This is a genomic window from Haloterrigena salifodinae (assembly GCF_003977755.1).
Classification (GTDB): domain Archaea; phylum Halobacteriota; class Halobacteria; order Halobacteriales; family Natrialbaceae; genus Haloterrigena; species Haloterrigena salifodinae.
In genome coordinates this window covers 388,995-837,339 of the sequence record NZ_RQWN01000001.1, presented here as the reverse complement: position 1 = coordinate 837,339, position 448,345 = coordinate 388,995, and the positions used below count along the sequence as shown (strand labels likewise).

At 65.5% G+C, this 448,345-nt stretch carries 455 protein-coding genes, 8 tRNA genes and 7 pseudogenes; 240 read left to right on the top strand and 230 right to left on the bottom strand.

The annotated features are described in order from the left end of the window. Positions 1-39: 39 nt before the first annotated feature. From EH209_RS04255 to EH209_RS04225, 7 genes and pseudogenes are all read right to left on the bottom strand, one after another. Positions 40-357: a DUF3006 family protein gene (locus EH209_RS04255; protein ID WP_126661691.1), complete on the bottom strand. Its 318-nt coding sequence runs from the start codon at positions 355-357 to the stop codon at positions 40-42. Beyond that, entirely contained in the window at positions 354-1,460 is a 1,107-nt protein-coding gene (locus EH209_RS04250) for a ComEC/Rec2 family competence protein (RefSeq protein WP_126661690.1), read from the bottom strand. Before EH209_RS04250 ends, EH209_RS04255 begins: the two co-directional genes overlap by 4 nt. Before the next feature lie 221 nt (positions 1,461-1,681). Continuing rightward, positions 1,682-2,077, bottom strand: a complete 396-nt coding sequence (locus EH209_RS04245; RefSeq protein WP_012943870.1) for an OsmC family protein — start codon at positions 2,075-2,077, stop codon at positions 1,682-1,684. Between the two features lie 136 nt (positions 2,078-2,213). After that, positions 2,214-2,498 (bottom strand): annotated as a pseudogene (locus EH209_RS04240) (MEDS domain-containing protein); the annotation flags it as partial. 128 nt (positions 2,499-2,626) lie between these two features. Continuing rightward, positions 2,627-3,652, bottom strand: coding sequence for a cytochrome d ubiquinol oxidase subunit II (locus EH209_RS04235; protein WP_126661689.1), 1,026 nt, complete (start codon positions 3,650-3,652; stop codon positions 2,627-2,629). Beyond that, a complete protein-coding gene (locus EH209_RS04230) occupies positions 3,645-5,120 on the bottom strand; it encodes a cytochrome ubiquinol oxidase subunit I (protein ID WP_249038746.1) in 1,476 nt (491 codons plus the stop codon). The genes EH209_RS04235 and EH209_RS04230 overlap by 8 nt, the downstream gene beginning before the upstream one ends. A gap of 285 nt (positions 5,121-5,405) precedes the next feature. Then, on the bottom strand, positions 5,406-6,134 hold the full coding sequence (locus EH209_RS04225; RefSeq protein ID WP_126661688.1) for a metal-dependent hydrolase: 729 nt from the start codon (positions 6,132-6,134) through the stop codon (positions 5,406-5,408). A 158-nt stretch (positions 6,135-6,292) separates the two neighbouring features. Between EH209_RS04225 and EH209_RS04220 the strand changes: the two genes are divergently transcribed. From EH209_RS04220 to EH209_RS04200, 5 genes are all read left to right on the top strand, one after another. Beyond that, entirely contained in the window at positions 6,293-6,556 is a 264-nt protein-coding gene (locus EH209_RS04220; protein WP_126661687.1) for a hypothetical protein, read from the top strand. Between the two features lie 88 nt (positions 6,557-6,644). Further along, a complete protein-coding gene (locus EH209_RS04215; RefSeq protein WP_126661686.1) occupies positions 6,645-7,622 on the top strand; it encodes a quinone oxidoreductase family protein in 978 nt (325 codons plus the stop codon). Continuing rightward, a complete protein-coding gene (locus EH209_RS04210) occupies positions 7,619-8,806 on the top strand; it encodes a thiolase family protein (protein ID WP_126661685.1) in 1,188 nt (395 codons plus the stop codon). Before EH209_RS04215 ends, EH209_RS04210 begins: the two co-directional genes overlap by 4 nt. A 69-nt stretch (positions 8,807-8,875) precedes the next feature. Next, positions 8,876-11,065, top strand: a complete 2,190-nt coding sequence (locus tag EH209_RS04205; protein WP_126661684.1) for a DHH family phosphoesterase — start codon at positions 8,876-8,878, stop codon at positions 11,063-11,065. A 609-nt stretch (positions 11,066-11,674) separates the two neighbouring features. Next, positions 11,675-12,184 (top strand): SHOCT domain-containing protein, encoded by a 510-nt coding sequence (locus tag EH209_RS04200; protein WP_126661683.1) that lies wholly within the window; start codon positions 11,675-11,677, stop codon positions 12,182-12,184. 6 nt (positions 12,185-12,190) lie between these two features. Here the strand turns inward: EH209_RS04200 and mnhG are convergent, their stop codons facing one another. The 11 genes from mnhG to EH209_RS04145 all read right to left on the bottom strand — a co-directional run bounded on the left by mnhG (position 12,191) and on the right by EH209_RS04145 (position 23,690). Beyond that, the gene (gene mnhG, locus EH209_RS04195; RefSeq protein ID WP_126661682.1) at positions 12,191-12,565 is read right to left on the bottom strand and encodes a monovalent cation/H(+) antiporter subunit G; all 375 of its coding nucleotides are present in this window, start codon (positions 12,563-12,565) and stop codon (positions 12,191-12,193) included. Continuing rightward, positions 12,562-12,861, bottom strand: coding sequence for a monovalent cation/H+ antiporter complex subunit F (locus tag EH209_RS04190; RefSeq protein WP_126661681.1), 300 nt, complete (start codon positions 12,859-12,861; stop codon positions 12,562-12,564). The genes mnhG and EH209_RS04190 overlap by 4 nt, the downstream gene beginning before the upstream one ends. Further along, a complete protein-coding gene (locus EH209_RS04185; protein ID WP_126661680.1) occupies positions 12,854-13,459 on the bottom strand; it encodes a Na+/H+ antiporter subunit E in 606 nt (201 codons plus the stop codon). The genes EH209_RS04190 and EH209_RS04185 overlap by 8 nt, the downstream gene beginning before the upstream one ends. Continuing rightward, positions 13,459-15,057, bottom strand: coding sequence for a complex I subunit 5 family protein (locus tag EH209_RS04180; protein WP_204749382.1), 1,599 nt, complete (start codon positions 15,055-15,057; stop codon positions 13,459-13,461). The genes EH209_RS04185 and EH209_RS04180 overlap by 1 nt, the downstream gene beginning before the upstream one ends. 128 nt (positions 15,058-15,185) lie before the next feature. Further along, positions 15,186-15,539 carry a sodium:proton antiporter gene (locus EH209_RS04175; protein WP_126661678.1) on the bottom strand — a complete coding sequence of 118 codons (354 nt, stop codon included), beginning with the start codon at positions 15,537-15,539 and terminating at the stop codon, positions 15,186-15,188. Continuing rightward, entirely contained in the window at positions 15,536-16,000 is a 465-nt protein-coding gene (locus tag EH209_RS04170) for an MnhB domain-containing protein (protein ID WP_126661677.1), read from the bottom strand. Before EH209_RS04170 ends, EH209_RS04175 begins: the two co-directional genes overlap by 4 nt. Beyond that, entirely contained in the window at positions 15,997-18,357 is a 2,361-nt protein-coding gene (gene mbhE / locus EH209_RS04165) for a hydrogen gas-evolving membrane-bound hydrogenase subunit E (RefSeq protein ID WP_126661676.1), read from the bottom strand. Before mbhE ends, EH209_RS04170 begins: the two co-directional genes overlap by 4 nt. A gap of 179 nt (positions 18,358-18,536) precedes the next feature. After that, complete coding sequence (locus tag EH209_RS04160) at positions 18,537-18,869, bottom strand: hypothetical protein (RefSeq protein WP_126661675.1); 333 nt, start codon at positions 18,867-18,869, stop codon at positions 18,537-18,539. A 64-nt stretch (positions 18,870-18,933) separates the two neighbouring features. Next, positions 18,934-19,593, bottom strand: a complete 660-nt coding sequence (gene tenA, locus EH209_RS04155) for a thiaminase II (RefSeq protein ID WP_126661674.1) — start codon at positions 19,591-19,593, stop codon at positions 18,934-18,936. 415 nt (positions 19,594-20,008) lie between these two features. Continuing rightward, positions 20,009-21,670 carry a tRNA uridine(34) 5-carboxymethylaminomethyl modification radical SAM/GNAT enzyme Elp3 gene (locus EH209_RS04150; RefSeq protein WP_126661673.1) on the bottom strand — a complete coding sequence of 554 codons (1,662 nt, stop codon included), beginning with the start codon at positions 21,668-21,670 and terminating at the stop codon, positions 20,009-20,011. 142 nt (positions 21,671-21,812) lie between these two features. Further along, entirely contained in the window at positions 21,813-23,690 is a 1,878-nt protein-coding gene (locus tag EH209_RS04145) for a formate/nitrite transporter family protein (RefSeq protein ID WP_126661672.1), read from the bottom strand. Positions 23,691-23,881: 191 nt separating this feature from the next. Here EH209_RS04145 and EH209_RS04140 point away from each other — a divergent pair, with 191 nt between their 5' ends. The 4 genes from EH209_RS04140 (at position 23,882) to EH209_RS23885 (ending at position 27,676) form a co-directional block, all read left to right on the top strand. Next, positions 23,882-25,378 carry a phytoene desaturase family protein gene (locus EH209_RS04140; RefSeq protein ID WP_126661671.1) on the top strand — a complete coding sequence of 499 codons (1,497 nt, stop codon included), beginning with the start codon at positions 23,882-23,884 and terminating at the stop codon, positions 25,376-25,378. Between the two features lie 13 nt (positions 25,379-25,391). Beyond that, complete coding sequence (locus tag EH209_RS04135) at positions 25,392-26,264, top strand: prenyltransferase (protein ID WP_126661670.1); 873 nt, start codon at positions 25,392-25,394, stop codon at positions 26,262-26,264. Beyond that, positions 26,257-27,195 (top strand): bisanhydrobacterioruberin hydratase, encoded by a 939-nt coding sequence (cruF, locus tag EH209_RS04130; protein WP_211338318.1) that lies wholly within the window; start codon positions 26,257-26,259, stop codon positions 27,193-27,195. Before EH209_RS04135 ends, cruF begins: the two co-directional genes overlap by 8 nt. Before the next feature lie 319 nt (positions 27,196-27,514). Beyond that, positions 27,515-27,676, top strand: coding sequence for a hypothetical protein (locus tag EH209_RS23885; RefSeq protein ID WP_164721994.1), 162 nt, complete (start codon positions 27,515-27,517; stop codon positions 27,674-27,676). A gap of 32 nt (positions 27,677-27,708) precedes the next feature. Here EH209_RS23885 and EH209_RS23880 read toward each other — a convergent pair whose 3' ends face one another. The 4 genes from EH209_RS23880 to EH209_RS04115 form a co-directional block, all read right to left on the bottom strand. Further along, the gene (locus EH209_RS23880) at positions 27,709-27,861 is read right to left on the bottom strand and encodes a hypothetical protein (protein ID WP_164721993.1); all 153 of its coding nucleotides are present in this window, start codon (positions 27,859-27,861) and stop codon (positions 27,709-27,711) included. 82 nt (positions 27,862-27,943) lie between these two features. Continuing rightward, on the bottom strand, positions 27,944-28,894 hold the full coding sequence (locus EH209_RS04125; RefSeq protein WP_126661669.1) for a phytoene/squalene synthase family protein: 951 nt from the start codon (positions 28,892-28,894) through the stop codon (positions 27,944-27,946). Positions 28,895-29,048: 154 nt separating this feature from the next. After that, on the bottom strand, positions 29,049-30,767 hold the full coding sequence (locus EH209_RS04120; protein WP_126661668.1) for a bacterio-opsin activator domain-containing protein: 1,719 nt from the start codon (positions 30,765-30,767) through the stop codon (positions 29,049-29,051). 244 nt (positions 30,768-31,011) lie between these two features. Next, entirely contained in the window at positions 31,012-32,244 is a 1,233-nt protein-coding gene (locus EH209_RS04115; protein WP_126661667.1) for an ornithine cyclodeaminase, read from the bottom strand. 228 nt (positions 32,245-32,472) lie between these two features. Between EH209_RS04115 and EH209_RS04110 the strand changes: the two genes are divergently transcribed. From EH209_RS04110 to msrB, 3 genes are all read left to right on the top strand, one after another. Beyond that, positions 32,473-33,045, top strand: a complete 573-nt coding sequence (locus EH209_RS04110; protein ID WP_126661666.1) for an HTH domain-containing protein — start codon at positions 32,473-32,475, stop codon at positions 33,043-33,045. 216 nt (positions 33,046-33,261) lie between these two features. Then, a complete protein-coding gene (locus tag EH209_RS23875) occupies positions 33,262-33,423 on the top strand; it encodes a hypothetical protein (protein WP_164721992.1) in 162 nt (53 codons plus the stop codon). 69 nt (positions 33,424-33,492) lie between these two features. Further along, complete coding sequence (msrB, locus tag EH209_RS04105) at positions 33,493-33,921, top strand: peptide-methionine (R)-S-oxide reductase MsrB (protein ID WP_126661665.1); 429 nt, start codon at positions 33,493-33,495, stop codon at positions 33,919-33,921. 110 nt (positions 33,922-34,031) lie between these two features. Here msrB and EH209_RS04100 read toward each other — a convergent pair whose 3' ends face one another. Beyond that, positions 34,032-34,394, bottom strand: a complete 363-nt coding sequence (locus tag EH209_RS04100; protein ID WP_126661664.1) for a DUF7471 family protein — start codon at positions 34,392-34,394, stop codon at positions 34,032-34,034. 285 nt (positions 34,395-34,679) lie between these two features. Here EH209_RS04100 and EH209_RS04095 point away from each other — a divergent pair, with 285 nt between their 5' ends. Further along, positions 34,680-35,207, top strand: a complete 528-nt coding sequence (locus tag EH209_RS04095) for a winged helix-turn-helix transcriptional regulator (RefSeq protein ID WP_126661663.1) — start codon at positions 34,680-34,682, stop codon at positions 35,205-35,207. A 236-nt stretch (positions 35,208-35,443) separates the two neighbouring features. Continuing rightward, positions 35,444-36,373 carry a branched-chain amino acid transaminase gene (locus EH209_RS04090; RefSeq protein ID WP_008894414.1) on the top strand — a complete coding sequence of 310 codons (930 nt, stop codon included), beginning with the start codon at positions 35,444-35,446 and terminating at the stop codon, positions 36,371-36,373. Between the two features lie 84 nt (positions 36,374-36,457). Here the strand turns inward: EH209_RS04090 and EH209_RS04085 are convergent, their stop codons facing one another. Then, positions 36,458-37,255 (bottom strand): alpha/beta fold hydrolase, encoded by a 798-nt coding sequence (locus tag EH209_RS04085; RefSeq protein WP_126661662.1) that lies wholly within the window; start codon positions 37,253-37,255, stop codon positions 36,458-36,460. A 192-nt stretch (positions 37,256-37,447) separates the two neighbouring features. Here EH209_RS04085 and EH209_RS04080 point away from each other — a divergent pair, with 192 nt between their 5' ends. From EH209_RS04080 to EH209_RS04065, 4 genes are all read left to right on the top strand, one after another. Beyond that, positions 37,448-38,443 carry a hypothetical protein gene (locus tag EH209_RS04080; protein WP_249038745.1) on the top strand — a complete coding sequence of 332 codons (996 nt, stop codon included), beginning with the start codon at positions 37,448-37,450 and terminating at the stop codon, positions 38,441-38,443. 86 nt (positions 38,444-38,529) lie between these two features. Further along, positions 38,530-39,234: a phosphoglycerol geranylgeranyltransferase gene (locus tag EH209_RS04075; protein WP_126661660.1), complete on the top strand. Its 705-nt coding sequence runs from the start codon at positions 38,530-38,532 to the stop codon at positions 39,232-39,234. 373 nt (positions 39,235-39,607) lie between these two features. Then, positions 39,608-39,892 carry a HalOD1 output domain-containing protein gene (locus EH209_RS04070; RefSeq protein ID WP_324618167.1) on the top strand — a complete coding sequence of 95 codons (285 nt, stop codon included), beginning with the start codon at positions 39,608-39,610 and terminating at the stop codon, positions 39,890-39,892. Continuing rightward, positions 39,889-40,101 carry a hypothetical protein gene (locus EH209_RS04065; RefSeq protein ID WP_126661658.1) on the top strand — a complete coding sequence of 71 codons (213 nt, stop codon included), beginning with the start codon at positions 39,889-39,891 and terminating at the stop codon, positions 40,099-40,101. Before EH209_RS04070 ends, EH209_RS04065 begins: the two co-directional genes overlap by 4 nt. Before the next feature lie 84 nt (positions 40,102-40,185). Here EH209_RS04065 and EH209_RS04060 read toward each other — a convergent pair whose 3' ends face one another. Continuing rightward, the gene (locus EH209_RS04060) at positions 40,186-41,031 is read right to left on the bottom strand and encodes an SIR2 family NAD-dependent protein deacylase (RefSeq protein WP_126661657.1); all 846 of its coding nucleotides are present in this window, start codon (positions 41,029-41,031) and stop codon (positions 40,186-40,188) included. Between the two features lie 204 nt (positions 41,032-41,235). Here EH209_RS04060 and aspS point away from each other — a divergent pair, with 204 nt between their 5' ends. Continuing rightward, the gene (aspS, locus tag EH209_RS04055) at positions 41,236-42,540 is read left to right on the top strand and encodes an aspartate--tRNA(Asn) ligase (RefSeq protein WP_126661656.1); all 1,305 of its coding nucleotides are present in this window, start codon (positions 41,236-41,238) and stop codon (positions 42,538-42,540) included. A 613-nt stretch (positions 42,541-43,153) separates the two neighbouring features. Here the strand turns inward: aspS and EH209_RS04050 are convergent. Continuing rightward, the gene (locus EH209_RS04050; RefSeq protein WP_126661655.1) at positions 43,154-44,035 is read right to left on the bottom strand and encodes a lipase/acyltransferase domain-containing protein; all 882 of its coding nucleotides are present in this window, start codon (positions 44,033-44,035) and stop codon (positions 43,154-43,156) included. 306 nt (positions 44,036-44,341) lie between these two features. Here EH209_RS04050 and EH209_RS04045 point away from each other — a divergent pair, with 306 nt between their 5' ends. From EH209_RS04045 to EH209_RS04035, 3 genes are all read left to right on the top strand, one after another. Then, a complete protein-coding gene (locus EH209_RS04045) occupies positions 44,342-45,175 on the top strand; it encodes a pantoate kinase (protein ID WP_126661654.1) in 834 nt (277 codons plus the stop codon). A gap of 319 nt (positions 45,176-45,494) precedes the next feature. Continuing rightward, complete coding sequence (locus EH209_RS04040) at positions 45,495-48,404, top strand: DUF1508 domain-containing protein (protein ID WP_126661653.1); 2,910 nt, start codon at positions 45,495-45,497, stop codon at positions 48,402-48,404. Between the two features lie 185 nt (positions 48,405-48,589). Continuing rightward, complete coding sequence (locus EH209_RS04035; protein ID WP_126661652.1) at positions 48,590-49,369, top strand: 4-phosphopantoate--beta-alanine ligase; 780 nt, start codon at positions 48,590-48,592, stop codon at positions 49,367-49,369. A gap of 36 nt (positions 49,370-49,405) precedes the next feature. Here the strand turns inward: EH209_RS04035 and EH209_RS04030 are convergent, their stop codons facing one another. Beyond that, positions 49,406-50,062 (bottom strand): hypothetical protein, encoded by a 657-nt coding sequence (locus EH209_RS04030; protein WP_126661651.1) that lies wholly within the window; start codon positions 50,060-50,062, stop codon positions 49,406-49,408. 116 nt (positions 50,063-50,178) lie between these two features. Here EH209_RS04030 and EH209_RS04025 point away from each other — a divergent pair, with 116 nt between their 5' ends. After that, positions 50,179-50,466 (top strand): HalOD1 output domain-containing protein, encoded by a 288-nt coding sequence (locus EH209_RS04025; protein WP_126661650.1) that lies wholly within the window; start codon positions 50,179-50,181, stop codon positions 50,464-50,466. 193 nt (positions 50,467-50,659) lie between these two features. Continuing rightward, on the top strand, positions 50,660-51,655 hold the full coding sequence (locus EH209_RS04020) for a tyrosine--tRNA ligase (protein WP_126661649.1): 996 nt from the start codon (positions 50,660-50,662) through the stop codon (positions 51,653-51,655). 21 nt (positions 51,656-51,676) lie between these two features. On the opposite strand, the gene EH209_RS04015 is transcribed toward EH209_RS04020, so the two are convergent. Further along, on the bottom strand, positions 51,677-52,387 hold the full coding sequence (locus EH209_RS04015; protein WP_249038744.1) for a helix-turn-helix domain-containing protein: 711 nt from the start codon (positions 52,385-52,387) through the stop codon (positions 51,677-51,679). A 589-nt stretch (positions 52,388-52,976) separates the two neighbouring features. On the opposite strand from EH209_RS04015, the gene EH209_RS04010 reads away from it, so the two are divergent. Next, complete coding sequence (locus tag EH209_RS04010; protein ID WP_126661648.1) at positions 52,977-53,915, top strand: biotin--[acetyl-CoA-carboxylase] ligase; 939 nt, start codon at positions 52,977-52,979, stop codon at positions 53,913-53,915. Positions 53,916-53,925: 10 nt separating this feature from the next. Here EH209_RS04010 and EH209_RS04005 read toward each other — a convergent pair whose 3' ends face one another. Then, positions 53,926-54,405: a universal stress protein gene (locus tag EH209_RS04005; protein WP_126661647.1), complete on the bottom strand. Its 480-nt coding sequence runs from the start codon at positions 54,403-54,405 to the stop codon at positions 53,926-53,928. Between the two features lie 121 nt (positions 54,406-54,526). After that, positions 54,527-55,558 carry an amidohydrolase family protein gene (locus tag EH209_RS04000; RefSeq protein WP_126661646.1) on the bottom strand — a complete coding sequence of 344 codons (1,032 nt, stop codon included), beginning with the start codon at positions 55,556-55,558 and terminating at the stop codon, positions 54,527-54,529. 240 nt (positions 55,559-55,798) lie between these two features. Between EH209_RS04000 and katG the strand changes: the two genes are divergently transcribed. The 3 genes from katG to EH209_RS03985 all read left to right on the top strand — a co-directional run bounded on the left by katG (position 55,799) and on the right by EH209_RS03985 (position 58,928). Beyond that, on the top strand, positions 55,799-57,970 hold the full coding sequence (gene katG / locus EH209_RS03995; protein ID WP_126661645.1) for a catalase/peroxidase HPI: 2,172 nt from the start codon (positions 55,799-55,801) through the stop codon (positions 57,968-57,970). Positions 57,971-58,166: 196 nt separating this feature from the next. Next, on the top strand, positions 58,167-58,631 hold the full coding sequence (locus tag EH209_RS03990; protein ID WP_126661644.1) for an SRPBCC domain-containing protein: 465 nt from the start codon (positions 58,167-58,169) through the stop codon (positions 58,629-58,631). A gap of 117 nt (positions 58,632-58,748) precedes the next feature. Next, positions 58,749-58,928, top strand: a complete 180-nt coding sequence (locus EH209_RS03985) for a hypothetical protein (protein ID WP_126661643.1) — start codon at positions 58,749-58,751, stop codon at positions 58,926-58,928. Between the two features lie 56 nt (positions 58,929-58,984). Here the strand turns inward: EH209_RS03985 and EH209_RS03980 are convergent, their stop codons facing one another. Then, entirely contained in the window at positions 58,985-59,638 is a 654-nt protein-coding gene (locus tag EH209_RS03980; protein ID WP_126661642.1) for an HAD family hydrolase, read from the bottom strand. Between the two features lie 145 nt (positions 59,639-59,783). On the opposite strand from EH209_RS03980, the gene EH209_RS24380 reads away from it, so the two are divergent. Then, the gene (locus EH209_RS24380) at positions 59,784-59,948 is read left to right on the top strand and encodes a hypothetical protein (RefSeq protein WP_211338317.1); all 165 of its coding nucleotides are present in this window, start codon (positions 59,784-59,786) and stop codon (positions 59,946-59,948) included. 175 nt (positions 59,949-60,123) lie between these two features. Continuing rightward, the gene (locus EH209_RS03975) at positions 60,124-60,735 is read left to right on the top strand and encodes a DUF6735 family protein (RefSeq protein ID WP_126661641.1); all 612 of its coding nucleotides are present in this window, start codon (positions 60,124-60,126) and stop codon (positions 60,733-60,735) included. Here EH209_RS03975 and EH209_RS03970 read toward each other — a convergent pair. Beyond that, entirely contained in the window at positions 60,732-62,519 is a 1,788-nt protein-coding gene (locus EH209_RS03970; protein ID WP_126661640.1) for a MutS-related protein, read from the bottom strand. The genes EH209_RS03975 and EH209_RS03970 overlap by 4 nt on opposite strands. A gap of 105 nt (positions 62,520-62,624) precedes the next feature. Further along, the gene (locus tag EH209_RS03965; RefSeq protein ID WP_126661639.1) at positions 62,625-64,016 is read right to left on the bottom strand and encodes an SLC13 family permease; all 1,392 of its coding nucleotides are present in this window, start codon (positions 64,014-64,016) and stop codon (positions 62,625-62,627) included. 512 nt (positions 64,017-64,528) lie between these two features. Here EH209_RS03965 and purF point away from each other — a divergent pair. Continuing rightward, entirely contained in the window at positions 64,529-66,001 is a 1,473-nt protein-coding gene (purF, locus tag EH209_RS03960; RefSeq protein WP_126662517.1) for an amidophosphoribosyltransferase, read from the top strand. A gap of 208 nt (positions 66,002-66,209) precedes the next feature. Here the strand turns inward: purF and EH209_RS03955 are convergent, their stop codons facing one another. Both EH209_RS03955 and EH209_RS03950 read right to left on the bottom strand, forming a co-directional pair. Further along, the gene (locus EH209_RS03955; protein ID WP_126661638.1) at positions 66,210-66,773 is read right to left on the bottom strand and encodes a DUF420 domain-containing protein; all 564 of its coding nucleotides are present in this window, start codon (positions 66,771-66,773) and stop codon (positions 66,210-66,212) included. 258 nt (positions 66,774-67,031) lie between these two features. After that, positions 67,032-67,116, bottom strand: a tRNA-Leu gene (locus tag EH209_RS03950). 146 nt (positions 67,117-67,262) lie between these two features. On the opposite strand from EH209_RS03950, the gene EH209_RS03945 reads away from it, so the two are divergent. The 4 genes from EH209_RS03945 (at position 67,263) to EH209_RS03930 (ending at position 70,574) form a co-directional block, all read left to right on the top strand. After that, positions 67,263-67,793, top strand: a complete 531-nt coding sequence (locus tag EH209_RS03945; protein ID WP_126661637.1) for a helix-turn-helix domain-containing protein — start codon at positions 67,263-67,265, stop codon at positions 67,791-67,793. Between the two features lie 76 nt (positions 67,794-67,869). Next, on the top strand, positions 67,870-68,727 hold the full coding sequence (locus EH209_RS03940; RefSeq protein ID WP_126661636.1) for an alanyl-tRNA editing protein: 858 nt from the start codon (positions 67,870-67,872) through the stop codon (positions 68,725-68,727). 147 nt (positions 68,728-68,874) lie between these two features. Continuing rightward, positions 68,875-70,113 carry a mandelate racemase/muconate lactonizing enzyme family protein gene (locus tag EH209_RS03935; RefSeq protein WP_126661635.1) on the top strand — a complete coding sequence of 413 codons (1,239 nt, stop codon included), beginning with the start codon at positions 68,875-68,877 and terminating at the stop codon, positions 70,111-70,113. A 155-nt stretch (positions 70,114-70,268) separates the two neighbouring features. Next, complete coding sequence (locus EH209_RS03930; protein ID WP_249038743.1) at positions 70,269-70,574, top strand: hypothetical protein; 306 nt, start codon at positions 70,269-70,271, stop codon at positions 70,572-70,574. A gap of 144 nt (positions 70,575-70,718) precedes the next feature. On the opposite strand, the gene EH209_RS03925 is transcribed toward EH209_RS03930, so the two are convergent. Genes EH209_RS03925 through EH209_RS03915 form a run of 3 tightly spaced genes read right to left on the bottom strand, consistent with a single transcriptional unit; the run spans position 70,719 to position 73,857 of the window. Beyond that, a complete protein-coding gene (locus EH209_RS03925) occupies positions 70,719-71,612 on the bottom strand; it encodes a sugar ABC transporter permease (protein ID WP_126661634.1) in 894 nt (297 codons plus the stop codon). Positions 71,613-71,616: 4 nt separating this feature from the next. Then, a complete protein-coding gene (locus EH209_RS03920; protein WP_126661633.1) occupies positions 71,617-72,642 on the bottom strand; it encodes a carbohydrate ABC transporter permease in 1,026 nt (341 codons plus the stop codon). Positions 72,643-72,669: 27 nt separating this feature from the next. Next, a complete protein-coding gene (locus EH209_RS03915; protein WP_324618168.1) occupies positions 72,670-73,857 on the bottom strand; it encodes an extracellular solute-binding protein in 1,188 nt (395 codons plus the stop codon). Positions 73,858-74,149: 292 nt separating this feature from the next. Here EH209_RS03915 and EH209_RS03910 point away from each other — a divergent pair, with 292 nt between their 5' ends. Further along, positions 74,150-75,286 carry an ABC transporter ATP-binding protein gene (locus EH209_RS03910; RefSeq protein ID WP_126661631.1) on the top strand — a complete coding sequence of 379 codons (1,137 nt, stop codon included), beginning with the start codon at positions 74,150-74,152 and terminating at the stop codon, positions 75,284-75,286. Between the two features lie 66 nt (positions 75,287-75,352). On the opposite strand, the gene EH209_RS03905 is transcribed toward EH209_RS03910, so the two are convergent. Next, entirely contained in the window at positions 75,353-77,398 is a 2,046-nt protein-coding gene (locus EH209_RS03905; protein WP_126661630.1) for a glucan 1,4-alpha-glucosidase, read from the bottom strand. 194 nt (positions 77,399-77,592) lie between these two features. On the opposite strand from EH209_RS03905, the gene EH209_RS03900 reads away from it, so the two are divergent. From EH209_RS03900 to EH209_RS03890, 3 genes are all read left to right on the top strand, one after another. Beyond that, positions 77,593-78,651, top strand: a complete 1,059-nt coding sequence (locus EH209_RS03900) for a TrmB family transcriptional regulator (RefSeq protein WP_126661629.1) — start codon at positions 77,593-77,595, stop codon at positions 78,649-78,651. A 143-nt stretch (positions 78,652-78,794) separates the two neighbouring features. After that, positions 78,795-79,448, top strand: coding sequence for a bifunctional 4-hydroxy-2-oxoglutarate aldolase/2-dehydro-3-deoxy-phosphogluconate aldolase (locus EH209_RS03895; protein WP_126661628.1), 654 nt, complete (start codon positions 78,795-78,797; stop codon positions 79,446-79,448). A 76-nt stretch (positions 79,449-79,524) separates the two neighbouring features. Then, positions 79,525-80,709 (top strand): S1C family serine protease, encoded by a 1,185-nt coding sequence (locus tag EH209_RS03890; RefSeq protein WP_126661627.1) that lies wholly within the window; start codon positions 79,525-79,527, stop codon positions 80,707-80,709. A gap of 232 nt (positions 80,710-80,941) precedes the next feature. Here EH209_RS03890 and EH209_RS03885 read toward each other — a convergent pair whose 3' ends face one another. Then, on the bottom strand, positions 80,942-81,133 hold the full coding sequence (locus EH209_RS03885; protein ID WP_008894452.1) for a hypothetical protein: 192 nt from the start codon (positions 81,131-81,133) through the stop codon (positions 80,942-80,944). Between the two features lie 131 nt (positions 81,134-81,264). Here EH209_RS03885 and EH209_RS03880 point away from each other — a divergent pair, with 131 nt between their 5' ends. From EH209_RS03880 to EH209_RS03870, 3 genes are all read left to right on the top strand, one after another. Beyond that, positions 81,265-81,441, top strand: a complete 177-nt coding sequence (locus EH209_RS03880) for a protein translocase SEC61 complex subunit gamma (protein ID WP_008894453.1) — start codon at positions 81,265-81,267, stop codon at positions 81,439-81,441. Next, on the top strand, positions 81,441-81,878 hold the full coding sequence (locus EH209_RS03875) for a transcription elongation factor Spt5 (protein ID WP_126661626.1): 438 nt from the start codon (positions 81,441-81,443) through the stop codon (positions 81,876-81,878). The genes EH209_RS03880 and EH209_RS03875 overlap by 1 nt, the downstream gene beginning before the upstream one ends. A gap of 321 nt (positions 81,879-82,199) precedes the next feature. Beyond that, entirely contained in the window at positions 82,200-83,012 is an 813-nt protein-coding gene (locus EH209_RS03870; protein ID WP_126661625.1) for an alpha/beta hydrolase, read from the top strand. Positions 83,013-83,132: 120 nt separating this feature from the next. On the opposite strand, the gene EH209_RS03865 is transcribed toward EH209_RS03870, so the two are convergent. Further along, positions 83,133-83,420, bottom strand: a complete 288-nt coding sequence (locus EH209_RS03865) for a DUF7565 family protein (protein ID WP_126661624.1) — start codon at positions 83,418-83,420, stop codon at positions 83,133-83,135. Between the two features lie 121 nt (positions 83,421-83,541). On the opposite strand from EH209_RS03865, the gene EH209_RS03860 reads away from it, so the two are divergent. From EH209_RS03860 to EH209_RS03850, 3 genes are all read left to right on the top strand, one after another. Next, entirely contained in the window at positions 83,542-83,970 is a 429-nt protein-coding gene (locus EH209_RS03860) for a hypothetical protein (protein ID WP_126661623.1), read from the top strand. A gap of 25 nt (positions 83,971-83,995) precedes the next feature. After that, complete coding sequence (locus EH209_RS03855; protein WP_126661622.1) at positions 83,996-84,766, top strand: PHP-associated domain-containing protein; 771 nt, start codon at positions 83,996-83,998, stop codon at positions 84,764-84,766. Positions 84,767-84,862: 96 nt separating this feature from the next. Further along, positions 84,863-85,072, top strand: a complete 210-nt coding sequence (locus EH209_RS03850) for a dodecin family protein (RefSeq protein ID WP_126661621.1) — start codon at positions 84,863-84,865, stop codon at positions 85,070-85,072. 88 nt (positions 85,073-85,160) lie between these two features. On the opposite strand, the gene EH209_RS03845 is transcribed toward EH209_RS03850, so the two are convergent. The 3 genes from EH209_RS03845 to EH209_RS03835 are packed head-to-tail and all read right to left on the bottom strand — an operon-like array spanning position 85,161 to position 87,873. Then, entirely contained in the window at positions 85,161-85,637 is a 477-nt protein-coding gene (locus EH209_RS03845; protein WP_126661620.1) for a Mut7-C RNAse domain-containing protein, read from the bottom strand. Positions 85,638-85,680: 43 nt separating this feature from the next. Further along, the gene (gene polX, locus EH209_RS03840; protein ID WP_126661619.1) at positions 85,681-87,432 is read right to left on the bottom strand and encodes a DNA polymerase/3'-5' exonuclease PolX; all 1,752 of its coding nucleotides are present in this window, start codon (positions 87,430-87,432) and stop codon (positions 85,681-85,683) included. Then, the gene (locus tag EH209_RS03835; RefSeq protein ID WP_126661618.1) at positions 87,433-87,873 is read right to left on the bottom strand and encodes a DUF5788 family protein; all 441 of its coding nucleotides are present in this window, start codon (positions 87,871-87,873) and stop codon (positions 87,433-87,435) included. It abuts the gene before it with no gap. Positions 87,874-88,165: 292 nt separating this feature from the next. On the opposite strand from EH209_RS03835, the gene EH209_RS03830 reads away from it, so the two are divergent. Beyond that, entirely contained in the window at positions 88,166-89,086 is a 921-nt protein-coding gene (locus EH209_RS03830) for a rhomboid family intramembrane serine protease (protein ID WP_126661617.1), read from the top strand. Between the two features lie 71 nt (positions 89,087-89,157). Beyond that, a complete protein-coding gene (locus EH209_RS03825; protein ID WP_126661616.1) occupies positions 89,158-89,955 on the top strand; it encodes an endonuclease V in 798 nt (265 codons plus the stop codon). Positions 89,956-89,991: 36 nt separating this feature from the next. On the opposite strand, the gene EH209_RS03820 is transcribed toward EH209_RS03825, so the two are convergent. Beyond that, positions 89,992-90,888, bottom strand: coding sequence for a universal stress protein (locus EH209_RS03820; RefSeq protein WP_211338316.1), 897 nt, complete (start codon positions 90,886-90,888; stop codon positions 89,992-89,994). 155 nt (positions 90,889-91,043) lie between these two features. Between EH209_RS03820 and EH209_RS03815 the strand changes: the two genes are divergently transcribed. Beyond that, the gene (locus EH209_RS03815; protein ID WP_126661615.1) at positions 91,044-91,997 is read left to right on the top strand and encodes an SDR family oxidoreductase; all 954 of its coding nucleotides are present in this window, start codon (positions 91,044-91,046) and stop codon (positions 91,995-91,997) included. A 516-nt stretch (positions 91,998-92,513) separates the two neighbouring features. Here the strand turns inward: EH209_RS03815 and EH209_RS23870 are convergent. The 3 genes from EH209_RS23870 to EH209_RS03805 form a co-directional block, all read right to left on the bottom strand. Beyond that, positions 92,514-92,654 carry a hypothetical protein gene (locus tag EH209_RS23870; RefSeq protein WP_164721991.1) on the bottom strand — a complete coding sequence of 47 codons (141 nt, stop codon included), beginning with the start codon at positions 92,652-92,654 and terminating at the stop codon, positions 92,514-92,516. 338 nt (positions 92,655-92,992) lie between these two features. Then, positions 92,993-93,268, bottom strand: a complete 276-nt coding sequence (locus EH209_RS03810; protein WP_126661614.1) for a helix-turn-helix domain-containing protein — start codon at positions 93,266-93,268, stop codon at positions 92,993-92,995. 97 nt (positions 93,269-93,365) lie between these two features. Beyond that, positions 93,366-95,192 carry an SLC13 family permease gene (locus tag EH209_RS03805; RefSeq protein ID WP_126661613.1) on the bottom strand — a complete coding sequence of 609 codons (1,827 nt, stop codon included), beginning with the start codon at positions 95,190-95,192 and terminating at the stop codon, positions 93,366-93,368. A 297-nt stretch (positions 95,193-95,489) separates the two neighbouring features. Between EH209_RS03805 and EH209_RS03800 the strand changes: the two genes are divergently transcribed. From EH209_RS03800 to EH209_RS03790, 3 genes are all read left to right on the top strand, one after another. After that, on the top strand, positions 95,490-95,867 hold the full coding sequence (locus tag EH209_RS03800; RefSeq protein ID WP_126661612.1) for a tautomerase family protein: 378 nt from the start codon (positions 95,490-95,492) through the stop codon (positions 95,865-95,867). Positions 95,868-95,941: 74 nt separating this feature from the next. Further along, positions 95,942-97,138 carry an MFS transporter gene (locus tag EH209_RS03795; protein ID WP_126661611.1) on the top strand — a complete coding sequence of 399 codons (1,197 nt, stop codon included), beginning with the start codon at positions 95,942-95,944 and terminating at the stop codon, positions 97,136-97,138. 69 nt (positions 97,139-97,207) lie between these two features. After that, on the top strand, positions 97,208-97,690 hold the full coding sequence (locus tag EH209_RS03790; protein WP_126661610.1) for a universal stress protein: 483 nt from the start codon (positions 97,208-97,210) through the stop codon (positions 97,688-97,690). A gap of 509 nt (positions 97,691-98,199) precedes the next feature. On the opposite strand, the gene EH209_RS03785 is transcribed toward EH209_RS03790, so the two are convergent. From EH209_RS03785 to EH209_RS03770, 4 genes are all read right to left on the bottom strand, one after another. Further along, positions 98,200-99,444: an ArsA family ATPase gene (locus EH209_RS03785; protein WP_126661609.1), complete on the bottom strand. Its 1,245-nt coding sequence runs from the start codon at positions 99,442-99,444 to the stop codon at positions 98,200-98,202. Positions 99,445-99,561: 117 nt separating this feature from the next. Further along, positions 99,562-100,974: a hypothetical protein gene (locus EH209_RS03780; RefSeq protein WP_126661608.1), complete on the bottom strand. Its 1,413-nt coding sequence runs from the start codon at positions 100,972-100,974 to the stop codon at positions 99,562-99,564. Positions 100,975-101,071: 97 nt separating this feature from the next. Further along, positions 101,072-102,172: a pyridoxal phosphate-dependent aminotransferase gene (locus EH209_RS03775; RefSeq protein ID WP_126661607.1), complete on the bottom strand. Its 1,101-nt coding sequence runs from the start codon at positions 102,170-102,172 to the stop codon at positions 101,072-101,074. A 112-nt stretch (positions 102,173-102,284) separates the two neighbouring features. Then, positions 102,285-103,685, bottom strand: coding sequence for a S8 family peptidase (locus EH209_RS03770; protein ID WP_164721990.1), 1,401 nt, complete (start codon positions 103,683-103,685; stop codon positions 102,285-102,287). Between the two features lie 145 nt (positions 103,686-103,830). Between EH209_RS03770 and EH209_RS03765 the strand changes: the two genes are divergently transcribed. After that, a complete protein-coding gene (locus tag EH209_RS03765; RefSeq protein WP_126661605.1) occupies positions 103,831-104,349 on the top strand; it encodes a CinA family protein in 519 nt (172 codons plus the stop codon). Between the two features lie 138 nt (positions 104,350-104,487). Then, positions 104,488-104,973, top strand: a complete 486-nt coding sequence (locus tag EH209_RS03760; RefSeq protein WP_008894478.1) for a metal-dependent hydrolase — start codon at positions 104,488-104,490, stop codon at positions 104,971-104,973. Here EH209_RS03760 and EH209_RS03755 read toward each other — a convergent pair. Beyond that, positions 104,970-105,818 carry a hypothetical protein gene (locus tag EH209_RS03755; RefSeq protein ID WP_126661604.1) on the bottom strand — a complete coding sequence of 283 codons (849 nt, stop codon included), beginning with the start codon at positions 105,816-105,818 and terminating at the stop codon, positions 104,970-104,972. The genes EH209_RS03760 and EH209_RS03755 overlap by 4 nt on opposite strands. A gap of 78 nt (positions 105,819-105,896) precedes the next feature. Beyond that, positions 105,897-106,868, bottom strand: coding sequence for a DUF7139 domain-containing protein (locus EH209_RS03750; protein WP_126661603.1), 972 nt, complete (start codon positions 106,866-106,868; stop codon positions 105,897-105,899). 118 nt (positions 106,869-106,986) lie between these two features. Here EH209_RS03750 and EH209_RS03745 point away from each other — a divergent pair, with 118 nt between their 5' ends. From EH209_RS03745 to EH209_RS03730, 4 genes are all read left to right on the top strand, one after another. Then, the gene (locus tag EH209_RS03745; RefSeq protein ID WP_126661602.1) at positions 106,987-107,271 is read left to right on the top strand and encodes a DUF5789 family protein; all 285 of its coding nucleotides are present in this window, start codon (positions 106,987-106,989) and stop codon (positions 107,269-107,271) included. Positions 107,272-107,277: 6 nt separating this feature from the next. Continuing rightward, positions 107,278-107,976, top strand: coding sequence for a CPBP family glutamic-type intramembrane protease (locus EH209_RS03740; RefSeq protein WP_126661601.1), 699 nt, complete (start codon positions 107,278-107,280; stop codon positions 107,974-107,976). Between the two features lie 60 nt (positions 107,977-108,036). Next, the gene (locus EH209_RS03735) at positions 108,037-108,501 is read left to right on the top strand and encodes a DUF302 domain-containing protein (protein ID WP_126661600.1); all 465 of its coding nucleotides are present in this window, start codon (positions 108,037-108,039) and stop codon (positions 108,499-108,501) included. Between the two features lie 146 nt (positions 108,502-108,647). After that, positions 108,648-109,760, top strand: coding sequence for an AI-2E family transporter (locus EH209_RS03730; RefSeq protein WP_126661599.1), 1,113 nt, complete (start codon positions 108,648-108,650; stop codon positions 109,758-109,760). Between the two features lie 43 nt (positions 109,761-109,803). On the opposite strand, the gene arcD is transcribed toward EH209_RS03730, so the two are convergent. The 3 genes from arcD to nreA form a co-directional block, all read right to left on the bottom strand. Next, complete coding sequence (gene arcD / locus EH209_RS03725) at positions 109,804-111,240, bottom strand: arginine/ornithine antiporter ArcD (protein WP_126661598.1); 1,437 nt, start codon at positions 111,238-111,240, stop codon at positions 109,804-109,806. 331 nt (positions 111,241-111,571) lie between these two features. Then, entirely contained in the window at positions 111,572-111,781 is a 210-nt protein-coding gene (locus tag EH209_RS03720; protein ID WP_008894486.1) for a hypothetical protein, read from the bottom strand. 360 nt (positions 111,782-112,141) lie between these two features. Then, a complete protein-coding gene (gene nreA / locus EH209_RS03715) occupies positions 112,142-113,443 on the bottom strand; it encodes a DNA repair protein NreA (protein WP_126661597.1) in 1,302 nt (433 codons plus the stop codon). 284 nt (positions 113,444-113,727) lie between these two features. Between nreA and EH209_RS03710 the strand changes: the two genes are divergently transcribed. The 3 genes from EH209_RS03710 to EH209_RS03700 all read left to right on the top strand — a co-directional run bounded on the left by EH209_RS03710 (position 113,728) and on the right by EH209_RS03700 (position 115,630). Then, positions 113,728-113,907 carry an HVO_2753 family zinc finger protein gene (locus EH209_RS03710; RefSeq protein WP_008894488.1) on the top strand — a complete coding sequence of 60 codons (180 nt, stop codon included), beginning with the start codon at positions 113,728-113,730 and terminating at the stop codon, positions 113,905-113,907. Positions 113,908-113,914: 7 nt separating this feature from the next. Then, positions 113,915-114,181 (top strand): elongation factor 1-beta, encoded by a 267-nt coding sequence (locus EH209_RS03705; protein WP_008894489.1) that lies wholly within the window; start codon positions 113,915-113,917, stop codon positions 114,179-114,181. Positions 114,182-114,313: 132 nt separating this feature from the next. Next, entirely contained in the window at positions 114,314-115,630 is a 1,317-nt protein-coding gene (locus EH209_RS03700; protein ID WP_126661596.1) for an MFS transporter, read from the top strand. A 97-nt stretch (positions 115,631-115,727) separates the two neighbouring features. Here EH209_RS03700 and EH209_RS03695 read toward each other — a convergent pair whose 3' ends face one another. Both EH209_RS03695 and nucS read right to left on the bottom strand, forming a co-directional pair. Then, positions 115,728-116,210, bottom strand: a complete 483-nt coding sequence (locus tag EH209_RS03695) for a hypothetical protein (RefSeq protein ID WP_126661595.1) — start codon at positions 116,208-116,210, stop codon at positions 115,728-115,730. A 128-nt stretch (positions 116,211-116,338) separates the two neighbouring features. Further along, complete coding sequence (gene nucS, locus EH209_RS03690) at positions 116,339-117,094, bottom strand: endonuclease NucS (protein ID WP_126662515.1); 756 nt, start codon at positions 117,092-117,094, stop codon at positions 116,339-116,341. Between the two features lie 227 nt (positions 117,095-117,321). Between nucS and EH209_RS03685 the strand changes: the two genes are divergently transcribed. Then, a complete protein-coding gene (locus tag EH209_RS03685) occupies positions 117,322-117,948 on the top strand; it encodes a hypothetical protein (RefSeq protein WP_126661594.1) in 627 nt (208 codons plus the stop codon). Positions 117,949-118,042: 94 nt separating this feature from the next. Here the strand turns inward: EH209_RS03685 and EH209_RS03680 are convergent, their stop codons facing one another. Further along, entirely contained in the window at positions 118,043-118,528 is a 486-nt protein-coding gene (locus EH209_RS03680; RefSeq protein ID WP_126661593.1) for a hypothetical protein, read from the bottom strand. A gap of 330 nt (positions 118,529-118,858) precedes the next feature. Between EH209_RS03680 and EH209_RS03675 the strand changes: the two genes are divergently transcribed. Beyond that, a complete protein-coding gene (locus tag EH209_RS03675) occupies positions 118,859-120,793 on the top strand; it encodes a beta-CASP ribonuclease aCPSF1 (protein WP_126661592.1) in 1,935 nt (644 codons plus the stop codon). Positions 120,794-121,130: 337 nt separating this feature from the next. Here EH209_RS03675 and EH209_RS24545 read toward each other — a convergent pair. From EH209_RS24545 to EH209_RS03650, 7 genes and pseudogenes are all read right to left on the bottom strand, one after another. Beyond that, positions 121,131-121,277 (bottom strand): annotated as a pseudogene (locus tag EH209_RS24545) (ABC transporter permease); the annotation flags it as partial. A gap of 25 nt (positions 121,278-121,302) precedes the next feature. Beyond that, positions 121,303-122,115, bottom strand: coding sequence for an endonuclease III domain-containing protein (locus EH209_RS03670; protein ID WP_126661591.1), 813 nt, complete (start codon positions 122,113-122,115; stop codon positions 121,303-121,305). A gap of 79 nt (positions 122,116-122,194) precedes the next feature. Beyond that, positions 122,195-122,680: a hypothetical protein gene (locus EH209_RS03665; protein WP_126661590.1), complete on the bottom strand. Its 486-nt coding sequence runs from the start codon at positions 122,678-122,680 to the stop codon at positions 122,195-122,197. Between the two features lie 72 nt (positions 122,681-122,752). Beyond that, positions 122,753-123,166 (bottom strand): DUF371 domain-containing protein, encoded by a 414-nt coding sequence (locus EH209_RS03660; RefSeq protein WP_126661589.1) that lies wholly within the window; start codon positions 123,164-123,166, stop codon positions 122,753-122,755. A gap of 81 nt (positions 123,167-123,247) precedes the next feature. After that, the gene (locus EH209_RS03655) at positions 123,248-124,591 is read right to left on the bottom strand and encodes an alkaline phosphatase family protein (RefSeq protein ID WP_126661588.1); all 1,344 of its coding nucleotides are present in this window, start codon (positions 124,589-124,591) and stop codon (positions 123,248-123,250) included. Positions 124,592-124,768: 177 nt separating this feature from the next. After that, positions 124,769-124,900: a hypothetical protein gene (locus EH209_RS24920; protein ID WP_282957083.1), complete on the bottom strand. Its 132-nt coding sequence runs from the start codon at positions 124,898-124,900 to the stop codon at positions 124,769-124,771. Positions 124,901-125,056: 156 nt separating this feature from the next. Further along, complete coding sequence (locus tag EH209_RS03650) at positions 125,057-125,587, bottom strand: inorganic diphosphatase (RefSeq protein ID WP_126661587.1); 531 nt, start codon at positions 125,585-125,587, stop codon at positions 125,057-125,059. A 204-nt stretch (positions 125,588-125,791) separates the two neighbouring features. On the opposite strand from EH209_RS03650, the gene EH209_RS03645 reads away from it, so the two are divergent. Then, the gene (locus EH209_RS03645) at positions 125,792-126,151 is read left to right on the top strand and encodes a PadR family transcriptional regulator (RefSeq protein ID WP_008894507.1); all 360 of its coding nucleotides are present in this window, start codon (positions 125,792-125,794) and stop codon (positions 126,149-126,151) included. A gap of 39 nt (positions 126,152-126,190) precedes the next feature. Here EH209_RS03645 and EH209_RS03640 read toward each other — a convergent pair whose 3' ends face one another. Both EH209_RS03640 and rnhA read right to left on the bottom strand, forming a co-directional pair. Then, positions 126,191-126,829 (bottom strand): DUF7108 family protein, encoded by a 639-nt coding sequence (locus tag EH209_RS03640; protein WP_126661586.1) that lies wholly within the window; start codon positions 126,827-126,829, stop codon positions 126,191-126,193. 67 nt (positions 126,830-126,896) lie between these two features. Continuing rightward, on the bottom strand, positions 126,897-127,490 hold the full coding sequence (rnhA, locus tag EH209_RS03635) for a ribonuclease HI (RefSeq protein WP_126661585.1): 594 nt from the start codon (positions 127,488-127,490) through the stop codon (positions 126,897-126,899). A gap of 162 nt (positions 127,491-127,652) precedes the next feature. On the opposite strand from rnhA, the gene EH209_RS03630 reads away from it, so the two are divergent. Next, positions 127,653-128,615: a transcription initiation factor IIB gene (locus EH209_RS03630; protein ID WP_006108914.1), complete on the top strand. Its 963-nt coding sequence runs from the start codon at positions 127,653-127,655 to the stop codon at positions 128,613-128,615. 71 nt (positions 128,616-128,686) lie between these two features. Here EH209_RS03630 and EH209_RS24375 read toward each other — a convergent pair whose 3' ends face one another. The 4 genes from EH209_RS24375 to EH209_RS03610 form a co-directional block, all read right to left on the bottom strand. Then, the gene (locus tag EH209_RS24375) at positions 128,687-129,265 is read right to left on the bottom strand and encodes a DUF4399 domain-containing protein (RefSeq protein WP_211338314.1); all 579 of its coding nucleotides are present in this window, start codon (positions 129,263-129,265) and stop codon (positions 128,687-128,689) included. Positions 129,266-129,568: 303 nt separating this feature from the next. Next, positions 129,569-129,865 (bottom strand): hypothetical protein, encoded by a 297-nt coding sequence (locus EH209_RS03620; protein WP_126661584.1) that lies wholly within the window; start codon positions 129,863-129,865, stop codon positions 129,569-129,571. Positions 129,866-130,145: 280 nt separating this feature from the next. After that, a complete protein-coding gene (gene gfcR / locus EH209_RS03615; RefSeq protein ID WP_008894513.1) occupies positions 130,146-130,796 on the bottom strand; it encodes a transcriptional regulator GfcR in 651 nt (216 codons plus the stop codon). After that, the gene (locus EH209_RS03610) at positions 130,793-131,890 is read right to left on the bottom strand and encodes a glucose 1-dehydrogenase (RefSeq protein ID WP_126661583.1); all 1,098 of its coding nucleotides are present in this window, start codon (positions 131,888-131,890) and stop codon (positions 130,793-130,795) included. The genes gfcR and EH209_RS03610 overlap by 4 nt, the downstream gene beginning before the upstream one ends. Positions 131,891-132,015: 125 nt before the next feature. Here EH209_RS03610 and EH209_RS03605 point away from each other — a divergent pair, with 125 nt between their 5' ends. From EH209_RS03605 to EH209_RS03595, 3 genes are all read left to right on the top strand, one after another. Beyond that, positions 132,016-133,287, top strand: coding sequence for an HAD family hydrolase (locus EH209_RS03605; RefSeq protein ID WP_126661582.1), 1,272 nt, complete (start codon positions 132,016-132,018; stop codon positions 133,285-133,287). A 362-nt stretch (positions 133,288-133,649) separates the two neighbouring features. Beyond that, positions 133,650-134,327: a helix-turn-helix domain-containing protein gene (locus tag EH209_RS03600; RefSeq protein WP_126661581.1), complete on the top strand. Its 678-nt coding sequence runs from the start codon at positions 133,650-133,652 to the stop codon at positions 134,325-134,327. 140 nt (positions 134,328-134,467) lie between these two features. Next, on the top strand, positions 134,468-135,415 hold the full coding sequence (locus tag EH209_RS03595; protein WP_126661580.1) for a dihydrodipicolinate synthase family protein: 948 nt from the start codon (positions 134,468-134,470) through the stop codon (positions 135,413-135,415). On the opposite strand, the gene EH209_RS03590 is transcribed toward EH209_RS03595, so the two are convergent. After that, positions 135,371-136,522, bottom strand: a complete 1,152-nt coding sequence (locus EH209_RS03590; protein ID WP_126661579.1) for a twin-arginine translocation signal domain-containing protein — start codon at positions 136,520-136,522, stop codon at positions 135,371-135,373. The two genes, EH209_RS03595 and EH209_RS03590, sit on opposite strands and share 45 nt — an antisense overlap. 146 nt (positions 136,523-136,668) lie before the next feature. Here EH209_RS03590 and EH209_RS03585 point away from each other — a divergent pair, with 146 nt between their 5' ends. From EH209_RS03585 to EH209_RS03575, 3 genes are all read left to right on the top strand, one after another. Continuing rightward, positions 136,669-137,799 carry an acyl-CoA dehydrogenase family protein gene (locus EH209_RS03585; RefSeq protein WP_126661578.1) on the top strand — a complete coding sequence of 377 codons (1,131 nt, stop codon included), beginning with the start codon at positions 136,669-136,671 and terminating at the stop codon, positions 137,797-137,799. Positions 137,800-137,881: 82 nt separating this feature from the next. Then, positions 137,882-138,877, top strand: coding sequence for a restriction endonuclease (locus EH209_RS03580; protein ID WP_126661577.1), 996 nt, complete (start codon positions 137,882-137,884; stop codon positions 138,875-138,877). A 56-nt stretch (positions 138,878-138,933) separates the two neighbouring features. Then, positions 138,934-139,473: an HAD family hydrolase gene (locus EH209_RS03575; RefSeq protein WP_126661576.1), complete on the top strand. Its 540-nt coding sequence runs from the start codon at positions 138,934-138,936 to the stop codon at positions 139,471-139,473. Position 139,474: 1 nt separating this feature from the next. On the opposite strand, the gene EH209_RS03570 is transcribed toward EH209_RS03575, so the two are convergent. After that, positions 139,475-139,708: a DUF5822 domain-containing protein gene (locus tag EH209_RS03570; RefSeq protein ID WP_012943727.1), complete on the bottom strand. Its 234-nt coding sequence runs from the start codon at positions 139,706-139,708 to the stop codon at positions 139,475-139,477. A gap of 140 nt (positions 139,709-139,848) precedes the next feature. Between EH209_RS03570 and panB the strand changes: the two genes are divergently transcribed. Beyond that, positions 139,849-140,661, top strand: coding sequence for a 3-methyl-2-oxobutanoate hydroxymethyltransferase (gene panB / locus EH209_RS03565; protein WP_126661575.1), 813 nt, complete (start codon positions 139,849-139,851; stop codon positions 140,659-140,661). A gap of 116 nt (positions 140,662-140,777) precedes the next feature. Here the strand turns inward: panB and EH209_RS03560 are convergent, their stop codons facing one another. Further along, positions 140,778-141,569, bottom strand: a complete 792-nt coding sequence (locus EH209_RS03560; RefSeq protein ID WP_204747235.1) for an alpha/beta fold hydrolase — start codon at positions 141,567-141,569, stop codon at positions 140,778-140,780. Between the two features lie 221 nt (positions 141,570-141,790). Here EH209_RS03560 and EH209_RS03555 point away from each other — a divergent pair, with 221 nt between their 5' ends. From EH209_RS03555 to EH209_RS03545, 3 genes are all read left to right on the top strand, one after another. After that, a complete protein-coding gene (locus tag EH209_RS03555; protein ID WP_126661574.1) occupies positions 141,791-142,039 on the top strand; it encodes a DUF7127 family protein in 249 nt (82 codons plus the stop codon). Continuing rightward, positions 142,036-144,300 carry a CDC48 family AAA ATPase gene (locus EH209_RS03550; protein WP_126661573.1) on the top strand — a complete coding sequence of 755 codons (2,265 nt, stop codon included), beginning with the start codon at positions 142,036-142,038 and terminating at the stop codon, positions 144,298-144,300. The genes EH209_RS03555 and EH209_RS03550 overlap by 4 nt, the downstream gene beginning before the upstream one ends. 255 nt (positions 144,301-144,555) lie before the next feature. Continuing rightward, on the top strand, positions 144,556-146,214 hold the full coding sequence (locus EH209_RS03545; protein ID WP_126661572.1) for an outer membrane protein assembly factor BamB family protein: 1,659 nt from the start codon (positions 144,556-144,558) through the stop codon (positions 146,212-146,214). 197 nt (positions 146,215-146,411) lie between these two features. Here EH209_RS03545 and EH209_RS03540 read toward each other — a convergent pair whose 3' ends face one another. From EH209_RS03540 to EH209_RS03520, 5 genes are all read right to left on the bottom strand, one after another. After that, positions 146,412-147,695, bottom strand: coding sequence for an MFS transporter (locus EH209_RS03540; RefSeq protein WP_126661571.1), 1,284 nt, complete (start codon positions 147,693-147,695; stop codon positions 146,412-146,414). 141 nt (positions 147,696-147,836) lie between these two features. Beyond that, complete coding sequence (gene bcp, locus EH209_RS03535) at positions 147,837-148,316, bottom strand: thioredoxin-dependent thiol peroxidase (RefSeq protein WP_126661570.1); 480 nt, start codon at positions 148,314-148,316, stop codon at positions 147,837-147,839. A 503-nt stretch (positions 148,317-148,819) separates the two neighbouring features. Further along, entirely contained in the window at positions 148,820-149,854 is a 1,035-nt protein-coding gene (locus EH209_RS03530; protein WP_126661569.1) for a hypothetical protein, read from the bottom strand. Between the two features lie 10 nt (positions 149,855-149,864). After that, positions 149,865-151,040: a DNA primase small subunit PriS gene (gene priS / locus EH209_RS03525; protein ID WP_126661568.1), complete on the bottom strand. Its 1,176-nt coding sequence runs from the start codon at positions 151,038-151,040 to the stop codon at positions 149,865-149,867. A 263-nt stretch (positions 151,041-151,303) separates the two neighbouring features. Next, a complete protein-coding gene (locus EH209_RS03520) occupies positions 151,304-151,780 on the bottom strand; it encodes a GNAT family N-acetyltransferase (protein WP_126661567.1) in 477 nt (158 codons plus the stop codon). Between the two features lie 247 nt (positions 151,781-152,027). Between EH209_RS03520 and EH209_RS03515 the strand changes: the two genes are divergently transcribed. The 3 genes from EH209_RS03515 to EH209_RS03505 all read left to right on the top strand — a co-directional run bounded on the left by EH209_RS03515 (position 152,028) and on the right by EH209_RS03505 (position 155,306). After that, positions 152,028-152,510, top strand: a complete 483-nt coding sequence (locus EH209_RS03515) for an archease (RefSeq protein ID WP_126661566.1) — start codon at positions 152,028-152,030, stop codon at positions 152,508-152,510. A 186-nt stretch (positions 152,511-152,696) separates the two neighbouring features. Continuing rightward, complete coding sequence (locus EH209_RS03510) at positions 152,697-153,731, top strand: DoxX family protein (RefSeq protein ID WP_164721989.1); 1,035 nt, start codon at positions 152,697-152,699, stop codon at positions 153,729-153,731. A 114-nt stretch (positions 153,732-153,845) separates the two neighbouring features. Continuing rightward, entirely contained in the window at positions 153,846-155,306 is a 1,461-nt protein-coding gene (locus EH209_RS03505) for an RtcB family protein (protein WP_126661565.1), read from the top strand. Between the two features lie 36 nt (positions 155,307-155,342). Here the strand turns inward: EH209_RS03505 and EH209_RS03500 are convergent, their stop codons facing one another. From EH209_RS03500 to EH209_RS03490, 3 genes are all read right to left on the bottom strand, one after another. After that, the gene (locus EH209_RS03500) at positions 155,343-156,695 is read right to left on the bottom strand and encodes a Cdc6/Cdc18 family protein (RefSeq protein WP_126661564.1); all 1,353 of its coding nucleotides are present in this window, start codon (positions 156,693-156,695) and stop codon (positions 155,343-155,345) included. Between the two features lie 700 nt (positions 156,696-157,395). Beyond that, on the bottom strand, positions 157,396-157,608 hold the full coding sequence (locus tag EH209_RS03495; RefSeq protein ID WP_126661563.1) for a hypothetical protein: 213 nt from the start codon (positions 157,606-157,608) through the stop codon (positions 157,396-157,398). A 104-nt stretch (positions 157,609-157,712) separates the two neighbouring features. Next, complete coding sequence (locus EH209_RS03490; protein WP_126661562.1) at positions 157,713-158,375, bottom strand: helix-turn-helix domain-containing protein; 663 nt, start codon at positions 158,373-158,375, stop codon at positions 157,713-157,715. 147 nt (positions 158,376-158,522) lie between these two features. Here EH209_RS03490 and moaA point away from each other — a divergent pair, with 147 nt between their 5' ends. After that, a complete protein-coding gene (gene moaA, locus EH209_RS03485) occupies positions 158,523-159,518 on the top strand; it encodes a GTP 3',8-cyclase MoaA (RefSeq protein ID WP_126661561.1) in 996 nt (331 codons plus the stop codon). Positions 159,519-159,554: 36 nt separating this feature from the next. Here moaA and EH209_RS03480 read toward each other — a convergent pair whose 3' ends face one another. Next, positions 159,555-161,540 carry an AMP-dependent synthetase/ligase gene (locus EH209_RS03480; RefSeq protein WP_126661560.1) on the bottom strand — a complete coding sequence of 662 codons (1,986 nt, stop codon included), beginning with the start codon at positions 161,538-161,540 and terminating at the stop codon, positions 159,555-159,557. A 215-nt stretch (positions 161,541-161,755) separates the two neighbouring features. Between EH209_RS03480 and EH209_RS03475 the strand changes: the two genes are divergently transcribed. The 14 genes from EH209_RS03475 (at position 161,756) to EH209_RS24915 (ending at position 168,345) form a co-directional block, all read left to right on the top strand. Further along, a tRNA-Ser gene (locus EH209_RS03475) sits at positions 161,756-161,838 on the top strand. A 95-nt stretch (positions 161,839-161,933) separates the two neighbouring features. Continuing rightward, positions 161,934-162,458, top strand: a complete 525-nt coding sequence (locus EH209_RS03470; RefSeq protein WP_012943707.1) for a 30S ribosomal protein S13 — start codon at positions 161,934-161,936, stop codon at positions 162,456-162,458. Next, positions 162,458-162,979 carry a 30S ribosomal protein S4 gene (locus EH209_RS03465; protein WP_126661559.1) on the top strand — a complete coding sequence of 174 codons (522 nt, stop codon included), beginning with the start codon at positions 162,458-162,460 and terminating at the stop codon, positions 162,977-162,979. The genes EH209_RS03470 and EH209_RS03465 overlap by 1 nt, the downstream gene beginning before the upstream one ends. Before the next feature lie 3 nt (positions 162,980-162,982). Continuing rightward, positions 162,983-163,372 (top strand): 30S ribosomal protein S11, encoded by a 390-nt coding sequence (locus EH209_RS03460; RefSeq protein ID WP_006182145.1) that lies wholly within the window; start codon positions 162,983-162,985, stop codon positions 163,370-163,372. Positions 163,373-163,376: 4 nt separating this feature from the next. Continuing rightward, a complete protein-coding gene (locus EH209_RS03455; protein WP_126661558.1) occupies positions 163,377-164,126 on the top strand; it encodes a DNA-directed RNA polymerase subunit D in 750 nt (249 codons plus the stop codon). A 133-nt stretch (positions 164,127-164,259) separates the two neighbouring features. Next, positions 164,260-164,344, top strand: a tRNA-Leu gene (locus tag EH209_RS03450). Positions 164,345-164,499: 155 nt separating this feature from the next. After that, a complete protein-coding gene (locus EH209_RS03445; RefSeq protein WP_126661557.1) occupies positions 164,500-164,853 on the top strand; it encodes a 50S ribosomal protein L18e in 354 nt (117 codons plus the stop codon). Beyond that, complete coding sequence (locus EH209_RS03440) at positions 164,850-165,293, top strand: 50S ribosomal protein L13 (protein ID WP_126661556.1); 444 nt, start codon at positions 164,850-164,852, stop codon at positions 165,291-165,293. Before EH209_RS03445 ends, EH209_RS03440 begins: the two co-directional genes overlap by 4 nt. After that, positions 165,287-165,685, top strand: a complete 399-nt coding sequence (locus EH209_RS03435; protein ID WP_126661555.1) for a 30S ribosomal protein S9 — start codon at positions 165,287-165,289, stop codon at positions 165,683-165,685. Before EH209_RS03440 ends, EH209_RS03435 begins: the two co-directional genes overlap by 7 nt. Before the next feature lie 12 nt (positions 165,686-165,697). Beyond that, on the top strand, positions 165,698-165,892 hold the full coding sequence (locus tag EH209_RS03430) for a DNA-directed RNA polymerase subunit N (protein ID WP_008894548.1): 195 nt from the start codon (positions 165,698-165,700) through the stop codon (positions 165,890-165,892). Between the two features lie 2 nt (positions 165,893-165,894). Beyond that, positions 165,895-166,080, top strand: coding sequence for a DNA-directed RNA polymerase subunit K (locus EH209_RS03425; protein ID WP_126661554.1), 186 nt, complete (start codon positions 165,895-165,897; stop codon positions 166,078-166,080). Then, on the top strand, positions 166,077-167,282 hold the full coding sequence (gene eno, locus EH209_RS03420) for a phosphopyruvate hydratase (RefSeq protein ID WP_126661553.1): 1,206 nt from the start codon (positions 166,077-166,079) through the stop codon (positions 167,280-167,282). Before EH209_RS03425 ends, eno begins: the two co-directional genes overlap by 4 nt. Further along, on the top strand, positions 167,279-168,088 hold the full coding sequence (gene rpsB, locus EH209_RS03415) for a 30S ribosomal protein S2 (RefSeq protein WP_126661552.1): 810 nt from the start codon (positions 167,279-167,281) through the stop codon (positions 168,086-168,088). Before eno ends, rpsB begins: the two co-directional genes overlap by 4 nt. Positions 168,089-168,222: 134 nt before the next feature. Beyond that, on the top strand, positions 168,223-168,345 hold the full coding sequence (locus EH209_RS24915) for a hypothetical protein (RefSeq protein WP_267878301.1): 123 nt from the start codon (positions 168,223-168,225) through the stop codon (positions 168,343-168,345). A 59-nt stretch (positions 168,346-168,404) separates the two neighbouring features. Here the strand turns inward: EH209_RS24915 and EH209_RS03410 are convergent, their stop codons facing one another. Both EH209_RS03410 and EH209_RS03405 read right to left on the bottom strand, forming a co-directional pair. Then, a complete protein-coding gene (locus tag EH209_RS03410; protein WP_249038742.1) occupies positions 168,405-168,749 on the bottom strand; it encodes a glycosyltransferase in 345 nt (114 codons plus the stop codon). A gap of 214 nt (positions 168,750-168,963) precedes the next feature. Then, entirely contained in the window at positions 168,964-169,884 is a 921-nt protein-coding gene (locus tag EH209_RS03405; protein WP_126661551.1) for a thiamine-phosphate synthase family protein, read from the bottom strand. Positions 169,885-169,986: 102 nt separating this feature from the next. On the opposite strand from EH209_RS03405, the gene mvk reads away from it, so the two are divergent. From mvk to EH209_RS03375, 6 genes are all read left to right on the top strand, one after another. Next, a complete protein-coding gene (gene mvk / locus EH209_RS03400; protein ID WP_126661550.1) occupies positions 169,987-170,973 on the top strand; it encodes a mevalonate kinase in 987 nt (328 codons plus the stop codon). After that, on the top strand, positions 170,970-171,716 hold the full coding sequence (locus tag EH209_RS03395) for an isopentenyl phosphate kinase (RefSeq protein ID WP_126661549.1): 747 nt from the start codon (positions 170,970-170,972) through the stop codon (positions 171,714-171,716). The genes mvk and EH209_RS03395 overlap by 4 nt, the downstream gene beginning before the upstream one ends. A gap of 63 nt (positions 171,717-171,779) precedes the next feature. After that, positions 171,780-172,535 carry an SDR family NAD(P)-dependent oxidoreductase gene (locus EH209_RS03390; protein ID WP_126661548.1) on the top strand — a complete coding sequence of 252 codons (756 nt, stop codon included), beginning with the start codon at positions 171,780-171,782 and terminating at the stop codon, positions 172,533-172,535. A 277-nt stretch (positions 172,536-172,812) separates the two neighbouring features. Continuing rightward, entirely contained in the window at positions 172,813-174,165 is a 1,353-nt protein-coding gene (locus tag EH209_RS03385; protein WP_126661547.1) for a ribonuclease J, read from the top strand. A 1-nt stretch (position 174,166) separates the two neighbouring features. After that, positions 174,167-175,216, top strand: a complete 1,050-nt coding sequence (gene idsA3, locus EH209_RS03380; protein ID WP_126661546.1) for a geranylfarnesyl diphosphate synthase — start codon at positions 174,167-174,169, stop codon at positions 175,214-175,216. Between the two features lie 294 nt (positions 175,217-175,510). Continuing rightward, the gene (locus EH209_RS03375; RefSeq protein WP_126661545.1) at positions 175,511-177,235 is read left to right on the top strand and encodes a glutamate--tRNA ligase; all 1,725 of its coding nucleotides are present in this window, start codon (positions 175,511-175,513) and stop codon (positions 177,233-177,235) included. A gap of 54 nt (positions 177,236-177,289) precedes the next feature. Here EH209_RS03375 and EH209_RS03370 read toward each other — a convergent pair whose 3' ends face one another. Next, entirely contained in the window at positions 177,290-177,568 is a 279-nt protein-coding gene (locus EH209_RS03370) for an FmdB family zinc ribbon protein (protein WP_126661544.1), read from the bottom strand. A gap of 114 nt (positions 177,569-177,682) precedes the next feature. Beyond that, complete coding sequence (locus EH209_RS03365; protein ID WP_126661543.1) at positions 177,683-178,168, bottom strand: DUF456 domain-containing protein; 486 nt, start codon at positions 178,166-178,168, stop codon at positions 177,683-177,685. A 148-nt stretch (positions 178,169-178,316) separates the two neighbouring features. Here EH209_RS03365 and EH209_RS03360 point away from each other — a divergent pair, with 148 nt between their 5' ends. Both EH209_RS03360 and EH209_RS03355 read left to right on the top strand, forming a co-directional pair. Continuing rightward, positions 178,317-179,060 carry an SDR family NAD(P)-dependent oxidoreductase gene (locus EH209_RS03360; protein ID WP_126661542.1) on the top strand — a complete coding sequence of 248 codons (744 nt, stop codon included), beginning with the start codon at positions 178,317-178,319 and terminating at the stop codon, positions 179,058-179,060. 85 nt (positions 179,061-179,145) lie between these two features. Continuing rightward, positions 179,146-180,210 (top strand): pyridoxal-phosphate-dependent aminotransferase family protein, encoded by a 1,065-nt coding sequence (locus tag EH209_RS03355; protein WP_126661541.1) that lies wholly within the window; start codon positions 179,146-179,148, stop codon positions 180,208-180,210. A 109-nt stretch (positions 180,211-180,319) separates the two neighbouring features. Here the strand turns inward: EH209_RS03355 and tmcA are convergent, their stop codons facing one another. Further along, complete coding sequence (tmcA, locus tag EH209_RS03350) at positions 180,320-182,710, bottom strand: tRNA(Met) cytidine acetyltransferase TmcA (protein ID WP_126661540.1); 2,391 nt, start codon at positions 182,708-182,710, stop codon at positions 180,320-180,322. Positions 182,711-182,997: 287 nt separating this feature from the next. Between tmcA and EH209_RS03345 the strand changes: the two genes are divergently transcribed. Then, entirely contained in the window at positions 182,998-183,627 is a 630-nt protein-coding gene (locus EH209_RS03345) for a hypothetical protein (protein ID WP_126661539.1), read from the top strand. Positions 183,628-183,746: 119 nt separating this feature from the next. Here EH209_RS03345 and EH209_RS03340 read toward each other — a convergent pair whose 3' ends face one another. Further along, entirely contained in the window at positions 183,747-184,139 is a 393-nt protein-coding gene (locus EH209_RS03340) for a VOC family protein (RefSeq protein WP_126661538.1), read from the bottom strand. Between the two features lie 141 nt (positions 184,140-184,280). After that, on the bottom strand, positions 184,281-184,826 hold the full coding sequence (locus tag EH209_RS03335) for a molybdopterin-dependent oxidoreductase (RefSeq protein WP_126661537.1): 546 nt from the start codon (positions 184,824-184,826) through the stop codon (positions 184,281-184,283). 46 nt (positions 184,827-184,872) lie between these two features. On the opposite strand from EH209_RS03335, the gene EH209_RS03330 reads away from it, so the two are divergent. The 7 genes from EH209_RS03330 (at position 184,873) to sod (ending at position 188,334) form a co-directional block, all read left to right on the top strand. After that, positions 184,873-185,259 carry a putative zinc-binding protein gene (locus EH209_RS03330; RefSeq protein ID WP_126661536.1) on the top strand — a complete coding sequence of 129 codons (387 nt, stop codon included), beginning with the start codon at positions 184,873-184,875 and terminating at the stop codon, positions 185,257-185,259. A 241-nt stretch (positions 185,260-185,500) separates the two neighbouring features. Further along, complete coding sequence (gene rpl7ae, locus EH209_RS03325; protein WP_126661535.1) at positions 185,501-185,863, top strand: 50S ribosomal protein L7Ae; 363 nt, start codon at positions 185,501-185,503, stop codon at positions 185,861-185,863. An 11-nt stretch (positions 185,864-185,874) separates the two neighbouring features. Next, entirely contained in the window at positions 185,875-186,099 is a 225-nt protein-coding gene (locus EH209_RS03320; RefSeq protein WP_008894573.1) for a 30S ribosomal protein S28e, read from the top strand. Positions 186,100-186,102: 3 nt separating this feature from the next. Then, positions 186,103-186,468, top strand: coding sequence for a 50S ribosomal protein L24e (locus tag EH209_RS03315; protein WP_126661534.1), 366 nt, complete (start codon positions 186,103-186,105; stop codon positions 186,466-186,468). Beyond that, positions 186,468-186,932, top strand: coding sequence for a nucleoside-diphosphate kinase (ndk, locus tag EH209_RS03310; protein ID WP_008894575.1), 465 nt, complete (start codon positions 186,468-186,470; stop codon positions 186,930-186,932). The genes EH209_RS03315 and ndk overlap by 1 nt, the downstream gene beginning before the upstream one ends. A 219-nt stretch (positions 186,933-187,151) precedes the next feature. Beyond that, on the top strand, positions 187,152-187,562 hold the full coding sequence (locus tag EH209_RS03305) for a DUF7344 domain-containing protein (RefSeq protein WP_126661533.1): 411 nt from the start codon (positions 187,152-187,154) through the stop codon (positions 187,560-187,562). A 169-nt stretch (positions 187,563-187,731) separates the two neighbouring features. Next, positions 187,732-188,334 (top strand): superoxide dismutase, encoded by a 603-nt coding sequence (gene sod, locus EH209_RS03300; RefSeq protein ID WP_126661532.1) that lies wholly within the window; start codon positions 187,732-187,734, stop codon positions 188,332-188,334. Between the two features lie 117 nt (positions 188,335-188,451). Here sod and EH209_RS03295 read toward each other — a convergent pair whose 3' ends face one another. Further along, positions 188,452-189,138, bottom strand: a complete 687-nt coding sequence (locus EH209_RS03295) for an RNA ligase partner protein (RefSeq protein WP_126661531.1) — start codon at positions 189,136-189,138, stop codon at positions 188,452-188,454. A 132-nt stretch (positions 189,139-189,270) separates the two neighbouring features. On the opposite strand from EH209_RS03295, the gene EH209_RS03290 reads away from it, so the two are divergent. Further along, positions 189,271-190,401, top strand: coding sequence for an RNA ligase (locus EH209_RS03290; RefSeq protein ID WP_126661530.1), 1,131 nt, complete (start codon positions 189,271-189,273; stop codon positions 190,399-190,401). A 44-nt stretch (positions 190,402-190,445) separates the two neighbouring features. Here EH209_RS03290 and EH209_RS03285 read toward each other — a convergent pair whose 3' ends face one another. Beyond that, positions 190,446-192,194 carry a histidine kinase N-terminal 7TM domain-containing protein gene (locus tag EH209_RS03285; protein WP_126661529.1) on the bottom strand — a complete coding sequence of 583 codons (1,749 nt, stop codon included), beginning with the start codon at positions 192,192-192,194 and terminating at the stop codon, positions 190,446-190,448. A gap of 245 nt (positions 192,195-192,439) precedes the next feature. Here EH209_RS03285 and EH209_RS03280 point away from each other — a divergent pair, with 245 nt between their 5' ends. The 5 genes from EH209_RS03280 (at position 192,440) to EH209_RS03260 (ending at position 197,908) form a co-directional block, all read left to right on the top strand. Then, positions 192,440-192,706 (top strand): DUF5827 family protein, encoded by a 267-nt coding sequence (locus EH209_RS03280; RefSeq protein ID WP_126661528.1) that lies wholly within the window; start codon positions 192,440-192,442, stop codon positions 192,704-192,706. Beyond that, complete coding sequence (locus tag EH209_RS03275) at positions 192,703-193,539, top strand: ATPase (RefSeq protein WP_126661527.1); 837 nt, start codon at positions 192,703-192,705, stop codon at positions 193,537-193,539. Before EH209_RS03280 ends, EH209_RS03275 begins: the two co-directional genes overlap by 4 nt. 188 nt (positions 193,540-193,727) lie before the next feature. After that, positions 193,728-194,810, top strand: a complete 1,083-nt coding sequence (locus EH209_RS03270; protein WP_126661526.1) for a thiamine ABC transporter substrate-binding protein — start codon at positions 193,728-193,730, stop codon at positions 194,808-194,810. Between the two features lie 15 nt (positions 194,811-194,825). Further along, entirely contained in the window at positions 194,826-196,730 is a 1,905-nt protein-coding gene (locus EH209_RS03265; RefSeq protein WP_126661525.1) for an ABC transporter permease, read from the top strand. Continuing rightward, positions 196,727-197,908, top strand: a complete 1,182-nt coding sequence (locus tag EH209_RS03260; protein ID WP_126661524.1) for an ABC transporter ATP-binding protein — start codon at positions 196,727-196,729, stop codon at positions 197,906-197,908. Before EH209_RS03265 ends, EH209_RS03260 begins: the two co-directional genes overlap by 4 nt. Here EH209_RS03260 and EH209_RS03255 read toward each other — a convergent pair whose 3' ends face one another. Then, on the bottom strand, positions 197,909-198,487 hold the full coding sequence (locus EH209_RS03255; protein ID WP_126661523.1) for an MBL fold metallo-hydrolase: 579 nt from the start codon (positions 198,485-198,487) through the stop codon (positions 197,909-197,911). A gap of 211 nt (positions 198,488-198,698) precedes the next feature. Here EH209_RS03255 and EH209_RS03250 point away from each other — a divergent pair, with 211 nt between their 5' ends. The 3 genes from EH209_RS03250 (at position 198,699) to EH209_RS03240 (ending at position 201,764) form a co-directional block, all read left to right on the top strand. Continuing rightward, the gene (locus EH209_RS03250; protein ID WP_126661522.1) at positions 198,699-199,931 is read left to right on the top strand and encodes a helix-turn-helix transcriptional regulator; all 1,233 of its coding nucleotides are present in this window, start codon (positions 198,699-198,701) and stop codon (positions 199,929-199,931) included. 164 nt (positions 199,932-200,095) lie between these two features. Continuing rightward, a tRNA-Glu gene (locus tag EH209_RS03245) sits at positions 200,096-200,170 on the top strand. Positions 200,171-200,774: 604 nt separating this feature from the next. After that, complete coding sequence (locus EH209_RS03240; protein ID WP_126661521.1) at positions 200,775-201,764, top strand: LEA type 2 family protein; 990 nt, start codon at positions 200,775-200,777, stop codon at positions 201,762-201,764. A 96-nt stretch (positions 201,765-201,860) separates the two neighbouring features. On the opposite strand, the gene EH209_RS03235 is transcribed toward EH209_RS03240, so the two are convergent. The 3 genes from EH209_RS03235 to EH209_RS03225 form a co-directional block, all read right to left on the bottom strand. After that, positions 201,861-203,783 carry a cellulase family glycosylhydrolase gene (locus EH209_RS03235; protein WP_126661520.1) on the bottom strand — a complete coding sequence of 641 codons (1,923 nt, stop codon included), beginning with the start codon at positions 203,781-203,783 and terminating at the stop codon, positions 201,861-201,863. 105 nt (positions 203,784-203,888) lie between these two features. Beyond that, entirely contained in the window at positions 203,889-205,820 is a 1,932-nt protein-coding gene (locus EH209_RS03230) for a sensor histidine kinase (protein ID WP_126661519.1), read from the bottom strand. Positions 205,821-206,091: 271 nt separating this feature from the next. Further along, positions 206,092-207,168: a DUF1616 domain-containing protein gene (locus EH209_RS03225; protein WP_126661518.1), complete on the bottom strand. Its 1,077-nt coding sequence runs from the start codon at positions 207,166-207,168 to the stop codon at positions 206,092-206,094. 369 nt (positions 207,169-207,537) lie between these two features. Between EH209_RS03225 and EH209_RS03220 the strand changes: the two genes are divergently transcribed. Beyond that, positions 207,538-208,416 (top strand): bZIP transcription factor, encoded by an 879-nt coding sequence (locus EH209_RS03220; RefSeq protein WP_126661517.1) that lies wholly within the window; start codon positions 207,538-207,540, stop codon positions 208,414-208,416. Between the two features lie 281 nt (positions 208,417-208,697). Here the strand turns inward: EH209_RS03220 and EH209_RS03215 are convergent, their stop codons facing one another. Further along, complete coding sequence (locus tag EH209_RS03215) at positions 208,698-208,976, bottom strand: hypothetical protein (protein ID WP_126661516.1); 279 nt, start codon at positions 208,974-208,976, stop codon at positions 208,698-208,700. 156 nt (positions 208,977-209,132) lie between these two features. Beyond that, positions 209,133-209,756: a hypothetical protein gene (locus EH209_RS03210; RefSeq protein ID WP_126661515.1), complete on the bottom strand. Its 624-nt coding sequence runs from the start codon at positions 209,754-209,756 to the stop codon at positions 209,133-209,135. A 328-nt stretch (positions 209,757-210,084) separates the two neighbouring features. Here EH209_RS03210 and EH209_RS03205 point away from each other — a divergent pair, with 328 nt between their 5' ends. Continuing rightward, complete coding sequence (locus tag EH209_RS03205; RefSeq protein WP_126661514.1) at positions 210,085-211,545, top strand: oligosaccharide flippase family protein; 1,461 nt, start codon at positions 210,085-210,087, stop codon at positions 211,543-211,545. A gap of 21 nt (positions 211,546-211,566) precedes the next feature. Here EH209_RS03205 and EH209_RS03200 read toward each other — a convergent pair whose 3' ends face one another. Next, a complete protein-coding gene (locus EH209_RS03200) occupies positions 211,567-213,459 on the bottom strand; it encodes a hypothetical protein (protein WP_126661513.1) in 1,893 nt (630 codons plus the stop codon). Between the two features lie 586 nt (positions 213,460-214,045). Between EH209_RS03200 and EH209_RS03195 the strand changes: the two genes are divergently transcribed. Next, positions 214,046-215,278: a hypothetical protein gene (locus tag EH209_RS03195; protein WP_126661512.1), complete on the top strand. Its 1,233-nt coding sequence runs from the start codon at positions 214,046-214,048 to the stop codon at positions 215,276-215,278. A 265-nt stretch (positions 215,279-215,543) separates the two neighbouring features. On the opposite strand, the gene EH209_RS03190 is transcribed toward EH209_RS03195, so the two are convergent. Then, entirely contained in the window at positions 215,544-216,653 is a 1,110-nt protein-coding gene (locus tag EH209_RS03190; protein ID WP_249038741.1) for a GNAT family N-acetyltransferase, read from the bottom strand. 46 nt (positions 216,654-216,699) lie between these two features. After that, positions 216,700-217,758 (bottom strand): GNAT family N-acetyltransferase, encoded by a 1,059-nt coding sequence (locus tag EH209_RS03185; protein WP_126661511.1) that lies wholly within the window; start codon positions 217,756-217,758, stop codon positions 216,700-216,702. A gap of 441 nt (positions 217,759-218,199) precedes the next feature. Between EH209_RS03185 and EH209_RS03180 the strand changes: the two genes are divergently transcribed. Both EH209_RS03180 and EH209_RS03175 read left to right on the top strand, forming a co-directional pair. Continuing rightward, entirely contained in the window at positions 218,200-220,266 is a 2,067-nt protein-coding gene (locus tag EH209_RS03180; protein ID WP_249038740.1) for a hypothetical protein, read from the top strand. Positions 220,267-220,539: 273 nt separating this feature from the next. Beyond that, the gene (locus EH209_RS03175) at positions 220,540-221,463 is read left to right on the top strand and encodes a hypothetical protein (protein WP_126661509.1); all 924 of its coding nucleotides are present in this window, start codon (positions 220,540-220,542) and stop codon (positions 221,461-221,463) included. A gap of 61 nt (positions 221,464-221,524) precedes the next feature. Here the strand turns inward: EH209_RS03175 and EH209_RS03170 are convergent, their stop codons facing one another. Genes EH209_RS03170 through EH209_RS03160 form a run of 3 tightly spaced genes read right to left on the bottom strand, consistent with a single transcriptional unit; the run spans position 221,525 to position 224,597 of the window. Beyond that, on the bottom strand, positions 221,525-222,406 hold the full coding sequence (locus EH209_RS03170) for a polysaccharide deacetylase family protein (protein ID WP_126661508.1): 882 nt from the start codon (positions 222,404-222,406) through the stop codon (positions 221,525-221,527). Continuing rightward, positions 222,406-223,566, bottom strand: a complete 1,161-nt coding sequence (locus EH209_RS03165) for a DUF354 domain-containing protein (protein ID WP_126661507.1) — start codon at positions 223,564-223,566, stop codon at positions 222,406-222,408. Before EH209_RS03165 ends, EH209_RS03170 begins: the two co-directional genes overlap by 1 nt. 2 nt (positions 223,567-223,568) lie before the next feature. Further along, entirely contained in the window at positions 223,569-224,597 is a 1,029-nt protein-coding gene (locus EH209_RS03160; RefSeq protein ID WP_126661506.1) for a glycosyltransferase family 2 protein, read from the bottom strand. Positions 224,598-225,680: 1,083 nt separating this feature from the next. On the opposite strand from EH209_RS03160, the gene ppc reads away from it, so the two are divergent. After that, positions 225,681-228,374 (top strand): phosphoenolpyruvate carboxylase, encoded by a 2,694-nt coding sequence (gene ppc / locus EH209_RS03155; RefSeq protein WP_126661505.1) that lies wholly within the window; start codon positions 225,681-225,683, stop codon positions 228,372-228,374. 45 nt (positions 228,375-228,419) lie between these two features. On the opposite strand, the gene EH209_RS03150 is transcribed toward ppc, so the two are convergent. Together EH209_RS03150 and EH209_RS03145 are read right to left on the bottom strand one after the other, a co-directional pair. After that, positions 228,420-228,947, bottom strand: coding sequence for a DUF7097 family protein (locus EH209_RS03150; protein WP_126661504.1), 528 nt, complete (start codon positions 228,945-228,947; stop codon positions 228,420-228,422). 108 nt (positions 228,948-229,055) lie between these two features. Next, complete coding sequence (locus EH209_RS03145) at positions 229,056-229,664, bottom strand: hypothetical protein (protein ID WP_204747282.1); 609 nt, start codon at positions 229,662-229,664, stop codon at positions 229,056-229,058. 298 nt (positions 229,665-229,962) lie between these two features. On the opposite strand from EH209_RS03145, the gene EH209_RS03140 reads away from it, so the two are divergent. Together EH209_RS03140 and EH209_RS03135 are read left to right on the top strand one after the other, a co-directional pair. Next, positions 229,963-230,334 (top strand): DUF192 domain-containing protein, encoded by a 372-nt coding sequence (locus EH209_RS03140; RefSeq protein ID WP_126661503.1) that lies wholly within the window; start codon positions 229,963-229,965, stop codon positions 230,332-230,334. A gap of 209 nt (positions 230,335-230,543) precedes the next feature. Then, positions 230,544-232,070 carry a (R)-citramalate synthase gene (locus EH209_RS03135; protein WP_126661502.1) on the top strand — a complete coding sequence of 509 codons (1,527 nt, stop codon included), beginning with the start codon at positions 230,544-230,546 and terminating at the stop codon, positions 232,068-232,070. Positions 232,071-232,134: 64 nt separating this feature from the next. Here EH209_RS03135 and EH209_RS03130 read toward each other — a convergent pair whose 3' ends face one another. The 4 genes from EH209_RS03130 to EH209_RS03115 form a co-directional block, all read right to left on the bottom strand. Then, positions 232,135-232,332 carry a hypothetical protein gene (locus tag EH209_RS03130; RefSeq protein WP_126661501.1) on the bottom strand — a complete coding sequence of 66 codons (198 nt, stop codon included), beginning with the start codon at positions 232,330-232,332 and terminating at the stop codon, positions 232,135-232,137. Between the two features lie 60 nt (positions 232,333-232,392). Then, positions 232,393-233,991, bottom strand: coding sequence for a 4Fe-4S ferredoxin N-terminal domain-containing protein (locus tag EH209_RS03125; RefSeq protein WP_126661500.1), 1,599 nt, complete (start codon positions 233,989-233,991; stop codon positions 232,393-232,395). A gap of 531 nt (positions 233,992-234,522) precedes the next feature. Then, a tRNA-Ser gene (locus tag EH209_RS03120) sits at positions 234,523-234,607 on the bottom strand. A gap of 95 nt (positions 234,608-234,702) precedes the next feature. Next, positions 234,703-234,897: a DUF5800 family protein gene (locus EH209_RS03115; protein ID WP_008894610.1), complete on the bottom strand. Its 195-nt coding sequence runs from the start codon at positions 234,895-234,897 to the stop codon at positions 234,703-234,705. 125 nt (positions 234,898-235,022) lie between these two features. Between EH209_RS03115 and EH209_RS03110 the strand changes: the two genes are divergently transcribed. Continuing rightward, on the top strand, positions 235,023-235,883 hold the full coding sequence (locus tag EH209_RS03110; protein ID WP_126661499.1) for a polymer-forming cytoskeletal protein: 861 nt from the start codon (positions 235,023-235,025) through the stop codon (positions 235,881-235,883). Between the two features lie 35 nt (positions 235,884-235,918). Here EH209_RS03110 and phoU read toward each other — a convergent pair whose 3' ends face one another. Continuing rightward, positions 235,919-236,590 carry a phosphate signaling complex protein PhoU gene (gene phoU, locus EH209_RS03105; protein ID WP_126661498.1) on the bottom strand — a complete coding sequence of 224 codons (672 nt, stop codon included), beginning with the start codon at positions 236,588-236,590 and terminating at the stop codon, positions 235,919-235,921. A 406-nt stretch (positions 236,591-236,996) separates the two neighbouring features. Here phoU and EH209_RS03100 point away from each other — a divergent pair, with 406 nt between their 5' ends. Further along, positions 236,997-238,637, top strand: coding sequence for a GAF domain-containing sensor histidine kinase (locus tag EH209_RS03100; protein WP_211338313.1), 1,641 nt, complete (start codon positions 236,997-236,999; stop codon positions 238,635-238,637). Positions 238,638-238,784: 147 nt separating this feature from the next. On the opposite strand, the gene EH209_RS03095 is transcribed toward EH209_RS03100, so the two are convergent. The 6 genes from EH209_RS03095 to pstB (EH209_RS03070) form a co-directional block, all read right to left on the bottom strand. Then, on the bottom strand, positions 238,785-239,276 hold the full coding sequence (locus tag EH209_RS03095) for a metal-dependent hydrolase (protein WP_126661497.1): 492 nt from the start codon (positions 239,274-239,276) through the stop codon (positions 238,785-238,787). 194 nt (positions 239,277-239,470) lie between these two features. Continuing rightward, a complete protein-coding gene (pstB, locus tag EH209_RS03090) occupies positions 239,471-240,340 on the bottom strand; it encodes a phosphate ABC transporter ATP-binding protein PstB (protein ID WP_126661496.1) in 870 nt (289 codons plus the stop codon). 2 nt (positions 240,341-240,342) lie between these two features. Then, positions 240,343-241,233 (bottom strand): phosphate ABC transporter permease PstA, encoded by an 891-nt coding sequence (gene pstA, locus EH209_RS03085; protein ID WP_126661495.1) that lies wholly within the window; start codon positions 241,231-241,233, stop codon positions 240,343-240,345. Further along, positions 241,233-242,156: a phosphate ABC transporter permease subunit PstC gene (gene pstC / locus EH209_RS03080; RefSeq protein WP_008894618.1), complete on the bottom strand. Its 924-nt coding sequence runs from the start codon at positions 242,154-242,156 to the stop codon at positions 241,233-241,235. The genes pstA and pstC overlap by 1 nt, the downstream gene beginning before the upstream one ends. Further along, the gene (locus tag EH209_RS03075; RefSeq protein WP_126661494.1) at positions 242,153-243,127 is read right to left on the bottom strand and encodes a PstS family phosphate ABC transporter substrate-binding protein; all 975 of its coding nucleotides are present in this window, start codon (positions 243,125-243,127) and stop codon (positions 242,153-242,155) included. Before EH209_RS03075 ends, pstC begins: the two co-directional genes overlap by 4 nt. A 474-nt stretch (positions 243,128-243,601) precedes the next feature. Then, entirely contained in the window at positions 243,602-244,456 is an 855-nt protein-coding gene (gene pstB / locus EH209_RS03070; protein ID WP_126661493.1) for a phosphate ABC transporter ATP-binding protein PstB, read from the bottom strand. 509 nt (positions 244,457-244,965) lie between these two features. Between pstB (EH209_RS03070) and EH209_RS03065 the strand changes: the two genes are divergently transcribed. Further along, complete coding sequence (locus EH209_RS03065) at positions 244,966-245,961, top strand: phosphate uptake regulator PhoU (RefSeq protein ID WP_126661492.1); 996 nt, start codon at positions 244,966-244,968, stop codon at positions 245,959-245,961. Positions 245,962-246,090: 129 nt separating this feature from the next. Continuing rightward, complete coding sequence (locus tag EH209_RS03060) at positions 246,091-247,074, top strand: aldo/keto reductase (RefSeq protein WP_126661491.1); 984 nt, start codon at positions 246,091-246,093, stop codon at positions 247,072-247,074. Between the two features lie 111 nt (positions 247,075-247,185). Here EH209_RS03060 and EH209_RS03055 read toward each other — a convergent pair whose 3' ends face one another. Both EH209_RS03055 and EH209_RS03050 read right to left on the bottom strand, forming a co-directional pair. Next, positions 247,186-247,557, bottom strand: a complete 372-nt coding sequence (locus tag EH209_RS03055) for a 30S ribosomal protein S8e (protein ID WP_126661490.1) — start codon at positions 247,555-247,557, stop codon at positions 247,186-247,188. Between the two features lie 127 nt (positions 247,558-247,684). After that, positions 247,685-249,055, bottom strand: coding sequence for an outer membrane protein assembly factor BamB family protein (locus EH209_RS03050; RefSeq protein WP_126661489.1), 1,371 nt, complete (start codon positions 249,053-249,055; stop codon positions 247,685-247,687). Between the two features lie 138 nt (positions 249,056-249,193). On the opposite strand from EH209_RS03050, the gene EH209_RS23865 reads away from it, so the two are divergent. Both EH209_RS23865 and EH209_RS03045 read left to right on the top strand, forming a co-directional pair. Then, positions 249,194-249,346: a hypothetical protein gene (locus EH209_RS23865; protein WP_164721988.1), complete on the top strand. Its 153-nt coding sequence runs from the start codon at positions 249,194-249,196 to the stop codon at positions 249,344-249,346. A gap of 2 nt (positions 249,347-249,348) precedes the next feature. Then, a complete protein-coding gene (locus EH209_RS03045; RefSeq protein WP_126661488.1) occupies positions 249,349-250,854 on the top strand; it encodes a glycosyl hydrolase family 28-related protein in 1,506 nt (501 codons plus the stop codon). A gap of 146 nt (positions 250,855-251,000) precedes the next feature. Here the strand turns inward: EH209_RS03045 and EH209_RS03040 are convergent, their stop codons facing one another. Then, positions 251,001-253,256 carry an NADP-dependent malic enzyme gene (locus EH209_RS03040; RefSeq protein WP_126661487.1) on the bottom strand — a complete coding sequence of 752 codons (2,256 nt, stop codon included), beginning with the start codon at positions 253,254-253,256 and terminating at the stop codon, positions 251,001-251,003. A gap of 147 nt (positions 253,257-253,403) precedes the next feature. Between EH209_RS03040 and EH209_RS03035 the strand changes: the two genes are divergently transcribed. After that, entirely contained in the window at positions 253,404-253,892 is a 489-nt protein-coding gene (locus tag EH209_RS03035) for a phosphopantetheine adenylyltransferase (RefSeq protein ID WP_126661486.1), read from the top strand. A gap of 156 nt (positions 253,893-254,048) precedes the next feature. Here EH209_RS03035 and EH209_RS03030 read toward each other — a convergent pair whose 3' ends face one another. Continuing rightward, positions 254,049-254,357, bottom strand: coding sequence for a transcription initiation factor IIB family protein (locus EH209_RS03030; RefSeq protein ID WP_126661485.1), 309 nt, complete (start codon positions 254,355-254,357; stop codon positions 254,049-254,051). 256 nt (positions 254,358-254,613) lie between these two features. Between EH209_RS03030 and EH209_RS23860 the strand changes: the two genes are divergently transcribed. The 5 genes from EH209_RS23860 to EH209_RS03010 all read left to right on the top strand — a co-directional run bounded on the left by EH209_RS23860 (position 254,614) and on the right by EH209_RS03010 (position 257,318). Beyond that, positions 254,614-254,787, top strand: a complete 174-nt coding sequence (locus tag EH209_RS23860; RefSeq protein ID WP_008894629.1) for a hypothetical protein — start codon at positions 254,614-254,616, stop codon at positions 254,785-254,787. Positions 254,788-254,833: 46 nt separating this feature from the next. Beyond that, positions 254,834-254,918: transfer RNA gene (locus tag EH209_RS03025), tRNA-Leu, on the top strand. 228 nt (positions 254,919-255,146) lie between these two features. Beyond that, a complete protein-coding gene (locus tag EH209_RS03020; protein WP_126661484.1) occupies positions 255,147-255,383 on the top strand; it encodes a DUF7860 family protein in 237 nt (78 codons plus the stop codon). Positions 255,384-255,736: 353 nt separating this feature from the next. Next, complete coding sequence (dacZ, locus tag EH209_RS03015; protein ID WP_126661483.1) at positions 255,737-256,549, top strand: diadenylate cyclase DacZ; 813 nt, start codon at positions 255,737-255,739, stop codon at positions 256,547-256,549. A gap of 1 nt (position 256,550) precedes the next feature. Then, entirely contained in the window at positions 256,551-257,318 is a 768-nt protein-coding gene (locus tag EH209_RS03010; RefSeq protein ID WP_126661482.1) for a mechanosensitive ion channel family protein, read from the top strand. Positions 257,319-257,352: 34 nt separating this feature from the next. Here the strand turns inward: EH209_RS03010 and EH209_RS03005 are convergent, their stop codons facing one another. Next, entirely contained in the window at positions 257,353-258,186 is an 834-nt protein-coding gene (locus EH209_RS03005; RefSeq protein ID WP_126661481.1) for a nucleoside phosphorylase, read from the bottom strand. A gap of 58 nt (positions 258,187-258,244) precedes the next feature. Between EH209_RS03005 and EH209_RS03000 the strand changes: the two genes are divergently transcribed. After that, positions 258,245-258,757 carry a DUF488 domain-containing protein gene (locus EH209_RS03000; protein ID WP_126661480.1) on the top strand — a complete coding sequence of 171 codons (513 nt, stop codon included), beginning with the start codon at positions 258,245-258,247 and terminating at the stop codon, positions 258,755-258,757. Positions 258,758-259,254: 497 nt separating this feature from the next. Here the strand turns inward: EH209_RS03000 and cdd are convergent, their stop codons facing one another. The 3 genes from cdd to EH209_RS02985 form a co-directional block, all read right to left on the bottom strand. Continuing rightward, on the bottom strand, positions 259,255-259,653 hold the full coding sequence (gene cdd / locus EH209_RS02995) for a cytidine deaminase (RefSeq protein WP_126661479.1): 399 nt from the start codon (positions 259,651-259,653) through the stop codon (positions 259,255-259,257). 48 nt (positions 259,654-259,701) lie between these two features. Further along, the gene (locus EH209_RS02990) at positions 259,702-261,144 is read right to left on the bottom strand and encodes a phosphomannomutase (protein ID WP_126661478.1); all 1,443 of its coding nucleotides are present in this window, start codon (positions 261,142-261,144) and stop codon (positions 259,702-259,704) included. A 213-nt stretch (positions 261,145-261,357) separates the two neighbouring features. Beyond that, positions 261,358-261,993, bottom strand: coding sequence for a MaoC family dehydratase (locus tag EH209_RS02985; RefSeq protein WP_126661477.1), 636 nt, complete (start codon positions 261,991-261,993; stop codon positions 261,358-261,360). Between the two features lie 265 nt (positions 261,994-262,258). Here EH209_RS02985 and EH209_RS02980 point away from each other — a divergent pair, with 265 nt between their 5' ends. The 5 genes from EH209_RS02980 to EH209_RS02960 all read left to right on the top strand — a co-directional run bounded on the left by EH209_RS02980 (position 262,259) and on the right by EH209_RS02960 (position 266,131). Continuing rightward, entirely contained in the window at positions 262,259-262,579 is a 321-nt protein-coding gene (locus tag EH209_RS02980; RefSeq protein WP_008894639.1) for an AbrB/MazE/SpoVT family DNA-binding domain-containing protein, read from the top strand. Further along, positions 262,576-263,061: a hypothetical protein gene (locus EH209_RS02975; RefSeq protein ID WP_126661476.1), complete on the top strand. Its 486-nt coding sequence runs from the start codon at positions 262,576-262,578 to the stop codon at positions 263,059-263,061. Before EH209_RS02980 ends, EH209_RS02975 begins: the two co-directional genes overlap by 4 nt. 50 nt (positions 263,062-263,111) lie before the next feature. Beyond that, on the top strand, positions 263,112-263,657 hold the full coding sequence (locus EH209_RS02970; RefSeq protein WP_126661475.1) for a poly(R)-hydroxyalkanoic acid synthase subunit PhaE: 546 nt from the start codon (positions 263,112-263,114) through the stop codon (positions 263,655-263,657). Beyond that, the gene (gene phaC, locus EH209_RS02965; RefSeq protein WP_126661474.1) at positions 263,654-265,246 is read left to right on the top strand and encodes a class III poly(R)-hydroxyalkanoic acid synthase subunit PhaC; all 1,593 of its coding nucleotides are present in this window, start codon (positions 263,654-263,656) and stop codon (positions 265,244-265,246) included. Before EH209_RS02970 ends, phaC begins: the two co-directional genes overlap by 4 nt. A 141-nt stretch (positions 265,247-265,387) precedes the next feature. Beyond that, positions 265,388-266,131 (top strand): beta-ketoacyl-ACP reductase, encoded by a 744-nt coding sequence (locus EH209_RS02960; RefSeq protein ID WP_126661473.1) that lies wholly within the window; start codon positions 265,388-265,390, stop codon positions 266,129-266,131. A gap of 446 nt (positions 266,132-266,577) precedes the next feature. On the opposite strand, the gene EH209_RS02955 is transcribed toward EH209_RS02960, so the two are convergent. Genes EH209_RS02955 through EH209_RS02945 form a run of 3 tightly spaced genes read right to left on the bottom strand, consistent with a single transcriptional unit; the run spans position 266,578 to position 269,592 of the window. Beyond that, positions 266,578-267,615 (bottom strand): NAD(P)H-dependent flavin oxidoreductase, encoded by a 1,038-nt coding sequence (locus EH209_RS02955; RefSeq protein WP_126661472.1) that lies wholly within the window; start codon positions 267,613-267,615, stop codon positions 266,578-266,580. A 29-nt stretch (positions 267,616-267,644) separates the two neighbouring features. Then, positions 267,645-268,172 carry a cyclic pyranopterin monophosphate synthase MoaC gene (gene moaC / locus EH209_RS02950; RefSeq protein ID WP_126661471.1) on the bottom strand — a complete coding sequence of 176 codons (528 nt, stop codon included), beginning with the start codon at positions 268,170-268,172 and terminating at the stop codon, positions 267,645-267,647. After that, on the bottom strand, positions 268,165-269,592 hold the full coding sequence (locus tag EH209_RS02945) for an NAD(P)H-hydrate epimerase (RefSeq protein WP_126661470.1): 1,428 nt from the start codon (positions 269,590-269,592) through the stop codon (positions 268,165-268,167). The genes moaC and EH209_RS02945 overlap by 8 nt, the downstream gene beginning before the upstream one ends. 104 nt (positions 269,593-269,696) lie before the next feature. On the opposite strand from EH209_RS02945, the gene EH209_RS02940 reads away from it, so the two are divergent. Both EH209_RS02940 and EH209_RS02935 read left to right on the top strand, forming a co-directional pair. Next, entirely contained in the window at positions 269,697-270,194 is a 498-nt protein-coding gene (locus EH209_RS02940) for a hypothetical protein (protein ID WP_126661469.1), read from the top strand. 97 nt (positions 270,195-270,291) lie between these two features. After that, positions 270,292-270,573: a hypothetical protein gene (locus EH209_RS02935; protein WP_126662510.1), complete on the top strand. Its 282-nt coding sequence runs from the start codon at positions 270,292-270,294 to the stop codon at positions 270,571-270,573. Between the two features lie 76 nt (positions 270,574-270,649). Here the strand turns inward: EH209_RS02935 and EH209_RS02930 are convergent, their stop codons facing one another. Further along, a complete protein-coding gene (locus EH209_RS02930; protein WP_126661468.1) occupies positions 270,650-270,928 on the bottom strand; it encodes an acylphosphatase in 279 nt (92 codons plus the stop codon). Between the two features lie 301 nt (positions 270,929-271,229). On the opposite strand from EH209_RS02930, the gene EH209_RS02925 reads away from it, so the two are divergent. Then, complete coding sequence (locus tag EH209_RS02925) at positions 271,230-271,475, top strand: hypothetical protein (protein ID WP_126661467.1); 246 nt, start codon at positions 271,230-271,232, stop codon at positions 271,473-271,475. 88 nt (positions 271,476-271,563) lie between these two features. Here EH209_RS02925 and EH209_RS02920 read toward each other — a convergent pair whose 3' ends face one another. Together EH209_RS02920 and EH209_RS02915 are read right to left on the bottom strand one after the other, a co-directional pair. Then, on the bottom strand, positions 271,564-271,881 hold the full coding sequence (locus EH209_RS02920; protein WP_126661466.1) for a DUF3784 domain-containing protein: 318 nt from the start codon (positions 271,879-271,881) through the stop codon (positions 271,564-271,566). 48 nt (positions 271,882-271,929) lie between these two features. Beyond that, positions 271,930-272,859 carry a DNA-3-methyladenine glycosylase family protein gene (locus tag EH209_RS02915; RefSeq protein ID WP_126661465.1) on the bottom strand — a complete coding sequence of 310 codons (930 nt, stop codon included), beginning with the start codon at positions 272,857-272,859 and terminating at the stop codon, positions 271,930-271,932. 205 nt (positions 272,860-273,064) lie between these two features. On the opposite strand from EH209_RS02915, the gene EH209_RS02910 reads away from it, so the two are divergent. After that, positions 273,065-273,520: a DUF555 domain-containing protein gene (locus EH209_RS02910; RefSeq protein ID WP_126661464.1), complete on the top strand. Its 456-nt coding sequence runs from the start codon at positions 273,065-273,067 to the stop codon at positions 273,518-273,520. Between the two features lie 220 nt (positions 273,521-273,740). Here the strand turns inward: EH209_RS02910 and EH209_RS02905 are convergent, their stop codons facing one another. From EH209_RS02905 to EH209_RS02890, 4 genes are all read right to left on the bottom strand, one after another. Further along, positions 273,741-273,977, bottom strand: coding sequence for a UPF0058 family protein (locus EH209_RS02905; protein WP_049914513.1), 237 nt, complete (start codon positions 273,975-273,977; stop codon positions 273,741-273,743). Positions 273,978-274,274: 297 nt separating this feature from the next. Beyond that, the gene (locus tag EH209_RS02900; RefSeq protein ID WP_008894656.1) at positions 274,275-274,454 is read right to left on the bottom strand and encodes a DUF7836 family putative zinc-binding protein; all 180 of its coding nucleotides are present in this window, start codon (positions 274,452-274,454) and stop codon (positions 274,275-274,277) included. Positions 274,455-274,564: 110 nt separating this feature from the next. Further along, positions 274,565-275,536, bottom strand: coding sequence for a transcription initiation factor IIB (locus tag EH209_RS02895; protein WP_008894657.1), 972 nt, complete (start codon positions 275,534-275,536; stop codon positions 274,565-274,567). A 401-nt stretch (positions 275,537-275,937) separates the two neighbouring features. Beyond that, positions 275,938-276,222, bottom strand: coding sequence for a DUF357 domain-containing protein (locus EH209_RS02890; RefSeq protein WP_008894658.1), 285 nt, complete (start codon positions 276,220-276,222; stop codon positions 275,938-275,940). Between the two features lie 245 nt (positions 276,223-276,467). On the opposite strand from EH209_RS02890, the gene EH209_RS02885 reads away from it, so the two are divergent. From EH209_RS02885 to EH209_RS02875, 3 genes are all read left to right on the top strand, one after another. Next, positions 276,468-277,763, top strand: coding sequence for a DUF389 domain-containing protein (locus EH209_RS02885; RefSeq protein WP_126661463.1), 1,296 nt, complete (start codon positions 276,468-276,470; stop codon positions 277,761-277,763). 129 nt (positions 277,764-277,892) lie between these two features. Continuing rightward, on the top strand, positions 277,893-279,221 hold the full coding sequence (locus EH209_RS02880) for an FAD-dependent oxidoreductase (protein WP_126661462.1): 1,329 nt from the start codon (positions 277,893-277,895) through the stop codon (positions 279,219-279,221). Between the two features lie 272 nt (positions 279,222-279,493). After that, positions 279,494-279,742: a Sec-independent protein translocase subunit TatA/TatB gene (locus EH209_RS02875; RefSeq protein WP_126661461.1), complete on the top strand. Its 249-nt coding sequence runs from the start codon at positions 279,494-279,496 to the stop codon at positions 279,740-279,742. A 207-nt stretch (positions 279,743-279,949) separates the two neighbouring features. Here EH209_RS02875 and EH209_RS23855 read toward each other — a convergent pair whose 3' ends face one another. Further along, positions 279,950-280,126 (bottom strand): DUF7563 family protein, encoded by a 177-nt coding sequence (locus EH209_RS23855; RefSeq protein ID WP_164721987.1) that lies wholly within the window; start codon positions 280,124-280,126, stop codon positions 279,950-279,952. 645 nt (positions 280,127-280,771) lie between these two features. Here EH209_RS23855 and EH209_RS02870 point away from each other — a divergent pair. Then, positions 280,772-282,055, top strand: coding sequence for a Cdc6/Cdc18 family protein (locus EH209_RS02870; protein ID WP_126661460.1), 1,284 nt, complete (start codon positions 280,772-280,774; stop codon positions 282,053-282,055). 302 nt (positions 282,056-282,357) lie between these two features. After that, on the top strand, positions 282,358-282,561 hold the full coding sequence (locus tag EH209_RS02865) for a DUF7576 family protein (protein ID WP_126661459.1): 204 nt from the start codon (positions 282,358-282,360) through the stop codon (positions 282,559-282,561). Between the two features lie 145 nt (positions 282,562-282,706). Here the strand turns inward: EH209_RS02865 and EH209_RS02860 are convergent, their stop codons facing one another. The 4 genes from EH209_RS02860 to EH209_RS02845 form a co-directional block, all read right to left on the bottom strand. After that, positions 282,707-283,501 (bottom strand): VOC family protein, encoded by a 795-nt coding sequence (locus EH209_RS02860; RefSeq protein ID WP_126661458.1) that lies wholly within the window; start codon positions 283,499-283,501, stop codon positions 282,707-282,709. A 48-nt stretch (positions 283,502-283,549) separates the two neighbouring features. Next, a complete protein-coding gene (locus tag EH209_RS02855) occupies positions 283,550-285,220 on the bottom strand; it encodes a Na+/H+ antiporter NhaC family protein (protein WP_126661457.1) in 1,671 nt (556 codons plus the stop codon). A 126-nt stretch (positions 285,221-285,346) separates the two neighbouring features. Further along, positions 285,347-286,543, bottom strand: coding sequence for an MFS transporter (locus EH209_RS02850; protein ID WP_126661456.1), 1,197 nt, complete (start codon positions 286,541-286,543; stop codon positions 285,347-285,349). A 110-nt stretch (positions 286,544-286,653) separates the two neighbouring features. Further along, positions 286,654-287,763, bottom strand: a complete 1,110-nt coding sequence (locus EH209_RS02845; protein WP_126661455.1) for an OBG GTPase family GTP-binding protein — start codon at positions 287,761-287,763, stop codon at positions 286,654-286,656. A gap of 238 nt (positions 287,764-288,001) precedes the next feature. Between EH209_RS02845 and EH209_RS02840 the strand changes: the two genes are divergently transcribed. Then, on the top strand, positions 288,002-288,205 hold the full coding sequence (locus tag EH209_RS02840) for a VNG_1110C family protein (RefSeq protein ID WP_126661454.1): 204 nt from the start codon (positions 288,002-288,004) through the stop codon (positions 288,203-288,205). A 193-nt stretch (positions 288,206-288,398) separates the two neighbouring features. Beyond that, entirely contained in the window at positions 288,399-289,382 is a 984-nt protein-coding gene (locus tag EH209_RS02835) for an arsenic resistance protein (RefSeq protein ID WP_126661453.1), read from the top strand. Between the two features lie 37 nt (positions 289,383-289,419). Here EH209_RS02835 and EH209_RS02830 read toward each other — a convergent pair whose 3' ends face one another. After that, on the bottom strand, positions 289,420-289,848 hold the full coding sequence (locus tag EH209_RS02830; RefSeq protein ID WP_126661452.1) for a hypothetical protein: 429 nt from the start codon (positions 289,846-289,848) through the stop codon (positions 289,420-289,422). Continuing rightward, positions 289,845-291,056, bottom strand: a complete 1,212-nt coding sequence (locus EH209_RS02825; RefSeq protein ID WP_126661451.1) for an outer membrane protein assembly factor BamB family protein — start codon at positions 291,054-291,056, stop codon at positions 289,845-289,847. Before EH209_RS02825 ends, EH209_RS02830 begins: the two co-directional genes overlap by 4 nt. A gap of 91 nt (positions 291,057-291,147) precedes the next feature. On the opposite strand from EH209_RS02825, the gene EH209_RS25245 reads away from it, so the two are divergent. Further along, positions 291,148-291,531, top strand: a complete 384-nt coding sequence (locus EH209_RS25245) for a DUF7577 domain-containing protein (protein WP_449271907.1) — start codon at positions 291,148-291,150, stop codon at positions 291,529-291,531. Between the two features lie 9 nt (positions 291,532-291,540). Here the strand turns inward: EH209_RS25245 and EH209_RS02820 are convergent, their stop codons facing one another. Beyond that, a complete protein-coding gene (locus tag EH209_RS02820) occupies positions 291,541-292,833 on the bottom strand; it encodes a tRNA(Ile)(2)-agmatinylcytidine synthase (RefSeq protein ID WP_126661450.1) in 1,293 nt (430 codons plus the stop codon). A gap of 213 nt (positions 292,834-293,046) precedes the next feature. On the opposite strand from EH209_RS02820, the gene EH209_RS02815 reads away from it, so the two are divergent. Together EH209_RS02815 and EH209_RS02810 are read left to right on the top strand one after the other, a co-directional pair. Then, a complete protein-coding gene (locus EH209_RS02815) occupies positions 293,047-294,018 on the top strand; it encodes a transcriptional regulator (RefSeq protein ID WP_126661449.1) in 972 nt (323 codons plus the stop codon). A gap of 167 nt (positions 294,019-294,185) precedes the next feature. Then, the gene (locus EH209_RS02810) at positions 294,186-294,395 is read left to right on the top strand and encodes a hypothetical protein (protein WP_126661448.1); all 210 of its coding nucleotides are present in this window, start codon (positions 294,186-294,188) and stop codon (positions 294,393-294,395) included. Between the two features lie 54 nt (positions 294,396-294,449). Here EH209_RS02810 and EH209_RS02805 read toward each other — a convergent pair whose 3' ends face one another. Together EH209_RS02805 and EH209_RS02800 are read right to left on the bottom strand one after the other, a co-directional pair. Continuing rightward, positions 294,450-294,707 carry a glutaredoxin family protein gene (locus EH209_RS02805; protein WP_126661447.1) on the bottom strand — a complete coding sequence of 86 codons (258 nt, stop codon included), beginning with the start codon at positions 294,705-294,707 and terminating at the stop codon, positions 294,450-294,452. A 98-nt stretch (positions 294,708-294,805) separates the two neighbouring features. Continuing rightward, positions 294,806-296,242 (bottom strand): NCS2 family permease, encoded by a 1,437-nt coding sequence (locus EH209_RS02800; RefSeq protein WP_126661446.1) that lies wholly within the window; start codon positions 296,240-296,242, stop codon positions 294,806-294,808. A gap of 276 nt (positions 296,243-296,518) precedes the next feature. Between EH209_RS02800 and EH209_RS02795 the strand changes: the two genes are divergently transcribed. Both EH209_RS02795 and EH209_RS02790 read left to right on the top strand, forming a co-directional pair. Continuing rightward, complete coding sequence (locus tag EH209_RS02795) at positions 296,519-297,880, top strand: glycerate kinase type-2 family protein (RefSeq protein ID WP_126661445.1); 1,362 nt, start codon at positions 296,519-296,521, stop codon at positions 297,878-297,880. A gap of 65 nt (positions 297,881-297,945) precedes the next feature. Next, positions 297,946-298,608, top strand: coding sequence for a potassium channel family protein (locus EH209_RS02790; RefSeq protein WP_126661444.1), 663 nt, complete (start codon positions 297,946-297,948; stop codon positions 298,606-298,608). Positions 298,609-298,859: 251 nt separating this feature from the next. Here EH209_RS02790 and EH209_RS02785 read toward each other — a convergent pair whose 3' ends face one another. The 3 genes from EH209_RS02785 to EH209_RS02775 form a co-directional block, all read right to left on the bottom strand. Further along, positions 298,860-299,948 carry a DNA methyltransferase gene (locus tag EH209_RS02785; protein WP_126661443.1) on the bottom strand — a complete coding sequence of 363 codons (1,089 nt, stop codon included), beginning with the start codon at positions 299,946-299,948 and terminating at the stop codon, positions 298,860-298,862. A gap of 79 nt (positions 299,949-300,027) precedes the next feature. Next, entirely contained in the window at positions 300,028-300,300 is a 273-nt protein-coding gene (locus EH209_RS02780) for a DUF7513 family protein (RefSeq protein ID WP_126661442.1), read from the bottom strand. Further along, positions 300,297-301,868, bottom strand: coding sequence for a Na+/H+ antiporter NhaC family protein (locus tag EH209_RS02775; RefSeq protein WP_126661441.1), 1,572 nt, complete (start codon positions 301,866-301,868; stop codon positions 300,297-300,299). The genes EH209_RS02780 and EH209_RS02775 overlap by 4 nt, the downstream gene beginning before the upstream one ends. A 184-nt stretch (positions 301,869-302,052) precedes the next feature. Between EH209_RS02775 and EH209_RS02770 the strand changes: the two genes are divergently transcribed. Next, positions 302,053-303,060 carry a glutathione S-transferase family protein gene (locus EH209_RS02770; RefSeq protein ID WP_126661440.1) on the top strand — a complete coding sequence of 336 codons (1,008 nt, stop codon included), beginning with the start codon at positions 302,053-302,055 and terminating at the stop codon, positions 303,058-303,060. 81 nt (positions 303,061-303,141) lie between these two features. Here EH209_RS02770 and EH209_RS02765 read toward each other — a convergent pair whose 3' ends face one another. The 5 genes from EH209_RS02765 to EH209_RS02745 form a co-directional block, all read right to left on the bottom strand. Further along, positions 303,142-303,363, bottom strand: coding sequence for a DUF7535 family protein (locus EH209_RS02765; protein ID WP_126661439.1), 222 nt, complete (start codon positions 303,361-303,363; stop codon positions 303,142-303,144). A 107-nt stretch (positions 303,364-303,470) separates the two neighbouring features. Beyond that, positions 303,471-304,241, bottom strand: a complete 771-nt coding sequence (locus EH209_RS02760) for an NAD-dependent epimerase/dehydratase family protein (protein ID WP_126661438.1) — start codon at positions 304,239-304,241, stop codon at positions 303,471-303,473. A gap of 207 nt (positions 304,242-304,448) precedes the next feature. Next, positions 304,449-305,474: an alcohol dehydrogenase catalytic domain-containing protein gene (locus tag EH209_RS02755; RefSeq protein WP_126661437.1), complete on the bottom strand. Its 1,026-nt coding sequence runs from the start codon at positions 305,472-305,474 to the stop codon at positions 304,449-304,451. A gap of 321 nt (positions 305,475-305,795) precedes the next feature. Beyond that, the gene (locus EH209_RS02750; RefSeq protein ID WP_126661436.1) at positions 305,796-306,926 is read right to left on the bottom strand and encodes a GNAT family N-acetyltransferase; all 1,131 of its coding nucleotides are present in this window, start codon (positions 306,924-306,926) and stop codon (positions 305,796-305,798) included. Positions 306,927-307,324: 398 nt separating this feature from the next. Next, the gene (locus tag EH209_RS02745) at positions 307,325-308,557 is read right to left on the bottom strand and encodes an HD domain-containing protein (protein ID WP_126661435.1); all 1,233 of its coding nucleotides are present in this window, start codon (positions 308,555-308,557) and stop codon (positions 307,325-307,327) included. Between the two features lie 107 nt (positions 308,558-308,664). Between EH209_RS02745 and EH209_RS02740 the strand changes: the two genes are divergently transcribed. From EH209_RS02740 to EH209_RS02710, 7 genes are all read left to right on the top strand, one after another. Next, entirely contained in the window at positions 308,665-308,913 is a 249-nt protein-coding gene (locus EH209_RS02740; RefSeq protein ID WP_126661434.1) for a hypothetical protein, read from the top strand. Positions 308,914-309,128: 215 nt separating this feature from the next. Continuing rightward, a complete protein-coding gene (locus EH209_RS02735; RefSeq protein ID WP_126661433.1) occupies positions 309,129-309,368 on the top strand; it encodes a hypothetical protein in 240 nt (79 codons plus the stop codon). A 65-nt stretch (positions 309,369-309,433) separates the two neighbouring features. Beyond that, the gene (locus EH209_RS02730; protein WP_126661432.1) at positions 309,434-309,904 is read left to right on the top strand and encodes a hypothetical protein; all 471 of its coding nucleotides are present in this window, start codon (positions 309,434-309,436) and stop codon (positions 309,902-309,904) included. Between the two features lie 586 nt (positions 309,905-310,490). Further along, a complete protein-coding gene (gene nikB / locus EH209_RS02725; RefSeq protein WP_126661431.1) occupies positions 310,491-311,444 on the top strand; it encodes a nickel ABC transporter permease in 954 nt (317 codons plus the stop codon). After that, positions 311,441-312,370 carry a nickel transporter permease gene (nikC, locus tag EH209_RS02720; protein ID WP_126661430.1) on the top strand — a complete coding sequence of 310 codons (930 nt, stop codon included), beginning with the start codon at positions 311,441-311,443 and terminating at the stop codon, positions 312,368-312,370. Before nikB ends, nikC begins: the two co-directional genes overlap by 4 nt. 2 nt (positions 312,371-312,372) lie before the next feature. After that, complete coding sequence (locus tag EH209_RS02715) at positions 312,373-314,604, top strand: dipeptide ABC transporter ATP-binding protein (RefSeq protein WP_126661429.1); 2,232 nt, start codon at positions 312,373-312,375, stop codon at positions 314,602-314,604. A gap of 40 nt (positions 314,605-314,644) precedes the next feature. Continuing rightward, positions 314,645-316,201 carry an ABC transporter substrate-binding protein gene (locus EH209_RS02710; protein WP_126661428.1) on the top strand — a complete coding sequence of 519 codons (1,557 nt, stop codon included), beginning with the start codon at positions 314,645-314,647 and terminating at the stop codon, positions 316,199-316,201. Positions 316,202-316,257: 56 nt separating this feature from the next. Here the strand turns inward: EH209_RS02710 and EH209_RS02705 are convergent, their stop codons facing one another. From EH209_RS02705 to EH209_RS02680, 6 genes are all read right to left on the bottom strand, one after another. Then, positions 316,258-316,938: a class I SAM-dependent methyltransferase gene (locus tag EH209_RS02705; RefSeq protein WP_126661427.1), complete on the bottom strand. Its 681-nt coding sequence runs from the start codon at positions 316,936-316,938 to the stop codon at positions 316,258-316,260. Next, the gene (locus EH209_RS02700; protein ID WP_126661426.1) at positions 316,935-317,672 is read right to left on the bottom strand and encodes a creatininase family protein; all 738 of its coding nucleotides are present in this window, start codon (positions 317,670-317,672) and stop codon (positions 316,935-316,937) included. Before EH209_RS02700 ends, EH209_RS02705 begins: the two co-directional genes overlap by 4 nt. 111 nt (positions 317,673-317,783) lie before the next feature. Continuing rightward, positions 317,784-318,788, bottom strand: coding sequence for a zinc-binding dehydrogenase (locus tag EH209_RS02695; protein WP_126661425.1), 1,005 nt, complete (start codon positions 318,786-318,788; stop codon positions 317,784-317,786). Between the two features lie 87 nt (positions 318,789-318,875). Continuing rightward, positions 318,876-319,370 (bottom strand): SHOCT domain-containing protein, encoded by a 495-nt coding sequence (locus EH209_RS02690; protein ID WP_126661424.1) that lies wholly within the window; start codon positions 319,368-319,370, stop codon positions 318,876-318,878. A gap of 526 nt (positions 319,371-319,896) precedes the next feature. Then, positions 319,897-321,027, bottom strand: a complete 1,131-nt coding sequence (locus EH209_RS02685) for a Gfo/Idh/MocA family protein (RefSeq protein ID WP_126661423.1) — start codon at positions 321,025-321,027, stop codon at positions 319,897-319,899. 117 nt (positions 321,028-321,144) lie between these two features. Then, positions 321,145-323,709, bottom strand: a complete 2,565-nt coding sequence (locus tag EH209_RS02680; protein ID WP_126661422.1) for a glycoside hydrolase family 3 protein — start codon at positions 323,707-323,709, stop codon at positions 321,145-321,147. Positions 323,710-323,897: 188 nt separating this feature from the next. Here EH209_RS02680 and EH209_RS02675 point away from each other — a divergent pair, with 188 nt between their 5' ends. Continuing rightward, entirely contained in the window at positions 323,898-324,491 is a 594-nt protein-coding gene (locus tag EH209_RS02675) for a hypothetical protein (RefSeq protein ID WP_126661421.1), read from the top strand. Positions 324,492-324,980: 489 nt separating this feature from the next. Here the strand turns inward: EH209_RS02675 and EH209_RS02665 are convergent, their stop codons facing one another. The 12 genes from EH209_RS02665 to EH209_RS02610 form a co-directional block, all read right to left on the bottom strand. Then, positions 324,981-325,328: a winged helix-turn-helix domain-containing protein gene (locus tag EH209_RS02665; protein WP_126662509.1), complete on the bottom strand. Its 348-nt coding sequence runs from the start codon at positions 325,326-325,328 to the stop codon at positions 324,981-324,983. Positions 325,329-325,458: 130 nt separating this feature from the next. Beyond that, positions 325,459-325,854, bottom strand: coding sequence for a hypothetical protein (locus tag EH209_RS02660; protein ID WP_229380122.1), 396 nt, complete (start codon positions 325,852-325,854; stop codon positions 325,459-325,461). 370 nt (positions 325,855-326,224) lie between these two features. Further along, positions 326,225-326,842 carry a nitroreductase family protein gene (locus tag EH209_RS02655; RefSeq protein ID WP_008894705.1) on the bottom strand — a complete coding sequence of 206 codons (618 nt, stop codon included), beginning with the start codon at positions 326,840-326,842 and terminating at the stop codon, positions 326,225-326,227. A gap of 238 nt (positions 326,843-327,080) precedes the next feature. Beyond that, the gene (locus EH209_RS02650) at positions 327,081-328,157 is read right to left on the bottom strand and encodes a methionine synthase (protein ID WP_126661418.1); all 1,077 of its coding nucleotides are present in this window, start codon (positions 328,155-328,157) and stop codon (positions 327,081-327,083) included. After that, the gene (locus tag EH209_RS02645; protein WP_126661417.1) at positions 328,154-329,155 is read right to left on the bottom strand and encodes a 5-methyltetrahydropteroyltriglutamate--homocysteine methyltransferase; all 1,002 of its coding nucleotides are present in this window, start codon (positions 329,153-329,155) and stop codon (positions 328,154-328,156) included. The genes EH209_RS02650 and EH209_RS02645 overlap by 4 nt, the downstream gene beginning before the upstream one ends. 199 nt (positions 329,156-329,354) lie before the next feature. Beyond that, a complete protein-coding gene (locus tag EH209_RS02640) occupies positions 329,355-329,936 on the bottom strand; it encodes a HemK2/MTQ2 family protein methyltransferase (RefSeq protein ID WP_126661416.1) in 582 nt (193 codons plus the stop codon). After that, positions 329,937-331,139 (bottom strand): mechanosensitive ion channel family protein, encoded by a 1,203-nt coding sequence (locus EH209_RS02635; protein WP_126661415.1) that lies wholly within the window; start codon positions 331,137-331,139, stop codon positions 329,937-329,939. 96 nt (positions 331,140-331,235) lie between these two features. Continuing rightward, entirely contained in the window at positions 331,236-332,093 is an 858-nt protein-coding gene (locus EH209_RS02630; RefSeq protein WP_126661414.1) for a 16S ribosomal RNA methyltransferase A, read from the bottom strand. A 130-nt stretch (positions 332,094-332,223) separates the two neighbouring features. Beyond that, positions 332,224-332,667 (bottom strand): hypothetical protein, encoded by a 444-nt coding sequence (locus EH209_RS02625; protein WP_126661413.1) that lies wholly within the window; start codon positions 332,665-332,667, stop codon positions 332,224-332,226. A gap of 162 nt (positions 332,668-332,829) precedes the next feature. Further along, a complete protein-coding gene (locus EH209_RS02620; RefSeq protein WP_126661412.1) occupies positions 332,830-333,426 on the bottom strand; it encodes a DUF655 domain-containing protein in 597 nt (198 codons plus the stop codon). A gap of 46 nt (positions 333,427-333,472) precedes the next feature. Further along, positions 333,473-333,829 carry an RNA polymerase Rpb4 family protein gene (locus EH209_RS02615; protein WP_008894712.1) on the bottom strand — a complete coding sequence of 119 codons (357 nt, stop codon included), beginning with the start codon at positions 333,827-333,829 and terminating at the stop codon, positions 333,473-333,475. A 6-nt stretch (positions 333,830-333,835) separates the two neighbouring features. Next, complete coding sequence (locus EH209_RS02610) at positions 333,836-334,144, bottom strand: 50S ribosomal protein L21e (protein WP_126661411.1); 309 nt, start codon at positions 334,142-334,144, stop codon at positions 333,836-333,838. Positions 334,145-334,366: 222 nt separating this feature from the next. Between EH209_RS02610 and EH209_RS02605 the strand changes: the two genes are divergently transcribed. Together EH209_RS02605 and EH209_RS02600 are read left to right on the top strand one after the other, a co-directional pair. Then, positions 334,367-335,056, top strand: a complete 690-nt coding sequence (locus EH209_RS02605; protein ID WP_126661410.1) for a helix-turn-helix domain-containing protein — start codon at positions 334,367-334,369, stop codon at positions 335,054-335,056. A 60-nt stretch (positions 335,057-335,116) separates the two neighbouring features. After that, positions 335,117-336,322 carry a cystathionine gamma-synthase gene (locus EH209_RS02600; RefSeq protein ID WP_126661409.1) on the top strand — a complete coding sequence of 402 codons (1,206 nt, stop codon included), beginning with the start codon at positions 335,117-335,119 and terminating at the stop codon, positions 336,320-336,322. Positions 336,323-336,408: 86 nt separating this feature from the next. Here the strand turns inward: EH209_RS02600 and EH209_RS02595 are convergent, their stop codons facing one another. Next, positions 336,409-337,404, bottom strand: a complete 996-nt coding sequence (locus EH209_RS02595) for a terpene synthase family protein (protein WP_126661408.1) — start codon at positions 337,402-337,404, stop codon at positions 336,409-336,411. A gap of 140 nt (positions 337,405-337,544) precedes the next feature. Here EH209_RS02595 and EH209_RS02590 point away from each other — a divergent pair, with 140 nt between their 5' ends. The 3 genes from EH209_RS02590 (at position 337,545) to EH209_RS02580 (ending at position 339,442) form a co-directional block, all read left to right on the top strand. Continuing rightward, entirely contained in the window at positions 337,545-338,231 is a 687-nt protein-coding gene (locus EH209_RS02590) for an MBL fold metallo-hydrolase (protein ID WP_126661407.1), read from the top strand. A gap of 95 nt (positions 338,232-338,326) precedes the next feature. Then, positions 338,327-338,794, top strand: coding sequence for a DoxX family membrane protein (locus EH209_RS02585; protein WP_126661406.1), 468 nt, complete (start codon positions 338,327-338,329; stop codon positions 338,792-338,794). Positions 338,795-338,917: 123 nt separating this feature from the next. Then, a complete protein-coding gene (locus EH209_RS02580; protein WP_126661405.1) occupies positions 338,918-339,442 on the top strand; it encodes a GNAT family N-acetyltransferase in 525 nt (174 codons plus the stop codon). Between the two features lie 25 nt (positions 339,443-339,467). On the opposite strand, the gene mutS is transcribed toward EH209_RS02580, so the two are convergent. Beyond that, a complete protein-coding gene (gene mutS, locus EH209_RS02575; RefSeq protein ID WP_126661404.1) occupies positions 339,468-342,191 on the bottom strand; it encodes a DNA mismatch repair protein MutS in 2,724 nt (907 codons plus the stop codon). Positions 342,192-342,332: 141 nt separating this feature from the next. Between mutS and EH209_RS02570 the strand changes: the two genes are divergently transcribed. The 5 genes from EH209_RS02570 (at position 342,333) to EH209_RS02550 (ending at position 347,599) form a co-directional block, all read left to right on the top strand. Further along, a complete protein-coding gene (locus EH209_RS02570) occupies positions 342,333-343,781 on the top strand; it encodes a winged helix-turn-helix transcriptional regulator (protein WP_126661403.1) in 1,449 nt (482 codons plus the stop codon). A 512-nt stretch (positions 343,782-344,293) separates the two neighbouring features. Then, positions 344,294-345,025: a DUF4129 domain-containing protein gene (locus EH209_RS02565; RefSeq protein ID WP_249038738.1), complete on the top strand. Its 732-nt coding sequence runs from the start codon at positions 344,294-344,296 to the stop codon at positions 345,023-345,025. 32 nt (positions 345,026-345,057) lie between these two features. After that, positions 345,058-345,621, top strand: coding sequence for a DUF7269 family protein (locus EH209_RS02560; protein WP_126661402.1), 564 nt, complete (start codon positions 345,058-345,060; stop codon positions 345,619-345,621). Further along, positions 345,618-346,877 (top strand): DUF58 domain-containing protein, encoded by a 1,260-nt coding sequence (locus tag EH209_RS02555; protein ID WP_126661401.1) that lies wholly within the window; start codon positions 345,618-345,620, stop codon positions 346,875-346,877. The genes EH209_RS02560 and EH209_RS02555 overlap by 4 nt, the downstream gene beginning before the upstream one ends. Then, positions 346,874-347,599, top strand: coding sequence for a DUF7519 family protein (locus EH209_RS02550; protein WP_126661400.1), 726 nt, complete (start codon positions 346,874-346,876; stop codon positions 347,597-347,599). Before EH209_RS02555 ends, EH209_RS02550 begins: the two co-directional genes overlap by 4 nt. Positions 347,600-347,617: 18 nt before the next feature. Here EH209_RS02550 and EH209_RS02545 read toward each other — a convergent pair whose 3' ends face one another. The 4 genes from EH209_RS02545 to gvpA all read right to left on the bottom strand — a co-directional run bounded on the left by EH209_RS02545 (position 347,618) and on the right by gvpA (position 350,089). Further along, positions 347,618-347,956 carry a CHY zinc finger protein gene (locus EH209_RS02545; RefSeq protein WP_126661399.1) on the bottom strand — a complete coding sequence of 113 codons (339 nt, stop codon included), beginning with the start codon at positions 347,954-347,956 and terminating at the stop codon, positions 347,618-347,620. 125 nt (positions 347,957-348,081) lie between these two features. Continuing rightward, positions 348,082-348,645 (bottom strand): gas vesicle protein GvpO, halophile-type, encoded by a 564-nt coding sequence (gene gvpO / locus EH209_RS24910; RefSeq protein WP_126661398.1) that lies wholly within the window; start codon positions 348,643-348,645, stop codon positions 348,082-348,084. Positions 348,646-348,736: 91 nt separating this feature from the next. Beyond that, on the bottom strand, positions 348,737-349,792 hold the full coding sequence (gene gvpN / locus EH209_RS02535; protein ID WP_126661397.1) for a gas vesicle protein GvpN: 1,056 nt from the start codon (positions 349,790-349,792) through the stop codon (positions 348,737-348,739). Between the two features lie 6 nt (positions 349,793-349,798). Beyond that, positions 349,799-350,089: a gas vesicle protein GvpA gene (gene gvpA / locus EH209_RS02530; RefSeq protein ID WP_008894730.1), complete on the bottom strand. Its 291-nt coding sequence runs from the start codon at positions 350,087-350,089 to the stop codon at positions 349,799-349,801. 335 nt (positions 350,090-350,424) lie between these two features. Here gvpA and EH209_RS02525 point away from each other — a divergent pair, with 335 nt between their 5' ends. From EH209_RS02525 to gvpM, 9 genes and pseudogenes are all read left to right on the top strand, one after another. Next, positions 350,425-351,048, top strand: a complete 624-nt coding sequence (locus EH209_RS02525) for a GvpL/GvpF family gas vesicle protein (RefSeq protein ID WP_126661396.1) — start codon at positions 350,425-350,427, stop codon at positions 351,046-351,048. A 2-nt stretch (positions 351,049-351,050) separates the two neighbouring features. Then, the gene (gene gvpF / locus EH209_RS02520) at positions 351,051-351,305 is read left to right on the top strand and encodes a gas vesicle protein GvpF (protein WP_012943533.1); all 255 of its coding nucleotides are present in this window, start codon (positions 351,051-351,053) and stop codon (positions 351,303-351,305) included. Continuing rightward, complete coding sequence (locus tag EH209_RS02515) at positions 351,305-351,985, top strand: Hsp20/alpha crystallin family protein (RefSeq protein ID WP_126661395.1); 681 nt, start codon at positions 351,305-351,307, stop codon at positions 351,983-351,985. The genes gvpF and EH209_RS02515 overlap by 1 nt, the downstream gene beginning before the upstream one ends. Then, complete coding sequence (locus tag EH209_RS02510) at positions 351,978-352,964, top strand: hypothetical protein (protein ID WP_126661394.1); 987 nt, start codon at positions 351,978-351,980, stop codon at positions 352,962-352,964. Before EH209_RS02515 ends, EH209_RS02510 begins: the two co-directional genes overlap by 8 nt. After that, a complete protein-coding gene (locus EH209_RS23850; protein WP_164721986.1) occupies positions 352,957-353,121 on the top strand; it encodes a hypothetical protein in 165 nt (54 codons plus the stop codon). Before EH209_RS02510 ends, EH209_RS23850 begins: the two co-directional genes overlap by 8 nt. Continuing rightward, positions 353,111-353,710, top strand: coding sequence for a gas vesicle protein GvpJ (gene gvpJ, locus EH209_RS02505; RefSeq protein ID WP_126661393.1), 600 nt, complete (start codon positions 353,111-353,113; stop codon positions 353,708-353,710). Before EH209_RS23850 ends, gvpJ begins: the two co-directional genes overlap by 11 nt. After that, positions 353,707-354,051 carry a gas vesicle protein K gene (locus EH209_RS02500; protein ID WP_126661392.1) on the top strand — a complete coding sequence of 115 codons (345 nt, stop codon included), beginning with the start codon at positions 353,707-353,709 and terminating at the stop codon, positions 354,049-354,051. The genes gvpJ and EH209_RS02500 overlap by 4 nt, the downstream gene beginning before the upstream one ends. After that, entirely contained in the window at positions 354,048-354,998 is a 951-nt protein-coding gene (gene gvpL, locus EH209_RS02495; protein ID WP_211338312.1) for a gas vesicle protein GvpL, read from the top strand. Before EH209_RS02500 ends, gvpL begins: the two co-directional genes overlap by 4 nt. Beyond that, positions 354,995-355,312, top strand: a pseudogene (gvpM, locus tag EH209_RS25065) (gas vesicle protein GvpM); the annotation flags it as partial. The gene gvpL and the pseudogene gvpM, both read left to right, overlap by 4 nt. A 218-nt stretch (positions 355,313-355,530) precedes the next feature. On the opposite strand, the gene EH209_RS02485 reads toward gvpM, so the two are convergent. From EH209_RS02485 to EH209_RS02470, 4 genes are all read right to left on the bottom strand, one after another. Beyond that, positions 355,531-355,746, bottom strand: a complete 216-nt coding sequence (locus EH209_RS02485; protein WP_008894739.1) for a hypothetical protein — start codon at positions 355,744-355,746, stop codon at positions 355,531-355,533. 309 nt (positions 355,747-356,055) lie between these two features. Next, positions 356,056-357,072, bottom strand: coding sequence for a Gfo/Idh/MocA family protein (locus EH209_RS02480; protein ID WP_126661390.1), 1,017 nt, complete (start codon positions 357,070-357,072; stop codon positions 356,056-356,058). Positions 357,073-357,528: 456 nt separating this feature from the next. Continuing rightward, on the bottom strand, positions 357,529-358,590 hold the full coding sequence (locus EH209_RS02475) for a zinc-dependent alcohol dehydrogenase family protein (RefSeq protein ID WP_126661389.1): 1,062 nt from the start codon (positions 358,588-358,590) through the stop codon (positions 357,529-357,531). 78 nt (positions 358,591-358,668) lie between these two features. After that, on the bottom strand, positions 358,669-359,067 hold the full coding sequence (locus EH209_RS02470) for a hypothetical protein (protein WP_126661388.1): 399 nt from the start codon (positions 359,065-359,067) through the stop codon (positions 358,669-358,671). A gap of 221 nt (positions 359,068-359,288) precedes the next feature. Here EH209_RS02470 and EH209_RS24905 point away from each other — a divergent pair, with 221 nt between their 5' ends. The 5 genes from EH209_RS24905 to EH209_RS23845 all read left to right on the top strand — a co-directional run bounded on the left by EH209_RS24905 (position 359,289) and on the right by EH209_RS23845 (position 361,188). After that, positions 359,289-359,420, top strand: a complete 132-nt coding sequence (locus EH209_RS24905; protein ID WP_267878302.1) for a hypothetical protein — start codon at positions 359,289-359,291, stop codon at positions 359,418-359,420. Further along, positions 359,413-360,201, top strand: coding sequence for a DUF7124 domain-containing protein (locus tag EH209_RS02465; protein ID WP_126661387.1), 789 nt, complete (start codon positions 359,413-359,415; stop codon positions 360,199-360,201). Before EH209_RS24905 ends, EH209_RS02465 begins: the two co-directional genes overlap by 8 nt. Positions 360,202-360,330: 129 nt before the next feature. Beyond that, entirely contained in the window at positions 360,331-360,588 is a 258-nt protein-coding gene (locus EH209_RS02460) for a hypothetical protein (protein WP_126661386.1), read from the top strand. Position 360,589: 1 nt separating this feature from the next. After that, positions 360,590-360,946 (top strand): hypothetical protein, encoded by a 357-nt coding sequence (locus EH209_RS02455; RefSeq protein WP_126661385.1) that lies wholly within the window; start codon positions 360,590-360,592, stop codon positions 360,944-360,946. Positions 360,947-361,026: 80 nt separating this feature from the next. Continuing rightward, positions 361,027-361,188, top strand: a complete 162-nt coding sequence (locus EH209_RS23845) for a hypothetical protein (RefSeq protein ID WP_164721985.1) — start codon at positions 361,027-361,029, stop codon at positions 361,186-361,188. A gap of 25 nt (positions 361,189-361,213) precedes the next feature. Here EH209_RS23845 and EH209_RS02450 read toward each other — a convergent pair whose 3' ends face one another. Next, positions 361,214-361,408, bottom strand: coding sequence for a hypothetical protein (locus EH209_RS02450; RefSeq protein WP_249038737.1), 195 nt, complete (start codon positions 361,406-361,408; stop codon positions 361,214-361,216). 145 nt (positions 361,409-361,553) lie between these two features. Between EH209_RS02450 and EH209_RS02445 the strand changes: the two genes are divergently transcribed. Then, on the top strand, positions 361,554-361,898 hold the full coding sequence (locus EH209_RS02445) for a hypothetical protein (protein WP_126661383.1): 345 nt from the start codon (positions 361,554-361,556) through the stop codon (positions 361,896-361,898). A 41-nt stretch (positions 361,899-361,939) separates the two neighbouring features. Here EH209_RS02445 and EH209_RS02440 read toward each other — a convergent pair whose 3' ends face one another. Next, complete coding sequence (locus tag EH209_RS02440; RefSeq protein ID WP_126661382.1) at positions 361,940-362,572, bottom strand: TorD/DmsD family molecular chaperone; 633 nt, start codon at positions 362,570-362,572, stop codon at positions 361,940-361,942. A 32-nt stretch (positions 362,573-362,604) separates the two neighbouring features. Beyond that, on the bottom strand, positions 362,605-364,785 hold the full coding sequence (locus EH209_RS02435) for a hydrogenase iron-sulfur subunit (RefSeq protein WP_126661381.1): 2,181 nt from the start codon (positions 364,783-364,785) through the stop codon (positions 362,605-362,607). Positions 364,786-365,049: 264 nt separating this feature from the next. Here EH209_RS02435 and EH209_RS02430 point away from each other — a divergent pair, with 264 nt between their 5' ends. The 7 genes from EH209_RS02430 to EH209_RS02400 all read left to right on the top strand — a co-directional run bounded on the left by EH209_RS02430 (position 365,050) and on the right by EH209_RS02400 (position 373,012). Then, positions 365,050-368,379, top strand: a complete 3,330-nt coding sequence (locus tag EH209_RS02430; RefSeq protein WP_126661380.1) for a molybdopterin-dependent oxidoreductase — start codon at positions 365,050-365,052, stop codon at positions 368,377-368,379. Further along, positions 368,376-369,050 carry a 4Fe-4S dicluster domain-containing protein gene (locus EH209_RS02425; protein WP_126661379.1) on the top strand — a complete coding sequence of 225 codons (675 nt, stop codon included), beginning with the start codon at positions 368,376-368,378 and terminating at the stop codon, positions 369,048-369,050. The genes EH209_RS02430 and EH209_RS02425 overlap by 4 nt, the downstream gene beginning before the upstream one ends. 2 nt (positions 369,051-369,052) lie before the next feature. Continuing rightward, the gene (locus tag EH209_RS02420; protein WP_126662506.1) at positions 369,053-369,757 is read left to right on the top strand and encodes a hypothetical protein; all 705 of its coding nucleotides are present in this window, start codon (positions 369,053-369,055) and stop codon (positions 369,755-369,757) included. Then, complete coding sequence (locus EH209_RS02415) at positions 369,754-370,794, top strand: cytochrome b/b6 domain-containing protein (RefSeq protein WP_126661378.1); 1,041 nt, start codon at positions 369,754-369,756, stop codon at positions 370,792-370,794. The genes EH209_RS02420 and EH209_RS02415 overlap by 4 nt, the downstream gene beginning before the upstream one ends. 155 nt (positions 370,795-370,949) lie before the next feature. Further along, the gene (locus EH209_RS02410) at positions 370,950-371,129 is read left to right on the top strand and encodes a hypothetical protein (protein WP_126661377.1); all 180 of its coding nucleotides are present in this window, start codon (positions 370,950-370,952) and stop codon (positions 371,127-371,129) included. Between the two features lie 139 nt (positions 371,130-371,268). Then, positions 371,269-372,519 (top strand): acyl-CoA dehydrogenase family protein, encoded by a 1,251-nt coding sequence (locus tag EH209_RS02405; protein WP_126661376.1) that lies wholly within the window; start codon positions 371,269-371,271, stop codon positions 372,517-372,519. A gap of 229 nt (positions 372,520-372,748) precedes the next feature. Further along, positions 372,749-373,012 (top strand): hypothetical protein, encoded by a 264-nt coding sequence (locus EH209_RS02400; RefSeq protein WP_126661375.1) that lies wholly within the window; start codon positions 372,749-372,751, stop codon positions 373,010-373,012. Between the two features lie 164 nt (positions 373,013-373,176). Here EH209_RS02400 and EH209_RS02395 read toward each other — a convergent pair whose 3' ends face one another. Beyond that, complete coding sequence (locus EH209_RS02395) at positions 373,177-374,400, bottom strand: thiolase family protein (RefSeq protein WP_126661374.1); 1,224 nt, start codon at positions 374,398-374,400, stop codon at positions 373,177-373,179. A gap of 139 nt (positions 374,401-374,539) precedes the next feature. On the opposite strand from EH209_RS02395, the gene EH209_RS02390 reads away from it, so the two are divergent. From EH209_RS02390 to EH209_RS02370, 6 genes are all read left to right on the top strand, one after another. Next, on the top strand, positions 374,540-375,337 hold the full coding sequence (locus tag EH209_RS02390; protein WP_126661373.1) for an enoyl-CoA hydratase/isomerase family protein: 798 nt from the start codon (positions 374,540-374,542) through the stop codon (positions 375,335-375,337). A gap of 446 nt (positions 375,338-375,783) precedes the next feature. Beyond that, complete coding sequence (locus EH209_RS02385) at positions 375,784-376,839, top strand: FAS1-like dehydratase domain-containing protein (protein ID WP_126661372.1); 1,056 nt, start codon at positions 375,784-375,786, stop codon at positions 376,837-376,839. Positions 376,840-377,076: 237 nt separating this feature from the next. Beyond that, on the top strand, positions 377,077-378,015 hold the full coding sequence (locus tag EH209_RS02380; protein WP_126662505.1) for a D-2-hydroxyacid dehydrogenase: 939 nt from the start codon (positions 377,077-377,079) through the stop codon (positions 378,013-378,015). Positions 378,016-378,281: 266 nt separating this feature from the next. After that, entirely contained in the window at positions 378,282-378,425 is a 144-nt protein-coding gene (locus EH209_RS23840) for a hypothetical protein (RefSeq protein WP_164721984.1), read from the top strand. 94 nt (positions 378,426-378,519) lie between these two features. After that, positions 378,520-379,194, top strand: a complete 675-nt coding sequence (msrA, locus tag EH209_RS02375) for a peptide-methionine (S)-S-oxide reductase MsrA (RefSeq protein ID WP_126661371.1) — start codon at positions 378,520-378,522, stop codon at positions 379,192-379,194. Positions 379,195-379,312: 118 nt separating this feature from the next. Next, complete coding sequence (locus EH209_RS02370; RefSeq protein ID WP_126661370.1) at positions 379,313-379,720, top strand: hypothetical protein; 408 nt, start codon at positions 379,313-379,315, stop codon at positions 379,718-379,720. Positions 379,721-379,813: 93 nt separating this feature from the next. Here the strand turns inward: EH209_RS02370 and EH209_RS02365 are convergent. The 4 genes and pseudogenes from EH209_RS02365 to EH209_RS02355 all read right to left on the bottom strand — a co-directional run. Then, positions 379,814-380,293, bottom strand: a pseudogene (locus tag EH209_RS02365) (MaoC family dehydratase); the annotation flags it as partial. A gap of 42 nt (positions 380,294-380,335) precedes the next feature. Next, complete coding sequence (locus EH209_RS23835; protein ID WP_164721983.1) at positions 380,336-380,476, bottom strand: hypothetical protein; 141 nt, start codon at positions 380,474-380,476, stop codon at positions 380,336-380,338. Positions 380,477-380,805: 329 nt separating this feature from the next. Continuing rightward, a pseudogene (locus tag EH209_RS02360) lies at positions 380,806-380,973 on the bottom strand (DUF2270 domain-containing protein); the annotation flags it as partial. Between the two features lie 371 nt (positions 380,974-381,344). Further along, positions 381,345-382,010, bottom strand: a complete 666-nt coding sequence (locus EH209_RS02355) for a helix-turn-helix domain-containing protein (RefSeq protein WP_126661368.1) — start codon at positions 382,008-382,010, stop codon at positions 381,345-381,347. Positions 382,011-382,610: 600 nt separating this feature from the next. Here EH209_RS02355 and EH209_RS02350 point away from each other — a divergent pair. Further along, positions 382,611-383,036, top strand: coding sequence for an EamA family transporter (locus tag EH209_RS02350; protein WP_008894769.1), 426 nt, complete (start codon positions 382,611-382,613; stop codon positions 383,034-383,036). 130 nt (positions 383,037-383,166) lie between these two features. Here EH209_RS02350 and EH209_RS02345 read toward each other — a convergent pair whose 3' ends face one another. Beyond that, positions 383,167-383,616 carry a hypothetical protein gene (locus EH209_RS02345; protein WP_126661367.1) on the bottom strand — a complete coding sequence of 150 codons (450 nt, stop codon included), beginning with the start codon at positions 383,614-383,616 and terminating at the stop codon, positions 383,167-383,169. A gap of 138 nt (positions 383,617-383,754) precedes the next feature. On the opposite strand from EH209_RS02345, the gene EH209_RS02340 reads away from it, so the two are divergent. Continuing rightward, a complete protein-coding gene (locus EH209_RS02340) occupies positions 383,755-384,111 on the top strand; it encodes an SHOCT domain-containing protein (protein WP_126661366.1) in 357 nt (118 codons plus the stop codon). 101 nt (positions 384,112-384,212) lie between these two features. On the opposite strand, the gene EH209_RS02335 is transcribed toward EH209_RS02340, so the two are convergent. The 4 genes and pseudogenes from EH209_RS02335 to EH209_RS24520 form a co-directional block, all read right to left on the bottom strand. Then, positions 384,213-385,226 (bottom strand): Acg family FMN-binding oxidoreductase, encoded by a 1,014-nt coding sequence (locus tag EH209_RS02335; RefSeq protein WP_126661365.1) that lies wholly within the window; start codon positions 385,224-385,226, stop codon positions 384,213-384,215. A gap of 106 nt (positions 385,227-385,332) precedes the next feature. Then, on the bottom strand, positions 385,333-386,106 hold the full coding sequence (locus EH209_RS02330; protein ID WP_126661364.1) for a 2-oxo acid dehydrogenase subunit E2: 774 nt from the start codon (positions 386,104-386,106) through the stop codon (positions 385,333-385,335). Positions 386,107-386,348: 242 nt separating this feature from the next. Beyond that, positions 386,349-386,810, bottom strand: a complete 462-nt coding sequence (locus EH209_RS02325; protein WP_343132678.1) for a DUF6691 family protein — start codon at positions 386,808-386,810, stop codon at positions 386,349-386,351. Between the two features lies 1 nt (position 386,811). Then, positions 386,812-386,904 (bottom strand): annotated as a pseudogene (locus EH209_RS24520) (YeeE/YedE family protein); the annotation flags it as partial. Between EH209_RS24520 and EH209_RS02320 the strand changes: the two are divergent. Together EH209_RS02320 and EH209_RS02315 are read left to right on the top strand one after the other, a co-directional pair. Further along, positions 386,888-387,049, top strand: a pseudogene (locus EH209_RS02320) (sulfurtransferase TusA family protein); the annotation flags it as partial. The pseudogenes EH209_RS24520 and EH209_RS02320 overlap by 17 nt on opposite strands. Continuing rightward, positions 387,049-387,645, top strand: a complete 597-nt coding sequence (locus tag EH209_RS02315; protein ID WP_126661362.1) for a DsrE/DsrF/DrsH-like family protein — start codon at positions 387,049-387,051, stop codon at positions 387,643-387,645. The pseudogene EH209_RS02320 and the gene EH209_RS02315, both read left to right, overlap by 1 nt. Positions 387,646-388,050: 405 nt before the next feature. On the opposite strand, the gene EH209_RS02310 is transcribed toward EH209_RS02315, so the two are convergent. The 3 genes from EH209_RS02310 to EH209_RS02300 form a co-directional block, all read right to left on the bottom strand. After that, positions 388,051-388,125: transfer RNA gene (locus EH209_RS02310), tRNA-Val, on the bottom strand. A 40-nt stretch (positions 388,126-388,165) separates the two neighbouring features. After that, positions 388,166-388,459, bottom strand: coding sequence for a DUF7553 family protein (locus tag EH209_RS02305; protein ID WP_394343684.1), 294 nt, complete (start codon positions 388,457-388,459; stop codon positions 388,166-388,168). An 88-nt stretch (positions 388,460-388,547) separates the two neighbouring features. After that, positions 388,548-389,081, bottom strand: a complete 534-nt coding sequence (locus EH209_RS02300; RefSeq protein ID WP_126661361.1) for a cob(I)yrinic acid a,c-diamide adenosyltransferase — start codon at positions 389,079-389,081, stop codon at positions 388,548-388,550. 147 nt (positions 389,082-389,228) lie between these two features. Here EH209_RS02300 and EH209_RS23830 point away from each other — a divergent pair, with 147 nt between their 5' ends. After that, complete coding sequence (locus tag EH209_RS23830) at positions 389,229-389,402, top strand: DUF7838 family putative zinc beta-ribbon protein (protein WP_164721982.1); 174 nt, start codon at positions 389,229-389,231, stop codon at positions 389,400-389,402. A gap of 130 nt (positions 389,403-389,532) precedes the next feature. Here the strand turns inward: EH209_RS23830 and gcvPB are convergent, their stop codons facing one another. Further along, positions 389,533-391,056: an aminomethyl-transferring glycine dehydrogenase subunit GcvPB gene (gene gcvPB / locus EH209_RS02295; RefSeq protein WP_126661360.1), complete on the bottom strand. Its 1,524-nt coding sequence runs from the start codon at positions 391,054-391,056 to the stop codon at positions 389,533-389,535. After that, on the bottom strand, positions 391,053-392,390 hold the full coding sequence (gene gcvPA / locus EH209_RS02290) for an aminomethyl-transferring glycine dehydrogenase subunit GcvPA (protein WP_126661359.1): 1,338 nt from the start codon (positions 392,388-392,390) through the stop codon (positions 391,053-391,055). The genes gcvPB and gcvPA overlap by 4 nt, the downstream gene beginning before the upstream one ends. A 216-nt stretch (positions 392,391-392,606) precedes the next feature. On the opposite strand from gcvPA, the gene EH209_RS02285 reads away from it, so the two are divergent. After that, complete coding sequence (locus tag EH209_RS02285) at positions 392,607-393,389, top strand: DUF2270 domain-containing protein (protein WP_126661358.1); 783 nt, start codon at positions 392,607-392,609, stop codon at positions 393,387-393,389. An 8-nt stretch (positions 393,390-393,397) separates the two neighbouring features. Here EH209_RS02285 and EH209_RS02280 read toward each other — a convergent pair whose 3' ends face one another. The 3 genes from EH209_RS02280 to EH209_RS02270 form a co-directional block, all read right to left on the bottom strand. Beyond that, on the bottom strand, positions 393,398-394,552 hold the full coding sequence (locus EH209_RS02280) for an AI-2E family transporter (protein WP_249038735.1): 1,155 nt from the start codon (positions 394,550-394,552) through the stop codon (positions 393,398-393,400). A 924-nt stretch (positions 394,553-395,476) separates the two neighbouring features. Then, positions 395,477-396,814, bottom strand: a complete 1,338-nt coding sequence (gene hmgB, locus EH209_RS02275; RefSeq protein ID WP_126661357.1) for a hydroxymethylglutaryl-CoA synthase — start codon at positions 396,812-396,814, stop codon at positions 395,477-395,479. A 68-nt stretch (positions 396,815-396,882) separates the two neighbouring features. Beyond that, positions 396,883-398,391, bottom strand: coding sequence for a hypothetical protein (locus EH209_RS02270; RefSeq protein ID WP_126661356.1), 1,509 nt, complete (start codon positions 398,389-398,391; stop codon positions 396,883-396,885). A 131-nt stretch (positions 398,392-398,522) separates the two neighbouring features. On the opposite strand from EH209_RS02270, the gene EH209_RS02265 reads away from it, so the two are divergent. Next, positions 398,523-399,320 (top strand): hypothetical protein, encoded by a 798-nt coding sequence (locus EH209_RS02265; protein ID WP_126661355.1) that lies wholly within the window; start codon positions 398,523-398,525, stop codon positions 399,318-399,320. Positions 399,321-399,342: 22 nt separating this feature from the next. Here the strand turns inward: EH209_RS02265 and EH209_RS02260 are convergent, their stop codons facing one another. The 7 genes from EH209_RS02260 to EH209_RS02230 all read right to left on the bottom strand — a co-directional run bounded on the left by EH209_RS02260 (position 399,343) and on the right by EH209_RS02230 (position 404,317). Beyond that, the gene (locus EH209_RS02260) at positions 399,343-399,648 is read right to left on the bottom strand and encodes a zinc ribbon domain-containing protein (protein WP_126661354.1); all 306 of its coding nucleotides are present in this window, start codon (positions 399,646-399,648) and stop codon (positions 399,343-399,345) included. 164 nt (positions 399,649-399,812) lie between these two features. Then, positions 399,813-400,394 carry a DUF7110 family protein gene (locus EH209_RS02255; RefSeq protein WP_126661353.1) on the bottom strand — a complete coding sequence of 194 codons (582 nt, stop codon included), beginning with the start codon at positions 400,392-400,394 and terminating at the stop codon, positions 399,813-399,815. A 120-nt stretch (positions 400,395-400,514) separates the two neighbouring features. Next, a complete protein-coding gene (locus EH209_RS02250; protein WP_126661352.1) occupies positions 400,515-400,859 on the bottom strand; it encodes a glutaredoxin family protein in 345 nt (114 codons plus the stop codon). 70 nt (positions 400,860-400,929) lie between these two features. Beyond that, a complete protein-coding gene (locus EH209_RS02245; RefSeq protein ID WP_126661351.1) occupies positions 400,930-402,255 on the bottom strand; it encodes a PQQ-dependent sugar dehydrogenase in 1,326 nt (441 codons plus the stop codon). A gap of 80 nt (positions 402,256-402,335) precedes the next feature. Further along, entirely contained in the window at positions 402,336-402,794 is a 459-nt protein-coding gene (locus EH209_RS02240; RefSeq protein ID WP_126661350.1) for a response regulator, read from the bottom strand. A 93-nt stretch (positions 402,795-402,887) separates the two neighbouring features. Beyond that, on the bottom strand, positions 402,888-403,685 hold the full coding sequence (locus EH209_RS02235) for a succinylglutamate desuccinylase/aspartoacylase domain-containing protein (protein ID WP_126661349.1): 798 nt from the start codon (positions 403,683-403,685) through the stop codon (positions 402,888-402,890). A gap of 140 nt (positions 403,686-403,825) precedes the next feature. After that, a complete protein-coding gene (locus EH209_RS02230) occupies positions 403,826-404,317 on the bottom strand; it encodes a DUF309 domain-containing protein (RefSeq protein WP_008894798.1) in 492 nt (163 codons plus the stop codon). A gap of 105 nt (positions 404,318-404,422) precedes the next feature. On the opposite strand from EH209_RS02230, the gene EH209_RS24900 reads away from it, so the two are divergent. From EH209_RS24900 to EH209_RS02220, 3 genes are all read left to right on the top strand, one after another. Further along, positions 404,423-404,551: a hypothetical protein gene (locus EH209_RS24900; protein WP_256402143.1), complete on the top strand. Its 129-nt coding sequence runs from the start codon at positions 404,423-404,425 to the stop codon at positions 404,549-404,551. A 121-nt stretch (positions 404,552-404,672) separates the two neighbouring features. Beyond that, entirely contained in the window at positions 404,673-404,990 is a 318-nt protein-coding gene (locus tag EH209_RS02225) for a hypothetical protein (RefSeq protein WP_008894800.1), read from the top strand. A gap of 135 nt (positions 404,991-405,125) precedes the next feature. Beyond that, positions 405,126-405,344, top strand: coding sequence for a hypothetical protein (locus tag EH209_RS02220; protein ID WP_126661348.1), 219 nt, complete (start codon positions 405,126-405,128; stop codon positions 405,342-405,344). 68 nt (positions 405,345-405,412) lie between these two features. On the opposite strand, the gene lrp is transcribed toward EH209_RS02220, so the two are convergent. Further along, on the bottom strand, positions 405,413-405,877 hold the full coding sequence (gene lrp, locus EH209_RS02215; protein ID WP_126661347.1) for an HTH-type transcriptional regulator Lrp: 465 nt from the start codon (positions 405,875-405,877) through the stop codon (positions 405,413-405,415). A 318-nt stretch (positions 405,878-406,195) separates the two neighbouring features. Here lrp and EH209_RS02210 point away from each other — a divergent pair, with 318 nt between their 5' ends. From EH209_RS02210 to EH209_RS02185, 6 genes are all read left to right on the top strand, one after another. Continuing rightward, positions 406,196-407,149, top strand: coding sequence for a substrate-binding domain-containing protein (locus EH209_RS02210; protein WP_126661346.1), 954 nt, complete (start codon positions 406,196-406,198; stop codon positions 407,147-407,149). Beyond that, positions 407,149-407,865 (top strand): ABC transporter permease, encoded by a 717-nt coding sequence (locus tag EH209_RS02205; RefSeq protein ID WP_126661345.1) that lies wholly within the window; start codon positions 407,149-407,151, stop codon positions 407,863-407,865. Before EH209_RS02210 ends, EH209_RS02205 begins: the two co-directional genes overlap by 1 nt. Continuing rightward, positions 407,862-408,629, top strand: coding sequence for an amino acid ABC transporter ATP-binding protein (locus EH209_RS02200; protein WP_126661344.1), 768 nt, complete (start codon positions 407,862-407,864; stop codon positions 408,627-408,629). Before EH209_RS02205 ends, EH209_RS02200 begins: the two co-directional genes overlap by 4 nt. Positions 408,630-408,678: 49 nt before the next feature. Further along, entirely contained in the window at positions 408,679-409,392 is a 714-nt protein-coding gene (locus EH209_RS02195) for a TOBE domain-containing protein (protein WP_126661343.1), read from the top strand. 91 nt (positions 409,393-409,483) lie between these two features. Further along, on the top strand, positions 409,484-411,865 hold the full coding sequence (locus tag EH209_RS02190; protein ID WP_126661342.1) for an ATP-binding protein: 2,382 nt from the start codon (positions 409,484-409,486) through the stop codon (positions 411,863-411,865). A gap of 90 nt (positions 411,866-411,955) precedes the next feature. After that, a complete protein-coding gene (locus EH209_RS02185) occupies positions 411,956-412,270 on the top strand; it encodes a zinc ribbon domain-containing protein (RefSeq protein WP_126661341.1) in 315 nt (104 codons plus the stop codon). A gap of 90 nt (positions 412,271-412,360) precedes the next feature. On the opposite strand, the gene EH209_RS02180 is transcribed toward EH209_RS02185, so the two are convergent. Continuing rightward, positions 412,361-412,801 (bottom strand): hypothetical protein, encoded by a 441-nt coding sequence (locus tag EH209_RS02180; RefSeq protein ID WP_126661340.1) that lies wholly within the window; start codon positions 412,799-412,801, stop codon positions 412,361-412,363. Positions 412,802-413,173: 372 nt separating this feature from the next. Here EH209_RS02180 and EH209_RS02175 point away from each other — a divergent pair, with 372 nt between their 5' ends. Further along, positions 413,174-413,599 (top strand): DUF7344 domain-containing protein, encoded by a 426-nt coding sequence (locus EH209_RS02175; protein ID WP_229380126.1) that lies wholly within the window; start codon positions 413,174-413,176, stop codon positions 413,597-413,599. Beyond that, positions 413,586-413,837, top strand: a complete 252-nt coding sequence (locus EH209_RS02170; RefSeq protein ID WP_126661339.1) for a HalOD1 output domain-containing protein — start codon at positions 413,586-413,588, stop codon at positions 413,835-413,837. Before EH209_RS02175 ends, EH209_RS02170 begins: the two co-directional genes overlap by 14 nt. A gap of 302 nt (positions 413,838-414,139) precedes the next feature. On the opposite strand, the gene EH209_RS02165 is transcribed toward EH209_RS02170, so the two are convergent. Further along, positions 414,140-414,214, bottom strand: a tRNA-Glu gene (locus tag EH209_RS02165). Positions 414,215-414,502: 288 nt separating this feature from the next. Here EH209_RS02165 and EH209_RS02160 point away from each other — a divergent pair. The 3 genes from EH209_RS02160 to EH209_RS02150 all read left to right on the top strand — a co-directional run bounded on the left by EH209_RS02160 (position 414,503) and on the right by EH209_RS02150 (position 417,062). Continuing rightward, complete coding sequence (locus EH209_RS02160) at positions 414,503-415,240, top strand: fumarylacetoacetate hydrolase family protein (RefSeq protein ID WP_126661338.1); 738 nt, start codon at positions 414,503-414,505, stop codon at positions 415,238-415,240. A 51-nt stretch (positions 415,241-415,291) separates the two neighbouring features. Beyond that, the gene (locus EH209_RS02155; RefSeq protein WP_126661337.1) at positions 415,292-416,005 is read left to right on the top strand and encodes an MBL fold metallo-hydrolase; all 714 of its coding nucleotides are present in this window, start codon (positions 415,292-415,294) and stop codon (positions 416,003-416,005) included. A 184-nt stretch (positions 416,006-416,189) separates the two neighbouring features. After that, complete coding sequence (locus EH209_RS02150; RefSeq protein WP_249038734.1) at positions 416,190-417,062, top strand: zinc ribbon domain-containing protein; 873 nt, start codon at positions 416,190-416,192, stop codon at positions 417,060-417,062. A gap of 192 nt (positions 417,063-417,254) precedes the next feature. Here the strand turns inward: EH209_RS02150 and EH209_RS02145 are convergent, their stop codons facing one another. From EH209_RS02145 to EH209_RS02135, 3 genes are all read right to left on the bottom strand, one after another. Further along, entirely contained in the window at positions 417,255-417,881 is a 627-nt protein-coding gene (locus tag EH209_RS02145; protein ID WP_126661335.1) for a DedA family protein, read from the bottom strand. A 160-nt stretch (positions 417,882-418,041) separates the two neighbouring features. Further along, the gene (locus EH209_RS02140; protein ID WP_126661334.1) at positions 418,042-419,133 is read right to left on the bottom strand and encodes a DNA topoisomerase IV subunit A; all 1,092 of its coding nucleotides are present in this window, start codon (positions 419,131-419,133) and stop codon (positions 418,042-418,044) included. Then, the gene (locus EH209_RS02135; RefSeq protein ID WP_126661333.1) at positions 419,130-421,610 is read right to left on the bottom strand and encodes a DNA topoisomerase VI subunit B; all 2,481 of its coding nucleotides are present in this window, start codon (positions 421,608-421,610) and stop codon (positions 419,130-419,132) included. Before EH209_RS02135 ends, EH209_RS02140 begins: the two co-directional genes overlap by 4 nt. 246 nt (positions 421,611-421,856) lie before the next feature. On the opposite strand from EH209_RS02135, the gene EH209_RS02130 reads away from it, so the two are divergent. Next, entirely contained in the window at positions 421,857-422,339 is a 483-nt protein-coding gene (locus EH209_RS02130; RefSeq protein WP_126661332.1) for an Lrp/AsnC family transcriptional regulator, read from the top strand. Further along, on the top strand, positions 422,332-422,643 hold the full coding sequence (locus EH209_RS02125; RefSeq protein ID WP_126661331.1) for a HalOD1 output domain-containing protein: 312 nt from the start codon (positions 422,332-422,334) through the stop codon (positions 422,641-422,643). Before EH209_RS02130 ends, EH209_RS02125 begins: the two co-directional genes overlap by 8 nt. Positions 422,644-422,674: 31 nt before the next feature. Here EH209_RS02125 and EH209_RS02120 read toward each other — a convergent pair whose 3' ends face one another. Then, a complete protein-coding gene (locus tag EH209_RS02120) occupies positions 422,675-423,679 on the bottom strand; it encodes a two pore domain potassium channel family protein (protein WP_126661330.1) in 1,005 nt (334 codons plus the stop codon). A gap of 195 nt (positions 423,680-423,874) precedes the next feature. Between EH209_RS02120 and EH209_RS02115 the strand changes: the two genes are divergently transcribed. Further along, positions 423,875-426,343 (top strand): PAS domain-containing sensor histidine kinase, encoded by a 2,469-nt coding sequence (locus EH209_RS02115; protein ID WP_126661329.1) that lies wholly within the window; start codon positions 423,875-423,877, stop codon positions 426,341-426,343. Positions 426,344-426,693: 350 nt separating this feature from the next. Here the strand turns inward: EH209_RS02115 and EH209_RS02110 are convergent, their stop codons facing one another. The 5 genes from EH209_RS02110 to EH209_RS02090 form a co-directional block, all read right to left on the bottom strand. Next, entirely contained in the window at positions 426,694-427,938 is a 1,245-nt protein-coding gene (locus EH209_RS02110) for a hypothetical protein (protein WP_126661328.1), read from the bottom strand. A gap of 359 nt (positions 427,939-428,297) precedes the next feature. After that, entirely contained in the window at positions 428,298-428,420 is a 123-nt protein-coding gene (locus EH209_RS24895) for a hypothetical protein (protein ID WP_282957081.1), read from the bottom strand. A gap of 173 nt (positions 428,421-428,593) precedes the next feature. Then, complete coding sequence (locus EH209_RS02100; protein WP_126661327.1) at positions 428,594-429,025, bottom strand: universal stress protein; 432 nt, start codon at positions 429,023-429,025, stop codon at positions 428,594-428,596. An 81-nt stretch (positions 429,026-429,106) separates the two neighbouring features. Continuing rightward, a complete protein-coding gene (locus EH209_RS02095) occupies positions 429,107-429,886 on the bottom strand; it encodes a sulfite exporter TauE/SafE family protein (RefSeq protein ID WP_126661326.1) in 780 nt (259 codons plus the stop codon). Positions 429,887-430,099: 213 nt separating this feature from the next. Next, positions 430,100-431,362: a divalent metal cation transporter gene (locus EH209_RS02090; protein ID WP_126661325.1), complete on the bottom strand. Its 1,263-nt coding sequence runs from the start codon at positions 431,360-431,362 to the stop codon at positions 430,100-430,102. A gap of 569 nt (positions 431,363-431,931) precedes the next feature. Between EH209_RS02090 and EH209_RS02085 the strand changes: the two genes are divergently transcribed. The 6 genes from EH209_RS02085 to gyrA all read left to right on the top strand — a co-directional run bounded on the left by EH209_RS02085 (position 431,932) and on the right by gyrA (position 440,289). After that, positions 431,932-433,062, top strand: a complete 1,131-nt coding sequence (locus tag EH209_RS02085; protein ID WP_126661324.1) for an ABC transporter ATP-binding protein — start codon at positions 431,932-431,934, stop codon at positions 433,060-433,062. Then, complete coding sequence (locus EH209_RS02080) at positions 433,059-433,859, top strand: ABC transporter permease (RefSeq protein WP_126661323.1); 801 nt, start codon at positions 433,059-433,061, stop codon at positions 433,857-433,859. The genes EH209_RS02085 and EH209_RS02080 overlap by 4 nt, the downstream gene beginning before the upstream one ends. A gap of 214 nt (positions 433,860-434,073) precedes the next feature. Then, the gene (gene psmA, locus EH209_RS02075; protein WP_126661322.1) at positions 434,074-434,823 is read left to right on the top strand and encodes an archaeal proteasome endopeptidase complex subunit alpha; all 750 of its coding nucleotides are present in this window, start codon (positions 434,074-434,076) and stop codon (positions 434,821-434,823) included. After that, positions 434,816-435,529: an archaeal proteasome endopeptidase complex subunit beta gene (psmB, locus tag EH209_RS02070; RefSeq protein WP_126661321.1), complete on the top strand. Its 714-nt coding sequence runs from the start codon at positions 434,816-434,818 to the stop codon at positions 435,527-435,529. Before psmA ends, psmB begins: the two co-directional genes overlap by 8 nt. A gap of 119 nt (positions 435,530-435,648) precedes the next feature. Continuing rightward, positions 435,649-437,583, top strand: coding sequence for a DNA topoisomerase (ATP-hydrolyzing) subunit B (gene gyrB / locus EH209_RS02065; protein ID WP_126661320.1), 1,935 nt, complete (start codon positions 435,649-435,651; stop codon positions 437,581-437,583). Positions 437,584-437,796: 213 nt separating this feature from the next. Further along, positions 437,797-440,289, top strand: coding sequence for a DNA gyrase subunit A (gyrA, locus tag EH209_RS02060; protein WP_126661319.1), 2,493 nt, complete (start codon positions 437,797-437,799; stop codon positions 440,287-440,289). A gap of 201 nt (positions 440,290-440,490) precedes the next feature. Here the strand turns inward: gyrA and EH209_RS02055 are convergent, their stop codons facing one another. From EH209_RS02055 to EH209_RS02050, 3 genes are all read right to left on the bottom strand, one after another. Next, positions 440,491-441,024 (bottom strand): Rrf2 family transcriptional regulator, encoded by a 534-nt coding sequence (locus tag EH209_RS02055; protein ID WP_008894829.1) that lies wholly within the window; start codon positions 441,022-441,024, stop codon positions 440,491-440,493. Positions 441,025-441,167: 143 nt separating this feature from the next. Next, on the bottom strand, positions 441,168-441,323 hold the full coding sequence (locus EH209_RS23825; protein ID WP_164721981.1) for a hypothetical protein: 156 nt from the start codon (positions 441,321-441,323) through the stop codon (positions 441,168-441,170). Positions 441,324-441,350: 27 nt separating this feature from the next. After that, positions 441,351-442,031 carry a metal-dependent transcriptional regulator gene (locus tag EH209_RS02050; RefSeq protein ID WP_126661318.1) on the bottom strand — a complete coding sequence of 227 codons (681 nt, stop codon included), beginning with the start codon at positions 442,029-442,031 and terminating at the stop codon, positions 441,351-441,353. Between the two features lie 85 nt (positions 442,032-442,116). Between EH209_RS02050 and rocF the strand changes: the two genes are divergently transcribed. Beyond that, entirely contained in the window at positions 442,117-443,037 is a 921-nt protein-coding gene (gene rocF / locus EH209_RS02045; RefSeq protein ID WP_126661317.1) for an arginase, read from the top strand. Between the two features lie 112 nt (positions 443,038-443,149). Continuing rightward, entirely contained in the window at positions 443,150-444,319 is a 1,170-nt protein-coding gene (locus EH209_RS02040; protein WP_126661316.1) for an NAD(P)/FAD-dependent oxidoreductase, read from the top strand. A 121-nt stretch (positions 444,320-444,440) separates the two neighbouring features. Here EH209_RS02040 and EH209_RS02035 read toward each other — a convergent pair whose 3' ends face one another. Beyond that, positions 444,441-445,067 (bottom strand): acyltransferase, encoded by a 627-nt coding sequence (locus EH209_RS02035; protein WP_249038733.1) that lies wholly within the window; start codon positions 445,065-445,067, stop codon positions 444,441-444,443. Between the two features lie 239 nt (positions 445,068-445,306). Here EH209_RS02035 and EH209_RS02030 point away from each other — a divergent pair, with 239 nt between their 5' ends. After that, a complete protein-coding gene (locus EH209_RS02030) occupies positions 445,307-445,639 on the top strand; it encodes a DUF7344 domain-containing protein (RefSeq protein WP_126661315.1) in 333 nt (110 codons plus the stop codon). A gap of 12 nt (positions 445,640-445,651) precedes the next feature. On the opposite strand, the gene EH209_RS02025 is transcribed toward EH209_RS02030, so the two are convergent. After that, positions 445,652-446,491, bottom strand: a complete 840-nt coding sequence (locus EH209_RS02025) for an Nmad3 family putative nucleotide modification protein (RefSeq protein ID WP_126661314.1) — start codon at positions 446,489-446,491, stop codon at positions 445,652-445,654. Positions 446,492-446,651: 160 nt separating this feature from the next. On the opposite strand from EH209_RS02025, the gene EH209_RS02020 reads away from it, so the two are divergent. Further along, positions 446,652-446,885 carry a hypothetical protein gene (locus EH209_RS02020; protein ID WP_126661313.1) on the top strand — a complete coding sequence of 78 codons (234 nt, stop codon included), beginning with the start codon at positions 446,652-446,654 and terminating at the stop codon, positions 446,883-446,885. Positions 446,886-446,990: 105 nt separating this feature from the next. Here EH209_RS02020 and EH209_RS02015 read toward each other — a convergent pair whose 3' ends face one another. Together EH209_RS02015 and EH209_RS02010 are read right to left on the bottom strand one after the other, a co-directional pair. After that, positions 446,991-447,248 carry a hypothetical protein gene (locus EH209_RS02015; protein ID WP_126661312.1) on the bottom strand — a complete coding sequence of 86 codons (258 nt, stop codon included), beginning with the start codon at positions 447,246-447,248 and terminating at the stop codon, positions 446,991-446,993. Continuing rightward, positions 447,248-447,709, bottom strand: coding sequence for a hypothetical protein (locus EH209_RS02010; RefSeq protein ID WP_126661311.1), 462 nt, complete (start codon positions 447,707-447,709; stop codon positions 447,248-447,250). The genes EH209_RS02015 and EH209_RS02010 overlap by 1 nt, the downstream gene beginning before the upstream one ends. Between the last annotated feature and the right edge of the window lie 636 nt (positions 447,710-448,345).

The window sequence follows — 448,345 nt, the reverse complement described above, 5'->3', positions numbered from 1 at the left end:
CATCTCTCCACCGTGACTCCCCGTGAGCCACGCGTTCGGCTACTCGTCGGAGAGTCGCTCAGAGAGGCGATCGAACCGATCCTGAGCCTCTTCCCGTCGATCCCGCTCGAGCGACGGGCGATAGCTCATCGTCTCGAGGTCATCGTCGTTTGTCTCGGGACCATCATCGTCCGCCTCGAGACTGTCGTCGTCCGCGAGTTCGACGTCGAAGACGGCGCCCTCGTGACGACCGTTCTCGGGCAGCCGATCTACATCGAGGACGCGCTCGTCGACCACCGTCCCGTCGTCCTCGAGCAGGAGTACGGCCGTCTCGCCGTCGACGATCCGATCGAGGACCGCGGTGTAGCGCTCGGTCATCGGGCTGGGATACGCGGTGCGGCACCATCAACCACCGGTGCGAGCGGCCGCTCGAGTGTCGCTTGCGGCTGGATCGACGGCCCTGCGTGCGACGGTGATTGTTCGGACGGCGGTTGGGTGGGCGACGGCTCCGACAGCGATTCCGACGCCGACTGGGCCTGCTCCTTTCGCTCGAGCAGCGCCGCCGGATCAGTCGGGCCCTCGGTCTCGGGCGTCACCGCGACCTCCTCGCCGTCGGTCTCGAGGACGATGTCACCGTGAACGCCAGTCCAGTAGGTCTCGACGCCGCGATCGGCGAAGGCTTCGAGCACCTCGTCGTGGGGGTGACCGTACTGGGAGTCGAGCGCGCTCGAGATCACCGCGATTTCGGGGTCGACGGCATCGAGGAACGGCGCACTCGAGGAGGTCGAAGAACCGTGGTGACCGGCCTGATAGGCGTCGGCCGCGAGGGCGTCGCCGCGTTCGTCGACCAATCGCTGCTCGGCTCCGCGCTCGACATCGCCCGTCGTCAGATACGAGAATTCCCCGTACTCGACGCTGAGAACGGTGCTGTAGGCGTCGATACTCCCCCCGTCGTCATCGGGCGGATTCAGTACGGTCGCGTCGACCGACTCGTCCTCGAGGGGTAATCGATCGCCCGCGACGACCTCGAAGAGTCTGACGTCGTGCTCCTCGATCGCGTCGAGGTAGCCTTCGTACGTGGCGCTCGTGGACGTAACGCCGGGGTCGTAGACCGCGCCGACGCCCTCGCCTTGCTCCTCGAAGTGCTCGATAACGGCCGCGTGACCACCGATGTGGTCGGCGTGGCCGTGGGTCGTGACGAGGTGATCGATCCGCTCGATGCCCTCGCCCTCGAGGTAGTCGATGACACCCTGCCCGTCAGCCTGCCAGATCCCCGTATCAATTAACACCGTCTCGCCGTCGGGCGTGACCAGCAGCGTCGAGTCGCCCTGTCCCACGTCGATGTGGTGGATCTCGAGGTCGCCATCGACGTCCCCGCCGGCGTCCTCGGCGCCGTCGCTCGGGACGAAGCCGACCAGACAGCCCGACAGGAGTACCAGTCCGACGACTGAGACGACCGCGAGACCGCGGTGGCGTCGCATACCTGTTTCGACGACGCCGCGGCGTATGGTGGTTCGGATCGTTCAGTTGCTGCTACTGTCAGGTCCGGAAATATGGACTGTATAGAACGTGACACTGGTTCCCTTCTCGAGCGGTCGGGGCGACCGTTCGAGCGATCGAACGAGTCACTCCCGCGGAACTGAGACCGCGGCGGTCGGCTATTCGACGCGAGCCGTGCGCGGACCGTCCGTCGAGAACCGCGCTAGACCGCGTTCCCCTCGAAACTCGTCTCCGCGTGGAGGCTGTCCTTCAGCGCGTCGTGGACCTTGCAGAGTTCGAAGGCGCGCTCGATGACCTCCTCGCCCGTGTCCTCGTCGACGTCGGCCTCGACGCGGACGTCGAATTGGACGGACTCGAGTTTGTCGTCGTCGTTCAGTTCGCCCGTGATGTCGATCTCGATCGTCCCGAGGTCGCCCGCGTCGCGCTGTTGCCCGCCGACGCGCAGCGCCGGGACGTAACAGGAGCCGTACGCGGCCAGCAGCGCCTCGAGCGTGTCCGGTGCGTCCTCCCCGTTGGCGTCGATAGTCGTTTCGAACTCTCGGATTTCGTTCGTGGCACTGTAACCCTCCTCGGAGACGGTGGTAACCTGCTTCGCCATAGCACTCGGGTCGTCCACGGGCGGCGGTGTAAACGTTACTGGTGCAGTGGACGGCCCCGCGTCGCGACGTGACGGAGCTACTCCGCAGGCGCCGCTTTCCGGAGCGTCACGGAGAGCGTCGACCCCTCGCCGGGCTCGGCGTCTCTCCCGAGTACTTGATCGCGTTGCTCAGGAGGTTCTGGAGCAGTTGTCGCAGTTGGTTGCCGTCGCCCTGCACGCGCGGAAGGTGTTCCACCGAGAGTTCGGCGCCGGTCTCGTCGAGTCGGACCTGCAGATTCTCGCGGACGTCCTCGACGACCTCGTCGAGTTCGACCGGTTCGAGCGGCTCGCCGCGCGTCTCGACCCGCGAATACGCGAGCAGTCCCTCGATCATCCGGCGCATCCGTTCGGCGCCGTCGACGGCGAACGAGAGAAACTCGCGGATCTCGCTCGTCGCACTGCATCCCTCCTCGGAGAGCAAGTGCATCTGTTCACTCGTGCCAGTCCAGACGTCCACATCCGATGCCGTAACCGGTGTCCGAGAGGAGGTCGATTCGGTCGAGTGACCGGTTACCCGTGCTGGTACTGGCCGCTGTCGCTCGCCGGATCGTCGAACAGCGAGTACAGAACGACGAAGTACGTGCCGATGAGCGGGAGGAAGATGACCGCGAATCCGGTCGTGAGGTTGAGGGAGAGCGGCGCGGCGACCGCGTCGGCGATCGTCGTTCCGGTCGCGGGATCGACCGCGGGATACAGCAGGACGCCGATGAATGCGGCGAACGCGACTGCAAGCCCGGCCGTCGCGACCGCGAACCACCGGTAGCGGTTTCCGGTTGCAGCCGCGACGGCGATGCCGGCACACGCGATCGTACCGATACAGAGTCCGCCCATCGGGACCGACTGGATTTCCGACCGGAGCGCGGGATACCGAATAACTGACGCGACGAGCGTCACCGTGCCCAGCGCGACGTACCCCGCCGTCGCCGCACGTCCGCGGCGAACGAGCCGATCGCGAATCGGGGACTCGAGTTTCACGCAGAGAAACGCCGCGCCGAGGGCCGTCACGAGTGCGACGGTAGCGGCGCCGGCGAGTAGCGGGACGACAGCAATTACGGACGGTTCGCCGAGCGCCCAACTCGCGGCGAATGCACCGAGGAGAAACGGCGCGGCGGCGCTCCCGACGACGAAGCAGCGGTCCCAGAACCGAACCCATCGCTCGTCGTCGCGCTCCCCCCGGAATTTCGAACCCAGTCCGCGGAGGCCGAGTGCCAGCAGGAGCGCAAAGACTGCGAGATAGTACCGCCCCAGGATCGCGGCGTACGCCGCCGGGAAGCCGGCGAAGAGCACGGTCCCGAACAGGACGAGCCAGACTTCGTTGGCCTTCCACAGCGGCCCGAACGCGGCGAGGAATTGCCGCCGTTCGGTCTCGTCGGCTTCGGCGAACAGGACGCCGACGCCGAAGTCGAAGCCGTCGAGCAGGAGGTACACGCCGAACGTCGCGACGACGAGTCCGAACCACAGCTCCGGTAACGACTCGACGAGGTACGCTGACGTCGCCGCTAGCACCGGTTCGGTCGCCGAAAGCGACTCAGTCATCGGCGGTCACCTCGCGTGGTCGCCCGTCGGTAGTACCGTCGGTGTCGTCGCGGTCTCCGACACCGCAGCGATCGCGTTCCTCGTCGACGAACCCCTTGCAGACGAGCAGGAACGCGGCGAGCAAGCCGAGGTACCCGACGACGAACCCGAGCAGCGTCAGCGTCGCTTCGGTCGACGTCAGCGACGGCGAGACGCCCTCGGCCGTCCTCAACACGCCCTGTACGAGCCAGGGTTGTCGCCCGATCTCGGTGACGTACCAGCCGGTGAGCAGCGCCACGAATCCGAGCGGCGCCGACGCCGTCAGTACCTGCAGGTAGCGATCGGCCTCGGCGAGGTCGCCCCGCCAGTACCGGTAGGTTCCCCACGCGCCGAGGGCGATGAACCAGAACCCGAGACCGACCATCAGACGGAACGACCAGAACACGATCGCGACCGGCGGCGACTCGAACTCGAAGTCGTCGAGTCCGGTCACCTCGGCGGTCGGATCACCACCGCTGGCGAGGAACGAGGCCGCGTGCGGGATGCTGATGGTATAAAGGTTCTCCGCCCGTGGATCCGTGATCGCCTCGGGGTCGGTCGGGATCGCGACGAGGTGAAGATCGGCCTGCCCGGTCTCGTAGTGGGCTTCCATCGCGGCGAACTTGTGAGGTTGCGTGTCGGCCACGTGGCGGCCGTATGCGTCCCCGTGGACGGCCTGAAACGCCGACGTCACGAGCAGGACGACGACGGCCAGTCGGAGGGCCGTTCGCCAGGCGTCGCTCTCGCGGTTCGTCCGGACGAAGTACGCGGCGACGCCCGCGACGAGCAGCGTGACGGCGATGATCGAGGCATTTTGCATGTGGACGTACATCCACGGAAATCGCGGGTTGAAAAACGCCGCTACGGGATCGGTGAGTCGCGCGACCGACGTGCCGCCCTCGGTTACGATTTCGTACCCTCGCGGCGTCTGCATCCAGGAATTGACGACGAGCACCCAAAATGCCGACAGCCACGCACCGACCCCGACCAGCACCGACGACAGGACGTAGAACCGGTCGGAGACGCGCTCGCGACCGAACAGCAAGACGCCGAGGGAAACCGCCTCGAGGAAGAACGCCATCTTCACCTCGAACGAGAGGGGCCCACCGAGTAGCTCGCCGACGGTCGTCGAGAACGAGCCGAAGTTCGTCCCGAACATGAACCCCATCGGGATGCCGGTAACGGTGCCCATGACGAAACCGACGCCGAAGACCTTCGTCCAAAACTCCCGGAGGCGCGCGTACCGTCGGTCGCCCGTTCGAACCTCTTGGACGGTAACGTAGACGAGAAATGGTGCAAGTCCGATTGAGAGCGACGCGAAGAGAATGTGGACCGTGATCGTCCAACCGAACTGGATTCGACTAGCCAACTCCGGACTCAAAAACGCTATCGTGGCTACGAGATCGGCGGCAGAGTCCCCGATCGCTGATACCGGTATCCGGACAGACATCACGATCATACGTCGGGTCTTTATAATGACGTGCCTTCCGCCGAGACCTGCTTTCGAAGACTGAACCTCGTGACTTATGCCGATCACGCCCCTATCCCAACGAATAGACGACGGACGAACTCGACGCAGCGCTAGCAGAACGACGGTCACGGTCCTCGAGACCGCGAGAGACGACAGTTGCACTCGACGACGCGACCCGGAGAAGATCGTAGCGACCGAGACGGGACTCCGACAGCAGCGGTTACGCGGCGGGGACTGGTTCGACTTCCTCGCCCGCCGCGATGGCTATCCGTCGAGTTCGTAGGACTCGTCGCCCTCGAGGACGACGACGTCGGCGTCGCTGCCGGTGCCCGCGACCTCGCTCTCGAAGTCGGCGGGATCCTGCTCGATCGGCGGGAAGGTGTCGTAGTGCTGCGGGAAGGCGACGTCGACGTCGAGCCAGTCGACAGCGATGGCAGCCTGCTGGGGCCCCATCGTGAAGTGATCGCCCATCGGGACCGCGGCGGCATCGGGCTCGAGATACGGGCCGATGACGTCTTTCATCTCGCTCATCAGGCTGGTGTCGCCGGCGTGATAGAACGTCGTCGACTCCTCGTCCGCGATCTGCGTCGGCTTCGTGTCCGAGACGACGAAGCCGGCGGGCATGCCGCCGCTCTTGTCGTTTTCAGTCATGATCCCGTTGGTGTGGTCGGCACGGACCATGCTGACGTACGCGTCGCCACAGTCGACGGTGCCGCCGAGGTTCATCCCCATCCCGCCGACGGCGTCCGCGAAGCCGAACTCGTCCTCGCAGTAGGAGACCAGTTCCGGCGTCGCGACGAGCGTCGCGTCCGAGAACTCGCCGGCGTGGGCGATGTGGTCGGCGTGGCCGTGCGTCAGCAACACGTAATCGGGCTCGTCGACGTCGGCCGGCTCGAGGTCCGTCTTCGGATTGTCGAAGAACGGATCGATCAGCAGCTCCGTCTCCCCTACGGTGACGTGCCACGTCGAGTGGCCGTGCCAGGTGACTTGCATTGCGTGCGACCGATTGGGTCGAATACAACTTAAAAGTGGTCGAGCCGGTTGGTTTCGGACCGCTAATCGGCCCGTCGAGCCGCTCGGACGAGACGCCGCGACGGCCCGGCCGCCCGCCAATGCCGTGCGGTTTTTTAGCCGGGGCCCGTACGGCGAGTATGCTCTCACTGACGCTCGAGGACTTCATGGTAGAGCTGAACGACGGATCGATCAAGAACGTCGGCCCGGCGAACAAGTCGGCGACGGTCAAGATGTTCGACGTCGAGTCCGCCGAGGCGCGGGAATTCGGTGACAAGCGCGTCAAACTCGTCTTCGAAGACGACGACGGCAGCGAGGTCCAGGTCTCGCTGTTCCCCGAGGACGTCCGGAAGCTCGTCGACGACATCGAAACGCTCGAGGAGGACTCGCCGGTCTTCGAGTAACGCGGTCGGCGAATCGCCGGAGACGACTCATTCTGATCGGCCCGTGGTATAGGGACGTTTATATTTCCGCTCGTAACACGCCAGGGACATGCGAGCTATTCGCGTTCCGGCGTACGGAGAGCCGGCGGTGTTAGAACCCGCCGACGTCTCGGAGCCGACGCCGGATGCGACGGCAGTCCGAATCGACGTCGCGGCCGCCGGGATCAACTTCGCCGATCTCGCGAAACGACGAGGAACCTATCCAGACGGGCCGACGCCGCCGTACGTGCCCGGCATCGAGGTCGCCGGACAGATCGCCGAGGCGGGCGACCGAACCGACCTCGAGCCGGGGGACGCGGTCGCGGCCTACGTCCCGCGGGGCGGCTACGCCGAGTCGGTCGTCGTCACAGCCGACAGGGCGTTTCCCGTCCCCGACGGGCTCTCGCTGCGAGAGGCCGCCGCCGTTCCGATCCAATGGGTGACGGCGCACAACGCGCTCTTCGAGTGGGGCGGCCTCGAGACCGCCGGCGCCGACGACGGACCCGAACGGGTACTCGTCCACGCGGGCGCCGGCGGCGTCGGATCGGCGGCCGTCCAGCTCGCCGCGGCGGCCGGCGCCGAGGTGTTCGCGACCGCGAGCACGACATCGAAACGCAAGTTCGCGGCCGATCTCGGCGCCGATCACGCGATCGCTTACGACGCGGTCCCCGACGTGATCGAGGAGCGCGCCGAGGGAGTCGATCTGGTACTCGACGGCGTCGGCGGCGACGCCTTCGACCGGAGCGTGGAGGCGCTCGCGCTCGGCGGCCGGATCGTCGCGTACGGATTGGCCAGCGGCGAGGTGCCGACGGTATCGACCCCCGAACTGCTCTTCGGCAATCACAGCGTGATCGGCTATCACCTGGGAGAAGCCGTCGAACGCCAGCCCGAACGGGTGTACACGGCGCTCGAGCCGCTGGACTCGCTGCTGTCGTCGAGGGACGTCGAAGTCGTCGTCGATCGGACCTTCTCCCTGGAGGAGGCGGCGGCGGCACACGAATACGTCCGGAACCGTCGGAGCCGCGGGAAAGTGCTCCTGGAACCGTGACGCGAACTGGTTCCGCGCCCGCCGCGCTTGACGTCGCTTCCGGTCGGGACGTCGCGATCGCGGGCGCCGCGATGACGCCGTTCGGGCGGCGCGACGCCTCGCTGCTGGAACTGTTAGCCGAGGCCGGAGAAAACTGTCTCGCGGACGGGCCCGTCGGTGCGGACGCGGTCGACCACCTCTTCGTCGCCCGCTCGGGCGGCGCCTACGAGGGCCAGAGCGGGCTCGCCGGCGCACTCACGAGCGAACTCGGCGTCCGGCCGGCCCACGCCGCGGCGATCGAGCAGACGTCGGCCTCCGGCGCAGCGGCCGTCTACGAGGCGTGGAAGGCGATCGCGTCGGGAGCCTGCGAGGTCGCGCTCGCGGTCGGCGGCGAGCGCATGACCCACCTCTCGACGGCGACGGCGACTGACATCGTCTCCGGGATCACCCACCCCGCGGAGTACAAACACGGGATCACGGTCCCCTCGTTCGCGGGGCTGACCGCGCGCCGGTATCTCGAGCGGTACGACGCACCCCGAACGGCGCTCGCGGAGGTCGCGGTCAAGAACCACGCGCACGGCGTCGCCAACCCGAAGGCGCACTTCCGCCGCGAGATCGATGTGGCGACGGTCTTGGAGTCGCCCGTGGTCGCCGATCCGCTCCGGCTGTACGACTTCTGTCCGATCTCGGACGGATCGGCGGCGCTGTTGCTCGCCGCTGAGAGCGCGCTCGAGGGCGACGACCACGTCCGCGTCGACGGGATCGCCGGCGCAACGGGAACCCACGTCGTCCACGAGCGAGACGACCTAACCGCTATGAGCGCGGTCGTCGACGCCGGCCGCCGGGTCTACGACCGCGCCGGTCGGCGTCCCGAGGACATCGACCTCCTCGAGGTCCACGACATGTTCACGATCCTCGAACTCCTCCAGCTCGAGGGACTGGGCGTCGCGGACCGCGGAGAGTCCTGGCAGCTGGTCGAACGTGGCGCGACCGAGCGCGACGGCGAACTGCCGGTCAACACGTCCGGCGGATTGAAATCCAAGGGCCATCCGATCGCCGCATCGGGCGTCGCACAGCTCGTCGAGCTCTACGATCAGCTGACCGGACGAGCCGGCGACCGACAGATCGACGGCGACGTCGGAATGGCCTGTAACGTCGGCGGTTTCGGCAATTGCGCGATCGCGACGATCCTGTCCGCCCCGTGAGCAGCGGGGCAGTCGCCCGCGGCCGCATTTCGACAACCGTTTTAGGACGAAACCGCTTGGTTCGAATAGATGGGTAACTGTATCATCTGTGGCACAGCTGTCGACGGTGAAATCTGCGAGAGTCACGAGGAGGACGCGGTCTTCGAATTTCGCGGCACGTCCGCCTCGGAGCTCACCCCCGGTCGCTACTACCGGGGCGTCGTCGACGGCTACGCCGACTTCGGTGTCTTCGTCGACATCGGAGACCACGTAACCGGTCTGTTGCACAGGAGCGAACTCGACCGACGACTGGAGAGCCTCGACTGGGAGTCCGGCGACGAGGTCTTCGTTCAGGTCCTCGACGTTCGGGACAACGGCAACGTCGACCTCGGCTGGTCGATCCGCCAGCGCGAACGCGAGTTCCGCGGCCACCTGATCGACACGGGCGACGACGAGGTTCGTCCCGAGGATCTCGAGGACGACGTCGGATCCGATTCCGATTCCGGCACCGACCCCAGCGCCGACGCTGAGTCCGAAACCGAGACCGACTCGGAACCCGTCGCCAACGAGGACCCCGCCGCCGGCGACCTGCAGGCGGCCGCCGACGACACGGGGTCGTCCGACGAGACCGGCGCGCCGAACGCGAGCGAAACCGTCGCCGCCGGGAGCGGCAGCGGCGGCGTCGCCACCGAGACGGCCGCGACCGGCTCGACCGCGGCGACCGACGACGCGGCCGACGCCGAACCCGAGTCCGAACCGGCGCTCAAGCGCACGACGATCGAGGCCATCGAAGACCAGGTCGGCAGCGTCGTTCGCCTCGAGGGCGAGATCACCGGCGTCCGCCAGACCAGCGGCCCAACCGTCTTCGAACTTCGCGACGAGACGGCCACTGTCGAGTGCGCCGCCTTCGAGGAGGCCGGCGTCCGCGCCTACCCCGACGTCGACATCGACGACGTCGTCGCGCTGGAGGGCGAGGTCGAACGCCACCACGGCGACCTTCAAATCGAGACGGAGACCCTCGAGATCCTCGAGGGCGAGGACCGCGAGGCCGTCCGCGACCGACTCGAGGAATCGATCGAACGCGAGGCCCGACCGGCCGAGATCGACCTGCTGGCCGACCACGACGCCGTCGCCGCCGTTGAGGACGGCCTCTCTGACGCCGCGACCGCGATCCGACGCGCCGTCGTCGAGGCCCGACCGATCGTCGTCCGCCACAGCGCGACCGCCGACGGCTACGTCGCCGGCGCCGCCATCGAGCGGGCCGCCCTCCCGCTGATCCGCGAGAAGCACACCCGCGAGGACGCGGAGTACCACTACTTCGAACGGCGCCCGCTCGACGGCCGCGTCTACGACATGGACGCCGCCACCAGCGACGTCACCTCGATGCTCGAGGCCCGCGACCGCCACGGCGAGCAACTGCCGCTGGTCGTCGTCGTCGACGCCGGCTCGACCGAGGAGTCGATCGACGGCTACGACCTGCTCTCGCTGTACGACGCCGAGACGGTCGTCATCGATGACAGCCGCGCCGACGAGGAGATCGCCGACGCCGTCTCCGTGGCCGTCGCGCCCTCGCTCGCCGGCGTCGACGTCTCCGATCTGACGTCGACCGCGCTGGCCGCCAACGTCGCCGCCCACGTCAACGGCGACGTCCGCGACGACCTCGTTCACCTCCCCGCGGTCAGCTACTGGGAGGACACCCCCGAGGCGTACGTCGACCTCGCGACCGAGGCCGGCTACGACGAGACCGCGGTCTCGGACCGACGGGAAGCCGTCGCCCTCGAGGCCTTCTACCAGTCGTACAAGGACAAGCGCGAACTCGTCATCGACCTGCTGTTCGGCGACGAGGAGACGGGCCGAAACGGCGATCTGGCCGCCCACGTCTCCGAGCAGTTCCGCGCGAAACTCGACACCGAACTCGAGACGGCTCGGGAGAACCTAGAGACCGAGCGGGTCGACGGCGTCACCGTCGCCGTGCTCGACACCGACGCGTTCACCCACCGGTACAACTTCCCGACGACGAAACTGCTGCTCGACGCGCTCCACCGTCGACAGCGCGACGAGGGGCCGTTCGTGACTCTCGGCGTCGGCGACGACGAACTGCACGTCCGCGCGACCGAGTCGCTGAACGTCCGCGAACTCGGTGACGCAATCGACGACGCGGTTCCCAACGGAGGGGTCAGCGTCGTCGGCGGGCAGGACGGCCACGTAGAGTTCCTGCCCGGCGAACGCGATGCCGTCCGCGATGCCGCGCTCGAGGCGCTCGGCGAGACGCTCGCGTAACACGCGCACTTCTCCGCTGTCTCCCACGGTCGATAGCGACAGCGTCGTCTCGATTGTCCAGCGGCTGAAGCGCAAACGCGACCGAAAACAGGCCCCCTGCTACCGTGGTAACGGGGATTGCCACACCCGTCCCAGCCGATTTCTGCTCACTGGCGCTATGCGCCCGTTTGCACGGTTCGCGGAACCTCTGGTTCCGCGCTAACGCTCACTCCCTTCGGTCGTTCGCTCGTCCGAAGGCAGACGCGAAGCGTCTTCCGAGCTGCTGAAAATCGAAGATTTTCGCATCAAGCGAAACCGAAGGTTTCGCGGACATCGCGAAGTCTTGCGGGACGTACGTCACGCTGACCTCGCGGAACCTTCGTTCCCGCTTCGCTTCGCTTAGTCACGAGCCGGCTTCGCTGTCTCGAACGCCTTCGCTCATAAGTTCGCGAAGACCTCGCACGGTTTTCCGACGCGCCCTCGCAGCGCTCAGACCCGGCGGCGGCGCGCGCCACCACACGCCGGATTCTCAGTGTGTGCACTCTCGGCCGCGGCTATCCGTATCGCTGCGTCTGGTCCGCGATATCTCGGACCGTTAACGTATTTCCGGTGCCGGTCGAATAGGGACGTATGAACGGGAGCGAGGGGACCGCTCGAGGACGGCGGACCGAGGACGATCTGGGAACTCGCCTTCGCGAGAACGCGACCGGGATCGCGTCGATGCTCGTGACCGGCCTGTGGCTCGGCGCAATGTTCACGGGACAGGACTGGTGGCTCGCCGCCCTGTTGGTCGGCTACATCGTCGTCGTCCCGCTGGTCGCCCTCGTGTTCGGTGACGAGGCCGACCGAAAGGAGTGGCTGGACGACTGGACGACCGACTCGAGTGCGGACATCGAGTCCGATTCCGACGGCGACCGAACGGACGCGCCGGCGGATCGCCGTGACGCCCTCGAGACGCTCCGCGATCGCTACGCCGCGGGCAAGTTGACCGACGACCAGTTCGAGCGCAAACTCGAGCGGTTGTTAGAGACAGGGACGCTCGAGGACGCCGACGAGTGGGTTCGCGGGCGCGACCGCGATCGAGGAGCGGACGGGGATGGGAATGGAAACGGGGAGCGAGACCTCGAGTACGATCGTTGACGGGCCCTAATCGTCGGACTTCTCCGTGCGTTCGGCCCGCTCGGCTCGGTCGGACCGGTCGACGGCCGAGGCGTCGGGCCAGGTGACGCTGCCCTCGAAGGGGATGCCGATCTGCTCGGCGGCGCGGGCGATCATGTGGGCGCCGGTCGGGACGGTCAGGAAGAGGAAGACGATCCCGATGAGCGCGGTCAACCCCTCCGCGCCGGGGCCGAAGTGAGCGAAGCCGGCGAAGAAAATCGCCGCCGTCCCCAGCGTCGTGGGCTTGCTCGTCGCGTGCATTCGGTTGTAGACGTTCGGCAGGCGGAGCATGCCGATGGTGCCGACCGTCAGGAAGAAGACGCCGACGACGATCAGTGCGATCTCCAGTCCGGTTCGGATCATGGTTCGTCGATCACCTCCCCTTCGGTGATGAACTTGGCGGCGGCGACCGTCGCGATGAAGCCAATGATCGCGAGCACCAGACTCACCGTGATGAAGAGCCCGCGGTCGGTCTGGAGGGCGAAGAGGACGGCGATGGCGACGACGTTCGTCGCGATGGCGTCCAGCGCGACGACCCGGTCGGGGTTCGTCGGCCCGGAGATGACGCGGTAGCTACAGAGCACGCAGAGGCCGCTGACGAGGATCAGCGCCCCGCCAACGACGGCGTCGAGCAGCGCCGGGTCGGCGGCTTCACTCATCGTTCTCACCTCCGTGTTCGCCGGCGGGGCCCCTGTCTCTTTCCCCGCCGGAGACGACGATCCGCGGCGCCGGGTCGTCGGGCGAGGCCTCCTCGTCGAACATCTCGAGGGCGTAGTCCTCCCACGTCCGAATCGGCGCGACGATCGCCTCGGGGTCGCGGCCGTCGACCGCGTGAACGTACAGGGCGTTGGTCTCCCCGTCGTGATCGAGCGTGACCGTCCCGGGCGTGATCGTGATGCTGTTGGCGATGGTCGTGACCGCCAGATCCGTCTCGACCCGGAGCGGCACGAGGATCACCTCGGGTTCGATCGGCATTCCTGGCGAGAGCACCCGATAGGCGACGTCTATGTTCGCGCGGACGACCTCCCAGGAGAAGGCCGCGAGGTAGCGTCCAGCGGCGGGGAGCGCACGCATCCCCCGAGCGACGTCGACCCGCTCGATGTACAGCCGTCGGAAGACGAACGCCGTCGGGAGGCCGACGAGCAACCCGAAGAGAAACTGGCCGAGGAGCGCCGACGGCGCCAGCGACGGGCCGCGGACGAAGATCCACAGCACGGCGAAGACGGCGCCAGCCAGCGGCCAGGTCTTGACCCGCATCAGTGCTCACCTCCTCCGGTCCCGAGGTCGTCGGGCTCGACCGGATCGACCGCGTCGACGTACGCCTCGCTGTCCAGCGCGGCCGACGCGGCGGCGTCGGCGAACTCGTAGACCGGTTCGAAGCCGACGCCGACCGCGACGATGGCCGTCGCGAGGACGAGGACGACGCCCACCTGCACGACGTCGACGGACGCCTCCTCGACGGCGTCAGTTCGGGCCCCCCAGAAGCTCCGGTTCCACGTCCGCGTCGCGTAGGCGATGGTCAACAGCGACCCCGTCAACAGGAGGACGATCAGCGGCGCCGACTCGGCTCGAGCCGCTGCATCGAAGACGAGGAACTTGCCGAAGAAGCCCGACAGCGGCGGGATTCCGACGAGGGCGAGCGAGCCGACGAAGAAGCCGATCGCCAGCGGCGGCGACCGGCCGGCCAGTCCGCCGAGGTCGGAGAGTTGGCTCGTCCCGGTCGCCGACCGGATCGCGCCGACCGCCAGGAACAACAGCCCCTTCGCCAGCGTGTGGTTGAGCGCGTACACCAGCGCGGCGACGACGGCGAGGTGGCGCAACTCGGCGCTCGCAGTCGTCGCCGCGAGGGCGACCGGGAGGGCGATGAAGCCGACCTGCCCGATGCTCGAATAGGCGAGGACGCCCTCGATGGAGTCCCGGCCGACGGCGCCGATCCCGCCGACGAGGATGCTCGCGGCGGCCATGACGAACAGCACCGCTCCGATGAACGCGAGCGGTGAGTCGCCGGCGACGACGGTTCCGACGCCCGGCACGGCGAGTTCGACCGGCACGTCCGCGTCCGCGAGGACGGTAAACGAGAGGCGGATGATCGCGTAGATGCCGACCTTCTTGGTCGCGCCGGCCAGTAGGGCCGAGATCTGGGGCGGCGCGGCCCGGTAGGCCGTCGGGATCCAGAACTGGAAGGGGACGAGGCCGGCCTTGATCGCGAACACCGACAGCAACAGGGCGAAGAGGCCGACGACCGGCGCGGGCTCGAGCCCGTAGGCGCCGGGGTCGGCGAGTCGCTGCGCGAGGTCGGCCATGTTGAGCGTCCCCGTCGTCGCGTAGATGCCGCCGACGCCGAGCAGGAAGACAGCGCTCGCGAGCAGGTTCAGCGAGACGTACCAGAAGGCCGCGCGGGTGTGCTGGGGGCCGCCGTAGTAGGCGACGAAGATGTAGCTGGCCATCAGCATGACCTCGAACCAGACGAAGAGGTTGAACAGGTCGCCGGTGAGGAAGGCGCCGGTGACGCCCAGCGCCAGGAAGTGAAACAGCGGGAAGTAGTAACTGCGGCGGTCGATCTCGGGAAGGACACGCGTCGAGAAGACCAGCGACGCGATCCCGAGGACGGCGACCATCGTCAGCATGAACGCCGAGAGCCCGTCGACGACGAGCGTGATGCCGAACGGCGCCGGCCAGTCGCCGACCTGGTAGGTCGCGGCCCCCGGCGCGTCCGGCGCGAGCACGACGTACCAGTCGATCGCCGCGACGACGACCGCGTAAGCCGCGCCGCCCGCGAGGCTGACGCCGATCCGGACCCGCGGCCACCGGCCGAGCAGGAGGCTCGCGACGGCCGCGACGAGCACGATGAGCATCGGCGCGATCACCAGTCCCGATTCGGAGCCGCCCGGAACCGCGGCGAGCGGCGCCGTCGGCTCGATTCCCGCACCCGTCCTCAGCGTCGACTCGAGTCCCGTCAGTATCGTCAGTAGCTGCGTCGTCATCATTCGCGATCACCCAGTTCGGAGACGTCCAGCGTGTCGTGTTCCTCGTAGACCCGATACGACAGCACGAGCGCGAAGGCGGTCATCCCGAAGCCGATGACGATCGCGGTCAGCACGAGTGCCTGCACCAGCGGATCGGCTGTCTGGGGGACGTGATCGCCGTGGCCCGCCAGGATCGGGACCGAGTCGGCGGTCCCCTTCGCGAGGCCGCCCATCGCCAGCAGATAGACGTTGGCCGCCTGACTGATGATCGCCAGCCCCCAGACGACCCGGATCAGATCCCGGCGGAGCAGCAGAAACGTGCCAAGGGCGAACAGTGCGCCGACCACGGCGGCGAGTATCACGGCCGTCATTCGGCTCCCACCACCGAGAGGATCGTCAGGAGACCGCCGACGACCACGCAGTAGACCCCGAAGTCGAAGGCCAGCGCGCTGGCGATCTCGATCTCGCCGTAGAGCGGGACGTGCTCGAAGATGACGAACGTCTGGGTCAGGAACGGCCGCCCGAACAGCAGCGGGACCAGCCCGCTCAGGACGGCGATCGCCAGCCCGTACTCGAAGAGCCGTCGGTAGGCCACGACGACGCGGTCCCTCGAGGGCTCCTTGCCGGGGTCGACGTCGCGACCGAGCACCCCGCGCTCTACAAAGTCCAGCCCGAACGCGAGGTAGATGATCGCGAACGCCGTCGTCGTGAGGACGCCGCCGATGAAGCCGCCGCCAGGGAGGTTGTGGCCCTCGACGAACAGCGAGGTCGAAACGACGAGGATGATCGGAACGATCACGCGAGCGGTCGTGCGCATGACGACGGTCGTCACTCGTCGTCACCTCCCGATCGCATCACGATCAGCGTCAGGATCGAGATCGCAGCCATCGCGACCACGATGAGTTCGCCCATCGTATCGAAGCCGCGGAAGTCCACGAGGGTGACGTTGACGATGTTCGTTCCGCCGCCCTCCGGGACGGCCTGTTCGGCGTAGGCGCGGGCGATATCCGTCGAGCCCTCGGGACGGGCGTCGGTCGTGACGAGGACCGTGATGAAGGCGGTCGCACCGACGGCCAGCGAGACGACGGCGTCGCGGGCGTACTTGCCGAGGCTGACCTCGTAGTACTCGGGGATCTCCTCGATCACCAGCAGGAAGATCAGGAGCACGAGCGTCTCGACGACCAGCTGGGTCAGCGCGAGGTCGGGCGCGCTCGCGAGGATGTAGAAGATGGCGATCATAAAGCCCAGGATCGACAGCGTGAGAACGCCGGCGATGTGGGAGTCGGAGAGCGCGACCGCGAGCCCCGCAACGACCGCGACGAGCAAGACGAGCGCGACCGCGGGCGCGGCGTCGAAGCCGATGAGCTCCGACGAGGCGACGGTGCCGGCCGCGGCGAACCCCGCGAGCGCCAGCCCGCAGGTGCCGAGGAGCGTCCACGTCGCGTACGTTCGGAGCAGCCCGTTGTGGATGCGGTCGCCGACCCAGGCGCCGCCGCCGGTGAGGCCGCCGACGATCGCGTCGTACCACCAGTTCGCGGCGATCGGCGGGGCCGCGTCCAGCGTCGCGTTGAGTCCGTCGTGAATCCGGTCGTAGAACGGGTAGGCGGCCAGTCCGACCGCGATCGTGACCGCGCTCATCCCCACCGGCGGGGAGTAGGACGTCGGGAGACTGACGTGCATTTCGTGGTGCTCGAGGGCGGTCGCGTCGACGCCCGACTGAACGATCACGTCGACGGCGAGTTGCGGCCGGATACTGACGGCAGCGGCCAGGAGCGCCAGCACGCCCGGTGCGACGACCAGCGTGGTCGACGGGCGGTGGACGTGGCCGAGCGCGTCGGGTCGGTCGCCGAAGAACAGCGAGAGGAAGCGCAGCGAGTAGAGGACAGTGAAGACGCTCCCGAAGACGGCGACCGCGGGGTAGAGCACACCCAGCACACCGATATCGTGGTGGTGACTCGCCTCGACGGCCGCCTCGAACAGCAGCTCCTTCGAGTAGAAGCCGTTGAACGGCGGAATGCCAGCCATACTCAGCGCGACGATAACCGTGATGATCGCCGTGACCGGGAGGTCGTGACGGAGGCCACCGAGGTTGTCGATGTTGCGGGTACCGGCCTCGTGGGCGACGATTCCGGCCACGAGGAACAGCGCCGCCTTGAACAGGGCGTGGTTGAGCAGGTGGAAGACGCCGGTCTCGGCGCCGTAGATCGACGTGAAGCCGAAGCCGGCGACCATCAGCCCGAGGTGGCTCGCCGTCGAGTAGGCCAGCAGTTCCTTGATGTCCGTCGCGGCGACGGCCATGATCGCGCAGACGGTCATCGTCGTCAGGCCGAGCGTCGCGAACAGGAACAGCCACTCCTCGCCGACGAGGATGGGGCGCATCCGCCCGATGAAGTAGACGCCGACCTTCACCATCGTCGCGGAGTGGAGGAAGGCCGAGACGGGCGTCGGCGCCGCCATCGCGTTGGGCAGCCAGAAGTGCAGCGGAACTTGGGCCGACTTGGCCCCTGCGCCGATCGCGAGCAGGCCGAGCACAGGCAGGAACAGCCCTTGCTCGCGGAGGGCCTCGGCCATCGCCTCGGGGGTCTCGAGCATCGCGGCCAGATTGAAGGCGGCGTCGGGGCCGACGACGTCGCCGGCGACGACTGACAGCAAGAGTAGCCCCACGAGCAGGAAGAGACCGCCGCCGACGGTAATGAACATCGCCATCCGAGAGGCGTACTGCGAGGAGTCGTCGGCCGTGTAGTGGCCAATCAGCACGAACGAGCAGAGGCTGGTGAGTTCCCAGAAGAGGAAGATCGCGATCAGGTCGGCTGCTAGCGCGACGCCGACAATCGAGCCCATGAACGCCAGTAACGCGGTGTAGAAGCGAGCGAGGTGGGGTTCGCCGTGCATGTACGCCGGCGAATAGAGGAAGATGAGCGTCCCGATACCGCAGGCTAACATCGCGAACAGCAGTCCCCAGCCGTCGAGGTAGAAGCGCAGGGCGACATCGAGCGACGGGATCCACTCGAGGCCGACGGTGCCCTCGGTGCCGCGCTGGCTCGCCAGCAGGAGGAAACTCGCCAGCGCGACCGCTACGCCGGCGTAGCCGGTCCGCTCGCCGAGCAGACGGTACAGGACGGGCGTGCTCACAGCGGCGACGAAGGGAAGGGCGACGGCAGCCAGCACTACCGACAACTCTGGCGGCATCTAGTTTTGCTAATCTACCGAGACGGCGTACTTAAATCGTCGCCTTTCGGTTCCTATTCCGGTCGTCGCCGGTAGATTCCAGGGGCGTCCGGCTGGAATTGGCGGTCGGTCGCTGTTACCGAGTCGGTCAAAATCGCGAGTCGAGCGACGATCACGATCGGTCCGATGCAGCGGGACGTTCACCACCGTTCGATACGGTACGGCCCGTCGACCGTCTCGAACCGATCGATCCCGAGCACTCGGTCCGCCTCGCGGAGGGCCTGCCGTCCGGTCGCTTCGGCCGCGGTCGCGTTGTCGCCGTGGAGCGTCAGCCGACAGTCGATCGTCACCGCCAACCCGTCGTCGCCTGCGTCGACCGCGCCGAGTTCCCTGACGTCGGCGTACCGGACGATCGCGAGCGACTCGAGGACCTCCTGTGCGGCGACGGCCAGTTCGCCGCCGCGCTCGAGGGGGACGTCGACCCGGAGGGTCGCCGCCGCGATGCGTTCGGTGACGGTGTCGCGCTCGCTCATGCGCGGCGATTGGGGCACCGTCGGTATGACCGCAACGGTCCGACCGTCTCTGTCGCGGCCGCGGTCAGAGTCCCCAGTCCTCGCGGGTGTAGGCCATCTCCCAAAACCGGTACTCGAGTTTGGCGCTCGTCAGGAACGCCTCGCGCATCGCGTCGTGCTCGCCCGGATACCGCTCGCCGCAGTCGTCGACGAACGTCCGACACCACGCGGTAGCCTCGCGGAACTCTTCGCCCGTGTACAGTTCGATGAAGGGCGTGTACCGGTGGTCCTCCTCGGTGAGGTCAGCCATATGCTCCGCGACGTCGAGATACCCCTGCATGCAGGGGTAAAGCGCAGCGGCGATTTCGGCGATCGACCCTTCGTACGCGGTTCGCACGAGGAAGTTCGTGTAGGCGTGGCAGGTCGGCGCCTTCTCGACGGCCTCGAGTTCCTCGGGGGAGATGCCGTAGTCGGCGGCGAAATCCCGGTGGAGATCCATCTCGTGGTCCAAAACCTCGTGGGCGACCCCCAGCAGGTGGGTCATCGTCGCCTCGTCGCGGGCCTTCGTGCCCGCGATTGAGAACACCCGCGCGTAGTCGAGGAGGTACCGGTAGTCCTGTTTCACCCAGTGCTGAAAGGCATCTTCGTCCAACGTCCCCGCCGCGAGCTCGCGCACGAACGAGTGGTCCTTCTGTGCCGCCCAGACGTCCGCTCCCGCCTCGAGTAACTGGTCGCTGAAAGCCATCTCGAATCGACGCTGACGGACAGCAGGCTATTATAAATCATCGGTACAACTCGATTGTATTCGAAGAGCGACTCGACATCGCGTCCGGCTCGGGAACTGACCGGCGAATCGACTCGAGGGGCGCTGAAGTACAGTGAGAGAATACACGCCGGGAGTGGATCGCTCGGTGGGGGACGAGCGGTTCGGGGAGCAGCCCCGGCGTGCTGGGTGAGAGGCAACTCGGTGTGCCGCTGTCGGTCTGGGGAGTGTTGACAACGGTGCCGACGATCGTCGGCGCCTAATACTCTGTCCCGATTACCCATAAATTTTCTGTATACTGTGGATTATTTTATATGGGTACGAGGAACGGGACTCGAGGAACAATCGACACGCCATCGTCGGGAAGAAAGTCGTAATCGGACCGCTCGCCGGCCGCTTAGAGTCGCTTGCTGACGTACGGCCCGTCCTGGTGGTAGCCGAGTTTCTCCCGGTAGTACTCCCGGGCGCCGATTCCGGAGATGACGCTGACCTTGTCGTAGCCGGCGTCGGCGGCGAGTTCCTCGGCGCGGGCCATGAGTCGGCGGCCGTAGCCGCGGTGTTGGTGCTGGTCCGTTGCTCCCTTGTCGCCGACTGTGACTTCGCTGCCGTAGACGTGCAGTTCGCGCACGAGCGCGGTGTTCTCGAGTTCCGGTCGGACGGGATCGTTGGGGAACCGCAGGCGGCAGAAGCCGACCAGCAGGTCCTGCTCGAAGTCCTCGAAGGAGATGAAGTGTTCCGTCCCGCCGCAGGCGTCGTAGGTCATCACGTCGAGTTCGACGTTCTCGGGCGTCTCGTCGTTCATCCCGGCCTCGCGACAGCGGATGCACTCACAGGACCAGTCGTGGTCGTCCATTCGCTTGCGGGCGAGTTGCCGGAGGTTGGACTTCCAGACGCCGGCGTCGATGTAGTCCGCCGGGATGTCCCGCTGGACACGCTGGAGGCGCGTGTAGCGGGGAATCATGTCCTTGATCTCGGCGACTAACTCGGCGGCCTCCTCGTTGTCGAGCGGGTCGAACTCGCCCTTGTGCCACCAGTCGTAGGTCGCCGTCCCGCGGACGATCAGCGTCGGGTAGATCTTCAGGTAGTCGGGCTTCCAGGCCTCTTCCTCGAAGATTCGGCGGAAGTCCTCGAGGCACATCTCCTTGCTCATCCCGGGCTGGCCGGGCATCATGTGGAAGCCGACCTTGAACGCCGAATCCCGCAGCCGCTGGTTGGCCTCTATCGACTCCTGGACGCCGTGGCCGCGGTGCATCTCGCGGTTGATCCGCTCGTAGGTGGTCTGGACGCCGACTTCGACTTTCGTTCCGCCGAGATCGAGCATGCGGTCGATCTGCTCGGGGTCGCACCAGTCGGGCTTGGTCTCGAACGTGGTGCCGATGTTGCGGATATCCGCCGTCTCGTTTTCCGCGATGACGTCCTCGACGTACTTCCAGTCGTACTCCTCGGGGTCTTGCGCGAAGCTCTCGCCCTCGGCCGGTTCGGGCTCCTTCTCGACGTCGTAGTCGTTCATCGCCTCGAGGGCCCGCTTGACGAACCACTCCTGATAGTCGTGGCTCCGGGCGGTCATCGTGCCGCCCATCAGGATCAGTTCGACCTTGTCGACGGGGTGGCCGATCTCCCGCAGTTGCTCCAAGCGCAGCGTTACCTGCCCGTAAGGGTCGTAATCGTTCTGGACGCCGCGGGCGGCCGCGGGCTCCTCGCCCGTGTAGCTCTGGGAGGAGGAGAACTCCGAGTCGGGGCCGCCGGGGCAGTAGAGACACTTCCCATGGGGACACCGCTCGGGCGACGTCATGATCGCGACCGGCGAGACGCCCGACGCGGTGCGGACGGGCTTGCGCTGGAGCACCGTCTCGAGATCCTCGCGGTACTCCTGGGGCGCGTAATCGAGCAGTTCGGAGTTCTTCGGCACTTTCGGCGCCGAGTGTTCCGAACAGGCCTCGAGTTTGGCTTTCTCGACCTCGTCGCGCTCGATCTCGCCGTTGATGATCCGCTCGACGAGTGTCTCACAGACCCGCTCGAACGCTTCGGTTTCGGTCGGTTCGGGCGTCTCGGTACTCACTACACGTCTTTCGTCGCCGTTCGTGAATAAGCGTGTCGGACTCGCGAATCCGCGCTCGAGCCGATCGTCTCTCGGGTCACTCGAGTTCGTCGCCAGAGGTAAATAGCCGAGTTCGGTCGCTCAAAGAACGGCGGGCGGTCGGTTACCGACCGAACAGCCGCCTGAAGACGCTCCGCCCGCTCGGACGCTCCGCGAGCATCACTGAGCAGTCGACGTCGTTGACGACGTCCAGATGCAGCGAGCTAGTCACGAGCCGCGAGAGCAGGCCGCGCTCGGTTGCGCCGAGCATCACGGTCGTGTGGTCGTCGGCCGCGCGACAGATCGCGCCCTCGACGTCACCGGAGTCGTCGACGAGGATCTCGGCGTCGTGGAGGTCGTGGTCGATGGCCCACTCCTCCAGGAACTCCTCGCCGGCCCGGCGCTCGTCGGGGCCGTCGACGACGTGCAGCAGCGAGACGTGGGCGCCGGCGGTGTCGCTGAGCGTCTTCGCGACCTCGGCGCTCAGATCCGAGTCCGGGCCGCCGGCGGTCGGCAGCAGGATCCGCGAGGTGTCCAGCCCGCGGTTCTTGACGACGAGGAAGTCACACGGGAGCTGGCTGGTGAGTTCGCTGATCGGGCGCTCGGCGCGCGCGGCGTCCCACAGGTTGTTGTCGCCCCAGCCCATCACCACGAGGTCGGCGTGTTCGCGGACGGCGGTGTCGAAGATCTCCTCGAACGAGCGATGCGTGACGATCGTCGACGTCTCGCTGTCGATGTCGTAGTCGTCGATGGAGCCGGTGATGTCCTCGAGCAGTGCCTCGGATTCGTCGACGATCCGGGCGCGCTGTCTGTCGCTGCCGACCGCCGACGGTCGGTCGGGCGTCTGGACGACGTGGACGACGTGGAGGATCGCCGACTCGTGTCTGTTCGCCAGCGTCCCGGCGAGTTCGACGAGTCGCGACTCGGTCCGCGGATTCGCGATCGGAACGACGACCCGGTAGGTGTCGTCGTCGGCGGGTGCAGTCGTCTCCCCGGTATCGATCAGGGGAACGTACGATCGCCCGGCGAAGCCCCCGAACAGCCACTCCTGAACCGAGAGGCGTCGTTCGATCCCTTCGAACCGAGCGGACTCAAGACGTTCCTCGCTGGTCTGGAACCAGTTGACGACGGTGACCAGCAGAATGCCGCCGATGGTGTTGCCCAGCGCCACCGGGAGGACGAAGTGGACGACGCCCACGTAGAGGGAGAGTTCGCCGAGGAAGACGGCGAAGGCCATCTCGGTGAAGGAGGTGACGACGTGGAACAGGTTCCCGATCGGGATCGCGAGGAAGGCCATGTAGACGATCAGGATTCTGGCGACCGTCTCGCGGGCGGCGTACTCAACCCAGACGACGCCGGCGACTATCAGGCCGGCGAAGGCGGCCTTGAAGAACAGGTCGAACCACGCGGTCTCCGGACCGTGGGTTCCGAGGGAAACCGCCGCATCGAACGCCTCGGGAGAGAGCACGCCGCCCCACGCGAGTACGGCGGCGCCGATCGCGCCGCCGGTGAAGTTGCCGGCGAGCACGATCGACCAGTGGCGCAGCAGTGCGGGAACGCTGGCGATCCGCTCCAGAGTGAGCGCGACCGGCGGCAGCGTGTTCTCCGTGTAGAGCTGGTAGCCGCCGATGATGATGTAGATGAATCCGAGCGGATACAGCAGGGCGCTCAGGATCGGGTGGCCGTCGGTCGCCCCGTACAGCGAAACGTACAGCAAGACCGTGATCGTGATCGCGAAGCCGGCGGCGATGCCGCTGAAGAACAGTTCGCGGCTGCCGGAGGTGACCTCCTCGTCGGCCGCCGCGACGATCCGCTGAAAGACCTCGTCCGAGGAGAACCGGTCGCGGACGACCGATCCAGCCGCCGGCGCCCCGCTTCGGGAGCGGTCGACGGCCTCGCGGACCCGTTCCGCCTCCGCGTCGTGGTCGGGGGGCGGTGCCTCCTCTCGTTCCCGGTCGGCGCGGGCGGACTCCGCGCTGCCGGGCTGCTCGTGATCGCTCATTGTCGAGACCGAATCACGGAACGAACTAAGCGTTTGGCTTTGAGGACGACTCGAGTTATCACGTGTCAAATCGGAAGTGAAGCGAGGCCGTCGAGAACGGTCGCTGCCGTCGGACCCTCGCCGCACGTGGCGGGCCGACCCTACATGGGTATGACATACGCTTTTCACCGTGCCGACGGTCACGTTCGAGTATGCAATCGCTGGCCGGTGAGTCGGTCGTCGTGATCGGCGCCGGAATCGGCGGCCTCGCGACGGCCTGTTACCTCGCCGACGCGGGCGCCGACGTGCGGGTCATCGAGAAGAACGAGCAGGTCGGCGGTCGAGCGAGTCGCCTCGAGAAAGACGGCTTCCGGTTCGACATGGGCCCCTCGTGGTACCTGATGCCGGACGTCTTCGAGCGCTTCTTCGGCGACTTCGATCGGACGCCCTCGGACTACTACGAACTGACGCACCTCGATCCGCACTACCGGCTGTTCTTCAAGGACGGGGATCGGGTCGATGTCACGCCCGACCTCGAGCGAACGAAGGCTGTCTTCGATGAGTACGAGGACGGCGCGGGTGATGCCCTCGAGCGTTACCTCGAGAAATCGAAGGAGAACTACGAGGTCGGGATGGAACACTTCGTCTACGAGGACCGCACGCGGCTGCGGGACTTCATCGATCCCAACGTGGCCCGGCAGGCGCGCGGGCTGTCCCTGCTGGGGTCGATGCAGGGCCACGTCGAGGACTACTTCGATCACCCGAAGCTCCAGCAGATCATGCAGTACACGCTGGTGTTTCTCGGCGGGTCGCCGACGAACACGCCGGCGCTGTACAACCTGATGAGCCACGTCGATTTCAACCTCGGCGTCTGGTATCCCGACGGGGGGATCGCCGCCGTCGTCGACAGCATCGCGCAACTGGGGCGCGAACTAGGCGTCGAGTACGACACCGATCGGCCCGCGACGGCGATCAAGGGCCGCGAGGGGGCCTTCCTCGTCGAGACGCCCGAGGGACCGGTCCGGTCGGACCTGGTCGTCAGCAACGCCGACTACGCCCACACCGAACAGGAGCTCTTACAGCCCGAACAGCGCGGTTACGACGCCGACTACTGGGAGAAGCGAACCTACGCGCCCTCCGCGTTCCTGCTGTACCTCGGCGTCGAGGGGTCGGTCGACGAACTCGCCCACCACACGCTGGTCCTCCCCACGGACTGGCAGGACCACTTCGATCGGATCTTCGAGGACCCCGAGTGGCCCGAGGATCCCGCTTACTACCTCTGCGTGCCCTCGAAGACCGACGACGACGTCGCTCCCGACGGCCACAGCGCGCTGTTCGTCCTCGTTCCCATCGCGCCCGGCCTCGAGGACACCCCCGAAACCCGCGAGGAATACCGCGACAGGATCCTCGCGGACATCGCGGTCAACACCGGGGTCGATCTGCGCGACCGGATCGTCCTCGAGGAGCGCTTTTGCATCGAGGACTTCGCCGACCGGTACAACAGCTACGACGGGACGGCCCTCGGACTGGCCCATACGCTCCGCCAGACCGCGCTGTTCCGCCCGCCCCACCGCGCCAAGGGTGTCGACGGCCTCTACTTCGTCGGCGGGGACACGACGCCCGGGATCGGCGTCCCGATGTGTCTCATTAGCGGCGAGCTGACCGCCGAGAAGGTCCTCGAGGACTACGGCCGACCGACCGGCCGATGATCGCCCCATCGCCATGACCGCGAACTCGACGGCGGCGGGCGACGGCCGATACGGCGACCGACTCCGGTACCTGCTGACCCTCTCTCGCCCGCGGTTCTGGCTCTATCTCGCCGGCCCGGTGCTCGTCGGCGTCGCCTACGCCGCCGCCGGCGTCGGCGACGTGTTCGCACCCGCGGCGATTGTCCTGTTCGCCTACTTCCTGCTTCCGGCGAACGTCTTCCTCTATGGGATCAACGACATCTACGATCGCGAGATCGACGCCGCGAATCCGAAGAAATCGGAGCAGGAGGCCCGGTACCGCGGCCAGCGGATCGTTCCCGTCGTCGTGACCGTCTGCGCGCTCCTGCCGCTGGCGTTCCTCCCGCTCGTCCCGTCGGCGGCGTGGCCGTGGCTCGCGGTCTTTCTCGTCCTCGGGGCGGCCTACAGCGCGCCGCCGGTCCGGTTCAAGACGACGCCGCTACTGGACTCGGTCTCAAACGGGCTCTACATCGCCCCCGGTGCGGCGGCCTACGCCGCCGTCGCGGGGAGCCAACCCCCGGTCCTCGCCGTCCTCGGCGGCTGGCTGTGGGCGATGGGGATGCACACCTTCTCCGCGATCCCCGACATCGAACCCGATCAGGAGACCGGCATCCGGACGACCGCGACGGCGCTTGGCGAGCGCTGGACCTACGCCTACTGCGGCGCTTGCTGGCTCGCGAGCGCCGCCGCGTTCGGCGCGCTCGATCTCCGCCTGGGCGCGCTCATGCTCGTCTACCCCGGCCTCGTCGCCGCGATCGCGACCTCGAGCGTCGCGGTCGACCGCGCGTACTGGTGGTTCCCGGCGATCAACACGGTCGTCGGTGCGACGCTGACGATGGGCGGCCTCTGGAGGGTGCTCTATGGCTGATCCGGACACGACGGCGAACGCCGATATCGATTCGGACGCCGTTACTGATCCCGATTCCGAGACCGACCCCGATACCGACGAGCGTCGGGCAGCTCTCGAGCGACGCCTCGAGGCGCTGATCCGCGAGAACCGCTTTACGATCGCGGTCGTGTTCCCGGTCGTCGGCGCGGTGACGCTGGTCGCGAGCGCGGAGGGACTGCTTCCGGGACCGCTCGCGTACAACCCGCTGTTGATCCTGTTCGGGACGCTGGTGATGCGTTCGCCGCTCGTCGTCGGCTTGCTTCCGCAGGTCGACCGCCGAGCGCTGGTCTATCTAGGTCTCGTGACGGCATACACGTACGCGATCGAACTGGTCGGCGTGCGAACCGGCTGGCCCTACGGGACCTTCGAGTACGGGATCCAGTTGGGGCCGATGCTGCTCGGCGAAATCCCGCTCGCGCTCCCGCTGTTTTTCCTCCCACTGGTCCTGAACGCCTTCCTGCTGACGCTACTGGTCCTTGACGGGTGGAGCGCGCGGCCCCTCGTCAGGATCCCGACCGCGATCGCCGCCGTCGTCGCCGTCGACCTCGTTCTCGATCCGGCCGCCGTCGCCATCGGGTTCTGGGCGTACATCCCGCCGGGCGGCTACTACGGCGTTCCCGCCTCGAACTACGTCGGCTGGCTCCTCTCGGGAACCGTCGCGGTTCTCCTCGTCGACCGCGCCTTCGACCGCGCGGCGCTGCTCGAGCGCGTCCGGACCTGCGAGTTCGTCCTCGACGATCTGGTGAGCTTCGTGGTGCTCTGGGGGGCGATCAACGTCCTCTACGGGAACTGGCTGGCCGCCGCCGTCGCCGGCCTGTTCTGCCTCGGTCTGTTCCGGACCGAGCGCTACGACCGCGAGCTGCTCCTGACAGCGCTTCCCGCGAGTATCGGGACGGATCGCGACTCGTGAGCACAGGTCAGGACGTTCGGCGGCGCATCCGCCGACGTGAGACGTCCCGAAGTCGGCGGAACGTCGACGCGCCGCAAGCGCACTCGTCTTCGGTGCCGAGCGACGCGGACGATCCGTCCCCGCGCCTCGGCGTCGAGAATCGCGCCGCAGCTGGTACGGGCGACGACTGCCGTCCGTCCGCCCGAGGTCGTCCCGTCACAGTCGACGGCGATCTGAATCAGCGTCCCGCCACTGGGTGTTGGCTACCGACGACCGCGGCGAATGTTCGGGCGAGCCATGCTTGCTCGAGGTTTTTGCTCACCCGGCCGCTACTGGTCGTATGGCGACCATAGTACCGGTCGAGTGTCCGCTCTGTCGCACCGAACTCGAGGCTGACGGGTGCCTCGAGGACCACCTCGTCGACGCTCACACCAAACGGCGGTTAGCGCGGTTCGTCGTCGCCGAAGCCGAGGCGCTGAACGCGAGGGACGTCTCGGAGTGAGCGCCGTCCGTGGCCGTTCGCGCTGGCGCGGGTCAGACGAGCAGGCTGGTGATGGAACTTCCGAACAGGAGCAACAGCAGCACCGCGGCCATCGTGAGCATCAGCCAGATGCCGAGACCGACCGCGGCCCGGCGCGCGTTCTCTCGGTCGATGTCGACGGGGTCGTGTGAACCGGTAGTGGACATACACGGCGACCTACGCCCTGACGGATAACAACGGGAAATCCATTATATCGAGGGAATTGAAAAGCGGTCGCCGAGTTCGGTGTCACTGCGTCGGGACGCGACCGCCGTGTCCGGCCTCGTGGCGGTCGCGGTCGCGATCGGGAACGGCCGAGACCCGCCGGAAGACGGCATCCGGATCGCGGCTCCAGTGCCAGTGCCAGCGCGTCTTCGCGAGACACCGAAGCTTTCGCGTCGTGGAGAGCGACGGCTCGCGGGACAAGACATCGTACTCCTGGGATCGGATCACGGTGTGGTGTTCCGCGTAGAGGACGGCCGCCAGCAGAACGGGCAGTTGGCAGTCCTCGGGGAGATAGCGGATGCCGGCGACGCCCTCGCGGTAGAGTTCCTCAGTTCGTTTGAGCTCCGCCGTCATCGCGGCCGCGAAGGAATCGGAGTACTCGAGGCGTTCGATCTGGGCGTCCGAAACGCCGTACGAGCGGAGCGTCTCCTGTGGCAGGTAGATCCGATCGCGCTCGACGACGTCCTCGCGGACGTCCCGCAGGAAGTTCGTCATCTGGAACGCCTCGCCGAGTTTGACGGCGTGGGGGAGCGCGACCTCGCGCTCGTCGGGATCCATGATCGCCGTCATCATCACGCCGACGGCGGCCGCCGAGCCACGCATGTACGACTCGAGGTCGTCGTAGGTCTCGTACCGGTCGGTCTCGATGTCCGACTGCATCGCGTCGACGAACGAGTTAATTTCGTCGTCGGCGATGTCGTACTCCCGCCGGAGCTCCTCGAACGCCTCGAGGACGGGTCCCTCGGGCTCGGTTTCACCGAGGGCCTGCGCTCGGAGCGACTCGAGTTCGGCGCGCTGCCTGTCGGGCGGAACGCCCTCCGCGTCGTCGACCACCTCGTCGGCGATCCGGAAGAACCCGTAGAGGACGTGCGTCGCGTGGCGAACCCGTTCCGGGAGGAACTTCGTCGCCAGGTAGAACGTCTTCCCCGTGCGCTGCTGGATCGTCTTGCCGGCGTCGATGTGTTTCTGCTGCATGCTCTGTTCGTGGCCCTCCCCGCGGTGGGATGTAACTGATACGACAGTTGCGTATAAAATAGCTACCCCTACCTAGTGGGGTCATCGTCTGCTCGCGGGCCACGAGACGGCGACGCCCTCTCACGGGCCTTGCCCCTTCGACTGCTCGCGGATGTTACTCCGCGCTCGTCTCGTTCGAGGCGGTTTCACCGCCTCGAAGCCCGCTCGCATGGTCCGCAGAACGAAGCTCCGCGCTATCGAACAGTTCGTCCAGCAGCTTCCGCTGTGCGGTCCGGAGGTGCTGGTGGAACGTCGAGCGGGTGATGCCCATCGACTCGGCGAGTTCCTCGCCGGAGACGTTGCGGGGCCACTCGAAGTAATCGGCGTAGTAGGCCTTCCGTAGCGCCGTTTGCTGGCGATCGGTCAACGACGACTCCAGCCGCCCCATCACGTCTCCCGGCGTTCGCCTGGGGCGATCGGTCTCGTGGTAGCTGATCAACTCGACCGCGTCGTACCACCGGTCCAAGAGGTCGTAGACCGAGCGTGCGGCCTGTCCGTTCGGGAGGTCGACGGTGAGTTCGACGCTTGCGTCGCCGACGGCACTCCGATCGGCCTGCGATGCGTCCCCCCTGGTCTCGAACCGTCGAACCGTCCCTCCGTGTTCGGAGATCGTCCGCACGATCCCGTCGTCGACGGCAGCCTCGAGGAGGGTCCCGCCGTCGTACGTCGACAGGATTCGAACGTCGGTGACGCCGTCGATCGCCGCCGCGTCCGGGGCGCCGTCGACGGCGCGGTCGGCGTGGAAGAACGCGATCGGCGTCCCCTCCTCGTCGGTCAGTCCCCGGAAGGTGACCGCCGCCTCGAGTTCCGTCGCTAACGCCGCGACGAACAGGTCGGGGTCCGCGATCGACAGCTCGAGTTCGACGACGGCGCCGGTCGCGAGCATCTGTCGCGCCTCGATCGCGTTCATCGCGGTCGAGATCGCCCCGGCGAGCGAGTCGAGGACGAGCAGTTCGCGCTCCGAGAACGCCGCCGGTTCGTCGGCGAACACCACGAGTACCCCGTACGTGACGTCGCCGTAGCGAAGCGGCAACGCGGCGACCGACTGAAACCGGTCTCCGGCGCCCGTCGGCCACCACCGCCTCGCGTCGTCGAACGAATCGAGGTCCTGAACCACCTTCGCCTCTCCCTCCGCGAGCGCCCGAACGGCGGGGTGGCTTTCGTCCGACGCGAGGACGAGCGTCTCGTCCTCGAGAGGGACGTCGCCCGCGCTGGCCCACTCGCGCGGCGAGAGGCGGCGGTTGGTGACATCGACGCGACCGATCCAGGCGAGCACGTACGGGTCGGTGTCGGCGAGACGCGAACAGACCGAGCGTTCGATCTCCTCGCGGGTCGTCGCGCCGACGGCGGCGTCGGTGACGTCACGGAGCAGGCCGTCGACGCGCTCGAGGACGTGCTCGAGCGCCCGGTGTTCCTCGCGGAGTTCCGCGGCGGTCTCCTCGACGGTGATCTCGGCCAGTTTGCGCTCGGTGATATCGAGGTGGACCACCGAGACGCGGAGCTCCCCGCCAACGTGGAATCGCTTCGCCCACATCAGGAACCACTGCTTTCGCTCGGGCGAGTGACAGGGGTACTCCATCGTGAACGTCTCTCGCTCGCCGTCGATGATCGCCTCGAGACCCTCGACCGCGCGTCTGGCGTATTCGTCGGTATCGACGTCCGCCTTCGCCGTCACGATGTAGTTGGCGCCGACGTGGTCCGTCTGGTGATCGTCGGAACCGAACGCCCGCCAGGAGTCGTTGGTCAACAGAATCTCTCCGTTCTCGTCGATGACCACGACGGTAATGGGGAGCGTCTCGAGGGCGGCGTCGACGAGTGTCTTCCCGGCATCCATCAGGTAGTAGTTCGTGCTTGATAGCCATATGAACTCGGGCTAAGAAGGGACTGATCCTCCCCGAAGCGCGATCGACTTTGGATTCGTCTCCGGATGTAACCGAGCCAGCAGCGGCGATAGACTGGGAAGCACCGTCGACGCCTGATACGTGTGGCTGGGTGCCAGTATCGTCAGCCTCGCCATCGCCGGCTATCGCTCGAGTCCGCCGGGCAGAAAACGAGGATAGCGTTCGACCGGATGCGAGTTACTCGAGCAGTTCCTCGGCGAGCATCGGGATGAACGTCCCGATATCGGTGACCATGCCGATGGCCTGCGCGCTGCCTCGGTCGAGAAGTTGGGTGACGGTTGCAGGGTTGATGTCGACGCAGACGGTCTTGGTCGTCGAGGGGAGGCAGTTGCCGACGGCGACCGAGTGAAGCAGCGTCGCGAGCATGAGCACGATGTCGGCCTCCTGGGCCTGCTCGCGGATCGCGTTCTGGGCCTCGATCGAATCGGTGACCGTGTCCGGAAGCGGACCGTCATCGCGGATCGAGCCCGCGAGGACGTAGGGGACGTCGTTGCGCACGCACTCGTACATCACGCCGTCGTCGACGACGCCCTCGTCGACGGCCTCCTCGATCCCGCCGAGGCGGGCGATCTCGCTGATCGTGTAGATGTGGTGTTTGTGTCCCTTTCGCGGGTGCTCGAGGCTCTCGGTGTCGACGCCCAGCGAGGTGCCGTAGAGGTCGCGCTCTAAGTCGTGGACGGCGAAGCCGTTGCCGGCCGAAAGCGCGTCGATGTAGCCCCCGCGGACGAGCTCCGCGAGCGCGTCCCGGCCGCCGGAGTGAACGATCGCCGGGCCGCAGACGACGAGGACGTTTCCGTCGTTTTCCCGGACCTCGCGCATCTCGTCGGCGATCTCCTCGATCAGCGACGCCGAGGGTCGCTCGCTCGAGACGCCGCCCTGCATGAAGCCGAACGAACCGCTGCCGTTGCGGGGGCGTTCCGGCGGTTCGACGCGGATCCCGGTTTCGCCGGTGACGACAAGGTCGCCTTCCTCGACTGCGTTCAGGACCTTCGTGTAGACGCGCGGACGCTCGTCGTCTTCGCCTTTCTCTACCACGAGGGTACAGTCCATCTCGACGTCCTCGACCTCGACCCACTCGCCGTCGACGCGGACGAACGTCGGGTGGTTGGTCGTCGAGTAGAAGTCGACGGGGACGACGCCGTCCTCCGGCGCCGCCTCGAGCGTCGCGTCGCGCGGATCGGCGACGGTCGCGCCCTGCTGGTTGAGTTCGTGGAGGATCGCCCGCAGATCCTCCTCGGTCTCGGACATCACTCGCATCCGGCAGTAGGTCTCCGCGTGCTTGTGGCGGCCGACTTCGAACTCCTCGACCTCGAACTCGCCGCCCATATCCATTACGACCCCGAAACAGTGGCCCATCGTCCCCGAATCGATGATGTGTCCCTCGAGTTCGACGGTTCGCGAAACGGTCATCGGTGCAGCGTTGGCGACCGGGGACCGTGAATGTGTGCGTTTCGGTGCCGGTCGACAATGGGCGACGGCACTCGCCGGTGTGAAACACCGCGACCGAGCAGCAGTGTTCGCACGCTCTCCGGCGGGCCCGCGTCGCGGAAAATCGTCACAGCCACCATCGACCATTATTTCACCTCAAATGATGGTTTAGACAACGCTTTTGTGCACATCTGTGGACGGCTCAGATACGTGTCGCACCCAACAACAACACCGACGTCAGTCGAACTGTGGATCCGGTCGTTCGCCCCCACGAGCGCCGGCCCGACGCAGGAGCGTGCCCTCGAGCGGCTCTCCGACCTCGAGTCGCAGGCGCCGATCGAGTCGGTGGACGTGAGCGTCTGGGGAAAGGAAGTCGAGATCAATCGACCCGAGCGAGCGATGCGTATTCCCCAACTCTGTCGGATCGAACGCCGACTCGAAGCCTTCGAGAACTGGGCCGCTCGCACGGGGCGCCGGCTCGAGCCGTTCTTCCGAAACACGCGCATCGAGTCGTCGATCACGGGCGAATCCCACGACGTATGGCGGCTGCCGACGATCGCGGTCGCGGAGTTCGACGGCGACGAACTCCTCCACGTCGCGCCCTGTCGTGACGGCGATCGAACGATCGACGTCTTCGACCGTCTCGAGTCGCTCCTCGAGGACCCGGAGGCGCCGACGGCCGTCGACGGGGGGTCGGGCGACGGATTGACCGAGCGCTCGTCGGATCCAGCGACCGACTACGGGCAGAGTCGCATCGACCTGGAACCGTCTCGCTCCGACTAATTCTATTCCCTGCCGAACCGCGTCGGGCGGTGGCCGAACGATCGACTGCCTACTCGACCGGCTACCGAACGCCACCCCGCGTTGAACCCTATCGTGCTCGACGGACCGAATCAAGTGGGAAACCGATCGGCGCCACCGTTTCGCTCCCGTTTCGATGACTGACTGTCAGGATCGTCGTGAATAACATCTATGCGACCGTGTCACATAGTATGGGCCATGGCGAGTAACTCGACTACCCTCGGCCTGTCCCGGTGTCGCAAGTGCGGGTTCGAAGCGCCCGGCGGCGACGACGCGTGGCGTCGCATTGACGTCCCGAAACTGGGACGGATGACACAGTGTCCCGACTGCGAGAGCACCGACGTCATCACGAGTCGGTAGCGTCGACCGCGATTCGAGACCCCCGTCGGAACGCACAGACTCTTGGGCGTCTCCCCCCTAGGCTCCTCCATGGAACGCAATACGAGCGATCAGTCCCGCGACGACGCCGAGGGCGACCTTCCGGACAGCGATGCCGAGTGGCGCGACCGGCTGAGCGAGGAGGAGTACCGAATCCTGCGCGAGGCCGGCACCGAACCGCCCTTTAGCGGCGAGTACGTCGATCACAAAGCGGACGGGACGTACGCCTGCACCGGCTGCGGCGCCGAACTGTTCGACGACGACACGAAGTTCGAGTCCGGCTGCGGCTGGCCCAGTTTCTACGACGTCGACGACGACCGCATCGAGACACGGCAGGACAACAGTCACGGGATGCGCCGCACCGAGGTCCTGTGTGCCAACTGCGGCGGCCACCTCGGCCACGTCTTCGAGGACGGCCCCGATCCCACCGGCAAGCGCTACTGCATCAACTCGGTGGCACTCGAGTTCGAGGACGAATAACGCGGCGTCACGTCGAACGCGTCGATTCGGTCGGTAACCGTTCGGAGAGCACGATCGGAACGGGCAAATCCCTCACTCTAGAAAACGGTATTTTCGGCCGTCGTTCGAGGCTAGTCGTCGGACCTCGAGGGCGGTTCGCGGTTCGTCTCGGCGTCCGTTATCGGTCCGCTTCGGTAGACCGCATAGAGGACGAGCACGGCGATCGCGAAGTCGAACCCGTGTTCGACGAGGTGGTGGACCGTCATCGGGACCACGCCGAACACGGTGCCGAGGCCGACGACGGACCGCACCACGAGCAGTCCGAGCACGGCCGTAATCAGTAGGTACCGGGGCGAGCGCCGTCTCGAGTACGCGACGAGCCCGCAGCAAAAGAGGATCGTCGTCCCGACGGCGGCGAGGACGATCACGGCCAGCAACACCGGCGCCAGTTGCGGATCCAGCCACGGGATGTCGAGGGGACTCGTGTGTTCCATCCGCGATACGCTATCTGGGTGGGAAAGCTACCTATGCGCTTCGGTTGTTAACGGTTTGTCGTCCCACAGCGATCGTCCGTTTTTCGTCGAAGCAGTCGAAGACGGCCGTCTCGAGCCCTCGTTTGCGTGTACGCCAGTTTCGTACTCAGCCGATCGTCTCATCAAGACGGGTCGTCTGACCCGTTCTCACCTGCCGGGAACGAGCGGAACCCGTTATCCGGACGTGGTCGCTAGTCGGTGGTACCAGCCCCGTAGCGGGGCATCGATCACGACGACCACCTCACAATGAGCGAGACACGACGACAGATCAGGGCACACGTTCGGGCCAACGTCGGAATCCACTTCAACGAACTCGTCCGGGAGTCGACGTACGCGCCGGGACAGATCCAGTATCACGTCCGTCGACTGATCGCCGCCGACGAACTCGTCCGCGAGGAACTCTACGGACAGACCCACTACTACCCCCCGCAGTACGACGAGTGGGAACGCGCCGCGCTGGCGCTGTTCCGCCGCGAGACGACCCGCGAGATCGTCCTCTTCTTGATCGAGCACGGCTCGTGCCGACCGGCCGCGGTCGCGGACGAACTCGACATCGCCCGAAGCACCCTCGAGTACCACCTCGATAACCTGGTCGAGTGCGATATCGTCGAGAAGGAGTATGGAGAACGCAATCGCGTCACGCTCTCGCTGTCCCGACCCGGTCAAACCGCGCCGCTGCTCTCGGAGATCTCGCCGACGGTGCCGGACCGATTGGTCGATCGATTTACGCGGCTCGTCGACGGCCTGCTCGAGAACTCAGTCGATTCCGAGTAGGCGCGGTCGGCTCGGTTACCTGCGTTTGGTCTCCGACCTCGTCTCGAGACAGGCGCTGGCCATCCGCAGAGCGGGACAATCATCTGCCAGGTCCGACGTCTGCATCCGATATCCGCAGTCGTTCGTCACCACGGCCGCCGTCCGAGGGAGATTCGACGGCGAGGAACGCCGCCCGGCGCGGTTTTCGAACCCGAAACCGCGAACACTTAGTACGGTGGCTTGTAACACTCTCGATCATGGGATTCGACGAGATGGACGTCGATACGATCTGGATGGACGGCGAGTTCGTCGACTGGGACGAGGCGCAGGTCCACGTCCTCACGCACGGACTGCACTACGGCAGCGGCGTCTTCGAGGGCGCACGGTGTTACGACACCGCGGAGGGCCCCGCGATCTTCCGTTGGGAGGAACACCTCGAGCGACTCTTCCAGTCGGCCAAGCCCTACGACATGGATATCGACTACACGAAGGAAGAACTCACCGAGGCGACGAAGGAGCTCATCCAGCGCCAGGACCTCGAGTCCTGTTACATTCGTCCGATCTCCTTCTACGGCTACAACTCGCTGGGCGTCAGTCCCAAGGACTGTCCCACCGAGACCGCGATCGCGGTCTGGCCGTGGGGCGCGTACCTCGGCGAGGAAGCCCTCGAAGAGGGCATCGAGGTCATGATCTCCTCGTGGCGGAAACACGCCTCGAGCCAGATCCCGACGAACGCGAAGACGACGGGCCTGTACGTCAACAGCATGCTCGCCGGCGAGGAGGCCCGCCGAAACGGCTACGCCGAGGCGATCGTCCTCAACAAGGAGGGCAACGTCGCCGAAGGCCCCGGCGAGAACATCTTCCTGGTGCGCGACGGCGAGCTCCACACGCCCGGCCTCTCCGAGTCCATCCTCGACGGCATCACCCGCGACACCGTGATCGAGATCGCCGAGGATCTGGGCTATACGGTCCACGACGGCGCCTCGATCTCGCGGGGCGAACTCAACACGGCCGACGAACTGTTCTTCACCGGCTCCGCAGCCGAGGTCACGCCCATCCGGAAGGTCGACAACGTCGTCATCGGCGACGGCTCGCGCGGCCCCGTCACCGAGGAGATTCAACAGCGGTTCTTCGAGGTCGTCGAACGGGAGACCGACGAGTACGACGAGTGGTTCGAGTACGTCTGAGCCGGCAATCACACGAGTCACACGAGACCTGATACCGGTCGTTCGCCGTTGTACGGCCGCTCCTCGCGTGAGGTTGCAGGGACATCAGGCTCGCCGGAGGAACGTCCGGAGTTCCGTGTATGCGGCGTCGTACGCGTCACGAAACACGTAGTGACCGGCGTTCGGGATGTGGATCAATCGTCCGGATGGAAGCGAGTCAGCCGCGTTCAGGTCGGCGACCCGCTGCTCGATGTCGGCATCGGACCGCAACACGAGAGACCGACAGGAAACGTCCGGAAGCACGTCGACGAGCGGTGACGGATAGCCGTGACGCGCGAGTTCCGCGATCGCCGGATCGGATTCGAGATGGCCGGTCGCGAGGCGGCGGGCGTGCGTCGGATCCAGGTCGGAATACTCCTCCTCGACGATCTCTTCGACGGTCAGGTCGGAGCTTCGTTTTAGCGCGGTTCGCGATTGCTCGAACAGTTCGTCCGGGTCCGCCTCCGGAAGTCGGTGGAAACAGTCCGGATCGACGAGGACCACCTCCTTCACGAGGGCTGGACGTCTCGCCGCCGTCCACGCGACCGTTCCGCCGCCCATGGAGTGTCCCATCAGGACGGGATTCTCGAGGTCGAGCGCGGTCACCAGACCGCAGAGATCGGCGACCCGATCGGTGAGACGGTATCCCGTCTCCGGCGCGGCGGAGCGACCGTGTCCGCGTGCGTCGTACGCGACCACCTCGTAGTCCTCAGCGAGGTCCTCCGCCAGTGGGACCCAGCGGCGGCCGGTGTCGTTGAACCCGTGAGCGAGAACGATCGGTGGCCCGGTCCCGGTTCGGTAGTACTGGAGCTCGACGCCGTTCGACGAGGCGATTCCGGTCGTCCACCCGTCGGGGAGATTCATCGGAAATATCACCGAATCTACATCATCAAATAGGTACCGCATTCGCCGTTCACAGCGATCCGGAGACCGAGCGCGGAACTCCCGTTACGATCGACTGCGACCCGCGAGTTCGTATTCGCACCGACTCATCCGTCGCTTCGAGAGGCGAACGCTCTTGTCGACAGCCCGTCAGCACCGAGACGAGAGATGTCTATGGACCTCATTCGCTTCGAGACAGTCGCGGCCCGAGACGTCGCGCTGGTCGTCCTCGAGGAACTGACGCACGCGGCGTCGGTTCGAGCGTGGCTGCTCGAGTCGATCGGTCTCGAGACCGAATCCACGACGATCCTCGAGGCGAGTGATTCGCTCGGCGGGCCCGAGAGCGCCGAGTTCGATGCCACGCGTCGGTGGTCCGCACTCGAGGTCGGGCTCGAGACCGCGGACGAGCGGGTTCGTCTCGTCCTGACGATCGGAACTGGACCTGCCGTCGATACTGACGTGGACGCGCTCGAGTCGATTCGGACACGACGGGACCGCTCGCTCGAGGGTGACTGGGACGACTGTCGGCTAGTATCGATCGCGCCGAAGAGCGCCCTCGAGACCGGGACGACCGATACCGAGCTACCGGCGGACGCGACGATTTCGCTCGAGTCGTTCCGGGATCGGTTCGCGGCGCGCGATGGCGACCGGGACGAGTACCGGACTGCCCTGGTTCAGGCGGCAATCGATCGCGGCCGTCGGAGCGCGAGCGCTGATGGACCGCCGTCGTTCGTCGCAGAGTACCGCGCGCTGGTGAGGGAGCGCGATCCGGCGTTCGATCTCGAAGCCGAGAACGAGGACGCCGATACGGTCGCTGACGACGACACAGCAGTCGCGATCGACGCCCCGCCGCTGGCCGACGACCACCGACTCGTTCATGCGCTGACGGACGGCACCGTCGACCTCCGCATTCCCGGCGCCGCGGTGCATCTCCGGGCGTTCGCCGCCCGCTACGCGACCGCGATCCCGCCGGCGACGGATTTGCTGACCGACGGCGACGCGCTCGTACTCCGGCTGCTAGTACCGGTGATCGATTTCGACTCGAGCGAGGACGACGACGCGCTCGACGGCGACGCGACGGCGATCGACGAGGCCGCGGTCGACGAGACGCTGACGGCTCTTCGGGACCTGCTTACGGTCTCCGAACGCGTCGCCGATCGGTCGTCGTGAACGGGCCTCGAGAATGACGCCCGAGGGCGTTTTCCACCAGCGGCCGTTTCGTAGCGTTTTTGCCGGTTCTCCGGAAACGACGCGGTATGACTGCCTGCCCCTGGGACGACTGGAACCATATTCTCAAGATCGACCCGGACAAGGAGCTCCCCGAGGGCGTCACCTACGGAGACCTCTGTGCGACCGGCACCGACGCCATCGAGGTCGGCGGCACCATGGGAATCACAGAGGAGAACATGGAAGCCGTCGTCGACGCCTGCGCCGAACACGACGTGCCGCTCTATCAGGAACCTTCGAGCCCCGACGTCGTCATCGACAACCGGGCGCTCGAGGGGTATCTCATCCCGACGGTGTTCAACGCCGGCTCGCCGTTCTGGATCACGGGCGCCCACAAGGAGTGGGTGCGAACCGACGGCGACATGGACTGGGATCGGACCTGGACGGAAGCCTACATCGTGATGAACCCGGAAGCCGACGTCGCGGAGTACACCGAAGCCGACTGCGACCTCGGGCCGGACGACGTCGCCGCCTACGCCGAGGTCGCCGAACGGATGTTCGGCCAGGAGATCGTCTACCTCGAGTACTCCGGGACGTTCGGTGACGAGGAGATCGTCGAAGCGGCCGGCGAAGCGACCGACGAGACGACGCTGTTCTACGGTGGCGGCATCCACGATTACGACTCGGCCGCGACGATGGCCCGGCACGCCGACGTGATCGTCGTCGGCGACCTCGCTCACGAGGAAGGGGTCGAGGCCGTCCGCGATACGGTCGAGGCGGCCCAGAACGCCTGACGAACGCGTCGCCGCCGAGTACCGCGACTCGCACTCGAGCTCCCGACTGTCGTCAACGTTCGCGAACTGCTGACCGGGACCAGAAACCTCCACGTCGAGGTTGTCGCGACGGACGCCTCGAAGGACGAAACCGCCGTCGAAGAGTTGGATGCCCTGGGACTCGAGATCTACGAGGTGGAGATTCTGCGGTCGAACGACTACCAGCCGTTCGACCAGTTCGGAACGGAGGAGTTCGACTCGAAGACCGGATCGGAGTGAGCGATTCGAGCGCGAGTTTGTTGCGTGGCGACCGGCCAGAACGAATCTTTGCTGCTGGTGTCTCACAAGGAACGTGCCCGTCATTCTTATCCGCTGCAGCGGCCTTATACTGATGATGACAGCCCAGTCTCCCTCCCCTTCCAGCGGCGAAGCGCTGTCGATCAGGGTCGTCCGCGAAGTCGCCGCCCACGACGGCGTCGACCCGATGGACCTGTCGCCGCCGCTGTTCCGGAGCGTCGACCCCGCGGCGTTGGACGCGCTCTTCGAACCGACGCACGCTGAGAGCGCCCGCGACGGCCGCGTGACCTTCGCTTACGACGGGAAACAGGTGACCGTCGACAGCGACGGCGAGGTGAGGATCGATCCGGAACACGACCCGCAGCGACAGCGTTCGCGATGAAGTACTGCCTCGAGTGCGACTGGTTCGCGGATCCTGGGACCGAGACCGACGCCCTTGACGACGAGCGCTCGAAAGCGGCGCTCGAACACTTCGTCGAAACGGGTCACTCGATCGACTCGAGCGACTCCGTCGGACGGCCGACGACACCGGCCATCTGCGAGGCGTTCCTCGTCCGGGACCTCGTCGGGACGTTCGGTCAGTCGGTCTAAAACGCCGACTCGGGAACCGCTCGCTCCCGAGTTGTTACTGTCACTCTCCGCTTCCCCGCCGTTTCTAGCGGCTCGAAACCGGCATTACGGCGTCTCGAGGAGTTCCCGGAGCCGCGGCAGTACCTCGGTCACGTCCTCGCGACGGATCAGGTCGGCCGCGTCGTCGACCGGCGTCGACTCGAGGTTGACGATGCCGACGGTAGCCCCCGTAGACGCCGCCTGACGGGGCAGCGACGCGGCCGGCTCGACGACCAGCGAGGAGCCGATGGCGAGGAAGACGTCACTCTCGCGGGCCAGCGACCGGGCGCGCTGGATGACCGCGCCCGGTAGCTGTTCGCCGAAGAGGACGACGTCGGGTTTGAAGACGCCGCCGCAGTCGCAGGTCGGGGGCAACTCGCCGTTCGCGGCCCGGTCGAAGATCGGATCGGCGTCCCGTCGCCGACCGCAGTCCGTACAGCGGACGCGCCGGGCGTTACCGTGTAACTCGAGGAGCGTCGTGTTGTCCGCTGCGGTCTCGGCGTCCGCTTCAGCGGCTTCGTCCGTTCGACCGCCGCTGCTTTCGTCGTCGTTCTCGCTCGGGCCCGCGGCATTCTCGTCGGCGGCCTTCGCGTGTAATCCGTCGGTGTTCTGCGTGAGGATCGCCTCGAGGTGGCCGTCCCGTCCCATCGCGGCCAGCGCGTCGTGGGCCGTGTTCGGTTGGTACTCTTCGGCAAACAGTTCCCGCTGCAGGTCGACGCGATCAGTCCAGAACCCCGCCGGATCGCTCCGGAACCGACCGTAGGTGAACTGCCCTTCGTCGAACTTCTCCCAGACGCCGTCGTCGCCCCGGAACGTCGGCACGCCCGAGGGTGCGGAGATACCCGCGCCGGTGAACGCGACGACGGTGTCTGCGCTCTGTATATCCGCGGCGAGTGACTCGAGGTCGTCCATACCGGACGGTCGGGGCGGATCGTAAAAATTCGCCGTGGTGCGTGCGACTGCAACCGCACGACTCGAGGGCGGCCGGGACCGCTCGGTCGCACTTCGAGCGGTGTCGACGGCCCGTCTTCGAGCGAACGGACGAGCGTAAGCGTCGCACGAATCGAACGGCCGCGAACGATTGCGCTTAAGTTGCGGCGACCGGAATCGAGGTGTATGCAGGACCGAACCTACACTGCTGACGCCGAGCCGGGCGACGACGTCACCGTCGCCGGCTGGGTCCACGAGATCCGCGACCTCGGCGGGATCGCCTTCCTGATTCTCCGCGACACGTCGGGCAAGATCCAGATCAAGTTCGAGAAGGACGAGATGGATGACGACCTGGTCGAGACGGGACTCGACGCCTCCCGCGAGAGCGTCGTCAAAGTCTCCGGCGCCGTCGAAGAAGAGCCGCGCGCGCCGACAGGCGTCGAGGTCACGCCCGAATCGGTCGAGGTCGTCGCGCCCGCGGACCCCGAACTGCCGCTGGACCCGTCGGGGAAGGTCGACGCCGACCTCTCGACGCGACTCGACAACCGGACGCTCGACCTCCGGAAGGAGGACGTCCAGTCCGTCTTCGAGATCCGCTCGGGCGTCCTGAACGCGGTTCGCGATCAATTCCGCGAGTTCGACTGTACGGAGATCAACACGCCGAAGATCGTCGCCACCGGGACCGAGGGCGGTACCGAGCTCTTCCCGATCACTTACTTCGGCGAGGAGGCCTTCATGAACCAGTCCCCGCAGCTGTTCAAGCAGCTCATCGCGGGCTCGAACGTCGAACGCGTCTTCGAGATCGGGCCGATCTTCCGCGCCGAAGAGCACAACACGCCGCGACACCTCAACGAGGCGACCTCGATCGACTTCGAGGGCGCGTTCTGCGACCACCAGGACGCCATGGACGTCGCCGAAGGCGTCGTCAAGTCGGCCTACGAGGCGGTCCAGGAGAACTTCGGCGACGAACTCGAGGCGATCGGCATCGCGGACGAGTTCGAAGTCCCCGAGGGCGACTTCCCGCGCATCAGCTACGAGGAGGCCATCGAGCGCATCAACGCAACGGGCGAACTCGACGAGCAGCTCGTCTGGGGCGACGACCTCTCGACGCCGGCCGAGGAGGCCCTCGGACAGGACGTCGGCGGCCACTACTTCATCACCGACTGGCCCAGCGAGATCAAGCCGTTCTACATCAAGGACCACGACGACGACGCCGAACTGTCGACCGGCTTCGACCTGATGCACCCGCGCATGGAATTGGTTTCGGGCGGTCAGCGCGAGCACCGCCACGAGAAGCTCATCGAAGGCTTCGAACAGCAGGGACTCGACCCCGACCAGTTCGAGTACTACACGAAGATGTTCAAGTACGGCATGCCGCCCCACGCCGGCTTCGGCCTCGGCGGCGAGCGCCTGATCATGACGCTCCTCGGACTGGACAACATCCGAGAAGCTGTGCTGTTCCCGCGAGATCGTCAACGTCTGAGCCCGTAGGCGAAGACGTTGAGAGCGCGTGGAAACCACGAGCGCATAGCGCGAGTGCGTTTCCTCGAGACCGGCAGCGCCTATCGCCGTAAGGCGACGGCGCAACTGTCGAGTGGGTGCCAGAGAGACGAACGGAGTGAGTCTCTCGCTGTTCCCGCGAGATCGTCAACGTCTGAGCCCGTAGACGAAGACGTTGAGAGCGCGTGGAAACCACGAGCGCGTAGCGCGAGTGCGTTTCCTCGAGATCGTCAGCGTCTGTCGCCATAGGCGACAGACCTGAGAGCCAGCGAGACGAGCGGTGCGAGGCTGACCGAAGGGAGGCCTCGAGTAGCGAACGAGGAGCGATGACCCGTGAGCGAAGAGGAGTCTCGCAGGACCGGCAACGCCTGTCGCCGTACGGCGACGGCGCCACTGTCGAGCGGGGGCTCGTTGGACGAGCAGGCGAGTCAACGGTGTTCACGCGCCATCGCCGGCATTTCTCGCCGTATGCGGCTACGTACCCCGGTAGTCGCATCGCTATCGAATCGTAAACGAGTGTGCTACCGAGACGGGAACGACGGAACGTCGCGAAAAATCGAGGCGGGCGCTCGGAGTCGCGGTTCACGGCGGGCGCTATCGGACGTTAGAACCAGCCCCAACCGTCGTCTCCGTCGTCGTCGCCGCCGGTATTGCTGTCACAGGAACCGCTGTTGATAGCGTCGGCGAGGTCGTTACCGACCATCGAGTCGCCCAGATATGAGAGGTGGCTGCCGACGCTGGCGGTGACGTCGACGTCCGTGTAGTTCGGGGCGGGATCGCAGCCGGCTCCCTCGGTCCCGAGGGCCGTATCACCGAAGCCGCCGTAGGCGCTGCCGACCGTCGAGTCGTTGTTCGAGTGGTAGTTGCGGACCTCGCAGGTATTGTCCAGACCGGCGTTCCACGGACTGCCGCAGACTTCCGATCCGGCGGCGGCCGCGCCCAGCGGGGCGACGGTCTCGATCTGGTAGCCGCTACTAAGTTTGGTCGCGGTCCAGAGGACGCAGCGACCGCCCAGCGAGTGGCCGACCAGTCGAACGTTGCCGCCGCCGCTATCGTAGAACTCCTCGATGAGGCCGGCCATAACCTCGCCGACGTTCTCCGTGTCGGCTTCCGCACCGATGTAGTTGAAGTTGGTCGCGGGCCACTCGATAGCGACCGTCTCGTTGGGCGAATAGCCGCCCGACACGAGGGAACTCTCGACGCTCGAGGCCTGACTCGAGACGGTGGTGTCGCCGAACCAGCCGTGGATGAACACGAGCAGTTCGTCCGTGACCGGGAGGCTGCCGTCGGCGCTCCAACCGAGCAGGCCGTCGTCGATTCCGATGACGTCGGGACCGAGGACCTGTGCCGACGCCGAACCGGACACGGCGGCCAGTCCGGCGCCGCCGACGACCGTCGTTCCGGCCGCCTGCAGCAGCGTTCGTCGACTCGTAGCGGTCCGATCATCGGTCGATTCCGATCGTTCCAGAGTGGTGGTATCCGTCATAACCCATTCAGTACATTTTTAGATTACATATTTAATTCTAACTTCTAGGATGAAACATAAAATGTCGCAGTTAGTGTATTAGAGTGCCCCGCTACTCGACGCGTTCGAGTTCGAGACGCCACGCGATGGCGGGACGGTTCGCTCTCGAGAACGGGCAACCGCCGTGTGGAGGGGCAGTTCGACGGCGAACGCGCGAGCGGTGCGACGAGGGTCCGCCGTCGAGTGACCGCGGTACCGGATCCGAGTGGGGCCGCGGAAATGACCGAATCTACAACGTTATGTCGTCCGAGTCGTAATCGGGGGGCAATGCGCGAGGAGGCGATGGCGTTCGTACCGGGGCATATCACGGGCTTTTTCAGCGCTCACCCAGACGACGATCCGACCGAGGCGGGCTCTCGCGGCGCGGGAGTGACGCTTACGGACGGCGTCGAGGTAACGGTCGAACCGACCGACGAGGCGGCATCGACGATCGTCCTCGACGGGACGACGCTCGAGATCGACGCCGTCGAGACCGTCCTCGAGACGCTCGCGGTTACGGCCCGCGTCGAGGCCGAGTCGGACCTGCCGCTGGGTGCGGGCTTCGGCGTCTCGGGGGCGATGGCGCTGGGGACGGCGCTGGCGGCCAACCGCGTGTTCGAACGCGACCTCTCCTGGAACGAACTCGTGACGATCGCCCACGGGGCGGAAGTGCAGGCCGGGACCGGGCTGGGTGACGTGGTCGCCCAGGCCCGCGGCGGCGTCCCGATTCGACTCGAACCGGGCGGGCCGCAGGTGAACAAGCTGGACGCGATTCCCGCACGGGCGCGCGTCGAGTACGTGACGTTCGGGGAACTCTCGACGGCCGACGTCCTCTCGGGCGAGACCGACCGGCTCTCGGCGGCCGGCAAGCAGGCGCTGTCACGGGTCGTCGAGGAGCCGACGCTACTCTCCTTTATGTACGCCTCGCGGCTGTTCGCCCGCGAAGCGGAGCTGTTGACCGAGCAGGTCGCGCGAACGATCGGCGACGTCACGGAGGTCGACGGCCAGGCCTCGATGGCGATGCTCGGCGAAACCGTCTTCGCGTTCGGCACGGGGCTCTCCGACGCGGGCTACGAGCCGACCGTCTGTGCGACCCATCCGGCGGGCGCGATGCTGAAGTAACCGCCGTCCGTTACATATCAGCCGTTCCTATCAGATAACACACCTCTATTCGGCGAGCCACCGTTTGCGACGGAATCCACCCGAGTTGAAATCCTCTCGTTGCTCCCCGCGCACATCCTTTCATTCTATCCCCAGAGCCGAGAATAATAGACTCACTTTCAGTATGTTTGGATGCTGAGTATACGAGTTAGGGCTTTGAGTGTGGTTCTGAGGTAGTTTCCGAACAAGCCAAATATATTTTTTGAGTTATGTGTCAGCGATAAGTTTGGTGGCCGGAGCTTTATTATGATGGGTTTCAGTTATCTGTTCAAGTTTCCGAATGTCTTCCCCGAGTGAAATTCACCAAAACTTGTTTCGGCTGTACGAACACTACGTCGGTGAACCCGACTCGAGCAAGGACGTCTACGGCTACTGGGTGTTCATCGTGGGCTACCTGCTCGGAGCGGCCGGCATTTTTACCTACGTCATCGGCTACGCCGGTAGCGCGGGCTCGTACACCCTGATCAGAATCTCCGGCATCACCGCGGCGACGGGGCTAGCGCTCTGTCTGTTCGGCATCGTCTTGATGCTCCCGGTGCGCAGGATCGGGATCTACGCGAGCGCGCTCGGACTGCTGGTCGCACTCGGCGGCGTCGTCTTTTTCGGCTGGGCCTACCCCAACAACTGGCGGGATCTGGGAACCGACTACAGCGTTCAGGTCATCTCCGTCTACACGCTCGGGATCGGACTGATCGCGGGTGTCACCGCTCTCGTTCCCATTCTGACTGGCCAGAAGGGGATGTTCGTCGAGGAGGAGGGGGCGACCGACGATCCGGAGATCATGACCGGCGACGCGATGGAGGGTGCCCAGTTCGCCGTCTTCCGCGACGAGGACGGCGACTGGCAGTGGCACGTCCTCCACCTCGAGGCGCTGGCGGCGAGCAACGACAGCGCGGTCACGCGACCCGAGGCGACCGAGAGCATCGAGCGCGTCCAGTCCCAGATCAGCTCCGCGGGGCTGATGGAACTGACCACTTCCGCGTTCCGACTCTACGAGGATCGCGACGGTACCTGGCAGTGGACGCTGGCTCGCGACGACGGCAGCGTCGTCGGCGCCAGCACCGGCGAGTTCGAGGAACGCGACGGCGCCGAAAACTCGGTCAGCTTCCTCAAGGACCGCGGTCCGGAGGCCGACGTCATCGAAATCGAGGGCGCGGCGTTCACCTATGAGGAACGGCGCGACCAGTGGTACTGGCAACTGGTCGACGACGAGCGAACGCCGCTGGCCTCGACCGATACCGGCCACCGAACGCAGGAGGCCGCCGAAGAGGCCGCACAGACGTTCGCCGAGCGGTTCGACCGGGCTCGCTTGCTCGATGTCGAGCACGTCGGCGTCGAACTCGTCGAGCGCGCCGGGAACTGGACGTGGCGGTTCGTCGACGACCGCGACGAAGTCGTCGCAACTGCCTCCGACGCCTACGACTCCCGCCGGGACGCCGAGGCGGCCGCCGAAGCGCTGCTCCCCGCGCTCGAGTCGGCCGCCGTCACGGTCGCTGGGGAGCCGACCTACGAGTGCTACGAGTCGGGCTCGCAGTGGCGCTGGCGGCTCGTCGACGAGTCCGAACACGTCGTCGCCCGGAGTCCGACCGAGACGACGGCCCGCGGGGCCGTCGAAGCGGGCGCCGATCGGTTCGGCGACCACGTCCGCGACGCCGATGTCGTCGAAATCGACGACGCGGAATACGAGATCTACCCCGCGGAAAACGAACTATCGGCCGCCGCGGACGACGGTGACGATCTCCCGGCGGCGGTCGACGAGGCGATGGCCGACGGTGGCACCGAACTCGAGTTCGACGAGGTGGCGGACCAGACGCCGCCCGGTCCCGACTGGAACTGGCGGCTCGTCACGGAGGACCGCGACGTCGTCGCCGCGAGCACCGAGCCCCACCCCGACGCCGAGTCGGCGACCGAGGCCATCGAGCGCGTTCGCCAGCAGGCCAGCGAGGCCGATCTCATCGAGTTCGAACACGCCGCGTTCCAGGTCTACGAGGCCGACGACGGCGAGTGGCGCTGGCGGCTCATCGACGAGGACGGCAACGTGCTGGCCGACAGCGGGGAGGAACACACCTCCCGCGGCGAGGCCGCCGAAGCGATGATGACGCTCAAGGAACAGGCCCCGGAGGCCGAACTGCTCGAGATCGAGACCGCCGCCTTCGAACTGTTCGTCAACGAGGACGACGAGTGGGGCTGGCGGCTCATCGACGAGGCCGGCAAACTCGTCGCCGAAGATCCCGCGACCCACCCCACCCGCGGCGCCGCCCGCCAGGCGATGAACCGACTGCTCGAGCACCTCGATTCGGACGTCCGGACGATGGACGACGCGATCTTCCAGCCCTACGCGGACGAGGACTGGCAGTGGCGTTTCGTTCTGCCCTCGGGCGAGACCGTCGCGGAGGCCGGGGAAACCCACGCCACCCGGGACGAACTCGTCGCGGACTTAGACGACGTTCGCGAGTCGGCCGCGTCGGCCCGCACACACGCGATCGGCGAGGTCGCCGTCCAGCTCTACGACAGCGGCGGCTGGCACTGGCGGCTGCTCGACCGTGACCGCGAGGAGGTCGCCGACTCGACGGTCACCTACGACGACCGCGACGGCGCCGTCGGCGGGGTCGAAGCGCTGCAGACCCACGTCGCCGACGCGCCTATCTTCGCCATCGAGGACGCCGCGATCCGACTGGACCGCGACGACGGCTGGTCGTGGGAACTCGTCGACCGCGAGCGCGAAGTGATCGCGAGCGCGGTCGGCGCAGGGGCGTCCAAGGCCGCCGTGCTCGACGATATCGAATCCGTGCGCCAGCTGGCGCCGATGGCCGGCCGCGTCGACTTCGACGTCGCCTCGTTCGAACTGGTCGCCGACGAGGACGGCCGCTGGCAGTGGCGGCTCATCGACGAGGACGGCCGCACCATCGCGAGCGGCACCGAAGCGCACGCGTCGACCGAAGCCGCCCGCGCGGCCCTCGAGGACGTCTGCGAACTGATCGCCGAGGCGAGCATCCTCGAGATCGACAGCGTCTCCTTCGAACTCCACACCGCCGAGGGTGGCGACGGCTGGGTCTGGCAGCTGATCGACGAGTACGGGACGACGATGGCCGAGAGCACCCAGACCTACGAGAACCGCACCGAGGCTCGCGAGGCGATGAACGACGTGAAAGCCCACGCGCCTGACGGCTGGATCACCTTCACGGAGTAACCCGCTGACCGCGCCGAGCCGACCCGCTCGCTGACCGACGCTCGTTTTCGCCGATTTCGCTCGACGTCGATCGCGATCGGAGCTGCGGACGGCAGTGCTCCGCTCGGGATCCCTCGCGGTTCGATCGGGCTGCGAGGAGTCGGCGGATCGGACCGTTTTTTATCAACCGAATCCAGTGACCGACCGTGACAGACTACGACACCGTCTCCGCGGAGGTCGACCACGAGGAGGAAATCCCGGAGGACCATCCGCGATACCAGGACCTGCTCACCCGCCACCGTATCGAGAAGGGCGTCGAGAAGGGCATCACCCACCTGCAGGGGATGCACGCCGAGGGTCGGGGCAGCGCCTTCGACTACTTGCTCGGCGAGGAGACGATTCCCAGCGCCGACGCTGCCGAACGCGCCGCCGCGGCCCACCTCCTGCTGGCTGACCGGCCCGTGCTCTCGATCAACGGCAACGTCGCCGCACTCGTCCCCGGCGAGATGGCCGAACTCGCCGACGCGACCGGGGCCGACCTCGAGGTCAACCTCTTCAACCGGACCGAGGAGCGCATTCAGGCGATCGCCGATCACCTCCGCGAGCACGGCGCCGAGGACGTGAAGGGCCTCGAGGCCGACGCGAGCATCCCGAACTTGGACCACCAGCGCGCGAAGGTCGACGAGGACGGCATCTACGCGGCCGACGTCGTGCTCGTCCCGCTCGAGGACGGCGACCGCGCCGAGGCCTTAGACGAGATGGGCAAGACCGAGATCGTGATCGACCTCAACCCGCTCTCGCGGTCGCCCCAGGTCGCCGACGTGCCGATCGTCGATAACATCATCCGCGCCGTGCCGAACGTGACCGCACACGCCCGAGAGTTGGCCGACGCCGACGAGTCGGAACTCGAGGCGATCGTCGAGGAATTCGATCGCGAGGCGGCCCTCGAGGAGGCCGAGGAACGGATTCGATCGGGCGACCTGTAGCGGTCGACTCGAGACGGGTCCGTTCGTACCCAGCGCTCAGAACCGGTCCGTAATCAGCGGTGAGACGGCGTCACGCGCGTCTTCGCGGTCGATCACGTAGCTCCGCTCGGCGTCGACGCCGGGAATTCGCGACTTCAGTTCGGCGATGCGCTCCTCGACGCGGTAGTACGACAGGGAGAGGTACTCGCTGGCCGCCCGCGACAGCGAGTCGTCGATCTCGTACTCGATCCCGTCGGAGCCGTTGAGACACCGCCGGTCGTAGTCGACGAGCCACTTCCGCGCCATCGCGACGCCCGTTTCGGCGTCGTACCCCCGCGCGACGTAGTGTTTGTAGGGGTGGCGAATCCACGAACACTCCCAGTGGGCGTAGACGTCGACCTTTTCGGCGTCCTCGAGCGCGTGGAGCACGACGTGGAGTTGCTCGTCGGCCAGCGGTGACGGCCGCCAGACCCACGACCCTTCGGAGGTGTTGCCGTCGAATCGGACCTTCAGCGACGCGATAGGGTTTCGCGAGAAGCCCAGTTCGTCGAGGATCGACTCGAGGCGAGCCTCCGAACAGTGGGCCGTCAGTACGTACTCGTCGGCCGTGGTGTGGCTGATGGCGTAACCGCCGAACGTCCCCGCGAACAGGTAGTGGAGCTGCGGCAAGAGACTCCGGCGCACGGCGTTGACGGCGTCCTCTCTGTACGTCATGTGATCGGGCGGAGTACGCGAGCCAGCGGGAAGTGTATTCGGGACGGCAGCGTTCGCGGTCGGGCCTGCCACAGCCGGTAAAACGATTAGGGATATTCTCGTCAACGGTAGGACCGATGCCCGGGTCGATCGATCCGTCCGACGACGACGTCGTCACGCGCCGAACCCTCGACACCTCGCGAGACGCCCCGGCGATCGGGCTCGTCGAGATCGTCGCCGACGTCGATGGAACCGACGCGATGGAGCTCACACCGATCTACGATCGGGCCGACGATCTGGTCGCCGACCTCTTCGAGTCGCCGCCCGAACCCGCCGCCGCCGCGAAACTCGAGTTTTCCTACCAGGGATACCGAATCACCGTTCGACAGGACGGCACCGTCGTGATCCGGGACCCGTCGGAGTAGCCGCCGTCTTCTGCCGGCGATTGCGGTCGTCCTCGGAGCGACGAGTTCGATCTCGAGTGAGCGCGAGCGCCGACGCTCTCGCGGGACCGGTCGGACCGGATCGAGACGGTCTCGACGCCGCCCTGAGATCGTCCGGTACACTACCACCGTTCAAGAAAGCATAAATCCGTCCGCTGATTCCACACAGACAGCAATGGATACCTACGACCTGATCACCCGGAACGCCGAGGAGGTCGTGACCGACGAGGAGGTGCGCGAACTGGCCGCCGATCCCGGGGGCAAACGCGCCTACGTCGGTTACGAGCCCTCCGGCGTGCTCCATCTCGGCCACCTGCTGACGGCGAACAAGCTCATCGACCTCCAGGAGGCCGGCATGGAGGTCGTCGTCCTGCTGGCGGACGTCCATGCCTACCTCAACGGGAAGGGCACCTTCGAGGAGATCCGCGATACCGCCGAGCAGATGAAGGCCCAGTTCATCGCCTACGGGCTCGACGAGGAATCGACGGAGTTCGTCTACGGCTCTGAGTTCCAGCTCGATGAGGAGTACACCCTCGATCTCCACGAACTCGAGCTCTCGACGACGATGAACCGGGCTCAGCGTGCGATGGCCGAGATTCAGGGCGACGAGACGGCGAAGGTAAGCCACCTCGTCTACCCGTTGATGCAGACGCTCGACATCGAGTACCTCGACCTCGATCTGGCCGTCGGCGGACTCGACCAGCGCAAGGTCCACATGCTCGCCCGCGAGAAGCTGCCAGAGGTCGACTACGAGGTTCGGCCCGCCCTCCACACCCCCATCGTCGCCGACCTCACCAGCGGCGAGGGGAAGATGTCCTCGAGCGAGGGGATCACCATTTCGATGGAAGACTCGACGGAGGACGTAGAGGAGAAGGTCAACTCGGCGTACTGTCCGCCGACCCGCGATCCCGAGCCCGACGAGGACGGCAACGAACGCGAGAACCCCGTCCTCGAACTGTTCGAGTACCACGTCTTCCCGCGCTTCGAGGAGATCGTCGTCGAGCGCCCCGAGAAGTACGGCGGCGATCTGACCTACGAGACCTACGAGTCGCTGGCCGCGGACCTCGAGTCCGGCGAACTCCACCCCGCCGACGCGAAGGGGACGCTGGCGAGCTACCTCGATGAGCTGATCGCGCCGGGCCGCGAGAAGCTCCGCGAGCTTCGGGAGTAAGGAGACGCACAGCGGATCGACTTACTCGATAAACACGTTCTCGTCATCGGTATCGAGGAGCGAACTGAAGATCTTCCCTTCGGCGGCCCGGAGGTGCTGTGAGAAGGTGGCCGGCGCGATCTCCAGCTTTGCGGCGAGTTCGCTGGCCTCGTGCTTCCGCGGCCAGTCGTAGAAGCCGTTCATGTAGGCCGTCAGAAATACTTCTCGTTGTCTGTCGGTGAGCGTCTCGACGACGGACTGGGTGAAGTCGTGACGCGCAAAGAGCGGCGTCGATCGCCGCCGATCGCGACAGTCGTCGACGGTTACGGTTGGATGCTCCCGTTCGAGCCGATCGACGAGCTCCGCGGCGTCCGACTTCGAAGCGACCTCCACGACGACCCGCCCGTCACCGCCCTCGGCTTCGACGGTCCGCGGAATCGCCCCGAACTCGACGACGGTGATCGCGACGCAGTCGTCGCGAACGTGAAGCCGTACTCGCCCGCCGTCGTCGTGCCGAGCGACGAGGTTTGCGTCGACCGTGTCGGTCTCGTTGATCGGTTTCAGTACTCGCTTCGGCGGGGCGTCCTCGACGGTAAAGTACTCGACGAACCCGCCGTCTGAGTGGGGAAAGAGAACCTCGAGATCGAGCCGGCAGTCCGCCGTCCGCGACACGTCGACGAACGGATACGACGGATCGTCGACGCGGAACTCGACTTCGACGACGCGGTTCTCGCCCTGACCTCGGCCCATCATCTTTCAACGTTCGCGGTCGTGGTACTGTTCACTTTCGCAGTCCATAGCAGGCTTCTTTCGTCGATCGGCACCGAATTCGGTACCGTTCGCCGCCGCGTCTACCGGTGATTTGACGACCGTCGGCCTCGGGAATCGTGGTCTGTTCTTCTACCCCACTCGGGAACAGGACGATCGGCGTCGCGCAGGCGGCCCTCGAGGAGGGATAAGCGAGATCCGAAAGAACATCATCGCCGAGCGGTCGCTGTAGCCGTCGCGGGGCGAAAAATTGCGGTCAGAACTCCACCGCGCCGATCGCCGGCTCGTCCCCGCATCGATCGCACTCGAAGCTCGTTCGGTACTCCTCGCACGGCTCGTGGACTTCCTGACCGCACGTCTCGCAGTGTACGAGTTCGCGCTCCTCGATTCGGCATCCACAGGTGGTGCAGCGGCGTCCGATTTTCATGAGTTGTGCTAGCGTATTACACGCTTATTCGGGGCTTCGTGAACCGCCGGTAAAAGCCTACGGATCGGCCAGCAGACCGAACGGTTCCGTTCCGTCGTTCGGCAACGATCCCGCCGATTGAAGTGCGAGCGCGCCCCTCTCGCGTCCATGAACGAGACGCGACGTGCGATCCTCGAGGCGCTGTCCAATGGGCCGGTCTCCGGGCCGGAGCTGGCCGAGTCGCTGGACGTCTCGCGGGCGGCCGTCTGGAAACAGATCGACGGCCTCCGCGACGCCGGGTTCGAGATCGAGAGCGGGCCGACCGGCTACGAACTGGTCGCCGTCGAGGCGTACACCGGGCCGGCCGTCGAGTTCGGCCTCGAGGCACCGTTTTCGGTCGAGTACCACGAGACGATCGGAAGCACCAACAATCGCGCGCGCGAACTCGCCGCGGAGGGCGCCGCCGACGTGGCCGTGCTGGCCAACGAGCAGATCGGCAGTCGCGGCCGGCTCGATCGTGAGTGGTCGTCGCCCCCGGGCGGCGTCTGGGTGAGCGTCGTCTCGCGGCCGACGATCACGCCCGCGAAGGCGCCGCTGTACACGCTCGCGGCCGCGGTCGCGATCGCTCGAGCGGCCCGCGAGGCTGGCGTCGACGCGCGGATCAAGTGGCCGAACGACGTGGTCGTCCCGGTCGGAGACGACGGCGACTACCGGAAACTCGCGGGCATCCTCACCGAGATGGAAGGCGAGACGGACCGTGTCGACTGGATCGTTCCTGGAATCGGCGTTAACGCCAACGTAGACGCCGACGCGCTGCCGGAGGGGGCAACGAGCATCCGCGACGAGGCGGGCGACGTCGACCGCCGACGGTTCGTCCAGCGGCTGCTCGAGGAGTTCGACGACTACCGGAGCGACCTCGAGACCGTCGTGCCGGCGTGGCGCGACCTTGCGCTGACGCTAGGCCAGCGCGTCAGGGTCGATCGGCCCGCAGGCGAGGTTGTCGGCGAGGCGGTCGATATCACCGACTCCGGGGCGCTCGTAATCGAGACGGACGACGGGCGGCAGACGGTCTCGGCGGGAGACTGCGAACACTTGCGACCGGTCTGAGAACGGCCGATTACTCGACGGCGACGCGTTTTCGATCCCGGCGGGTCCCCTCGTCGTCGGTCGGGTCGACGTGGACCGCCAGCACCGGTACCGGCGCGCGGCGGACGACGCGTTCGGTGACGCTGCCGAGCAGGAGTCGGTCGATGCCGGCCCGGCCGTGCGTTCCCATGACGACGAGGTCGCACTCCCCCGGCTGGGCCTGATCGACGATGATGCGGCTCGGCGATCCCTCGAAGATCTCCGTCTCGACGTCAACGTCGTCCGGCGCGAGGTCCTCGACCCGACTGATCGCTCGCTTTCCCTCCTCGTGGAGGGCTTCAGCGACGCCCTCCAGTGCGGTCTCCATCGGGAGGCCCCCGTAGCCGGCGACGTTGACGACGTAGATCGCTCGCACCGTGGCATCGTGAGCCCGGGCCAGATCGAACGCATACTCGAGAGCATGTTCCACCTCCGGCGAGCCGTCGGTCGGAACGAGAATACAGTCGTACATGCGAATTATGCTAACATACAACATACTACTATAATAGCGTTGTCGTGGTCCAGCCGGACGGTCACGTGAGGTGATAGCCGCGGGCGACGGACAAGAGCCGCAAGAGACGACGAGGAACGAATCAGACGGTCGCGGAACCGAAGACGACCTCGCGGACGTCGTCGACGCCGGCCCGTCGGACCACGGCCCGGACCGGATCTCGCGCCCCCGCGAGGTTGTGCGAGTCGCCGTCGAGGACCAGCAGCCGGGCCTCCCTGCCCGGTTCGACGAGTCCGTACTCGAGGTCGGCGATCTCGGCCCCGTTGATTGTGGCTATCCGGAGGATTTCGGTAGCCGACAGCTCCGACAGCTTGGCGAGGAACTCCATCTCCCGGAACATCGACGGCGAGTTGAGCATCACGTTGTCCGTGCCGAGCGCGAGCGTCGTCCGCTCGCTCAGTTCCGCGTACGGCGACAGCCCGACGTCGGTCACGAGGTTCGACCGCGGACAGACGACGATCGGGACCTCCTGTTCGGCGACCCGGTCCAGGTGGTCCGGTTCGGGGTGGACCATGTGGACCAGAAACTCCGGTTCGAGGTCCAGCGCGGGATCGATGTCGGTTTCGTCGACCTCGCCGGCGTGGATCCCGAAGGGTTTGCCCGCCTCGCGGGTCGCCTCGCGTTCGGTGTCGAAATTGGCGTCGTTAGCGCCGCTCGCGCCGAACCCGTCGCCCGCGTGCATCGCGTCGATCGAGCCGCGGGCGAAGGCGATCGGATCGATCTCGAGGCCGTCAGCGGCCCGTTCGAGCGTCTCGACGCCCTCGACGCCGCCCTCGCGGAACTCGAGGCAGGCCGTGGTGCCCGATTTCTGCATGAACTGCAGCGAGCGACGCATTGCAGCGGCGAGTTCCTCTTGGGACGCCTGTCGCAACAAACGGTGTTTCAGCCCGTCCGGCGGCGCGACGAGTTCCTCGAGGGAGAGTCCGCCGCCCGCTTCCTTCGCAATCGAGTCGCCGATGTGCGTGTGGGCGTTGACGAACGCCGGCAGGATGATGTCCTCGCTCTCGACGGTGGTCTCTTCGATCGCCTCGATCCGGCCGTCGTCGCCGATCACGACGCGGCCCTCGATGGGCTCGAACTCGCGACCTCGGAGGATCGTTCCCGTTCGTTCCATAGGCACGTGTTCGTATCGCGCGCCTTCAACGATTCGGGGTCGGCCGACTCGACCGTGAACGGGAACTGAACCCGACTGTTCGGTTCCGGGAACGTCCCGTTTCCGCCGTTAGTACGGCTCAGAAGAAGATTTCTCGTCTCCATTCCGATCGTTGGTTCGGGCCAAGTTGAAACGTAACAAAGAAATTCAAAATATCATGTAGAAAATAGTATTAAGGGGGTAGATTCGGTTCTGTTATTCGTGACTTGGTCCAACCAAGACTGGTGGCCGGATCTGCTGAGAGTAGACATTCTCGACGATAACACCGTGGACGCCAGTCCGTACGGTGAGGACTTCGACTACGCGGAGGCGTTCCAGCAACTCGATTACGAGGCGGTGAAAGCGGACATCGAGGACGTGATGACGACCTCTCAGGAGTGGTGGCCGGCCGACTACGGCCACTACGGCCCGCTTTTCATCCGGATGGCGTGGCACAGCGCGGGGACGTATCGCACGCTCGACGGTCGGGCCGGCGCGTCCGGCGGCCTCCAACGCCTCCCGCCGGAGAGCAGTTGGCCGGACAACGTCAACCTCGATAAGGCCCGCCGGCTGCTTCAGCCGGTCAAGCGGAAGTACGGACGCAAGCTCTCGTGGGCCGACCTGATGGTCCTCGCCGGGAACGTCGCCCTCGAGTCGATGGGCTTCGAGACGTACGGCTTCGCCGGCGGCCGTGAGGACGCATTCAAGTCCAACGAGGCCGTCGAGTGGGGTCCCGAAACGGAGTGGGAGACGACCTCGCCCGAGCGCTTCCGCGAGGGGGAAGACGTCGGCGACCTCAAGGACCCGCTCGCGAACACTGTGATGGGGCTCATCTACGTGAACCCCGAGGGGCCGTACGGCGAACCGGACCTCGAGGGCTCCGCGAAGAACATCCGCGAGGAGTTCCAACGCATGGCGATGACCGACGAGGAGACCGTAGCGCTCATCGCCGGCGGCCACACCTTCGGGAAGGTCCACGGCGCCGACGACCCCGACAAGAACCTCGGACCCGAACCCGAAGCGGCCCCCGTCGATCTGCAGGGCCTCGGCTGGCAACACGAAGGCAGCGAGGACAAGATCGGCGGGCTCGACGTCATCTCGAGCGGTATCGAAGGGCCGTGGAACGCCACGCCGATCCAGTGGGACACGGGGTACGTCGACAACCTGCTCGATTACGAGTGGGAGCCTCACAAGGGGCCCGGCGGTGCGTGGCAGTGGCGGGCGAAAGACGAAGACGAGGTCGAGCCCGCGCCGGACGCACAGGACTCGTCGGAGACCCAACTGCCGATGATGCTGACGACGGACGTCGCCCTGAAACACGACCCCGACTTCCGAGAGGTGCTGGAACGCTTCCGGGAGAACCCCAACGAGTTTCGGGAGTCGTTCGCGAAGGCGTGGTTCAAGCTCCTCCACCGCGACATGGGGCCGCCCGAGCGGTACCTCGGGCCGGAGGTCCCCGAGGAGACGATGATCTGGCAGGATCCCGTCCCCGACGTCGACCGCGAACTGGTCGGTGAGGACGAGATCGACGAACTCGAGGCGGAGATCCTCGATTCTGACCTCTCGATCCCGCAACTGGTCAAGACCGCGTGGGCGTCGGCGTCGACCTACCGCGAGAGCGACAAACGCGGCGGCGCGAACGGCGCGCGGATCCGCCTCGAACCACAGCGAAACTGGGAGGTCAACGAGCCCGCGAAACTGGAGACGGTACTCGAGACCTACGAGGAGATTCGGTCCGAGTTCAACCGCACCCGCTCCGACGACGTGACGGTTTCGCTGGCCGACCTGATCGTGCTGGGGGGCAACGTGGCCGTCGAACAGGCAGCGGCCGATGCCGGCTACGATATCGAGATTCCGTTCGAACCGGGCCGCACGGACGCCTCACAGGAGCAGACCGACGTCGACTCCTTCGAGGCGCTCGAGCCGAAGGCCGACGGCTTCCGGAACTATCTCGGCGGCGAGTACGACGACCTGTACGACTCGCCCGAGGAGCGGCTGGTAGACCACGCGCACCTCCTGACCCTGTCGGTACCCGAGATGACGGTGCTGGCCGGTGGCATGCGTTCGTTGGGTGCGACCTACGGGGAGTCCGGTCGCAGCGCCTTTACCGACGACCCCGGCGTCCTGACGAACGATTTCTTCGCGAACCTGCTCGATATGGAGTACGATTGGGAGCCGATCTCGGAGGACGGCGAACGCTTCGAGATCCGCGAGCGCGACGGCGGCGATGTCGAGTGGGAAGCCACCCGCTTCGACCTCATCTTCGGCTCGAACGCTCGGCTTCGAGCGCTTGCGGACGCCTACGGCGCCGACGACGGCGAGGAAGAATTCGTCCGTGACTTCGTAGACGCCTGGAAGAAAGTGATGACGCTCGATCGCTTCGACCTCGAGTGAGTCCGGCTGAAACGGACTCGTCGTCTCAGGTGACCGGTGCTAACGATCCCAGCGTCGCCGGTTTCGGGAAATAGTCCCTCCTGAGTCGAACGCGAGGTACGGGTCGTCGAACTCCGCTTGAAGAAGCGGGACGACGGGATCGACCCGGCCAGCGACGGCGACAGGGGCATAGCGCGTCGGCGCGCCACATCTTCGCATGACCGAATTCGACGTCTTCGAGGAGATCGAACTGTTCGAGGAGATCGACGCGCCGCCCGACGTCGTCTGGGACGTCCTCCTCGAGTTCGAGCGCTACCCGGAGTGGAACCCGTTCGTTCGGGCAATCGAGGGCGACCCGACGCCGGGCAAACGCCTCCGAGTGCGGATCGAGCCGCCGGGCGCCCGCGGGATGACGTTCGAGCCCGAGGTCGTTGTCGTCGAGGAGAACCGCCGCCTCGCGTGGGTCGGTCGACTGGTCGTTCCCTTCGCCTTCGACGGCTACCACGAGGTCCGCCTCGAGCCCGTGGCCGACGGCGACCGGACGCGGCTGCTCCACCGCGAGACGTTCCGCGGCGCGCTCGTTCCGCTGTTATTCGATCGAGAGTCCCTCGAGAAGGGGTTCGCGGCGATGAACGCGGCTATCAAGGAACGGGCGGAGCGTCGAATCGCCGCCGCCACGTGATGGGATCAGTAATACGGGGCCGGTGTTCAGAAGTTCGGTCGGCCCTCGCGCCCGGCATCGCGAGCAGATTGTTGTCCGATAGTTATGTTTTTTAACAGTTGTACGAAGATTAGACGTATGGACACACGAGGGAATGAATGGGTTCCGCTATTCGTCGTCGGGATGGGACTCGTGGTCGTCGGCTTGCTCTTGTTGGAGACAACAGCGTGGTATCTCCAGTACGCGGTACTGGGACTCGGACTCCTCACAGTTGCCGGTTCGGCCTATCGGACGACGACGGGCACTGTCGTCGGTTGATCCCCGCGCTGTAGTCGGAAATCGTCCGATGAGCGACTGAAAATATCCGCGATCGGTTACAGCAGCTCGGGAATCGCCTCGAGGCTCTCGATTTCGACGGTCGGCGCCCGCGGGAGCCCCACGCCCTCGACGTGGTCGCGCCGGAGGAAGGCGGCGTCGATGCCGGCGGCGTCGGCCGCCTCGACGTCGACCCAGCTATCGCCGACGAACAGCGCGTTCTCGGCGCCGAGTTCCTCGAGTGCGAGTTCGAGGTAGTACGGCGTCGGCTTCTTGCGATCGATTCCCTTTACCGTCGGCTCGCGGCCGTACCAGACGTCGAACCAGTCGAGTTCGAACTGGGAGACGATGTTGCCGATCGTCTCGTGTTGGTTGTTGCTGACGATCGCCGTCGCGACCTCGAGGTCGCGGATCGCGTCGATATCGTCGTAGGGACGTTTCCGGCCGGCCTCGATCTCCTCGAGTTGGGCCGTGACGGCGGCGTGTTCGCGAGCCGTCCAGAGTTCGTGGGGATCGACATCGTGGGTGTCGGCGACCTCGCGCAGCGAGTCGACGCTCGGCCCCATCACGGTCCGAACGTGCTCGGACGGCGGGTCGACGACGCCGACGGCCGCGAAGGCGTCGTGCATCGCGTCGATGAGCACCTCGCGATCGGTCGGCGTCGTCAGGACGCCGTCGTTGTCGAAGAGTACTGCGTCGTAGGCTGCGTCCATTCGGGACCGTTCGCTACGGTCCGGGGGGATTTCGGTGTTGTGCTCGAGGTCTCCCGATCCGTCGCGGTCGCGAACGGCGTCGTCGCGCGACGTAGCGTGTGCATGCACGGCGCTAACTTCCGCCCGGTTCCTACACCCGTCGCCTATGGGATTTCTCGAGCGACTCGAGCGGACGTTACCCACCGACGACGGGGTCGAGTACCAGTGTCCATCGTGCGGGGCTGTCTTCGATACGGCGCACGAACGGTGTCCGAAGTGTGCGGAGTTGGACGTCCGCGAACGGGGGAGCTTCGAGTTTCGGCCGGAGTGACGACGCGGGGATCGAACCCGTCCGATCGTTCGCTTCTTCTTTCGTGTCGACTCGAGTCGGGCCGCAGGTTCAAGTACGAACGGGCGACCAGCATCGGCGATGGAATCCCTGCTTCCCCCGCCCCGTCGCTCGAGGCGCACAGACAGCAACTCGCCGCGCGGGCTCCCGGAGGCCGATGGGGCATAGAGCGCTCGTCGCCTACCGGCGACCGGACCGGCGGTACGACCTCCGGTACAGCCACTGGGGCGGCGAGGACATCACCCTCGCCGACCGGATCAGCGCGGAGACGCCGCTGGGGGACGGCGATGTCGACGGCGACCTGCTCGCGGAAGCGATCGACCGCGACCGACTCCTGATCGAGTACCTCGACCCCTGCTGCTACGAGGCGCTGTATGTCGTCGAACCCGGCGGGGACTACCGCGTCACGGCCTACCGCGTCTGCTGGCTCGAGTGGCCCGACGGACGCGACGGGAATCGTGGCGCGATCGTCGCCGTCGAAAACGACGCCGCGGACCGCCGGGTCCGGACGTGGTTTCGCGCGACGAAGACGGCGCTCGCCGACGTCGTCGAGATGGGCGTCCTCTCGTGGCGCGCGGCCCGGACCTACCTCGAGGCCCGGATCTGCGAGGACGAGGACGGCGCGGTCTACACGTACGGCGCGTCGAATACCGACACCGTCGACTACGCGCCGTCGTCCAACGAGTGGTTCGACGAGGATGGGCGGGACGGACGAGAACGAACCAAGCGCTGGAATCCGGACGAGGATCGCGAGAGGAGAGACCGCTAGTCGGGCCCCGTCTCCGTCCAGCGGGCGTCGGCCAGCGTCCGCTGGACGACGTCGTTGCCGACCGCCTCCGCGAGCGTCTCGAAGCCCGCGCGCTCGCCGCGCTCGTCGGCGTTCGCGACGAGTCGCGAGACGATGAACTCCGGCGTCGACCGCCCGACCGTATCGAACCGGGGCTGGTAGTCGACCAGCAACTCGAGGTCGGGGTTCAGTCCCTCCGCGAAGATGCCGTCGACCCGCGCCTCCGGCGGCAGCGGCTCTAAGTCGTCCGCGAGGTGGGTGACGAAGACGCCCAGCGCGTCGCGGTCGACGGACAGCGTCACCAGTCCGTGCAGGAGGTCGGCCGCGCTCCCGGGTTCGGTGATCGCCTCGAACTCGTCGACCAACATTAGAGTGCGTCCGCCGGCCGACAGCGGCGGCACGATCGAGCGCAGCGTCGACTCGAGGACGCCCGCGTTGAAACTCGCGTGGCGGCGGTGGAAGACCAGCGCGTCGACGGGCGTCACCTCGGCCCGCTCGGCGGGGACGGGCAGCCCCATCATCGCCAGCAGGACGACCTGACACAGCGTCTCGAGCAGCGTCGTCTTCCCGCCGCTGTTGGCCCCGGTAAGCACGGAGACGCGCTCCTCGCCGGGAACCGCGTTTACGCCCGTCGGCACCGCGGTCACGCCGTGGTCGCCGAGCGCGTAGGTGACCGGCTGGACTGCCTCGTCGTCGACGGCGGCGAGGGTGAGATTTCGAGCGTTGATGACGGAAACGGCCGCGTCCGGGCGCTCGACGAACGTCGGCCGGGTACAGTCGTACTCGAGGGCAAACCGCGCCAGCGAGAGGTGCAAGGCGATGTCGTCGACGGCGGAGACGGCCTGCTCGACGGCGTCGCCCGTCTCCTCGAGGGTCGCCTCGAGTTCGCTCGCGACGGTTTCCTCGCGCTCGTCGATCGCGTCGGTGAGGTCGCTCCGGAGGGTTCGCAGCGTGGCACCGACGAAGTCCGTCGCGTCGGTCGCGTCCGTCGGCATCGCGTCCCGAACCCGGTCGACGGTCACCGCCGTCTCGGTCAGCAGGTGATCCTCGAAGGCCTCGCGGAACCGGCCGACGTCGCGGACGCCGTCCGAACGCAACTCCTCGATCAACGCGAGGGCGTTGGCGTCCATGTCCTCGACCGCGCCGAGCGCCTCGCGCAGGCGGTCGAGTTCCTCGTCGGCGCCCTCGCGCACTCGCCCGCGGTCGCCGTCCAGCGCCGCGAGCGCCTCGGCGGCTTCCGCAAGTCGCTCTCGCTCGAGATCCGCGACGGCGGCGAACGGGCCCGAGTCCACGCCGGCCTCGAGCAGGGCGAGCGCGGCCTCGACGGCGGCGTGCTCGCTCCCCGCGCGCTCGTCGTAGCGCTCGTAGGCCGCGAGCACGGCCTCGCGGTCGTCCGCCACGAGTGCGGCCCAGGCGTCCCGTGCCGCGAGGACGTCGTCCAGCCGTTCTTCCATGGCCCCGCGCTCGGTCAGCGGCGTCAGAACGCGAATCCGGTCGGCCGCGCGCTGCGTGACGCCGTGTTCGACCGCCAGGTCCAGCAGCTCCTTGTACGCCGACCGGGCGTCGCTCGTCGCCAGCAGGTCCATCCCGTCGCCGCCCGTCGCTCGGCGCAGGATCCGCGTCGCCCGGCCGCGAGCGAGGCCGGCGTCCGCGAGCGTCCGCACGTCGCCGCTCTCGATCGCTTCGATCGCGCGGTCCCGTCCCAGTTCCTCGACCAGCGTCGCCCGCGTCTTCGGCCCGACGCCCCAGAACTCCTCGAGTCGCATACTCGTCGGATTCGAGGCAACCGTCTTGAACACTGTGCCTCGAGTCGTCTCGCCAGTCCGAATCAGCGGACTCTCGGTGCGACTCGTGGCCCCTCGTCGACACCCCTAGTAGAAGAGGCTGAAGAGACCGAACTGAACGGGGAGCAAGAGCAGGATCGTCGCGAGCGAGCAGGCGACCGTGGCGACGATCAACTCCCGCGTCCGGACGTCGCCCTCGTTCAGAATGACGATGAGGACCGCCGACTGGTAGGGGAAGAAGTACGAACTCAGCGCCATCGTTTCCGCGAGCAAGACGGGCGTAAACGGGAGCCCCGCCGCGTCGATGTACGGGATCAGGATCGGCGTCAGCACGCTCGCGACGGCCAACCCCTCCATCAGGAAGGTCAGCGCGAACGTGATGAGGAAGACGGCGGCGAGAACGACCGCGAGCGGTCCGTCGGACGGGACGAACGCGAGTAGCTGGGTCGCCGCACTATCGGTGAACCCGGTTCGGGTCAGTCCGTCGCCGATCGCGAACACCGCGGCGATGAAAAAGAGGATCGTGAAGTCGACGTCGCTCCCGACGGTCTCGAAGTCGGCGACGCCGAGGGAGGGCAGGTACGCCAGGATGACGACGGCGACCGCACCGACCACCGGATGGAAGCCGTGGACGAAGTCCGTCGCCCAGATCAGCGTCCCGACGAGCAGGAACGCGAGCATCCGTCGCTGGGCTCCGTCGTCGGACGACCGCTCGTCTCCGGGCAGTTCGAAACTCGAGTCGGCCGCGGGCCGGAAGAGGGCGTAGACGATGCCGACGACCAGCAGCACACGGAGAAGCCCCATGACGGGATACATGTGGAGCGACCACTCGGACCAGGAGATGGTGTGGCCGGCGATCGATTCCCCGAACCCGGAGATGATGATGTTCGGCAGGTCCGCGGTCAGAATCCCCGCCGAGCCGTAGAACGTGGCGAACAGCGGGCCGAGATAGAGGCCGACCTGCGCCCGGCGGGAGTCGAACAGGGAGCCGAGTTCCCGAAGGATGGGCGCGAGCGCGAGGATGCGGACGAGCGCCGACGGCACGAGAAAGGCAAGCGCGTGGGCGCCGATCGAGAGCGCGAGCAACAGGCGACGGTACGCTCGGAGCGAGTCGCCGTCGGCCGCGTCGCCGATGCTTCTGGTCGCGATCCACCGACCGACGCCGTTCGCGAGGCCGCTCTGGCGCGTCGCCTCGCCCATCAGTAACCCGAAGCCGATGAGCCACGTCGCCGGCTTCTGGAATCCGGCGAGTGCGAGTTCCGTCGAGACGGCAACGGCGATCAGTCCGAGCGCGATCAACCCCGTGTACGACGGCGGTACCGGCGTCAGGACCCAGAGGACGATACAGAAGAGCGTGATCGATAGCATCGTCGCCGCCGACCCCGAGGCGAGAACCCACGTCGCGACGGCGACGACGACGGCGAGCGGGAACGCTACCACCGGCGACCGCGCGACGTCGATCGCGTCCGATCGGTTCATCGGCCAGTGGTCGTCGACCCACTAGTAAAATTGCCGCGGTTTATCGAGCTATTTCCGCGATGAACGGGAGTGGAATAGCGGTGGTACCGGTTCCCTGCGGCATATCGACGCACAGCAACCCATCCGCTGCGGGATCCGTATCGTCTCGAGGATCCGAGGGCCCGAGCCCCATCGCAGAGAATGGGACGACTCGAGGGCCCAGCGAGACCGTCGAGTCGTCCGGCGACCGCGAACCCCCCTCACGTTCGTGGTAGCTGCCGCGATCGCGGATCGACTGATCGTATCGAACGGTCGAAAACGCCGTCGCTGACGATCGGCTTCCAGCCACCGCCGCGGATGGGGCTCGCGATGAGACGCCGCCGTCGCGTCGTTCCGCGAGGAATGTACACGATAGTGCATATATTTTGCCACACCGGGAGCTGATGAGGCACAAACACGGGGATTTTTATCGACTGGGCCCCCTACGGACGACCATGACTGATGGGCGGGGCGAAACTCCCCGGCGAACAGGGATGACCGAAAAGTGCGGCGTCGTCGGCGTCTCACTCGACGGTCGAGACGCGGCGCGGCCGTTGTACTACGCGCTCTATGCGCTCCAGCACCGCGGCCAGGAGTCTGCCGGAATCGTCACCCACGACGGCTTCCAGCAGCACAGCCACGTCGAGATGGGCCTGGTGGGCGACGCCTTCGGCGAGGACGACCTCGACACGCTCAACGGGGCAGCGGGGATCGGCCACGTCCGGTATCCGACGGCCGGCTCGGTCGATTCCTCGTGTGCCCAGCCGTTCTCCGTCTCCTTCAAGAGTGGTTCGCTGGGGCTTTCCCACAACGGCAACCTCGTCAACGCCGACGAGATCCGCGACGAACTCGCCGCCGCGGGCCACGCCTTCACCAGCGACGGCGACACCGAGGTCATCGCCCACGACCTCGCGCGCAACTTACTCGAGGAGGACCTCGTGCGTGCGGTCAAGCACACGATGCAACGCATCCACGGCTCCTACTCGCTGACGATCAGCCACGACGACACCATCCTCGGCGTGCGCGACCCGCAGGGGAACCGGCCGCTCTGTATTGGCGAACTCGAGGACGGCTACATCCTCGCCTCGGAGTCGGCGGCGATCGACACGTTAGACGGCGAACTCGTCCGCGACGTGCGACCGGGCGAACTCGTCGTCCTGCAGGCCGACGGCCAGGGATTCGACTCTTACCAGCTCGTCGAGAAGGAGAACACCGCGCATTGCTTCTTCGAACACGTCTACTTCGCCCGCCCCGACAGCGTCATCGACGAGACGCTGGTCTACGAGGCCCGCCGGAACCTCGGCCGCAAGCTCTGGGAGGAAAGCGGCGTCGAGACCGACGTCGTCATGCCCGTTCCGGACTCCGGGCGCGCCTTCGCCTCGGGCTACGCGGACGCCGCGAGCGAGACGACCGCCGACGGCGAGCCTCGAGATTCCGAGGATATCGGCGTCGAGTTCGCCGAGGGGCTGATGAAGAACCGCTACGTCGGCCGCACGTTCATCATGCCGACCCAGGACGAGCGCGAGCGCGCGGTGCGGCTGAAGCTCAACCCGATCAAATCGACGATTGAGGGCAAGACCGTCACAGTCATCGACGACTCGATCGTCCGCGGGACGACCTCCACGCAACTGGTCCAGCTGCTCAAGGACTGCGGTGCTGAGGAGGTCCACGTCCGCATCGGCGCCCCGGAGATCGTCGCGCCCTGCTACATGGGGATCGACATGGCCACCCGCGAGGAACTGATCGCCTCGGATAAATCGACCGACGAGATCCGCGACGAGATTCAGGCCGACAGCCTCGCCTACCTCTCGACCGACGCCGTCGCCGAGGTGCTCGGGAAAGAGCGACTCGACCTCTGTCTGGGTTGTGTCACCGGCGAATACCCCTACGATATCGAGGGTGAGGAAACCGACCGCGACGTCTCTCGCCCGGATGTCGGCGGGCAGCAGCTTCCGGCGGACGACTAGAACAACAACGTTTTGCGCTGCGGGCCGGCTTCGCCGGCCCTCGGCAAAACGTTGATGAAAAGCACTCCTCCCTCCGTTCTGGACGCGAAGCGTCCTCCACATCGGTCGTCGGCCCGCTCACTCCCTTCGGTCGCTCGCGGTTACAACTATTTCCGCTAAACCACCCCTCAACCCACCGCGAAAACTTCGGTTTGCCTCGAGCGCTCTCTCAGTAGACCACGTGCAACAGCACGTAGACGACGATCCCCAGCGAGAAGGAGATCAGCCACAGGCTCGCGGCGATTCGACCGACGCGGGCGTGGTTCGTCCGGTAGAGTTCGTCAATCGGATACGCGCCGGCGAGCAACAGCGCGTAGTAGACCAGCGGCACGCAGACGATTGCGAGGAAAATGTGAATCGCGAGGACCGGGTAGTAGACGAACTGTTTGATCGTCTCGGGTCCGGGGAACGGCTGCGGTCCCCCGGTCGCAACCAGCCGGTAGAGGTAGAAGGTCAGGAAGGCCGCGAATAGGACGAACGAGGAGACCATCGCCAGCCGGTGGCGATCGACGTTCCCACGACGGATCGCCCGCCAACCCACGGTAATCGTCCCGATCGCCGCGGCGCTGATGAGTGCGTTGAGGAGGGGGATCGACTCGAGGACCCAGTCGGGCGCGATTGGTACCGTTGAGGACGGTATCCGGCCGCCCGCGGCCGCGAAGACGATCGCGAGTGAGACGACACTCAGGACGGCCGTCAGGATATTGACGCGCTCTCGAGGGACGTACTCCATACCTCGAGATTCGACCGTGCGGGGAAAGTGGTTACTGACTCTCGTCGGGAGCGGTGATTCTCGAGTCGGTAACGTCGTAGCCTCTCGCTAAGAATCGCTCGTCTACTTGCAGAACCGTCGGACAGCGCTCTCGCTGTCTGGTGTAGTGTCTGTCAGAAGTTATGCGTGGGTGATGTCCGCGAAGGGAAATCACCTGCATCGTTGCGCTCGGCGATTACATCGCCTCGCGTTTCGCGGCGCGTAGCGCCGCGCATGCGATGCGTGGGACCGGATTCGAACCGGCGGACCCCTACGGGACAGCGCCCTCAACGCTGCGCCGTTGGCCTGGCTTGGCTACCCACGCTCGCGGTGTCTTTGTCTTACTGCACTCAACCGTATCCATCGGTATTACAAAAGCCCTTTCTTTTTCTCCCGGCCTGCGCCGAGGTCACACGGGACTGAGGGAATTCGAGGCGGTGATTTGAAATGCTCGAGTTGCCAAAAGGTACCATGGCTAAGTATTCGACCGGTTCGTCCTCCGGCGGCGGCGGGACGAGCTGCGAACTCTGCGGTGCCGAGAGTGACTCGCTTCGACTCGCCACGGTCGCCGGCGCCGAACTCGAGGTCTGTCCGGACTGTGCACCTCACGACGACACCCAGCAGCGCTCGGGGTCCAGTCGCGGCTCTCGAGGCCAGGGACAGGGACGGAGCGACTCGAACGACGAACCGAGCCGCAAGCAGAAGGCCGCTCAGAACGTCGCCAAGGCGAACCCGGTCTGGGACGGCGACTCCAAGCACTGGGAGCAGGAGGGAACGAACTACGACGACGATCCGCTGCCGTATCTCGTCTCCGGTTACGGCGATAAGTTGGAGGCGGCGCGCCAGGACGCCGGCCTGCAGCGCGAGGAACTCGCCGAGGAACTCGGCGCGCGCGAGAAGGACCTCCTCGCGGTCGAACAGGGCCGGGCGGCTCAGGACGGCGTCGGCGGCGGCCTGATCGAAGCCCTCGAGGAGCGACTGGACGTGACGCTGTCCGAGTGAGATCGCGTTCGGCGTATCGATTCGACTGACTGTTTCGGCAAGCAGACTTTTCATAGCTGACGAGAGAGTGGACCCAATGACCGGACAACGGGCAGCCAGGGAGCCCTACACCACGCGATTCGAAACCGAGGTGACGTCCATCGACGGGCGCACGGTCTGGCTGGAGACGAGTTACTTCTACGGGACGAGCGACGGCCAACCGGCCGACCGCGGGACCGTCGGCGACGCGACGGTCACCGACGTGCGACTGGTCGACGGCGAACAGGCTCACGTGCTGGCCGAGGAACCGTCGTTCAGGGCGGGCCATCGCGTGCTCTGTTCGATCGACTGGTCGTTTCGCATGTACTGCATGCGCGCGCACACGGCCGCCCACATCTGCTACGGCGCCGCCAGGCGCTGCATCGAGTCCCCGGGGTACGCCGGCCTCGAGATCGGCGAGGAGACGGTTGCGATCGACCTCGAGACCGCGCCGCTCGACGACGAGGCACTGATCGAACTCGACGAGTTGATCAACCGGACCGTCTGGCAGTCGAGGCCGATCTCCTGGGAGAGCGTCCCCGTCGCGACGGCGCGCGAGCGCGACGATATCATTTTCGACGCGGAGCGATCCGGGACGGCCGTCGAAAAGGGACGGGTCCGCGTCGTGACGATCGGCGACGAGGACGACACCGGCCACGGAATGGCGACCGCGGACGCGGGGGAGCCGTGGAACGTGGCGGCCTGCGGCGGGACCCATGTCCGGAACACCCGCGAGGTCGGACCCGTCACGGTGCTCGGCTGCTCGAGCCCCGACGAAGGAATCCGCCGGATCGAGTTCGCCGTCGGTCCGCAGGCGATCGACCGACGGACGGCCGAGAAGCGGGCCGCCTTCGCCGCGTCGGCAGCATTAGACGTCGACCTCGAGGACGTCGGCGACGAACTCGAACGCGCCTGAGAACCGACGGCGCGCTCAGGGGAGACTGGCGATCGTCGCAAGCACTGGTTTCATAACTCCATGTTCCGGATTACTACGTAGCTATATCTCGGCGGCTCGCTCACGGAAGGTAGAAACTATTACTATCTTCGAAGTGAATTTACAACCATGGGAGTCGATTACTCACAGCTGCACGATCCGAACGCCGAGTATACGATGCGCGACCTCTCGGCGGAGACGATGCAGGTCACCCGCGAACGCGGGGGCGGCCGGGACATCGAGATCACCGACATCCAGACGACGATGATCGACGGGAACTTCCCGTGGACGCTGGTCCGAATCTACACCGACGCCGGCATCGTCGGCACCGGCGAAGCCTACTGGGGCGCCGGCGTCCCGGAACTGATCCAGCGGATGACGCCCTTCCTGCAGGGCGAAAACCCGCTGGACATCGATCGGCTGACCGAGCACCTCGTCCAGAAGATGTCCGGCGAGGGGTCGATCGCCGGCGTCACCGTCACCGCCATCGCGGGCATCGAGGTCGCCCTGCACGATCTGGCGGGGAAGATTCTCGAGGTGCCGGCCTACCAGCTGCTGGGCGGGAAGTACCGCGACGAGGTCCGTGTCTACTGTGACTGTCACACCGAAGAGGAGGCCGACCCCGAGGCCTGCGCCGACGAGGCCGAACGCGTCGTCGAGGACCTGGGTTACGACGCCCTGAAGTTCGACCTCGACGTCCCCTCGGGCCACGAGAAGGACCGCGCGAACCGCCACCTCCGCGAGCCCGAGATCGAGCACAAGGCCAAGATCGTCGAGAAGGTCACCGAGCGCGTCGGCGACCGCGCCGACGTCGCCTTCGACTGCCACTGGACGTTCTCCGGAGGCAGCGCGAAGCGACTCGCAAAGCGCTTAGAGGAGTACGACGTCTGGTGGCTCGAAGACCCCGTCCCGCCGGAGAACCACGACGTTCAGCGGGAGGTTACCCAGTCGACCGAGACGCCGATCACGGTCGGCGAAAACGTCTACCGGAAACACGGCCAGCGCCGCCTGCTCGAGGAGCAGGCCGTCGACATCATCGCGCCCGACATGCCCAAAGTCGGCGGCATGCGTGAGACGCGAAAGATCGCCGACCTCGCGGACATGTACTACGTGCCGGTCGCGATGCACAACGTCTCCTCACCGGTCGCGACGACGGCCAGCGCCCACGTCGGCGCGGCGATCCCGAACTCGCTGGCCGTCGAGTACCACTCCTACGAACTCGGCTGGTGGGAGGACTTAGTCGAGGAAGACGTCATCGAGGACGGCTACATCGAGATTCCCGAGGAGCCAGGGCTCGGCGTGACCCTCGATATGGACGTCGTCGAGGAGCACATGGTCGAAGGCGAGGAACTCTTCGACGAAGCGTAACGCGTCGAATCAGCGAATTCCATTTTCTGTTCGATTCGGTCTCGAGCGTCTCACTCCCGTTCCGGTGCGACTACCGAAGTGAGCGGTTTTGAGCGGTCTGTATTAATGACGTACTATTACACCATAGATTTAGCTCCGGGCGTAGAAGTCAGCCCATGGACCGGCGACCCTCACGGAGACGGATTCACGACGCAACTCGAGAACCGGACCGACGACGGTTGCTCGCGGACGGCGGCGAACCCGATCCCGATCCCGCGCTCGAGCGCGGCGGCGGCTCGCACCACCCCGGGCCGCCGCGGTTCGTCACCGTCGGCGAGGGGATCGTCGACCCGAACGGGAACGAGATAGAGACGCGGGACGACCTCGCGCCGCGGAACCCCGACGGCGATGCCGACTACCGCTGGCGCGTGCTCGAGTCGCCCGCGAACTCGACGAGTCCGTCGCCCAGGCCGACCTCTTGATCGGCGCCGACGCGCTCGCGTCCGACGGGACCCTCGCCGTCAATTCGGTCGCGGTCCTCGAGGGAGACAGGTCGTAAGCGAGTTGGCTCGAGGGAGACTCGAGCGAGCGGTGAGGACAGAAACGAGGGGACAGGGGTCGGCTGATTAGCCCTCCATCCCGCCGAAGGAGAGGCCGCTTTCGACCTGTTTCTGGGCGAGGAAGTAGATGATCGCGACCGGAAGGGCGAACAGTAAGGCGAAGGCGGCGAACTGCGGCCACGACGTCCCACGCCGGTCGCCGATGAGCCCGTAGAGTTCCACCGACAGCGGGTAGAGGTCGGGATCGTGGATCAGCGTCTGTGCCACGATGAACTCGTTCCAGCCGGCGGTCCACGCGAACACCAGTACGGCGGCGATGCCGGGTTTCGCGAGCGGCAGAATGACCTCCCGCATGACCTGCCACTGGCTGGCGCCGTCGACGATGGCCGCCTCCTCGTAGGAGACGGGGATGTTGTCCATGAAGGTCTTCAGCAACCACGTGTTGAACGGGATCGCCCCGGCCGCATAGAAGAGGCCGAGCACGAGCAGGTTGTTGGTCAGGCCGATGCCCGAGAACAGCGCGTAGAGCGCGATGAGGACGGCGATCGAGAGGCCAGCCCCCACCTGCGTGAACAGGATGTAGCCGTAGAGGAGCTTTCGCCGACCGAAGAACTCCCGCCGCGAGAGCGCGTAGGCCCCGGGGATCGAGAACGCCAACGTGACGGTGACCGTCACGGTGACGACGATCAGGCTGTTCAGGAGCCCCCGTCGGAAGGACTCGTTCTCGAGGACCCATCGGAACGAATCCAGCGTGTACGTGGCCGGGTCGCCGAACAGACTCCCTGGAGACGACAGCGTCGTCCCTCTGGACAGTGCGACGGTAACGATCCAGTACACCGGGAATAGCAGGATCAGGAGGAGTCCGATGGCGACTCCAGTCGTGAGGGCGGACTTCGCGACGTCTACCGGACTTCGACGACCTGCTCGGAGATCTGCGATCGCATCTAGTATCGTACTCATTTGATCACACCCCGTCCGCGAGATTGGTTTTCTTGACGGCGAGCCACATGAACAGCCCAATGAATCCGATCGCAACGACCATGATCGCCGACGACATCGCGTATTCGTTGAACACGCGCGCCTCCCGGTAGCCGTAGACCAGGAGCAGTTCGTTGCTCCGACCGGGCCCGCCCTTGTTGAACACCCACGGAATCAGGAAGTTCTGGAAGGACGTCGCGGCGGTGAGAATCGACGCAAACACTAGCGGACCCTTGATCGCGGGGATCGTCACGTGCCGGAGCCGATTCAGGTAGCCCGCCCCATCGACTTTCGCCGCGTCGTGAAGCTCCATCGGCACGTCCTGGAGCGCGCTGACGACGATGATCACCATGAACGGATACGCGAGCCACGTTTCGGTCACGACGTAACCGAAGAAGGCGGCCCACCTGCCCCCCGTCCAGTTCACTGGGACGTCGACGAGCAGTAGTTCCGGAGCCCTGAGCGCGAGGAAGAAGGCGATCGTATCGACGAGTTCGGTGAGGCCGATAACGACGTCGTTGTACGCTGACACGAGCCGGTTGAACGGTCCGAACTTGGCCGGACTAAAGATCGCCCGCCAGATCGTGATCACGAAGATCGGCGGAAAGCCCATGGGAACGATGACGAGCGTCCGCATGTACCGCTTTCCGGCTACCCGGTCGTGCGTGAGCAGGATGGCGATCACCAGCGTGAGTACGAGTTTCAGGCCCAGACTCACGCCGACGTAGAGCCAGGTGACCCCAATGGAGTTCCAGAACTCCCCGTCGGTGAACAGTTCGAGGTAGTTCGCAAACCAGACGATCGATGCCTCGCCCTGGAAGATCCCGATCACGTCGCCCGCTCGACTCACGTCGGTGATCGACAGGTAGACGAGAAACGCGATCGGGAACAGCATGAACAGCGAGAACAGCACTAGCCCCGGTAAGACCAGTACCACCCCGATATCCGTCGCTCTCGACGGGAGGAGACGACGGATTCGATTTCCCACGCCCTCGGGTGTATCTACAGACATTTTGCTAGTATTGAATACTGGTGGACGTTATTTCCAGGAGTCTCGAATCTGTTCGGCGGCGTTCTCTAACTCTTCCCGCGGATCGCCGCCCGACCCGAGGACGACGTCGAGCGCGGACTCGACCGGATCCCAGACGGCGTCCATCTTTTTGCTCGCGGGCATCGGCATTCCCATATCCACGGTCTGACTGAACGCGCCGACGTCGTCCCCGAGGTCGCCGTTTCCGACGACCGACTGGAGGACGGGGATGGTCGCGTGATCCTGCGCGTTGGTCGTCGCGACGTCTTCGGTCGTGGTGTACCACTCCGCCCAGTCGAGGACCGCGTCGTGGACCGCGTCGTCGGCCTCTTCGAGGCGAGACGTGAGGTACCACATCTGAATGCCTGTAAACGGCGTCGGCTCGCCGCCGTCGGGCGCGGGCAACGGTGCGACGCCGACGTCGATCCCGGCGTCCCGGAGATCGCCGAGGTTCCACGGACCGGTAACGGCGAACGGCGCTTGCCCGTCCTGGAATACCGAGAGGTTCGTGTCTTCCTCGAGGTCGTTCGGACTGTATTCGTAGATATTGTCGCGGATGAGCTCGAGTCCCTCGACGACCGCGTCGTCGTCGACGCCCAGTTCGTCGGCGTCCTCGTCGTAGAGGACGCCGCCGAACCCCTGCAGGTAGGCGCTGTAGTGGTACGGATCGCCCGGATAGCCGATGCCGTACTCCCCTTCGCGCTCCATGATATCGACCATCTCGGAGACCGTCTCCGGCGGTTCGTCGACCATGTCCTTGTTGTACATCAGCGACACCGTTTCCGCAGCGTAGGGGAGCCCGTACACGTTCCCCTCCCACTGGACCGCGTCGGCGGCTGCTTCCGTATACGTCCCCTCGAGGTCGACGTCGAACGCATCGCTCCCGTCGTAGAGGTTCCCGTTCTCGTGCTGGACGCCGATCCAGTCGTGCGCCCAGGTAAAACTCATCGGCCCGTCGTTGGCCGGGAGCGCGGTCTCCAACTGCTCGTCCATACTGGAGACGCCGGAGGCATCGAGTTCCTGATCGGCGTCCTCGTTGAACGTCTCGAGATGCCCGTCGAAGGTCTCTTCCTCCGAATCGGTGAATTCGTGCCAGAGTTCAGCGCTCCCGTCGCCGCTGAACATGCTCGTACATCCTGCGAGAGTCGCCCCCGCCATCGCTCCGCCGATACCCTTGAGCACGGGTCTGCGTTTCATTGGCATGCTGCAATCGATGATGAATTATATCTTCACGTATTTAATGATTTGGGATGTTCGTTTTCGTCGTCTCTCACCCGCCCCATCGTCGCTCTGTGGGCCAGCAGTCGGGGAGAATCCGAACGTTCGGGCTCGAGTAGAGAGAGCGCCCGAGGATCGCGACCGGCGCGTTTGGCCAACCAGACGGTTGCGAAACCGGGTCCGTCACCCGTTCAAAACATTAGATGAGATATTACTTCCAAGATAGCGAATTTTGGAAAGGGTTTTATCGCCCCCGGGTAATTGTGGTGTCATGGCACGGGTCACAGTCGACGCACTGCGGAAAGAATACGACACCGGATCAGTCGTCGCCGTCAACGACCTCTCCCTCGAAATCGAGGACGGCGAGTTCGTGACCGTCGTCGGGCCGTCGGGCTGTGGCAAGACGACGACGCTTCGAATGCTCGCGGGCCTCGAGGAACCGACCGGCGGCCGGATCGAGATCGGCGGCGAGGACGTCACGGACGTCCACGCGAAAAACCGGGACGTCGCGATGGTGTTCCAGAACTACGCGCTGTATCCTCACAAGACCGTCTTCGAGAACATGGCGTTCGGGCTCCGGATGAGCACCGAGCTGACCGAGGCCGAGCGCGAAGCGCAGGTGGTCGAAACGGCCGAGATGATGGACATCGCGGACCTCCTCGAGGACAAGCCCGACGAGCTCTCCGGCGGCCAGAAACAGCGCGTTGCCCTCGGCCGCGCGATCGTCAGGGAACCCGATCTGTTCCTGTTCGACGAACCGCTCAGCAATCTCGACGCCAAGCTCCGGACGACCATGCGCGCGGAGATCCAGCGGCTCCAGAACGAACTCGAGATCACGGCCGTCTACGTCACGCACGACCAGCACGAGGCGATGACGATGGGCGACCGGATCGTCATCCTCGACGGCGGCGAACTCCAGCAGCAGGGGAAGCCGACCGACGTCTACGAGCGGCCGGTCAACGGGTTCGTCGGCGGCTTCATCGGCTCGCCGTCAATGAACTTCGTCGACGTCGCCGTCGAGCCCAACGGCGATCGACTTCAGCTGATCGGTCCCGACGGCGAGTTCGCGTACGACCTCTCGGCGGCGTACGTCGACCGTCACGCGGACGACCTCGAGTCGAGCCGGTACACGCTCGGCGTGCGGCCGGAGAACGTCACCGTCGCCGACGACGGTGCGGCCAACGCGATCGCGACCACCATCGACGTCGTCGAACCCGTCGGCTCCGACAACTTCCTGCACCTCGGGCTGAGCGACGAGTTCATCGCCCGCGTCGACTCGGACGTGCGCCTCGAGTCGGGTGATCGGGTGACGATCGCGTTCGACGAGTCGGACGTCCACCTGTTCGACGCCGAAACGGGTCGGAACGTCCTCACCCGCGAACGAGAGGCGCCGACCGTCACGTCCTGATTTTCGAGACCGTACGCGCCGCGGTCCGTTCGATATCGTGAAAACCGTCGCTCGCGAGGCGGAGACTCAGTCCTGCAGCGGCGCGCGGTCCTCGGCGTCAGCACGCGCGGGCGATCCGGACGCCTCGAGGAGACTCGCCGTCGCGAGTCGGATAGCGTGGGGCCAGCCCAGCGGCGTGGCGCTGTCCGGCGTGCCGTCGTCGAACACCTGCTCGGGGAGATAGCCGCCGGGTCTGCGGAGCGGTCCACCGGGCCCGACCAGCGCGAGCAGGTCGCGCCCGCGTTCGTCGAACGCCGCGCTCTCCTCGCGGTCGCTCGCCGCCAGTAACTCGCCGAGTTCGACGGCGGCGTGTGCGCCCCACGCCGTCGTCACCGTCCAGATCTTCGCAGCGTCCTGGTCGCGGACCCGCCAGGGATCGCCCTCGAAGCGCGCGAGCCCCTCGACGGGCCCCGCGGGGTTCCGGTAGAGCCCGTCGATCGTGGTCTCAACGTGAGATACGAGCCGATCGAGTCGCTCGCCGTCGACGTCCTCGAGCGCGGCGTACTCCCGGTGGGCCGACGCGAGCGCGAGCGTGCTGCCGTCGAGCCGGTCGTCGACGTCGTCGCCGTCGGTCCGCATCGCGTAGATCCCGCGCTCGGGCACCCAGAGGTCGTCGACCGCGTCGTACACGGTTCGCGCTCGCTCCCGCGCTCGCGCCGCGAGCGCGTCGTCGACGGGCGCCTTGGCGACCGCCGCGTAGGCCTCGAGGAACGTCGCCGCGGTGTGGGCAAAGCGCCCGGTCATGTTCTCCCAGGCGTTCTGGACTCGTTCGGGGAGGCCGTCGGCCGCGAGCGAGTCGTCCAGTCCGTCGACCGCGGCCGCGAGCGTCTCCCGAACCTGCCCGTCGTCGGGATCAACGCGCCGGAGGTACGTCGCGAGAAACGCCGCCGCGCTCGCGGTCTGATCCGCCTGGTACTCCTTGGACTCGCCTCCCTCGAGGCGGCCGTGGGCCCAGCCGGGAGCGAGCGCGCCGTTGTACGGCCACACCCGGTGGGGCCAGGTGCCGTCGGAGAGCTGTGTCTCGGCGTAGAACCGGGCGCTTCGTTCGTGCCACTCCTCGAGTCCGAGCGCCAGCCGCCGATCGGCCGCGAGCAGGAAGCGGGCGATCTCGGCGTCGTCCCGGAACCAGGTGTAGCCGTAGCCACCGGAGTACCGGTAGAACGGGTCGAATTCGGGGCCGGCGATTCGAGCGCCCGTCGACGCGCGCAATAGCGCGAGCGCCCGGAGATCCGAGAGCCCGCCGTCGCCGACACGGTCGGGGTCGGGCAACCGGTCGCGAGCCTGGTCGCGTCCGGCCTCGAGGACCGTCTCGCGGTCGGCGTGTTCGGCGACGGCGGTCCGGACGTGCTCGAGCGTGGCGGCGCGGTCGCCGTCGTCCGAGAGCAGCGTCGCGATGGTCGCGCTCGGCGTCGACCCGGTGAGTTCGAGTTCGCACATCGCGATCGGACTGAGTCGGGCCTCCTCGTAGCGGTCGTCCGTCGGCGACCGCGGGAAGTCGGCCGGCTCTGACGCGAGGAGTTCGGCGAACCGCTCCGGGACCTGCCCGGTTGCCGACAGCTCGGTCGAGGCCGCGAGGAAGTCGCGTTCGACGTCGTGGTGGACCTCGACGGCGTCGCCGTGCCAGAGCTGTCCGACCCGTCCCGCCCGTCCCTCCGGAGCGAAGCCGACGCAGGCGTGGAGGCTAACGTTTCCGGAGAGCTCGTCCCCCCGCTCGAGTTCGAAGTGCGTCAGGTGGAGCCGACCGATCGTGACGTCGTACTGCAGGCAGGTCGCGTCGCCGACGGCGTGGGTTGTCTCGACGACCGCGGTGTCGTCGACGTAGCGCTGGTCGACGTCGTCGGCGTCGAACCACCGCACGTCGCCGTCCGTCTCGAGGCCGAACCGGGAGCGTTCGACGCCGGCCAGCCCCGAGAGCGGGTAGGAGTAGTCCCTGATCGATCCGTCGGGGGCGACGTGAACGAGCCGTTCGTCGAGGCCGGAGAAGAGCCCCCGCGTCGACCTGCGCTCGCCGGGGAACCGCCGCGGCTCCCCCTGCGATCGCTTGAAATCGTTGAGCGCGCCGTGTAGTTCCATCGTTCTCTCAGTTCGCAGCCGGAGCAATAAACTTTGTTGAAAAATGTATTCTCACTTTTCGAAGATCGGGCGCCAGCGCGTTGTGCCTGAACGGTCGAGTCCCGCGACACCGGGCGGACCAACTGGAGCGGTCGGGATGACCGGACCGAGCATATTTTACACTGACCCTGCAATCTGTGACGTACTGAATATACATGGACGACGACGAGCTCGCCGAACTGCTCGAGCGATTCGGCCTCTCGGAGAAGGAGACCGACACCTACCTCGCAATCCTCGAACGCGGGGAGTCGAAAGCGAGTGCCATCGCCGACGCCGCCGACGTCTCCAAGCGCTACGTCTACAGCATCTGCGAGGAACTCGAGGAGCGCGGGTTCGTCGAGGTCGACGACCACGCGGTGCCGACGGTGATCCGACCCGTCCAGCCCGAGACGGTCGTCGAGCGACTGACGCGCAGCGTCGAGGAGATCGAACCGGAACTGGAGTCGCGGTTCACGGCGACGGAGCGCTCCGGCGAACAGTTCGAGGTGATCAAGTCCCGCCAGACGGTGATCAAGCGGATCGAGAACCTGCTGGCCGGTGCAGAGACGGAGGTGACGCTCTCGCTGCCCGCCGAGGTGCTCCCGCGGATCCGCTCGACGCTCGAGGCGACGGTCGACCGGGGGGTGCTCGTCCTCCTCCTGTTGGGCGCGACCGAGGGCGATCAGGACATCGCGTCGCTGGCCGGGACGGCCAGTACAGTCCGGACCTGGGACGCGCTCGTGCCGACGATGCTGACGGTCGACGGTCGCCACGGGCTGCTCGCGCCGAGTCAGATCCTGACGACATCGGCGAGCGACACGCGGGCGATCGCCATCTCCCAGGAGCAACTCGCGCCCGTCCTCGCCGGCTCGTTCCTGGCGAACTACTGGCCGACCGCGGAGGAGCGGTACGTCACGACGCCGAACGAACTCCCCTGTACGTACGAGGGGTTCCGGAGCGCCGTCTTTCAGATCGCGCTCCACCGCGCGACGGACACGCGCATCGAGGCGTCGGTCACCGGCTCGCCGGTCGGCGACCGGGATCTCCCCTCGTCGCTCACCGGCGAGGTCGTCGACGTCCGACAGAGTCTCGTCCGGCCCGTCAGTTCGACGCTCCCCATCGAGAACGCGTTCGAACTCGAGGTCGACGGCGAGCGGTACACCGTCGGCGGCACCGGCGCGTTCCTCGAGGACTACGAGGCGGAGTCGGTCACCATTCGCGCGCTCGAGGAGTGACCACCGCTCGAACGCCCCTTATTTCGACCGTGAGTAAATTTCTTGCATCCGCGGCACGCAGTGCTCGCTGTGATGGAACGTCTCACTAGCGGACGGATTGCGAGCGCGTATCGAACGACGGACGCGACCGGAGGGCTGCGCGGATGACCGACCGGCAAACCGTCAGGGACCGGCTCGTCGAGAGCGGCGTCGTCGCGGTCCTTCGCGGCGTCGACGAGGAGCAGATCGTTCCGGTCGCGCGGGCGATGCACGAGGCCGGCGTCGAGGCGCTCGAGGTCACGGCGGACGGGACGCGCGCGGCGGAGAAGATCGCGGCCGTCGACCGGGAACTCGCGGACACCGACGCGGTCGTCGGCGCTGGGACCGTTCTCGACGCGCCGACCGCCCAGTCCGCGATTGACGCAGGCGCGTCGTTCGTCGTCTCACCCCACACCGAACCGGACGTGGTGCGGACCTGCAACCGGCGCGGCGTCCTCGTCGCCCCCGGCGTCATGACGCCGACGGAGGCCGTGACGGCGATGGAGGCCGGCGCGGACCTCCTCAAGATGTTCCCCGCGTCGACGGTCGGGCCGGGCCACATCGGTGCGCTCGCGGGGCCGCTGGGCGACGTCGACATCATTCCGACGGGCGGCGTCTCGCGGGACAACGTCGCCGACTTCTTCGACGCTGGCGCAGTGGCCGTCGGCGCCGGCGGCGCCATCGTCGACGACGAAGCGATCGCCGACGGCGACATGGATCGGGTTCGCGAGACCGCCGCCTCGTTCGTCGAGGCGGTCGAGGCGGCGCGCGGCGAGTAGGTCGTCGTCGCTCTCGTCTCGAGATCGGTTCGTCCCTCGAGTTCGCCCTCGGACGGCTGCTGCTGGTGGCTGTTTTATGCCGCTCGTCGGGGTGGCAACGGGCGTGACGCCAGACCTCGATCAGTGCACTCGCAGACGACTACTCGGCGCGGTCGGCGCGGCCGGGGCCGTAGCAGCGGTCGGTCTCGGCACTACCGGTGGCGGCACCGCACAGAACGAAACCAACGGTTCGAACGCGACGACCCAGGAGAACGGCGGCGCCGATGTCGACAGCCCGTACACGGACACGTATCGCGAGACGATCGATTCCGTCGTTCTGGTCACCATCTCCGGCAGCAGCCTCGGCGGCGGTGGCGGCGGGCTCGGCACGGGGTTCGTCATCGACGACGAACACATCGTAACCAACAACCACGTCGTCCAGAGCGCCAGCGAGGGCGGAATCGAAATCCAGTTCAGCAACCAGGAGTGGCGCCCCGCATCGGTCGTCGGCACCGACGCCTACAGCGATCTCGCCGTCCTGCGCGTCGACGACCTGCCCGACATCGCCGACGGGCTCTCGCTCTCGGAGACCGAACCCGTGATCGGCCAGGAGGTGCTTGCGATCGGCAACCCGCTCGGGTTCGACGCGTCGGTCTCCCAAGGGATCGTCAGTGGGATCGACCGCTCGCTCCCCAGCCCCACCGGCTTCTCGATCCCGGCCGCGATCCAGACCGACGCGCCGGTCAACCCCGGCAACAGCGGCGGGCCGCTGGTGAGCCTCGAGGGCGACGTCCTCGGCGTCGTCTTCGCCGGGGCCGCCCAGACCATCGGTTTCGCGATCTCCGCGCGCCTCGCAAACCGGGTCGTCCCCGCGCTCATCGAGGACGGAACGTACGAACACCCCTACATGGGCGTCGGGGTACAACCGGTCGGGCCGGAGATCGCCGACGAACTCGGCCTCGAGGAAGCCAACGGCGTGCTGGTCGCCGAGGTCGTTCCGAACTCGCCCGCGGACGGCGTCCTCACGCCGGCCGGTCGCCGCGGTCCGGGAAGCGGCGACGTGATCGTCGCCATCGACGGCGAGGAGATCCCGAATCAAGATCAGCTCTCGGCGTATCTCGCCCTCGAGACCTCGCCCGGGGACACGATCGAACTCGAGATCGTCCGGGACGGCGAGGAGCAAACCGTGGAGTTGACGCTCGCGGAGCGGCCGAACATCGAACGACCGGGAACCGGGATTCCGAGCGGCCCGAGCGAGCGACCGCCGTCGACGGGGCCGTAATCGACCGCCTTCCGCCGATCCCGATCGCCGCGGACGGCGAAAGCCACTCCCTCGGTCCGAATCAGACGGAGTTCGTCGACGACGAAGACGCGGTGCTACCGGGGTTCGACCGATTGCTACCTCGAGCGAGGGCTGGACGCATCCCCGACTCGAGGCGTCTCGAAGCGACTCACAGAACTCGAGCCGATCGAAGCCGGTCTGATCGCCGAACCGAGTTGGACCGACGGCGCGATCAGGACTCTTCGGCCTCTTCTAGGTCCTCGAGGTCCTCCGCGTCCTCGCGGGGGGCGTTCTGCTTGCCGAGGTCGTCGTCGCCCTCGTCGACCTGGTCCGGGTCCTGATCGACGCGTTCCATCTCGTCCTCAATTTCGGCCTCTCGTTCCGCCTCGTACTCGTTTGCGCGGTCGGAATCGTCTTCGGCCATGACAGTCGGAGTTCGCGCTCGAGCGGTTTGGTCGCCGGGCCGTCGAGTGCAACGTCATGGGGTATCAACGAACCGAACAGTCGGAGGACGCGAAAGACAGATAAAAGGCGCCGCGCTGTGAACGAATAGATATGGACGTTCCGTACGACCTGACCTCGTACGTTCGGGTGTTGAAGATGGCGACGACACCCACGACTGAGGAATTCCTCCAGGTATCGAAGATCGCTGGCGCAGGTGTCCTACTGATCGGGCTGATGGGCTTCATCATCGGTGGGATCATGCTGTTCCTGACCGGCGGTGGTTTCTGATGGGTATCTACGCCGTCAAGACCACGGCCAGTCAGGAGCGCACCGTCGCTGACATGATCATCAACCGCGAAGAGCCGGAGATCCACGCCGCGCTCGCGCCTGACTCGCTGACCTCCTACGTGATGGTCGAAGCCGAGGGAAACGCGGCCCTGAACCGCGTCCTCGAGGACATCCCGCACGCGCGCAGTATCGTCCCCGGCACCTCCGACATCTCGGAGGTCGAGCACTTCCTCTCGCCGAAGCCGGACGTCGAGGGGATCGCCGAGGGCGACATCGTCGAACTCATCGCCGGTCCGTTCAAGGGCGAGAAGGCACAGGTCCAGCGCATCGACGAAGGCAAGGATCAGGTTACGGTCGAACTGTACGAGGCCACGGTTCCGATTCCGGTTACGGTTCGGGGCGACCAGATTCGCGTGCTCGATAGCGACGAGCGCTAAGGCGCTCATCAAGCAGTCAGCGCGGTGAAGCCGCGCTGAATACTCCGACGGTCGGTAGGTCGCCGCCGACCGCGACCGATCGCCGCGTCGCTCCACCGTTCACGCTCGCGACGAACGGTTTCTCCGCGGTTTCACGTCCTCGCCCACCGGTGCGTCCGACCGTTGGCGTCGCGGACACCAGATGCAGCCTCCGTCGTCGCTCGAGCACCCTCCGTCTCTGACGGCCCGGCTATTTACTACACAGTATATATACGAAAATAAATATTATACGTGCGTTCGTGAAACGATCTTCCGTTCGCATCACAGTGCGAACGATCGACGATGCCATCGAAGGGACACTCGAATTCGACGGCGAAGAACAGCGCACCGACGAGCGACGGTTCGGTCTCGCGGCGACGGCTCCTCGGGACCGCGGCGACGACTATCGTCGCAGGTGCCGGGGTGAGCGTCGCGTCGGGATCGGTCGCGGCCGACACCGACGGAATCGCGGAGCTCGACTTTCGAGACGGCGTTCCGGCCGTCACCGATGCACCGCAAGACGAGGCGGAGATCGTGTTCAAGATCCACGGCTACACGAGCTCGTCGGCCAGCGTCGAGCGGGCCGCGACGTTCCGGGACACGGCGAGGGCCGTCGGCTACGACGAGCTCGTCGCGGCGGTCACCTGGGACGACGGCGGCCTGCCGACGACGGCGATCCAGAGCGCGAGGGACACCGGCGACCTGTTCGCCGCCTGGCTGGCCGACTACGTCGACGCGAATCCGTCGACGACGATCCGGATCCTCGGCCACTCCATGGGCGGGATCGTCCAGATGGAAACGCTCGCGGCTATCGACGGCGAGTTCACGGTCGCGACGGCCGACGGCATCGGTTCGTACGAGGCGTCCAACGCGCCCTGCGAGGACAGCGACTTCTTCGACGCAATCCAGACCTCGGCCGAAGCGGTCCACAACTACTACTCGACGAACGACGCTGTCGCCAGGCTGGGGAGCGGCCCGGCGGACTGCGGCGGCTGGTTCGGCGACGGCACCACGCCGGACAACTACGCCGACGTCGACGTGAGCGATTCGGTCTCGGACCACTCCGCCTACAGGGAGGCAACCGGCTGCGTGGCGGCGATCGTCGACAACTACTGACGGCGAGCCGGCCGGATACCGCTATTTCGATATCTCCGAACTGCCCGGAGGAGACGAGCTTCGGAAGCGACGAGACGGTGCTCGGCGGAGAAAAGGCGAAAATCCCGTCGGTACGGTCGTCTACCGTTTCAGCTCCGTGGCGATTGCCTGCATGTCCGCGACCGATTCGATCTCCTCGAGCAACTCTTCGCGCTCGCGGACCGCCTCGGAACTCGCGCCGTAGGCGCGGACGTACTCGGCCCGGCTGTGTTCGGTGAAGGCGTGTCGAATCGCGAGGTAGCCGTCGGGGACGACGGTGCCACAGACCTTACACTCCCGCCGTTCATGTTCCGTCGCCTGATGGACGACGGTCGCCTCGACGTCCTCGAACACCGCACCGCAGCCGTCGATTCCGCATTCCCAGGGCATTCACTATCACTGATGTATCGAGCAGCCGGCCTAATGATCCTTTCGCAGCCACCGCCTCGAGTCGCGACTCGAGTCGTGTACCGTCCGACAGGGATTCACCGCTGGCCGCCGACGATCGGCTATGCCCGCGACGAACCGCTCGCAGCTGTGCTCGTTCGACGCCGACCGCGTTCGGCAGGTCGTCCAGAACACGGTTTCCGGGCCCCTCTACGCGTTCTGCGAGTACGATACGGAGTCGTTTCGCCCGCTGTACATCGCCGACGAGACAATCGCGATGTACGAGAGCAAGGACGCGATGCTCGAGCACTTCGAACGGATCCACACGAACGTCCACATGGACTTCATGCAGATCGAACTCTTCCGCAACACGCTGTTTCCGGACGCCGACCGCGTCGAGTACATCGCAACGGCGATGGACTTCCTGAAGATCCTCCGCGTCTACGTCGGCGACGACGGCCTGTTCATCTCGGTCGAACCCGACGAACCGGTCGAGCCGATCGTCGACGCGATCAAGGAGACCGTCGCGTGGCCGGAAAATCAGAATTCATAACTCTCCCGTCTCGAAAGAGGATGACGTGAGCGAGCGAGCGCCAGCGGAGACGCGAATCGACTGTCACGTGAAGGTGCTCGACGACCGGGTCGTCGAGCGAGCCATCGACGCCGGGCTCGACGCGATCGTGTACGCGCCCCACTTCACGCGGGTTCCCGAGATCCGTCGCGAGGCGGCCACGTACTCCACCGACCGGCTCCACGTCATCCCCGGTCGCGAGGTGTTCACTGGATCGTGGCACGAGCGCAAACACGTGCTGGCGATCGGTCTCGAGGAGCCGGTACCGGACTTCATCCCGCTCGAGACGGCGATGGACGAGTTCGAGCGCCAAGACGCCGCCGTGCTGGCGCCCCACCCCGAGTTCGCGACCGTGGGCCTGACCGAGGCGGACCTGCGACGGTACCGGGATCTCGTCGACGCCGTCGAAATCTTCAATCCGAAGCACTTCCCGTCGAACAATCGGCGCGCCCGAGAGCTCTCCGAAACGCTCGATATCGCGCCGTTTGCGTCGTCGTACGCACACCTCACGGGATCGGTCGGCGTCGCCTACACCACGTTCGACGCGGCAATCGATTCCGAGGCCGATCTCGTCGACGCGCTCGAGGGCGACGTCTCGAGGCGGGTCGTCTACCGGAATGGCGGTCGGCGGTGGAAAACGATGGCCGCCGAACTCGCCCATCTCGGGTACGAGAACACCTGGGAGAAGGTCGACCGACTCTTCCTCTCTGGGACGGAGCCGACCCATCCCCGCCACATCGCCTACGACGGTCGGTTCGACGACGTCTCCGTCTACTGAGCGGCCGAGCGCGGACCGCCGACCGCGGATATTGTGGCGTGGTAGCATTCTCACGCCGAACCACTACGCCGCTGGACGGGGTTTTCTCCGACGACCGTGGGAGAGACAGTCAAGGTCATCCAGCTGCCCGGAAACTCGACCGAGTCGTGGGAAGACGCAGCACAGAACGCCCTCGACGACGCCGACGAGACCCTCGAGAACATCAGCGGGATCGAGATCGAATCGCAGACCGCGGAGGTCGAGGACGGGACGATCGAGCGGTACCGGACGACCCTCGACGTGGCCTTCGTCCCTGAGGGACGATAGGAGCGACTCAGTTGGACCCAGCCAGGAGAGCGGGACCGAGTGGAACCGGATCGAAATCCGAGGTGGCTCGAGACCCGGCGCAGTCGGACTATCCGTCTTCGTTCGGGTCGTCACCGTTCCCCCCGATTTTCGAGAGCGTTCGCGCGACGCGGTCCCAGTGACTGCCTCGCCAGAAGTGTTGGCCGCAGTCCCGACAGCGCCAGACGGCGGTCTCGGCGGGGTCGGGCGCGTACTCGGGCGTCGTCGCCGCCGATTCGACACGCTCGAGGTGACCGTTACAGCGCCCGCAGAACCGCGGTTCGGCAGCGAGCGTCAGGTCGACTCCCGCGACGGCGAGCTCCGACAACTGCTCCTCCACGTCGCGGGACTCGAGCAGGATCGAATCGTCGGCGCGGGCCGCGAGGGCGACGTCCCGCGTGACCAGGATTCGGTCTTCGTCTCGAGCGAGCGCGAGCAGCGCGTCGTCGGCCTCGAGTCCGCGGTCGCCGGCGTAGACGGTGTCGTGGTCGCACATCCGGAGGTAGGCGTCGAGGCCGCCGCACATGACGTCGAGGAGTAGTTGCATCGTGGTCGTGGTATCGGAAGAAGCGCAGCGAGCCGCCAAGCGGTCAGTGCAGGAACTCGCGCAGCTCCTCGAGTTCCCAGGTGTTGATCACGTCCTCGGGCTCGGCCCAGCCGCGCCGGGCGGTGTGGACGCCCCAGCGCATGTACTCGAGCGTCGACGGTTGGTGGGCGTCGGTGTTGACGGCGATCGGGGCGCCCTCCTCGAGGGCTGCCTGAACGGCGCTGCCCCAGAGGTCGAGCCGGCGCGGGTTCGCGTTGACCTCGAGGGCGGTCCCGTGTTCGGCCGCGGCCGCGCCGAGCGCGGCGGCGTCGAACTCCAGTCCCGAGCGCTCGTTGAGCAGGCGACCGCTGGGATGGCCGAGGACGTCGATCGCCGGGTTCTCGGCGGCGCGGACGAGCCGCTCGGTTGCCGTCTCCGCGTCCTGGCTGAGCGCGCTGTGGGTCGAGGCGACGATCACGTCCAGCGCCTCGATCACCTCCTCGGTGAGACCGATCTCGCCGTCGGCGTCGACATTAGCTTCGATGCCGGCGAGGACCTCGACGTCAGCGGCAGCGGCGACCTCGCGGATCGCCTCGACCTGTTCTAAGATTTCGGTGTCCGAGAGGCCCATCCCGCCGACGATGCCGGGGCCTTCGGCGTGGTCGGCGACGCCATAGTAGTCGTAGCCCAGCTCCGCGGCGGCGTCGACCATCGCCTCGATCGGGGTGTTCCCGTCGGACCACTCGGTGTGGGTGTGGAGGTCGCCGCGGATATCGTCGCGCTCGAGCAAATCCGGCAGGTCGCCGTTCTCGGCGGCAGCGATCTCGCCGCGATCCTCGCGGAGTTCCGGCGGGATCCACGGCAGGCCGAGGGCCTCGTACATCCCCTCCTCGGTCTCGCCGGCGACGCGCTCGCCGACGCGCTGCCCCGCTTCGTGGTCCTCGACGTCCGAGACGTCGAAGGCGCCGTACTCGTTCAATTTCATCCCGCGGTCGATCGCGTAGTTGCGAAGCGTGACGTTATGGTCCTTGCTCCCGGTGAAGTACTGCAGCGCGGAGCCGAACTCCTCGGGGACGACCACGCGCAGATCGACCCGGATTTCGCCGACCCGGACGCTGGCCTTCTCCGGGCCGGACTCGATCTCGCTGTCGACCGAGTCCCAGTCAACGAACGCCTCGATTACGGCCTCGCCGTCCTCGGTCGCGACGAGGGCGTCCACGTCGCCGATCGTCTCGCGCCAGCGCCGGATCGAGCCGGCGACCTCGCAGCGCTCGACCGCCTCGAGTCCCTCGAGAAAGTCAAGGACGTCGTCGGCGAGGGGCCGGGCCTCGCCCAGCAACTGCCGTTGGCCGACCTCCCGCGCGAAGTCGATGTTCTCGCGGATGTTCTGCTCGGTCTTCGGGCCGAACCCCTTGACCTCCTGAATTTCGTTGTTCTCGGCGGCTTCCTCGAGATCGTCCAGCGTCTCAATCCCCAGTTCGCGGTAGAGTTTGCCCGCGGTCTTGGGGCCGACGCCCTCGATCCGTGTGATGTCGGCGATGTCGATCGGCAGTTCCGCGCGGAGCTCCTCGAGTTCCTCGATCTCGCCGGTTTCGACGTACTCGATGACCTTCGAGGCGATGGCGTCGCCGACGCCGTCGATCTCCTCCAAGATTTCTTCGTCGCCGTCCTCGACGCGGTCGGCGATCGGGACGGGATGGGCGCCGATGTTCTCGGCCGCGCGCCGGTACGCGCGGGGCTTGTACTCGACGTCGTTGGCCTCGAGCAGGTCGGCGAACTCCTCGAACCGGCCGGCGATTTCGGCGTTGGTCGCCATCTACCGACCCCTCCGGGAGGCGCCTCCCTCGTCCTCTCCGAGCGCCTTCTTCAGGAACGACATCCAGCGCTTGCGATCCTGGGCCTTCTGGGCTTGCTGTTCGCGCTCGAGATCCGTCGGGCCGAGGCTCTCGAGGGCGTTCAACGCGCGGTCGATGCCGATGATGCTCCCCGCGAGCTCCTCGCCCTCCTCGCGGGAGATGTCGCCCTCCTCAATGGCCTCGAGGCGCTCGAGGCGTTCCCGCCGCAAGTTCCGTTTGGCCTGCTCGACGCGGTCGCGCTCGCCCGAGGGAATCGTCTCGCGGCGCTTGATCTCGAAGACGAAGGTTCGGAGGTCGATCTCCTCGCCTTGTACCGTGATCGTCTCCGGAATGTCCGCGCCGACGGTCGCCCCCTCGCGCTCGACGCGCTCGAGCAACTGCTTGCGCTCGTACTCTTGCACGCTTCGATATGGGGGTTCCGGGAGCAAAAATGTACAGTCCGACGCCGGAGCGATCGGCAGCGTCGATCGGTGGCCGGTAGCCGGTAGTCGACCGCCGAAGGAGAGCTAACGCGCCACTGCGGCGTCGCATCACTGACCGTAACGGTTCGTACGACCAGACTACCAGACGGGAATTACTGATCAGCGAATCGAAACCCGAGCATACGGCGGCGAATCACCGCGCCTGCTGCCGGCGTGCGGTGCGAGGAACGAACCCCAAATCCCTTAGCGGTGCCACACATACCCCCGGTCAATGGCCAAGTGCGACGTGTGTGGGAAAGACGAAAGCATGCCCTACAACTGTCGGCACTGCGGGGGAACCTTCTGTGCCGACCACCGGCTGCCGGAGAACCACGACTGCACCGGGCTCCAGGACTGGAACGACCCGCAGGGAGTCTTCGACAGCGGGTTCGACGAATCCGTCAACGGCGGTGGGGGGACCTCGAAAGCCTCGAGTCTCGCTGACAAGATCCCGATAAATACGGGTGCCGGCGGACCGTTAGCCTACTTCCGCGGGAACATGACCTACACGTTCCTCGCGCTGATCTGGCTCACGTTCCTCGCTCAGTTGGTCGTGGAGCTGTTCGGGAGCCGCTCCCTCTACGAATCGCTGTTCCTGCTGACGTCGTGGAACGTCGAATACGTCTGGACGTGGGTCACGTCTATCTTCTCCCACAGCACGAACAATTTGATGCACATCGTCGGAAATAGCATCGTGATATTCTTCTTCGGCCCGCTGGTCGAGCGCTACGTCGGGTCGCGGGATTTTGCGATCCTGTTCGTCGTCAGCGGCGTCCTCGCCGGACTCAGTCAAGTCGCTATTTCAGTCTTTCAGGGGTATCCGACCGCCGTCCTCGGAGCCAGCGGCGCGGCACTCGCTATCCTGGGCGTCTTGACCGTCCTTAACCCGGACCTCAAGGTCTACCTGTACTTCATCCTTCCAGTTCCGATTTGGCTCCTCACGGCCGGCTACGCCCTCATCAGCATCACCTTCCTCTCCGGCGTGATCGGCGGCGGCGGCGGGATTGCACACGGCGCTCACCTCGTCGGCCTCGTGATCGGCCTCGCCTACGGCCAGTACATCAAGCAAAACCGGAACGTTAGCGCACCGAACCGCCTCGAGTTCGGGGGCGGTGGCGGTCCCGGCGGCCCCGGCGGTCGCCGTCGGTTCTAACCGCTCGCCAACCGTCTCGCGTCGTGCAACCCGGACACTGATTTTCGCCCGCTGCCAACGTCCGCGTATCGATGCCAACGGTCCGCCCTGACCTCGTTCCCGACGCCTCGCTCGAGCGCGACGACATGGAAGCCATGCAGCGTGAAATCGCCGACGCCGCGGCGTTCGAGGACGACTTCGACTTCGATCCCGCGACGCTCGGCGATCCGCTCGCGGCGGCCTCGAGCGGCGCGGACCCGCCCACCGTCGTCGGCGTCGACCAGTCGTTTCTCACGAACGAGGCGGGCGATCAGGACCGGGCGCTTTCCGCCGTCGTCGCCATGCGCGGCGGCGAGGTGATCGAACGCGTCCATGCGGTGACGCCCCTCGAGATCCCCTACATTCCGGGACTGCTCTCCTTCCGCGAGGGACAGCCGATCCTCGCAGCGCTCGAGGAACTCTCGGTCGAACCCGATCTGTTCCTCTTCGACGGCAGCGGCCGCATCCACTTCCGGCAGGCGGGCATCGCGACCCACATGGGCGTCGTCCGCGATGTGCCGAGCATCGGCGTCGCGAAGAGCCTGCTCTGTGGCTCCCCGACGGAAGACACCGAGAACCGCTCCGAAGGGACCCGGATACCGATCGAGGCGAACTCGAGGGTCGACGCGCCCGACGGCACGCTGCTGGGCTACGCGGTCCAGACGCGCCAGTACGACTCGCCGAACCGGTACATCAACCCCCTGTACGTCAGCCCCGGCCACCGCGTCGGTCCCGAAACGGCGGCCGACGCTGCGCTCGCGCTCGCCTCGTCGTACAAACTCCCCGAACCCGTCCGCCTCGCCGACAACTACGCGGACGAGGCGAAGCGGAACCTCGACGAGGGCACCTGACGGGAAAGGGCGGGTCCGGGCCGTCGATTCGCGTCGCTACGCCGTCGGCAGGAGCCGCCGAATCCGTCGCCGAATCGGTCCGCCGACGGTTTCGCCGTCGCGGGCGAGGATCACGGTTCGATCGGTTCGACGCGCCACCGTCCGCGCGATCGACCCGACGAGGCGACGGTGAATCGCTCCCTGGCGCGTCGCGCCGAAGACGAGTACGTCGTGGTCGTCTGCGACCTCGAGCAGTCGTTCGGCGACATCGTCGCCCTCGTCGACCAGCGACTCCGTCCGAACGCTCGGGCCCGGTGCCGCCTCGAGGGACGCCGCCGCGTCCGCGAGGAACTCGTGCGCCGTAGCCGAGTCGGTGTCGGGATCGACGACCGACCGGAGGACCACGGTCGCGTCGTTGCGCGCGGCGATCGCTTTCGCCACGCCGACTGCCGGACCGACGTGCGGACCGCCCGCGACCGGGACCAAGATCGAGTCGACGCCGTCGGCCTCAGTGCCGATACGCTCGACGTAGAGGTCGCACGGGGCCCGCTCGAGGAGGCGATCGACCGTCGTCCCGAGGACGGCGTTCGTGCGACGCGTCTGATCCTCCCAGCCGACGACGAGCGCTCGCGGATCGGTCCGTTCGACCGCCGTGAGGATACCGTCCGCGACGGATCGGCTGACGACCAGTTCGCCGGAAACCGCGACGTCGTCGGGTGCGACGTCGACCGCGCGATCGACGATGTCCCGACTGCGTCCCGAGTACCGTTCGATGATCGCCTCGTCCGAGTAGACGGAGAAGGGCGAGTCGCGGGACTTGACGACGATCGAGACGATCCGGACCGCGCTACCGCTCGCTCGAGCGAGGTCGCCGGCCGTTCGGACTAACTGGGTGGCGTGCTCGGGATTCGCGACCGCGACCAGTATCGGGTGTTCCGCCGTCGCGCCGGTCATGTGTGCTACATCACGCCACGGGAGTGAATAGTTCTCGGTCCGATTCCGTGACAGTCAGCGCTCGGAACGAATTCGAGGTTTTCGTCTCGATCGAACAGTACGATCTGCGCGACAAACCGTCGCTACTTAGGTATCGGCTCTCGAACCTGTCGCGTATGGCCACCGCTGAGGACGTCGAGGGAACCGACGAGGACGGGCCGGAAGGCACCGTCGTCGAGGAGGATCGCGAGACGGCACGGGACGGCGGCGAACCCGTCGGCGACGAGGACGACCGCTACACCCGCAAGAAGTCCGTCCTGATCACCGGCTGTTCGTCCGGCATCGGACGCGCCACCGCGGCCGCGTTCCTGCGCGAGGACTGGCAAGTGTTCGCGACCGCGCGCGATCCCGAAGACATCGCGGATCTCGAGGACGCGGGCTGTACGACCTTCGCGTTGGATGTCACCGATCCCGACCAGGTCGCGCGGGCGGTCGAGCGGGTTGTCGACGTCGCCGGCGCGATCGACTGTCTGGTCAACAACGCGGGCTACGCCCAGATGGGGCCGATAGAAGACGTCGCGACGTCGGATCTTCACCGCCAGTTCGACGTCAATGTCTACGGCCCCCACCGGCTCGCCCGAGCCGTCCTCCCCCACATGCGCGCCCAGGGCGCCGGCCGAATTATCAACGTCTCGAGCGTCGTCGGCCGGGTCTCGTTCCCCGGTTCGGGCGCCTACTCGGGGTCGAAACACGCCCTCGAGGCGATGAGCGACTCCCTGCGCGCGGAGGTCGAGGAGTTCGGCATCGACGTCACCGTGATCGAGCCCGGTCCGGTCAACACGAACTTCAGCGACCGCGTCGACGAGGAACTGCCCGAATCGGAGCGGACGCCCGCCTACGAGTCGCTGTATGAGATCTATGGCGAGATGCAACTGATCGGCGGCGGGAACGGCGGCCCCTTCGCCTCCAGCCCCGAAGACGTCGCCGCGGCGATCCTCGAGTCCGCTACGACACCCGAACCGCCCGCGCGGTATCCGGTCGGGCCGCTGGCCCAGTACGGCGTCTACGCGCGATTCCTGCCGGACCCGCTGCGCGATGCGGGCTACAAGCTCCTCCGAAAACTGGTTTGAAACGCTCAGTACTCGAGTTCAGTTGTGTGGCGTCCGTGCGATCGATGGATTCCTTCAACCGTCGATAAACGGCGAAAGCGTTGCTCTTCCGCTACAACTGAACAACTGCGCTTTTGCGGACGGGGATGCATCTGCCGGATGGCGACACAACCCCACTCGGAGTGACAAACTGAGTTACCGGTGTCACATTACCTGAATAACTATCCGAGACATACTCAGTAGCTATCCGACGGGGAGCTACAATTCTAACCCGCTCCACGCGGGTATCCCCGTGCTCCAGCGCGGGAAGGGTGTCAGCAGAAGACTTATACAGTCTTTCTGATCACAAGCTAGTATGGTTCGGTATCCTGATGGTAGCTGTTCTGACTGTGGGGAGCGGAAGTTTACTCAGATTGACGGCTCTACTCGGTGCCCAAACTGTGAACAACTCCGGCGTATGGAGGGCGGCAGGATCTAGAGAACATCGAGTCGTCGGAGCGCAGGTAGGGTGCCGTGGACTAACCGCTCCCGCGGTAGTCACACGTTGTAGCGCTCGCGACAGTCGTCACAGATCAGCCTCTTAAACCGCTTCCGTTCCCCGCAGGCGTGGCAGAGCCGCCGCCATTCGAAGACCAGGTCGATCTCCCTAATCGCGTCGGTCGTGGCCGTGTCCCCCACTTGAGTATCGCCTCGTGCGGGACCATCACGTCACCAGTGTTAAATGATATTATCGCTAACAATTCTCGAAACTGCGCCGTTCAATTTGTCGGTAAATGTGTTGACATTCGAACGATATCGACGAAACAGACCGGTCAACCGAATATGTGCGTGCGAGTCAGGAAGAATCGAAGTACCGGGTGAGCCGGCAGCCAGCCACGACGAGCGGAACTCGACCGCGCGGTGGACGCCCGTTCGAACGGCGAGACGCGGGAATCGAGTACGGTCGGTGAGCGACTGGATGCCACGGGGTTGTGCGATGAGCTATGGGACGTCGCTCGCCGCTCGAGGGTGTCCGATCAGTCGGCAGGGTTCGTCGACCGCTGCCGGCCGACGGTCGCATCGTCGGGCGACGGCGCGCTCGAGTCGAGGTCGGTCTCGACGAGCGCGTACGCGCCGCCCGTACAGCGACGGACGTATCCGGCCCGCTGGAGCGCCCGGCAGTGGCGCTCGACGGTGAGTGGATGCGTCTCGAGGGCCGTCGCTAGTTCGGTGGTCGTCGCTTGACTCGTCTCTGCGAGCGCCTTGAGGATCCCTCGGGCCCGCTCTTGCTGTGTGAACTCGCGGCCTGGCATACCGTCTCACACGAACGAACTGCCGCCGACCGTATGAACCTCACACCCGGTTCCCAGCCGCTCGGAATCCGATTACCAATGGAAATTTAGTCGCGTCTTAGGCCTCCCAGGCCTCGACGAACTCGGTCGGCAACGTCGTGATGTCGATCCCCCAGGCGATCGGCAGCCACGCGAAGGCGACGAGCGTGATCAACGCGATGCCGATGATGTTGAGGCCGGCGCCGATGCGAGCCATCTGGGGCAGCGAGATGTAGCCGCTGCCGAAAACGATCGCGTTCGGCGGGGTCGCGACGGGCAGCATGAACGCGAACGATGCAGCGGTCGCCCCGGCGATCATTAGCCCGAAGGGGTGGACGCCGATGCCGACCGCGACGCCGGCCAGAATGGGCATCAGCATCGCCGTCGTCGCCGTGTTCGAGGTGACCTCCGTTAGGAAGATCGTCATGGAGACGACGGCGAACAGGACGACGATCATCGAAACGCCCTCGAGGGCCTGGAGCTGTTCGCCGATCCAGGCCGCGAGACCGGTGTCGCCGAAGCCGGAGGCGATCGCGAGCCCGCCGCCGAACAGGAGGATGACCCCCCACGGGATGTCGACGGCGTTCGTCCAGTCGAGCAGGAAGGTGCGATTGCCCTCGACCGTCGTCGGCAGCGTAAACAGGACCATCGCGCCGCCGATCGCCACAATGGTGTCGGCGTCCTCCGGCGGCGCGACGCCGAAGAGCGGCCCGATCAGGCTGGCCCCGATCCAGCTGACGGCCATCCCGGCGAAGACGATCGCGACCAGTTTTTCCTGCCTGTTCATCGGCCCAAGTTTCTCGAGTTCCCGATCGATCGTGTCCGCGCCGGCGGGGAGTTCGTCGAACTGCGGCGACACCGCGCGGGTGACGTAGATGTAGACGGCGACGAGACCGATCGCCGAGATGGGGACGCCGTAGAGCATCCACTCGGCGAAGGAAACCGACTGATCGAAGAGTGCGTCGGCCTGTCCCGCAAAGAGCACATTCGGCGGGGTCCCGATGAGCGTCGAGACGCCGCCGACGGACGCGCCGTAGGCGATACAGAGCATCAGGGCGATGCCGAAGGAGAAGTTGCCCTCGCTCGTGTCGACGTCGAGCCCGGTTTCGTCGACCAGATCGGCAGTCTGGTAGATGACCGCCAGCGCGATGGGGACCATCATCATAACGGTCGCGCTGTTCGAGACCCACATCGAGAGAAACGCGGTCGCGAGCATGAACCCGAGGATGAGCCGCGAGGGCTCGGTGCCGACGGCCTTGATCGTCCGCAGGGCGATCCGGCGGTGGAGACCCCACCGCTGCATCGCCATCGCGAGGAAGAACCCGCCCATGAAGAGGAAGATCAGCGGGTGACCGTAGGACGGCGTCGTGTCCGCGACCGGGAGCGCGCCGGTCAGCGGAAAGAGGACGATCGGCAACAGCGAGGTCGCCGGGATCGGGATCGCCTCGGACATCCACCAGACGGCGACCCACGCGGTGACCGCGGCGACGGCCTTCCCAGCGGCCGACAGACCGTCGGGCGTCGGCGAGAGAAAGATCAGGGCGAACAGGAGCGGCCCGAGGACGAACCCGATCCGCTGGCGCAGATCGTACGTCCCGCCGACGTCGAACGGGGAGTTCCCATCGTCGCCCCGGTCGCCGCCGCTACCGCCGGGATCGTCGCCGCTTCCGGGACCGCCTTCGGCGGTCCGGTTTTCGGCCGCAGTGGCGTCGCCCGGATCGCGGCCCCCGTCCGGAAAGACCTGCCGCGCGAGGCGTTTCTCCTCCTCGGAGACGCCGTCCATGTCCTCGAGGATTAGCGGTGCGTCGAGCGTGAGGTACGCTTTCGTCTGGGCGTTGAGTGTCCACAGCGACGCCCAGAGCACACGGGTGAACTTTTGAATCGTTTTCCGAGAGTTCCGCACCATTTTTCTAGCGGTTCCAGGTAGAAGGTGTAAACGGTACCGATTTCACCACCTATTGAAGAATATCACGGAGATAAGACAGTGGATTCGAGCGGTAGCCAACACGACTGGAGTTGTATTCCTGTGATCGACACCACGTCGGAACCGCGCTCGGTTGCTCCGCGTCGGATTACCGCGCGTTCGGTCGATCACGGTCTCCACGCAGTCGCGCGCCGTTGCCGCGCCGCCGCTCGGCCCTCGCTCGTCGCTTCCGGTAGGGAGCGGCGAAATCGCCAACTCCCCGGGCGCTCTACTCGAGGTGTGCCTCTCTTACAGTTCGACACGACGCTGTCGCCGTCGGCCGAGGAAAAGACGGCGCTGGCCGACCGGGTGACGGACCTCTACACGGCGGAGATGGAGACGACGGCGGGCCACGTCGCGGTGACGATCCGCGAGCGCGACCCGGCCGACCTCCACCTCGGACGCGCGGTCGACGGGCCGATCGTCTTCCTCGACGCCGAGATCCGGCGCGGCCGACCGTTCGAGCGCAAGCGCGCGTTCGCGCTCGAGACAATGGCGTACGTCTGCGAGACGTTCGACGTCCCCGAAGCGAACGCGAAGGTCGTCTTCACCGAACACCCCGGGGAGCACATGATGGGCGTCGACCGTGTCGGCGGCGAGTGGGACGGCGAGGAGTAGCGCCGGCGCGACCCGGAGCCCGTCTTCGCTACCGGGACAGGCAAGCGCGTCCTCGGGCAAGGCCGTGACGTCCGATGGACCGGTCGTACTGGCGGACGGTCTCGCTCGTGACGCTGTGGCAGGTGTCGGCGAGCGTCTGTTACTACACGGTCTTCGCGGTGACGCCGTTCTTCCGCGACGAGTTCGGCCTCTCCCGGTTCACCGTCGGCCTCGTCGTGACGGCGCTCACCCTGGGCTATGCGGTCTGGCTCCTGCCGGTCGGGGCGGTCATCGACCGCTTCGGCGAGGGACGGACGCTGACGGTCGGCCTCGTCGGGCTCGGGATCGGCGCCGTGCTGGTCGCCAGCGCACCCACGTACCCCCTCCTGCTCGCGGCGGCGTTCGTCCTCGGTTCGACGTACGCGACGGCGATTCCAGGGACAAACAAGGCGATCTACGGCGCCATCGCGGCGGGCCGCCAGAACCTCGCGCTGGGGATCAAACAGGTCGGCGTCACCGCCGGCAGCGGCGTCAGCGCCCTCCTCGTGACCGGATTGGCGGGCGCGCTCTTCTGGCAGGCCGGCTTCCTGATCGCCGCCGGGACCGCCCTCGTCGTCGCCAGCGTCTTCGCCGTCTGCTATCGCAGCGCAGGCGAGGGCGGGCGAGCGGAGTATCCGGACTTCCGGGCGCTGTCTCGCAACCGCCCCTACCGCGTGCTCGTCGCGGCCGGCTTCTTCCTCGGCGCGGCGCTGTTCACCACGACGGGCTACACGGTGTTGTACCTCGAGGAATCGATCGGCGCCTCGGTCGTCGGCGGCGGGATCGTCCTCGCGCTGGTCCAGCTGTTCGGCAGCGTCGGTCGCCTCGCCGGCGGCTGGCTGAGCGACAATCTCCCCGGCGAACCCCACGTTCGGATCGGCGCGATCCTGATCGTGCAGGCGCTCGCGGGCGCGGCCCTGTTCGTCGTCGTCGCCGCGACTGCGACGCCCGTCGCGGCCGCCGTCGCCTTCTCCGTGCTGGGGTTCTTCGTCCTCGGGAACACGGGCGTCTACTACTCCTACATGGCGACGCTGGTCACCGCCGACGAGATGGGCGGCGCGACCGCCGCCGGCCAGCTCTCCCTGGTCGCCGGCTCCGTCGTCGCCCCGCCCGCGTTCGGATACCTCGCCGACGTCGTCGGCTACCGCGCCTCGTGGTGGCTGCTCGCCGCCGGCACCGCCCTTGCCGCCGGCCTGCTGGCCTACGCCGTCTGCCTCGAGCCGCCGGTCGACGAGCCGGCGATGCGGGAGTGACGGTTCGGCGGCGGCACTCGGGCGCGAATCGGAGGACGACTTTAGGACTCACACGACGTACGGTAGCACATGTATCGCGTCCTGCTCCCGGTCGACGACGACGAATCGCGAGCGCGCGCCCAGGCCGAGGCGGTCGGCGACCTGCCGGCGGCCGCCGCGGAGATCCGCGTCGATGTCCTCCACGTCCACGAGGAGGTGACGGCACCCGACGCCGAGTGGGCGGCCGGCGGCTTCTCCGACGAGTACGCCGAGGAGATGGCCGACAACCTCAGGAACGTCCAGCGGCTGCCCGCCTCCGTCGAGACCGCCGCCGACGTCCTCGAGGCGGCCGGCGTCGAGTACGCGATCCACGAGACGACGGGCGAAGCACCCGAGATGATCCTCGAGGCCGCGTCGGAACTCGACAACGACGCGATCGTCCTCGGCGTCGGCGAGCGCTCGCCGGTCGGCAAGGTCCTGTTCGGCAGCGTCGTGCAGGCGGTGATCCTCGAGAGTGATCGCCCGGTGACGGTCGTCTCCGCCGAGGAGGATGGCGACGGCGAGTCAGCGTAACGCCAGTGGATCGGCTTCACTGTCAGTAGATTGTGCACGATTTCGCTATTTAGAACGAGTTGTGGGGTCCTCGACTGCACGTTACGGAATTCGCTATCTGATCGTACTCAATACCTCAATGAAGAGACAACCATAGAAATGGCTGTGAGGACTAATATAGATACTACCAAGTAATTGCTGATAGTGTACATATAGATACCAACTAGAAGGAGCGCTGTGACAGACATAACTAGCCCAACGCGATCTCTCCCTTCATAAAAATACATATATAAACCGATCGCAGAGGAGAGAAGAGCTAAAATTACCACGATATTTACGCTGTAGAGGAATTCAAATTGTCCCTCGCTCATACCTGTTTTTATGTCACCATGTTCTAAATATTTTTCTTTGGAGGGACAATTAGAATATAGTCCGGACAGTTCCATTAGTGATTTTATATAACGAACGAGTTCACGAGGACTGCAAGCGATTCCAACGGACCGGTTGAAATCACTAAATCAACGCGCCAATCACCGCAGACAGGCCGCGACGACCTCGAGCATCCCCTCACCTCTTACTTCGTCGGCGAACAGCGGGACGCGCCGCACCTCGGTGCCGCGGAACAGTTCCTGCGCTTCGGCAAGGGCGCCCTGCTGGACGTCCCACCGGCGCTGGCAGAACTCGCAGTCCTCGAGGTTCGGCTGAAGGAACTCGCCCCGAACGTCGTCGGTGACGTCCGAGAGGGGCTCCATGACGCGGTTGACGACGACCGTACCGACCGGAATCTGGAACTCCTCGAGTTGCCCGCGCAGGCGTTTGGACTCGAAGACGCTCATTTCCTCGGGGACCATGACGATCCGGAAGTCCGTCCGCGCGGGATCCTGCAGGGCCGCTCGTAGGCGCTCGATGCGCTCACGGAGTTCGTCCAGGTCCTCGAGGTCGTCCTCCTCGGGCGCCTCCTGGCCGGGGAACATCCCTTTCATCCCCTCGAGCATGCCGCTGATGCGCTGGCGCATCTTCATCATCCGACCCATCATGGTGTCCATCAGTTCCGGGAGCTTCAGGAGCCGGAGGGTGTGGCCCGTCGGCGCGGTGTCGATGACGACCCGCTCGAATCGGGGGTCGTCCATGTACTCGAGCAGCAGTTGCATCGCGGCGGCCTCGTCGGCGCCGGGCATCGCGCCGCCGAACAGCGCCTCCATCGGCGATCCGTCGCCGCCGCCGAGCAGGTCGCCGAGCCCTCCCATGCCGCCCATATCGCCCGCGCCGTCGCCCCCGCCGAAGGGGCCCGCACCGCCATCGGAACCGCCGCCGAACGACCCCGCGGTTCCGTCGTCCGCGTTCGCCGCGTCGTCGGGACCGCCGGCACCGGGGAAGGCGACCTCGCCCGCCTCCATCGCGGACTCGGGGTCGATCTCGGCCGCGTAGAGGGGGATATCGTCGCGGATGCGGGCCGGTTCGGCCGGCACGTCGGTCTCGAAGGTGTCCGACAGCGAGTGGGCCGGATCCGTCGAGACGACCAGCGTCGACGTGCCGCCGCGGGCGCTGTCCAGCGCGGTCGCGGCGGCCATCGTCGTCTTTCCGACGCCACCTTTCCCACCGTAGAGCACGTAGTCCGGGCCGTCGACGGGTTCGTCAGACGGCTCCACGTCGATGGTTTCCCGTTCGTCGTCCTCGAGGGAGTCTGTCGGCGTCACCTCGATGGTGTGGGCGTCGTCGGTCTCGTCCGCCGTCTCGGCCTCCTCGTCGACCCGCTCGGCGTCGATTCCGCTCATAGCGATCGATTCGCTACCCTGTCACGAGTATTCGTCGGTCTCGAGCGACTCCGTTCGAGTCGCGATCGGAATCGACGCCGGTGGAGCCACAGATCTCTCGATCCGACGGCTCGGGGGTCACGCATCGCCGCGAGCGAGGTCGACGAGCCCCAGACAGATCGGGGCCGCCCACAGCGTCGCATACAGCGCCTGCGAGAGCGGATTCACGAGAACCGAGTACGCGACTCTGTGGGGCCACGAGCGGAACGGAACCGCGTCCCAGGCGGCTCGGTAGGCCCGCAGGCAGTAGTACGTCCAGACGAGGACGTTGAAGCCGACGAGCAGCCGCACCGTCAGCGGGAGTGTCACCGACGCGCCGCTGGTGGACAGCACCGCGACGAGCGCCGCAGCAGGCACCCCGACGGCGGAGAGCAGCGCCAGCGACTGCAACAGCAGCGTCCCGGACCAACACCGAAGGTCGTCGAGGCCGCTCCAGCTCTTTGCGAAGACCCGTCGGTACAGGTCGCGCGTCCACGCTCGCTGCCGGTCGAGCCATGCCTCGAGCCCAGGTGGGCAGTCGAGTCGGACATACCGATCGACGACGCCGAGCGTGTCGCCCCGGTGGGAGGCGGCCAGGCCGAGCGGGACGTCGTCGCCCGTCCGGCGCCGCCACGCCGCGACGTCCTCGAGTACGCGCCCGGTCGCGAGATAGCCCGAACCCAGCAGGTGGTACGGCCCCGTACTCGAGCGGTGGCCCAGATCCGACCACGCCGCCGTCGCCATCGAGTCGAGCAGCGGGAGGATCCCCGCGTCGACGTCGCGCACCGTGTGTTTGGTCTGGACGATGTCGTACTCCTCGAGGCCGGCGACGGCGAGTTCGAACGCATCGACCGGCAGCCAGCTTCCGGCCTCGAAGACGGCGACGAGGTCGTCGGCCGCGACCGAGCGGGACTCGAAGGCGGCGGTCAGCATGGTCGCCGCCGTCGGCGACGTTCCCGTTCCAGTAGCCCACCACGCGCCGTCGTCGTTCGATCGGTCGGTCGTACGGGCCGCAGCGTCGAGTGAGAGTGTCTCGACCTCGAGCCCCGGCGGCCGCTCGGCGTCGATCGCGCCCTCGAGTGCGATCGCGTCCGTCTCGCGAGGCTCGTAAACGACGGTGACCGAAACCAGCGACGTCGGATAGCTCTGGGCGGCGATGCTCGCGAGCGTCGACTCGAGGCCCCGCCAGCGGCCATGGACCAGCGGCACGAAGACGTGGATTCGCCGGCGGAGGGGGGACGGTAGCCGACAGTCTGGGCCGAGACTGCGTTTGCGCCCAGGTGAACCACGTTCGCCCTTGAGAGAACCGCCGTCAGTCTGGATAGCGACTCGGCTGGACTGTCCGTCTTCGCGACCGATTTGGCCGCCGTTGGCCTCGAGAACTCGTCCGAGCGTCCGCTCGTCGACGACGTTCGCGGGTCGGCGCAGGAACAGCGCCAGCAGGCCGCAGTTGACGACGGCGTAACAGAGCTGGGTCAGGACGAACGCGGCGACGAGGACCTCGAGGGCCATCACTCACTACACAACTCGCGTCGCCCCGTATCTGTATTGCGGCCGGCGGCGGGCAGCAGTCGGCGTCACCCTCGACGATCGGTGGTCGACGCGAGCCTCACTCGAAGTACGCCGCGAGTCGCGCGGCCGCTTCCTCGACGCGGGGTGTGACGAGCGCGAAGCGGAGCCAGTCGGACCGCGAGTCGCCGAAGGCTTCGCCGGGCATCCCAGCGACGCCGGCCTCGTCGATCAGCCGTTCGACGTTCTCGAGCGTCCCCGGATAGCCGTCGAAGCGGGCCATGACGTAGAACGAGCCCCGCGGAGTGGTGTACTCGGCGCCCGCGGCGTCCAGGGCGTCGGTGAAGGTCGCGACGCGCTCACGGAGCAACTCCCGGTTGGCCTCGTAGTACTCGGGGGGCGTCTCCCGCAGCGCCCGCAAGACCGCGTACTGGCCGGGCCGAGTCGTCGCGACGTTGACCAGCATGTGGCGGCTCTTGGCGTTCTCGACGAGCTCCGGCGGGAAGACGGCGTAGCCGACCCGAACGCCCGTGATCGCCATCGACTTCGAGAAGGCGTTGGTGACGATCCGGTAGCTCGAGTCGACCCCCAGCGCGCTGGCGAACTCGCCCGAGAGGTCGTAGTGATCGTACACCTCGTCGCTGATCAGGATTGCGTCGTACTCCTCGGCGACGTCGACGAGGGCCGCCATCGTCGACTCGGGATAGACCGCGCCGGTCGGGTTGTTCGGCGTGGCGACCACGATGGCGGCCGTCTCCTCGCTCGCCGCCTCCCGGACATCGGCCGGATCGAGCTGCCCTTCGTCGTCCGTCGCGACGAACCGCTGCGTTCCGTCGAGCATCGTTGTCTTCCCCGGATAGTACGGGTAGACCGGGTCCGTCAGCACGATCTCGTCGCCGCGGTCGCGCTCGAGCGCGCGGGCCATCGCGAGATAGTTGGCCTCGCCCGCGCCGTTCGTGACGACGATCTGGTCGGCGTCGACGCCCCGCCGGGCCGCGATCTCCTCGCGGAGCTCGAGCAGACCCTCGCTGGGGGCGTACTGGAACCGGTCGGGCTCGAGATCGGCGTAGTCGCGCAGCCCCTCCCGGAGCGCCGCGGGAGGCTCCCAGTCGGGGTTGCCGCTGACCATGTCGATGACGTCGCCCTCCGCACGATTCGCGTACTCCATGACGTGGAAGAACAGCGGCGTCTCGTAATCCATGCACGAGAGAGGGGCAGCACGGACCGTCATTCTTTCCGTTCCGGGTTACCAATCCGTTCGATCTTCCCCTCGCCTCGGTCGTCGGTGACGCTCGCTCTGTGGCGAGGACTGGCTACCGTCCGTTGGTTATCCGATCGAGCGCATTGGGAGCGTCGATCCGACCAGCACCGAGTCCCTCGGTGTACTCGCCGGAGAGGTCGACCGCACCCTGTGCGATCGCCTGCTGGATCCGTCGCGGGTGACGGTCTGGCTCGAGTTCCCGAAGGAGCGCGGCGAGTCCTGCGACCTGCGGTGCCGCCATCGAAGTGCCGTAATTGTAGTCGTACAGCTCCCCGTAGATGGACTCCGGCACCGTCGATAGAATTCCGTTCGTCGGATCCGGATACGCCACTTCGTTGTGATCCGTAATTTCGCTTTTCGACGTCGTTTCGTATCGCCCGCCTGGTGCAGCGACATCGATCGCTCCGTCGCCGTAGTTCGAGTAGTGGCTCCGCTTGTCGGTCGGGCCGGTGGCAGCAACGGTAGACGCTCCTGGGATGTCGGCCGGCAGCACATACTCGGATTCGTCGTCCAAATTCCACCCGTAGTTCTCCGCGGCGACGACGACGACAACACCCTGTTTGACCGCGTGCTGGATCACGCGCCGATACGCCGCGTATGCTCGACTGTCCGGCGGAAGCGTCTGTCCAAGGCTGAGATTTATTACGTCGACGCCGTTCTCGGCTGCGTAATCGATCGCGAGGAGAATATCCGTAATCGATCCCATCAGAACACCGATGGTCTCGTCCGGGAACGTCGGGTTGATGTCCGCAATCCGCTCGAAGAAGAACGAGCGTAGGGAGACGATTTCCGCGTCCGGTGCCATGCCAACGATGCCAGCCTCATTTCGTCCGGTGGCCGCGATCCCGGCGACATGCGTTCCGTGGCCGTGGACATCATCGGAGACGTGCTGGGTGGTTTCCCGGATTGACGGGTAGTAGTTTGCCGGCGCCTCGGCGACGAGCGTGTCGTCAGTTCCGGCGTGAACACGCCCGTACCTGAAGAGTCGGCTGCGTTCAGCGTCGATTCGTGACGCGAGAGCAGGGTGGGAGTGACTGACGCCGGTATCGATGATCGCGATCGTCGTCTCCGCACCCGTCGCCCGCTCGTGAGCAGCCCTCGCGCGCACCAGTTGTTTGTCCCACTGTTTCTCCCGCTGGGGTTCAGTACTGGCCGACCCTTCGGTTGCCGACCGTTCGATATCGACAACGTGTGTTTCGTTCGCAATGATATCGTCTACGACGGCGCTCGTCCGGAGCGCATCGGACTTATCGCTCGGTCCCTCGACGATGAGTGCCGATCCGCCGGCGAGTTCGTGCAACACCTCGAACTCGGTTCGCTCGATATGCGACCGAAGTCCGTTACCCCCAGCTAGAACGATGTACAACTGCCGCTGGGTAGCCTCCCGATCGTCGGCGCTGGCTGTCCCGAGTGCGCCGACCGAAATCGTACTCCCTGCGATACTTTTAAGCATTGACCGTCTTGATGACCGTCCCGTCATGTAATTCAATCAATTCTTCTAATACTTAATACAAATTATTTTCTATTTCATAGAACCGCTGTCGCGTCACCATTCGTCCGGTGGTTTGACGACTCGTTGGCTCGTTATGTGCGTACCGATGAACGACGACATCGACCGCGAGTTGCCGATGGAGATCGCCGACGCGTTCCGGGACCGCGAGGAGACGCTGGCCGTCGCTGAGTCCTGTACCGGGGGGCTGATCGGCGCCGCGATCACCGCCGTGCCGGGCGCCAGCGACTACTTCGATTCGGGGCTGACGACCTACGCCTACGACGCCAAGCGCCGCCACCTCGGCGTTAGCCGTGAGGCGTTAGACGAGTACGGCGCCGTCTCGGAACCCGTCGCCCGACAGATGGCCCAGGGGGTTCGCGACGTCGCCGACGTCACGTGGGGAATCGCGACGACCGGTGTCGCCGGCCCGACCGGCGGCACCGAGGAGGATCCCGTCGGCACCGTCTACATCGGCGTCTCCTACGCCGGTCCGTGGGGCAGCGAATCCTCGTTCGCCTCGGTCTCGCGGTACGTCTTCGACGGCGACCGCGCCGACGTGCGGGCGAAAACCGTCGATCGGGCGCTCGAGGACCTCCTTGAGGCGCTCGAGACCCGCGGCGTCTGACAACCGCGGTGCGATCCTTCTGCTGTCGAAAATCAACCAGTTACGACTGCCGAGCCTGCGTTCGAACCCGATAGCAACGGGCAAAAGACAGTCCTCGAGAGTAAACTATTCGGCGGTCGCTTCCCCAGTGGCAGGTGGATGAACAAGAAGGGACACGTTCTCAACGCGATACTTCTGAGTCTGGGGCTGGGGTACATCCTCGAGCCGGCGGGGAACCTCGAGACGTTCCGGATGATCGTTGCGATCGGCGTCCCGGTGACGCTGGGGGCGCTGTTTCCGGACGTCGACACCGCGTTCGGCAAACACCGGAAGACGCTGCACAATCTGCCGGTGCTGCTCGGCTTCGTCGCCTTCCCCTACGTCTTCGGGAACCTCGAGTACGTCTGGCTCGGCGTGTTGACCCACTACGTCCTCGACGTCGCGGGCAGCAAGCGCGGCATCGCGCTGTTCTACCCGCTCTGGAAGGAGGAGTTCGGCCTGCCCGTCGGCGTCGCGGTCAGCAGCAAGTACGCGGACGGAATGACGGTGGCCGTGACGGTTCTCGAACTGGCGCTGGTCGCGGTGCTCGTCTTCCAGTTCCCGCAGTGGGGCCTCGAGATGAGTCAGCAGCTGTTTGGCTTCTAGCGCGTCCCGCGTTGGGATTCCGATTCGGTTTCTGCCGCCCACTCGGAACCGCTACTGACCGAATCGGCGGTATCGTCGGCGGTCGCGTTGACGTACGTTCGGGTAAGGAGGGCCAGAACGAACACCTGACCGACGGCAGTGATCAAGTCGGCGGCGATTGCGCCCGAAGCGCCCGTGAGAATGCCGGCGACGGTCGTCCCGACGTACCAGCAGACGCCGAACGCGACGATACCGAGCACGCCGATCGCGAACGTGCCGAGGAGATTACCGCGGACGACGCTGTACGACGACCCGAACGCGCTGACGAACGACTCGTCGTCGATCACGATCGCGGCCACGAAGAACATGAGGAGAAACGCCACCAGCGGCCCCGGGACCACGAGCAGGAGGAACCCGATCGCGACCAGAATACTGTACGCGATCCAGCCGAGCAACAGGTGGAGGGTCTTCCGTCCGAGACCGTCGGTCGGGATGCCGCCGAGGCTGTCTCGCTCGTCCCCGAAGGCGTCGATAGCGATTGCGACGACCGCCAGCGAGACCACGAACGCGACCAACCAGAGCGCCGCCGCGGCGCCGGGACTCAAGCCCAGCGCGAGCGGGAGGTCGGCGATGTACGCGTTGATCTGCTCCTCGGCCGTTTCGATCTCCGACGCGCTCAGTTCCCCGCTGACTTCGGGATCGTGCAACATCTCCACCGTCCATTCGAGAAACCCGCGAAGGATATCTTGGAGTGCGGCCGTCTGGGCGACGCCGATGACCGTCAGCGCGGCGATCAGTACCGCGGCTGCACTCGTCGTTAACCGATCGACTGCTTCTCTCACCGTGTTACCTACGTTGAATGCCATTGATTGAAGATAGTCGTATGTGGAAATAAAACATGTGTTTCGACGAAGGAATTGTCGCGGCCCGACGGCGGCGGTCGGTCAGCGGTTCGGCTCCCACTCCTCGCAGGCGTCCATATCCTCCATCGCGGCGTCGTGACGGGCGCAGTAGGGGACCATCCCATCCGACGAGCGGACGTACTCGAAGTGTTCGCAGTTGCCGCAGTAGCGGTCCGTCGGCGCCTCGGGCTGGTTTTGAGGCGTCGGCGACTCGACGATCTCCGCGTCGCGGCCATCGCTGTCCATCGGCGAGGTGATGTCCGAGGCGGCCGTCCCGCCGTCGCTGGTCGCCCGCGCTCGAGCGGCCCCGCCGGTTCCGGATCCGGCGCTCGACGACTGTCGGGTCGATCCGGACCCGGCTGCGGTCTCGTCGAACGAGAGCGTGTCTCCGTCGTCGGCCGCGTTCGTCTGCGTTTCGACCTCGCCGTCGGGGGTGCCCCCGAGGAAGCCGATGCCGCCGAGTCCGCTCGAGTCCTCGGACTCGGCGACCTCGACGACCGTCTTGTTCTGGCGGGTGACGTTCATCTCGAGCGCGCCGCCGGGGTCGTTGCGCGTCTTGAAGTTGACAACGGCGGTGAACAGGCTCCAGAGAGCGATAAAGAGCCCGAGCAGGTAGACCACTGACACCTGCAGCGTGTAATCGTCACCGTGGAATCGCCAGTCGTAGGGGTACGCGCCCCAGAAGAGGACGACTCCGAGCAGACACAGGCTCACGCTGATCGCGGCCGCGGCGTGGACGCGTCGACTGGCGGGCAACACGAGGAAGACGCCGACCAGCGCGATCGGGACGCCGAGGCCGGCGAGCACGCCGGCGAGGCGGATGGACGCGTAGTGGGTTCCGATACCCGGCGACAGCACGGCCGCGTATCCGCCCAAGAGGTCGGTCGTCGCCATAATCACGGCCACGACGGCCAGGAGCGCGCCGATCAGGACGAGCGCCGTCCCCGCGTACAGCCGGCGGGGACCGACCACCTCCCGTGCGGTCCCGTCGTAGACCTCCGTCAGGCTTGTCATGACCGACGGGTTCGGTCTCCCACCACAAAACGCTACGTCAGACACATCTCGCAAGATAGAGAGGTAGTCAACCCCCGGAAACGAAAGCTTGAATCGACGGGCACGCAAACGGCCGCCTATGAGCGACGAGGACGAGGAGGAGCCGGCAGTCGAACTCGGCGACCGAACGCCCGTCGAGGGCGCACCGCTCGCCCGCGTCACCTCCCGGCTGACCTGGCCGAAGGAAAAGAGCGAGATCGACCGCCTCGAGGGCGACAGCATCATTCGAACGCCCGAGGGCCCCCAGGAGCTGTCGAGCGTCATCGAGGCGATCGACGAGACGTACTTCCAGCGCCACCAGGAGTTCGAAAAGCACGTCCGGGCGGTCATCGGCACCGGCCCGGTCCCGACCGCGGACGAGTAACGACCCGTGGCGACGGAACGGACTCGAAGCGGCGGTCGCTGGCTTCGCGATCAGTTCGATCGCCTCTCGTGGGTCCAGAAGTCGCTGTTGGCCGGCGCGTTGCTGACGGTCCTGTGGATGCACCTCGTGCCGCCCGAACTCTCCCGGCGGTTCGTCGTCGACACCGTCGTGCTCGTCGGCGGCCCGCTGGCGCTGGGGCTGACCCACGGGAGACACCTCGGCTGGCACGTCGATCGCGTCGCGGTCCGAAACGCCGTCCTGCTCTCGCTGTTCGTTCTCCCCTTCTATCTGGTCGGCTCGACGCTGCCGACGATCCGCGACTACTACCCAATGTGGGAGACGTCGGCGGCGCTCGGTGAGTTCGTCCCGCACGCGATCCAACTGTTCGGCCTCGCGCTGGCCGCCGAGACCTACTACCGCGGCCTCCTCTGTGTCGGCGTCAGGGAGATCGGCCGCAAGGCGGTGTTCATCAGCCCCGTCGTCTACATGCTCCACCACGCCGGCAAACCGCCGATCGAGTTTCTGCTGTCGGGGCCGACGGATGTCCTCTTCGGGACCGTCGACTACGAGTCGAACTCGATCTTGCCGTCCGTGATCGCCCACGGTGCGGGGCTGGTCTTCCTTGACTGGCTCGTCCTCCACGACCCGCTGTTCGATCCGACGCTGGTGATCGAACTCCTCGAGTGGCTCCCGGTGCCGATCTGAACGCCGCGGCGGCGATCGCGCGGCAGGGCGCTTTTGTGACGGCCGGTCGATGGCTCATGTATGAGTCTCCCGATCGACCCCGAGACGATCGATCCCGACGAATTCGGCGAGAAGCAGGCCGTCCTCGAGATGGACCACGAGGAGGCGATCGAACACGTCCGCGAGGTCTGTACGGACGTCGGCTTCGGCATCCCCGTCGAGTTCTCGCCCGCCGAACTCCTCAACGAGAAGGTCGACGCGGACCGCGATCCCTACTACGTCCTCGGGGCCTGCAACCCGGAAATCGCGGACCGAGCGCTCGACGAGACGCTCCGGATCGGTGGTCTCTTCCCCTGTAACATGATCGTCTGGGAGGAGGAACCGGGCCGTCAACGGGTCTACCACGTCTCGATCATGAAGATCGCACGCTTGCTCGGGATGGCGCCGGACAACGACGAGTGGGCCGACATCGTCGACACCACCGGCGACCTCACCGCGGAAGCGTTCGACCGATTCGACTCGGTCGAGACCGACGTCTCTGACTGACGCGTCGTCGCCGCGTACGCGCCGTCAGCGACCCTCGTCGACCGCTTCGGCGATCGTTCTACCGGCATTGTCAGCTATATATGGCCACATAATTATCCGTAATAGGTGTCAACAACATTTACGTACGTCGCGAATGATGTTTTCGTATGGACCTCCGCACCGCGTTTTTCGCTCTCCTGCTCGTGGTTCTCGGGGTGCTCTCGGCCCTGGTCATCACCCCACTATTGCAGTACGTGCTGGCCGCTGGGCTCCTCGCGTTCGTCCTCCGTCCCGCCCACGAGCGCCTCGAGCCGAAGCTCGGGCCGCGGCCGTCGGCGATCCTGTTGACCGGGGTCGCCGTCCTGGCCGCCGTCGTCCCGCTGTTGGTCATCTCGGCCGTCGTTTGGGGCACCGCCGTCTCTTTTCTCGACGAGTTCGACGAAACGAGCGTCGTCGAGAGCGCCCGCGGGATCGCCGAAACCGACCTCGGTCTCGAGGCCCAGCAGATCGACGCGATCGAGACGGCGGTTCACACCGAGATCGAGTCCTCGCTCTCGAGCGCGGTCGAACTCGCGCTGGGTGAACTGATTCGGCTGGTCAACGCCAGCCTCGAGATGGCGATCGGACTGGCCGTCTGCGTCTTCCTGCTCTACTACCTGCTCGTCGACGGGGACGATCTCGTCGCCTGGCTCGGCGACGTCGTCCCGCTCGACCCCGCCGTCCGCGACGAACTGTTCGCGGAGGTCCGCGTCGTCACCTGGGCCGTAATCTACAGTCACGTCCTCGTCGCGGTCGTCCAGGGGCTCCTCGGCGGAATCGGGCTCGCCGTGGTTGGCGTCCCGAACGCGGCCTTCTGGACGGTGATCATGATCTTGCTCTCGTTCCTGCCGGCGATCGGCGTCTGGCTGGTCTGGGGGCCCGCCGCGGGGTATCTCGCGACGGTTGGCGATCCGCTCGCCGCCGTCGTTCTCCTCGCCTACGGCCTCACGGTCCTCGCGCTGATCGACAACTACCTGCGGGCGATCTTCGTCGATCGCGGCTCCGGTCTCCACCCGGCCGCCGTCATCGTCGGCGTCATCGGCGGGATCTACCTGCTGGGCATCATGGGGCTGTTCCTCGGACCGGTCCTGCTCGCGGTGTTCAAAGCCGGCGTCAGCGTCTTCACCAGAGTCTCCGGCGAAGACGGCGACCAGTGGACGGACCCCGAACCCGACGCGAGCCCCGGACCCGCGGCGAGCGGGGCCGAGAAACCGCTTTCGGAGTCCGACGGCGCGGACTGACCGCTCGGGACCAATGTTCCTTCGGAAAAAGATCGAACCGTCGTCAGTCGGCGGTCTGGATACGGTCGGTTCGGCGGGTCGTCGGCACGCCGAATCCGGTCAGGGCCATCGCGAACAACACGAGCGGCGACAGGAACCCGAACAGGTAGAACGGCGCGTACTCGAGAGTCGGGACGCCGGTTGCGGAGGCCATAAAGACGCCGCCGGCGTGCCACGGAAGGAGCGCGCCGGTCGGCGTCCCGGCGGCCTCGACTGCCCGCGAGAGTTCGTCGCTGTCCAGTCCGAACTCCTCGTAGAGGTTCCGCAGCGTCATCCCGGGGAGGACGATGCTCATGTACTGTTGGGCCGTCAGCGCGTTGATCGCGATCGCGGAGACGCCGGTGCCGGCGATCAGGCTGCCGGAGCTCCGGATGCCCTGTGAGAGCCGGTTGGCGAGCACCGCGAGCACGCCGGTCCGCTCGAGCAGACCGCCGAGCACGAGCGCGGCGACGACCACCGTGATCGTCCAGGCCGAACCGGTGAGCCCGCCGGTCGCGAGCAAGTCGTCGACCAGATCCGATCCCGTTTCGGGGGCAGTGCCGCCCATGAAGATCTCCCACGCGGGGACGAAGCCGGTCCCCTGGAGGAGGATCGACGTGAGGACGCCCGCGATGGTCCCGCCGACAAGCGTCGGCAGGGCCGGATAGCCCCGCAGCGCGAGCCCGAAGGTGACCACGAGCGGGACGAACGCCAGCGGCGTGACGGAGTAGGATCCGGCCAGTGCGGTCTGTATCTCGGCGACGCGGTCGGTCGGGACGCTCCCGCTGGCCTGCAGGCCGAGGACGGCGAAGATCGCGACGGCCATCCCGAAGGCGATGACCGTCCCGGTTCGCATCCGGCGAATGTGGTCGTACAGCGGCGTGTTCGTCACGCCGGCCGCGAGGTTCGTCGTGTCCGACAGCGGCGACTGCTTGTCGCCGGCGTAGGCCCCCGAGAGGACCGCGCCGACGGTCATCGTCGCGGGCACGCCAAGCCCCTCGCCGATGCCGACGAAGGCGACGCCCAGCGTCCCGACCGTCGTCCACGAGGACCCGATCGAGAACGCGACGATCGCGGCCAGCACCGCGGCGACGGGCAGGAACACCGACGGCGAGAGCAACTCGAGGCCGTAGTACATCATCGCCGGAATCGTCCCGGCGTCGACCCAGGTCGCGATCAGCGCGTAGATCGTGAAGATGATCAACAGCGCCTGCAGTCCCATCAGGAGGCTGTTAGCGACGCCCTCGTAGAGGTCCTCCCACGAGTAGCCCAGGTAATACCCGAAGGCGCCCGTGAAGACGATACTCCACAGCAGGGGGACGTGGGGGTCCAGCCCAAGTACGGCGGATCCCACGCCGAGGAAGAGGACGACGGCCAGCACCGGGACGAACGCGAGCGCGACGGAGGGCCGTCGCTCCGGTTCGAGGTCCTCGACCGTCGTCGGAGTGAAATCGAGTGCCATCACCCGTCGTATGCGTCTTAGGAATAAAAGAGGTGCGCCTTATTATTAATAATAATTCATCGGAGAATGTAGACGGCAGTCTTACAGGTTGTTGAATAATTCCTCCAGAGGGTACAGCGGTGAACACCGGAGAATATCGGTGACTACAGATGCACAAAAACGTTCGGTGTCAGTCCGCGAGAAGGGAACCGGTCGGTGGCCGGCAACGCCCGGCGATGAACGAGGAACGCGAGGTCTCGGCGGAAAGCGAATGGATCGTTCGAGGGGAACTCGAGTGAGCCGATACAACTCGAGTGACCGAAACCGATCGGTGGACCCGTTCTCGTTCGCGTCAGTCGTCCGCCAACTCACCGTCTTCGGCGACCTCGGCAACTTCGGCGGCCTCAGCGGCCTCGAGTTCCTCGAGATACCGCTCGGCGTCGTACTGGATGTACCCCGTGACGAGGGCGATGACCCCGAGAACGAACAGCGGGACGCCGACGAGGACGACCAGCAGTCCCATCGCGGTGAGGAATTCGGTGCTGACGAGCGCCAGAGCCATACCGACCGGATGCGCTCGAGCGATTTAGGGACTCGGGTTCGCTTACTAGTCACGGTTCGGCGAGTGGTGTGTGCGAGGGAGAACGTACTGAGACGAAGCGTTCTGCTATCGTGGCAACGGGGAGTTGCCACTTCCTCCCCAGCCGATTCGTTCCCTCCGGTCACTCATCCCTCGCACGGGTTCAGACTGCGGTTCGTCAGTGGCACACGGGTCGCTTCGCTCCCCATTCGCTTTTCCGAGACCGTCACTTCGTTCCGGTCTCGCCCTTCTCACCGCAGTCCAGCGCGCGCCACCACATGGCGAGCAGTCGAGCGAGGAACGATAACGACCCACCCGGTAGCACATGCGCTCCGTAGTCGACTAGTCTCGAGCAGAAAAGGCGCTGAGATTCGACTGCAGCCCCGCCGCGAGTTCGGATTTCCGCCGGAGGCGAGCGTGGGAGATCGGAAGCTGCGTCGCGACCTCGGCGACGGCGTCGTGGAAGGTCTCGGCCTCGCCGTACTCTCCGTCGAAAGCGTTGCGCACGCTCTCGCGGACCTGCCAGACGCCGACGGGCGCCCAGTAGTCGTCGCTCACTTCGCGGAGGACGAGACACTTCGCCTGTCGCCCGATCGACTCGAGGTGCTCTAAGGCGGCCAGTCGGGCGGCGTAGTAGGCGCCGGCGGTCTCCTCGACGTAGCTCGAGCGCCCGTCGAATCCCTCGCTGGCGCTGGCCATCCAGGTGTCACCCTCGGGATCGGGGTTCCAGATGCTGCCGGGCGCCTTCATCTCGACGAGTTCGAACTCCCAGTTGCCCGGCGCGAGGATCACCCAGTAGCGGTTGCCCATGTACTCGTTGGCCCAGACCTGCACCTCGTCGACGCTGGGCGCGTTGCGGATGCGCCCGCGGAGGAACTGACCGACGGTGTCGTCGACGGCGGTGATCGACCACCGCGTCGGGACGAGCCGTCGCTGGTCGGTCTCGCCGAGCGCGCCCGCCGAGAGGATCGAGTTGATGTCGTAGACATCGAACCCCCGACGATAGAGGTAGGTCATCGCGCCCTGGGCCTGCCAGTCGTCGTCTTCTAAGGTCTTCTTGATCGGCTTCGGGACGTAAGGGTTCTCCCGCAACTCGGCGTTGCGAGCGTTGGCGCGGGGGCCGCGGGGCGTCGCGACGTCCGTGCCGGTGTCGAGGCCCAGATCGGGGGTGTCGTCGAGGCCGATCTCGAGGTCGACCGGCCGATCCGCGATGGCGACCTCGCGCTGGACGCCGACGAAACCGTCCCAGGCGTCGTGGACGTTGGGCGTCAGTCGACTCGCGATGCTCGGCGAGTCGACGTTCGCACGCTTGTTGGAGTTCAGCAGGCCCGTTCGACGCTGGAGGACGTCCGGAATGTCGTACCCCTGCTGGTACCAGTTCCCGTCGGTGACATAGTCCTCGGCGGCGTTCTCGTCGCCGACCGGCGAGAGCACCCCCACGGGGATGTCCGGGTAGTTCGACCGCCCGACGAAGATCGAGGGAGCCGTCGAGCCCACGAGCGAGTCGCCGGACAGCGCTTGCTCGAAGTTCTGTTCGAACTCCTCAAGGTGGTCCGTGATCTCGTAGGACTTCTCCTTGGCGAGGCGCCGTCGCTTCGCCTCCTCATCGGGTTCTAACTCCTCGATGTAGTCGTCGAGGCGCATTCACTCGCAGTAGGGGCGGAGCCCGTTTGAATGTTGCAGTTCGGGGGCAGAATGTCAGAGGCAGAGGTCCGGTCTGGCTTGGCACCCACCGAACCTCATCATCTTCTTTCGAGTGGACAGTAAAGTATCTAGCCGTGGATTTTCTGACTGCGAAAACACCTGGTCTCGCGACGCCGACTTCGTCCACACCCATCCGTTTCGACAGCGTCCGCTCTCGGGTCGGCGCCGACCTCGAGAGCCCTCGAAAGACAACCGTTAAAAACGCCGGGCGGGAAAGAAGGGGTATGAGTACGACCGACGAAAGCCAGAGGCGCTCGTGCGTCTCCTGTGGGCTCAACATCGCCGGCACCAACGCCGCCGCGTTCAAGTGTCCCGACTGTGGCACCCAGATCTACCGCTGTGCCAAGTGCCGCAAGCAGAGCAACCTCTACGAGTGCCCCGACTGCGGATTCACCGGTCCGTAATAGAACCATGGGAAAGGTAGCCGCGAAAATCAAGGTCATGCCGAACAGCCCTGAAATCGATCTCGACGCGCTCCAGGAGCGCCTCGAGAGCACGCTCCCCGAGGGCGCCAAGATCAACGGCGTCGAACGCGAGGAAGTCGCGTTCGGTCTCGTCGCACTCTACCCGACCGTGATCGTCCCTGACGGCGCGGGCGGTACGGAGGCCGTCGAGGAAGGCTTCTCGGACGTCGAGGGCGTCGAGAGCGTCGGCGTCGAGAACGTCGGCCGTATCTAACTCGCTGAATCGGCACTCGATCGAGTTCGGTTTCTCAGAGCTGAAGTCCCTCGAGCCGCTGGGCTGTCGGTTCGACGGTCCATGTTCGACGGGGACACAACTTTACCACACCGTCTGTGAAACGTGACAGGCGTGAGCGCGCTGTCGGATCCCACTAGGCGGCGGTGGCTCGCGTGGGCCGCGCTAGCAACCGTCTTCCTGCTCGTCAATCTCCACCGATTGTCGACGGCCGTACTGTCGGATCGGCTGACCGACGCGTTCGGGACGACTGCGGCCCAGCTCGGGACGCTCCACGCCGCCTTCTTCCTCATCTACGCGGTCGCTCAGATCCCGACCGGCGTGCTCGCCGACCGGTTCGGCCCCCGGTACGTCGGCTCGATCGGCGGGCTCGTCCTGAGCCTCGGCGCCGTCGGCTTCGCGCTGAGCGGCAGCTACCTCGCGGCCGTCGCCTCGCGGGCGCTCATCGGCCTGGGTAGTGCCGTCATCTTCGTCACGATCCTCCGGTTTTGCGCCAACTGGTACCGCGCCGACGAGTTCGCCACGATGACCGGACTGACCGGCAGCGTCGCCGGACTCGGGGCGATCCTCGCGACCACGCCGCTGGCGGTCGCCGTCGACGCGCTGGGGTGGCGGGCCACGATGATCGGCCTGGCCGCCGTTGGCTTCGTCGCCGCCGGGGCCGTCTTTGTCGTCGCGCGCCAGTCGCCGGCCGCGGCAGGCCTCGAACCCATCGCGGGCGTCCCGGAGCAGCCGTCGGTCACGCTCGCGGAGACCGCCGGTCACCTGCGAACGCTCGCTCGCGACCCCGACCAGTGGCTGCTGTCGGCCGTCTTCTTCGCCGGCAACGGCGCGATACTGACGCTGATCGGCCTGTGGGGCGTTCCCTACCTCGCGATCGTCTACGGCCTCGACGTGACGACCGCGTCCTCGTTTACCCTCCTCGGATCGATCGGCCTGCTGGTCGGTCCGCCGGCGATCGGCTGGGTCTCCGATCGACTCGAGCGGCGCGTGCTGCCGATGACGGCGGGAGTCGGCCTGTTGACGATCGCGTTCAGCGTGATCCCCGTCTTCGGGCGCCCCCCGCTGGCGATCATCGCCGTCTCGTACCTGGCCTGCGGCGTCCTCTTCGGCGCCGCGATGCTGTCGCTGTCGACCGTGAAGGACCGGTACCCGCCCGCGGCCAGCGGTGTCGCGACGGCCACCGTGAACACAGCGGGGTTCGTCGGCGCGACGGTTCTCCCGACGCTCATGGGGCTGGTGTTGGACGCTTACCGGACCGGCGAGACCGTCGGCGGCACCGTCGCCTACACTCGGTACGGGTACCGGGTCGCCTTCGGCATCCTCGCGGGGACCGTCGCCGTCGCCTTTTGCTGTTCGTGTTGGCTCCTCGTCCGCGACCGCGACACCTCCTCGTCGCCGTCGGCGCGCGAGGGCTCGAGCGCACGATAAGCGACGCGAGAAAAGAAACGGGCCGTCGGCCGAGAGACGGCCCGGTTCGGTGGCGATGCGTCGGGCGAACCGACGGGACGACCGGCGGGGCGTCTCGTTACTGGCCGGGGCCGGGACCGGGCCCGGGGCCGGCGTCGGGACCGGGCTGATCGTCCGGGTCGGCGCCGAGGCCGGCCTCGGCGACGATCCGCGCACCCGTCTCGGAGAGGTCGACCGTGACGTCGCCGGGAACCGCCTTGCTGATCTCGTCGACGTTGCCCGCGAGCACCGTCAGGATGTCGTCGGGGTTTGCGTACAGCAGCATGGTGCCGTCCTGACCCTCCGCGACGAGTTGCGTGTCGTTAAGGACGACCTGGTCGTTCTGTATCGTCGCCGCGACGACCGGCAGCGCCTCGGGTTTCCCCTTTTCGTTGTCGTGGACCCGCCGGATGTGGACGTCCTCGAGGTCGATGACGTCCTTGTACTCCTGGATCACTTCGGCGCAGGCGACCATGTCCTGTAGCAGTTCGGCCTTCTGTTTCCCCCCGTGGCCGTCGTCGCGGTTGAGACAGTGCTGACAGACGCGAAGTTCGAGTCGCATTGGCGGTCCTTATCGCTGGAGCCCGATGAGAATTCCGTTTCGGCTTCCGGGCAGCCGAGTTCCCTCGATCCGCTCGAGTCAACCCCAGCGGGAGACCGCTATGCCACGGCGGGAGCCGCAGACATCCGTCAGTCGCCGGTCGGTTTCAGCGAGACGAACTCGAGGCCGTGGTCCCCGAGCAACCGATCGGCTCGGTCGGTCACGGACGGGGCGACCAGAACCCCGCGGACGTCGGCGTCGGCGTGGAGATCGCGCTCGAGGGCGTCGACGTACCGGCGCAGTTGGCCGACCGCGTCCGGCCCGACGCGGCGGCGCTTGAGTTCGACGACGACCGTCCGGCCCGCCGAATCCTCGCCGTAGATGTCGACGGCGCCGGCCGGCGTCGCGCGCTCGGTCGCCAGCGGCGTGAACCCGGTCTCGAGCAGGTCGGGTTCCTCGAGAATGCGCTGGCGGAGGTCCTCCTCGGTCCCGGAGAGGGCGAGTTCGTTCTCGTCGGTTCCCGAGAAAGCCGAGACCTGCAGGACCCGCTGGAATCGCACCAGCAGCCGCTCGTCGGGATTCGACCGGAGGCTCTCGAGGACGAGTGCGTCGGGGTCGGCGTCCGCCTCAACGCCGCTTCCGTTGGCGTCCCCGTCGTCGCAGTAGACGTCGTGCTCGCAGCCCGGAGGCTGCCAGTTGACCGGCTGCTGGCCCTCGTCGGTGTGGACCAGCGCCGCGCCGTCCGGTTTGAGCATGACGTGGCGGTCGCCCGCCTCGAGCACGCTCGAGGCGCGACCCTCGTAGTCGACGGAACAGCGACCGAAGACGGTGACGAGCGCCTCGCGCTCGATGCCGTCGGCGACGGCCTCGCAGGCGGCCGACAGCGACGGCTGCTCGAGGGTCACTGCTCGCGGCGACCGCGCGGTCGATGGCTCGGAAGTCACTGGAACGGTATAGCCGTCGGGCGAATAAAAGGAGCCCGGACCGCGTACGGACAGCGTGCATCGTTCCGTGACGTTCACGGCCGATCGATGGTCGACCGATCGCTGCCGCCCAACGCCTCCCCTCACCGACGAGAGTTCGTCGCGCTGTCAAAAACCCTTATTTCCGCCCGTCGATGGTCTCGAGTCGAATGACAGACGGCCATCCCCGCCGCGAATTTCTCGGCATCGCCGGCACCGGCGTCGCCGCATCGCTCGCCGGGTGCTCCCAACTCGAGGCATTGACACAGTCCGACGAGGGCTCGAGCGACGCGGTCACCGTCGCGGTGTCGCCGGACCGGAAGAAGCTCGAGCAGCTCAACGAGGAGCTCCAGTCGGCCGTTCAGAGCGGCAATATGTCTCAGCAGGAGGCCGGACAGCGCGCGCGGGAGGAACAGCGCAACCTGACCGAGGAGGCCGCGACTGAGTTCGAGGACTCGGTCGGCGACAGCGAGATCACGGTCGAGGAGTCCGCACCCGAGTTCGGTCTCCTCCGCGTCACCGGCTCCGACGAGGCGATCATGAGCGCGCTTCGGGAGGGCGAGATCAGCGGCATCTATCCCGGCGACCAGTACGACGCGTTCGTCCAGCAACAGCAACAACAGGCCCAACAACAGGAGATGCTCCGGCGACAGCGGGAAGAACAACAGAACGACAGCGCCGAAAACGAGTCCGACGCTAGCAACGAAACGGACGTCGGAACCGACACGGACGGGTCCGACGACGGGAATCAGACCGCCGAAAACGAGTCGGACGCCGGAAACGAAACCGACGAGTAACTCGAGACCTCGTTCTGATGACGGTTTGGCCGCCGGTCACCGGTTCACAACGGTTCGGCGGCCGCTTACCGGTCTACGCCGGGCGGGCCGCCGGTTACCGCTCGATACTGAACGGACTCGAGCGCTCGGTCCAGTTCCAGCCTGGCAGTCGCTCCTGGAACCCAGCCGCCAGCGCCGCCTCGCAGTCGTCGACGCCCGCGTTCTCGTCGGCCTCGCCGTGGACCCGCAGGTCGGCGTAGTGGAACGTCGCCTCACCGAGGGTCCGCAGCGGCTGGCGGCCGGCGACGGTCGCGGCCAGTTCCCGACCGAGGATCTCGTCGACGACGAAGCCGGGATAGTCGCCCTCGACGTCGAGTTCGCGGAGGATCGCGACCATAGCGGCGACGTTGACCCCCAGATCGCCGTCGGCGAAGACGTCGTCGACGGCCTCGAGATACTGCGCCTCGGTGACGTGATCGACGTCGGTGTCGAAGATGTCCCCGAGGTCGTCCCGGACGTCGTTGATGAGCGGAACGACGGTTTCGGCGCGGTTTGCGACCCAGTTTCGCTCCCGTACGACGCGGTCGGCTGTCAGGTGCATACCTCCGATACGTACCGAACGGCCCTGGTTTTTGCGAAGGCTTTTATACTACGCAAAGAATAGCGTCGAATAAGCGGGTTCTCCCTGGAATCTTCCCGCAACCCAGGACAACCGACCTGGGAGCGCGTTCGTCACGGCAGGTGTCAGACGGATGATCCGGGATGCGAGGCGTACTGCACCGTCCGACGTAGACGGTGTGACGCAACGGTATCGCCGGTACGATACAGTTCGGGCGGTCGGTAGACCGTCACCACATCCCGGAATCCGACAACATCGACCTGAGCGGTTCGCTCCCCGGCGGCGAGTTCACGCAATCCACAATCGGCGATTATGAGTACTGTAGAGCAGCAACTCGACGATCTGAAAGCAGAGATCACGAGCGAGTTACCGAGCGATATCTCGGTCTCCTCGGTGAAATACGAAGGCCCCGAAGTGGTGGTCTACACGCGCGATCCGAAGAAGTTCGCTCAACAGGGCGATCTCATCCGGCAACTCGCGAGCAAACTTCGCAAGCGCATCACCGTCCGCCCCGATCCGAGCGTTCTCTCGCGACCCGAAGAGGCCCGCGAGGAGATCATGAGCGTCATCCCCGAAGAGGCCGGCGTCACAGACCTCGACTTCCACGCCGACACCGGCGAGGTCGTCATCGAGGCCGAAAAGCCGGGCATGGTCATCGGCCGCCACGGCTCGACGCTCCGCGAGATCACCAAAAACGTCGGTTGGACGCCCGAAGTCGTCCGCACGCCGCCGATCGAGTCCTCGACCGTCTCGAACGTCCGTAGTTTCCTCAAACAGGAACGCGACGAGCGACGGGATATCTTAGAGAAGGTCGGCCGACAGATCCACCGCGAGGAGATGTCCGACGACGAGTACGTCCGCATCACGACGCTGGGCTGCTGTCGCGAGGTCGGCCGGGCCTCGTTCATCCTCTCGACGCCCGAAACCCGGATCCTCATCGACTGCGGCGACAAACCCGGCGCGGAGGGTGAAGTGCCCTACCTCCACGCGCCCGAGGCGCTCGGCGCCGGTCCGCAGACAATCGACGCCGTTGTCCTCACCCACGCCCACCTCGACCACTCCGCGCTGATCCCGCTGCTGTTTAAGTACGGCTACGACGGGCCGATCTACTGCACGGAGCCCACCCGGGACCTGATGGGGCTGCTGACGCTTGACTACCTGGACGTCGCCGCCAAGGAGGGACGCGCCCCGCCGTACGAGTCCGAGCAGGTCCGCGAGGCGATCAAACACTGCATCCCGCTCGAGTACGGCGACGTCACGGACATCGCGCCGGACGTCAAACTCACCTTCCACAACGCCGGCCACATCCTCGGCTCGGCCGTCTCGCACTTCCACATCGGCGACGGCCTCTACAACGTCGCGTTCTCCGGCGACATCCACTACGAGGACACCCGCCTGTTCAACGGAGCGACGAACGACTTCCCGCGCGTCGAGACGCTGGTGATGGAGTCGACCTACGGCGGTCGCAACGACTACCAGACCGACCAGGAGGACTCCGAGGAGAACCTCAAGGAGGTCATCAACGAGACCTACGAGGAGGGCGGCAAGGTCCTCATCCCCGCTTTCGCGGTCGGCCGGTCACAGGAGCTCATGCTCGTCCTCGAGGAGGCGATGCGCAGCGGAGACATCCCCGAGATGCCGGTCCACTTGGACGGGATGATCTGGGAGGCGACGGCGATCCACACAACTTACCCCGAGTACCTTCGCGACGACCTGCGCGACCGCATCTTCCACGACGACGAGAACCCCTTCCTCGCCGACGAGTTCAACCACATCGACGGCGGCGAGGAGGAGCGCCAGGACGTCGCCGACGGCGAGCCCTGTATCATCCTCTCGACGTCCGGGATGGTCACCGGCGGTCCGATCATGTCGTGGCTGTCCCACATCGGCCCCGATCCGGACTCGACACTGGTCTTCGTCGGCTACCAGGCCCAGGGAACCCTCGGGAGCCGCATCCAGAAGGGGTGGGACGAGATTCCGACCAGCGAAGTCGGTGCCATGGGCAACGGCGGCGGCCGCGGCACCCTCGATCTGAACGTCGACGTCGAGACCGTCGACGGCTTCTCCGGCCACGCCGACCGCGCCGGCCTCGAGAACTTCGTCAAGACGATGAACCCGCGCCCCGAGAAGGTGCTCTGTGTCCACGGCGACGAGCGGTCGACGCAGGACCTCTCCTCGGCGCTGTACCACAACTACGACATGCGGACGTTCGCGCCGAAGAACCTCGAGACCTTCAGGTTCTTGTAAAGCCCTCAGCGTGCTCGAAAACGCCGTTGGCGTTTTCGGCATCGGGAGAATCGGAGATTCTCCCACGACACCCTGGCGGGCGCGCTTCGCCCTTTCAGTCCGTCAGGCGCATCTATTCGCGGCGCGCGGGTTTGCGGGCCGCTCGAGGGCCTGCCATTCCCCGTCGACTCGAGCGCTCGCCTCGAAAAAACGGCGAGCGCTCGAGTCGGCCGCCGCACTGCTACCGGCTGTTTTCGCGAGATTCCGGCGGCTGTTTCGGTTCAGTAGGTTCAGTAATGACTCCTCAAGCCCGTCCGAATCGCAAGAAATCGCGAGCCGCGGGAGTCGATCAGGAGAGCTATTTCGAGAGCCACTCGAGGTTCGTCGCGACGGTCGCCGCGATGATCGCGACGATCGAAATCAGAACGAGGAACATCGAGACGACGCTCACCATCGAATCGAGCGATTGGCGCAGCGCCGTCCACGCGACGACCGGAAGACGCTGACGCGAAGCGGATCGTCGCGGGTCGTTACTCGAGCGTCGCTGCGGGATCGACGACCTCGCTCGTCGCGGGGTAGACGCCCACCTGATCGCACACGTCGGCCATCGGGCAGGCGTCGGGATCCTCGAGACAGGCTGGCTTGCGCGCCGTGCAGTACTCCCGACCGAACTGGATCGTCGCGGTGTGGCCGAAGCCGCACTTGGCGGCGGGCACCTCGCGCTCGAGCACCGCGCGAACGCCCTCGTGGTCGGCGTCCGCGGGCGCGATGCCCGTGCGGCGGTAGATCCGGTGGACGTGCGTGTCAACGGGGAAAACGCCGCTGCGGCCGCCCGCGAACAGCAGGACGCAGTCGGCGGTCTTCGGCCCGACGCCGCGAACCGAAAGGAGCGTGTCGCGGACCTCGGCGGGCTCCTTGTCCTTGACGAACGCGTCGAACGCCGCGGCGGAGCCGAACTTCTCGAGGACCCACTCGGCGGTTCGGATCAGCACCTCCGATTTCTGGTTGTAGAGGCCCGCGGAACTGATCGTCTCCGCGAGGCGAGACTGCTCGGCCGCTGCAAGCGACTCGGCGAGGTCAACAGCAGGCCCGTCATACCTGTCGATCAGCGCGTCGTGAGCCGGCTGGCTCGCCTTGTCGCTGGTGTTCTGACTCAGGATCGTGCGGACGAGGCAGGTGAAAGCGTCCTGTCCGCCATACGTTTTCTGCCAATACAGTTCTCCAAGACGGTCGACGATTTCCTCCGCGCGGGTGTCGGCCGTCGCCGGGTCGAACTCGGTCGCAGCGCCGCCGCCCTCGACGCCGCCGCTGATGTTGACGGCGGGCTCGTCGTCCTCGCTCATACGCCTGGGTACGTTCCGGCGATACGTTTACATACCGGATTCGCGACGCTCGAGATCAATCGTGACATGGCCCGTCGGTTCATTCCCGCAAATAACGGATCGTTCGCTTCCCGTCGCTGGGATGACCACTGTAGGCCGGCAGCCAGTCGGGATAGGTCACCGGAACGGCCGTCGCCACGGCCTGAACGAACGCCCAGTACACCCCGGCTCGACAGACGACCGCGTCGGTCGCTATCGACGCGGTACCGAGCAAGCCCGCTGCGAAGCCGAGCGAACTGATCGGTCCGATCAGCGCGATCGCCGCGCCTCTGTATCCCGCGGGCGTCGCCGCCGATCGATAGAACCCGGGCCACCACGATCGCCAGCCGGCGGGATCGACCCTGATCTCGAGTCGGCCGAGGGTCGCCTCCCAGCGAGGGTCGGTGCCGATCGTGACCCGCAGCTCCCCCGGAAGCAATGCGAGTCCCATCGCGGCGTGAGCGAGTTCGTGTGCCAGAACGAGAGCGGGAACGAGCACCACGTATGCGAAAAGCAGCGCGAAAGCGATCGGAAGGAAATCCGGCATTCGTTCGTCTGCGAGATAGTGTCAAGCCATTATAACTATACCGGTGCCTTCCGAGACGCTATCGCGACCGACTCACTCGACGCTGATCGTCACCGTTACCTCGGCGCCGTCGGCCAGCGCGTCGACGAGTTCGCGGTCGAACCCCTCGGCCGCGAACTCGGCGCCGTTCATGATCGTCCGGTCGTCGGCGTAGTCGCTCGTCCGTCCGACTGCGCTGCGCTCGTTGGTGAATTCGAGGTCGGGATCGCCGCGCCCCTCGACGGTCTCCGTACAGCCGCCTGCGTCGATCGTGAACGCGATCGTGGCCTCGCGGTCCCGGCAGGCCTCGACGAACTCGGGATCGAAGTCAGCGGGCGCACGGTCGGCCTCAACGGCGAGGATGCAGTCCCCAGCGGGAGTGAGATAGTCGTCGGTCGTTACCTCGAACGTGCTCGCGTGCTCCGCGGAGACGTTCTCGTGACCGCTGGCGCGGATGACTTCTTCCATGCCCGTCGGTTCGTTGCCGGGCAGAAAACGGCCTCGAATTGGGTTCGGAATCCGGACGGACTCGAGCGCGACGCCGCGGACCTACAGCAGGCTCGCGCCGTCAAACTCGCCGCGGCCGTAGTCGACCTCGAGGAGGTCGAGGATGGTCGGCGTGATGTCGAAGAGGTCGGCGTCGCCGATCGTGGCTTCGGGCGTGTCCATGTACAGCGACGTGTTGTCGAAGCTGTGCATGCCGTTTCGCGGACCGCTCGTGAAGATGTCCGAATCGGCCTTGAAACCGGACTTCAGGTCGAAGCCTTTGTTCGGGATCGCGACCAGGTCCGGCGCGATGTCGTCGTGGTCGCCGCGGAAGGCTTCCTCCTTCTCGACGACGCGTTCGACGACCTTGTTGCCGTTGGGGCCCTCGAGCGCTTCCAGATCGGCCTTGAGCTGGTCGCGAACCTCGTCGTACTCGTCCTCGGGGACGGAACCGCGCGGTTCCCGGCCCTCGAGGTTGATGTAGAACCGACCCGGGATGAACGAGTAGGCCTTGGTATCGTCGGCGATATCGCCCAGTTCCTCGGGGTCGTCGGTCTTGAAGGAGAGCCAGCCCTCCTCCCGGAGCCACTCGTTGAAGTGCACCTCGTAGTCGAGGCTGGTGAAGCCGTGGTCGGAGGCGACGATCATGGTGACGTCCTCGGGCAGCGCGTCGCGGAGTCGACCGATGTAGTCGTCGACCTTCTGGTAGAACTCGATGAACTCGTCCTTGTACTCGCCGTCGCGCTCGTAGTCCTTAAAGAGGAAGTGGTTGACCCGGTCGGTCGTCATGAAGACGCCGAAGAAGAGGTCCCAGTCGTCCTCCTCGATGTAGTGTTTGAAGGCCTCGAAGCGCGCGTCGACCGTCGCGTGGGCGTCCTCGATGAACTCCGATTTGTCCTCTTGGTGGCCGAGTTTCGGATTGACGTCGATCCGGTAGTCCAGCGTCTCGAGATAGTCGCGGACGTCGTCAGGGTAGGCCGCCTTCTCCAGCCCGGGCGAGAGGAATCCGGAGACCATCCGCTGGACGTTGCGCTGGGGCGGGAAGGTGACGGGAACGTTCATCACCGTCGCCTTACGGCCGTCCTCCTGGACGCGGTCCCAGACGCGGTCGGCCTGGACCTCACGTCCCATCGGGACGTAGGTGTCGTAGGTGCCGACCTCGCGGTCCTGAAAGCCGTAGACGCCGGTCTCTCCGGGGTTGACCCCGGTCGTCAGCGACGGCCAGCAGGCGCTGGACTCGGGCGGAACGATGCTCGAGATCTCGCCGGCCGTCCCTTCGTCGGCGATCGCGGCGAAGTTCGGGAACAGTTCTTCGTTCTCCGAGAGGAGACTATACGGCACGCCATCGACCCCAATAAACGCGACACGGGGGGCATCGTCGCCCCGCAGTCGATCGAACAGACCCATAGGCGTGGGTAGTTCGACCGCATACAAGAACCTTCGTTTCGAGACACTGTGTTGAGAAGAACTGACACTAGTTCACGTGGGACCGTACGGCACCGACGGCGGGACGGCTTCGGTCCCGGACGACGATGTAACGACCGCTCGAACGACTGACTCGAGGCCTGCGACGAGCGCGGCGGCTTACTCGTCCTCGTCGCTCTCGGCCGGATCGAAGTTCTCGGGAACGACCGTCAGGTGGGCCATACCGACGCCGGACTCGGGGACGTCGGCGTCGTCGTCGGACGTTCGCGCGGACGGGTTGGTGGCTGCCATGACGAATAGACGTACCGCTGCGAGGGGGATAAAATTACCCATGCTCATAATGCATGAGCCGCGCGGACGAACATAACTCGCGCGAATCCGGGAGCGACCGCTGGTGGAACTGTCGTTGGCAGCGCGAAAAAACGGCGTGGCGAGCCGCGGGAACGACTAGAAGTTCTCCTCGTAGAGCTCCTGTGCGTGTTCGATCGCGTCGTAGGCGGCCTGCTTGTCCTCCCAGCCCTGCGTCTCGACTTCCTTGCCTTCCTCCAAGTTCTTGTAGGTCGCGAAGAACTCGTCGATCTCGTCGAGTTGCTGCTGGGGGATGTCGTCGAGATTTTCGATGTGGTCGTAGCGCGGATCCTCGCTGGGGACCGCGATGACCTTGTCGTCCTGCTCGCCGTCGTCGTCCATCTTCATCAGTGCGACGGGGCGAGCTTCGATGACGCAGCCGGGGAACGTCTGATCCTCGACGAGGACGAGCACGTCGAAGGGGTCCTCGTCGTCGTAGTACGACTGCGGGATGAAGCCGTAGTCACTCGGATAGTGGACGTTACTGTGGAGCACGCGGTCGAGGACGACGCCCGGGATGTCCTTCTCGTACTCGTACTTGTTTCGCTCGCCCTTGAGACACTCCACGACGGCGTAGATCTCTTCTGGCGGATTCGGTCCGGTCTCGAGGTCTTCCCAGAGGTTGACCATGTACCGGAGACTCCATCGGTGGATCAAAAAGTACTTTCGTAATCGAGTGTCACATTGTAGACGACGGTTGCCAGATACACGACATGAGATCCGGACAAGACCCACCAGTGTCCGGCGGTCGCAGAGTCGATCGGCTAGCTGCCGATCGCGCATACGAGGGATTAGTTGACAAGTCTTAAATAGTCTGGTGACATTTGCACAAGTATGTCAGAGGCACAATCAATCACCGGCGAACAGAGTATTGCACGCGAACTCACCGCGTTCCAGACCAACATCCTCACGATCCTGGCCAAAGAGCCGATGTACGGCCTGGCGATCAAGCGCGAACTCGAGGACTACTACGGAACGGAAGTAAACCACGGGCGTCTCTACCCGAACCTCGACGAACTCGTCGACCTCGGGCTGGTCGAGAAGAGCGAACTCGACAAGCGAACCAACCAGTACTCGCTGACCGACGACGGCTACGACGCCGTCCTTGACGGCGTCCAGTGGTCGCTCTCGAAGATCGTCACTGACGACGAGCGCGCCGACGAGATCCGCGACATCGTCGAGAACAGCTACTAACGACCGCGGCTGCGATTCCACCAGAACCACTCGTTGCGGTTATCGGCCCCGACGGTCGGGGACCGAACGATCGGCCGTCTCGGAGATCAGCTCGATCGATTCCGCGATCGCGTCCCGCTGTTCGGCGGACGGCCACGCATTTCTCACGAAGTACTCGGTACGGAACTCCCGGAGCTCCGCGTCCGTGAGCTCCTCGATCGGCTTCGCGTAGTGGTTGCTCGCGAAATCGGCGAGCGTCGCGGCGTTGTCACCGTGGACGTCGCCGTGGTTCTCGCGGACGCGCTCGACAAGTTCCCGGTTGCGCGCCGCGACGTCGTTCCAATCGTCCGGATCGCCCGTTCCCTCGAGGGGGATTTCGACCGCGCGCGAGAGGTCGGCGATTCGGTCGGTCCGGATGACGCCCTGTTCACTGTCGTGCCACTCCGCGGGATGGAGGACGAGGGTGTCGCCGCCGTCGTCGTCGCGAACCCGGGCGGTGAAATTGTACTCGGAGAGAAGCGTCGCGCGCCGCTCCCTGCGCGCTTCGGCCTCGTTCTCGTCGGGCGTCTCGCGTGCGATCCGCGTGAGCCGTTCGGCCTCGTCGACGATGTCAGCAGGAAGTTCCGTGGTCTCAAGGTCGCCGGCTCCGTCCTCGGAGTCGGCGCCGGTTTCGGCAAGCGATTCGTTCGAGTCAGTCATACCGATCCGTACGGCCTCGAGGACTTTTTCCCTTGCCGATCCGCGCCGGCCGGCCGGACGGGCCGGCTCAGGCCTCGTCGAGGGCCTCGTTCACGAGCCCGTCCGCGCGGTCGTTGACCTCGCGCGGGACGTACTCGAGAGTCCATTCGTCGAATGGGCCGAGCAGTTCGTGAACGGTGACGCGCTTTTCGCGGAGTTCGGGATTGTTGGTGTCGTACTCGCCGCGGACCTGCTTGACGATTAGTTCGGAGTCGCCGCGGACGTGGACCTCGTCGTAGCCGTAGTCGCGAGCGGCCTCGAGGCCCGCGATCAGCGCCTCGTACTCGGCCTGATTGTTGGTCGCCGTTCCGATCGTCTCGCCGTCCTCGGCGACGATCCCGTCGCCGGTGACGATCACCCAGCCGATCGCGGCCGGGCCGGGGTTCCCGCGCGAGCCGCCGTCGAAGTAGACGTGCGCGCGACCGCTGCTCTCGCGCAACAGCGCCTCGAGATCCCGCGGGTTCGATCCCTGGATGACGACCTTCTCGTCGTAGGCAACGGCCGTCGCAGAGCCGCGGCTCGCCCGCCAACGCTCGTGATCCGTGTTTCCGGACTCGACCGACACCCCTGCTTCCTCGAGTCGTGCTCGAGCCGTCTCGACGTCGCACTCGATGACCGGCATTCGTTGCCGATGTCCGCTGGAATCGGATAAAGTCTTTCCGGTATCAAATCGTAAACATCGCTTCTGAAGCGCTGTAGTCCCCGATATCGACAGATATTCCTCAGTGGCGGAAAACACCGTCCAAGGATTTATATGCGATGGTGATACTACTATAAAAGTGCGATGACACGGTCCACCCGCCAGCGGGAGCGAACGCGTGAGACGGACGAGACCGAGGATCAGGAAGGGGTACGCGCTTGCCCCGAGTGTGAATCGGACAATCTCGTAAAGGACTCCGACCGGGGTGAGCTCATCTGTGAAGACTGTGGGCTCGTCGTGGAGGAGGAAAAAATTGACCCCGGCCCGGAGTGGCGGGCGTTCAATCATCAGGAGCGACAGGAGAAGTCCCGCGTCGGCGCGCCGACGACCCAGACGATGCACGACAAGGGACTGACGACGACCATCGACTGGAAGGACAAAGACGCCTACGGTCGCTCCATCTCCTCGAAGAAGCGCAGTCAGATGCACCGACTGCGCAAGTGGCAGGAACGCATCCGTACCAAAGACGCCGGGGAGCGGAATCTACAGTTCGCGCTCAGCGAGATCGACCGGATGGCCTCCGCGCTCGGGGTCCCTCGGTCCGTCCGCGAGGTCGCCTCAGTCATCTATCGCCGTGCACTGAAAGAAGACCTCATCCGTGGCCGCTCGATCGAAGGCGTGGCCACCTCCGCGCTGTACGCCGCCTGTCGGAAGGAAGGCATCCCGCGCTCCCTCGAGGAAATCTCGGAAGTCTCTCGCGTCGAACGCAAAGAGATCGGTCGCACGTATCGGTACATCTCGCAGGAACTCGGTCTCGAGATGCGCCCCGTCGACCCGAAAAAGTACGTCCCCCGCTTCTGTTCCGAACTCGAACTCTCCGAGGAAGTCCAGACCAAGGCCAACGAGATCATCGAGAAGACCGCCGAGGAAGGACTCCTCTCGGGCAAGTCGCCCACCGGCTACGCGGCCGCCGCGATCTACGCCGCCTCGCTGCTCTGTAACGAGAAGAAGACCCAGCGAGAGGTCGCCGACGTCGCGCAGGTCACGGAAGTGACCATCCGGAATCGGTACCAGGAACAGATTGAAGCGATGGGAATCCACGGCTAACTCGTCCACGACTGTCCCGTCTTTTATCGGCGCTACCCATCACCAGCGACTGCACAACGCTCCGAAGGCGATTACTCGTCGCTCGAGTTGCTCTCGCCGTCGGATTCGTTCCCGTTACCGTCCGCGCTCTCGTTTCCGCTCTCCCCGCCGTCGCCCTCGGTGACCGTGATCGAGATCTCGTCGGTCATGTCGTAGGCGTTGTGCTGGGCGTCACCGGCCTGGGCACAGAGGTCGTGATCCCCCGGCTCGAGTTCGAGTTCGGTCTCGAGTTCGCCGTCCGAGAGGTGGTAAAAGCCGTCTTCCAGGGGAATCACGTACTCCGGTTCGACACAGCCTTCGTCGACGATCACGTGGAGGTGTCCGGCCCCGTTCTCGGGCGTCGTATCCTCGCCAACCGGCTGTAGTTCGAAGTTCTCGACCTCCATTTCGATTCCGACGGGGTTCGAGACCTCGGCGCCGTCTTGCGGGTCGACGAACGCGAGCTCGCCCTCCGGATCCGAGTAGTTGACGTTCTCGACGGGTTCGTCGTCGGTCTCGTTCTCGTCGGGTCCTTCGTCTTCGTTTGAGTCGCCGCCACAGCCGGCGATCGCGGCGACTCCGGCCACAGCGCTTGCGGTGAGGTACTGGCGTCGCGTCGGTGTTCGTGTCATTGGAGATCGATAATGCGGCGGTACGGTGATCGAGTTCGATCGATCGGCGGCGTTCCCGGCGGCCGCTTAACGCCAAACTGCGGCCGGCCGGCGGAGCACGCCGTCGACTCACGGAGACGGCAATCTGTATCCAATTTGGCGGCTTCACGGCGAAAAACCCACGCCCTGCGTTCGCTACGGAGCCAGCCCGTCCCGGCGCTCGAGGGGAACACGCACCGTCCCGATCCAAGCGCAACCGGTATCCTGCGGCGAAGTCCGTGCGCGGTGCGATCCGATTCGGGACGGAGACGCACCTCGACGACGTTATTCGCCGCCGCCGTTCGTTTCGTTTTCTTCGGAGTCGTTGCCGTCGCTCTCGTTGCCGTCAGTCTCGTTTGTTTCGTTGTCTTCGGTCTCGTTGGTCGCGAAACCGTTCTCCTCCTCGCTTTCGTTTTCTTCCGGCGTCTCCGATTCGTTGTCTTCCGGCGCCGCCGGTTCTTCCTCCGGTCCCTCCTGGTCTTCACCGTTACCGCCACCACCATCACCACAGCCGGCCAGCGCCGCGAGACCGATCGTACTGCTCAGTGCGATCAATCGTCTGCGAGTAGGTTGGATCGCCATTGTGGCTTCGCTAGACCGCCGGCGAGTGAGTGCCAAGAGAATTCGGAGCTTAGCCGCGAGGCGCCGACGCCAACGCGTGTTTACGTCGTCCGGATCGAGGTGCGACCGACGGTCCGGTATCGGTCGATCGGGGCGACGGTTACGGGCAACCGAGGCGACGGTTACGGGCGAAACCGGTACACCGACTCGGCGACGTCGAATCGGAAAACGAATCGTTACTGAGCCGGCGGCTGCTCCCGCTTCCAAGTTGCGACGGCGCGGTGACCGCGACCGTCGCCCGTCACTCCTCCTTCCCGACGCTGATGACCTGCAACAGCGAGTAGACGGGAACGCCCTCGAGTTCCTCGACGCCCTGCTTGTCCGCGAGGACCACGCAGGCCAGCGGCTCGCCACCCTCCGCGCGGATGGCCTCGATGGTCTCGCGCATCGTCGTGCCGCTGGTGATCGTGTCGTCGACGATGTAGCACTCGCGGTCGCGGATGCCCGCGAAGTTCCGGCTGAACGTGCCGCCTAACTCATCGATGTCGCCCTCCTCCCACTGGTGTTTCGCGGGAGTGTACGTTCCCAGGTCGGTCTCGAGTTCCCGGGCGACCAGCGTCGCGATGGGGCCGCCGGCCTTCTCGATGCCGATCGTCAGATCGACGTCCTCGCCGTGTTTGGCGAGCATGTCGGCCATCGCCTCCGCGATCGCGCTCATGCGTTTGCTGTCCCGGCCGATAGCCGACCAATCGACGTGGATGTCCTGGGGGCCGCTGGGGCTCGCGGTGCCGTTCTGCGGTCGGTCGCTTGGCTGTGTCGTCGCGTCGCTGCGCTCGACGAGCCAGCTCGCCGTCTCCCGGGAGACGTTCAGTTCGTCCGCGATCTCTCCCTTCGAGAGGCCCCGGGCTGCGAGCTCGGCCGCGCTCTCGATGAGGTCGTCGACGTTTTTCATATGTGACTGAATTCGACGGCCGTTTTTATAGTCGTGTCGTCGTCGGCAGTCGCGTCGTCGGTCGGGTCCGCAAACGCCCGTTCGTACTCCTCGAGGCCGTAGACACCGCTCACGACGTCTTCGATGACCCACGACGGCAGGCCGGCCATCGTATCGATGGCCGACGCGAAGTGGTCGCGGTTCGAGTTGACACTGCCGACGACGGCCTTGTTGTGCAAGACCAGCTCGCGGTGGAGGCGACCGCCCTCGACTTCAAAGCTCCAGTCGCCGGGGACGCCCAGCAGGGCGGCGACGCCGTTGGGTGCGAGCGCCTCGATTGACTCGAACGCGTGTTTCGCGTAGCCGGTGGCCTCGTAGACGACGTCCATCGGCTCGTAAACCTCCGGAATCTCCGGGACCGACGTCTCGCGGGAGTCGATGTACGTCACGTCGAGTTCGTCGAGGATGGCGATCGACGGGTGGGGTCGGTCGCGCCGGCCCAGACAGTAGACCCGGTCGTACCCCATTGTCGTCCGGAACATCGCCGCCGTCAACAGGCCCAACGAGCCGTTACCGAGGACGAGCACGGATTCAGGCTGCCAGTCGAACGCTGACCGCGCCGCTGCGGCGTGTTCGATGGCCTTCTCGGTGATGCTGATCGGCTCGACGAGGAAGCCGACCGGTGCGAGGTCGGCGGAGATCGGTACGAGGCAGTCGGCGGGACTCGTGAAGTATTCGGCCATGAAGCCGTGGGCGCCGACGATTCCGCGCTCGACGTACGCTCCCTCGGGCGCCATGTCGGGCTCGCCGCGCTCGAAGTAGTCGTTCGTCTCTACTCCCGCCGGCGGTCGACGCACCGTTGGGACGACGTACTGTCCCTCCTCGAGGTCGGTGCCGTTGGGATCTTCAACGACGCCGACGGCCTCGTGACCGAGGACGAGGCGGTCGTCGCCGTCGGGGACGCCGCCGTGACTGCCGGCGATGACCTCGTCGTCGGTGCCGTCGACGCCGACGCGGAGCGTCCGAACGAGGGCTTCGCCGGGTGCTGGTTCGGGAACGGGTAGGTCGATCAACGACGGCGTCCCCGCCCCGGGCTCAACTGCGATAGCTTTCATGCGAACTGCCTACGCACCGCAGGATTAAGTATTTATTCCTATTCGAGTAAAAACACAGCGGCCTCTCTCGCGCGTCGTCGCCGGCACTGAAAACGATTATCCGGCTGCTCCTGTCAGTAGCTCCCATGGAACGATACGATCTCGTCTATCGGCTCTACGACGAGTACGACACGGACCGGCTGCGGGAGTACCAGGCGTTCGTCGACGTCTTCCCGGCGATCGACTCCCGCGTCGCACTCGAGCACTGGCAGGGCGCCAACGAGGAACTCGAGCGGCGGAAGGACGAGATCCGTGGCGACTTCGCGGCCGGCGAGACGTTCGCGGAGGTCGCCGCCCGCGCCGACCGCGATCAGGCCTTCACCGCGCTGGACCTCGAGGCCAAGTACGGCCGCGCGGTCAACGTCCTCGTGTTGGACGTCGACGAGACGTTGCGCTCCGCGGGGGGAACGGACAACGAGATTCCCCGCGACACGCTTCACGTCCTGACGGAGTTCCACGAGGCGGGCGTTCCGATCGTCATCTGTACCGGCCAGACCTTGGAGAACGTCAAGGGGTTTGCCATCCAGGGGCTGGGCAGCGAAATCGTCCACTCGGGGAACCTCTCGATCGTCTACGAGGCTGGGACGGGCGTGTTCACGCCGGGCCACGGCGCCGACACGAAGCAACTGCTCTACGAGGAGTTAGACGCCGAGATCCGGGACGTCTTCGACGACGTTCGCGCGCGGGTGCTTCCCGAGGCTCCCGAGGGCCTCCGGCGGGGCTGTCACCTGCAGGGCAACGAGTTCAACATCACGATGAAGCCCAACTACGAGACCGGCTCCGCGAAGGCCCGGGAGACCATCGACGCGGCGCTGGTCTACCTGATCGACCTGCTGGCCGACGCCGTCGGCACCGCCCTCGAGGCGTCGCGCGACGACGGAGAGATCGAGCTCGCGGGCGAGACGGTCACCGACTGGACGCGGGCCTTCTACGCCGATCAGGACCCCGAGATCAGGAGCGTCCTCGAGAGCGAGGGCGGCTATCCCGACATCGATGGCGACGCCGTCCCCGAGCCGCTGACTGCCGTCCTCGACCGGATCGACGTCGCCTACTACGAGGCCGACGCGGCCGAGATCGGCAGCCTCGAGTTGAACAAGGTCGTCGGCGTCGAACGCGCGCTGGACGTGTTGGGCGTCGACGATCCGTTCTCGCTCGTGATGGGCGACTCGAAGAGCGACCTGCGCGTGATGAAGTGGGCCGACGAACACGACGCGGGGATCGCCGCGGCGCCCGAACACGCCTCCCAGGACACCTTAGAGCACGTCCTCGAGACCGACGAACTCGTCTTCGACCGCGGGAAGAGCGTGGACGTGCTGCGGACGATATATGCGATGAACAGACTGGCGCGACTCGATTGAGTCGGGAGCGGAAGTCGACGTATTCGTCTCTCGTGGCTCGCGTCGGACGGATGCGACCGATCGTTCTGCCGCCCTAACAGCTCCGACGTGCTGACCGTCATCGATGGTGAGCAGCTGTCTTAAACGGCTGGAAGACAAAAGCCTGCTCATCAACCGGACGGGAGCGCTATCGAGTGATAGCACGATCCGAGCGGGTGTGGCGCCGACGAGCACGCCGGCATCGCCGAGTGCCGACAGGCGCTCTCGCCACCCCTGACGTGGATCGGCGAGATAATTATGAGACGATTCGGGTCCCCACACACGTACGACAGCGGCATCGTTCATCGACCGGACTCGAGCTCTACCGACGGGGTGATCGACCGATGACGACGATCGCAGAGCTCACGCTTTCGACCGACGAGTTCGCGCTCGCCGAGACGTTACAGCAACTGCCGGAGATGGAAGTCCGCGTCGAAAGCGTCGTCGCCGAGGGCCCGGTGCGGACGACGCCTCTCGTCTGGTTCTCGAACGTCGATCCCGACGTGATCGACGAGGCCCTCGAGGACGATCCCACCGTCGCCGACTACCAGCAACTCCTCGAGAACACCGACGACGACGAGTGGTTCTACCGCCTCCAGTACGGCGAGGACGTCGGTTCCGTCTGTTGTGCGGTCTACTCCAACGGCGGCACGCTACTCGACGCGCAGGTCAGCGAGGGTCAGTGGACGCTCCGACTGCTCTTCCCCGAGCGCGAGGAACTCTCCGACGCCGTCTCGGCCATCGAGGAACAAGGCGCTCGCGTCGACGTCCGCCGGATGGTCGAAGCCGGCCAGGACGAGGACCTCGAGACGACCGCGGCGCTGACCGAGCCCCAGCAGGAGGCGATCGCCGAAGCCTACCGCCAGGGCTACTACGACGTCCCGCGGGAGATTTCGCTCGAGGAGTTGGCCAACGAACTCGATATCTCTCACCAGGCGTTGTCCGAGCGGCTCCGTCGGGCCAACCGCGTGCTCGCCAGCGAGCAACTCGACGAACCAACGGGCGAACTGGCGACCGAGTAGCGGTCCGGTCGAATCGGCGTGCGGATCGCGCCGAACGGCGTCAGAACGCGAGATCGCTGATTCTAACGCCCAGAACCATCCCGTCGATCGAACGTGCCGTAAGGCTGTCTTTTATAGCCGTTCACGGCGGACGAACGGCTATGTCACACCACGAACCCGGAGCCGGCGACCCGCTGGGCCTCCACGGCGTCGTCCCGCCGACGATCACCGCGTTCCACGAAGACGAATCGGTCGACTACGAGACGACGGCTGAACACGCCCGCTTCGTCGTCGACCGGGACGTTCACGGCGTCTTCCCGCTGGGCACCAACGGCGAGTTCCCGCTGCTGACCGGCGAGGAACGGCAGGGCGTCGTCGAGGCCGTCGTCGACGAAGTCGGCGGTGAGGTTCCCGTCATCGCCGGCGTCGGCGCGCCGAGCACCTACGAGACCATCACCCACGCCGAACACGCCGAATCCGTCGGCGCCGACGGCATCGTCGTCGTCACGCCCTACTACTATCCGGTCGACCACGAGGCCGCGCTCACCCACTACCGGCGCGTCGCCGAGGCCGTCTCCCTGCCGGTCTACGTCTACCACATCCCCAGCAAGACCGGCAACGAACTCGCCCTCGAGACGCTCGACGAACTCGCCGAGATCGATAACCTCGCGGGCGTCAAGGATTCGAGCAAGAACGTCCCCTGGCTCGCCCAGGCGATCGATGCCCACCCCGACCTGACCTTCCTCGCGGGGTCGGATTCGCTGCTGTTTACGGGGCTGGAGATCGGCTGTTCCGGTCTCGTCAGCGCCGTCGCGAACGTCTTCCCGGAACTCGTCGTCGACGTCTACGAAGCCTACGACGACGGCGACGAGGAGCGCGCCCGCGAACTGCAGAGCCGGGTGTTCGACGTCCGCGACGCGTTCAAACACGGCGGCGGGTACATGTCCGGCGTCAAGACCGCTCTGCGGTTCCGGGGATTCGACGCCGGGCCGCTCCGAAGCCCGCTCCGGTTGAAAGACGAGGCGTCGGCCGACGAACTGCGCGAGCGACTCGAGGCGCTCGAGTTACATGATGAGCGCTCTCGTTCGAACGGTTCCGGTGAGCAGTAGCGTCCGGCCGTCCGTGTCGATCGAGTAGTCCTCGAGCGTCGCGAACTCATCGCCGATGTCGCGGTTCGAATCGACGTAGTCGTCGAGGGTGTCCGCGTCGGCGGCGCCCTCGCTCTCGTACAGGTAGACCTTGCGGAGATCGGTCGAGTCGCCGTCGAACTCGTGCGCGGTCGCCGTCCCGACCAACCCCTCCTCCCAGTCGCCGAAGTCGTTGGCCTTCTTCCGATTGGCGAGTTCCTCGTCGGACAGGTCGCCGAGGTCGGTGTCACTGGGCAGCCCCAACTGCGTCTTCAACCGCGACTCGGCCGACTCGTGAACGGTCGAGTCGTCCATATGTCCGTTATCGAACGACGACAGCAACGTCTCGCCGTCGTCCGTCTCGGACCAGCGCCCGTCCGCGTTCGCGTGGGCGTCGATCGCCGCCTCGAGCGCGGCGGTCGCATCGAGATAGCCGTCGCCGTCCGCTTCAACGACGTACTCGTCGCTGACGCCGAAGGCTCGTCCATCGGTCTCGTAGAGATCGAACCCCTCGCGTTCGCCGGCGCTCTCGAGGCCGTTGTCGCTGTCCTCGGGGAATTGATCGTCGGCCCAGTCGTTCAGATTCTCCTCGATGGTCGCAGGGTCGAACGACCCCGCAAACGTGACGACAGTGAGCGACTGCCGTTTCGTCCGTTCCCTGTCGCTGTATCCCGTGCTGTAGGAGTACGTGAACTCGTAGTTCACGCGCTGGGAGAGCTGCCAATCGAGGTCGCTCGCGCTCACACCGACTCTGCTCCGCCGGTCGGACCCTTGCTGGAGCGGCCAGTAGGTGATGAGTTCCTCCTCGTTGTCGAAGATGGCCTGGGGGACGACGCCGTTGAACGTTCGGTTTCGCTGCTCGTTGCTCTGTAGTTCGGCGCTCTGGTAATCGTTCGACAGTTCGTCGTCTTGGAAGAGGTCCGTGAACGAGGGGTCGACGAGCCACGAGTCGACGTCGGCGCTCGACGCGCCGCCGTCGCCGACGAACGGGAGGCTACTCGTACACCCGGCCAGTCCCCCGAGACCGACCGCGGCCGCGCCCGCACTGCTAGTTCGTAGGAAGTTCCGTCTGGTGATGTCCTCAGACATTACACCATCAGATACAGTAACTCCAAATAGTATTTCTGGTTCGCTTTTATTTATCTCTTGTTTACCTATCACGCCTATAACAAATCTGTGGCGCCCGTCGATGGACCGACGGGGGAGACTATGTGTCCGGCGGTCGTCCGGCCCGTATGGAGGAGTCCGACGAACGGGCCGCGATCAGGGACACGGTCCGCGAGTTCGCCGCGGAAGAGATCCGACCGGTTGCGCGGGAGGCCGACGAGACCCAGTCGTTCCCGGAAGACATCTGGGACGGCCTCGCCGATCTCGACCTCACGGGGCTGACGGTCCCCGAGGAGTACGGCGGGTACGACGCCGATCCGCTCACCGCCGCGATCGTCAACGAGGAGGTTGCCTACGGCGCACTGGCGGTGGCGACGGCGCTATCAGTCCACTCGCTGGCGACCTCCTGTATCGCGGAGTTCGGCAGCGACGAACAACGAGAGCGCTGGCTACCCGAGATGGCAGAGGGCCGCCCGGTCGGCGCGTTCGCGCTCTCGGAACCCCATGCGGGGTCGAACCCGGCCGAGATGTCCACGGTGGCCCGCAGGGAGGGAGACGAGTACGTCATTAACGGCGAGAAACAGTGGATTACGAACGGGCAACGCGCCGGCGTCTACATCCTCTTCGCGAAGACCGACCGCGACGACCCGGACTCGGTCACGCAGTTTCTGGTCCCCGGCGACGTCGACAGCCTCACCGTCGGCGAGAAGGAGGATAAACTCGGTCTCCGTGCGAGCGACACCACGAGTCTGACCTTCGACGACGTCCGGGTTCCGGCGGAAAACCGGCTCACCGAGGAGGGCCAGGGCCTCTCCGCCGCCTTTCACATTCTCACCGGCGGGCGAATCGCCATCGCCGCCCAGTCGGTCGGCCTCGCGCAGGCGGCCCTCGACGAGGCGCTGGCCTACAGCCAGGAGCGCGAGCAGTTTGGCGACCCGATCGCGGAGATCCAGTCGATCCGACACAAACTCGCCGAGATGGCCACCCGAACGAAGGCCGCGCGCCTGCTGACCCGCCACGCCGCACGGGCGCGCCACGAAACCGACGGCACGGGCGCGCTCGAGGCCAGCATGGCCAAGTACTTCGCGAGCGAGACGGCGATGTTCGTCACGAACGAGGCCGTCCAGATCCACGGCGGCTACGGCTACGTCACCGAAGGCGAGGTCGAGCGCCTCTACCGCGACGCCAAGATCACCGAGATCTACGAGGGGACCACGGAGATCCAGAAGACCGTGATCGCTCGAGAACTACTCGAGTGAGCTAATCCGTGACCGGGACGGAACGGACTGCGCTACGGGCGAGACGCGGCCTTCTTTCACCTTCGGCGACGATTGCGGATGAATGCCCACTCGCAAGCGCGCGGAAGCGGCGCTCGAACGCGCCGCGGACGGGGAGCGAACGCGCGAACTCCTCGAAGAACTGGAGGAATTGGCCGACGCGGTCGACGACGACGAACTACACCAACGACTCACGCTGGCCGTCTACAGGTTCCTCGAGGACGATCCGGCGTTGTTCGTCGACGATCCGGCAGCGTTCTTCCACGAACTGCGTACGTCGGACGAGTTCGCGGAGGGAACGCTGATCACGTTTAGCGCGGTCGCCGAGGAGCCGCCCGAGGCCTTCGCGGATCGCGTCGACGACCTGCTCGCCTTGCTGACCAGCGGAAACGACCTCAAACGAGGGCTGTCCCTTCGCTGTCTCTACCACCTCGCCGTCCGGATGCCGTACGCGATCGGTGGCGCAACCCACGCGTTCCGGGCCTGCCTCGACGATCCGAACGCGCGGATTCGGGGAACGGCGTGTCTCGCACTCGGGACCCTCGAGTCGAACGACGCTCGGGACGCGCTCGAGGACCGACTCCGCGACGAGTCTGAATACGTCCGCGAGGCGGCGGCGTGGGCGACGGCGCGACTCGAGGAGGATGCCTCCGCCTCGGAGCCGACCGACTCGTGGGAGCGAACCGATTTCGAATCGCTCGACCCCCTCGAGTTCGAGTCCCTCGTCGCCGACCTCTGGGACGCGATGGGGTATCGAACGGAGGAGACCGGAGCGGGTCCGGACGGCGGGATCGACGTCGTCGCCGCGACCGACGCCGAACGGATCGCCATCCAGGTCAAGCGATATTTCGAGACGTCGGCGACAGGACCCGAGACGCAGCAGGTCGCCGGACAGACCGCACGGAGCGAGTTTGACCGCGCGGTTCTCGTCACGAGTTCCGGATTCACGACTCCTGCAGAGCGGTTCGCCGACGACGCGACCGGCGTCGAACTCATCGACGGGCGCAGCCTCTGCGATCTCCTCGACGTGAACGGCCTCAAGCCGGGATCGTATCGGTAGCTTCGCCGTGGATCGACGGCGAACAGTATATTCATTTCCCGGTCGTATCAGCACGCGTGACCGACTACGACGCCGTCGTCTACGATCTCGATGGAACGCTCGCCGATCTCGACGTCGACTGGGACGCCGTCGCCGCCGCCGTGCTCGAAATCTACGAGACCGCGGATATCGAGCCGCCGAGTCGGGAGTTGTGGGACCTGCTCGATGCCGCGAGCGACGTCGGCCTCGGATCCGAGGTCGAGTCGACGATCGCCGCTCACGAGCGCGCGGGCGCCGAGACGGCTCCGCGGCTGGCCCATGCCGACGAACTCCTCGAGCAGGCAGTCCCCGTCGGGGTCTGTTCGCTGAACTGCGAGGCGGCCTGCCGGATCGCCCTCGAGGAACACGGCCTCGCCGAGGCGGTCGACGCGGTGGTCGGCCGGGACACGGTCGCGACCCGAAAGCCGGATCCGGAACCGCTGCTCGAGGCGGTCGGCGAACTCGGCGCCGAGCCCGGGCGGGCGCTGTTCGTAGGCGATTCGGACCGGGATCGGCTGACCGCCGAACGGGCGGGCATCGCCTTCGAGTTCGTCGGCGACGGCCCCTCGGGCGTCTGAGTCAGGCCTGGTTGCGCTTCGCGTACGCGAAGACGACGAGAGCGGTACAGAACCAGATCGGCGCGCCGACGCGGACCGCGAACTCCGCGCGGGCACCCCAGGACGGCAGATCGGCGTTGACGGAGAGGAAGGCGACGATCGGCGCGCCGATGAGGATCGTGGCGACGAAGGTGACCTGCATCACCCAGCCGTAGTCGACTCCCTCCGGATTCGTCGTTTCGACGCGTTCGGGCACGGCAGACAGTGGCGGCCCGGCCCTCTTAATAACCGCGTATTTCCTCGCCGTTACGGTCGCTGACCGCCGTCGGCTATCCAGATCCGCCGCGAGTGCGTCGGAAACGGAGCCATTTAATCGTCGGCGACGAACCTGTGTGTATGCCAACCGTACGGGACGTCAGGGAGCAGGCAGGCGAGGAACCGATCACGATGCTGACGGCCTACGACGCGCCGACGGCCGAGATCGTCGACGACGCGGGCGTCGATATCATTCTCGTCGGCGACAGCGTCGGGAACGTGGTGCTGGGCCACGAGACGACGGTTCCCGTTACCGTCGACGGAATCGCCCATCACGTCGGCGCGGTCTCGCGGGCCACCGACGACGCGCTGGTCGTCGCCGACATGCCCTTCCTCTCCTTCGGCGTCGACGAGAGTGAGAGCATCGAGAACGCCGGTCGGATGCTCAAAGAGGAGGGCGCGCAGGCGGTCAAACTCGAGAGCGGTCCCCACACCGTCGACCTCACCGAGAAGATGGTCCAGCTCGGGATTCCGGTGATGGCCCACCTCGGGCTGACGCCCCAGCACGTCAACCAGTACGGCGGCTACCCCCGACAGGGGACCGATCAGGCGGCCGCCGAGCGGATGCTCGAACTCGCGATCGAACATGAGGAAGCCGGCGCGTTCTCGCTGGTCTTAGAGCACGTGCCGTCGAACGTCGCGGCCGAGATCACCGAGGCGCTCGATATTCCGACCATCGGCATCGGCGCCGGCCCGAACTGCGACGGGCAGGTGCTCGTGTTCGACGACGCCGTCGGGATCAGCGAGTGGACGCCTTCCTTCTCCGAGCAATTTGGTAACGTCCGCACGGAGATGGAATCGGCCGTCGACGACTACGTCGACGCCGTCGAATCCGGCACGTTCCCGGCCGAGGAACACAGCCACGAGGAGAGCGACCTCGAGGACCTCTACTGAACTGACCGGTTGCGGCTCGGTATCGACCGAGAACTCGAGTCGTCGCGGCGTCGATTCTCCGACTCATCGATTCGTCGCTCCGATTCCGGTCGATCTCGAGCGAGAGCCAGGCCGCCTTACGCCGCGTCGCCCCGCTCGAAGACGATATCAAGAAATTCGCCGAGTGCGGCGTTGAACGCGGTCGGTTGCTCGACCATCGCCAGGTGGGCCGCGTCCTTGAGTTCCGCGATCCAGGCGTCGTCGATCTCCTCGGCGAGGTACTCGTGGTACCACGGCGGCGTCAGCTGGTCGTGTTCGCCACAGAGCGCCAGCGCGGGGACGTCGATCGCGCCGAGGTCGTCGCGCACGTCGAACTCGTGGCAGGTCAGGAAGTCCCGATGGGTGACGGCCTGGCCGGTCTCGCGGAGCTGTTTCTTCGACTCCTCCTCGAGTTCCGGCTCGGGGTCGTGAAAGAGCCGATCCGGGCCGTGAAGGAACTCGACGGCGCGCTCGAAGTCGTTGGCCAGCCAGTCGAGTAAGTCCTCCAAGACGCCGAGCCGGGCGCCGGTGCCGACGAGCACCGCCGCGTCGAGATCGGTGTCGCGTTCGATCAGGAGCTGCAGGGCGACCGCGCCGCCCAGCGAGTTGCCCACCAGCATGCGGCTGTCGGTCGCCTCGAGGACGGCCAGCACGTCGTCGACGTACGCCGAGAGCGTCGCGTAGCCCGCGCTGGCGTCGATGTCGTCGGAGTCGCCGTGGCCGCTCAGATCGAGCGCGACGACCGGGTTGCGATCAGCGAGGCGGTGCTGGGCGGACCAGACGTCGCGCGAACTGCCGCTCCCGTGGACGAAGCAGATCGGCGGCCCGTCCCCGCCGCGGTCGGCGACCTCGTAGGCTGTCTCTCGGCCGTGGTGTGATACCGTCTCCATACGTAGTCGAACGACAGGAACAGGGATAAAGACTCGATCCGGCTCGGGCATCCGATTGGCCCGGACCTATTCGAACCGCGCGACCGTTCAACGGCCGTCCGAATCCAGCCGCTCTGCTGTGAACTACGAACAACCGTCTTCGAGCCGACCCCGACGCCCTCCCGGGGTTTGTCGGCAAAACTCTTATATACTAGAAGCGCTTACATTGGGTTAGTTACAGCATGACTCTCGAGCAATTCACCAAAGACGAGGGGCAGGTAGCCCGTCGATACGAGTACGGCGACGAGACCGTGTTAGCCGTCGACTTCGGGGCAGAACACGCGTCGGCTTCGGTCGACACCGTCGACGGCACGGTCATCGTCGTCGTCGACGACGACCAGTACGAGTTCGAACTCCCCGTGGGTGCAGACGACGCGCACACGTTTATCAAAAACGGGGTCCTGACTGTCGAAGTGGAGGGCGATCTATGAAACTCACCGTTAAACCACTGAAACAGAAGGACGCCGGCCGCGGACTCGCCGCGATCGACCGCGTCTCGATGCGCGAGCTCGACCTCGAGAACGGCGACTACATCGTAATCGAGGGCGCGGGCGACAGCCAGGCCGTCGCGCGCGTCTGGCCCGGCTACCCGGAGGACGAGGGACGGGGGATCATCCGAATCGACGGCCGTCTCCGCCAGGAGGCCGACGTCGGGATCGACGACAACGTCAGCGTCGAGCCCGCCGACGTCAACCCCGCCAAGTCGGTCACGGTCGCGCTGCCCCAGAACCTCCGCATTCGCGGAGACATCGGGCCGCTCGTCCGCGACAAGCTGTCCGGACAGGCCGTCACCGAGGGCCAGACGGTGCCGTTCTCGCTCTCGTTCGGCCCGATGGCCAGCTCCGGCCAGTCGGTGCCGCTGAAGATCGCGAGCACCTCGCCGTCGGGCACCGTCGTCATCACGGACTCGACGAACATCGAGATCTCCGAGACGCCCGCCGAGCAGGTGAGTTCGGGTAGCGGCGCCTCCACCGAGGGGGTCCCGAACGTCACCTACGAGGACATCGGCGGCTTAGACAACGAGCTCGACCAGGTTCGCGAGATGATCGAGCTGCCGATGCGCCACCCCGAGCTGTTCCAGCAGCTCGGCATCGAGCCGCCGAAGGGCGTCCTGCTGCACGGCCCGCCGGGCACCGGGAAGACCCTGATGGCCAAGGCCGTCGCCAACGAGATTGACGCCCACTTCGAGACGATCTCCGGCCCGGAGATCATGTCGAAGTACTACGGTGAGAGCGAGGAGCAACTCCGCGAGGTCTTCGAAGAGGCCGAGGAGAACGCCCCCGCAATCATCTTCATCGACGAACTCGACTCGATCGCCGCCAAGCGCGAAGACGCCGGCGGCGACGTCGAACGGCGCGTCGTCGCACAACTGCTCAGCCTGATGGACGGGCTCGAGGAGCGCGGTCGCGTCACCGTCATCGCGGCGACCAACCGCATCGACGACATCGACCCCGCGCTCCGACGTGGCGGCCGATTCGACCGCGAGATCGAGATCGGCGTCCCGGACAAGGACGGCCGCAAGGAGATCCTGCAGGTCCACACCCGCGGGATGCCCCTCCAGGAGTCGATCGACCTCGACCAGTACGCCGAGAACACCCACGGCTTCGTCGGGGCCGACTTAGAGAGCCTCGCCCGCGAGGGCGCGATGAACGCCCTCCGTCGCATCCGTCCCGACCTCGACTTGGAGGAAGACGAGATCGACGCCGAGGTCTTAGAGACGCTCGAGGTCACCGAGGGCGACTTCAAGGAGGCGCTCAAGGGCATCCAGCCCTCGGCGATGCGCGAGGTCTTCGTCGAGGTACCCGACGTCACCTGGGACGACGTCGGCGGCTTGGAGGATACCAAAGAGCGGCTCCGCGAGAACGTCCAGTGGCCGCTCGACTATCCCGAGGTGTTCGACGAACTCGACATGCAGGCCGCCAAGGGCGTCCTCATGTACGGCCCGCCGGGCACCGGGAAGACGCTGCTCGCCAAAGCGGTCGCCAACGAGGCCCAGTCGAACTTCATCTCGATCAAGGGCCCCGAACTGCTGAACAAGTACGTCGGGGAATCCGAGAAGGGCGTCCGCGAGGTCTTCGAGAAGGCCCGCGCGAACGCCCCGACCGTGATCTTCTTCGACGAGATCGACTCGATCGCGGGCCAGCGCGGCCGCCAGCAGAGCGACTCCGGGGTCGGCGAACGCGTTGTCTCCCAGCTGCTGACCGAACTGGACGGCCTCGAGGAACTCGAGGATGTCGTCGTGATCGCCACGACCAACCGACCGGACCTGATCGACAAGGCCCTGCTCCGTCCCGGACGGCTGGACCGCCACGTCCACGTGCCCGTTCCCGACGAGGAGGCTCGCAAGAAGATCTTCGAGGTCCACACCCGCGACAAGCCCCTGGCCGACGCGGTCGATCTCGACTGGCTCGCCAGCGAGACCGAGGGCTACGTCGGCGCCGACATCGAAGCGGTCACCCGCGAGGCGTCGATGGCCGCCAGCCGCGAGTTCATCAACTCGGTCGACCCCGAGGAGATGGCCGACACCATCGGCAACGTCCGCATCAGCAAGGAGCACTTCGAGCACGCCCTCGAGGAGGTCAACCCGAGCGTGACCCCCGAAACGCGCGAGCAGTACGAGGAGATCGAAGAGCAGTTCGACACCGCCGAACCGGCCCAGGAAGAGGAACAGCTCGGTCGCACCTTCCAGTAAGGGCGACCTCGTAGCGGTCGTCGGTCGCGGTTTTTTTCGTTTTTAGGCCATAACCCGCTCGTTCGATAGCAGAGCGTCCGAAAACCCGCGAGAGAGCGCTGACTGCGGGAGGTTTCGAGACGCTTGCACAGCTAAAAAGTCAGATTAACTACAGGATAGGGGTGTAACCGTTCTCGTTTGAGGCAATTGTATTTCCTGAATCATTTTATTTCCTACATACAGTTATGAGTGGTATTCGTGCTGGCTCGTGTAACTATGTGGAAACGTCGATCCGTGCTGGCGACTGGTGCAGCGCTGTCGATCGGAACCGGACTCGCTTCGGCCGGGGCCGGAGCCTCCGAGGCCGACGTGGACGAGCTTCCGGATCCGGATCGCGATCCGGGACCGAACGAGGACTGGCCGTCACATCGAGGCGGCCCCGGTCACGCCAGGTACGTCGCGGACGGTCACGAGTTCGACGGGGGTGCACTCGAGGCCGCGTGGTCCGTCGAGGGCGCGGGCGCGGATTCCGTCGCCGTCGCCGACGGGACGGTCTACGCGTCGACCGACGACGGCGTCGTCGCGCTCGACGCCGCGGACGGTACCGTCGTCTGGAAGAACGCGGACGTGGACGCGAGCGATCCGTCGGTCGCCGGCGAGAGCGTCTTCTTCACTGGTGACGAAATCGTGGCGCTCGACCGGTCGGACGGAAGCGTCCGCTGGGAGAGCGAGTTCGATCCCGAGGCGAAGATCGTCTGGCAGACGGTCGCCTACGGCGGCGTGTACGTCGTCGTCGACGGCACGCTGTACGCGCTCGAGGCCGACGACGGCTCGGTTCGGTGGGCGAAAGAATCGGTCGGCAGCGACAATGACGAGCACGAGTTCGTTGCGGCGCCCGCCGCGGCAAACGGCGTGATCTACAGCGTCACCGGTGCCGGTCTGATCGCTCTCGAGCCCGAGACCGGTGCCGAAGTCTGGCAAACGGGAACTATCAACTCCCAACCCGATGCCGTCTACGCGACGTCGGAAGCGGTCGCTTACGCCGCCGATGGCTCCGCAGAGTGGCCGTTGTGTGATGCCCAAACAGGCGAGTTTGTAGCCGTCGGTTACGGGTTCCGCGAAATAGCGTTCGGCGAGGAAATCTACGTCGGCGGCGGCAGCGACCACGGGTACGGCGGCAGTTCGATCCGTGGTGACGAATACCGTTGGAGTCTCGACGTTCTGTACACCTACGGGCAAGCCGTCATTAGCGGAGAAACCGTGTTCGCGTATCTCACTCGGAATGGGGGGCCCCCAAATCCCGAGTGGCGGGACTACGACGAAAACCTCGTCGCCCTGAACAAGTACGACGGGTCCGTGAAGTGGGCGCTCTCGACGGACGATGTGCCGGTCGGAACGATCCGTGCGATCAGCGGCGAGACGATCTACGTCGACCACGACGGCGATCTCGTGGCGCTTCGAGAAGAAACCGATACGGACGACCAGTCCGACGAGAGCGACGAGAACGACGACACGGACGGCGGAAATGACGAGGGAGACGGATCCGACGAGGGAGACGATCAGCAGGACGGCGAAGACGACGGCGACGCGGGAGAAGACGACAGCGGCGACGAAGACGAGTGCCCCTGTCCGGACGACGATCCGGCTGACGACGGAACCAGTGGCGACGGAGAGTCCGTCGATGACGGCGATGTCGGGAACGGAACCACCGGAGATGGGGACACCGGAAACGAGACGAACGCTGGAAACGAGACGAACGCTGGAAACGAGACGAACGCTGGAAACGAGACGGCCTCCGAGAACAACACTGACGCCGATAACGTGCCCGGCTTCACGACCGGTGGCGGACTTCTCGGCGGGGCGCTCGGCCTCGAGTGGCTGCGCCGGAAGGCCGGCGCCGACGAATCGACCGATGTGAACGAACCGCCTGAGTAAGGGGGTCTCGGGTTGGGCAAATTAGGACGCGATCACTGAACAAGTATCGAAGTCCTCGCCTTGCCGATTATATTTTCACCGTGTCCGACGACCCAGAGTCCCAGTACTGGGCGTTTACTGGACTTCGAGCGAAGATGAAACAATTCAGCTACTGGCTCGAGTCGGACCGCCCACGACGGCCTCCGTCTCGCACCTGGTCAGTCGTCGGCAGCGGTCGTCGAGTCCGACGACGCCGACTCGCTGCCGGGCGCCGGTCCGACCAGCAGTTTGAGCGCGATCACGGCGCCGAGGAGCGCGATCGCCGCGAGCGTCGCGAACAGCGCCGTCATCGTCGCGTGGTCCAGCAGGAAGCCTCCGAGGGCGATGCTGAGCGAGCCGAGGCCGAACATCCCGAGGTAGGTGTAGCCGTAGGAGAGCCCGCGGGCGTCGGCCGGCGTGTAGACCGCGACGGCCTCCTGGTAGAACGGTTCGATCGCGAACAGCGCGAAGCCCAGGACGGTACAGTACAGCACGATCGACGCGACCCCCATCGCGGACACCGGGACGAACGTGACGGCGATGATCGCGAGGCCGACGAAGACCACCACCAGCCCGCGGGCGACGGGGACGCGGCTGGTCAGTTTTCCGGCGACGTACTGGCCTGCCATCCCCGCGACGAGCAGCGCGACGTAGACGTAGTCGCCCAGCGAGAGTTCCTCGAGCGCGGCCGGCGGTTCGATTCCCGCCATCGCCGGGAGCCCGTTCAGGAGTTCCGGCAGGTAGGTGAGGACGCCCCGGTAGTAGAGGCCGACGACCGTGACGACGGCGAAGACCAGCAGGAAGGAGCCGGTGAACAGCGATCGGGTGTTCGAAACGAACTCGCCCGCGGAGAGCGCGTCGTTCGACCCGTCGGCGACCGACCCGTCGTCGTTCGCGACGGCCGCGGTCGGATCGAACCGGGCCCGGAGCCCGTACAGCGTGGCGAGTGCGCCGGGAACCGCCAGCGCGACGGCGACGACCCGCCAGTCCAGGACGAGCAACAGCGTCGCGGTCGCGAACGGACCGAGCGCTATGCCGACGTTCCCGGCGATGCCGTGCCAGGCGAAGACCGTCCCGCGCTCCTCGACGCCGGTACTGATGAGCGCGAGGCCGGCGGGGTGGTAGACGCTCGCGGTGATCCCCCAGCAGATCAGACTGGCCGCGATGGCGTAGATCGACGTCGCGAGCGCGAGCGTGGCAAAGGAGAGACTCATGCCGACGAGACAAGCCAACACGAGCCGTTTCGGTCCGTAGCGATCGGCGAGCAGTCCGGCCGGCAACGCGCCGATGCCGAACAGCGCGTAGCCGACAGCGACGACCACGCCGGCGGCCGCGATGGAGATCTCGAACGTCTCGAGCCAGACGACCAAAAAGATCGGAATGGCCAGTTCGAACCAGTGGACGGTCGCGTGGGCGAGCATCGCGAAGGCCGCGATCGATCGGTCGTTGTCGTTCAGCGTCATCTCGTCGATCAGTCGATACTGGCCGGTTCGCGTCCGGCTACTTCAGGACTCGGAAACGGGATGCGAACGTGTTTGAGTGTCGATGGGAATTCGGGCTTTAGAAATCGCTCGGTCGATGAGACCGAGACGGAAACTACGGTCTCAGGGCGCGAGTTCGGTCGACGATTCCTCGAGGTCTGCGAGGATTTCCTCGGCGTGGCCCTCTGGCGTCACGTCCTCGTAAACCGCCTCGATGCGGCCGTCGGGGCCGACGACGTAGGTGTTGCGGAAGACGCCGTCGAACGTGTTGCCGAACATTTGCTTCTCGCCGTAGGAGTCGTACAGCGTCGCGACTTCGCCCATCTCGTCGGAGCAGAGGTCGAACGCGAGGTCGTAGTCGTCGGCGAACGACTCGAGGTCCGCGACGGGGTCGTCGCTGATCCCGACGACGTTGACGCCGCGGTCGTCGAAGTCGGGTTTCGCGTCGTTGAACGCGCAGGCTTCGGTGGTACAGCCCTCGGTGTTCGCCCGCGGATAGAAGTAGACGACGAGCCGTTCGCCCTCGAAATCGGAGCGTCGGACAGTCTCGTCGTGCTGGTTGGGCAGTTCGAACTCGGGTGCTTCGTCGCCGACGTCGAGCATGGGGGTGGGTTAGCGACGGCAGATGTATGCGTTGTGGTTTCGGTCGGATTGGGTTCGTACACGAGAAAGATCGAGTACACCGCACCCAGGCCGAGAAATGCTGCGGTGGCGCGCGCTGTCGGTCGGCCGAGCGAAGCGAGGTGCGACCGACGAACCTGCGCGAGGTCTTCGCGAGTTTCACAAGCGAAGGCTTGTCAGAGCTTGCTCTGACTCTGGATGAGTGAGTGAAACGAACGAATCGGCTGGGGAGGGCGTGGCCATCCCTGTTGCCAGAACGAGTGAAACGTTCATTTTCGTCTAGAAACATTTGTGACGAGATCGCGTCCGACGATGCGGCCGTTCACCGTTCGCTTTCCGAGGTATCCACTCCGTTCGCACTTCGCTCTGGTTGGATCACAGATAGCGCGCGTCACTACGTCCGAGCGTATCAGTTTGAACGCTCGAAGAATACGAAATCCAGGAAGCGACGCTTCGTGCCTCGAGTCCGATCGAACGCTATCAGGTTATTCGAGCGGTTCGGCAGCGTCCTGCTCGAGCAGCGGATCGGCGTTCTGTTCGGGGAGGGTGACAATATCGTCGGTCGAGAGAGAGTACTCGCGGTCGTCGACGCCGAGGATCGGGCCGACATCGCGAGTGATCCGGACGGTGACGCGCTCGATGTCGGCGTCGGCGTCAGTACCCGTTGCACCAGCGTCGGAATCGTCCGGTGCAACACCCGCGGGCTCGGCCGGCGGCGCGTCCGAAGGAGCATCGGCCGGCACCGGCGGCGACTCCCCGACCGCTTCGTCGTCGAGATCCGGTCCGTCCCCGCCCATGACGTCCGCGGGGGTCACGCCGCTCGAGTCGCCGGATCCCGATCCGGGGTCAGGAGCGGGCCCGGGATCCGCGGCCGAGCCGTCGTCGGCATCCGCAGGCGGTTCCTGCGGCGGAATCGGCGGCGCGTCGTCACCGCCCGCGTCGGCGGGCGGCGCGTCGTTATCGCCCGCGGTCCCGGGATCGGCCATCGGATCGGCGGCCGTCGGATCCGTTCCGGGCGCGGGACTCGAGTCGCCTTGCGTCGGATCGGCGGCGTCCCGCGGGTCAGCCGGTCCGGTTCCGGCCCCCTCGCTCCCCGTCGGAGCTTCGGTATCGCCCGCGGCGGCCTCGGTGTCGACGCCCTCGAGGACGTCGAGCACGCGGGACTTGTTCGAGCTGATGCGATCGACGAGATCGTCGAAGAGGTCGGCCTCCTCGGCGGTCAGGCCGTCATCGTCGGCCGGCATCCCGGCCGCGGCGAGGCTAGCCTGTTTGACGAGTTTCCCCATCCGGCGCTCGTAGATGGCCTCGACGACATCCTTGGCTGTCTCGATTTCGTCGGTCAGCCGACCGACCTCGGGCGAGGAGAAGGGGTCGTCGCTCTCCTCGGCGACGCGGTCGCGTTCGTCCTCGAGGTCGGCGATGTACTCGCCGACCTCCTGGTAGAACGAGGGGCGCAGATTCTGGAGGCTATCCTTCTGGCGCTCCTTGCTCTGGACCGAACGTAACTCGTCGAGATTCATTCTTTCTGATTCATTCTTTCTCCTTCTCCGCGCGGCCGCGTGCCATCAGAAACACGGCGACGTACTCGGGTAATGACTGGTCACCGTCCGTGACCGTAAAGCTATCTCCTCCGAGTTCGACCTCGCCGGGATCGGTCACGTCGACGGTGATCTCGTGGCCCCGGAAGGTGTCGGGGACGGCGTCGACCAGCGGATCGAACGCGTCGAGTTCGTCGCGCTCGAGGCGCACCGTCTGCAGGCCGCTGCCGCCGTGGAGACTGCCCGGGAGGCGGATCAGTCGGTTGGTGTCGGTCGTGACGGGTTCGTCGATCGGCGCGTTGTCGTCGTCGACCGCGCGCTCGGCGAACCGCTTGGCCAACTGCGAGACCGCCGTGTGGACGGTGACGTTGCCGGCCGCCAGCTGCTCGCGGTTGTTGCGCGCGGCGTTGAGCGTCGCTTCGGCCTTCCCTTTACCGATTCCGTCGAACTCCTGTAAGCGCTCGAGGGCCGCGTTCTCTTCCATCTCGAGGAGCCCGTCGACGTACGCCATCAGGTGGGCGTGCGTGCGTTTACCCCAGCCGCCCTCGATCTCCAGCGTGCGGCGCTCGGTCGGCGTCTTCCGGCCCAGCCCCGCGACGGTCTCGGTCTCGATCAGGTGCTCGTACTCGAGGCCGATGCCGCGAACGTAGTCGACGATTTCCCGGCGGTGTTCCCGGTCTAAGTGCAGGACGTTCTCGTCTCGCACGTGGACGTGGTAGCCGCGGCCGCCGGAGAAGACGATCTCGAGGTCCTCGAAACCGAAATCATCCTCGAGAAAGTCGAGCAGCCGAAACAGGGCGTCCTTACACTTCGCGAGCATCTCCGCGTAGGTGTCCTCGCCGAGGGTGACGCTCGGCAGGTGGTCGGCGTCCAGGTCGAAGACGAGGTCCGCGGACTGCCAGTCCTTGGCGCTCATCGAACTCGCACCGGGGTCCCGAAAGCGGCCCGCTGAGAAGTAGACGTGTCGCGGGCGCTTGCGGACGAGAAACTCCGTGAGGTCGCCTAACTCGAGCAGCGAACGGTGGCGAACCATCGTGGTATCGGGGCCCTCCGTCCACGGGATGAAGCCCCACTCGCGCTCGTTGGCCGCGGGTGGCGGCGTGATCTCCGTGCGTCGGTAGTGGTCGCGAAATCGCCCCCGCAGATACGCCCTCGTTCGCTCCTCCATACGACTCGAGTAGTCGTGGGTGGGGGCGTATAATCTTGCCGAATGTTCGACCCGATGGGAGGGAGTCCCGCGACCGGACGGGATGCGACTCAACTGACGATTGAGATCGCGGTGCGTTCTCAGCGGTGGGAAATCGAGCGTTACTGGACGGTCCTCGAGGAGACGTTCGAAGCTGTCGCTGGCGGTTCGTCGGCGTGTGTTCGTTGCGACCGTCGTCCGAGGACGACGGGACGATATCAGAGCGGAGGATCGATCGATCGCGGTCAGCGCCGCATCAGTTCCGAGATCTTGTCGGCGATGCCGACGTCGGAACCGAGTTTCAGGTAGTAGGCGTCCCCGCCGTCCTCGTAGTAGTCGTCGATGCGTCGTTTGATCTCGAATCCGAGGTGTTCGTAGAACTGGAGGGCGTTCTCGTTGCTCGTTCGAGCGTGACACGTGATGGTTTCGTGGTCCTCCGCGACGCGCGCGATCAGTTGCTTGCCGATCCCCTGCCCCCGCAGGCCCGGCGAAACCGCCAGAAAGAGGATGTACCCGTCGCGACGAACGGCCGCGAAGCCGACCAGTTCGTCCTCCTGGACGTAACAGTGAACCTTGGACCGACGGTACGCGTCAGTAAAGAAGTCGTATCGCTGTTTGAGCACGCCTTCCTGACGGTTGATCTCCTCCTTCAGTTGCCAGGCTTCGTCGACGAAGTCGTCGCTCCCCGGCGCGACGACTCGACTGTCGATATTGACGCTCACTATCTGGGTCTACCATCGTCGCCAATATAATTCCACCGGCAGTCACCGATACGTAACGTCAGACGTCCGTACTATCCGTCAACAATTCTCACTTCCTATCTCGCCCGTCTCCGTAGATCGTGTCCGGGCCGAAGTCATCGTGCGTTCCGATAGAACGCGACCGTCGTCGCTGCGTCCACGACTGTCCTCCGGTTTGCAGCTGAAACCGACGAGCATACCACGCCGCCCGTCCAATCCTCGAGAAGCGATGACCAGAGCGCAGGGCGGACGGTTCGAACTCCGGGATCACACGGCCGACGTCGCGGTCGCGGCCAGCGGCGACGCACTCGAGTCGGTCTTCGCGGCGGTCGCCGACGGGCTGGCGGCCGCCTCCTGCGACGAGATCCCCGCGGAGTCGGGCGACCGATTCTCGCTCTCCGTGACCGCGGAGAACCGCGAGGCCCTGCTGTTCGACTACCTGGACGAACTGATCTATCTCCGGGACGTCCGCGCGGAACTCCCCGTCGATCACCGCGTCGAGACGATCGCGGGTCCGGAACGCGACGGTGAGGGCGACGAGAGCGGCGACTGGCACCTTGAGGCCAGCGCCCGCGGCGTCCCACTGGCCGCGGTCGACGCTCGCGAGATCAAAGCCGTCACCTACTCCGAGATGCGCCTCGAGCGCCGCGGGGACGAAACTGGGGACGGGGACGACGAGGGCTGGGAAGCCTACGTCGTCTTCGATGTCTGATCAGTCGGTGATCGACACCGGACGACCACGGACGGGAGTCGAGCGGGAATCGACCCGGCGACGAGTCTGCCGGGGGACGCATTTTGATCGTGGCAATCGTAGCTTCAGCGATGGACGCTCCCCTGCGTCGACTCCCGACCGGTAGGGTCGTCGGTCAGGCGGCGCTCGTCGCGGCGCTCCTGGTCAGTGCACTCGAGACGGCGCGCACACGAAGAGTACGTCGTCGACGGGGAGCGCGAAGTCACCGTCGCCGAGTTCCTCCGGGAGTCGCTGACGGGTCCCCTCGTCGTCGGACCGCTGCTGGCGGGCGCGCTCGTCCTTCTCGTAGCGGTTGGAGGTTACCTAGTCGTTCGCCCCGTACAGCGAGACGTCACGGCGTTCCGAGCCGCCATGCGGGAGTACACCGCGTACGTGCCCTGGCTGTTGCGGATCTCGATCGGCATCCCGCTGATCGGAGCCGGCTTCGGCGGCTACCTCATCAGTCCCGCGCTCGGCCTCGAGGCGCGACTTCTGCAGGTCGCGCTTGGCTTCCTGTTGCTGTTCGGGATGGCGACGCGGCTCGTCGCCGTGCTCACGCTCGCCGTCTACCTCGGCGGCCTCGCGATCGACTCGATCCTGCTGTTACAACTCGAGTTCGTGCCCGGAACGCTAGCGATCGCGCTGCTCGGCGGCGGGCGACCGAGCGGGGATCACGTCCTCCAGCGGGTCGCCGGCACGCCGGGGACGGTCTACGGTCGATTCGACCCGATCTACGACTGCGCGCGCGAGTTTCAGACGCGGATCGATCCGTACCGCAGATTCCTGCCGACGATCGTCCGCGCGGGTCTCGGCTGCACGTTCATCTCGCTGGGCCTGGGCCAAAAGCTCCTGCGACCCGGTATCGCGCTCGCGGTCGTCGACCGCTACGACTTGACCGCGGTTGTGCCCGTCGGCCCCGAACTGTGGGTCCTCGGCGCGGGCCTGTCGGAAGTCGGTCTCGGACTCGCGCTGGTAGTCGGGTTCTTTACGCGGGCGAGCGCGACGACGGCGATCGGCGTGTTCTCGCTCACGCTCTTTGCGCTGCCCGACGATCCGGTGCTCGCACACGTCAGCCTCTTCGGACTGGCGTCGGCGTTGCTCATCACCGGGAGCGGCCCCTACGCCGTCGACGGGTGGATCGAGGGGTACGGGACCGACGAGGAGGCCGATGCACCGGATGCTGACGTACCGGATGCGGTGTGACCGTGCGGTCGCACGACGGTTTCGGCCGGACGATCCGGCGATGACGGTGGGAACAGCTAGCGATGCCGCCCGGAGAGACGAACACCTTTCATCGATGGGGGCCGATACTCGAGTATGACCACGTTCGACGCCAACGGCATCACGCTCGAGAAAGTGCGTGAGTACGTCTGGGAGATCCCGCAGGAGGGCGACATGCGCGCGCCAGCGCGGGTACTCGCCAGCGAAGCGCTGCTCGAGGAGATCAAGGAGGACAAAACCCTCGAACAGATCACGAACACGACCCACCTCCCCGGCATCACGAACTACGCGATCTGTATGCCCGACGGCCACCAGGGCTACGGCTTCCCGGTCGGCGGAGTGGGTGCACTCGACGCTGAAACCGGCTGTATCTCGCCGGGGGCGGTCGGCTACGACATCAACTGCGGCGTCCGGATGATGCGGACGAACCTGACCTACGACGAGCTACAGGGCCGCGAGGAGGAACTCGTTGACTCGCTGTTTACCAACGTTCCGTCGGGGCTGGGCGGCGGCGGCATCGTCGAGGCCGGCGTCGACACCGTCGAGGAGATCCTCGAGCGCGGCGTCGACTGGGCGCTCGAGCACGGCCACGCCGTCGAGGAGGACCTGCTGCACTGCGAGGACGAGGGGATGCGCGAGGGTGCCGACGCCGAAAAGGTCAGCCAGAAGGCCAAGGACCGCGGGAAGAACCAGATCGGCTCGCTGGGCTCGGGCAACCACTTCCTCGAGGTCCAGCGCGTCACGGACGTCTTCGACGACGAGGTGGGCGCGGCCTACGGCCTCGAAGAGGATCAGATCGTCGTCCTGATCCACTGCGGCTCCCGCGGGCTGGGCCACCAGACGTGTAACGACTACCTGCGCAAGATCGAGAAGCAACACCAGGGGCTGTTGAACCAGCTGCCGGACAAGGAGCTGGCCGCGGCACCTGCGGGCTCGCAACTCGCCGAGGACTACTACGCGGCGATGAACGCGGCGATTAACTTCGCGTGGGTCAACCGTCAGCTGATCATGCACCGCACGCGGCAGGTCTTCGAGCGCGTCTTCGGGCGCTCGTGGGAGGAGATGGACATGCACCTGCTGTACGACGTGGCGCACAACATCGCGAAGAAGGAGTCTCACGAAGTCGACGGCGAACAGCGCGACCTCTACGTCCACCGCAAGGGCGCCACGCGGGCATTCCCCGCGGGCCACCCCGAAGTCCCGACGGCCTACCGCGACGTCGGCCAGCCGGTCATCATCCCCGGCAGCATGGGCGCGGGGAGCTACGTCCTTCGCGGCGGCGAGAACTCCATGGACCTCACCTTCGGCTCGACGGCCCACGGCGCGGGCCGGCTGATGAGCCGTACCCAGGCCAAAAGCGAGTACTGGGGCGGCGACGTCCAGCAGGAACTCGAGGAACAGGACCAGATCTACGTCAAGGCCCAGTCGGGCGCGACGGTCGCCGAGGAGGCCCCGGGCGTCTACAAGGACGTCGACGAGGTCGTCCGCGTCTCAGACGAACTCGGCATCGGCGACAAGGTCGCGCGGACGTTCCCCGTGTGTAACATCAAGGGGTGACGACGGCGCCGAACCGATTTTTCGTTCGATACCGCGTCAGGAGTCGCGGAGCGACTGTCGGGCGATCGAGCGGGCGGTCGAGACGTCGAGTTCGTCGAACGTATCGTCTTCCTCGAGCGTTTCGATGACGGCCTCGACGGGTTCCGTGAACGTGAACATGAGGTGGACGCCGCTCTTGAACCCGCCGCTCGTCCGCTCGCTCTCGAGCACGCCGTACGTGCCCGCCTTGTTGATGTGGCTGTTGACGGTCTCTTGCGTGTACACGTCGCGGTCGGTACGCTGGCAGATCTCCCGGTACAGCGCGTAGACCGCCGGACTCGGGGCGGCCCCGTCGTTGACGTCCGCGACGACCGCGGCGGCGTACAGCGAGAGCTTCTTCTGGAGCGTCATTCCGCCGACCATCTCGAGCACGCGGTTCTTCACGACCGAATCGTTGGCCGCGTGGACGTGTTGCTCCGTGACGACCGTCTCCCCGCTCCGGTTCGCGATTTCGCCCGCGTCGCGAAGCAGGTCGATCGCTCGCCGCGCGTCGCCCTCGTTTTTCGCCCCATACGCGGCGACCAGTTCGATGACGCCGTCCTCGAGCGCGCCCTCTTTGAACGCGTCGCGTCGACGGTTGAGAATCTCGATGAGTTCGGTGGCATCGTAATCGGAGAAGTGAATGCCCGTCGGATTGTACGAACTATCGGTCCTGCTATCGAGGTTTTCGCGGAATTTGGGATGGTTGGTGATCACGACCGTCGAGACGAGGGTGTCGACGTGTTGTTCGGCCATCACGCGGCTCAGACTGTAGAGCAATCGGGAATACGCCGGTTCGTCCTCGCCGACGCGACCGGTGAGCGCGTCGATCTCGTCGAGGATGAACACGAGCGCGTCGAAGTGGCGGTCGACGATTTCGTAGAGCCGAACGTACTTCGCGTCGGTGGAGACGCCCTTCCGCGGAATGTCCCACGCGACGCCGGCCTTTTTGGCGGTCTGGTGCCCGAGCTTCCAGACGGCGCGATCCAGCGAGTGCGACTCCATCGTCTTGAAGTTCACGGCGACAAAGTCGAACGTGATCTCGTTCTGCGTGGCGCGTCCTTTTACCTTCTCGGCGACCGCCTTCACGGTGAGACTCTTCCCGGTGCCGCTCGGACCGTAAAGCAGGAGATCCGGGGGCCGTTCGCCGTCGAGCGTGTCGCGAAACGCGCGTGCTTCGGCCGCGAGCTGTTCGTCGCGGCCGTAGATCCGGTTGTGATCGACGATCGTGTTCGAGTCGACGAGTTGCTTGTTCTCGAAGACGGTTTTCCGTTCGCCGTCGAGGATACTGTCCACGATAGACGAATCGGGAGACTGAGCCGGGCCATCGCCGTCCCCGTCTTCTCGAGCGTTCGATGGCTCGTGGTTCATTATCGACACTGTTCACTACGCTGTAATACCGCTTTCGAAATGAAGGGACCGTGGTCGAAATGAAGGCAGTACGGTCGAAGTGAAGAGTCCGCAGTCGAAATGAAGCCGAGATATCGCCGGTATCGGGATGAGACGGCCACCAGCGAAATGAAGGCACCGTTTTCGAAATGAAGATCGGATGCCGACCGTCGCCGAAATGAAGACACCGTGACCGAAATGAAGCGGAAACAGGACCGTTGTCGAAATGAAGGGACTGTTTTCGAAATGAAGCCAATCCATCGAGTTGGAGGAGCGGCCGGACCGGACCGTTCCCACACCGTAATCGAAATGAAACCGCGAAACGGAGCGCTCGCTGGCCGAGAACCGAGGGGCGTGATCGAAATGAAATCTCGGAAGCCGTGTTTGGAACTAGTGATTTCGACATCATATACCGGATATGGTGCCAGTATCCGGATTCTATCGCCGGATTTCATTTCGACAACGGTGTGTGAGGGTACCTCTTCTAGACTCTCTTCTCTAGCTACTCAATAGAGAGATTTCATTTCGAATACAGTGTGAGGGACGGCCGAAACAGACAAACAGATCTCTCTGAGACGTGTCCGTGACTCGAGGAAGCTATCCGAGAACAGCGACGCGTGACTCGGACGGAACGGGCCGGGACGGAACAGGTCGGGACGGAGCCGTCCCGTTCGCGTCGACGCTACTTTAGCCGATACGGGTTATCATCGTCGCCGTCGTCCTCACGCTCGCTCTCGTAGGGCTTCCGGGCCGTGATCGTCACCGTCGCCTCGGGGTCGTCCTCGTCGGCCCACGGGCTGTCGTAGGCCGAAATCTCGAGGTCGGTCACGTCCCACCCCTCCTCCTCGATGAGTTCGACCAGCCGGCGCTGGTCCTCGAGCATGTCCTCGTCCATACGTCCCCGTTTGTCAGTGGGCCGGGTAGTTCTTCCGCCGAGGTGTCGCCATCGAGGTCGATCGAGCGGTATCGGCCGTGAGGCTCCGACCTGCAGACCGCAACCTACTCGTCCCCGCTACCAACCTCGATAGCTTCCTCGACCAGCGTCAGATGGGCCCGTCGGAGTCGCTCTGAGAGCGCCTGGTGGGAGATGTCGAGTTCGTCCGACAGCGCGTCCATGTCCACCGCGCGTGGAATTTCGTAGTAGCCGCGCTCGAGGGCCGCGACCAGCGTCTCGTACTGGGCGTCGGTCAGTCCGTATCGTCCCCGACGGTCGTCCTCCAGCCGGTGGATCTTCCGAACCTCGATCGTCAGCCCCTGCTCGGTCGCGAAGTCGTAGGTGCGCGAGAGCGACTCGCGTTCGGGAACGAGCACTCGGAACCGCCACTGCCGACCCTCGACGCTGGCGTCCATGACCGTCGCCCGCTCCTCGGTCAGCAGGTGAAGGATGACGGTGACGTCGTCGACCCAGTGCATTCGGTAGAGTCGCTCGTCGTCGAGGTCCGTCAACCGTTCTGCCGCCTCGACGGTCGGGTCGTCCGCGAGCGCGTCGTCGAGTCCGTCGAAGGCGGCCTCGTCGTCGGCGAACCAGACGTAGGGCATCACGTGGTCGGGATCGTAGGCGACGACGCGCTCGATTTCGACGTCGAGGTCGTCCGTGGCCTCGAGCGTCTCCCGGAGCGCCAACTCCCGGGCCGGAACAGTCAACTCTGCGATAGTACTCATGGTCGTCTCCACTACGGCCACCAGCATGAGTGACCAACCCGACTGATCCCGTTCGGCCCGCCATCACCCAATATCGAAACCGAAATCGGTTACGGAGGGGTGGAAATACCCGGCGTGCTTAAGCGGATCCGCCTGCAACTCGGTAGCATGCTCACCGACGACTTCGGGCGGGAGGTAACTGGGGTTCGGGTCTCTCTCACCGATCGGTGTAACTTCGATTGCGTCTACTGTCACAACGAGGGGCTGGGTGACACCCGCGGGCCGATGGATCCCCAGGACGACGAGATGTCGACCGACGACGTCGTCGCATTTCTAGAGGTCGCCGCCGAGTTCGACGTCGACGCGGTCAAGTTCACCGGCGGCGAGCCGATGCTCCGCCAGGATCTAGAAGAGATCATCGAACGCACCCCCGACCAGATGGAGGTCTCGCTGACGACCAACGGCACGTTCCTTCCGGGCCGCGCCGAGAGCCTCGTCGAGGCCGGACTCGAGCGGGTCAACGTCTCTCAGGACGCGCTGGATCCGCAGGACTTCGCCGAGATCACGAAAAGCGGCGCCTACGAGAAGGTCCTCGAAGGGGTCGAGGCCGCGCTGGACGCGAGGCTCGATCCGGTGAAACTTAACATGGTCGTCTTCGAACACACCGCGGGCTACGTGCCCGAGATGGTCGACCACGTCGCGGAAAACGACGGCCTCCAGCTGCAATTGATCGAGTACATGCCCGAACTGACGGGCAAGCCCGAGTGGAACGTCGATATCCAGCGGGTCCACGACTGGCTGGCCGAGCAGGCCGACGAGATCGAACACCGGGAGATGCACGACCGCAAGCGCTACTGGGTCGGGGGAACCGCGGACGACGACGACGGCGGAATGGTCGAGATCGTCGATCCCGTCGAGAACCCCACCTTCTGCGCGAACTGCCACCGCGTGCGCGTTACTCACGAAGGCTACCTGAAGGGCTGTTTGAACCGCAACGACGACCTCAAGTCGATGGGCGAGATGTCCAAACCCGAGATCCGCGAGGCGTTCCGCGAGGTCGTCGCAAATCGGGTGCCCTACTACGGCGAGTACATGATCCAAAACGGCGACGGCGAGTGGGAACTCAACGACGAGTACCTCGAGGTCGAGCCGCCGGCGGACTGATCGCTACTCGAGCCGGTCCACAGCGGACGGAATCGCTCAGTCCGAACCCGCGTCGGCCGCGTGGTCGCCGGCGTAGATGTCTTCAACGAGGTGCGCGTAGCGCTCGGCGATCTTCGGGCGTCGCTTCTTCATCGTCGGCGTCACGAGGTCGTTCTCCTCGGTGAAGTCCTCGGGAACCAGCCGGAACTCCTTGATCGTCTCGTAGGACTCGAAGCCCTCGTTGACGTCGTCGACCGCCGCCTGGACCTGCTTGAGCACCCACTCGTCCTCGACCAACGCTTCGATATCGTCGGGCAGCGAGACGCCCTCGTCCTCGGCCCGACTGGCGAGTCCCTCGACGTTAGGAACTAGCAGGGCACCGACGAACTTCTCGCCGTCGCCGACGACCATCGCCTGCTCGACGACGTCGACAGAGGCGAAGGCGTCCTCGAGTGGGCCCGGCGCGACGTTCTTCCCCGTCGAGAGCACGAGCAGTTGTTTCGTGCGCTCGCGGAACTCGAGGTAGCCGTCGGGCCGTTCGTGGACGATGTCGCCGGTTCGGAGCCATCCCACCTCGGTGAACGCGCGGTCCGTCGCACCGGGCTTCTCCCAGTAGCCCTCGGCGACGTTTGGGCCTTTGACGAGGAGTTCGCCGACGTCGCCCTCGTCGTCGAAGTCCTCGTCCCTGACGACCGAGGTGTCGAGTTTCGTCTCGACGCCCGCGAGCGCGGGGCCGACGGTTCCGACGCGCGGGTCACTCGGCTGGTTCGTCGCGATGACCGGCGAGGTCTCGGTCATCCCGTAGCCCTCGACGATGGGCAGCCCCATCGTATGGAAGAGCCGACAGAGGTCCGGCGAGAGGCTCCCACCGCCGCTGACTAGGAACTCGATGTTGCCGCCCAGCTTCTCGCGGATCGTCGCGAAGACGAGTTCGTCGGCGTCCGCCAGTTCGGACTCGAGTTCCTCGCCGGGATCGTCGGCCGCGTTGTACCGGCGCGCGACGTCGAGGGCCCACTCAAGGGCATCCTTCATGTCCTCGTCTCGGGCCGCATTCTCGCGAATCCCGTCGTAGAGCTTCTCGTAAACCCGCGGGACGGCCGTCGTGCTGGTGGCGCCGACCGCGCCGAGATCCTCGGCGAAGGTCTCGGGGCTCTCGCTGTAGGCGATGCAGGCCCCAGCCGCGAACAGCATGAAGTGGCCCGCCGTCCGCTCGAAGACGTGGGCCAGCGGCAGAACGGAGAGCGCTCGCGACTCGGGCGTGATCGAGGGGTCGTCTTCATCCTTATCGTCGCGCGGGCCGTACCGCCGGTAGAGCTGGTTAACGTTCGATCGGAGGTTCTGGTGGGTCAGTTTCACGCCCTTCGGTTTGCCCGTCGTGCCGCTGGTGTAGATCAGGCTCGCCAGGTCGTCGACGTCGCGGGCCGCGAGCCACGAGTCGTACGCCTCGCGGTCGAACCCCTCGTCGCCGCGCCGGTAGAGTTCACCGAGCGTGATCACGTCCTCGCGGTCCGCGTACGCGTCGTTCTCGAGGGCGTCGAAGACGACGTAGAACTCGAGATCTAGCTCGTCTTCGACCGCGAGGACGCGCTCGAGGAGGGTCTCGTTCTCGACGATGACACCAGAAGCGCCGGGGTCGTCGAGGAGGTACCGGATCTGGTCCGGCGAGGAACTCTTGTAGACGGTGGTCACGACGCCGCCGGCGGCGAGGATCCCGAAGTCGGAGAGGGCCCACTCCATGCGCGTGTCCGCGAAGATTCCAATGCGTTCGCCGTCGGCGATCCCAAGGTCGCGGAAACCGGCCGCGATTCGGCGGACGAGGCGGGCCATGTCGTCGTACGTGATCGACGCGTACTCGCCCTCCGGCGCAGGCCTGAGGGGCGCGCCGTCATCGTCTCCGGTGAGGGACCGATCGTAGATCCCGCCCTTGTACTGCTGCGCAGCAGTGTCGCCGTTTCGCTCGGCGCTCCGTTCGAACATCTCGGCCAGCGTCTCGAGTTCCAGTACGGGATGGTCGAACGCGGCCTCGGTCTCGGACAAACTCATGAACGGTTGCTAGTTTCCGGCCCGATACTATAAATGATGAGAAAATAACTCGAAGGCGCGATCGCCGGCCCACGGGGCGACGAAGACGGGGTGGGACTCGATACCGGGGCCGGGTCCTTTCGTTGCGCTTAAGTACCCGTCGCCGGTAGGTTCGGGTGCGATACGTGTAGGGGAGGCGGTCCCCGAGTCCGGAAGGGCGACGATAGAGACACGGTGTTGTGGTAGCCAAGCGGCCCAAGGCGCATGGTTGCTAACCATGTGGCGTCAAGCCTCCGGGGTTCGAATCCCCGCCACAACGTCGGATACACTGGCGACTCCTCGTCAGTAGCATTCCCTGGCGTTCTTTCGCCAGTCGTTTGAACCGCGCGCACACCAGACACAGATACACGACACATGAGTGAGGAAGCACCTCAAGAACAAGAGGACGACGAAGACCTCCAGTACTTCGTCCGCATCGGGCAGACGGACCTCGATGGGACGAAGACTGTCGAGCGTTCGCTGTCGGAGCTGAACGGTGTCGGTCGACGGACCGCCCGACTCATCGCCGACGAAGCGGACGTCGATCGAACGGCTACGTTCGGTCGACTCGATGACGACATCATCGACGAGGTCGTCGAAACCGTAGAGAACTACGCCGAGGAAGTTCCGGACTGGCTCAACAACCGCCAGTCGGACTTCTACACCGGCGAAACGACCCACGAGATCGGGAACGATCTCCAGCTGACCCGTCAGCACGATATCAACCGGATGAAGATGATCGACTCCTACAAGGGGACGCGCCACAAGCGCGGCCAGAAGGTTCGCGGTCAGCGAACCAAGTCCACCGGCCGAACGGAGGGCACCATCGGAGTCAACGTCGAAGAGATCCGCGAAGAACAGGCCGAAGAGGCCGCTGCCGAAGAGGACGAGGGTGAATAATGCCACTCGGCACTGACACCAAACAATACGAGACGCCGAACCACCCATACCAGGGCGAACGCATCGCCACCGAGCACTCGCTGGTCGACCGTTACGGGCTCTCGAACAAAGAAGAGCTCTGGCGCGCCCAGTCCGAGCTTCGCTCCTACCGGCGCGAGGCCCGCGAACTCCTCGGTCAGGCCCAGGACGACGAGACTGTCCAGCGCCGCTCTGACGAGTTCCTCGGTCGACTCAAGCGCGTCGGCATTCTCGACGAGAGCAACGAACTCGGCGACATCCTGTCGCTCGAGATCGAGGACATCCTCGAGCGTCGCCTCCAGACAGTCGTCTACCGGAACGGGCTAGCCAACACGACCCAGCAGGCCCGACAGTACATCACCCACGGGCACATCGTGATCGGCGACCAGCGCCACCGGGTTCCGTCGTACGTCGTCGACGTCGACGAGGAGGACCTCGTCGCGTTCGACGAGAACAGTCCCCTCGCGGACGAACTCCACCCCGAACGAGCGGAGGGTCAGTAAACCATGAGCCAGGACGACGAAAAGTGGGGCATCGCCCACGTGCACGCATCGTTCAACAACACCGTCATGACCGTGACCGACCTCACGGGCGCGGAGACGATCGCCAAGTCCTCCGGCGGGACGGCGGTCAAGCAGAACCGCGACGAGGCGTCGCCGTATGCGGCCATGCAGATGGCCGAGTCCGTCGCCGAGGAGGTCAAGGCGGCCGGCATCACGGGTCTGCACGTTCGCGTGCGCGGCCCCGGCGGCAACCTTCAGAAGTCCCCCGGACCGGGCGCGCAGGCGACGATTCGCGCGCTCGCCCGCTCCGGTATCGAGATCGGTCGCATCGAAGACGTCACGCCGATCCCGCACGACGGATCGCGCGCACCGAAGGGTAAGGGCGGCTACTAGATCCATGACTGAAGAGTACGACGTCGAGTTCGTCGAACGCGGGGAACGCGAGGCGCGGTTCCTCGTTCGGGGCGTGACCCCCGGGTTCGCCAACGGTATCCGGCGAGCGATGCTCGCCGACGTGCCGACGATGGCGATCGACACCGTCCGATTCGTCGAGAACTCGTCGGTCATGTTCGACGAGCAGCTCGCGCTCCGGCTCGGGCTCGTTCCGCTGACGACGCCGCCGGAAGGCGAGTTCGGCGAGGACGAGACCGTCACGCTCTCGATCGACGTCGAAGGGCCGGCCACGGCCTACTCGGGCGATCTCGTCTCCAGCGACGAGCTCGTCCAACCGGCCGACCAGAACGTCCCGATCATCGACCTCAAAGACGACCAGCGCCTCGAGGCCGAGGCCGATGCCGTCGTCGATTACGGGAAGGACCACGCCAAACATCAGGGCGGCGTGGCCGTCGGCTACCGACACCTCCAGCAGGTGGAGGCCGTCGGCGACCTCCCCGAGTTCGAGGACGAAGAGTCCCGAATCGTTCGGGGCGTCATCGAGGACGACGGCGAACTCGTTCCCACGAGCGAGTTCGATCACGACCTCTCGAACCGGTATCCGGGGAAGGAGGTCGAGGTCGAGGACGTGCCCAACGCCTTCGTCTTCCACGTGGAGACGGACGGCTCCTTCAGCGTTGAAGAACTGGTCACGCGAGCCGCCGACTCGATCGAGTCCCGGGCGACCGAACTCGAAGACGCAGTACAGCTATAGCAACAGATGTTCCGCCCCAATTCCCGACACCAAGAGCCCGCGTTCGCCGGCGCCGTTAGCAACGAGACCGGTGCGGGCTCGTCCGATGGAATCGAAAGGGGTTTGAAGGGGCGGCGGATACACAGAAGTGCGAGCAGGGATAGCCAAGTCAGGCCAACGGCGCAGCGTTCAGGGCGCTGTCTCGTAGGAGTCCGCAGGTTCAAATCCTGCTCCCTGCATCCACTTCTCACTCGTCGAACGTCCACGACCGAACAGCCGACCGTCCGTACCGGACGCCGAACTGTACGCGTTGAGGCCGTTCGACACGACAGCGATTCCACGACCGACGAGACGGTTCCTCGTCCCGTCGGTTCCGTATCTTTGGAGGAAACCAATGAGTAGCAAAACTAATCCGAGGCTCAACGATCTCATCGCCGAGCTGAAGTCGACGTCCCGCGAGACGGACGCCGACGTCTGGCGAGATGTCGCGGATCGACTCGAGAAGCCCCGGCGCACCCACGCAGAGGTGAACCTGGGCCGTATCGAGCGATACGCACGCGAAGAAGAGACCGTCGTCGTTCCCGGCAAAGTGCTGGGCTCCGGCGCACTACAGAAATCGGTTACCGTCGCGGCCGTCAACTTCAGTTCCTCGGCCGAGACGAAGATCGAACAGGTTGGCGAATCAGTACCGCTCGAGCAGGCGCTCGAAGCAAACCCCGATGGATCTAACGTCCGGGTGATTCGATGAGTATCGCGGAATTCGACGCAGACGTCGTCGTCGACGCCCGAGACTGCATCCTCGGTCGCGTCGCCAGCGAAGTCGCACAGCGCGCACTCGACGGCGAGAGCATCGCCATCGTCAACGCCGAGGACGCGATCATCACCGGCGACAAGGAGGACGTCTTCGGTACCTACCGCAAGCGACTGCAGCTGCAGTCCGACAGCGGTCCCTACTACCCGAAGCGGCCGGACACGATCTTCAAGCGCTCCGTTCGCGGCATGCTGCCGTACAAGAAGCCCCGCGGCCGAGAGGCGCTCGATAGCATCCGCGTCTACGTCGGCAACCCCTACGAGGGCGACCAGGAAGCGGAAGTGCTCGAGGGGACGTCGCTGGACCGGCTTTCGAACATCCGCTTCGTCCAGCTGGGCGAAGTCTCCGAACAGTTAGGTGCTAACGTCACATGGTAACGAACACGAGTGGAAAGAAAAAGACCGCCGTCGCCCGCGCGACCGTTCGCGAGGGCGAGGGTCGCGTCCGAATCAACTCCAAGCCAGTCGAACTGGTCGAACCGGAGATGTCCCGGCTCAAGATGCTCGAGCCGTTCCGCATCGCCGGCGAGGACCTGCGCAGCGAGATGGACATCGACATTCGCGTCGAAGGCGGCGGCATTAGCGGACAGGCTGACGCCGTCCGCACCGCCATCGCACGCGGCATCGTCCAGCACACCAACGATGCCGAACTCCGCGACGCCTACATGGAGTTCGACCGGTCGCTGCTGGTCAACGACGTTCGCCAGTCCGAACCGAAGAAATGGGGCGGCCCGGGCGCTCGGGCGCGCTACCAGAAGTCCTACCGCTAAGGTGATTCAAGCATGATGGTACCGGTCCGGTGTTTCACCTGTGGCAACGTCGTCGCCGAACACTGGGAGGAGTTCGACGAACGAGCGAACGAGGGCGACGAGGATCCCGAGAAGGTCCTCGACGAACTCGGCGTCGAGCGCTACTGCTGTCGACGCATGCTCGTCAGTCACCGCGACCTCGTCGACGTCGTCTCCCCGTACCAGTAACAATGCAACAACAACAGCACAACCGCTACGAGAAAGCACGCATCCTCGGCGCTCGAGCGCTGCAGATCTCCTACGGCGCGCCGGTGCTGGTCGAAACCGACCAGTCGGAGCCGATCCTCATCGCCGCCGAGGAGTACGACGCCGATGCGCTTCCGTTCACCGTTAAACGGGGGTACGACCGAAAATGACGCTCATCACTGACGTTCGCCTGCGTCGGATCCTCGACTCGCGGGGCAATCCGACCGTCGAGGCCGACGTGGTGACAGAAAGTGGCGGTTTCGGCCGCGCCGCGGCGCCGAGCGGCGCCAGCACCGGCGAGTACGAGGCCGTCGAGCGACCGCCCAGTGAGGCGATCGCCGCGGCCCGCGAGGATGCCGTCCCACGGCTCGTCGGCGAGGCCTACGCCGGCAACCAGCGCGAGGTCGACGCCGCACTGCACGCCGCCGACGGAACCGACGACTTCTCGGAGATCGGCGCCAACAGCGCGGTCGCCATCTCGATGGCCGCCGCGAAGGCCGGTGCCGACGTGCTCGGCGCGCCGCTGTTCCAGCACTTAGGCGGCGCGTTCCGCGGCCAGAACTTCCCGATCCCGCTCGGGAACGTCGTCGGCGGCGGCGAACACGCCGCCGACGCGACCGACATTCAGGAGTTCCTCGTCGCGCCCGTCGGCGCACCCAGCGTCGAGGACGCCGTCTTCGCCAACGCCACTGTCCACAGCACCGTCGCCGACCTGCTCGAGGAACGCGACGTTCCCTGCGGCAAGGGCGACGAGGGGGCGTGGGCGCCGTCGATCGACGACAGCGAGGCCTTCGAGATCGTCGACGAAGCGGTCTCGATCGTTCAGGACGAGGTCGGCTTCAATATCGGCTTCGGACTGGACGTCGCCGGCGCGGAGCTGTACGACAGCGACGCCGGTACCTACGAGTACAGCGACCGGAGCCGCGACACCGACGAGCAGATCGAGTACATCGCGGAGCTCGTCCGCGAGTACGATCTGGTCTACGTCGAGGACCCCCTCGACGAGGACGACTACGACGCCTTCGCCGACCTCACCGACGAAGTCGGCGACCAGACGCTGATCTGCGGCGACGACCTGTTCGTCACGAACACGGATCGACTCGTCGAGGGTATCGACCGCGGTGCGGCCAACAGCATCCTGATCAAGCCAAACCAGATCGGGACGCTGACCGACGCCTTCGACGCGATCGAACTCGCAGCCCAGAACGGCTACGATCCGGTTATCTCCCACCGCTCGGGCGAGACCGAGGACACGACGATCGCACACCTCGCCGTCGCGACCGACGCGCCCTTCATCAAGACGGGCGCCGTCGGCGGCGAGCGAACCGCCAAACTCAACGAGCTCATCAGAATCGCAGACGACGCGACATGACAGATAACGACGCAACCCAAGAAGGGCTCGACGCCGCCGAGGAGGAAATCGACGAGGAGCCGGCCGAGGGGCCGGGTCCCGCCGCCGAGGAGGACGTCGAGCCTGTAGACGAACAATCCGCCGACGCCGAGGCCGCGGAGGCCGACGCCGACGCCGAACCAGCCGCCGACGAGGAGGAAGAAGACGCCGGACCCTCCCTCGACGACGACGTTATGAGCGACGAGGAGGCCGACCTCCTCATCCCCGTCGAGGACTACCTGGGCGCCGGTGTCCACATCGGGACCCAGCAGAAGACCTCGGACATGGAGCGGTTCATCCACCGCGTCCGGACCGACGGTCTCTACGTGCTCGACGTCTCGAAGACCGACGGCCGCATCCGTACGGCCGCGGACTTCCTCGCCAACTACGACCCCGAGCAGATCCTGGTTACCTCGAGTCGCCAGTACGGTCGGTTCCCGGCGGAGAAGTTCGCCGAGGCCGTGGGCGCCCGCGCCCGCACCGGCCGCTTCATCCCGGGCACGCTGACCAACCCCAAGTACGACGGCTACATCGAGCCGGACGTGCTGGTCGTCACCGACCCGATCGGTGACGCCCAGGCCGTCAAGGAGGCCATCACGGTCGGCATCCCGGTCATCGCGATGTGTGACTCGAACAATCAGGTCAGCAACGTCGACCTGGTCGTCCCGACGAACAACAAGGGTCGCAAGGCCCTCTCGGTCGTCTACTGGCTGCTCGCCAACGAAGTCCTCGATCGACGCGGCGCCGAGCCGTCCTACTCGCTCGACGACTTCGAAAGCGGCGTCTAATCCGTTCGAGCCGATACTGATCGTTTTCGCTCTCGCTATACCGTCTCGACGAGCGGCCGCACCGTCCGCGTCGCGGGCTCGAGTCACACCTGCTGAACAAAGGAATTACATGAGCACCCGCACAACGGGCGACTATGATCGATTCGCTGTTTCACTTCGAGGAGGACGTCATCCCGCTGCCGGTCGTGCTGGCCGCGGCGGCACTGATCGTGATTTTCGCCGTCGGCATTCCGTACCGCGCCCTCGTCGGCTTCTGAATCGGTGAAGACGGTTCGACCAGTACGAGCCGCGGGCGTGAGTCGTCGCCGACCGTTCGTTACGCTTCGTTTTCGAGACAGCGCTGGTAAACGGCGCGCAGTCGGGCTCCCATCTCGTCAACGGTGTACCCGGAGACGTGCGCTCGCCCATCCGATCGGCGATTGCCCGCGAGCACGTCGGCCAGTCGCGGCTGGAGTGCGTCGTCGTCAGCGACGACGTGAGAGTCGGAGACGGGCTCGAGCACCTCGCGGGCGAAGCCGACATCGCGCGAGACGACTGGAACGTTACAGGCCGCAGCCTCCTTGATCGTCATCGGTCCGCTCTCGTAGCGCAACTGCGTCAGCCCCAGTCCAAGCCAGCCGTCGGGCTCCCCACAGAGCAGTTCGTGATCGAGGGGAATCATGTCGGTCGTATTATTGTAATACTCATAGCCAGGTGATATTATTCCTCCCGGATTTCACCGACGAAACGGTCGCTCGCGAGCGAAACGACGGCGTCGAAACAGTTGCAGGAATAACAACTTTCCCGAGACGCCGTCGAGACGGGGTATCGGCCGGAATTCGATCGGAGTCTCGCGGTCGACCCCTGGCCCGCCCGCGGCGTCGATTACTGTGACGTCAGGCCGCCTCCGCAAGTAGGTCGCTGACCAGTTCGGCCGCGTCGGTTGCCGTCGGGCCGAAGACGTAGGTGATCGGCTCGATGCCGAACGCCCCGCGGTGGTAAGCCACCCGCGGAACGCTCCCGCGCTCGGCGAACCGGTCCCGGAGGTGTTCGCCCCGGTCCTCGTAGTCGGCGTCGAACTCGAGGGGGTCGTACCCGAGCTCGCGCGCGGCCTCGAGGAGCGCGTCGTCGGTCGCGACGTTGACCGCGCCGCGGACCTCGGGATCGATTGAGCGGGCGGCGAGGATCGCCGTCGCGACGTGTTTCGAGGCGCCGAACTCCGGGTTGGCGGGGATTTCGATCCGGCGACCGATCTCGTAGATCCGGCCGGGAACGGCGGCCACGTCGGTCTCGTCGTGCGCGTCGGGGAGAGCCATCCCGACGTTGGTCCCCACGTTCGGGACGGCCGCGGCCATCTCCGGGATCGAGGCGAGGGTCCGGGCGGCCGTCCTGACGTTCGCGAGGACGTCGCGTTCGGCGCGGACGTCGGGGTCGAGGCCGCGGACGCAGAGATCACAGCCCAGCCCGCGCAGCGCGGGCATCTCCTCTTCGTGGAGCTCGCAGATCGGGCCGCGATCCTCTAAGTCGCGGATCAGCGCCAGAAGCTCCGATAGCGCGTCGTAGCCGTCCATCTCGCCGCCGGCGAGGCCGTCGGCGATGCGGTCGACGGTGGCGACGGTCTCGGGGTGGTCACGAAAGCGGTCGTCGCCGCCGCTCTCGCCGCTGACGTACTTGCTGACGGCGGCCTGTGTGACGCCGAGCTTCGTTGCGATCTCCTGTTGGGTCATGCCGCGGTCGGCGAGGCGAGTCGCCAGCATCGCCCGCACGGTGGGGAGAAAGCGGTCGACGACGAGTTCGCTCGGCAGGACGAGAGACATATACGACCGCGTTGCGGCGACACCCGCTTAAATCCGACTCCTCCGGGATCCCGGGACCGCGAGAAGAGTAGCTATTAACCGTCGTCGGACGAACGGCGGGATATGGCAGTCTCGAGCGCTCCCGGGAAGGTGTACTTGTTCGGGGAGCACGCGGTGGTTTACGGCGAGCCCGCGGTTCCGTGTGCGATCGAGTTACGGGCGCGGGTCGACGTCGAGCAACGGGCGGACAGCAAACTCCGAGTCCACGCCGAGGACCTGAGCCTGGACGGCTTCACGGTCGAGTACGCCGGCGAGCCCGAGGGGCGACCCGACGTCGACGTCTCGGAGTCGCTGCTCAACGCCGCGATGGGCTACGTCGACAGCGCGATCGAGCAGGTCCGGTCGGTTACCGGCGAGGACGACGTCGGATTCGACGTCACCATCGAGAGCGACATCCCGCTCGGTGCGGGGCTGGGCTCCTCAGCGGCGGTCGCCGTCGCCGCCATCGACGCCGGCACCCGCGAACTCGGCACGACCCTCGAGATCGACGACTTGGCCGAACGCGCCTACCGAACGGAACACGAGGTCCAGGGGGGACAGGCCTCCCGTGCCGACACGTTCTGCTCAGCTACGGGCGGCGCCGTCCGCGTCGAGGGCGACGACTGCCGCTCGCTCGAGGCGCCGGAACTCCCGATCGTGATCGGCTTCGACGGCGGCGCGGGCGATACGGGCGAACTCGTCGCGGGCGTTCGCGGCCTCCGCGAGGAGTACGACTTTGCGGCCGACACGGTCGAAGCCATCGGCGACATCGTCCGGCGCGGCGAGGACGCTCTCGCCGCGGGCGATATCGAGGAACTCGGTCGGCTGATGGACTTCAATCACGGACTCCTCTCGGCGCTCGGCGTTTCCTCGCGGACGCTCGACTCGATGGTCTGGGCGGCCCGCGACGCCGGCGCCATGGGCGCGAAGCTGACGGGTGCCGGCGGCGGCGGCTGCATCGTCTCGCTGGACAACACCAACGAGACCGAGACGGCGCTGTCGTACACGCCCGGTTGCGAGGACGCCTTCCGCGCCGAACTCGCCGAGACGGGGGTGGCCCGACTCGAATGATCGTCCTGAAACTCGGCGGCAGCGTCATCACCGACAAGGACCGACCCGAGACGCTCGATGGCGAGGCCCTCGAGCGGGCCGCCGACGCGGTCGCTGCGGCCCTCGACGGCGGTGTCGAGGACCTCGTGATCGTCCACGGCGGCGGCAGCTTCGGCCACCATAACGCCAGCGAGCACGGGGTCACGACCGCCGAAGGGACCCGCGACGCCGGCGCCGCGCTCGACATCCACGGGGCGATGACGACCCTGAACCGGTTCGTCCTGAGCCGACTGCTCGAGCGCGGCGTCGAGGCGGTTCCGGTCCACCCGTTCTCGGCGGGCCACCGAGATATCGAGGGCAACCTCGAGTTGCCGACCGGGCAGGTTGCTACGCTGCTCGCAGAGGGGTTCGTCCCCGTGCTCCACGGCGATCTGATCGCCCACGCTGGTGCGGGAGCGACCGTCGTCAGCGGCGACGAACTCGTGGCGGAGCTAGCCCGCGACCTCGAGGCCGACCGGATCGGCCTCTGCTCGACGGTGCCGGGCGTGCTGGACGACGACGATGCGGTGATCGACCGCATCGCGGCCTACGAGGACGTCGCCGGCGTGCTGGGCGAGAGCGCGGCGACCGACGTCACCGGCGGCATGGCCGCGAAGGTACGAGCGTTGCTGGTCCTCGAGGCCGAGGCCTCGATCTTCGGCCTCGAGGACCTCGAGGTGTTCCTCGCCGGCGACGAGCCGGGGACGACGATCGACTCGTCGTAGTCGGCGACCGACGGCGCACACGACTGGGTCCGTTTTTTCTCCCTCTTCGTGTCGTCTCCCGATATGGTTTCGATCGACCAGGCGACCGCACTGATCACCGGCGGCGGATCGGGAATCGGACGGGAGACGGCCCTCGAGTTCGCGCGGCGCGGAACGCGCGTCGTCGTTGCCGATCTGGACGTCGACGGCGGCGAGGAGACGGTCGCGACGATCGAGGACGACGGCGGCGACGCGATCTTCGTCGAGGCGGACGTGACCGATCCGGAATCGGCCCGGGCGATGGTCGATACCACCGTTGAGGAGTACGGACGACTCGACTGCGCGTTCAACAACGCTGGAATTGGCGGCGAGCGGGCCACCGTCGACGAGTACCCCGCCGAGAGCTGGCACGGCGTCATCGACGTCAACCTGAACGGCGTGTTCAACTGTCTGACTGCCGAGATCGCCCAGATGCAGTCACAGGACGCGGGCGGCGCGATCGTGAACAACGCCTCGGTTCTCGGGAAGGTCGGGTTCGAAACCTCCTCGGCGTACGCTGCTGCCAAACACGGCGTTCTCGGACTCACGAAAAGCGCCGCCCTCGAGAACGGCGAAACCGGTGTTCGGATCAACAGCGTCTGCCCCGGCTTCATCGAGACGCCGCTTCTCGAGGAGAACATGACCGAGGAAGAGCGTGACCAGATCGCGGGGATGCACGCGATGAATCGGCTCGGGACGCCCGAAGAAGTCGCGAACGCCGTGGCGTGGCTGTGTAGCGACGAGGCGTCGTTCGTCACCGGAGCGGCGTTCGGCGTCGACGGCGGCTATCTCAGCCAGTAGGGCCGAGATCGCCGCGTTCGGCATTTTTGTGGGAGCGCTCGAGCGGGATACCCAACCCACTGCGTTTTTAACACCCCGGCGTGTAGTGGCCACTAGCGAAACCCGCGGGCAAGTGCGCTCGGGGTCGACGGTGTGACACCGTGGGCCGATCGGAGGCGATTGCCTCCCCGTGCGCATAGCGGGATGGCCGACGCGCTGTAAGACGCCGGGGCCGCACAACCGGGAGTCCGCGGACCGTTTCGATGAGAGTCGATCGCGGCTTTCAGTACAACGAACTATGGAAATCGAAATTGCAACAATCGGCGGCTACGAGGAAGTCGGACGGCAGATGACTGCCGTTCGCGCCGGAGACGACGTCGTCATCTTCGACATGGGTCTGAACCTCTCGCAGGTACTGATCCACGACAACGTCGAAACCGAGCGGATGCACAGTCTGGACCTGATCGACATGGGAGCGATCCCCGACGACCGAGTGATGTCGGATCTCGAGGGCGACGTGAAAGCGATCGTCCCGACCCACGGCCACTTGGACCACATCGGCGCCATCTCGAAGCTGGCCCACCGATACAACGCGCCGGTCGTCGCCACGCCCTTTACGATCGAACTGGTCAAACAGCAGATCGAGGGCGAGCAGAAGTTCGGCGTCGAGAACGACCTCGTGAAGATGGACGCCGGCGAGACGATGTCGATCGGCGACTCCGGTAAGGTCGAACTCGAGTTCGTCAACGTCACCCACTCGATCATCGACGCGATCAACCCCGTCCTCCACACGCCCGAAGGCGCGGTCGTCTACGGGCTGGACAAGCGCATGGACCACACGCCGGTCATCGGCGACCCGATCGACATGGAGCGGTTCCGCGAGATCGGCCGCGAAGGCAACGGCGTGCTGTGTTACATCGAGGACTGTACCAACGCCAACAAGAAGGGCCGCACGCCCTCGGAAAACGTCGCCCGGGAGCACCTCCGGGACGTCCTCTACAGTATCGAGGACTACGACGGTGGCATCGTCGCGACGACATTCTCGAGTCACATCTCGCGGGTGACGTCGCTGGTCGAGTTCGCGAAGGACATCGGCCGCCAGCCCGTCCTACTGGGCCGCTCGATGGAGAAGTACTCCGGAACGGCGGAACGACTGGACTTCGTCGACTTCCCCGACGACCTCGGGATGTTCGGCCACCGCAAGTCCGTCGACCGCACCTTCAAGCGGATCATGAACGAAGGCAAGGAGAACTACCTCCCCATCGTCACTGGCCACCAGGGCGAGCCCCGCGCGATGCTCACGCGAATGGCTCGCGGCGAAACGCCGTACGAACTGGACGACGGCGACAAGGTCGTCTTCTCGGCCCGAGTTATTCCGGAGCCGACCAACGAGGGCCAGCGCTACCAGGCCGAGAAGCTGCTCGGCATGCAGGGCGCCCGCGTCTACGACGACATTCACGTCTCGGGCCACCTCAATCAGGAGGGACACTACGAGATGCTCGACGCGCTCCAGCCCCAGCACATCATCCCCGCTCACCAAGATATGAGCGGCTACTCCAGCTACGTCAACCTCTGTGAGAGCGAGGGGTACCAGCTCGGACGTGATCTCCACGTCACGCGCAACGGCAACCTCATCCAACTCGTCGACTGATATGACCAGTCCCGAGGCACGAGAGGAGGCGGTGCTCGAGGCCGTCCGCGAGCGCCGCGAGCGGGTCAACGAGGCCATCCCGGAGGAGCTACCGATCCAGCGTCCCGAACGGCTCTACGAGGCGTCGCGCTACCTGCTCGACGCCGGTGGCAAGCGACTGCGGCCGACCGTCCTGCTGACGGTGGCCGAATCGCTGCTGGACGTCGAGCCCCTGAGTACCGACTACCGCGAGTTCCCGACGCTAAACGGGAACCGAATCGACATCATGGACGCGGCGGTCAGCGTCGAAGTCATCCAGTCGTTTACCCTCATCCACGACGACATCATGGACGACGACGACCTCCGCCGCGGCGTCCCCGCCGTCCACAAGGAGTACGACCTCGAGACCGCCATTCTGGCGGGCGACACGCTCTACTCGAAGGCGTTCGAGATCATGCTCGAAACCGGCGCGAAACCCGACCGGTCGGTCGAAGCGCTCAACGTGCTCGCGACGACCTGTACCAAGATCTGCGAGGGCCAGTCGCTGGACGTCACCTTCGAGGAACGCGCGGACGTTTCGCCCGACGAGTACCTCGAGATGGTCGAGCAGAAGACCGCGGTGTTGTACGCCGCCTCGGCGTGTCTCCCCGCGATCTTGCTGGGGGCCGACGAGGAGACGGTGGACGCCCTCTACGGCTACGGGCTCGACATCGGCCGGGCGTTCCAGATTCAGGACGACGTCCTCGACCTGACGGTCCCGAGCGAGAAACTCGGCAAACAGCGGGGCAGCGACCTCGTCGAGAACAAACAGACGCTGATCACGGTCCACGCCCGCGATCAGGGCGTCGACGTCGACAACCTCGTCGACACGAACGACGTCGAGGCCGTCACCGAAGCCGAGATCGACGACGCCGTCGCCGAACTCGAGGCCTCGGGCTCGATCGAGTACGCCAACACCACGGCTCAGGACCTCGTCGCCCAGGGCAAGGAGCGACTCGAGGTCCTCCCGGACAACGAGGCCCGCGAGTTGCTTCGGGATCTGGCAGACTACCTGATCGAACGCGGCTACTGAGTCGTTCGGTAGCGTCGCTCGATCACCGCTTTTCGACGAGATTTTTCGGTCGTGCGAGTGGGGTCGCTCGAGTAGTGACGTCATCTCGAGAACGTAAAGACGATTCACTCGCTTCTCGAGGTGCTCAGGTACCTCGCGCCTCGCATGCCTCACCGCGGCCCAGCGTGCGCCACCGCACGCCAGGGTATGATCTGGGGGTGTCGGCGAAGACGCCGCTGAATCCACGAGGAGCGTCTTCGGAGCGACGGCCCGACATCGCGGACGTTTTGGTCCGGGCACGACTATCGCAGCGTAATGAACGACGAGTTACGCGAGCGCATCGAGCGCGAGGCCGAGAAGCACGCGCTGTTGAACGCTGTCAAACACGAGAGCGACGCCGACGTCGGCGCGATCATGGGGCCGTTGATGGGCGACAATCCCGACTTCCGCGAGCACGGCGACGAGATTCCGGGGATCGCCGGCGGCGTCATCGGCCAAGTCAACGACCTCTCGTACGAGGAGAAACGCGAGCGACTCGAGGACCTCGCTCCCGAGGAACTTGCCGAGATCGAGGCCGAGGACGAGGAGGACGAACACGACCTCCCCGACCTCCCGAACGCGGACGAGTACGACGAGATTCGGATGCGCGTCGCGCCCAACCCCAACGGGCCGTGGCACGTCGGCCACGCCCGGATGCCTGCCGTCATCGGCTCCTACAAGGAACGCTACGACGGTTGGTTCTGCGTCCGGTTCGACGACACCGATCCTGAGACCAAGCGGCCAGATATGGAGGCCTACGACGCCATCCTCGAGGATCTCGACTACCTCGGCTTCGAGCCCGACGCGACCTACAAGGCGAGCGACCGCCTCGAGACCTACTACGACCACGCCCGCGAACTGATCGACCTCGGTGGAGCCTACACCTGCTCGTGTTCGGGCGAGGAGTTCTCGGAGCTGAAGAACAGCGGCGAGGCCTGCCCCCACCGCCAGAAGGACGCCGAGACGGTCCGCGAGGAGTTCGAGGCCATGGTCGACGGCGAGTACAGCAGCGGCGAGATGGTCCTGCGGGTCAAGACCGACATCGAGCACAAGAATCCCGCGCTCCGCGACTGGGTCGCGTTCCGGATGATCGACACGCCCCATCCCCGCGAGGAGGCCAGCGACTACCGCTGCTGGCCGATGCTCGACTTCCAGTCGGGAGTCGACGACCACCTCCTCGAGATTAGCCACATCATCCGCGGCATCGACCTCCAGGACTCCGCGAAGCGCCAGCAGTTCGTCTACGACTACTTCGGCTGGGACTACCCCGAGGTCGTCCACTGGGGCCACGTCCAGATCGACGCCTACGACGTGAAGATGAGCACGTCGACTATCACCAAACTGATCGAGCAGGGCGAACTCGACGGCTGGGACGACCCGCGCGCGCCGACGCTCAAGAGCCTCCGGCGACGGGGCATCCGCGGCGAGGCCATCGTCGAGGCGATGGCCGGCCTCGGCACCTCCACCAGCGACGTCGACCTCGCGATGAGTTCGATCTACGCGAACAACCGCGACCTGATCGACGAGGAGACCGACCGCCGCTTCTTCGTCCGCGAGGGCAACCAACTTCCGGTCTCCGGCGATCCGCCCGCGGAAGCGAACCCGCCGCTCCATCCCAACCACGAGGAGCGCGGCGTCCGCGAGATTCCCGTCAGTGACTCCGTCATGCTCGAGCCCGAGGACGTGCCCGAGGCCGACGAGCGCATCTGGCTCAAGGGACTCGGCTGCTTCCGGTACGCCGAGGGGGCACTCGAGTACACGGCCGACGATATCGACGTGGTCCGCGAGGGCGAGGTCGACGTCGTCCACTGGGCCCCGGCGACCGAGAGCGTCGCTGTCCGGATGCGCACGCCCGACGGCGACGTTCGCGGCCATGCGGAACCCGGCGTCGGCGACCTCGAGAGCGACGAGATGGTTCAGTTCGAACGCGTCGGCTTCGCGAGAATCGACCGCCACGACGACGAGGAAGAGGAGACCGTCGTCTACTACGCGCATCCCTAATTCGGATCGCACCGATCGTCAATCGCTAGTCGATCGGCCACTGACGGCAGTGCGTCACTCCGTTTCCGTTTCCGTCTCCGACCCTACTTCCGTTCGGGTGTTCGTCTCTGACTCCGCGTTTGTGTCCGGATCCGCGTTCGTCTCCACGTCCGATTCGGTCGCCTCGGAAACTCGCTCAACCTCACTGCTTCCACACGCCGGACACGTCTCCCGTTCGCTGTGGAACCGGTTCTCGCAGTCGCGACAGCGGTAGGGGGCGCTGTCCTCGCGTGCGGCCACTGCCTCCTGTTTGAAGCGCTCGACTTTCTCGCCAAGCCGTTCGAACATGCTCATAGATGACCTACAGTCCGTAGCTAGATAAGGTGCTGTCACGGTGACTCGAATACGAACCTGCGGACCGGTGGTTCCGCTCCGGACAACGCGGGGACGGACGCGCGAACGCGGCGATCAGAACACGAAAATCGCGACGAGAAATCCGAGCAGGACCGTAACGGTCAACAGCACCTGAATCGCCGTTGACGCGAGCATTCCACCGGTCGCGTACGCCGCCGAGCGGACGCTGCCGCCGGCGTCGCCGCCCTGAACGAGCTCGACGAGGAAGACCGTCCCAAACAGCCCGGCGAGCAGTCCTAACGGGCCAGTGACGATCATCAAGACGATTGCGACGACAGTGGCGATCGTGGTGGTTGTCCACGAGGCCCCGCCCGCTCGAGCGGCGATCGAGCCGCCGAAGAACTCCGCGACCATCGTCATGACGGCGAGGAGCGCGAGGACGGCGACCGTGAGGGTCCCGGGCTCGCTGAAGCCGGAGTGCCACCAGTAGAGGGAGAGCCCGGACAGCGAGAGCAGCCCGCCGGGGACCAGCGGCGCGACCGTTCCGACGACGCCGCCGACGAGCAAGGCGACCGCGAGGATCGTGACTGCATCGACCATATGAGGATCGACGACGGGCCGAACCAAAGGCGTACGGCCTTCGGTCGTGATCCGGTCGCTTCCGACGCGACAGCGAGCGCTCGGAGATGTCTTGCCTCCGGAGGTGGGTCACCAGTATCGTTACGGTTCGGCGGTCGCATCCATCGGTATGCGCGAGACGCGCGGAGCAATCATCGTCGGCGGCTCCTCGGGCATCGGCGAGGCGCTGGCTCGAGCGCTCGCCGACGAGGGGTACGAGATCGGGCTGGCGGCCCGCCGGACGGAACGCATGCGGGCGATCGGCGCCGAACTGCCGACCAAAACCGCCGTCGCGACGATGGACGTCACCGACACCGCGGACGCCCGCGAGGGCTTCTTCGAACTCGCCGCGGCGATGCCGTCGGTCGACGTGGTCGTCATCAGCGCCGGGACCGCGGCGATGAATCCGGACCTCGAGTGGGAAGCCGAACGGAAGACGATCGACGTCAACGTCCGCGGGTTCACGGCAATCGCGACCGCGGCGATGGAGTACTTCGAGTCGACGCCCGACCACTCGAGGGCCGGAGACGGCCACCTCGTAGGCATCTCTTCCGTTGCGGCTCACTTCGGAGTCGGCGGCGTACAGGCGTACAACGCCTCGAAGGCGTACGTCTCGACGTACCTCGAGGGGCTGCGGGCGCGACAGGCCGATCGGGACGCGGACATGACGATCACGACCGTCGAACCGGGCTTCGTCGACACCGACCTCTCGATGGGCGGCTTCTGGGAGTGCTCGCCCGAGACGGCCGCCGAACAGATCGCTCGCGCGATCCGCAAGAAACGAACTCACGTCTACGTCCCACGGCGCTGGCGACTCGTCGCGTGGTTCCTGAAGGCGATGCCCGAGTCGGTGCTGCGGCGACTGCTCTCCTGACCGTTCGCAGGGAGTCTCCCGACCGTCCGCGCGAATCGTTCACCGCCACCGTAATCGGCTAAGGGACGCGGCGCGGAGAACGACTATGAAGTTCACGCCAGGACCGACAGCGGTTCCGCCGGCGGTCAGGGAGGCGATGGCCGAGGAACAGCCGAATCCGGACGTCGATCCCGCGTTCGCGGAGCGCTATCAGGCGCTCTGCGAGGACCTCGCCGACGTCTACGACACCGACCACGACGTCGTCGTCCCCGGCGGTGAGGGAATTCTGGGCCTCGAGGCGGCCATCGCCTCGCTGGTCGCGCCCGGCGACCGGGTGCTCTGTATTTCGAACGGGCTCTACGGCGACGGCTTCGCGGACTTCGTCGAATCCTACGACGGCGAGGCCGAACTCGTCTCGGCGCCCTACGACGACCCGCTCGACCTCGAGGCCATTGAGGCCGCGCTCGAGGACGCCGCAACCGACGGCGAGCCGTTCGAACTCGCGACGATGGTCCACTGCGAGACGCCGACCGGGACGCTCAACGATCTCGGCCCCGTGTTGGACCTGCTCGAGGAGTACGACGTGCCGAGCGTCGTCGACGCCGTCTCGTCGCTCGGCGGGACGCCGGTTCCGACCGATCGGATCGACGTTTGTCTCGGGGCGTCCCAGAAGTGCTTCAGCGCGCCGCCGGGACTGACCACCGCCGCGATCAGCGACCGAGCGTGGGAGCGCATGGAAGAACGCGACCCGTCCTCGCTGTACACGAACTTCCTTCCGTGGCAAGATGTCTCCAAGAACTTCCCCTACACCCACCTGAGCGCGAACGTGGCCGCCCTCGAGGAGGCAATCGACCGCCTGCTCGAGGAGGGACTCGAGGACGTCTACCAGCGCCACGAGAAAGCCGCCGAGCGCTGTCGCGAGCGCGGCGCCGAACTGGGACTCGAGGTCTATCCCGATTCCGAGCGGAGTTCGCCGACCGTGACGGCGTTTCGCCTCCCGGGCAAGGCGAAAGAGATCCAGCAGCGAGTCGCCGAGGAGGAGGATGTCGTACTGGCGACCGGGCTGGGTGGGCTGGAGGACGACATCCTCCGGTTCGGCCACATGGGGTACAACGCCGAGGTCGAAAAGGTCGAGCGAGCGATGGATGCACTTGAACGTGTCTTAGCGTAGATCGCGTAGCAGTCGACCGAACGTGACCTTCGTTCGTCGGCAATCCTAAGAATACCACGAAAGGGGCTTTCGTGGTGTACCGAATGACGCCGATAACGCGGACAGGGGTTTACTCATCGAGAAATCGATTCCGAACCTCGAGCGCCGCCTCAGACCCGTAGCGATCGACCAGCGGGCAGAACGCCCCGCCGAGCGCGCGCATACACTGGCCAGACGAGTGGTACTCGAGGCGGTCCGCGACGGGTTCACACGGTCGGCCCTGCAGGGCGCGCAGGACGAGTAGGCGTTCCTCGCGGGCGGTGAGGTCAACGTCGTCGGGATTCTCGACGAAGTACCGAACGACGAGGTCCCGGAACGGGCCGGGATCGGCGTCGAACAGGCCGGGACCGTAGGCCGCGCCGGCGACGACGCGCCAGTCGTGGGCCAAAAGGCCGAGCTCCGGGGCCGCGTTGGCGTCAACCGACCGAAGCACTGCGCGGGCGACGTCCGGCTCGAGGTCCGAGAGGGCGTCCGTACAGAGCGCGGGGAACCGGCGAGCGAACCAGTCAGCGTGGCGGTCGTGCAGTTCCCGACCGGCGTCGCTCGTCGGGGCGAGCATGAGCGCCGAGTACTCGCCGCTGGCGTCGTTGCGAGTCGTCGAGACGTGGACGGTCCGGTAACCGTTCTCGCGCCAGAACTCGAGCAGGCCGGGCGTGGCGCCGAAGCCGGTACCGAGCCAGTCTATCCCGTCGCCGTTGTCGTCCGCCTCGAGGCCGCCGTCGGTGAACTCCTCGCGAACGCGCTCGAGCAGATGCGAACCCAGCCCTCGAGAGCGGGCCGCGTGGTGGGTCGCGATACGGACCACGCGCAAGCCCGCGGGGTCGCCGGCGTCCTCGTCGCGCAATTGGCTCGTGAGGACGTCCGGGAGCATGTTCCCCCGAATCCGGCCGCCCTCGTACATCATCGCGCGCGTCTCGGGCGGGAGATTTCCCTCGCGGGCCAGCAGGGCGACGCTGACGACGTGGCCGTCTCCGCGACCGTCACCCGGCTCCCCGTCCGGGCGGTGGACCAGCGCGCGGGCCTCGAGGTTGGGCGCGTCGAGCAGCCTCGCGAGGTCGTTGGGCTCGGTACGGTAGTGTGCGAGCACGAGCAGTCCGAACGCCTCCCGCAGGAGGCGGTCGTCCGCGAGGAGGTCGTTGGGCTCGAGGCTGCGGTACGCGACGGTCTCGGGCGTCGCGTCGGCGACCAGCGGCTCGACCGGTGGCCGGGCGTCGAGCAACAGCGCGCGGAAGGCCCAGACCTCGACGGGGTCGCCGGCGGCGTACCGGATGGGCTTGACGAGCGTGCGGTCGACCACCTCGTGATCGCTCTCGGCGAGTCGCTCCCGAAAGCGAACGGAGAAACCCCGTCCCGCGCCCTCGTAGCCGTGGATCGTCGTCGCGAATGCGACCCGATCGGCCGCGAGCAGCGACTCGAGGACCGAAACCGGGAGCGCGGCGGCCTCGTCGACGATGACGATATCGGCGGGGCCGGGGTCGTCGCCGGTCGCCGATTCGATTCGCTCGACGGCCGTCGCCGGTTCGAGGTACCGAACGCGACCGCTGGAACTCGTCTCGATCGTCCGACCGTCGATCGTCGCGTCGGCCTCGAGCGTCCCCAGCAGTTCGCCGGCGCGGTCGAACAGTTCCGCCGTGTTCCGCGATCGGGGTGCGGTGACGAGCACGTCCAGTCCGTCGGCGGCGAACGCGCCTGCGGCCAGTCCCGCGGCGCTGGACTTGCCCCGCCCGCGGTCGGCCTCGAGGACGACGGCGCGTCGCTGTGCAGTCTCCACGTTCTCGGCGCCATCTTCGCGATTGTCGGCGCCCCCGAGCAGCGACTCGAACGCCTCGACGGCGTCCCGCTGGTCGCCCGTAAGACACGCCTTGTAGACGTCGGCGGGGAACCGAGCGTTCGACGGGGTCTCGAGCGAGGTTTCACCCGGGCCGTCGACTCGCTTCGGCGCCGGTTCCGTCAGCCCGTCGTCGACGATCCGTTCGGCCTCGAGGTCGACGATTCCGATCCCTCGGTGGGCCCGTAACGTCTCGACGAGTCGAGTCCTGAATCGACCGGTAACGTCGTCCAGCGAGAACGGTGGGACGGCCAGCGACCGGTCGAACGCGCCGCGGCGATCGGGCCACTCCTGGAGCGGCGGCGTCAACAGGACGAGCAGGCCGCCGCCGTCGACCGCACCGACGACTTTCCCGAGCGCGTTCGGCCGCAGCCCCTCGTGGGCGTCGAGCGCGATTGCGGTCCGCGTCGTTCCGAGGAGTTCGCTCGCGTTGGCCTGGGACAGGTGTTCGCAGCGAAGCCGGTCTTCGGGGCCGACGAGCGTGGTTTCCGTGATCGGCACGGGAAGCGTGTCGAGGATCGACTCGAGGGCGTCGTACCCCCGCTCGCGGTCGCCGGCCAGGACGAGGACGCGTCGCTCGTCAACCGCCGTCGCCTCCTCGAACAGGGCCGTCGCGCCCGTCTCGACGATCATGGGTCTCGTTGGAACGCAGCCCGTAATAGTATCCGGGATCCGTCGAGGACGGCATTCCCGGTCCGCCCGGCGGTTCGGTGGGTGGCCGAGAACCGTCGTCGTTCCGTTGCAATCAGTGCAATCGTTGACACCGAACTCGGTCGGACGCGACCGAACTGTGGTTCCGACACCGTAACCGGCAGATGGCGCCTCGATTGAGCGTCCGAAAACAGTTCCAAAATTCGTACGATCTTGTCTCAATTTATATTATCCGATTACCTTTAAGAAGTATCGTCAATGAGGCGACCATGGAGCGAAGAAAACTCCTCCTTGGTAGCGGCGTCGGACTGGCAACCGTCCTCGCGGGCTGCAGCGGCGAGGATCTCATGAGCGATGACGAGAACGAGTCCGACGAGAACGGAAACGGGAACGAAACGCCGAACGGCTCCGACGAGAACGCCGAAGACGGCGAAAACGGCAAGGACGGCAAAAACGGCGACGAGAAAGGCGGTGACAAGAACGGGAAACGAGACGTTCCCGGCCTGGACGTCGACGCGTTCGAGTCCCTGCTGGAGCAGCAGGGTATCACGGTCGAGACGCTCCACCGAAGCGGGCCGGATCTCACCCTGAAGGTGTCGGCCTCGGACCTGAACACGGACGACCTGTCGGCCTCGGCTGACAGTGCCGAACTGCGACAGCGGCTCTCGGACATCGTTAGCGCCGCGGGCGATGCAGTCACCGATCTGCAGGCATTTATTGCCGCAATCGAGACCATCACCGTGTCCGTCCTGGACGAGACCGACGGAAAGAAGAAGAAAGGAAAATCGGGCCTCACGGTGAAGGTTCGCGTCTCCTGGCTGATTGAGTTCGTTCGCAACCAGCGCTCGGAAAGAGAACTCCTCGATCAGATCACCGAAACGGCTTCCAAAGGGGCATAGCGTCGGTCGTCGACCGTTGACGTTTCGAAAGTCAATTTTCCCATAGGTAGAACGGTACGTCCACTATCGCACTCGACTGAGCAGCGACTCGAGGAGCCAAACGCGCCTACCGGTGACTCTCATCGGGGCGCTCGGTCGCAGACGCAGAAGCCGTTCCCCTCCGGATCCTCCATCACGGTCCACTCCTCGGTCTGATCGGCAAATCGCTCGCGTTTCGTCTCGACTGCGCTCGCGCCGAGTTCCTCGAGGCGTTCGACCGTAGCCGCCTTCTCTTCGGTCGCCAAATCGAGGTGAATGGGGATATCCTCGGTGGATCCCTTCGGCAGTCGCTTGAACAGGAGTGGCAGCGATCGATCGTCGGGAGCCGCGAGGAGAACGTGGTCCGGATCGTCCGTCTCGTCGGGTGGTTCAGCGGGGAGTGGGACCCGGTCGCGCTCGAGCGCCCGTTCCCAGAACGTCGCGAGTCGATCCGGTGAATTACAAGCGAAAGTAATCTTTTCTATCGAAGTCATGCCTACAGTGCATGTATTGTTAGCATATAATCACGTAAATGGAGGTCACGTCGAGGATATTTGTCGCTACCATCGGCCGCGGTCCGAACGGTCGGTCTGTCCTCGATCCGGCGATCGGACGAGCGAGAAGGACGAGCCGTCCTACTCGAGCCGGGACAGCGCGGTCTCCTTCGCGGTGTCGGCGTCCGGAAACGGCGTTTCGCAGACGCGAATTTCCGAGACCCACTTCAGGCTCTCCCAGCAATCGCGGTCGGGGTCGGTCGGAACGAGTCGGGCCGGCCCGCCGTGTTCGACCGGCAGTGGCTCCCCGTCGAGTTCGACCGCGAGCAGCGCGTCCGAGAGGGTCTCGAGCGGGAACGAACAGGCGTAGTCGTCGTCCATCGCGCGGACGAGGGCGTGCTCGGCCTCGGCCGACGGCCCGGCGCGCTCGAGGAGATCCCCGACGCGAATCCCGCGCCACGCGAGCCCGTCGGCGACCCACCCCTCGGCGCAGGCGAAGTCGTCGGTCACTGTCTCGAGGGGGAACGACTCGAGGGCCGCCGCGGAGAGGCGAAGCGATCGGTCGACAGCGCCGGTCACGCGAAGCATCCAGGCCTCGGCGTCGACCGCGTCCGGGACCGGGTGCGGTCTGAGATCTGTCACGAGAGTCGATACGCCGCCGAGCGAGAAACCTGTCGGGGCGCACATGTGCGGGACCACCTTCTCGAGCGCTCGCCGGAAACGAGCGGCTGAGATGAGCGACGAGACCGAATACGACGAGCTCCCGCTGGTCTACTCCTGTTCGGGGTGCTCGAGCGCCGCACAACTGGCGAACGATCTGGCCGTCTCCCTCGACCGGGACGGCGTCGCCGAGATGTCCTGTATCGCCGGCGTCGGCGGCGGCGTGGCGCCGCTGGTCGACACCGCGACCTCGGGCCGGCCAATCGTCGCGATCGACGGCTGCCCGCTCGAGTGTACGAAACAGTGTCTCGATCGCCACGATGTCGCGCCCGACCGCCACTACATGCTCGCGGAACACGGCGTGGCGAAGGAGTACCACACCGACTACGACGACGAGGCGGCCGAGCGATTGCGCCGCAAGCTGGCTTCGGAGATCGAGGCCCTCGCGGGAACGGCCTGAGACACCGCCCGTAGCGTACTAGTCAAAACACTATCATTACTCTGTGCGGACGCGTCGCACGGCTCCGGTCGTTTGAACACGCTTTTAAGGGGGGCAACGCTACAGACGTAGTACACCCTACGCGGGGTTGATGATGCTCCTAGCCTCACAGGACTTCCGCCGAAGCTACTTCGGCCAGGGGTGCCCAGTGCCCCGAATGGCAGGGGAGCGCGAGCCCACGTGTAGGAGAGGTGAACAACCAATGTCAGTCTACGTCAACACCGACATCCCAGCCGACCTCGCAGAGGACGCCCTCGAGGCCCTCGAGGTCGCACGAGACACCGGACGCGTAAAGAAAGGAACGAACGAAACCACGAAGGCGATCGAGCGCGGCAACGCCGAGCTCGTCTACGTCGCCGAGGACGTCTCCCCCGAAGAGATCGTCATGCACCTGCCCGACCTCGCCGAGGAGAAGGGCATCCCCGTCGTCTTCGTCGAGACTCAGGACGACGTCGGCCACGCAGCCGGCCTCGAGGTCGGCTCGGCCGCCGCAGCGATCGTCGACGCCGGCGAGGCCTCCGACGACGTCGAAGATATCGCCGACAAGGTCGAGGACCTCGACTGAGGTGATCAGAGATGAGTGCTGAAGAGGAAGAAACTGGATCCACGCCCGCCGAGGTCATCGAGATCGTCGGCAAGACCGGCATGCACGGCGAGGCCATGCAGGTCAAATGCCGTATTCAGGAGGGCGAGAACCAGGGACGTATCATCACCCGGAACTGCCTCGGGCCGGTCCGCGAAGGGGACGTACTCCAACTTCGCGAGACCGCCCGCGAGGCGGACTCCATCGGAGGACAATAACCAATGGTCGAGAAACGAACGTGCGACTACACGGGCGAAGAGATCGAGCCCGGCACGGGCATCATGTACGTCAAGAACGACGGCAGCGTGCTCCACTTCGTCGACTCGAAGGCCGAGAAGAACTACAAGCTCGGTCGCGAACCTCGCGATCTCGAGTGGACCGAGGAAGGCCGCCGCGGCAAGGGCCCCACCCAGGCCGAGACGGTCGCCGACGAGGACGCCGACCAGACCGAGCAGGTCGAAGCCGGCGAAGACGAGGATCTCGAGACCGAAGCGGACGCCGTCGACGAAGATGAAGACGACGTGTCCGCCGGCGACGAAGCGGTCGACGAGACCGAGGAAGCCGAGGCCGAGGAGAGTGAGGCCTAATGAGTGACCGCGAGCGAACCTTCGTGATGGTCAAGCCCGACGCCTTCGCGCGTGGGCTCGTGGGCGAAGTCGTCTCCCGACTCGAGGACCGCGGGCTCAAGCTCGTCGGGATCAAGGTCGAGAACATGCCCCGCGAACGGGCCGAAGAACACTACGGTGAACACGAGGACAAACCGTTCTACGACGACCTCGTGGACTTCATCACCTCGGGACCGGTCGTCCCGATGGTCTGGGAGGGCCAGGACGCGACGCGTCAGGTCCGCCAGATGATCGGTGAGACCGACCCCCTCGAGGCCGAACCCGGAACGATCCGGGGCGACTACGCGCTCGATCTCGGTCGGAACGTCGTCCACGCTGCCGACCACGAGGACGAGGGCGCCAACGAACGCGAGATCGCGATCCACTTCGACGACGACGAGCTGATCGACTACGATCAGCACGACGCCGAGTGGCTCTACGAGTAACGCGATCACCGCGATCGTCCGTTCGTCGTTTTCATCGAGAGTTTCTCATTTCGAGCTTCGGCTGAACTCGCTCGAGCGCCCCTGTATCGCCGTTTTACCGCCGATATGACTCAGGCCCGAGTACATGTATTTTTCTAGGTAGACGTAACATCTAATGTGACGGCTGCAGTAGAGGCTGGTGGTGGTTTCGAATGGTAACACACGGTAGGTGGTTCGTGGATGCGTGAAACAGAGGGAGAGTCGACGGAGCTCATGGCTCAGGTGACGCCGTCGCTGGATCTCATCTTTGAACTACTTTCGAACCGTCGTCGCCGATACACGTTGTACCATCTCTACGACCAGCCCGACGGCGTCGCGACGATGGACGAACTGACGGATGCCGTCGTCACGCACCAGTATCTCGAGTCGAACGCGGACCGCGAGACGGACGACCGGACCGACGCCGACGCTGACGGCGCTCTCGAGGGCCGTCGCCAACAGGTTCGCATGGACCTCCAGCATACGCACCTGCCGAAACTCGAGGATGCGGGCGTTCTCGAACACGACCATCGCAGCGAGATGGTCCGCTACTGGAACCAGCCGTCCCTCGAGGAGTGGCTCGAGCACGCCCGTCACAAGGAACTCGTCTGAGGGACTGACGACAGCCGGACGAGGGGCGACGAACTGGGGAGTGCGCGCCTCGATAGCTCGGCGTTTGGTGTTCAAATCGCGAGCGGGCATCGGGTTGTGCTCCGTGGTAGCATTTCTTTCCTCAAAGCTTAACACGCGAGATGCAGATACAAACTGTAGGTGAGCGCCAATGACTGACCACGAACTTCCACCACTTCCGTACGACTACGACGCGCTTGAACCGGCACTTTCCGAGCAGGTCCTGACCTGGCACCACGACACCCACCACCAGGGCTACGTGAACGGCCTGAACTCGGCCGAGGAAACCCTCGAGGAGAACCGCGAATCGGGCGACTACAGTTCGACGCCCGGGGCGCTCAAGGACGTCACCCACAACGGCTGTGGCCACTATCTCCACACGCTGTTCTGGGAGAACATGTCCCCCAACGGCGGCGGCGAGCCCGAGGGCGACCTCGCCGACCGCATCGAGGAGGACTTCGGCTCCTACGAGGGCTGGAAGGGCGAGTTCCAGAAGGCCGCCGGCGCCGCCGGTGGCTGGGCGCTGCTCGTCTACGACCCGGTCGCCAAGCAGCTGCGCAACATCGCGGTCGACAAGCACGACCAGGGCGCGCTCTGGGGCGCCCATCCCGTGCTCGCGCTGGACGTCTGGGAACACTCCTACTACTACGACTACGGTCCGGACCGTGGCGAGTTCATCGACGCCTTCTTCGATGTCGTCAACTGGGAGAAGGCCGAAGAAGAGTACCAGACCTGCCTCAATCACTTCGAGTAAGTCGCCGGCCGCGATAGCGACGAGCCAGTCAATCCCGACTTTTTATCGCAGCACGGTCCACCGATAGCGGCGCGACTGTGACTGTCAGTCGAGGAGCGGATAGTGCGGGGACCGCAATTACGACTCGTCCTCGAGGCCGGCCGCTCGAAGGTACTCCTCGAGGAGCGTCGGGAACTGCCCGCCGCGAACGTACCGAAGACCGAACTCGTCGGCCCAGGAGATGATGCCCCGATCCTCGGTGACCACGCCGGCGTCGAGTTCGCGGGCGAGGATCAGCAGGTCGAAGTCCTCGCGAGAGTCGAGCACGCCCTGTCGGAGCGCCCCTCGGTACTTATCGCGCATGTTCGAGAGGATCCGATCGGCGTCGGTCATGTACTCCTCGCGCCCGTCGTCGGTCGGATCGCTCGCGAGCGCGTCGGGATCGAGCTGTTCGACCTCGCGGATCGCCTGTTCGGAGACGCGGAGGCCGCGGTCGACCCGATCGCTCATCTCGTCGATGAAGTTGTAGACGATGTTGGCCGGAATCGTCACGCCGTACCGATCGGGGCTCTTGCGGACGACCCACGTGTCGAGCCGCGAGAATACTGTTTCGTCGACGTCGCGCTCGCGTAACATCGTCGCGAGTTCGTCGTGGATCGACGGCGGCACGTAACAGGAGATGTTGAGCTCGAGTCGCGCGGTCGCGATGAGGTCGAACAGGCGGATGACGGCCGACTCGAGCGATTCGTCGCCCCGACGGATCTCCTCGGTGATGAACAGCGACGTGTCGAGAACGAACCGTTGGCGCGGCAGTTCGCCAGACATAGTCGACAGTTCGACGGTGCGCTACAAAGGTCTCCCCCCACGTTCGATCGATCGAACGCGGTCGGACGGCCTGCGGATCGGCGTCCGCTGGCCGACCGGGTGTTTTTCACGAGGTATGGTGACAAACAACGCATGGATCGTGACGAGTACCTCGAGCGGCTCGGGGCGACCGCGGAGACGCCCGAGGACCTCTTCGAGCACGTCGAGGAACGGTCGACGGCAGGACGGACCCACCACGTCCTCACGGCCGCTCGCCACGGGGTCGAGCGAGGGACGGTCATCGTCGAGGAGACGGAGGCCATCGTTCGCGGCTATCCGAGCATCCCTCGGATTCTCGTTCTCGACCCCGGAGTTCCGTCGTTTTTCGAAGACGGTGAGACCGTCGTCATCGAGGAGAAACTCGACGGCTTCAACGTTCGCATCGCGGCCGTCGACGGCGAGCCCCTCGCCTTCACCAGAAGCGGCTACGTCTGTCCGTACACGACGGGGCGGGCCCGCGATTGCCTCCCGCTCGAGGAGTTCTTCGCGACCCACCCAGAGAAGACCCTCTGCGCCGAACTTGTCGGCCCAGAGACGCCCTACTCGACCCACGACTACGAGGGGATCGACACCCACGAGTTCCTGGTCTTCGACGTCCGCGATCGCGAGACCGGGACGCCGCTCGCCGTCGACGGCCGGCGACGGCTCTGCGAGGAGTACGGGTTCACCCAGCCGAGACTCTTCGGACGGGCGGCGCCCGCCGACGCCGTTGGACCGACTCGAGCGGCGATCGAGGAACTCGACGCGGCTGGCCGGGAAGGGGTCGTCCTGAAGTCGGCGGACGGGGAGCGCTTGGTCAAGTACACGACGGAGACGCAACACCACGAGGAACTCGCCTACGCGTTCTCGCTGCCCTTCGATCACGGCCGCGACTTCGTCTTTTCGCGGATCGTCCGGGACGCGTTTCAGGCGGCCGAGTCCGACGCGGACGACGACCGACTCGAGGAACGGGCCCACGACCTCGGCGAGTCGATCCTCCGGCCGATGGTCTCAGCCATTCGGGCCGTCGAAGCCGGCGAGACGATCGGCGAGCGACACACGGTCAGGGGCGATCCGGAGACGATCGGCGCGCTCCTCGACCACCTGCACGACCAGTCGCTGACGGTCGACCTCGAGTCGGACCGCCGCGCGGACGGCGAGCGCGTCGTCGAGTTCGTGAAGGTGGCCGAGTCGAGCCGGGATCGGATCCGGTACTACCTGGGCGGTGGCACGCGGGACGAATGAGGGCAGTGCTCGCGTTCGGACCGCTCGCCGACTCGGCGAGCGGCTCAGGGTTGAGACGGGTCAGACCTAAGCGGTGACTGGGTCGATTCGATCTCGGCGTCCGCGGGAGTCGCGTCGCCGGCTGGTTCGACGCCGCGGAACTCGAACCTGGCACCGCCGGCGTCGCTCTCCGCGACGGCACTGGTCCAGTCGTGAGCCGTCGCGATCTCGGCGACGATCGCAAGTCCGAACCCGGTTCCGTCCTCGTCGGTCGTGTAGCCGCCCTTGAAGACCTGACCACGCTGGGACGACGGGATTCCGACACCGTCGTCCGCGACGTAAAACCCCGCGCCGGCTCGGTCGCGGGCGTCGCCGAGCGTTCCTACCGCGACCTCGAGGCCGGCGCCGTCCGCGCGCTCGGCACCGTGCTCGAGGGAATTGCGAAACAGGTTCTCGAGCAGTCGCTGCAACCTGTCGAGATCGGCCAGTATCGGCGCGCTCGAGTCGATCGCGAGAGTCGCGTCGCCGGTATCGACGCTCGCCCACGCGCGGTCCGCGAGCGTCGCGAGGTCGACGGGTTCGGCATCCGTTACATCCCGTCCCTCGCGGGCGAGCGCGAGGACGTCCTCGATGATCGTCTCCATCCGCTCGTGGGACCGCTCGACCTCGTCGAGGTGCGAGTCCGGATCGTCGGCCTCGCGGGCCAGTTGTAAGTGGCCGCCGGCGACCGTCAGCGGATTGCGGAGGTCGTGAGAAACGATGTTCGCGAACTCCGCTAAGCGCTCGTTTTGTCGCTCGAGTCGCGCCTCGCGGCGTTTCCGGTCGGTGATCTCGCGAGCGACGAACAGCCAGCCGGCGTGGCGATCGCGGCCGTCCTCGATGGGCGTCGTTCGCACGAGGTAGTAGTCGTCGCCGACCGCGAGTTCGCGTTCCGTGGGGTCGCGAGTCGCGGTCAGCGCGCGGACCTCCTCGCGCAACGCGGGCCGGTCGGCGAGCAGGGAGTCGACGCTGGTCCCGATCGGCGAGCCGTCGACGCACGCGAGCAGGCGCTGACCGACGGGATTGGCGTCGATCAGTCGGTCCTCGTCGTCGACGACGAAGACCGCGTCGGTGACGGTGTCGAGCACCCGATCGCGAGCGATCGGGAGGACGTCGACCAGTTGGTAGCGAAGGATCGCGACCGCGTACAGGATCCCAGCGGCGGCGAACCCGATCGGCGTCGTATCGACCTCGATCGATCCGAAGACGTAGGCGGCGTTCCCGAGCCAGGCCGCGAGCGCGCCGGCGAGCAGCGCCGCGCTCTGCCCGCGATACAGCGACCGCGAGCGAACCAAAAACTCGACGATCAGCGCCGTCACGACGGCGAGGACGGCGTAGGAGTACGCCGTGTGGATCCAGAACGCGGGCCCCCACACGACCGTTCCGTCGCTCAGGGCGTAGAAGAGGTTTCCCGGATTCGCGATCACGGTGAAGACGACCAGCACCGGTTCGATCGACAGCGCGGCCAGAATCGGCGGTCTGATCAGTTCCTCTCGACCGGTGTACTCGAGCGTGAAGACGAGCAGCGCCATCGTTCCGCCCCCCACGCCGAGGAACAGGAGTGCAAGGAATGCGAGGGCGAGGGGGCCCGGATCGATCCGCATGAGAGCAAGCCCACAGACGGTCCACAGTCCTGACCCGAGGACGGTCCCGAGCAGCGGCCGCGCGCCGGGCCGATCGCGATGGCGCCACAACACGCCGGCGAGGGCGACACTGTTGAGGGCCGCGATCGCGTATATCGCCTGTACGATCGGGCTTCCGGGGGCCGCGGACATCGTCATCACTCGAGCGTCGAGTACGTAAAGTGCACTGGCCGTTTGATCGGCAGCTGGACTGGCGTCGGGCGGCGGTTGACCACCGCGACTCGAACCCGGTCAGTCAACGGTCGGGGCGGCCGCGCCCCGGTCGTCGATCTCGATCCCAGTGAACTCGAATCGAGCGGCAGTTGTACTCGGAACCGGAACCGAAACTGAGTGCCGGGATCGGTGCGGTCTTGTGGCGCGCGCGTCTACGGTCGCCTATGCCCGTTCCAAAGGACGAGTTCGAGAGTCTCCCGCCCTGTGACTTCTACACGCCCGACGAGTTGCTCGAGGACGACCAGATGTACACCGTCTACGAGATCGCCCGCCTCCTGCAGGGGATCGAGGCCGACGCCGAGATCGACGAAGGTACCGAGAGCGTCCTGCTGGACTGGGCGATCCCCTGGGTGATGACCAACGCGGACGATCTCGTGGTCGCCGAGCCGCGATCCGACGATGAACCCGGCTACTACGGCCTGAAAGAATGATCCTCCTCGTGGTCGGTGCCGATCGCGTCGACGCCGGCAAGACCACGTTCTCGGTCGGCCTGCTCGAGCGCACCGGCGCGGTCGGCTACAAGCCCCGCGCCGGCAACGACTACTGGTTCGACCACGACGACTGCCGGACGGCGCTGGCTGACGACCGCCTCTACGGCAAGGACGCGAAGCGCCTCGCGGCCGCGGAGGGACGCGACCGCGACCCGGAAGCGCTCAACCCCGTCCACCGCCTCTGGCGACCCACGCCGGACGAGGGGACCGGACTCCTGGGGAAGTCCGATCGCGAGTTCCTCGTCGACCGCGTCGGCCGCCCGGGCGACGACGACAGTCCGACGTTCGTGCGCAACGCGACCGCGGATATTCCGGACGCGGTCGCCGAGGCGCTCCCGCTCGAGGACGCCGTCGCCGTCGAGACCGTCGCGGAATTCAACGAGATCGCCGAGCGGCGGTACGTCCCCGCATTCGAGGGGCTAGCCGCCGAGATCGAATCGACGGAGGTCGCGGTCGTCGAGTCCTACAGCGATATTGCGCAACCGCTCCAGTCGCTCGATCCCGCGGCGATCAGCGCCGTCGCGGCCGTCGAACCCGGCCGCGTCCGGATCTACCCAAGTGACCGCTACTGCCGGGCCTGCGAGATCGCCAGTTCGAGCCCGAAAGACGGCGCTCTCGAGAAGCGCGTCCCCGACGTGCTCGAGTACCTCGATCCGATCGACCGAATTCGCCTGCCGCCGCTCGGGAGCGACGAGCGGGCGGCGCCGGCGCGGATCGCTCGCGCGTATTCCGACGCCTACGACGCGCTGCTCGAGGCGGCTCGAGCGGTCTGACGAGGGGTCGGAGCGAACGTCGCGCTCGGCTGCCGGCGATCGACCTTTGGTACCGTCCGAGTCGAAAATGTCAACCTCATTCGAGCTGGTTTTCCGCTCGCGACGTCGCTCGAGGACGGTTCAGGCGGCAGCCGTTGCCGGAATAGCCGATCAGAGGGATTAAGACCACTCAGTGGAACCACCGTGTAATGAAACGACGCGCGTTGCTCGGTGCGATCGGAAGCGGATCGGCGCTCGGCGTCGCCGGCTGTCTGACGCGGGACGACGGCGGCGACGAGGAGGGCGACGGAACGCTCACCGTCGTCACGTACGAGTCGATGATCGATACGGAGGACTCCGCCGGCCCGTGGCTCAAGGAGCGCTTCGAGGACGAGTTCGACGCCGAACTCGAGTGGAAGCAACTGCCCGACGGCGGGATCAACCACTACGTCCAGCGCGCCGATCGAGACGCCGGGATCGACGCCGACGTCTACCTGGGGCTGAACGTGGACGATCTGGTGCGCGTCGACGACCAACTCGATGACGGCGCTCTCTTTCGCGAACTCGACCGCGATCGACTCGAGCGCGCCGACCGCGTCCGCGACGAGTTCGCGCTGGGGGATCCCCACGGCCGCACGCTCACCTACGACATGGGCTACATCAGCCTCGTTTACGACGAAACCGAGGTCGCGGAACCCGCGTCGCTCGAGGATCTGACCGAACCCGAATACGAGAACACGCTGCTGGCCCAGAACGCCCAGAAAGCCGATTCGGGACAGGCGTTCCTGCTGTGGACGATCGACGCCTTCGGCGAGGACGGGTACCTCGACTACTGGCAGCGACTCGAGGACAACGGGGTTCGCGTCCTCGACGGCTGGAGCGAGTCCTACTCGGGCGCGTACATGGAGGGCGAGCGATCGATGGTCGTCTCCTACTCGACCGACCAGGTGTACGCCAACCGGTTCGACTACGACTTCTCGCGCCACCAGGTCGCCTTCCCGGACGACCAGGGCTACGCCAACCCCGAGGGGATGGCGATCTTCGAGGGCGCCGGCGACGTCGACCTCGCCTACGACTTCTTCGACTTCGTCCTCTCGAGTGAAGCCCAGGCCGAGATCGCTACCCGAAACGTCCAGTACCCGGCCGTCGCGGACGAGCACGTCGACCTCGACGAGGAGTTCGACGAGTACGCGCACACGCCGGAGGAGATGGTCTCGTTCGGCTACGACGATCTCCGGGGCAACCTCGACGGCTGGGTCGAGGACTGGGCCCAGGAGTTCGCCGGCCAGTAACGGGTCACCCCATTCGTGTCTCTCGCAGATCGTTCCGTCGTCGATCGACTCTCCGCCGGCGCCGTCAGCGCGTGGCTCGAGCGCCACGCCCTCCCGCTGGCCGCGCTCGGGACGGCGGCCGTCCTCGTCGTCGTGCTCTACCTCCCCGTCGGGCTCGTCTTTGTGGAGGCACTCCTCGAGGACGGATCGCCGACGCTCGGCCACGTCGCCGAGGTGCTGACGGATCCGTTCTACTTCGGCGTCCTCGCGGACGTCTTCGCCGACCCGCTCGCGATCGGCGCGCATCTCGGCTCGCTCGCGGGCTGGCTCACCGCGGTGTCGATCGCGCCGACCCTCGCGTATCCGGTTCCCGGCGTCGACCTGCCGGTGCCGTGGCTCGCTGTCGACGCGCCGCCGGTTCGGAAGGGGCTGTTCGGTTTCACGGCCTATCAGGCCGCGCTGTCAACGGTCGCAAGCGTCGCGATCGGCCTCCCGGCCGCCGCCGTCCTCGCGAACTACGAGTTCCGCGGCCGGCGCACGCTCCGGTCGCTGACGATCCTGCCGTTCGTGTTGCCTGGAATCATGGTCGCCGTCGGCTTCTATGCGATGTTCGGGCGGACGGGGACGCTCAACACCCTGTTCGGAGCCGTCGGCCTGGGTCCGTTCGCGTTCGTCGAGACGAGTCCGCTCGCGATCGTGATCCTGGCCCACGCCTTCTACAACGCGCCGCTGGTCGCCCGCCTGACCGTCTCCGCCTGGGAGTCCGTCGACGCCCGAACCGTCGAGACCGCTCGCAGCCTCGGCGCGAGTCCGCGCCGGGCCTTCCGCGACGTCGTCGTGCCGCAACTCGTCCCGGCGGTCCTTACCGGCGCGCTGCTGACCTTCATCTTCACGTTCATGACCTTTCCCATCGTGCTCGCGCTCGGCGGCCTCCAACTGGCGACCGTCGAGGTCTGGATCTACGACCGGGTCCAGCGGTTGGCCTACGGGGAAGCGGCCTCGCTCGCGATCCTCGAGACGATCCTCTCGCTGGGGCTGACCTACGCCTACCTCAGGTACGAGTCAGCACAGACCGGGTTCTCGCAGGCGCCGTCGCCGCCGCCGAGGGAGGCGCTTTTCCCCGACGTGCGGACGGTGCTCTCGCCGCGGCGGCTCGCGGTTCTGGGGTACGGCCTCGTCGCGCTGGTCCTCTTCGTCGGCCCGCTGGCGAGTCTGGTCGTCGGGAGTTTCACCGATGGCTCCGGGTTCACGCTCCGGAACTACGCGTTCCTGCTCGAGCGCCAACTCGAGGGCGCGAGCTTCCAGACGCGTCCGGTCCCCGCGATCCGGAACTCGCTACTGTTCGGGCTCGCGACGCTGGCCGTCGCGGTCCCGATGGGCGTCGTGATCTCGGTACTGACGGTCCGGGCCGGCAGGAGCGGACGGCTCGTCGACACGCTCGCAATGCTCCCGCTGGCGGTCAGCGGCGTCGTCTTCGGGATCGGGCTCCTGCAGGGGCTGGTCTTCGGTATTCCGCTCCCGGGCGGCTGGCGCCTTCAGGTGACGGGCGCGGTCGCCATCGTTGCCGCCCACGCGGTCGCCGCCTACCCGTTCGTGACGCGCAACGTCTCGCCGCTGCTCGCGACCCTCGATCCGGCGATGGTCGAGTCCGCTCGCGCGCTCGGCGCCTCGCGAACGCGGGCGCTGCTCGACGTCGAACTCCCGCTGGTCGCCAGCGGGATCGTCGCCGGCGCGGCCTTCGCCTTCGCCGTCTCGATCGGCGAGTTCTCTTCGACGGTGATTTTGGCCAGCGGGAGCGAGCACTACACGATGCCGGTCGCCGTCGAACGCTATCTGGGCCGTCGCTCCGGGCCCGCGATCGCCATGGGGACCCTGCTATTGGCCGTCACGGCGGCGAGTTTCGTCGTCATCGATCGCGTCGGCGGGAGGTACGAACTGTGACCGAACTCCGACTCGAGGGCGTCACCAAGCGCTACGGCGCGGACGGGAACGGCACCGTCGCGCTACGGGACGTCGACTTGACCGTCCGTGACGGCGAGTTCTTCACGCTCGTCGGGCCGTCGGGTTGCGGGAAGACGACCACACTCAGAGCGATCGCGGGGTTCGAGGCGCCGACCGACGGAACCGTCCGCTTCGACGGCGAGGCCGTCACCGACGCGGCGCCCGAGGAGCGCGACGTCGGCGTCGTCTTTCAGAGCTACGCGCTCTTTCCGCACATGAGCGTCGCCGAAAACGTCGGCTACGGGCTCCGGTACCGGGAGCCGCCTGCAGGGACGAGCGTCGACGAGCGCGTCCGCGAACTGCTCGAGTTGGTCGACCTCGAGGGGATGGGCGATCGCGATCCCGATCAGCTGTCGGGCGGCCAGCGCCAGCGGGTCGCGCTGGCCCGTGCGCTCGCGCCCGAACCCGACCTGCTCCTGCTCGACGAGCCGATGAGCGCGCTCGACGCGCGGCTCCGGGAGTCGCTGCGCCGACAGCTCAAACGGATCCAGTCGCGACTCGAGATCACGACCGTCTACGTCACCCACGACCAGGCTGAGGCGCTAGCGATCTCGGACCGCCTCGCGGTGCTGCGCGACGGCCGGATCGAGCAGGTCGGCCGTCCGCGGGAGATCTACCGCGAGCCGTCGACGCGGTTCGTCGCCGAGTTCGTCGGCGACAACAACGTCTTCGACGCGACCGTGCGCGGCCGCGACGGCGACCGGGCGCGGGTCGCCGTCGACGGAAGCGACCGCGAGTTCGAGATCGCGGGCGTCCCGGCCGGCGCGGAACGCGTGAGTTTCTGCGTCCGACCGGCCGCGCTCGCTCGAGACGCCGACGCCAATCGGTTCGCCGTCGAGATCGAAACGAGCGAGTTCCGCGGCGAGCACGTCCGGACGTACGGGCGGTGGAGCGCCGGATCGGTCGTGCTCCAGTTCGATACCGAGATGCAGCTCCCGTCGGACTCCGACGGCCTCGAGAACGGGGCGACCGCGACGACTGACGGCGGTATGGGCGACAACGGAGCTGACGGGGCGGACGACGGTGGTGACGCGACGATCGACGGCGACGTCGTCGTCGGGTTCGCGCCGACGGACGCGCACGTACTTGAGACGCAGTCGGCAGAAGAGCGACGGTAATCAGGCCTGTCGCGCCATCTGCGCCGAGAGCTCGACGTGATCGTACGGGTCTGACGTCACGCTCGGCCCGTGGCCCGTGTGCATCTCCTCGAGGGCCGGATCGATCCGCGCGCGGACGCGGTCGATGCTTTCGATGAGGGTTTCGCGGTCGCCCTCCTCGAGATCCGTCCGGCCAAAACTCCCGTTCTGGAAGATCAGGTCGCCGGCGAAGAGGACACCCGGGCGCTCGGCGTAAAAGCAGAGGTGGTCGTTCTTGTGGCCGGGCGTGTGGAGCGCGACGTACTCATGGTCGCCCAGGCGGACCGTCTCCTCGTCCGCGATTGCGCGGTCGACGCCGTCGATCGAGGTATCGTACCCCCACGCGTCGACGTCGAAGGCGTCTTTCACCGCCTCGAGATTGCCGACGTGGTCCCGGTGGGTGTGCGTGAGCACGACGGCGTCGAGGTCGTCGACCCGTTCCCGGACGGCCGCGACGACGTCGAAGTTCGCTCCCGCGTCGACCAACACGGTCCGCTCGCCGTCGACGAGAAAGACGTTGCTCGTAAACGCCTGGACGCCCTGTGCGAGATTGGCGATCATAGCCGCCGATACGCCGTCGACCCGTTTGTACGTATCGACATCCCGACACGCGTCGGTCTCGAGCGCTGTGCGTCACCGATTCATCCCCTCTCAGAGTGCGATTTTGGGTCTGTAGCCGAACGGTATCGGCTCTCGACTCGAATGTCGGCCGGTCGCCTCGAGAGTCTCGTATTCACAAGGATTTTTAGCTGCGGCACGTAGTGGTAGACGAATGAACCGGCCGGTCTCCGTCGTCGCCGTCGTTCTCGTCGTGCTCTGTGTCGCCGGTCTCGGCGTCCCGACGGCGATGGCTGGGACGGGTGCCACGAGCGACCCGTCGCCGTACGCACAGTCGACCGCGCCGACGGAGACGCAGTCACAGCCCGCGATCGCTCAGTCTCAGGACTTCGATCAGACGACGTTCGAGATCACCGTCCACCAGAACGGGAGCGCGACGTGGACGATCCGCCACGAACGGCGGTTCGAGGGCGAGAACGCGTCCGAAGAACAGGACGCGTTCGAGGAGTTCGCCGAGGAGTTCGAGTCCGAAGAGACGGATCTCTACCAGCGGTTTGTCAACTCCTCGAAGGCCATGGCGGCCAGCGGCGCCGAGCAGACCGACCGCGAGATGGAAGCGACGAACTTCCGACGCTCCGCGAGAGTCGAAGAGCAGTTGGGCACAACGCACGGCATCGTCGAAATGTCGTTCACCTGGGAAGGGTTCGCCCGCGTCGACGACGGGACCGTTACCGTCGGCGACGTCTTCGAAGACCTCTACATCGCGGATGATCAGGTAATCGAGGTCGAGGCCGGCGACGGTCTCACCTTCGATCGCGTCGATCCCGAAGCCGACGCTCAGTACGCCGGAAACTCGCTCGAGAACACGGACACGGTCCGCTGGAGCGGCGAGCAGCAGTTTCTCGACGGGCAACCGCGAACGGTGTTCGTACGGGACGGCGTCGCCGAAGGGAGCGCCGTGACGTGGCAACTCGCCGCGGCCGGCCTCCTCGCGTTGGCCGTCATCGTCGGCGCCGTCTGGTATCACCGCCGACGGACCGACGACGACGGCGACGGCCCGACGCCGGACGCAGTCGCGGAGCCGGACGATTCCGAGGCGTCTGCCTCGTCGGCCCCGGCGGCGGCAGCCGCGACGGCCGGCGTGGCCGAGCGCGATGCCGACGACGAGCCGTCGGTACAAGAGACCCAATCGGAGCCCGATCCGCTCACCGACGAAGAGCTGCTCACTGACGAGGACCGTGTCGTCAAACTCATCCGCGAGAACGGCGGCCGCATGAAGCAGGTCAACATCGTCGAGGAGACGGGCTGGTCGAAATCCAAGGTCAGCATGCTCCTCTCCGATATGGAAGAGGACGGCACGATCAGCAAACTCCGGGTCGGTCGCGAGAACATCATCAGCCTCGACGGGTTCGAACCCGAAGCGACCAAATCGCCCTTCGAGGAATGACTGCTGTCAGCAGGCAAACCCGTGTGACGGTGGGACACTCTCGGATCGAAACGGAATGCTTAAACATCGTACGACGTAACGATTGAATGCAGACGAAGGACGTACACGCTCCGTTGCCGAGAGGGACGATGTCCGTCGAGGCTCGGTGCGAGAACGCAGTGAACGCTCCGTTGGTGTAGTCCGGCCAATCATATTGCCCTCTCACGGCAATGACCAGGGTTCGAATCCCTGACGGAGCACTTCTTCGCGAACAATTCCGTGAGCGAAGACTGCAACCCAGGATTCGAATCAGGGAGCAGCTTTGCTGCGACTGTGGTTCGAATCCCTGACGGAGCACTTCTCCGATACAGTTCTCGAGTAAGCGACGCGTAGGGTGTCCCTCCTGAGGTTGCGCTGTGTTTTCACCGGAAGCGAGTCGCTTATCGAGCTAGACGAGTCGCTCGACTCGAGCAGGGACGACGAAGCGACTGGACGGAAACAGGAGCGGTCGCGTGTCTCCCGGACTGCGCTTCGAAGGGAGGATGGAAGGGGGGGATGTCGCCGTAGGGCAGGAAAACTGCCTCTGACACTGCGATGATGGGGGTGGGTCCCTGCCCTAGGACAACAAAGGAGACCGATCGGAATAATCGTATATCCAATAATATTTGGTATCCGAGATTCGGTCGCGGAGCAGCTGGTTCGGTTCGCCGCGGTCTCGTGAGTAGAGACGACTCGAGCGGGCGGAGGAGACCAGCGCTCGCCTGCGTTCCGAAGCGTTGAGAACGTGTCACTGACGGTGCGGACTTGAACGACCTGAACGTGTAACGCGATAGCAGAACCCCGGTCGGACGAAAGGGACGGTAGATGAGCCGTCGCAGAGCGGTGCTGGCGGTGCTCGCCGCGATCGTCCTGACCGGCGGGACCGCGACGTACGGCGTGATCACGGCCGACCGGCCACAGGTCGAATCGGTCGAGACCGAGTGGGGGACCATCACGGACGAGCGGACCGAAGTCGAAACCCGGATCGGTGTCGACGAGCCGTTGGTACTCCGCGCCGGCGACGCCGCGGCGGACGTCTCGTACACCGTCTCGGCGAACGACATCGTGCTCGCGTCGGAGCGGGAAAACCGCGTCCGATTCGACGAGACGGGACGCGCCGTTACCGTCTCGACGTGGATCGATAACGACGAAATCCCGGCGTGGTGGGCGTCCCACGTCAACCGAAACGAGACGACGACGGTTCGCGTCGAACCCGACGTGGTCACCACCTACGGCGGTATCCGGCTCCCCGCGGACGGAGTGGCGCAGGAACGGACCGTTCGGACGGACCTGCTCGAGCCGCTCCAGACGAATCAGACCCGACGGTTCCGGGCGTACGATCGGACGGTGTTGGTCGTCGACGAAACGGACGCCGAGTGGGGCACCGCGACCGAGAACCGAACTCCGATCAACGCGTCGGCGACGGTGACCAACCCGACCGGGCTGCCGGTCCCAATCACAGAGATCGGCTACACGGTACGGCTGAACGGAATCGTCGTCGGAGAGGGCGTCGCGGCCGAGCGGACCCTTATCCCGGCCGACAGTACACGAACGATCGACGCCAGGGCGGCCATCGATAACACGGAGCTAGACGACTGGTGGGTCACGCATCTCCGGAACGACGAAACGTCGACCCTGTCGGTCGAATTTAATGCGACTCTCGAGTATGCCGGAGTCCAGCGGACGATCCCGCTGGAGTTCCTCTCGTACGACCGCACGTTCCGGACGGATCTGATCGGATCGGCAGATGCGGACGAGACCGAGTCCGCGAGCGATCGGGATGACCAGCGAGAACGGGTTCAACGGCCGAATTAGTGCTCGAGACGATCAGTTGCGCAGTCGTAACGGTATCGTGCGAACGTGGCCGGTCCGGAGTAACTGCGTCTCTTCCAGCTGCGAGCCGCGATGGCATCACTCGCCGAGTTCGACGGTCGCGAACTTCCGCGGGTCCTCCCACGCCTCGTCGGTTTCGTCGAACCAGCCGAACTTCGCGATCCGCTCGCCGCCTTCCTCGACGACGGTGTGGATGTCCATTCCGAAGCGATGACCGACGATCGGCCGCACGCCGTATTCCCGCCACGGAATCGTAAACTCTGCCCGCCATCCGCCGTCGGTCTCGGTCGTCGTAACCGAAGAACCGTCGCTTATCGGCGCCGTGTTCGCGCTCTGCCAGATGATCCGCCCGCCTCGAGGAACGATCATATCGAGATCGTTCTCTCCGTCGTACGTCTCCTCGCGGCTGTTGTCGAGGTCGAGATAAACCTCCGCGAAGGTATCCTGCCAGTCCTCGATATCGGTGAGATCGATGCGCACGTACAGCGCGGTTTCGTCCCACAGCGCCCGCCACGTGATCGTGTTCTCGAGCGGGCGATCAGTCCAGAGGAGCATATCGGCTGCATGTGGTTCGGCGGCGGACCACGCACTGTCCTCGTCGCCGACCGGATCCGAAGCGGTTCTGGGGATGACTGCCGCCGGACGGGTGCGATCGAGCGTACTGAACCGGACGAACGCGGGGTCCGACTCGAGGCCGCGCTCGTCGACGGCCGTCACGCGCACCTCGTATTCCTGATCCGGATCGAGGTTCGAGAGCTCCGTCGCTTGTTCGACGCCCCGCAGGGTCGACGGCTCGCGGTCGTCGACGATCACCCGGTACTGGAGGACGTCGTCACCGTCCGGATCCGGCGGCCGTTCCCATCGCACGGTCGCCCTCGTCTCGTGGATTTCCTCGATCCTGACCGATTCCGGAGATGCCGGCGGCGACCCCTCGCCGGACGGGATCGGCGTCTCCCGACCGGGTCGGTGGTCGTCGCGTCTGTCGGCGAGCCAGTCCTTGACCAGCGCGCCCATGTGGTCGTCGCCGTCGGGGAGGGTCCAGTCTGCGTCGAACATGGCCGGCTGTCGGCGAGTACCGAACGTCGCCGCACACCAGTGGATGTTCTCGTGGGCGTCGACCCACTCGCGGAACGGCTCGCCCCACTCCGCCGTGCTCCCGATCAGGTGGGCGTCCGCCCCCGCTGTCTCGGCGGCGGCGGTGTACCCCCACTCGGTCAGGAACACCGGGACGTCGAAGGCGGGCGTTCCGAAGGCCGCCTCCCAGGAACGAGGGTCCCACGACGGGTAGACGTGCGCCGAGTATAGCAGTCCGTCGTGATCGAACGGTTCCTCGGCGGCGTAGGCCGTCATCGACGACCACGCCGGCGACCCGACGACGATCGGCGTCTCCGGAGCGCGGTCGCGGACGCGGGACAGCCACGGCGTCGCGCAGTCGCGCCAGGTCCGCCAGGCCCCGAGGCCGCCGGCCGCCGGCTCGGTCGGCGCGCCGAACAGTTCGTAGAGGACGTGGGTGTCGTCGGCGTACCGCGGGGCGACGCGGTCCCAGAACGAGCGCAGTCGCCGATCGATCGACGACGTGTCGTAGCGTTCGCTCGCGTGGTAGTCGACCAGCAGGTAGACGCCTCGCTCGGCCGCGAGTTCGACCGCCCGATCGAGGGCGTCGACGACGGCGTCCATGCCGGCATCGCTGATCGAACGCGGCGTTATCGGAAGCCGGAGTACCCGCGCGTGCCACCCGGCGTTGTCGTCGGTCGCGAGCCGGAAGGCATCCCAGTACTCTTTCTCCCGCACCTCAGCGTGTTCGAGGCTCCACACCGGATCGTCGAGGCTCACTCCGCGGAGGACGACCGGGTTGTCGTCCGGATCGGTCACCCATCGCCCTTCGACGGTGAGTCGCGGCGGTCCGGCCGTCACCGGACCGTCGGTTCGCTGGCTCGAGCAGCCGGCGAACGCAGCCACCGAACTAGCCGAGAGCGACGCCAGATACCGTCGGCGATGCATTACCGATGAACTCTCGGTAATGCTGATAACAGTGATGGCCTGTCGCCGAACCGAGGGTCGGTTGCGAACCCGCCGCCCGACGCCGTCGTTCTCGAGGACCCGCGCTCACTCGCCGCCGACGTCCGAGACGACAAACTTCGCCCCGTCGTCGTAGCTCTCGTCGACGGCGATCGTCCAGTCGTGCGCCGAGACGATGCTCTCGACGATCGCCAGCCCGAACCCGGTTCCGTCCTCGGCCGTCGTCGCCCCGTACTCGAAGACATCGTCGACGGCGTCCGTCGGGATCCCGGGGCCGTCGTCGGCGACGTAGAAGCCCGTTTCCGCGGGGCCGACCTCGATGCTGACGCTCGAACCGTCCTGCTGGACGGGGTTTTGTTCGGGGTTGGGGATGGAACTCGTGGAGCCATGCTCCACGGCGTCCTCCTGAGCGTGCGAAGGAGGGCTTGTCGAACCGTGTTCGATACTGTTCCGGAAGAGGTTCTCGAACACGCGCAGGAGCCGCTCCCGATCGGCCTCGAACGTCCGGCTGCCGACCACCGATACCGTCGAATCCTCGTGGTCGACGTTCGCCCAGGCGTCGGCGGCGACGGACTCGAGGTCGACCGAGACGGTGTCATCGATGGTGTTCTCCTCCCGGGCGAGCGCCAGCACGTCGTCGATGATCGTCTCCATACGCTCGTGAGATTCGTCGATCCGCGTCGCGTACTCCCGGAGTTCCTCGAGGTCGACGTCCTCGGACTCGGCGTCGGCGAGTTTCGACTCGAGGAGATCCCGGTAGCCGTCCGCGACGTTCAGCGGGTTGCGAAGGTCGTGGCTGACTGTACTCGCGAACTGGTCGAGGCGTTCGTTCTGGCGCGCGAGTTTCTGACTGGAGCGTTCGGCCCGCTCTCGCGCCGCTTCGGTCTCCCGGATCTGTGTTCGGAGCGTGTCTCGCATCGCCGCGAAGGAGGTGAACAGTCGCCCGATCTCGTCTTCGCGGTCAGTTCGAAGATCGACGTCGAACTCGCCGTCCTCGAGCGCCCGGGTCCGCTCGCGCAGTCGGATCAGCGGGAGGACGGTCCCGCGGCCGAGCACGAGTCCGACGACGGCGAGGGCGGCGAGCGAGGTGACGATCAGAACGGCGACGTTCCGGCCGACGGTCTCGCCGGCCTGATAGAGCTGCGCCTTGGGGGCCTCGGCGACGACGATCCAGTCGGTGCCGTCGACGGGAGCGAACGCGAACACGTCGGACTCGCGGTCGTGAATCGCCGTCTTCCCGTCGCGAGCGCCGTCGAACGCCGACGAGTCCGAGAGAGGCGCCGGCCGGGACTGGCGCGGGGCGGTCACCTCGCGGCCGTCGGCGGTCAGGACCCGCGTCGTCGTGATTGTCTCCGACCGGTAGAGCTGTTCGAAGCCCTGCCGGACGTCGGCGACGACGACGAGGACGCCGTCGCCGACGCGAACCGGACGGGCGAACGCCATCAGCAGGCGGCCGTTGCGTTCGTAGGCGCGATCGGACGACGCGATCGGGTCGCCGTCGCCCGAGTCGGCGGTCACCCGCTCGATCGGGTCGTTCCAGGCCGGGACCGTCGTCGCGACCGATTCCCCCTCGTACTCCGGGTCGGTACTCGCGACGATCTCGTCGCTCTCCGGATCCACGTAGTGGGCGCCCACGACGTCCTCGCCGGCCAGCGCCTGCGAGTCACGCAGGTGGTCTCGGATCGCCTCCCGGTCTCGAGTGCCGTAGACGTCCGACGTCGCGATCCCGCGTGTCTGGCTCTCGATCCCGTCGATCCACTCGCCGACGGCGTCTGACTGGACCGTCGCGGTCGATCGGAGGGTATCCTCCGCGTCCGCTTCGATGATCCCCTGAATCTGGACGTAACTGACCACGCCGATGCCGGCGATCAGCAGGACGACGACGAAGAGCGCAAGCGCGAGTTTCAGCGCGTAGCTGCGGCGGACGACGCCGGGAACGACCGAGCGCGCGACTCGCGAGACGAGCGACCGCTCCGGGCCCTCCTCGCGTTCCCCCTCCGGTGGACCCGACTCTGTCATAGTCTCGCTTGTAAGTACGGCCTCTTGATTATTGTTGCCGGAGGGGTGACGACGTTCTGTTCCGCTGTCAGGTCAGTTAGGAACTCACCGATACCTCGAATCGATTCCGCGCTACCGCGAGCGGAACGGCTGTCAGGCCGTTCGAAAAGAGGTTGGGATGAGTAGCGGTACGTCGATGGCCGGAGAGCGCGACCGACCTCGATCGGCGGCCGGACCGATCCGCGGTCGGTCGCTACTGTGCCGTGCAGTCGGCTAAATCGGGCCGCGGCGCTCAGCTGTCTGTCCCGTCCGGGCCGTCCGACGGCGACAGCGTCACGTACGCCTCGGCGGTTTCCGTCGACGGGTCGTCGGGCACTTCGCCCGAGTAGAGCAACCAGACAACCCGCGCGTCGTCTGCGGCGTCGGTGACCGCCGCGGACTCGAGTTCGTACTCGAGGCGCCGGGTTTCGCCGTCGTCGACCTCGACCCCGCGGCGATCGAGTTCGGTTTCGTTCGCAACGGAGACGCTCTCGCCGTCGTCCTCGAGTTGCTGTGCGATGGCGACGACGGTGTAGTCGACCGCCTGCCCTTCCTTGTTCTCGACGCCGACGGTGACGTTAGTCGCGTTGTCGGCCTCGAAGGCGGCCGATTCGTTGGTCAGAAGGTCGCCGTCCTGCTCGAGGAACAGAGCCGAGTGGCCCTCGGCCTCGTCGGCGCCGCCGAATCCGGGGCCGACGGCGGCGAAGCCGACGCTCGCCAGCGCGATCCCGACGGCGAGAACGAGGAGACCGGTCAGCACGACGTCGGCGCGGCTGTCGGGATCGCGGACGGCACCCCGAACCATCGATCGCCAGCGCTCGACCGGAACGGCGAACGCGACCGACGGAGCGAGCGCTCGCCGACGACGGGCGGCGATCCACGCTAACAGCATCGTGGCGACCGCCACGACGGCGACGACCGGGCCGGCCTGGATGGGCCAGGGAGTGTAGTGGATCGCGACGCCGACCGTCGAGACGAGGATTACGCTGGCGAGGACCGACAGCGAGAGGCGATCGACGCCGTCGAGGCCGGTGCCGGCGCCGAGAATGCGGGTTCCTCTTCCGCCGGTCGCGTCGTCCGCATCGTCGCCGTCCGCGCCGGCGACAGCGACTCGGTTCCGTTCGGGAAACAGCGCCGCGATGAGTGCGTATCCGGGGACGAAGAGGACGAAGACGATTCCGAGGGGGACGCGCAGCGGCGTCTCGCGGATCACCGGCGCGAACGCGGCGACGATGACGAGCAACGTCGCCACGACGACCGCCGCGAGATCCGGCGGCAGCCACCGCTTGGTCCGCGCGGACCGATTCCGGTTCGCAGTGGTATCTGACATATATCCCCCCGTTCGATATCCGGTAAGTAAATTGGATGGTCGCTTGCGGAGACAGTCAGGAAGTAGTGATTAAGCAACCTGAACGGTCACGAGCGTAGCATCCGACTACGCCGCCCGCGCGAACGATTGGCCGGGTCGAAAACCGCGACGCTCGACGGCGTCTCCCGCGGGTTCCGGCTTCGATAGAGTATAGAGAGGGCATTACTTTCACCGGGATCGTCATTAGTACCCAAGGAATGCGCCGTTCGCGTCGGCTACGGGCGTCTCTCCGCCCACCGGGAGCGAGCCGTCTCTCTCGGCGTCGCTCGCGGGACCGACGCGGCGCGCCGGCGGCCGTCCGCGGCGGTCGACCGCCATAGGAATCCACCCATGAGGACTGACAACCCCGATGAAAACGTCGATGCGAGCATCGCCGACACCGACCGAACTCGCGGCCCGACGCAGGGCGACCGCGTCGAACTCGAGCACCGGGTCGAGCGACTGCGATCCCAAAACGAACGGCTCCGGGACGGAGTCAGCAACGTCCGTCGACACCGGCTCCGGCTCACCGCCCTCGGATTCGTCGGCCTCGGCGTCCTGAGCTTCGCGGCCGCGTTCGTCCTCCCGAGCGGACAGGAGGTGCTGTACGCGCTCGCCGGCGTCGGACTGTTCGCCGGGCTGCTGACCCGTTCCGTGACGGGAAGCCGGTTCGTCGAAAGCGACGACGCCGAGCGAATCTACGCGACCTGTGCCGCCAACTACGAGTCGATACTCGCGCGTCGCGGTCTCGAGACGGACCGGTGGTACCTCCCGACCGACGACGACCGCGTCCGCCTGTTCGTTCCGGCCGAGTCGGACGACGCGCCGCGGCCGGTCGAGGGCGGCGCGAGCGTCGGCTTCGGCGAGGGCGGCCTCGTTCTCGAGCCGATCGGCACTGAGTTCGTTCGGGAAGTCGCGGGAACCGGCCCTGACGCGACCGAGACGCCGGCCGCGACGGTCGAGCAACTGAGCGACGCCCTCGAGGGCCGGTTCGAGTTCGCGACTGCGGCCGAGCCGGCCGTCGACATCGATCGAGGCCGGGCCGAAATTGCCGTCTCCGGCAGCGCGTTCGGCGCCGTCGACCGGTTCGACCACCCCGTCGCCTCGACGTTCGCAGTGGGGCTGGCCGAGGTCCTCGAGCGGCCGGTCCGACTCGAGGTCACCGACGACACCGACCGCGGGGAGTGGCTCGTCCGCTGCGAGTGGGACGCGGAGACCGGCGCGGACTGAGCGGGCGACGGGGGGACGGACTCGAGTCGCGAAGCGGCGTCGACCGTTCTGACGGGACTGACTCGAGCGGGTGACCAGTACTCCTTCTGAGGGAATCGGCGCGTCAGCGAGACGCGAGTTGTCGCTCGGCGGGTGTTTTGGCCGGTACGGAGTCCGAGCGTTGTGCGCTCTACTGAGTGCGGGATATCGATGTTAGTGCTCGGAGGACGGTGTCGCTATGAGGAGTGTAGCGTCCGACCGTCCAGACGAGGTTCACTCGCCGACGGCGACGGACGGCCGCGCTACGGAAGCAGGCCCGGTTCGAACAACTGGACGGTGCGGACGCCGGCGACGGCCGCGGCGGTGACCAGTGCCAGCGTGACGAGCACTTCGACGCGCCCATACCACCGCGGGCGGACCTCGGCTGGCGTCAGGAGTTCGATGGCCGTGACGAAGCCGATGACACCAAGCAGGACGAACAGTCCCGGCGAGAAGGAGCCGATCACGGCCAGCGCCAGGAGCAATCCCAGGAGCAGCGCGACCTGCGTCTGAACGAATCGGAGACGACGTGGCGTAGGCATCGCCGCCGCACTATTCCGGACCGTGACATAAAACCAGTCGGTCGTCCACCGTACGAACGGGCGGTAATCGGCCCGTACCCGTCGATCGTGCATTAGTGGTGGCGATCGAACAGGTCCGGTGCGAGACTCGAGTGACCGTCGTCCGTCGCCGATCCGTCACTCCGGTTTCGGCGGATGCTCGGCGTCCCGATCCCACCGGCTCCACTTCAAGAGCGGGGTTCCCGGGAGCTCGAATCTGACAAGCGAGATCGTGCCGTGCGGTTCGAACTGCGAGGATTCGATGCCGTAGCGGGCGACGTTGTCGACGCCGGTATCGGTGTAGATCGTCGCGTCGGGATCCCGCTCGAGGATCCACTCGGTTCGCGCGCGGTTGATCTCCTTGAACAGCCCGTTGCCGCGGTACTCCGGTTCCGTCCCGGCGTCGAACAGCCAGTAGCAGTCCTCCTCAACGATCGTATCCGGGAGCGCCCTGGGAGCCCGCACCGACTCCGGCGTCAGGGTCCAGCCGTAGCTCATCACCTCGCCGTCGTCGTGGAGGACCATCCCGACGTGGCCGTCCTCGAGGTACTCGAAGTACCGATCCCGCCACGTGGGGTCGTCGCCGAAGAACCGACGCACGGACGCCCTGTCGTCGACGACGGCTCGCTCGGTGTCGATCGACGCGTACGACTCCTCGGGAAACTCGCCAGCAAACTTGTAGGCGGCCAGATCGAGTTTCGCGTTCTTCGCTTTGCTGGTGAGATCCTGCGTGGTGTGCTTTGCCTTACTGACGAGTGACATCACGGTCAGCTGATGCGATTCGCGTACATATCGGTGGGTGATCGTTCGAACCGCGGCAACTGGACCGCCTTGAGACGGCAGAGAGAATTCGGATCCTACGCGCGCCGCCGGCCGGTTCAGGCGACGGATAGCGAATCCTATTCGATCCCTAGCGTTCAGCAACTCGTTAGTGACACGATTCCCGTCACGAACCTATTAGTTCGCGTTTCACATCACCATCAGGTCAGGTATCGCCCCGGGCCGACCGCGGACGGCGTCGATTCCGCGCTCGCGTCGGCTCCGGAACCCCGCGCCGTCCAATCGATGACCTAACAACTCGAAACACCACATGGCGAACAGACTGATATCGAACATCGTCTCCGATTTCGGTGGTCGCGTCGTCCACGTCGTATCGACCGGACTCCTGTTGCTCGTGCTCACGAGGATCCTCGGGCCGGAGTCGTACGGACTGCTCGCGTTCGCGCTCTCGGTCTTCTCCTTCTCTCGGTTCATCAGCGAATCGGGGCTGCCGTGGGCCGCAGCGCGGTTCATCGCGGAGGACAGGGACGACGCGACCGAGCGCGCCGTCGCCGCAGTCGTCGAATCGTGGATCCTCGTCGCGATCGCGTCGCTGGCCGTCGCCGTCGCCCTGCTCGTCGGCGCCGACTTCCTCGCGGCGCTGCTGAACCAAGCTGGCCTCGCCGGCCTGTTGTTCGTCGGCTCGGGCTACGTCCTGTTCTACACGCTCTACCGGTACAATCGGGCCATCCTGCAGGGGTACGAAGCGATCACCACCACGGCGAAGCTACACGCGATAAAGGGCGGCATGACCCTGACGCTCGTGACGGCCGCCGTCCTGCTCCGGCCGACGCCGACGGCGGCCGTCGTGGGCTACGTGGTCGCCTACGCGCTCGCGACGCTGCTCGGCCACTGGATGGTCTGGCGCGTCAGCGACCTCGACCGGGAGAGCGTCGCCGGCGACGGCGAGGTTCGAATGAACATCCTCCGGTACAACGTGCCCCTGAGCGTCACGCGGCTCTCCGCCGAGGTCGACGGACACCTCGACACGATCCTCGTTGGCTTTCTCACGAACCCGACGCAGGTCGCGTTCTACACGATCGGCAAACAGATCAGTCAGTTCACGCGCGTCCCCGCGGCGTCGATCGGCTTCGCGCTCTCGCCCTCCTACGGGGCCGAGTCGTCGAAGGGGGAAACGGAGGCGGCCGCCTCGGTGTACGAAGAGAGTCTGCGGAAGACGCTGACGCTGTACGTGCCCGCCTGCATCGGTATTCTCGTCGTCGCCGACCCGGCCGTCGTGCTGATCTTCGGGGACGGCTACGCCGGCGGCATCCTCGTCGTCCAGATCCTCTCGCTGTTTGTCTTCTTCGAGGCCCTCGAGAACATCTCCGGGCCCGCACTGGACTACCTTGGACGAGCCCGATCGCGAGCGGTTCTCAAGGGGGTGACGTCGATCGGGAACGTCGCCCTGAACGTCGCCCTGATCCCGCTCTTCGGGGCCGCCGGGGCCGCGGTCGCGACCGTGATCACGTACGGCACTTACGCGATCTGTACGGTCGGGATCGTCTACACCGAACTCCCCTTCGACTACCGAAAGGTGGCCCGCTGCTTCACGACGTCGCTGGGGATCAGCGTCGGAATGGCCGCCATCGTGCTGGCGTTCCTGCATGTCCTCTCGGGATACGTCGGCCTCGTCGTCGCGATCGGCGCCAGCGCCGTCGTCTGGTTGGTCGCCTGCCAGGCCTTCGATCTCATCGACGTCGATCAAGTCGCGGAGCAACTCACGGGCTGACCGCACGCTGTGCGGCGCCGATCAGCCGTAGAGCGCGACCTCGTTCGAGTCGTAGACGCGGTTTCGGTCCGCGAGTTCGCTCTCGTCGATCGACTCCTTCTCGACGTACTCGGAGAACTGCAACGGTCTGTCCGCGAGTTCGCCCTCCCTGATGAGGACGGCGTCGTAGCCGGCGAACAGGTCCCCCTCCCCGCCGGCGTCAACGACCGAACACGACGAGCCCTGTAGCTCCGTGAGATACCGACAGGAAAGCCTGTCGGCGCCGATCTCGCCATCGTAGCCCGCGTCGACGGCCTCGAACGACTGGACCTCGTTGTCGGTGAGGTAGAAGGTGTAGAAGGGACGTTCGACGACCGGGTTGTCGGAGGCGGTGACCTCGTTGGAGACGGCGGTGAATCCGAGCCCCGACGTGAGCACGAGGAGCGCGAGGAACACCGCGACGCCGCCGCGGTCGAACAGTTCGTACAGTCCGAACCCGCCGAGCAACGCGATGAACATGATGCTGTAGTGACCGAATCGGCTGATGTTGATGCCGGCCAAGGAGTCGAGCAGCAGCGTCGGTCCGGGGAACGCGAGCGGAATGAGAGCCACCGTCAGCAGCCCGAGGGAAGTGAACAGCGGTACGCGCCGCGACGAACGGAAGTCGACGCTCGACTCGGCCACGTCGGCCATCGCGTCGGCTTCACCGCTCGTCGCGAGCCGCCGGTGCCAGAACAGGAAACCGACGAGGACCAGCAACAGCGCGAACGCGTAGGGGACGAAGTTCGCAACCTGCGCCCACGGCGCGGCGAGCACGTCTCCGGACTGGCCCGACCCCGGCGTGGAGCCGAGGAAGCTCGCGACCATCGTGTCGACGAGCCGTTCGACGATGAACTCGGCGTTGTAGAGCCAGTAGGTGGCCGTGACCAGGACGCCGACCGAGAGCACGTAGTTGTCGGCGGCCCGGATCGGGCTGGCGATCGAGAACTCGAGGGCCGCGAACAGGAGGAGGATCGCGAGGACGAACGGGATCGACGCGGGGTGGTAGACCACGATCGCGGCGACTAGCAGGACCGTTAGGATCCGCATGTTCCCCGTCGGCCGATCGACGAGCGCGAGCACGAGCCCGAGGAAGAGGATCGAGGTGACGCTGCGTGGGATCGAGTACATTCCGTAGAAGAGGTACAGCGGGAACGAGATCAGCACCAGACACGACAGCAGGCTGGCGGTCTCGTTGGGGTAGACGCGCCTGGCGAGGCCGTACATGAGCCCGACGGCGGCGGCGAAGACGCCCCCGGAGAGGAGGTACATCGTCGTGTGAACAGGGATCCAGTCGCCGAACAGTTGCGTCGAGACGGCGGTGTAGACGTGCCAGAGCTGGAACGCCTCGTACTCCGGCAGCAGCGACGAGAGCTCGCCCGTCTCGAGGATCGACGTGGCCATCGCGATGTGGGTCATGAGGTCGCCGTGGCCGACGAAGAAGTCGTAGTTCAGCGTGACGCTGAAGATGACGAGCGCGGCGAGGACCACCAGGTGATAGAGGCCGATCGCGTGGCGGCCTCGAGTCGGCCGCGAGGTCGTTATCAACAGGAAACACAGCAGGTACGCGACGGCGACTCCCGCGTAGAACAGGAACGGTCGAACCTCGGTCGCGCTGAGCAACACCACGAGCCCCGCGAGCAGCACGTGGAAGGTGACCGACCAGACGCGCCAGTCGACCCACGGGATCCGACGACCGGCCGTCGTCGATGAGCCCCGTTCGTCGCCGATCGCTCGGACCAGCGCCGGCGCGGCGATCATGGGGACGGCGAAGTACAGCCCCATAATCGCCAGGTTCGTCAGCCCGAGGACCAGCGGGACGACGATTCCGACGACGGCCACGAGCGGTAACGCGGTCGTCGACAGCCCGTAGACGCGGTCGACGAGCCGTCTCACGGCGCACCACCGACCTGCGTCGGTCTCGCGATCGGTCGCGAGGGGTTCGGTATCCGTACTCGAGCGACGGACTCCGGTCTCGGTTCGGCTCCTGGTCGGGACCGACGGCGGGCTGTCGGTCCGCTTCGATCGACGGAACTGATCATCTGTCGGAACTAGATACAATTGCGTTCGAAAAACGTTCGACACCGTTCACAGCCGCTGAGAACGTATCGCTGTCGCTACTGTTGGACCGCTCACATTCAATATATTATGATAATTTCGGTGAACGTAACCGGATCAGAGTTGTCAGAGTAGGGTGACACAACGGCCGCCGAGACGGACTCGAATTCCAACTCGACCTCAGCTACGGTAGCGATTCGATCCGAAGAGCGAGAATGTCTCTCGAGCGTGGAGTACTGCACGCAGCGACGCGGTCTGACTGTCCTCGTTGAAACTCGGAGACGATCCGTGAGGGCCCTCGAGTATCGCGACGTTGCTGGACGGTGCCGTAGGAAGGGCGTATATCGGATAACGACCTGCTACCGATTGTATACCCTCTAATTCGGAACGTAACTAAGGGCGGGATCACCGTATCGTACGGGAGATGGTCGACCGACGGTCGTATTTGAAACTCACCGGCGGCGCGCTTACGGCGGGGATCGCGGGCGGGGTGATCACACTGGTCGCCCGGAACGAGGGGGGTGGCGGCGGGGCTGCGACGTTCGAGGAACGGGAAATCGAGTACGACGCGCACGACGACCCGTCCGACGTCTACCGCGTCTGGACGGGGTATCCGGAACGATTTGCCTTCGAGGACGGAGCCGCCTACACGGGAGCGACGGCCCTGCGGTGTGACATCCCCGCGGGCGACAGCGACGGGAGCAACGCGATGGTCTGGTTTCCCGACGAGGGCTACGACCAGCCACGGGCGCTCTACCAGCGAGCGATGATCTCTCTGAGCGATGACTGGACGATGGAAGAGACGGACGTCTGTCGGTTCTGGTGTGCAGGGCTCAACACGGAGGCCGGCATCCAGGGATCGGGCAGTCGGGGTCGGCCACACGGCGACGACGGCTGGTCGAGCATGTTCGCCGTGACCGATCGCGAGATCGACGACGAGGCGACCTACAACCTTGCCGCGTACTCCTATCACATGGATCAGGAGGGCATCAGCGGCGAGTTCGAGGTCGTCGGCGCGCCGGTTCCGACCGGCAAGTGGTTCCGGTTCGAGACGCTCGTCCGGATGAACACGGTCAGCGACGGCACGGCGAACCCGGACGGCGAGGTTCGGTGCTGGCTGAACGGCACGCCCGTCTACGAGCGAACCGACTTTCGCTGGACGACGACCGAAGACCAGGCGATCGAGTACGGCGGGCCGCTGGTTCGGTACGGCGGCAACGAAACGGCGCCGGCGGACCTGGCGATCTACTACGACGACCACGAACTGCGCGGCAACGGGGCGATCGAGGACCGACTGGAATCGGATCCCTACGTCGAGGACTCCAGCAGGATGGACGACTACGACGGCCGGATCACCGTTGCGACCGGCGACGCGGAGACGAGCTACCGCATCTACGTCGATGGCTACGTCGTCCACAGCGAGTGGAGTAACGTCGACGGACATACGACGACGCCGAACGAGACGGTCGAAATCGCGCTGGCCGATACCACCAAAGGGTACGCGACCGCCGACGCGGTCGCCGCTCCCGAGAGCGCCGACGGCTACCTGTACGACGGCTCGATCGTCGCCGTCGACGCCGTCCCGGAACTGGCGGAGCTGTGGGTCGACGGGCAGGAACTCGATCCGGCGGCCGTTCCCTCGAGGCCCGGGGAGTGACGAAGGGAGATTGGCGAGAGTTGCATCCCCTCGAGAAGCGCGCGCATTCTCCCATCAGTATACGTGACCGGACGTCTCGAGTAGATAATAACTGGATCACGGAGCTTACTGTGAAACTCGCGGCACGTACAGGCTGAGGCGTTACCACTGCCGTCGAGGCGCAAGCGCTGCACCCGCGAGCGACCATCGGGAGCGAGCGGCCTTTTTCATCGAAGTTTTTACGCGAGCGGTTCGCCATAGGCGAACCCGACGCGGAAAAAGTTCGTTAGAGGGATTTTTCGACGTACTTCTCGCGCCCGAGCTGGTACAGGGGCCACGCGACGCGCGAGTACCCCTTCTCGACCTTGAAGATGGGGACGGCCGTTCCCCCGTACTTGTGTTTGAACCGAAAGACCGAATTCGAGAAGTGCGAGCCGGTTTTCCCGAAGTTGTACCGCTCGTACCCCTGCTCGATCCCCCACTTGATCCCGCGTTCGTGGAGGAGTTCGGAGGGGTGATACTGGTAGTTGTCCGAATTCGGGATCGCCGACAGCCAGTGGTGGAGGACGTCGCCCTCGTCGTCGAGGAGGTAAACGTACCGGCCGACTTCCTCTCCCTCGACGATAGCCCGGAAGACTCGCAATCGGTCCTCGAGTCGGTCGGCCAGGGACTCGAAGAACGCCTTCGGAAGCGGCGAGCCGTCGACGCGCTCCAGGTTCTTGACGTACCAGTCGTAGGTCGTCTCGAGGTCCGTCCCGAGCGGGTCGATCTCGATCCGATACTCCTGTTCGTTACCCTTTCGGATGTCGCGGCGTCGGCCCTTGTCCATCCCGTCGAGGATGGCGTCCCAGCCGTCCTCGAGGTCGATCAGGAACAGACACGAGTCGAACGACGGCTCGTATCCCCGGGTCTGGAGGTACTGGCCGTACCGCACGTACTCGAGGTCGTAGGTCTCGATGGCGTGGTTGACGACGGTCCGCTCGCTGGTCGACTCGAGGCCGTCGAACAGCAGGTCGAGCGCGTCGGCCTCGTCCGTGAGGACGACCGGGCCGCCGAACCCGGTCGGCAGCGAGACCAGCTGCTTGAGCGGCGGCGTCACGGGGAGCGTCTCCGTGACGGTATCGGGAACGGGGAGGTCGACCTGGAAGTTCGGCATGAGGGCGATAGGGTTGCCGCTCTTCTCGACGACGACGTGGCGGGGCTCGTAGTCGAAGGTCTCTTCGATCGCCCGAACCCACTCGTAGCGCTGGTAGACGGTTCCGCGGTCGGACTGGGTGACGACGTTGTTCCACTGGTTCTCGTTTATCGGTTCGATGCTTCGGTACAGAGTCGGATCGAGTGCTGACACGGTTTCGAAAGCGTAGACGGTTGGTCGGACGGTAGTTGTGAGCGACATCGATTCGCGGTCTCGGACGACGCGGCCCGCGCGGCGATGGAAGCGCCTAGTTCGTCGCCGGAGACAGTCGCGAGAGCAACTCGCTGCTGTCCCGGAGGTTGACGTAGAGGCTCTCGGCCATCTCCATGCTCATCGTCGACCGCTTCGCCGAGTAGTAGGTTCGCGTCTCCGGGCTAAACTTCGCCTTCCACGTGGTCAGCCGAGGCGTGTTCGCCCCGACGATCTCGTAGCCGTCGGCCCCGCGTTCGAGGGCGTCGCACATACCGTGGTACTCGAGCAACTCGTTGGCCGGGAAATCGGTGTCGGGGCGCGTGCTGCCCTGCCAGCCGCGAATTCGATCGCCGTTATCGAGGATGATGTTGCCCGACACCCGTTCGCCGTCGAGCCGGAGCACATCCACGCGAACGGCTCCTTCGGGGAGTCGGTCGTACAGTCCAGTTACGAAGTCGACGGGGAGATGCGGCTTTCGGTCCTGCTCTTCGTACCGGTTCCGCACCTGCTCGACGGTCCACGCGAGATCGGCACGGTCGCCGGTCTCGATCGTGTACTCGTCTTCCCGGTCCTGTGCGTCCCGGATCCGCCTGCGCGGACTCTGACTGAACCGCTTGATCAACTCCTCCTCGCTTGGCGAGTCCTCGAGCGGGACGACGTACGTGTACGCCGGCGAGACGTCGAACTCGTTCCAGTCGAACGGGCGGGTATCGTCGTAGTTCCAGTCGGTTTCGACGTAGGTGTACTGCGGATCGATCTCCTCGTCGATCCACTCGAGACAACTCTCGATGAATCGGCGGTGTCGTTTCTCCCGTTTTCGCTGTTTCAGCTGGCCCATATGCAGCAGTGCGGGGCCGAGGTTCGGTATCCCGAGTTCGTACGGCGGCGAGAAGACCAGCGAGAACGGGCCGCTGTTCAGTTCGAAGACGGGGAAGATTCCGACCGGATGCTCCCCTTTGTGTCCCATCAGCGGATACAGCGTCGCACCCGTGTGATCCCGCAGGCACTCGAGGGCCTCGTACCGGTGGAAGACCGTCCCCTGGGGGGAGCGATCGACGTACCTGTTCCACGTCTCCTGTTCTGACGGATCGGCTACTGAAACACGAATACTCATTGTTGTCGGTGTCGACGGGCGGTCGATCGCCGAAGGCGACACTCTCGCTCAGCTTCGGTTCATGTAGGCTTTGTTATAGCAGCCGTACGGCCGCTGTAGCCGTACTGCGCAAAACGAAGGGAGTCGCTTCTTTCGTTCCGGTACGGGTCGTGCGGACACGCGGTTCGCGACGGCCGCGATAGCGTCGGTTCGCGTGACCGTACGGACGGTCTGACCGTTTCGAGCCTGCGAAACGGGGCCGACCGGCGACGGTTGTGCGACCGATGTGGCCTCGAGCCGCCGGTAATCCCACCTTACACCATGAATGCATTACAGTCAATGTTTTCGATATATGCTGGGTTATTTTACAGAACTCCCTTTCAAACGCCTTTAATCTAGGAATATTTGTTCGATCACGGAGCAGAAAAGTTTATGATAGTAAAATCTGATTACCCGGTGTATATGGCACGCAAGACTCCGGAACTGGGTGACGAATCGTCGGACGGTGCGGACGAGAGGGCCGCCGGCGACGGTGCAATCGATCGACGATCGTATCTCAAACTCGCCGGCGCGGCCGCGGCGGCGATCGGGACCTCGGCGGGCGTCGCGGGCGCGCAATCGACCGAGGGAATGGAACGAATCGAACTCGACTACGACCAATACGGCGATCCGTCGCAGCTGTACAACGTCAACGACAATCGGAGCGGCATTCCGCCGGAATTCGTCTCCTCGCCGACGAACGGTTCGAGTCAGGCGATCCGGACGGAGTTCTCGAGCGCGCAAAAGACCGCGAACCTGGAGTACCGGTTCGAGGAGAACGGCTACGAGATGCCGCGGGAGGTGTACACCAGCTTCAAGCTCTACCCCGACGGGATCCGACTCAGCGCGAACGATACGGTCCGAATCTTCTGGCTGCCCCTGACGAACGGCCCCGGATCGTCGGGCGGCGGCGCGACGGACGGGACCAACGGCTGGTCGAACGCGATCGGGTTCGCCAATCGGAACGACTCGCCGGCGCCGGACGGCTACAACTTCTTCAGCTACTCCTACCACATGGACCGGAGCGGGTCGGGCGACTTCCAGATGTCGAGCGTCCCGATCTGGATGGACCAGTGGAACGAGATCGAGGGCTACGTCCGGTGTAACACGTTCTCCGGCGGCAGCGCGAACCGGGACGGCGTGATGCGTTACTGGGTCAACGGCGAACTCGCCTTCGAGCGGACGAACCTCCGGATGACGACCACGGAGAGCAACCTCATCGAGGGCGTCGGCCCGCTGGGCTACGTCGTCGGATCGAACCTCTCCGGCGACGCGCTGATCTACGACGACCACGAGATCGCGATCGGCGGTATGCCCGCCGATCGGGACGACTCGCCGCCGTACGACGAGGATCCGACGCTGGTCGAACCCAGCGCGCGCGAGCAGTACGAGGAGCGGTTCACCTACCGGAACGGCGACGAGGAAGCCGTGTACCGCATCTACGTCGACGGCGATATCGTCCAGTCCGACTGGGGCCAGGCGACCTACAACGAGAGCGTCGAGATCACGTCCGACGAGTACGCCGTCATCGAGGCGACGGCCGACCCCGGTACTATCGACGGCTACTTCTTTGACGGCGACATCGTCGCCATCTCCGCCGACCCCGACCCCTCGCAGCTCTGGGTCTCGGGCGAGCAGATCGATCCGGCCGACTATCCCGACTCGCCGCCGGCCGAGGACCAGCCCGACGAGCCCCTCGAGCACGTCGTGCTCGTCGATGGCCTCGGAACGACTAGCACTACCCGATACGAGTTCGCCGTCAGCGGTTCGGTCGAGAAATCGACCGACGGCGGCGCGTCGATCGACGACGGCGACGCCATCGACGGCGGACGCGTCACCGGTCTCGTCGGCGGCTGGCGAGACGCCTTCCGCTTCAGCGGCGAACTCGAGGAGCTGACGGTCGACGGGGCCGCGCGCGTCTCCGTCGACGGCGAGGAAATCGATCCCGCCGACTACGGCGACGACCTGCCCCACGTCCTGACCGTGGTCGGGAACGGTTCGGAGGCGAGCTACGAGCTGACCGTCGACGGGACGATCGACACCGTCCTGGGCGACGCGTCCGCCGCCGGCGCCGAACGGCAGACCACCGAGACCGTGACGGGGACGATCGAGCGCGGCGTCCACCGGTTCCGCTTCTCCGGTGAACTCGTCGATGTCACGTTCGCGACGGGCGAGACGCACGTGTACCTCGACGCCGAGCGCATCGATCCCGCCGACTACAGCGGCGAGACCCGGGTCCTCCCGCACGCGATCGTCATCGACGGCAGCGAGGCCGACGACGCGACCGACTACTCGTTTACCATCGACGGCGACGTGATCCAGTCGAACTACCGCGACGCGACCGTCGACCGCGCTGACTCGCTCGAGGGTACGAGCGCCGCGGGCTCCGTCGGGGCGGGCGAGCGAGACGCCTACTTCTTCGACGGGGACATCACGGACTTCCAACTCGTCGGCGACGCCACCGTCGACGTCTACCACAACGTTCAGTAGAACCGTCGACTCGGCGTTTCGACGGTTCGATTTCGTCCGTTTTCCGTCCACTACCGGCGATCGAGCGGCCGATTCCTGCCGGAGTAAGAGACTATTTCCCACCGTCAACGACCGGTAATACCGCCTTTCGAACGAGGAATATCGACTGCCGTCGCCCATATATATTTTCGAGAATTATCGAACAATCGTAGTAGTAATAAGATACAATCAGGATAATCTGATGTTAATCAGTGGTAAAGGTTTATAATGGTATCCCCACGTTACCCGAGTTGCATGACGAGCGATCAGCCGGTAACCGAACGCGATCGATCGGTCAGCAACGACCGAACCAGCGGTGCCGAGGCGGGTCTCGGCCGACGGTCCTATCTCAAGCTGGCCGGGTCGGCCGCCGCGGCGCTCGGAATCTCGGGCGTGGCAGGGTCGGCGGCTGCCGCAGGTGACGGCGACCTGATCTCCGTTAATTACGACGACTACAGCGCCCCGGGCGACGTTTACAACGTCAACGACGTTCGCGGCTCTCATCAGCCCGAGTTCGTCACGAACCGGACGACGACGGGCCAACAGTCCCTCTACACGGCGTTTACCGACGATCAGAAGATCGCCAACTGCGAGTACCGATTCCCCGAGCACGTCGGCGACTACCAGGACGAGGTCTACACACGGTTCAAAATCTACCCGGAGAACTTCAACCTCAATCAGGACGACACCATCCGGATGTTCTGGGGGCCCCTGACGAACGGTCCCGGCTCCTCCGGCGGCGGCAACACCGACGGAACGAACGGCTGGTCGAACGCGATCGGCTTCGCCAACCGGAACGACTCGCCGGCGCCGGAGGGGTACAAGTTCTTCAGCTACTCCTACCACCTCGACAACACCGGCTCCGGTGACTTCCAGATGACCGACGCCGTAGTGCAGATGGACGAGTGGAACGAGATCGAGTGCCACGTGAAGGTCAACTCCTACCAGAACGGCCAGGCCAACGCGGACGGCGTGATGCAGTACTGGGTCAACGGCGAACTTGCCTTCGAGGATACCTCGATGCGCTTCACGACGACCGACGACAACCGGATCGAAGCCGTCGGCCCGCTGGGCTACGTCGTCGGCAACGCGTCCAACGCAGCTATGTACTACGACGAACACGATATCTGTCTCAACATGGGCCGCGAGGAGGCCCGCACCGCCCTCGAGAACCAGTAATTTCTCCGACCGACTCAGTTAGCTACCGGGGCGGAGTGCCGATTTTGTGCGCGAATGGTCGCTACGGCGTCACAGCCGTGAGCCGGTCGTAACACTCGGCCGGCGGACCGACCCACCCGCCCAGCGCCTTCGCTTCCTCGATCATTCGGCGGTAGATCGTCCGATACCCCGGAAACTCCTCCTCGTTTAGGTACCGCGGATGCCAGAGCGCGGTCATGATCGCGCCGTTGTCGGCCGCCTCCTCGAGGAGGCGCCGGCACTCGCGCCACGCGGCGTCGACCGAGGAGGTCTGGGAGAACAGCGTCGTCTCCATCACCGTCAGCGGGAAGACGACGAACTCGTCGTTGAACGGGCGGAGGACGTCGTACTGACCGTCGAACCCGTAGCTGTCGCTCGAGCCGTAGCTGGCGTCGTACCGGAGGCCGATCTCCTGGTGGTGTTCCCACGTGTCGGGGAGTTTCGTGTTGAGGTAATGCTGGCGGCCGCCGCGAACGGAGTCGCCGAGGACGTCCTCGAGAACCCGCTTCTCGTACCGCAGTCGCTCCCGGTCGTCGTAGGAGTCGTAGGAGCCGTGCAGGCCGACCTCCCAGCCGCCGTCGTCGAGCGCCCGAACGACGTCGACGATCTCCGGGTCCGTGATGTCGTACCGGCCCGTGTAGAGCATCCAATTGCGGGGCTCGAGCCATTCGCGGGGAGATTTCTCCCAGAGGCGTTTCTCGTTCAAGAAGTACCAGGCCGACCGGACGTCGAGGTCGTCCTCGAGGGCCATCAGCTCCTCGAACTGCCAGTAGGGACGCTCGTCGGCGACCAGCGACCGGAGGTGGGAAGGGTCGCACTCCGCGGCGGCGTAATAGGGCGCCTGGAACGTCTTGTAGGGTCGGTCGACGTCGTGGGTGAGACAGAGGGCGAACTCGTAGTCGTCATCGAACGAACGGTTCGCCATCACGCGTCGCTCACCCGTTCGACCGTGTTCACGACGAAGTCCGTCGTGTCGATCGTCTCGTCGAGCAACGTCCGTCGGCGTTCCCGCCACGTCGAGTCGTCGATCGCCAGCAGCTCACGGGCGGTGGCGGCGACTCGGCTCGGCTCGGCGTCCTGCTCGAGCCGGCGGAGAAGCCCGTAGCGCGTCTCGAGTTCCTCGAGGACGCCGGCGTCCAGATCCGAGACGTACAGCGACGGCGTGCCGAGGACGGCGCTTTCGATGGCCATCGTCGCGCTCTCGCCGAGGAACAGGTCGGCGTGGGCCAGCAGGTCGTGCATTCGATCGGGCGGCAGGTCGATCCGCCGGTCGGCAAGCGCCGGCGGGAGATCGCCCTCCGCCGAGACGAGGACGGTCGCCCCCTCGCGCTCGAGGTCGGCCACGAGGCGTTCGACGCCGGCCATCCCCTTCTGGCCGATGTCGTGGGCCGCGGTCCACGAGATCAGCCGCAAGACGACCAGCGACTCGTCGCCGACGCCGCCGGTCGAGCCGCCGGGTCCGGTCGCGGTGCCGGCCCCGGAATCGGTCTCGAGCGCGCCGCCGGACGCGGCCCCGCCGTCGGTCGCCGCGGGAAGACCCGCCTCGACCTGCGGCTCGAGGTCCGCGAGGACCGACGGATCGGGACTGAACCGATCCGGGTGGAGGTACGCCAGTTCGTGGTAGCCCGGATAGGTGTAGTGGGCGGAGCCGTGGTCGTCCCAGAACGCGCGGGGCGTGCAGACGAGGTCGGCGAACGGCAACGCGAGCGCGTTCGACAGGGTGGCGTGCTCGGTATCGGTAAACAGCACGCTGTAGCCGTCGACGGCCGCGGACGCGTGTGCGACCCCCGGCTCGCCGATCGCGAGCATGACGTCCGGATCCAGCCGCCGGGCGCGTTTGAGCAGGCGATACTCGTAGGTTGCCTGTACTTTCGCGAGCTCGAGGGGCGACGCCGCGCTCCCTGCGAGGCGCTCGTACTCGATGCCGTAGGCCTCGAGGAGAGCCTCGGTAACGTCTTTCTCGCGGGCGAAGACGCGGACGTCGTAGCCCCGATCCTCCAGTTCGTCGATCGCGTTCCTGAAGAAGTGGACGTGAGCCGGGTGCTGGACGGTGACGACGACGCGGCCCGCAGGTGCGGTCGCCATCGTCACACCTCCATGGATTCGTTTGCCTGCATGTCGAACAGCATCGCGAAGAGGACGAACAGGCAGCCGGTGACGAACAGGAGCGCGCTCATCGATCCGCGGACGAACAGCGGGGCGGCGAGCGTCAGCCAGGCGTACAGCGACCAGACGATCCCGAGGACGCCGACGCCACAGATCGCCGTCCCGAGGAGGTAAAACAGCGCCAGCGGGTGGAAATCGAGGACGAGATAACGGGCCTTCAGCCGCCAGCAGAAGTTCCGGAGGAGCATTCCCGACACGTTCCAGATGTAGGAGGGGTAATCGATGCTCGACTCCTCGTCGCCGTAGACGGCCGGCATCGGGACGTCGGCGATCCGCATGCCGTGGGCGTTGAGCTTCACCAGCAAGTCGTTGCAGTAGCCGTAATACTCGTACATCTCCTCGATGCCGACGTTCTCGAGGGCCCGTCGGGAGATGGCGGTGTACCCGTTCTGCGGATCCATCATCTTCCAGTAGCCGGAGGCAATCTTCGTCAGGAAGGTCAGGACCGAGTTGCCGAAGAACCGCCATCGCGACATGCCGTCGCGGTACTCCTTGTCGACCAGGCGGTTCCCCTTCGTGTAGTCCGCCTCGCCCTCAACGATCGGGTCGAGAAAGCGCGGCAGAATGTCGGGGTCCATCTGCCCGTCGCCGCCCATCACGGCCGTGATGTCGAGCTTGTCCTCGAGGGCCTCGAGGTAGCCGGTCTTGATCGCGCCGCCGACACCCCGATTCGTCTCGTGTTGAATCGGGACGACGCGCCGGTCGAATGCCGGACCGCCGTCGGTGGCGGCCGCCGGCTGTTCGTCGGCCCGAATGGCCGCGACGGACTTCTCGGCGCCGTTGATCTCCTCGGCCGTCCGGCGGATCTCGTCCCAGGTGCCGTCGGTCGAGCAGTCGTCGACGGCGTAGATCCGATCGACGTACTCCGGCATCGTTCTGAGCACATCGCCGACGAATCCTTCCTCGTTGTACGCCGGGACGACGACGCCGATCGTGTGCTGTCTATACATGCACTCACCCTCCGTAGCAGGCGGTCCCGGGTTGCGTTCGATACCCTGCAATCCGTCCAATCAACGCCACTGGTCGATCGCGGTTTCCCCGTCCTCGCGCGCGAGCGAACGGTCGCCCCGAACGGGGGCCGGGGGCTGCCGATCCGGACGCGCTCTCGGTTCTCGGCGCGGTGAGGGCGTCGAAACCGTCATTCCCGTCCCGACGACGGTCGACCGTGGGACGAGCGCGCTCCGCGCGCTCGACTACAGGGGTACCGTCGGCTGTCCGGACAGCCACGGAGCGGCGATCGAAACCAGTCGAACTCTCCATAGCGAACACGGGGCTATTGTCACAGTGTATAGAGTTTTGTTATTATAGTCGTACAATTCGTTCAGTCTCCCTAACACCGACGCAGAGTGATTCTCGATGGAGTTTTTCTCCTCCATCGATGACAGAGAACAGTACATACACACCAAATTGTCAATGAATAGTATACGAATGACTGGAACGCTGACACGTGTCAGGGAATAAACTAGATGTGTTTGGGACTGCTACCCTGACGAACGCGGTAAAGTCAGTCGCGAACTCGACGGTTCAGATTCTCGAGAGCTAGGACGTCGACGTTCGGTCACGCCGGCGCGAGTAAGTACCCCCAACGGCGCCTTGGCGGAAAGATCCAATAGGGTACGCGAGCGATAGGAATTGCTTTCAGCCGAACGAGCGCGACGATCGCGCGCTATGCAGTGGGTACAGCGGACCGGGCGCGCCGGTGAAATCGGGCGCGGTCAGCAACGGGGTCCGTTGCCGCCCGGAAATCACAATCATTGACTATTGTTGTAGTGAATTGAATGGCGGTGGCAGAAATATATACGTCTCCCCGATGGCCGTCACGGCGAGCGAGTAGTCTCTCGGGCATCCTGTTCTGACGAAATCTCGCGGTAACGAGACTGTGGTTGCTATTCTCAAACGAGCACTATCGTCGTTCGTCTACACGAAGTGTCACCGGAGTTAACCACCGTGGGTAACTATCACGAAAAACGATTCAAACCGACGGTAGAACGGCTACACAGGGGTTTTTGGGGGAGAAGCTATACCATGCCAGTATGAGACTTCACAACAGGGAGATTCGACAGGACGTTCGAGAGCTCGGCGCGTTACTCGGCGACGTTCTCGAGGACCAGACCTCCCGGCAAGGGTTCGAGACGGTCGAATCGTGCCGGCGGGCGGCGATCGACTACCGCTCGGGCGACCTCGAGTCCCGCGAGCCGCTGATCTCGCGACTCGAGGGGCTGTCGCCTCACAATCAGCGGATCGTCGCGCGGGCGTTTACGACCTACTTCGAACTGATCAACCTCGCGGAGGAGCGCGAGCGGGTTCGGACGATCCGCACCGAATCCAACGAGGGAACGCTCGAGGACAGCCTCGAGATGGCGGCCGAGGAACTCGGCGAGCGCGGCGTCGACACCGTCGAGGATGTGCTCGACGACGTCCTCATCGAGCCGACGTTCACGGCCCATCCGACGGAGGCGCGGCGCAAAACGGTCAAATCGAAGCTGCGGACGATCTCGACGCACCTCGAGACGCTGGACGAACGGCTGCTGACCAAGAAGGAGCAGTCGCAGGTCTGGCGGGACATCGATGCCGAGGTAACCAGCCTCTGGCAGACCCCACAGGTGCGAAACCGCCAGCCCGAGCCCGAAGACGAGGCGCGAAACATCCAGTGGTACCTCGAGAACACGCTGTTCGACGTGGTCGGCGAGGTCTACGACGAGCTCGCGGACGCGATCGACGCGGAGACGGCGGGCGACCTCGAGATCCCGAAGCTGTTCGAGTTCCGCTCGTGGGCGGGCAGCGACCGCGACGGCAACCCCTACGTGACGCCCGAAGTGACCGCGAACGTCTTGGAGCGCCAGCGCGAGGTCGTCCTCGAGAAGTACCGTGACGAGCTCAAGCGCCTCTCGGGCGTCCTGAGCCAGGACGGGAGCCGGATCGACACCGGCGGCGAGTTCGAGGCCTCCCTCGAGGACGACCGCGAGCGACTGCCCGGAAGCGCTCGCACCGCCGAAGATCGATACCCGGGCGAGCCCTACCGCCAGAAACTCAAACTCATGCGCGAGCGCCTCGCGCGCGTCGGCGACGTCCGTCCGGGCGGCTACGACGACGTCGACGAACTCCTCGACGATCTCGCGGTCATTGCACAGAGTCTGCGGAACAACGGCGGGGAGAGCGTCGTCGAGGCCCACGTCGATCCGATCCGGCGTCAAGTCGCCACCTTCGGTTTCTCGCTGGCCAGTCTGGACCTGCGCGAACACCAGCAGAAACACACCGTCGCTATCGCCGAGGCCCTCGAGCAAGAGGGAATCGACTACAGATCGCTCTCCGAGGACGAACGCGTCGAACTGCTGACCGACGCGGTCCTACAGGACGACCCCCTCGTCGACCTCTCGGAGACGAGCGACCTCTCCGATGACTCGGCGCGAGTCCTCGAACTCTTCGACAGCCTCGGGGACTGGCAGACCGAGTACGGCGTCGAAGCCATCGACACGTACGCCATCTCGATGACCGACGAGCCCAGCCACGTCCTCGAGGTGCTGTTCCTCGCGGATCAGGCCGGCGTCGTCTCGCTGCCCGAACACGCGGGGATCGACATCGTCCCGCTGCTCGAGACCGAGTACGCCCTCTCTGGGGCCCGGCGGATCATGGGCACGCTGTTCGAAAACGAGGCCTACAGTCAGGCCCTCGAGGCCCGCGGACGGACTCAGGAGATCATGCTGGGCTACTCGGACTCGAACAAGGAGAACGGCTTCCTGGCGGCCAACTGGTCGCTATTTAAAAACCAGCGCCGTCTGGGCGAGATCTGCGACGATTACGACGTCCAGATGCGGCTGTTCCACGGCCGGGGTGGCTCGATTTCCCGTGGCGGCGGTCCGATGAACGAGGCGCTGTTGGCCCTGCCGAACAACACGATCACCGGCCAGGTCAAGTTCACCGAACAGGGCGAGGCCATCGCCGAGAAGTACGCCAATCCCCGTATCGCCGAGCGAAACATCGAGCAGATGCTCAACGCCCAGCTCCGGGCGCGGCTGTACGCCAAGGAAGAACCCGACGAGGAGGAACTCCCCGAGGAGTGGTTCGACGCGATGGAGACGATGGCCGACGCCGCCCGGCAGGAGTACCGCGATCTCCTCGAGAGCGACGGCTTCGTCCAGTACTTCGAGCAGGCGACGCCGATCACTGTCATCGAGGATCTGGACCTGGGGTCGCGACCCGCCTCCCGCAGCGGGGAGCGAACCGTCGAGGACCTGCGGGCGATCCCGTGGGTGTTCTCCTGGACGCAGTCGCGGTGTATCCTCCCGGGCTGGTACGCCGTCGCGGCGGGGATCGACGCGTATCTGGACGACGGAGGGTCCATGGACACCCTCCAAGAGATGTACGACGAGTGGTCATTCTTCCGCACCACGCTTGACAACGCCGCCCTCTCGCTCTCGCGAACCGAACTCGAGATCGCCGAGCAGTACGCCGACCTGGCGGAACCGGACCTCCGCGAACAGTTCTTCCCGCGCGTGACCGACGAGTACGAACGGGCGACCGAACTGATCACGGAAATCGGCCAGCGCGAGGATCTCCACACCCGCGACTGGCTCGGCGAGAACCTGGCGCGGCGCAACCCCTACGTCGATCCGCTGAACATGTTGCAGGTCTACCTGCTCCAGCAGACCCACCGCACGGATATCGAGGAACGGACGCTCCGGCTGACGGTCAAGGGAATCGCCGCAGGGATGAAGAACACGGGCTGATCGATCGGTTCGGTCCACGAGGCGGCTGACGCGGCCGTCCGTTCCTCAGTCGTCCTCGTCGTATCGCTCCGCGGCCGACTCGAACCCTAACTCCTCGTGCTCGCGACCGCGGCGCTCCTCAAGGGCCGCGATCGCTTTCGGATCCGGCGCCGCGTCGTCGGTGATTCGCGCCCACGAGTTGTGGACCTTGGCGTGACACCACCGACAGAGGTAGACCGTGATCTCGTGGGAGAGGGTTTCCCCGTCGCGCGCGTACGAGAGGTGGTGCTCCTCGAGCAGCGGCCGCTCGTCGTCGTGGGCCATGCGCTTTTCCGCGAGGCCACAGCGGACACACTCCCGGTCGCGATTGCGCGAGCGGAAGTGCGGGCAGTCGGCCCACGTCCAGTCGGATTCGGGATCGATGACGGGGCATTCGTACTCGTCTTCGGCGCGCTCGCGGGCGAACTCGGGATCGTGCTCGTAGTGGTCGAAGGCGTACCGGCAGTTTCCCTCGCCGGTGAGGTGATCGCAGACGCCCGCGAACTCGTAGGGGTCGTCGACGCCGACCGACGTGCCCCGTGGCGTTTTCTCCATGCGCGGTTAGCAGCCATTCGCACGGCGAGCAGTTGAACGTCACGGGTCGGCGAGTCGACTTGGAACTCCGAGTATCGGCCGTCGGTTCTCGTCCCCGGAGTCGTCAGTCTAAGTATCGTCGGTGGCGTTGCCGTCGGTACGTTCGGCTTCGGGGATCGTCTCTTCCTGGTTCCGCCACCAGTCGTCCCCCTCGAGCAGTTGCGTTTCGATCTCCTCCTCGACCGGACTGAAGTTGATCGTGGTCAGCCGCGGATCGTTATCGAAGGGCGACCACTCCGGGCTCACCTCGAATACCAGCGGCCGGTCCGAGCCCTCTTCCTGATTCGGGACGTATCCGAGGCTCACGTCGTACTGCCCGATGTCGGCTTCGTCCGCGACGAATAGCTGGACGTGTTCACCGGTGTTGAGCCACCGAATCGTGCGCGTGTTGTAGCCCGTGAACCAGCTATCGTCGATCCCGCCGTAATTCGGCGACCAATCGAGGGTGTCCGAAACGATCGCAAACCGCGCTTCCGGATGGAAGTCGTTCTGGAAAATTAACGCCTCCCACGCGCCCTCGAGGGCGCCGGGCCGTTCCTCGTCGTCCTCCTGTGCGCTCGTTACGCCCGATGCTGCGGCGCTCGCGCCGGCGGTGACGACGGCCCCTTTCTTGAGGAACGTCCGGCGCGATTCGTCGGAACCGGTTCTCTCAGGCCGGTGTTCGTTGCTATGAGTCATCGTTCTCTCGTCCCCGGCGGACGCCCGCACGTAGAAACGGCGTCCAATAAAAGACGGACGTTCGTTCACGGTCGTAACCTTCCCGTGGCACCGCCCGTACGACTGTGTTCGGCACATCACTGCGGTTACGGCAACGAAGGATCAGTCCATGCGGGAAAGATCGCGTTACAACGCAGTCGGGACAAGACGCGGAGCGGTTCAGCCGCGAAGACGGCGGACCGCTCGGTCTCGTCGCAGTCGGCTCGCGACGGCGCCTCGAGCGAGAAGACTTTTGCCACCCGCCTTCCGACTCGAGGGCGTGCAGTTGGTTCACGAAGCGGATTCGAGCGGCGATGCGACCGACGAGGGCGACCGACAAGTGCTGGCGGCGGACGTCGACCTCGCCGACTCGCTGCTGAGCCAGACCCGCGGCCTGATGTTCCGACGATCGATGCCGGACGGCTCCGCGCTTGCCTTCCGATTCGATTCTGCGAAGGTCCGCGACGTCCACATGCTGTTCGTCTTCTTCCCGATCGACGCCGTCTGGGTGGCCGACGGCGTCGTCGAACGAATCGAGCGCCTGCGCCCATGGCGGAGCTTCGCCCGTGCGGAATGCGACCTACTCGTCGAACTCCCGGCCGGCACCGCGGACGGCGTTGAGGAAGGAGATCGGGTCATCCTCAAGTCCTGAGCGCCCCCAAACCGAGGTGCTGAGCGGTCGAACGAACCGAGGGAGGTGGACTCCAAACCTCGTCTCAGCGAGTCGGGACCGGCGGATTTAAGTCAGCATACTGTGATAGAGGCACATACATATGTCCGAGGATAGAGGAAGTCGGGGCAACCCGGCTGGGCGTGAAATTCTCCGATGAAACGACCGTAACCACCGATTCGCTTCTACCTGTGACTCACTCCGCCAACGATACGATCGCTCCAGACCGCACAGTCCGCCTTCTCGATACGACGCTTCGCGACGGCGAACAAGCCCCGGGTGTCTCCTTGACGCCCGACGAGAAAGTCGAAATCGCCCGCTCGCTCGAGCGGGCGGGCGTCTCGGTCATCGAGGCGGGCAGCGCCTGCACCGGCGCGGGCGAACGACAGGCCATCTCGCGGGTGACCGACCTCGAGCTCGACGCCCGTGTCACGAGCTTCTGTCGCGGAATGGAGTCCGACATCGATCTGGCCCTCGACTGTGACGTCGACGGGGTCCACATCGTCGTCCCCGCCAGTGACCGCCATATCGAGGACAAGGTCGGCACCTCTCACGAGGACAACCTCGAGAAAACCGCCGAACTCGTCGCCTACGCGAAAGACCACGACCTCTGGGTCGAGGTCATCGGCGAGGACGGCTCCCGGGCCGATCTCGACTACCTCGAGGAGCTGATGGCGACGGCCGTCGACGCCGGCGCCGATCGGATCTGCTTCGCCGACACCGTCGGCCACACCGGGCCGGAGCGCACAGCCGAAGCGGTCGGTCGGCTCACCGACGTTGGACCGGTCAGCGCCCATACTCACGACGACCTCGGCCTGGGCGTCGCGAACGCGCTGGCGGCCGTCTCGGCCGGCGCCGACCTCGTCCACTGTACGGTCAACGGGCTCGGCGAACGCGCCGGCAACGTCGCCTTAGAGGAGGTCGCGATCGCCCTCTCGCACGTCTACGACGTGGAGACGCTCGAGCTCACGGAGCTGTACGACCTCGCCCAGACCGTCTCGCGAGCGACGGGCATCCAGCTCCCGCCGAACAAGGCCGTCATCGGCGAGAACGCCTTCACCCACGAGAGCGGGATCCACACCGACGGGACGCTCAAGGACGACAAGATGTACGAGCCCTACGAGCCCGAAACCGTCGGCCGCGAGCGACGGCTCGCCCTCGGGAAGCACACCGGCCGCGCGGGCGTCGCGGCGACGCTCGAGGAACACGGCGTCGACGCCGCCGACGACGAAATCGCCGAAATCGCGAATCGCGTCACCGAACTCGGCGACCGAGGTCGCCGGGTCACGGATGCCGACCTGCTGGCGATCGCCGAGGACGTCACCGGCGACGACCGCGAGCGAGTCGTCGAACTCCTCGATCTGTCCGCCACGAGCGGCGGTGCCGTCCCGACCGCGAGCGTTCGGCTCGACGTCGGCGGCGAGGAACGCGTCGCGAGCGGCACCGGCTCCGGCCCCGTCGACGCCGCCGTCTCCGCGGTTCGCGAGGCGCTGGGCTCGATGGCCGACGCCGAACTCGACTCCTACCACGTCGACGCCGTGACCGGCGGCACGGACGCCGTCGTCACCGTCGAGGTGACCATGATTCGCAACGATCGCTCCGTGACGGTCGCCCGCAGCGAGGCCGACATCACGCGTGCGAGCGTCGAGGCGATGGTCGACGCGCTCGATCGGTTGCTCGCAGCCGATCAGCAGCCGCTCGCGCCGGCGGACGACTGAGGTCGCGACGAGCAGTTTTTTCACGTGGTCGCCGGAGAATAGCTGCCGTTCCGGATTCGTCCCGTTAGTGGAACCGCTGGCGAGAGATGACGTTCCAGGGGTCGAGCAGGTAAACGCACGCGATGAACAGCGCGAGGAGCACGACGAACAGTTTGAGGACCTCGCTCGCGGTCGACGGAACGCCGGGCTCGATCGTGATCGCCATTACGGCCCCGACGCCGATCCAGAGGGCCCCGACGATCAGTCGCTGGCGAATATTCATACGTGGACGTTCGCGGCGGGCGTAATGAACCCGACGGGTCGGCGCCGGTGGGCGACCCGCTCACAGGGAGGGACCCTGCGGGCCGAACGTTTTCTCGTCGAGGACGTCCTTGCGGACGTCCGTCTGGTCGACGTCCTCGTAGGCGACCGGACCTTCAACCTGGTGGGCTTCCGGACCGGGCTGGTTGCCGATGTAGACGACGTTCGGATCCGTCCCGATGTCCTCGAGGAGCTTGAACTGCGACTGCGGATCGCCGCCGAAGTTCTCGAGGACTTCCTGTGCGAGTTCCTCGTCCGATCCCTGGAACTCCTCGTCCTCGCCCGGATCTTCCGCGAGCTCGAGTTCGACGAGCAGTTCCTGGCTCTCGAGGTCGAGTCCGTTTTCGTCGAGCGCGCGGACGACGTCGAACACGGCCGCCTCCTGTTCGGCGAGGGTCTCGTTCGCTCCGTGTTCGGGTTCGCCGCCCTTTCCGAGGATGGCGACCGCCAACACGATCGCGATCGTCTCCTCGTCGAGGTCCTCGACGGACTCGACGACCGACTGGAGGCCCTGATCGTTGCCCTCGAGATTCTCCTCGATCGTCTGCGGATCCGGGAGATCGGTGGCGATTCGGACGAGCGAGCGGCTTTTCGCGGTGTTCTCGATGTACCGTTGCGGATCACTGTTCGGATCGTTCATATCGCCGAACTGAATGACCTCCGGCGGGCAGGCATCTTCGCAGGCCGTCCGACCGATGAATTCCTCGCCCTTGCTTCCGTCCTGACGGGTCGGACAGAACGTACACTTCTCCATGACGCCCCGCGGCCCGCGGGCGCTGACCGGTCGGCCCCGTTCGTCGTAGACGTGGTCCGGATCGAGTTCGGATTCGGGGACTTCCGGATCGTCCCATTGGAAGTAGTTGACGCCGTACGGGCAGGCGACCTGACAGTAGCGACAGCCGATGCAGACGTCGTAGTCGGTCAGCACGAGTCCGTCGGAGTCGCGGGTATGGCGCGCCGTCGTCGGACACACCTTCTCGCAGGGCGCGTCGGTGCAGTGTTGGCAGGGCCGAATGAGGCGGTAGCTCTCGTCCCCGTCGGTCGTCTCGTCCTGATAGTCGAGGATGTACATCCAGTTGGCGCCCTGATCCCAGTCGTGTTCCTCGGCGCAGGCCACGACACAGGAGAGACAGCCGTCGCAGTGCTCCAGATCGAGCGCCATCCCCCACTGAGTGCCTGCTTCCTCTTCGCCCCCCTCTGTGGATTCTTCCGCGAGCGCAGCGGCTGGCGGCTCGTCCGAACCACCGTTGGAGATTCCCCAGGCACCGAATCCCACAGCGCCGGCGCCCCCCATCTTCTTCATGACGTCACGGCGCGACTCCTCGTCGACGCCGAACCGAGAGAGCGTGCTCTCGAGGCGCCCGTCCTCGTCGGCGTTACCGGCCTCGATCGGTCGTTCGTCCTCGCCGAACTCGTCCATCACGTCCTCGTGATAGCGATCGTGGAATTCCTCCTCCGAGAGCTCCCCCTTGGTGACGCGCATGGCGTCTTTGGCCATCTCCATGCCTAACTCCGCGTCGTACTCCGTATCCTCGAGTTCCGCCTCGAGGCCATCTTGCCACTCTTCGCCGAGCGGATGAAACACCTCCTCGTCCGCATCCTCGTGATCGTCGGAACTCACCGCTGTCCACCCCGATCGACGGCTGCCTGATTATAATCGAGTCCCATTTTCTGCTACTACCGATTTCGGACCGATTTCGATAAACAGTATGCTTGCGAATAGCATGGTTGTGTCTGTCACTCGTGGAGGCCAGACGCGTAACGGCTCGCCGCGGTCGACAAAGCGGTGAGTGGGTCGTCGCTGCGGGCTCGACTCGGGGACGGGACTCGGGCTCGGGACAGTGTCGTCGGATGAACGAACGCACGGCTCGCTGCACTCACTTTGCCGTTCGTAAGAGAGGATGATTGAACAACGTCCAGACGTGCTCGCTCCGCTGTGCGCGTCTGGCCTCGTTCAAATCCCGCGATCGTTTTCCAGCAACGGGAGTCGGTTCGCGCCGCTACGCGTCGCTCACCGGTTTGCTGCTGGAAAAGCGCCGAGAGGGAGAGTTGAACCACGGTCGGAGCAAAGCTCCTCCCTGATTCAAATCTCCTTGTAAGTTTCACGACGACGGACGGTTCGCTCCGCTCACCGTCGTTATCGCCGTGAAAACGCCGAGAGGGAGATTTGAACTCCCGAGTCCGTGAGGACAGTAGATTTCGAATCTACCGCCTTGGCCGGGCTAGGCTATCTCGGCTCACTCATTCGTACCCGGGTGATGTTTTTACCCGTTTCGGTTTTCGCCTCCCGTGATGGTGTGTACCGTACCAGTCTCGGGATCCCCGTTCGTCCTCAGAGGATATCACCGACGCGTCGCGGTTCTCCTTGGAGATTCGGCTGTTCGGCGACGATCTGCAGCACTTCGTGGTCGGTCACGTCATAGTAGGTCTTCTCCGTCGCCTCCTCGATGAGTTCTCGCTCGAGGCGGAACTCGGTGCCTTCGTAGACGACGTCGACCCCCTCTTCATCGAACGCGAGAGTCGTCATGAACGGCCGTATGCGGCGCGGGATTAAAAGAGAGGCGTTGCGACTCGCTTCGCGTGAGACGCGCGTCAGACGCGCGGCGGACGACGCGCGAGGTTTATTAGTGGATAACTCCTTTGGGGTGAAGTGTGGCCTTCAGCAGGGACCCGTTAGACGAACTGGTCGTTCCCGACGGAACGGAAGCCAAGGAAGTCGACCTCGTAACCGACGGTGACGTCCTCGTCGGCGGTCGGTCGACCGTCGAGTTCGGGGTCCGCGGCCGAAACGTCCTCGCCGGCGAAGGCGTTGAGTTCGGCGGCGCCATCGAAGCCGAGGCGGACTGTCGCCTCGACATGTGGTGTGAGGTTGCCGAGAACGTACTGGTCGGTCAAGATGCCTACATCGGCGAGCGCGTCCACGTCGCCGGCGAGATGAAAGTCGCCGGCGATCTCGACATCGGCGACGACGTCGAGATCGAGGAGGGGTTCGAGGCCAACGGCTGGATCGTCATTCGCAACCCCATGCCGACGATCGTGTTCCTGTTCGTCTACCTCAAACACCTCCTGCTGATCGGCGAGGAACAGACCGCACAGCGACTCGTCTCCGAACTCGTCGACGAGGACGAGGGCGAGGAGATCGACGCCGACCCGCTCGTGATTCCCAAAAACGCGACGGTCAGCGACGACGCCTGGCGGGTCTCGACGCCCGCGACGATCGGCGACGACTGCCGGCTTCACGGCAACGTCCGCGCCGAGACGATCGCCGTCGGAGCCGAGACGACGATCTTCGGCAGCCTCCGGGCTCGAGGCGACATCACCGTCGGCGAGGGAACGCGGATTCACGGCGACCTGACTACGCGCGACGGCGACGTCACGATCGCGGCGGGCGCTCGTGTCCTCGGCGACGTCTCGTGTGCGGCGCTCGAGCTCGGCCCCGACGCGGAGATCGACGGGACGATCCGCGCCGACGGCGAGATCACGATGGGGACGACCGACCGCGAACCCGAGTGAGGACGGTTCGCAGGCGAGAAAACGAAGCGGGGCGCTCAGTAGATCAGTTCGTCGTCGTTTTCGACCATGTACAGCGTCCGCGCCGCGATGTTAACCGAGTGATCGCCGACGCGCTCTAGGTCGCGGATCGTCAGCAGGAGCCGCGAGACATCCTGCAACAGTAGTTCGACCTCTTCGGGCGAATCGAGTTCGCGCTCGATCAGGTCGCGGACGACGATCTCGCTGGCTCGCTCCGCGAAGTGATCGAGGTCGTCGTCGCGAGCGGCGAGTTCGCGACAGGCCTCTGTGTCTTCCTCGTCGTAGGCGACCATCGCGTCCTCGATCATCTGGAGGGTCAGCTCGCCCATCTCCTGGACGTCGACGTCGGGGAACAGGTTCTCCTCGGCGTCTAGCGTGTACTCTCCGAGGTTCGTCGCGAGGTCGGCGATCCGCTCGAGGTCGGTGATGATCTTGAACGAGGCGGCGATAAACCGGAGGTCGCTCGCGACCGGCTGCTGGAGCGCCAGCAGGTCGATACAGTCCTGCTCTAAGTCGAGATACATCCGGTTGATCTCGCCGTCGCCCTCGATTACCTCTCGGGCGAGTTCGTGGTCTTTCTGCTCGAGGGCGTCGAGCCCCATCCGAAGTCGCTCCATGACGACTTCGCTCATGTAGAGGATGTCCTCGCGGAGTTCCGTGAGTTTCTCCTGATACGATTTTCTGGCCATGGTTCAGCCACCTTTCCGGGCGTAGATATAACTTGTGCCACCGAACTACCGGAACCGCCCGTCGAAGGCTGCATCGATCCGTGAGCGAAGTGTCGGACCCCTATGACGCTTGAAACCTTGTCAGCGTGAAACGCAGTATACGAAGCGCTCTAAAAACGGCTTGGTAGAGTACGTTCGATGGACAGCAGAATCGAACGACCGACGGATAGAGCGGGTATGTGGGAACTGCAGCCGAAGTCGGATCGACTCGCTGAAAACCGACGTGATTGAGTACAGGCTGTCGAGACCACTCACAAACAGTAGAGAGTAATACAGCTTCGGTATTCGGAGTGGGCTGTAAACCTTTTGTTCAGGACGGGAGAAGAATTGAACAACCCTTTCCTCATAGAGTCGCTGCTGACAGCTAATGGGTGACGATGGATCACCGAGCGGCTCTCAAGAAAATCTCACGGACGAACTTGAGCGTCGGAATAGGTTCTTACAGCAGGTCTCGGAGATCATCTCAGATACTGACCAGCCGTTCCTCGATCAAATTGATTCTCTCCTGGAAACCGGTCGTGACGCCGTCGGGACGGAGTTCGCCGCGTTCTCATTTGTAGATGACGACGCCTGCGTCTTCGAGGCAATTGACGTCCCAAACGGAGCCGATATTCAGCGGGGAGATGCGGTTCCGCTTTCCGAGGTCCCGAAGTCCAAACGCGTCGTCGAAACCGAGCAAACGCTCGTCCTCGGGGACGTCGAAGCGCAAGCCACGGAGTTGGCAGATCCCTGGGGAATCGACTGTTACCTCGGGGCGCCGATATTCAATGCCGATGAGGTCTACGGAACGTTTTGCTTGTGCGGGACGGAGGCCAGGAGCGAGGGCTTCTCCGACTGGGAGGAGACGTTTATCGAACTCCTCAGCAATTGGGTGAGTACGCAGCTCCAACAGCGAGAACAGTATCAATCCTTACGTGATACGCAATTACAGATGGAGGCAGCGGTGGACGCTGGTGCGGTCGGGACGTGGGAATGGAACATCCCCGAAGACCAGTTCGTCACTGGACCATCATTCGCGAGGACTTTCGGAGTTGATCCGGATAAAGCCAGCAAGGGCGTGCCACTTCAGGAGTTGCTCGATTCCATTCACGAGGGCGACCGTGACCGAGTGACGCGGGAAATCGAAGACGCCGTCGAATCCTGCGGCGAGTACGAAGCCGAATACCGCGTTTGGAATGCCGACGACGAACTGCAGTGGGTCATCGCCCGCGGATACGTCGAGTGCGACGACGACGGGAACCCGGTGACCTTCCCTGGTGCGCTCACTGATATTACGGACCAAAAGCAAGCCGAGCGACAACTCGAAACCGTCAACGGACGACTCAGGGCGTCGAACAAACGGCTCGAGCAGTTCGCCCACGCTGCTTCGCACGATCTGCAAGAGCCGCTGCGGATGGTGTCAAGCTATCTCCAATTGATCGAAAACCAGTACGGCGAGACGCTGGACGAGGAGGGTCGAGAATTTCTCGAGTTTGCCGTCGATGGTGCAGAACGGATGCGCAATATGATCGATGCGCTGCTCGCATACTCGCGAGTTGAGACGCAGGGTAGCCCGTTCGAACCGGTCGGTTTGAACGATGTGCTGATGGACGTGCAGACTGACCTCCAGCGGAAGATCGAGGAAACCGAGGCTGAGGTAACCGTTACGGACCTTCCTCGCGTCGAAGGAGACCCTAGCCAACTGCGACAACTGTTCCAGAATCTGCTAGACAACGCGCTCGAATACAGCGGTGACGAACCGCCGCGCGTCTATGTGTCGGCTGAACAAGGTAGATCGAAGGGGGTTATCGCCGTCCGCGACGAAGGAATTGGCATTGAGCCTGCCAATCACGACCAGATCTTCGAGGTGTTCGAACGCCTCCACAGTCGTGAAGACCACTCCGGCACGGGGATCGGACTATCACTCTGTGAACGAATCGCCGAGCGCCACGACGGCGAGATGTGGGTGGAGTCCGAGCCCGAGAACGGGACAACAGTTTTCGTCTCCTTGCCGATCTATGACGCATAAGGCGAGCTGACGGTTACCGTCTACCAGCGGCGGGCGTTTCAACGGACACCGATACGAATCTGCTGTTAGGTGGCACACGTTATTCCCAAATCGCCCGTCAGGTTCCAGCTAAATGCGACGTGTGAATAACTCTGCTACGACCCATTGCTAACGGAATCGCTCGAGTGTCGACTTCGGGAATCGAAGGGAAACGCGTCGCTCGAAATCGTATTTCATGCCGAGTAAACTGCCGAGGATCACGGCGACCGCGAAGGCCGACGTGGCCATGTTCAGGAGCAGCCAGTCGAGCGATACCCCGTACGCCGTCTGATCGACAGGTGCGAACAACCGGACCCCGCCGCTCAGCATATCGAAGCCGACATGCGATCCGAACCCGATCGCGGCGGCTCGCCAGGGACCGAACGCGGAGAGGAGACCCACTATGACGACCCCAGCCAGCAGCGAGTGCGTGAGCCCGCGGTGCGTCCACACGATACTCGAGACGTAGCCGAGTTCGATCAGCGGCCGAAAGACGAACGTATCGACATCGGGAACGGCGGCGGCGAGCGCCGCGACGAGATACGGCTCCGATCGTTCTGACCGAGTGACGAGCGGAACCAGTGCCAGACCGAGCAGAATGTGTACCCCAGTAGCGACCATATTTGCCAACCCATGCTATTGAATCACATAATAGATCTGGTTAGAGAACAATACACATTCCTAGAGTAGCGCATCACGTCCGACGGTGAACAGTGCGTTCGCTCAGCAATCGGTGACCGAAAACGCCACGACGAACAAAAGTATACCCGGTCAGCGCGCGATCGACGACCGCCGATCGGCGGTGGTGTCGACGGCTATCCGAACTTGCCGGTAATGTAGTCCTCGACGCGGTCGTGCTCGGGGTTCTCGAAGATTTTCTCGGTGTTATCGAACTCGACGAGTTCCCCGCCGGTGAGGAAGACGGCCGTCTTGTCCGAGATTCGGGCCGCCTGCTGCATGTTGTGAGTGACGATGACGACGGTGTACTCCTCGGCGAGATCCTCGATCAGGTCCTCGATCTTCGAGGTGGCGACGGGGTCGAGCGCCGAGGCCGGCTCGTCCATCAGGATCACGTCCGGATCCGGCGCGATCGCGCGGGCGATACAGAGGCGCTGCTGTTGACCGCCGGAGAGGTCCAGTCCGCTCGAGTCGAGTTGACCATCGACTTCCTCGAGGAGGGCCGCCCGCTCGAGGGCTGTTCGTACCTTCTCGTCGACGTTTTCGTCTTTCCCCTGGACCTTCAGCCCGTAGGCGACGTTGTCCCGAATGCTCTTCGGGAACGGGTTAGGCGACTGGAAGACCATGCCGATCTTCCGGCGTAAGGCGACGGGGTCAACGTCGTCGTCGTAGACGTTCTTGCCGTCGAACAGCAGTTCGCCCTCGACGCGGGCGGCGTCGACGAGATCGTTCATCCGATTGATACACCGGAGGAACGTCGATTTCCCGCAGCCCGACGGGCCGATGACCGCCGTCACCTGCTTTTCGGGAATCTCGATGTCGACGCTGTCGAGCGCTTGCTCCTCGCCGTAGTAGACGTCGAGGTCGCGCGCCTCGAGCAGCGTCCGATCGGTCGCCGTCTCGGCGCCGGCGTCGGCACTGTCGACGAGGCCGTCGGTTCCCGGCGTCGGGGCTGGCTGGTCGTCGGTCGATTCCGTTTCCGAGGAAGTCATCTGTTCGTTAGTCATTGTCAGGTGCGCTGTTGATATCGATTCCGAATGACGATCGCGATCGAGTTGATCGTCAGCAAGACGACGAGCAGCGTGACGACGCCAGCAGCGACGACGCCGTACTGGAATTCGGTCTGGGGATAGGAGGCCCAGTTGTAGATCTGCAGCGGCATGGCGCTGACCTTGCTGAAGGGACCGTTCGGAAGTCCGAAGACGGTCGTCGGGGCGGCGATCATGATCAGCGGCGCCGTCTCCCCGATCGCGCGGCCGAGCGCGAGGATCGTTCCGGTCATGATACCGGGCATCGCCCGCGGTAGGACGACGTTGCGGATCGTCTGCCATTTCGTCGCGCCCATCCCGTAGGATGCCTGTCGCTGAGAGTCGGGGACGGACCGAATCGCCTCCTGAGCCGAGATGATCACGATCGGCAGGATGAGCAGGGCGATGGTGAACGCGGCCGCCAGCACCGTCCCGTAGCCGATGTTAAAGAGGCCGACGAAGAGTCCCAGTCCCAGCAGGCCGTAGACGACCGAGGGGACGCCCGCAAGGTTCGCGATGTTGAGCTGGATGAACCGCGTGAGGTAGCCGTCGTCGGCGTACTCCTCGAGGTAGATCGCGGCGCCGACGCCGAGCGGGAACGTGATCAGCGCGATCACGAGCATGATGGCGACGGAGCCGACGAGTGCGGGCAGGAATCCTGCCTGGTACGGGTCGGGGTGGGGCGGGTTCGTGAGGAACTGCCAGTCGAGCCAGCCGACGGCGTCGACGGCGACGTTCAGGAGCAACGCCGCGAGCGAGACGATGCCGACGAGCGTCGCCGCCAGCGCGAGCAGGCGGAACGACACGTCTTTCGTCCGGCTGATTTGACCGAACTCGGAATCGGCGGGTTCGTCGCGGGTATCGGCCGCCATTAGCGGTACACCTCCCGGTAGCGCGACGCGACGAATTCACTGATGAGGTTCATGACGAAGGTGATGACGAACAGCGTCAGCCCGACCGCGAAGAGGCTCTTGTACGCTTCGCCCTGCCCGACGATGTCGCCCGTCCCGATCTGGACCATCGCGGAGGTCATCGGCTGGATCGAGTTCAGGAACATCCCTGCCGGATCGGTCAGATCGACCATCCGGGGCGTCTGTCCCGCCGCGATGGCGACGATCATCGTCTCCCCGATCGCCCGCGAGAGCGCGAGGATGAACGACGAGAAGATTCCGGACAGCGCCGCCGGCACGACGACGGACGTCGAGACGGTGAACTTCGTCGCTCCCAGCCCGTAACTGGCCTGACGGAGCGAGTCCGGCACCGCGCTCATCGCGTCCTCGCTGATCGAAGAGACCATCGGGATGATCATGATGCCGACCATGATCGACGCCGACAGCCCGTTGAACGTCGACAGCGGTAGGATCGTGTCCAGCGCCGGCGTGATGTAGACGAGCGCGAAGTAGCCGTAGACGACCGTCGGAACGCCCGCCAGCACCTCGAGGGCCGGCTTGAGATACGATCGCTGGCGATCGGTAGCGTACTCGCTCAGGTAGATCGCGGTCAGCAGTCCGATCGGGAGCGCGACCATCGCCGAGCCGACGGTGATGACCAGCGTCCCCGAAATCAGCGGGAGAACGCCGAATGCGATCGGTTCATTCGTTGGGCTCCACCGCGTGCCCGTGAGGAATTCGACGAGCGAGACCTGCGCGAAGAAGTCGACCGCGTCGATCAGCAGCGTCAGAATGATCGCGACGGTTGTCAGAATCGACAGCAGCGCACACAGCATGAAGAGATAGCGGAATGCGGTGCCACGCGCCGTGCGACTCGCGTCGTGAGAGAAGTCGGGTTGGCTCATTCGGTTACCTCCTCGATCTCGGCGTCGAGTTTCTTGAGGTTCTCGTCGCGGTTCTCCTCGGTGATCGGAACGTAACCGACGTCGGAGACGAGGTCCGTCGCGGCCTGTTTCATGTAGAAGCGGCTGAAGTCCTGGACCGCCGACTTCGTGAGCGATTCCTTCGCGACGTAGATGTAGAGTGGTCGCGAGAGGGGCGTGTACTCACCGGACATGGCCGTATCGATCGACGGTTCGACGCAGCCGTCGCCGTTATCGATGGAGACCGCCTTGATCGAGTCCGGGTTCTCGCTGTAGTACGAGAAGCCGAAGTACCCCATCGCGTACTCCGAGCCCTGAACCCCCTGGACGATCGTTCGGTCGCGTTCGGTCGCGTGGTAATCGCTACGGTGGTTTTCTTCCTCGCCGATAATGGCCTCGTTGAAGTAGTCGAACGTGCCGGAGGTCGTCGCGGCCCCGTACAGTTCGAACTCCTCGTCGGGCCAGTCCTCGTTGATATCGCTCCATTGTTGGGCGCCGTCGGCCCGCCAGATCTCGCGGAGTTCCTCGACCGTGAGGCAGTCAACCCAGTCCGCATCCGGATTGACGACGACCGTCAGCGCGTCGGTCGCGATCTGGAACTCTACGGCCGTGATATCGTTGCTCCCGCACTGTTCGACTTCGGCGTCGGCGATCGCCCGACTCGCGTTATTAATGTCGGTTCGTCCCGCGCAGAAGAAATTCCCGAACCCGCCGCCGGTGCCGGTCTTACTGAGCGAGATGTTGACGGTCGGGTTCTCTTCGGAGAACGCGGAAGCGATCGCCTCGGTCACGGGAAACACCGTACTGCTCCCCGCAACGTTCACATTATCTTCTTCCGCGGCGAAGACGCCGCTACAGCCAGCTAACCCACTGGAGAGGGCAACACCAGCCGCGGCGAGAAAATCACGCCGACCGAAGTCGGTCGGCAGGGACGCCGTGGTTTCTCTCGACATCACCGGATGCAAACCACACTGTAGGTAAGTAGACTACTATGAGAACTATATAGTGATATGTACCTGATTCGGCGGCTGTCAACACGATAACTGGTGCCAGTGTTTGGCTGCTAACCCATACATATGACAATAGCTGACACGAGAAGACATAGCGATGAATGTACGTGTATTCTCCGAGAGAGTATTCGGCGGCGAACAGTCGAACATATATAGACGAGGTCAGACGATCGGTCGGTGGTCCGACGAAGCGTTACGGTGACCGGATCATGAGTCCGGATCGAAGCGTTCGACGGATCGAAGCGCGGGCACACCGATTGGCGTCGGGCTCTGTTTCCGTGGGTTGATCAGCAAAATCGAGTCGCCGGTCGGTCCAAGTCGGCAAGCGAGAATCGTACGGCCATTCTTCCGGCGGCTTTCGGACGCTTCGGAGTCGTCGACTCCGGCTCCTCGTAGCCGCACGTACCGGTGCTTCGCTTACCCGAACTTGCCGGTGATGTAGTCCTCGACGCGGTCGCTTTCGGGATTCTCGAAGATCTTCTCGGTGTTGTCGAACTCGACGAGTTCCCCGCCGGTGAGGAAGACTGCCGTTTTGTCCGAAATCCGAGCCGCCTGCTGCATGTTGTGAGTGACGATGACGACGGTGTACTCCTCGGCGAGATCCTCGATCAGGTCCTCGATCTTCGAGGTGGCGATCGGATCCAGCGCTGACGCCGGCTCGTCCATCAGAACGACCTCCGGATCGGGCGCGATCGCCCGAGCGATGCAGAGTCGCTGTTGCTGACCGCCGGAGAGGTCCAGTCCGCTCGAGTCGAGTTGACTGTCGACTTCCTCGAGGAGGGCTGCCCGCTCGAGGGCTGTTCGTACCTTCTCGTCGACGTTTTCGTCTTTCCCCTGGACCTTCAGCCCGTAGGCGACGTTGTCCCGAATCGATTTCGGGAACGGGTTGGGCGACTGGAAGATCATGCCGATCTTCCGCCGTAAGGCGACGGGGTCGACGTCGTCATCGTAGACGTTTTTCCCATGGAAGTAGAGGTCGCCCTCGACGCGGGCGATGTCGATGAGGTCGTTCATCCGGTTGATCGAGCGCAGGAACGTCGACTTCCCACAGCCCGACGGTCCGATCAGCGCCGTGACCTTCCGCTCGGGGATGTCCATGTGGATTCCGTCCAGCGCCTGGTCGTCGCCGTAGTAGACGTCCAGATCGCGGGCTTCGATGATGGCGTCGTCGACCCGCGGTGATCCGAGGGGAACGTCGTCGGTTACGGACGTCTCCGAACGGGCGGTGCTGTCGTCGGACGTCGAGACGGATTGGGTTCCGTTCGCGATCATTGTGGGTGAGTTCGGGCAGTTATCGGTTGGAAAACGCAGGTCGATACGATCGCTGCCGTGGTGGCACACGACCGGCGGCGAGCGCCGGACCGAACTCGGCTCCGATCGGTCGGCGTCCGAATCGGTGCACAGGTACCATTATCCGTACTCAAGGCCCGAGCGAATAAATACTGTGCTATGAGCGGTCCGTCCGTTGCACGTCGCCCTGGTGACGCTACAGAGCCCTACGGGGAGTGGGCGTACGACGGCGTTGATCGGCGGTACTACTCGATTTTCGAGACCGAACAACGCGCCGCTCGCGAACGGCCGGGGACGGGTACGTCGCTGCCATCCCTACATAGATTCTTGTCAACTATGCATCTCCCTACGATCGGACTGGCTCTCGAGGGACAAGGGTGCGTATTTCGGCTACTCACCGCCACAGAAGCAGTAGTGTGATCATACTGCCGTCGACGAAGAACTCTATAGATGAAGATGGGTTTATACGCACGGGGTCGAATCGCCACTGTATGGAGACGCGCAAGGTGCAGGTGACGGGCGGGTCGACGTTTACCGTCTCGCTGCCGAAATCCTGGGCGACCGACAACGACGTCAGCGCCGGGACGACCGTCGAGTTCTATCCGGAGGGGGACTCGCTGTTGTTGACGCCCCAGAGCGAAACCGATCGCCAGACGGGAACCCTCGACGTCACGGACCTCGAGGGCGAGCGGCTCACTCGGGCCGTGATGACGATGTACGTCAGCGGCTTCGACATCATCCGCCTCTCGGCCGGCCGCATCACGACCGACCAGCGCAGCGCGATCCGGAGCGCGACCCAGAGCCTCGTCGGCGTCGAGGTGCTAGAGGAGACGACCGACAGCGTCGTCATTCAAGACTTGCTCGACTCCTCTGAGCTCTCGATCGTCAACGCCGTCTCGCGGATGCGCCTGATCGCTCGGGCGATGCTCGAGGACGCCGTCACGGCGCTGGTCGAGAACGACGACGACATCGCTCAGGACGTTATCGAACGCGACGATGACGTCGACCGCCTCTGGCAGGTCGTTTCACGGATCTTCCGCGCAACGCTGCGCTCGCCGCGGGCCGCGGAGGAGCTCGGCGTCCCCCGCGAGGACTGTTTCGACTTCCACTCGAGCGCCCGCCAGCTCGAGCGGGTCGCCGACCATGCGGCCAAGATCAGCAACCTCGCGCTCAAACTCGGGGCGATTCCCGGAGACGTCGCCGACGCGCTCGTCGCCCTCCACGACGATGTCGCGGACGTCATCGAGAAATCGATGGACGCGCTGGTCGCCGAGGACAGCGACGAGGCGACCGACCTCGGCCACGCCGCCCGCGAGGCGATCCTCGAAATCGACGAACACACCAGGACGATCGACGACATGCTCCGGGAACTCGAACCGGTGCAGGCCCAGTCGCTGGGGCTGATCGTCGACTCGCTGTCCCGGAGCGCCGACTACGGCGGCAACATCGCCGAGACGGCCCTCCAGAAGGCCGCGCCTCGCCCCTGACCTGGGGTTCGATTCGGTTTCGTCACTCCCCGTTCGAGTACCGCCCGCGCTCGGGGTTCTGTCGGGCGTCGAGACAGTGTTCGCGATGTCGGATGAGGACTTTCCCGCGACGCCGCGAACGACGACGGGATGGAGTACACCCACCTCGGCGAGACGGGACTCGAGGTGTCCCGGCTCTGTCTCGGCTGTATGAACTTCGGCAGCGACGAGCCCTGGATGATAAACGACCGCGAGCAGTCCCGTGCAGTGATCCAGCGAGCGCTCGACCTCGGAATCACGTTCTTCGATACCGCGAACGTCTATTCCCACGGCGAGAGCGAGGAGATTCTCGGCGAGGCGCTAGCCGACGCGGACTGCGACCGGGCGGAACTGACCGTCGCGACGAAGGTGTACGGCCCGATGTACGACGGCCCGAACGGGCAGGGACTCTCCCGCAAGCACATCTTCGAGCAGGCCGACGCGAGCCTCGAGCGACTCGGGCTCGACTCCGTCGACCTCTACCAGATCCACCGCTGGGACGACGAGACACCGATCGCGGAGACCCTCTCGGCGCTCGACGCGCTCGTCGAGGAAGGCAACGTCCGCTACGTCGGCGCGAGCACCATGCCCGCCTGGAAGTTCGCGAAGGCGCTGTACGAGGCCGACCTGAACAACCGCGAGCGGTTCGTCTCGATGCAGTGCGAGTACAACCTCGTCGACCGCCACGAAGAGGCCAACGTCCTGCCGCTCTGTGCCGACCAGCACGTCGGCGTCCTCCCGTGGTCGCCGCTGGCCGGCGGCTTCCTGACGGGCAAGTACGAACGCGACGCGGACCCCGAGGAGGGCCGCGCCGCCTCGGACGAGTTCATGGAGAAGCGGTTCACCGAGGAGAACTGGGACGTGCTCGAGATCGTCCGGGAGCTTGCTGAGGAGAAGGACGTCTCGCCGACGCAGTTGTCGCTCGCCTGGTTGTTGCACAAGGATCTCGTCGACGCGCCCATCGTCGGGCCGCGGACGATCGATCACCTCGAGGAAAACGTCGGTGCGCTCGAGATCGACCTGTCCGACGAGGAACTCGAGCGACTCGAGGCGCCGAAGACGCCGGTCTGGAACGCCGAGATCGGGGACATCTGACGCGCCCGCTCACGGGAGTTCGAGCGGAGCTGCGCGACTGCTCAAAGATAGCTGTCGCTCGAGAGCACTGAGCGTCGCCTTCGAGCGAAGACGAAGCGAGACGGTCGCAGTTTAGTCGAGCAGAACGGCGTTGACCTGACCGGTCTGACCGGGACGGGAGGTGACGCGGGCGCGGCCTTCCGAGGTCTCGATGACGGCGCCTTTCGTGATGATGTTTCGGCGGACGTAGTTGGGGTTGGCGTCGTTCTCGACGACGTCCTCGATCTCGGCGGAGACGGTCTCGCCGCCCTTGTTGACGCTGGCGACGTCGGTCGCGAGCGCGCGGGTCTTCGTCCCGTTGCCGCGGACGTCGACGGTTCGGTATCGGGGCTCGCCGACCTGCGTCTCCGTCGGCAGGCGTCCGAGCTCGTTCTTTCGGCGCTTGCGGACGTTCTTCAGTCGGCCACCGGTTCGCTTGCGCGTGGAGCGTCCCTGGTTTTGCATACTCGCATCCAGTCTCGGCGTATATTTATATGCAACGTTAGGGCCCCGTCCGGAACCCGCCCGGCGGATCGCGCGGTCGCGACTGCCGTCGCCTGCCCGTGTCGGCGCTACTCGTCGGCTGAGGGGGCTACTCGTCGCCGACCAGGCAGTACCCGTGTCCCGGCTCCTCGAGGACCGTCTCCTCGTCGTCGTCGTAGTAGTTCGAGAAGACGGCCCGCTCCGCGTAGTAGATCCGCCCGTCGACGGGGACCGCCGCGCTGGTGACTCGACCCCGGTTCCGAACCCGCCACCGGCGATCACCCGTCTCCTTGTCGAGGGCATACAGGTGGGAATCGTAGGAGCCGACCAGCACCGTCTCCGCGGTGACCGTCAGCGCGCCGATGACGCGGCCGCCGACGTCCGTCGACCACAGCTCCTCGCCCGAGGTCGGATCGAGCGCGTAGACGTAGCCGTCGTCGCTTCCCATGTAGACGACGTCCGCGTCGGTATCGACCGCCGGGTTCGACATGATCACCTCGCCCGTCTCGAACGACCACTCCTCCGAGCCGTCCTCGAGGTCGAGACAATAGAAGTTCCCGTCCCAGCTGCCGACGTAGCCGTAGCCGTCGTGGGCTGCCACCGTGCCCTTGATCTGGGCGCCCTTGCGGAAGGCGCCGCCCGCCTGTTCCTCGCCGTCGGCGTCGGCCCGGAACGACCACGCGAACTCGAGGGAGGGATACTCCCAGCAGTAGACGACGCCGTCGTTCGACCCGGCGAGAATCCGTCCCGCCTCGAGATCGATCGTCGGCGAGGGGTGGGCCTGCCCCCAGATGCGGTCATCGCTCCACGTCGGGTCGCCGGTCTCGGGGTCGATCTCCCAGAGCGCGCCGGAGGAGGGCGGGGCGTACTCGGAGATGAGGTAGAGGGAGCCGTCGTGGTAGGCGGGACTCGAGCCGATTGCGAGCGGTCCATCCAGATCGCCGTCCTCCGAGCGCGTTCGCCAGACGATGTCTCCGCTCTCGGTATCCAGCGCGTAGAGATCGCCGTCGTAACCGCCGATGAAGGCGACGTCGCCGACGATCGCCGCCGACCCGTGAAAGCCCTTTTCGGTCGCGTCCGTCTGCGTCGCCCATCGGAGGTCGCCCGAGGGCGCGTAGGCGCACACCTTGCCGGTGTCGCCGCCGAAGACCATCGTCTCGCCGTCGGGCGTCGGCACGGGACTGGACTTGGCGGCCGTGTGGTCGGCGGCGTTGATCGGGAACGACCAGTTGACGCTCACCGACTCCGGGACGGTTTCGTCGGGGTAGTAGCCGAGGCGACGGAGCCCGTTCTGGAACAGCGACACGTCCTCGGTGCCATCGAAGCGTCCACCCAGCGTGGTCGGCAGGTCGACGCCGACGCAGCCGGCCAGCCCTGCCGCTGCGGCGCCCGCGCTCGCGCCGAGTAACCGACGACGCGAGAGGCCGGCGGACCGTTCGCAACCGCGTTCGGAGACCGTATCTCGGTTCGGAGATCGCATTGGGTGTTCTACACGTCTGGAGGGGGTCTCGAAAAATCCCACTGGTTCCGCGGCCGTCGCGAACGCGACGCCGGCCGGCGTCCGCGAGGCTCCGTTTCAGGCAATAATGTTTATACGGTGGTGGGAGAGTCAGGGCGTATGACCGATTCAGGACCCCGCCGACGGGACGTACTCGTCGCGGTCTCGGGTACCTCCCTCCTGCTGGCCGGCTGCTCGGAAAGCGACGCGTCGGTCGACGCCGTCAGTTACGGAACCGCCTACGGGCGAAAATACGGACACGGAGGCGAGTAATCGTGAGCGATCGAACGCCGCGGCTCGGACTCGGGACGTTCGAGGAGGGCGACGCGTGGGATCACACCGACACGGTCGAAGCCGTCGACCGACACGCGATCGTTCGAGGACCGATCGCCGACCGCCCCGACGAGGGCGAGTACGACGACGAACTCTACCACGCGACCGATCAGGAGATCACGTGGCGCTGGGACGCCTCGAGCGAGGACTGGACGTACTTCGGCGGCAAGGGCTGTTCGGAGCAACCGGTGCCGGGAACGAGCCACTTCGAGGCGGCGCAGTTCGTCCACGCGCGCACCGAGGAAACCCCCGTCTGGAACGTCGAAGCCCATGGGATCGAGGGCGACGGCGAGACGGAAGTCGGCGCGGCCGTCCACGACCTCCTCGCGGACGTCGAGGACGCCGGCGGCGGGATCGTCTACTTCCCGCCGGGTCGGTACCTCTTCGAGCGGACGCCGCTGATCGGCGATGATACGATCCTGCTGGGCGCGGGTCGCTCGACGGTCCTCGAGGGAACGCGCCCCGACGACGAGGACGGCCGGGCGCTGCTCTCCAACAGGGGCTACGACGCGGTCGATTTCGACGGCGCGTCGAACTGGGGGATTTGCAACGTCCGAATCGATTCGCCGGCCACGAACGGGATCATGCCCGCACACGCGGAAAACGTCCGACTGGAACGGATCTACGGCGACCGGATCTACTATCACCACATCGACGTCGTGTCCTCGAAAAACGTCGGAATTGACGGCTACTGGGCGACTCGAGGCGGCGAGGCCGACTCGGACGCGCCAATTCAGTTCGACAACCAGACCACGGAAATCGCGTCGAACAGCGTCTGGAACGGCGGCGAGGAGCTACTGGCCGGGAGCGACGGCACCCCGACGCGGAACTGCACCCTCGAGAACTTCGAGATCGACCCCGAGAACGGTCCGGAGTACGGCGTCCACATCCACCGGAACGGAAACGAGTCGATCACGATCAGCAACGGATACATTACTGGCTGCCTCTATTCGGCGATCCGAGGCGACACCGGCGACGAGATCGAGGACCTAACGATCGACTCCGTCTCGTGTATCGAGAACGCGCGAGGGATCTCGCTCGGACACGTCAAGGGCGGCCGCCGAGAGCTGACGGTTACCAACGTCACGATCAGAACCGATAACAGAGGGCTGGCCGCCGGCTCGGGGCTGTACGCGGCCGGATTCGACGGCGCCGAGATCTCGAACACCGTCGTCGACGGCGAGTTCACGAACGCGATCCTCTTCGACGACATGGACGACCTGAAGCTGAGCGCCGTGACGGCCACGGGCGCGAGGGATCAGGCGTTCCGCTTCCGAGCGGACGTCGATGCGACGCTGACGACCGCGCGAGCGGCGGACTGCGGCGATGCGGGCGTCTACTCGGGAGCCGGCAGCAGCGTCGCCTACGGCGGCGTCACGTTCGAGGACGTCGGCACTGAGACCGACTCCGACAGCGACGGAGCGTTTCGGGAGTGGAACGCGTCCTAATTATCGTACCCAGCGTGCACCCGTCCTAACGGCTCTCCCAAACCGTCTCGAGGAAATGCCGAAAATTCGGTCGCGGTGAGCGGTCGGGACCGCGCTACTCACGGGTCACTTCGGTCCCCGTTCGTTCAGGGATCTACGATCCCTCGCTACTCTTTCTGCGCGTCGACGACCGCAACGCCGGCCAGATTCACGATGTCCTTGACCTCGTCGCCCCGCTGGAGGACGTGGACCGGCTCGTCCATGCCGACCAGCATCGGACCAATGGCGTCGGCGCCGCCGAGTCGCTGGAGCAGCTTGTAGCCGATGTTACCCGACTCGAGGTTCGGGAAGACCAGCACGTTCGCCGGGTCCTCGAGTTCGGAGAAGCCGTAGGTGCCCTCGAGGATGTCCTCGACGACGGCGGTGTCGGCCTGCATCTCGCCGTCGACCGGGAAGTCGGCCTCGGGGTCGTCCTGGAGCATGCTCGCCGCGCGTCGGGGTCGGCGGGTCGCTTCGTTGTCGACGCTGCCGAAGTTCGAGTATGAGAGCAGGGCCGCACGCGGTTCGATGTTGAACCGTCGCGCCAGCTTGCCCGTCTGTTTGGTGACCTCCGCGAGGACCTCCTCGTCGGGGTCCTGATTGACCGTCGCGTCGGCGACGAAGATCACGCGGTTCTTGAACGTCAGCATGTAGACGCCGGCCGCGTAATCGACGTCCTCGTCGGTCCCGATCACCTGCAGCGGCGGCCGCAGCGCCGAGGGGTAGTGGTGGGAGAGGCCGGTCAGGAGTGCGTCAGCGTCGCCCTGTTCAACCATCACGCTCCCGAAGTAGTTCGTGTCGCGCTCGATGAGTTCGCCGGCCTCGCTGCGCGTGATCCCCTTGCGCGAGCGGAGTTCGTGGAGCCGGTCGGCGTACTCCTCGTAGTCGCCGACCGACGGGTCCGCGACCTGCGGATCGAAGTCGAGGCCGAGGTTGGCCGAGGTCTGTCGGATCTCGCTCTCGTCGCCGATGAGGATCGGCAGGGCGATCCCCTGCTCCTGGATCTGGTAGGCCGCGCGGATCATCTTCTCGTTCTCGCCCTCTGCCAGCGCGACCGTCTTGGGGTCGCTCTTGGCCTTGTTGAGGACGACGCGCATCATCTCGCGGGACTTCCCGAGGCGGGCCTCGAGTTCTTCCTCGTACGCCTCGAGATCGAGTTCGGTCCGAGCGGCGCCGGACTCCATCGCGGCCTCCGCGATCGCCGGCGCGACGCGGAAGAGCACGCGCGGGTCGACCGGCTTGGGGATGATGTAGTTGGGGCCGTACTGGATTGGCTCGTCACCGTAGGCCTTGACGACCGCGTCGGGGACGTCCTGGCGGGCGAGATCGGCCAGTGCCTCGGCGCAGGCGACCTTCATCTCTTCGTTGATCTCCGTCGCGCGCACGTCGAGCGCGCCGCGGAAGATGAAGGGGAACCCGAGGACGTTGTTGACTTGGTTCGGGTAGTCCGAGCGGCCGGTGGCCATGATGACCGTGTCGTCGCGGGCCTCCTTGGCCTCCTCGTAGCCGATCTCGGGATCGGGGTTGGCCATCGCGAAGATGATCGGATCGTCGGCCATCGAGCGGACCATGTCCTGCGAGACGATGCCGCCGATCGAGAGGCCGACGAAGACGTCAGCGCCCTCCATCGCATCCGCGAGGCCGCCCTCGGGGAGGTCACGAGCGAACTGCTGTTTGTACTCGTTGACGTCGCCCTCGGCCGCGCGGGCCTCGGTGATGATCCCCGAGGAGTCACACATCGTGATGTTCTCCTTCCGGACGCCCAGCGACTCGTAGAAGCGGGCCGACGCGATCGCGCTCGCGCCGGCGCCCGAGAAGACGACCTCGAGTTCCTCGAGGCTCTTCCCGGCGATGTCGGCGGCGTTTAGCAGCGCGGCGCCCGAGATGATCGCGGTGCCGTGCTGGTCGTCGTGGAAGACGGGAATGTCGATCTCCTCGCGCAGGCGCTCCTCGATAGTGAAACAGCCCGGCGCCTTGATGTCCTCCAGGTTGACGCCGCCGAACGTCGGCTCCATCATCTTGATGGCCTCGACGAACTTGTGCGGGTCTTCCTCGTCGAGTTCGATGTCGAAGACGTCGATGTCGGCGAAGCGCTTGAACAGCACGCCCTTCCCCTCCATGACGGGTTTCGACGCCTGGGCGCCGATGTCGCCGAGTCCCAGCACCGCCGAGCCGTTCGAGACGACGCCGACGAGGTTACCCTTAGCCGTATACTGGTAGGCGTCGGTCGGGTCCTCGTCGATCTCCGTACACGGCGCGGCGACGCCGGGCGAGTACGCGAGCGAGAGGTCGCGTTGGGTATTCGTCGGTTTCGTTGTCGAAATCTCTATTTTTCCCGGCGGATCGGTGCGGTGATACTCGAGTGCGTCCTCGTCTAATCCCATATTGGGGACACTGCAGGGGAGTACTAAAAACAATGTGAAGGCCTAATTCGACAATCGTCGAAATATCGCCTCGATCCGACCGGCGCTCGAGGCCGACGCGTCCCCCGATTCGACCGTTTTATACGCTCCGCTCCAGTGGAATGGGGTATGGACGTCGCGCTTGGTGGGACGTTCGACCCCGTCCACGACGGCCACCGTCGGCTGTTCGAACGGGCGTTCGAACTCGGAGACGTGACCGTGGGACTGACGAGCGACGAACTCGCGCCGAAGACGCGACACGTCGAGCGCCGCGTCAGATCGTTCGACGAACGGAAGGCGGCGCTCGAGGCGGAACTCGAGTCGTTCGCCGCGGACCACGACCGCGAGTTCGAGGTCCGGCCTCTCGAGGAACCGACCGGCATCGCGACCGAACCGCAGTTCGACTATCTGGTCGTCTCTCCGGAGACCAAAGACGGCGGGGAGCAGATCAACGAGATTCGACGGGAGCGCGGCCACAACCCCCTCGAGGTCGTCGTCGTGCCACACGTCCGCGCGGAGGACGGCGACATCATCTCCAGCACCCGGGTCGTCAAGGGCGAGATCGACGAACACGGAAACGTCCTCGAAGACGGGGACGACGCGGCCGGCACCAACTGACGGAGCGGATCGATCCGGCCACCCGACAGAGAATCGAATCGAGAGACGGAAGCAACGGCCACCCGACGCGCGATTTTCGTTCTTGTAGCGTATACTTACGGGAAGACAGTCACAGCGTGAGCCCGTGAAACAGTCGAAACGGTCGGCTCGGGCGAGTTACCACCGCGGCGGCTCGAGGCCCGCGGTTTCGAGGAGATCCTTCCAGCGCGACTGGATCGAGAGCCGCGAGACGTCCGCGGCGTCGGCGACGTCGCCCTGCGTTCGACCCTCGCCGGCGACGAGCGAGCCCGCATAGATGCTGGCTGCGAGGACGGCTCGCTTCGACCGGTCGTCCTCCGGAACGTCCGTCAAGAAGAGATCCACCGCACAAGATCGCGCTTCGGTCGAGAGCTCCAACCGGTCGGCGATCTGCTCGAGTTCCTCGAGCCACGGTTCGTATTCGATCCGATCCCGGGCGCTGTGCATGCACCCGGCTATCGGTGCGGCGCGCATAAAGGTGGGGCCAATCGATCAGGAAACGATCACATATTCGGGCGGCTGATTCGAAATAGCACCGAACGGACCGTCCAATCCGGTGCTACGCTGGGCAACGTTCAGCTACGAACGAGTTGCCTAATTGGCCGTTCTCTGACAATTTCACTAGGACACGACTACTAAACCGGGTTGTCTTCGTCCCTCACAATAGACGCTCGTCCGGCTCCTGCACGGCTGCGTCCCGTCTATGAAAGAGCCAACCTGCAAGCTCGTCTGTACCGGCTGCGGCCTCGAGATGCCGTACCGGAATCGATCGCTGGCCGAACAAGCGGCGGAACTGCACCAGCTTCGGGATTCGGAGCACGTGACGTTTATCGTGCCGCCGGACTGGTCACCCGAAGAGCCAGTGAAACAGCGGTAGCGCGGATCGACAGGTACTTACTGGATTCGTGAAAATCTGGGAGTGAGCGCGGGTAGCCAAGCTAGGCCAACGGCGCAGCGCTTAGGACGCTGTCCCGTAGGGGTCCGCCGGTTCGAATCCGGTCCCGCGCATTTTCCGCGAACAACGTCGTGAGTGGAAAATGTAGCCAGCGGATTCGAACGAGAGAAGACGCGCGCAGCGACCATCGGGAGCGAGCACGTCTTCGCGTTGTTCGAATCCGGTCCCGCAGCCCTCATTCAACGAAACCGATCACGAGCGCTGAGCGGTCGGCAACAAGGCCCGAGCGATCGCCTTCGGGTTCCGAAGCGATAATAATTCCTCGCGTATCTGTGTTACGTATGACCCGTACAGGACGATACGGTGATCTCGATTACCCGTTCCTCACGAAGAGCGGCTTCCTGCTCGGCCTCGGGCTCCTGATGCTGGGCGCAGCCGGCGAGTTGTTCGGCCACATGTTCGTGGGACAGCTTCCGGGGTGGGAACACACGCTGTTTACCTTCGCGGAAGGTGGCGGCCTCATCATCGGCTTCTTCTCGGTGTGGATTTTCGGGGTCATCCTGCCGCTGACCGAGTGAGCCGCTCGTCTCGAGTGGCAGCTCCACGCAGTGACCCGATTGTGAAGAAGCGGACGGTCGACACCGATTCCGGACCGGCTTGAAAGAGACTCGTTCGCGGAGTCGTCAGGAACCGGCGCGTCGACGGCCGTTCGAGAACGGCTCCGGCGTCGTCGAGACCGATCATCCACTGGTTGAGAATCGGACCGACGCTGCGTCACACCGCCGAATGGCGGGAATGCCGTCCGAGCTCCGGAATCGAGCGCTGAACCGTGATCTGGGTATTTTGAATCCGGTCGAACCGAGAGAGAAGCGACAGACGTGCGTCAGACGGTCCACAACGCTTATTCGCGCGGGAGCAACTTGTATGAGCAATGGCCGGGTTAGACGACGTGTTCGGGGATCTTTATGCGAGCATCGATGCCGTCCTTCTCTTCTCGCCGAGTGGCTCGTACTACGAACGCTTCGCGGACGTCGACGACCTCGACGTCATCGTCGTCGGGACGGAAAACCCCGTCAACGCCGACGTCTTCGTCGAACTCCCTCTCGCGTTCGACGACATCAAAGAGCGGATCAAGTTCGGTCTCGAGGGCGCCTTAGAGCAGGACCTCATCGAGGACGGCGACCAGCTGATCTGTGCGACGAGCCTCTACGGCGACGAGATCGATACGGTCTCCCGGGTCCGCGCCGACGCCGAGACGCACACGGGCATCTACGACCTGTTCGTCAAGTCCCGCGCGGAGCCGGCGGTGATCAAGGCCGTCCTCGAACTGGCGATCGAACTCGGCAAGAAAGGCCAGAAGGGGAAACCCGTCGGCGCGCTGTTCGTCGTCGGCGACGCGGGCAAGGTGATGAATAAGTCCCGCCCGCTGTCGTACAACCCCTTCGAGAAGTCCCACGTCCACGTCGGCGATCCGATCGTGAACGTGATGTTGAAGGAGTTCTCGCGGCTCGACGGCGCGTTCGTCATCTCCGACGCGGGCAAGATCGTCTCCGCGTACCGTTACCTCGAGCCGTCCGCGGAAGGTGTCGACATTCCGAAGGGGTTGGGGGCCCGACACATGGCCGGGGGCGCGATCACGCGGGATACGAACGCGATCACGATCGTGCTCTCGGAAAGCGATGGGCTCGTCCGGGCGTTCAAAGCCGGAGAGCTCATCTTGGAGGTCGATCCGGAGGCGTACTGATATGGTAGAGTGGCAGACGCTCATCAACGAACCGGCCGTGATAGCCGCAGCGGTCCTAGCGCTCGGACTCGTCGTCGGCTATCTGGTCGGGCGGCTCAACGAAGAGCTCCTGCAGGCGTCGGGCGTCCCGGAGGCCGTCGAGGGGACGCCGTTTGAGCGGACCGCCCAGTCGATCGGCACCTCGACGGTCGAGATCGTCGCCAGACTGAGTTCGTGGTTCATCTACGGCATTGCCGTGCTGACGGCGATCCACATCGCGCAGTTGCTCGACACGGAGGCGTTCTGGCTCCGGGTGACGAGTTTCATCCCGCAGCTGTTCATCGCCGTCCTCGTGCTCATCATCGGCTTCATCATCGCGGACAAGGCCGAACTGGTCGTCAGCGAATACCTCCGGGGTGTCAAGCTCCCCGAGGTCTCCGTGATCCCGAAACTCGTCAAGTACAGCGTCCTCTACGTGACGCTGATCATCGCACTCGGACAGGTCGGCGTCCACGTCGTCGCCCTGCTAATCTTGCTGACGGTGTACGCCGTCGGCATCGTCATCGTCGGCACCGTCGCCTTCAAGGACTTCCTCATCTCGAGCGCGGCGGGGATCTATCTGCTTCTCAACCAGCCCTACGGGATCGGCGACGAGATCCGCATCGGCGACCAGACGGGGATCGTCCAGGAGGTCGATCTCTTCGTCACGAAGATCGAGGACGACTCGGAGGAGTACATCGTCCCCAATCGGAAGGTCTTCGAAAACGGGATCGTCCGGATGCGGGACTGAGCGCTCGTTTTTCGGTCGGTTCGTAGCGTTCTCGTTACTCGAGCGAGAGTCCCGCATGCCATCGATCGGCGCCGGCTTCGCGTTTGATGCGGTCCATCTTCGCCAGCAGGTGCGTTGCCAGCGTCGCGGTCTCGGCAGCGCGGGATTCGCCTTCAGTGCGGAACTCGCCGGTCTCGCGGTTGGCGTAGACGGTACAGACTGCACCCGCACGGAGCCCGTAGAGGTTCGCTAGCGTCAGGATCACGCTGGCCTCCATCTCGATGTTCTTCACGTTCGCCTCCTTGAGGTCCTCGACAAGCGTCTCGGAGCCCGCGGCCTCGAACCCCTCGAAACCGGGGCGGCCCTGCCCCGCGTAGAAGGAGTCGGCACTCATCGTGACGCCCGTGTGATAGTCGTAGCCCAGCCGCTCCGCCGCGGCGACGAGGGCGCTGACGACCTCTTGATCGGCCGTTGCGGGGTAGTCCTCGCGGACGTACTCGTCGCTGGTCCCCTCCTGGCGGACCGCCCCCGTCGTGATGACGAGGTCGCCGACGTCCATCTCGGGCTGGATCGCCCCGCAGGAGCCGACCCGAACGAAGGTGTCGCAGCCGACTCGAGCGAGTTCCTCGACGGCGATCGCTGCGGAGGGGCTGCCGATCCCCGTCGACGTGACCGAGATCGGCGTCTCCTCGTACGTTCCCGTGGCAGTCCGGTACTCGCGGTGGCGGGCCGCGATCTCGTGGTCGTCCCAGAAGGCGACGATCTTCTCGAGACGCTCGGGGTTCCCCGGCAGGAGCACGGTGTCGGCCACGTCCTCGGGGCCGACCTCGAGGTGGTACTGGATGTCGGCGTTCGGGTCTTCGCTGTCGTCGATATCGGCGCCGGTCATTCGGTCCGGCGGTTCGGTCCGGCGCGGTATATAACTGCAGGGCGCCCGTAGCGAGGGTATGGTCGACGCAGACGAGCACGAGCCCGCGGGGACCGACGAGAGCGGCGATATCGTCGGGAGCGAGGACGCTGACGGAGGGACCGGAACGCTCACCGACACCTACGTCGCCGCGATCCAGCACGAACTGGTCGAGCTGCCCGCCGATGCGACCCGCGTCGGCGTCGTCCGCAAACCCACGTCGTGGTTCCACGGCGCCATCGACGAGAACCGACCCGAACTGGGGCCGCCGGCGGACCTGCTCGAGACGTTCCGCCAGCGTGAGGAGGACATGAAGATGCAGGGGCTCTGCGAGGAGGGCGCCCACAACGCCGCGTGGGACGAGGTCGGGTTCGAGGAGGCGTATCGGAAGTATCTCGAGGAATCGGACGAGGCGCGGGCGGCGATCGAGAACCTCGAGTCGCGCTTGGCCGCGGGCGAGTCGCTGGCGCTGGTCTGTTTCGAGAACACCGAGAAGAAGCGGTGCCACCGGACGGCGCTCCGGGACGTGCTTTCTGCTAGGGGGTCCGCGTGATCGGTGACTCGAGTCACGGCTACTTGGGGCGACCGTCCATCAACAACGATTTTTGAGCGAGAGCCGGTTTGATCGGTCGATATCGGCGATTTACGTGTCGCTCGAGACTGCGAACCCGACACGCGGTGGCGCGTGCTGGGACGCGGTGAGTGACAACCGAACCGCGTCCCAAAATCACGCGAGCGAATCGGTTGGGGAGGACGAGGCACTTCCCTGTCGTCACGGAAGCAGGACGCTTCCCACTGTCCTTCGTTTGTCTCGATCGTTCGTTCACGTAGCACGGGTCAGTCACGACTGAGCCAGTCTCGAGTATCCAAAGACCGTCCAAAGGCACGAAATCCGCCTGGCAATGGGGATTTCCACCACCCTCCCCAGCCGATTCGATCGTTCACTTTGTTCGCTCACTCATCCCTCGCGAGTTGACGACGCGGTTCGCCGTCGGCTCACCGCGCGCCAGCGCGCCATCGGACACCTCGGATCGATAGGCGAATCGAGCGCTATTCGAGCATCTCCTCGGTGATCGTGTTCGGCAGCAGTTCGCCCAGCGTGTACTCGCTGGGCGCTTCGCCCTCGCCCTCGTCGCAGATCACGATCAGATCGTCGTCGCAGAACTCGGCGAGGGTCTGGCGGCACATTCCGCAGGGCGTGACGCCGTCACGGCGGCCGGAACTGACCGCGAGTCGCGAAAAGTCGCGGTGGCCCTTTTTGACCGCCTCGGCGATCGCCACCTCCTCGGCGTGGAGGCTGTTGCTGAAGTTAGCGTTTTCGAGGTTACAGCCGACGAAGACCTCGCCGTCGGCGGTCTCGAGCGCGGCGCCGACGGGATACTCGGAGTAGGGGACGTGGGCGGAATCCTGGACGGTACGGGCGGCCTCGAGTAACTCGGACTCGGTCATAGCGGGTACTGACTCGAGCGAACGGAAAAAGGTCCCTCTCGGACACCGTCACCGCGAGGCCGCGACGGCCGACTCGATGACCTCCCGGGCCTCGGCGACCAGTTCGTCCACGGCGTCGCTCTCGGCGTAGAGGCGCACGTAGGGTTCGGTCCCGCTGGGGCGGACGAGGATCCAGGAGGCGTCCTCGAACTCGAGGCGGACGCCGTAGTCCGTGTCGACTGCAGCGTCGGGGAAGGCGTCGGGGAGATCGGACTCGAGGGCGGCCATCGCGTCGGTCTTGGCGTCGTCGGGACAGTCGACGCTGACCTTCCGGTAGGGGCGTTCGGTGACGGGGTCGCGAAGGGTCGCCGCGTCGCCGGCCTCGGCGACCAGCGCGGCGACGACGGCGGCGCTGGCGACGCCGTCGATCCAGCCGCCGAAGGCGGTGTGGATGTGTTTCCAGGGTTCGGCGGCGAAGACGATTTCGGTGTCCGGACCTCCCTCAGCTCGCTCCCGCGCGATCCCCTCGTGAAGCGCACCTAGACGGACGCGTTCGACGCGGCCGCCGGCCTCGCGAACCTGCTCGTCGATCCGGGCTGAGGCGTTGGGCGTGGTGACGACGACAGGGTCGTCGGCGTCGCTCGTCTCGGCGTAGTGGGCGGCGACGACGGCGAGGATCGTATCCTCGTGGATCACGTCGCCGTCGGGGCCGAGGACGACCAGCCGGTCGGCGTCGCCGTCGTGGGCCAGTCCGAGATCGAACTGGTCGGCCCTCGCGGCGGTGGCGCCCCGCCGTTCCGAGGCGAGCGATGCCTCGCTCCCCGCGAGGAAGTCGATGAACTCCGCGAGCGTCTCGGGCGTCGGTTTGCTCTCGCGGGCGACGAAGTGGCCGTCGACGGTGGCGTTGACCGCGACGACGTCGGCGCCCAGCCGCTCGAGGACCTGCGGGGTCGCCAGCGACGCCATGCCGTTGCCGCAGTCGACGGCGATCGAGAGCTCGGCGAGCGGACCCGAAGACGAGACCGCGTGCTCCGCACCGTCGAAGCGGTCGCGGACGAAATCGATAACGGCGTCGCGATACCGATCGAGAATATCGAGTTCGGCCGGCCGACCCCACTCGTCCCAGTCGGCGACCGCGGGCGAGGAGCCGTCCGCGAGCTGGTCTTCGATTTCCCGTTCGGCCTGTCGGTCGTACTCGACGCCGTCGACGAAGAGTTTGATCCCGTTGTCCGTGGGCGGGTTGTGGCTCGCGGTGAGCATCACGCCGCGTCGCCCGCGCGAGGCGAAGGCCAGCGTCGGCGTCGGCACCTGCCCGAGGCGGTAGACGTCCGCGCCGGCGCTCTCGAGGCCGGCTTCGACGGCGGCGGCGAGCGCGGGTCCGGTTTCCCGGCCGTCGCGGCCGACGACGAATGTGGACCCCGGTTCGCCGGCGGCCTGCGCGACGGAAAGCGCCAGCGACGGGGTGATCTCCTCGACTGGACCGCGGATCCCGGCAGTCCCGAATAGCGTCATGTGGGGCCGTTCCGCGAGGAACTACTTAGCAACACTGCACACGCGTCACGTTCGCACGCCCGACGGCGGATCCGTCCGCTCTGGCGAACTCGTGAAACTGCGAAAACGGCGGGGAAGCCGATTCAACGCGGCTGCGGTGGTTACTCGCCCCCGTGGAGCGGCAAGCGGCGGACGGCGAGCGGCTGGACGATGCCGACTCGAGTTCGGAGCGGGCTACTCCTCGGGGAGGTCGTCGATCAGCACGACCGCCTCGCCGTTGATGACGGTCGCGTCGTCGTCCTCGTTGCGAATGACCGTCTCGAGGCGGTACTGATCGTTCCCGAGTTCCTCGACGATTTCGACGCGGGCGGAGACGCGGTCGCCGATCCCGACGGGACCGCTGAACTCGAGGTCCTGAGAGAGGTAGATGGTGAGCCCGGGTAGCCGAGCCAGGGCGGCGCTGATGAGCCCGGACACGAGCGTGCCGTGGACGATCCGTTCGCCGAAGCGGGTGCCAGCGGCGAACTCCTCGTCGAGGTGAAGCCGGTTCGTGTCGCCGCTGACGTGGGCGAACGCGCGGACGTCCTCGTCGCTGATTACTTTCTCGAAGGTCACGGTGTCGCCGACGCTGATGTGGTCCGGATCGTCGACGGTTCGGTCGAACTGCCAGTCGAGACTGGAGTGGTCGATCGACGGAATCGACGCGGGAACCGTTTCGCTCTCTGACCCGTTCGACGCGGTTGGCGGCACCATCGCCGAGATGGCCGCCCGGTTCGCGGCGGTCGCGCTCTGGAGGAGGGTCTGGGTCATCGCCGACCAGGCATCGGTCATGGCAGCGAGGTTGCGTTTCGCAGTATTCTCGTGGGACATCTATGGCGTCGGTAAGCGTGTGGACATTATGACTTCTTTGGCTCGCGCACGGACTGTTACTGGCCCTCATAGCTAGTAATTTACGATTAGGGCCGCTCTGGAGCCGGAATTCGCATCGGTACAACCGACAGACAGGAATTTTCCGGTGATACGATCCGGTAATACAGTCGCCCTCGAAACCACCCGTCCCCCTCTATGGTATCAGATGGTATTAGATGGTATCTAGTGGAAACCCTTATGTGGAGTGCGCTCGTTGATACAGGTGATGACGGACGACTCCGATCGATCGCTCTGGTTCCCGCCTGCGATGTTCACCGAACAGATGCAGGAGGCGGGCGAGCAAGTTGCCGAATCCCAGCAGGAGATGTTGAAGAAGATGATGCAGGCCAGTAGCTCGAACCCGTTCGATACGGGCTCGAGCTTCGGGCCGATGAACATGGGTACGGCGACGTTCAAAGCCCGCGTCCAGAGCGGCGGTCGGATCAGCATTCCCGGTCCAGAACGGGAAGCCCTCGACATCGAAGAGGGAGATATCGTCCAGACCGTCGTCGTCCCCGTCAAACGAAACCGAGAGGATCAATCATGACCCAGAACCCAGTCACCGCCGTCTTCGACGCCCAGCGTACCGCCATCGAACAGTCCCAGAGCATGACCCACGACGCCCTCGAGGCCCAGAAGACCTCGATTTCCGCCTTCGGCGACGCCGTCGAGTCCTCGGGCGCACTGTTCGAGTCCAACGCGGAACTGACCAAGGGCGCCGTCCACGCCTACTTCGACGCCCTCGAGGCCTCGCTGCCCGAGGAAGCCGCCGAGTTCGACGAGATCCGCGAACTCGTCGACGAGGGCTTCGAGTCCGCAACCGAAGCGCAGTCCCAGTCGCTCGAGGCCGTCGTCGAGGCCATCAAGGAGTCCGAGGCCGCCTACGACGAGTTCGCCGCTAGCTATGCCGAGGTCGTCGACACGTCCTTCGACGCCTACCTCGAGGCTCACGAGCAGGTCGAAGCCAACGTTTCCGAGGCCGCCGAGAACGTCGAGGAGGCCGCCGAAGAGATCGACATCTCCGCATAACGCGCAACGCAGCCCCAGGCTTTTGCGGTTGGCCCGCTAATATTATTCCAATGTCAGATTCACAGCCCCAGTCACACGAGTGGAACGAGGTCGTCGAACAGTGGAACGAACAGTTCATGAACGCCTTGGAGGAGAACATGGAGGCCCAGGCCCAGTTCGTCGAGAGCTGGTCGGACGCCGTCGGCGAGGCGACCGAGGAGAACGAGATCTCCGACGGCGTCGAGGGCTACGCCCGGGCCTACGAGACCTGGATGAATGCCTCCCAGCAGATGGTCGAGCGGATGAACGACCAGCTCGAGGGCGAGGACGTCGACGTCGAGGAGTTCCGCGACATCTGGCTCAACACGGCCAACGAGGCGTTCAAGGACGTCATGTCGACGACCGCCTTCGCACGGATGACCGGCGAGACCGTCGGCGACGTCCTCGAGATGCAACAGCAGGCCCAGAAGACGTCCCAGGAGACTCTGCGGACGCTCGGCTTCGCGACCGAGGATGACGTCGTCGAAATCGGCGACCGGCTGGTCGAACTCGAGCGTCGCCAGCACGACGTCGAGCAGAAACTCGACCGCGTTCTCGAGCACCTAGAGGAGCAATGAACAATCCATTCGCGACCGCCCTGAACATGCAGCGACAGGCCTGGGAGGCGACCGCCGATCTGGCCGAGAAGAGTCAGGTCGCCCCTGACCGCACCGAAACCGTCGAGAACATCGAGGTCGGTCAGACGCCCAGTGAGGTCGTCTACGAGGAGAACAAGCTGAAACTCCTCCACTACGAGTCCCAGACGGAGGAGCAACACGACGTGCCGATCCTCATCGTCTACGCGCTGATCAACAAACCCTACATCCTCGACCTCCAGTCGGACCGCTCGGTGGTCCGGACCTTACTCGAGTCCGGCTTCGACGTCTATCTGATCGACTGGGGCGAGCCCTCGAAGTTGGACCGTTCGCTGTCGCTGGACGACTACGTCAACCGTTACATCGACAACTGCGTTGACGTCGTCCGCGAGCGCTCCGGTCAGGACGCGATCAACATCCTCGGCTACTGCATGGGCGGCACGAAGTCGGCCATGTACGCCTCGCTGTACCCCGAGAAGGTCAAGAACCTCGGGCTGATGGCCGCGGGCCTCTGTTTCGCCGGTGAGGGCGGCGTCCTCGAGCTCTGGGGCGGCGAGGAGTTCTATGATCCGGAAGCGGTCACCGAGACCTTCGACAACGTTCCCGCCGAGTTCTTGGACGTCGGCTTCGCGCTGATGGACCCCGTCGCGAACAACGTGACGAAGTACGTCCGGTTCTACGACAACATGGAGGACGAGGACTTCGTCGAGAACTTCGCCCGGATGGAGCGCTGGCTCGACGAGGGGATCGACGTCGCGGGCGAGGCCTACGAGGAGTTCATCCGCGACATCTACCAGGACAACAAGCTCTACAACAACGAGCTCTACCTGGGCGACGAGCGCGTCGACGTCTCCAACATCGATATGCCCGTCCTCCAGATCGTCGCCGAGTACGACCACCTCATCCCGCCGGGAGCCTCGAAACCGTTCAACGAGGTCATCGGCTCCGACGACACCGAGACCATGGAGTTCGCGACGGGCCACATCGGCATGTCCGTCTCCTCGCGCAGCCACGAGGAGCTCTGGCCGCAGGTCAGCGAGTGGTTCGAGGAGCGTTCAAACGGTACGGATGTCGCATCAGAACCCGAGACGCCCGAACCCGAGACCACAGACGCCGCGCTCGCGGAGGACGTCGCGGGCGACGAGTCCGGCGCCGAGGACCTCACGGACGGATCCGGACTCGAGACGGACGCCGAGAGCAGTACCCAGACCGAACTCGACGCCGAGACCAGCGACCTCCACGGCGAGGACCGATCGGACGCGGAGATCGTCGAACGCGGCGAGGACGACGTTCAGGAGGAACCCGCCGAACCGGGCGAGATGAACGTCGACGAGGAGGTCGTCGAGGAGGTCACCGACGAGGACGTCGACGCTGCGTCGGCGATCGAGTCCGACACCGACGATCTGACGGCCCTCGACGGCATCGGACAGGCCTACGCGGATACGCTGGCCGAGGCCGGCATCGAGACGTTCGACGAGTTGACCGACGCCGACGTCGCCGAACTGGCCACCGAGACGGGGATTTCGCCCAGTCGCATCGAAGACTGGATCGAGCAGGCCGAAAGCCGATAATATCGGCTCGGCTGTCGGGGACGCTCGCGGCTCGCTCGAGACCGACGTCTGGGCTCGAGCGGCCCCTAAACCATTACCCTCGTTGTATGTGCTGATAACTAACAGGTCGTTATTTATCGGCAGCCGTTGAAGGCGTGAGTCATGTCTATGGATGGGCGAACCTGCATCATCACCGGCTCGGCGCGCGGCATCGGTCGGGGGATCGCGGAGTACCTCGGCGCGGAGGGTGCGAACGTCGTCATCAACTACCGCTCCTCGGAAGACGCCGCCCAAAATGCGGTCGACGCGATCGAGGACGCCGGCGGGAGCGCCGTCGCGGCCCAGGCCGACGTCACCGACCGCGAGGAGGTCGTACACATGCGGGAGGTCTGCCACGAGGCGTTCGGCCCGGCCGACGTCCTGGTCAACAACGCCGGCATCACGGCCGACGTACAGTTCACCGAGATGACCCGGGAGGACTGGGACCGGGTGATGGACGTCAACCTCGGCGGGATGTTCAACTGCACCCAGGAGTTCTTCGACGACATCTGGAACGCCCACGAGGGGCGCCTGATCAACATCTCGAGCGTCGTCGGTAAACAGGGGAACTTCGGCCAGGCCAACTACGCCGCCGCAAAAAGCGGCATGTTCGGCTTCACTCGAACCATCGCCCTCGAACTCGCCAAGGGCGGCTCGACGGCCAACTGCGTCGCTCCAGGCTTCACCCGGACAGACATGCTCGAGTCGGTTCCCGATCAGGTCTTAGAGCGGATCGTCTCGGGGATCCCCCTCGAGCGGTTGGCCGAAGTCGAGGACATCGCGGCAGTGGTCCGGTTCCTCGCCAGCGAGGACTCCTCGTACGTCACCGGCGAAGTGATCGACGTCAACGGCGGGATGGACCTCTAGGCGCCTCCAATGTCGATTCCGTTCGATATGGGATCCGGCGGCGTGATCGACGTCGAAAACAGGACCGCGGTTATCCCGCCGATACCGACCGCGCCGAGCAGTCGCTCGGTCCATCCGGGCGGATCGGTCCGATCGGGAAGCCGACGCCGATATACCGCGTACACCGGTCCACCGATCGGAGCCAAGAGGAAGATTGCTGCGCCCCAGCCAGTAGCGTTCGCGCCTCGAGCGGCCGCGTCCTTGTAGACCGCGTAGTAGAGACACGCTCCCGAACGGGAACGAGCAGAACGACGAGCAACATCGCCAGAAACTGGAGACTGACCGGCGGCGTTATTCGTTCGGGTATGGCTAACCACCATAAATGTCTTTTTCCCATTTTATCCGAGAGCAATTACCGCATCCGGCCCGATTCGAGCCAGTACGCTCGAGGACGCCGAGGAATGGTCCTACCGATCCACCGAACTAGCGATCGCCGAGAGATCCGAGATCGTCTCGCACGTCTCCGCGACGAGTTGCCTCACGACCGCAGCCGCAGACTGCACCTCGTCGACTCCGCCGACGCTCTGGCCGGCGTACAGCGCCATCGACTCGATATCGCCCTCGAGGTCGGGCGTCGCCAGCGCCTCGTCGTAGCGTTCGATTGGGCTGCCGTCACCGTCGTGTGTCCGCGCGACGACATCGTCCTCACCGGGCCGCTCGCCCGCAGGCGGCTCCCCGGCCGCCCGCCAGTGCTCGAGCGTCTCGTTCTCGAGCACGCGGTGGGGCATCCCCGGCCACCCCTTGTCATACAGGGTCGTGTACGCGGTGTCGGTCTCGTCGCTCTCGCGGAGCCGTCGCCGATACGTTTCGTGCACGTTCGCCTCCTCGCACGCGACGAAGCGGGTGCCGAGCCACGCGCCGTCCGCACCGAGGGCGAGCGCCGCCGCGACGCCGCGGCCGTTGGCGATCCCGCCCGCCGCGACGATCGGCACCGTGTCACCGACCGCGTCCGCGACCCGCGGCACGAGCGCCGTCGTCGCGATCTCGCTCTGGACGTGGCCGCCGGCCTCGAGGCCCTGCGTAACGACGCCGTCGACGCCGGCCTCGACGGCCTTGCGTGCGGCGTCCGCGCTGCCGACGGTCTGCAGCACCGTCCCACCGGTATCGTGGATGCGGTCGACGTACGGGGCCGCATCGCCGAAGGAAAACGAGACGATCGGTGCGCCTGCCTCGAGGACGGCCTCGAGATGGGAATCGGTGTCGACGACCGTCGTCGCATCGTCCAGCGCGAGGTTGACGGCGAACGGCCGGTCGGTTCGCTCGCGGGTCTCGCGGATCGCCTCGCGCGTCTCCTCGAGGTCCCGCCACGTGACGGCGAGCTGGCCCAGCCCGCCGGCGTTCGAAACGGCCGCCGCGAGTTCCGGGGTCGTCGCGCTGCCGATCGGCGCCTGGACGATTGGGTACTCGATCTCGAGGGCGTCACAGAGCGGCGTCCGGAGTGCCATGATACGCCCCGGTTCGAGTCACTAGTATTTCACTTTCGGTGCTTTTCCTTAGTCACGACCCGGACGTTCTCGATCCCCGTCTCGGGATACTGCCCCTCGTCGTCCTTCTCGACGGCCTTGACCATGTCCCAGACGACGTTGAGGCCGGTCGTGACGCCCTCGAGGGCTTCCATCTCGCAACCCGTCTTGCCGGTGGTCTCGACGGCGACCTCGAGTTCGACTCGATCCTCCGAAAGCGAGAACTCGGTGTCGACGTTAGTGATCGGAATCTGGTGGCACATCGGGATCGTCTCCCAGGTGTGCTTGACGGCCTGAATCGCGCCGACGCGGGCGGTCGCGAGCACGTCGCCCTTCCCGATCTGGTCGTCACGGATCGCCTCGATCGTCGAGGACTGGAGGCGGATCTCTCCGGCCGCGACCGCGCGGCGCTCGCTGTCGGGCTTGTCGCCGACGTCGACCATCTGGACGTCGCCCTCGTCGGTGGTGTGGGTGAGGTCGTCGGCGTCGGTCCGCGGATCCGTGTTCGAGTCCGCGGCGGGAGACGGATCCTCACTCATCGTCACCACCCCAGAGCACTGCGGGCAGTTCCGCGAGCATATCGGACGCGAGGAACCCGTACTCCTGACTCTCCGCGAGGCGCTCGCCCGCGAGCCCGTTGACGTGGGCCCCCGCCGCGGCGGCGTCGAGGGGCTCGGCGTGCTCGAGCAGGGCGGCGACGATGCCGGCGAGCGTGTCGCCGGTGCCGCCGACCTTCATGCCGACGGTGCCCGAGCGACTGATCCGCGTGCGCTCGCCGTCGGTGATTACGTCGTTTGCCCCCTTCGCGAGGACGGTGTGACCGAGTTCGGCCGCGAACGACTCGATCTCGTCGGCCGCCGCTGCCAGGTCGTCGGTGTCCGGGCCCCCCATCCGCGCGAGTTCGCCGCGGTTGGGCGTACAGACCAGCGTCGCGTCGGTCTCGATCTCCGGGACGACCTCAAGGGCGTCCGCGTCGACGACCGCCCGGCCGGTGTACGAGGAGAGGAACTGGCGGGTCGCCTCGAGGGTTTCGTCGGCGGTGCCGAGGCCAGGGCCGATGACGACGGCGTTGTCGTACGCTTCGGCCGTCTCGAGGAGGTCGTCGGCCACCTCGGGCGTGAGGACGTCACTCTCGTACGACTGGACGATCAGATCCTCGCTGTACCCCTGGATCTCGCCGGCGACGGAGTCGGGAGCCGCGACGAAGGCGAGCTCCGCGCTGGCCCGCAGGGCGGCCTGGGCCGCCAGCGCCGGCGCGCCGGTGTAGGGGCCCCCGCCGATGATATTCGGCCGTCCCTCGCGAGTGTCGGGTCGCGCGAGGTCGACGTCGCCGGGTCCGACGTACCGTTCGGCCGCGGCCGGGATACCGATATCTGCGACCGTGATCTCCGCGTCGAGGTCCTCGAGTCCCGGCTTCGCGTCGTGGAACGTGACGACGCGATCCGCCTCGACGCCGTTGTCGGCGTGGTCGCCCCCGTCGGCGTCGAAGCCGGAGGGGACGTCGACCGCCACGACGGTCGCGTCGGCGGCGTTGATCGCTTCGGCTGCGGTCGCCGCGGGTTCCCGGAGGTCGCCGCTGATCCCCGTCCCCAGCATCGCGTCCACGACGACGTCGCACTTGGGGAGTTCAAACCCGCTCGAGTCCGCGACCTCCCGCGCGTCGTAGTCGGCCCGCTGGAGGGCCTCCCAGTTCTCGCGAGCGATGTCCGTGCCGATGTTCGCGGCGCGGCCGAGCAGGAGCATCGTGACGTCGTACCCATCTAGAAAGCGGGCGGCGACGAACGCGTCCCCGCCGTTGTTGCCCCGGCCGGCGACGATGGCGACTCGAGCCCCCGGTTCGGCGGCGTCGCGGACCGCGCGGGCGACGGCGTTCCCGCTCGACTCCATCAACTGCTTTCGCGGCACGCCCAGTGCCGCGGCGTTCTCGTCGACGGCGCCCATTCGCTCGCCTGTGATCATGTCCAGGGGTTCGACGGGCCGTCCGTTCAACGTTGCGGACCGGTGGTACTCAGTCGAACGTCGGTAGGCGATACCGTCAATCGTCTCGAGCCCTAACCACCGTCGTGAACGTCTTCTGGCTCGACGAGGACCCGCGGCTCGCCGCGCGCTATCACTGCGATCAGCACGTCAACAAGCTGCTGCTCGAGGCCGCGCAGGTCCTCTGCACTGCAGCCCGGGAGAACGGCTACGAGGCGGACTTCCTCTACCGAGCGACCCACGTCGACCACCCCGTCACGACGTGGGCGACCGAGTCGCGGGCGAACTGGCTTCGCCTCCGAGAACACGCCGCGGCGCTCAACGCCGAGTTCGTCGAGCGCTACGACAAGGACGACGACCACGCCTCCTGGGGGGTGATCGAGCGCATCGACCCCGATGCGATCGAGTTCTCCAGCGAGGAGCCGACGCCCCGGCCCCAGACGATGCCCGACGAGTACAAGCGACCGGGCGATCCCGTCGCAGCCTATCGGGCCTACTACGCTGGCGAGAAGGCCGAGATGGCCGAGTGGAAGTACACCGAGGAGCCGCCGTGGCTCGAGGCGTATTTGGTCGAGTCCGTCTGACCGCTCGCTTCGATCGTGCCGCAGTCATCGCGTTCCACAGCGCGGGTGCTGTCCGTTACGGTACACTTATCTGGCGCATTGAAGTCAGCATACTATGATGTTCCCGCCGATCGCCTCCCGCGACTCGATCGTCTCTGACGACGTGAACCCTCTCACGGAAGCCTACAGGGACGTCGTCATCTACGACGAACCGGTCGACGACAACCCGCTCTACGAGGGGCCGATCGTTGTCCACGCCAACGGGTGGATCGAACTCGAGGGAAACCGACTCCTCTCCCCGAGCGCGATCCACCACATCGACATCTACGACGACGAGGTCACGGAATCGGGGGCCGACCGCGACGACTCGGGAGACGGGCACGCCGACGGTCGAGAGTAGAACGATCGGTGACGGCGACCGCCGAACGGATCGGTTCGGTCCTCGATAGCGGCCGACAGCAGCGCCGAACACCAGTTCAGTATTGAATTTCGAAGCCGTCCTCGCCCTGTGGCTCCTCGTACTCGACCTCGACGTCCTCGACGTCGGCCGCGGGACTGCCCGTGTGACACCACTCGATCATCCCCTCGACGGCGTCCTCGGGCCCTTCGAAGATCGCCTCGACGCGGCCGTCGTCCAAGTTCTTCACCCAGCCGTCGACGCCCCTCTCGCGGGCCGTGTCTCGAGTATTCGCACGGTAGTAGACGCCCTGTACCGTCCCAGAGACGAAGACGTGTGCGCGGGTTCGTCCTGCCATATGCGAGGGATCGACCGCGAGCGGCAAAAAGTCGACTCTACGATGCGAGTGCTGCCCGACCGACCCCACGCCGTGGCGCGCGCTGTCGGGCGTCCGAGCGAAGCGAGGTGCGACCGACGGAGCCGTGCGAGGGAGAAGTGAGCGAATCGGCTGGGGAGGCCGTGGAATCCCCTGTTGCCGCGATAGGGGGTGTTCCTGTCTCGTATTCTCTTATACGGCTCGAGCGTGACCGCTAAAGCGGGATCAGATCACACTCGAGGAGTTCTTTTGACTCGGGAACCGAACACGATAGGACACGACTATGGGCATCATCGAACGCATCGAAGACGAGTATCTCGACGTCTCGAGTAGCCGCGCGACGCTCCGGGAACTACTCGAGTTGCTCGTCGGTGCGATCCTGTTCGTCCTCGTCGCGAGCGGACTCGCCTACTATCTGGTCGGCGAGACGGCCGCTCGTTACGTCGCCGCCATACTCGCAGCTATCTTCGTCATTATGCTCGTCTCGCAGGCCTACTGGGCAGTTACCGGTCGCGAGGACTACGAGTGAACCGCTCGCTGTCGACGGTGAGACCGACGTTCGAGACCGCGCACTCGAGCAGTGCGGACTCGCTTCTTTCTGAACACGTCGGCGCTACTCACGCCGGACGTTCGTACCGGCGAGCGCCGCGGATCATGCGAGCGGTGAGACCGAACACCGCGACGGCGAAGACGATCCAGACGAGGTCGGAGTCACCGAGGGGTTCCGCGTACTCCACGACGGCGACGATCGCCAGCAGTCCAGCGACGTACAGCGTGTTCGTCCCGACGAAGTCCGCCGGACCCTCCTCGTCGGTGACGCGGCCGGAATCGTAGCCCGCGATCAGCCGAACCATCCCGAAGTACTTGATCGCGACGCCGAGCGCGCCGACGAACCCGGCGGCCGCGAGCAGCGAGAGGATCGATCCGTCGACCATATGAGCATATTGACAGCAGTATTACAAAATTGTTCCGCGCGAACGGCGTCACTCGCCGGTCCGCAGGTGGTGGAAGATGTAGGTCTGGGCGTATCCGGCGTACTCCCCGCCCAGTCGCTCGCGGATCGCCCGCGAGGTCGCGGCGTAGGAGCCGCGGTCGCAGTCGGGGTAGTACTCCTCGACAGCCGACTTGAGCCACGTGTCGAGGGGAACGGCCTCGTCGAACCCCAGCGAGAACAGGAGCACGCAGTCGGCGACCTTGTCGCCGACGCCGACGAACCGCGTCAGGCACTCCCGCGCGGCCTCGTACTCGAGGTCCCGCGCTTCCTCGGGGTGGGCCTCGCCGTCGGCCACCATCTCGGCCGTGCGAACGACGTAGGGGGCGCGGTAGCCCAGTCCCAGATCCCGCAGTTCGGCCTCGGTCGCCGCCGCGAGTTGGGTCGGCGTGGGGAACGCGTGGTAGGTCTCGCCGTCGAATTCGATCGCGTCGCCATACTCGCGGGCCAGCGTCGAGACCATCGTGTGGATCCGGCTGACCCGCATCTGCGTCGAGCAGATAAACGAGATCAGGCAGCCGAAGGCCGGATCGTCGACTAGTCGCATCCCGCGGTGGGCCTCGTAGGCCTCCCGGAGGAGGGGATCGTCCGGCGCCGCGTCGACGATCGCCTCGAGGTCGTCGTCCAGGCGCAGGAGCCGGCGGACGATCGGTTTAGCGTCGGTGGTCGACTCCCACTCGAGGCGGCCGGTCGTCGCGTCGGCCGCCACGCCGGCGGTCGGATCGCCCTCGGGGCCGCCGCGGCGGCGAACGCGGACTACCTCTCCGTCGACGACGGTGTAGTACCACGCCTCCGGCGCCGGCGATCCGCCGTACATCTTGCCGTCGCTGCGCCGCCAGAGGTAGCTCTGTCCGCTCTCGAGCGTGCGGTACAGGTCGAGACCGCCCCCGAGTTCGTCGACCGGAATCGTCCCTGTCTCCATCTAGCCGTCCGTTCGGGGGCGCGGGCTTTTGCCTTTCGAACCGACGGGGCGGACGGGTGGCCGGTCGATCGAATCAGCCGTATAGTGCGTGGTATTAACTGGCTATCCGACCAACGGGGCGCTCGCCGGGCAGAGCTAGCTCTCGAACAGAGTGTCCTGTCTCCTGAGGCGAACTTTCATACTGGATGCGACACAATATCCGCACATGGACTGCAGGGTTGTCGTCGAAGCCGCCGTGCCGGTGTTCGATGTGGAAACTCCGGACGAGGCGATTCGCATCGCCATTTCGAAGACGGGGGAGATGTTAAACCCTGACTTAAACTACGTCGAGATCAACATGGGCGAGCGCACCTCTCCATCGGGAGAGGAACTCCCGCCCGCCTTCATCGCGGCCGACGAGGCGCTGGTCGCGCTCGAACTGGAGATGACCGTCTTCAACGTCGAGCGCGAGGAACACGCCTCCCGCATCGCGCGAAAGGAGATCGGCCAACTCCTCGAGAACATCCCCCTCGAAGTCGTCGAGGTCGAGGAACTCGAGGAAGACGAGATCGACGAGGAGTCGGACACCGAGACGGAGGAGTCGTCGACCGCGGAGACCGATGACGAGGAGACCGACGACGACGAGGAGATCCTCCCCGAGTTCGAGGATCTGGTCGAGTAACTACCCTCCTCGACTGGCTCCACTGTCCTAGTGTACTTTCGCGAGCAACACCTTCAGTAATGACAGGAGGGCGACTATCGCGACGGCTAGCAGCGCGAGTATCGTGAGACCTAGCAGATTGGCGCTCGTCGCCGACGAGGCTCACAAGAAGCCAGCGTAGCGACGCGAAGACGAGTCTCGCCAGTCAGCGGTTGAGTTATCGAAGGAGATGTCGTCTGTCTCAGTCCGCAGTAGCGGCGACTGCTTCCTGCTCCCCCTCGCGCATGTTCTTCGTGATTCCCCCGGCGAGTGCGAAGACAGCAGCTTTGTGATCAGTTTTCGACTTGTGGATCGATGTCGGTCGGATACCCCGCGACTCGTACTCCTCGAGGTCGATAGTACAGTCATCCCACTCCGCGCACTGGTTCGATACCTCCGCGAGAAGGCCGTGAAGGTGAATGAGCTCCTGCTTCTTCATAACCATGCAATCATACCCACTGCAGGGTTATATTATTATCTTGAGTCGCGTTAGCACGGACCCTGAGTTTGGTCGGCAGGACGTCGCCAGATAGAAATCGCGGAAAGGTGTCCCTACTTGGAGCAAAACCGCTCGAAGGAAGCGCGTACAATAGGGTATTACACGAATAATGAGCGCTTTCATCGGGGGGTTTGAACGCTCCAGTCAGGCTCGGTAAACGGTCACTACTACTGGACACTGACGCAAGAGAATCGAAGATGTGGGCGGATTGCGCTCCGCACCGCAAGGGGTCGATCGCTAGCCGAGTTGTTTCAACGTCTGGAGATCCCGATCAGTTCGCGTGAACTCGGACATCCGCCGCGAGGCGTGACAGCCGGGGCAGTGAAACATGTCGGCGGCAGCGGGGAGTTCGCCGGGAGAAATCTGCCAATCTTTCGCACATTCTGGACACAACAGTTGCACGGTCGTTTCGTCCATGCCATGATATTCCACACCGCGCCTCAAAAGTGTTGTCGCTTCCTAATCAACCGCTTACGGCACCCGAGGTCGAATCGAAACCGCCGATGACAGACCCCGAAACATGGCGTTTACGCTGGGGCTGCCGTGTCGGAGGCCTCGAGCAACTCCTTGTAGCGGTTGCGGATCGTGACCTCGGAGATGCTGGCGACTTCGCTGACGTCGTTCTGGGTAACCTTTTCGTTGGTCAGCAGGGCGGCGGCGTAGACCGCGGCGGCCGCGAGGCCGACCGGCGACTTGCCGCTGTGGACGCCCTCCTGACGGGCCGACTCGAGCAACTCGCGAGCCATGCGCTCGGTCTCGTCCGAGAGGTCGAGGTCGCTGACGAACCGCGGCACGTAGTGTTCGGGGTCGGCCGGCTTGACTTCGAGGCCGAGTTCCCGGATGATGTACCGGTACGTGCGGGTCAGCTCCATCTTCTCGACGCGGCTGACGGCCGAGATCTCGTCTAAGCTACGCGGCGTGCCGGCCTGTCGTGCGGCGGCGTACAGCGAGGCCGTCGCGACGCCCTCGATCGAACGACCCGGCAGCAGGTCCTCCTCGAGTGCGCGGCGGTAGATCACGCTGGCGGTCTCGCGGACGTTCTCCGGGAGGCCGAGCGCGCTTGCCATCCGGTCGATCTCGCCCAGCGCCTGCTTGAGGTTGCGCTCCTTGGAGTCGCGGGTGCGGAACCGCTCGTTCCAGGTGCGCAGACGCTGCATCTTCTGGCGCTGGCGACTCGAGAGGGCCCGCCCGTAGGCGTCCTTGTCCTGCCAGCCGATGTTCGTCGAGAGGCCCTGGTCGTGCATCATGTTCGTCGTCGGCGCGCCGACGCGGGACTTCTCGTCCTTCTCGGCGGCGTCAAAGGCCCGCCACTCGGGGCCGCGGTCGATCTCGTCTTCCTCGACGACGAGACCGCAGTCTTCACAGACCGTCTCAGCGTGTTCGGCGTCCGATACGACTCGGCCGCCACACTCGGGGCAGCGCTCTTGCTCCCCCGACTGTTCGGTCGTCTCCTCGCTCTCCGTCTCGCCTGAGTACGTTTTGATGGTAGTGTCTGTCATGGTGTATGTATCGGGTGCGTTACTCGGGGCTCCCGGGTGGGGTAACCAGAAGAAACCCGGTCGCCTCAGCTAACATAGAGTAAGGCCGTAAACCATATAAAGGTTTCGCCTGTCTTATAAACTGTTCGGATTTTCTATTATATATGTTGCGGTTATATTGCTGTTACTCGTGTGGATTCCAGGGGTGCCGCGACGACGCACTCCGCCGACGATCCGGCAGTGCGAGTTACCCGCCGGCGAACTCGGCCCGACTCGGTTGGCGCGTCCCATCATCGCAGTTGATCCTACAACAGCGAGCTACAGAAGTGTAGTGTCCAAATGTATTGGTATCGCGTCTCGCCGTCCGTGCTCCGGTTCCTCGCTCTCGAAGCCGACGCGGCTCGCTGGCCGCGAGCGGACCGCTAGACCGTAAATAGGTGACCCTCAGTCGGCACGTCGAACAGGCCGACTCGAGCGCCCGCGTCGAGCCACGCGTGGCCGTAGGAGAACGATGCCAGCGCGTTGACGAGGTCGTCCTCCTCGCGGAAGTGACGGCCGTCCTCGAGGTACGACGATGCCATCTCGTAACATTCGGCCGCCGCCTCGGCCATCGGGGTCCCCTCCGGCGGCGCGACCGACGCCGCCTCGAGGGCCTCCGCGAGCAACTCGCCGTAGCGATCCGTCTTCTCCTCGAGATCCGCAGCCATGGTCGATACTCGTCGGTCGAGACCGTAAGTGCGTTGTCTCGCTCGGCTGGCAGCAGCGGATCGGCGCCGGGGGTCGCCTTCCACTATCACTGACGGGGAAGCGGAGCCGGGACTCGACGCCGCGCCACCGTCGGCAGCACCGGCACGGCGGCGCGCGCGACTCCGACGGTAACCGGGAAGAAACGATCGGAAACAACAGTATAACGACCGCATAGGTATCACGCGACGACTCGTTTCCGTCGCCAGTGCGACTACTGCAGGTGTTCGTCCCGGCCGAAACACGGGACGCAGCGCTCGACGTGCTCGAGGACGAGGGCCTCGATTACGTTCGAACGAACGAGAGCAGCGACCGAGGGGAGGGCGAACTCGTCACGTTCCCGGTCCCGACCCAGGCGGTCGACAGCGTGCTCACGTCGCTGCGCGAGGCCGGCGTCGATGACGACTTCATCGTCGTCTCCTCGATCGAGACGGCCCGGACGCCGCGAATCGAGGAACTCGAGGAACGGTACGTCAACGGACAGGAGGAAGACGATAGCATCGCCCGCGAGGAGATCCGCACGCGGGCGCTGAACATGACTCCTGGTCGCGTCACCTACTACGCGATGACGGTTCTGAGCGCGATCGTCGCGACGGCGGGCTTGCTGCTGGACTCGCCGGCGATCGTCGTCGGCTCGATGGTGATCGCGCCGCAGGTCAGCGCCGCGCTGACGGGGACCGTCGGCCTCGTGCTCGACGACCGCGACATGATCGCCGGCGGACTCACCTCGCTGGCGATGGGGCTCGTCGTCGCCATCGCTAGCGCCTTCGCGTTCGCGTGGTTGGTCCGGTCCGGCGGGATCGTTCCCTCAACGATCGACATCACGGCCATCGTGCAGGTCCAGAACCGGATCTCGCCGGGGCTGCTCGCGCTTGTGGTCGGCGTCTGCGCCGGCGCCGCCGGTGCGTTCGGCCTCGCGACGGCAATCCCCGTCTCGCTGGTCGGCGTGATGATCGCCGTCGCGCTCATCCCGGCGGCCGCGGCGGTCGGCATCGGGCTGGCCTGGGGCGAGACGACTGTCGCCGTCGGCGCCGGCGCGCTGGTCGCCGTCAACGCCACGTCGATCCTCTTCGCCGGCCTCGCAGTCTTCTGGTATCTGGGCTACCGGCCTGACGGCTGGACGCAGGGATCGCTCCGTGACAACGTTCCCGGCGAGTGGCTCGATACCCTCCTCATCGCCGCCGTCGTCGGCATGCTCGTCTTCGCTGCCGGCGGGTTGGTCATCGGCCAGTACGTCGGCCACCAGAACGCCGTCAACGACGAGGTGCGGACCGTCCTCGAGGACGACGCGTACGACGACCTCGAGCTCGTCGAGGTGCGCACCGAGTTCGTCGGTCCTGGGACCGACGGTGAGCCGGCGGTCACCGTCGTCGTCCAGCGACCCGCTGACGTTCCGTATCCGACCCTCGTCTCGACCCTCGAGGCCGGCCTCGAGGACCGGACCGACCGCGACGTGGCCGTGACCGTCGAGTTCGTCGAGAGTGGGGCGCCTCGTGCTTCGTAAGCAATAGCGAGACGCGATACGCCTCGCGACCGCGAGCGGAGATCGAACGACGGCGCCGGCGCGTCGTAGCAACCACTTGAGATTGCTGAGAACGCAAGGGGTTTAGGCGCTCTACCCCAACCCAGATACATGAGCGAGCAGCCTCGCGTCGAAATCTATACCAAAGAGGACTGTCCGTACTGCGAGAAGGCAAAGGACCTGTTCGACAGCAAGGACGTCGAGTACGAGACGTACAACGTCACGGGCGACGACGACCTCTTCGAGGAGATGGTCGAGCGCGCCGACGGCCGCAAGACCGCGCCCGAAGTGTTCATCGACGACGAACTCATCGGCGGCTGGGACGACACCAGCGCGCTCGACGAGACCGGCGAACTGGATGAGAAGCTCGGCATCGAGGACGATACCGAGGACGGCGAGGTCCTCGAGCACCGCAAACTGATCATCGCTGGCACCGGGATCGCCGGCCTCACCGCCGCGATCTACGCCGGCCGATCGAACAACGAGCCGCTGGTCATCGAGGGCGACGAGCCCGGCGGCCAGCTCACCCTCACCACGGACGTCGCGAACTACCCCGGCTTCCCCGAGGGGATCAGCGGGCCCGAACTGGTCAATAACATGAAAGAGCAGGCCAAACAGTTCGGCGCCGAGTTGAAGAACGGCATCATCGAGTCCGTCGATTCGGACCAGCGGCCGTTCCGCGTCGAGTTGACCAACGGCGACGCCTACACCGCCGACGCCGTCATCGCCGCCTCCGGCGCCAGCGCTCGGACGCTCGGCATTCCCGGCGAGGACGAACTCATGGGCTACGGACTCTCGACCTGTGCGACCTGTGACGGCGCGTTCTTCCGCGGTGAGGACATGCTCGTCGTCGGCGGCGGCGACGCCGCCATGGAGGAGGCCACCTTCCTGACGAAATTTGCCGACACCGTCTACATCGCCCACCGCCGCGACGAGTTCCGCGCGGAGGACTACTGGGTCGACCGCGTCGAGGAGAAGGTCGAAGAGGGTGAGATCGAGATCATGAAAAACACCGAGCTGATCGAGATCTACGGCTCCCAGGAGGAGGGCGTCGACCACGTCACCCTCGTCGAAAACGAGCAGGGCCACCCCACCGACCGGCTCGACGACCCCGAGACCGACGAGTTCGAGTTCGACGTCGGCGCTGTCTTCTTCGCCATCGGCCACACGCCAAACACCGACTACCTCGAGGGCACCGGCGTCGAGATGGACGCCGACGGCTACCTGAAGACCGAGGGCGGATCGGGCGGCGGCCAGACCGAGACCGCCGTCCCCGGCATCTTCGGCGCCGGCGACGTCGTCGACTACCACTACCAGCAGGCCGTGACGGCCGCCGGCATGGGTTCGAAGGCCGCGCTGGACGCCGACGAGTATCTGGAGGACCTCGAGCGCGCTGACTCGAGTATCGAAGAAGTCGAACCGGCCGCGGCCGACGACTGAGCCGCGCCGTTCAACGCGCACTGGCTAGCACTCGAGTACGAGGCGGAGATATCGGAGTACGTCGATTCGATTCTGTCTTTTCACCGGCCGAAGCGTCAGTATCCGGTCACGCCCGAGCGCGCTCCCGGGGAACGAACTGGAGAGTGAGCCGGATTCGGCGGATAGCGTGCCCGAAGCACCCGTGAGGACGGACGAGTAGACCGAGCGGTCGCAGACCGGGGGCGATCCGTTGAGAGGAAAAGACTACATGCACACCGATAGGCAGTCAAGACGTGACATCGATCGCACCGCTGTTCGTCCCGACGCCCGGGGCCCCAGAACTACTGATCATCGTCGGGGTCGCGATCCTGCTGTTCGGCGCACAGAAGATCCCGAAACTCGCGCGATCCATCGGCGAATCGACCGGCGAGTTCAAGAAAGGCCAGGCGAAAGTCGAGCAGGAACTCGAGGAGTACCGAAACGACGCCGCTACCGCCGCCCCCGACGTCGAGACGGAGACGGCGACCGAGACGCAGTCGTAATCTCGCGCTCGAGAACGGCCGTCGTCGACCGGTCGTCCCATTTCCTCGCGTCCAATATCATTTACACCCTCGCGTTTGCGAGGGTGTGCTCCATCGAACGCAGCCTCGGCACTCGACGGCGCGCTCGAGCGGTAGCCTGTTCCGACAACTCGAGAGCGAGCGGTGACGACTCGAGCGCGCCGCCATGAAAAAATGGTTCGTAGCCGCTCAGACGTGGAGTTCGCCGACCTCGCGTTCCGTCTCGGGTTCGCGAACCGCGCCGTTGCCGCCGGAGAGTTCGCGGTACGTCGAACAGTTCGGACAGCCGTGGACCTTGTCGTTCACGCCGAACACCCGAATGAAGTCGCTCGTTACGTACGCGTCGCAGTTGCCACACCTTGGCATGAGTTACGTCACGCATTCGAGCAAACGCCGATAAACATACCGGTGGTTTTCATAAGTTGTTGATGGGAGTAGCCGGAAGCTAGTGACTGTTTGTTCGAGTGTACTCGAGCGCGGCGATACGCAGAGGCCGTTCTGCTGCCGGGAGGAACGCGCCGACGCCGAGAGCGTTGTGAACGACCCGAGACGTACCGCTCTTGTCACTCGCGCACAACGATTCCGGCGGAGACTCGGCGCAACACAGTCGTCGGTTCGGCTCGAGCGATCGGGACGGAGAACGACGACGGGCACACCCCTCGTTTTCAGTGAAAACGAAAACCCGTGGGTGCGAAGATTGAGCCGTAGTATAAAGGAAACGCTGAGCGAAAGCAATGCTCACTGAAGCGTATTTTCAGCGTCTGTGAGTACACAACTACACTACTACTTTACCGATACAATAAATAATATAATAACGCGATCAAGGGGCTCGAGCCAAGAGCGGATCACGGATCCCCACTTACGCGGCTGTTCACTGAAAACGAGGGGTGTGTGTACCGTCGTCGTCCGCGACCCGATCAGTGAGTTACTCACTCTCGTGGCCCGTCTCGAGCCTTTCACTGAAAATCCGGTCCGGTGCGTTTATCACTCGCGTCGGGAAAGTCTTGGCTAATGGGAACTGATCCGATCCCGACGCCCTCGATCGAGGAACTCCAGGACGATCCGATGGCGGACGGAACGACGTCTATCTTCCGTCGTCGGGAACTCCTCCGGCCCCAGCACGTGCCCCAGAAGGACCGCATCGTCGGCCGCGACCGCGAGATCGAGACCGTCGAGGCGCTACTTAAACCGGCGGCCTTCGGCGATCCGCCCGAGAGCGGCTTTCTCTTCGGGAAGACGGGGACCGGCAAGTCACTCGTCGCCAAACACGTTACCGGCCGCGCACGCGGCATCGCCCAGATGCAGGAGACCGATCTAACGGCCGCGTACGTCGACTGCGATCAGTACAACACGGAGACGCGAGCCGCCCGCAAGATGGCCTTCGAGGTCCGGGACGCGATCGATCCCGACCGCTACATCCCCAAGGACGGCGTCGGCGCGAGTCGCTACTACGACGCGCTCTGGGACGGCGACGGCCTCCTCCACGAGTCGGACTCGCTGATCGTGATCTTAGACGAGATCGACAAACTCGGCGACGACACCGCCGAAATTCTCTCGAAGCTCTCCCGCTCCGAGGAGGCCGGCAAGACGGGCTGTTACATCGCGGTCGTCGCGATCAGCAACAAGACCGACTACACCGACGCGCCCGACGAGCGCGTCGCCTCGAGTTTCCAGGACGATCCGATCATCTTCCCGCCCTACGACGCGACCCAACTGCAGGCGATCCTCGAGCGCCGCAAGGACGCGTTCAAGGACGGCGTCCTCGAACCGGGCGTGATCGAACTGGCCTCGGCACTCGCCGCCCGCGATCACGGCGACGCCCGCCGGGCGCTGGATATCCTCCGCTCGGCCGGCAAACTCGCGGAGAAGGACGGCAGCGATCGAGTGACCGAAGACCACGTGCGCAAGGCCGACGAGTACAGCGACCTCAACCGCTCCATTCAGGTCATCAAGAACGGGACGCCCCACTCCCGGTACGCCCTCTACGCGCTGGCGTACCTGACGAAGTCCAAACTCTCGGATTCCTTCTCGACGGGCGAAGTCTACGACACCTACTGTGTCATCGCCGACGTCGTCGCTGGCGAGTCGCTGACCCACCAGCGGGTTCTCGATCTGATGAAGAAGTGGACGCTGCCGGAGATCACCGAGAGCCGACACACCGGCGGCGGCAAGGGACAGGGCAGCTACCGGACCCACCGCCTGCTGCACGATCCCGACGTCGTGATGAGCGCCTGCCTCGAGTCTACGAGCGACCAGCGCAACGTTCTAGACGCGCTCTCCGAATCCTCGATATAACGGCGTCCTGCTGCTGCTTGTCGGCGCCTTTCACTGAAAACGAGGGGTGTCCGATCGATCCGGCCGTTGCGAGGATGTTTCCGTTTCATCGCGGCTCCGAACTCGCTTCACTGAAAACGAGGGGTGTCTGCCGGCTCCGGATCGTTCCGAAAGCTACCATTCACTGAAAACGAGGGGTGTCCTATCGGACCGCCGTCTCGAGGTCCATCGTCCTCACCCGCCGAATTCGAAATGGTGGCCCGGATATAAGGCGTTCCGTGATTCACCCGACCGTCTTAGTCGGTCCGACGTCCAGTCGCCGTATGGAACACCGCTACGGCGGACCCGAACTCCCCTCGAGTCACAACCGACTCCGCGAGACGACGGCGTGTCGCACCTGTGAATGCGAAATCGGGCCTCGCGACCGACGACTGACGTGGCGAGTTCGCGACGGTGCGGACGTGTTCGAGTATCACTACTGCAGCGACGAGTGTCTGCAGGCGGCCCGCGAGAGACACCAACAGTAGCCGAACTGCAGATCACTTCGGTAGACCGAATCCTCTCGTCGATCAACGACGTCCGACCGCGACGGTTTTCTCCACTGGCTTCCCGTTCCTCGCCGGTCCGTGACCGCGTCAGATAAGCAGAGACCGCAGTACGGTTACGACCGCCTCAGAAGGGGAACAGTGAGTCGGCCTCGAGGTCGCGCTCGATCAGTTCGATCTCGTGGCCGTCCTGGTCCGTCGTGAAGGCGTACATGTTGTCGTTGCTCTCGGGGTCCCGGTAGTCGGGCGCCTCGCGCTCGAGCAGGGCCTCCCAGTCCTCCTGGAGGTCGTCGACGCGGACGCAGAGGTGGCCCCAGGCATCGCCCATGTCGTAGCTGCGGCCGTCGTAGTTGTAGGTGAGTTCGACGGACATCGCCTCGGGAGCGGCGTCGCGGGGCTCGACGAAGTAGTTCGCGAAGGTGTCGGCCTCCCAGCGGCCGACCTCGTTGTACTCGAACTTGCGGGTCCAGAAGCCCAGCGCCTCGTCGGCGTCCTCGACGCGGATCATGGTGTGGTCGATCGACCACAGCGCGCCCTCGTCGGGGTCGCGCTGGACGATCTCGATCTCGTGGCCGTCGGGATCCTTGACGAAGGCGTAGTCGCCGCCGCAGGATTCGGGATCGCGGTAATCGTCGACGCCCTCGTCCAGCAACTGCTGGTAGTAGTCCTCGAGTTCCCCGTCGGGAACGCGGACGGCGATGTGCCCCCAGGCGTCGCCCACCTCGGGCTCCTCGCCTTCGTTGTGGGTGATCTCGAGCATGGCGCCCTCGTCGTGCATGTCCTCGGGGCCGAGGTAGACGATCGTGAACCCGTCGCCCTCGAAGCGATCCTTCTCCTCGTACTCGAGGTGGGTCTGGTACCAGTCGAGCGACTCCTCGAGATCCGAGACGCGGATCATCGTGTGGTCGAGCGTTCCGTCCATACGCGAGACGACGCCTGCGACCCCAAAAAACGTGGCGAAGCCGGCGGTCTACTCGGTCCTACGGTCGGACTCGGCGCCTCCCTCGAACGAGTCGGCGGCGATCGGGTGAAGCCCCTTACGCGCGGCGTCGAGTTCCGAGAGGACGCGGACGAGGCCGACGAGCAGGAGTACGCCCAGCGGGAGGAAGAACAGCGGCGAGAGGCCGAGGTAGCCGTTGAGCAGGTAGCAGATCACGACGACGAACATGACGGTCGCGGCGTAGGGCAGTTGGGTACGCACGTGATCGATCAGGTCCGCGCCGGTGAAGGTCGCCGAGAGCACCGTCGTGTCGGAGATCGGCGACGCGTGGTCGCCGAAGATCGCACCTGAGAAGACCGCACCGACGATGACTGGCATGATATCGAACGTCCCGGTGAGGTCGTAGGCGAGTTGGATGGCGATCGGCGTCACGATCCCCATCGTCGCCCACGACGACCCCATCGTGAACGCGATGAAGGCGGCGACGAACAGAATCACGACGGGAAGTAACTCGACCGGGATTGCGTCGCCGACGATCCCCGTTACGTAGCTGCCCGTCCCGAGTTCCTCCGCGACGGCGCTGATCGTCCATGCGAGCACGAGGATCGTCACGGCCGTTAGCATGAGCCGGAATCCGTCGAGGATAGTGTCGACGGCGGTGCCGAGATCGAACAGGTCGTAGGCGATCCCGATCGCGATGGCGGTCGCGACCATGGCGAACGAGCCCCAGACCAGCGCCCCGGCGAAGTCCCCGGCGCCGACGATGTCGACGAACACCTGGACGAACCCGTCCTCTGCGAGGGCTCCCTCGATCGTCGTCGGAGCCCCCGCCTCGGCCTGCGTCGACATCCACGACTGGTACCCTGTCCAGAACGCGCCGGCGAGCGTCACCGCGATGAGGACGACCACGGGCCCGAAGAACGTCCGCAACATCGGCCGATCGTCGATCGGTTCGCCGAGGTCCTTCTGGACTTCCTGCAGCGGCTGGGCGTCCTCGCGGCTGACCGCACCGGTCGAGGACGCGCGGTGTTCGGCGTCGAGCATCTCGCCGTAATCCCGGCGCGTGATGACGATGATGCCGACCATCACGATCGCCAGCAGGGCGTAGGTGTTGTACGGGATCGACCAGAAGAACGTCTCGAAGGCCGTCGGCGCTCCCTCGGCCCCGAGTCCGTCGTATGCCTCGCTGATCAGAGAGAGCTGGAAGGCGACCCAACTCGAGAGACCGATCGTCGCGACGGGGGCGGCCGTCGAGTCGACGATGTAGGAGAGTTTCTCGCGAGAAATGTGCAACTGGTCGGAGATCTCGCGCATCGTGGAACCGACGATGGCCGTGTTGGCGTAGTCGTCAAAGAACATCGCGATCCCAAGCCCCCAGGTCGTCACTCCGACCGCGCGCTGGGAGCCGAGACGGGCCGTCGCCCACTCGCGGACGGCGGTCGCGCCGCCGAGGCGCCAGATGAGCGCGACGCCCGATCCCAGCAGGATGGTAAACAGCAGGATCTGAACGTGGAAGCCGTCGTCGGCGATGATCGCGCCGACGATCCAGTCGAACGTCTGTGCGATGCCGAGGCTCTCGGTGTAGATTACCGCTCCCGACCAGATGCCCAGAAACAGCGAGAGCATCGGTCGCCGCGTCGCGATCGCGAGCCCGATCGCGAGCAGCGGCGGAATGAGTGATAGCGCTCCGAAGTCGGACATACGTTATCGGTTGGCCGACTGCGTGATAATGCCACTGATTGTAGTACCATTCGATAATAGTACTCGGTTTTGAGTTCTCGTTGACTGGTCGGACTCTTCCTCGAGGACTCCGCTCCACGTACCGGGCTAGTACTCGACCGAGACGAACACGATACAGACGACGACGCCGGCGAGAGCAGCGATCCCGACGAACGCCTCGTCGAAGTACCCTCGATCGGCGACCGCGCCGAAGAGGACCGGACTCAGCGCACCGAGCGCGAGGTAGACCGTCCGAAGTGCACCCAGGTTCGTCCCCTGCGTGCCGTCCGGCAGCCGCTGGGTGAGATCGGAGATCACGATCGTTTCGAATCCCAGGAGGCTACTCGCGAGCACGGTCAGCAAGCCGAAGAGCCACACCTCCCCGACAAAGGGGAGCGCGAGAAGCGCTAGACCGGCTGACCCCATGATCAGGAGGAGGGGCGCCCGGACGCCGATACTATCGTAGGCCCGTCCGGCGATCGGCTTCATCAGGATGCCGAGCGCGAAGAAGAAGCCGAACAGGACGTTCGCGACCTGCGCCGGGAGGCCCTTTACGTTCATCAGATACGTCGGGTAGAACCCCATGAACGCCTGAATGATGACGGCCCACAGCACGAGCAGCGCGGTTCCCCGGATGACGACCGGCTGTGACAGCGTCGGAACGACGTCCTCGAGGTCGAGGGACTCGCTCAGCGGCGCTGCCGTTGACGGCTGTTTTGGAAGCGTCAGCCAGAGGCTGAGGGCCGCGAGCAGAAAGAGCGGAACGGCGGCGCCGAAGCTGTACTGCCAGGCAAGCGCGGTCGCGATGAACCCGGCGGTCGGCGGCATTACCGCGTTCCCGACGTCACCGGCGGCCATCGTCGCGCCCGTCGCCGTGCCGAGTTGGTCGGGGTAGATCTTGTTCAGGATCGTGAATCGCGAGACGCCGTACAGCGCCGTTCCGGCGCCAAACAGGGCCGTCGCGAGGAACAGGAAGATCGTCGAGTTGACGACGATCACGAGCGCGAGCATCGCCGCCGCGAGGAGGGAGCCCGCGATCAACAGCAGACGCTCACCGATCCAGTCTGCGAGGATGCCGCCTGGCAGCTGCCCGAACGCGTAGGCGATCCAGAGCACCGACAGGAGCAGGCCGGACGTCGTGAGCGTAAGCGAGTACGTGCCACGGATATGGGGCAACAACGCCGGGTAGATCATCCGGACGCTGATCGACAGAAACCAGCCGAAGGCGACGGAGAGGAGTATCTTTCCGCGGCCGTCGCTCGAGAGGTCGCTAATAACGCGTTTCGGATTCGAAATAGAGGACACAGTCGGTAATAGTCACCTAGAGTGTCGGTCCTCGGTCGCGCTATTCAGTGTTGTTATCCGGACGCCGGCTCGCGATAACGGTGCGTCGTGTCGGCGTTCCTGTGAACAACCTATCGGCGAAGGATCAGTTTCAGCACGTCCTCGTCCTCGAGGACGTGGTCCTTCCCGACCTGCTGTTGGTCGTGGGTGGCGCTGGGGCCCGTGACGCGGGCGAAGCGGAACCGCTCTTCCATCTCGCCGCCGAGTTTCTCGATGGCCTCGCCGACGGTCGTCCCCCGCTCGATGACCAGCGGCTCCTCCCAGTCGATACCGCGACCGGGTTTGTCCATGTAGACGCGGATCAGGCCCAGGTTCTCCCAGATGCGGTCCTTGAGCACTTCGAGGCCCCTCTCCTGCTCGGCGCTGATGAACGTGACCTCCTCGGGATCGAGGTCGCGCTCGCATAACTGCTCGTCGACGGTCTCCTTGTAGTCGGGTTCGATCAGGTCGACCTTGTTCACGCAGGTGATCGAGGGGATGTACTCGCGGTTCTCCATCAGGCCATCGACCAGGCGGTCGATCGTGACGTTCTCCTGGAGGTTGACGACGGCGTTGACGTAGCCGTGCTCGCGGAGGACGTGCTTGATGGTCTCCTCGTCTAGGTCCTGGTCCGTGCTCGAGGTGATCTTGATGCCGTCCTTGATCTTCGGCCGCACAGTCACCCGCGGCGGCTCCCGGTCGACGCGGATGTTGATGTCGTACAGCTCCTCCTGCAGGCGGTCGTACTGATCGATCTCGAACACCGAGAGCATGAAGACGATGAGGTCGGCGTTGCGGACGACCGCCAGCACCTGCTGGCCGTCGCCCTTGCCCGACGCCGCGCCCTCGATCAGCCCGGGGACGTCCAGCATCTGGATGTTCGCCCCGCGGTGCTGGAGCATTCCGGGGTTGACGTCCAGCGTCGTGAACTCGTAGGAGCCAGTCTCGCTTTCGGCGTTGGTCATCGAGTTCAGCAGCGACGACTTGCCGACGCTCGGAAAGCCGACCAGCGCGACGGTGGCGTCGCCGTGTTTCTCGACGGAGTAGCCAGTGCCGCCCCCGGCCGAACTCTGGTTCTGGAGCTTCTCCTTTTTCTCCGCGAGCTTGGACTTCAGCCGGCCGATGTGGGCCTCCGTCGACTTGTTGTAGGGCGTGTTGGCGATTTCTTCTTCGATCTCCTCGATATCCTCCTCGAGCCCCATTTGTCAGTATCCAACTGCCCGCGCCGAAAAACACTTTCCATGCGCACCGTCGCACGGTCGCCGTTCCCGTCGAGCGTTCGAACCGGTCGACTGGTGTCCGGACCGATCGGCAAACGGAACGGAAACCGTCGTATAACGGGCCCTCAAGCGGATTCGAACGACGACGGTCGATCGATCTGTCGTACAACCGACGGCAGTTTCGACGGGTATAAACGATACCCGGCTGACCATTCGGATAATGCCAAACGCGGCGCGGCTTCGCGACAGCACGCAGATCGTCCTCCCTCGGGAGACCCTCGACGCCGTCGAGCCACCGCTTTCCGACAAGTTTACCGTAACGGTCGTCCCGGAGGGAGACCGTCAGTGTCGCGTTATCGGGAGCCCCGTCGAGATCAAGGCCGCCAGCGAGTACCTCGCGCGCCGCGGCGTTACGATGCGCTAAGTCCGCGCCACGGCTGCAACTCCGATCCTCGTCCCTCGCCTCTCTTGTCGTCTCTCATCCCCTGTTTCCCGGTTTTCGTCTCACTGTTCGCGTCTTCACGCCTCGCTTTTCGCCCCTCTCAGTTTCGCAGTCGCTCTACGAGCGGACTCGAGAGACCGACACGCACTCAGTTGAACCCGCCGTAGCGGCGGTCGTGAACGTCTTCGAACGGTTCCAGACGCTGTTCGTGATGGCGGGGATCGCCGTCGGCCTCGGGGCCGCGCAGGTGTCCGGCGTCCCCGCCCTCGCCGACCGGCTCATCTTCCCGTTCCTAATGGTGATGTTGTTCGCCTCCTTCGCTGGCATCCCACTCGAGGGTCTGCAGCGGGCCTTCGGGAACCGCCGCGTCGTCGGCTCGAGTCTCGCGGTGAACTTCGTCTGGAACCCGCTGCTGGCGGTGGCGCTCGGCGCCGTCTTCCTCGCCGATCACCCGGCGCTGTGGGTCGGGCTGCTCATGTTGCTCGTCACCCCCTGTACCGACTGGTACCTCATTTTCACCGATCTGGCCAACGGGGACGTCCCGCTGGCGACGTCGCTGTTACCGTACAACCTCGTGCTTCAGTTGGTCTTGCTCCCGGTCTACCTCTACGCGTTCGCGGGCACGCTCGTCGACCTCCGACTGGGGATTCTCCTCGAGGGGATCGCGCTGGTGCTGGTCGTCCCGCTGGTCCTCGCCGCCGTCGCGCGGTACGGCCTGACGGCGCTGCGAGGTCGCCGGTGGCTGACGGACGTCTTCCTGCCGAAACTCGGGCCCGTCCAGATCGTCTTTCTCGCGCTCGCGGTCGCCGCGATGTTCGCCTCGCAGGGACGGCTCGTCCTCGAGCGGCCGGACGTGCTGGTCCTGCTCGCGGCGCCGCTGCTCGCGTTCTACGCCGTCAACTTCTCGCTCGGGCTCGCGATTGGCCGGCTGCTCGACTTCTCCTATCGCGAAGTCGCCTGCTTCAACTGTACGGTCCTCTCGCGAAACTCGCCGACGGCGCTGGCCATCGCCGTCGTCGCCTTCCCGAACGAACCACTGATCGCACTCGCGCTGGTGATCGGCCCGCTGCTCGAGTTGCCGCTACTGTCGGTGGTCGCGAACCTGTTGCGCCGGATCGAGGCCCGCGGTTGGGATCGTCTCGACCGGGCGCCGGGGTGATCCCGGGGCGCCGAGCGAGTGTCCGCGTGCCTGGCGGTCACTCCGCGTTCGGGTCGACAGTCTCGTCCCCGAGGTGCGCCGCGAGACGGTGGCGGAGGTCCGTCTCGAACACGATCGCGATCGCGCCGGTGAGCGCGGCGAGGTAGCCGAGTCCGGCAGCCGCCAGCAGCCGCAGCGAGATCGCGTTCGCTCCCCGGAACCCGACGAGCCACTGCACGGCGGCGTACAGAATCGCCACCAGCAACGCGGTCGGCAACAACAGCGCGATCGGCCCGTCGTACGTTTCCGCGAGGACGAACCCGACGAGCAACAGGAGGCCTATCGCGAGCCAGTCCAACCGGGGTCCGCCCGCGAGTTCGGCCGCCGACTCGAGCAGGCCCCGGATCGGCGCGACCGCCGGTGCGACGAGAAACGCGAACAGAAGCGTCCATCCGGCTTTCTTTAGGGCCGCGGTTGCGCGGCTCACCGCGGAGTCACCTCGTAGACCGTCTCGCCGAGCAGGTGGTAGACGCGGTCGTCGGCGATCAACGGCGTACCGCCGAGAGGGTCGGTTCCGTCGGGGTCGACCGAAACGCGGAACCGCTCGTCACCGGCGTCGGCCTCGAGCGCGAGCAGGCCGTCGGTCGTCGACGCGTAGACGGTCCCGCCGCCGACGCTGACGCCGAACTCGAGGGCCGATTCGTCGGTCCGCCACTCCTCGTCGCCCGCGAAATCGATCCGGGAAATCGTGCCCGCGTCCGGACGGGACCGGTAGATCGCTCGGTCGGACGGATCGACGGCGACGGAACGCCGGTACGTGTTCGGGTCGCCGACGTCGTCGAAGACGGTCCAGCGACGCTCGCCGGCGTCCGCCTCGAGGGCGGTCAGGTCGCCGTTCGATTCGATCCCGACGACGAGATCGTCGACCGCGGCGACCAAGCCCCGGTTCAGCGTCGCGACGCCGATCGCGGCGTCGCTCATCCAGCGTCGGGTGCCGGTTTCGGGCTCGAGTCCGAGCAGCCGTCCGCTCTCGTAGCGAGCGCCGACGAGCAGCCCGCTGCGGGCGGCCAGCGGGATCACGCGTCCGGTTTTTCGCCAGCGCTCGAGGCCGGTGTTCGCATCGAGGGCGAGCAGCCGGTCCTCGCCGTCGAGGTGGCCCGTCACGTACGCTGTGTTCCCGAACAGGTGCAGCCCGTCGACGCTGCCGTCGAGACTGTAGCGCCAGCGAAGTCGCTGCGAATCGAGTTCGAGCGCGCAGACGTCGGCCTGAAACGCCAGGTAGACGACGCCGTCGCGGATCCGCGGCTCCGTCTCGAGTTGCGGACGGTCGAACGGGCCAACCGATAAATCCTGGTACGCGTACCGCCATCGTTCCGCGCCGCTCTCGACGTCGATCGCCCGAAGCGATCGGTGGGTCGGAACGAGGAGCGTCCCGTCGACGAGGGCGAGGCCGGCGTGCTCGAACCGACGGTGGGCATCGAGCGAGTGGTCCCACCCGATCCGTCCGTCCGATCCGGGACCGGGATCGGCCGTCCGCGCGACGTTTCTCGCGTCCGTGCGGGGCTGGTGCCACCCCGACTCGGGATCCGGATCGACGTGATCCGAGCCGCCGACGCGAGGACCGAGGAGGAAGGCACCGAGCAAGGACCCGCCCGCCGCGCCGAGGAGTCGACGGCGGGTTAGTACTGAAGCCATACTCGGCACATAGATATCGCTAGCATATCATTTCTTCTTTCGGACCGTGTTGACCTGCGAAATAACTGCCCGAATCGATCGGGGCCGATAACTGACGGAACCGATCGAAGCGTCGAATATTGGTTCCCAGACCGCCGGTAATAAATCTCCCGTCGCCACATTCAAATGGATTTCGGCGTTATCTCCTGGCAGGTATAGACCCGAACACAGTCGTCCTGGGATCCGTGCTGCTGTTCGCCGTCCACCTGTCGCTCGCCGGGGCTCTCAGGCGCTACTGTCCGGCTCGGCTCGGATCGGTCCCGACGTTGAGCGGGCGGCGACCGTTGACCGGGACGCGGAGACGGTCGTCTGCCTCGACTGCGGCGCCGAAAACGACCTCGGCGACAGGTTCTGTCTGAACTGCGTCGAGGAACTACCCGGTTCCGCCGTCAGAACCACCTCGAGCGCCGCTCCCAGTCGACGGGACATCGTCTGACGCTCGAGATTACCGCTCGGGATGGGTCGGCGCGTCGAACCCACCGCGAACCAGCGGCTTCGCGATGTGGCGGCGCGCACACGGCGGCACCTCGTACCAGCCGATTTCGAGGTCGCGCTCGAGCGGGCGCTCCGCCTTCCCGTCGGCGCTCGTCCCGCAGTCCCGGCACCGATACCCCTGATTCTGGCCGGCGCTCTTCATCCGGCGCTCGCAGTCGGGACAGGTCGGCGTCACGCGCTCGGTCGTCACGAGGTCCCGAACCGCGAACTTCTCGAGTTTGAGCGTCCCCCTCGAGACCTCGCCGCAGACGGTGAGCCGGTCGCCGACCCGGAGCGCCCGGATGCGGTTGCGAAACCGTTTCGTCGGCTCGAACGCGGCGCACTCGAGGCGCCGCCGCTGGTCGTCCGAGCGATTGGCAGCCGCGCTCTCGAGCGCGACGAAGACGTGCCCGCCGCGGCGCGTCTCGGGCTCGCTCACGACCCGGCCGTCGATCCGGTAGGCGCGGCCGTCCTGGATGGCCGCCAGGTTCGCGTCTCGCAGGTGGACGTCCGTCCCCTGATTGGTTACGAACAGCTGGCTCGAGGCGACGGGTTCTCCCTTAATGCGGTCGGCGACGCCGCGGACGGCGTCGGGGTTGTCGCCGCGGATCCCGTGGAGGATCGGCCCGGGCGTGTGGGGGACGCAGACGGTCTCGTCCTCGTCGCGGTCGACCGTGTCCCAGACCTCGGGGTAGCCCCGATTGGCGGCGGTGAAGACGCTCTCGCGGACGATCTCGCGGGGCGTCCCCCAGCGGTCGGACTCGCGGTAAGAGATGTGCTCGTAGGTCCATTCCTCGAGGGCGTTCCAGGCGCCGACGGCGGCCAGCGCGCCGATCCGGCCGCGGCCATCGCCGGTGTGCCACGAGCGGTAGCCGCGGCGCTCGAGGAGGTCGACGGCGTCGCGAATCTCGAGGTGGTCCCGGATCGCCCGCCGGGTGAACGCGCTCACCTCGTCGGCCACGGCGGCGGGTGCGCTGTCGGCGACGACCAGCCCCGGATGAGTTCGCTCGTCGGCGGTTTCGGCCAGCGCCTCGAGGCGCTCGCGGGCGACGTCGAACGCCTGATCGGGGTCGGCGTCGGTGTGAATCGCTAGCGCGGCGTTCCCTCGCGTCTTGTACTCGACGGCGGGATTGAGCCGCACGAGCAGGCAGCGCTCGACCGCACACCCCTCACGGCGCAGTCGCTCGGCGACCCGCGCGGCGACGTAGGTCGTACACATCCCGCGGTCGCGGGAGTCGGTATCGTCGAGTCCGACGACGGTCATCGCCGGCGATTGGGCTGGCGTCGGGTAACACCTTTCGGGACGGAGCAGCGCCGACGCCGCGACGAGCGACGAATCGAGTCGGACGGCGGACCTATCCCCCCGGAGAACGGAAACCCCTATATAAGTATACTGCCGGTGCGGGGACGAACCGCGACACGGCACCCGGACATCCCGGGGAAAGCGTCTTATACGAGGAATAGCTTACATCCCCCTATGTCCCGCTCCGCACTGGTCGGCAACGTAACCGCGATGTTAGAGGACGCGGGATTTGTGGTTAGCGACCGGTGTGCGATCCGGCCGAAGAGTTTCGACATCGCTGCGCGCCGGGGAGAGGATCTCATTCTGGTCAAGATCCTCGGTAACATCGACGCGTTCAACGAGGCGACGGGCCACGAGATGCGACGACTCGGAACCTATCTCAACGCGACCCCGCTGGTCATCGGCCTACGGAGTCGCGACGAGGACCTCAAACCCGATGTGGTTTACTTCCGACATGGTGTCCCCGTCCTCAGCCCCGACACGGCATACAACCTGTTCATCGAGGAGGTGCCGCCGCTGATCTACGCGGCCCCCGGCGGCCTCTACGTCAACATCGACGGCGACTTGCTCGCCGACGAACGACAGGACAGAGACTGGAGTCTCGGCCAACTGGCTAACGAACTCGGCGTCTCCCGCCGGACCGTCTCGAAGTACGAGGACGGCATGAACGCCTCCGTCGAGGTCGCGATGGAACTCGAGAACCTGTTCGGCGCGCCGCTCACGAGTCCGGTCTCCGTTCTCGAGGGGGCCGACGACGTCCACGAGACGGAGGCGACGCCGGACGACCCCGAAGCCGACCCCGACGACGAGGAGGTCGTCGCCGTCCTCACACGGGCCGGCTACGAGGTCCATCCGACGCTTCGCTCGCCGTTTAAAGCCGTCAGCCACGAGGAGGAAGAGAAGGACGACGACGTCGTGCTCACCGGCCACTCCGAGTTCACGAAGGCCGCGGAGAAGCGTGCCCGAATCATGAGTTCGATCGGCCACGTCACCCACACCCACTCGGTCTACGTCGTCGACCGCGCCAAACAGGAGTCCGTCGACGGCACCGCGCTGGTCGAACGCGAGGAACTCGAGCAACTCCACGACGCGGCCGAACTGCGGAAGGTCATCCGGGAGCGCGCCGAACACGAAGAGGCAGCCTGAGGTCGCTGTTCCCGTCCCCATTCCCGTTTCCGTTCCGCCACGTTCGTCAGCCTCGCCGTCTTCTCGCCTTCGTTCTCGGAACCGAGTTACACCTACACCTCGAGCCGCGGACTCGGCTCGATGGCAATACCTTTCAACGCAGTGGAAGATATAGTGATTAAAACCCGATGTCGAGCCAGTCCTCCGTTCCTCTTGTCAGCCGCCGCCGCGCAGTCCTGACGGTCTGTATGGCGGTCCTCATGCTTGCCTTCAACTACGGTTCGCTCGTCAGAACCGTCGCCGACGCGGCCGGCGCCATGGCCGTCTTCCTCGTCGTCGGCTATCTCACGCTCACGGCGATGGATCTGCTCTTCGATCGGTTCCTGTGGCGCAACTGACGGGGCGGTTGTCCCGACGTCGCAGAATCAGCCGAATGTCCGTCGAGAGGCTGCCTACGCGGCACCGTCGCCGTACGTCTCCTCTAAGTACTCGACGATATCGTCGCTTTCCGACATCCCCTCGACGCCGTTTTCCTCGTCGGTGATGACGGGGACGCCAGTTTGGCCGCTAACCTTCTCGACTTCGGTCCGTTCGTCGTGCGAGCGGGGGACCTCGATCACGTCGTACTCGAGGTCGAGGTCGTCGAGTTTCGAGCGGACTTTCGCGCAGTACGGACAGCCGGGTAGTTCGTACATCGTGATGGCAGCCATACCCGTGTGTTGCCGCGGAAGACGTATGAGGTCACCGGTCGACCGATCGGTTGCCGGTGTCGAGGCGGCGGGAGTCCCCGCCCGCGCTGCGATCTCGATCAGAACGAGAGCATGCCGGCGTCGACCGCGAAGTACGTCGCGAAGTAGAGGATGAACGTGGCAGCGAGCGTCCACTGGCCCAGCGAAACGTCGTCCGCCTCGCCCATCGAGGCCTTGACCAGCGGATAGCTCATGATCCCGGCGGCGAGCCCGTTTGAGATCGAGGCGGTCAGCGGCATAACGGTGATCGTCAGCCCGGCGGAGATCGCCCAGGCCGGATCCTGCCAGTCGATGTCGGTGACGCCCTGCAGCATGATGATCCCGACGACGACCAGCGCGAGGTAGGTCGCGTACTGGGGGATCGCGCTCATCAGCGGGACGACGAGCAGGGACAGCAAGAAGAGCACGCCGACCACGAGTGCGGTGAAACCGGTTCGGCCGCCCTCTTCGACGCCGGTCGAAGACTCGATATAGGTCGTAACCGTCGATGTCCCGATGATCGCCCCGGCCGTGGTCCCGACCGCGTCGGCCATCAGCGGTTTCTCGATCTCGGGAAGGTCACCGTTCTCGTCGAGGAAACCGCCGATCTGGGAGACGCCGATGAGTGTCCCCGCGGTGTCGAAGAAGTCGACGAAGAAGAACGTGAACACGACGAGGACGAACACGAGCGGATCGTCGGTGATCATCCCGAGACCGTCGACGAAGCCCGCGACCAGCGGCGTGAAGTCGTACTGGACGCTCGTGATCAAGTCGACGATCCCGCCGCCGGTGACCTGATCGTAGGTGTTGCCATCGACGAGCGTTCCCGAGTCGACGACACCGGCGAGCGTGAGCACCCAGCCGGCGATCGCCGTCGCGACGATACCGATGACGATCGCGCCCCGAATGCCGCGAGCGTGCAGGATGAGCATCAGTGCGAGTCCGGCGACCGACAGGGCGGCGACGGCGCTCGTCGCGACGTTGCCCATCGCGACCAGCGTCTCGGGATCGTCGACGACGATCTGCATCTCCTGGAGTCCCAGAAAGAGGAGATAGACGCCGATCCCGGCCCCCACAGCGAACTTGACCGGTTCGGGGAAGAGTTCGATGATGTACCGACGGGCCCCGACCGCAGTCAGCACGATGAAGACGATCCCTTCGACGAAGACCGCCGCGAGCGCGACCTGCCACGGGACGCCCAACCCAAGCACGACGGTGTAGGCGAAGAAGGCGTTCAGCCCCATTCCGGGTGCGAGACCGAACGGTCGATTCGCCCAGAAGGCCATCACGAGGATGGCGACGACCGACGCGAGGATCGTGGCGACGGCGATCATCTGGAAAACCTCGGGCTGCTCGTAGCCCTCGATCTGGATCGCCTGACTCAGGATCGCCGGGTTGACGACGATGATGTACGACATCGCCAGAAACGTCGTGATTCCCGCGATCAGTTCCGTCTCGAGGTCAGTATCGTGCTCGTCGAAGCCGAAGAACGTTGCGAGTTGCTCGAATGCCCCCATATTGGATGCTCGAGCATAGCCATACGGATTAGTTAAAGGTTCTCGTCCGCCCTCGCCGCGTATTGATACATATTCGTGGATATGTTTCCCAGGTGTCAGGCCTTCGAGAATAGTGGGCGACCGCCACCCCGGGTGACGGACCCGAACCCACTTATCGGATTCTGGAAAACCCACCTCCATGAGAGGCCAGCGAGCCGTCCCGCCGACCGTCGACGCGGCGACCGGGCCGAGGGTTAGACCGGATCGAACGGGCGAACGACCGCCGGGTGAGAGCGCGTGATCGAGGACCGCGAGCGGGTGGCGACCACCGACGCGCGCGACCTCGCCCTCGAGTGCGTCGAGACCGGCATCGAGGCCGGCCGTCCGCAGCGCGTGATCCGCGAGGCGGTCTCCCTCGGGGGGAGCGAGACTCCAGCGGAGTCTCGAGAAGGCGGCGCCGCCGACGAGACCCTCCGCATCGCGGACGAGACCTACGACCTCTCGGCGTACGACGAGGTCGTCGTCCTCGGCGGCGGCAACGCCGCCGCACACGTCGCTGCGGCCCTCGAGGACGTTCTCGGCGATCGGATCGACGGCGGCGTCGTCGTCACGGACGATCCCGCCGACACCGAGCGCGTTGCGATCCGGGAAGGCGATCACCCGGTCCCGAGCCAGCGCGGCGTGGAGAGCACGCGGGAACTGCTCGCGGCCGCCGATGCGGCCGGCGAGCGGACGCTCGTGCTTGCGGCGATCACCGGCGGCGGGAGCGCAGTCATGCCCGCCCCCGCGGGCGACGTTTCGCTCGCGGCGCTCCAAGAGACGACGAACGCGCTGCTCGAGAGCGGCGCCGATATCCACGAGATCAACGCCGTCCGGAAACACTGCTCGGCGCTGAAGGGCGGCCACCTGGCCCGCCGAGCGGCCCCCGCGACGGTCGTCTCGCTGATCCTGAGCGACGTCGTCGGAAACGACTTGAGCGTGATCGCCAGCGGACCGATGGCGCCCGACGCGTCGACCTACGAGGACGCGCTCGCGGTCGTCGACCGGTACGGGATCGACGTGCCCGACGCCGTCGCCGACCGCCTCGAGCGCGGCGCGGTCGGCGAGATCGACGAGACGCCGGGTCCCGACGATCCCGCCTTCGAGACCGTGTCGAACCACGTCGTCGCCGACGGTCTGACGGTCCTTGAGGCGGCCCGCGACGCGGCCGCCGAGCGGGGCTACGAGACGCTGATCCTCTCCTCGCGGGTCCGCGGGGAGGCTCGGGACGCGGCCACGACCCACGTCGCCGTCGCCGAAGAGGCGCAAGCGACGGGGACTCCTGTCTCGGCGCCGGCGGTGATCCTCTCGGGCGGCGAGACGACGGTGACGGTCCGTGGCAGCGGCACCGGCGGGCCGAACCAGGAGTTCGCGACGAGCGCCGCCCTCGATCTCGAAGGCGGGATCACCGTCGCCGCCGTCGACACGGACGGGATCGACGGTGCGACCGACGTCGCAGGGGCGGTCGTCGACGAGACGACGGTCGACGACGCCGAGCAAGCCCGCGAGATGCTCGCGGACAACGACGTCTACCCGTACCTCGCCGAGCGCGGGGACCTGATCCGCACCGGTCCGACGGGGACGAATCTGAACGATCTGCGAGTGTTCGTCGTCGAGTAGCGGTCGCTCCGGCTCGCAGTTCCGTGAGCCAACGTATTTTACCTCGGGGCGTGTACCCACGCACCATGAGATTCGTCATCGTGGGGTACGGGCGGGTCGGGTCGCGAACCGCTCGGATCACGACCGAGGAGGGACACGACGTCGTCGTCGTCGACAACGACCCCGATCGGATCGATCGGGCCGAGTCCGACGGGTTCGAGACGATTCGGGGCGACGGGGCCGACGAAGCGACGCTCATCGACGCGGGAATCGAGGATGCCGCCGCCATCGGCGCCTTCACCCCAGACCTGAACGTCAACTTCGCGGCCTGCATGGTCGGCGACCACCACGGCTGCCGGACCGTCCTCCGGATTGACGAGGACTACCGCCAGGGCATCTACGAGAAGTACGCCGCGGACGTCGACGAGATCATCTACCCCGAGCGCCTCGGCGCGGCCGGGGCCAAGACGGCCATGCTCGGCGGCGACTTCAACGTCGTCGCCGACATCGCGTCGAACCTGCAACTGACCGTCCTCGAGATCGCCGACGACTCGCCGGCGGTCGGCAAGCGAATGAGCGAACTCGAACTCCCCGGCGGCGCGCGGATCTACGCCCACGGCCGAGCGCGCGAGTCGCTAACGATCCCGCTACCGGGAACCGAACTCGCCGCCGGCGACGAGATCGCGGTCATCACGGAGACCGACCGCGCCGAAGAGGTCCGGGAGACGCTCTTGCCCGCCAGTGCCTGAGGCACACATCGTAGTGGAGCGGCGGTGCTGGTCACTGTTAGCGGCAATACCGAACGCTGTCGGCAGTAGCGCCGGGAGTACGGTCGAACTCTCACACCAAACCAAAGGGGGAGCGAGTGGGAAGGAAGGCTGGCGCGCGGATGGGTGGAAGTGGGATGGGGAGCGTCCGGCAAGTGCGCGCCGGTTTCGACCACACACTCTGATGGCATAAAATCCCGTCAGACGGCCGAATGACGACAGTCAGACCCGAACTAGGTATCGGTTTCGGGGCGGAAGACGAGGACGTTCTGGTGGACCATCGACGGCACGAACGAGAACGGATAGCCGTAGACGTGGAGATCCTTCGTCGGATCGTACCAGATTAGGTTCGCCGCGAGCGTTACCGGCGCGGTCGACTCGATCGCTCGCGCGAGGTCGGCGGAAAGGAACTTGTAGGACTGCTCGCGGTACATGTCGCCGATGAAGACGACGAGGTGGCCGTCCGGTGTGACCGCGTCGGTAAAGCGCTCGAACTTCGCGGCCATGTCGTCGAGCCACTCCGCCTTCGTTCCGGTTCCCGTTTCCGCGTCCGCTTCGGTCGCCGGCCCCTCGTCGGTCGGTGACTCCTCGACGTCGTCGTCCTCGTCGGGCACGGCGGCCGCGTCGAACGCACCCAGTTTGCTCTCCCGGGTCGCGCGTTCGTTGCGCGTCTGCTCGAGTTCGTCCATGTGCCAGTAGGGAACGTCGGTCAACAGGAGGTCGACCGAGTCGTCCGGGACCTCCTCGATTAGATCCGCGCAGTCGCCGTGGCGCATGTCCTGATCGGCAAGCGGCGGCTCGCCGCGCTCGCGGCGCTCCTCGTTTTCGCGCTCGAGGGCGGTCTCGTAGATTTCGACCCACCGGGGGTTCCGCTCGAAGCCGATGGCCTCGCGCAGCCCGGTTCCCTCGTGCTCGCAGAGGCTCGCACCGAGCAGCGTGCCGCCGACGCCGGCGAACGGATCGAGAACGGTGTCGCCGGTCTTGCTGAACCGGCCGATCAGCTCGGCGCAGAGCCGCGGCGGTTTCTGGCCGCCGTGTTCGCTGCGTAGGTCGTGCTGGAGGGCCGGCGGGTAGCCCTCGGCGATCACGGACTTCGTCGCGTACTTCCATTCCTTGCCGGTGAGGTCGTTGAGCCGGTTGCGCTCGTCGTAGATCCCCCGCCCCTCGACGTAGCGCTGGTGATCGGCCAGTTCGTCGGTGTCGATCACCTCGCCGTCCTCGACCGGCAGCGACTCCTCGCGGGCCCGTTCGGCGTCGAAATCGCCGTCGTCGTCCGTGAACAGGCGGCTCTGGCGGTGCTGCTCCCGTTCGTCCTCTGCCATGTTCCTCGGTGGGAACCGCTGGATGATAAAAGCGCGTCTCTCTCCCGGGATGACGGGCCGACCCCGTCGTCGGTGGTCGTCAGCCGGTGTAGGAGCTCTCGCCGACGACTTCGAGTAACTCACCGCGGCCGGTCGCCGACGAGCCGTCGAACTCGGTCACGCGGACCCGGACGCGTTTCTCGACGGTCTCTGGACCGGCTCCCTCGACGGTCAGACGGGTGTCGCCGACGTAGGCGCGGCCGTCGGTCCCGTTGGTTTCAGCGACGAAGACGCTGATCTCGTCGCCGGGTTCGAACGTCGGTTCAGAACTGCGGAACCGCCAGCCGCGGAGGTACTTGCTAAAGAGGCTCATACGCGAGCCACCTCCTCGCTCTCGCGGTCGGTCACGTACTCGCGGCCGAAGCCGGTGATCGCCGCGACGACGAACACCGCCACCAGCAGCCAGCCCTGAAAGACGTAGGGAACGACGTCGATCGGGGTGACGAGCATCCCCTGATCGAGCCACTCGTACTCACCGGGGAGTCCCTCCATCGCCTGGTAGCCGGCGAGGACGCCGCCGGACCACGGGAAAATGTACCCCAGCGCGGCGGTCTGGCCGTCCAAGATGTTCGCCCGGCGGTAGCCGTTCAAGTTGAACCGCTCGCCGATCTTCGAGATGTAGGGACCGATCGCGACCTCCGCGGCCGTGTTGATCGTGATGATCGCGTTGATCAGGGCCGCCGAGGCGACCATCGTGAGTTCGGCGTTGCGGACGTTCGTCGCGAGGTTCTCGAGCGACCAGTCGAGGATCGCCTGAAACGCGCCGCCCCGGATCATGATCTGGGCGGCCGCGATGATCAGCAAGACGAGAATCGAGAGTTCGAAGAAGCCGGACGCGCCCTCCATGACGCTGCCGGAGACGCCGACCGCGTCCGCATTGTCGACGATCTGGAGGATCGGCAGGTCGGCAAGCGGCTGGGCCAGCGGGGCGTCCGCCGGCGCAGAGAACGTGACGATCTCGCCGATACCCGCCAGTCCGAGCACGAGGTTGAACGCGATGGCGACGACGATCCCCCACGAGATCGCCTCAACGATGTGTCGACCGGCGATCGCCGCGCCGATCACGATCCCCATGGAGACGAGGTGGACGAGTCCGATCGGATCGCTCGCCTCGGCGAGGAGGTCGGCGGCGCCTGCGCCGGTCTCGATGCCGCCCATCGTCTGTCCTGCAACGACGTAGCCGACGAACGTCAGCGCGGCGGCGATGATGACGTACTTGAACCGCGAGGCGACGACGCCGCCGATGTCGGAGTCCTGCGTGACGGCGCTGACGATCGTCGTGTCGCTGACGGGCGCGAGGTTGTCGCCGAAGATCGCACCGGACAGGATCGCGGCGAACGTGAGCACCGGACTCGCTCCAAGCAGGAGCCCGGTCGGGAAGAACAGCGTGACGAACGCGACGGCCGCGCCGTATCCCGTCCCGATGCCCGTCGTGAACAGCGCCGCGAGGACGAACGTGGCGGCCGGGAACAGCGCCGCGCCGACGCCGGCCAGATCGGCGAGCCAGACGAGGCCGCCGACGAAGCCGCCGTCCTGTAACAGCTGCGCGAAGATGCCGGCCCAGATCCAGGCCACGATGGCCGTCACCGCGACCGGCTGGGTCATCCCCTCGAAGATCGTGTTGGCGTAGGACGCCCAGTCCCCGCGGACGAAGAACATCCCGACGATGAGCCCGAGCAGCATCCCGACGATCAGCCCGCCCGTATCCGAGATGCGCCACAGCGCCGTCTGGACAATCGCCCAAACGATGAAGACGGCGATCGGGAGCGCGCTCATGCCCCGCCCGCCGTAGAAGGTTATTCGCGGCTCTTCGTCGCCCGTTCCCTCAACGAATGTATCCGTCGGGTCACCGTCCGGTGGACCGTCACTACCGCCACTCATCGAAAGTCACGATACGGTATAATCCAACGATAGCTGAAAAGTCTTACTACGAAACCGGTGAACGGACCGAATACGACGGATTTCCCAGATAACCGCGGCGGGCGGCGATGCGTTCGTCGACGGTCCGCCGCGGTAACACCGGTGTTAGCGAGAGTCTTTGAGCCTCGAGCCCCTTTAATCGACCATGAACATGCTCGTCGACGGCGAGTGGCGAACCGACGCGTACGAGGCCAACGACGGCGACGGCTCGTTCCAGCGACAGGAGACGACGTTTCGCGACCGGGTTCGGGACGATCCCGACGCGACATTCCAGCCCGCGGCCGGGCGGTACCACCTCTACGTCTCCTACGCCTGCCCGTGGGCCCACCGGACGCTCGTGACGCGGGCGCTGAAGGGACTCGAGGACGCGATTTCGGTCTCGATCGTCGACCCCTACCGCGACGAGGACGGCTGGCAGTTCACGCCCGAAAAGGAGGGCTGTACGCGCGATCACGTCCGCGACGCCGACTACCTCCGAGAGCTGTACGTGGAGGCCGATCCGGACGCGACCTGTCGCGTGACGGTGCCCGTCCTTTGGGACAAACGGGAGGACACCATCGTCAACAACGAGTCCGAAGAGATCATGAGAATGCTCGACACCGAGTTCGACGACTACGCGAACCGGGACGTCGACCTCTACCCCGAGGGCTACCGCGACGAGGTTGACCGGATCATCGACGAGATCTACGAGCCGATCAACAACGGCGTCTACCGTGCCGGCTTCGCGACCAGACAGGAGCCCTACGACGAGGCCGTCGACGACCTCTTCGCGGCGCTCGATCACTGGGACGAGGTGCTGGCAGACCAGCGCTACCTCGCCGGCGATCGGCTGACCGAGGCCGACGTCGCGATGTTCACGACGCTGGTTCGGTTCGACAACGTCTACCACACGCACTTCATGTGTAACGTCCAGTACGTCCGCGAGTACGAGAACCTCTGGCCGTACCTACGCGATCTGTATCAGACAGACGATGTCGCGGAGACGGTGAACATGGACCACATCAAGGAACACTACTACACGACCCACCCCGACGTGAACCCCCACCGAATCGTCGCTCAAGGCCCCGATCTGGACTTCGAGGCGCCCCACGATCGGGACGAGTTGCCGGGTAGTCCGCCGGCGGATCTGACCGCGGCCAGCGCCGACGACTGACCGCTCGAACAGCAGCGCATCGCGCGCATACGCGTTCGATCATGCGATTCTTCTTCGGTCCCTACCGGGACGCTCGAGCGGTTACGACCCGCTCGGTGGCTTACCCGACTCCCGGCGCCACGATTCGAAACTGTGCTCGAACTCGTCGGGCGCGAAGAACGCCCGCCAGATGAGATACGCCGGGATCAACACCGGCAACAACGGAATCATGACGATCACGAGGATAGCCGCCATCACGTACCCGAACAGCGACATCTGCAGGTTCGGGCCCATCCCCGTGGAATCGGCGACGTCTGTGGCCATACATCAGGGTAGGAACCTGTCGCTAATCGGTCTTACGGTCCCGCGACGAACGGTCGTCGCTCCGTCCCCGAGTGCGCCATCGATAGCGCGAACTCGAGCCCGACGACCTACTCGCCACCCAAGACGTCGGCCGAGTCGTCCTGCGGCCGATACCCCAGCTCGAGCATCGTCTCCGACAGCGAGAGGAACCGCTCCGAGTTGTCGGAGATGCCGTGGGCGGTCAGCGGCGTCGACTCGAGGGCCGTCGTCGCGGCCGCGCGAACCACTTGTTGGCAGTCGTCGGAACTGAGCCACATCGCGCGGGCGTACCGTTCGCCGGCGCCGTCGCGGTCGGCGACTTCTTCCTCGAGTTCGTCCTCCGAGAGCAGCCAGCCGATCCGCAGGTTGACCACGTCGAGGCCGTGGCGGTTGGCGTAGTAGTGGCCCATCGCCTCGCCGAAGACCTTGGTGACGCCGTAGTAGGTGTCGGGATCCATCTCGTCGTCTGGCCGGACAATGTCGGGCTTGCCGACCGTCGACTCCGGCCGGATAGGCGAGACGACGTTCCCCATGTTGACCGCGTGGTTCGAACTCGCGAAGACCACTCGCTCGAGGTCGTTCTCCGCGGCGGCCTCGAACGCGTTGTAGACCCCGTCAACGTTCGGCTCTCGCACCTCGTCCCACTCGGCCCGCGGACTCGGATTCGCCGCCAGATGGATCAGGACGTCCTGGCCCTCGAGGGCGTCGGCGAACTCGTCGCGGTTCGCGATCTCGAGGGTCTCGGTGTCTAAATCCTCGCTCTCGCTGTGGGAGAAGAGCGTGAGCGTCTCGTCGTCGAACGCCTCGATGGACTGCCTGCCGACCCGACCCGATGCGCCCGTGATGGCGATCTCGGTCATAGCCGACGGACACCGAGTACGGGGAAATAGCTCTGGCTTGAAAGCCCTGACCCGCTGGCGAAAGCGCTAGCAGTCTCACTGAAAGCCCCGGCCCGTCGGCGCTTGCGCCGACGAGTCGCCCCCTTCAGCCCCACCCAAGGAAGGGACCCGACCGGGTGAAACGCGTGGACGGCAGCCCCAGTCGCCGAAACGCATCGATAGTCGACGCTACCGATCGCTTTCCGGCTCGACGACGAGTTTGCCGACGCTCTCCCGATCTTGCATCGTCGCGAACGCCTCGCCGGTCGCCTCGAGCGGGAACGTCTCGTCGATCACCGGCGAGAGGTCGCCGTCAGCGGTCAGTTCGACGAGGCGGCGCAGATCGTCCTGCGTGCCCATCGTGGAGCCGACGACGCGCTTGTGGCCGAGGAAGAGGTCGGGCACGTCGATCGTCGACTCGCCGCCGGCCGTGCGGCCACAGATGACCATCGTCCCGCCGCGGCGCATGACCTCCTGGCCGAGCCGGGTGTACTCGCCGCCGAGATGGTTGATGACCGCGTCGGGGGTGCCGATCGACTCGACCTCCTCGCGGATCTCATCTGGCTCGGTCGCCCGAATCGCGTGATCGAGCCCCAGTTTGTCGACGCGCTCGAGTTTCGATTCCGAAGACGACGTCCCGATCGTCCGGGCGCCGAGGATGTCGGCGAGCTGGACGGCGGCGACGCCGACGCCGCCGGTCGCCCCGGGGACGAAGACGAGGTCGCCCGGTCCGACGTCGGCCCGCCGGAGCATGTGGAACGCAGTCATGTACGCCGTCGGAATCGCCGCGGCGGTCGTCGTGCTCACGCCGTCGGGAAGCGGAACGAGTCGATCGGCCTCGACGCGGGCCGTCTCCGCGAGTCCGCCGTGGTACAGCGAGAAGCGCTCGCAGCGGTTCTCCGGCCCCTCGCGGCAGAACCGACAGGAGCCGCAGGTCTGGTTCGGACAGAGGACGACCCTGTCGCCCGGCTCGACGGCGCTAACGTCGTCGCCGACCTCGCTGACGACGCCGGCGACGTCCAGCCCCGTCACGAACGGGAGGTCGTCGGTGTCGACCATCGCCGAATCGCCCTCGAGAATCCACAGATCGTGACGGTTGATCGCGCAGGCGTCGACGTCGACGGTGGCCTCGCCCGGATCGGGTTCGGGGTCCGGTTGCTCAATGACGCTCACTCCCTCGGGGCCGATCAGATCGGTGAAGGCTGCGGCTCGCATCGGGTAGGGAATGGGTCTCGAGGCTAAAGACCGTCGGGGATCGAGCGTCGGTGCGTCGTCTCGAGCGCGGCGCACACCTCGGGGCGCGAACGCATCGAGGGATCGATCTCGACCGCTCTAGTGGGACGCGAAACTCGGACGCCAGCGGTCGATTCGTCTTTCACGACGGGAGAGTTGACAGAACACATTTCCGTCGGTCCGTACTCGTTTCGGACGCACTCGCGTCCGGGTTGGGGTAGTGGTCATCCTTCAGTCCGTTTCGGCTGAGACGCGTAGTTCGATTCTCGCACCCGGACCTCTGATTCTCGCCCGAAGTCGAAATCAGTCGTATCGGTGCGGCCAGTACAGCGAACGGCCCGCTTTGAGCACGTTCCAGAGCGGGCTACAGCCCCGTTCCCAGACGAGAATGGGGACGATCCGCCCGCCGAATCCCTCTTTGAATCGGAAGACGCCGTTCTCGAAGTTCGCGTTCGTACTGCCGAAGTCGTACGTGTCGTATCCGTTGTCGATTCCCCACCGGATGACGTAGTCGTAGAGCAGTTCCGACGCGTGATCGCCGAAGTATTCCTCGGGGACCGCGGCGAAGAAGCCGTGGATCGACGACCGCTGCTCGTCGAGGAGTTCGAGGAAGCCGCCCGCGTACTCGTCGTCGATCCGGATCGTCAGGAGCAACAGCCGCTCCCGCATATCCAGCAGCCGTTCGAAAAACGAGAGCGGATAGGCGTCGCCGTCGACGCGGTCCATCACCTGCTCGTACACCCGATGGAACCGCTCGAGGGTCGGCCGCGTGAGTTCTTCCTCAACGATCTCGTAGTCGCCGTCCTTCCCGCGTTCGATCCCCCGCCGTCTGGTCCCGCTCATTCCGTCGAAAACCTCGTCGTACCCCCTCGTGAGGTCGAGGACGAACCGACACTCGCGTCGATACGGTTCGTACCCCTCGGACTGGAGGACGTTGTTGTATCTGAGATACTTCGTATCGAGCCCGCGGATCTGGTGGACGACCGTTCGACCGGAGCAGAGGTCCGGAACAGTTTCGGTGAGCAGCGACAGCGACTCGGCGACGTCGGTCGTGGCCAGCGGCCCCCCGAATCCCGGATACGACGACGAGAGCCGCCGAAACGGCGTCCTCTCGATGTCGACGACGAAGTGCGGTAGCAGCCCGATGAGGTTGCCGTCCTTCTCGACGACGAGGTGTCGCGGCGTCTGTCCGAGTCCGGTCTCGACGGCCTCGAGCCACTCGTAGCGGTGAAAGACGCTGCCGCAGGTCGACCGCTCGACGACGTCGTTCCAGCGAGACGCCGAGATCGATCGGATCGAGTCGTACAGCGTCACTTCCAGCCCCGACTCCGTCGTCGTCAGCGTCTCGGAGTGTCCGTCGACCGTCGTCCTCTCCTCCCCATCTCGCTCTTCCTCTCGATCGGGCGCGGTGGATACAGAAGTCGTCTGCGCCATTCTACCCGTATCGACCGGCGCTGACCGCTAAGTTAATTCCCGCCAATATCCGCGTACGGCCCGACCCTCAACCATATATGAAAGAGAATTACCATATGGGATAGTGGAGGGTAGAACCCTCGAGAGGGCTGTAATGGTGGAATTAACCGTTTCTCTATTAGTCCCAGCAGCGAATGTTGTTAGATATTTAACCATTGTCGAGAAGCCCCTCGAGCCGCACCGGCTCACCGCAATGAGTCACCGCGTCGCGGATCGCGTTCTGCGGTGGCGTCGACGACGGTCCCCTCCCGGCGGACCGGTCGCAAGCAGTCTGCGAGCGGGCGGGCACGTCGGGTACTCGCGGTACGCAGGCGGGGGTCGAAGTGAGCGGCTGTGCTCGAGCCCGTCGTCGCTTCGGCTCAGTCGACGAACTGATCCAGCGTTGCGTCGAGGCCGTTCCGGACCTCGCTGACCAGTGCGCCGTCGATATCGAGCCCGAGGACGTCGACGGCCGCCCGCCCGACTCGCTCGCGCATCTCGGGGGGCGAGTAGATGCCGAGTCGCCACTGGGAGTACTGGGCCGCGCGCAGCGCCTCGACCAGCGGCGACTGTTGGCCCAGCCGGCGGATATCGCCGTTGACGATCACCCTCGAGGTCGACTCCTTCATCGACGGCCGGCTCTGGACGTCGACGATGACGCACTCGGGATCGACCGCGGCGTCGTCGGCGATCTCTCGCTCGAACTCGCGGACCGCTTCGTGGTCGGCCTCGATGATTCCACCCGGCACGTCGTCGATCTCGGCCCACACTGCCCGTTTGTACAGATCCCGCTGGTCCAGCCGGCGCGAGAACGTCTCCGTCGCCGAACACGAGCGCAGGGCGGCGATCAGGTCGTGATCGTCCATCCGCTGGAGCGTCGCCGCGTCGACGTCCGTTTCGGGGGCGTCGAGCAGGCGCTCGGCGGCCCGCCGAAGCATCGCCTTGCTGATCCGGGCGACGCTGTGGCTGTAGACGGCGGGGTTCATCAGCGCCCGCGCGACCAGCAGGCTCTCGGCGGTCTGGACGTTCCCCTCGTCCAGGACGAGTTCGCCGTCCGTGAACGTCAGTTCGCGGACGAGCCGGCCGTGGTCGATCGTTCCGTAGGGGACGCCCGTGTGATGGGCGTCCCGCACGAGGTAATCCATCCGGTCGACGTCGAGTTCGCCCGAGACCAGCTGGCCGAATCGTCCGTCGCCCGCGATCAGGTCCGCGATCTTGTCGGGCGCCAGATCGTGGTCGCGAAGCACCGAGCCGATCTCGCCGTTGGTCAGCAGGTCGTGCACGTCGTCGTGGTACCGGCCCGTTCGCCGGTGGGTCAGCGGCTCGAGGTTGTGACTGAACGGCCCGTGGCCGATGTCGTGGAGGATCGCAGCGGCGTGGACGCGCTCGGCCTGTCGCCCGTCGACGTTGAGGTACTCCAGCGCCTCGCAGGCGAGGTGGTAGACGCCGAGGCTGTGTTCGAAGCGCGTGTGATTCGCGGAGGGATAGACGAGGGAGACGGTCCCGAGCTGGCGGATCCGGCGGAGCCGCTGGAGTTCGGGCGTATCGAGGAGATCCCGCGCGACGCCGTCGATCCGGATGTGGTCGTGCACGCTGTCCTTGATGGTCGTCATACCCCTCCGTTCGGTCCGATTACACAAAAACGGTCGTTCGAAGAGTTATAAGGAGCCGTCACCTGACGCGGGGGTACTTACCCGCGTGGCCGTGGTTTCCCCGCTACATGACCGAACTTACCGTTCCACGCGACGCCGATCAGGAGCGCGCCGCGGAGCTCGTCCGCGACCACGTGACGGTCGGCGACGTCGTCCAAGTCTGGGAGCGCGACCGAACCGGCGGCGACGACCCCGAGGTCACCGGCGAGGTGACTGGTATCGAACCGGGCTACCTCGAACTCGACGGCCGACCGCCCGGCGAGGGGAGCGTCCGCTACGACCGGATCGGGACGGTAATCCGGGTCGAATCGACTTGAGATGTACCTCGCTCTGACGGTCGAGGACTTCAGTATGGATCCGTAGGGCCCTGCGTCTACCCGGTTCGTCTAGACTAGCCGTCTGGGAGGCCCTTAGCAGTAGTTGGTAATACGCTCTCTTTATTCAGTGTGGTTCGTGAAACTCGTGTTCAGTATAGGGATTCCAGTGGTCACATCAGAAAACACTTGTAGTTTATCCTGAATTACTGAGCACGATGAAACGCCGTGATTTTCTCGCAAAAACAGGGGCAATAACAACTGTTCTAGCAGGATGTCTAAATGGAGAGGGCGGAAAGAAGACAGGCGAGGGCGAAAAGGACGTAGTGACCTATGAGCAGTGTGCTTCACCTCCTTACGTGAGAACTTCTAGCTTACCTGAATCCGCTGAAGTAGAGATTCTAGCGGCAATTCTAAACGGCGAATATAAGTCATCTGATAACCTGGTTCTTCCGTAAGCGTATACCATCCAGAACACCTACTTTACTAGATGGGATGAGGAAGATAACAAAAATATTACACCGTGGAAACAGAGAAAGATGACCATCTTAATCGTCTTTACGTCACGGAGACGTTCCCCGAAACTGACCCAGTAAGACTACGCAACGAGACGAACGATGATCTCTCATTTGATATTCGGGTTACATATGCAGATATCGTCCCGCTCCATAATAAACGGGTTACGGATATCGTTGAAACCAGGGGCAACGTACTGGTTGAAGAAACAGTAAAAGTTGGCACAAGTCAGAGTACTACACTAAGAAGCAATAAGAACTACCGATACGGGAGTTATCAAGCGGAAGTGAAAGTAGATGAGTTAGATTTATCGAATGTTATCACATGGGTTATGTATGAAGAATGGGATTCAGGCGGCGTTATCGAACTCTCTCCTGACAGAGAGTTAAATCACCGTTCGAGGAGACTATCAGAATATGGAACAGCAAAAGGTTGCGAATGGAACGATGATGGAGAACTCATTGAGGGTCCAGTGTAGAATAGCTATCGAAGAATTCAGATCCAATGTTCAATTTGCATCTGTACTTAGTGAAGCATCCGATTCAGTTTCAGACGAGGTTCTGAATAAAGAAACTGCGCTACTATCTACTGTTAGCGACACAGTTGTTCTCCGCAACCGTTGTATCCGCTCACCCGCGCTCTCCGCTTCCTTTTCGGTTTCCGTTTGCTCTCTCGCTCGGCCCTGAGACCGCTCTCACCCAATTATTAACCAAGTGGTTAAGATAGCAATTTTTATTAATTACTGCTATAGAAACCACAATAGAATGCGTCCGGGACGGATCGCGATTCGCGAGACGGCGAATCGAGAATCCGACCAAAGTGTTCAATATAATCAGGTGAAGTTTAGTTAACTAAAGTGAGTTTGATTACCGTGTCAATCGACGCAGCGCGACTCGAGGAAGCCAGCGCGACGCGACGGTCGCAACGGGAGACGGCTCCGTCGTGTCCCGTGCCGCCGATTCGCGGTTCGGGCCGACCGCCGAACGGCGGCACCTCCGCGGCTCTCGCGTCCCGGCGACCGACTAGTCGTTCGAAACCCTCGTCCTCGAGCGCCGGAGACTGAGATGCTACGAGCCCTACTCGCCCGACTCGGATCGCTCGCGGCGGTCATGGCGACCGTCTCGTTCGTCACGTTCGGCTTCGTTTCCCTCACGCCCGGCGATCCGGCGTACACGATCCTCCGAGAGCAGCGACAGAGCCCGCCGTCGGAGCGCGAGGTCGCGGCCTTCCGTGCCGAACACGGGTTCGACGAGCCGTTCGTCGTCCGCTATTGCTCGTGGCTCGGCGACGCGGTTCGGGGCGACCTCGGGACGTCGTACTACCAGTCGGAACCCGTCACGTCGCTGTTGGTCGAGCACCTGCCGAACACGCTCGAACTCGCGCTGGCGGCGACGGCCGTCGCGCTGGTAGTGGCCGTCCCGCTGGGCGTCGTCAGCGCCGTCCACCACGAGACGTGGATCGACCGGACCGGTCAGATCGCCGCGCTGGTCGGCGTCTCGATGCCGAACTTCTGGCTGGGCTATCTGCTGATCCTCGTCTGCTCGCTCCGGCTCGGAGTGACGCCCGTCTCTGGCGCCGGCACGCTTTCCCACCTCGTGCTCCCTGCGATCACGCTCGGTACCGGGATGGCCGCGGTCATCACCCGCCTCGTTCGCACGTCAATGCTCGAGGTCCTCGAGGCCGAGTACGTGACGGCCGCCCGTTCGAAGGGCGTTCGCGAACGGCTCGTCGTCTACAAACACGCGCTGCGAAACGCGCTCGTTCCCGTCGTGACGATCGTCGGCCTCCAGTTCGGCTTCGTCCTCAACGGCGCCGTGGTCGTCGAAGTCGTCTTTCAACGACCGGGACTGGGAACGCTGCTCGTCGACGCCATCTTCGCGCGCGACTACCCGATCGTGCAGGGAGTCGTCCTCGTGACGGCGTTCGCCTTCGTCGTGACGAACCAACTGGTCGATCTCGCGTACGTCGCGCTCGACCCACGGATCGAACGCGGCGGGGGAGGGAGCGATCGCCGATGAGCGACCGCGAAACGCGGCGTCGCCGACCGACGCGCCGGCTGCGAGCGCTCCTCGAGCGGGGGCGACGCCTCGTTCGGCGCCGGTTCGGCCGCCGATATCGATCGAACGGCAACATTCGGCTCGGCGGCGCAATCGTGTGTCTCCTCGCGATCGTCGCGGTCGTGGGTCCGATGCTGTCTCCCTACGATCCGACGGCCCAGGCGCTCGAGCGGCGCCTCGCGGGGCCGTCGCTCGCCCACCCGCTGGGAACCGACGCGCTCGGGCGCGACGTCGCGACGCGGCTGGTCTACGGCGCCCGGATCTCGCTCGCGCTGGCGGTCGGCGCGACGCTCGTTCGCCTCGTCGTCGGGACGGCGGTCGGCCTGCTCGCGGCGACCGGGAGCCGACTCGTCGACGCCGCGTTGATGCGGCTGGTCGACGTCCAGCTCGCCTTCCCGGGGCTCGTGCTGGCGCTCGTGATCGCCGGGACGCTCGGCCCGAGCGTGCGCAACGTCGTGATCGCGCTCTCGACCGTCGGCTGGGCCTCGTATGCACGCGTCGTGCGCAGCAGCGTCCTCGCGGTCAAGGACCGGCCGTTCGTCGAATCGGCGCGGCTCTGCGGAACGCCCCGGCGACGGATCGTCACGCGGCACCTGCTCCCGAATGTCGCGAGCCCGGTGCTCGTCCTCGCGACGCTCAACCTCGGGACCGTCGTGCTCGCGGCAGCGGGCCTGTCCTTCCTCGGACTGGGCGCACAGCCCCCGACGGCGGAGTGGGGGACCATGATCGCCGACGGCCGCAACTACCTCCGGTCGGCGCCGTGGCTCATCACCGCGCCCGGTGTCGCGATCGCGGTGACCGTTATCGGCTTCAACGTTCTGGGCGACGGGCTGCGGGACGTACTGGATCCTGATCACGTAGACGACGCGGATCGGAGGCGGACCTGACCATGAACGCACTACTCGAGATCGACGACTTACACGTTCGGTTCCGTTCCCGGGCGGGATCGGAGCCTGTCCGTGCGGTCGACGGCGCATCGTTCCGGATCGAACCCGGCGAGATCGTCGGCCTCGTCGGCGAGAGCGGCTGCGGCAAGTCCGTCACCGCGAGATCGATCGTTCGGCTCGAGGAGCCAGGCGAGATCGTCGACGGGAGCATCCGGTTCGACGGCCGGGAGCTGACGACCGCCGACGAACGGACGCTGCGGCGGCTCCGCGGCCGGGAGCTCGCGACGGTCTTTCAGGACCCCTCGACGTCGCTCAACCCGGTCTACACCGTCGGCGAACAGATCGCCGAGGCGCTGCGCGTACGCAGCGATCCGGACCGGCAGCCGTTTTTCAGGGAGGTGATACTCGGCGCGAGTTCGCGGCTTCGCTCGCGGGCGCTGCGACCGGACGTCCTCGACCTGATGGAAACGGTCGGCATCCCCCGACCGGTGGAGCGAATCGACGACTATCCGCACCAGTTCAGCGGCGGGATGCGCCAGCGAGTGATGCTCGCGATCGCGCTCGCTCGTCGCCCCTCCGTGCTGATCGCCGACGAGCCCACGACGGCGCTGGACACGACGACGCAGGCGGCGATCCTCGAGCAGCTCGCGGCGCTCAACGAGGAACGGGAGATGAGCGTGTTGCTCATCAGCCACGATCTGGACGTCGTCGCGGAGCTGTGCGATCGACTCGTCGTCATGTACGACGGGACCGTCGTCGAACGAGGTCCGGTCGACGACCTGCGGTCGAACCCGGCCCACCCCTACACGAAGGCGCTGCTGGGCTGTCTCCCCCGTCGCTCGAGGCCCGGGGCGCGGTTGCCGGCGATCGACGGCTCGCCGTCGGACGGCTCTCGCCCGCAGAACGGCTGCGCCTTCGCCGATCGCTGCTCGTTCGCGCGGGAGGACTGCTATTCGACCGCGCAGCCGACCGTTTCGGTGGGTGAGAACCACACGGTCGCCTGCGGCGTTCCGGACGCTCGCGAGGCGACGCTCGAGGAGAGGGGTGCGAACGCGGCGGAACCGACGACAGAGGCGACGGGGACGGCGACGACCGCCGATACGGCGCTGGCCGTCGACGGCGGCGCGGACGCGCGGACGGGCGAGCGCGTTCGACGGGATGACGATCCGACGACCGGGACGCCGATCGTCGAACTCGAGGCCGTCGAGAAGTCGTTCCGGGGATCGGACGCGCTGCTCGATCGACTCTTCGGAACCGACGAGCGCGTGCCGGCCGTCGACGGCGTCTCGCTCGCGTTGCAGCCGGGAGAGACCGTCGGCCTCGTCGGCGAGAGCGGCTGCGGCAAGTCGACGCTCGCGCGACTGATCGCGGGCCTCGAGGAGCCGACCGACGGCGCGGTCAGGCTCCACGGGACCGCCGTCGGCGGCGTCGACGCGCGGACCGACGACCAGCGCGCCGAGATCGGTGTCGTCTTCCAGCACCCCGGAACGAGTCTCGATCCGAAGCGGACAGTCGGGGAGTCGATCGCCGAGCCGCTGATCGAAGCCGGATGGGCCGCAACTCGGCGAGAGGACCGCGTCGACGAACTCCTCTCGCTCGTCGATCTCCCGCTCGAGTACGCCGACCGGTTCCCGCGCCAGCTCTCGGGCGGCCAGCGCCAGCGGGTCGCGATCGCTCGCGCGCTCGCGCTGGAGCCGTCCGTGCTCGTCCTCGACGAACCGACGGCGGCGCTCGACGTCTCGACGCAGGCGACGATCCTCAACCTGCTGGCTGATCTCCGGGACGAACTCGGGCTCGCGTGCCTGTTCGTCTCCCACGATCTGGACGTCGTTCGCCACGTCGCGGACCGCGTCGCGGTGATGTATCTCGGCCGACTCGTCGAGGTCGGCCGGACCGAGCGGACGCTCTCGAACCCGACGCACCCGTACACGGCGACGTTACTGGCGTCGCTTCCGGGCGACCGAGGCGACCCGATGCCGACGGCGGTCGAGGATCGAGACGCGCTCGCGGGCGACCCGCCGAGCCCGACCGATCCGCCCGCCGGCTGTGCGTTCCATCCCCGCTGTCCCGTCGCTACCGAAGAGTGTCGTCGCCGCGAGCCGCCCCTCGAGTCCGTCGGCGACGGAGCATCCGGGCCGTGTTCCCGGTGTCTGTACGCGCCGGAGTGGATCGAAGCGGGCGCAGATCCGCCGTCCGACGTCGATGCACCCGATCCCGGATCCGACGACGAATAGCCCGACCGATCGACTTCCGTCCACGAACCCCACCACCCACATGACACGCGACTCGCGATACGCCACGACCAGACGAACCGCGCTGAAGACGACCCTCGGAGCCGCGACCCTGTCCCTGACCGTCGCCGGCTGCCTCTCGAGCGACCCCGACGCGGCCGATTTTCGGATCGGGGCCCCGTGGAAACCGACTCGAGACCCCCTCGATGGGGGCACTCTGCTCCGCCGGTTGGGGATCACCGAGGCGCTCGTCAGCGTCGACTACGACGCGACGCCGGCGCCGGGCCTCGCGACCGACTGGGAACGGGTCGACGAGCGCCGGTGGCGGTTCGCCCTCCGAGAGGGCGTAACGTTCCACGACGGGACCTCGCTCGACGCGTCGGCGGCCGTCGAATCGCTTCGCCGAACCGCCGACGCGACGGCGTTTGCCGACGTTCCCATCGACTCGATCGAGGCCGAAGACGAGACCGCCGTCGTCGTCGAGACCGAAACGCCGTTCGCCCCGCTGCCGGCGCACCTCTCTCGCGACGAGGCGGTCGTTCTCAGCCCGGACGCGATCGGCGACGACGGGTCGATCGCGGATCCCGTCGGTACCGGCCCGTTCGCCCTCGAGTCGTTTCGCTCCGGCGCCGAGATTCGAGCCGCCCGACACGACGAGTACCACGGTCGGGAGCCGTCGCTCGAGTCCGTCCGCTACGAGGTCGTCGAGGACGACCAGACGCGCCGGATGAAACTCGAGAGCGGCGAACTCGAGATGGCCCGTATCCTCCCCCAGGAGACCGTCGACCCGCTCGACTCCGACGACGGTATCGACGTCCACACCTACGAGGTGCCGCGGATCAGGTTCCTCACGTTCGACACGACGTCGACGCCGTTCGACGACCGGCGCGTTCGACGGGCCGTCCACCGCGCGATCGACCGGAAGGCGATCGCCGAATCGATTCTCGAAGGACTCGACGAGCCCGCGGTCGGCCCGTTTTCGTCGACGATCACCGACTGGGCGAACCCGGACGTCGACACCGACGCGCACGCGGTCGATCCCGAGCGCGCTCGCTCTCTGCTGTCGGACGCCGGCTGGACGACCGGCTCGAGCGACGTCCGCACCCGCGACAGCGAGAAACTGGCCGTCGAGTTCCTCACCTACGACGCCAGGAGCCTCCCGCTGATCGCGGAGGCGATGCAGGACCACCTGGCCGCGGTCGGGATCGACGTCGACGTGACGACGGTGGAGTACAGTTCGATGGTCGACCGCGTCAGCCAGGGCTCGTTCGACGGCTACCTCACGTCGTGGGGAATCTTCCGGTACCCGGATCCGGATCGACTCACCCAGCTGTTTCACTCGACGGACGCGACGCTCCACCACGGCTACGAGAACGACCGGATCGACGATCTGCTCGAGGAGGCCCGGGAACTCACCGATCGGGACGCGCGACGGGAGCGCTACCACGAGGTCCAGTCGATCGTCCTCGAGGACGCGCCGATCGCGGTCCTGACGAACTTCACGAACGTCGTCGCCACCGTGGCCGACGTCGACGGATACGAGCCGCACCCGACGGAATCGCGGTACGGACTCGAGTCGATTACGGTGGACGAAGACTAACGGTGGTCGAAGACTAGCTCGGGCTCCGACGCATGTCATGGGCCCCGCCGCGACGGTTACTCGGGAACGTCGATGCCCACGACGTACAGTTCTTGCTCCGGGTCTTCGCCCCAGAGCGTCGCGTCCATCAGCGGTTCGTGCTCGATCCGCTCGAGTCCGTGATCCGCGAGAAAATCGACCAGTTCGCCGGGCGGCCGACCGCGGTACAGCGGCAGGTCGTCGTGGATCTCTCGATACTCGTCCCACGGCTCCGGGAAGTCCCAGTGACCCTCGAGGAGGACGATCCGACCCCCGGGTCTGACGACCCGTCGCCACTCCCGAATCGCCCTCGAAGGGTTCGGCAACGTCCAGATGAGGTGGCGCGCCGTCACCACGTCGTAGGCGTCGTCGGGAACCGGGAGCGCCTCGGCGTCGCCGAGACCGAAGTCGATCGACAACCCCGCTTCCCGGGCCTTCGCTCGGGCGCGCTCGAGCATCTCGGGCGTGAGATCGACGCCCGAGACGTTGTGGCCCAACTCGGCCAGCAGCAGCGAGATCGTCCCCGTTCCGCAGCCGAGGTCGAGCGCGCGGCGGGGCGGGTCGCCTGTCCATTGTCGGAGCACCGCCAGCCACGCCTCGCGCTGTTCGTCGGCGCGGACGCCGGAGATTCCGTCGTCGTCGTACGAGTCGGCGCGGCCGTTCCAGTACCGCCGGACGACCTCTTTGACGTCCTCGTCGCCGTTCGACGAGCGCGTCACGACTGGGCGCTCTCTCTCGTCTCTCTTCCCTCGTCTCCGTCAGCGGGCCGAACCCGCTCGAGGAACGAGACGAGCGCATTGACGGCCGTCTCGAACACCCGTTCTCCCTGTTCGGGAGAGGCGTCCGTCGCGTCGCCGACCGCGCCGTTCCCGCTGAACGCGTCGGTGAACTGGTGGACGACCCCGCCGTCGACCGTATCCGCCCACGTCGCCGCGTCGCCGGCGACCGGGTCGCCGACGTCGTCGGGACGCAGGTGGAGCAACACGGCCGTCTCGAGTTCGCCCGCGTGACCGACGTGCTCGTCGACGGCACGCATCCACTCCCACAGGTACGCCTCGCAGTCGATCTCGTCTGCCGCGGTCATCTCGCGGGCGAGGTGGGATAGCGTCTCGCCGTTGCCGCCGTGGCCGTTGACGAAGACGACCGTCTCGACGCTCGAGTCGGCGATCGACTCGACGACGTCGCGGACGTAGCGCCGGAACGTCTCCGCGGAGACGGAGCACGTCCCCGGAAAGTTACCGTGGTAGGGGGCGATTCCGACCGAAATCGTCGGGCCGACGATCGACTCGGCGTCGCTCGCTCGGTCGGCCGCGTTGGCGATCGCTCGAGCGACGAACGTATCGGTTCCGACGGGGGCGTGCGGGCCGTGTTGTTCCGTGCTGCCGACGGGGAGCAGCGCGGTCGTCGGTGACGCCTCGTCCACGTCGGTCCAGGAACTCGTCTCGAGTCGCATGCTCGGTCGCTACTCGCGGTCGCGCATAAGAAATATCGATCTTCGGACGGAACCGGCGGGAGGGCTCGAGCGATATCGGAAGTGGGGACCGGAGAGATCAGGCGTCGCTCGTTACTCGTTGACCAGCAGGAGCTTCCCGACGAAGTCGCCGGACTCAGCGCGCCGGTGGGCCTCGGCGACGTCGTCGAACGAATAGCGGTCGTCGATGTGGGGTTCGACGGCGCCGTCGTCGACGAGCTCGGCGATCTCTGCGAGTTCCTCACCGATGCGCTCCTGTCGGTCGCCGAGCAGCACCGGGAGGATGACCAGCACGACGCCCAACTCGAGGGAGTTCTCGTGCATGGGCGCGAGGTCGACGTCCTGGGCCGCGCTCGACTCGGTCGTCACGACGGAACCGTAGGGTCGGACCGCCTCGAAGGCCGTCTCGAGGTGGTCGTCGCCGATCGGGTCGAAGACGACGTCGAAGCCCATCCCGTCGGCGTGTTCCGCGACGTACTCCTCGACGTCCGTCTCGGTGTAGTCGACGGTCGCGTCGGCGCCGAGCCGTTCGGCGAGTTCGCGCTTTTCCTCGCTCGAGCCGGTCGCGGTGACTTCGGCGCCGAGGTGGTCGGCGATCTGGACGCCGACGTGACCGACGCCGCCGCTGGCGCCGTAGACGATCACGTCGTCGCCGTCAGCGACGCTTGATTTGTCGGTGAGTAGCTCCCACGCCGTGAGCGCGACGACCGGGAGGGCCGCGGCGTCGGAAAGCGGCAGCGACTCGGGCGCGCGGGCGAACGTCCCCACGTTGCCGACGACGTAGTCGGCGAGCGCGCCCTGCCGGCCGGCGCCGCCGGGCATGCCGTAGACCTCGTCGCCGGCCTCGAAGGCGTCGACATCCTCGCCGACCGCGTCGACGACACCCGCGACGTCGCAGTGGAGCCGCGCCGGGAGCTCCGGTGCGAAGTCCGGGATCGCCCCCTGCCGGATCTTGTAGTCGACCGGGTTGACGCTGCTCGCGACGACCTCGACGCGGATCTCGTCCGGTCCGGGCTCGGGGACGTCGACGGTCGTTCGCTCGAAGGCGTCCGGCTCGCCGAACTCCTCGATCACGTAGGCGGTCATCTCCGAAGACATAGCGCTCGCCCCTTGGGTCGTCCGCCGGGAATACGCGACGCTTGCGGCAATCGAAAGCGGGTGCCGCTCGCGCTCGTGCGCTCCCGGCTAGCGGTCTCGGGCCCGCTCGCGGTCTCGATCTCGCTCGAGCGGGTCGGGTTCAGTTGCTTCGTCTGCTGCCTCGCTGACGGCTGCAGCGTCCGCCATCGGTTCGTCGGCCGTCGTCTCGGTCGGCGCCTCGGCGCCGATTGCGTCGTCCGGGAGCTCGTCGACGGCCACGAGTCGCTCGAGTCGGCGCTCGAACTCCGCGTCGTCGATCTCTCCCGCCGCGTAGCGGCGTTTCAGTTCCTCGAGCGGATCCGAATCGGCGGCGGGTTCGCCGGTACGCGTTGCGTCCGTCGGCCCGTCGTCCTCGAGCAACAGCGCGACTTCGTCGCCCCAGAACAGCAGGATCGGCGTCAGCACGAACCAGCCAACGATCGTGATCACGCCGGCGAGCGCCTCGAGGCCGGCGAGTCCGGCGAGGCTCGTGAGCGCGAGCGTCAGGATCGCTACGAACAGCCATCCATCGTAGGCGATGGCGTCTCTGATCCTCTCGTCCATCTCTCCCTCGTTGTTCTCAACGGAGCTACAAAAAATCCCGCGGCGCTGGACGTCGGTCGATCGGAGAACGGAGTGGAAGGCGATCCTGCGGTGGCGCGCGCTGTCCTGCGATGAACGACCGTGAATCGGAGGATGAACTCACGCGAGGGATGAGTGACTAGTGCGGGACCTTCGGTCCCGCATACCATGCGAACGGGCTATCGGCCTGTGAGCAGACGAAGGGAACGAATCGGCTGGGGTGGTGGTAATTCCCTGTTGCCAGCACGAGCAGAACGCTAGTTTCGTCAGTGTACTACCCCTGTTGCTGGCAACGAGGAGAGCCACTCCCTCCCCAGCCGATTCGCTCACTCATTTCGTTCGTTCGCTCATCCCTCGCGCGCTGTCATCGACCGCCCTCACTCTCGTTCGGTCGGATCGACAGCGCGCGCCACCGTACGGCGTGTCGGTTCACGAGTCGAGGACACTCGAGTCACTCCGACTGCGAGACGAATCGTCGACTGAACCCCGTCCTCGCGGCGATCTCGTCCTACTCGAGCCCGATCCATTCGCCGCGCTCGTCGCTCTCCTCGATCGCGGCGAGGACGCGCTGGGCCTCGAGGCCGGTGTCGAAACTCGGCTCGAACTCGCCGCCGCTCTCGACGGCGCTTAAGAACTCGTAGTTCTCGTGGACGAATGTGTGCTCCCAGCCCAGTACGTGGCCCGGCGGCCACCAGTGGTCGACGTAGGGGTCGTCCTCGTCGGTCACCAGGATCGTCTCGTAGCCGCGGTTCTCGTCCCGGCGCAGCAGTTCGAGTTCGTTCAGGCGCTCGAGGGAGAACTTCAAGCTCCCCTCGGAGCCGTGGATTTCGATCACGTGGTCGTTCTTGTGCCCGGTCGCGACGCGGGAGGCCTCGAGGGTGCCCATCGCGCCGTTTTCGAACTCGAGTTGCGCGGAGTAGGCGTCGTCGACGGTGACGGATCGCGTCTCACCGTCCTCGCCCTCCACGGGACGTTCGTCCACGAACGTCCGCAGGTGACCGCTGAGCCGGTCGATATCGCCCGCGAGGTCGTCGTCGCCGACCAAGAACCGAAGCAGGTCGACCGTGTGCGCACCGAGGTCGCCCAGCGCGCCCGAGCCGGCCAGCTCCTCGTCGTTGCGCCACGACCACGGCGCTTCGGGGTCGACCAGCCAGTCCTGGAGGTAACGCCCACGGACGTGGCGGATCTCGCCGAGTTCGCCCTCCTCGAGCAACCGCTTCGCGTACTGGATCGCGGGAACGAACCGGTAGTTGAACGCGCAGCCGGCGGGCACGTCGTCGCCGGCCTCGCGGGCCGCGTCGGCCATCGACCGGGCGTCCTCGAGCGTCGGGGCGAGGGGTTTCTCGCAGAAGACCGGCGTGCCGGCCTCGAGCGCCGCGATCGAGGGCTCGGCGTGGACGTGGTTCGGACCGAGGTTGTAGAAGGCGTCGACCTCGTCGATCACGCCCGTCCAGTCGGTCGATATCTCGTCGAACCCGAGTCGGTCGGCCGCGTCCTCGAGCGCGTCCTCGTCTCGGCCGACGAGCACGCTGCGCTCGACGTCGGGCGCCTCCGGGAAGAACATTGGCAGCCGCGCCATCGCGTTCGCGTGTGCTTTACCCATGAATCGATAGCCGAGAACGCCGATCTCGAGGGTCATGGACGCCCGTTCACCGAGCCGACAGTTAGTTGTTGTCGAAGCGGGTGCCGGAGTCGCGTCCACCCGCTCGCGACGGCCGCAGCCGCGACGGTCACCGTCGCGCTGGGCCCCGTCGCGTCACCGTCGCCGTCTTCGGTGTTTGAGCCGCCGGTGGAGCGCCATCACGTCCTCGAAGTCCTCGTCGCCATCTCCGTCGATGTCGTAGCGGCCCGGCGTCGGCTCGGGGTCGGTGATGGAGGCCGTCTTCCCGACGGTCAGCGTCGCCGTCTCGCCGTCGTCCTCGTCGTCCGCGTTTACGCCCCAGTCGGTGCCGATCCAGAGTTCGTACTCGCCGGCCTCGACGACCCGTGGCCCCCATCCGGGGACGTCGCCGGGGACGACCTCGAGCGTCGAGAGGTCGAGGCCGACGGCGACGGTCTCGCACTCGCCCGGCTCGAGGGCGACCCGTTCGAAGCCCATCAGGCGACGGTGGGGCTGGAGCACGGAGCCATAGGACTCGGTGTTATAGACCTCGATGACGTGCTCGCCGGCCGTTTCGCCCGCGTTCTCGACGGTCACGTGGGCCGTCACGGCCGGTGTCGACGCGGGGTTTTTCACCGAGTCGGTCGACAGCGACAGGTCCGCGTACTTCCAGTCGGTGTAGGAGAGGCCGTGGCCGAACTCGAACTGGACCATCTGATCGCCCGCCCCGTCGGGGTGACGCGGCGGATACTCGTCGTAGATCTGTGGGACGTGCCCGACGTGGGACTCCCAGGTGAACGGGAGCTTCCCAGAGGGGTTGTAGTCGCCGAAGAGCGTGTCGACGACCGCGACGCCGGTATCGCTGCCCGGCTGGCCGGCGAAGACCACGGCGTCTAGGTGTCGGAACGTCTCCGCCGTGCCGCGCGGGCTTCCGGCGAGGATCACGCCGACGAGCGGAACGTCGTCGCCCGTCTCGGCATCGACGAGTTCGACGAGTTCCCGCTGGGCCTCGAGGAACCGCATCTTGTCCCGGTCGCCGAAGCTCTCGTTGTGCGTCCCCTCGCCGAGGACGACGACGACGGCGTCGGAGCCCGGTGCGGCCTCGCGGATCGCCGCCGCCTGCTCGTCGGTGATGTTGAAGAAGCCGTTGTCGAAGTTCTCGTAGAGGCTCTCGTAGGCGGCCGGCTCGTACTCCGTCGGCACGTGCGTGAGTCCGTCGCCGAGCCGGGCTTCCAGTTCGCCCTCGATCGTGTTCTGGCGCGGCCGCGGGCCGTCCGGGGTCAGCTCGCCGTCCTCGATCCCCTGCCAGCCGAGTGTCCAGCCGCCGTGTTGCATCAGGAACCGATTTTCCATCCCGTCGTGGACGCCGGGGCCGGTCAGCAGGAGGTCGTCGACGCCCTCGAGGGGCAGCGCGTCGTCCTCGTTTTGTAGCAGGACCAGTGACTCCTTGGCGAGTTGCTCAGAGACGTCGGCGGCGCCGCCGACGATGTCGCCGATCTCGTCCTCCGGCGCGAGGGGGTCCTCGAACAGTCCGAGATCGGCCTTGAGCGCGAGGATGCGACGGACCGACTCGTCGATGCGCCGCTCGGAGAGCTCACCGCTCTCGACGAGGTCGATCACGGTGTCGATGAACTCGGTCGGCGCCGTCTCGCCGCCGCACATGTGCATGTCGATGCCGGCCTCGATGCCCTGTCGGACCGACTCGCGCCAGCCCGCGTCGGTGTCCGGCAGGTACTCGTGGTTCGAGAGCATCCGCTCGAAGTCGTCCCAGTCGGTCAGTACCACACCGTCGAAACCGAACCGGTCGCGCAGGACCGTCGTCAGCAGCCACGGCGAAGCGTGGGCCGGCTTTCCGTTGACCGCGCCGCTGTTGACCATCACCGTCTTGGCCTCCTCGAGACCGCGCCGGTAGGACTCGAACTGTCTGGTCCGCAGGTCCCGCATCGAGGTCCGAGCGTGGGTCCGGTCGGAACCGGTGTTCGGGGAGCCGTAGCCGGCGAAGTGCTTGACCGTCGCGGCGACCCGCCCGCTCTGCTGGAAGCCTCGCGCCCGCGCTTTCCCCATCTCGCCGAGCAGCATCGCGTCCTCGCTGTGGCCCTCGAAGTAGCGACCCCAGCGCATGTCCCGCAGGACGTCCAGCGTCGGCCCGAAGGTCCAGTGGCCGCCGATCGCCGCGACGGAATCGCCCGTATGGGTCGCCGCCGCCTCGACGAGGTCGACGTCGCGCGTTGCACCCATGTTGAGTCGCTGCGGAAAGCTCGTACAGCCCTCGAGCAGGCAATTTCCGTGGAGGGCGTCACAGCCCCAGACGAACGGGATCGAGGGCTCGTTGACCTCGAGGTTGTACTCCTGGAGGCCGTTGAGCCCCTCGACGAACTCCCCACCGTCGTCGGTCGGTCCTGTGGCGCCGCCGTTGAGGATCGATCCGACGTGGAGTTCGGCGAACAGGTCGCCGAGCGTGTCCGCGTCGTCGTGATCGTTGAACGCGGTGTCGGGGTCGAACCCCTCGCCGAGGTCGTCGATCGCGACCTGGGTCATCTGGCCGACCTTCTGCTCTATGGTCATCGCCTCGAGCAGGTTCTCGATGCGCTTCGATCGCGTCCCGTCGCCGGCCGCCGCACCGGTGGCCCCGAGTCCGGCTGCGGCCGTCGCTGCACCGGTCGCCTTCATGAACGTTCGGCGCGATTCGTCGACTTCGTCACCATTGTTATCAGCTGTCATACGACCTATTCATATTACTCTATATTGTATAAATATTTCCTAGCTACACGCGAGGTAGCAGGTGGCTATGTCGCACGCGACTGCGGGTAACGATCGGGTAGCGCTTGTGTACGGAGGAGTACGCCGTACACGCCGATTCTCGGCGGTACCGTTTCCCCCGCTCGGACCGCACGCTCACCCAGGGATCGATGAACAACACAGTCCGATTCGACGACGCGAAGCGCATTCGACTGTCGGACGTCGCCGTGGAAACACGACCGCCCGACGGGATCGAATTCGCGGTGGAGGGCCATCTGAGAGTGTCAGAGGCGCTGCTCGGCGAGTTCGAGGGAACGACATTGAAGCCGGTCCGCGTGACCGTGTCGGTCGGCGACGCGGACTCCGTCGCGCTCGATCTGTCCGGGCCGGCGACGCTTCGACTCGAGACCGTCGACGTCGGCGTTGCGACGTCGGACCGGGAAGACCTCGCGGACGGAATCGACGCGCTTCGATCGTCCGCGAACGACAGTCCCGGGTCGGTCGACTCGCATCCCGACGTGCTCTCGTTCACCGTGGAGGGGGAGATCCGGGACGTGCCGTTGGAGACGATCGTGGCACTTTCGGCGAGTGTATCGAGCCTCGAGTCAGTGACGTTCGCCGTCGACGAATCGGTCCGGAGCGACGGCGGCGGTGGCGACGACGTGGTTTTCAAACTGTCCCTGCTCGGCTACGGGATCGTCGTTCGCTGGGACGGTTCGATCGTCGTAGTACCGGACAGTCGGGGTAGTCTCGATCCACTCTGATACCGATGGGATCGACCGATTCGACTGCGAGTCCGAGTCCGCTCATCGATCGCTCTAGCAGTAGTTGGTAGCACGATTTCTTTATTTAGTCTGCACTCCGGAACTGAAACGGGGCGATTCGTTAAGTACGAACGCGAATCTACTGATTCCGGGATTGGCCGGGGACTATGAGTAAGGAATAGAGCAGGACACAGAGACCGATGATCTCGCTGATTCTACTAATCAGCGGGAGGTAGAACGTATAGACTTGCGGTCGGAACCCAATCTCCTGACCGAGTGAGTTCGCGCTGATTGACAGAACCATCGGGACGACGGTGACGAGGCAAAGTCCACTTGCAAGATACAACATTCGGACACTGTTGTTCCGCCGGTATCCCCAATAGGCGTGAAAGACAATAAACAGCGCCAGTCCGGCCGCGATAAGCGTCGCCGAGAGCAGTAAAAGAAACTGGGACTGGGACTGTACACCAGTACTCTGTATCGCGGTCATCAGAGGCCCTCCCACATCTCAGTGAAGCGATCTGCGAGGTTTCCAGTTGCTCTCTCGGAGACCGTTACCTCAAACCCGTCATCGGTGAGTGTGACGGTGAGTTCGTCCAATCGAGTTTCATACATACTGTAGTGATTCCCATCGGACTGCGGAATTCGTCGTTCTGCAAGGAGTCCACAGTCAATGAGACGCTCTACACGGCGATATACCGTGGAAATCGAGATGTCGCAGGCCTCGCTAAGGTCTTTCGCGGACATCGGAGTATTCCTCGTCCGTCGAAGGATCTCCTGAGCGTAGCTGTCGTCGAGGAGAGCAAGTATCTCATCGCTGTCTGATTCATCGGTCACGAGTACCCTCTCCTGTTCGAATCGTCGTCGTCGTTCGCGATGAACGTTCAAATCGGGAATCTCCGGTGTCGCGGATAGACTCATATCGAAAACTCCAGGCACAGATCATTCATCATCAGCCGTATTGTGTTCACGAATTTTGGTAGACGCGCATGAATATCGCGGCGATTCCATATTGAACGGCTACGGTCACGAGAAACGCAATTCCACCGTCGTATTGAACCGAAACAGAGGAATGGGCGAGCTGGTAGGTTCCGATGAAAATCCCCATTGTGATGAGAGCCGCTGAGACAGTCCAGACGACGGCAGCGCCACCGGAGTACGTGATTGGCCAGTACTGCTCGTAAGCGTACGGGATGAACACCGCGAGAGCGAGTAAGAGTCCGCCGGTTTCTGATACTGAAAGCTCAATACTATACAAGGCAAGGAGGGCGAGAAGGGCCATGAGGACAGAGACGACACTGACCGTGAAGCTCTCTGTTAGATCTTCTTTGAGGCGGGTACCAATCGACGCGTCGTTGGACATACTCCCACCTATACAGGTGTATAAAAAGACACTTCTGTGAATTTGCTGAGTCAGCGAATTCTCCTCGAACCATAAGTGTAGGCCGGGAAGCGCATCGCCTGTACTTACCGTGAGTTTCGAAGGCTACTCTGAATAAAAGCCGTATTACCAACTACTGCTAGAGACCTTCCGAGGATCGTCGAGCACGGACACCACAGGGATGGTCCGCTCTATTCGTCCCAATCGATTGTCTCGGTTCGTTCCGCGTAGCGGAGGATGAACGGCCCGAGCGCTGCGCTGGTGCTCGCGACTCAGATGAGATTATCGACGCCGGATGTCGCGTTCGGAGCCGGCTCCGCGGGAACGGGGCTCGAGTGAACGATCGGATCGACTACTCGAATCCGCCGCGGTGGACGATCTCCTCGAGCGGCTTCCGGTCGCTGGGCTGTTCGCGGTCCTGCAGTTCTTCGGGGAGCGTCTCGGGCGGGGCGCGCTCGCCGATCGCGACCATCGCCTCGACCGCGTACTCCTCGGGGACGTCCAGTTCTTCGGCCGCGCGCTCGTAGTCGAAGCCGGCCATTCCGTGGACGGCCAACCCTCGGCGCGCGCCCTCGAGCGCGAGATTCTCCCAGGCCGCGCCGGTGTCGAAGGAGTGGACCGGCGCCGGTTCGCCGTTGTGATCGAACGTCGTCTTCGAGACGATGACCGCGAGCACGGCGGCGTCGCTCGCCCACGCGCGATTGTTCTCGGAGAGCAGATCGAGGAAGGCGTCCCACTCCTCGTCCTCGCGGTCGGCGACGAGGAACCGCCAGTGCTGATTGTTGAAGGCGGAGGGCGCCCAGCGGGCAGCTTCGAACAGGGGCAGGTACTCCTCCTCGTCGAGCGGGTCGCCGGTCATCGCGCGCGGCGACCAGCGGTTGACGAACAGCGGGTCGATATCGTGATCGGGATCGCGGTGTTCGGCAACTTCGTCACGCAGTTCGCGTCGGCTCTCGAGCGTATCTTGCATCGACGGTTTATTCGAACCGCCCCCATGTATATATTATCGGACACGAGGGTCACCAGGTAACACTCGTGTCGTGCTAGTGTACGTTGGTTCAACAATCTCCTGAAGAGAAATTTGTGTGTGAACTCCACCCACGAAGTATGGTCACATGCGGCTCTCGAAACCGGAACGGAGCGAAGAAAGTCGCGAGCGAAACCGCCGGCGGAGAACGAATCGTCGACGACTCACCGCGGAATCCGCGTCAGTCGTCGGCGGGCGTCGGCGTGCCGCGCTCGATGTCGATGTTGCCCTCGTCTAAGTCCGCCTCGACGTTGCGGGCGGCCTGCACCATGTTCTCCATCTTGCCGTAGGCGACCTCGCGGGGGAGCAGCTTCACGCCGCAGTCCGGCGAGACGACGAGCTGCTCCGGCGGGACGACCTCGAGGCCCTTCTTGATGTTCTCCTCGATCTGCTCGACCGATTCGACCTCGGCGACGTGCACGTCGGTGACGCCGAGCGCGAGGTCGGCAGTGAACTCGGGGTCCTTGAAGACGTCGAGCTGTTCGTAGTCGCCGTTGGCGAGCTCGAGGTCGAACTCGTCGACGGGGAACTCGAGGATCTCGGGGTAGATGCGGGAGTAGTCACCGTAACAGACGTGCAGCCCGATGCGAACGTCGTCGTCGATGTCGGCGACGATGTGCTCTAAGGCCTCGCCGACGATCGCGTGGTCGTCCGGCGTGGTCGCGAGCGCGGGCTCGTCGATCTGGATGTAGCGGGCGCCGGCGTCGACGAGCTTCTCAATCTCCTCGTTGACGAGGTCCGCGAGGGCATAGGCGAGTTCCGCGTCGTCCTCGTAGGCCTCGTTGAACGCCCAGCTCGCGAGCGTGTACGGACCCGTGATCGGGACCTTGACCGGGCGATCGGTGGCGCTGGCGGTGAACTCGTACTCGTCGACGAGCCAGCTCTCGTCGTACTCGACCTCGCTGACAACGCTGGGCTTGTCGAAGTAGTTGTGGCCCCAGACCTTGACGGGGCCGTTGAACTCGTAGCCGTCGATGCGGTGGGCGAAGAACTCGACCATCTCGTTGCGCCGCATCTCGCCGTCGACGACGACGTCTAGTCCCGCGCGCTCGTGTTCGCTCGTGATGAGGCGGGCGGCGTCGTCCTTGGCCTCCTGGTAGTCGTCCTCGTCGAACCCGTGGTCGTCGTCCTGGTAGAGCTCCTTCGCACGGTTGAGCCACTTGGGCTTGGGGTAGGAGCCGACGACGGTCGTCAGCAGGAAGTGGTCGTTCTCGTGGTTCTCGGGTCGGAACTGATCCTTGTTATCGTTCGCGCTCATGCGGCGGTCACCTCCGCGAGATCCGCGGCTTCGGCAAGGACGGCGAGCTTCTCCTGGTACTTGCTGTAGGGCAGGTAGAACGTCTCCGTGTTCGTCGTCAGGTAGACCGTCTCGAACTCGGTGACGCCGAGTTGGCCCTCGACCCATTCGGTCCGGTCGCGGATCGCTTCGGGGTCCTCGACGAGCGTGTTCTGGCCGTCGGCGAGGCCGAGCGCGACGTCGTCGGTCGCGCCGTACTCCTGGATATTGTAGAGGTTGTCGTCCTGGTTCGCGACGAAGTCGAAGCCGACCGCGTCGATGTCCGCGTCGAGCAGGTGCGCGTACACCTTCTCCTCGAGTGCGCCCCAGTAGGGCTGGACGACGACGTCGGCGTCGGTCGCGCTCGCGACCTGATCGATCGCTTCGCTCGCGCGTTCGTCCTGACCGTCCTCGGGGGCCGACTCGACCAGCGAGGGCTCGAGCAGGAACAGCGTCTCGATCCCGGGGAAGGCGTCGACCTCGCCCTCGAGGAAGTCAGCGATGGCGCCGAGGAACTCAGCCTCGTCGCCGTACTGTTCGTCGGTGGCGAGATCGGCGAGCGAGTACGGACCGGGGAGGACGGCCTGCAGGTCGCCGTCGGTCAGTTCCGCGGTCGCCTCGAGTTCCTCCGAGACGTCGCCGGAGAAGCCGAGATCGTCCTGGACGACCGGCTCCCGGTAGAAGTTGTTGTTGTCGTAGTAGCGGACGATGCCGCGGGTCTCGACGGCGTCGTGGACGGCGAGCGGGTGGGCGAGCATGTCGTCCCAGCGCAGTTGCCCCTCGACGATGCGGTCGAGGCCGGCCTCCTCCTGGACGCCGATCACTTCCTCGCGGGCCTCCTCGTAGGCCGCGGTGATCTCCTCGCCCTCGTCACCGCTGATGAGGTCGTGTTTCTGGTGGCCTTTCAGGTCCGAGAGGTCGTCTTTCGCCCAGTCCGGGAGCGGATAGAGCCCCGGCGTGGTCGAAACGTACTCAGTCATCGTGGAATCGGCTAGGCTATACCGACGCTTAATATTTTCCATCCTTGCTAATACACTGGAGTAATTCTTCCGGGTTGGCCCGTCCACCCGTCCGTTCGGATCGCGTTAGCCGTGAATAACCCACAAACCCGTCTTGGTCCGTTCGACCACCGAGTCTCGAGCCGTTAGCGACTGCCGAGAACGGTCACAGTAGTCCCGATTACCGAAATAACTCGAGGACCGTCAGGGTCTCGAAGGGGAACGACTCGTCGGCGACGGCGGCGGCGCTGAAGCCGTGCTCGCCGGCCGCTTCGACCACCTCGTCGACCCCCGTGAGGCTGCTGACCAGCAGGTAGACGCTGCCGTCGGGCGCGAGCACGCGGCCGATGTCCGCGAGGAAGGGATCGATGACCGCGCGGCCGTCCTCGCCACCCGAGAGGGCGCGCTCCATCCAATCGTCCCACTCGTTGTCGGGATCGGTTGGCAGGTACGGCGGGTTGAAGACGACCGCGTCGAGGGCGCCGTCGGCGAAGGGGGCGACCAGATCGGCCCGAACTGCCTCGAGGCCCGCCTCGCGGGCCTGCCGAACCGCGTGGGGGTTCAGATCCGCGGCGATCACGCGCGCGGGCGTCTCGTCGTCGATTCGGCCCGCGACGTAGCCCGAGCCGGTGCCGACCTCGAGGACGACCGAGCCCTCGTCGGCGTCGGCGAGGTTCTCGCAGGCCGCGTCCGCGAGGAGGTGCGAGTCCTCGGCCGGCTGATAGACGTCCGTTTCCACGTCGCGTTGATCCTCGAGTCCCATTTAATCGTCCTCCGTAGGCGGCATCCGTTTCGGTTCCCGCTCCGTGCTGTCGCCGTCGCGTGCGTCCGTTTCGTTACCGTCGCCCGCCTGTCCGGGATCGCTCGCTCGAGTTTCGCCGTCGTTGATCCGGAACCCGCTCGTTTCGGCCCGGCCGGACAGTTCGCGCTGCGGGTACGGGATCTTGATCTCCTCGTCCTCGAAGGCCGTCTTGATCTCGTTGATCGCGGCCGTGCGGGCCTGCCAGCGGCGTCTGGCGGACGGGTTATCGATCCAGAACCGCACGCCGAGGACGACCGCCGAATCGCCGAAGGACTTGCTGACGACCTGTGGCGACGGCGCCGTCAGCGATCGGTCGAGGTTCTCGACCGTCGTCCTGGCGATCTCGGCGGCCCGCTCGACGTCGCTCGCGTAGTCGATCCCGACGTCGATCTCGATGCGCAGCCGACCGCGCCGCGAGCGGTTCGTGACCGCGCTCGAGGAGATGACGTCGTTGGGGATCATGATGTACTCGCCGTCGAACGACTGGATGCGGGTGTTGACGATCGAGATGTCGGTGACGATCCCCTCGTAGTCCTCGACCTCGACCCAGTCGCCGATCTCGAAGGGCCGGTCGAACATCAGGACGAAGCCCGCGAGGACGGTGCCGAGCGTCTGGCGGGCGGCCATACCGACGACGATACCGAGGAACCCGGCCCCGACCAGCAGGCCGCCGAGGTCGTCGACCCAGACGCCGAGGATGACGACCAGCGACACCGACCAGATAATCACCTGCGAGATCCGGTGGGTGACCTCGCGCTGGTGGTCCGTGACCGCCGACGCCGAACTCAACACCTCCGTGATAACTCGCTTGACGAATCGCGTGACGATCAGCGTCCCGATTACGAGAATGAGCGTGACCGCTGCCCGGACGAAGACCGTCTCGTCGAGCCCCAGCCCTTCCGAGTAGAGCGTATAGGCGTCGCCGGTGAGGTTCCATACCTCGAGAACAACGCTGAGGGTGATCACGCAGGTCGCGATGAGGACGGCCGTCGACGCGATGTCGGCGTACAGCGGCTTGCTCCGCTTGCAGAGCCAGTCCTGGAGCCGTCGATAGGACAGCAGCACGGCCAGCAGCGCGGCGACCACCGCGATCGTCGCTGCGATCTGGAACTCGGTCCCGAACGCGTCCGACAACCGATTGAAAACGGTCAGTGGCACGGACATGGGATCACGCGTCTCTCAAGCGACTGGTTCGCGCAGGCTTGAGTATCCGTCGGTCGAGCGCGATCGGAACCGGGCCGCTTCGCTCCACCGCGGCGCTCACTGCGCGCGGGCCTCGTTCGGCTCGCCCACCTCGGCCGCGAGTTCGGCCAGCGCCGCGAACTCGGCGGGCGCCATCGCGTCGGCCCGTTTCCGGAGGAGTTCCTCGTCGGCCGCCTCGACGACCGCGTCGGGGGCCTCGAGGCCGGTGATGTGCGCCGTGTTGCGGATCGCGTTCCGGATCGTCTTCCGCCGCTGAGTGAACAGCGCCTTCACGAACCGCAGGAAGAACGCCTCGTCATCGACCTCGTAGTCGGGGTCGCGAGGCTCGAGTCTGACGACCGCGCTCTCGACGGCCGGCGGCGGCGAGAACGCCTCCTTGGGGATCGTTTCGACGATTTCGGGCGCCGCGTAGTGCTGGGTCGACACCGAGAGCCGGCCGTACTCGGACGTACCGGGCTCGGCGACCATCCGCTCGGCGAACTCCCGCTGGAACATGAGAACAAGGGGACGCCCTTCGGGGAGTAAGCGGAAGGTAATCTCGCTCGAGACGCCGTAGGGGAGATTGGAAAGCGAGGCCGTGAACTCGGGCAGGTCGACCTCGAGGGCGTCGCCCTCGATCACCGTCAGGTCGCCGGCCGCGATCTCGTCGGCGAATTCCTTGCGGAGGAACGCAGCGAGTTCCCGGTCGCGCTCGACGACGGTAACGTCGTCGTCCTCGTCGCCCATCGCCAGCAGGCGGTCCGTCAGCGCGCCCGTTCCGCCGCCGATCTCGAGGACGTGGTCGGTGTCGGCGTCGATCTCCTCGAGGTAGGTCGGCAGCCGGTCCAGTACACGATCGTCGACCAGAAAGTGCTGGTCCCGATCCGGATCGCCGCGGACGCCCGCCCGCGCGATCAGTCCGTCTGGGTCTCTCATTGACTGTGGTTGCGCGGGGACGGGTGTAAACGCACCGTCTCGCGGTTTCGGTACGACCCTCGAGCGGCTCCGATCCGAACCGACTCTATCGCGGGCGTCTCGAGGGGCACCGTTCGACGACGAGGGCGAGTCAGTGGTTTTGCTGAAAGTCGATATAGCGGTCGCCGCTGTCCGGATCGGTACGGAGTTCGATGAAGAGCCTATCGGTACGGTCGTCGTCGTCGACCAGCGCCGGATAGAAGTGGTACGTATCGCTCACCGCCGGCGCCGTCGAAACGGCGACGTCGACGACGTACGTATCGCTCTCGAGCGCGTCGTCGTCGGTCCGTTCCGCCGCGACGGCGCCCTCGGGCGGCGGCGAGAGTTCGTACCGCTCTCGCAAGACGACCGCGTCGGTGTACTCCTCGGCGTCCGCGAGAAACACTTCGACGTCGATCTCGTGTCGCTCCGAGTCGAAGTTCAGCAGCGTCAGCGACAGCTGGGGCGTCTCCGAACCGAAGTCGAGACAGCCCGAAAGCGCCGCGAGACCGCCGCCTCCGCCGAGTGCAAGACACGTTCGTCGGGATACTGCCATTGAATCGACGCCAACACGTTAGTAATATAGACTCTCTTATCGAGACTGTCCCGTTCGATCGATCCGGTCGCTCGAGCGCTAACGTCGGAGAGAAGTGACTGTCGGCTGTGACGGGTACCGGTTGCCGTCAGGAACCCCTCGCCGGTCGCGACGGGGTAGCTCTCACTGATTCTGTTCCTGTTCGCGCCGGCCGACGAACGTCTGGTACTTCAGGTCGTCGTCGCGCAGTTCTTCCAAAATACGCTCGACGAGAATTTCGTCGGGATCGTGGAGCCCGGAGACGCGTTCGGAGAGCTCCTCGAAGCTCTCGAAGGGCTTTCGCTTGCGTTCGTCGAGGATGCCGTTGCGGAGCTTCTTCCCGATCCCCGGCAGCAGGTTCAGCTGGTGGAGCCGCAGCGTGATCGGCTGGGCGTCATTGTAGAAGTCGACGAACCGTTCCTCCTCGTCCTCGACGAGGTCCGCGACGACGTACTCGAGTTCCGACTGGGCGCCCGAGGAGAGGTCCTCGTACTCGACCCGCCGGGCTTCGGTGACGACGTCGCGTTCGCTGGCGGGCTCGATGACGACGTCGCTGCCGATCGTGAGTCGCTCGTCCTCGTCGAACGCGACCTGATAGAGCTCGAAGTTATCGGTCTCGAGGGCGTAGCCGGCCGGCGATTTCTCGTACTGCGGACGGCTGTCGTCCGAGAGCCCGTGCGCGAGATAGTCCAATACGACTGCGCGACGGACGTCCGCCTCGCCGCTATCGGATTCGGTCATTGTGATAACCATACGGCGACGGCGTACTTAAAGAGTCGGCCCGCGGTCAGGCGTACTGGGCGACGACGTTGAGGATCTCGTCGAGTTCGTCACCCGACAGCGAGTACCGTTGCTGTGCGTACACCGAGCGGAGTTCATCGCGGTTGCGCGGCAGGAGGTTGGCGATCTTGTACGCCGTCGGTTCATCGACCTTCTCTACCTCCTGGAGCTGGTCGACGAGGTCCTGTGCCTCGGCGGGCTCGAGGACGGTAAACCGGTTGACGTGCTCGACTGCGCGTGCGAGCTCGTACGGCAGCTCCCGGTCCTCGTCTAACGCCCGTTCGGCTTCGATGTCGGCGAGCAGCTCCTTCGTTTCCGAGACCGTGAGGAACTCCTCGTCGACGATCTCCTTGAAGATCGTCATGCTCGCTCAGATCCGGGTCTTCTCTTGGTTCTGGGCGCGCATGTGCGCGGCGGTGACGATCAGCGTCTTCTCCTTGCCGCGGTCGCTGATCTGGACCTTGAAGGCGTCGCCCTGTTTGCCGATGACTTCGCCGGTCTGTCCGTCGAAGCGCGGGTGGAAGCGGCCGTTGGGGACGCTCGGGTCGATCTTGAGGTGGACCTTCTCGCCCTCCTCGTACTCCTGAATCGCGCGCTGTGGCGACGAGGTGCCACGGTTTCGAGGTTCGTTCGAGAGTTTTCTACGGGATCCCTGACGAGGGCCATTAGAGTTCGGCATAGTCGTACGACGGTGTTGTCCGGTCGGCGTTATAAAACGCACGTATTCGTACGGCCGCGGCGGCGACGAGCCGATCGGCCCGCCGTCGGGCGGTAATGAGGGCGAAACCGGACGGCGCCGCGGGCTGATCGCCGGAGAGAGCGCGGTGGGTCGGCCGGTTCCCGCGAACTGGGAGCGTAGGGGGTGTTTATTGAAGCGGTCCTGTGGTATTCCTACGCATTGATGCGTCAGTACGAACTTCGGCTCTCGCCGCAGGGAGGGTGGTTTCATCCGTTCGAAAAGCGGATCGATCGCCGCGAAGGGGTCGACCGCGTGGCGATCCACCGGATCCGTCTCCGCCCCGACGGGCTCGGGGTGATGGTCTACGAACTCGCGGGGGAGTTCGAACGCGTCGAGGCGCTCGTCGACGAGGAGCTCGGCTCGCTCGGCTACTGGATCGAGGAGTACGGCGACCGAATCTTTGTCTGTTCGCGGTTCGTTCCGAACGAGACCGTCAGCGAACTCCTGCGGGTGACGCGGGACTTTCAGGTGTTCCTCGACCCGCCACTGACGTACGTCCGCGGGGGCGATCTCAAGGTGTCGCTGTTCGCGACCGAGGAGTCGTTCCAGCGGGCGCGGTCGGTCGTGCCCGACACCGTCGATCTCACCCTCGAGACGAAGCAGCCGTTCGAACCTGAGGAGAACGTCTTCCTCGCGTCGCTCACGCCGAAACAGCGCCGGCTGTTCGAGACGGCGATTGAACTCGGCTACTACGGCTCGCCCCGGGAGACGACCTACGAGGAGATCGGCCGCGAGGTCGGCATCGCAGGCGGGACGGTCGGCGAACACCTCCGGAAGATCGAGGCGAAACTCGTCGATCACGTCGTCTCGGCCTCGGTCACGGAGTCGCCGAAGCGACGACAGCTCCAGTGAGGCGGTTTCCGGCCGGCCCGAAGGAGCAAGAGTCACCCGGCTCGAGGTCGTTGGGCCGGTATGGACGATTCCGACAGCGACAGTGACGGCGTCGACGAACGCGGCGAGCAGGAGCCGCGCCGAATCGAAACCCGCTCGATCCACGCCGGACAGGAGCCCGATCCCGAAACGGGCGCGCTGATGACGCCGATCCTCGCGAACTCCACCTACAAACAGGACGCGCCGGGCGATCACCGCGGCTACGAGTACTCCCGGACCGGAAACCCGACTCGGACGGACCTAGAGGAAAACCTCGCGAGCCTCGAGAACGCCGACTACGGCCGCGCGTTCGCCAGCGGGATGGCCTCGATCAACACCGTGCTCAACCTCCTCGAGGCCGGCGATCACGTCGTCACCGGCAACGACGTCTACGGCGGCACCCACCGCATCTTCACGCAGGTCTACGAGGAGTACAATATCGAGTTCTCGTTCGTCGATATGACCGACCTCGATGAGATCGAGGCGGCGTTCCGCGAGGAAACGGCGCTGCTCTGGCTCGAGACGCCGACCAACCCGCTTATGTCGATCGTCGATATCGCGGGCGCGGCCGACATCGCCCACGACAACGACGCGCTGTGTGCGATCGACAACACCTTCGCGACGCCGTACCTCCAGCGCCCCCTCGATCTGGGCGCGGATATCGTCTCCCACTCCCTGACGAAGTATCTGGGCGGCCACTCGGACGTCGTCGGCGGCGCCTTGCTGACCAACGACACCGACCTCGACGAGCGACTGGGCTTCTACCAGAACTCCGTCGGCGCGACGCCGGGCCCCTTCGAGTCCTTCCTTGTCCTCCGGGGCACCAAGACCCTCCCCGTCCGCATGGACCGCCACTGCGAGAACGCCCGCGCAATCGCCGAGTGGCTCGACGACCACCCCGACGTTGACCGCGTCTACTACCCCGGCCTCGAGTCCCACCCGGGCCACGAGATCGCCGCCGAGCAGATGGACGACTTCGGCGGCATGCTGAGCTTCGAACTCGACGCGAGCTTAGAGGAGGCCAGCGAGGTCGTCTCGAACACCGAGGTCTTCACCCTCGCGGAGAGCCTCGGCGGCGTCGAGAGCCTGATCGAACAGCCCGCGCCGATGACCCATGCCGCCATTCCGCGCGAGGAACGGCTCGAGGCCGGGCTCTCGGACAGCCTGATCCGTGTCTCGGTGGGGATCGAGCACGTCGACGACCTGATCGGTGACCTCGAGAGCGCGATCGAGACGGCGCTCGAGTAGCCGCCCGAGCGCTGCCGGGCGCGTACCGGGTGCCAGACACGCCAGACGAGGCGTCACGCTGCCGGGTGCCGCGCTCGCGCGAGCCGTCAGGCCCCGCCCCGACGGGCGAGTTGCGAGCGGAAAATCGGGACGAACCCGTCGAGGTACGCCCGAACGTCGACGGACGCGATCTCGCCGCAGTAGTCGGCGCCCCGCTCGTACTCGCAGCGCCAGCGATCGACGAACGCGGCTTCGATGCCGGCGTCGCGGATCCGGTTGGCGATCGCACCGACCGCCGCTGCGGACGGCTGCTGCTGGAGCGCACGGAGTTCGTCGATCGACACGACGCCAGACTCGAGGGCGCGGACCACGACGCCGGAACTGTAGTCGCCCTCGGCGAGTTCGCGCTCCCAGGAGGCGATCCAGTTTCCGATTCGCGCCATCCGCTGGCCGCGGGCGACGACGTCCCGAACGGCCGAGAGGTCGCGTCGCTCGAACTCGGACGCGTTAGCGAGATCGATGTCGGCGAACGGGAAGAGCATCATGTTGTAGACGTCGTAGGTTCGGAGTTCGCGCTCACCGGCGAGGCCGGGATACCGGGCCAGCAGCGCCGAGTAGTCGACCGACTGGAGCGCCTGCCGCACGTCGAACCGGAACAGCGGCTCGAACTCCTCGGCCCGCGGGCTCTCTCTGAACTGCGACAGCAGCGCGTCCCAGAGCTCCTGCTGGAATCGAACGTACGCGCCGTCGACGCCGTCGCGCGTCGGATCGGCAGGCCGCGAGTCGAACGGGACGAGCAGCAGTTCCTCGAGGGTCGCCCGGTCGCCGTGTCGCTCGGCGACGTCGTCGATGACGGTGATGAACATCGTGGCGAGCACCTTCGCGTCGCGAACGCGCCGCCCGCGCTCGTCGTCGACACACGACAGGCGAAACTCGGGTTCGACCGCGTCGAACCACCGCCACGTGGATCGGTCCCGATCGCCGATCCGGTCGTCGTAGGCGTCGGCCAGCGGCCGAACCGTTTCCGAGAGCGTCCGCGTCGGTGCGTTCGCAAACGGATCAATCTCGTCCTCGAGGCTGGGGAACTGCGACTCGGCTACCATCGTTCACTCAAAAGATAACTGAAACTAAAAATGTTTTTTGCTAATTGTTTAAATTGTAATATGCTGTTGGCGCCCCACGGCGAGCGACGCGAGGAAACCGGACGGACAGTCCTTTCGTGCTGGGAGCGAACGACTCGAGTATGCCTGCAGACGAACGCGAGGTGGGCGTCCATACGCTCCCGATCACGGTCGAGTACGGTAGTCGAACGATCACGCTCACCCCGACGCTGGTCGAGACCGAGCGCGGACCGGTCCTGATCGACGCCGGCCCGGAGGGCGCGCTCGAGGGCCTTCGAACGCACCTCCGGTCGCTCGGCTACGCTCTCGAGGACATCTGGCTCGTCGTTCTCACCCACCACGACGCCGATCACGCGGGCGGACTCGACAAGTTGCTCGAGGTCGTCGACGCGGTCGTCGCGACCCACCGCGAGGAGGCGCCGTATATCGCCGGCGAGCGCGATCCGATCAAGGGCGACGGCGATCGTTATCCCCCCGTCGACGTCGATCTGGAACTCACCGGCGGCGTCCGAATTCCCACCCTCGCCGGCCCGATGGAGGTCCTCGAGACGCCGGGCCACGCGCCCGGACACGTTTCCCTGCACTTCCCGGAGGACGGCCTGTTGATCGCCGGCGATGCCCTCGTCGCGGACGACGGCTCGCTGTCGGGACCGAACCCCGACTTCACCCCTGACACGGATCGCGCCCTCGAATCAGTTGGAAAACTGGCCGACCGCGAAATCGAGCACGTGGTCTGCTACCACGGCGGCTACGTCGACAGCGGGAGCGAACGGATCCGAGAACTCTCCGAGCGCGGACTCGAGGACTGACGAAACGCGTGCGGTCAGACGGAGATGGGCGGGACGGACGCCTGCAGTTGCTACGAATGTACCTAACCCGCTTGCGACTGCGTTTCAAACCGGCAATGAGCATCCTCTCCCAATCCGAAGAACAGAGCGACAGCGCAGTCGGCCAGCCGAGCGGCGACGCCGAATCGGCTGCGGACTCGGACGTAACCGCGCGGCCGCTGTTCCGCCTCGGGCGGGTCCTCTTCGGCGGCGTCCTCGCGTTCACGGCCGTCGACAACCTCCGGCAACTCGAGGGGCGGATCGACTACGCCGACGCCAAGGACGCGCCGCTGCCCGGCGTAACGGTGCCCTCGGTCAGCGGGAGCCTCCTGCTTGGCGGCATCAGCGTCGCCCTCTGGCGGGCCCCGGCGGCCGGCGCCGCGGCGATCGCCAGCTTCCTGATCGGGACGACACCGATCATGCACGACTTCTGGAACGAGGACGACCCCCAACAGCAACAACAGGAGCTAACCCACTTCCTGAAGAACACCGCGCTGCTGGGCGCGGCCCTCGCGTTCCTCGAGGTCGGCCAGCGAGAGACGTAGTCCGTCGCCCGCGGCATACGCGGCACACCTCGTGTATACAACCTTTTCGCGTTGGGGAGGTGACGATACTCCATGAGCCGCATCGTCGGTCGTACGTTCCGTCCGTCGCGGCGGGAGCGATAGATGTCCGCCCTCCGCGTTCGCCGATTCGAACCGGCGGACACCGATCGGATCCGGGAGCTACACGAAACGGCCATGCGAGACGTCGGGGCCTACGTCGCGGACGTTCCGGACGAGGATCTCGAGACCGTCACCGAGACGTACCTCGAGAGCGGCGGCGAGTTCCTCGTCGGCGAGCGCAAGGGGCGAATCGTCGCCATGGGCGCGTTCCGGCCGGTCGACGGGACGGACTTCGTCGCACAGGTACTCCCCGACCTCCCGGGGTCGACGGTTGAACTAACCCGTATGCGCGTCGATCCGGACTATCAGCGCCGCGGCTACGGTCGGCGAATCGCGACGGAACTCGAACGACGCGCTCGCGAGCGGGGGGCGACGCAGATCGTCCTCGACACGAGGCCGACACAGACCGCCGCCCGCGGACTTTACGAGACGCTGGGGTACGAGGAAGCGGCGTGCGAGCGGATCGAGGGGTTCGGCGAGCCGTTCGAACTGGTATTCTATCGGAAACCGCTCCTCGACGGCGAGTAACGGCGGCTCCTCGACGGCTCGTTCGTCACTCCTCGAGCAGTTGCTTCAGTCGATCCAGTTCCGTCAGCGCCTCGACGGGCGTGAGGTGCGCGAGGTCTAGCGCCCGGAGTTCGGCGGCGACGTCGGTGGGAATGTCGCCTCCGTCTGCAGTGGCCGCAGCAGCCGCGTCGGCGGTCGGTTCGGCCGAGGCGTCCCCGTCGATCGCGTCTTCACGCTCTTCGATCGATTCACCGTCGTCGACATCGTCACCGGCCGCCTCCGAGACCAGTTCCCGCGAGCGTTCGACCACGGTCTCGGGGACGCCCGCGGCCGTCGCCACCTCGACGCCGTAGGAGCCCGTCGCCGCGCCGGGGGCGATCTCGTGGTGGAAGACGACCTCGCCGTCGTCCTCGTCGACCTCGAAGTGGAGCGTGAACGCGGCCGCGAGCTCGTCGGCGAGTTCGGTCAGCGGGTGGTGGTGGGTCGCGAACAGCGTCGTCGCGCCGACCCGGTCGTGGAGGTGTTCGGTGATCGCCTGCGCGATGGCCATCCCGTCGGCGGTCGAGGTGCCCCGGCCGACCTCGTCTAAGAGGACCAGCGAGCGCTCGTCGGCCTCGCGCAGAATAGTCGCGAGTTCGTCCATCTCGACCATGAACGTCGAGCGCCCGCCCGCGATGTCGTCGCTGGCGCCGACGCGGGTGAAGATCCGATCGACGGGCGTCAGCCTGGCCGCGCGGGCCGGGACGAAGCTCCCGACCTGCGCGAGCAGGACGATCTGGGCGACCTGGCGCATGTACGTCGACTTCCCCGACATGTTGGGGCCCGTGATCACGGCCAGCCGCCGGTCGTTCGTCAGCCGGGCGTCGTTGGGGACGAACGACTCCTGGGTGCGCTCGACGACCGGATGCCGGCCCCCTTCGACGCCGATCTCGAGGCCGTCCCGGCCGTCGCGCTCGAGCATCTCGGGGCGACAGTAGTCGTACTGGGCCGCGACGGTCGCGAGCGAGACGAGCGCGTCGAGGGACGCGATCGCCTCTGCCAGTCCCTGCACGCGTTCGACCTCGGCGGCGATTTCGCTGCGGACCTCGCAGAACAGTTCGTACTCGCGCTCGTCGGCTCGCTGCTGGGCGCCGACGATCTCGTCCTCGCGTTCCTTGAGCTTCGGCGTGACGAACCGCTCGGAGTTCTTCAGCGTCTGCCGGCGCTGGTAGTTCTCGGGGACAGAATCGAGGTTCGGGTTCGTCACCTCGATGTAATAGCCGTGGACCGAGTTGTGGCCGACCTTCAGCGAATCGATGCCCGTCCGCTCGCGTTCGCGCTCCTCTAAGTCGTCGATCCACTGCTTGCCGTCTCGAGCGGTCCCCCGGAGGTCGTCGAGGTCGTCGTCGTACCCCTCCGCGATGATCCCGCCCTCGGTGATTTCGATCGGCGGCTCCGCGACGACGGCGTCCTCGATCAACTCGCGGACGTCCGCCAGCGGATCGAGGTTCTCGCGGAGGCTCCGCAGGCGTTCGCAGTCCGCGTCGGCCAACTGCTCCCTGATCTCGGGGACGACCGCGAGCGTATCGCGCAGCGAGCGCAGGTCCCGGGCGTTGGCTCGCTCGCGGGAGATGCGCCCGATCAGCCGCTCTAAGTCGTAGACCTCCCGCAGTCGGTCGTAGAGGCGCTCGCGGGTCCGCACGGCCGATTTCAGCTCGGCGACCGCATCGTGGCGGGCCTCGATCCGCGCGGGCTCGAGCAGCGGCCGACGGATCCAGTCCCTGAGCTTACGACCCCCGAGCGCGCTGGCGGTCTCGTCGAGCACACCGACGAGCGTGGCGTCGTCCCGGCCGTGGACGGTCCGCGGCTCGAACAGCTCGAGGCTGCGCAGGGCGACGGCGTCTAACAGCAGGTACTCGCGGGGATCGTAGCGGGTGAGTTGGGTGATGTACTCGAGGCGTTGCTCGGCGTCGCCCTCGAAGACCGCCTCGACGCGCTCCTCGTCGTCGACGTCGCCGCGTTCGCCCTCGTGTTCGCCGCCGCGGACGTACTCGGCGTACGCGAGCAAGGCGCCGCAGGCCCGTATCTCGGCGTCCGCCGCGAGCAGGGCGTCGGGGTTGCGAAAGTACGCCGCGAGCTTGTCGGCGGCCCGTTCGCGGTCGAAGGCGCGGGCGTCGAACGGCGTCACCATGCAGTCGTCGGGGACTGGGTCGGCGGGCGCGTCGGGGCCGACAACGGCCTCCGAGGGGTCGAATCGGCTCACCTCGTCGGCGATCGACTCGGGGGCGGTCGCGCTCGTCGCGTAGAAGTCGCCCGTCGAGACGTCGAGCAGGCCGAGCCCGAGCCGCTCGCCCTCGCGAGCGATGGCCGCGACGAAGTTGTTATCGTCACTCGAGAGCAGTTCGTCCTCGGTGAGCGTCCCGGGCGTGATCACGCGGGTGACCGCCCGCTCGACCACGCCGGAGGTCTCGCCGGGCTCTTCGACCTGGTCCGCGACGGCGACGCGATAGCCGGCCTCGAGCAGCTCCTCGATATACGATTCGGCGTTGTCGATCGGAATGCCGGCCATCGGGTACTCGCCGGTGGAGTCCTCGCGGCTCGTCAGGGCGATCTCGAGCAGGCGAGCGGTGCGCTCGGCGGCGCCGCAGAAGGTCTCGTAGAAGTCCCCCACCTGAAAGAGCACGATGGCGTCGTCGTAGCGGGCACAGAGGTCGTGGTACTGCGCCATCATGGGCGTCAGCTCGTCGCGCTTCTCGGCCATCTGTTCCGGAGGGCCAAGCGCCGGATCCATACCCGAATACCGCCGTCGGACGCGGAAATAGCTTGCTGGATCGGCGCCGAACGGTCCGATTTCGGGACAGGTCTAGTCACAAGACTGTCAGGAAACGGAAAAGGTGTATTACGCTCGACCGCACAACCCCACACGAATAGCATGACCACCCGTTCGTCGACCGCGAGTCGCGCCCTCGTCTGTCTCGTCACTCTCCTCGTCTGCGGCGCCGGAACGGTCGGAATCGTCGCCGCCGCGACCGGCGGCGCCGCGTCGCTGGGGACCGACGACTCGCTCGCCGGGTCCGTCGACGAAACCGACGAGTTGGAAAACGCCAGCGACGACCTCGAGAACGTCGGCGACGGGAACGCGACGAACGAGACCGTCGACGAGGACGACGGGGCGACTGCCGAACGGGATTCCGGGACGGACGGGACTTGGAACGCAACCGACGAGAGCGACGACTCCGCCGACGAACCAAAAGATATCCTCGAGAACGGGACCGGGACAGCGACGAACACGACTGACGAGACGAGGGACGCGGTCGACACCGTCGCTAACGGGACGACCGAGACGGCCGACGGGTTGCTCGAGAACTCGAGCGGCGCGCTCGACGGCGACGCCGAACTCGACGGATCGAACGGAACAGGGTCCGTCGACCTCGAGGTGTCGGCGTCCGCGTCGACCGACTCGAGCGACGGCGCGGATGACGACGAAGATAACGCTGCGAGCGGGGGCGGTGCTGACGACAGGACCGGCGGCTCCCCGGTTCCGGACGGTACCTCGACGACGGCCGACGCCGTCCTCGTCGGCCTGCTCGGGACGATCACCGCCGCGGGGGCTGCAGCGGGGAGTGCCGGCGCCGCCGGTGGGGCAGCCAGCACCGGTGCCGGCGCGGGTGCCGCTGCCGGTTCGGCCGGCGCTGGCGCGGGATCCGCTGGCGCTGCAGGCGGCGCGACCGGCCTCGCGGCGAACTGGCTCGGCCAGTCCTCCGTCCTTCGGCACCTCCGCCGTCTTGGTTCGCTGCTCCCGGTGAAACTCCTCTCGATCCTCGGCTACAGTCGCTACGACGATTCGGACCCCCTCGAGAACGACCGCCGGCGGACGATCTACGAGACCATCGCGGCTGACCCCGGCTGCTACCTCTCGCAGGTCAGCGAGGAGAGCGGCGTCGCGCTCTCGACGGTCCGCCACCACGTCCGCATCCTCGAGGAGGAGGGGCTGGTCGCCGCGACCAAGGTCAACGGCAAGCGCCGGTACTTCCTCGCGGACGAGGCCGCGGTCGCGCCTGGCGACGGCGGGCCGACCGCCGAGGACGCCGAACTCCACGCTGCCCTCGCGGAGCCCGCCAAGCGGGCGGTGCTCGAGACGCTCGCGGACCTCGGTTCGGCGCCGAACGGTCGCCTCGCCGCCGAACTCGAGCGCGATCCGAGCACGGTCTCCCACCACCTTTCGGCGCTCGAGGAGGACGGACTGGTCGTTCGGGAGAAAGAGGGTCGGTCGGTCGTCAACGAACTCGCTCCGGCGGTCGAGGCGGCGCTGAGCGAGACAGAGCCGCCGCTCGAGGACGAAGCGGTCGAACCATCGGCCTCGGTGCCCGCAGACGACTAACGGAGGGGGGAGGGGGTAGCACCGTCGATGGTCAGTCTCATTCACGCCCCTCTCGACTTCAGACGGTGTATTTCGTACGACCACTGTCCTCGATAGACCGGCGTCGCCAGCCGGCCCGTCGTTCTCGATCCCTTCGCTACTGCGAGAACCGCGTCGGTGCCCTCGCTGTTCCCCTCGAGTTCGATACGGACGCAGTCCCGCCGATGGGTGGCAGCTTCCTTACCGGAGACTCAAAAAGGATTTAACTCGACTATTGCTAATATCATCATGGATATCTGTCGTCGGATTCCTGCCGGCGGTTCGCTACGAGCCTTCATTGGAGTCACCGACCGAAACGCCGGAGTCAGTATCGGGTTCCGATTCGGAGAGACAGAAGACGAACTCGACACGGAACCGCCCGCGCGCTCGGAGGTACCGACGCTCGAGTGAACTATGGTCGGCCGATATCGACACCGTGACGGCTCGACGCGCGATCGAGACGCCCTCGAAGCGGACCGCACGGTATGTACGGTATGTCTGGACGGATGAATACGGTTCGTGCGGCGGTGCGCCGAAACGGGACCGTCCTGATCGCGACCGCCCTCCTGTCGATTCTCACGCTCGGCGGTACGGCGGCGGTCCTCGAGTCGACACCGATACCGTCCCCGTACGACGCTCCCGCGGACGGGACCGGAGGGTCCGGTCTCTCCCTGATGGCCGTCCTGATACTGCTCGTCGACGCGTTGCTTTCGCTGTTCGGCATCGAAGCCGATCCCGCCGCTCTTGCAACCGGGGCCGGCTCCTGGGCGGACGCACTCATTGTGGCCCTCAGCGTGCTCCGTTCGGTCGCCCTTCCGCTTCTCGGTATCGGTGTGATCGCGACGATCGTCCTGCACGTTCGCCGTCGGCTCCCGACGTCGGCATCCGGATCGCTCGTCTTTCGTCTGGGCGCCCGACGGTCGTCGAACCGGACGTCGCGGTCGACCGCGACGGACCAGAGCTGGCCGCCCGCCGAGCCCAGAAACGACGTGGCCGAGGCGTGGGTTTCGATGACTGATCGGCTCGACGTAGAGCGTCCTCGCTCTCGAACGCCCGAAGAGTGGGCCGAGGCCGCCATCGACGCGGGATACGACGAGGAGGCGGTAACGACGATAACGGAGCTGTACAGGGAAACCCGATACGGGGACGCGACCGAACCGCTCGAGCGTCGCCGGGACGCGATCCGCGAACTCGAACGGCTCGAAGGAGGGGGTGATACCGAGTGACGGAACCGATATCGGTCGCTCGGAGGTCCCTGGTGACGATCGGCGCGGTGTCGGTCTGCGCCGCAGCGGTCGTCTTGACCGTACCCGGAATCGAGGACTGGCTCCGTTGGCCGTGGGACGGCGAACTGCTGCCGGTCGCGTTTTTCACGGTGGTGGTTACGATCGCGAGCCTCCTCGGTCCGTTCGTTGCATTCGACGACGCCGAGCGCACGGGGTCGGACGGCCGGACACCCGAGTCGCCCCCGCCGACGCCGACACCCGGGTCCGAGATCGACCGCCTGTTGGACCGCCGGTGGCTGGTATTGCGCCCGTCGACTCGACACCGACGCGTTCACTCTCGATTCCGGGAGGTGGCGATTCGAACGATCGTCCGAACGACCGACTGCTCTACGGCGGCCGCCCGCGAGCGACTCGAGCGGGGGACGTGGACGGACGATCCGGTCGCCGCGGCGTTCGTCCGCGTCGAAGACGGTTCGGCATCGTCCCGGTTCCGATCGCTCGTGGATTACGTCTCCGTTCCGCGACGGGCTCGGCGGACGGCGCGAGCGATCCGAGTGCTCGCTGCGGAGGCGGAGGCCGAGGAGGAGCGGCGATGACGACACGACGAACGACCCGCTGGAACCTCTCGCTGGCCGCCGCCATGCTCACGAGCGGAACGGGTGTTCTGCTGGCGGAGCCGATGCTCCTGCTCGTCTCGATTCCCGGCGTCGTCTTCGCGACCTATTCGCACGTCACGTCGGCCCCGACTCCGACGCTGGAGTTCGAGCGATCGCTGACCGATTCTGATCCGTCGCACGGTGATCCGGTCGAGGTCACGGTTACCCTCCGAAACGCGGGCGATCGGACGCTCCCCAACGTCTGTCTCGCCGACGGCGTCCCGCCGATGCTCTCGGTTCGGAACGGGTCGGCACGGCATGCGGCAGCGCTCGGTCCTGGCGACGAGACGACGTTCTCGTACACGGTCACGGCGAAACACGGGGTTCACCGCTTCGGGCCGGCGAGCGCCGTCCTCGAGGACGCGAGCCGCAGTATCGAAGTCGAGACGACCGTCGAGGAAGAGACGGAACTCGCCTGTCGCTCCCCGGTCCGAACGGTTTCGCTCGGTCGAATAGCGCACCGACACGCGGGCGCGACCGCCACGACCGACGGCGAAAGCGGCATCGAGTTTTCGACGGTCCGCTCCTACCGACCGGGCGATTCGCCCGCCAGTATCGACTGGAACCGGTACGCTCGGGACGGCGAACTGACGACCGTTAGCTTTCGCGAGAACCGCTCTCAGGCGACCGTCCTCTGTCTCGACGCTCGGAACCGTTGCTACCGCTCGACCGGCCGCGGCGAACCGCACGCCGTCCTCTACGAACGCGCCGCGGCGCGCGAACTGCTCGAGGCCATCTCCGAGTCGGACGGACCGATCGGGCTCGCGGTCTTCGGCACCGAGTTCCACTGGGTCACTCCGAACACCGGTTCCCGCCACGCGGCGACGCTGCGACGGACACTCGAGGACGAGGACGTCCTTCCGCTCGAACCGCCCGACGAACGGAACAGCGACGATTCCGTCGACGGAGGGACCCGCACGCTTCGAACGCGGATCGACCGGGGCACCGGCGTCGTCCTCTGCTCGCCGCTGCTCGACGACGGGCCGCTCGAGATCGCTCGCTCGCTCCGGGCGGACGGACACCCGGTTACCGTTCTCTCTCCCGACGTGACGGCGGCGGAATCACTCGGGACGGACCTCGCGCGGATCCGGCGAGACAACCGTATCGACGCCCTTCGGCGAGCGAGCGCGTCGGTCGTCGACTGGGACCCGGCGACGCCGCTCGAGGCGGCGATACGAAACGAGGTGACCCGATGACCGTTCTCCCGGGCGATCCGACGGACCCGTTTCCGACGACCGTGAGCGCCGGCGTTACGCTCGTCGCGATTTTCGGCGCGTGCCTCATCGGTTCGACGGGAGCGATCCGGATCGCGCCGCTGCTCATGGAAACGGCGGGACTGACGCTCTATGCCGTCGGGATGTGGTTCCGTCGACGCGGTCACCGACTCGCGGGGAGATCGGCTACCGCGGTCGGTCTCCTGATCGCCGGTGGGGGCCTTCTCGGCGCCGTCGTTCTCGCTCCGCCGTTGCCGACGCTGCTGCCGCTCCTCGCGTGCGGACTCGGAGCGCTCTCGGTGACCCTCGGCGTGTTTCCCGTCTCCGTGCGGGTCGCTCGACCGCTCTCGACCGTCGGCATCGCGCTCGTCTTCGTCGGCGTGACGGCGACGACCGTCGTCGGAACGCCGTCGCTATGGCGGTCAACGGTCGCCGTCACTCTAGTGTTCCTCTCGTGGGACGCGTCGGAGCGGGCGATCGCGCTGGGTAACCGAGTCGGCGACACCGCCGAAACCGTCGCCGTCGAGCTGACGGGACTCGCGGCGAGCGTCGTCGTCGCGGCGGTGGCGATCGCACTTACGCTCGCCGCCGCTCGCGTTCCGATTACCGGGCCCTCGATCATCGGACTGGCGTTCCTGTTGGTCTCGAGCGTGTTCTGTCTGCTCGCGCTCACTCACGTCCCGCAGTCGGTAGACGCCGACTAGCTCTGGAACGCGTCCGGCTTACTCGACGGCGTCGTTCGCCTCGAAGTACCGATCTGCGTGTGCGCTACAGCCGGGATTGAACGGCGCATCGCAGGACGGACACCGATAGTCGGCCTCGAGATACGCGGGAACCGCGAGTTCGGTCTCGCAGACGCCACACAGTACCGAGGGCTCGTCGAACCGATCGCGGGGCCACGGGACGGCGTCGTGGTCTGTCGTCTCGGCGTGGCAGCGATAGCACGGATAGTAGCGCTCGCAACAGGCGAATTTGAAGGCGACGACGTCGCGATCGGTGCGGTAGTGGGCACATCGGGTCTCGGAATCGACGTCGACGCCGCGAACGGGAGGTTCAGACACGGATCGTCGGTCGAACCGACGGGCGCACGGGACTTCGAGGTTTCGGCTAACGGGTTTGCGACAGCAGCAGCTCTCGGTTCCCGGCGAACCGGGCCAGCGTCGGACGGCTTCGACGCGGTGATCCGCTACTCGAACGACGTCGTGTCGCCGCGCCGGTAGCGGTCGAGACGACGGTAGCCGTGGACGTTCGCGCTCTCGTCGAGTTCGATCTCGTAGCGACCGACGATGTCCTGCGTGTCGGGGACGGCTCGGCGTTCGACGACTTCGACGACCGCGCGCCAGCCGTCGTCGGTCGGCGAGATCTCGCTGACGGCGTCGAACTCTCGGCCGATGAGTTCGCCCGCGGTCGACTGGACGGTCCGGCGAACCGCGAGGACGCCCGCGATCTCGTCGTGGTCGGTGTCGACGTCGGCGTCTACGTCCTCGGGGTCAGTCTTCTCCTCGTCGGTCATGTCGACCGCGCCCAGTTCCTGACTCTGGGCCTGAGACTGCCGTTCGTCGTCCTGTGCCGCTTCGTCCTGTTCGTCTTCGACTGCTTGACTGTCACTCACTGTTGGATCACCCTCGTCGTGCTGATAGCAGAAGCCGTCCTCCTGGGCCGGCCGCGAACAGCGCTCGCCGTCCTCGGTCAGCGCCCGACACTGATCCTGCGCTTGCTCCGCTGAATGCTCGCTATCGGCTTCGGCCATTGGCGTGTGCTGAACCTGTCGCGTGTATTCGTCCGTGTCTGGATCACTGTGCTCTGCGTACCGTCGTTCTCCCGCGGAGACGGGTGCCGAGTCAGACGGACTCGGCGATCTGCGTCCGGAGCTGCGAGACGTCCTCGGGACCCTCGCCGGCGATCTTCGGCGCGAGGACGTCCATGAAGACGTCGGTCAGTAACTCGTCGTCGAACTCGTCGGGTTCGCCGTCGCCGTCACCGTTTCGCTGGCCGTCGAAGACGGCGAGCCCCTTCGCGGCGGTGATCGCCGCCCGCGTGCCGACGACGAGGTCGAGTTCGTCGCGCAGCGTCCGCGTCTTCGCGACGATCGCCGCGATGTCCTCATCGGAGAGGTCGACGTGGGACTTGACGATCTCGCGCTCGGTCTCCTCGTCGTAGTAGTCGATGTGGACGCCGACGAAGCGGTCGAGCAGCGCGTCCTGCTGGCGGTGGACGCCCGCGTACTCGACGTCGTTCGAGGTGAAAATCGCCCGGAACTCGGGGTGGACGTCGATCGTCCGGTCCTCGCCGCGCTTGCCCGGTCGCTCGAGGACTCCTTCCTCGAACACCGAGAGTAAGACGTTGTGCGCCGAGGGATCGCTGCGCGAGAACTCGTTGTAGACGAGCGTCGCGCCCTCCCGGACGGCCACCGAGAGCGGGTTGTCGACCCAGCGCTCCCGGACGACTTCGGTCTTCTTGCTGACGCCGCCGACGAACTGATCGGTCTCCTTGTACCGTTCGCCGCCGGCGTTCGCGCCGACGAGCGCGGCGGTGTCGACGGACTCGTCGCCGTTGATCCAGACGACCGGCCGACCGCGTTCAGCGGCGGCCGACAGCGCAAGCGCCGTTTTCCCGCAGCCCGTCGGACCGATCAGGTGGACCGGCTTCTCCGCCTCGAGCCAGCCGGTGATCCGGCTTCGCAGCGAGGCGACGGCGTCGGTCTCGATGAACGGGTCGGGAGCGACGGCTTCGGGCGCTGAGAGGGGGCCGTCCCCGCTCTGGGCGCTCGATGACGACGTCCCGTTCGACGACTTCCGGGCGAGTTTCTTCTTCGCCTGTCGACTCTCCTTCCGGGAGCGGTCGCTCCTGATCTTTCGACCTCTGACCTTGCGCTTGCGCGACGAATCGTCGGCCATGGAGTGTTATTGAGTGGCGGATTCGGGTGACGATTCCGGACGCGGTTCGACCTCGAGCTCCTCTAGCTCCTCGAGGTCGCCCTCCGCCGTCGCTTGCTCAATTTTTGCGATCTCCTCCGCGTAGTGCAGGAAGGTGTCGACGCTCGCGACGACGACGCGGGCCTCGATCGTCAGTAGCTCGATCCCGACAACCGAGATCCGCGCCCAGACGTCGATGACGACGCCCTTGTCGAGGATGCGGTCCAGTACCTCTGCGAGGCTCGAGGAGTCGGGTCTCCGACCTGATGATGCTGCCATACGGACGCAGGTACACCCCCGGTTCGTAACACGACTGGGACTGCGTCTGCAAGCCGCCGGTGCCGGACCGCGGCCGTCCCGAACCAGTTCGGCCCGCCGCCGGGGGCTGCCATTGCAAGCACCACGGTGACCCTTCGGGGCGGTGAATCTTGCATGACGAGTTCCTCGAGTACCCGCAGGTGAGTACCGCCGAACGCCGGTTCGGCGGTTCCCTCTCGGGTAGTCGACCCCGTTCCCATGATATCCCGATCGCTCCGTCTCGAGGCCGTTGACGAATCGCGCCCGTGCTCGCGGGCACGAGTAGCGCCGCCGTTCGACGCCGGGGTGATCGACCGATGACCCACCGGTACGTCTACGGCGTGATGAACGACGACCCCGTCGAGTTCGAGACCGACGCCGTCGGCGGTGCCGACCGCGTCTACACGGTTTCCCACCGGCGGCTCAACGCTGTCGTCTCCGACATCGACACGACCGATCCCGAGGAGACCGACGAGGACGCTCAGCGACACGACGACGTCCTCCGGGAGATCATGGAGCGCGACGGCGGTCGGACGATCGTCCCGATGCAGTTCGGCATGGCCTTCGAGAACGATCGGGCGCTGAAGAACGTGCTCCGCGGCGCCAGGCCGGCGTTCCGGCGCGCGATCAACGACATCGAGGGCCGGGAAGAACTCGGCCTCAAGATCGTCCGCGAGGAGGACGCCGAGGTCGATACCGACGCGATCGAAGAAGCCGTCGCCGACGAACTCGAGTCGATCGCCGCGCAGTCGGTTCCCAACGACCTGTTCAGCGACCGACTCGTGCTCAACCGCTCCTATCTCGTCAACCGCGACGAGCGCGAGCGCTTCGACCAAGCGGTGGCCGACCTTGAGGACGAGTACGACGACCTCATGTTCCGCTACACGGGGCCGTTCGCACCGTACAGCTTCGTCGACGTTAGGATCGGCGCCCAACAGTAACCATGTTCATCCTCGACGACCTCCTGATCCGCCCGTTCGTCGGAATCGTGGACACGCTGCACACGATGGCGCTGAGCGAGATGTACGATATCGAGGCGCTCGAGGCCGAACTCAAGGAGAACCAGTTGCTGTACGAACTCGGTGAGCGTTCCGAGGAGGAGTACCGCCGGCGCAAGGACGAACTCGAGGAGGAGATCGAGATCGCTCGCGACGTCCACGAGCGGCTCGCGAGCGGCCGCGTAGAGGTGAAACGCTGATGTCACCAGACGACCACACACCCGAGGACCGACGCGACGAATCGAGCGACGATCAGGGCCACTGGCTCACCAGCCTGCTGTCGGCCCTCGAGTGGCTGGACGAAGCCTCCCGGTCCGGTCAGCACCGCGGCGATCGAACGACCATCGACTACGACGTCTCGATCCGGACCGGCGACGCGCTCACTGATCGGCCGGGGGACGACCGGAGCCCGTTCGCCGACGCGAACGATCGCGATGAGTTTGACCGCGACCGAGACGTCGGTCGGAATCGACCGCGAACGCGCCGGTACCGGCCCGACTCCTCGAGCGGGTCGACCGCGCCCTCGAGCGACCACCTCCTGACGACGCGGGAGGGCGAGGACGAACTGCTCGTCACCGCCGACGTGGCCGGCGCCGATCCGGACGACGTCACCGTCGGCTTCGACGGCGCGACCCTCGTCGTCGGCGTCGCGGGACGCGAACTCGATCGGATCGACGTCCCGTGGCGCGAGCGAACGGCCGAGGCGACGATCAAAAACGGCGTGCTCTCCGTTCGGATCGAACCGAACTCGAGTCCCGAACCGGACGAGAGAGCGCCGACGGAGACCGAGACCGAGACTGAGACTGAGACTGAGACCGAGACTGAGACGACCGAGCCAACGACGGACGCGGAGTCCGAGACGGAGGCCGACGATGAGTGATGACGCGGCCGACGCCGGCGAGACCTTCGACGCCCTCCTCGACGAGGCAGCGGACTCACTCGAGAACCTCGATGAGTATCTCGGCGGCGTCGAGAACATCGACGAACTCGACGACAGCACGCTCGAAACGATCCTCGGCGACGTCGAGACGCTCGTGAACGTCGTTCGCGAGACCGAAGAACTGCTCGAGGCGATCGACCTCAGCGAACTTCCCGAGGCCGTCGACGGCGACGACCTCCTCGAGGCGATCGAGGTCGGGGACGTCCCCGAAGTACTCGCCGACGAGGACCAGGGCGCGACCGACCTCGTGAACTTCACGCAGCTCTTCCGGGCGATCAACCTGCTGAACGCCTGGGACGCGACGGACCTCACCGACCTCTGGCAGGAGAAGCGCGAACTGCAGGACGCCGTCGACGAGCTCGAGGACGGCGAGGACGCCGGGATGGTTGAAGACGCCATCTCGGACATCGCCGGCGGCGGTGACGGCGAGGGCGACCTAATCGGCGGCGACGACGACGACCTGATCGAGATGGACGCCGGCGACGCGAAGCAGGCGTTAGGCGACATCGACGTCGCGTCGGATCCGGAGGCCTATCAGATCGCCATTCAAGAACAGGCGCTGAAGGGAATCGATGCCTTCCGATCGGCGCTGCTCGAGACCCACGAGAAGTTCGAGCAGCTCTACGAGATGAACCGGGAGAAGATGCGCCGGAAGGACACCAGCACGAATTCGCGGAATCCGACCGCGGCGGCGACGATTCCGACCGAGCGCCGCGACCTCGGCAGCGGCGCCCGCTACTCAACGGTGCCACAGGACGTCAAACTCTCGACGGCACCCAGCCGAAAGCGGATCTACGGCCGCCGGTTCGAGATCGAACGGGAGAAACAGCGACGACGGGAAAGCAACGGACAAGCGGACCAGCAACGGCGCGAGAACGACGACTCGGAGACGCAACAGCAGCGAGCAACCAATGAGTGATACTATGCTACCAAAGGCGATTCGACGGCGACTCGAGGTACTGACGGCCGTCGGGCTGGCGACCGTCTCGCCGCCGACGGACCCGACCGGGCCGACGGCTGCGGACGTGATCGAATCGGGACCGCCCGACGACGGAGGTGAGAGCCGTGGTCGATGACTTCCAGCCGAGCCGTCAGAAGGCCGACCTCGCGGAGGTCGTCGAGATGCTGCTCGACAAGGGGATCGTCATCAACGCTGACATCGCCGTCTCGATCGGCGACACGCAACTGCTCGGCGTGCAGCTCCGGGCCGCCATCGCCTCCTTCGAGACCGCGGCCAAGTACGGTCTCGAGTTCCCCGAAGGCACCGACATGCGCCGCGTCGCGGCGGCGGTCGACGACCCCGAAATCGCCGAGACGGATCGGCCGAACCCGACGATCGATCCCACGAGCGGCGTCAACGTCACGCCGGACGAGCGATACGAGGACGAGGAGACGGAGACCGAGAGCGAGCGCGGCGACTCGAGTGACGACGAGCGCGCAGAGAGCTCCGAGATGCCCGACCGCGGGGTCTCCCACCTCGGCGCGCGGCCGAATCCGGACCGGCCGACCCGCGGCGGGTTCGATCTGCTCAGCGACGATTCCGATTCCGACGGCGACGGTGAGAACGAAACGGAATCCGGCGACGCCGAAGACGCCGAATCGACCGAGAGCGGCGACGGCGAGGAAGCAGAGGCGGAAGCGACGAACGCGGAGGACGGATCATGACGCAGATCGACGTCGGCGACGGCGAGGACGCGCGCCAGGGGCTGGTAACGCTCGTCGTCACCGTCGTAGAGATCCTGATGGACGCCTTAGAGCGCGAGGCGGTTCGTCGCATGGAGTCGGGAGATCTCGCCGACGAGGAGATCGAACGGCTCGGCGAACAGCTTGCGACGATCGAGGCGGAGCTCGAGCAGCTCAAGGACGACGAGGGGATCGAAGACGGCGTCGACGACCTGCGCGGCGACTTAAACGGACTGGTCAACGACGCGATCGAACAGCTGCACGGCGAGCCGCGAGCTACCAGCGAGCCCGGCTACTCCGTGCTCGGAGGTGAGGACGAATGAGCTCTGGACGATCCAACGACCGGCTCGAGGAGATCGCCGACGCCGAGAGCATCGACGAACTCGAGGGCGTCGACGATTTCGACGACCTCCAGGACGCCGTCGACGACGCGGTTCCCGAGATCGACGACGGGCGGTACCTCTACTGTATCGTCCGAGCCGACGAGGGCGCGACGCTCGAGACGACCGGCGTCGACGGCGAACCCGTCTCGATCGTGGTCGCCGACGGCATCGGCGCGGTCATCCACGAAACGGACGGGATCTACGATTCGGCCGAACTCGCGCAGGTTCGGCGCTGGCTCGTCCGCCACCAGACGGTCGTCGACGAGGCCGCCCAGGAGTTCGGCACGCCCGTGCCGTTCCAGTTCGACACGATCCTCCGGGGCGGCGACGAGGCCGTCCGCGAGTGGCTCCGCGAGGAGTCGGACACGCTCGACCGCGCGCTCTCGGGGCTGGCTGGCCACTGGGAGTACCGCGTCGAGGTCGTCGAGATCGACCCTGTCGACGACGAAACGCTGATCGAACGGGACGACCGCCTGCAGGAACTCGCCGACCGGATCGACGACTCCGGCTCGGGAACGTCGTTCCTGCTCGAGAAGAAACTCGAGCAGCGACTGACCGAACTGCGGGCGGCCCGCCGCGAGTCGATCACGGCCGATTTACAGGACCGACTCGCGGACGCCGCGCGGGAGGTCCACAGCCTCGAGCGGTCGCCGACGGCGTCGCTCTCCGACGATATCGCCGACGAGGCCGACGGACGCGGCGGCGAAACGCTCTGTCGACTGACGCTGCTCGCCCACGAGGACGAGGAGTCGGCGATCGGTTCGATCCTCGACGACGTGGCGGACCACGACGGCTTCGAGGTCCGGTTTACGGGGCCGTGGCCGCCGTACACGTTCGCGCCGGAACTGGGCGGCGACGAATCGACCGATACCCAGCCACACGCATGAGACCGCGAAAGGACGAAGAGACGCTCGTTGACGTGCTCGATGTGGTGCTCAGGGACGGCGCCGTCCTCCGGGCCGACGTCATCGTCTCGGTCGCGGGGATCCCGCTGGTCGGCCTCAAGCTCACGGCCGCCATCGCCGGCATGGAGACGATGACCGAGTACGGCTTCTTCGAGGAGTGGGACGTCGAACGCCGGCAGACGGCGGTCACCCGTCGGCAACACAAGAAAAAGCGAAAACGGAAGCGCAAGCGAGCGCCCGACGAACTCGAGCGGCTCACGGTCGGATCGACGCCGGAGGGTGAGCGCGATCGCGACCGAAATCGCGACGATGAAGCGCCTCGAGACCGTTCCTCGGCGCGGTCTCGAGGCGACGACGGAGAGCAGTCCCGAACGGAGGACGACGAGCGATCGGACGACGATGCTACCGAGCGGTCCCGAGCAGACGACGAGTGAGACGCCTCGGGCGTCGGTTTCGAGAGCCGCAACCGTACCAGTGGGTCGAACCGAAGGGATCGACGGCCGGTCGCCGTCGCTCAGGCGTGCTTCGGTCGTTCGGTGGTGAGCTCGACGTCGCCGGTGACGTCCTCCGTGTCGTGGTCTTCGTCGTAGATGTACTGACCGGTGGCCCCGCAGAGCGTACACTCGTACGTCTCGGAGATCTCGTTGATCATCTCCCCATCCTCGAAGTAGACGCGGCTCTGCGTTATCTGCAGGAATTGGGCGGTCTCGCAGTTACTGCAGGTGATCATATCCGATCGAAGGCCACGACCGGTTGTAGTTATCCGGCTTGTAACCGAAAGTGGAACCAATCTATGCGCTTCTTACCGACGATTTGACAGCCGACCTGGCGTCGGCCGAAGCGGTTCGACCGCCGATCCGAAAACCGGGCCGTTCCCAGCCGTAAGAACTGCATAATCGACCGACTGCGCCGGGTTTCAGCAACTCGGTATAACGATATTAGCGATCGAAAAACTGCGTTCCACCGATCGTTCCACGGCGGTATGTCGTCACTTCCAGCTACGGCAACCGTTGGTCCGGCGTTTCGCTCGAGGCACGACTCACTCCGCGGTCGGCACGTCGATCCGATCCCCGGTTCGGGCCGCCTCGTAGGCCGCTTCCGTCAGCGCGGTCACCCGGAGGGCGTCCCGGGCCGTCGCCGGCGGCTCGTCGCCGGTCCGGACGCTCTCGAGGAAGGCCTCGGCGCGGGTTTGCTCGGCCCGGGCGTCGATGTAGGGTTCGTACTCGCCCGCATCGCTGTCGATCTCGGAGACGGTTCGGGAGCCCCACTGGCGCCCCTCGAGGTAGACGGCGCCGTCGTCGTCCCAGCAGTGGATGTGTTCGCGGACCGAGGGGGCGTCGCCGTTGAACGAGAAGGTCCCCGCGGCGCCGTTGGCGAACCGGACGTCGAGGTGTGCCCGGCTGTCGACCCGCTCGGCGTCGTCGTGGAAGTCCATACTCGCCGCGACGGACTCGGGTTCGAGGCCGGTCGTCCAGAGGACGCCGTCGAGGACGTGGCTCCCGGTGTCGTAGAGGAAGCCGCCCCCCGAGAGGTCGGGGTCGAGCCGCCACGTCCCCCGCGAATCCTCGATCCAGTCCTGGGTGATCGACGCGGTCAGCCAGTTCGGCGGCGCGCCCTCGAAGCGCTCTCTGGCGGTCCGGAACGCCGTCTGGAGGTGGCGCTGGTAGCCGACCATCAGCGTCTCCGCGGACCGTTCGGCCCGCTCTGCGAGGTCGCGTGCGCGCTCGAGATCCGTGGTGAGGGGTTTGTCGCAGTAGACGTGACAGCCGTTCTCGAGGGCCGCGACGACCTGCTCGTAGTGGAGCGTGTGGGGCGTGCCGACGAGGACGGCGTCCAGCGCGGCGTCCTCGAGCATCGTCGGGTAGTCGGCGTACCGCTCGGCATCGGGAACGTCGAAGGTGTCGCCGATCTCCGCGAGCCGCTCCGTATCGAGGTCGCAGAGCGCCCGTACGGTCGCGTCGCCGCGTCGGTGAAACTGCCCGCCGACGGTCGTTCCGATGTATCCGAGCCCGACGATTCCGAGCCGAAGCGGCTCCTCGAAGCTGTCCTCGTGCATGGACCGCTAGACGGGAAACAGGCCCAATTATCTTCGCCCGTCGTGGGCCCCGCGACGCGTGTTGCGAGTCCGCCGAGACGTGTTGCGGACGAACCGGGATCTGAGCGGCGATTTCGCCGCCGTTGCCGCGCGTAACGTCCGGGCTAGCCGACGCCTGTCAACTGTTTGGCGAGACTACCGTCGGCCAAGCGCCTGCATAACAATGGGTGACACTTGCATTGCACCGGTTGCGGGGAAAACAACCCCGCCGGGTACGCGCTCGACCGAGACGACGCGCTGACCAGTCGATTGCGTGCGTTCGTGCCCGGATCGCTCGGAAGTGGACTCGCCCCCGCTTCGAGTTAGCTCATGTCTCTCACGCCAGGGCGGGTTCCCGCCCCCGCCCGGGTTTCCGAAACCGATACCAGACCAGCAACGGCTCCCGTATCGATAGAGCGGCCGCCTTCTCCGAACCGCTCAGAACTCGGTGACGACCGGAATGCCGACCGTCTCGTAGTCATCCATCGAGGCCAGCGTCTCCGGCAGGTCGTCGAGCGAGAGCCGCTCGCCGATGATCTTGCTCGGCTCGAGGGTGCCCTGCGCGATCAGCTTGAACAGCTCTTCGTAGCGGACCAGCGGCATGCCGAAGGAGCCATGGAAGTCGATCTCCTGCATCGTCATGACGTCGACGGGCAGTTCGATCTGCCCCTCCTCCTCGCCGGTCGTCAGACCGACCTGGACGTGGCTACCCCGCGTGCCGAGGCTGTTGACCGAGTTCGTGCAGGTCTCGGCGACGCCCAGCGCGTCGATGGAGACGTCTGCGCCGCCGTCGGTGATCGCCTGGACCTCCCGGGCCACGCTGTCGACCTCGGTCACGTTGATCGTCTCGCGCGCGCCGAGCTCTGCGGCGCGCGCGAGTTTGTCGTCGACGAGGTCGACTGCGATCGGATGGGCGCCCAGCGCGTTCGCGATGTGGATCGCGGAGAGCCCGACGCCGCCGCAGCCGTGGACGGCGACCCAGTCGCCGGGGCGGAGGTCAGCGCGGTCGGCCAGCGCGTGGTAGGCGGTCATAAAGCGGCAGCCGAGACCCGCCATCTCGTCGTATTCGACGGTTTCGGGCAGCTTGACGCAGTTGAAGTCGGCTTCCCGGACCGGGAACGCCTCCGCGAACGCGCCCTGGGAGTACTCCGACAGTCCGAGCGGAATCACCGTCTCGCAGTTGTTCGCCCGCCCCTCTCGGCAGTGCGGACAGCTCCCGTCACCGAGGTGGAACGGGACGGCGACCTGGTCACCGACCTCGAGAGTCTCGACGTCGGACCCGACCTCGGAGACGACGCCGGCCGGCTCGTGGCCGAGGATCTGCCCCTCCGGGACCCCCGCACCGATCCAGCTCCAGTCGCCCTGCCAGGCGTGCCAGTCGCTGCGACAGACGCCGCAGGCCTCCGTCTCGACGACCACCTGATCCGGCTGCGGCTCCGGATACGACACGTCCTCGATCGCCAGCGGTTCCCCGTGTTCTTCGATGACGGCTGCTCGCATGCCACCTAGTTCCGCCGGACACCACAAAAGTTTATGAGAAATACCCAGAACAGAAACGTGTAATCGGTTTATTTCGGCTCAGGTGAGTAGTTCTGCGCTCTCCGCGGAGAGTTCGATGGTGACGTCCTGTCGCGTCTGGTCGCTGATCTGATCGATGTTCCGCGTCAGCACCTCGAGGACGTCCTCCGGTTCGGGGTAGACCAGCAGGTTCCCGTCCCCGTCTTCCATCACCAGTTGCGTGTCCGCCAGCGTCACCTGATCGTTCTCGATGTGAGCGACGATGGCCGGCAGGGCCTCCGCGCCCCCGACGTCGCCCTCCTCGACCTTCGCGATGTACAGCGAGTCGAGTCCGATCAGATCCTTGTACTCGCGGACGCGCTCGGCGCAGGCGACCATATCGCGCGTGATCGCGGTCTTTCCCTCGTTGCCGTGGGTCCCCTCGTAGCACTGTTTGCAGACGCGGAGTTCCATGCGCATACGACGTCGTTCGATATCATCCCGCAAGGGGGTTTCGCAGGCGACGACGTCAGTCACGCGCGATTTGATAAGTCGATGAGACGCCCCGAACCGTAATCGATCGATACCGTTCCTCGCGGCCGACCGCTCGAGACAAGTGAGAGTGTCTAAACCGGCATTGATCCAGTATATTCCTCGTTTTGGGGACGGTATTGAAGTTCGTCCGCGCGTACGTTGTGACGATGGTACGGGAGCATCCGGCGCGCGTCCTTCGGGTCGACCTCTCCGCGCGGACCGTCGCCAGCGCCTACAGCGGACGGTCCAGTATCCGAGGGCGAATCGGAACCGCCCGCGGGGTGAGCGACGGTGACTGACCGGATCGATCTCGACGACCTCGAGACCGGTACCGAGGAAGCGGAGGAGTCGGGAAACCGGGGCGACTGGCTGTGGCGCGATGACGGGGCGACGGAGCCGGCGGACGAACCCGATTCGCCAGCGGCGGGGACGACGAAGGGGACGGCAGACGCAGACCCGGCGACCGAGACCGAGGACGACAGCGCGGAGACGGACGGGCCGGACCGCACGCCGGCCCCGCACGTCCCCAAGACGGACGAGAGCACGCCCGTCGGGATTCCGACCGAGGGATCCGGATCGAGCGGATCGACGGGGACGACGGCGGGATCGAGCGACCAGGGAACCGAGTCGATGCGACCGATGGGTGCGGCGCCGTCGGAGGCGTCGAACGCGGCGGACACCGCCGAGCCGGCGTCGGGACCCCATGGCGGCGGCGCCGACGAGATGACGACGGCGATCACCTACGGCGCGCTCCGTCGACTCGAGCATCCGGCCGCGGTCGTCGCCGACGCCGCCGGCTGGAGCGACTGGGTCGGCATCGTCGGTGACGTTCCCGCCCACGTGATCCAGAAGTTCCAACGCGACCGCGGGATCGACGTCGACTTCTTCAACGGCACCGGGACCGGTCCCGGCGAACGCCTCACCGCGATCGACCGCAACTCGATGTTCTACGCCGATCGGATGGTCGTCGTCGGACTCGCAGGCGAGGACGAACCCATCGCCGAGACGGCCGACTGGGAGTTCGTCCCCCTCGAGACGGCGGCCGAGAAGGCCGACTGGAAACTCGCGGACGCCGAGTGAGGCGTTTCCGTTCGGTCGCCTCGAGGCGGCCGAGTAAGCGGTTTCGGTCCACGGATCAGCGTCGACGACAGTTCGGTTCGAGAACCGGTGGCGCAGGGAATTTTTACCGTGGCCGTGGTGCCTGCTCGCATGGGTATCCGTACTGCGATCGAACACAACCCGCTCGTCACGGCGGGGCTGTTGTTCGCCATCGGCTGGACCGTCGTAATCGGGGCCCGGATCGTCGACCAGATGGGGCCGATCGTCGGCGGCAACTGGGTCGGCCAAAACGGCCTCGGGGGCCTGATGGGCTTGCTCATCATCGTCGCCTTCCTCGGCCTGTTGATCGCCTCGTTCGGCGCGCTCGGCGAACCCAATCCCGCACCGAAGGAGTGGCCGCCCGAGTGAGATGACGGGCGATCGACTCACCGTCCCCGTCAGCGACCGGTTCCGCGAGGCCGCGACCGACTGGGGCGACAACCGGCTCATGGACGCGGACGACGCCCTCGAGACCAAGGCCGAACAGGCGCTGCTCGAGATCGAACACCTCGTCGCCGACGCGACCGAGGTCGAGTTCACCGTCGGGGACGGCGCGATCCACCACCGGCCGAGCGACGATCTCGCGGCGTTTCTCGACCGACAGGCCGACCGTTACGGCCTCGAGCCCGCGGAGGTGCTCTCGATGCACGTCGACCTGTTCGCGCGGGTGTTCCTCGAGAGCGAGGAGACGGAGTCCGCGGACCCGGACGATCCGCGCCCGTGGTAATCGGCGACCCGACGCCGCAGGGCCGACCTGTACGCGAATTGCGGGAAAGCTATAATCGTGTGGCTCGTGAACGTGTAGCTATGACGCACACCGAGTGGAAACCGGAGCCGGCCCTCGACTGCTCGTGTGGCAGGGAAGTGTGGGACCACGAGGCGCCACACCGCATCAACGACGGCGAAGTCGACGGGGACGTCTCGTTCAGCGACGAGGTCCTCGAGGGGTTCCGGGACGAAGACGACTGATCGGCGGTTCGATTCTGCGGTCCCGTCAGTAGCCGGAGACGTCGTCGAAACAGCTCCCGCATCGTTCGATCGCGGTCGACGTCTGGACCGTCTCGTCGGAGACGAGACGCGTGCGGTCGTGGGTCGCGGTAACAAGCGATCCGCACGCCGTCGCGCGTACGCTTTCGTCGTCGCACGGTTTGTGCGCGGTGTTCGTCTGTGGGTTGAGAATTCGAGTCACGGCAGTAGCCACGCGAGAACTGTGCTTAGTCGTACTACCCACATAGTTGGTGTACGCCGATCCGAACACTCAGCGCTCGCGACCCGTCTTGGATCGCGACTCGCGGCGCGCAACGATTATCATCGCCGCTATCTTTTATATAAACATGACTTCAAATATTCTGCACACGTCGGGCGAATCGAATAGCCTCGTCGCCGCACTCTCGATCCTCATCGGAATACTGGTGGTCGGCTACGGGCTACTCGTCACTTCGGCGTCGCCGCTCGGCGGCGCCTGGATCGCCGCGATCGGGATCGCCCTTCTCCTGTCAGGGCTGTTCGCAATCGACGCGGTCGGCGATCGTCTGGGGCTCGCGCCGAATCGCCGACGCCAACTCTCGCTTGGCTGTTCCGGCCTCGCCGCGCTGCTGGCGGTCGCGTTCGTCGTCATCAACGGTGCGACCTTCGAGACCGAAGAACTCGAGGGCGCCGCGTCGGCGCTCCGTCGGTAACGCCGCCCGTTCTCCTCGCCGTCTTTCCACCGTTTCTCCGCTCAAGCCATGCTCATCGCGATCTCCTCTTCGAACGCGACGTACCCCTCGAGGATCGAGGCGACGGCCTCGTAGAACCGCTCGTCGGCGGTCTCGCGAACGTCGTCGGCGAACGCGGGAATCCACTCGGAGAGGTGTTCCTCGTGGAAGACGCGCTGGTAGCCGACGGTCTCCTCGTAGCCGGCCCGCTGCTGGCGGATCAGGTAGCGGAGGAAGGCGAGTTCGACGGCGACGTAGTCGTTCTCCTCGGGATACTCCTCCGGCGGCGACCAGCCCGCGGCGCCGTAGCTGGCCTCGACAGTCGCCAGTCCCGCGCCGCGGAAGTCCGTGTCCTCGCGGTAGTAGGTCTCGTGGGGGAGGATCGGCGGCCGCGGGCCGACGAACAGCCGGGTGAACTCGCGCTCGAGGTCGTCCCGAACGGCGTCGACCTCCCGGTCGCGGTTCGCCTCGATGAACGCCTCGAGCGTCGCGAACCCCCCGTCGAGTTTCTCGCCGGCACCCTCGTCGGGCAACAGGACGTCCTCCGAGAGGATCGTCTCGACGAACGCCTCGCTCGGCACGTCCGCGAATGCGTCGATCAGGAAGTTCACCAGCTCGAGCCGTGCTTCGTATAGCGCCTGTTGGTTTACGCTCATGAATGTCGGTGGATCGTGATCGTCCGTCTCGATTAGCCGTTGCCGCGATCGTAGAGCAGTTGCGCGCGACAGTCGCCGCAGTACTCGAACACGCTCCCCTGTGCACCTGGTACGAGTCCGGCGACGGCGTCGCCGACCTCCGACTGGATCTTCCGTGCGGTGCCCTCGCTCGCGAAGGGCTTCCCGCAGCGGTTGCACTCGCGCATCTCGCCGTCGTGGACCGCGATCCAGGCGGGATCGTCCGCGTCCGGGCGGTTCTCCGGTAGCAGCGAGCGGTCGAGGCCGTCGCGCATCGTGATGACGTCCTCGACGCAGCCCTCCTCGCAGGTCCCGCAGTTGACGCACTGCTCGTGGTTGAACTCGAGGGTCGCCGTCTCCTCGTCGCGGCGGATCGCGTCGGTCGGACAGAGGTTCGAACACGTGGGCGTGAGCGTGCAGCCGTCGCCGACCTCCATTCGACCGAAGTCTTTCAGACCGCGGATCACCTCCCGGTCGGGGTCGACGTGCTCGAGGATCGCCCGGACGCTCTCCAAGGTCCACCCGTGGCTGTCGAACGGCGGATTTTCGCGGTCGGCACCGCCGGACTGCATCCGGCTGCTCGCGGAACTCGCTTCCGCGCTGATTCCCCCGGTCGCCTCGTGCTCGCCCGCGGGGATCGGCGAGGGCTGGAGTTCGACGGCGAAGGTCGAAATCGCCTCCACGAAGGCGCCCGGCTCGTCGGGGTCGGGCGCGAAGAATTCGAACCGTTCGCCGAGCTCGAGGTCGCGCCCGGCCCGGTTGAGCCGGTCGACCAGTTCGGCCTTCGGATCGGGGCCCGAGTGCAGGCAGTCGCCGCCGCAGCCGACGATCGCGACGCCGTCGGCGCCACAAGCCAGCGCGTGTATCGCGTGGGCCTCGCCGACGGTATCGGTACAGTTGACGCGCACGGGGAGGATCGGCGGGTACTCGACGTCGGCCTTGCCCGCGGCCGCGAGGCGGCCGTACTCGGCGAGCGCGTCGTCGGCCTCCTCGGAGCAGACGAACGCGACGATGGGCGCGTCGACGTCCGAATCCGACCGGTTCAGGAGCCAGCCGCCCTCCTCGTCGGTCGGCCGGAGCAGCGCCTCGACCTCGCGAGCGATGCGCTCGTTCGAGGGCTCACGCAGCCGCGTCGCGCCCGTCGGACAGGCGCTGGTGCAGGCCCCGCAGTTCTGGCACGCCTCCTCGTGGAACTCGACTTCGTCGATCCTCGCCCGCTCGACCGCGTCGTGCGGACAGGCCTCGACACACTCGTTACAGCCCGGCTGACTCGAGTCGCCAGCCGCGCAGACGTCCATCTCGAGATCGAGGTGAGCGGGCTTCTCGATGCCGCCGAGGTGTTTTCGCACCGCCGAGATCGTCGCTGCGTCGATCGGCGCGGTGTAGAAGCCGATCCGGCCGCCGCGGGTCTCCCGGCTGGCGGCCGGGTAGACGATCTGATCGAACTCGAGCGTCCGCCGCGTGCCGTCCATCTCGATCGCGTCGGTGGGACAGACCGCTGTCCACGCGCCGTCGGGCGCGCCGGGATCGATGTCGACGGGGTAGCGCGTGATCGCGCCGTCCGGCCCCTCGTGAACGCACTTCATACAGGAGATGCAGTCCTCAGTGACGCGGGACTCGAGGCGAACCTCGAACCTGCCGAAGCGGCCGTCCACGTCGACGACGCGCCCGCGCTCGATCGTCACGTCGTCGAGATCGGCCGCGGCGTCGACGAACTCGTGTCCGTTGGCGATTAGGGTCACGTCGGCGTCGTCGGCCAGCGCGGCGGCGGTGTCGGGATCGGCGACGACAGCGACGCTGTTGCCGGCTTCCGACGTGAGTGTCTGGGTACAGGACTCACTTTCGAGGCCAGCCTGCCGGGCGTTGACCATGCGGGCAGTCTTCGCCGTCGCGCCAGCCTCGTCGTGGACCCAGCCCGCGCCCTCGCGCTGGTCGACGAACGAGACGGCGTCGGGGTGGACCCCCTGCGCTTCGGCGACGCGCTCGAGTTTTCGCTGGACTCGCCGCTCGGGGCAGGTGACGATCAGCTGGTCGAGGTCGTACTCGTCGATCACCTGTTCCATCGCGGGCAGGCCGTCCTCGCAGAGCAGCCGCGAACTCGCCGCGACGTCGACGCCCTCGATCCCCTCCCGGGCCGCCTCGAGGTCGATGTCACACGTGTCGGCACAGGAACAGACGAAACTCCCGACCTTCATCCTGTCTTGCTATCCCATGACACGATATGAACGTTGCGCCGAGTAAGCACGCGCTTCTCACGTCACGTCAGAATAAATGAGTCATATCCCGCACCTGTTCGAGTAATAGACGAATAACCTAGACGAACGACACATTCCGGCGTTCTGACTCAGGCAAATATTGATGGTGGGTACCAGGGAAGGCGGTACCATGGGTGTGTGTAGCACAACACCGAACCGACGGGAAGGTGCACTTGCGATCGTCGCAGCAACGGGCGTGATGCCATGAGCGCGGCGGACGGGCCGGTCACGATCGACCTCGACCGGCGCTCGTTCATGAAGGCCAGCGCGCTCGCCGGCGGGATCTTTCTCGGCGGGGGCGTGACGGGCCACGTCCTCGGCACCCAGGAGGAACAGGAGGACGACGGCGTTCCCGAGGGGGAAGAGACGGCGAAGGTGATCTGCAACTACTGCGCCGTCGGCTGCGGGTTCAAGGCCGTCAAGGACGGCAACTCCTTCGTCGGTCAGGAGCCGTGGTTCGAGAACCCGATCAACAACGGCTCGCTCTGCTCGAAGGGTGCAGGCATTCTCCAGACCGAGCACTCGCCCAAGCGGCTGAAACACCCGATGCGGAAGGAAGACGGCGAGTGGCGGCGCGTGACGTGGGACGAGGCCTATCGGGAGATCGCCGAGACGTGGAAGGAGACCGTCGAGGAGTACAGCCGCGAGAGCGTGATGTTGCTGGGCAGCGCCCACCACTCGAACGAGGCGGCCTACGCCAGCCGGAAGCTCGCGGCGTTCATGGGGACGAACAATGTCGACCACCAGGCGCGGATCTGTCACTCGCCGACCGTCACCGGGCTCGCCAACACCTGGGGGTTCGGCGCGATGACGAACACGATCAACGACTACCGCAACTTCGATCTGCTGATCATCCTCGGGCAGAACCCCGCCGAGTCTCATCCGATCGCGATGCAGCACATCTTAGAGGGGCAGGCGCGGGGCGGAACGATCGTCTCGATCGATCCCCGGTACACGAAGACGTCGGCCCACGCCGACTACTTCCACCGGCTCCGGCCGGGAACGGACGTCGCGCTGATCTTCGGCCTGCTCAACTACGTCCGAGAGCAGGACGGACTCGATGATACCTTCCTCGAGGACCGCGTGATGGGGTGGCCCGACGTCGAGGCCGAACTCGATCAGTACGACCTCGAGACGGTCTCCGACATCACCTGGATCGACCAGGCGGATCTCGAGGAGATCGGCGACCTGATCGTCGAGAGCGCTCCCCAGATCCAGGTCGAGTGGGCGATGGGTGGCACACAACACAACAATGGGACGCAGAACATTCGCGCCTACGCGCTGTTCAGTCTCGCGACCGGGAGCGCGGCCCGCTCCGGCGGCGGCCTGCAGGTCATGCGCGGCCACGCCAACGTGCAGGGTGCGACCGACCTCGGCGTCGACGCGAGCATCCTGCCGGGCTACTACGGCGTCGACGCGCCCGGCTCGTGGGAGCACTGGTCGTCGGTCTGGACCCAGAGCCCCTGGACCAGCGGGAGCATCTCCTTCGAGGATCTCTACCGGAACTTCGAGCGAATGCCAGACGAGATGTGGGCGGGCCTCGAGGTACCCGCCTCGGTCGAAGAGGGTGAATCCGGCTCGGAAGACGAGGGCGAGTCGCCGAACGGCGAGGAGCAAGGAAGCGGCGGCGACGAAGGCAGCGAGGACGAGGGGCTTCAGGAGGACGCCCCGATCGAGGAGCCGGATCCCCAGTCGATGATGTTCCAGCGGGGGCTGACCGTCGCCCGCTGGTACGAGGCCGCCCTGGGTCAAGAGGACCGACTGCTCGACTCGAACCTCTACCAGCCGAACCCGCTGAAGATGGCCTTCTTCTGGGGGCACTCGGCGAACTCCATCAGCGAGATGGACAAGATGAAGCGGGCCATGGAGGCGCTGGACCTGCTGGTCGTCGTTGACGTCTTCCCGGCCGTCTCCAGTACGCTGCCCGACGACGCGGACGTCCTGTTGCTCCCGGCCGCGAGTCAGTACGAGCACGTCCGCTCGGTGACCAACTCCCACCGATCGGTCCAGTGGAGCGAGGCCGTCGCGACGCCGGCACACAACTCCAAGCCCGATCTCCAGATCATGCAGGAACTGGCCGATTACATGGGATTCGGCGAGCACTTCGACTGGGGGTCCGGCCCGGAGCAACACAACGGCCGGAGTTCCTACGAGGAGGCGCTCCGGGAGATCAACCTCGGGGTCCGCTCGATCGGCTACCAGCAGTCGCCGGAGAAACTCCAGCAGCACGTGGAATACGACTGGGCGTTCAGCACTGAAGACCTGCGGGCGGAGAACACCGGCACGCCCGTCGACGGCGACTACTGGTCGCTCCCCTGGCCCTACTGGGGCGACGACCACCCCGGATCGCCGATCATCTGGACGAAGGAGGCCGACCCTCGAGACGGCGGCCACGACTTCCGGGTGAACTGGGGCCAGCAGGCCCCGACGCCCCAGGAGTGGACGGAGATGGACGTCGACAAGGAGTACCCCATGCAGGAGACCGTCGACCAGCAGGGGGAGGACGGGCTGGACCTGATCGCCGGCTCGTTCGAGGCGCCGTGGTGGGACGGCCAGGAGGTCCAGGGCGTGCCGTCGTATCCCGGCTACTCGACGATCCTGCCCGACGATCCCACGGAGGCCTCGAGCCAGACGCTGCCGGTTCAGGCGGCCCTCGACGAGGACGTGTCGGTGTACGAGGCGGCTCAGGCGGTCAACGAGCAGTACGGCGATCAGGTGGACGTCGATCCCTCGGAGTTCGAGGAGTACGACTACGAACAGCCCGACCCGCCGACGGGTCGCGGAAAGGCGCGGGCGGTCGTCTGGACCTTCCTCGATACGGTGCCGGTCCACCGGGAGCCGGTCGAGAGTCCGCGCCCCGATCTGGTCGAGGAGTGGCCGGCCAACGGCGAACAGACCAACTTCTGGCGGCTCGATCAGAACAACGCCAGCGTCCAGCAACGGGCGACCGAGGCGGTCCACACTGAACTCGGCAGCGACGCCGAGAGCGGTCGGACCGTGATCATGACGTCCGGCAGGCAGGTCGAACACCAGGGCGGCGGCGCCGAGACGCGGAACAACAAGTACACCGCCGACCGGCAGCCGCACATGTACGCGGAGATCAGCCCCAGTCTGGCCGAGGAACTCGACGTCGTTGGCGGTGACGACCACGTCGTCGTCACGTCGGCCGACAAGGGATCGATCCTCGTGAAGGCCAACGTGACCAACCGTGTTAACGACGAGGAAATCTTCCTCCCCTACCATTGGGGCGGGGTCTTCCACGGCGAGGACAGGACGTCGAACTGGCCCGACGGCATCGAGCCGCTGGCGATCGGCGAGAGCGCGAACATCATCACGCCCAGCGGGTTCGACGCCGAGACGCAGATGCAGGAGACGAAGTCGGGCGTCGTCCACGTCCAGAAGGCGACCCAGAGCGTGGTCGACGACCTCGGCATGGAGTTCATCGACTACCCGCAGGACGACGGCGGCCTCGGGGCCCAGAAGCAGTACGACGTCCGCGAGTGGGACATGGAACACGGCGGTGAGCAACTATGACACAGGACGAACCGTCCGGCCAGGTGATGAGCCAAGGCGTCATGAGCACCGGCGAGGGGATGCGGATCTTCCCCGACGTCGAGGCCTGTATCGACTGCGGCGGCTGCGTCGTCGCCTGCAAACGCACCTGGGACCGGGAGATCGACAACCAGCGCATCGACATCACGACCATGGCCGAGGGCGTCGCCGGCCCGCAGGGCGAGAACGCCGACAAGACCGGCCGGCTGGCTGCGGGGGAGAACCCCGGCGAGACCAGCCTGCCGATGCAGTGTTACCACTGCGAGAACGCGCCCTGCGTCTCGGTCTGTCCGACCAACGCCCTCCAGAAGGAGGACGACGGCTTCGTGTCGGTCCACGAGGACCTCTGCGTCGGCTGCCAGTACTGCCTGTCGGGCTGTCCGTTCGGCGCCCCGCAGTTCCCCGACAGCAACGACGGGACGGCCCAGATCTTCGGTACCGGCGGCATCATGGACAAGTGCACCGGCTGTCGCGAACGCCAGGAGGTCCAGAAGGGGCCGGCCTGCGCCGAGGAGTGTGCGACCGACGCCATCCTCGTCGGCGGCGCCGGCGAGATCGCCGACGAACTCGAGGCCCGCGACAGCCAGCCGTTCTTCAACGACGAGGCCATGGCGATCATCTTCGGCGAGGAGGACGCCCAACTGTTCCAGTGACCATGAGCGACGACCGATCAGCGGACACACACGACCACGCAGGCGACGACGTCCGGGCCGCGAGGGAGCGCGAGCGGACGACCGATGCGGTCGATCGGGAGGCCGCCTCGAGTGCCCGGAAACGCGAGGCACAGGCTGGGGTACCGTCCGACGAACAGCGAGCGGACGCCGGGTCCGGATCGGCCACCGGCGAGGGGAGCGGCGGTGACGGCGACGACGGGAGCGGCGACGGGGGCGGCGGTCGGTCGGGCCGAATCGCCTTCTGGCTCAGCGCCCTGTTCGGCCTCGCGCTAGCGGTCGGCGCGGCCGCGCTCGTCATCGGGCGCGCCCCGTTCTTCGAGAACGTCATGCGGGTCCGTCCGACCATCGAGGGCGGCGGCGTCGGCGCCGACTGGGTCGTCGGGAACACGGGGCCGATCCTCGAGGCCGCCATCACGCTGGTCCACCTAGCGGACGTCGTCATGGGGATCTTCATCCTGCTGATGGTATTCATCCACTGGGCCGCGTTCCGCCGACTGGCGACCCGAATGCGGCCGCCCGCGGGCTCGAGTCGTGCCGGAGAGAGCGCGACGGCCACCGACGGGGGTGAGCGGTCCGCAGGACCGCGGTCCTCGTCAGACCTTCGGTCTGACGTCGGTGAGCCGAGCGAAGCGAGGCGAACGCCGGAAGACGGCAAGTCTGGCGATGGCGGAGGTGATCACCGATGACGAACCTCGATCACGGGAAGTTCTCGCGGGTGACGACGATGTTCCACTCGCTGCTGGCGCTGACGGTGTTCATCCTGTTCTTCACGGGGTACGCCATCGCCTTCAACACGGAGCTGTGGTGGCTCGTTGAGCTGATGGGTGGCAACCAGGGCGTGCTCTCGATTCACCGACTGGCCGGCTTCGCGCTGATCGCGCTGACCGGGTTCTGGGTGCCCTACATGCTGCTTCGGTCGACCAGTCGGTCCAACTTCCGGTCGATCTTGCCCGCTCTGTCCGACGTGAAGGCCTTCATTCAGGACATCCAGTTCGCGCTGGGGCGGGCCGACGAGCGCCATCCGGCGGCCCGCCAGTTCGCGGGCTACAAGGCCGACGAGGTGCCGCTGATCTCCTACATCGGCAAGGGCGTCATCTGGATCTTCACCGTCGAACTCGTCTTGCTGATGCTCTCGGGGCTGCTCATCTGGCGCAAGACCTGGCTGATCGACTTCTATGACTCCCAGTCGGTCGTGATGGCCTTCGTCGCCTTCCACGGCCTGCTCGGGGTCATCATGCTGATGGGCGTGATGTTCCACACCTTCGAGCACGGCTTCCACCCGGCGTTCTACCCCGTCGAGATGAAGGCGTTCCTGCCGAAGGATCAGACGCCGAACTTCCACGGCGACCCCGACGAGCACGAAACGACCGGGATCGAACGCCTCCGGCGCAAGTCCTCGTGGCGGTGGGCGACGAACGTGATGGGCGTGCTGGTCGTCGTCGGCATCGTCAGCGTGATGATGGCCAGCCTCGAGTACGGCGGCTACCCGGTGCCAGACTCGCTAGCGTTCGACGAGGGGAGCGCCCTCCGGACGATCGGCATCAACGCCGGAATCTTCGTGCTGCTCGTCGGGCTCGTCCTCTCGGTGTTCGGCAACGTGCTCCGGGCGCGGTACCTGAGCCAGCGCCGGGAACGGGCCCAGGAGCGACCGACCGAACGGGCGCCCGCGGCGGACGGCAGTGGACCGGCTCGCGACGACGGCCCCAGCGAGGCCAACGACTGACCGCCGCGGTCGGTTTTCCGCCCGCTCGAGTCGCCGCGTTCGGGCATTGCGAGTCACGTCGCTAGTCGCCGACTCGAGCCCGCTACCCGCTCGAGGCGTCGGGAATCCGACGCCTCCGCGGGGGATTTACGTCGCTTCGAGGCGTATGCTACCCCATGGCAGACCTCCTGTACTCGATATACGCCGTGGCGGTGCTCGTCGTCGCGGTCGGCGGCCTGCTCGGGGTCGTCTTCGCGACGCCGGACGTGACCGACGAACGGGAGTACAAGTACGAGGCACTGGCTGTCGTCGCCGCCGTCTTCGTGCTAGCGATGGTCGGCAGTTTCCTGCTGTAACGACCGTCTCGACCGGCGAGACGATTCGCTCGAGTAGTTACTTCGACAGCATAGAGAGCACATCGTTGGACTTTATTTCACAACTTTGTAGCCGACTACTTTGCTGCACATTTACAATGTTGTGTGTTCATTCCCCGGTATGGAGTACCACGACTCAGAGACGGCGACGGCGGTTGCGGGTCGCGTAGCGGACTTCATGGATGAGGTCGTCATCCCGCGCGAACGCGAGGCGCTCGCCACCGGCGAGCAGATTTCGATGGCCGAAATCGAGGAGCTGTGGGAGCAGGCCAAGGAGCGCGACCTGTTCGCGCCGCAGGTCCCCGAGGAGTACGGCGGCCAGGGGCTGGACTTCAGCGACATGCTCCCCTCCTTCGAACAGGTCGGCCGCTCGCTGATCGGCGCGCTGGCCATCCGAGCCAACGCGCCCCAGGAAGGGAACATGCACACCCTCGAGATGGTCGGCACGGAAGAACAGAAGGAGGAGTACCTGCGTCCGCTCGTCCAGGGCGAACTCTCCTCGGCGTTCGCGATGACCGAGCCCAAACAGGGCGGCGGCTCGGATCCGAAGATGCTCCAGAGCACGGCCGTCAAGGACGGCGACGAGTGGGTCATCAACGCCCACAAGTGGTGGACCTCCGACGGACTCGACGCTGACTTCTACCTGGTGATGGCCCGGACCGATCTGGACGCCCACCCCTACGAAGGCACCTCGATCATCCTCGTTCCGCGGGACGCCGACGGCGTCGAGGTCGTCCGGAACGTCCCCCACCTCGGCGGCCACGGCATCACCGAGCGCGAGGGCGGCCACGCCGAAGTGAAGTTCGACAACGTCCGCGTCCCCATCGAGAACACGATCGGCGAGGAGAACGAGGGCTTTCGAATCGCTCAGATGCGACTCGGCGGCGGCCGACTCACCCACTGTATGCGCTACTCCGGGATGGCCCAGCGCTCGCTCGACATCGCGAAGGCCTACCTGCAGGAACGGGAAGCGTTCGGGACGAAACTCGAGGACAAACAGGCGCTGCGCCACCGGATCGCCGACGCCGAGACGCGGCTGCACGCCGCCCGCTGTATGGTCCGCCACGCCGCGCGCGAACTCGACCGCAGCGACGCCCGTATCGAGGTCGCCATGTCGAAGATGCTCACCGCGAACGTCACGCAGGACACCATCGACCTCGCCTTGCAGTGCTGTGGCGGCAACGGGATCGGGAAGGACCTCCCGATCGCACACTTCTACGAGAACGTCCGCGCGTTCCGGATCGTCGACGGCGCCGACGAGGTCCACCGCCGCTCGATCGCCCGCTGGGCCTTTGACGACGTCGACGAGACCGAGATCGAGAACGCGCTGCAGTTCGACGAGGACCTGCGCATCGACGCGCTCGACGAGTAACGGACGCCGTCCGTCGGCGCCATTTTTGCGTCAGTAGTTGGGAAAACGGCTTCTTTAACAGAGTGTGAATTAGCGTTCAGTACAGGCGGAGGCGTTAATAGAGAGGCTGTCACTATCTCCGAAGATGTCAATAACTGCGTACTGAATACAGAGCATTTCCCCTATTCACTCAAGAAGACATAGCTAATTGCTAGAAAGTCTTATTGTCATAAAGAGTGTTGAAATAATCATGGACGAGGATGAAGGGAGCCTAAATGGAGATATTGAAGCTAGAATGGAGAATGCGGACGGCGATTCTGAAACTTCAGCCCTCCAGTCGATGGGATACATAGATAATGGAACCGGAATGAGTCGGAGAGAGGAAGATTCTACGGATTCTGGACATTCAGTTCTCCAGATGGTCTTACTGATAACAGTGGCAGTATTCTTCGGGGGTTCTCTCCTGTACTTCCTCATAACGGGTATCTTGGCTATATTCGGTATCTCACTGTAGCGAGTCGTTCCCCTATGATAACTGTTTGAATAATGTGGTTCCAACACAATACTCCTAATTTCAACTACTGCAATCCCTATCATTTCCAATGGAGGGTGTGGCTTCCCATCGGTGCCACGGTAACAGCGTAGGTCGCCCGTCTAGGAACGGCAGCGCCAGACGGCTCAGACCCGCTCGATGATCGTCGCGATCCCCTGTCCGAAGCCGATACACATCGTCGAGAGCGCCCGCTCCCCGCCGGTGCGTTCGAGTTCGTGGACCAACTTCGTCAGCAGCGCCGCGCCGGTCGCCCCCAGCGGGTGGCCGTGGGCGATGGCGCCGCCGTTGACGTTCACGTCCTCCCAGGAGACGCCGGTTTCCTCGAGCCAGGCGGCGACGACGGCGGCGAAGGCCTCGTTGACCTCGAAGAGATCGATATCCTCGAGTTCGAGATCGGTCTTCTCAAGGACGCCCTCGGTCGCCGGAATCGGGCCGGTGAGCATCGTCACGGGGTCGACGCCGACGACCTCGGTCGCGACGATTCGGGCCATCGGTTCCCACCCGCGTTCGTCGGCGGCCTCCTCGCTGGCGATCAGGAGGGCCGACGAGCCGTCGACGATCCCCGAGGAGTTGCCGGGGTGGTGCACGCCCTCGCCTTCCTCGCGGAAGGAAAGCGGGAGGCTCGAGAGCGTCTCGAGGTCGGTCTCCGGTCGCGGGTGCTCGTCCCGTTCGACGGTGACTGTCTCACGGGTCGCTTCGCTCCCCGTTCGATTCTCGGAGTCGCTTCGCGACTCGCTTTCCCCGTCCAGTTCCGTCTCAACCGGCACGATCTGGTCGTCGTACCGACCCTCCTCCCAGGCCTCGCCCCAGCGGCGCTGAGAGTCGACGGCGAGTTCGTCGAGTTCCGCGCGGTCGAAGCCGTACCCCTCGGCGATCCGTTCGGCGCCCTCGCCCTGGTGGGTCAGTTCGTCGAAGTACTCGAAGTAGGTGTCCGTGACGGCGCCCTCGCCGGCCACGCCGTCAGCGCCGTCGGAACCGAGCGGGACGCGGGTCATGTGCTCGACACCGCCGGCGACGAGGACGTCGTGCTGGCCGGCCATCACGTTCGTCGCCGCGAAGTTCACGGCCTGCTGGCCGGAGCCACACATCCGGTTGAGCTGGACGCCGGGAACGCCGTCGCCCCAGCCGGCGACCATCGGTGCGATCCGGCCGATGTTGAGCCCCTGCTCGTCGACCGGCGTCACGCAGCCGTAGATCACGTCTTCGATCGCGTCGGGGTCGAAGCCGGTTCGCTCCTTGAGGGCCTCGAGCGGCGTCGCCGCCAGATCCTGCGGATGGGTGTCTCGAAGGGAGCCGTCCCGCTTGCCGAACGGCGTCCGGACCGCGTCGACGATGACTGCGTCGTTCATGTAGGGTCATCACATGGCCAGCGAGATATTCGTTCCGCCGGGTGGGGATCGTCGCCGCTGCTCGGGACGATTCCCGTCACTCAGACGCTCATCGAGCGACTCCGTGCACTTATTTGGGGCCCAGTAGCGATCATCGTGTATGGACGACGATCTCGATGCAGTCCGAGTGGCGTTCGACGACGAGACCGGGGTCGGCACGATCACGATGGACCGGCCGGACGCGCTCAACGCGCTGAACGGCCAGCTTCGGGCGGACATCATCGCCGGCCTGCAGCGTCTCGAGGCCGAAAACGAGGCCGCCGACGGCGTCGCCCTGCGGGCGGTCGTCCTCGAGGGCGCCGGCGAGAAGGCGTTCTGTGCCGGCGCGGATGTCGGCGGCTTCTCCGAGGAGTCGACCGGCGCCGGCTCCGAGCGGGATCACTACGAGTTCATCCGGGACTTCCCGGCACCGGTGATCGCGAAGATCGACGGCTACTGTCTCGGCGGCGGCTTAGAGACAGCGCTCGCCTGCGACTTCCGGCTGGCCAGCGCGTCCAGCACGCTCGGCTTCCCCGAGGTCAATCTCGGGCTTCTTCCCGGCGCCGGCGGCGTCCAGTACGTGACGAAGCTGGCCGGCCCCGCGGTCGCGAAGGAACTGGCCATGACCGGCGAGTACATCTCCGCCCAGCGGGCCGCTGACGAGGGGATCATCAATCGCGTTTACGACGACGACGAGTTCGACGAAGCGGTCGACGCGTTCGTCACCGACCTCGCCGGCCAGGCGCCGCTGGCCGTTCAGGCGATCAAGGACTCGGCGCACATGGCCGTGCAGTCGGGCCTCGAGGAGGGCCTGCGCTACGACGCCAAGCTCTTCGGCGAACTGCTCGAGACCGAAGACCACGAGAAGGGTGCGGCCGCGTTCAACGAGAACCGCGAGCCGGAGTTCGAGGGGACGTAGCCGCTGCATACCGTCTCTCTCTCTCGAGATCACAAGCGGTCGATAGAATCGCGTGCGGTGGCACGCGCTGCCGGTCGACCCGAGTAAGGCGAAGTGCGAACGCAGTGAGCACCTCGAAAGTGAACGGCGAACGGAGTAGGCCGTGAACGAAAGCGAGGGCGATCGCAAACGCCGTACGAGGGCTGCGAGGAATCGCTGCTATCTTTCGGTCACGACCTCAATCCCACGCACCACCATTACAATACGGTGTGAACGATCGCGGAAACGCGCCCGGTGGGACGGTATTGCCGGGAGAGCGCCGACCACCGGCGAGGGACACAGTTATGCGTTCAGTTACCGAACCGTCACGAAAATGGTACACGGATCGCCTGACTCGAGCTGGCGACCGATCGGCCGGAACCACGCGCTCGACCCCGCCCGCGAACGGATCGCTCGAGGTGGTTCCCGTGCCGACTAAGCCCCTCTCGGAACTCGAGGCGATGGTCGGCGACTCCCGGACAACCGTCGAGGAGTTCCGGATCGAGCGCGGCAAGGTCGAGGAGTTCGCGCGGGCGATCACGGATTCCGACCCGCTCTTTCGCGACGAGAGCGTCGCTCGAGAACGGGGCTACGAGGCCGTTCCGGCGCCACTGACGTACGCTCGCGTGAGCCGGTTTCCGCGGTATCGCCCCGACGGCCTCGAGGGGTACGGCTTCGACCTCGGCTTCCGGCCCGAGTACGTCCTCCACGGCGAGCAGGCCTACGAGTACGAGCGACCGCTGTTCGTCGGCGACGTCCTGACTGGGACGACCACGCTGACCGATGTCTACCAGCGCGACGGCGGCCGAGCCGGCTCGATGACCTTCGCCGTCTACGAGACCGAGTATCGAGACGAGAACGGGGACCTCGTGCTCACCGACCGCGCAACTGCTATCGAGACCGCCGGCGCCGTGGATGACGAGGGAGACGACGACGCCAGCGGCGACGACGATGCCGGCAACGGCGAACCGCAGACGGACTCGAACGACGGTGACGCTGACATCGACGCGACCGTCGATCCGGAACCGACGGCTAACGGCGGACGAGTTCCGGCCGCCGAGGCGGTTGATACCGTTCGCTCGGTCGACGGAGTCGACGTCGGCGACGGCGGTCCGACGGTGATCGTCGACGACCTCGAGCGCAAGCACTTCGTGAAGTACGCCGGCGCGAGCGGCGACTTCAACCCGATTCACTACGACGAGCCCTACGCTCGCGGGGCGGGCAACGAGAGCGTCTTCGGCCAGGGCATGTTCACCGCCGGCGTCGCCTCCCGCGTCGTCACCGACTGGTTCGGCCTCGAGTCGATCGCCGCCTTCGGCGTGCGCTTCCAGTCGCGGGTTTTCCCCGGCGATACGATCGTCGCGACCGGCGAACTCGAATCAGTCCGCGCCGAGGAGGGCGTCGTCGAGGTCGCCCTCGAGGCGACCAACCAGCACGGCGAGACGCTGCTGACGGGATCCGCGACGGCGTCGCTCGAGGAGTGAGCGGCCGCGGACCTCGGAGGGGGCTCGTCTCGTACGGCGGACTCTCCTGAGTGGCGCGACGGCCGCCCCGAGACGACGATCGCGACGGGCCGACGGCGGCGTGGCGAGTGCCGACGCGTACTATTTTGTCGTCGTCGGCGCAACGACCGACACGAACATGCGCGTACGCCCACACCGTCATCGATCGAGAGTCGCCACACGCGTCCGATGCGAGACCGAGTACGGGGGCTCCGGTCGATGACCGTCGTCGTCCCGCCGCACGTGGTCGATGGGGGCGGTTCGGATCTGGTCGCCGAGATTCGCGACCGTCGGCCCGGGATCGACCTCGAGCACGTCGCGGACGACGCCGAGGTGCTCGAGGCGGCGGCCGACGCCGAGGTCATCGTGACCAGCCAGCTCCCCGAGGACGTGCTGGACGCGGCCGAGAACCTGCGCTGGGTGCAGGCGCTCAGCGCGGGCACCGACGAATACGATTACGACGCCCTCGGCGCGCGGGACGTCGCCCTGACGTCGGTGTCAGGCATCCATGCGCAGCCGATCGGCCAGCAGGTACTGGGGTATCTGCTCCACTTCGAACGCCGGTTCGATCGGGCGATCGCCAAGCAGCGCCGGCGCGAGTGGGAGCGCCACGGCGGCCGCGAACTCGGCGATCGAACGATCGGCATCGTCGGCGTCGGCGCGATCGGCTCGCAGGTCGCCGACTACTGCACCGCCTTCGACGCTCGCGTCGTCGGGACGAAACGCGATCCAACGGACGCGCCCGCGGTGCTGGACGCCGTCTACGGACCGGACGACCTCGAGTCCGTCCTCGAGGTCAGCGACTACCTCGTCCTCGCCTGTCCGCTGACCGACGAGACCCGCGGACTGATCGACGCCGACGCGCTGGCGACGCTTCCCGACGACGCGGTGCTCGTCAACGTCGCCCGCGGTGAGGTCGTCGAGCAGTCGGCGCTCGTCGACTCACTCGAGGCGGACGACCTCGGCGGCGCCGCGCTCGACGTCTTCGAGGAGGAGCCCCTTCCCAAGTCGTCGCCGCTGTGGGATCGCGACGACGTGCTCGTGACGCCCCACATGGCGGGCTCGACCCCCCACTACTGGGAGCGGTGCGCCGACGTCTTCCTGCGAAACTACGATCGATTTCAGGCGGGCGAGCCCCTCGAGAATCGCGTCGTCTGAACGCCTTTTTGCCCGACCGGGCATCTATGCGGTGCCGTTCGCGATGACTCACGTCACACTCGAGTGGCACCCGTATTGGATCGGTTTGGTTTCATCAGACCCATCGCCTCGAGAATCCGCGCGAGTGCCGCCGGTCGCTCCGGCGAGACGCGCGACCGCTGGGGCTCCCACGAGATATTGACGTTCGTGACTATTATCGGACGTGACGCCTCCAGAACAATGCTGGCCCGTTGATTAATGGTCGTCTCTCCCGAACGAGTGGATGGATGGGGGTCGTTACGAAAATTAAGCAGTTCGTCGGTGACGAGGGAGAGCTCTACGAGTGCCGGAACTGCGGCGAGAAATTCGATCACGAGCCCGAGGCGTGTTCGACCTGCGGCTCGACGGAAATCGCTCACTACGAGTTCTGAGCGGGGCCGAAGGCGGACGGATAGTCGAGACACACGGGTGCACGACCGACGGGTCCGGCGACGAACGCATCTGTCTCGAGCTCCTCGATTCGATATGGCCGATTCGAACGCGAGCCGGACGGCGTCGACGATCCAGTCCCTCGAGCGCGACGCCGGAACGGTGCCGCCGAGCGAGACGGAGACGGCGACGTTCGGCGCGGGCTGTTTCTGGGGCCCCGATGCACGCTTCGGCGCGCTCGAGGGCGTCGTCCGAACGCGCGTCGGCTACGCCGGCGGCACGACGCCGGAGCCCAGCTACTACGCGCTCGGCGACCACACCGAAGTCGTCCAGCTCGAGTACGACCCGGACGAACTGTCGTACGAGGACCTGCTCGAGACCTACTGGTCGACCCACGACTGGGCGTCGACGGCACCGAAACGCCAGTATCGAAGCATCGTCCTCGCACATGACGACGACCAGTACGAGACCGCCGTCCGCCGGCGCACTGCGCTCGAGGACCGAGCCGGACGGTCGGCCGCGACCGACGTCGAACGGCTCGAGTCGTTCACCCGCGCCGAGGAGTACCACCAGAAGTACGAACTTCGCTCGACGCCGGTCGTCGGCGACGAACTCGAGGCGCTGTACGGCGACGCGTTCGTCGACTCGACGGTCGTCGCCCGACTGAACGGGTTCGCCGCCGGACACGGTGACCCGGCCCAACGGGACGAACTGCTGGCGGCGCTCGACCTCCCGCCGACGGTGCGGATGGAGCTCCGACGGCGGTTCTGACAGAGCGATAATTTCGGCAGCGCGTGCGATCGCGGTCGCGGCAGTTTCTCGTTGCGGCCCGCGGCCTCGAGTCGACCGTTAATCGTCCTTATTTGTATCTCGGGGCCGAACACCGGCTATGACCGGTGACGACCGATACAAGGTGTTCGGAGTCTACCTCTCGGCGCCAGTGACCGACGCGCTCGAGGAGTATCTATACGACGAAGCGGGCGTCCTCGACGTCGAGGCCTACTTCGAGGAGACCGCGGATTCGGTCCCCGTCGGCGATCCGGGCGCCGACGCGACCGACGACCTCGTCGCGGGCGTGCTGGACTCCTTCGCCGACCTCTACGACCGGGCGGATTTCGCGGCCGCCGAACGGACCGCTCCCGACGCGTTCGATCTCGTCCACCTCGCGGCCGACCCGACTCGAGTCGCCGACGTTCGCGAGCGGTTCCGGGCCGCCGCCACCATTCAGGACGCCGACCTGCGGACGGTTCAGACGGCGATTCTCGGCGCCCACCTCGAGGCGGGCCCGACTGAATGAGGTGCCGTTGGTGGTCGATGGCGTGGTCCCTTCGCTAGCGCTACGTCGGATCCAGACTCCGGAATACTGCTGTGACTGCGCTTCGCGGGCCGGCTACGCGTCGGGGTTTCGGCGCTCGACCATTCCCAGTCCGACCCAGGAGATGACGACCTCGTCGTGCTGGTTGATCCCTTCGAGGCGGCTGTCGACGTAGCCGCGCTTGGGATCGCTCTCGGAGACACGCTTGTCGACGACCTCCGTCCGAACCGACAGCGTATCGCCGGGCCTGACGGGCCGGTTCCAGCGGAGTTCGTCCACGCCGCGAGCGCCCATGCTGGCCTGGTCCTGGATCGAGCCGTCGACGAGCAGCCGCATGCAGATCGACGCGGTGTGCCACCCAGAGGCGACGAGTTCGCCGAACGCGGACTCCGCGGCCGCCTCCTCGTCGGTGTGAAACGGCTGCGGATCGTACTGCTCGGCGAACTCGAGAATTTCCTCCTTCGTGACGGTGTACTCGCCGCACTCTTGTGTCTCGCCGACCTCGATATCCTCGTAGTACTGCATACTGCTGTCAGTGTGGCGTGCGAACAAGAGACTATGGAAAGCGGAATCGCCGCCAGGTACCGAGCGACGGTGTCAGGCCCGCTGTAACTCGTGAATCGTCACCCAGTGGTCGGGGTGCTCGGCCTCGTGGTCCCTGGCGTCGCGGTTGGCGTCTGGCCAGTCGGTACACTCGCGCTCGAGATCGCAACTGTCACACTGGATCCGGTATGCCATACTGTAACATCCAACGAGGCCGGTCTTAAGCGTTCGTCCTGAGTGAGAACAGACGGTCCATCGGCCCGATAGATCGGTGGTTGGATGGCGTCCAACGGGCCGCTGAACGGGACCGCCTCACTGAAATACGTCAGTTATGGATTCCGTCGCACCCGATCCATCTGCGATTGTGTGTCTGTCACGTGAGCAGTTCGTAAGGAAGTGGTGAAGTGGATCTACAAGGCCAGCTGTGAACCGACACGAGGGAAGAATTTAGATTCCTCTCATTTGGAGTGGTGATTCTCTATCTTCACTACTCTTTTCCTTATAATGATGACGGTCGCTCAGTAGGTCGTTCGGTCGAGCCATTCGCGCCAGAACTTCATCCGGTGAATTTCCCCTCGGTAGAGGTGTGACAGACTTGAGCTCGGTCCCATCTCCGCCTCCAACAATCCGCGGCCGATCTCGCGATACTCAGCGTCGGTCGGATCGTCGTCTTCGGCCGACTCTCGGTCCATCGAAGCCATGGTTTCGATTGGGTCGAACGTACAATATTAGTTCCGCTGGAGCGGATTCAGGCCGACTATTTCTGACAGTAGCATCGATGAACGCCGTGGTGCGATTGAACTAAGTATGAAATTCTGATGGTATCACTTGCCGGCGCATCCGTCGCCCCTTCGTGATGTCCTTGCCGACGACGACGCCATTCGCGATCAGCGAGGTATAGTTGCATATTGACTGCCAACGATGCTGCCAGCTTCGATAGATGGTATTCGCGGCGTGCTGAATACAGAGCGCGTTTCGGTCATGACACTCACCCTAGGACGCTGACGAAGACACATCGTGCCCACAGGGTGAGATCGTCGCCACTGCATCGAGTAGCCGTTGATCAATCTGGCTTTTCGCCGTCATCTGTCAGAGAAGAAATAATGAGTCGTTTGGTCCCACGTCGAAGGAGACCACTGGCTGCAGGTTGAGAGATATCCAAATTAGCGGCGACGTCGCTGAGAGTTGCGTTCCGTGGGTCTTCGAAATACCCTGTGTCGAGTGCGACGAGAAGTGCCTCTCGTTGGCTATCAGTCAACCCCGCGTCCGTATTCCCTAAACTAGCGTATTCGTTCACGCGCAGTAACTCGATATCAATGTCGTTCTGTTCTGCATAGTCCCATAGAGGGGCCAGATTCGTCCGGTCGGGCATCCATACTGTTAGAATCCAACCGTTTCCGTCGTTCTTCATATCGAGTATGATACCGTTCGCGGTCGAAATAACTGGGGAGATGATCTTCGCTTCGTCTGTATACTCGAAGCTATAGATCGCTTTCTCGTCTCTGGTTTCAATAACTCGTTCAAACTCGCCGATGGTGTGATCATTCCGCAATCCGTCTTCGAACTGGCGGAAATCAGATGACTGTATTCGATAGAAGAATTTCCCCGATGTCGGGTCAGTTCCTGCCTCTAACACTGACTCGACTTTCGAACTCTGGTCGTGAGTGACTGTCTTTGTGAGCACTATGTCAGGGTGCTCGACTCGGACGACTGCTTTAATATCGGTCACTGTTCTATCGGGTAGGTGTTTTTAATATATGAACATGTATATTTGGCAAATCCCCTAGGGACTATCATAATCAGTTTACTTTATACAGAGGCTGTGTAAAAATCGGTATTGGGCTCCGAATCAAAGTCAGCGAAACACTACAGACAGCGTCTGCGTTCAGCAGTCGGGCGCTGTTCTATGGGCCAGTGAAACGGAGGCTGCTGGGGACAATATAAGAGAGCGGTCCGGCGGAGTTGGTGGTACACTGCTCAGAACGAGGATAAAGTGCATCGAAATCTCTCGTGGAGTTCTCGGGGCGATAATCATCCTTTTTGCTTGCCCTCGTCGTCCTCACTGCATCCACCGAGCAACCCGCAAAAGCGGTCAGGGATGCGTGGAGTCTCCTAGACCCGATATAAATGGATTATTCGATTAAGAGAGAGACCAATGCTGGCACGGTCGGTATGTAGTATGTATGGCACAGAGATATCATGCCGATGACCGAGGCAGTGACACTGAACCGAAATTCCACCTCCCCGCCGGAGTCACCCCACCGTTCGATACCAGTCGCTTCGAGCGTCTCTGGGTGTCGCTATTCGACTATTCCGTTGAATCACCATGATGGAGTTCCCTGAGATAGATTCGGCTGTGTTCTTTGGTTCGATTACAATGGTCGCTTGGGGAATTTGGGTAGTCTTGGGCAACGCTGCGTCGGAGTCTATCGACCCGAGGACAGCCGCTGCAATCACCTATCTTGTTGCGGGACCCCTTGCACTCGGATACATCCTCGTTTCAGACGCATCGCTTGCCATTACTGCGAGAGGAGGACTGCTCGCTGGCACTGCCGGATTGTTCACCGGAACAGGTCTGATTTCGATGTACATCGGTCTTTCCGGGGGGTCAACAACCGTCATCTCTACTCTCGGTGCGATGTACTTCGTCGTCGCGGCTCTCATCGGTATGGTCATTCTCGGAGACGAAGTTACGATAACGAGATTTGCTGGGATAGCGTTCGCAGTTATTGGGATCATCTTGGTTACTCGATAGAGTAGCCTACGCAATTGTTGGGCATGGGATAGCACTCTCAAGAAGCGAGTCAAGGCGCGTCTAAGACGCGACTGACAGATGGGAGGCGTTCGACGGTTGTCTGGTCGCGTTCATCGGCGCGCTTTCGCGGTCAGCCACAGATCGTACCAAAGGATTGCGAAGTAGAACACCTGTACGCGGATGTAGTGCCGCTTCGAGGTGACTTCGCTAGGAAATTTTCCTTCAACGTCCGATAGCTGGTCTCGATTCCCCATCTCGGCCGGAAGTCGTCGGCTAGTTCCAACGGCGTCAACGGCATCTCGTCCTTCGGGTCGTTGGGATTCTCCTTGTACAGCTTCGACTTCTTCTCTGACTCCATCACCCAGAGGTCGTGACGCGTCGGAACGTCGCTCACGCCCCACGTCGTGGCCCGCCAGTCCTTCTCGTTCTCGATGGTGCCGTCCATCATCTCGTCTATCTTGTTCGCGCTCTGTTTTGCCTGCATCATCCAGCCGAGGTCACCGAATTCACTACGCGCACGCGCCGAGTCCTCGTTGTAGGACCCGCTGTCGAGATACGCGCCTACCTCAAGACGCTTCACGAAGGGCTCGTCGAACCCGACGCTCGAGAGTGGCCGTCGGGAGAGGCCGATCGATCCGCCCGTAGCGGATAGTCGGTAGGACCGCGGCAGTTGGGGTTCACCCGACGATTCAATACCATTGCGATCGGATTTTAGCGTATGGTAACCGACGATGCCCTGCTTCGAACGCTGGTGATCATCATCGCTGTGATTCTTCTCGTACCGGTTCTCATGATGGCTCTCGCGATGCCGCTGATGGGCGTCTGGGGTGGGGGCCACATGTGGAACGGCGGGATGTGGGACGGCACCGGAGCCACGTGGATGTGGCTCCTCATGTCGATTGTTCCGTTACTGTTGCTTCTCGGCCTCGGGTATCTCCTGTACAGCGCGGTTCGCCAGTCCAGCGGGCAACGGACGGATCCCGCACTCGAGGAACTGAGAACCGCCTACGCCCGCGGCGACCTCACGGACGAGGAGTTCGAGGAGCGCCGCGAACGCTTGCAACGAGACCGGTAGTACGCTGGTGGACGCGTTCCGGGTCGGACGACGCCACTTCTGGCCGGCAGTTCCCCGTTAGCGGTCGGGCTTCCCTGGTCGGTACGAGCATTCGCTGAACGTCACGGTTGCGTCGAGAGTACCTTCTCGAGTGGCCATCGCGGCATGTGATCCGTCGGTTCATCTGTATACCCTAATCGGAACAGATGCTGCGGAACACCATCGCCGATCGCTGCCAGAGTCCCGAGCTCGTCTCGTTTTTCCGGAAGTTCCAGAATTTGGCTCATCGGGTGCGTGGCAACCGAGTTAGCACTGGCAGCGAGCGCCACCCGTTCGTATACTCGCCCGGTTTTGATCCGTGCTGCTGGAGCATCGGTCTCCGTGACGAGGAGTCCGAGGACGGGAGCGCTGCGAATCAGCTTCGAATTATTCTGACTTTCGCGATTCCCGAGGTCAAAAGCGATCACGACCGCTTGTGCAATACGAGCCGTAAGCCACGACTGGCCCAGTGCGCCGATCCCGAGCCAATAGCCGAGTTCTTTCCGGTACTCTCGGTCGTCCATCAGACGCAGATCCGCCGCGGCCTGTAACTCCCCGATCGATCGCTTCCGGTCCGAGTCTTCGATCAAGTGGAGCGAAACGTCGCTGTCGAAGACACACTGACGGAGGATATCGCGCGTGAACTGCGAAAGCGGCCGCTCTTCGAATAGGTCGTGGCTCGTATATCGCTCCGTGAGTTGGTCGAACAGTCCCGGTGGTCGGGTATTCGATGGGGTCGCGTCTGGATGAAGCGTTACGGTGGCGATGGGGTCCCCATCGCCGGCATCGTCGTACTCGATTCGATAACCGAATCCGAAGTGGGCTGCTGCAATACAGAGGTTCTCGATGGCGCAGCCGAGGCTGATCTGTAACTCGCGTTTGTCGTGATCGGCCACCTCGAGCCACCGCGTCTCGTCGGCGAAAATCCGGATTCGATCGTCGTGTACGGCAAATCGCCACGGCTGCGAGTTGTGACTGGACGGAGCGAGGATCGCGTATCGAAGCAGGAACTGCGCCCGTTCTCGGATCGACCCGTCGGATGGAAACTCGTCCTCATCTATCTCCCAGACTGCGGTGGTTAACTCGTCCGAATTCATGAGGCGATGTCACCGACAGGGGACATAACGCTCCGGATCGGTTCGCTGACGGAACTCTCTGCGACGACGCTAGTTCCGTTCAACGGGACGATCGACGAGTGGCCTCTCAGAGCCCGTGAGCATCCTCGAGAAGTTCCGTCAACCGCTGGACGAACCGCGCAGCGGGCGCCCCGTCGACCACATCGTGGTCGAACGTTACTGTGAGACTGAGGTACTCTCGGGGTTCGATCTCCTCGTCGACGACACCCGGCTTGGTGGCGATCCCGCCGACCGTTAGCTGGAGCGTGTAGTTCGTCGGACTGATCCCCCAGCCGCCGCCCTCGCCGAACATTCCCACGGACGTTACGGCGACTGTGCCCGCGATACGTTTCCAGCCTCGTGGAAACAACTGCGGAAGTCGCCAGAATTGTCGCCGGACGACCCCGGGAAGCCGCATCGCCAGGGACGCCCACGGCGGCTGCGTTCCCCCGTCCGGGTTCCGCTGTCTCGTTCGAATCTCCTCGTGAATCGACTGTAGTGACCGGCGATTCGCCGCCCTGACGACGTGGGGGACGCCGATGCGCTCACCATCGATCGCCGTTTCGATGATCACGTTTACGTCGACGTCGTCGAACGAGACAAGCCGCCCCCGCCAGTCGCGGTACGCCTGTACGTGCGGATGGTCTTCGATCGCTCGCGCCAGACAGTACATGAGAAACGCAGTGAACGAGAGGCCCTCTCCCGTTTCCTCTTTTCGCTCGCGGATGCGTTGTCGGGCCTCAGTTATGTCGACCTCGACGAGTCCGTGAACGACGCTGCGCCGGCCGGCTACCCGCATATAGTCGATCGTCCCTCGACGCTGGAGAGGGAGTGGCTCGACTGCCTCGCCCTGCTCGTCCATAAGGCCTCTATGGAAGGAAGGACCATACCTCTTGGTTCACACCGACTCGCCTCGAAGTCACGACCAAACGCGGTCGCGTTCGGATAGCCGGTGTAGATACCGATCGCCATCAGTCCGATCTGATCACTCGGGCCATGAACAGGCTCGCGACGGCTGCGGTGGCGACCAACAGTATCGTTACCGGATTCAGTAGCGTGCGAAAAGCCTCCGCCTCGGTCACGAAACACGAAATTCGAACGGCGTTAGTCGGCACCCGCCGGGGCGGCGTCGGCCGCGGCGCGCTTGCCGCGCCAGACGCCCTGTAGGTACGCACCGGCGAACATACCGACGACCACCCACAGGATCGTGACGTTGCCGATCCCGAGGCTGGCGTAGGCGGCGCCGGGGCAGATCCCCGAGAGACCCCAGCCGACGCCGAAGATCCCGCCACCGATCAGGACGTTCCGATCGAACGGCTTCAGTCGGCGGCCGTATACGTCGCCCGTCAGCGGTGCGCTGTCGCGTATCCGGGGCACGACCGCGAAGGCGATCCCGGAAACGATCGCTGCGCCGAACATGACGAACAGCAGTCCGAAGTCGCTGAACTGGAGGAAGTCCAGCACGACTTCGGGCCGGGCCATGTGGCTGTACGCCAGTCCGAATCCGAAGATCAAGCCGCCAACGAGTATCAGCGGCATGAACAGCGGATGACGGTTTTGATTCACGTTACGGACTTACTCCCATCGCTTGGACGATCTGAGCTGTCACGATCGCGACCGTCAGGAACGTTATCACGCCAACGATCGACGTTCTCGAGGCTGGCGACGTCCTCGAAGTTGTCGCGACGGACTCGGGTAGCATGAGCGACATTCGCGGCTGGGCGGAGGGTACCGACGGCGTCGAACTCCTCGAACAGGAGGAAGCCGACGGCCTCTACACCCACTACGTAGAGAAAACGGAATAATGAGCACGGACAACCAAACGACGCCAGTCGACGAACCGGGTGCTGAACCCGAGTTCGACGCCGCCGAACTGCAGGCGTTGCGCGAGCGCGTCGAGGAATTAGAGGAATCGGTCGCGGAGGCGAACGCGGGCGGCGATCAGAAGAAGATGACCATCGTCGCGACGCAGGGAAGCTTCGACATGGCGTATCCGCCGCTGATCCTCGCGAGTACTGCGGCCGCGTTCGGCTGGGAGGTCGTCGTCTTCCACACGTTCTGGGGACTCGATATCCTCCACGAGGAGAAATCGAAGACCCTCAAGCTGAGCGCCGTCGGTAATCCCAACATGCCGGTCCCGAACGCCGTCGCCGCGCTCCCCGGCATGGACACGATGGCCACGAAGATGATGCAGAAGAAAATCGACGAAAACGGGACCGCCACCATCGAGGAGTTGATCGATCTCTCGCTCGAGAGCGGCGTCGATCTGCAGGCGTGCCAGATGACGATCGAACTGATGGACTACGACGAGGACGACTTTTACGACGGCGTCACGACCGGCGTCGGCGCGGCTACCGCGCTGCAACATATGGCCGAATCCGACATCCAGCTCTTGGTCTAGTCCATGAACGAGACGAGACCCGCGCTCTCGAAGCCGGGTCCGTGTGTCCTTGAGGCGATTACAGACCGAGGATGCCGGCGCCGTACTGACCGACCACTGCCGGTAGTGCCAGCATCGACACTTGCTGTGTGCACCGGAGTAAATCATTTAGCCGGATTCCCAGACGGAGACGACCCTCCGTGCAACGACTGAGTGGGTTCTACAATCCTGAAACCTTACCTAAAACGCCAACCTGGCCGGTACAAGGCCTGGAACGCCGGAGAAAGTACGGTTACAATCCGTACGTAGTTCGTATGGGTTGTGGCAGATTTGAACCACGGTCGTTCCGCTTCGCTTCACTCCCTGATTCAAATCTGCCCATCGTCACGATTCTGTCGCTCACGAGGTTGTTCGCGACAGAAGTAGTGGGTTGGGGCAGATTTGAACTGCCGACTTCCTCCGTGTGAAGGAGGTATCATAACCGGACTAGATCACCAACCCGCAGAGGGTTGTATCGGCGGGTCCAACTTAAGACTTCCTTTCACCGTCCGTCGGCGGACTCGTCCGCTCCGGACCTCGAGAGCGCCCCTCGAGCGCTCCCAGTCGCTTCACGGGCCTGTGCCTCGGCTTTCCGCTCGAGGTCCAGTAATTCCTCGCGGACCGCCTCGAGGCGGGTCGGTTCCGCCTCCGGCTCTTCGTCCCGGCCGACGGCCGCGCGGAGCCGCGTCGCGTAGGGCGTGAGCGTCTCGCCGAGTCCGAGTTTCGCGTGTTCGGCTGAGCGAGCAAGATAGTACCGGCTGTCGTGGAAGTGTTTGTTCATGTGATTCTCTTCCATAGAGAGGCGAGCAGTCGATATAGCCCTTTCGCAGGGGACAGAAACGCGAATCGGCCGTCACTGGCCTTGAGGAGCCGGATCCACGAAATCAGTACTGAGGTGACTCTTCCGGTTCGCCGTCGCGGGCGTTGACGACGCGGCCGAAGGTGAACAGGCCGTCCGAGAGCCGGTTCAGGTACTGGACGGCCTGTTCGTTAATCTCCTCCTCCGCGGCCAGCGCGACCGCCCGGCGCTCGGCGCGCCGGCAGACGGTTCTGGCGTGGTGGAGTTGCGCGCCGCGCTCGCTGCCGGTCGGCAGGATGAACGACCGCAGGGGCTCGAGTTCCTCGTCGTACTCGTCGATCCAGTCCTCGACGGTCTCGATGTGGTCGGCGCGGATCGCGGGGTCGTCCTCGTCGGGATCGGGGTTCGCGAAGTCGGCCTGGACGACGTGGAGGTGGTTCTGGATCTCCCGGAGTCGTTCGTCGACGTCATCGTGGCCGGTCGGTCGGATCGTCCCGACGAGGGCGTTGAGCTCGTCGACGGTGCCGTAGGCTTCGATGCGCGGACTGGCCTTCGAGACGCGGCTCATGTCCCGGAGATCCGTCTGCCCGTCATCGCCGCGACCTGTGTAGATCGACATGTCCGTGTGCACGGACGAGACGCACTTAATCCCTGCCGGCGCCGCTCGAGCGCTCGAATGGACGAAACGTCGACGGGCCGAACGGGTTCGGACGCCCGCCGTGGCGCAACCAGTACGTTTTACACCCGCGGCGCCCAATCGCCGCGCATGGCCATGGAACTCGATCACGAGTGCCCGAACTGCGGCACCGAACGGACCTTCTACCGCGCGGCGAGCACGACGCTGCACCTCGGCGAAAAGGTCAAGTGGCACTGCCCGGAGTGTGACTACGGCTTCGTGAAGATCGGCGACAACGGCACCGCCGTCGACTCGAGCGCGTAACTGACGGCCAGACGCGACGATTTCGATTCCGTATCCGTTTTTCGACCGTTGGTGACTCGAACTCGGGTAGCCACCGCCTTCGGAACCGACCGACCTCGAACTCAACAGTCCACGAAACCGACCGTGGCGGTCACTCCTCGTCGGACCCGAGGGCCTGCCACGAGAGCCGCGGCGACCGCGCCGCGTTAGTCTGGTCGATCCGGCGCGCGGTGGTCCGTTCCGGCGCGTCCGCGAGCGTCTCGTCGTCCTCTCCCGCAACCGCGTTGAAGGCCGCGGCGAGCCGGTCGAGTGTTCCTTTGCCCTCGACTTCCGTCGGTTCGGTCATCAGCGCCTCGGGGACGATCTCGGGCCACTTAGTCGTCGGCGGGTGGACGCCGTAGTCGAGCATCCGCTTCGCGACGTCGGCGGCGTCCTGCTCGCCCGCGCTGGCGACGAACTCGTGGTGGAACGGCTCGTACGGAACCTCGTACTCGATCCGGCTCGCGAGGTAGTTCGCGTTCAGGACTGCCGTCGCGCTGGCGTCGGTGAGCCCCTCGTCGCCTAGTCGCGCGATGTAGGCGAAGGCCTTGACGAGGACGAGCCAGTTGCCCTGATAGCCGTGGACCTTGCCGATGGTGTGTTCGGGGTCGAACAGCTCGTAGCCCGGTTCGCTCTCACTCTCGCCGTTCTCTCGCACGCCAGGCGCCGGCAGGAACGGCGCCAGTTCGTCGACGACGCCGACCGGGCCCGCGCCCGGGCCGCCGCCGCCGTGGGGCGTCGCGAACGTCTTGTGGACGTTGTAGTGCATCACGTCGAATCCCATGTCGCCCGGCCGGGCTCGACCGAGCAGGGCGTTGAGATTCGCCCCATCGTAGTAGAGCAGGCCGCCCACGTCGTGGACCATCTCGGCGATCTCCTCGATATCGCGTTCGAAGAGGCCGAGCGTGTTCGGGTTGGTCAGCATCAGGGCCGCGGTGTTCTCGCTGAGGGCCGCCTCGAGCGCCTCGAGGTCGACCCGGCCGCCGTCGTCGCTGGGCAGCGAGACGACGTCGTAACCGCCAAGCGCCGCGCTCGCGAAGTTGGTTCCGTGGGCGCTCTCCGGAATAATGACCTCGTCGCGGTGGCCCTCGCCGTTGTGCTCGTGGTAGGCCGCGGCGACGCGGATACCGACGAACTCGCCGGCCGCGCCCGCGGGGGGCTGGAGCGTCACCGCGTCCATCCCGCCGATCCGGCCCAGGTAGTCCTGCAGTCGGTACATGAGCTCGAGGGATCCCTGTGTCGATCGCTCAGACCGGTCGGGGTGGACGGCCGCCTTCGGGAGCGCGGCCACGTCCTCGGTGAACTTGGGGTTGTACTTCATCGTACACGAGCCCAATGGGTAGGGACCGCTGTCGATCCCGTAGATCATCTGGGAGAGCCGCGTGTAGTGGCGGGCTAGTTCGGGCTCAGAGAGCTCGGGCAACTCGAGAGAGTCCCGGGTCAGGTCGTCAGGCAGGGGAGAGTCGTCGTCCCCGGAACCGTCACCGTCGTCCCCGTCGCCTCCGCCGATCTCGACGCGAGTCTGATCCTTCTCCGAGAGCAGGGGTTCGTACTCGCCGTTCTCGACGTAGCGGGCCTGATCGTAGCGGACCTGTGCGGCTCGAGGGTCGGCGTCGTTCTCGTCTCGGTCGCTCATCGAATCACCTCCCGAAACGCCGCAACGAACGGATCGATCCGCTCGTCGGGGACGCCGGCGACGCAGACCTGCAGTTCGTGCTCGTCGACGACGTGGACCGCGAAGCCGCGCTTCTCGAGGTCGCTCGCGATCGCCGGCGCGGGCTGGTCGACGCGGGCGACGAACTCACGGAGGTGGTGTCGGTCGTGGACCGGCGCTTTGACGCCGACGATGTCGTCGAGGCGCTCGGCGAGATCCTCGGCGCGGGTGACGCCGCACTCGGCGAGGTCGACCATGCCGTTCGGCCCCAGGTACGCGGCGTGCATCGCGGTTCGCAGCGCGACCCATGCCTGGTTGGTACAGATATTGCTCGTCGCCCGTTCGCGACGGATGTGCTGTTCGCGGGTCTGCAAGGTGAGCGTGTAGGCCCGCCGGTCGGTCGCGTCTTCGCTGGCGCCGACCAGTCGACCGGGAACCTGTCGGAGGTAGTCGTCCGTCGTGGCGAACAGCCCCAGTCCCATCCCGTAGCTCGTCGGCAGTCCGAGCACGCTCGCGTCGCCGACGACGACGTCTGCGCCGACGTCCGCCGGCCGCTGCAACAGCGAGAGCGCGATCGGGTCCGAGCCGAGGACGAACAGGGCGTCGTGATCGCTCGCCAGGTCGCCGACCGACTCGAGGCCCTCCTCAATCGCTCCCCGAACGGTCGGATTCTCGGCGTAGACCATGACGCACTCCTCGTCGACCAGTTCCTCGAGGGCCGCGAGGTCGACGTTGGCGTCGTCGGTGGGATACTCTTCGACCTCGAGGTCCGTGCCGGCGACGTAGTTCTCGAGCGTCGAGCGCCATCCCTCGAGTAAGAGATCCGGGACGAGCACGCGGTGGCCGCTGGTGTCGCGGACGCGTTCGGCCAGCGTGGCGGCCTCGCCCAGCGCCGTCGCGGCGTCGTACATCGAGCAGTTAGCCACCTCGAGGCCGGTCAGCTCGACCAGCAGCGACTGGTACTCGAACAGGGCCTGTAAGAACCCCTGCGAGATCTCGGGCTGGTACTGGGTGTAGGACGTGAGAAACTCCGAGCGGTCCGCGAGGTGGTCGACCAGCGACGGGACGTAGTAGCCGTAGTGGCCCCGCCCGAGCAGCTCCGTCAGGTCGTCGTTGCGTCCCAGTATCGTTCGGACGAGTTGCCTCGTCTCCCGTTCCGATCGCACGTCGATTCCGAACTCCCCGTCGAACTCGACGGCGTCAGGAATGTCGAAGAGGTCGTCGACCGATTCGGCGCCGACCGCCTCGAGCATCGCCGAGCGGTCCTCCTCCGTGTGGGGAGCGTACGGGCTCCCCGTGGTGTGTGTTCCGTGCATGGCTAAGCGTGATCTCGATCGATCGAGTCGATCCGTCTCCCCCCGCGTCGACAGCGGCGTTCGATCCGAGGCACGATACTCGCCTCTAGCGGGTAGGGGGTAATGAACGCACTCGTTTCGGCGTGGCTATCGGGTAGCCGCCGATGGACGTGACTGTAACGACCCCTGCAGTCGCTACACGGACCACTAAGCTGACCGGCGGTGTCGGGGGGTCGCATGGTCGACGAACGCGACGACGCCGAGGCGACCGAACCCGGCGATCGAAAACGCCCCCTCAATGATGCGGACGAGAGGAACGAACGCACCGGCCGAGACAGTCCGCTCGGTCGCGAAGATCAGGAGATCGGCGCGGCGGTCGCAAGCGAATCCGAGTTCCTGCTCGACGTCCTGCCACACTTCTACCGCGGCGAGGTCAGCCAGGCCAACAGCGCGCAGGATCGGATCGACCGGACGACCGACTGGGCGATCACGCTGCTCGCCGCCGTGCTGTCGATTGTCTTCTCGAGTCGGAACATGCCCGCGTTCCTGCTCCTGATTGGGATCTTCGTCCTGTCGATCTTCCTGTTCTTCGAGGTGCGTCGCTACCAGTTCTACGACCACTGGCGCGCCCGCGTCCGCTTCGTCCAGGAGAACGTGTTCGCGAACGCGTTAGAACCGACCGGGGTCGAACACCCTGCCTGGCGCGAGGAGCTGAGCGACGACCTCCGGAACCCCACCTTCAAGGTCTCGACTCGAGAGGCGCTCTCCCGCCGGATACGGCGCGTGTACGGACTCCTCTTCGCGGTGGCCGGCGTCGGCTGGGCGTTCAAGATCACGCTGTTCACCCCGGAACAGCAGTGGGTGGAAGCCGCCGAACTGCCGGGGATCCCCGGTTCGGCCGTGGCGGCACTGCTCGCCGTCTTCTTCGCGTGCGTAATCGCGATCGCTCTGTGGCCAGGGGGACGGCAAGCGAAAGGCGAGATACATGGCGTCGAGCCGGGCGACTGGAAAAACGACTGACTGCTCGATCACTCGTCGTCGGGCTCGTTCGACGAGACGTCGGCCTCGGACGGGCCGGCATCACCGGTTTCGGACGGTTCGGCGTCGCCGGCAGGCTCGTCGCCCGCGTCGTCTGCGGGCGTCGGTGCCGATCCGTCGCGCTCGGCGCGCTCTCGAGCGAAGACGTCCAGCGTGATCTTCGCGCCGCCGAGGACGACGGGGCCGATGAACAGCCCGACCGCGCCGAAGGTGATGAGCCCGCCGAAGATGCCGACCACGATGATCGCCGAGTTGAAGGCGCTCGTGCGCCCGATGAGCGCCGGCCGGAGATACGTGTCGGAGAAGGTGACGAGCAGTCCGTAGACAACCAGTCCGCCGGCGGCGACGGGCCGGCCGACCGCGACGAGGTAGATCGCGACGGGGAGCCAGACGCCAAAGGCGCCGACCAGCGGCAGGAGGGTGAGCACGAACGTGAGCACGGTGAGCAAGACGACGGCCGGGATGCCGAGAACCGCGAGCCCTACGCCGAGCAACACCGCCTGAATGGCCGCGACGAGGACGTTGCTGATCACCGAGGCCTGCATGAGCTGATCCAGTTCCGCGAACAGTTCCCGCTGGATCTCGTCGTCGATCGGGACGACGCGGTACAGCCACGCCATCAGCTGTTCCCCGTCCCGCAACAGCGCGAAACAGACGAACAGGGTGATCGTCAGCCCGATCATGAGTCCCGGCAGTCCGCCGACGATGTCGAGCGCGCCCGTCGCGACCCCCTGCGCGCCGGATGAGATCGCGTCCTGATACGTTTCGTAGAGCCCGGTCAGGTTGACCTCGTACCCCCGCTCCGCGATTTCCTGCTCGATCATCCCAATATCGACGTTCCCGCTCCGGACAGCGTCCACGAGCTGGCCCGTCTGCCGGAGCGCGACGCTGAGGATGTACACCAGCGGCAGCAGGATGACGATCACGGCGGTGATGACGGAGACGAACGCGGCGATCATCGGCCGGACGTACCGCTCGAGTCGCCGCTGGAGCGGCAGGAGGATGTACGCGAGGACGACGCCGAAGAGGACGTACTGCAGGTACGGCAGGACGATGAGGAATCCGAGAACGACTGCGGTCAGCGCGAGCACGGTGAGAACTGGCTGCTCGACGGCCCACGCCGGCGGCTCTGGACGCTCTGGCATACGTCCGACTGGAACGTCCCGACAGATTAGTCCACTGACCTGCGTCTCGGTGGAAGAAACGGTTCGGTCGAGCGACTGCGGTTGCGGTCCGTGCGAATCCAGTGCCGTCTGGACTCTGATTCCTCGCGGTACGGGCGAATTTCCGCTCGCCCTCGTTAGGGCGGAGGAAGTCGCTTCAGAACTCCAGCTCGAGGTAGCCAGCAACGCACGTCGAAATCAGCTTCGGTCGTCGAAGTGTGATCGGAAACTGCCTTCAAATAGGGTTCGTACGAACCAATTCAAAGATGAAGAAAACTACTTTATCAGAACCCATTAATGGTTGAATTAGGTGAAATATAGAATGATGGCTAAATCAGAAGCGGCGCGTGAATCGAAGGCTAATTTCATCTGGGTATTCTCTTTCCTCGTTTTTTGTACTCCTTCGAAAGGAGACGATCCAGGGTTCTCTCGGAAATCACCAAGCAGTAGTTGGAGGGGTGGTTATCGGTTTCCTCGGGGGTTCAATCGTGGCAGCTTGTTACAGATACGGAACGAAGTTGAGTAACTCGAGTCCGACGTATACGAGGAATCGAAACGTAGCGAAGTTCATCGCGATTATGGCGGTCGTCGTTCTTTCGAGTACGATCCTCAGTGGAACGACTGGCACCTGGTTTCTGCTGGGTTCGTTCGGTTGGTTCCTGGCGTATAACAGCTGGGTGTACGCAACCGTATCGCCACACAATTCGATGGAAAGCTAACGTTAGCTGGTGGACGTTACCGCCAGCATTCGACGTCCCCGGTACTTCTGTTCGCCCATGTTGACGTCCCGTTTTCCTCGCTCGCGCAAGCGCTCGCTCGCAAAGATCTATCTTACAAACGCGACGCGTTTGCGAGAGCCGCGAGACGCGAAGCGTCTCGCTTGCCGCCAAAAAACCGCTCCGATCGCTACTCGACGTACCGGTACTTTCGCTCGCCCATCCGGCCCCAGCCGTCGAAGACGAACTCCGACTTGGGGGCCGTGAACTCCTCGACGTCGACGTCCATGTCGTGGTTGTGGACGTCGTGGACCTCCTCGTAGTCGTCCCAGCTCATGTCGTACCGATCCTTGAGTTGTTCGTCGACGTTCAGCGCCTCGATCTCGTCTTCCCAGCCCTCCTGAACGACCTCGGAGTGGATTTCCGCCTGGGCGCCGCTGCCGTAGGAGGCGACGAGCAGCGACTCGTCGATCATATCGCGACCGTTCTCGAGGGCGTGTTTGAGCGCGCTGGCGCGGGCGACGTGGACGGAGCCGGTGTACCAGTTGCCGACCTCGCGGGAGATCGACAGCGTCGGATCGATCGTCTCCGCGTACCACTCCTGGTAGGCCTCGGTCTCCTTGAGCAGGTCCATGTACTCCCGCAGCGCGTCGCGGTAGTCGTCGTCGGTATCGAACGCCTCGGGACGGGGCTGGCGACCGATCTCATCGGCCAGGTCGTCCTCGAGCGTCGTATCGCGGATGACGTGGCGGTAGGCCAGCAGGGCCGCCTTCCGGACCATCCCCGGGAACGGCGTGTGGAAGGGCGCGTACGCGAAGTCCGCTTCGTGGACGTCGCCGGCGACGCTCTCGTAGTCCTTCAGGGCCTCGCGCATCCGGGCGAGATACACCTGCACGGAGCGTTTGCCGTCGACGGAGGGGAACTGCTGGTTGGGCTTGAGGAAGTCGGTCTCGTCGGCCGAGCCGTACCCCTGCTCGGCGGAGAGTTCGACCAGGTTGGGATCCTCGCTGATCAGCATCGCGACGGCGCCGGCGCCCTGGGTCGCCTCGCCGGCGTCGCCCCGGGCGTACAGCGCCGTGTCGGTCGCGATGACCAGCGCCGAGCGGCCGCGGTTACGGCCCGCGCGGATCCAATTGTAGGCGTCGTCCAGACTCTGGGTGCCTGCGATGCAGGCGAACTTCCGCTCTCCCTTGTTGGCGTGGTGGAAGTCGCCCTCGAAGACCTGCTCGAGACAGCCGGCGACGTACGTCGAAACGGGTTTAGAGTTGTCGAAGGCGCTCTCGGTCGCGACGTCGATCCGTCCGATATCGTCGGGCTCGAGCCCTTTGCGCTCCATCAGTCGGTGGGCGGCGTTGGCGCCCATCGTGACGATGTCCTCGTAACTGTCGGGGAAGGAACTGGCGTTCAGCCCGAGCCCTTTCGTGTACTTCTCGGGGTCTTCGCCCTTCTCGGGGGCGAACGTGCCGGGTAAGTCGAGTTTGAGGTTCCCGGTCCAGATTTCGATGGCGTCGATACCGACTGCAGTCATACCGTCGCATTCGTAGAGACGCCATATGTTACTGTCGATGGAAAGATCGACAGCCGTCGAGAGTGGTGTTATCCGGTTCGCGCGATCGACTTGTTACGGCTGTTTCCGTTGCCGTCTGTAACGGTAAGTCGGATTTCGTACTCGTTTCCAGACCCGTTCTTTTCCTCAAGTTCGATTCCGTCTTCGACGACGCGGTCTCGATTCGGATACGCCTTCTCCCACGTGTCGACCACGGCTCCCGTGTCGTCGAGTAACTCGAGGGTTCCCTGCGTGATCGGCGCGTCACCGGCCGACGCCTGCCAATTGACGGCGAACCGCGCGTGATTATTGTGGTTCCCGCTACTCGCTTCGAACTCCTCGATCGAGGGGGGAATCTCGTCGTGTTCGACGCGTACGGTGATCGTATCGCTGCTCCCCCCGCTCGAGACGAAGAGGTCGACGTCCCCCGACCCTTCTGCTTCGAAATCGACCGTCTGATCGCTCTCGTTGAATTCGGAGACGGTCGGACCGGACGTCTGATACGCGAAATCGAGCGTCGCCGATTCGGCCTCTGCGTCGGCGGCGAACGTTGCGGTCTCCCCCGAATACACGCGATAATCACAGCTCTCACCGTCGGCACACGCTCGAGCGCTATCGTGATTGTCGGTCCAGCGAACGGTGTAAGCGCCGCCGCTGCGCTCGCCGTCACCATCGTTACTCGCGGTCACGTCGTACTCTCCGCTCGAGTCGCTGCCGTCGCCGATCCCGACTCGAGCGACCTGCAGTTCGTACTCGCCGGCGGCCAGTTCGATGGTGAGCGAGCCGCGCCCCTCGCCGGTCGCGTCGTAGTCTGTCACTCGAGCGTCCGACTGGCCGTCGTCGAACGTCGTCCCGATCGTGTCGTTCCACGCAGTTGGCGCGGCCGTCGGCACCGTGACCGTGACGTTCTCGTTGCCCTCGCCTTCGATCGGAACCGGATCGGAGGGTCCGCTGAGCGCGGTCGGATCGACCGTCACCGCGCCACTACCCGACCGCGAGAGTTCGCCCTCGAGCACGACGAGCCTGATCGTCCCGTCGGAGAGCAGCGGCTGGTCGGTCAGCGAGACCTGCGCGTCGTCGAACTCGTTGAACGCGAAGCCGTGTTCGATCCGCGTCGTCGGCGCCGAGTCGTACTCCCTGTACCCGGGCGTGTAGGCGAGGGTCGTCGTGGAGTGGTTCCCGGTCAGGTTGTGCGGATTCCCCTCGTATTCCGATTCCTCCCCGGCGAATCGGGCGTCGATGCTGATGTTTTCCGTGCCCGTCGTCTCGAGTCGGCCCGTCGGTGCGGGCGGGTTCGCCGCGACTGTTCGAGACGGATACTGGGTGCCGAGCGTGACGGCCGTCGACCGCGTTCCGCCCTCGGTGCCGACATTCTGGATCGCGTTCCGGAGCTCCTGTAACTCGTCATGAACTGCCTGGTTGTGGGTGAATTCCACCCGTTCGTTCTCCGCGGGGACCGCGTTGAGCTGGTAGAGAGCCAGCGCGGCGAAGACAATCGCGAGCAACAACACGGCCCCGATCTGGACGGTGACTGCGCGCTCGTCTCGCCGAAATGCCATAGCCGTGAATGCGCCCAACAGCGTAAACGTGTACTGGCCGTCGGGTCGCTTCCCGCGGCGACGGTCCGCCGGCGGTCGTCCGACTGAAAGCTGTGGCTTACTATGTGGCGCGTCGGGGTACGTCACCGCGCATGCGACGTGTCGAAGAGCGGTTCCGGAGCCATCTGGTCGAAGACGAATCGGTGCGGGCACTCACGTCGGGACGGCTCCTCGGGGACGCCGTTCGCGGTCGAGCGACGATCGGCGCGACCGACCGTCGACTCCTCTGCGTCTCGGCGAGCGGCGAGTTCGTCGACGTCAGGTACGACTGGATCTGCTCGATCCGGCGCCGGGAACAAACGCGCGTCGAGTACCGATCCGAGGAGGGTTCGAACCGATCCCTGCGTCTCCTGGGCGGGCTCGTCGCCCTCACTGTTCTCGTCGTCGGGATCGTCGCCGCGACCGGTATCAGTGCGGTTCAGGGGATTGCCACGGCCGCGCTCGCCGCCGCGACCGTCGCTCTCGTCGCGGCCGTCCACTCCCTGCGAACGCGACCGGGCATCGGTCGCGCGACCGAGCAGTTCGCCGTAGGGACCGGCGTCCTCGCGCTGGTCGCCGTCGTCGCCGTTGTTCCCCTCGCGGCCGGCGTCTCACCGCCGCTCTACGGGCTCGTGACGGTCGCCGGACTCGGACTGGCCGGCTACGCCGCTATCCACCGCGCGGAACTCGACGGGCTGGGTATCGACGGCCGTCGCGAGACACTGCTCACCGTCACCACGGTCGACGGCGACACCGTCACCCTCGCCGTCGACGCCGACTCGACGTTCGACCGCGACCTCGAGGCGTGCGTCCACCGGACCGACCCCGCGTCCGTCGAACGGCCGCTCGCTCGGGCGCCGGTCGAGCGCCCACCGGACGGTGACGACTCGGCGACTGTCGGGAGTACGTGACCGTTACGGCGACGGTTGGTCCTCAGGAGGGGAGCCTGGCGAGGCACTGGTGACAGTACCGCGCCGACGAGGCATTCGGGTTCCCGCAGGCCGGACACCGGCGGCTCGAGGCGGTCTCCGACTCGATACCGATTCCGCTCGCGAGCACGGTCAGCACGTCGTCTTCGACCTCGTGGCCCTGTTCGTGCAGCCACCGATCGATGAAGGCGTCGTCGCGAAGCTTCTCGAGGCCCCGCACCAGTCCGAGAAAGAGCAGCGTGGGCGCGATCATGACGAACGCGGCGACGGCCAGCCGGCCGACGAGTTCGAACGTGCTGAGGTCGGTCATACCGAGTGGTACTGCGTCGGCGGCAAAACACCTACCGCTCGTCCGGTCGTGTCAGCCCGCGAACCGGCTGATTACATCCATTCGCCGGACATCAAGACCGACCGAACGGACGCGAACGCAGTTGCTATCGAATCGATGAAAACGCACGCGAGGTCGGGCGCCGATCAGTCCGAAATGAACTTGTTGTCTCGCCAGTTGACGCCGCCATCGCCCGAGTTGTGGTCTCGCGGTCCTTCGACGACCTCGATGTTGGCCGGTCGGGGCTCGCCCTCGACGATGCGGGTCGCCTCGAGTTCGCCGTCGCGCTCCGAGATTGCCGTCAGCGTCCCCTTCTCGGCGGCTTCGGCGATGCCACAGAGGACCAGGAACATCTGATACTGCAACAGCGAGTTCTGGAGGACGGTCTCGCGGTCGCCCTTGAACGCCGCGAACTCGACGAGTTCGGATTCGATCTCCTCTTCTTCTTCCTCGTCCCAGCGGAAGGCGTTGCGCCGCTCGTCGGGATCCTCCTCGTAGACCCGGTTCTCCGTGACGCTGGCCTTGAGCTGGGCGGTCGGCGTGTACTTGCTGACCGATTCGTCCTTGGCGACGGCCTTGAGAATAAGCGTGTTGTTGCGCCGCGTTATCTCCACGTCGGTGATACCGTCCGGGTACTCTGCCTCCTCGATGTGTTCCCGAAGGTCTTCGAGGGGTAGTTCAAGCGTCGAATGCAGCCGATAAACGTGTCTGGATTCCTCTGTTGACATGGTGGGATGATCTGCGGCGACAGTCGCTGAGTTCCTAGTACGAGCGCGTGACTTATATGACCTGCTATTGGATACGTGGCCGATGCGCTCGGATTAATTCATCGGCGCGATTCGGAGTGATTATTCGGCGTTGAGCGTCTCGGCCAGCTCACCGCGTTCCTCGAGTTCCTCGAGGACGTCCGAGCCGCCGACGAACTCGCCGTCGACGAACGTCTGCGGGATCGTTTCCCAGCCGCTGTAGTCCTCGAGGGCGGCCCGGAACTCGGCGAGGGAGTCCAGGACGTCGACGGTCTCGAACTCGTCTCGGTGGCTGTCGATGAGGCCGAGGGCCTTCCGGGAGTAGCCACACTGGGGCATCAGCTCGGTCCCCTTCATGAAGAGGACGACCTCGTTGTTCGCGATGGTGTCCTCGACTTGCTCGTTGACCTCGTCCTGATCGAGACCCTGGTTCGGTGGGAATTCCATATCAGTCGTATGGCAACGAGAAGGGATAGGCCTTGCGTCCGCGGTACCGACGGAGCCCGAGACGACGCTCCTACCGCGGGTCCAGCCTGACGATCCGATCGTCGTTCGCCCGGGGGAACGGGCCGTCCGCGCGACCATCCCGGTTCGACGTGAGCAGGTACAGCGAGCCATCCGGCCCGGGCTCGACGTGTCGAAGGCGACCCCACTCGTCGGCGAACAGGCGGTAGACCGTCGCCGTAAAGCGGTCGTCGAGCCAGTCGGCGTCGTACTGGACGGCGTCGGACTCGTCCGAACTCCTCTCACCGTCCGAATCGCTTCGGGGCGTGAGCCCGACGACGGCCAGCGCGCTCGAGGCAAGCCCGCAGACGAGGACGGTGTTCGTCCACGGCTCGATCGCGCCGTCGTCGTAAAATGCCAGTCCGGACGGCGCCCACGTCGTTTCGGATCCGGTGTTGACAACCGGCGGCGTCGCCGCCTCGTACTCGTCGTAGCTCCCGTACTCGGGGTCGTCAGGCCCGCCCCGGACGATATCCCAGCCGTAGTTGCCGCCCGGCCGGAGGACCGAGACCTCGTCCCGTGCGCCCGGCCCGTGTTCGGCGAGTATCGGCGTTCCCTGCGGCGTGAAGTCGAGTCCCTGCGGGTTGCGGTGGCCGAGCGAATACGTGCGCTGGTCGCCGTCGTCACCCCAGTTGGGATTCTCGGGGTGGGGTTCCCCGTCGGGCGTCACGCGCAGAACGGCACCGGCGCGGGAGCCAGGATCCTGCGTTAGCGCGGGCTCCCTCGCGTCGCCCGTCAGCACCCAGAGGTGGTCGTCGGGACCGAACGCGATCCGTCCGCCGTTGTGGATCGACGACCCCGGGATCCCCTCGAGGACCGTCTCGAGGGCGTCGGCCTCGAGGTCGTAGCGGACGACCCGATTCGAGACGGCCCCGTCGTCGGCTGTGTAGTAGGTGAACAGGTCGGGGGTGTCGGGATAGTCGGGGTGGGCCGCGACACCGAGGGTCCCGCCCTCGCCGGGCGACGCGCGATCGGGGAGGGACGCGCTCTCGAGGACCGTCTCGCCGTCGTCGGCCCCCAGATCGGCGTCCTCGGCCAGTGCGTCCGCATCGAACCGGCGGACGCCGCCGTCGCGTTCGGTGACGAAGGCGTCGCCGTCGGCGAACGTGAGATCCCACGGGATCGCGAGGTCGGAGACGACCGTCGTCGCCGCGACGTCGTCCTCACTCGGGACGGCGTCGGCCGGCCGCCAGTCGGGTTCCGACCAGTCGTCGGCGGGGACGGACTCGGGCGTCGCGAGTTCCGTCGCATCGGATCCCGACTCCGTGAGACAGCCCGCGAGCGCGGGAACCGCGACGGCGGCCGCCGCCAGCAGGCGTCGACGTGTCGGAGCGTCCATACGGGTACTGCGGGACGGAACGGTGAGAAACCTCGGGTTGGGATGGGGAGCGGACGCCGGCCGACCGACTACCGACGGCGTTACTCGTCGCCGTTCGGCAGCCGCACCGTGGTAAACCAAAACTCCGCGTAGGCCCGAATGGTCTCCAGAAACTCGTCGGGCTCGACGGCTTTTTTGAGACAGGCGTTCGCGTGCTTTCGGTACGAGTGCAGGACGTCGTTCTCGTCCTGGGAGCCGGTGAGGACGGTGACGGGAATGCGCTTGTGCTCCGGGTCGTCTTTCAGCTCCATCAACACCTGTTCGCCGCTCGTCCGAGGCAGGTTCCAGTCAAGAATGACGAGGTCCGGCCGCGGTGCGTTCGCGTGGTCGTCGCGACGATAGACGAAGTCGAGCGCCTCCTCGCCGTTGGTAACGGCGTGGAGTTCGCTGTCGGCGCCGGCGTCGCGAAACGCCTCCTCGATGAGGCGGACGTCTCCCGGATTATCCTCGACCAACAACACGTCGATCGTCCCCCTCGAGCGACCAGATGCATCGCTCATCACTCCCGTTTCGAGATGACTACGCATGAAAGCACTGCCTGAGCCGCCGATCGCTGGCCGTGCCGGGTCGGCGCTGCGTGCGGACCGCGACCGCTAGTCCGCGGCCGGCGGCGCCGTCAGGACGTCGAGCTTTTCGGCGGCGTAGCCGAAGACGTCCCGGTAGCCGTTCGGCGACATCAGGATGGGATAGAACGGTTCGTCGGCGACCTGCGTGTCGCCGTCGGCGGCGGCGAACGGATCGCCGGCCTCGACTTCGGCGAAGTTGTCGACGAAGACCTCGTAGGTGTCGGCGTCCTGCTTGCGGATGACGTCGGTGAGCCGGTAGACCGGTAGATCGCTGCGGATCGTATCGCCGGGTAATGCGTCGACGGCCGTGAGGAACGCGCGGGTCAGTCGGTCCGCGTTCTGGGCGGCCGTCTCCGACCCCTGCAGGCCGCACTCGACTTCGATCGTGTCGATCTCGGAGAACAGGCGTCCCTCCGCGAAGTTGCTCGTCTCGACCATCGCCGACACCGGCAGCTTCGGGACGACCGCTTTCGCGGTCTCGCTGACGCCGTTGACGATCGCGAAGGGCTCGCCGTGGCTCTGGGTCGAGTGCATCGAGAACGTCAGACAGCCGTCGAGCTCCTCGACGAGCCGATGGGCGAGTTGTCCCTCGTGAGTTTTCGCGTCCGGATCGCCGGGAAACGCGCGGTTTAAGTCCTCGTCGACGAATCGGACCCGCCGCTCGAGGGCCTCCTCGTTGGCGACGATGAGCTTGACCGGCCGCTCGACGGTCGGGCGCTCGTCGAGCAACCGTTCGACGGCGCGAACGCCACAGGGTTCGTCCCCGTGAACGCCCGCGACGACTGCGATCTCCGGCGTTCCTGACCCGAGCTGTGCAACTCTCATTACCGCATCATTGGGCTCTGTGGCCAAAGGCGATTCGGTCTCTCACGAACGAGACCATTCCGTCCGGTCTCCATGGGGCTAGTTGCCACGACGCTATCCCCCGATACGACCGGTTTCGAGTCGACGAGCGGACGGAACTGTCACTCTTCGAGTGTCTCAGCGTACTCGAAATCGGCCGGTCCGGCGGTCGGTCGCTCGCCGTCGATGGGGACTCGCCAATCGTCGACGCGGCTCGGCTCCTCGAGGGCGTTCGTCAGCACGGTCCGGACCTCGAGGACGTCGACGCCGTAGTAGTCTCGGGGAACGTCCCGCAGGTACTGGAGCGCGGTTCGAAAGAGCGACCGCAGTCCGTCGTCGTTGTCGAAGTCGACCCGCTTGTACGCGCCGGCCGCGACCTGTACCATCCCGTGGCAGAACGCGCTCTCGGTGCTCCCGCGGCCGTAGTTGTACCACTCGAGTTCGAAGCAGTCGTGGCTCTCGTGGTAGGCGCCAGCGTTGAAGAGTCGGACACCGTGGACCGTCGCCCGACGAAGCGTCGCGTGCTCCCAGCGCCCCGCCTCGGGCCGCCAGCCCGTCGGCGTCTCGAGCCCCGGGGGCGGTGCGACGGTCGGGTCGCTGGTGTGCTCGTCCATACGCCGAGTTGGAGCGGCGGACGGGTAATTCCGTCGCCGACCGCGAGACGACCCCGACGAACCATCCGAGTACTTATTCGGGTCCGGTCCTCCACCATCGACTAGATGAAGCACCCTCGTTGGCGGTGCCAGGACTGTGGGGAGCGCCTCTACGAGCACATCGAGGGCGACTACCAGTGTCTGAACTGCGGTCGCCGGTACGACCCCGACCAGCTCGAAGAGAACGCTACCTGAAACCTGGTTCACCGCTCGCCCGTCGCTCGACCGCCGTTGACGGCCTGTCCAGCCCGTATCCGGTAAGCGGCCTGTAGCTGCGGGCCCAACGGTATAGGTCGCGAGGCCCCATCGACGAAACATGGAGACGCGATGGGCGACCGTCGACGGTGTCCACCTGCAACTGCCCGACGACTGCACCGCCGCCAAACTCCGAGATCACCTCCGGAAACCCGACGACGCGGCGCTGATCGCGGTCACGGGCGACCTCGTATCGATCGTTCACGACGAGGAGCAACCGCTCTCGGCGATGGTCGCCGGCTGCGCCGACACCTACTACTTCAGACGGCCCGACGAACCGGACCGAAACGACCTCCTTGCGGCGCCGGAGATCGACGACGCCCTCGAGGCGCCGTCGTCGGACGAAACGACCTTCCAGCGTCCCGGAATCGACCACTGACGCTCGAGCGTCGGACCGCGGACCGTCGTAGACGTTCGTCAAATATCTCCGCTATTTGCGATCTATTTCGGGAAAATACTTCCTGACCAGGGCGCAAAACTGAAGAGAATTCGGTTCGTGGCTAGTGCCACGACCATGAGTCAACGTATCACGCTCGAGCCGGTCGACGAGATTCCGTCCGACTGCCGAGTCTGCCACTACGACGAACTCGAAGAGGAGGCGAAAGCGCAGGTACCGCTCCTGATCGACACCCCGGCCGAAGCGGAGATCGACGACGCCGACGGCTCGGCCGACGCGTTCGAAGGGTGCGATCTCGTCAAGTATACCGAGTACTACGCGGTGTCGGCCGACTGAGGCCGGCCCGGTCCCGTTCTACGGGCCCGAAGGTAGTCGACGGCTCGAGGACCGAATCGACCGGCCGATCAGTTATCCTCGTCGGGGTTGAGTTCGAACTGTTCGTTCTCCGAGACGGCGTTGAGAACGATGCTCGTGTTCGACTGGTTGATGTCGGGGTCGGTGATCAGCTGCTTGATCTGGTCGTTCATGTCGTCGGTGTCTTTGAACTTCCCGATGGCGATGACGTCGTAGTTGCCGGTAACTTCATAGACCGAGATCATCTGTCGGTGGTCCTTCAGGGACTCGGTGATCTTCGGCAGCGCGCTGCCTTCGGCTTTGAGCTGCATCACCGCGGTGACGTCGTAGCCGAGGGCGTCGTAGTCGACGATCGGCGTATATCCCTGAATGACGTCTTCCTCCTCCAAGTCCGAGAGGTGGTTCGAGACGGTCGTCACCGAGACGTCGAGTTCCTCCGCGAGGCTGCGAAGACTCGCGCGTCCGTCGCCGAGCAGTTCGTTTACCAGATCCGTGTCCAGGTGTTCGTAGGTCATTTGTATACTATGAAGTACTCCATATATAAGGTATTTACGAATATCCAGTTCTAACAGCCCCCATCGTTGCTTCGCGTAGGAAATCCCCGTTCGACATCTATTTCGGTATTTGAGGCGGCTGAAATAAGCGAATTCGCGTTCGCGGCCACGCGGTCGACCGCGACTGCCGTCGCGGGACCGGAATAACCGATTCTCGTTATCACGGGGTGGGAAACTGCTTCTGTCGTGCTTCTCGACCCGCTGCGATCGTCCGGCGTAACTGACGGCAGTTATTGGACGAACCAAAGCTATTTCTTCCCGCCGTTCGTCGTGGTATCCATGACGATACAACGACGCGAGTTCGTCGCCGCGCTCGCCGCTGGTGGCGCCGCCGGACTCGCCGGCTGTTCGACGCTGACCGGCGACGACAGCGGTGACGCCGGGATCAGCGGCAAAACGCTGACGCTGACGACGACGACGAGCACGTACAACACCGGGTTGCTCGACGAACTCAACGCGCCCTTCGAGGATCGGTACGGCGTCTCCGTCGATGCCGTCTCGCAGGGGACGGGGCAGGCCCTCAAGACCGCTCGAAACGGCGACTCGGACGTGGTGATGGTCCACGCCCGCTCGCTCGAGGACGAGTTCATGGAGGAGGGGTACGGCGTCAACCGACGGGACCTCATGTACAACGACTTCGTCGTCATCGGCGGTCCCGACGATCCCGCGGGGATCGGTGGCAGCGACGACGTCACCGAGGCGTTCACCGCCATCGCCGACTCGGAATCCTCGTTCGTCTCTCGAGGCGACGACTCTGGAACGCACACGAAGGAACTCGAGATCTGGGACGAGACGGGGCTCAACGTCAACGAATTCGGCGAGTGGTACCAGGAGGCCGGCCAGGGGATGGGCGACGTCATCAACATGGCCACCCAGCAGGGTTCCTACACGCTGTCCGACCGCGGGACGTATCTGGACATGCAAGATGAGGTGGACCTCGAGATCCACGTGCAGGGTCCGATCGAGGGCGGACCGGAACTGCTCGCGAACCCCTACGGGATCGTCGCCGTCAACCCGGCGGTCCACGACAACGTCGAGTACGACCTCGCGATGGCCTACATCGGTTTCATCACCAGCCCGGAGGGCCAGGACCTTATCGAGAACTACACGGCCAACGGCGAGCAGTTGTTCTATCCCGAAGCCCTCTCCGAGGAGCCGAACTTCCAGCAGTACGTCCCCGAGGGGTGGAGCGCCGATAGCACTGGCAACTCGAGCGACTCGTCGGACGAATAATGTCCCTCGAGAGCGCGACGACGGTCCCGCTGTTCACCGAGTTCCCCTTCGAGTGGAACTACATCCGGAGCATCATCGTCGTCTCCCTGTACGTCAGCGTGGCCGCGGTCGCGTTAAGCACGTTGTGTAGCCTCCCAGTCGCGCTCGCCGTCGGCTTTACCGACTTTCGCGGGAAGGGGCTCCTGACGTCGATCATCAACACCGGCATGGGGTTTCCCAGCGTCGTCGTCGGACTGGCTGTCCTGTTTACGGTCTCCAACGAGGGCCCGCTGGGCTCGCTCGAACTCGTCTTCACGCGCGAGGCGATGATCATGTCGCAGTTCGTCCTCGCCGCCCCGGTGGTCACCGGCGTCAGCCTCGCCGCGGTGAGCAGCGTCGAGCAAAACGTCCGCGACGCGGCGTACGCGATGGGCGGGACCCGCCTCGACGTGGCGCTGGTCACCATCAAGGAAGCTCGCTACGGGATCGCGACCGCGGTGCTAGCCGGCTTCGGGCGGGCGATCAGCGAGGTCGGCTCCGTCCTCATCGTCGGCGGAAACATCGCCAGCGCCGACGGCACCTCCAAGACGCGGACGCTGACGACGGCGATCCAGCTCGAGGCCCAGCGGGGACGGTTCGAGACGGCGATGATCCTCGGCGTCGTCCTCCTTGCGATCGTGCTGGTCGTCAACGGCATCGTCGTCCGACTGGGCAGCGACGGCGGGGGGTACCGATGACCCTCGAGGCGACCGACGTCTCCCACGGCTACGGGAACGAAACCGTCTTCGACGGCGTCTCGCTGTCGGTCTCGACGGGGGAGGTCGTCGCGATCATCGGCCCCTCCGGCGTCGGCAAGTCGACGCTGCTTCGCCTGCTCGCGCTGTTCGACGCGCCCGACCGGGGGACGATCAGCTACGACGGCGAGGACGTCTGGCGACAGCCCGAGGGGCGGCGACTTGAGCACCGTCGTCGCATCGGCATGGTCTTTCAGGACGCGAGCCTCTTCGACGCGAGTGTCCGTCGGAACGCCGCCTACGGCCTCCGCGTTCGCCAGTCATGGCCCGAACGGATTCGACACGGATTCGCGCAACTCGTCGGCGAGCAAAACGGCACCGGCGACGCCGTCGAGGCCCTCGAGACCGTCGGGCTGGCGGACAAGGTCGATCAGGACGCCGACTCGCTCTCGGGCGGCGAAGCCCAGCGCGTCGCCTTCGCCCGAGCGCTGGCGTACGACCCCGAAATCCTCCTGCTGGACGAACCCACGTCCGATCTCGACCCGCGAAACACGGCAGTCATCGAGGACGCGGTGCTCCAGGCCCGAGATCGGGGGATCGGCGTCGTCGTCGCGACGCACGATATGCACCAGGCCCGGCGCGTCGCGGACCGCACCGCCGTATTGCTCGGCGACGAAATCCTCGAAGTCGACCGAACCGAACGCGTGTTCGACGACCCGCGCGACGACCGGACCCGGAAATTTATCGACGGCGAACTGATATACTGACCATCGTGGAGACCCGCCGCGCACGCGCCGACCACCGCTCGAAGTCACCATGACGATCGAAAAGGAGTACACTACGAAACTCGCGGTCGACGACGTCACGATCGACCGGCGCGACATCGAGATGCTCGACGCCATCGATCGGTACGGATCGATGCACCGCGCCGCCGAAGAACTTGGCCGCTCCTACGCCCGCCTCCAGAACCGCGTCGTGGAGATCGAGGAGGCCGTCGGCCCGATCACCGAGCGCCAGCGCGGCGGCAGCGGCGGCGGCGGGACCGAACTGACCGCGACCGCCCGCGAGTTGCGCCAGCAGTTCGACCGCCACGAGGCCGCACTCGACGGCGTCGCTCGAGTGACGGAATCGGTCTTCGCGGGCACCGTCCGCGACCGAACCGGGGAGCTCGGAACCGTCGAGACGGGGATCGGCCCGATTCTGGCGCTCGTTCCCGACGACGCGAACGAGGTCCAGATTACCGTTCGATCGGACGCCGTCGTCCTGACCGAACCCGAGGAGGCCCTCGAAGCCGATAGCACCAGCCTGCGCAACCAGTTTCGGGGCACCGTCGATCGCCTCGAGCCGGGCGAGTCGATCACCAGGGTGACCGTCGATCTCGAGGGCGACGAGGGGGACCCGACGCTCCAGGCGCTGGTCACGAAGGCCAGTTCGGAGCGCCTCGGTCTGGCGCCCGGGCGCCAGATCGCCGCCTCGTTCAAGGCGACCGCCGCGCGAGGGATCCGCATCGATCCGAATTCGCGGGCGTAAGTCGAACCGACTCGCGAGCTCCCGTGGCTCGAGTATCGCTGTCGGAATTCGAGAGAAGATCTTATACCGCGGCCGCTAATACGTGACTTGAATGACAACCTCCCCGAACGCGGATACCGAATCGAACGATGGTCCGTGCATCCGCCGCCAGGAGGTCGTCGCGGATCTCGGACAGCAGGCGCTCGAAATCGACGATCTCGACGAGTTACTGCACGACGCCGCCACCGTTGTCGCCGAGACCCTGGACACCGAGTGCGCGAGCGTCTTCGAGTTGCTCCCGGGCGGCGAGGAACTCCGCCTTCGACGCGGCGTCGGCTGGGCCGACGATCTGGTCGGAACCGCGACGATACCGGCCGACTCGAGTTCGTACGCGGGGGAGGCGCTTCGCGCCGCGCAACCGGTCGTCGTCGAGGATCTCGACGGTGACGACCGGTTCTCCGGCTCCGACAGGCTGGGCGAGCGGGACGTCACCAGCGGGCTCAGCGTCAGTATCGGCCCGGACGAGCGGCCGTGGGGAATCCTGCGAACGCACGCGACCGACCGGCAATCGTTTTCCGACCGCGACGCGGCGTTCCTCCGCAGCGTCGCTACCGTACTCGCATCCGCGACCGAGAACGCGCGGGCGAAACGACGGTTCGAAGCGATCTTCGAGGATCCGAACATCCTCGTCGGACTGCTCGAGCCCGACGGGACGGTCCTCGACATCAACGGGACAGCCATGGAGTACATCGATGCCGACCTCGAGGACGTGACCGGCGAGCCGATCTGGGAGACGCCATGGTGGGGCGAGGGCGATCAAGCCCGATCGGACGTCCGGGAGTGGACCCGTCGGGCGGCAAACGGCGAGTACGTCGAGTTCGAGACCGACCTCACCCGGCCGAGCGGCGAGCGGTACACGATCGACGGCGTCTTCAGACCCGTCACGGACGACGACGGCGACGTCGTCTCCATTATCGTCTCCGATCGCGACGTGACTGAACGCAAGGAGCGGGAGCGCTACCTCGAGGACGCGAAAGCACAACTCGAGGCCGCGACCGAAGCGGGTGCGGTCGGGACGTGGGAGTGGGACGTCTCCGAGGACGAATTCGTCGCCGGGGCGTCGTTCGCCCGCACGTTCGGCATCGATCCCGAAGCGGCGCGAGACGGCGTTCCGCTCGAATTGTTGCTGTCGTCAGTCCACGAGGACGACCGCGACCGCGTCGAACGGCAGATCGAGACTGCCGTCGAGAACTGCGACGAGTACGAGGCGGAGTACCGCGTCCGGAACGACGACGACGAGCTCCGGTGGGTGGTCGCCCGCGGCCACGTCGAGGCCGACGACGACGGGAACCCCGAGACGTTCCCCGGGGCGCTGACGGATATCACGGACCGAAAGCGGGCCGAACTCGAGGCCGAGAAGCAACGCAAGCAACTCGAGACGCTGTTTCAGGTTCTGCCCGTGGGTGCGGTCGTCGCCGACGCAGATGGCTCGCTGCTCACGGCCAACGACACCGCGCGGGAGATCTGGGGCGACGACGTCTTCGACGCGGGGTGCGTCGACGAGTACACGAAGTACGACGCGGTCTGGGCGGACTCGGGGGAGCCGGTCGGTCCCGAGGACTGGACGATGACCCAGGTGCTTCGGGGCGAGGCGGTGACGGAACCCAACGTCTACGAGATCGACGCGTTCGACGGCGAGTGTCGGGTCATCATGGAACACGGGATGCCCGTCACTGACGAGTGCGGCGACGTGACTCGCGCGGTCGTGACGCTGACCGATATCACGGAACGCCGGGGAGTCCGGCGCAAACTCGAGGAATCGAACGAGCGCCTCGAGCAGTTCGCCTACGCGGCCAGTCACGACCTGCAGGAACCGCTGCGGATGGTCACGAGCTACCTCCGACTGCTCGAGAACCGGTACGAAGACGCCTTCGACGAGGACGGACAGGAGTTCCTCGACTACGCCGTCGACGGGGCCGAACGGATGAGCGAGATGATCGACGGCCTGCTCGCGTACTCCCGGATCGAAACGCGGGGCGATCCACTCGAGCCGGTCGATCTCGAGACCGTCCTCGACGACGTGATCGACGACCTGCAGTTTCAGATCGACGAGACCGACGCGGCGCTCGAACTCGACAACCTCCCCACCGTCGAGGGCGACGTGAGCCAGTTGCGGCAGGTGTTCCAGAACCTGCTGGATAACGCACTCACGTACCACGGCGACGACCCGCCTCGAATCTCCGTCGACGCGGAACGGCAGGGCGAACAGTGGGAAATCTCGGTTCGCGACGAGGGGATCGGCATCGCCTCCGAGGATCAGGAGCGCGTGTTTACCGTCTTCGACCGACTGCACGGCCAGGAGGAGTACGATGGCACGGGCATCGGGCTCGCGCTCTGCCAGCGGATCGTCGAACGCCACGGCGGCGAGATCTGGATCGACTCTGAGCCCGGCGAGGGGACGACGTTCTCGTTTACGCTGCCGGCGGTCGAGTGACGCCGGCCGGAAGCGGCCACTGCGGAGGGGTTTATTACTCTCGAACAGTTTCACGACTGCGCTGATGACGGGCGAGCCGAAACGCCCCGTATGACCATCCTCCTCCTCGGGGCAGTCCTGTTGCTCTGCCTCCTGCCGTCGCTCGTCTTCCTCGGATTCTGGTACGGACTGGGTCGCATGCAACGGAGTTCGATGCTCGCCCGAACGAGCGCCCGTGCGGGCGAATCCGATCCAGCGGTTACGTGGAACGACGTCGTCGACGCGTACGCGGACCCACAGCAGAGTCTCATTTCGACATCGGTCTCCTCACGGTCGGCGAGTCGCGACGATCGCTGTCCGACGTGCGCGACGGAAACCGACTCGGTCGGCTCGTTCTGTCACGGGTGTCTGCGAAAACTCGAGTGAGACGCGTTCGTGCTCCGGTCGCACGGATCCGCGACGGGAGAACCGTCCTCGTCGGCCACTACGCCAGTCGCGGGCCTCGCCCGGGAGCGACTACGAACCGACCACTAGGTCATCGTCGTCGTCCGCTTCGGTCCGCTCGATTGCCTCCCTGACCTCATCTTGCGTAGCCTCCTCGAGTTCGTCCTGGAACTTCGGCCACGGCCCGCGCTGACGGATACCCAGATGGACGAGTCGCCACCGGCCGTTGCCGTCCTGCACGAAGTCGTCGTGACCGGCGGCCCGAATGTTGTGGTGAGGATGGCCCCCTGGGTGAGGATGAGATTGCCGGGGCAGCCCCCGTAGGGACCGTTCGGAGCGTGCCGCGGTAGCAAAACCTCCGCCGTCAGTCGCGGTGGCGACGCCGATCTCCGAGCCGCGAATCCACGCTTTCCCCGGTACGTCGATGTTCGACCGTCGCTGCGTGTAGAGCAGCCACCACTCCTCGTTCTCGCGGTGCCACATGATCGACGGATCCGCCGCGCCGTCGAACACCGGATCGCGAAACAGCGGTTCGGGTGCGTCTCCGATCGCGAACGACGGTGCGCCGGGTGCTAACGGATTTCACTCCATACTTCTGTCGGTCATCCCTCTCAATGAAAACGGTTCTGTGAGCGGAACTAATCAGCACACCTCCAAACAGGGCCGGGATACGCTGAGTCGTTTGGAGGGTGACGGACGTTTCGAGTGCTATTCCGGTATCAATCGCCGTACGACGAGCGTCTAGTACCCTCTCTAGAATTTGAACCATGTCCGGACGTGTAGTACGGTTTGACGACTTGGCTGCACGGTCGGCTGAGATGGGAATCCTGAATGGAGAATAGACAATCTAAATATTAATAGAAAATTACATGTTCGCTAACAAGGATGAAGTACGTAGAGACAATAGGCACGGGTATGGCTACTAGTCCGTCTAACGATTGGGAATGGGCTGAGAGATGGAATCAGTTATTCGACATTCTTTCCGTCGAGCCGCGGCGAGAGATCATTAATTCGTTGCTGGATGAACCACAAGAGCGCCGGATCTCGCTGCCTGAAGCTGCAGAATCCCCCAATCAATCGATGGACTCCGAGACGTTAGCAATTCACTTGCGCCATCACCACCTCCCGAAGCTCGCCGAAGCGGGGTACGTTCGCTGGGATCGCGAACGGTTCTGTGTCCAGCGCGGCCCTAATTTCGCGGAACCGGCATTTATCGTTGAGAACGTGTTCGAGTCGATAGACGAGATCCCCAAGTCCTTGGTTGACAACTGTAAGATTATACAGAAGAGCAGTAACGATGACGCAAACTGACGTCGTCACCAGCGTTGTCAAAGCGGTAGCTGCCCAGGATGGGGTAGAACCAGCGGAACTCGATTTGCTGTACGAGTACATCGATCCCGAAATATTAGAGAACCTATGTGATCAAGAAAAGGGTGACTGGAACTTTACGTTCCAATATTCTGATCATCAAGTCACTTTGACCCACGAGGGACAGATCTTCGTTGATGGTATCCTGCATACGACGAGTATGTCGACGGCGGGTGAATGACCGGTGGGTGACGCGGCTTTACCACCCGAAACTGGAACCCCTGCCGGGCTGACCTCCACCGCTGTATTACCGACCAGTTCAGACAATCGCCCGACAACGCCGAGGTAGAAAGCGCAATCCACTTCAGCATCGTAGAGATTCTCGTCTATTCCAGTTGAGAGGGAAGTGAAATCGCATGCGGTGAGGCCGTCGGGATGCTCCATCTAGGATGTGAACTACGCGAAACGCTCGCTAACACTCGCGTTTTTCTACTTCAAATCGCCAGATAGCAGTCTTCGCTCACGATATTGTTCGCGAAGAAGTGCTCCGTCTGGGATTTGAACCCAGGTCATCGGCTCGAAAGGCCGAAATGATTGGCCGGACTACACCAACGGAGCGATCACTGCGTTCCCGCTCCGAGCCTCGACGGACTTCGTCCATCTCGCCAGCGGAGCGTGCGTCGAACGCAATAGGTCGTTGCCGAGGCCTAGTAAAAAACGTTCCGTTCCGCGGCCGTAATGGCACGCCCTCTCTCGGTCGGATTATTGTCATCTCTTCGTCCTCATTTCTGAGCCAGTGGGCACCGAATAGTGGCGCCTCAATCCTTCAAATGCCGATTTTCTCGTCGATTCGCGAACGCCGCCGACTTCTCAATCCTTTTGAGCCCGCAACACAACCACTCGCACGTGAAATTCGTTCGCTTCCGCGATCCGGCCGGCGCCGTGCGCCGCGGCGAGTACGAAGATGGCTCCGTTCACTTCGGAAACGAGAGCTACGCCCTCGAGGACGACGCGATCGACGTGCTGCCACCCTGCGAGCCGTCGAAGATCGTCTGCATCGGTCGCAACTACGCCGATCACGCCGACGAGATGGGGTCGGACTTGCCCGATCGGCCGCTGTTGTTCCTGAAGCCGCCGAACGCCGTCGCCGCCCACGGCGACACCGTCACCGCGCCCGCCGGCAAGGAGCGCATCGACTACGAGGCCGAACTCGGCGTCGTCATCGGCGAGCAGTGTCGCTACGTCCCCGTCTCGGACGCGATGGACGTCGTCGAGGGCTACACCTGCATCGACGACGTTTCGAACCGCGACGACCAGAACGAGGAACAGAACTGGATCCGCGGGAAGGCTTTCGACGGCGCCGCGCCGATGGGGCCGGTGCTCGCGACCCCCGACGAGGTGCCCGACGACGCCAGCGTGCAGTCCCGCGTCAACGGCGAACTCAGGCAGGACGGCTCCCGCGAGCAGCTCATCTTCCCCATCCCGGAGCTGATCGCCGAGATCACGACCTACATGACCTTAGAGCCCGGCGACGTCATCGCCACCGGAACGCCCGAGGGCGTCGGTCCGCTCGAGGACGGCGACGAGGTCGAGATCGAGGTCGAGGGCGTCGGAACGCTCGAGCACAGCATTCGGCGGCCCTGACGCCGCGTCGGCAGCCGAACCTTTTTCGGGTCGCTCGAGCGAAGCGCCCGTATGACCGTTCGATTCGGCGCGGTGACCGTCGACTGGCTCGGCCTCGCGACGATCCGCCTCGAGGGCCGGACCGGCGCCGTCGTCTACGTCGATCCGGGCCCGGAGGAGCGCGACGCGCTCGCGGGCGAGCCGCGGGACGGTGATCTGATTCTTGTCTCTCACGACCACCACTACGATCCGGACTCGATCCAACGGGTGGCCCGCGACGATGCCATGGTCCTCGTTCACGAGTCGATCGACGCCACAGAGATCGATCGGGTCGACGAGGGCCCCGAGGACCTCTCCTACGACGTCGAGCGCGTCCGCGCCGACGAGTCGTTCGTCCTCGGGCCGCTGGATCTGTTCACGACGCCCGCCTACAACGATCCCGCGGGACCGCACGTCGACGAGAACGGCGCGCCCTACCACCCCGAGGGCGAGGGCTGCGGCTTCGGCGTCACGATCGACGGCGTCACCGCGTTCTGGCCCGGCGACACCGACGCGCTGCCGGTCCACGAGGAGTTGTCCGTCGATCTCTTCTGTCCGCCGATTGGTGGGACGTTCACCATGGACCGCCGCGAGGCCGCCGACCTCGCCGCGCGACTCGAGCCGGATCTCGTCCTTCCGGTTCACTACGACGCGTTCGCGGCGATCGAGACCGACGCGGACGCGTTCGTGGTCGACGTCGCGAACCGCGGCGTGCCGGTCGTCCTCGACGAACCGGGAACGAACTGAGCCGCCGATCGCTCTCGATCGCTGCCGACTAGTCGGCCGTCCTGACAGACAGCCGTACTGACCGCTCCAAAGCGTTAGTGTCGCTGGCGCCGACCGCTCTCGTATGGGCGGCTATCGTCGGTCGAGTCGGGACGGGCCCGCATCGCAGTACTGCGCGCAATGTGGGACCGGTCTCGAGAGACGGATGAACTACTGTCCGAACTGTGGCGCCGCGACCGATCGATCGACCGCCGGACCGCGGAGGCGGACCGCCACCGCTGCGACCCGGAGCGATCGAGGGGGACGAAACGCTGATATCGAAACGGAGACGAGCGACCGCGACCGCCTCGAGCACCGGATCACGCGGGCCTCCCGAGAGGGGTGGCGACTCGAGCACGATTTCGGCGATCGCGCCGTCATGGTACGCCGGACGTTCGGAAACGCGAAGGAGCACCTCGCGGTCGCGCTGGTCACCGTCTGGTTCACGATGGGGATCGGCAACGCCCTCTGGGGCGCCTACCGGTACTTCGGCGACGCCGAGCGGCTGATCCTGCGAGCCGACCGCGTCGAGGGGAGCGAGGTCGAGCAGACCCGCGGCGATGCCGCGGCCGGCTCCGGGCTGCACTGGCGAGTGGTCGCCGGCGGCTGCTGGCTGGTCGCCGCGATCGTCGCGGTAATCGCTCTCGAGGTCGCGGCCGCGGCGGCGACCGTCGTGTTGGTCGCGCTCGCCGCCCTCTTCGCGATGCTGGGCGCGAGCGCCCTGCCGTCGGTTCGGCGCCGCCTCGAGAGTCGGCACCCGATCGGGGCGAACGGTCGGATCCGGTCGGTCGAGGAACGGACGGTCGTCGCCCCCGACCGCCCGTGTGCCGCCTGTGCGGACCCCGTCGGGCGCGGCCTCGAGCGCATCTATCGGGACGAGTGCTGTGCCCTCGGCGTTCCGCTGACGATCTCCGAGGGACGCAACTACTACTGCCGGGCGTGTGCGAACGCCGAGGGAACCGGTGCCGGCGAGCGGACCGCGACCGAGTCGGCCGCGGCCGGGGAGCCGGACCGCGATCCGGAATCAGAACACGCCTGAACATCGGTACCGACGCGCGGTCGCCGCCGCTCGAGTCGACTGTACCGGAGAGAAGCGAACGCGGAACCTCGAGTCGAATCCGGTATCTTGAGTCGATTCACAGCAGATCGGAGGACGAGTACTCCCGTTCGAAATTAGCACTGGAGCAAAGCGGGTCGGTTCGGTAACTACGCCCCCACCGAGATAGCGCGTTCACTCTGAGAAGGCCGAACGGCGGAATCGGCTCTTCACGAGCAGTCCGATTCCGAGGAGTGCGAGTATCCCTCCGACGGTGAGGTGCGGGCTGGCGGTGGCGGCGTCGAACGCCGTTTCGAAGAGCGACCGTTGGCGCCCGTAGTAGACGACGCCTCCGGCGGCCGCGTAAAACGCGATCGTCCCGACCGCCGTGTAGACGCCGAATCTCGCGGGAAGCATGTTGGCGAACCCCGCCGGAATAGAGATCACGGAACGTAACACGGGCAGGAACCGTCCCCAGAGGACCGACGATTGTCCCCACCGTCGGAACCATTCTCGCCCCTCGTCGATGCGGTCGTCTGAAACGGTGATTCGATTCCGGATCCAGTCTCCCTCACCGACTCGAGAGCCGCGAAACACGTAGAACGGAACGAACGCTCCGACCGTCCCGCCGGCGCTGGCCGCGAGCACGAACACGAAAAACGAGACGGGGTCAGTGATGAGTAGTGCAGCCGCCGCCGGAACCACGGCTTCGCTCGGGAGAAACGGAAACAGCATCGACGCCTCGAGGAAGGTAAACAGGCACAGTGCGAGCGGGCCGTATAATTGCACGAACCGGAGCGCCACCTCCGTTACGTCTACCATGGGTGGCGTAAGTGGCGACGTCGTAATACCCCTTTGACGAGCAGGAAGGCGTGCTAGAGAAGTCGATTCTACTGAACTCGGGTTCCGCAGCCACTCTCAGTAAAGCAATCGTCTCTCCAACTACTGGTAGCGGATTCCGCTGAACGGCGGTTACGGGCGTCTAGAGGACGCCCATATCGTCGAGCCGTTCGGGCAGATACGTGTCCGTCACGAAGTCGAGCCCGTGGGACGCCAGCGACTGCTGTTCGGACTTCTTCTCGATGTCGAGTTGGAGTTCGATCTGTTCCTCCCAGTAGTCGGTCTGGAAGCGCGGGTCCTCGAGCTCGCTCTCTAAGGCGTTGATGTCCGAGTCCGAGAGCGGGTCGGTTGGCAGGTCGTACTCGACGATGTCGGCCGGCTGGATGCCGATAAACTTCGCTTCGGGCGTCGCGAGGTACTCCGAGAGGTGGGCCGACTTGATCGACCCGTAGGCGACGGAGCCGTAGATGCGGTACGACCACGGGTCACCGTCAGTGAAGACCACCACGGGGAGCCCGAGCTCGTCGTGGAAGCGCTTCGTCAGTCGGCGCGTGGCCCGCGCGGGCTGTCCGCCGAGGTGGACGACGATCGCGTCGTACTCCTCGTCGAAGCCGTTCTCGACGAGTCGATCGCGCATGCCGCCGGTCTCTACGCAGAGGACGAAATCGGCGTCGTTGTCGAGGAACTCGATCATGTCCGGGTTGTTCGGGATCTGGTACCCGCCTTGCCCCACGTCGAGCTGGCAGTGGATGTCGCGGTCGCCGCGCTTGGTCTGCTCGCGGATGTAGAGCGGCCCCATCACCTTCGCGCCCGACTCCTCGGGGCGCATGTGGAAGTCCTCGCGGGTGACTCCGGAGACGATCTCCAGATCCTCGACCATGCTGTTGGACTCGTCCTGGCTCGTGAACTGGGCCTCGTCGTTGTCCCAGCTCTCCGAGAGGTAGTAGAGTTCACGCAGGGTCGACGAGCGATCCTGCTCGAGTTGCTCTACGAGGAAGTCGATCGTATACGTCGCTTTCAGCAGCTTTCGAGCGCCGCTTACCGAGTTCGCCGAGCGGGTCGATTCCCGGTCGCCGTATACCCAGACGTCGCTCTCCTCGTCGTACTCGATGTTGTTCTTCGTCCGCGTCGGCACGGACATGTGGGGGATCTCGCCCAGTTCGAACTGGTCGTAGAACTGCGCGGCGAGATCGATCAACTGCTCTTGGGCTTGCTGGTCGTTGTCTGCGCTCATTGTTTCACCGTGAGTTTCTCACTTTCGACACCCTTTACGTCCAGACTGCACTCCGCGCCGTCGGCCACCTCGTACTCGAGGGTGGCCTCGTCGTCGCTCGAGACCTCGGGTTCCCACTTGACGAACCACTCGCCGTCCATCTCGACGACGGTCGCGTCGTCGGGGAGGCTCGTCGGCTCGTCGGAGACGATGTCGGTGATCTCCAGGGACTCGTTCGTATTGGAGTTGTTCTCGACGGTGACCGAGACGGCCTGGCCGTCGCCGTTTTCCTTGACGCTTCGCTCGACGAGCACGTTGTTCATGATGCGCGCGATGGCATCGCCGATGTCGGGTTCGTCGCGGCCGGTGACCTCGGCGACCTTCTCGGCCATCTCCGGGAGGATCGTCCCGAGGACATTCTGTTTCTTCCGGCGCTGTTGCATCGAGCGGCGCTTGTTGAGATAGCTCTTGAGCTCTCGGGCTGCCTCGCGGATCGCGAGCTCGATCTCGTCTTCGATCTCGGGGACGTTCGCGACGGCGTCCTTCGACTCGCTGGTGAACGGGACGTTCGTCGACGCGACGTGGATCATGATCACCGCCGGCCCCTTCGGCAGGCCGGAGCCGCCGGGCTGGTCGAGTCCGTAGTTGCGCCAGCCGATCGATTTGACGACGTCGGTCGTCGCACACGCGCCGCGCTGATAGACCAGCGGGACGCGGTTGGCAAAGCGCATGACGTTGACACTTCCTTCACTCTCTAAGTCGCCGCCGTAGGCGATGCCGGCCTCGACGATGAACGGATCGCCGCCGTGGACCTCTGCGTCGCGGGTCGCGGAGGCGTAGAAGTCGGCGTCGAACTCCTTCTCGAGGCCGGCGCTGATCAGCTCCTCGGAGATCGGCGAGAGACACCGCGTCGGCGGCGCCATGATATCGGTCGCGCGCATCCCGTCGACGAGGTCGCTGGCGGCGTCCCGGTCGCCAGCGAGTTCGCGGACCAGCGGCGGGTCGTCGGGGACGGTCGCCATCACGTCCCAGACGGCCTCGGTGATGTTCTCGCGAGCGGTGTCGCCGAAGGAGACGTCGTCGTACTCCTCGGTGAGATCCGCGGCACGGTCGACGTGCGCGCGGAGTCGCTTGCGGGTGAGCCGGTGGCGGACGTTACCGTCCTCGCCCTCGCCGCCCTCGAGTTCGTCGTCGAACTTCGCCGCGAGCCGGTCGGCGAAGGCGCGGATCACCTCGTCGTCCTTGCGGGTGCTCGTCGCCTCGTCGGCGAGCTCGTAACAGTCGGCGACGAGTCGGGACTCGACGGGTTCGTCGGCGGTCTCGCCGGCCGCGTCGGCCTCCGATCGAGCGTCGATCAGCGCGAGCCAGACGGCCTCGACGGCGTTTTCGCGGACGGTGTCGCCGAACGTCGTGCCGTGCTCGGCCTCGACCTCGTCGGCGGCCGAATCGACGACCGCGAGCAGTTCGTGGTGGGCGATCCGGTCCGTCTCGTCGACGCGCTCGGCGATGACGTCGGCGAAGGCGGCCGTGGCGTCGGCGCCCTTGTTCGCGGTGGCCTCGGAGACCGCGGCCTCGAGGTCAACATCCTCATGTTCGGTGGGCGGCCGCCAGCGCATCTCGCGGCCGTAGTGGCGGTCGCGGAACTCGTCGATGATCGAGTCGGCGGTCTTCTTCCCGACGCGGGTGAACTCCTCCTGGAGGAAGCCGGAGACGGTCTGGGAATCCGTCGACGTCAGCATCTTCATGACGGTCCCGAGCTCGACCCCGTGGGGGTGGGGTCGGATCTCCTCGGTCTCCTCGGGGAGCTGGTCAGTCGCGCGCTCGAACTTGAAGTGTTCCTGCGGTTCGCGGAGTTCGAGACGCGCGTGGGGGTTGACGACCGCCGTGTGCTTGATGTAGTCGTGGAGCTGCTGGCGGGCGCGCATGTTCGCCTCCATCTCGAGTTCGATGCGCGTCCCGTGAGGGCGGTCCCAGGAGGTGGTCTCCGCGACGCTGATCTCGGGCTCGTTGCTGTCGGTGTCGACGATGAGTTCGAAGTACTCGGCCTCGCTCGAGCCCTGGGTTCGGCTGGTGATCTTGGCGGGTTTCCCGCTCGTCAGTTGAGAGTAGAGGACGGCGGCGGAAATCCCGATTCCCTGCTGGCCGCGGGACTGTTCGCGGGCGTGGAACCGGGAGCCGTAGAGCAGTTTCCCAAAGACCTTCGGGAGCGACTCCTTCGTGATCCCCGGCCCGTTGTCCTCGACGATCAGCCGGTAGTAGTCGCCGGCCTCCTCGATCTCGACGTAGATATCCGGGAGAATACCCGACTCCTCGGCGGCGTCCAGAGCGTTGTCGACGGCCTCTTTGACGGCCGTGACGAGGCCTCGAGCACCGCTGTCGAAGCCGAGCATGTGCTTGTTCTTCTCGAAGAACTCGGCGATGGAGATCGCTTGCTGGTTCTCGGCCAGCTCCTCGGCGATCCCCGCCTCGTCACCGAGTGTCGACTGAAACGACGTCATTGTCCCTTCATACTAACGGCGGGGCTAAAAGGTGTGCGCTACCGGAGCGGAAGTGAACGTGGTCAACAGTTGTCTCGCCGAGCCGCCGTCCTCGAGCTCTGATCGCGTCGAAGACGGGTTGCTATTTCCACAGCTGAGAGGGCAGCGGAGATTGCGTTTTATCCGAGCTATTGCTAAATAAGCAGCATTAATCGGAATACGTTGCAAAAAGAACAAAGTAGTGGGACACATCTGCGAAACTGAGAGATGGACCTCGACGCGACGAACAAGGCCGTACTGTATCTTCTCCAGCAGGATGCACGCCGGATCACGACCCAGGAGATGGCCGAGCAGATCGGCGTCTCGGCCAGCACCGTTCGGAACCGTATCGAACAACTGGAATCGGAGGGAATCATCCGGGGCTACCATCCCGACATCGACTACGACAAAGCGGGGCTCCAGTTGCACGTTCTCTTCATCTGCTCGGCCCCGAACCCGGAGCGCGAGCGACTCGCCCGCGAGGCCCGCGAGGTCAGCGGCGTCGTCACGATACAGGAGGTGCTCAACGGAACGGATAACGTCCAGATCGAAGCCGTCGGGACCGACACCGACGATATCGCCCGCGTGAGCGACGAACTCAGCGAGCTCGGGTTCGACGTCGTCAACTCGAAAATCCTGAAGAGCCTCCACAAACAGCCGTTCGACCACTTCGGCCAGCAGTTAGTCGACGAGAACGAGACCGATGAGTGATGCGAGCGGCCCGGTCGAGTTCGACGTGGAGTCCCGACGGTATCGAGCGCAGTACGACTTCGAGACGACGGCGCCGAGCGTCGCCGTCGTCGACGTCATCGAGACCGTCTTCGATGACGAACGTGATCGCGGCCCGCTCTACGACGTCGTCGATCCGGAGGCCCTCGACCGCCTCCTCGAGTCCGATTCCGGACGCGACCAACGCGGCTTGCGATCGGCCTCGTTCGAGTACCGCGGCGCGCTGGTGACCGTCGTCAGCGACGGCTCGGTCGTGATCGGACTGGACGACGAGATCGGTCGGTGAGCGTCCGCGAACGAGCCGGCAGTCGAGATCCTCACTCTTCGACCGGCGGCCACTCCCACGCGTCGGCTTCGACCACGCCGAGCAGGTGCCGCCGGCGGTCGGTCAACTCCGCAAGGGCCTCGGCGAACTCCTGGTCCGAGCCGGTCGGGATGTCGTCCTCGCGGAGGCGATCGAGATCCGGCGAGCGCGGGACCGCCGGTTTGGGCTCGATAAACGACTCGTCGAGCGTGTCGATGTAACTCCGGGCGCTCGAGCGTGTGCTTTCAACGATCGCAGGGTCGGGACTGTGCTCGTCGGGGATGGCGTACCGAAAGAGGGTGAGCGACTCGTCGAGGACGGAAACGGCCACCGCCGACGCCTGCTCGCTCTGCTCGCTGTGATAGTAGTGCAAGATCGGGTAGGACTTGTGCTGCTCGGCGAGCGTGCTCAGATCGTCACTGAGCGACTCGAGCGTCAACTCGAGGCCGTCGAAGTTCTCGCCGTTCCAGCCGGCACGGACGAACGCCTCGCTCCGGCCGCCGAGTCCCGAGACGGTGCTGGCGAACGAGCGCTTATCGGAGACGGCGCCCAGCACGGAGAGGATGTAGGAGACGCCGAGCGTGACGAACGCCATGCCGGACGCGGTCGTGAACGAACTGGCGATCTCCCAGATGTCGCCGCCGTATGTGGGGGAGTAATCGCCGTTGCCGTCGGTGAACATCGTGTACGCGACGTAGTAGAACCGGCCCGCCCAGTCGGCGGTGCCGCCGGTACGGGTGTTGACCAGTGCGAGGGGGTAGCTGGCGAAGACGAACGTCCAGCCGATCCAGATGAGTCCGATCCACATCGCGAGCGTCAGAGTGAGGATCAGCGGACCGGCGAGGCTGAGCGCCTTGTTTCGGTCTCCAGTTAGGGTCCGGAGTCCGTACCAGACGCCGGTCGTGAGGCGTCCGGAGAGGGGGCCCGAGCCGCCGTCGACCCACAGCGTTGTCCAGAGGATATCGACGAAGGCGGCGAGCAGCAGGCCGATACCGACGACGAGGTACAGCGGTTGCATTACCACCCTCTACCGGAAGGACACCCGTCAACAATGGCCCGGTTACTGACGCGGTTTTTTCACGGCGCAGCCAACCGACACCGGTTTCTCCCCGATCGGCGCCAGTTCCTTCCCCGTCGGTTTCGACCCGACCTGACCCGACGTATGACGGACCGGACGGCGAAGTCTTATGGATCGGTATCGATAGTAGAATATATGGGATCTTCAGATTCGGCGGGCGTGTCGGGGGAGGACGTCCGGCGAGTTTTTTCGCGCTCCGAGCGGTCGTCTACCCCTCTCACGACCGCCGAGGTTGCCGATCGGTTGGACTGTTCCCTGGGTCCCGCACGACACGGGCTCGAGGAACTTTGCGAGCGGGGTGAACTTCGCGTCAAGCGGATCGACGATTCGACCCGAATCTGGTGGCCCGACGAGACGGCGGACGGAACGGACCCCGACCGGCGGTCCGAAAAGGAGGAGTTCGCCGCCTTCGTCAGCGCCGTGCGGGACTACGCCATCTTCATGCTCGACTCCGACGGCACCGTCGCCAGCTGGAACGAAGGGGCCGAACGAATCAAGGGTTACGAGGAGGACGAAATCGTCGGTAACCACTTCTCGACGTTCTACACCGAAGAAGACATCGCCAACGACGTTCCCCAGACGAACCTCGAGACCGCGGCGGCGGAGGGACGAACCGAGGACGAGGGGTGGCGCGTCCGCGCCGACGGCACGCGGTTCTGGGCGAACGTCGTCATCACCGCCATTCGGGACGACGGCGGTCAGTTGCGGGGCTTTACCAAAGTCACCCGCGACATGACCGAGCGCCGCGAGTACGAACAGCAACTCCGCCGGGAACGGGACCTCACCGAACGGATCTTAGAGACCGTGCCGATCACGATCGGCGTGGTGACCGAGGACAACGTCCTCGTCCGCGCGAACCGGCGGATGCTCGAGCACTTCGAGATCGAGGACGCGGCCGTCGAGACGTACAGCCTCGAGTCGTGGGAGCTCTACGACGTCGCCGGGGAGCCGGTCCCGGCCGACGAGCAGCCGTGGGCCCGCGCCCGCGAGCGCGGCGAGCCGGTGTACGACGCCCAGCGGCAGGTCGACGTCCCGGGAATCGGCCGCCGCTGGCTCTCGCTCAACGCCGCACCGCTCGACGACGACCAGAGCGAGGACGGCCGGATCGTCGTCGCGATCGACGACATCACCGACCAGAAGGAGCGCGAACGGCTCCTCCGCCGGGAGTATAACCAGACCGAGAAGCTGTTGCGGACGGCGCCGATCGCGATCGCCGTCCAGAACGCCGAGGGCGAGACGATACTGACGAACCAGCGGGCGCAGGAGTCGCTGGGCCTCTCCGACCAGGAGTTCATCGGCGAATCCGACGACGGCGGCGAGTGGGTGATCTACGACTCGGACGGCGAACGGCTATCGACGGACGAGATGCCGGCCGCGCGGGTCCTCGAGACCGGCAGCCCGGTGTTCAACGAGGAACTCGTTGTCGATCACCCGGAGGGCGAGCGGCTCCAGTTTCGCGTGAACGCGACGCCGCTGCGCGGCCCCGACGGCGGGGTCGACCGCGTCGTCACGGCCGCCGAGGACATTACTGAGCTGAAACGCCGCGAGCGCCAGCTCGAGCACCGAAAGAGCGAACTCGAGACCGAACTGAGCGAGATCCTCGGCCGGATCTCCGACGCCTTCTACGCCCTCGACGACGAGTGGCGCTTTACCCACCTCAACGAGCAGGCCGCGGAGATCCTCCGCCAGTCCCGGGAGGACGTCCTCGGACGGAAGGTCTGGACGACGTTCTCCGACGATACGGAGGGGATCTACCGGGAGCAGTTCCAGCAGGCGATGGAGACCCAAGAGCCCGTCAACTTCGAGGTGTACGCCGAGGATCTCGACACCTGGCTGGAGTACAACGTCTATCCCTCCGAGTCGGGGCTGTCGATCTACTTTCACGACATCAGCGAGCGCAAGGAGTACCAGCGCAAACTCGAGCAATCCAACGAGCGCCTCGAGCAGTTCGCCTACGCCGCCAGCCACGACCTGCAGGAACCCTTGCGGATGGTCTCGAGCTACCTCCAACTGCTCGAGAGTCGGTACGGCGACGAACTCGACGACGACGGCGAGGAGTTCATCGAGTTCGCCGTCGACGGCGCCGAACGCATGCGCCAGATGATCGACGGCCTGCTGGCCTACTCCCGCGTCGACACACAGGGCGAACCGTTCGAACCCGTCGATCTGGACACCGTCGTCGACGCCGTCTGCGAGGACCTGCAGATGAAGATCGAGGAGACCGACGCCGAGATCGTCGCCGAGTCGCTGCCCCGCGTTCGGGGCGACGAGAGCCAGCTCCAGCAGGTGTTCCAGAACCTGCTGTCGAACGCCCTCGAGTACAGCGGCGACGAGCCGCCGCGGGTGGAGATCGCGGCCGAGCGGGCGCGATCGACGTGGCGCATCTCGGTCACAGACAACGGGATCGGCATCGATCCCAACGATCAGGAGCGCGTCTTCGAGGTGTTCGAGCGCCTGCACAGCCGCGAGGAGTACGACGGCACTGGGATCGGGCTCGCGCTTTGTCAGCGCATCATCGAACGCCACGAGGGCTCGATCTGGGTCGACTCCGAGCCCGGCGAGGGGACGACGTTCTCCTTTACTCTCCCCGCCGCCGACGCCTGATTCCTCGCGTTCGATTGCTTGTCGTTCGATTCTCGTGCTTGATTTCCCGGCATGCTGTGGCGCGCGCTGTGTCGCGGTGAGTGGACTCGAACCGCGACACGAAGCCGTGCGAGGTCTTCGCTCGTTTCACTCGCTCATCCCTCGCACAGTGTCGTTAGTCGATCCTCGCTTTCGTTCACGGTTCACTCCGTTCACCGTTCACTTTCGAGGTGCTCACTGCGTTCGCACCTCGCGTTCCTCGGATCGACCGACAGCGCGCGCCACCCACATAGAGTGAATGGGTCGGTAGCGTCGGAATACACCGACTGTCGAACTGAGAACAGATCAACGCAGAACAAGCCGACGAACCGCTACTCTTCCTCGACGATGTCGGCCAGCACGTTCGCGATTTCCCGGTTCGTTTCGGGGCTGTAGTGGCCGCCTTCGCCGCGCTCGACGTACAGCGACTCGACACCGTCCTCGGGATCGAGATGGCGGGCCATGTCGACGGTCTCGAGGGCGTCGTACGTCTCGCCGAGCCGATCCACGAGGTCGCCGTAGATCGGGCCGTGCTCGGACTCGTACTTGGCGTACCGGAGCTGTTGGACCATCACGAAGACGGGCTGGAAGTCCTGCTCGTCGGCATAGTCGACGAACTCCTCGATCAGCGCGTTGAAAAGGTACTCGTGGGTCTCGAACAGCCGCTCGTGGTAGCGTACGCGGGGCTGTTCCATCCGGAGGACCGACTCGGTCTGAGCGGCGTCGAAGTCGACGCCCGGAATCGAGCGGCCGGCCCGCCGCTCGAGTTCCTTACAGCCCGTGATCGCGGCGTACCGGAGGTACTCGGGGTCGTCGAGGAAGTCACTCGTGTACGGCACCGACGCGAAGTGGGGTTTGAACCAATGGTCGTAGTGGAAGTCGTACTCCCGGAGGAAGTCGGCCTTGGACTCGAGATCGAGCAGATCTTCCTTTTCGTCCACAGGGCTGTCGATCAGCTCTAACTCGCCGTTCTCGATGACGTACCGGGGTTTGACCGCCAAGATGTTCCCGAACTCCTGGTAGTGTTTCCAGACGGAGAGGATGCGAGCGATCGAGGAGGCGGTGACGACGACGAAGACGTAGTCGGTCTCCTCCTCGGGATACTGGCGCTGCATGCGCAACAGCGCCTGATCGAGCCCGTAGTTGCCGCCGCCGTAGTTGGCGACGTGCGTGTCCAATTCCTGGGCCATGTAGTGCTGGAAGGTCTCGTCGTCGTTGACCTCCCGGCAGAAACAGTAGGAGTCGCCGTAGGTGGAGACGGTGACGTCCGCGTCTTCGTCCCGATCTTTCGCGGAACAGACTCGGCTCCCGTACTCGTCGGTCGAGTAGGTGACGACCGTCCGGAGCTCCTCGCCGGGGAGGTGGTCGCCGGTGTCCTTCTGTTTCTCCTGATTGGGCTGTGGCACCCAGCCCAGTTCGGGGTCGAAACTGCTGAACTTGCCAAGCAGTTCCCGGTCGATCTCCGGGAATTCCTCGGTCGCCACCGCGGGGATGCGCTTGAGCGACGCGTACGACACGACCTCGAGGGTGACGGCGAGCGCGACGATCACGAACGCGAAAGCGACGAACGGAAGCATTGGATGGGGGTTTCCAGCACCGGAAGTAAGTGAATTGTGCCGTAATTCGCCATTTTCGTCGGGAACGAGAGAAGTAAGGGACGAATTCGGCTCCGCGCGCGGCGTCGCGGGTCGGTGCGCCGCTCGAGCGACGGCGTTACCGGACCGCCATCGGGTCAGTGACCCCGCCGGTCGAACGTAGCCGTCGGCCGAGCATCGGCGCGCCGTCGCCGGTCGCGGATCTTCGCGGCGCTGTAGACGCCGAGACAGACTGACAGCGCACCGACGAGGACGTCGTTCCAGAACTGATCCGCCGCCAGATCGAGCCAGACCGCTTGAACGAGCAGCCAGACGTCGAGGAGGGCGATCCCCGCCGAGAGCTACCGACCGCGGTGCTCCGGGTTCGGATCGGATCGAGTCCGATCCCGATCGGTCGCGTCAGCGCCCCCGCGCTCGTCGTGGTTCGCGCCGGGATCGTGGTCCCCCGAATCGTAGTCGCCCACGTCTCTCCACCAGTATTACGCGATCTGACTGCAAGAGGCTATGGCCCATCAATGCAAGGCACGGCCGCGACCGCGACGGGTCGCCCTCGCGGCTGTCGATTCGAATCACGTTGTACTCGAGTCTTCGGCTCGACCCTCGGCAGACGGTCGCGACTCGGGGCCATCACTGGAGCTTAGCGAACCACCGTCACCGGAACCGGCGAGTGGCGCACGACGACCTCAGCGACGCTGCCAAGCAGGAACCGTTTGACCCCCGTGCGGCCGTGGCTCCCCATGACGATGTGGTCGACGGTCTCAGTCTCAGCGAACTCGACGATCTCCTGGGTGGGGGCGCCGAGTCGCGTCCGGGTCTCGATCGCCACGTCGCGCTCGGCGGCGAGCCGTTCCGGCACCGCGAGGCGCTCCTCGACGTCGCCGAAGACGGCCTCGACCGTCTCCGAAACCTCGTCCTCGTCACCGGACGCGGCGTTGGGGATCGCGGGCACCGACGAGGTGTCGACGACGGTTACCGCGACGAACTCGCCGTCAGGAAACAGGTCGATCGCGTACTCGAGAGCCTCGCGAGCGTGCTCGGAGTCGTCGAAGGGAACCAGAATGCGCGGCATTGAGTTGCGTACGGTATCGCGCCCCAACGTCTTGAGTCCTGTACCGTCACGGGACGGTGTGGGTCGCCGTCGACGGTCCGTTCACAGCGCGAGATACGGGCCGATACCGAGGAGTACGGCGCCCAGCGCGACCTTCAGCTTCTCGGGATCGATCGTGTGGGCGACCTTCCAGCCCGTGACGACACCCAGCAACAGCGGCGTTCCGATAACGACCGCCAGCGGGAGAAGCACGTTCCCCTGGAGGGCGTAGCCCGCGGCCGCGAAGGTCGCGATGAAGATCGACTGCACCTGCGCGACGGCGACGGCTAGCAGCATGGGGACGCCGATCAACACCAGCGCCGGCACCGCGAGCACCGGCCCACCGATTCCCAGCAGACCGCTGCAGATCCCGAGCACGAACCCGAGGCCGGCCAGCGCGAGCTGGCTCTGGCGCTCGAGGGGCTCGAGATCGTAGAGGGGGTTGAACCCGCGTCGTTCCCGGTACAGGATGACCGCGCCGACGGTCATCGAGACGCCGCCGAGGAGGACGCCGAACACCGAGCGGGGGACGAACGCGTTGACGGAGGCGCCGACGAGGGCCCCGAGGATACTCGAGGCGCTCAGAACGACGGCGATAGCGCGGCTCTCGCCGGCCTTCATCTCGCCGGAATGGAGGTAGGCGGCGCTACCGACGAGACCGGTGACGACGAACGTCGCGTGGGCGGTGCCAGCGACCTGGCTCGAGGCCAGCGGCGTCAGCGAGTAGAGCGCGATCGTGACGAAGATGCCGCCCGGGCCGATGGTTGTAATACCGATCCCCGAGAAGAAAGCGATCGACACGAGCAACAACACGAGGGAGAGGTCGAAGGGTAATCCGAGCATCGCGGAACGTTATCGGCTCGATTAGTCCGGGGGTTGTGACTCTTCTGGTTGGCTATCCAGCGTCGTTACCGGAGATATATCGGCGATCTGAAGGAGAACTCGTACCTCAGTTTGCCCCCGATGGCGTGCCCTCGCCGTCTCGAGTCTAGCTCGCGTCTATTCCCGGTCCGACTCGCGTTCGACTCGACCCACCTTCGAATTCGGCGCCGTCGCTCAGAGGATACCGATGATCGTCTCGTAGAGCGACTGGATCGTCGTGATGCTGCCGATCAGCAGGACGAGTCCCGCTGCAACGAACGCGGCGTTTTCGTACCACTCGACGTCGTAGAACCGATTGACGGCGCCGATGAGCGCGAAGACGGTCACCGGTAGACCGATCGCGCCGTTGACCGCGGGCATGATGATGGCCATCTCGACGGGGCCGAACCCGGTGTAGACCAGCAGCGGGAGGGCGGTCGCCGCCGAGACGGTGATCAGTCCGATGACCGTCCGGCGGAACCGGAAGTCGCCGAACACCGTGTGCGAGCCCAGCGACTGCGGGATCATGAACCCGGCGCCGAACAGCGTCCCGGTCGCGGAGGTGATGCTCGCGAGGAAGACGGCGATCATGAACATGAGGAGCGCGCCCTGACCGAGGATGTCGGCCAGCGGCTGGCCGGGGCCGGTCAGCGTCATCTCGCCCTCTGCGAGGGTGACCGCCGAGACGATCATCACGAAGCTGCCGATCAGCAGCGTCGTTGCGATCCCGGCGGCGTTGTCCCGGCGGTACTTCCAGACGTCGGTCCACTCCTTGGTCGGCTGGATGCTCGACTGGATGAAGAAGTTCGGCCAGTAGACGGTCGTCCCGAGCAGGGCGATGACCGTCGTGAGGTAGCCGATGTCGCTGTTCAGGGCGGGCCGCAGCCCGGCGGCGACCGACTGCCACGGCACGTCCAAACCGGCCAGCAGGAGGCCGTAGGAGCCGAAGACCGCGAAGACAGCGGCCGCGATCGCCGCCTCGATTCGGTCGTAGACCTTCAGCTGGACGATCGCGATCCCCGTGCCGCCGGCGAGGACGATGCCGACGACGACGTTGTCCAGTCCCGGCAGGAGCCAGGCCAGCGCCGCGCCCGCGACAGCGTAGTTCGAGACGGCCCACAGCGCCGACATCAGCGAAATCGCGATCACCAGCGCTTGCCCGCCGACCGGGACCGCGTCGACGATGTAGTCCGCCAGCGGTTCGTCGGCCACCGCCAGCCGGGCCGACATGTCGTGGAGGGCGATGTCGATGAGGAAGGCCAGCGGAAGCACCCACAGCAGGGAGAAAGCGAAGTTCGCCCCAGCGTCGGCGAGGATGTACACCGAGCCGGCGCCGAAGACGTTCGCGGCGAACAACACGCCCAGCCCGTACCTGTAGAGGGCGCCGTGAATCGCCTCCCCGCCGGGAACAGCGTCGACGACCGGAGAGGTCGAGGTCGACGACGACTGCTTGCTCATTCGCGACCACCTCTTCGGTCCGGGTCGCTGTCGCCTTGAGCGGGCGACGATCGGGCGTCGGCCGCGGGCTCCTCGACGGCCGGCCGGTCAGGCCGGCGTGACGGAAAAGGGCTACTCGTACACGGTGCCGTCGTCGTTCGAGCGGATGCACGTTTCATGAGTCAGTGAGTGGGAGAGCACTATCGTCTCCCCTCAGCAACCGAGCGTGGTCGCGTGCGCCGGTTCCAACCGTGTCGCATGAATTCGCCTCGTTCTATCTGCGAACAGCCAGCAAGGAGAGTCGCCAGCCGGCAGATGAAGGTGGTCTATACACCGCCGCGTGCGAGCCGGCTGCCGGTCGTCGTGCGGGACGGCCGTCCACGTGTGCGTACAGCGATCACCTCCTCTCATGCTCTAAGACCCTGCGTCGCGGAACTCGAGAAGCCGTCGCGTCTCCCGCCTCGAGCGGACGATAAACCGCGCAGTGCGATAGGAACCATCCGAGCCGAGACGGTGGCGTCCCTCGCAGGAACTCGAGCGGACCACAAACGTCTTCTCCCCAGCGGAGCTACGAACGTGTCAACACTCCAATGACGAGCGAGTCGACGGATCTCGAGGGCGCCCGTGAGGCCGACCGCAGCGACGCCGTCGGAACCGACGCCGGTCTCGAGTCGGGTGCAGCGGCTGACTCCGCGACGCGCGAGCGGGAGGAACCCGAACTAGCCGTCGAGGGGCTCTCGAAGACGTTCGGGAGCGGGGACGAGGCCGTCGCGGCCGTCGAGGACGTCTCCTTTTCCGTCGCGCCGGGCGAGGTGATCGGGCTGCTCGGGCCCAACGGCGCCGGCAAGACGACCACGATCAAGTCGATTCTGGGATTGCTCCTCCCCGACGAGGGCGCGGTTCGGATCCACGGAATCGACGTCTACGACCGGCCCAGAGCGGCCTACGATCACGTCGACGCCATGCTCGAGGGGGCGCGCAACGACTACTGGCGACTCACCGTTCGGGAGAACCTGCGGTACTTCGCGGCGATTCGCGGCCGGAACCCGAACGCACTCGCCGACCGCCACGAGGAACTGCTGGAGCGACTCGACCTCGCCGACAGGGCCGACACGCCGGTCCGAGAGCTCTCGCGCGGGATGAAACAGAAGGTGTCGCTGGCCAGCGTGCTGGCCGGCGACGTCTCCGTCGCCTTCCTCGACGAACCGACGCTGGGACTCGACGTCGAGAGTTCGCTGACGCTCCGTCGCGAACTCGTCCGGCTCGCCGACGAGCGCGGCCTGACGCTGGTGGTCTCGAGTCACGATATGGACGTCATCGAGGCGGTCTGCGACCGCGTGGTCATCATGAACGAGGGGCGGGTCATCGTCGACGACACCGTCGAAAACCTACTGGCGGCCTTCGAAACGCAGGGCTACCGGCTCACCGTTCGCGGCGCCGACGAGTCGGTCCTCGCGGCCCTTCACGAGCGCTTCGACGTGACCGACGTCGAGCGCCTCGAGGACCGGACGCGGTTCGCGGTGGCGGCCGACTCCGAGACGTTCTACCAGCTGACCGACGCGCTGGAGGACCACGGGCTCGAGCTGGTGGCGGTCGACACCGTCCAGCCCGACCTCGAGGACGCGTTCGTCGAACTGACCGGCGGGAACGGGACAGAAGCGGGGAGCCCCGATCGGGACCCGGAACGAGGATCCGACGATATCGGGGGTGGAACGCGGTGAGCGTCGACTTCCGATCCGGGCGGATGGGCGGCTACTACCACCTCCTGCGAGCCGTGATCGTCCGCGATCTGCTAATCTGGATCCGGTACCCCGTCAACGCGGGCATGCGGCTGTTCATCAACCTGCTGTTCTTCGGAATGTTGCTGTACGGCGGCACCCTGCTGGCGGGACAGGCGATGGCCGACTCCCTCGAGGGGCTAATCGTCGGCTACTTCCTGTGGTCGCTGGCGACCGGCGCGTACTCGGGGATCGTCAACGATATTCAGGCCGAAGCCGGCTGGGGGACCCTCGAGCGCCACTTCGTGACGCCCTTCGGCTTCGGGCCGGTGGTCCTCGCCAAGGCGGTAGCGATCGTGTTCCGGACATTTCTCACGTCCGCGGTCGTCCTCGCGGCGATGTTGCTGGCGACCGGAACGCGACTCGACCTGCACCTCGTCACCGTCGTTCCCGTGGCGACGCTGGCGATCGCCTCGACGCTCGGCCTCGGGCTGGCCATGGGCGGCTTGAGCGTCCTGTACAAGCGGATCTCGAGCGTCGTCAACCTCCTCGGCTTCGCGTTCGTCGGGCTGATCTCGGCGCCCGTCTTCGACGTCCCGTGGCTGGCCGCGCTGCCGCTGGTCCAGGGGAGCGCGCTGCTCCAACTGGCGATGCGAAGCGGGACGCGGCTCTGGGAGTTCGACCCCGCGGCGCTCGCCGTCCTCGTCGCGACGGCCGTTGGCTACCTGGCGCTCGGCTACGCCGTCTTCGGACTGGCGACGAGGCGCGCGCGACGGCTGGGCGTCCTCGGGGATTACTGATCGCATCTGCGGCCCAGTCTCGCGCGGGTCGCCTTCGGTGAATTTTTCCGGTTCGATCGCCAGATTACCGATGAAACCGCGACTCCGCGAACCGTCCGCCGCGTCATCGGGGTTCGAAACCAGAGACACTTGCCACCTACAACATGGGTGTCAAGAATTCTTATATATGGGAGACCCTTACCCGAGGTGAAGGTCTCCCACGACCAGAGAACCAATGCAAGGGCAATCCCAACAGCAGGCATACGACCGCGGGATCACGATTTTCTCCCCGGACGGACGCCTCTACCAAGTCGAGTACGCTCGCGAGGCCGTCAAACGCGGCACCGCGAGCGTCGGTATTCGCACGCCGGACGGCGTCGTGCTCGCAGCAGACCGGCAGGTCAGTTCGCCGCTCATGGAGCCCTCGAGCGTCGAAAAGATCCACAAGGCCGACGACCACGTCGGCATCGCCAGCGCCGGCCACGTGGCCGACGCACGCCAGCTTGTCGACCTCGCGCGACGACGCGCGCAGGGCGAACAGCTCCGGTACGGCCAGACGATCGGCGTCGAAACGCTGACGCGGGCCGTCACCGATCACATTCAGGAGTACACCCAGACCGGCGGCGCCCGCCCGTTCGGCGTCGCCTTGCTCGTCGGCGGTATCGACGACGGCGAGCCGCGCCTGTTCGAGACCGACCCCTCGGGGACGGACTACGAGTGGCAGGCAGCCGCCATCGGCAGCAACCGCAACGAGATTCAGGACTTCCTCGAGGAGCAGTACCAGCCGGACGCCGACCTCGAGGCGGGCATCGAACTCGCGCTTCGCGCGCTCGGATCGGCCGACGACGACCCGGTCAGCGCCGAAAACGTCGACCTCGCGACGATCGATACCGAAGACGAGACGTTCCAGACGGTCTCTCAGGAGCGACTCGAGTCGATCGTCGCGGAGATCGACCAGCCGGACGCGGAGGAGAGCGATGAATAACTGGAGTCAAGAGCCGACCCGGCAGGGAACCGATCCGTCGCCGTACGCGCCCGAACTGGGCTCGCTCCCCGACGGCAGTCAGGGTGACGACCACGGCGACACCGTCAACAAGACCGGGACGACGACGATCGGCATCACGACCGACGAGGGCGTCGTCATCGCGACGGACATGCGCGCCAGCCTCGGCGGCCGATTCGTCTCGAACAAGAACGTCCAGAAGGTCGAGCAGATCCACCCGACCGGCGCGCTCACGCTCGTCGGCTCGGTCGGCGGCGCCCAGTCGTTCATCCGAACGCTGCGCTCCGAGGTCAACCTCTACGAGTCTCGACGCGGCGAGCCGATGCCCATCGAGGCGCTCGCGACGCTTGCGGGCAACTTCGCCCGCGGCGGCCCGTTCCGGGCGATCAATCCCATCCTCGGCGGCGTCGACGAGGAGGGCAACCACGTCTACAGCATCGACCCCGCCGGCGGCGTGATGGAAGACGACTACACCGTCACCGGCTCCGGGATGCAACTCGCCTACGGTCTCCTCGAGCAGGAGTACGAGGAGGGTCTCTCGCTTGAGGAGGCGCAGTCGGTCGCGGCCCGCGCGATCAAGAGCGCCGTCGAGCGCGACACCGGCTCCGGTAACGGCGTCTTCCTCGCGGCGGTCACGGACGAGGGCGTCGACATTCAGGGTCACAACGACTTCGACGCGGTCATCTAGGGACGACCGCGGCGGTTTCTCTCGTCGTCGCAGTTCGATCCGCCCGTGGTTGCCTCGCGCGCGAGCGCGTACACGTGACTTTTATTAGTGCCGGGCGGCTATCCGAAAGCAGGTTTTACATGTCCCAGGAAAGCGAGTACGGCGCAGGCCAAATCCAGGTCCTCGAAGGCCTGGAGGCTGTGCGGAAACGGCCGGCGATGTACATCGGCTCTACGGATTCTCGAGGTCTTCACCATCTAGTCTACGAGGTGGTGGATAACTCGATCGACGAGGCACTGGCCGGTCACTGCGACGACATCACCGTCTCTATCAACGACGACGGATCGGTGAGCGTCGCCGACGACGGCCGCGGCATCCCCGTCGACACACACGATGAATACGACCGCCCTGCCCTCGAGGTGATTCTCACGGTCCTCCACGCCGGCGGCAAGTTCGACAACAAGTCCTACCAGGTCTCCGGCGGGCTCCACGGCGTCGGCGTGAGCGTGGTCAACGCCCTCTCTGAGCGACTCGAGGCCGAGGTGAAACGCGACGGCGACGTCTTCCGCCACGCCTTCGAGGCGGGCGAACCCGTCGGCGACATGGAGCGCGTTCGCGACATGGAGCCCGACGAGGAGACCGGCACCCAGATCCGGTTCTGGCCCGACACGGGCATCTTCGAGGGCGACGAGTTCTCCTTCTCGACGCTCTCGAACCGGCTTCGGGAGCTGGCCTTCCTCAACTCCGGCGTACGCATTACGCTGAGCGACGAGCGCACGGAACTATACGACGAGGACGGGCCAGTCGAGGAGACCTACGAGTACCAAGGTGGCATCCGCGAGTTCGTCGAGTATTTGAACGAGACGCGCTCGGCGATGCACGACGACGTCATCTACTTCGAGGCCGAGGAGCAGAACATCCAGGTCGAGGTCGCGATGCAGGCCACCGAGGAGCTGCAGGGCTCGATCCACGCCTTCGCGAACAACATCAACACCCGCGAGGGCGGGACTCACCTCACCGGCTTTAAGACCGCGCTGACCCGGACGGTCAACGACTACGCGAAGGACAACAATATGCTCGGCGACCTCGAGAACAACCTCAAGGGCGAGGACATCCGCGAGGGGCTCACCGCCGTCATCTCGGTCAAACACCCCGACCCGCAGTTCGAGGGGCAGACGAAGACGAAACTCGGCAACAGCGAGGTCCGAGGCATCGTCGAGAGTTCGATGCACGAGGGACTGGGCACCTACTTCGAGGAACACCCCGACACCGCCCAGGCCATCGTCACCAAGGCCGTCGAGGCCGCAAAGGCCCGCAAGGCCGCCCAGAAGGCCGAGGAACTCACCCGACGGAAGTCCGCCCTCGAGTCCACGTCGCTGCCCGGAAAGCTGGCCGACTGCCAGACCAAGGATCCAGACGAGGCCGAGCTGTTCATCGCGGAGGGTGACTCCGCCGGCGGCAGCGCCAAACAGGCGCGGAATCCGGACTTCCAGGCGATCCTCCCCATCAAAGGGAAGATTCTGAACGTCGAGAAACACCGTCTCGACCGCATCCTCGAGAACGACGAGATCCGGAACATGATCACCGCCATCGGCGCGGGGATCGGCGACGAGTTCGATATCGAGGACGTCCGCTATAAGAAGATCATCATGGCGACCGACGCCGACGTCGACGGCGCCCACATCCGGACGCTGCTGTTGACGTTCATCTACCGCCACATGCGCCCGCTGCTCGAGGGCGGCTACGTCTACGCGACCCAGCCACCGCTGTACCGCATCCGGTACCGCGGCGAGACCTACGACGCGATGACGGAGGCCGAACGCGACGAGATTGTCGCGGAGAAATGCGACGGCAACCCATCGCAGGTCCAGCGGTTCAAGGGACTGGGCGAGATGAATCCCCAACAGCTCTGGGATACGACGATGGACCCGGACAACCGCATCCTCAAACAGATCACCATCGAGGACGCCGCGGCGGCGGACAAGATGTTCTCCGTCCTGATGGGCGACGCCGTCGAACCCCGAAAGCAGTTCATCAAGGACAACGCACCGGAGGCGGAATGGATCGATATCTAACAAACTTTTGCGCTGCGGGTCAGCAAAGCTGACCCTCGGCAAAACTTTGATGAAAAGCACTCCTCCCTCCCCTCCGCGCGGTGCGAAGCACCGCGCTCTCCGGGTCGGTCGTCGGCCCGTTCGAGCGTCCACACAGCGGACGCTCTCACGGATGCAGTGTTCGCTATCCGACGACCGCACGCAACCAACGCAATCAACGAAACCCAATGACACATGAGTTCAGACGTACCCGATCCGACTGACGTACAGGCACGAGCGGTAGAGAACGTCCGCATCGAGGACGAGATGGAGCAGAGCTACATCGACTACGCGATGTCCGTCATCGCGGGTCGTGCGCTCCCGCGCGTTGAGGACGGCCTGAAGCCCGTCCACCGACGCATCCTCTACGCGATGCACGAGATGGGCGTCTCGAGCGGCTCCTCCCACCGCAAGTCCTCCTCGATCGTCGGGGAGACGATGGGTGACTACCACCCCCACGGCGACAGCGCGATCTACGACACCCTGGTCCGGATGGCCCAGGACTTCTCGATGCGCTATCCGCTGGTCGACGGTCAGGGGAACTTCGGATCGATGGACGGCGATCCGGCCGCCGCCCAGCGGTACACCGAGGCGAGGATGTCCTCGATCTCCGAGGAACTGCTCGAGGACATCGACAAGGACACCGTCGACTTCTCGGCGAACTACGACGACCGCCTGCAAGAGCCCGACGTACTCCCGGCGGCGTTCCCGAACCTCCTCGTGAACGGCTCCTCGGGGATCGCGGTCGGGATGTCGACGAACATCCCGCCGCACAACTTGGGTGAGGTCATCGATGCGACGATCGAGTTGATCGACGACCCCGACGCGACGGTCGAGGACCTGATGGACCACGTCAAGGGGCCCGACTTCCCGACCGGCGCGAACATCGTCGGCCGCGACGCCATCTACTCGGCGTACAAGACTGGCCGCGGACGGCTCCGCGTCCGCGCCGAGTTCGAGGTCGAGGAGTGGAAGAACGGCCGCGAGCGGATCGTCATCACGGAACTGCCGTTCCAGGCCAACAAGGCCCGTCTTGTCGAGCGCATCGCCGAGGACGTCAACGAGGGCGAGCTCGAGGGAATCTCCGACCTGCGCGACGAATCCGACCGCGACGGCGTCCGCATCGTCATCGAACTCAAGCGCGGCGCCAACAGCGAGGTCGTCAAGAACCGCCTGCTCGAGAACCACTTAGAGCGAACCTTCGGCGTCATCAACCTCGCGCTGGTCGACGGCCAGCCGCGAGTGCTCTCGCTGAAGGAGACCTTGGAGGAGTACGTCGCCCACCGCCGCGAGGTCGTTCGCCGGCGCAGCGAGTACGACCTCGAGGAGGCCGAGGATCGGGCCCACATCCTCGAGGGGCGGCTGACCGCCGTCGAGAACGCCGACGACGTCGTCGAGCTGATCCGCAACAGCGAGACTCGATCGGACGCGAAGGAGAACCTGCAGGATGCCTACGACTTCTCCACGGATCAGGCCGACCACATCGTCCGGATGCAACTCGGCAGCCTCACCTCGATGGAGACCACCGAGATCGAAGAGGAGTACGAGGAGGTCCAGGCCGAGATCGAACGCCTGAACGCCATCCTCGAGAGCGAGGAAGAGCTGCTGTCGGTCATCAAGGACGAACTCCGCGAGATCAAAGAGGAGTACGGCGACGAGCGGCGCACCTCGATCGTCGAGGATCAGGGGACGGTCACCCACGAGGACCTCATCCCCGAGGAGGAGGTCTTCGTCGTCATGACCGAGGACGACTACGTCAAGCGGATGCCCATCGACCAGTTCGACCCCCAGGGTCGGGGCGGCAAGGGAATCATCGGCGCGGACGTCAAGGAGGGTGACCGCGTCTCGACGGTGTTCCGCGCGAACACCCACGATTACCTGCTGTGCTTTACCAACCAGGGGAAGGTCTACCAGCTCAAGACCTACGAGATCCCCGAGATGGGCCGAACCGCCCGCGGCAAGTCGGCGGTCAACATCCTCGATCTCGACCCCGGCGAGGATATCACGGCCATCGTCGACACCGACGCCTTCGGCGACGGCGAGTTCGTGACGATGGCCACCCGCCACGGCTACGTCAAGCGAACCGCCGGCGGAGAGTTCGATAACATCCGCTCGACGGGGATCATCGCCGCCGATCTGGAGGAGGGCGACGAGCTCGTCGACGTCGAGGTCACCGACGGCTCGCAGGATCTGGTCATCGCCACCGAAGGCGGGATGACGATCCGTTTCGACGAGGACGAAGTCCGCGCGATGGGACGGAACGCTCGCGGGGTCAACGGGATCAAGCTCCAGGGCGACGACGCGGTCGCCGGACTGGTCGCGACCGACGAAGCGGACGGCCAGGCCCTGTTGACCGTCACTCGGAACGGGTACGGCAAGCGGACCCGGCTCTCGGAGTATCGCACCCAGTCGCGGTACGGCAAGGGACTGATCGACATCAAGACGGGCGACCGAAACGGCCACGTGACGGCCGTCAAGGCGGTCGACGACGACGATCAGCTGGTGATGATGAGCGAGGACGGCCAGATCGTCCGGACACGCGTCGACGAAATTTCGACGGTCGGGCGCAACACGATGGGCGTGATCGTCATGGACGTCGAGGACGGCGACGCGGTCGCCAGCGTCGACGACATCCCGGCGGCCGCGACGGAGGACGTCGATGCGGACGCCGACACCGAGGAGAACTGACAGCCGCGGCCGGTAGCTCGACTGGCTATCGAACCCGTCGAACGCGATAGCGACTGTCGCTCTTTTCGTCGCTCGAGCACGCGTCGAGAGTCACGACTCCGGGACTCGAGGCGGCGGCATGCGACAGAATATCACGCGGGCGGGCGGGCCGCTAGAACGCGAAGAGAGCAAAGAAATATCGAGAGCGATCGTCGGTCGCCGTTAGTGGGACGGCTCTTCGGCCGGGGCGACCATGTCTTCGATCCGCAGGATGAGGATGTTGTTCGTGTCGTCCTTGCCGTCGACGCGGCCCTCGATGAGGAGCTTCGACAGCGGGGTCGGGCCGACGGTGACGGCGTCGTCCTCGTGGATCTCGCCCATCGAACCCTGCATGTGGATCTCGGCGCGGCAGAGTTCGGGGTGGTGGACGCTCGAGAGGTCGATCTCCTCGACGATGACGTCGTCGATGGGTTCGCCCTCGTGTTCGATCGGGACCGAGGCCGGGTCGTCCATCTGCTGAATCTCGAGGGCCTCGTAGGCGGAGGCGGTGGGTTTGTACCCCCCTTTGGGGCCGGGTACGCCCTCGACGAGTTGGAGGGCTTTGAGACTCTGCATCTGGTTACGGATCGTCCCGGGGTTGCGGTCGACCTGTTCGGCGATATCCTCGCCTTTGATCGCGGCTTCGGACTCCTTGTGCAGATTCGTCAGTGCACGGAGGATCTTCTTCTGGCTGGGGGTGAGTTCGATGGATGACATACTGAATTGTTCGTAATTGATTTCCTTAAACCCGACGGGTGAGCCGGGAGTAACGCGGTAATTCTGTCGTTCGAACGCACCCTAGTAAGGTGTTTTGTTTCGGCGATCAACGGTCGGGTGCGTTCGCCGATCCGTCTGGCGGTTCAGCCCGAGACGAGCCACGCCTCGAGGTGGAACTGAAGGCGAAATGACGCCGCGGCGGCACCGTTCGATCCCGCGCGACCACGCCGCCGACCGTCGGGCCCCTCCGTGATGCTGTGGATCGCGAACGCCAGCACGAACAGCACGACCTGGGTCAAGTTCCCCTGAACGAACGCGACGACGGACTACTGTTCGAGTTCCGGCGGCTCGGTGACGCGGACGTGGTGGGCGACGGACTCGGGCAGAGAGACGTCGGAGTCGTGGTCGCTCGAGCGGGCGGTAATCATCCCGAAGGGGGCGACCTCGACGATCTCGAGTTCGACGCCGGGTCTGACCCCGTGTTCGGCGAGGTAAGAGAGGACGTCGGCGTCGCGGTCGGCGACCTCCTCGACGATCACGGTGTCGCCCGCCGAGAACGAGGTGACGGATTCGCCATCGGGGCGTTCGGGCGGCTCGAGGTCGGCGCCGGGGATCGGCGCGCCGTGGGGGTCGACCGTCGGTTCGCCGAGGACGTCCGCGACGCGGGCCTCGAAGTCCTCGCTGATGTGGTGCTCGAGCCGGTCGGCCTCCTCGTGGACCTCCGCCCAGTCGTAGTCGAGATGTTCGGTGAGATAGGCCTCGAGCAGCCGGTGGTGACGGACGACCTCGAGGGCGACGGTTTCGCCCTCGTCGGTCAGGGTGACGCCCCTGTACTTCTCGCGGTCGACGAGCCCCCGCTCCTCGAGTTTGTCGAGCATGCTGGTGACCGTCGGCGACGTGACGTCCAGCTCGTCGGCGATGGCCGACGTCTTGATCCGGTCGTCGGTCTCGCGCTGGAGCTGGTAGATCGTCTTGAGGTAGTCCTCCATCACGTCGCTCAGCATCATGGTGCTCGGATTTAGACGGGTCTAACCCTAAAGCTGTCGCCGTCTCTATCGCCACCGTCAAACCGCCGGGCGACGAAGGCTGAGTATGGCTACGACCGTCAGAATCATCGGTGCGCCGATGGACTACGGGGCGGATCGCCGCGGCGTGGACATGGGACCGTCGGCGATCAGGTACGCCGAGGTGGCCGATCGGCTCTCGGACGCCGGCGTCACCGCCGTCGACGATGGCGACCTCTTGATTCCGCGGGCCGAGGAGCGCGATCCCAACACTGATGAGCCGATCGAGGGGACGGCGAAGTTCCTCCGGGAGGTCGAGGGCGTCTGTACGCGGCTGGAAGAACGAGTCGCGGAAACGTTGGCGGACGGCGAGTTTCCGCTCGTGCTGGGCGGGGACCACTCGGTCGCCATCGGTTCGATGCGCGGTTCGGCCCGCGAGGCGGACCTCGGCGCGATCTGGTTCGACGCCCACGCGGACCTCAACACGCCCGCGACGTCGCCCAGCGGCAACGTCCACGGGATGCCGCTGGCCGCGACGCTGGGCCGGGGCGCCTTCGGCGACCTGTCGTGGGCCCGCGCGCCGCGCGTCCGCGAGGAATCGATCGCCTACGTCGGCCTCCGGAGCATCGACGAGCGCGAGCGCGAACTGGTCCGCGACAGTGAGATGACAGCGTACACGATGGCCGACATCGACGAGCGGGGGATGACCACCGTCGTCGAAGACGCCCTCGACGTCGCGACCGACAGCACCGACGGCGTCCACGTCAGCCTCGACTTAGACTGGGTCGATCCCAAGACCGCGCCGGGGGTTGGCACGCCGGTCCGCGGCGGCGTCACCTACCGGGAAGCTCACGCCGCACTCGAGACCGTCTCCGAGCGCCACGCGGCCGAGGAGATCGTCCGGTCGATGGACGTCGTCGAGGTCAATCCGATTCTGGACGAGGGCAACGAGACCGCAACCATCGCGGCCGAACTCACCGCGAGCGCATTCGGAAACCGAATCCTCTGAACGGGTTGTCGTCGCGGAGACAGTATCCGGCGGCGATACGTTGTGTGGCAATACCTAACATGTGCATGAACGTTCCAACACCTTTGTATCGGAGGGTTTCGGAATAGGAGATATGACTGAGAACGTCGTCGTACTCGGAGCCGGTTACGCCGGTGCCGGTGCGATCAACAAGCTCCAGTCGGAGCTCGGGGGTAATGCACGGCTGACCTGGATCGCTGACGTCGACTATCATCTGGTTCTTCACGAATCCCACCGCGTCATTCGGGATCCGGACGTCCGCTCGGATATCACCTTCCCGGTCACCCAGATCGCCGATCCGTCGACCCGGTTCATCCAGGACGAGGTCGTCGGCCTCGACGTCGACGATCAGGTCGTCGAACTCGCTGACAGTGAGGACGTCGAATACGACTACGTTCTCGTCGGTCTGGGCAGCCAGACTGCCTATTACGGCATTCCCGGCCTCGAGGAGCACTCGCTGACGCTGAAGAGTCTCGACGACGCCCTCGAGATCCACGATACCGTCAAGGAGGCCAGCCAGGAGGCCACCCGCGGCGAGCCCGCACAGGTCGTCATCGGTGGCGCCGGCCTCTCGGGTATCCAGACCGCCGGCGAGATCGCGGAGTTCCGCGACAACCACCGCGCGCCGATCGAGATCCACCTCGTCGAGGCCCTAGAGGAGATCTTCCCCGGTAACGACCCCGAGATCCAGCAGGCCCTGCGCGACCTGCTCGAGGAAGCGGGCGTCCAGATCCACACGGACGACCCGATCACCGAGGCTACCGAGGACCACATCGAGTTCGACGAGGGCGAGCCCCTCGATCACGACGTCCTCGTCTGGACCGGCGGCATCACCGGCCGCGACGCCTTCGACGACGCCGACCTCGAGAACGAGCACAACCGCCTCAACACCGAGGCTAACTTCCAGACCTCCGACGAGCGCGTCTTCGCTATCGGCGACTCGGCGATAATCAACCAGGGCGACCAGCCCGCACCGCCGACCGCACAGGCCGCCTGGCAGGCCGCCGAGGTCGCCGGCGAAAACATCTCCCGTGCCATCGAGAACCGTCCGCTGCGGACCTGGGAGCACGAGGACAAGGGGACCGTCATCTCCGTCGGCGACAAGGCCGTCGCCCACGAGGTCAAGCCGGCGTTCGGCGTCTCCCTGCCCGTCGACACGTTCGGCGGCGCCCCCGCGAAGAACCTCAAGAAGATGATCGCGGCCCGCTGGATCGCGGACATCACCTCCTGGAACGAGGCCCGCAAGTCCTGGTCGTCGCTGTAAGCGACTCGATCGACGTCTCGAGTACGACTCGACCCCTGCTTTTCCCGCCGATCGCCGCAGTTGCTACGCGGCTGCCAGCGACCGGCGTCTCCCGATTCGACTCTCGGTCTTCGACTGTCGATCAGACGTCGGTCCCGTCGGCGGATCCGACCCCGACGTCTCCGGGATCGGTCTCGTCGTCTCCCGGTTCGCTATCGTCGGTTCCGGAATCGCCAGCCGCCTCGGCGCTCGCGTCGTCTGCGGCACTCGAGCCGGCCGGTTCGGCCGGGACGCCGGCCACGGTCGTTCCCGGTGGCACGTCCCGGGTGACAAGCGAGTTGGCGGCGACCCGCGCGTTCGCGCCGATCTCGACGCCCGGGAGGACGATCGCGCCGGCGCCGATCATCGCGCGTTCGCCGATCACGACCTCGCCCGTGCGGTACTCGTCCTGGAGGAACTCGTGACAGAGGATCGTCGCATCGTAGCCGACAATCGCCTCGCGTTCGACGGTGATCAGGTCGGGCCAGAAGACGTCCGGCGTGGCCTCGAGCCCCCAAGAGACGCCGGGACCGACGGCGGCGCCGAGTCGGCGCAACAGCCACCGCTTGAGGCGGAGGCTCGGCGAGATTCGGATCAGCCAGACGGCGACGTAGGAGATTGCGACCCGGAGCGGGTTGCGCGCGCGCGTCCAGTCGGCGAGCGAGTTGCCCGGCCCCGCGGTCGGATGGTGCCGGATGCGGTCGTGGCGCGAGTCCATCTCGTCAGTCACTGCCCGGGAGTATGCGGTATCACTACATGAAACCGATCGATCGAGGCGGCGCGGGCGCGGTCGCAGTCAGTTCCAGTCGTCTCGCCGGTGACCGGACTCGGCTCGTCTCGTGGCGGGGAATCGAGACGCCTCGCGGACCGGTCCGTTTCGGACACTGTTCGGTGTGCTAGTACAATTGTTCGATCCCTACCTAGTGAGGCACAATGATTGTTCTGAGTCGGTTCATCGTAGCAGTTATCATGCCAGTCCAGCCTGAGTCACTCGAGCGGGAGACCGTCTACTCACTGCTCGCCGATCGGGTTCGCGAGTACTTGCTGTGTCACCTCTCGACCGTCGACCGAACGACGGTCCCCGACGCCGCCGAACGACTCGCGGTCTGGAGCCGCGAGACGTCCGAGTTATGCGTGCGCGAACGGGATGGGATCGCCATTCAGTTGGTCCACAACCACCTCCCGCGACTCGCCGAACACGACGTCGTCGTCTACGACCGCTCGAGCGACGCGGTAGCCACCGGACCGAACTTCGCGGACCTCGAGCCCTACGTCGACCCGCTCGAGCCGCCGCGCGTCTAGGTCGGGCGGCGGTCAGTCGGTCGTCTCGGCGGCGGCGTCCTCAGTATCGAGGCGGGCGCAATCGGCTGTGCGGTCGCCCGGCCGGCCGACGCGGCGGCGAAACGCCGCTCCGGAGGGCGCACAGCGGTAGGCGGGTTTGTACATCATGTTCTCGCCGCCGTCGCGGACGGCCCACTCGGTCGCGATTTCCTCGCGCAGGTAATACTGCGATCGTTCGTTCCCCGGTTTGGTGTAGTAGTCGCTGAGCCGGATCGGGTGGCGGTCGAACAGGCCGCCGGGTTCGCGGCCGTCGATCAGGACGACCGGTTTCTCGAGGTAGAGGTCTCCGTCTCGAGCGCGTTTCGCGTGGGCGTTGTCCGGGTGGGCCGCCAGGATCGTCTCGCGGTCGGCCCGCGGCTGGTCGGGGTCGACGATATCGACCCGATCAACGGTGAAGTAGCCGATCAGGTAGCGGTGTGCGCGGTCGCCGCCGGGACGTCGCAGGCCGGTGTAAAACCCGACGACGTCGCCGGGCTCGAGGGCTCGGAGGCGTTCGACGTAGCCGCTGGTCCGGTGCTCGCCGTAGGTCAGCGCCGCGAAATTGGGGTCGCGGTGAAGGGGCCACGACTCGAGGGCGTCGCCGGCGACGGTCCGGTCGGCGTCGCCGATCGGCTGGGGGGCGATCCGGTTCGTGAGGTCCGCGGCGATGCCGTCGGTCGCGCGCAGGTTCCACGAGCCGAGCGTTTCGGTCTCATCGGTGTCGGGAGTCTTCTCGGGGATCGGCACATATTCGAAGCGCCCGTCGTCGTACAGCGGGGCGAGCGCACCCAGGTTCGTGGTGTCGGCACCGACGCCGGCGAGGACGACCGTCATCACGCGTGAGTGTGCGCCGGACGACCCTAACCGCACCGATCGCCCGGCGGATTGGCGTTGTTGGGGCGGCGACCGATACCGGCGCACGGACGGGTTTCGACGGATTTACCGGTGGCTCCCCTTCGAAATCTTGAAATAACGCCTCGGAATACGGCGGGACATGCCTGTCAGGGGAGACCGATCGGTCGCGATCTGCCAGCAGTGCGGTACCGCCCTCGCGGTACGGATCCAGGCCGACGGATCGATTCGGCCGATCGGAACGGGGACCGCGTGTTCCTGTGGGGGAGAGTCGTTCGACGTGATCGGGGATCGACCATCCGAAACGGCGGATAGCGACGCAGCCGCCGAGGAGACGGCCGAGAGCGACGACGAATCCGCGTATCCGCGTCCGTAGTCGCCGCGGCCGTTCCTCTCGGGCTCGAGTTTGGGTTGAACTATCTCTCGAGGGGGATCCGGACTCGGGGGAGTGGTTCGGTCAGATTGGTTGCGAGCGCGGTCGCTATCGGGTCGACGACCGCGAGGTGTAGAACAGCGGAATCAGGAGGACGAGAAACAAGGTCCCCATCACCGCGATGGCGATCCAGACCGTCGACAGCCAGGACTCGGAGACCAGCCCGGCGAGGTCGAGAACCCAGAGGAGGCTGTAGCAGCCGACGACCAGCACCGTGAGCACGTACCAGCGCAGTCCCCAGCCGACGACGCGATAGAGCGTGGTTTTCGTGACCCGCGGTGGGAGAGCGTCCTCGAGGCCGAACATCAGATCACCACCGTCCGGTCGAGGACCACGGCGGCGTCGTCCGCGAGGTGGGCGCGAGCGACGAGTCGGAGTTCGACGTCCCGCGGCGCGTCCGGGTCGACGTTCTTTCGGAACGTGATCGAGTCGTCGACCGCCTCGCGGCGTTCGGTCAGCTCGGCGGTCCCGTCCGGGGTGCCGTCGGCGATCGCCCGTCGACCGTCGGTCGTCGTCGCTGTCACCGTGACCGCGTCGGCCGCGGAGCGGTCGGCGACGACGAGCGTGACAAAGCCGTCGGTATCGTCGGTCACGGCCGTCTCGAGTTCGACGGTCGCCTGGGGCGACGTCCCCTCGAGGTCGTGATCGACGCCGATGAGGATGGTTCCGAGCGCGGCCGAGCAGACGACCGCGGCCCCGACGATCAGGAACACGCCCAGTAGGGGGTTGACGGCGCGGTCGTCGGGTGCGTCGAGCGGGGCGTCCATGGCAGCGATACCGCTAGTCACCACCGGGCGGGCTTGAATCTATTCGCCGATTTCGCGCCTCGAGCGTCAGGACTGACTCGAGAACTGGAGGCTACGGGCGATGACTCGCCACGGTAGCGGGCGATCACTCCTGAAACGTTTCAGAATTTGTTAGCGATCTATCATAACCACCAGAACTATTAGCGAATCGACCGTTGTACGAATCGGTCCCGGTGACGATACCTGGACCGCGACCGGGATCGACTCGAGTGGAGCGCCCCATCAACCGCTGGTCAGATCGTGCGGATGGGCGTGTCCACCCGTTTTCCAAGGAGTCAGTGCGTTCCGCTAGCGAACGCCACGATCGAGTTAGTAGACTCGAGTACAGTCGTCGACTCGAGAGTTCGGACCGAGTGTTGTCACGAACAGTGGATGCTCGAGTGCGCGCGAGCGCGAGGACACCGCGGATCGTGACGGATCGAACGGTTCCGTCCGCCAAACCGATTGGCCAGAAGCTTTATTGACTAATATTCAGCGTTGCAAAACCGCAAGATGGCGTCGGTTCAAGGGGGTGCTGTAACCGCTCTGTGCCACCTTGATTATCACAATTGAAAGCCTTTCGTGAACGTTTTTCAATATGATGGGTTTCACTATCGA

Bases quoted from the DNA above. Each gene is read 5' to 3' on its own strand.
- EH209_RS04040 (WP_126661653.1), top strand. From the start codon at position 45,495: ATGTCTTCCCCGAGTGAAATTCACCAAAACTTGTTTCGGCTGTACGAA.
- EH209_RS02225 (WP_008894800.1), top strand. From the start codon at position 404,673: ATGGAGACGCGATGGGCGACCGTCGACGGTGTCCACCTGCAACTGCCC.
- EH209_RS04070 (WP_324618167.1), top strand. From the start codon at position 39,608: ATGACAGCCCAGTCTCCCTCCCCTTCCAGCGGCGAAGCGCTGTCGATC.
- EH209_RS03585 (WP_126661578.1), top strand. From the start codon at position 136,669: ATGGAGGAGTCCGACGAACGGGCCGCGATCAGGGACACGGTCCGCGAG.
- EH209_RS03905 (WP_126661630.1), bottom strand. From the start codon at position 77,398: ATGGAACTACACGGCGCGCTCAACGATTTCAAGCGATCGCAGGGGGAG.
- EH209_RS02020 (WP_126661313.1), top strand. From the start codon at position 446,652: ATGCCTGTCAGGGGAGACCGATCGGTCGCGATCTGCCAGCAGTGCGGT.
- EH209_RS03295 (WP_126661531.1), bottom strand. From the start codon at position 189,138: ATGTCTGGCGAACTGCCGCGCCAACGGTTCGTTCTCGACACGTCGCTG.
- EH209_RS03500 (WP_126661564.1), bottom strand. From the start codon at position 156,695: ATGAACCACGAGCCATCGAACGCTCGAGAAGACGGGGACGGCGATGGC.
- EH209_RS23875 (WP_164721992.1), top strand. From the start codon at position 33,262: ATGGCGAGTAACTCGACTACCCTCGGCCTGTCCCGGTGTCGCAAGTGC.
- msrA (WP_126661371.1), top strand. From the start codon at position 378,520: ATGGCCGATTCGAACGCGAGCCGGACGGCGTCGACGATCCAGTCCCTC.
- EH209_RS03175 (WP_126661509.1), top strand. From the start codon at position 220,540: ATGACGAGCGATCAGCCGGTAACCGAACGCGATCGATCGGTCAGCAAC.
- mvk (WP_126661550.1), top strand. From the start codon at position 169,987: ATGGCAGTCTCGAGCGCTCCCGGGAAGGTGTACTTGTTCGGGGAGCAC.
- EH209_RS03030 (WP_126661485.1), bottom strand. From the start codon at position 254,357: ATGCACAGCGCCCGGGATCGGATCGAATACGAACCGTGGCTCGAGGAA.
- EH209_RS02790 (WP_126661444.1), top strand. From the start codon at position 297,946: ATGAGATTCGTCATCGTGGGGTACGGGCGGGTCGGGTCGCGAACCGCT.
- EH209_RS02405 (WP_126661376.1), top strand. From the start codon at position 371,269: ATGGAGTACCACGACTCAGAGACGGCGACGGCGGTTGCGGGTCGCGTA.
- EH209_RS03745 (WP_126661602.1), top strand. From the start codon at position 106,987: ATGAGCGACGAGGACGAGGAGGAGCCGGCAGTCGAACTCGGCGACCGA.
- EH209_RS03650 (WP_126661587.1), bottom strand. From the start codon at position 125,587: ATGGTCAACCTCTGGGAAGACCTCGAGACCGGACCGAATCCGCCAGAA.
- EH209_RS02455 (WP_126661385.1), top strand. From the start codon at position 360,590: ATGACGGGCGATCGACTCACCGTCCCCGTCAGCGACCGGTTCCGCGAG.
- EH209_RS02810 (WP_126661448.1), top strand. From the start codon at position 294,186: ATGTCGAGCCAGTCCTCCGTTCCTCTTGTCAGCCGCCGCCGCGCAGTC.
- EH209_RS02955 (WP_126661472.1), bottom strand. From the start codon at position 267,615: ATGGCACTCCGGACGCCGCTCTGTGACGCCCTCGAGATCGAGTACCCA.
- mbhE (WP_126661676.1), bottom strand. From the start codon at position 18,357: ATGCCGCCAGAGTTGTCGGTAGTGCTGGCTGCCGTCGCCCTTCCCTTC.
- EH209_RS02905 (WP_049914513.1), bottom strand. From the start codon at position 273,977: ATGAAGAAGCAGGAGCTCATTCACCTTCACGGCCTTCTCGCGGAGGTA.
- EH209_RS02945 (WP_126661470.1), bottom strand. From the start codon at position 269,592: ATGATCACAGGCGAGCGAATGGGCGCCGTCGACGAGAACGCCGCGGCA.
- EH209_RS02890 (WP_008894658.1), bottom strand. From the start codon at position 276,222: ATGGCTGCGGATCTCGAGGAGAAGACGGATCGCTACGGCGAGTTGCTC.
- EH209_RS03730 (WP_126661599.1), top strand. From the start codon at position 108,648: ATGGACCTCCGCACCGCGTTTTTCGCTCTCCTGCTCGTGGTTCTCGGG.
- EH209_RS02175 (WP_229380126.1), top strand. From the start codon at position 413,174: ATGAAGTACGTAGAGACAATAGGCACGGGTATGGCTACTAGTCCGTCT.
- EH209_RS03805 (WP_126661613.1), bottom strand. From the start codon at position 95,192: ATGGTGCGGAACTCTCGGAAAACGATTCAAAAGTTCACCCGTGTGCTC.
- EH209_RS02205 (WP_126661345.1), top strand. From the start codon at position 407,149: ATGTCCCTCGAGAGCGCGACGACGGTCCCGCTGTTCACCGAGTTCCCC.
- EH209_RS02335 (WP_126661365.1), bottom strand. From the start codon at position 385,226: ATGAATTCGGACGAGTTAACCACCGCAGTCTGGGAGATAGATGAGGAC.
- EH209_RS02235 (WP_126661349.1), bottom strand. From the start codon at position 403,685: ATGAGAGTTGCACAGCTCGGGTCAGGAACGCCGGAGATCGCAGTCGTC.
- EH209_RS03910 (WP_126661631.1), top strand. From the start codon at position 74,150: ATGGCACGGGTCACAGTCGACGCACTGCGGAAAGAATACGACACCGGA.
- EH209_RS03865 (WP_126661624.1), bottom strand. From the start codon at position 83,420: ATGCCCTGGGAATGCGGAATCGACGGCTGCGGTGCGGTGTTCGAGGAC.
- EH209_RS03560 (WP_204747235.1), bottom strand. From the start codon at position 141,569: ATGGAGACGGTATCACACCACGGCCGAGAGACAGCCTACGAGGTCGCC.
- EH209_RS03180 (WP_249038740.1), top strand. From the start codon at position 218,200: ATGGCACGCAAGACTCCGGAACTGGGTGACGAATCGTCGGACGGTGCG.
- EH209_RS03305 (WP_126661533.1), top strand. From the start codon at position 187,152: ATGCGTGAAACAGAGGGAGAGTCGACGGAGCTCATGGCTCAGGTGACG.
- EH209_RS02755 (WP_126661437.1), bottom strand. From the start codon at position 305,474: ATGCGAGCCGCAGCCTTCACCGATCTGATCGGCCCCGAGGGAGTGAGC.
- EH209_RS03160 (WP_126661506.1), bottom strand. From the start codon at position 224,597: ATGTATAGACAGCACACGATCGGCGTCGTCGTCCCGGCGTACAACGAG.
- EH209_RS02570 (WP_126661403.1), top strand. From the start codon at position 342,333: ATGACCACCCGTTCGTCGACCGCGAGTCGCGCCCTCGTCTGTCTCGTC.
- EH209_RS02710 (WP_126661428.1), top strand. From the start codon at position 314,645: ATGACACGCGACTCGCGATACGCCACGACCAGACGAACCGCGCTGAAG.
- EH209_RS02230 (WP_008894798.1), bottom strand. From the start codon at position 404,317: ATGGACGAGCACACCAGCGACCCGACCGTCGCACCGCCCCCGGGGCTC.
- EH209_RS03900 (WP_126661629.1), top strand. From the start codon at position 77,593: ATGGACGACGACGAGCTCGCCGAACTGCTCGAGCGATTCGGCCTCTCG.
- EH209_RS02615 (WP_008894712.1), bottom strand. From the start codon at position 333,829: ATGACGATCTTCAAGGAGATCGTCGACGAGGAGTTCCTCACGGTCTCG.
- EH209_RS03595 (WP_126661580.1), top strand. From the start codon at position 134,468: ATGTCACACCACGAACCCGGAGCCGGCGACCCGCTGGGCCTCCACGGC.
- EH209_RS03170 (WP_126661508.1), bottom strand. From the start codon at position 222,406: ATGGCGAACCGTTCGTTCGATGACGACTACGAGTTCGCCCTCTGTCTC.
- EH209_RS02690 (WP_126661424.1), bottom strand. From the start codon at position 319,370: ATGGACGAGAGGATCAGAGACGCCATCGCCTACGATGGATGGCTGTTC.
- EH209_RS24920 (WP_282957083.1), bottom strand. From the start codon at position 124,900: ATGGCAGCCACCAACCCGTCCGCGCGAACGTCCGACGACGACGCCGAC.
- EH209_RS04045 (WP_126661654.1), top strand. From the start codon at position 44,342: ATGCGCGAGGAGGCGATGGCGTTCGTACCGGGGCATATCACGGGCTTT.
- phoU (WP_126661498.1), bottom strand. From the start codon at position 236,590: ATGGCCAGAAAATCGTATCAGGAGAAACTCACGGAACTCCGCGAGGAC.
- EH209_RS03750 (WP_126661603.1), bottom strand. From the start codon at position 106,868: ATGACAAGCCTGACGGAGGTCTACGACGGGACCGCACGGGAGGTGGTC.
- EH209_RS04180 (WP_204749382.1), bottom strand. From the start codon at position 15,057: ATGCTCATCGTGCTCGTCGCGGCCGTCGCGAGCCTCCTGCTCGGCCGG.
- EH209_RS04190 (WP_126661681.1), bottom strand. From the start codon at position 12,861: ATGAGTGAAGCCGCCGACCCGGCGCTGCTCGACGCCGTCGTTGGCGGG.
- EH209_RS03530 (WP_126661569.1), bottom strand. From the start codon at position 149,854: ATGAATCTCGACGAGTTACGTTCGGTCCAGAGCAAGGAGCGCCAGAAG.
- EH209_RS03600 (WP_126661581.1), top strand. From the start codon at position 133,650: ATGACGACGATCGCAGAGCTCACGCTTTCGACCGACGAGTTCGCGCTC.
- EH209_RS02270 (WP_126661356.1), bottom strand. From the start codon at position 398,391: ATGGCATTTCGGCGAGACGAGCGCGCAGTCACCGTCCAGATCGGGGCC.
- EH209_RS03270 (WP_126661526.1), top strand. From the start codon at position 193,728: ATGAAACGACGCGCGTTGCTCGGTGCGATCGGAAGCGGATCGGCGCTC.
- EH209_RS03540 (WP_126661571.1), bottom strand. From the start codon at position 147,695: ATGACGCTGAACGACAACGACCGATCGATCGCGGCCTTCGCGATGCTC.
- EH209_RS03190 (WP_249038741.1), bottom strand. From the start codon at position 216,653: ATGTCGCTCACAACTACCGTCCGACCAACCGTCTACGCTTTCGAAACC.
- EH209_RS03820 (WP_211338316.1), bottom strand. From the start codon at position 90,888: ATGACCGGCGCGACGGCGGAACACCCGATACTGGTCGCGGTCGCGAAT.
- EH209_RS03695 (WP_126661595.1), bottom strand. From the start codon at position 116,210: ATGCGACTCGAACTTCGCGTCTGTCAGCACTGTCTCAACCGCGACGAC.
- nikB (WP_126661431.1), top strand. From the start codon at position 310,491: ATGCTACGAGCCCTACTCGCCCGACTCGGATCGCTCGCGGCGGTCATG.
- EH209_RS02975 (WP_126661476.1), top strand. From the start codon at position 262,576: ATGACCCAGAACCCAGTCACCGCCGTCTTCGACGCCCAGCGTACCGCC.
- gvpA (WP_008894730.1), bottom strand. From the start codon at position 350,089: ATGGCAGCATCATCAGGTCGGAGACCCGACTCCTCGAGCCTCGCAGAG.
- EH209_RS03830 (WP_126661617.1), top strand. From the start codon at position 88,166: ATGGCCAAGTGCGACGTGTGTGGGAAAGACGAAAGCATGCCCTACAAC.
- nreA (WP_126661597.1), bottom strand. From the start codon at position 113,443: ATGCGCCTCGACGACTACATCGAGGAGTTAGAACCCGATGAGGAGGCG.
- EH209_RS03765 (WP_126661605.1), top strand. From the start codon at position 103,831: ATGAACGACGACATCGACCGCGAGTTGCCGATGGAGATCGCCGACGCG.
- EH209_RS02400 (WP_126661375.1), top strand. From the start codon at position 372,749: ATGGACGAGGATGAAGGGAGCCTAAATGGAGATATTGAAGCTAGAATG.
- EH209_RS03410 (WP_249038742.1), bottom strand. From the start codon at position 168,749: ATGATTCCCCTCGATCACGAACTGCTCTGTGGGGAGCCCGACGGCTGG.
- EH209_RS03390 (WP_126661548.1), top strand. From the start codon at position 171,780: ATGGTTTCGATCGACCAGGCGACCGCACTGATCACCGGCGGCGGATCG.
- EH209_RS02865 (WP_126661459.1), top strand. From the start codon at position 282,358: ATGGAACACCGCTACGGCGGACCCGAACTCCCCTCGAGTCACAACCGA.
- EH209_RS03920 (WP_126661633.1), bottom strand. From the start codon at position 72,642: ATGTCTGTAGATACACCCGAGGGCGTGGGAAATCGAATCCGTCGTCTC.
- EH209_RS04200 (WP_126661683.1), top strand. From the start codon at position 11,675: ATGAACGGGAGCGAGGGGACCGCTCGAGGACGGCGGACCGAGGACGAT.
- EH209_RS02855 (WP_126661457.1), bottom strand. From the start codon at position 285,220: ATGTCCGACTTCGGAGCGCTATCACTCATTCCGCCGCTGCTCGCGATC.
- EH209_RS02255 (WP_126661353.1), bottom strand. From the start codon at position 400,394: ATGTCAACAGAGGAATCCAGACACGTTTATCGGCTGCATTCGACGCTT.
- EH209_RS02110 (WP_126661328.1), bottom strand. From the start codon at position 427,938: ATGCTTCCGTTCGTCGCTTTCGCGTTCGTGATCGTCGCGCTCGCCGTC.
- EH209_RS02970 (WP_126661475.1), top strand. From the start codon at position 263,112: ATGTCAGATTCACAGCCCCAGTCACACGAGTGGAACGAGGTCGTCGAA.
- EH209_RS02470 (WP_126661388.1), bottom strand. From the start codon at position 359,067: ATGCGCATGGAACTCCGCGTCTGCAAACAGTGCTACGAGGGGACCCAC.
- EH209_RS03385 (WP_126661547.1), top strand. From the start codon at position 172,813: ATGGAAATCGAAATTGCAACAATCGGCGGCTACGAGGAAGTCGGACGG.
- EH209_RS02685 (WP_126661423.1), bottom strand. From the start codon at position 321,027: ATGACCCTCGAGATCGGCGTTCTCGGCTATCGATTCATGGGTAAAGCA.
- EH209_RS03720 (WP_008894486.1), bottom strand. From the start codon at position 111,781: ATGGCTCTGGCGCTCGTCAGCACCGAATTCCTCACCGCGATGGGACTG.
- EH209_RS03230 (WP_126661519.1), bottom strand. From the start codon at position 205,820: ATGACAGAGTCGGGTCCACCGGAGGGGGAACGCGAGGAGGGCCCGGAG.
- EH209_RS03790 (WP_126661610.1), top strand. From the start codon at position 97,208: ATGTATCGCGTCCTGCTCCCGGTCGACGACGACGAATCGCGAGCGCGC.
- EH209_RS03165 (WP_126661507.1), bottom strand. From the start codon at position 223,566: ATGGCGACCGCACCTGCGGGCCGCGTCGTCGTCACCGTCCAGCACCCG.
- EH209_RS02660 (WP_229380122.1), bottom strand. From the start codon at position 325,854: ATGTCCAACGACGCGTCGATTGGTACCCGCCTCAAAGAAGATCTAACA.
- dacZ (WP_126661483.1), top strand. From the start codon at position 255,737: ATGGCCGGGTTAGACGACGTGTTCGGGGATCTTTATGCGAGCATCGAT.
- bcp (WP_126661570.1), bottom strand. From the start codon at position 148,316: ATGCTCGACGTCGGCGACGAAGCACCCGAGTTCGAACTGCCCAACCAG.
- EH209_RS23885 (WP_164721994.1), top strand. From the start codon at position 27,515: ATGGCGACCATAGTACCGGTCGAGTGTCCGCTCTGTCGCACCGAACTC.
- EH209_RS03330 (WP_126661536.1), top strand. From the start codon at position 184,873: ATGAGCGACGAGACCGAATACGACGAGCTCCCGCTGGTCTACTCCTGT.
- EH209_RS04250 (WP_126661690.1), bottom strand. From the start codon at position 1,460: ATGCGACGCCACCGCGGTCTCGCGGTCGTCTCAGTCGTCGGACTGGTA.
- hmgB (WP_126661357.1), bottom strand. From the start codon at position 396,814: ATGACTGCAGTCGGTATCGACGCCATCGAAATCTGGACCGGGAACCTC.
- EH209_RS02815 (WP_126661449.1), top strand. From the start codon at position 293,047: ATGTCCCGCTCCGCACTGGTCGGCAACGTAACCGCGATGTTAGAGGAC.
- pstB (WP_126661496.1), bottom strand. From the start codon at position 240,340: ATGACTAACGAACAGATGACTTCCTCGGAAACGGAATCGACCGACGAC.
- EH209_RS03000 (WP_126661480.1), top strand. From the start codon at position 258,245: ATGGTCGACGCAGACGAGCACGAGCCCGCGGGGACCGACGAGAGCGGC.
- EH209_RS02785 (WP_126661443.1), bottom strand. From the start codon at position 299,948: ATGGCAGAGGACGAACGGGAGCAGCACCGCCAGAGCCGCCTGTTCACG.
- EH209_RS02040 (WP_126661316.1), top strand. From the start codon at position 443,150: ATGACTGAGAACGTCGTCGTACTCGGAGCCGGTTACGCCGGTGCCGGT.
- EH209_RS02630 (WP_126661414.1), bottom strand. From the start codon at position 332,093: ATGAGAGACCCAGACGGACTGATCGCGCGGGCGGGCGTCCGCGGCGAT.
- EH209_RS03055 (WP_126661490.1), bottom strand. From the start codon at position 247,557: ATGCAAAACCAGGGACGCTCCACGCGCAAGCGAACCGGTGGCCGACTG.
- EH209_RS03670 (WP_126661591.1), bottom strand. From the start codon at position 122,115: ATGAGCGAGGACGACGAGCCCGCCGTCAACATCAGCGGCGGCGTCGAG.
- EH209_RS02380 (WP_126662505.1), top strand. From the start codon at position 377,077: ATGACCGTCGTCGTCCCGCCGCACGTGGTCGATGGGGGCGGTTCGGAT.
- EH209_RS02395 (WP_126661374.1), bottom strand. From the start codon at position 374,400: ATGAACGACGCAGTCATCGTCGACGCGGTCCGGACGCCGTTCGGCAAG.
- EH209_RS03435 (WP_126661555.1), top strand. From the start codon at position 165,287: ATGGTAACGAACACGAGTGGAAAGAAAAAGACCGCCGTCGCCCGCGCG.
- EH209_RS02095 (WP_126661326.1), bottom strand. From the start codon at position 429,886: ATGCTCGGATTACCCTTCGACCTCTCCCTCGTGTTGTTGCTCGTGTCG.
- EH209_RS03250 (WP_126661522.1), top strand. From the start codon at position 198,699: ATGAACCGGCCGGTCTCCGTCGTCGCCGTCGTTCTCGTCGTGCTCTGT.
- EH209_RS03370 (WP_126661544.1), bottom strand. From the start codon at position 177,568: ATGAGCATGTTCGAACGGCTTGGCGAGAAAGTCGAGCGCTTCAAACAG.
- EH209_RS02425 (WP_126661379.1), top strand. From the start codon at position 368,376: ATGACACAGGACGAACCGTCCGGCCAGGTGATGAGCCAAGGCGTCATG.
- gvpO (WP_126661398.1), bottom strand. From the start codon at position 348,645: ATGGCCGAAGCCGATAGCGAGCATTCAGCGGAGCAAGCGCAGGATCAG.
- sod (WP_126661532.1), top strand. From the start codon at position 187,732: ATGACTGACCACGAACTTCCACCACTTCCGTACGACTACGACGCGCTT.
- EH209_RS03925 (WP_126661634.1), bottom strand. From the start codon at position 71,612: ATGAGTACGATACTAGATGCGATCGCAGATCTCCGAGCAGGTCGTCGA.
- eno (WP_126661553.1), top strand. From the start codon at position 166,077: ATGACGCTCATCACTGACGTTCGCCTGCGTCGGATCCTCGACTCGCGG.
- EH209_RS02120 (WP_126661330.1), bottom strand. From the start codon at position 423,679: ATGCAACCGCTGTACCTCGTCGTCGGTATCGGCCTGCTGCTCGCCGCC.
- ppc (WP_126661505.1), top strand. From the start codon at position 225,681: ATGAGACTTCACAACAGGGAGATTCGACAGGACGTTCGAGAGCTCGGC.
- EH209_RS04065 (WP_126661658.1), top strand. From the start codon at position 39,889: ATGAAGTACTGCCTCGAGTGCGACTGGTTCGCGGATCCTGGGACCGAG.
- EH209_RS03645 (WP_008894507.1), top strand. From the start codon at position 125,792: ATGTCAGAGGCACAATCAATCACCGGCGAACAGAGTATTGCACGCGAA.
- EH209_RS03065 (WP_126661492.1), top strand. From the start codon at position 244,966: ATGGAGACGCGCAAGGTGCAGGTGACGGGCGGGTCGACGTTTACCGTC.
- EH209_RS03935 (WP_126661635.1), top strand. From the start codon at position 68,875: ATGGGAGTCGATTACTCACAGCTGCACGATCCGAACGCCGAGTATACG.
- EH209_RS04050 (WP_126661655.1), bottom strand. From the start codon at position 44,035: ATGACGGATACCACCACTCTGGAACGATCGGAATCGACCGATGATCGG.
- EH209_RS03035 (WP_126661486.1), top strand. From the start codon at position 253,404: ATGGACGTCGCGCTTGGTGGGACGTTCGACCCCGTCCACGACGGCCAC.
- EH209_RS02820 (WP_126661450.1), bottom strand. From the start codon at position 292,833: ATGACCGTCGTCGGACTCGACGATACCGACTCCCGCGACCGCGGGATG.
- EH209_RS02265 (WP_126661355.1), top strand. From the start codon at position 398,523: ATGCGACGTGTCGAAGAGCGGTTCCGGAGCCATCTGGTCGAAGACGAA.
- EH209_RS03610 (WP_126661583.1), bottom strand. From the start codon at position 131,890: ATGAAAGCTATCGCAGTTGAGCCCGGGGCGGGGACGCCGTCGTTGATC.
- EH209_RS02200 (WP_126661344.1), top strand. From the start codon at position 407,862: ATGACCCTCGAGGCGACCGACGTCTCCCACGGCTACGGGAACGAAACC.
- EH209_RS02300 (WP_126661361.1), bottom strand. From the start codon at position 389,081: ATGTCGATCTACACAGGTCGCGGCGATGACGGGCAGACGGATCTCCGG.
- EH209_RS04245 (WP_012943870.1), bottom strand. From the start codon at position 2,077: ATGGCGAAGCAGGTTACCACCGTCTCCGAGGAGGGTTACAGTGCCACG.
- EH209_RS02525 (WP_126661396.1), top strand. From the start codon at position 350,425: ATGACCCACCGGTACGTCTACGGCGTGATGAACGACGACCCCGTCGAG.
- EH209_RS02370 (WP_126661370.1), top strand. From the start codon at position 379,313: ATGACCGGTGACGACCGATACAAGGTGTTCGGAGTCTACCTCTCGGCG.
- EH209_RS03360 (WP_126661542.1), top strand. From the start codon at position 178,317: ATGCGCGAGACGCGCGGAGCAATCATCGTCGGCGGCTCCTCGGGCATC.
- EH209_RS03275 (WP_126661527.1), top strand. From the start codon at position 192,703: ATGATCCTCCTCGTGGTCGGTGCCGATCGCGTCGACGCCGGCAAGACC.
- EH209_RS23860 (WP_008894629.1), top strand. From the start codon at position 254,614: ATGAAAGAGCCAACCTGCAAGCTCGTCTGTACCGGCTGCGGCCTCGAG.
- EH209_RS02770 (WP_126661440.1), top strand. From the start codon at position 302,053: ATGAACATGCTCGTCGACGGCGAGTGGCGAACCGACGCGTACGAGGCC.
- EH209_RS03710 (WP_008894488.1), top strand. From the start codon at position 113,728: ATGAGTACGACCGACGAAAGCCAGAGGCGCTCGTGCGTCTCCTGTGGG.
- EH209_RS03060 (WP_126661491.1), top strand. From the start codon at position 246,091: ATGGAGTACACCCACCTCGGCGAGACGGGACTCGAGGTGTCCCGGCTC.
- EH209_RS04205 (WP_126661684.1), top strand. From the start codon at position 8,876: ATGGGTAACTGTATCATCTGTGGCACAGCTGTCGACGGTGAAATCTGC.
- EH209_RS23845 (WP_164721985.1), top strand. From the start codon at position 361,027: ATGACGCACACCGAGTGGAAACCGGAGCCGGCCCTCGACTGCTCGTGT.
- tmcA (WP_126661540.1), bottom strand. From the start codon at position 182,710: ATGATCGTCGAGACGGGCGCGACGGCCCTGTTCGAGGAGGCGACGGCG.
- EH209_RS03345 (WP_126661539.1), top strand. From the start codon at position 182,998: ATGGAGCGAAGAAAACTCCTCCTTGGTAGCGGCGTCGGACTGGCAACC.
- EH209_RS02550 (WP_126661400.1), top strand. From the start codon at position 346,874: ATGACCGTTCTCCCGGGCGATCCGACGGACCCGTTTCCGACGACCGTG.
- EH209_RS03405 (WP_126661551.1), bottom strand. From the start codon at position 169,884: ATGTCTCTCGTCCTGCCGAGCGAACTCGTCGTCGACCGCTTTCTCCCC.
- msrB (WP_126661665.1), top strand. From the start codon at position 33,493: ATGGAACGCAATACGAGCGATCAGTCCCGCGACGACGCCGAGGGCGAC.
- EH209_RS04025 (WP_126661650.1), top strand. From the start codon at position 50,179: ATGCCCGGGTCGATCGATCCGTCCGACGACGACGTCGTCACGCGCCGA.
- EH209_RS03280 (WP_126661528.1), top strand. From the start codon at position 192,440: ATGCCCGTTCCAAAGGACGAGTTCGAGAGTCTCCCGCCCTGTGACTTC.
- EH209_RS03985 (WP_126661643.1), top strand. From the start codon at position 58,749: ATGGACACACGAGGGAATGAATGGGTTCCGCTATTCGTCGTCGGGATG.
- EH209_RS04095 (WP_126661663.1), top strand. From the start codon at position 34,680: ATGAGCGAGACACGACGACAGATCAGGGCACACGTTCGGGCCAACGTC.
- EH209_RS02635 (WP_126661415.1), bottom strand. From the start codon at position 331,139: ATGTCCGTGCCACTGACCGTTTTCAATCGGTTGTCGGACGCGTTCGGG.
- EH209_RS02750 (WP_126661436.1), bottom strand. From the start codon at position 306,926: ATGGCGCAGACGACTTCTGTATCCACCGCGCCCGATCGAGAGGAAGAG.
- EH209_RS02675 (WP_126661421.1), top strand. From the start codon at position 323,898: ATGAACAACACAGTCCGATTCGACGACGCGAAGCGCATTCGACTGTCG.
- EH209_RS03915 (WP_324618168.1), bottom strand. From the start codon at position 73,857: ATGAAACGCAGACCCGTGCTCAAGGGTATCGGCGGAGCGATGGCGGGG.
- EH209_RS02640 (WP_126661416.1), bottom strand. From the start codon at position 329,936: ATGGGACTCGAGGATCAACGCGACGTGGAAACGGACGTCTATCAGCCG.
- EH209_RS02765 (WP_126661439.1), bottom strand. From the start codon at position 303,363: ATGGCCACAGACGTCGCCGATTCCACGGGGATGGGCCCGAACCTGCAG.
- EH209_RS02650 (WP_126661418.1), bottom strand. From the start codon at position 328,157: ATGAGCGCGAACGATAACAAGGATCAGTTCCGACCCGAGAACCACGAG.
- EH209_RS02960 (WP_126661473.1), top strand. From the start codon at position 265,388: ATGTCTATGGATGGGCGAACCTGCATCATCACCGGCTCGGCGCGCGGC.
- EH209_RS04080 (WP_249038745.1), top strand. From the start codon at position 37,448: ATGGACCTCATTCGCTTCGAGACAGTCGCGGCCCGAGACGTCGCGCTG.
- EH209_RS03630 (WP_006108914.1), top strand. From the start codon at position 127,653: ATGACACGGTCCACCCGCCAGCGGGAGCGAACGCGTGAGACGGACGAG.
- EH209_RS04125 (WP_126661669.1), bottom strand. From the start codon at position 28,894: ATGCAGCAGAAACACATCGACGCCGGCAAGACGATCCAGCAGCGCACG.
- EH209_RS02565 (WP_249038738.1), top strand. From the start codon at position 344,294: ATGTCTGGACGGATGAATACGGTTCGTGCGGCGGTGCGCCGAAACGGG.
- EH209_RS03965 (WP_126661639.1), bottom strand. From the start codon at position 64,016: ATGAACCGATCGGACGCGATCGACGTCGCGCGGTCGCCGGTGGTAGCG.
- EH209_RS03335 (WP_126661537.1), bottom strand. From the start codon at position 184,826: ATGTGCGCCCCGACAGGTTTCTCGCTCGGCGGCGTATCGACTCTCGTG.
- EH209_RS03290 (WP_126661530.1), top strand. From the start codon at position 189,271: ATGGATCGTGACGAGTACCTCGAGCGGCTCGGGGCGACCGCGGAGACG.
- EH209_RS02420 (WP_126662506.1), top strand. From the start codon at position 369,053: ATGAGCGACGACCGATCAGCGGACACACACGACCACGCAGGCGACGAC.
- EH209_RS03580 (WP_126661577.1), top strand. From the start codon at position 137,882: ATGCCCACTCGCAAGCGCGCGGAAGCGGCGCTCGAACGCGCCGCGGAC.
- EH209_RS02260 (WP_126661354.1), bottom strand. From the start codon at position 399,648: ATGACCGACCTCAGCACGTTCGAACTCGTCGGCCGGCTGGCCGTCGCC.
- EH209_RS03470 (WP_012943707.1), top strand. From the start codon at position 161,934: ATGAGTGAGGAAGCACCTCAAGAACAAGAGGACGACGAAGACCTCCAG.
- EH209_RS03955 (WP_126661638.1), bottom strand. From the start codon at position 66,773: ATGGAGTACGTCCCTCGAGAGCGCGTCAATATCCTGACGGCCGTCCTG.
- EH209_RS02800 (WP_126661446.1), bottom strand. From the start codon at position 296,242: ATGGGGGCATTCGAGCAACTCGCAACGTTCTTCGGCTTCGACGAGCAC.
- EH209_RS04255 (WP_126661691.1), bottom strand. From the start codon at position 357: ATGACCGAGCGCTACACCGCGGTCCTCGATCGGATCGTCGACGGCGAG.
- EH209_RS03860 (WP_126661623.1), top strand. From the start codon at position 83,542: ATGCCCGCGACGAACCGCTCGCAGCTGTGCTCGTTCGACGCCGACCGC.
- EH209_RS03620 (WP_126661584.1), bottom strand. From the start codon at position 129,865: ATGGCGATCCAACCTACTCGCAGACGATTGATCGCACTGAGCAGTACG.
- EH209_RS02585 (WP_126661406.1), top strand. From the start codon at position 338,327: ATGAGCATCCTCTCCCAATCCGAAGAACAGAGCGACAGCGCAGTCGGC.
- EH209_RS03990 (WP_126661644.1), top strand. From the start codon at position 58,167: ATGACCGAATTCGACGTCTTCGAGGAGATCGAACTGTTCGAGGAGATC.
- EH209_RS23840 (WP_164721984.1), top strand. From the start codon at position 378,282: ATGGGGGTCGTTACGAAAATTAAGCAGTTCGTCGGTGACGAGGGAGAG.
- EH209_RS02280 (WP_249038735.1), bottom strand. From the start codon at position 394,552: ATGCCAGAGCGTCCAGAGCCGCCGGCGTGGGCCGTCGAGCAGCCAGTT.
- EH209_RS03685 (WP_126661594.1), top strand. From the start codon at position 117,322: ATGACAGACGGCCATCCCCGCCGCGAATTTCTCGGCATCGCCGGCACC.
- EH209_RS02140 (WP_126661334.1), bottom strand. From the start codon at position 419,133: ATGAGCGCAGACAACGACCAGCAAGCCCAAGAGCAGTTGATCGATCTC.
- EH209_RS03455 (WP_126661558.1), top strand. From the start codon at position 163,377: ATGACTGAAGAGTACGACGTCGAGTTCGTCGAACGCGGGGAACGCGAG.
- EH209_RS03130 (WP_126661501.1), bottom strand. From the start codon at position 232,332: ATGAATATTCGCCAGCGACTGATCGTCGGGGCCCTCTGGATCGGCGTC.
- EH209_RS03825 (WP_126661616.1), top strand. From the start codon at position 89,158: ATGCCAACGGTCCGCCCTGACCTCGTTCCCGACGCCTCGCTCGAGCGC.
- EH209_RS03215 (WP_126661516.1), bottom strand. From the start codon at position 208,976: ATGCCTACGCCACGTCGTCTCCGATTCGTTCAGACGCAGGTCGCGCTG.
- EH209_RS03890 (WP_126661627.1), top strand. From the start codon at position 79,525: ATGCCGCTCGTCGGGGTGGCAACGGGCGTGACGCCAGACCTCGATCAG.
- EH209_RS03780 (WP_126661608.1), bottom strand. From the start codon at position 100,974: ATGGCCCTCGAGGTCCTCGTCGCCGCGTTCGTCCTGACCCAGCTCTGT.
- EH209_RS03490 (WP_126661562.1), bottom strand. From the start codon at position 158,375: ATGAGTACTATCGCAGAGTTGACTGTTCCGGCCCGGGAGTTGGCGCTC.
- EH209_RS03255 (WP_126661523.1), bottom strand. From the start codon at position 198,487: ATGATCGCCAATCTCGCACAGGGCGTCCAGGCGTTTACGAGCAACGTC.
- EH209_RS03480 (WP_126661560.1), bottom strand. From the start codon at position 161,540: ATGAGTTTGTCCGAGACCGAGGCCGCGTTCGACCATCCCGTACTGGAA.
- EH209_RS04020 (WP_126661649.1), top strand. From the start codon at position 50,660: ATGGATACCTACGACCTGATCACCCGGAACGCCGAGGAGGTCGTGACC.
- EH209_RS02740 (WP_126661434.1), top strand. From the start codon at position 308,665: ATGACCGAACTTACCGTTCCACGCGACGCCGATCAGGAGCGCGCCGCG.
- EH209_RS03550 (WP_126661573.1), top strand. From the start codon at position 142,036: ATGAAACTCACCGTTAAACCACTGAAACAGAAGGACGCCGGCCGCGGA.
- EH209_RS04220 (WP_126661687.1), top strand. From the start codon at position 6,293: ATGCTCTCACTGACGCTCGAGGACTTCATGGTAGAGCTGAACGACGGA.
- EH209_RS03675 (WP_126661592.1), top strand. From the start codon at position 118,859: ATGAGTACTGTAGAGCAGCAACTCGACGATCTGAAAGCAGAGATCACG.
- gyrA (WP_126661319.1), top strand. From the start codon at position 437,797: ATGAGTTCAGACGTACCCGATCCGACTGACGTACAGGCACGAGCGGTA.
- EH209_RS03545 (WP_126661572.1), top strand. From the start codon at position 144,556: ATGTGGAAACGTCGATCCGTGCTGGCGACTGGTGCAGCGCTGTCGATC.
- EH209_RS03225 (WP_126661518.1), bottom strand. From the start codon at position 207,168: ATGTCAGATACCACTGCGAACCGGAATCGGTCCGCGCGGACCAAGCGG.
- EH209_RS23850 (WP_164721986.1), top strand. From the start codon at position 352,957: ATGAGTGATACTATGCTACCAAAGGCGATTCGACGGCGACTCGAGGTA.
- EH209_RS03460 (WP_006182145.1), top strand. From the start codon at position 162,983: ATGAGCCAGGACGACGAAAAGTGGGGCATCGCCCACGTGCACGCATCG.
- purF (WP_126662517.1), top strand. From the start codon at position 64,529: ATGACCGAAAAGTGCGGCGTCGTCGGCGTCTCACTCGACGGTCGAGAC.
- cdd (WP_126661479.1), bottom strand. From the start codon at position 259,653: ATGACCGAGTCCGAGTTACTCGAGGCCGCCCGTACCGTCCAGGATTCC.
- EH209_RS02115 (WP_126661329.1), top strand. From the start codon at position 423,875: ATGGGATCTTCAGATTCGGCGGGCGTGTCGGGGGAGGACGTCCGGCGA.
- EH209_RS02985 (WP_126661477.1), bottom strand. From the start codon at position 261,993: ATGTCCCACGAGAATACTGCGAAACGCAACCTCGCTGCCATGACCGAT.
- EH209_RS02620 (WP_126661412.1), bottom strand. From the start codon at position 333,426: ATGACCGAATCCGATAGCGGCGAGGCGGACGTCCGTCGCGCAGTCGTA.
- EH209_RS02390 (WP_126661373.1), top strand. From the start codon at position 374,540: ATGGACGACGATCTCGATGCAGTCCGAGTGGCGTTCGACGACGAGACC.
- EH209_RS03660 (WP_126661589.1), bottom strand. From the start codon at position 123,166: ATGGAAGAAGTCATCCGCGCCAGCGGTCACGAGAACGTCTCCGCGGAG.
- EH209_RS02125 (WP_126661331.1), top strand. From the start codon at position 422,332: ATGAGTGATGCGAGCGGCCCGGTCGAGTTCGACGTGGAGTCCCGACGG.
- EH209_RS03495 (WP_126661563.1), bottom strand. From the start codon at position 157,608: ATGGACGAGGACATGCTCGAGGACCAGCGCCGGCTGGTCGAACTCATC.
- EH209_RS02825 (WP_126661451.1), bottom strand. From the start codon at position 291,056: ATGGCTTCAGTACTAACCCGCCGTCGACTCCTCGGCGCGGCGGGCGGG.
- EH209_RS03880 (WP_008894453.1), top strand. From the start codon at position 81,265: ATGGACGTTCCGTACGACCTGACCTCGTACGTTCGGGTGTTGAAGATG.
- EH209_RS03930 (WP_249038743.1), top strand. From the start codon at position 70,269: ATGGACCGGCGACCCTCACGGAGACGGATTCACGACGCAACTCGAGAA.
- EH209_RS03555 (WP_126661574.1), top strand. From the start codon at position 141,791: ATGACTCTCGAGCAATTCACCAAAGACGAGGGGCAGGTAGCCCGTCGA.
- EH209_RS02430 (WP_126661380.1), top strand. From the start codon at position 365,050: ATGAGCGCGGCGGACGGGCCGGTCACGATCGACCTCGACCGGCGCTCG.
- EH209_RS04090 (WP_008894414.1), top strand. From the start codon at position 35,444: ATGGGATTCGACGAGATGGACGTCGATACGATCTGGATGGACGGCGAG.
- EH209_RS03240 (WP_126661521.1), top strand. From the start codon at position 200,775: ATGAGCCGTCGCAGAGCGGTGCTGGCGGTGCTCGCCGCGATCGTCCTG.
- EH209_RS02920 (WP_126661466.1), bottom strand. From the start codon at position 271,881: ATGGTCGACGGATCGATCCTCTCGCTGCTCGCGGCCGCCGGGTTCGTC.
- EH209_RS02250 (WP_126661352.1), bottom strand. From the start codon at position 400,859: ATGGAATTCCCACCGAACCAGGGTCTCGATCAGGACGAGGTCAACGAG.
- EH209_RS02780 (WP_126661442.1), bottom strand. From the start codon at position 300,300: ATGAGCCTCTTTAGCAAGTACCTCCGCGGCTGGCGGTTCCGCAGTTCT.
- EH209_RS02840 (WP_126661454.1), top strand. From the start codon at position 288,002: ATGCCAAACGCGGCGCGGCTTCGCGACAGCACGCAGATCGTCCTCCCT.
- EH209_RS03515 (WP_126661566.1), top strand. From the start codon at position 152,028: ATGACCAGAGCGCAGGGCGGACGGTTCGAACTCCGGGATCACACGGCC.
- rocF (WP_126661317.1), top strand. From the start codon at position 442,117: ATGGCTACGACCGTCAGAATCATCGGTGCGCCGATGGACTACGGGGCG.
- EH209_RS02900 (WP_008894656.1), bottom strand. From the start codon at position 274,454: ATGGACGAAACGACCGTGCAACTGTTGTGTCCAGAATGTGCGAAAGAT.
- EH209_RS02935 (WP_126662510.1), top strand. From the start codon at position 270,292: ATGTTCCCGCCGATCGCCTCCCGCGACTCGATCGTCTCTGACGACGTG.
- psmB (WP_126661321.1), top strand. From the start codon at position 434,816: ATGAATAACTGGAGTCAAGAGCCGACCCGGCAGGGAACCGATCCGTCG.
- EH209_RS02735 (WP_126661433.1), top strand. From the start codon at position 309,129: ATGAAACGCCGTGATTTTCTCGCAAAAACAGGGGCAATAACAACTGTT.
- EH209_RS02050 (WP_126661318.1), bottom strand. From the start codon at position 442,031: ATGATGCTGAGCGACGTGATGGAGGACTACCTCAAGACGATCTACCAG.
- EH209_RS02305 (WP_394343684.1), bottom strand. From the start codon at position 388,459: ATGGAAGAGAATCACATGAACAAACACTTCCACGACAGCCGGTACTAT.
- aspS (WP_126661656.1), top strand. From the start codon at position 41,236: ATGCAGGACCGAACCTACACTGCTGACGCCGAGCCGGGCGACGACGTC.
- EH209_RS02605 (WP_126661410.1), top strand. From the start codon at position 334,367: ATGCGTCAGTACGAACTTCGGCTCTCGCCGCAGGGAGGGTGGTTTCAT.
- EH209_RS03815 (WP_126661615.1), top strand. From the start codon at position 91,044: ATGGCCACCGCTGAGGACGTCGAGGGAACCGACGAGGACGGGCCGGAA.
- EH209_RS03665 (WP_126661590.1), bottom strand. From the start codon at position 122,680: ATGCCGGATTTCCTTCCGATCGCTTTCGCGCTGCTTTTCGCATACGTG.
- EH209_RS02480 (WP_126661390.1), bottom strand. From the start codon at position 357,072: ATGCACGAGGACAGCTTCGAGGAGCCGCTTCGGCTCGGAATCGTCGGG.
- EH209_RS04185 (WP_126661680.1), bottom strand. From the start codon at position 13,459: ATGCGGGTCAAGACCTGGCCGCTGGCTGGCGCCGTCTTCGCCGTGCTG.
- EH209_RS02475 (WP_126661389.1), bottom strand. From the start codon at position 358,590: ATGCGAGCAGCCGTCATCGAAGAACACGGGGAACCGCTGGCGATCGAG.
- EH209_RS02625 (WP_126661413.1), bottom strand. From the start codon at position 332,667: ATGGCAGTATCCCGACGAACGTGTCTTGCACTCGGCGGAGGCGGCGGT.
- EH209_RS02435 (WP_126661381.1), bottom strand. From the start codon at position 364,785: ATGAAGGTCGGGAGTTTCGTCTGTTCCTGTGCCGACACGTGTGACATC.
- EH209_RS03115 (WP_008894610.1), bottom strand. From the start codon at position 234,897: ATGACGACTCTCGCGTTCGATGAAGAGGGGGTCGACGTCGTCTACGAA.
- EH209_RS02415 (WP_126661378.1), top strand. From the start codon at position 369,754: ATGACGAACCTCGATCACGGGAAGTTCTCGCGGGTGACGACGATGTTC.
- EH209_RS04235 (WP_126661689.1), bottom strand. From the start codon at position 3,652: ATGACTGAGTCGCTTTCGGCGACCGAACCGGTGCTAGCGGCGACGTCA.
- panB (WP_126661575.1), top strand. From the start codon at position 139,849: ATGCCAACCGTACGGGACGTCAGGGAGCAGGCAGGCGAGGAACCGATC.
- EH209_RS04160 (WP_126661675.1), bottom strand. From the start codon at position 18,869: ATGAGCGAGCGCGACACCGTCACCGAACGCATCGCGGCGGCGACCCTC.
- EH209_RS02515 (WP_126661395.1), top strand. From the start codon at position 351,305: ATGTCACCAGACGACCACACACCCGAGGACCGACGCGACGAATCGAGC.
- EH209_RS02010 (WP_126661311.1), bottom strand. From the start codon at position 447,709: ATGGACGCCCCGCTCGACGCACCCGACGACCGCGCCGTCAACCCCCTA.
- psmA (WP_126661322.1), top strand. From the start codon at position 434,074: ATGCAAGGGCAATCCCAACAGCAGGCATACGACCGCGGGATCACGATT.
- nikC (WP_126661430.1), top strand. From the start codon at position 311,441: ATGAGCGACCGCGAAACGCGGCGTCGCCGACCGACGCGCCGGCTGCGA.
- mnhG (WP_126661682.1), bottom strand. From the start codon at position 12,565: ATGATCCGAACCGGACTGGAGATCGCACTGATCGTCGTCGGCGTCTTC.
- EH209_RS02595 (WP_126661408.1), bottom strand. From the start codon at position 337,404: ATGGTAGCCGAGTCGCAGTTCCCCAGCCTCGAGGACGAGATTGATCCG.
- EH209_RS02145 (WP_126661335.1), bottom strand. From the start codon at position 417,881: ATGGTAGACGTAACGGAGGTGGCGCTCCGGTTCGTGCAATTATACGGC.
- EH209_RS04075 (WP_126661660.1), top strand. From the start codon at position 38,530: ATGACTGCCTGCCCCTGGGACGACTGGAACCATATTCTCAAGATCGAC.
- EH209_RS02330 (WP_126661364.1), bottom strand. From the start codon at position 386,106: ATGGACGAGCAGGGCGAGGCAGTCGAGCCACTCCCTCTCCAGCGTCGA.
- EH209_RS04140 (WP_126661671.1), top strand. From the start codon at position 23,882: ATGCAATCGCTGGCCGGTGAGTCGGTCGTCGTGATCGGCGCCGGAATC.
- EH209_RS02860 (WP_126661458.1), bottom strand. From the start codon at position 283,501: ATGGACGGAACGCTCGACCACACGATGATCCGCGTCTCGGATCTCGAG.
- EH209_RS02100 (WP_126661327.1), bottom strand. From the start codon at position 429,025: ATGCCGCGCATTCTGGTTCCCTTCGACGACTCCGAGCACGCTCGCGAG.
- EH209_RS04145 (WP_126661672.1), bottom strand. From the start codon at position 23,690: ATGAGCGATCACGAGCAGCCCGGCAGCGCGGAGTCCGCCCGCGCCGAC.
- EH209_RS02285 (WP_126661358.1), top strand. From the start codon at position 392,607: ATGGTCGACGAACGCGACGACGCCGAGGCGACCGAACCCGGCGATCGA.
- EH209_RS03050 (WP_126661489.1), bottom strand. From the start codon at position 249,055: ATGCGATCTCCGAACCGAGATACGGTCTCCGAACGCGGTTGCGAACGG.
- EH209_RS03755 (WP_126661604.1), bottom strand. From the start codon at position 105,818: ATGGCATTCAACGTAGGTAACACGGTGAGAGAAGCAGTCGATCGGTTA.
- EH209_RS02135 (WP_126661333.1), bottom strand. From the start codon at position 421,610: ATGACGTCGTTTCAGTCGACACTCGGTGACGAGGCGGGGATCGCCGAG.
- EH209_RS02185 (WP_126661341.1), top strand. From the start codon at position 411,956: ATGACCATCCTCCTCCTCGGGGCAGTCCTGTTGCTCTGCCTCCTGCCG.
- EH209_RS02990 (WP_126661478.1), bottom strand. From the start codon at position 261,144: ATGACGCTATTCGGGACTGCCGGGATCCGCGGTCCAGTCGAGGAGATC.
- EH209_RS02440 (WP_126661382.1), bottom strand. From the start codon at position 362,572: ATGAGCGTAAACCAACAGGCGCTATACGAAGCACGGCTCGAGCTGGTG.
- EH209_RS02055 (WP_008894829.1), bottom strand. From the start codon at position 441,024: ATGTCATCCATCGAACTCACCCCCAGCCAGAAGAAGATCCTCCGTGCA.
- EH209_RS03010 (WP_126661482.1), top strand. From the start codon at position 256,551: ATGGTAGAGTGGCAGACGCTCATCAACGAACCGGCCGTGATAGCCGCA.
- EH209_RS02155 (WP_126661337.1), top strand. From the start codon at position 415,292: ATGACCGTTCGATTCGGCGCGGTGACCGTCGACTGGCTCGGCCTCGCG.
- EH209_RS04225 (WP_126661688.1), bottom strand. From the start codon at position 6,134: ATGCAAGTCACCTGGCACGGCCACTCGACGTGGCACGTCACCGTAGGG.
- EH209_RS04010 (WP_126661648.1), top strand. From the start codon at position 52,977: ATGAACGAGACGCGACGTGCGATCCTCGAGGCGCTGTCCAATGGGCCG.
- tenA (WP_126661674.1), bottom strand. From the start codon at position 19,593: ATGGCTTTCAGCGACCAGTTACTCGAGGCGGGAGCGGACGTCTGGGCG.
- EH209_RS03020 (WP_126661484.1), top strand. From the start codon at position 255,147: ATGACCCGTACAGGACGATACGGTGATCTCGATTACCCGTTCCTCACG.
- EH209_RS04230 (WP_249038746.1), bottom strand. From the start codon at position 5,120: ATGTCTGTCCGGATACCGGTATCAGCGATCGGGGACTCTGCCGCCGAT.
- EH209_RS03220 (WP_126661517.1), top strand. From the start codon at position 207,538: ATGAGGACTGACAACCCCGATGAAAACGTCGATGCGAGCATCGCCGAC.
- EH209_RS03810 (WP_126661614.1), bottom strand. From the start codon at position 93,268: ATGCCAGGCCGCGAGTTCACACAGCAAGAGCGGGCCCGAGGGATCCTC.
- EH209_RS04100 (WP_126661664.1), bottom strand. From the start codon at position 34,394: ATGGAACACACGAGTCCCCTCGACATCCCGTGGCTGGATCCGCAACTG.
- EH209_RS03365 (WP_126661543.1), bottom strand. From the start codon at position 178,168: ATGGTCGATGCAGTCACGATCCTCGCGGTCGCCTTGCTCGTCGGCGGC.
- phaC (WP_126661474.1), top strand. From the start codon at position 263,654: ATGAACAATCCATTCGCGACCGCCCTGAACATGCAGCGACAGGCCTGG.
- pstA (WP_126661495.1), bottom strand. From the start codon at position 241,233: ATGGCGGCCGATACCCGCGACGAACCCGCCGATTCCGAGTTCGGTCAA.
- EH209_RS03655 (WP_126661588.1), bottom strand. From the start codon at position 124,591: ATGGGTCTGTTCGATCGACTGCGGGGCGACGATGCCCCCCGTGTCGCG.
- EH209_RS02510 (WP_126661394.1), top strand. From the start codon at position 351,978: ATGAGTGATGACGCGGCCGACGCCGGCGAGACCTTCGACGCCCTCCTC.
- EH209_RS03320 (WP_008894573.1), top strand. From the start codon at position 185,875: ATGAGTGCTGAAGAGGAAGAAACTGGATCCACGCCCGCCGAGGTCATC.
- EH209_RS02030 (WP_126661315.1), top strand. From the start codon at position 445,307: ATGCCAGTCCAGCCTGAGTCACTCGAGCGGGAGACCGTCTACTCACTG.
- EH209_RS02170 (WP_126661339.1), top strand. From the start codon at position 413,586: ATGACGCAAACTGACGTCGTCACCAGCGTTGTCAAAGCGGTAGCTGCC.
- EH209_RS02150 (WP_249038734.1), top strand. From the start codon at position 416,190: ATGAACTACTGTCCGAACTGTGGCGCCGCGACCGATCGATCGACCGCC.
- EH209_RS03235 (WP_126661520.1), bottom strand. From the start codon at position 203,783: ATGCATCGCCGACGGTATCTGGCGTCGCTCTCGGCTAGTTCGGTGGCT.
- EH209_RS03590 (WP_126661579.1), bottom strand. From the start codon at position 136,522: ATGTCTGAGGACATCACCAGACGGAACTTCCTACGAACTAGCAGTGCG.
- EH209_RS02445 (WP_126661383.1), top strand. From the start codon at position 361,554: ATGACTTCAAATATTCTGCACACGTCGGGCGAATCGAATAGCCTCGTC.
- EH209_RS02760 (WP_126661438.1), bottom strand. From the start codon at position 304,241: ATGACCGAGATCGCCATCACGGGCGCATCGGGTCGGGTCGGCAGGCAG.
- EH209_RS03605 (WP_126661582.1), top strand. From the start codon at position 132,016: ATGGAACGATACGATCTCGTCTATCGGCTCTACGACGAGTACGACACG.
- EH209_RS03430 (WP_008894548.1), top strand. From the start codon at position 165,698: ATGATGGTACCGGTCCGGTGTTTCACCTGTGGCAACGTCGTCGCCGAA.
- EH209_RS02775 (WP_126661441.1), bottom strand. From the start codon at position 301,868: ATGAGTGGCGGTAGTGACGGTCCACCGGACGGTGACCCGACGGATACA.
- EH209_RS03205 (WP_126661514.1), top strand. From the start codon at position 210,085: ATGGCGAACAGACTGATATCGAACATCGTCTCCGATTTCGGTGGTCGC.
- EH209_RS03940 (WP_126661636.1), top strand. From the start codon at position 67,870: ATGACCGGACAACGGGCAGCCAGGGAGCCCTACACCACGCGATTCGAA.
- EH209_RS02715 (WP_126661429.1), top strand. From the start codon at position 312,373: ATGAACGCACTACTCGAGATCGACGACTTACACGTTCGGTTCCGTTCC.
- EH209_RS02910 (WP_126661464.1), top strand. From the start codon at position 273,065: ATGGACTGCAGGGTTGTCGTCGAAGCCGCCGTGCCGGTGTTCGATGTG.
- EH209_RS23835 (WP_164721983.1), bottom strand. From the start codon at position 380,476: ATGGCATACCGGATCCAGTGTGACAGTTGCGATCTCGAGCGCGAGTGT.
- arcD (WP_126661598.1), bottom strand. From the start codon at position 111,240: ATGGCACTCGATTTCACTCCGACGACGGTCGAGGACCTCGAACCGGAG.
- EH209_RS03185 (WP_126661511.1), bottom strand. From the start codon at position 217,758: ATGAGTATTCGTGTTTCAGTAGCCGATCCGTCAGAACAGGAGACGTGG.
- EH209_RS03870 (WP_126661625.1), top strand. From the start codon at position 82,200: ATGCCATCGAAGGGACACTCGAATTCGACGGCGAAGAACAGCGCACCG.
- EH209_RS03395 (WP_126661549.1), top strand. From the start codon at position 170,970: ATGATCGTCCTGAAACTCGGCGGCAGCGTCATCACCGACAAGGACCGA.
- EH209_RS02880 (WP_126661462.1), top strand. From the start codon at position 277,893: ATGAGCGAGCAGCCTCGCGTCGAAATCTATACCAAAGAGGACTGTCCG.
- gvpL (WP_211338312.1), top strand. From the start codon at position 354,048: ATGAGCTCTGGACGATCCAACGACCGGCTCGAGGAGATCGCCGACGCC.
- EH209_RS04015 (WP_249038744.1), bottom strand. From the start codon at position 52,387: ATGATGGGCCGAGGTCAGGGCGAGAACCGCGTCGTCGAAGTCGAGTTC.
- EH209_RS23880 (WP_164721993.1), bottom strand. From the start codon at position 27,861: ATGTCCACTACCGGTTCACACGACCCCGTCGACATCGACCGAGAGAAC.
- EH209_RS03340 (WP_126661538.1), bottom strand. From the start codon at position 184,139: ATGACTTCGATAGAAAAGATTACTTTCGCTTGTAATTCACCGGATCGA.
- EH209_RS03465 (WP_126661559.1), top strand. From the start codon at position 162,458: ATGCCACTCGGCACTGACACCAAACAATACGAGACGCCGAACCACCCA.
- gcvPB (WP_126661360.1), bottom strand. From the start codon at position 391,056: ATGAGCGACCGAGACGAGAACGACGCCGACCCTCGAGCCGCACAGGTC.
- EH209_RS02410 (WP_126661377.1), top strand. From the start codon at position 370,950: ATGGCAGACCTCCTGTACTCGATATACGCCGTGGCGGTGCTCGTCGTC.
- EH209_RS03285 (WP_126661529.1), bottom strand. From the start codon at position 192,194: ATGTCCGCGGCCCCCGGAAGCCCGATCGTACAGGCGATATACGCGATC.
- EH209_RS04005 (WP_126661647.1), bottom strand. From the start codon at position 54,405: ATGTACGACTGTATTCTCGTTCCGACCGACGGCTCGCCGGAGGTGGAA.
- EH209_RS03375 (WP_126661545.1), top strand. From the start codon at position 175,511: ATGAACGACGAGTTACGCGAGCGCATCGAGCGCGAGGCCGAGAAGCAC.
- EH209_RS24915 (WP_267878301.1), top strand. From the start codon at position 168,223: ATGATCGATTCGCTGTTTCACTTCGAGGAGGACGTCATCCCGCTGCCG.
- pstC (WP_008894618.1), bottom strand. From the start codon at position 242,156: ATGAGCCAACCCGACTTCTCTCACGACGCGAGTCGCACGGCGCGTGGC.
- EH209_RS02090 (WP_126661325.1), bottom strand. From the start codon at position 431,362: ATGAGCAAGCAGTCGTCGTCGACCTCGACCTCTCCGGTCGTCGACGCT.
- moaC (WP_126661471.1), bottom strand. From the start codon at position 268,172: ATGAGTGAGGATCCGTCTCCCGCCGCGGACTCGAACACGGATCCGCGG.
- EH209_RS02315 (WP_126661362.1), top strand. From the start codon at position 387,049: ATGAGCACGGACAACCAAACGACGCCAGTCGACGAACCGGGTGCTGAA.
- gvpF (WP_012943533.1), top strand. From the start codon at position 351,051: ATGTTCATCCTCGACGACCTCCTGATCCGCCCGTTCGTCGGAATCGTG.
- EH209_RS02870 (WP_126661460.1), top strand. From the start codon at position 280,772: ATGGGAACTGATCCGATCCCGACGCCCTCGATCGAGGAACTCCAGGAC.
- EH209_RS03505 (WP_126661565.1), top strand. From the start codon at position 153,846: ATGACCACGTTCGACGCCAACGGCATCACGCTCGAGAAAGTGCGTGAG.
- EH209_RS04060 (WP_126661657.1), bottom strand. From the start codon at position 41,031: ATGGACGACCTCGAGTCACTCGCCGCGGATATACAGAGCGCAGACACC.
- EH209_RS02645 (WP_126661417.1), bottom strand. From the start codon at position 329,155: ATGACTGAGTACGTTTCGACCACGCCGGGGCTCTATCCGCTCCCGGAC.
- EH209_RS02700 (WP_126661426.1), bottom strand. From the start codon at position 317,672: ATGCGACTCGAGACGAGTTCCTGGACCGACGTGGACGAGGCGTCACCG.
- EH209_RS03945 (WP_126661637.1), top strand. From the start codon at position 67,263: ATGGCTAAGTATTCGACCGGTTCGTCCTCCGGCGGCGGCGGGACGAGC.
- EH209_RS04135 (WP_126661670.1), top strand. From the start codon at position 25,392: ATGACCGCGAACTCGACGGCGGCGGGCGACGGCCGATACGGCGACCGA.
- EH209_RS03795 (WP_126661611.1), top strand. From the start codon at position 95,942: ATGGACCGGTCGTACTGGCGGACGGTCTCGCTCGTGACGCTGTGGCAG.
- EH209_RS02930 (WP_126661468.1), bottom strand. From the start codon at position 270,928: ATGGCAGGACGAACCCGCGCACACGTCTTCGTCTCTGGGACGGTACAG.
- EH209_RS03150 (WP_126661504.1), bottom strand. From the start codon at position 228,947: ATGGAGAAAACGCCACGGGGCACGTCGGTCGGCGTCGACGACCCCTAC.
- EH209_RS02590 (WP_126661407.1), top strand. From the start codon at position 337,545: ATGCCTGCAGACGAACGCGAGGTGGGCGTCCATACGCTCCCGATCACG.
- EH209_RS03005 (WP_126661481.1), bottom strand. From the start codon at position 258,186: ATGACCGGCGCCGATATCGACGACAGCGAAGACCCGAACGCCGACATC.
- EH209_RS02025 (WP_126661314.1), bottom strand. From the start codon at position 446,491: ATGACGGTCGTCCTCGCCGGCGTCGGTGCCGACACCACGAACCTGGGT.
- EH209_RS02130 (WP_126661332.1), top strand. From the start codon at position 421,857: ATGGACCTCGACGCGACGAACAAGGCCGTACTGTATCTTCTCCAGCAG.
- EH209_RS23865 (WP_164721988.1), top strand. From the start codon at position 249,194: ATGACCGATTCAGGACCCCGCCGACGGGACGTACTCGTCGCGGTCTCG.
- EH209_RS03440 (WP_126661556.1), top strand. From the start codon at position 164,850: ATGAGTATCGCGGAATTCGACGCAGACGTCGTCGTCGACGCCCGAGAC.
- pstB (WP_126661493.1), bottom strand. From the start codon at position 244,456: ATGATCGCGAACGGAACCCAATCCGTCTCGACGTCCGACGACAGCACC.
- EH209_RS03775 (WP_126661607.1), bottom strand. From the start codon at position 102,172: ATGGATTACGAGACGCCGCTGTTCTTCCACGTCATGGAGTACGCGAAT.
- EH209_RS03195 (WP_126661512.1), top strand. From the start codon at position 214,046: ATGGTCGACCGACGGTCGTATTTGAAACTCACCGGCGGCGCGCTTACG.
- EH209_RS04030 (WP_126661651.1), bottom strand. From the start codon at position 50,062: ATGACGTACAGAGAGGACGCCGTCAACGCCGTGCGCCGGAGTCTCTTG.
- EH209_RS02580 (WP_126661405.1), top strand. From the start codon at position 338,918: ATGTCCGCCCTCCGCGTTCGCCGATTCGAACCGGCGGACACCGATCGG.
- EH209_RS03075 (WP_126661494.1), bottom strand. From the start codon at position 243,127: ATGTCGAGAGAAACCACGGCGTCCCTGCCGACCGACTTCGGTCGGCGT.
- EH209_RS24900 (WP_256402143.1), top strand. From the start codon at position 404,423: ATGAAGCACCCTCGTTGGCGGTGCCAGGACTGTGGGGAGCGCCTCTAC.
- EH209_RS03145 (WP_204747282.1), bottom strand. From the start codon at position 229,664: ATGACTCATAGCAACGAACACCGGCCTGAGAGAACCGGTTCCGACGAA.
- idsA3 (WP_126661546.1), top strand. From the start codon at position 174,167: ATGACCAGTCCCGAGGCACGAGAGGAGGCGGTGCTCGAGGCCGTCCGC.
- EH209_RS02680 (WP_126661422.1), bottom strand. From the start codon at position 323,709: ATGACAGCTGATAACAATGGTGACGAAGTCGACGAATCGCGCCGAACG.
- EH209_RS02240 (WP_126661350.1), bottom strand. From the start codon at position 402,794: ATGAGCGATGCATCTGGTCGCTCGAGGGGGACGATCGACGTGTTGTTG.
- gfcR (WP_008894513.1), bottom strand. From the start codon at position 130,796: ATGAAAAACGTCGACGACCTCATCGAGAGCGCGGCCGAGCTCGCAGCC.
- EH209_RS02210 (WP_126661346.1), top strand. From the start codon at position 406,196: ATGACGATACAACGACGCGAGTTCGTCGCCGCGCTCGCCGCTGGTGGC.
- EH209_RS04115 (WP_126661667.1), bottom strand. From the start codon at position 32,244: ATGACCGTTTCGCGAACCGTCGAACTCGAGGGACACATCATCGATTCG.
- EH209_RS02745 (WP_126661435.1), bottom strand. From the start codon at position 308,557: ATGACGACCATCAAGGACAGCGTGCACGACCACATCCGGATCGACGGC.
- gvpN (WP_126661397.1), bottom strand. From the start codon at position 349,792: ATGGCCGACGATTCGTCGCGCAAGCGCAAGGTCAGAGGTCGAAAGATC.
- EH209_RS03210 (WP_126661515.1), bottom strand. From the start codon at position 209,756: ATGTCACTCGTCAGTAAGGCAAAGCACACCACGCAGGATCTCACCAGC.
- EH209_RS23830 (WP_164721982.1), top strand. From the start codon at position 389,229: ATGGCCATGGAACTCGATCACGAGTGCCCGAACTGCGGCACCGAACGG.
- gyrB (WP_126661320.1), top strand. From the start codon at position 435,649: ATGTCCCAGGAAAGCGAGTACGGCGCAGGCCAAATCCAGGTCCTCGAA.
- gcvPA (WP_126661359.1), bottom strand. From the start codon at position 392,390: ATGCACGGAACACACACCACGGGGAGCCCGTACGCTCCCCACACGGAG.
- EH209_RS02845 (WP_126661455.1), bottom strand. From the start codon at position 287,763: ATGGGGCTCGAGGAGGATATCGAGGAGATCGAAGAAGAAATCGCCAAC.
- EH209_RS02350 (WP_008894769.1), top strand. From the start codon at position 382,611: ATGGAGTTCCCTGAGATAGATTCGGCTGTGTTCTTTGGTTCGATTACA.
- EH209_RS03705 (WP_008894489.1), top strand. From the start codon at position 113,915: ATGGGAAAGGTAGCCGCGAAAATCAAGGTCATGCCGAACAGCCCTGAA.
- EH209_RS24380 (WP_211338317.1), top strand. From the start codon at position 59,784: ATGGGATTTCTCGAGCGACTCGAGCGGACGTTACCCACCGACGACGGG.
- EH209_RS02695 (WP_126661425.1), bottom strand. From the start codon at position 318,788: ATGTCTTCGGAGATGACCGCCTACGTGATCGAGGAGTTCGGCGAGCCG.
- moaA (WP_126661561.1), top strand. From the start codon at position 158,523: ATGCTCACCGACGACTTCGGGCGGGAGGTAACTGGGGTTCGGGTCTCT.
- EH209_RS02015 (WP_126661312.1), bottom strand. From the start codon at position 447,248: ATGTTCGGCCTCGAGGACGCTCTCCCACCGCGGGTCACGAAAACCACG.
- EH209_RS02500 (WP_126661392.1), top strand. From the start codon at position 353,707: ATGACGCAGATCGACGTCGGCGACGGCGAGGACGCGCGCCAGGGGCTG.
- EH209_RS02190 (WP_126661342.1), top strand. From the start codon at position 409,484: ATGACAACCTCCCCGAACGCGGATACCGAATCGAACGATGGTCCGTGC.
- EH209_RS02600 (WP_126661409.1), top strand. From the start codon at position 335,117: ATGGACGATTCCGACAGCGACAGTGACGGCGTCGACGAACGCGGCGAG.
- EH209_RS03095 (WP_126661497.1), bottom strand. From the start codon at position 239,276: ATGGTCGCTACTGGGGTACACATTCTGCTCGGTCTGGCACTGGTTCCG.
- EH209_RS03875 (WP_126661626.1), top strand. From the start codon at position 81,441: ATGGGTATCTACGCCGTCAAGACCACGGCCAGTCAGGAGCGCACCGTC.
- EH209_RS02610 (WP_126661411.1), bottom strand. From the start codon at position 334,144: ATGCCGAACTCTAATGGCCCTCGTCAGGGATCCCGTAGAAAACTCTCG.
- EH209_RS04120 (WP_126661668.1), bottom strand. From the start codon at position 30,767: ATGGATGCCGGGAAGACACTCGTCGACGCCGCCCTCGAGACGCTCCCC.
- EH209_RS04000 (WP_126661646.1), bottom strand. From the start codon at position 55,558: ATGGAACGAACGGGAACGATCCTCCGAGGTCGCGAGTTCGAGCCCATC.
- EH209_RS03895 (WP_126661628.1), top strand. From the start codon at position 78,795: ATGACCGACCGGCAAACCGTCAGGGACCGGCTCGTCGAGAGCGGCGTC.
- EH209_RS03040 (WP_126661487.1), bottom strand. From the start codon at position 253,256: ATGGGATTAGACGAGGACGCACTCGAGTATCACCGCACCGATCCGCCG.
- rpsB (WP_126661552.1), top strand. From the start codon at position 167,279: ATGACAGATAACGACGCAACCCAAGAAGGGCTCGACGCCGCCGAGGAG.
- EH209_RS02925 (WP_126661467.1), top strand. From the start codon at position 271,230: ATGGGCATCATCGAACGCATCGAAGACGAGTATCTCGACGTCTCGAGT.
- polX (WP_126661619.1), bottom strand. From the start codon at position 87,432: ATGGCGACCAACGCCGAAATCGCCGGCCGGTTCGAGGAGTTCGCCGAC.
- EH209_RS23855 (WP_164721987.1), bottom strand. From the start codon at position 280,126: ATGCCAAGGTGTGGCAACTGCGACGCGTACGTAACGAGCGACTTCATT.
- EH209_RS02980 (WP_008894639.1), top strand. From the start codon at position 262,259: ATGACGGACGACTCCGATCGATCGCTCTGGTTCCCGCCTGCGATGTTC.
- ndk (WP_008894575.1), top strand. From the start codon at position 186,468: ATGAGTGACCGCGAGCGAACCTTCGTGATGGTCAAGCCCGACGCCTTC.
- EH209_RS03970 (WP_126661640.1), bottom strand. From the start codon at position 62,519: ATGCGACTCGAGGAGTTCTGGGGCGTCGGGCCGAAGACGCGGGCGACG.
- EH209_RS02195 (WP_126661343.1), top strand. From the start codon at position 408,679: ATGACGATCGAAAAGGAGTACACTACGAAACTCGCGGTCGACGACGTC.
- EH209_RS03355 (WP_126661541.1), top strand. From the start codon at position 179,146: ATGAAGTTCACGCCAGGACCGACAGCGGTTCCGCCGGCGGTCAGGGAG.
- priS (WP_126661568.1), bottom strand. From the start codon at position 151,040: ATGGAGGAGCGAACGAGGGCGTATCTGCGGGGGCGATTTCGCGACCAC.
- EH209_RS02085 (WP_126661324.1), top strand. From the start codon at position 431,932: ATGACGAGCGAGTCGACGGATCTCGAGGGCGCCCGTGAGGCCGACCGC.
- EH209_RS24375 (WP_211338314.1), bottom strand. From the start codon at position 129,265: ATGACACGAACACCGACGCGACGCCAGTACCTCACCGCAAGCGCTGTG.
- lrp (WP_126661347.1), bottom strand. From the start codon at position 405,877: ATGACCTACGAACACCTGGACACGGATCTGGTAAACGAACTGCTCGGC.
- EH209_RS04215 (WP_126661686.1), top strand. From the start codon at position 6,645: ATGCGAGCTATTCGCGTTCCGGCGTACGGAGAGCCGGCGGTGTTAGAA.
- EH209_RS03980 (WP_126661642.1), bottom strand. From the start codon at position 59,638: ATGGACGCAGCCTACGACGCAGTACTCTTCGACAACGACGGCGTCCTG.
- EH209_RS03845 (WP_126661620.1), bottom strand. From the start codon at position 85,637: ATGCAACTACTCCTCGACGTCATGTGCGGCGGCCTCGACGCCTACCTC.
- EH209_RS03885 (WP_008894452.1), bottom strand. From the start codon at position 81,133: ATGGCCGAAGACGATTCCGACCGCGCAAACGAGTACGAGGCGGAACGA.
- EH209_RS03680 (WP_126661593.1), bottom strand. From the start codon at position 118,528: ATGCACCTGACAGCCGACCGCGTCGTACGGGAGCGAAACTGGGTCGCA.
- EH209_RS03100 (WP_211338313.1), top strand. From the start codon at position 236,997: ATGGGTGACGATGGATCACCGAGCGGCTCTCAAGAAAATCTCACGGAC.
- EH209_RS03640 (WP_126661586.1), bottom strand. From the start codon at position 126,829: ATGACTGACTCGAACGAATCGCTTGCCGAAACCGGCGCCGACTCCGAG.
- EH209_RS02805 (WP_126661447.1), bottom strand. From the start codon at position 294,707: ATGGCTGCCATCACGATGTACGAACTACCCGGCTGTCCGTACTGCGCG.
- EH209_RS03785 (WP_126661609.1), bottom strand. From the start codon at position 99,444: ATGAGCGGAATCGACGCCGAGCGGGTCGACGAGGAGGCCGAGACGGCG.
- EH209_RS02915 (WP_126661465.1), bottom strand. From the start codon at position 272,859: ATGGAGACAGGGACGATTCCGGTCGACGAACTCGGGGGCGGTCTCGAC.
- EH209_RS02555 (WP_126661401.1), top strand. From the start codon at position 345,618: ATGACGACACGACGAACGACCCGCTGGAACCTCTCGCTGGCCGCCGCC.
- EH209_RS02895 (WP_008894657.1), bottom strand. From the start codon at position 275,536: ATGACAGACACTACCATCAAAACGTACTCAGGCGAGACGGAGAGCGAG.
- EH209_RS02655 (WP_008894705.1), bottom strand. From the start codon at position 326,842: ATGCAAGATACGCTCGAGAGCCGACGCGAACTGCGTGACGAAGTTGCC.
- EH209_RS02340 (WP_126661366.1), top strand. From the start codon at position 383,755: ATGGTAACCGACGATGCCCTGCTTCGAACGCTGGTGATCATCATCGCT.
- EH209_RS03760 (WP_008894478.1), top strand. From the start codon at position 104,488: ATGAACAAGAAGGGACACGTTCTCAACGCGATACTTCTGAGTCTGGGG.
- rnhA (WP_126661585.1), bottom strand. From the start codon at position 127,490: ATGCCGGTCATCGAGTGCGACGTCGAGACGGCTCGAGCACGACTCGAG.
- EH209_RS03735 (WP_126661600.1), top strand. From the start codon at position 108,037: ATGAGTCTCCCGATCGACCCCGAGACGATCGATCCCGACGAATTCGGC.
- EH209_RS02245 (WP_126661351.1), bottom strand. From the start codon at position 402,255: ATGGACGCTCCGACACGTCGACGCCTGCTGGCGGCGGCCGCCGTCGCG.
- mutS (WP_126661404.1), bottom strand. From the start codon at position 342,191: ATGGATCCGGCGCTTGGCCCTCCGGAACAGATGGCCGAGAAGCGCGAC.
- cruF (WP_211338318.1), top strand. From the start codon at position 26,257: ATGGCTGATCCGGACACGACGGCGAACGCCGATATCGATTCGGACGCC.
- rpl7ae (WP_126661535.1), top strand. From the start codon at position 185,501: ATGTCAGTCTACGTCAACACCGACATCCCAGCCGACCTCGCAGAGGAC.
- EH209_RS02485 (WP_008894739.1), bottom strand. From the start codon at position 355,746: ATGATCACCTGCAGTAACTGCGAGACCGCCCAATTCCTGCAGATAACG.
- EH209_RS03770 (WP_164721990.1), bottom strand. From the start codon at position 103,685: ATGCTTAAAAGTATCGCAGGGAGTACGATTTCGGTCGGCGCACTCGGG.
- EH209_RS02220 (WP_126661348.1), top strand. From the start codon at position 405,126: ATGAGTCAACGTATCACGCTCGAGCCGGTCGACGAGATTCCGTCCGAC.
- EH209_RS03975 (WP_126661641.1), top strand. From the start codon at position 60,124: ATGGGGCATAGAGCGCTCGTCGCCTACCGGCGACCGGACCGGCGGTAC.
- EH209_RS03315 (WP_126661534.1), top strand. From the start codon at position 186,103: ATGGTCGAGAAACGAACGTGCGACTACACGGGCGAAGAGATCGAGCCC.
- EH209_RS04085 (WP_126661662.1), bottom strand. From the start codon at position 37,255: ATGAATCTCCCCGACGGGTGGACGACCGGAATCGCCTCGTCGAACGGC.
- EH209_RS04175 (WP_126661678.1), bottom strand. From the start codon at position 15,539: ATGACGGCCGTGATACTCGCCGCCGTGGTCGGCGCACTGTTCGCCCTT.
- EH209_RS02460 (WP_126661386.1), top strand. From the start codon at position 360,331: ATGGGTATCCGTACTGCGATCGAACACAACCCGCTCGTCACGGCGGGG.
- EH209_RS24905 (WP_267878302.1), top strand. From the start codon at position 359,289: ATGGTACGGGAGCATCCGGCGCGCGTCCTTCGGGTCGACCTCTCCGCG.
- EH209_RS03445 (WP_126661557.1), top strand. From the start codon at position 164,500: ATGAGTAGCAAAACTAATCCGAGGCTCAACGATCTCATCGCCGAGCTG.
- EH209_RS03425 (WP_126661554.1), top strand. From the start codon at position 165,895: ATGCAACAACAACAGCACAACCGCTACGAGAAAGCACGCATCCTCGGC.